Source organism: Microbacterium sp. SMR1, from assembly GCF_003289625.1.
In the GTDB taxonomy this organism is placed as follows: Bacteria; Actinomycetota; Actinomycetes; order Actinomycetales; family Microbacteriaceae; genus Microbacterium; species Microbacterium plantarum.
In genome coordinates, this window is record NZ_QMBN01000001.1 from 1 (window position 1) to 453533 (window position 453533).

At 69.6% G+C, this 453533-nt stretch carries 427 protein-coding genes, 9 tRNA genes, 2 other RNA genes and 1 pseudogene (1 of these 439 running past the window's edge); 285 read left to right on the top strand and 154 right to left on the bottom strand.

All coding sequences use genetic code 11. The annotated features are described in order from the left end of the window. The first annotated feature begins 393 nt into the window (after window positions 1-393). Both rplJ and rplL read left to right on the top strand, forming a co-directional pair. Entirely contained in the window at window positions 394-882 is a 489-nt protein-coding gene (rplJ, locus tag DO944_RS00005) for a 50S ribosomal protein L10 (protein WP_112613525.1), read from the top strand. 48 nt (window positions 883-930) lie between these two features. Next, on the top strand, window positions 931-1314 hold the full coding sequence (gene rplL, locus DO944_RS00010) for a 50S ribosomal protein L7/L12 (protein ID WP_023952029.1): 384 nt from the start codon (window positions 931-933) through the stop codon (window positions 1312-1314). A 74-nt stretch (window positions 1315-1388) separates the two neighbouring features. Here the strand turns inward: rplL and DO944_RS00015 are convergent, their stop codons facing one another. After that, window positions 1389-2438 (bottom strand): LacI family DNA-binding transcriptional regulator, encoded by a 1050-nt coding sequence (locus DO944_RS00015; RefSeq protein WP_112613527.1) that lies wholly within the window; start codon window positions 2436-2438, stop codon window positions 1389-1391. 269 nt (window positions 2439-2707) lie between these two features. Here DO944_RS00015 and DO944_RS00020 point away from each other — a divergent pair, with 269 nt between their 5' ends. The 3 genes from DO944_RS00020 (at window position 2708) to DO944_RS00030 (ending at window position 6449) form a co-directional block, all read left to right on the top strand. After that, the gene (locus DO944_RS00020; RefSeq protein ID WP_181574107.1) at window positions 2708-4030 is read left to right on the top strand and encodes an ABC transporter substrate-binding protein; all 1323 of its coding nucleotides are present in this window, start codon (window positions 2708-2710) and stop codon (window positions 4028-4030) included. Between the two features lie 110 nt (window positions 4031-4140). Continuing rightward, complete coding sequence (locus tag DO944_RS00025) at window positions 4141-5478, top strand: carbohydrate ABC transporter permease (protein ID WP_112613531.1); 1338 nt, start codon at window positions 4141-4143, stop codon at window positions 5476-5478. After that, window positions 5478-6449: a carbohydrate ABC transporter permease gene (locus tag DO944_RS00030; protein WP_112613533.1), complete on the top strand. Its 972-nt coding sequence runs from the start codon at window positions 5478-5480 to the stop codon at window positions 6447-6449. Before DO944_RS00025 ends, DO944_RS00030 begins: the two co-directional genes overlap by 1 nt. A 36-nt stretch (window positions 6450-6485) precedes the next feature. On the opposite strand, the gene DO944_RS00035 is transcribed toward DO944_RS00030, so the two are convergent. Continuing rightward, window positions 6486-7181 carry a DUF305 domain-containing protein gene (locus DO944_RS00035; protein WP_181574108.1) on the bottom strand — a complete coding sequence of 232 codons (696 nt, stop codon included), beginning with the start codon at window positions 7179-7181 and terminating at the stop codon, window positions 6486-6488. Beyond that, window positions 7178-7882, bottom strand: coding sequence for a DUF3105 domain-containing protein (locus tag DO944_RS00040; RefSeq protein WP_112613535.1), 705 nt, complete (start codon window positions 7880-7882; stop codon window positions 7178-7180). Before DO944_RS00040 ends, DO944_RS00035 begins: the two co-directional genes overlap by 4 nt. A 252-nt stretch (window positions 7883-8134) precedes the next feature. On the opposite strand from DO944_RS00040, the gene DO944_RS00045 reads away from it, so the two are divergent. Genes DO944_RS00045 through DO944_RS00055 form a run of 3 tightly spaced genes read left to right on the top strand, consistent with a single transcriptional unit; the run spans window position 8135 to window position 11997 of the window. Continuing rightward, window positions 8135-9364, top strand: coding sequence for a multidrug effflux MFS transporter (locus DO944_RS00045; RefSeq protein ID WP_094262140.1), 1230 nt, complete (start codon window positions 8135-8137; stop codon window positions 9362-9364). A gap of 58 nt (window positions 9365-9422) precedes the next feature. Next, entirely contained in the window at window positions 9423-10082 is a 660-nt protein-coding gene (locus DO944_RS00050) for a phosphatase PAP2 family protein (RefSeq protein ID WP_112613536.1), read from the top strand. Window positions 10083-10092: 10 nt separating this feature from the next. Then, window positions 10093-11997, top strand: a complete 1905-nt coding sequence (locus DO944_RS00055) for a helicase HerA-like domain-containing protein (protein WP_396651997.1) — start codon at window positions 10093-10095, stop codon at window positions 11995-11997. A gap of 41 nt (window positions 11998-12038) precedes the next feature. Here DO944_RS00055 and DO944_RS00060 read toward each other — a convergent pair whose 3' ends face one another. Then, window positions 12039-13514, bottom strand: a complete 1476-nt coding sequence (locus DO944_RS00060) for an MFS transporter (RefSeq protein WP_112613537.1) — start codon at window positions 13512-13514, stop codon at window positions 12039-12041. 241 nt (window positions 13515-13755) lie between these two features. Here DO944_RS00060 and DO944_RS00065 point away from each other — a divergent pair, with 241 nt between their 5' ends. Genes DO944_RS00065 through DO944_RS00075 form a run of 3 tightly spaced genes read left to right on the top strand, consistent with a single transcriptional unit; the run spans window position 13756 to window position 16270 of the window. After that, a complete protein-coding gene (locus DO944_RS00065; RefSeq protein ID WP_112615008.1) occupies window positions 13756-15369 on the top strand; it encodes an SDR family oxidoreductase in 1614 nt (537 codons plus the stop codon). Continuing rightward, window positions 15366-15842 (top strand): molybdenum cofactor biosynthesis protein B, encoded by a 477-nt coding sequence (locus tag DO944_RS00070; protein ID WP_112613538.1) that lies wholly within the window; start codon window positions 15366-15368, stop codon window positions 15840-15842. Before DO944_RS00065 ends, DO944_RS00070 begins: the two co-directional genes overlap by 4 nt. Then, window positions 15842-16270 (top strand): molybdenum cofactor biosynthesis protein MoaE, encoded by a 429-nt coding sequence (locus DO944_RS00075; protein ID WP_112613539.1) that lies wholly within the window; start codon window positions 15842-15844, stop codon window positions 16268-16270. Before DO944_RS00070 ends, DO944_RS00075 begins: the two co-directional genes overlap by 1 nt. 21 nt (window positions 16271-16291) lie before the next feature. Here the strand turns inward: DO944_RS00075 and DO944_RS00080 are convergent, their stop codons facing one another. The 4 genes from DO944_RS00080 to DO944_RS00095 are packed head-to-tail and all read right to left on the bottom strand — an operon-like array spanning window position 16292 to window position 19359. Continuing rightward, window positions 16292-16525, bottom strand: coding sequence for a MoaD/ThiS family protein (locus tag DO944_RS00080; protein WP_112613540.1), 234 nt, complete (start codon window positions 16523-16525; stop codon window positions 16292-16294). Beyond that, window positions 16525-17004, bottom strand: a complete 480-nt coding sequence (moaC, locus tag DO944_RS00085; protein ID WP_112613541.1) for a cyclic pyranopterin monophosphate synthase MoaC — start codon at window positions 17002-17004, stop codon at window positions 16525-16527. Before moaC ends, DO944_RS00080 begins: the two co-directional genes overlap by 1 nt. A gap of 4 nt (window positions 17005-17008) precedes the next feature. Further along, window positions 17009-18268, bottom strand: coding sequence for a gephyrin-like molybdotransferase Glp (gene glp / locus DO944_RS00090; RefSeq protein ID WP_309300081.1), 1260 nt, complete (start codon window positions 18266-18268; stop codon window positions 17009-17011). After that, entirely contained in the window at window positions 18256-19359 is a 1104-nt protein-coding gene (locus tag DO944_RS00095) for a ThiF family adenylyltransferase (protein ID WP_112613543.1), read from the bottom strand. The genes glp and DO944_RS00095 overlap by 13 nt, the downstream gene beginning before the upstream one ends. Before the next feature lie 119 nt (window positions 19360-19478). On the opposite strand from DO944_RS00095, the gene DO944_RS00100 reads away from it, so the two are divergent. The 5 genes from DO944_RS00100 to DO944_RS00120 are packed head-to-tail and all read left to right on the top strand — an operon-like array spanning window position 19479 to window position 23191. Then, a complete protein-coding gene (locus tag DO944_RS00100; RefSeq protein ID WP_112613545.1) occupies window positions 19479-19871 on the top strand; it encodes a molybdopterin-binding protein in 393 nt (130 codons plus the stop codon). Between the two features lie 3 nt (window positions 19872-19874). Beyond that, window positions 19875-20660: a molybdate ABC transporter substrate-binding protein gene (modA, locus tag DO944_RS00105; RefSeq protein WP_240309683.1), complete on the top strand. Its 786-nt coding sequence runs from the start codon at window positions 19875-19877 to the stop codon at window positions 20658-20660. Window positions 20661-20713: 53 nt separating this feature from the next. Continuing rightward, on the top strand, window positions 20714-21493 hold the full coding sequence (locus DO944_RS00110) for an ABC transporter permease (protein WP_258524518.1): 780 nt from the start codon (window positions 20714-20716) through the stop codon (window positions 21491-21493). Continuing rightward, window positions 21490-22569 (top strand): ABC transporter ATP-binding protein, encoded by a 1080-nt coding sequence (locus tag DO944_RS00115; RefSeq protein WP_112613549.1) that lies wholly within the window; start codon window positions 21490-21492, stop codon window positions 22567-22569. Before DO944_RS00110 ends, DO944_RS00115 begins: the two co-directional genes overlap by 4 nt. 16 nt (window positions 22570-22585) lie before the next feature. Further along, the gene (locus DO944_RS00120) at window positions 22586-23191 is read left to right on the top strand and encodes a GNAT family N-acetyltransferase (protein WP_112613551.1); all 606 of its coding nucleotides are present in this window, start codon (window positions 22586-22588) and stop codon (window positions 23189-23191) included. Window positions 23192-23373: 182 nt separating this feature from the next. On the opposite strand, the gene cydC is transcribed toward DO944_RS00120, so the two are convergent. The 4 genes from cydC to DO944_RS00140 all read right to left on the bottom strand — a co-directional run bounded on the left by cydC (window position 23374) and on the right by DO944_RS00140 (window position 29295). After that, a complete protein-coding gene (gene cydC, locus DO944_RS00125) occupies window positions 23374-25035 on the bottom strand; it encodes a thiol reductant ABC exporter subunit CydC (protein WP_112613553.1) in 1662 nt (553 codons plus the stop codon). Continuing rightward, complete coding sequence (gene cydD, locus DO944_RS00130; protein WP_112613555.1) at window positions 25032-26738, bottom strand: thiol reductant ABC exporter subunit CydD; 1707 nt, start codon at window positions 26736-26738, stop codon at window positions 25032-25034. The genes cydC and cydD overlap by 4 nt, the downstream gene beginning before the upstream one ends. Before the next feature lie 87 nt (window positions 26739-26825). Beyond that, complete coding sequence (gene cydB / locus DO944_RS00135) at window positions 26826-27857, bottom strand: cytochrome d ubiquinol oxidase subunit II (protein ID WP_112613557.1); 1032 nt, start codon at window positions 27855-27857, stop codon at window positions 26826-26828. Between the two features lie 10 nt (window positions 27858-27867). Continuing rightward, a complete protein-coding gene (locus tag DO944_RS00140) occupies window positions 27868-29295 on the bottom strand; it encodes a cytochrome ubiquinol oxidase subunit I (RefSeq protein WP_112613559.1) in 1428 nt (475 codons plus the stop codon). A gap of 197 nt (window positions 29296-29492) precedes the next feature. Here DO944_RS00140 and moaA point away from each other — a divergent pair, with 197 nt between their 5' ends. Further along, window positions 29493-30503, top strand: a complete 1011-nt coding sequence (moaA, locus tag DO944_RS00145; RefSeq protein WP_112613561.1) for a GTP 3',8-cyclase MoaA — start codon at window positions 29493-29495, stop codon at window positions 30501-30503. Window positions 30504-30517: 14 nt separating this feature from the next. Here moaA and DO944_RS00150 read toward each other — a convergent pair whose 3' ends face one another. Further along, complete coding sequence (locus DO944_RS00150; protein WP_181574109.1) at window positions 30518-31696, bottom strand: MFS transporter; 1179 nt, start codon at window positions 31694-31696, stop codon at window positions 30518-30520. 23 nt (window positions 31697-31719) lie between these two features. Between DO944_RS00150 and DO944_RS00155 the strand changes: the two genes are divergently transcribed. Beyond that, the gene (locus DO944_RS00155; RefSeq protein ID WP_112613565.1) at window positions 31720-32286 is read left to right on the top strand and encodes a TetR/AcrR family transcriptional regulator; all 567 of its coding nucleotides are present in this window, start codon (window positions 31720-31722) and stop codon (window positions 32284-32286) included. Between the two features lie 36 nt (window positions 32287-32322). Here DO944_RS00155 and DO944_RS00160 read toward each other — a convergent pair whose 3' ends face one another. From DO944_RS00160 to DO944_RS00190, 7 genes are all read right to left on the bottom strand, one after another. Further along, on the bottom strand, window positions 32323-32949 hold the full coding sequence (locus DO944_RS00160; protein ID WP_112613567.1) for a metalloregulator ArsR/SmtB family transcription factor: 627 nt from the start codon (window positions 32947-32949) through the stop codon (window positions 32323-32325). A gap of 176 nt (window positions 32950-33125) precedes the next feature. Then, entirely contained in the window at window positions 33126-34076 is a 951-nt protein-coding gene (locus tag DO944_RS00165) for an aldo/keto reductase (RefSeq protein WP_112613569.1), read from the bottom strand. A gap of 152 nt (window positions 34077-34228) precedes the next feature. Beyond that, on the bottom strand, window positions 34229-34510 hold the full coding sequence (locus DO944_RS00170; RefSeq protein WP_094262115.1) for a GlsB/YeaQ/YmgE family stress response membrane protein: 282 nt from the start codon (window positions 34508-34510) through the stop codon (window positions 34229-34231). 220 nt (window positions 34511-34730) lie between these two features. Next, window positions 34731-35528 carry an alpha/beta fold hydrolase gene (locus DO944_RS00175; protein ID WP_071918393.1) on the bottom strand — a complete coding sequence of 266 codons (798 nt, stop codon included), beginning with the start codon at window positions 35526-35528 and terminating at the stop codon, window positions 34731-34733. A 111-nt stretch (window positions 35529-35639) separates the two neighbouring features. Continuing rightward, window positions 35640-36230: a GNAT family N-acetyltransferase gene (locus tag DO944_RS00180; RefSeq protein WP_396651999.1), complete on the bottom strand. Its 591-nt coding sequence runs from the start codon at window positions 36228-36230 to the stop codon at window positions 35640-35642. 39 nt (window positions 36231-36269) lie between these two features. Continuing rightward, window positions 36270-37052 carry an alpha/beta fold hydrolase gene (locus DO944_RS00185; protein WP_112613571.1) on the bottom strand — a complete coding sequence of 261 codons (783 nt, stop codon included), beginning with the start codon at window positions 37050-37052 and terminating at the stop codon, window positions 36270-36272. Then, a complete protein-coding gene (locus tag DO944_RS00190; protein ID WP_112613573.1) occupies window positions 37049-38086 on the bottom strand; it encodes an LLM class flavin-dependent oxidoreductase in 1038 nt (345 codons plus the stop codon). Before DO944_RS00190 ends, DO944_RS00185 begins: the two co-directional genes overlap by 4 nt. A 76-nt stretch (window positions 38087-38162) precedes the next feature. On the opposite strand from DO944_RS00190, the gene DO944_RS00195 reads away from it, so the two are divergent. From DO944_RS00195 to DO944_RS00255, 13 genes are all read left to right on the top strand, one after another. Continuing rightward, window positions 38163-38672: a bifunctional nuclease family protein gene (locus DO944_RS00195; protein ID WP_023951957.1), complete on the top strand. Its 510-nt coding sequence runs from the start codon at window positions 38163-38165 to the stop codon at window positions 38670-38672. Window positions 38673-38735: 63 nt separating this feature from the next. Then, complete coding sequence (locus DO944_RS00200) at window positions 38736-39383, top strand: NAD(P)H-binding protein (protein ID WP_112613575.1); 648 nt, start codon at window positions 38736-38738, stop codon at window positions 39381-39383. Between the two features lie 67 nt (window positions 39384-39450). Next, window positions 39451-40383 (top strand): iron-siderophore ABC transporter substrate-binding protein, encoded by a 933-nt coding sequence (locus tag DO944_RS00205; RefSeq protein WP_112613577.1) that lies wholly within the window; start codon window positions 39451-39453, stop codon window positions 40381-40383. After that, window positions 40380-41381 carry an iron ABC transporter permease gene (locus DO944_RS00210; RefSeq protein ID WP_112613579.1) on the top strand — a complete coding sequence of 334 codons (1002 nt, stop codon included), beginning with the start codon at window positions 40380-40382 and terminating at the stop codon, window positions 41379-41381. The genes DO944_RS00205 and DO944_RS00210 overlap by 4 nt, the downstream gene beginning before the upstream one ends. Next, window positions 41378-42418 (top strand): iron chelate uptake ABC transporter family permease subunit, encoded by a 1041-nt coding sequence (locus DO944_RS00215; RefSeq protein WP_258524519.1) that lies wholly within the window; start codon window positions 41378-41380, stop codon window positions 42416-42418. The genes DO944_RS00210 and DO944_RS00215 overlap by 4 nt, the downstream gene beginning before the upstream one ends. Continuing rightward, on the top strand, window positions 42411-43244 hold the full coding sequence (locus DO944_RS00220; RefSeq protein WP_112613583.1) for an ABC transporter ATP-binding protein: 834 nt from the start codon (window positions 42411-42413) through the stop codon (window positions 43242-43244). The genes DO944_RS00215 and DO944_RS00220 overlap by 8 nt, the downstream gene beginning before the upstream one ends. Then, window positions 43241-44098 (top strand): siderophore-interacting protein, encoded by an 858-nt coding sequence (locus DO944_RS00225; protein ID WP_112613585.1) that lies wholly within the window; start codon window positions 43241-43243, stop codon window positions 44096-44098. Before DO944_RS00220 ends, DO944_RS00225 begins: the two co-directional genes overlap by 4 nt. Before the next feature lie 21 nt (window positions 44099-44119). Continuing rightward, window positions 44120-44617: a GNAT family N-acetyltransferase gene (locus DO944_RS00230; protein WP_112613587.1), complete on the top strand. Its 498-nt coding sequence runs from the start codon at window positions 44120-44122 to the stop codon at window positions 44615-44617. Between the two features lie 74 nt (window positions 44618-44691). Next, a complete protein-coding gene (locus DO944_RS00235; RefSeq protein WP_112613589.1) occupies window positions 44692-45540 on the top strand; it encodes an aldo/keto reductase in 849 nt (282 codons plus the stop codon). 125 nt (window positions 45541-45665) lie between these two features. Further along, window positions 45666-46397: a sulfurtransferase gene (locus DO944_RS00240; RefSeq protein WP_112613591.1), complete on the top strand. Its 732-nt coding sequence runs from the start codon at window positions 45666-45668 to the stop codon at window positions 46395-46397. 2 nt (window positions 46398-46399) lie between these two features. Beyond that, window positions 46400-47083 carry an NAD-dependent deacylase gene (locus DO944_RS00245; protein ID WP_112613593.1) on the top strand — a complete coding sequence of 228 codons (684 nt, stop codon included), beginning with the start codon at window positions 46400-46402 and terminating at the stop codon, window positions 47081-47083. Between the two features lie 43 nt (window positions 47084-47126). Continuing rightward, window positions 47127-48212: a DNA glycosylase AlkZ-like family protein gene (locus DO944_RS00250; RefSeq protein ID WP_112613595.1), complete on the top strand. Its 1086-nt coding sequence runs from the start codon at window positions 47127-47129 to the stop codon at window positions 48210-48212. A 110-nt stretch (window positions 48213-48322) separates the two neighbouring features. Continuing rightward, a complete protein-coding gene (locus tag DO944_RS00255; RefSeq protein ID WP_023951935.1) occupies window positions 48323-48778 on the top strand; it encodes an SRPBCC family protein in 456 nt (151 codons plus the stop codon). Window positions 48779-48857: 79 nt separating this feature from the next. Here the strand turns inward: DO944_RS00255 and DO944_RS00260 are convergent, their stop codons facing one another. Further along, window positions 48858-49073, bottom strand: a complete 216-nt coding sequence (locus tag DO944_RS00260; protein ID WP_112613597.1) for a DUF2945 domain-containing protein — start codon at window positions 49071-49073, stop codon at window positions 48858-48860. Window positions 49074-49206: 133 nt separating this feature from the next. On the opposite strand from DO944_RS00260, the gene DO944_RS00265 reads away from it, so the two are divergent. From DO944_RS00265 to DO944_RS00275, 3 genes are all read left to right on the top strand, one after another. Then, complete coding sequence (locus DO944_RS00265) at window positions 49207-50031, top strand: SDR family NAD(P)-dependent oxidoreductase (protein WP_112613599.1); 825 nt, start codon at window positions 49207-49209, stop codon at window positions 50029-50031. Window positions 50032-50197: 166 nt separating this feature from the next. Continuing rightward, entirely contained in the window at window positions 50198-50563 is a 366-nt protein-coding gene (locus DO944_RS00270; RefSeq protein ID WP_112613601.1) for a hypothetical protein, read from the top strand. A gap of 62 nt (window positions 50564-50625) precedes the next feature. Further along, the gene (locus DO944_RS00275) at window positions 50626-51864 is read left to right on the top strand and encodes an NAD(P)/FAD-dependent oxidoreductase (RefSeq protein WP_112613603.1); all 1239 of its coding nucleotides are present in this window, start codon (window positions 50626-50628) and stop codon (window positions 51862-51864) included. On the opposite strand, the gene DO944_RS00280 is transcribed toward DO944_RS00275, so the two are convergent. From DO944_RS00280 to DO944_RS00290, 3 genes are read right to left on the bottom strand one after another with little or no spacing between them, the layout of a single operon-like run. After that, complete coding sequence (locus tag DO944_RS00280) at window positions 51848-52492, bottom strand: hypothetical protein (protein ID WP_258524520.1); 645 nt, start codon at window positions 52490-52492, stop codon at window positions 51848-51850. The two genes, DO944_RS00275 and DO944_RS00280, sit on opposite strands and share 17 nt — an antisense overlap. Continuing rightward, window positions 52489-53349, bottom strand: coding sequence for an endonuclease/exonuclease/phosphatase family protein (locus DO944_RS00285; RefSeq protein WP_112613605.1), 861 nt, complete (start codon window positions 53347-53349; stop codon window positions 52489-52491). Before DO944_RS00285 ends, DO944_RS00280 begins: the two co-directional genes overlap by 4 nt. After that, on the bottom strand, window positions 53346-54158 hold the full coding sequence (locus DO944_RS00290) for a glycosyltransferase family 2 protein (RefSeq protein WP_112613607.1): 813 nt from the start codon (window positions 54156-54158) through the stop codon (window positions 53346-53348). The genes DO944_RS00285 and DO944_RS00290 overlap by 4 nt, the downstream gene beginning before the upstream one ends. Before the next feature lie 83 nt (window positions 54159-54241). Here DO944_RS00290 and DO944_RS00295 point away from each other — a divergent pair, with 83 nt between their 5' ends. Then, complete coding sequence (locus DO944_RS00295; RefSeq protein ID WP_112613609.1) at window positions 54242-56005, top strand: NYN domain-containing protein; 1764 nt, start codon at window positions 54242-54244, stop codon at window positions 56003-56005. Window positions 56006-56023: 18 nt separating this feature from the next. Here DO944_RS00295 and DO944_RS00300 read toward each other — a convergent pair whose 3' ends face one another. Next, the gene (locus DO944_RS00300; protein WP_112613611.1) at window positions 56024-57523 is read right to left on the bottom strand and encodes an MATE family efflux transporter; all 1500 of its coding nucleotides are present in this window, start codon (window positions 57521-57523) and stop codon (window positions 56024-56026) included. A 120-nt stretch (window positions 57524-57643) separates the two neighbouring features. Further along, window positions 57644-57778, bottom strand: a complete 135-nt coding sequence (locus DO944_RS15805; RefSeq protein ID WP_258524521.1) for a hypothetical protein — start codon at window positions 57776-57778, stop codon at window positions 57644-57646. A 208-nt stretch (window positions 57779-57986) separates the two neighbouring features. Between DO944_RS15805 and DO944_RS00305 the strand changes: the two genes are divergently transcribed. Then, on the top strand, window positions 57987-58295 hold the full coding sequence (locus DO944_RS00305; RefSeq protein ID WP_112613613.1) for a TraR/DksA family transcriptional regulator: 309 nt from the start codon (window positions 57987-57989) through the stop codon (window positions 58293-58295). Window positions 58296-58300: 5 nt separating this feature from the next. On the opposite strand, the gene DO944_RS00310 is transcribed toward DO944_RS00305, so the two are convergent. Both DO944_RS00310 and DO944_RS00315 read right to left on the bottom strand, forming a co-directional pair. Next, on the bottom strand, window positions 58301-59404 hold the full coding sequence (locus tag DO944_RS00310) for a HAMP domain-containing sensor histidine kinase (RefSeq protein ID WP_309300082.1): 1104 nt from the start codon (window positions 59402-59404) through the stop codon (window positions 58301-58303). Next, entirely contained in the window at window positions 59401-60069 is a 669-nt protein-coding gene (locus DO944_RS00315) for a response regulator transcription factor (protein WP_112613615.1), read from the bottom strand. The genes DO944_RS00310 and DO944_RS00315 overlap by 4 nt, the downstream gene beginning before the upstream one ends. An 86-nt stretch (window positions 60070-60155) precedes the next feature. Here DO944_RS00315 and DO944_RS00320 point away from each other — a divergent pair, with 86 nt between their 5' ends. From DO944_RS00320 to DO944_RS00330, 3 genes are all read left to right on the top strand, one after another. Further along, a complete protein-coding gene (locus DO944_RS00320; RefSeq protein WP_112613617.1) occupies window positions 60156-60851 on the top strand; it encodes a M15 family metallopeptidase in 696 nt (231 codons plus the stop codon). Between the two features lie 64 nt (window positions 60852-60915). Further along, window positions 60916-62205, top strand: coding sequence for a M18 family aminopeptidase (locus DO944_RS00325; RefSeq protein ID WP_258524522.1), 1290 nt, complete (start codon window positions 60916-60918; stop codon window positions 62203-62205). Window positions 62206-62305: 100 nt separating this feature from the next. Next, on the top strand, window positions 62306-63583 hold the full coding sequence (locus tag DO944_RS00330) for an MFS transporter (protein ID WP_112613621.1): 1278 nt from the start codon (window positions 62306-62308) through the stop codon (window positions 63581-63583). Here the strand turns inward: DO944_RS00330 and chrA are convergent. Next, window positions 63573-64775 (bottom strand): chromate efflux transporter, encoded by a 1203-nt coding sequence (gene chrA / locus DO944_RS00335; protein WP_258524523.1) that lies wholly within the window; start codon window positions 64773-64775, stop codon window positions 63573-63575. The two genes, DO944_RS00330 and chrA, sit on opposite strands and share 11 nt — an antisense overlap. A 175-nt stretch (window positions 64776-64950) precedes the next feature. Between chrA and DO944_RS00340 the strand changes: the two genes are divergently transcribed. Next, complete coding sequence (locus DO944_RS00340; protein WP_112613625.1) at window positions 64951-69504, top strand: lamin tail domain-containing protein; 4554 nt, start codon at window positions 64951-64953, stop codon at window positions 69502-69504. Between the two features lie 15 nt (window positions 69505-69519). Here DO944_RS00340 and DO944_RS00345 read toward each other — a convergent pair whose 3' ends face one another. Further along, window positions 69520-70449 carry a GTP-binding protein gene (locus DO944_RS00345; RefSeq protein ID WP_112613627.1) on the bottom strand — a complete coding sequence of 310 codons (930 nt, stop codon included), beginning with the start codon at window positions 70447-70449 and terminating at the stop codon, window positions 69520-69522. 82 nt (window positions 70450-70531) lie between these two features. Here DO944_RS00345 and ykgO point away from each other — a divergent pair, with 82 nt between their 5' ends. Then, complete coding sequence (gene ykgO / locus DO944_RS00350; protein WP_023951906.1) at window positions 70532-70654, top strand: type B 50S ribosomal protein L36; 123 nt, start codon at window positions 70532-70534, stop codon at window positions 70652-70654. A 78-nt stretch (window positions 70655-70732) separates the two neighbouring features. After that, window positions 70733-71512, top strand: a complete 780-nt coding sequence (locus DO944_RS00355) for an isocitrate lyase/phosphoenolpyruvate mutase family protein (protein ID WP_112613629.1) — start codon at window positions 70733-70735, stop codon at window positions 71510-71512. A gap of 57 nt (window positions 71513-71569) precedes the next feature. Here the strand turns inward: DO944_RS00355 and DO944_RS00360 are convergent, their stop codons facing one another. Further along, entirely contained in the window at window positions 71570-72427 is an 858-nt protein-coding gene (locus DO944_RS00360) for an SDR family oxidoreductase (RefSeq protein ID WP_112613631.1), read from the bottom strand. Window positions 72428-72523: 96 nt separating this feature from the next. Between DO944_RS00360 and DO944_RS00365 the strand changes: the two genes are divergently transcribed. The 8 genes from DO944_RS00365 (at window position 72524) to DO944_RS15600 (ending at window position 80612) form a co-directional block, all read left to right on the top strand. Then, entirely contained in the window at window positions 72524-72892 is a 369-nt protein-coding gene (locus DO944_RS00365) for a helix-turn-helix domain-containing protein (RefSeq protein WP_112613633.1), read from the top strand. Between the two features lie 89 nt (window positions 72893-72981). Further along, window positions 72982-73566 (top strand): PadR family transcriptional regulator, encoded by a 585-nt coding sequence (locus DO944_RS00370; RefSeq protein WP_112613635.1) that lies wholly within the window; start codon window positions 72982-72984, stop codon window positions 73564-73566. A gap of 5 nt (window positions 73567-73571) precedes the next feature. Continuing rightward, window positions 73572-75314, top strand: a complete 1743-nt coding sequence (locus tag DO944_RS00375; protein ID WP_396652000.1) for an ABC1 kinase family protein — start codon at window positions 73572-73574, stop codon at window positions 75312-75314. Window positions 75315-75334: 20 nt separating this feature from the next. Next, window positions 75335-76048, top strand: a complete 714-nt coding sequence (locus tag DO944_RS00380) for a CoA pyrophosphatase (RefSeq protein WP_112613637.1) — start codon at window positions 75335-75337, stop codon at window positions 76046-76048. Between the two features lie 152 nt (window positions 76049-76200). Beyond that, complete coding sequence (locus tag DO944_RS00385) at window positions 76201-77598, top strand: serine hydrolase (protein ID WP_181574110.1); 1398 nt, start codon at window positions 76201-76203, stop codon at window positions 77596-77598. 9 nt (window positions 77599-77607) lie between these two features. Then, complete coding sequence (locus DO944_RS00390; protein ID WP_112613641.1) at window positions 77608-78792, top strand: sorbosone dehydrogenase family protein; 1185 nt, start codon at window positions 77608-77610, stop codon at window positions 78790-78792. A 47-nt stretch (window positions 78793-78839) separates the two neighbouring features. Continuing rightward, entirely contained in the window at window positions 78840-79394 is a 555-nt protein-coding gene (locus DO944_RS00395; protein WP_112613643.1) for an NYN domain-containing protein, read from the top strand. 90 nt (window positions 79395-79484) lie between these two features. Continuing rightward, window positions 79485-80612: a hypothetical protein gene (locus DO944_RS15600; protein WP_181574111.1), complete on the top strand. Its 1128-nt coding sequence runs from the start codon at window positions 79485-79487 to the stop codon at window positions 80610-80612. Between the two features lie 124 nt (window positions 80613-80736). On the opposite strand, the gene DO944_RS00405 is transcribed toward DO944_RS15600, so the two are convergent. The 3 genes from DO944_RS00405 to DO944_RS00415 all read right to left on the bottom strand — a co-directional run bounded on the left by DO944_RS00405 (window position 80737) and on the right by DO944_RS00415 (window position 85039). Further along, window positions 80737-82500 carry a thiamine pyrophosphate-dependent enzyme gene (locus DO944_RS00405; RefSeq protein ID WP_112613647.1) on the bottom strand — a complete coding sequence of 588 codons (1764 nt, stop codon included), beginning with the start codon at window positions 82498-82500 and terminating at the stop codon, window positions 80737-80739. A 108-nt stretch (window positions 82501-82608) separates the two neighbouring features. Continuing rightward, on the bottom strand, window positions 82609-84324 hold the full coding sequence (locus DO944_RS00410; protein WP_112613649.1) for an AMP-binding protein: 1716 nt from the start codon (window positions 84322-84324) through the stop codon (window positions 82609-82611). Window positions 84325-84421: 97 nt separating this feature from the next. Next, the gene (locus tag DO944_RS00415; protein ID WP_112615021.1) at window positions 84422-85039 is read right to left on the bottom strand and encodes a Type 1 glutamine amidotransferase-like domain-containing protein; all 618 of its coding nucleotides are present in this window, start codon (window positions 85037-85039) and stop codon (window positions 84422-84424) included. 55 nt (window positions 85040-85094) lie between these two features. Here DO944_RS00415 and DO944_RS00420 point away from each other — a divergent pair, with 55 nt between their 5' ends. Together DO944_RS00420 and DO944_RS00425 are read left to right on the top strand one after the other, a co-directional pair. Then, window positions 85095-85499 carry a DUF3054 domain-containing protein gene (locus DO944_RS00420; RefSeq protein ID WP_112613651.1) on the top strand — a complete coding sequence of 135 codons (405 nt, stop codon included), beginning with the start codon at window positions 85095-85097 and terminating at the stop codon, window positions 85497-85499. A 10-nt stretch (window positions 85500-85509) separates the two neighbouring features. Next, window positions 85510-86007 (top strand): DUF427 domain-containing protein, encoded by a 498-nt coding sequence (locus DO944_RS00425; protein ID WP_112615023.1) that lies wholly within the window; start codon window positions 85510-85512, stop codon window positions 86005-86007. Between the two features lie 40 nt (window positions 86008-86047). Here DO944_RS00425 and DO944_RS00430 read toward each other — a convergent pair whose 3' ends face one another. The 3 genes from DO944_RS00430 to DO944_RS00440 form a co-directional block, all read right to left on the bottom strand. Continuing rightward, a complete protein-coding gene (locus DO944_RS00430) occupies window positions 86048-86683 on the bottom strand; it encodes an NADPH-dependent F420 reductase (protein WP_112613653.1) in 636 nt (211 codons plus the stop codon). Window positions 86684-86744: 61 nt separating this feature from the next. Next, window positions 86745-87521 carry a siderophore-interacting protein gene (locus tag DO944_RS00435; protein ID WP_112613655.1) on the bottom strand — a complete coding sequence of 259 codons (777 nt, stop codon included), beginning with the start codon at window positions 87519-87521 and terminating at the stop codon, window positions 86745-86747. A gap of 29 nt (window positions 87522-87550) precedes the next feature. Beyond that, window positions 87551-88591 (bottom strand): beta-propeller fold lactonase family protein, encoded by a 1041-nt coding sequence (locus DO944_RS00440; RefSeq protein ID WP_112613657.1) that lies wholly within the window; start codon window positions 88589-88591, stop codon window positions 87551-87553. Window positions 88592-88664: 73 nt separating this feature from the next. Here DO944_RS00440 and DO944_RS00445 point away from each other — a divergent pair. The 3 genes from DO944_RS00445 (at window position 88665) to DO944_RS15605 (ending at window position 91021) form a co-directional block, all read left to right on the top strand. Beyond that, a tRNA-Ser gene (locus tag DO944_RS00445) sits at window positions 88665-88756 on the top strand. A 487-nt stretch (window positions 88757-89243) separates the two neighbouring features. Beyond that, complete coding sequence (locus tag DO944_RS15510) at window positions 89244-90503, top strand: hypothetical protein (protein WP_146751983.1); 1260 nt, start codon at window positions 89244-89246, stop codon at window positions 90501-90503. Window positions 90504-90772: 269 nt separating this feature from the next. Continuing rightward, window positions 90773-91021 carry an META domain-containing protein gene (locus DO944_RS15605; RefSeq protein WP_220118255.1) on the top strand — a complete coding sequence of 83 codons (249 nt, stop codon included), beginning with the start codon at window positions 90773-90775 and terminating at the stop codon, window positions 91019-91021. A gap of 73 nt (window positions 91022-91094) precedes the next feature. On the opposite strand, the gene DO944_RS00465 is transcribed toward DO944_RS15605, so the two are convergent. Further along, window positions 91095-91703, bottom strand: a complete 609-nt coding sequence (locus DO944_RS00465; protein ID WP_112613665.1) for an HD domain-containing protein — start codon at window positions 91701-91703, stop codon at window positions 91095-91097. Between the two features lie 200 nt (window positions 91704-91903). On the opposite strand from DO944_RS00465, the gene DO944_RS00470 reads away from it, so the two are divergent. Then, window positions 91904-93301, top strand: a complete 1398-nt coding sequence (locus tag DO944_RS00470) for a dicarboxylate/amino acid:cation symporter (protein ID WP_112613667.1) — start codon at window positions 91904-91906, stop codon at window positions 93299-93301. A gap of 111 nt (window positions 93302-93412) precedes the next feature. Here DO944_RS00470 and DO944_RS00475 read toward each other — a convergent pair whose 3' ends face one another. Genes DO944_RS00475 through DO944_RS00485 form a run of 3 tightly spaced genes read right to left on the bottom strand, consistent with a single transcriptional unit; the run spans window position 93413 to window position 97998 of the window. Continuing rightward, window positions 93413-95728 carry a DUF3488 and transglutaminase-like domain-containing protein gene (locus tag DO944_RS00475; RefSeq protein ID WP_258524524.1) on the bottom strand — a complete coding sequence of 772 codons (2316 nt, stop codon included), beginning with the start codon at window positions 95726-95728 and terminating at the stop codon, window positions 93413-93415. Then, the gene (locus DO944_RS00480) at window positions 95718-96998 is read right to left on the bottom strand and encodes a DUF58 domain-containing protein (protein WP_112613669.1); all 1281 of its coding nucleotides are present in this window, start codon (window positions 96996-96998) and stop codon (window positions 95718-95720) included. Before DO944_RS00480 ends, DO944_RS00475 begins: the two co-directional genes overlap by 11 nt. Before the next feature lie 7 nt (window positions 96999-97005). Further along, window positions 97006-97998, bottom strand: coding sequence for a MoxR family ATPase (locus tag DO944_RS00485; RefSeq protein WP_112613671.1), 993 nt, complete (start codon window positions 97996-97998; stop codon window positions 97006-97008). 107 nt (window positions 97999-98105) lie between these two features. Here DO944_RS00485 and ffs point away from each other — a divergent pair. The 5 genes from ffs to DO944_RS00510 all read left to right on the top strand — a co-directional run bounded on the left by ffs (window position 98106) and on the right by DO944_RS00510 (window position 105038). Further along, window positions 98106-98202, top strand: an RNA gene (ffs, locus tag DO944_RS00490) — signal recognition particle sRNA small type. Window positions 98203-98295: 93 nt separating this feature from the next. Then, on the top strand, window positions 98296-100413 hold the full coding sequence (gene pta, locus DO944_RS00495) for a phosphate acetyltransferase (RefSeq protein WP_112613673.1): 2118 nt from the start codon (window positions 98296-98298) through the stop codon (window positions 100411-100413). Then, window positions 100410-101639 carry an acetate/propionate family kinase gene (locus tag DO944_RS00500; protein WP_112613675.1) on the top strand — a complete coding sequence of 410 codons (1230 nt, stop codon included), beginning with the start codon at window positions 100410-100412 and terminating at the stop codon, window positions 101637-101639. The genes pta and DO944_RS00500 overlap by 4 nt, the downstream gene beginning before the upstream one ends. A 25-nt stretch (window positions 101640-101664) precedes the next feature. Beyond that, entirely contained in the window at window positions 101665-102393 is a 729-nt protein-coding gene (locus tag DO944_RS00505; RefSeq protein WP_112613677.1) for an HAD family phosphatase, read from the top strand. Window positions 102394-102458: 65 nt separating this feature from the next. Continuing rightward, window positions 102459-105038 carry a glycoside hydrolase family 65 protein gene (locus DO944_RS00510; RefSeq protein ID WP_112613679.1) on the top strand — a complete coding sequence of 860 codons (2580 nt, stop codon included), beginning with the start codon at window positions 102459-102461 and terminating at the stop codon, window positions 105036-105038. Window positions 105039-105073: 35 nt separating this feature from the next. Here the strand turns inward: DO944_RS00510 and DO944_RS00515 are convergent, their stop codons facing one another. Beyond that, the gene (locus DO944_RS00515; RefSeq protein WP_112613681.1) at window positions 105074-106207 is read right to left on the bottom strand and encodes an NAD(P)-binding domain-containing protein; all 1134 of its coding nucleotides are present in this window, start codon (window positions 106205-106207) and stop codon (window positions 105074-105076) included. Window positions 106208-106297: 90 nt separating this feature from the next. On the opposite strand from DO944_RS00515, the gene DO944_RS00520 reads away from it, so the two are divergent. Both DO944_RS00520 and recR read left to right on the top strand, forming a co-directional pair. Next, window positions 106298-108604: a DNA polymerase III subunit gamma and tau gene (locus DO944_RS00520; RefSeq protein WP_112613683.1), complete on the top strand. Its 2307-nt coding sequence runs from the start codon at window positions 106298-106300 to the stop codon at window positions 108602-108604. 3 nt (window positions 108605-108607) lie between these two features. Next, window positions 108608-109201, top strand: a complete 594-nt coding sequence (gene recR / locus DO944_RS00525) for a recombination mediator RecR (protein WP_112613685.1) — start codon at window positions 108608-108610, stop codon at window positions 109199-109201. 21 nt (window positions 109202-109222) lie between these two features. Here recR and DO944_RS00530 read toward each other — a convergent pair whose 3' ends face one another. Then, window positions 109223-111382: a S9 family peptidase gene (locus tag DO944_RS00530; RefSeq protein WP_396652001.1), complete on the bottom strand. Its 2160-nt coding sequence runs from the start codon at window positions 111380-111382 to the stop codon at window positions 109223-109225. A gap of 199 nt (window positions 111383-111581) precedes the next feature. Here DO944_RS00530 and DO944_RS00535 point away from each other — a divergent pair, with 199 nt between their 5' ends. From DO944_RS00535 to DO944_RS00580, 10 genes are all read left to right on the top strand, one after another. Continuing rightward, window positions 111582-112826, top strand: a complete 1245-nt coding sequence (locus DO944_RS00535; protein WP_112615029.1) for an inorganic phosphate transporter — start codon at window positions 111582-111584, stop codon at window positions 112824-112826. Continuing rightward, window positions 112823-113158, top strand: coding sequence for a peptidase (locus tag DO944_RS00540; protein ID WP_112613687.1), 336 nt, complete (start codon window positions 112823-112825; stop codon window positions 113156-113158). The genes DO944_RS00535 and DO944_RS00540 overlap by 4 nt, the downstream gene beginning before the upstream one ends. 23 nt (window positions 113159-113181) lie before the next feature. After that, on the top strand, window positions 113182-114129 hold the full coding sequence (locus tag DO944_RS00545; RefSeq protein WP_112613689.1) for a phosphodiesterase: 948 nt from the start codon (window positions 113182-113184) through the stop codon (window positions 114127-114129). Window positions 114130-114183: 54 nt separating this feature from the next. Next, window positions 114184-115644, top strand: a complete 1461-nt coding sequence (locus DO944_RS00550; RefSeq protein ID WP_112615031.1) for an aspartate ammonia-lyase — start codon at window positions 114184-114186, stop codon at window positions 115642-115644. A gap of 76 nt (window positions 115645-115720) precedes the next feature. Continuing rightward, window positions 115721-116134 carry a DUF4190 domain-containing protein gene (locus tag DO944_RS00555; protein ID WP_112613691.1) on the top strand — a complete coding sequence of 138 codons (414 nt, stop codon included), beginning with the start codon at window positions 115721-115723 and terminating at the stop codon, window positions 116132-116134. 173 nt (window positions 116135-116307) lie between these two features. Next, window positions 116308-117573 carry a sugar ABC transporter substrate-binding protein gene (locus DO944_RS00560; RefSeq protein WP_112615033.1) on the top strand — a complete coding sequence of 422 codons (1266 nt, stop codon included), beginning with the start codon at window positions 116308-116310 and terminating at the stop codon, window positions 117571-117573. A 5-nt stretch (window positions 117574-117578) separates the two neighbouring features. Beyond that, complete coding sequence (locus tag DO944_RS00565) at window positions 117579-118529, top strand: carbohydrate ABC transporter permease (protein WP_112615035.1); 951 nt, start codon at window positions 117579-117581, stop codon at window positions 118527-118529. A 4-nt stretch (window positions 118530-118533) separates the two neighbouring features. Further along, window positions 118534-119415, top strand: coding sequence for a carbohydrate ABC transporter permease (locus DO944_RS00570; protein WP_112613693.1), 882 nt, complete (start codon window positions 118534-118536; stop codon window positions 119413-119415). Between the two features lie 56 nt (window positions 119416-119471). Then, the gene (locus tag DO944_RS00575; protein WP_112613695.1) at window positions 119472-121316 is read left to right on the top strand and encodes a glycoside hydrolase family 3 protein; all 1845 of its coding nucleotides are present in this window, start codon (window positions 119472-119474) and stop codon (window positions 121314-121316) included. Between the two features lie 37 nt (window positions 121317-121353). Next, window positions 121354-122505, top strand: a complete 1152-nt coding sequence (locus tag DO944_RS00580; protein ID WP_112613697.1) for a LacI family DNA-binding transcriptional regulator — start codon at window positions 121354-121356, stop codon at window positions 122503-122505. On the opposite strand, the gene DO944_RS00585 is transcribed toward DO944_RS00580, so the two are convergent. Beyond that, window positions 122495-123364 (bottom strand): fumarylacetoacetate hydrolase family protein, encoded by an 870-nt coding sequence (locus DO944_RS00585; RefSeq protein ID WP_112613699.1) that lies wholly within the window; start codon window positions 123362-123364, stop codon window positions 122495-122497. The two genes, DO944_RS00580 and DO944_RS00585, sit on opposite strands and share 11 nt — an antisense overlap. 86 nt (window positions 123365-123450) lie before the next feature. On the opposite strand from DO944_RS00585, the gene DO944_RS00590 reads away from it, so the two are divergent. From DO944_RS00590 to DO944_RS00600, 3 genes are all read left to right on the top strand, one after another. Continuing rightward, entirely contained in the window at window positions 123451-124620 is a 1170-nt protein-coding gene (locus tag DO944_RS00590) for a PrsW family intramembrane metalloprotease (RefSeq protein WP_112613701.1), read from the top strand. Between the two features lie 184 nt (window positions 124621-124804). After that, window positions 124805-125173 carry an FKBP-type peptidyl-prolyl cis-trans isomerase gene (locus DO944_RS00595; RefSeq protein ID WP_023951826.1) on the top strand — a complete coding sequence of 123 codons (369 nt, stop codon included), beginning with the start codon at window positions 124805-124807 and terminating at the stop codon, window positions 125171-125173. Between the two features lie 162 nt (window positions 125174-125335). Continuing rightward, the gene (locus tag DO944_RS00600) at window positions 125336-125890 is read left to right on the top strand and encodes a YceI family protein (RefSeq protein WP_112613703.1); all 555 of its coding nucleotides are present in this window, start codon (window positions 125336-125338) and stop codon (window positions 125888-125890) included. Between the two features lie 75 nt (window positions 125891-125965). Here the strand turns inward: DO944_RS00600 and DO944_RS00605 are convergent, their stop codons facing one another. Beyond that, window positions 125966-127270, bottom strand: a complete 1305-nt coding sequence (locus DO944_RS00605) for an MFS transporter (RefSeq protein ID WP_112615037.1) — start codon at window positions 127268-127270, stop codon at window positions 125966-125968. A gap of 118 nt (window positions 127271-127388) precedes the next feature. On the opposite strand from DO944_RS00605, the gene rpsO reads away from it, so the two are divergent. Further along, the gene (gene rpsO, locus DO944_RS00610) at window positions 127389-127658 is read left to right on the top strand and encodes a 30S ribosomal protein S15 (protein WP_023951820.1); all 270 of its coding nucleotides are present in this window, start codon (window positions 127389-127391) and stop codon (window positions 127656-127658) included. Between the two features lie 195 nt (window positions 127659-127853). Here rpsO and DO944_RS00615 read toward each other — a convergent pair whose 3' ends face one another. Both DO944_RS00615 and DO944_RS00620 read right to left on the bottom strand, forming a co-directional pair. Beyond that, window positions 127854-128867 carry an isopenicillin N synthase family oxygenase gene (locus DO944_RS00615; protein ID WP_112613705.1) on the bottom strand — a complete coding sequence of 338 codons (1014 nt, stop codon included), beginning with the start codon at window positions 128865-128867 and terminating at the stop codon, window positions 127854-127856. 9 nt (window positions 128868-128876) lie between these two features. Then, window positions 128877-130040, bottom strand: coding sequence for an acyltransferase family protein (locus DO944_RS00620; RefSeq protein WP_112613707.1), 1164 nt, complete (start codon window positions 130038-130040; stop codon window positions 128877-128879). A 147-nt stretch (window positions 130041-130187) separates the two neighbouring features. Here DO944_RS00620 and DO944_RS00625 point away from each other — a divergent pair, with 147 nt between their 5' ends. Both DO944_RS00625 and DO944_RS00630 read left to right on the top strand, forming a co-directional pair. Continuing rightward, window positions 130188-131384 (top strand): LLM class flavin-dependent oxidoreductase, encoded by a 1197-nt coding sequence (locus tag DO944_RS00625; protein ID WP_112615039.1) that lies wholly within the window; start codon window positions 130188-130190, stop codon window positions 131382-131384. Continuing rightward, complete coding sequence (locus DO944_RS00630) at window positions 131381-132025, top strand: FMN reductase (protein ID WP_112613709.1); 645 nt, start codon at window positions 131381-131383, stop codon at window positions 132023-132025. Before DO944_RS00625 ends, DO944_RS00630 begins: the two co-directional genes overlap by 4 nt. Here DO944_RS00630 and DO944_RS00635 read toward each other — a convergent pair. After that, entirely contained in the window at window positions 131937-132620 is a 684-nt protein-coding gene (locus DO944_RS00635; protein ID WP_112613711.1) for a DedA family protein, read from the bottom strand. The two genes, DO944_RS00630 and DO944_RS00635, sit on opposite strands and share 89 nt — an antisense overlap. A gap of 150 nt (window positions 132621-132770) precedes the next feature. On the opposite strand from DO944_RS00635, the gene DO944_RS00640 reads away from it, so the two are divergent. Continuing rightward, a complete protein-coding gene (locus DO944_RS00640; protein ID WP_112613713.1) occupies window positions 132771-134759 on the top strand; it encodes a glycosyltransferase in 1989 nt (662 codons plus the stop codon). Window positions 134760-134805: 46 nt separating this feature from the next. On the opposite strand, the gene DO944_RS00645 is transcribed toward DO944_RS00640, so the two are convergent. Together DO944_RS00645 and DO944_RS00650 are read right to left on the bottom strand one after the other, a co-directional pair. After that, window positions 134806-135486, bottom strand: a complete 681-nt coding sequence (locus tag DO944_RS00645) for a response regulator (RefSeq protein WP_112613715.1) — start codon at window positions 135484-135486, stop codon at window positions 134806-134808. Then, window positions 135483-136784 (bottom strand): ATP-binding protein, encoded by a 1302-nt coding sequence (locus tag DO944_RS00650; protein ID WP_309300084.1) that lies wholly within the window; start codon window positions 136782-136784, stop codon window positions 135483-135485. The genes DO944_RS00645 and DO944_RS00650 overlap by 4 nt, the downstream gene beginning before the upstream one ends. A gap of 117 nt (window positions 136785-136901) precedes the next feature. Between DO944_RS00650 and DO944_RS00655 the strand changes: the two genes are divergently transcribed. Then, window positions 136902-138350, top strand: a complete 1449-nt coding sequence (locus DO944_RS00655) for a cation:dicarboxylate symporter family transporter (protein WP_112613717.1) — start codon at window positions 136902-136904, stop codon at window positions 138348-138350. Between the two features lie 135 nt (window positions 138351-138485). Here DO944_RS00655 and DO944_RS00660 read toward each other — a convergent pair whose 3' ends face one another. Together DO944_RS00660 and DO944_RS00665 are read right to left on the bottom strand one after the other, a co-directional pair. Next, window positions 138486-139895 (bottom strand): HNH endonuclease signature motif containing protein, encoded by a 1410-nt coding sequence (locus DO944_RS00660; RefSeq protein WP_112613719.1) that lies wholly within the window; start codon window positions 139893-139895, stop codon window positions 138486-138488. Window positions 139896-140065: 170 nt separating this feature from the next. Then, window positions 140066-140248, bottom strand: coding sequence for a DUF5302 domain-containing protein (locus DO944_RS00665; protein WP_112613721.1), 183 nt, complete (start codon window positions 140246-140248; stop codon window positions 140066-140068). Between the two features lie 289 nt (window positions 140249-140537). Here DO944_RS00665 and DO944_RS00670 point away from each other — a divergent pair, with 289 nt between their 5' ends. The 6 genes from DO944_RS00670 to DO944_RS00695 all read left to right on the top strand — a co-directional run bounded on the left by DO944_RS00670 (window position 140538) and on the right by DO944_RS00695 (window position 146893). Next, window positions 140538-142817: a polyribonucleotide nucleotidyltransferase gene (locus DO944_RS00670; protein ID WP_112613723.1), complete on the top strand. Its 2280-nt coding sequence runs from the start codon at window positions 140538-140540 to the stop codon at window positions 142815-142817. A gap of 198 nt (window positions 142818-143015) precedes the next feature. Next, complete coding sequence (locus DO944_RS00675) at window positions 143016-144038, top strand: aldo/keto reductase (protein WP_112613725.1); 1023 nt, start codon at window positions 143016-143018, stop codon at window positions 144036-144038. Between the two features lie 85 nt (window positions 144039-144123). Beyond that, on the top strand, window positions 144124-144723 hold the full coding sequence (locus DO944_RS00680; RefSeq protein ID WP_112613727.1) for a histidine phosphatase family protein: 600 nt from the start codon (window positions 144124-144126) through the stop codon (window positions 144721-144723). 76 nt (window positions 144724-144799) lie between these two features. Then, window positions 144800-145621, top strand: a complete 822-nt coding sequence (locus tag DO944_RS00685) for a TSUP family transporter (protein WP_112615043.1) — start codon at window positions 144800-144802, stop codon at window positions 145619-145621. A 10-nt stretch (window positions 145622-145631) separates the two neighbouring features. Next, window positions 145632-146447, top strand: a complete 816-nt coding sequence (dapB, locus tag DO944_RS00690; protein ID WP_112613729.1) for a 4-hydroxy-tetrahydrodipicolinate reductase — start codon at window positions 145632-145634, stop codon at window positions 146445-146447. After that, a complete protein-coding gene (locus DO944_RS00695) occupies window positions 146444-146893 on the top strand; it encodes a tetratricopeptide repeat protein (RefSeq protein ID WP_112613731.1) in 450 nt (149 codons plus the stop codon). The genes dapB and DO944_RS00695 overlap by 4 nt, the downstream gene beginning before the upstream one ends. 1 nt (window position 146894) lies before the next feature. Here DO944_RS00695 and DO944_RS00700 read toward each other — a convergent pair whose 3' ends face one another. The 3 genes from DO944_RS00700 to DO944_RS00710 form a co-directional block, all read right to left on the bottom strand. Beyond that, window positions 146895-147809: a TIGR01777 family oxidoreductase gene (locus DO944_RS00700; RefSeq protein ID WP_112613733.1), complete on the bottom strand. Its 915-nt coding sequence runs from the start codon at window positions 147807-147809 to the stop codon at window positions 146895-146897. Continuing rightward, window positions 147802-148227, bottom strand: a complete 426-nt coding sequence (locus tag DO944_RS00705; protein ID WP_023951786.1) for an OsmC family peroxiredoxin — start codon at window positions 148225-148227, stop codon at window positions 147802-147804. Before DO944_RS00705 ends, DO944_RS00700 begins: the two co-directional genes overlap by 8 nt. A gap of 121 nt (window positions 148228-148348) precedes the next feature. After that, window positions 148349-148783 carry a thioredoxin family protein gene (locus tag DO944_RS00710; RefSeq protein WP_181574138.1) on the bottom strand — a complete coding sequence of 145 codons (435 nt, stop codon included), beginning with the start codon at window positions 148781-148783 and terminating at the stop codon, window positions 148349-148351. Between the two features lie 74 nt (window positions 148784-148857). Between DO944_RS00710 and thyX the strand changes: the two genes are divergently transcribed. Then, on the top strand, window positions 148858-149610 hold the full coding sequence (thyX, locus tag DO944_RS00715) for an FAD-dependent thymidylate synthase (RefSeq protein ID WP_112613737.1): 753 nt from the start codon (window positions 148858-148860) through the stop codon (window positions 149608-149610). 30 nt (window positions 149611-149640) lie between these two features. Here thyX and DO944_RS00720 read toward each other — a convergent pair whose 3' ends face one another. Then, a complete protein-coding gene (locus tag DO944_RS00720; RefSeq protein WP_112613739.1) occupies window positions 149641-150180 on the bottom strand; it encodes an NUDIX domain-containing protein in 540 nt (179 codons plus the stop codon). Window positions 150181-150424: 244 nt separating this feature from the next. On the opposite strand from DO944_RS00720, the gene DO944_RS00725 reads away from it, so the two are divergent. The 10 genes from DO944_RS00725 to DO944_RS00770 all read left to right on the top strand — a co-directional run bounded on the left by DO944_RS00725 (window position 150425) and on the right by DO944_RS00770 (window position 160801). After that, on the top strand, window positions 150425-151267 hold the full coding sequence (locus tag DO944_RS00725; RefSeq protein ID WP_112613741.1) for a type IV toxin-antitoxin system AbiEi family antitoxin domain-containing protein: 843 nt from the start codon (window positions 150425-150427) through the stop codon (window positions 151265-151267). 157 nt (window positions 151268-151424) lie between these two features. Continuing rightward, complete coding sequence (gene dapA / locus DO944_RS00730; RefSeq protein WP_112613743.1) at window positions 151425-152402, top strand: 4-hydroxy-tetrahydrodipicolinate synthase; 978 nt, start codon at window positions 151425-151427, stop codon at window positions 152400-152402. Window positions 152403-152454: 52 nt separating this feature from the next. Continuing rightward, window positions 152455-154131 carry a ribonuclease J gene (locus tag DO944_RS00735; protein WP_112613745.1) on the top strand — a complete coding sequence of 559 codons (1677 nt, stop codon included), beginning with the start codon at window positions 152455-152457 and terminating at the stop codon, window positions 154129-154131. Window positions 154132-154179: 48 nt separating this feature from the next. Next, complete coding sequence (locus DO944_RS00740; protein WP_112613747.1) at window positions 154180-156903, top strand: DNA translocase FtsK; 2724 nt, start codon at window positions 154180-154182, stop codon at window positions 156901-156903. 17 nt (window positions 156904-156920) lie between these two features. Next, a complete protein-coding gene (pgsA, locus tag DO944_RS00745; protein ID WP_112613749.1) occupies window positions 156921-157493 on the top strand; it encodes a CDP-diacylglycerol--glycerol-3-phosphate 3-phosphatidyltransferase in 573 nt (190 codons plus the stop codon). Further along, window positions 157490-158035, top strand: a complete 546-nt coding sequence (locus tag DO944_RS00750) for a CinA family protein (RefSeq protein ID WP_112613751.1) — start codon at window positions 157490-157492, stop codon at window positions 158033-158035. Before pgsA ends, DO944_RS00750 begins: the two co-directional genes overlap by 4 nt. A gap of 157 nt (window positions 158036-158192) precedes the next feature. Then, a complete protein-coding gene (locus DO944_RS00755) occupies window positions 158193-158513 on the top strand; it encodes a helix-turn-helix domain-containing protein (protein WP_112613753.1) in 321 nt (106 codons plus the stop codon). Between the two features lie 15 nt (window positions 158514-158528). After that, window positions 158529-158753: a DUF3046 domain-containing protein gene (locus tag DO944_RS00760; RefSeq protein WP_112613755.1), complete on the top strand. Its 225-nt coding sequence runs from the start codon at window positions 158529-158531 to the stop codon at window positions 158751-158753. A 279-nt stretch (window positions 158754-159032) separates the two neighbouring features. Beyond that, entirely contained in the window at window positions 159033-160085 is a 1053-nt protein-coding gene (gene recA, locus DO944_RS00765) for a recombinase RecA (protein ID WP_112613757.1), read from the top strand. A 215-nt stretch (window positions 160086-160300) separates the two neighbouring features. Then, window positions 160301-160801: a regulatory protein RecX gene (locus tag DO944_RS00770; RefSeq protein WP_240309667.1), complete on the top strand. Its 501-nt coding sequence runs from the start codon at window positions 160301-160303 to the stop codon at window positions 160799-160801. 13 nt (window positions 160802-160814) lie between these two features. Here DO944_RS00770 and DO944_RS00775 read toward each other — a convergent pair whose 3' ends face one another. Continuing rightward, the gene (locus DO944_RS00775) at window positions 160815-163391 is read right to left on the bottom strand and encodes a LuxR C-terminal-related transcriptional regulator (protein WP_112613761.1); all 2577 of its coding nucleotides are present in this window, start codon (window positions 163389-163391) and stop codon (window positions 160815-160817) included. 290 nt (window positions 163392-163681) lie between these two features. On the opposite strand from DO944_RS00775, the gene DO944_RS00780 reads away from it, so the two are divergent. From DO944_RS00780 to dapF, 8 genes are all read left to right on the top strand, one after another. Continuing rightward, on the top strand, window positions 163682-164371 hold the full coding sequence (locus DO944_RS00780) for a SipW-dependent-type signal peptide-containing protein (protein ID WP_112613763.1): 690 nt from the start codon (window positions 163682-163684) through the stop codon (window positions 164369-164371). Between the two features lie 5 nt (window positions 164372-164376). Continuing rightward, window positions 164377-164982 (top strand): signal peptidase I, encoded by a 606-nt coding sequence (locus DO944_RS00785; protein ID WP_112613765.1) that lies wholly within the window; start codon window positions 164377-164379, stop codon window positions 164980-164982. A gap of 16 nt (window positions 164983-164998) precedes the next feature. Next, window positions 164999-165760: a hypothetical protein gene (locus DO944_RS00790; protein WP_112613767.1), complete on the top strand. Its 762-nt coding sequence runs from the start codon at window positions 164999-165001 to the stop codon at window positions 165758-165760. Next, window positions 165757-167499 carry a choice-of-anchor G family protein gene (locus DO944_RS00795; protein WP_146751984.1) on the top strand — a complete coding sequence of 581 codons (1743 nt, stop codon included), beginning with the start codon at window positions 165757-165759 and terminating at the stop codon, window positions 167497-167499. Before DO944_RS00790 ends, DO944_RS00795 begins: the two co-directional genes overlap by 4 nt. 74 nt (window positions 167500-167573) lie before the next feature. Continuing rightward, window positions 167574-169124, top strand: a complete 1551-nt coding sequence (miaB, locus tag DO944_RS00800; RefSeq protein ID WP_112613771.1) for a tRNA (N6-isopentenyl adenosine(37)-C2)-methylthiotransferase MiaB — start codon at window positions 167574-167576, stop codon at window positions 169122-169124. Then, a complete protein-coding gene (gene miaA / locus DO944_RS00805) occupies window positions 169121-170125 on the top strand; it encodes a tRNA (adenosine(37)-N6)-dimethylallyltransferase MiaA (protein ID WP_112613773.1) in 1005 nt (334 codons plus the stop codon). The genes miaB and miaA overlap by 4 nt, the downstream gene beginning before the upstream one ends. Then, window positions 170122-170580, top strand: coding sequence for a GNAT family acetyltransferase (locus DO944_RS00810; protein WP_112613775.1), 459 nt, complete (start codon window positions 170122-170124; stop codon window positions 170578-170580). The genes miaA and DO944_RS00810 overlap by 4 nt, the downstream gene beginning before the upstream one ends. A gap of 9 nt (window positions 170581-170589) precedes the next feature. Continuing rightward, window positions 170590-171459 carry a diaminopimelate epimerase gene (dapF, locus tag DO944_RS00815; protein WP_112613777.1) on the top strand — a complete coding sequence of 290 codons (870 nt, stop codon included), beginning with the start codon at window positions 170590-170592 and terminating at the stop codon, window positions 171457-171459. 36 nt (window positions 171460-171495) lie between these two features. Here dapF and DO944_RS00820 read toward each other — a convergent pair whose 3' ends face one another. Then, window positions 171496-172137, bottom strand: a complete 642-nt coding sequence (locus tag DO944_RS00820; RefSeq protein WP_112613779.1) for a class I SAM-dependent methyltransferase — start codon at window positions 172135-172137, stop codon at window positions 171496-171498. Between the two features lie 274 nt (window positions 172138-172411). Between DO944_RS00820 and hflX the strand changes: the two genes are divergently transcribed. Beyond that, window positions 172412-173740, top strand: coding sequence for a GTPase HflX (gene hflX, locus DO944_RS00825; protein ID WP_378718968.1), 1329 nt, complete (start codon window positions 172412-172414; stop codon window positions 173738-173740). Window positions 173741-173859: 119 nt separating this feature from the next. Here the strand turns inward: hflX and DO944_RS00830 are convergent, their stop codons facing one another. After that, window positions 173860-175788, bottom strand: coding sequence for a prolyl oligopeptidase family serine peptidase (locus DO944_RS00830; RefSeq protein ID WP_112613783.1), 1929 nt, complete (start codon window positions 175786-175788; stop codon window positions 173860-173862). Between the two features lie 101 nt (window positions 175789-175889). Beyond that, complete coding sequence (gene lexA / locus DO944_RS00835; protein ID WP_112613785.1) at window positions 175890-176555, bottom strand: transcriptional repressor LexA; 666 nt, start codon at window positions 176553-176555, stop codon at window positions 175890-175892. A 256-nt stretch (window positions 176556-176811) separates the two neighbouring features. On the opposite strand from lexA, the gene DO944_RS00840 reads away from it, so the two are divergent. The 6 genes from DO944_RS00840 (at window position 176812) to DO944_RS00865 (ending at window position 181160) form a co-directional block, all read left to right on the top strand. Then, a complete protein-coding gene (locus DO944_RS00840; protein WP_112613787.1) occupies window positions 176812-177171 on the top strand; it encodes a LysM peptidoglycan-binding domain-containing protein in 360 nt (119 codons plus the stop codon). A gap of 71 nt (window positions 177172-177242) precedes the next feature. Continuing rightward, window positions 177243-178328 carry a histidinol-phosphate transaminase gene (locus DO944_RS00845; protein ID WP_112613789.1) on the top strand — a complete coding sequence of 362 codons (1086 nt, stop codon included), beginning with the start codon at window positions 177243-177245 and terminating at the stop codon, window positions 178326-178328. Next, complete coding sequence (gene hisB / locus DO944_RS00850; RefSeq protein ID WP_112613791.1) at window positions 178325-178930, top strand: imidazoleglycerol-phosphate dehydratase HisB; 606 nt, start codon at window positions 178325-178327, stop codon at window positions 178928-178930. The genes DO944_RS00845 and hisB overlap by 4 nt, the downstream gene beginning before the upstream one ends. Further along, entirely contained in the window at window positions 178927-179589 is a 663-nt protein-coding gene (gene hisH / locus DO944_RS00855) for an imidazole glycerol phosphate synthase subunit HisH (protein ID WP_112613793.1), read from the top strand. Before hisB ends, hisH begins: the two co-directional genes overlap by 4 nt. 58 nt (window positions 179590-179647) lie before the next feature. Beyond that, entirely contained in the window at window positions 179648-180394 is a 747-nt protein-coding gene (gene priA, locus DO944_RS00860) for a bifunctional 1-(5-phosphoribosyl)-5-((5-phosphoribosylamino)methylideneamino)imidazole-4-carboxamide isomerase/phosphoribosylanthranilate isomerase PriA (protein WP_112613795.1), read from the top strand. Beyond that, window positions 180378-181160, top strand: a complete 783-nt coding sequence (locus DO944_RS00865; protein ID WP_112613797.1) for an SseB family protein — start codon at window positions 180378-180380, stop codon at window positions 181158-181160. The genes priA and DO944_RS00865 overlap by 17 nt, the downstream gene beginning before the upstream one ends. A 42-nt stretch (window positions 181161-181202) precedes the next feature. Here the strand turns inward: DO944_RS00865 and DO944_RS00870 are convergent, their stop codons facing one another. Beyond that, window positions 181203-181607: a DUF1844 domain-containing protein gene (locus tag DO944_RS00870; protein WP_023951737.1), complete on the bottom strand. Its 405-nt coding sequence runs from the start codon at window positions 181605-181607 to the stop codon at window positions 181203-181205. 227 nt (window positions 181608-181834) lie between these two features. On the opposite strand from DO944_RS00870, the gene infC reads away from it, so the two are divergent. From infC to pheT, 10 genes are all read left to right on the top strand, one after another. Then, entirely contained in the window at window positions 181835-182494 is a 660-nt protein-coding gene (infC, locus tag DO944_RS00875; protein ID WP_240309666.1) for a translation initiation factor IF-3, read from the top strand. 44 nt (window positions 182495-182538) lie between these two features. After that, window positions 182539-182733, top strand: coding sequence for a 50S ribosomal protein L35 (rpmI, locus tag DO944_RS00880; protein WP_005048908.1), 195 nt, complete (start codon window positions 182539-182541; stop codon window positions 182731-182733). A 32-nt stretch (window positions 182734-182765) separates the two neighbouring features. Continuing rightward, on the top strand, window positions 182766-183146 hold the full coding sequence (gene rplT / locus DO944_RS00885) for a 50S ribosomal protein L20 (RefSeq protein WP_023951735.1): 381 nt from the start codon (window positions 182766-182768) through the stop codon (window positions 183144-183146). A gap of 78 nt (window positions 183147-183224) precedes the next feature. Further along, window positions 183225-184022 carry an RNA methyltransferase gene (locus DO944_RS00890; protein WP_112613799.1) on the top strand — a complete coding sequence of 266 codons (798 nt, stop codon included), beginning with the start codon at window positions 183225-183227 and terminating at the stop codon, window positions 184020-184022. A gap of 113 nt (window positions 184023-184135) precedes the next feature. After that, a complete protein-coding gene (locus DO944_RS00895) occupies window positions 184136-184927 on the top strand; it encodes an amino acid ABC transporter ATP-binding protein (RefSeq protein ID WP_112613801.1) in 792 nt (263 codons plus the stop codon). A gap of 56 nt (window positions 184928-184983) precedes the next feature. Next, window positions 184984-185895, top strand: a complete 912-nt coding sequence (locus DO944_RS00900; RefSeq protein ID WP_112613803.1) for a glutamate ABC transporter substrate-binding protein — start codon at window positions 184984-184986, stop codon at window positions 185893-185895. Between the two features lie 70 nt (window positions 185896-185965). Then, entirely contained in the window at window positions 185966-186613 is a 648-nt protein-coding gene (locus DO944_RS00905; protein ID WP_112613805.1) for an amino acid ABC transporter permease, read from the top strand. Then, window positions 186610-187539 (top strand): amino acid ABC transporter permease, encoded by a 930-nt coding sequence (locus DO944_RS00910; RefSeq protein WP_112615047.1) that lies wholly within the window; start codon window positions 186610-186612, stop codon window positions 187537-187539. The genes DO944_RS00905 and DO944_RS00910 overlap by 4 nt, the downstream gene beginning before the upstream one ends. A gap of 72 nt (window positions 187540-187611) precedes the next feature. After that, window positions 187612-188652 carry a phenylalanine--tRNA ligase subunit alpha gene (gene pheS, locus DO944_RS00915; RefSeq protein WP_094261998.1) on the top strand — a complete coding sequence of 347 codons (1041 nt, stop codon included), beginning with the start codon at window positions 187612-187614 and terminating at the stop codon, window positions 188650-188652. Next, the gene (gene pheT, locus DO944_RS00920; RefSeq protein WP_112613807.1) at window positions 188652-191159 is read left to right on the top strand and encodes a phenylalanine--tRNA ligase subunit beta; all 2508 of its coding nucleotides are present in this window, start codon (window positions 188652-188654) and stop codon (window positions 191157-191159) included. Before pheS ends, pheT begins: the two co-directional genes overlap by 1 nt. A gap of 108 nt (window positions 191160-191267) precedes the next feature. Here the strand turns inward: pheT and DO944_RS00925 are convergent, their stop codons facing one another. Further along, window positions 191268-192392, bottom strand: coding sequence for an AAA family ATPase (locus DO944_RS00925; RefSeq protein ID WP_112613809.1), 1125 nt, complete (start codon window positions 192390-192392; stop codon window positions 191268-191270). 59 nt (window positions 192393-192451) lie between these two features. On the opposite strand from DO944_RS00925, the gene DO944_RS00930 reads away from it, so the two are divergent. Both DO944_RS00930 and DO944_RS00935 read left to right on the top strand, forming a co-directional pair. Further along, a complete protein-coding gene (locus DO944_RS00930) occupies window positions 192452-193255 on the top strand; it encodes an ABC transporter ATP-binding protein (RefSeq protein WP_240309665.1) in 804 nt (267 codons plus the stop codon). Then, entirely contained in the window at window positions 193237-194817 is a 1581-nt protein-coding gene (locus DO944_RS00935; protein ID WP_112613811.1) for a hypothetical protein, read from the top strand. The genes DO944_RS00930 and DO944_RS00935 overlap by 19 nt, the downstream gene beginning before the upstream one ends. 31 nt (window positions 194818-194848) lie before the next feature. Here the strand turns inward: DO944_RS00935 and DO944_RS00940 are convergent, their stop codons facing one another. Genes DO944_RS00940 through DO944_RS00955 form a run of 4 tightly spaced genes read right to left on the bottom strand, consistent with a single transcriptional unit; the run spans window position 194849 to window position 197449 of the window. Next, window positions 194849-195601 carry an ABC transporter permease gene (locus DO944_RS00940; protein ID WP_112613813.1) on the bottom strand — a complete coding sequence of 251 codons (753 nt, stop codon included), beginning with the start codon at window positions 195599-195601 and terminating at the stop codon, window positions 194849-194851. Then, the gene (locus DO944_RS00945) at window positions 195601-196500 is read right to left on the bottom strand and encodes an ABC transporter ATP-binding protein (protein ID WP_112613815.1); all 900 of its coding nucleotides are present in this window, start codon (window positions 196498-196500) and stop codon (window positions 195601-195603) included. Before DO944_RS00945 ends, DO944_RS00940 begins: the two co-directional genes overlap by 1 nt. Further along, window positions 196497-196796: a transcriptional regulator gene (locus DO944_RS00950; RefSeq protein WP_112613817.1), complete on the bottom strand. Its 300-nt coding sequence runs from the start codon at window positions 196794-196796 to the stop codon at window positions 196497-196499. Before DO944_RS00950 ends, DO944_RS00945 begins: the two co-directional genes overlap by 4 nt. After that, window positions 196793-197449 (bottom strand): hypothetical protein, encoded by a 657-nt coding sequence (locus DO944_RS00955; protein WP_146751985.1) that lies wholly within the window; start codon window positions 197447-197449, stop codon window positions 196793-196795. The genes DO944_RS00950 and DO944_RS00955 overlap by 4 nt, the downstream gene beginning before the upstream one ends. 270 nt (window positions 197450-197719) lie before the next feature. On the opposite strand from DO944_RS00955, the gene argC reads away from it, so the two are divergent. From argC to DO944_RS01010, 11 genes are all read left to right on the top strand, one after another. Then, complete coding sequence (argC, locus tag DO944_RS00960) at window positions 197720-198778, top strand: N-acetyl-gamma-glutamyl-phosphate reductase (protein WP_112613821.1); 1059 nt, start codon at window positions 197720-197722, stop codon at window positions 198776-198778. Beyond that, complete coding sequence (gene argJ / locus DO944_RS00965) at window positions 198775-199932, top strand: bifunctional glutamate N-acetyltransferase/amino-acid acetyltransferase ArgJ (protein WP_112613823.1); 1158 nt, start codon at window positions 198775-198777, stop codon at window positions 199930-199932. The genes argC and argJ overlap by 4 nt, the downstream gene beginning before the upstream one ends. Then, on the top strand, window positions 199929-200834 hold the full coding sequence (gene argB / locus DO944_RS00970) for an acetylglutamate kinase (protein ID WP_112613825.1): 906 nt from the start codon (window positions 199929-199931) through the stop codon (window positions 200832-200834). Before argJ ends, argB begins: the two co-directional genes overlap by 4 nt. Next, a complete protein-coding gene (locus DO944_RS00975) occupies window positions 200831-202078 on the top strand; it encodes an acetylornithine transaminase (protein ID WP_112613827.1) in 1248 nt (415 codons plus the stop codon). The genes argB and DO944_RS00975 overlap by 4 nt, the downstream gene beginning before the upstream one ends. Further along, window positions 202075-202998: an ornithine carbamoyltransferase gene (argF, locus tag DO944_RS00980; protein WP_064956902.1), complete on the top strand. Its 924-nt coding sequence runs from the start codon at window positions 202075-202077 to the stop codon at window positions 202996-202998. The genes DO944_RS00975 and argF overlap by 4 nt, the downstream gene beginning before the upstream one ends. A 33-nt stretch (window positions 202999-203031) precedes the next feature. Further along, complete coding sequence (locus DO944_RS00985) at window positions 203032-204132, top strand: heparan-alpha-glucosaminide N-acetyltransferase domain-containing protein (RefSeq protein WP_112613829.1); 1101 nt, start codon at window positions 203032-203034, stop codon at window positions 204130-204132. A gap of 9 nt (window positions 204133-204141) precedes the next feature. Next, complete coding sequence (gene argH, locus DO944_RS00990) at window positions 204142-205572, top strand: argininosuccinate lyase (protein ID WP_112613831.1); 1431 nt, start codon at window positions 204142-204144, stop codon at window positions 205570-205572. Window positions 205573-205650: 78 nt separating this feature from the next. After that, window positions 205651-206295: a SatD family protein gene (locus DO944_RS00995; RefSeq protein ID WP_112613833.1), complete on the top strand. Its 645-nt coding sequence runs from the start codon at window positions 205651-205653 to the stop codon at window positions 206293-206295. Further along, window positions 206292-206987, top strand: a complete 696-nt coding sequence (locus DO944_RS01000) for a hypothetical protein (protein WP_112613835.1) — start codon at window positions 206292-206294, stop codon at window positions 206985-206987. Before DO944_RS00995 ends, DO944_RS01000 begins: the two co-directional genes overlap by 4 nt. Window positions 206988-207035: 48 nt before the next feature. Next, window positions 207036-208340, top strand: a complete 1305-nt coding sequence (gene tyrS, locus DO944_RS01005; protein ID WP_112613838.1) for a tyrosine--tRNA ligase — start codon at window positions 207036-207038, stop codon at window positions 208338-208340. 9 nt (window positions 208341-208349) lie between these two features. Further along, window positions 208350-209144: a DUF4184 family protein gene (locus tag DO944_RS01010; protein WP_112613840.1), complete on the top strand. Its 795-nt coding sequence runs from the start codon at window positions 208350-208352 to the stop codon at window positions 209142-209144. A gap of 54 nt (window positions 209145-209198) precedes the next feature. Here the strand turns inward: DO944_RS01010 and DO944_RS01015 are convergent, their stop codons facing one another. Both DO944_RS01015 and DO944_RS01020 read right to left on the bottom strand, forming a co-directional pair. Then, a complete protein-coding gene (locus DO944_RS01015; protein WP_064956896.1) occupies window positions 209199-209567 on the bottom strand; it encodes an RNA-binding S4 domain-containing protein in 369 nt (122 codons plus the stop codon). Between the two features lie 22 nt (window positions 209568-209589). Further along, the gene (locus DO944_RS01020; protein WP_112615051.1) at window positions 209590-210207 is read right to left on the bottom strand and encodes a GNAT family N-acetyltransferase; all 618 of its coding nucleotides are present in this window, start codon (window positions 210205-210207) and stop codon (window positions 209590-209592) included. Window positions 210208-210348: 141 nt separating this feature from the next. Between DO944_RS01020 and DO944_RS01025 the strand changes: the two genes are divergently transcribed. Both DO944_RS01025 and DO944_RS15515 read left to right on the top strand, forming a co-directional pair. Next, window positions 210349-210422 (top strand) — tRNA-Pro (locus tag DO944_RS01025). 134 nt (window positions 210423-210556) lie between these two features. Then, on the top strand, window positions 210557-211243 hold the full coding sequence (locus DO944_RS15515) for a hypothetical protein (protein WP_146751986.1): 687 nt from the start codon (window positions 210557-210559) through the stop codon (window positions 211241-211243). On the opposite strand, the gene DO944_RS16020 is transcribed toward DO944_RS15515, so the two are convergent. Next, the gene (locus tag DO944_RS16020; protein ID WP_112613842.1) at window positions 211212-211466 is read right to left on the bottom strand and encodes a tyrosine-type recombinase/integrase; all 255 of its coding nucleotides are present in this window, start codon (window positions 211464-211466) and stop codon (window positions 211212-211214) included. The two genes, DO944_RS15515 and DO944_RS16020, sit on opposite strands and share 32 nt — an antisense overlap. Window positions 211467-211845: 379 nt before the next feature. Here DO944_RS16020 and DO944_RS01035 point away from each other — a divergent pair, with 379 nt between their 5' ends. Beyond that, entirely contained in the window at window positions 211846-212025 is a 180-nt protein-coding gene (locus DO944_RS01035; RefSeq protein WP_146751987.1) for a hypothetical protein, read from the top strand. Window positions 212026-212080: 55 nt separating this feature from the next. Further along, the gene (locus DO944_RS01040; protein ID WP_146751988.1) at window positions 212081-212263 is read left to right on the top strand and encodes a hypothetical protein; all 183 of its coding nucleotides are present in this window, start codon (window positions 212081-212083) and stop codon (window positions 212261-212263) included. 209 nt (window positions 212264-212472) lie between these two features. On the opposite strand, the gene DO944_RS01045 is transcribed toward DO944_RS01040, so the two are convergent. After that, window positions 212473-213339 (bottom strand): serine hydrolase, encoded by an 867-nt coding sequence (locus DO944_RS01045; protein ID WP_112613848.1) that lies wholly within the window; start codon window positions 213337-213339, stop codon window positions 212473-212475. A 217-nt stretch (window positions 213340-213556) separates the two neighbouring features. Here DO944_RS01045 and DO944_RS01050 point away from each other — a divergent pair, with 217 nt between their 5' ends. The 4 genes from DO944_RS01050 (at window position 213557) to DO944_RS01065 (ending at window position 217007) form a co-directional block, all read left to right on the top strand. After that, window positions 213557-214363 (top strand): hypothetical protein, encoded by an 807-nt coding sequence (locus tag DO944_RS01050; protein WP_112613850.1) that lies wholly within the window; start codon window positions 213557-213559, stop codon window positions 214361-214363. Continuing rightward, window positions 214360-215811, top strand: a complete 1452-nt coding sequence (locus DO944_RS01055; protein ID WP_112613852.1) for a hypothetical protein — start codon at window positions 214360-214362, stop codon at window positions 215809-215811. Before DO944_RS01050 ends, DO944_RS01055 begins: the two co-directional genes overlap by 4 nt. Further along, complete coding sequence (locus DO944_RS01060; protein WP_112613854.1) at window positions 215808-216458, top strand: ATP-binding cassette domain-containing protein; 651 nt, start codon at window positions 215808-215810, stop codon at window positions 216456-216458. The genes DO944_RS01055 and DO944_RS01060 overlap by 4 nt, the downstream gene beginning before the upstream one ends. A gap of 129 nt (window positions 216459-216587) precedes the next feature. Beyond that, a complete protein-coding gene (locus tag DO944_RS01065; protein WP_112613856.1) occupies window positions 216588-217007 on the top strand; it encodes an SRPBCC family protein in 420 nt (139 codons plus the stop codon). A 10-nt stretch (window positions 217008-217017) separates the two neighbouring features. Here the strand turns inward: DO944_RS01065 and DO944_RS01070 are convergent, their stop codons facing one another. Continuing rightward, window positions 217018-219579 (bottom strand): excinuclease ABC subunit UvrA, encoded by a 2562-nt coding sequence (locus tag DO944_RS01070; protein WP_112613858.1) that lies wholly within the window; start codon window positions 219577-219579, stop codon window positions 217018-217020. Window positions 219580-219621: 42 nt separating this feature from the next. Here DO944_RS01070 and DO944_RS01075 point away from each other — a divergent pair, with 42 nt between their 5' ends. After that, window positions 219622-220890, top strand: coding sequence for an MFS transporter (locus tag DO944_RS01075; protein ID WP_258524525.1), 1269 nt, complete (start codon window positions 219622-219624; stop codon window positions 220888-220890). 5 nt (window positions 220891-220895) lie between these two features. Here DO944_RS01075 and DO944_RS01080 read toward each other — a convergent pair whose 3' ends face one another. Continuing rightward, entirely contained in the window at window positions 220896-221930 is a 1035-nt protein-coding gene (locus tag DO944_RS01080) for a serine hydrolase (protein WP_112613860.1), read from the bottom strand. 166 nt (window positions 221931-222096) lie between these two features. On the opposite strand from DO944_RS01080, the gene DO944_RS01085 reads away from it, so the two are divergent. The 9 genes from DO944_RS01085 (at window position 222097) to DO944_RS01125 (ending at window position 232021) form a co-directional block, all read left to right on the top strand. Then, window positions 222097-223026 (top strand): CPBP family intramembrane glutamic endopeptidase, encoded by a 930-nt coding sequence (locus DO944_RS01085; protein ID WP_112613862.1) that lies wholly within the window; start codon window positions 222097-222099, stop codon window positions 223024-223026. Further along, a complete protein-coding gene (locus DO944_RS01090) occupies window positions 223023-224255 on the top strand; it encodes a sensor histidine kinase (RefSeq protein ID WP_112613864.1) in 1233 nt (410 codons plus the stop codon). The genes DO944_RS01085 and DO944_RS01090 overlap by 4 nt, the downstream gene beginning before the upstream one ends. Then, complete coding sequence (locus DO944_RS01095) at window positions 224252-224923, top strand: response regulator transcription factor (protein ID WP_112613866.1); 672 nt, start codon at window positions 224252-224254, stop codon at window positions 224921-224923. The genes DO944_RS01090 and DO944_RS01095 overlap by 4 nt, the downstream gene beginning before the upstream one ends. A 143-nt stretch (window positions 224924-225066) precedes the next feature. Beyond that, window positions 225067-226386 (top strand): extracellular solute-binding protein, encoded by a 1320-nt coding sequence (locus DO944_RS01100; protein WP_112613868.1) that lies wholly within the window; start codon window positions 225067-225069, stop codon window positions 226384-226386. Next, a complete protein-coding gene (locus DO944_RS01105; protein ID WP_112613870.1) occupies window positions 226383-227759 on the top strand; it encodes a carbohydrate ABC transporter permease in 1377 nt (458 codons plus the stop codon). Before DO944_RS01100 ends, DO944_RS01105 begins: the two co-directional genes overlap by 4 nt. Beyond that, window positions 227752-228585, top strand: a complete 834-nt coding sequence (locus tag DO944_RS01110) for a sugar ABC transporter permease (protein WP_112613872.1) — start codon at window positions 227752-227754, stop codon at window positions 228583-228585. Before DO944_RS01105 ends, DO944_RS01110 begins: the two co-directional genes overlap by 8 nt. After that, on the top strand, window positions 228582-229754 hold the full coding sequence (locus tag DO944_RS01115; protein WP_112613874.1) for a glycosyl hydrolase 53 family protein: 1173 nt from the start codon (window positions 228582-228584) through the stop codon (window positions 229752-229754). Before DO944_RS01110 ends, DO944_RS01115 begins: the two co-directional genes overlap by 4 nt. After that, window positions 229751-231403: a glycosyl hydrolase 53 family protein gene (locus tag DO944_RS01120; protein ID WP_112613876.1), complete on the top strand. Its 1653-nt coding sequence runs from the start codon at window positions 229751-229753 to the stop codon at window positions 231401-231403. The genes DO944_RS01115 and DO944_RS01120 overlap by 4 nt, the downstream gene beginning before the upstream one ends. Window positions 231404-231451: 48 nt before the next feature. Then, the gene (locus DO944_RS01125; protein WP_112613878.1) at window positions 231452-232021 is read left to right on the top strand and encodes a hypothetical protein; all 570 of its coding nucleotides are present in this window, start codon (window positions 231452-231454) and stop codon (window positions 232019-232021) included. A gap of 48 nt (window positions 232022-232069) precedes the next feature. Here DO944_RS01125 and DO944_RS01130 read toward each other — a convergent pair whose 3' ends face one another. Both DO944_RS01130 and DO944_RS01135 read right to left on the bottom strand, forming a co-directional pair. Then, on the bottom strand, window positions 232070-233146 hold the full coding sequence (locus DO944_RS01130; RefSeq protein ID WP_112613880.1) for a LacI family DNA-binding transcriptional regulator: 1077 nt from the start codon (window positions 233144-233146) through the stop codon (window positions 232070-232072). 89 nt (window positions 233147-233235) lie between these two features. Then, window positions 233236-236457: a glycoside hydrolase family 9 protein gene (locus DO944_RS01135; protein WP_181574113.1), complete on the bottom strand. Its 3222-nt coding sequence runs from the start codon at window positions 236455-236457 to the stop codon at window positions 233236-233238. A gap of 145 nt (window positions 236458-236602) precedes the next feature. Between DO944_RS01135 and DO944_RS01140 the strand changes: the two genes are divergently transcribed. The 4 genes from DO944_RS01140 (at window position 236603) to DO944_RS01155 (ending at window position 240706) form a co-directional block, all read left to right on the top strand. Further along, a complete protein-coding gene (locus DO944_RS01140) occupies window positions 236603-237013 on the top strand; it encodes a barstar family protein (protein WP_181574114.1) in 411 nt (136 codons plus the stop codon). 55 nt (window positions 237014-237068) lie between these two features. Then, on the top strand, window positions 237069-237806 hold the full coding sequence (locus DO944_RS01145; RefSeq protein WP_112613884.1) for a response regulator transcription factor: 738 nt from the start codon (window positions 237069-237071) through the stop codon (window positions 237804-237806). 50 nt (window positions 237807-237856) lie between these two features. Beyond that, window positions 237857-239278 carry a cell wall metabolism sensor histidine kinase WalK gene (locus tag DO944_RS01150; protein ID WP_112613886.1) on the top strand — a complete coding sequence of 474 codons (1422 nt, stop codon included), beginning with the start codon at window positions 237857-237859 and terminating at the stop codon, window positions 239276-239278. Window positions 239279-239401: 123 nt separating this feature from the next. After that, the gene (locus DO944_RS01155) at window positions 239402-240706 is read left to right on the top strand and encodes a heparan-alpha-glucosaminide N-acetyltransferase domain-containing protein (protein WP_258524526.1); all 1305 of its coding nucleotides are present in this window, start codon (window positions 239402-239404) and stop codon (window positions 240704-240706) included. A gap of 53 nt (window positions 240707-240759) precedes the next feature. On the opposite strand, the gene DO944_RS01160 is transcribed toward DO944_RS01155, so the two are convergent. Then, window positions 240760-240963, bottom strand: coding sequence for a cold-shock protein (locus tag DO944_RS01160; RefSeq protein WP_023951622.1), 204 nt, complete (start codon window positions 240961-240963; stop codon window positions 240760-240762). A gap of 310 nt (window positions 240964-241273) precedes the next feature. Then, window positions 241274-241720 carry a class Ib ribonucleoside-diphosphate reductase assembly flavoprotein NrdI gene (gene nrdI, locus DO944_RS01165; RefSeq protein ID WP_112613888.1) on the bottom strand — a complete coding sequence of 149 codons (447 nt, stop codon included), beginning with the start codon at window positions 241718-241720 and terminating at the stop codon, window positions 241274-241276. A 192-nt stretch (window positions 241721-241912) separates the two neighbouring features. Here nrdI and adhE point away from each other — a divergent pair, with 192 nt between their 5' ends. From adhE to DO944_RS01195, 6 genes are all read left to right on the top strand, one after another. Then, window positions 241913-244657 (top strand): bifunctional acetaldehyde-CoA/alcohol dehydrogenase, encoded by a 2745-nt coding sequence (gene adhE, locus DO944_RS01170; protein WP_112613890.1) that lies wholly within the window; start codon window positions 241913-241915, stop codon window positions 244655-244657. A gap of 61 nt (window positions 244658-244718) precedes the next feature. After that, window positions 244719-245711: an aldo/keto reductase gene (locus tag DO944_RS01175; protein ID WP_112613892.1), complete on the top strand. Its 993-nt coding sequence runs from the start codon at window positions 244719-244721 to the stop codon at window positions 245709-245711. A 49-nt stretch (window positions 245712-245760) separates the two neighbouring features. Further along, window positions 245761-246669: a L,D-transpeptidase gene (locus tag DO944_RS01180; RefSeq protein ID WP_112613894.1), complete on the top strand. Its 909-nt coding sequence runs from the start codon at window positions 245761-245763 to the stop codon at window positions 246667-246669. A 63-nt stretch (window positions 246670-246732) separates the two neighbouring features. Then, window positions 246733-247023: a DUF1905 domain-containing protein gene (locus DO944_RS01185; RefSeq protein WP_309300095.1), complete on the top strand. Its 291-nt coding sequence runs from the start codon at window positions 246733-246735 to the stop codon at window positions 247021-247023. Then, entirely contained in the window at window positions 247020-247499 is a 480-nt protein-coding gene (locus tag DO944_RS01190) for an A24 family peptidase (RefSeq protein WP_258524527.1), read from the top strand. Before DO944_RS01185 ends, DO944_RS01190 begins: the two co-directional genes overlap by 4 nt. Before the next feature lie 51 nt (window positions 247500-247550). Continuing rightward, the gene (locus tag DO944_RS01195) at window positions 247551-248564 is read left to right on the top strand and encodes a YihY/virulence factor BrkB family protein (RefSeq protein ID WP_112613898.1); all 1014 of its coding nucleotides are present in this window, start codon (window positions 247551-247553) and stop codon (window positions 248562-248564) included. A 1-nt stretch (window position 248565) separates the two neighbouring features. Here the strand turns inward: DO944_RS01195 and DO944_RS01200 are convergent, their stop codons facing one another. Beyond that, entirely contained in the window at window positions 248566-249297 is a 732-nt protein-coding gene (locus tag DO944_RS01200; protein WP_112613900.1) for a glutamine amidotransferase, read from the bottom strand. Window positions 249298-249393: 96 nt separating this feature from the next. On the opposite strand from DO944_RS01200, the gene DO944_RS01205 reads away from it, so the two are divergent. Then, entirely contained in the window at window positions 249394-249639 is a 246-nt protein-coding gene (locus tag DO944_RS01205) for a response regulator (RefSeq protein ID WP_112613902.1), read from the top strand. Next, entirely contained in the window at window positions 249629-250261 is a 633-nt protein-coding gene (locus DO944_RS01210) for a CYTH domain-containing protein (RefSeq protein WP_112613904.1), read from the top strand. The genes DO944_RS01205 and DO944_RS01210 overlap by 11 nt, the downstream gene beginning before the upstream one ends. Window positions 250262-250342: 81 nt before the next feature. Here the strand turns inward: DO944_RS01210 and lpdA (DO944_RS01215) are convergent, their stop codons facing one another. Together lpdA (DO944_RS01215) and DO944_RS01220 are read right to left on the bottom strand one after the other, a co-directional pair. Then, complete coding sequence (gene lpdA, locus DO944_RS01215; RefSeq protein WP_112613906.1) at window positions 250343-251743, bottom strand: dihydrolipoyl dehydrogenase; 1401 nt, start codon at window positions 251741-251743, stop codon at window positions 250343-250345. Window positions 251744-251752: 9 nt separating this feature from the next. Then, a complete protein-coding gene (locus DO944_RS01220) occupies window positions 251753-252307 on the bottom strand; it encodes a copper resistance CopC family protein (protein ID WP_112613908.1) in 555 nt (184 codons plus the stop codon). Between the two features lie 107 nt (window positions 252308-252414). Between DO944_RS01220 and DO944_RS01225 the strand changes: the two genes are divergently transcribed. The 3 genes from DO944_RS01225 (at window position 252415) to DO944_RS01235 (ending at window position 254232) form a co-directional block, all read left to right on the top strand. Further along, window positions 252415-252909, top strand: coding sequence for an FHA domain-containing protein (locus DO944_RS01225; RefSeq protein ID WP_112613910.1), 495 nt, complete (start codon window positions 252415-252417; stop codon window positions 252907-252909). Next, complete coding sequence (locus DO944_RS01230; protein ID WP_181574115.1) at window positions 252906-253586, top strand: MerR family transcriptional regulator; 681 nt, start codon at window positions 252906-252908, stop codon at window positions 253584-253586. The genes DO944_RS01225 and DO944_RS01230 overlap by 4 nt, the downstream gene beginning before the upstream one ends. A 100-nt stretch (window positions 253587-253686) precedes the next feature. Then, entirely contained in the window at window positions 253687-254232 is a 546-nt protein-coding gene (locus DO944_RS01235; protein ID WP_023951592.1) for a MerR family transcriptional regulator, read from the top strand. A gap of 73 nt (window positions 254233-254305) precedes the next feature. Here DO944_RS01235 and DO944_RS01240 read toward each other — a convergent pair whose 3' ends face one another. Continuing rightward, a complete protein-coding gene (locus tag DO944_RS01240; RefSeq protein WP_112613912.1) occupies window positions 254306-255127 on the bottom strand; it encodes a ParA family protein in 822 nt (273 codons plus the stop codon). Window positions 255128-255217: 90 nt separating this feature from the next. Here DO944_RS01240 and DO944_RS01245 point away from each other — a divergent pair, with 90 nt between their 5' ends. The 3 genes from DO944_RS01245 to def (DO944_RS01255) are packed head-to-tail and all read left to right on the top strand — an operon-like array spanning window position 255218 to window position 260968. After that, window positions 255218-258625, top strand: coding sequence for a pyruvate carboxylase (locus DO944_RS01245; protein WP_112613914.1), 3408 nt, complete (start codon window positions 255218-255220; stop codon window positions 258623-258625). Window positions 258626-258675: 50 nt separating this feature from the next. Continuing rightward, entirely contained in the window at window positions 258676-260475 is a 1800-nt protein-coding gene (locus tag DO944_RS01250) for a MinD/ParA family protein (RefSeq protein WP_112613916.1), read from the top strand. A 1-nt stretch (window position 260476) separates the two neighbouring features. After that, window positions 260477-260968 carry a peptide deformylase gene (gene def, locus DO944_RS01255; RefSeq protein WP_112613918.1) on the top strand — a complete coding sequence of 164 codons (492 nt, stop codon included), beginning with the start codon at window positions 260477-260479 and terminating at the stop codon, window positions 260966-260968. A gap of 65 nt (window positions 260969-261033) precedes the next feature. Here def (DO944_RS01255) and DO944_RS01260 read toward each other — a convergent pair whose 3' ends face one another. After that, window positions 261034-262869 (bottom strand): long-chain fatty acid--CoA ligase, encoded by a 1836-nt coding sequence (locus DO944_RS01260; protein WP_112613920.1) that lies wholly within the window; start codon window positions 262867-262869, stop codon window positions 261034-261036. Window positions 262870-263012: 143 nt separating this feature from the next. Between DO944_RS01260 and DO944_RS01265 the strand changes: the two genes are divergently transcribed. The 4 genes from DO944_RS01265 to DO944_RS01280 all read left to right on the top strand — a co-directional run bounded on the left by DO944_RS01265 (window position 263013) and on the right by DO944_RS01280 (window position 266572). Next, window positions 263013-263945, top strand: coding sequence for an ROK family protein (locus DO944_RS01265; RefSeq protein ID WP_112613922.1), 933 nt, complete (start codon window positions 263013-263015; stop codon window positions 263943-263945). Between the two features lie 3 nt (window positions 263946-263948). Continuing rightward, the gene (locus DO944_RS01270; protein WP_112613924.1) at window positions 263949-264638 is read left to right on the top strand and encodes a 1-acyl-sn-glycerol-3-phosphate acyltransferase; all 690 of its coding nucleotides are present in this window, start codon (window positions 263949-263951) and stop codon (window positions 264636-264638) included. Between the two features lie 46 nt (window positions 264639-264684). Further along, window positions 264685-266019, top strand: a complete 1335-nt coding sequence (locus DO944_RS01275) for a class II 3-deoxy-7-phosphoheptulonate synthase (RefSeq protein WP_112613926.1) — start codon at window positions 264685-264687, stop codon at window positions 266017-266019. 289 nt (window positions 266020-266308) lie between these two features. Continuing rightward, the gene (locus DO944_RS01280) at window positions 266309-266572 is read left to right on the top strand and encodes a hypothetical protein (protein ID WP_146751989.1); all 264 of its coding nucleotides are present in this window, start codon (window positions 266309-266311) and stop codon (window positions 266570-266572) included. Between the two features lie 93 nt (window positions 266573-266665). Here DO944_RS01280 and pknB read toward each other — a convergent pair whose 3' ends face one another. Together pknB and DO944_RS01290 are read right to left on the bottom strand one after the other, a co-directional pair. Continuing rightward, the gene (gene pknB, locus DO944_RS01285; protein WP_112613930.1) at window positions 266666-268621 is read right to left on the bottom strand and encodes a Stk1 family PASTA domain-containing Ser/Thr kinase; all 1956 of its coding nucleotides are present in this window, start codon (window positions 268619-268621) and stop codon (window positions 266666-266668) included. Window positions 268622-268708: 87 nt separating this feature from the next. Next, window positions 268709-269812 (bottom strand): LysM peptidoglycan-binding domain-containing protein, encoded by a 1104-nt coding sequence (locus DO944_RS01290; RefSeq protein WP_112615063.1) that lies wholly within the window; start codon window positions 269810-269812, stop codon window positions 268709-268711. 261 nt (window positions 269813-270073) lie between these two features. Here DO944_RS01290 and DO944_RS01295 point away from each other — a divergent pair, with 261 nt between their 5' ends. Further along, complete coding sequence (locus tag DO944_RS01295) at window positions 270074-270424, top strand: Rv2175c family DNA-binding protein (RefSeq protein WP_112613932.1); 351 nt, start codon at window positions 270074-270076, stop codon at window positions 270422-270424. Between the two features lie 22 nt (window positions 270425-270446). Here the strand turns inward: DO944_RS01295 and DO944_RS01300 are convergent, their stop codons facing one another. After that, the gene (locus DO944_RS01300; protein WP_112613934.1) at window positions 270447-271520 is read right to left on the bottom strand and encodes a polyprenyl synthetase family protein; all 1074 of its coding nucleotides are present in this window, start codon (window positions 271518-271520) and stop codon (window positions 270447-270449) included. Window positions 271521-271588: 68 nt separating this feature from the next. Between DO944_RS01300 and DO944_RS01305 the strand changes: the two genes are divergently transcribed. The 19 genes from DO944_RS01305 to DO944_RS01395 all read left to right on the top strand — a co-directional run bounded on the left by DO944_RS01305 (window position 271589) and on the right by DO944_RS01395 (window position 290003). Continuing rightward, window positions 271589-271960 (top strand): DUF3040 domain-containing protein, encoded by a 372-nt coding sequence (locus tag DO944_RS01305; protein ID WP_112613936.1) that lies wholly within the window; start codon window positions 271589-271591, stop codon window positions 271958-271960. A gap of 151 nt (window positions 271961-272111) precedes the next feature. Then, on the top strand, window positions 272112-272543 hold the full coding sequence (gene mraZ / locus DO944_RS01310) for a division/cell wall cluster transcriptional repressor MraZ (protein WP_023951570.1): 432 nt from the start codon (window positions 272112-272114) through the stop codon (window positions 272541-272543). 100 nt (window positions 272544-272643) lie between these two features. Then, window positions 272644-273603, top strand: a complete 960-nt coding sequence (gene rsmH, locus DO944_RS01315) for a 16S rRNA (cytosine(1402)-N(4))-methyltransferase RsmH (protein WP_112613938.1) — start codon at window positions 272644-272646, stop codon at window positions 273601-273603. Next, window positions 273600-274220 (top strand): hypothetical protein, encoded by a 621-nt coding sequence (locus tag DO944_RS01320; RefSeq protein ID WP_112613940.1) that lies wholly within the window; start codon window positions 273600-273602, stop codon window positions 274218-274220. The genes rsmH and DO944_RS01320 overlap by 4 nt, the downstream gene beginning before the upstream one ends. A gap of 5 nt (window positions 274221-274225) precedes the next feature. Beyond that, window positions 274226-276019, top strand: coding sequence for a penicillin-binding protein 2 (locus DO944_RS01325; protein ID WP_112613942.1), 1794 nt, complete (start codon window positions 274226-274228; stop codon window positions 276017-276019). A 28-nt stretch (window positions 276020-276047) separates the two neighbouring features. Next, window positions 276048-277460 carry a UDP-N-acetylmuramoyl-tripeptide--D-alanyl-D-alanine ligase gene (murF, locus tag DO944_RS01330; protein ID WP_112613944.1) on the top strand — a complete coding sequence of 471 codons (1413 nt, stop codon included), beginning with the start codon at window positions 276048-276050 and terminating at the stop codon, window positions 277458-277460. Next, window positions 277457-278566, top strand: a complete 1110-nt coding sequence (gene mraY, locus DO944_RS01335) for a phospho-N-acetylmuramoyl-pentapeptide-transferase (RefSeq protein ID WP_112613946.1) — start codon at window positions 277457-277459, stop codon at window positions 278564-278566. The genes murF and mraY overlap by 4 nt, the downstream gene beginning before the upstream one ends. Beyond that, window positions 278563-280110: a UDP-N-acetylmuramoyl-L-alanine--D-glutamate ligase gene (murD, locus tag DO944_RS01340; RefSeq protein WP_112613948.1), complete on the top strand. Its 1548-nt coding sequence runs from the start codon at window positions 278563-278565 to the stop codon at window positions 280108-280110. Before mraY ends, murD begins: the two co-directional genes overlap by 4 nt. Next, window positions 280061-281344, top strand: coding sequence for a putative lipid II flippase FtsW (gene ftsW / locus DO944_RS01345; RefSeq protein WP_112613950.1), 1284 nt, complete (start codon window positions 280061-280063; stop codon window positions 281342-281344). The genes murD and ftsW overlap by 50 nt, the downstream gene beginning before the upstream one ends. A gap of 10 nt (window positions 281345-281354) precedes the next feature. Next, a complete protein-coding gene (locus DO944_RS01350; protein WP_112613952.1) occupies window positions 281355-282428 on the top strand; it encodes a glycosyltransferase in 1074 nt (357 codons plus the stop codon). A 49-nt stretch (window positions 282429-282477) separates the two neighbouring features. Beyond that, entirely contained in the window at window positions 282478-283878 is a 1401-nt protein-coding gene (gene murC / locus DO944_RS01355; protein ID WP_112613954.1) for a UDP-N-acetylmuramate--L-alanine ligase, read from the top strand. A gap of 144 nt (window positions 283879-284022) precedes the next feature. Continuing rightward, the gene (locus tag DO944_RS01360; protein WP_309300085.1) at window positions 284023-284952 is read left to right on the top strand and encodes an FtsQ-type POTRA domain-containing protein; all 930 of its coding nucleotides are present in this window, start codon (window positions 284023-284025) and stop codon (window positions 284950-284952) included. Window positions 284953-285146: 194 nt separating this feature from the next. Beyond that, complete coding sequence (gene ftsZ, locus DO944_RS01365) at window positions 285147-286298, top strand: cell division protein FtsZ (protein ID WP_112615065.1); 1152 nt, start codon at window positions 285147-285149, stop codon at window positions 286296-286298. Between the two features lie 12 nt (window positions 286299-286310). Continuing rightward, window positions 286311-286997: a YggS family pyridoxal phosphate-dependent enzyme gene (locus DO944_RS01370; RefSeq protein ID WP_112613958.1), complete on the top strand. Its 687-nt coding sequence runs from the start codon at window positions 286311-286313 to the stop codon at window positions 286995-286997. A 31-nt stretch (window positions 286998-287028) separates the two neighbouring features. Beyond that, a complete protein-coding gene (locus DO944_RS01375) occupies window positions 287029-287490 on the top strand; it encodes a cell division protein SepF (RefSeq protein WP_112613960.1) in 462 nt (153 codons plus the stop codon). A 6-nt stretch (window positions 287491-287496) separates the two neighbouring features. Next, window positions 287497-287799, top strand: coding sequence for a YggT family protein (locus tag DO944_RS01380; protein WP_112613962.1), 303 nt, complete (start codon window positions 287497-287499; stop codon window positions 287797-287799). A gap of 121 nt (window positions 287800-287920) precedes the next feature. Beyond that, window positions 287921-288499: a DivIVA domain-containing protein gene (locus DO944_RS01385; protein ID WP_112613964.1), complete on the top strand. Its 579-nt coding sequence runs from the start codon at window positions 287921-287923 to the stop codon at window positions 288497-288499. A 3-nt stretch (window positions 288500-288502) separates the two neighbouring features. Then, window positions 288503-289081, top strand: a complete 579-nt coding sequence (gene lspA, locus DO944_RS01390; RefSeq protein WP_112613966.1) for a signal peptidase II — start codon at window positions 288503-288505, stop codon at window positions 289079-289081. A gap of 1 nt (window position 289082) precedes the next feature. Further along, window positions 289083-290003, top strand: a complete 921-nt coding sequence (locus tag DO944_RS01395) for an RluA family pseudouridine synthase (protein ID WP_112613968.1) — start codon at window positions 289083-289085, stop codon at window positions 290001-290003. Window positions 290004-290036: 33 nt separating this feature from the next. Here the strand turns inward: DO944_RS01395 and DO944_RS01400 are convergent, their stop codons facing one another. Together DO944_RS01400 and DO944_RS01405 are read right to left on the bottom strand one after the other, a co-directional pair. After that, window positions 290037-290633 (bottom strand): cyclodeaminase/cyclohydrolase family protein, encoded by a 597-nt coding sequence (locus tag DO944_RS01400; protein WP_112613970.1) that lies wholly within the window; start codon window positions 290631-290633, stop codon window positions 290037-290039. Beyond that, the gene (locus DO944_RS01405) at window positions 290630-291103 is read right to left on the bottom strand and encodes an NUDIX domain-containing protein (protein ID WP_112613972.1); all 474 of its coding nucleotides are present in this window, start codon (window positions 291101-291103) and stop codon (window positions 290630-290632) included. Before DO944_RS01405 ends, DO944_RS01400 begins: the two co-directional genes overlap by 4 nt. Window positions 291104-291150: 47 nt before the next feature. On the opposite strand from DO944_RS01405, the gene dnaE reads away from it, so the two are divergent. The 5 genes from dnaE to DO944_RS01430 are packed head-to-tail and all read left to right on the top strand — an operon-like array spanning window position 291151 to window position 298876. Continuing rightward, window positions 291151-294669 carry a DNA polymerase III subunit alpha gene (gene dnaE, locus DO944_RS01410; protein ID WP_112613974.1) on the top strand — a complete coding sequence of 1173 codons (3519 nt, stop codon included), beginning with the start codon at window positions 291151-291153 and terminating at the stop codon, window positions 294667-294669. A gap of 49 nt (window positions 294670-294718) precedes the next feature. After that, window positions 294719-295996, top strand: a complete 1278-nt coding sequence (locus tag DO944_RS01415) for a hypothetical protein (protein ID WP_258524528.1) — start codon at window positions 294719-294721, stop codon at window positions 295994-295996. A gap of 31 nt (window positions 295997-296027) precedes the next feature. Next, a complete protein-coding gene (gene hisD, locus DO944_RS01420) occupies window positions 296028-297326 on the top strand; it encodes a histidinol dehydrogenase (RefSeq protein WP_112613976.1) in 1299 nt (432 codons plus the stop codon). Between the two features lie 12 nt (window positions 297327-297338). Then, window positions 297339-297821, top strand: a complete 483-nt coding sequence (gene nrdR, locus DO944_RS01425) for a transcriptional regulator NrdR (RefSeq protein ID WP_112613978.1) — start codon at window positions 297339-297341, stop codon at window positions 297819-297821. An 11-nt stretch (window positions 297822-297832) separates the two neighbouring features. Then, on the top strand, window positions 297833-298876 hold the full coding sequence (locus tag DO944_RS01430; RefSeq protein WP_112613980.1) for a quinone-dependent dihydroorotate dehydrogenase: 1044 nt from the start codon (window positions 297833-297835) through the stop codon (window positions 298874-298876). Here DO944_RS01430 and DO944_RS01435 read toward each other — a convergent pair. Continuing rightward, window positions 298851-299420, bottom strand: coding sequence for a DUF3043 domain-containing protein (locus tag DO944_RS01435; RefSeq protein WP_112613982.1), 570 nt, complete (start codon window positions 299418-299420; stop codon window positions 298851-298853). The two genes, DO944_RS01430 and DO944_RS01435, sit on opposite strands and share 26 nt — an antisense overlap. A 47-nt stretch (window positions 299421-299467) precedes the next feature. Here DO944_RS01435 and DO944_RS01440 point away from each other — a divergent pair, with 47 nt between their 5' ends. The 5 genes from DO944_RS01440 (at window position 299468) to DO944_RS01460 (ending at window position 304545) form a co-directional block, all read left to right on the top strand. Next, window positions 299468-300862, top strand: coding sequence for a dipeptidase (locus DO944_RS01440; protein ID WP_112613984.1), 1395 nt, complete (start codon window positions 299468-299470; stop codon window positions 300860-300862). A gap of 98 nt (window positions 300863-300960) precedes the next feature. After that, a complete protein-coding gene (gene erpA, locus DO944_RS01445) occupies window positions 300961-301320 on the top strand; it encodes an iron-sulfur cluster insertion protein ErpA (protein ID WP_023951519.1) in 360 nt (119 codons plus the stop codon). Window positions 301321-301429: 109 nt separating this feature from the next. Then, window positions 301430-302338 carry a cytochrome c oxidase subunit II gene (gene coxB / locus DO944_RS01450; protein WP_112613986.1) on the top strand — a complete coding sequence of 303 codons (909 nt, stop codon included), beginning with the start codon at window positions 301430-301432 and terminating at the stop codon, window positions 302336-302338. After that, entirely contained in the window at window positions 302338-304104 is a 1767-nt protein-coding gene (ctaD, locus tag DO944_RS01455) for a cytochrome c oxidase subunit I (RefSeq protein WP_112613988.1), read from the top strand. The genes coxB and ctaD overlap by 1 nt, the downstream gene beginning before the upstream one ends. A gap of 3 nt (window positions 304105-304107) precedes the next feature. Beyond that, complete coding sequence (locus DO944_RS01460; RefSeq protein WP_112613990.1) at window positions 304108-304545, top strand: cytochrome c oxidase subunit 4; 438 nt, start codon at window positions 304108-304110, stop codon at window positions 304543-304545. Window positions 304546-305113: 568 nt separating this feature from the next. On the opposite strand, the gene DO944_RS01465 is transcribed toward DO944_RS01460, so the two are convergent. From DO944_RS01465 to DO944_RS01485, 5 genes are all read right to left on the bottom strand, one after another. Beyond that, a complete protein-coding gene (locus DO944_RS01465) occupies window positions 305114-305521 on the bottom strand; it encodes a rhodanese-like domain-containing protein (protein WP_112615069.1) in 408 nt (135 codons plus the stop codon). 80 nt (window positions 305522-305601) lie between these two features. Then, window positions 305602-307449 (bottom strand): ubiquinol-cytochrome c reductase cytochrome b subunit, encoded by a 1848-nt coding sequence (locus DO944_RS01470; protein ID WP_112613992.1) that lies wholly within the window; start codon window positions 307447-307449, stop codon window positions 305602-305604. Next, window positions 307446-308522 carry a ubiquinol-cytochrome c reductase iron-sulfur subunit gene (locus DO944_RS01475; protein ID WP_112613994.1) on the bottom strand — a complete coding sequence of 359 codons (1077 nt, stop codon included), beginning with the start codon at window positions 308520-308522 and terminating at the stop codon, window positions 307446-307448. Before DO944_RS01475 ends, DO944_RS01470 begins: the two co-directional genes overlap by 4 nt. Before the next feature lie 36 nt (window positions 308523-308558). After that, the gene (locus DO944_RS01480; RefSeq protein WP_112613996.1) at window positions 308559-309359 is read right to left on the bottom strand and encodes a c-type cytochrome; all 801 of its coding nucleotides are present in this window, start codon (window positions 309357-309359) and stop codon (window positions 308559-308561) included. 18 nt (window positions 309360-309377) lie between these two features. Further along, entirely contained in the window at window positions 309378-310022 is a 645-nt protein-coding gene (locus DO944_RS01485) for a heme-copper oxidase subunit III (RefSeq protein WP_112613998.1), read from the bottom strand. A 121-nt stretch (window positions 310023-310143) separates the two neighbouring features. Between DO944_RS01485 and trpD the strand changes: the two genes are divergently transcribed. The 3 genes from trpD to DO944_RS01500 all read left to right on the top strand — a co-directional run bounded on the left by trpD (window position 310144) and on the right by DO944_RS01500 (window position 312825). Continuing rightward, a complete protein-coding gene (trpD, locus tag DO944_RS01490; RefSeq protein ID WP_112614000.1) occupies window positions 310144-311193 on the top strand; it encodes an anthranilate phosphoribosyltransferase in 1050 nt (349 codons plus the stop codon). A 93-nt stretch (window positions 311194-311286) separates the two neighbouring features. Next, complete coding sequence (locus tag DO944_RS01495) at window positions 311287-311778, top strand: aromatic ring-opening dioxygenase LigA (RefSeq protein WP_112614002.1); 492 nt, start codon at window positions 311287-311289, stop codon at window positions 311776-311778. A 48-nt stretch (window positions 311779-311826) separates the two neighbouring features. Beyond that, on the top strand, window positions 311827-312825 hold the full coding sequence (locus DO944_RS01500) for a PHP domain-containing protein (protein WP_181574141.1): 999 nt from the start codon (window positions 311827-311829) through the stop codon (window positions 312823-312825). 16 nt (window positions 312826-312841) lie between these two features. Here the strand turns inward: DO944_RS01500 and DO944_RS01505 are convergent, their stop codons facing one another. The 3 genes from DO944_RS01505 to DO944_RS15520 form a co-directional block, all read right to left on the bottom strand. Next, complete coding sequence (locus tag DO944_RS01505) at window positions 312842-313759, bottom strand: 5'-3' exonuclease (protein WP_112614006.1); 918 nt, start codon at window positions 313757-313759, stop codon at window positions 312842-312844. Between the two features lie 55 nt (window positions 313760-313814). Continuing rightward, window positions 313815-314372: a hypothetical protein gene (locus DO944_RS01510; protein WP_112614008.1), complete on the bottom strand. Its 558-nt coding sequence runs from the start codon at window positions 314370-314372 to the stop codon at window positions 313815-313817. A gap of 134 nt (window positions 314373-314506) precedes the next feature. After that, window positions 314507-315049 carry a hypothetical protein gene (locus tag DO944_RS15520; RefSeq protein ID WP_146751990.1) on the bottom strand — a complete coding sequence of 181 codons (543 nt, stop codon included), beginning with the start codon at window positions 315047-315049 and terminating at the stop codon, window positions 314507-314509. 78 nt (window positions 315050-315127) lie between these two features. Here DO944_RS15520 and DO944_RS01515 point away from each other — a divergent pair, with 78 nt between their 5' ends. The 4 genes from DO944_RS01515 to DO944_RS01530 all read left to right on the top strand — a co-directional run bounded on the left by DO944_RS01515 (window position 315128) and on the right by DO944_RS01530 (window position 320211). Beyond that, window positions 315128-315559: a YchJ family metal-binding protein gene (locus DO944_RS01515; protein ID WP_309300086.1), complete on the top strand. Its 432-nt coding sequence runs from the start codon at window positions 315128-315130 to the stop codon at window positions 315557-315559. Between the two features lie 233 nt (window positions 315560-315792). Then, window positions 315793-317250: a 30S ribosomal protein S1 gene (gene rpsA / locus DO944_RS01520; protein WP_023951490.1), complete on the top strand. Its 1458-nt coding sequence runs from the start codon at window positions 315793-315795 to the stop codon at window positions 317248-317250. A gap of 124 nt (window positions 317251-317374) precedes the next feature. Continuing rightward, window positions 317375-319051, top strand: coding sequence for a cell wall metabolism sensor histidine kinase WalK (locus DO944_RS01525; RefSeq protein WP_112614009.1), 1677 nt, complete (start codon window positions 317375-317377; stop codon window positions 319049-319051). Further along, window positions 319048-320211: a diguanylate cyclase domain-containing protein gene (locus tag DO944_RS01530; protein ID WP_112614010.1), complete on the top strand. Its 1164-nt coding sequence runs from the start codon at window positions 319048-319050 to the stop codon at window positions 320209-320211. Before DO944_RS01525 ends, DO944_RS01530 begins: the two co-directional genes overlap by 4 nt. Before the next feature lie 17 nt (window positions 320212-320228). Here the strand turns inward: DO944_RS01530 and DO944_RS01535 are convergent, their stop codons facing one another. Continuing rightward, window positions 320229-320957, bottom strand: a complete 729-nt coding sequence (locus DO944_RS01535; RefSeq protein ID WP_181574116.1) for a response regulator transcription factor — start codon at window positions 320955-320957, stop codon at window positions 320229-320231. 91 nt (window positions 320958-321048) lie between these two features. Here DO944_RS01535 and coaE point away from each other — a divergent pair, with 91 nt between their 5' ends. Both coaE and uvrB read left to right on the top strand, forming a co-directional pair. Then, window positions 321049-321657: a dephospho-CoA kinase gene (gene coaE, locus DO944_RS01540; RefSeq protein WP_112614012.1), complete on the top strand. Its 609-nt coding sequence runs from the start codon at window positions 321049-321051 to the stop codon at window positions 321655-321657. Window positions 321658-321720: 63 nt separating this feature from the next. Continuing rightward, the gene (gene uvrB, locus DO944_RS01545) at window positions 321721-323802 is read left to right on the top strand and encodes an excinuclease ABC subunit UvrB (RefSeq protein ID WP_112614014.1); all 2082 of its coding nucleotides are present in this window, start codon (window positions 321721-321723) and stop codon (window positions 323800-323802) included. A 29-nt stretch (window positions 323803-323831) separates the two neighbouring features. Here uvrB and DO944_RS01550 read toward each other — a convergent pair whose 3' ends face one another. Further along, a complete protein-coding gene (locus tag DO944_RS01550) occupies window positions 323832-324068 on the bottom strand; it encodes a hypothetical protein (RefSeq protein WP_378718155.1) in 237 nt (78 codons plus the stop codon). Window positions 324069-324128: 60 nt separating this feature from the next. Here DO944_RS01550 and DO944_RS01555 point away from each other — a divergent pair, with 60 nt between their 5' ends. From DO944_RS01555 to DO944_RS01605, 11 genes are all read left to right on the top strand, one after another. Continuing rightward, complete coding sequence (locus tag DO944_RS01555) at window positions 324129-324575, top strand: MarR family transcriptional regulator (RefSeq protein ID WP_181574142.1); 447 nt, start codon at window positions 324129-324131, stop codon at window positions 324573-324575. Window positions 324576-324627: 52 nt separating this feature from the next. Next, window positions 324628-327513, top strand: a complete 2886-nt coding sequence (gene uvrA, locus DO944_RS01560) for an excinuclease ABC subunit UvrA (protein ID WP_112614020.1) — start codon at window positions 324628-324630, stop codon at window positions 327511-327513. 1 nt (window position 327514) lies between these two features. Continuing rightward, entirely contained in the window at window positions 327515-329413 is a 1899-nt protein-coding gene (uvrC, locus tag DO944_RS01565; protein WP_112614022.1) for an excinuclease ABC subunit UvrC, read from the top strand. A 33-nt stretch (window positions 329414-329446) separates the two neighbouring features. Further along, window positions 329447-330322 (top strand): RNase adapter RapZ, encoded by an 876-nt coding sequence (gene rapZ / locus DO944_RS01570; RefSeq protein ID WP_112615073.1) that lies wholly within the window; start codon window positions 329447-329449, stop codon window positions 330320-330322. 41 nt (window positions 330323-330363) lie between these two features. Beyond that, the gene (gene whiA, locus DO944_RS01575; RefSeq protein ID WP_023951475.1) at window positions 330364-331341 is read left to right on the top strand and encodes a DNA-binding protein WhiA; all 978 of its coding nucleotides are present in this window, start codon (window positions 330364-330366) and stop codon (window positions 331339-331341) included. A 156-nt stretch (window positions 331342-331497) separates the two neighbouring features. Further along, window positions 331498-332118, top strand: a complete 621-nt coding sequence (locus DO944_RS01580) for a superoxide dismutase (RefSeq protein ID WP_023951473.1) — start codon at window positions 331498-331500, stop codon at window positions 332116-332118. Window positions 332119-332255: 137 nt separating this feature from the next. Then, window positions 332256-333260 carry a type I glyceraldehyde-3-phosphate dehydrogenase gene (gene gap / locus DO944_RS01585; protein WP_094261864.1) on the top strand — a complete coding sequence of 335 codons (1005 nt, stop codon included), beginning with the start codon at window positions 332256-332258 and terminating at the stop codon, window positions 333258-333260. A 5-nt stretch (window positions 333261-333265) separates the two neighbouring features. Beyond that, window positions 333266-334480: a phosphoglycerate kinase gene (locus DO944_RS01590; protein ID WP_112614024.1), complete on the top strand. Its 1215-nt coding sequence runs from the start codon at window positions 333266-333268 to the stop codon at window positions 334478-334480. Beyond that, window positions 334471-335259, top strand: coding sequence for a triose-phosphate isomerase (gene tpiA / locus DO944_RS01595; protein WP_112614026.1), 789 nt, complete (start codon window positions 334471-334473; stop codon window positions 335257-335259). The genes DO944_RS01590 and tpiA overlap by 10 nt, the downstream gene beginning before the upstream one ends. A gap of 114 nt (window positions 335260-335373) precedes the next feature. Beyond that, window positions 335374-335622: a preprotein translocase subunit SecG gene (gene secG, locus DO944_RS01600; RefSeq protein WP_036304945.1), complete on the top strand. Its 249-nt coding sequence runs from the start codon at window positions 335374-335376 to the stop codon at window positions 335620-335622. Next, window positions 335622-335978 (top strand): RNA polymerase-binding protein RbpA, encoded by a 357-nt coding sequence (locus DO944_RS01605; RefSeq protein WP_112614028.1) that lies wholly within the window; start codon window positions 335622-335624, stop codon window positions 335976-335978. Before secG ends, DO944_RS01605 begins: the two co-directional genes overlap by 1 nt. 72 nt (window positions 335979-336050) lie before the next feature. Here DO944_RS01605 and pgl read toward each other — a convergent pair whose 3' ends face one another. The 6 genes from pgl to tkt are packed head-to-tail and all read right to left on the bottom strand — an operon-like array spanning window position 336051 to window position 344122. Further along, window positions 336051-336824 (bottom strand): 6-phosphogluconolactonase, encoded by a 774-nt coding sequence (gene pgl / locus DO944_RS01610; protein WP_112614030.1) that lies wholly within the window; start codon window positions 336822-336824, stop codon window positions 336051-336053. 1 nt (window position 336825) lies between these two features. Beyond that, window positions 336826-337767: a glucose-6-phosphate dehydrogenase assembly protein OpcA gene (locus tag DO944_RS01615; protein ID WP_112614032.1), complete on the bottom strand. Its 942-nt coding sequence runs from the start codon at window positions 337765-337767 to the stop codon at window positions 336826-336828. Continuing rightward, entirely contained in the window at window positions 337764-339311 is a 1548-nt protein-coding gene (gene zwf, locus DO944_RS01620) for a glucose-6-phosphate dehydrogenase (RefSeq protein WP_112614034.1), read from the bottom strand. The genes DO944_RS01615 and zwf overlap by 4 nt, the downstream gene beginning before the upstream one ends. 13 nt (window positions 339312-339324) lie before the next feature. Continuing rightward, on the bottom strand, window positions 339325-340944 hold the full coding sequence (locus tag DO944_RS01625) for a glucose-6-phosphate isomerase (protein WP_112614036.1): 1620 nt from the start codon (window positions 340942-340944) through the stop codon (window positions 339325-339327). Beyond that, window positions 340941-342047: a transaldolase gene (gene tal, locus DO944_RS01630; protein ID WP_112614038.1), complete on the bottom strand. Its 1107-nt coding sequence runs from the start codon at window positions 342045-342047 to the stop codon at window positions 340941-340943. Before tal ends, DO944_RS01625 begins: the two co-directional genes overlap by 4 nt. After that, window positions 342044-344122, bottom strand: a complete 2079-nt coding sequence (tkt, locus tag DO944_RS01635) for a transketolase (protein ID WP_112614040.1) — start codon at window positions 344120-344122, stop codon at window positions 342044-342046. Before tkt ends, tal begins: the two co-directional genes overlap by 4 nt. Window positions 344123-344344: 222 nt before the next feature. On the opposite strand from tkt, the gene DO944_RS01640 reads away from it, so the two are divergent. Continuing rightward, window positions 344345-345277, top strand: coding sequence for a heme o synthase (locus tag DO944_RS01640; protein WP_112615075.1), 933 nt, complete (start codon window positions 344345-344347; stop codon window positions 345275-345277). A 272-nt stretch (window positions 345278-345549) separates the two neighbouring features. Here the strand turns inward: DO944_RS01640 and DO944_RS01645 are convergent, their stop codons facing one another. Then, the gene (locus DO944_RS01645; RefSeq protein ID WP_112614042.1) at window positions 345550-346026 is read right to left on the bottom strand and encodes a dinucleotide-utilizing enzyme; all 477 of its coding nucleotides are present in this window, start codon (window positions 346024-346026) and stop codon (window positions 345550-345552) included. 79 nt (window positions 346027-346105) lie between these two features. Continuing rightward, on the bottom strand, window positions 346106-347074 hold the full coding sequence (locus tag DO944_RS01650) for a heme A synthase (protein ID WP_112614044.1): 969 nt from the start codon (window positions 347072-347074) through the stop codon (window positions 346106-346108). Between the two features lie 245 nt (window positions 347075-347319). Between DO944_RS01650 and sufB the strand changes: the two genes are divergently transcribed. From sufB to DO944_RS01680, 6 genes are all read left to right on the top strand, one after another. Continuing rightward, entirely contained in the window at window positions 347320-348738 is a 1419-nt protein-coding gene (gene sufB / locus DO944_RS01655; RefSeq protein WP_023951442.1) for a Fe-S cluster assembly protein SufB, read from the top strand. Window position 348739: 1 nt separating this feature from the next. Continuing rightward, the gene (sufD, locus tag DO944_RS01660; RefSeq protein WP_112614046.1) at window positions 348740-349924 is read left to right on the top strand and encodes a Fe-S cluster assembly protein SufD; all 1185 of its coding nucleotides are present in this window, start codon (window positions 348740-348742) and stop codon (window positions 349922-349924) included. Further along, the gene (locus DO944_RS01665; protein ID WP_112614048.1) at window positions 349921-350250 is read left to right on the top strand and encodes a non-heme iron oxygenase ferredoxin subunit; all 330 of its coding nucleotides are present in this window, start codon (window positions 349921-349923) and stop codon (window positions 350248-350250) included. Before sufD ends, DO944_RS01665 begins: the two co-directional genes overlap by 4 nt. 15 nt (window positions 350251-350265) lie before the next feature. Further along, the gene (sufC, locus tag DO944_RS01670; protein ID WP_112614050.1) at window positions 350266-351036 is read left to right on the top strand and encodes a Fe-S cluster assembly ATPase SufC; all 771 of its coding nucleotides are present in this window, start codon (window positions 350266-350268) and stop codon (window positions 351034-351036) included. A gap of 9 nt (window positions 351037-351045) precedes the next feature. Continuing rightward, entirely contained in the window at window positions 351046-351375 is a 330-nt protein-coding gene (locus DO944_RS01675) for a metal-sulfur cluster assembly factor (RefSeq protein ID WP_023951434.1), read from the top strand. Between the two features lie 109 nt (window positions 351376-351484). Beyond that, complete coding sequence (locus DO944_RS01680) at window positions 351485-352663, top strand: MalY/PatB family protein (protein ID WP_112614052.1); 1179 nt, start codon at window positions 351485-351487, stop codon at window positions 352661-352663. Window positions 352664-352687: 24 nt separating this feature from the next. Here DO944_RS01680 and DO944_RS01685 read toward each other — a convergent pair whose 3' ends face one another. From DO944_RS01685 to DO944_RS01705, 5 genes are read right to left on the bottom strand one after another with little or no spacing between them, the layout of a single operon-like run. After that, window positions 352688-353593, bottom strand: coding sequence for a siderophore-interacting protein (locus DO944_RS01685; protein ID WP_112614054.1), 906 nt, complete (start codon window positions 353591-353593; stop codon window positions 352688-352690). Continuing rightward, on the bottom strand, window positions 353590-354411 hold the full coding sequence (locus tag DO944_RS01690) for an ABC transporter ATP-binding protein (RefSeq protein WP_112614056.1): 822 nt from the start codon (window positions 354409-354411) through the stop codon (window positions 353590-353592). Before DO944_RS01690 ends, DO944_RS01685 begins: the two co-directional genes overlap by 4 nt. Continuing rightward, entirely contained in the window at window positions 354408-355454 is a 1047-nt protein-coding gene (locus tag DO944_RS01695) for an iron chelate uptake ABC transporter family permease subunit (RefSeq protein ID WP_112614058.1), read from the bottom strand. The genes DO944_RS01690 and DO944_RS01695 overlap by 4 nt, the downstream gene beginning before the upstream one ends. Beyond that, the gene (locus DO944_RS01700) at window positions 355451-356488 is read right to left on the bottom strand and encodes an iron ABC transporter permease (RefSeq protein WP_181574117.1); all 1038 of its coding nucleotides are present in this window, start codon (window positions 356486-356488) and stop codon (window positions 355451-355453) included. Before DO944_RS01700 ends, DO944_RS01695 begins: the two co-directional genes overlap by 4 nt. A 40-nt stretch (window positions 356489-356528) precedes the next feature. Further along, window positions 356529-357569, bottom strand: coding sequence for an iron-siderophore ABC transporter substrate-binding protein (locus DO944_RS01705; RefSeq protein ID WP_112614062.1), 1041 nt, complete (start codon window positions 357567-357569; stop codon window positions 356529-356531). A gap of 185 nt (window positions 357570-357754) precedes the next feature. On the opposite strand from DO944_RS01705, the gene abc-f reads away from it, so the two are divergent. After that, window positions 357755-359353, top strand: coding sequence for a ribosomal protection-like ABC-F family protein (abc-f, locus tag DO944_RS01710; RefSeq protein WP_112614064.1), 1599 nt, complete (start codon window positions 357755-357757; stop codon window positions 359351-359353). A 28-nt stretch (window positions 359354-359381) separates the two neighbouring features. On the opposite strand, the gene DO944_RS01715 is transcribed toward abc-f, so the two are convergent. The 4 genes from DO944_RS01715 to DO944_RS01730 are packed head-to-tail and all read right to left on the bottom strand — an operon-like array spanning window position 359382 to window position 361359. Further along, window positions 359382-360308 (bottom strand): SURF1 family protein, encoded by a 927-nt coding sequence (locus tag DO944_RS01715; protein ID WP_112614066.1) that lies wholly within the window; start codon window positions 360306-360308, stop codon window positions 359382-359384. After that, complete coding sequence (locus DO944_RS01720) at window positions 360305-360520, bottom strand: hypothetical protein (protein ID WP_112614068.1); 216 nt, start codon at window positions 360518-360520, stop codon at window positions 360305-360307. The genes DO944_RS01715 and DO944_RS01720 overlap by 4 nt, the downstream gene beginning before the upstream one ends. Continuing rightward, a complete protein-coding gene (locus DO944_RS01725; protein WP_112614070.1) occupies window positions 360517-360867 on the bottom strand; it encodes a DUF3099 domain-containing protein in 351 nt (116 codons plus the stop codon). The genes DO944_RS01720 and DO944_RS01725 overlap by 4 nt, the downstream gene beginning before the upstream one ends. Window positions 360868-360909: 42 nt before the next feature. Next, entirely contained in the window at window positions 360910-361359 is a 450-nt protein-coding gene (locus DO944_RS01730) for a DUF4190 domain-containing protein (RefSeq protein ID WP_240309659.1), read from the bottom strand. Between the two features lie 103 nt (window positions 361360-361462). On the opposite strand from DO944_RS01730, the gene DO944_RS01735 reads away from it, so the two are divergent. Continuing rightward, entirely contained in the window at window positions 361463-362173 is a 711-nt protein-coding gene (locus tag DO944_RS01735) for a beta-ketoacyl-ACP reductase (RefSeq protein ID WP_064956815.1), read from the top strand. A gap of 14 nt (window positions 362174-362187) precedes the next feature. On the opposite strand, the gene DO944_RS01740 is transcribed toward DO944_RS01735, so the two are convergent. The 3 genes from DO944_RS01740 to glgC are packed head-to-tail and all read right to left on the bottom strand — an operon-like array spanning window position 362188 to window position 364827. Next, window positions 362188-362877, bottom strand: a complete 690-nt coding sequence (locus tag DO944_RS01740; RefSeq protein WP_112614074.1) for an alpha/beta fold hydrolase — start codon at window positions 362875-362877, stop codon at window positions 362188-362190. Window positions 362878-362920: 43 nt separating this feature from the next. Continuing rightward, window positions 362921-363556: a phosphoserine phosphatase SerB gene (gene serB, locus DO944_RS01745; protein ID WP_112615077.1), complete on the bottom strand. Its 636-nt coding sequence runs from the start codon at window positions 363554-363556 to the stop codon at window positions 362921-362923. A gap of 26 nt (window positions 363557-363582) precedes the next feature. After that, the gene (gene glgC, locus DO944_RS01750; protein ID WP_112614076.1) at window positions 363583-364827 is read right to left on the bottom strand and encodes a glucose-1-phosphate adenylyltransferase; all 1245 of its coding nucleotides are present in this window, start codon (window positions 364825-364827) and stop codon (window positions 363583-363585) included. A 47-nt stretch (window positions 364828-364874) separates the two neighbouring features. Between glgC and glgA the strand changes: the two genes are divergently transcribed. The 3 genes from glgA (at window position 364875) to DO944_RS01765 (ending at window position 367199) form a co-directional block, all read left to right on the top strand. Next, window positions 364875-366068 carry a glycogen synthase gene (gene glgA, locus DO944_RS01755; RefSeq protein WP_112614078.1) on the top strand — a complete coding sequence of 398 codons (1194 nt, stop codon included), beginning with the start codon at window positions 364875-364877 and terminating at the stop codon, window positions 366066-366068. A gap of 9 nt (window positions 366069-366077) precedes the next feature. Then, on the top strand, window positions 366078-366863 hold the full coding sequence (locus DO944_RS01760) for an ABC transporter ATP-binding protein (protein ID WP_112614080.1): 786 nt from the start codon (window positions 366078-366080) through the stop codon (window positions 366861-366863). An 84-nt stretch (window positions 366864-366947) separates the two neighbouring features. Continuing rightward, a complete protein-coding gene (locus DO944_RS01765) occupies window positions 366948-367199 on the top strand; it encodes a type B 50S ribosomal protein L31 (RefSeq protein ID WP_018186539.1) in 252 nt (83 codons plus the stop codon). A gap of 75 nt (window positions 367200-367274) precedes the next feature. Here DO944_RS01765 and DO944_RS01770 read toward each other — a convergent pair whose 3' ends face one another. Then, on the bottom strand, window positions 367275-367961 hold the full coding sequence (locus tag DO944_RS01770; RefSeq protein ID WP_112614082.1) for a trimeric intracellular cation channel family protein: 687 nt from the start codon (window positions 367959-367961) through the stop codon (window positions 367275-367277). 36 nt (window positions 367962-367997) lie between these two features. Here DO944_RS01770 and recO point away from each other — a divergent pair, with 36 nt between their 5' ends. Genes recO through DO944_RS01785 form a run of 3 tightly spaced genes read left to right on the top strand, consistent with a single transcriptional unit; the run spans window position 367998 to window position 370296 of the window. Then, window positions 367998-368726: a DNA repair protein RecO gene (gene recO, locus DO944_RS01775; protein WP_112614084.1), complete on the top strand. Its 729-nt coding sequence runs from the start codon at window positions 367998-368000 to the stop codon at window positions 368724-368726. A 42-nt stretch (window positions 368727-368768) separates the two neighbouring features. Then, a complete protein-coding gene (locus tag DO944_RS01780; RefSeq protein ID WP_112614086.1) occupies window positions 368769-369572 on the top strand; it encodes an isoprenyl transferase in 804 nt (267 codons plus the stop codon). Between the two features lie 46 nt (window positions 369573-369618). Continuing rightward, entirely contained in the window at window positions 369619-370296 is a 678-nt protein-coding gene (locus DO944_RS01785) for a DsbA family protein (RefSeq protein ID WP_112614088.1), read from the top strand. 25 nt (window positions 370297-370321) lie between these two features. Here DO944_RS01785 and DO944_RS01790 read toward each other — a convergent pair whose 3' ends face one another. Beyond that, the gene (locus DO944_RS01790; protein WP_112614090.1) at window positions 370322-370822 is read right to left on the bottom strand and encodes a glutathione peroxidase; all 501 of its coding nucleotides are present in this window, start codon (window positions 370820-370822) and stop codon (window positions 370322-370324) included. Between the two features lie 57 nt (window positions 370823-370879). On the opposite strand from DO944_RS01790, the gene dusB reads away from it, so the two are divergent. The 5 genes from dusB to DO944_RS01815 all read left to right on the top strand — a co-directional run bounded on the left by dusB (window position 370880) and on the right by DO944_RS01815 (window position 376289). Next, the gene (dusB, locus tag DO944_RS01795; RefSeq protein WP_112614092.1) at window positions 370880-372043 is read left to right on the top strand and encodes a tRNA dihydrouridine synthase DusB; all 1164 of its coding nucleotides are present in this window, start codon (window positions 370880-370882) and stop codon (window positions 372041-372043) included. After that, window positions 372033-373406 (top strand): deoxyguanosinetriphosphate triphosphohydrolase, encoded by a 1374-nt coding sequence (locus tag DO944_RS01800; protein ID WP_112614094.1) that lies wholly within the window; start codon window positions 372033-372035, stop codon window positions 373404-373406. Before dusB ends, DO944_RS01800 begins: the two co-directional genes overlap by 11 nt. After that, entirely contained in the window at window positions 373406-375301 is a 1896-nt protein-coding gene (gene dnaG / locus DO944_RS01805) for a DNA primase (RefSeq protein WP_112614096.1), read from the top strand. Before DO944_RS01800 ends, dnaG begins: the two co-directional genes overlap by 1 nt. 53 nt (window positions 375302-375354) lie before the next feature. Next, window positions 375355-376122, top strand: coding sequence for an ATP-binding cassette domain-containing protein (locus tag DO944_RS01810; protein ID WP_112615079.1), 768 nt, complete (start codon window positions 375355-375357; stop codon window positions 376120-376122). Between the two features lie 94 nt (window positions 376123-376216). After that, window positions 376217-376289: transfer RNA gene (locus DO944_RS01815), tRNA-Asn, on the top strand. A gap of 84 nt (window positions 376290-376373) precedes the next feature. On the opposite strand, the gene glsA is transcribed toward DO944_RS01815, so the two are convergent. Further along, on the bottom strand, window positions 376374-377300 hold the full coding sequence (gene glsA, locus DO944_RS01820) for a glutaminase A (RefSeq protein ID WP_112614098.1): 927 nt from the start codon (window positions 377298-377300) through the stop codon (window positions 376374-376376). 4 nt (window positions 377301-377304) lie between these two features. Further along, window positions 377305-377871, bottom strand: a complete 567-nt coding sequence (gene def / locus DO944_RS01825; protein ID WP_112614100.1) for a peptide deformylase — start codon at window positions 377869-377871, stop codon at window positions 377305-377307. A gap of 43 nt (window positions 377872-377914) precedes the next feature. Here def (DO944_RS01825) and DO944_RS01830 point away from each other — a divergent pair, with 43 nt between their 5' ends. Together DO944_RS01830 and DO944_RS01835 are read left to right on the top strand one after the other, a co-directional pair. Then, window positions 377915-378904 (top strand): DMT family transporter, encoded by a 990-nt coding sequence (locus DO944_RS01830; protein WP_112614102.1) that lies wholly within the window; start codon window positions 377915-377917, stop codon window positions 378902-378904. Between the two features lie 47 nt (window positions 378905-378951). After that, a tRNA-Ile gene (locus DO944_RS01835) sits at window positions 378952-379025 on the top strand. Between the two features lie 53 nt (window positions 379026-379078). Here DO944_RS01835 and DO944_RS01840 read toward each other — a convergent pair. After that, window positions 379079-379270 carry a hypothetical protein gene (locus tag DO944_RS01840; protein ID WP_112614104.1) on the bottom strand — a complete coding sequence of 64 codons (192 nt, stop codon included), beginning with the start codon at window positions 379268-379270 and terminating at the stop codon, window positions 379079-379081. A 206-nt stretch (window positions 379271-379476) separates the two neighbouring features. On the opposite strand from DO944_RS01840, the gene DO944_RS01845 reads away from it, so the two are divergent. Next, complete coding sequence (locus DO944_RS01845; protein WP_112614106.1) at window positions 379477-379980, top strand: DUF3145 domain-containing protein; 504 nt, start codon at window positions 379477-379479, stop codon at window positions 379978-379980. Window positions 379981-380138: 158 nt separating this feature from the next. On the opposite strand, the gene DO944_RS01850 is transcribed toward DO944_RS01845, so the two are convergent. The 6 genes from DO944_RS01850 to aceE all read right to left on the bottom strand — a co-directional run bounded on the left by DO944_RS01850 (window position 380139) and on the right by aceE (window position 387732). Continuing rightward, window positions 380139-381377, bottom strand: a complete 1239-nt coding sequence (locus DO944_RS01850) for a beta-ketoacyl synthase (protein ID WP_112614108.1) — start codon at window positions 381375-381377, stop codon at window positions 380139-380141. A gap of 51 nt (window positions 381378-381428) precedes the next feature. Beyond that, window positions 381429-381677 (bottom strand): acyl carrier protein, encoded by a 249-nt coding sequence (locus tag DO944_RS01855; RefSeq protein WP_023951379.1) that lies wholly within the window; start codon window positions 381675-381677, stop codon window positions 381429-381431. 75 nt (window positions 381678-381752) lie between these two features. After that, on the bottom strand, window positions 381753-382754 hold the full coding sequence (locus DO944_RS01860; RefSeq protein WP_112614110.1) for a beta-ketoacyl-ACP synthase III: 1002 nt from the start codon (window positions 382752-382754) through the stop codon (window positions 381753-381755). Beyond that, window positions 382751-383668 (bottom strand): ACP S-malonyltransferase, encoded by a 918-nt coding sequence (locus DO944_RS01865; RefSeq protein ID WP_112614112.1) that lies wholly within the window; start codon window positions 383666-383668, stop codon window positions 382751-382753. The genes DO944_RS01860 and DO944_RS01865 overlap by 4 nt, the downstream gene beginning before the upstream one ends. 124 nt (window positions 383669-383792) lie before the next feature. Continuing rightward, window positions 383793-384995, bottom strand: coding sequence for a CdaR family transcriptional regulator (locus DO944_RS01870; protein ID WP_112614114.1), 1203 nt, complete (start codon window positions 384993-384995; stop codon window positions 383793-383795). Between the two features lie 7 nt (window positions 384996-385002). After that, window positions 385003-387732: a pyruvate dehydrogenase (acetyl-transferring), homodimeric type gene (aceE, locus tag DO944_RS01875; protein ID WP_112614116.1), complete on the bottom strand. Its 2730-nt coding sequence runs from the start codon at window positions 387730-387732 to the stop codon at window positions 385003-385005. Window positions 387733-387869: 137 nt separating this feature from the next. Here aceE and DO944_RS01880 point away from each other — a divergent pair. The 4 genes from DO944_RS01880 (at window position 387870) to rnpB (ending at window position 390773) form a co-directional block, all read left to right on the top strand. Beyond that, window positions 387870-387943 (top strand) — tRNA-Val (locus DO944_RS01880). A gap of 1 nt (window position 387944) precedes the next feature. Beyond that, window positions 387945-388676: a zinc ribbon domain-containing protein gene (locus tag DO944_RS01885; RefSeq protein WP_112614118.1), complete on the top strand. Its 732-nt coding sequence runs from the start codon at window positions 387945-387947 to the stop codon at window positions 388674-388676. 7 nt (window positions 388677-388683) lie between these two features. Continuing rightward, window positions 388684-390372, top strand: a complete 1689-nt coding sequence (locus DO944_RS01890; RefSeq protein WP_112614120.1) for a bifunctional 3'-5' exonuclease/DNA polymerase — start codon at window positions 388684-388686, stop codon at window positions 390370-390372. A gap of 42 nt (window positions 390373-390414) precedes the next feature. Further along, an RNA gene (gene rnpB, locus DO944_RS01895) (RNase P RNA component class A) lies at window positions 390415-390773 on the top strand. 115 nt (window positions 390774-390888) lie between these two features. Here the strand turns inward: rnpB and ppgK are convergent. Beyond that, window positions 390889-391713: a polyphosphate--glucose phosphotransferase gene (ppgK, locus tag DO944_RS01900; RefSeq protein ID WP_112614122.1), complete on the bottom strand. Its 825-nt coding sequence runs from the start codon at window positions 391711-391713 to the stop codon at window positions 390889-390891. A gap of 78 nt (window positions 391714-391791) precedes the next feature. On the opposite strand from ppgK, the gene DO944_RS01905 reads away from it, so the two are divergent. Genes DO944_RS01905 through DO944_RS01920 form a run of 4 tightly spaced genes read left to right on the top strand, consistent with a single transcriptional unit; the run spans window position 391792 to window position 397290 of the window. Next, the gene (locus tag DO944_RS01905) at window positions 391792-392013 is read left to right on the top strand and encodes an SPOR domain-containing protein (RefSeq protein ID WP_112614124.1); all 222 of its coding nucleotides are present in this window, start codon (window positions 391792-391794) and stop codon (window positions 392011-392013) included. A gap of 33 nt (window positions 392014-392046) precedes the next feature. Further along, a complete protein-coding gene (gene glnA / locus DO944_RS01910) occupies window positions 392047-393384 on the top strand; it encodes a type I glutamate--ammonia ligase (protein ID WP_064956796.1) in 1338 nt (445 codons plus the stop codon). 4 nt (window positions 393385-393388) lie between these two features. Further along, a complete protein-coding gene (locus DO944_RS01915) occupies window positions 393389-396379 on the top strand; it encodes a bifunctional [glutamine synthetase] adenylyltransferase/[glutamine synthetase]-adenylyl-L-tyrosine phosphorylase (protein ID WP_112614126.1) in 2991 nt (996 codons plus the stop codon). Window positions 396380-396387: 8 nt separating this feature from the next. Beyond that, on the top strand, window positions 396388-397290 hold the full coding sequence (locus DO944_RS01920; RefSeq protein ID WP_112614128.1) for a DUF808 domain-containing protein: 903 nt from the start codon (window positions 396388-396390) through the stop codon (window positions 397288-397290). Between the two features lie 3 nt (window positions 397291-397293). Here DO944_RS01920 and DO944_RS15610 read toward each other — a convergent pair whose 3' ends face one another. Then, window positions 397294-397446: a hypothetical protein gene (locus DO944_RS15610; RefSeq protein ID WP_181574118.1), complete on the bottom strand. Its 153-nt coding sequence runs from the start codon at window positions 397444-397446 to the stop codon at window positions 397294-397296. A 95-nt stretch (window positions 397447-397541) separates the two neighbouring features. Here DO944_RS15610 and DO944_RS01925 point away from each other — a divergent pair, with 95 nt between their 5' ends. Further along, the gene (locus DO944_RS01925) at window positions 397542-398342 is read left to right on the top strand and encodes an alpha/beta fold hydrolase (protein WP_112614130.1); all 801 of its coding nucleotides are present in this window, start codon (window positions 397542-397544) and stop codon (window positions 398340-398342) included. Between the two features lie 11 nt (window positions 398343-398353). Next, window positions 398354-399010 (top strand): triacylglycerol lipase, encoded by a 657-nt coding sequence (locus tag DO944_RS01930; protein WP_112615081.1) that lies wholly within the window; start codon window positions 398354-398356, stop codon window positions 399008-399010. A gap of 6 nt (window positions 399011-399016) precedes the next feature. On the opposite strand, the gene arr is transcribed toward DO944_RS01930, so the two are convergent. Next, window positions 399017-399424 (bottom strand): NAD(+)--rifampin ADP-ribosyltransferase, encoded by a 408-nt coding sequence (arr, locus tag DO944_RS01935; RefSeq protein WP_258524529.1) that lies wholly within the window; start codon window positions 399422-399424, stop codon window positions 399017-399019. Between the two features lie 790 nt (window positions 399425-400214). Next, window positions 400215-401464, bottom strand: a pseudogene (locus DO944_RS01940) (ISL3 family transposase). 147 nt (window positions 401465-401611) lie between these two features. On the opposite strand from DO944_RS01940, the gene DO944_RS01945 reads away from it, so the two are divergent. Further along, on the top strand, window positions 401612-402139 hold the full coding sequence (locus DO944_RS01945; RefSeq protein WP_309300088.1) for a helix-turn-helix domain-containing protein: 528 nt from the start codon (window positions 401612-401614) through the stop codon (window positions 402137-402139). Here DO944_RS01945 and DO944_RS01950 read toward each other — a convergent pair. The 5 genes from DO944_RS01950 to glnA (DO944_RS01970) all read right to left on the bottom strand — a co-directional run bounded on the left by DO944_RS01950 (window position 402129) and on the right by glnA (DO944_RS01970) (window position 408049). Further along, window positions 402129-403187 (bottom strand): NADP-dependent oxidoreductase, encoded by a 1059-nt coding sequence (locus tag DO944_RS01950; protein ID WP_112614136.1) that lies wholly within the window; start codon window positions 403185-403187, stop codon window positions 402129-402131. The two genes, DO944_RS01945 and DO944_RS01950, sit on opposite strands and share 11 nt — an antisense overlap. Beyond that, window positions 403184-403873 carry a DsbA family protein gene (locus DO944_RS01955; RefSeq protein WP_112614138.1) on the bottom strand — a complete coding sequence of 230 codons (690 nt, stop codon included), beginning with the start codon at window positions 403871-403873 and terminating at the stop codon, window positions 403184-403186. Before DO944_RS01955 ends, DO944_RS01950 begins: the two co-directional genes overlap by 4 nt. A gap of 694 nt (window positions 403874-404567) precedes the next feature. After that, window positions 404568-404978: a hypothetical protein gene (locus DO944_RS15525; RefSeq protein ID WP_146751991.1), complete on the bottom strand. Its 411-nt coding sequence runs from the start codon at window positions 404976-404978 to the stop codon at window positions 404568-404570. Between the two features lie 86 nt (window positions 404979-405064). Continuing rightward, complete coding sequence (locus tag DO944_RS01965; RefSeq protein ID WP_112614142.1) at window positions 405065-406393, bottom strand: hypothetical protein; 1329 nt, start codon at window positions 406391-406393, stop codon at window positions 405065-405067. Window positions 406394-406624: 231 nt separating this feature from the next. Continuing rightward, window positions 406625-408049, bottom strand: a complete 1425-nt coding sequence (gene glnA / locus DO944_RS01970; RefSeq protein WP_023951345.1) for a type I glutamate--ammonia ligase — start codon at window positions 408047-408049, stop codon at window positions 406625-406627. A gap of 133 nt (window positions 408050-408182) precedes the next feature. Here glnA (DO944_RS01970) and DO944_RS01975 point away from each other — a divergent pair, with 133 nt between their 5' ends. After that, window positions 408183-408617 carry an RDD family protein gene (locus DO944_RS01975; protein WP_258524530.1) on the top strand — a complete coding sequence of 145 codons (435 nt, stop codon included), beginning with the start codon at window positions 408183-408185 and terminating at the stop codon, window positions 408615-408617. Window positions 408618-408644: 27 nt separating this feature from the next. Here DO944_RS01975 and DO944_RS01980 read toward each other — a convergent pair whose 3' ends face one another. Beyond that, window positions 408645-409355 (bottom strand): DUF4191 domain-containing protein, encoded by a 711-nt coding sequence (locus tag DO944_RS01980; protein WP_112614144.1) that lies wholly within the window; start codon window positions 409353-409355, stop codon window positions 408645-408647. 120 nt (window positions 409356-409475) lie between these two features. Here DO944_RS01980 and DO944_RS01985 point away from each other — a divergent pair, with 120 nt between their 5' ends. After that, window positions 409476-410831, top strand: coding sequence for a hypothetical protein (locus tag DO944_RS01985; RefSeq protein ID WP_146751992.1), 1356 nt, complete (start codon window positions 409476-409478; stop codon window positions 410829-410831). Window positions 410832-410848: 17 nt separating this feature from the next. On the opposite strand, the gene sucB is transcribed toward DO944_RS01985, so the two are convergent. The 3 genes from sucB to DO944_RS02000 all read right to left on the bottom strand — a co-directional run bounded on the left by sucB (window position 410849) and on the right by DO944_RS02000 (window position 415486). Beyond that, window positions 410849-412588: a 2-oxoglutarate dehydrogenase, E2 component, dihydrolipoamide succinyltransferase gene (sucB, locus tag DO944_RS01990; RefSeq protein WP_112614148.1), complete on the bottom strand. Its 1740-nt coding sequence runs from the start codon at window positions 412586-412588 to the stop codon at window positions 410849-410851. Between the two features lie 64 nt (window positions 412589-412652). Then, window positions 412653-414023: a dihydrolipoyl dehydrogenase gene (lpdA, locus tag DO944_RS01995; protein ID WP_112614150.1), complete on the bottom strand. Its 1371-nt coding sequence runs from the start codon at window positions 414021-414023 to the stop codon at window positions 412653-412655. After that, window positions 414020-415486, bottom strand: a complete 1467-nt coding sequence (locus DO944_RS02000; RefSeq protein WP_112614152.1) for a leucyl aminopeptidase — start codon at window positions 415484-415486, stop codon at window positions 414020-414022. The genes lpdA (DO944_RS01995) and DO944_RS02000 overlap by 4 nt, the downstream gene beginning before the upstream one ends. 92 nt (window positions 415487-415578) lie before the next feature. Here DO944_RS02000 and DO944_RS02005 point away from each other — a divergent pair, with 92 nt between their 5' ends. The 5 genes from DO944_RS02005 (at window position 415579) to DO944_RS02025 (ending at window position 420835) form a co-directional block, all read left to right on the top strand. Continuing rightward, window positions 415579-416505 carry a proteasome assembly chaperone family protein gene (locus tag DO944_RS02005; RefSeq protein WP_112614154.1) on the top strand — a complete coding sequence of 309 codons (927 nt, stop codon included), beginning with the start codon at window positions 415579-415581 and terminating at the stop codon, window positions 416503-416505. A 229-nt stretch (window positions 416506-416734) separates the two neighbouring features. Beyond that, window positions 416735-418057 (top strand): RNA polymerase sigma factor, encoded by a 1323-nt coding sequence (locus DO944_RS02010; RefSeq protein ID WP_112614156.1) that lies wholly within the window; start codon window positions 416735-416737, stop codon window positions 418055-418057. After that, on the top strand, window positions 418054-418752 hold the full coding sequence (locus DO944_RS02015; protein ID WP_112614158.1) for a coenzyme F420-0:L-glutamate ligase: 699 nt from the start codon (window positions 418054-418056) through the stop codon (window positions 418750-418752). Before DO944_RS02010 ends, DO944_RS02015 begins: the two co-directional genes overlap by 4 nt. 10 nt (window positions 418753-418762) lie before the next feature. Continuing rightward, complete coding sequence (locus DO944_RS02020; RefSeq protein WP_258524531.1) at window positions 418763-419776, top strand: sugar-transfer associated ATP-grasp domain-containing protein; 1014 nt, start codon at window positions 418763-418765, stop codon at window positions 419774-419776. 51 nt (window positions 419777-419827) lie between these two features. After that, window positions 419828-420835, top strand: coding sequence for a sugar-transfer associated ATP-grasp domain-containing protein (locus DO944_RS02025; RefSeq protein WP_112614162.1), 1008 nt, complete (start codon window positions 419828-419830; stop codon window positions 420833-420835). 84 nt (window positions 420836-420919) lie between these two features. Here DO944_RS02025 and DO944_RS02030 read toward each other — a convergent pair whose 3' ends face one another. Further along, window positions 420920-421138 carry a hypothetical protein gene (locus DO944_RS02030; protein WP_112614164.1) on the bottom strand — a complete coding sequence of 73 codons (219 nt, stop codon included), beginning with the start codon at window positions 421136-421138 and terminating at the stop codon, window positions 420920-420922. A 194-nt stretch (window positions 421139-421332) separates the two neighbouring features. Between DO944_RS02030 and DO944_RS02035 the strand changes: the two genes are divergently transcribed. Next, entirely contained in the window at window positions 421333-423402 is a 2070-nt protein-coding gene (locus DO944_RS02035) for a type IIA DNA topoisomerase subunit B (protein WP_378718247.1), read from the top strand. Between the two features lie 110 nt (window positions 423403-423512). Here the strand turns inward: DO944_RS02035 and DO944_RS02040 are convergent, their stop codons facing one another. Then, a complete protein-coding gene (locus DO944_RS02040; RefSeq protein WP_112614166.1) occupies window positions 423513-425972 on the bottom strand; it encodes a DNA topoisomerase (ATP-hydrolyzing) subunit A in 2460 nt (819 codons plus the stop codon). A gap of 63 nt (window positions 425973-426035) precedes the next feature. On the opposite strand from DO944_RS02040, the gene DO944_RS02045 reads away from it, so the two are divergent. After that, complete coding sequence (locus DO944_RS02045; RefSeq protein ID WP_181574119.1) at window positions 426036-427163, top strand: alkaline phosphatase family protein; 1128 nt, start codon at window positions 426036-426038, stop codon at window positions 427161-427163. Between the two features lie 4 nt (window positions 427164-427167). Here DO944_RS02045 and sepH read toward each other — a convergent pair whose 3' ends face one another. Beyond that, window positions 427168-428211, bottom strand: coding sequence for a septation protein SepH (gene sepH, locus DO944_RS02050; protein WP_112614168.1), 1044 nt, complete (start codon window positions 428209-428211; stop codon window positions 427168-427170). Between the two features lie 228 nt (window positions 428212-428439). Here sepH and DO944_RS02055 point away from each other — a divergent pair, with 228 nt between their 5' ends. After that, window positions 428440-428733: a DUF4193 domain-containing protein gene (locus DO944_RS02055; protein ID WP_023951316.1), complete on the top strand. Its 294-nt coding sequence runs from the start codon at window positions 428440-428442 to the stop codon at window positions 428731-428733. A gap of 63 nt (window positions 428734-428796) precedes the next feature. Here the strand turns inward: DO944_RS02055 and DO944_RS02060 are convergent, their stop codons facing one another. After that, window positions 428797-429294, bottom strand: a complete 498-nt coding sequence (locus DO944_RS02060; RefSeq protein WP_112614170.1) for a DUF3093 domain-containing protein — start codon at window positions 429292-429294, stop codon at window positions 428797-428799. 12 nt (window positions 429295-429306) lie between these two features. Here DO944_RS02060 and dut point away from each other — a divergent pair, with 12 nt between their 5' ends. The 5 genes from dut (at window position 429307) to dxs (ending at window position 436186) form a co-directional block, all read left to right on the top strand. After that, the gene (gene dut, locus DO944_RS02065; protein ID WP_181574120.1) at window positions 429307-429762 is read left to right on the top strand and encodes a dUTP diphosphatase; all 456 of its coding nucleotides are present in this window, start codon (window positions 429307-429309) and stop codon (window positions 429760-429762) included. Beyond that, window positions 429759-430337 (top strand): DUF3710 domain-containing protein, encoded by a 579-nt coding sequence (locus tag DO944_RS02070; RefSeq protein ID WP_112614172.1) that lies wholly within the window; start codon window positions 429759-429761, stop codon window positions 430335-430337. Before dut ends, DO944_RS02070 begins: the two co-directional genes overlap by 4 nt. After that, complete coding sequence (locus DO944_RS02075; protein ID WP_112614174.1) at window positions 430334-431101, top strand: DUF3159 domain-containing protein; 768 nt, start codon at window positions 430334-430336, stop codon at window positions 431099-431101. Before DO944_RS02070 ends, DO944_RS02075 begins: the two co-directional genes overlap by 4 nt. Window positions 431102-431234: 133 nt before the next feature. Continuing rightward, window positions 431235-434093 (top strand): aconitate hydratase AcnA, encoded by a 2859-nt coding sequence (gene acnA, locus DO944_RS02080; protein ID WP_112614176.1) that lies wholly within the window; start codon window positions 431235-431237, stop codon window positions 434091-434093. Window positions 434094-434197: 104 nt separating this feature from the next. After that, window positions 434198-436186 carry a 1-deoxy-D-xylulose-5-phosphate synthase gene (gene dxs / locus DO944_RS02085; RefSeq protein ID WP_112614178.1) on the top strand — a complete coding sequence of 663 codons (1989 nt, stop codon included), beginning with the start codon at window positions 434198-434200 and terminating at the stop codon, window positions 436184-436186. Here dxs and DO944_RS02090 read toward each other — a convergent pair. Next, window positions 436168-436647: a hypothetical protein gene (locus DO944_RS02090; RefSeq protein WP_146751993.1), complete on the bottom strand. Its 480-nt coding sequence runs from the start codon at window positions 436645-436647 to the stop codon at window positions 436168-436170. The genes dxs and DO944_RS02090 overlap by 19 nt on opposite strands. 107 nt (window positions 436648-436754) lie before the next feature. Beyond that, the gene (locus tag DO944_RS02095; protein WP_112614182.1) at window positions 436755-437432 is read right to left on the bottom strand and encodes a TetR/AcrR family transcriptional regulator; all 678 of its coding nucleotides are present in this window, start codon (window positions 437430-437432) and stop codon (window positions 436755-436757) included. A 66-nt stretch (window positions 437433-437498) separates the two neighbouring features. On the opposite strand from DO944_RS02095, the gene pepN reads away from it, so the two are divergent. Then, complete coding sequence (pepN, locus tag DO944_RS02100) at window positions 437499-440000, top strand: aminopeptidase N (RefSeq protein WP_112614184.1); 2502 nt, start codon at window positions 437499-437501, stop codon at window positions 439998-440000. A 61-nt stretch (window positions 440001-440061) separates the two neighbouring features. Here pepN and DO944_RS02105 read toward each other — a convergent pair whose 3' ends face one another. From DO944_RS02105 to DO944_RS02120, 4 genes are all read right to left on the bottom strand, one after another. Continuing rightward, window positions 440062-442206, bottom strand: coding sequence for a 3-hydroxyacyl-CoA dehydrogenase NAD-binding domain-containing protein (locus DO944_RS02105; protein ID WP_112614186.1), 2145 nt, complete (start codon window positions 442204-442206; stop codon window positions 440062-440064). 11 nt (window positions 442207-442217) lie between these two features. Beyond that, window positions 442218-443435 carry a thiolase family protein gene (locus DO944_RS02110; protein ID WP_112614188.1) on the bottom strand — a complete coding sequence of 406 codons (1218 nt, stop codon included), beginning with the start codon at window positions 443433-443435 and terminating at the stop codon, window positions 442218-442220. A gap of 72 nt (window positions 443436-443507) precedes the next feature. Beyond that, complete coding sequence (locus DO944_RS02115) at window positions 443508-444704, bottom strand: HRDC domain-containing protein (protein ID WP_112614190.1); 1197 nt, start codon at window positions 444702-444704, stop codon at window positions 443508-443510. Continuing rightward, a complete protein-coding gene (locus DO944_RS02120; RefSeq protein WP_112614192.1) occupies window positions 444697-445287 on the bottom strand; it encodes a DUF3000 domain-containing protein in 591 nt (196 codons plus the stop codon). The genes DO944_RS02115 and DO944_RS02120 overlap by 8 nt, the downstream gene beginning before the upstream one ends. Window positions 445288-445312: 25 nt before the next feature. Here DO944_RS02120 and DO944_RS02125 point away from each other — a divergent pair, with 25 nt between their 5' ends. Continuing rightward, on the top strand, window positions 445313-446533 hold the full coding sequence (locus tag DO944_RS02125; RefSeq protein WP_112614194.1) for a S9 family peptidase: 1221 nt from the start codon (window positions 445313-445315) through the stop codon (window positions 446531-446533). Here the strand turns inward: DO944_RS02125 and DO944_RS02130 are convergent. Further along, window positions 446487-447194, bottom strand: a complete 708-nt coding sequence (locus tag DO944_RS02130) for a dihydrofolate reductase family protein (RefSeq protein ID WP_258524532.1) — start codon at window positions 447192-447194, stop codon at window positions 446487-446489. The two genes, DO944_RS02125 and DO944_RS02130, sit on opposite strands and share 47 nt — an antisense overlap. Before the next feature lie 33 nt (window positions 447195-447227). Between DO944_RS02130 and zapE the strand changes: the two genes are divergently transcribed. The 4 genes from zapE (at window position 447228) to DO944_RS02150 (ending at window position 451309) form a co-directional block, all read left to right on the top strand. Beyond that, window positions 447228-448256, top strand: coding sequence for a cell division protein ZapE (gene zapE / locus DO944_RS02135; RefSeq protein WP_112614196.1), 1029 nt, complete (start codon window positions 447228-447230; stop codon window positions 448254-448256). A 165-nt stretch (window positions 448257-448421) separates the two neighbouring features. Continuing rightward, the gene (locus tag DO944_RS02140; protein ID WP_112614198.1) at window positions 448422-449690 is read left to right on the top strand and encodes an ammonium transporter; all 1269 of its coding nucleotides are present in this window, start codon (window positions 448422-448424) and stop codon (window positions 449688-449690) included. A gap of 184 nt (window positions 449691-449874) precedes the next feature. After that, entirely contained in the window at window positions 449875-450438 is a 564-nt protein-coding gene (locus tag DO944_RS02145; protein ID WP_112614200.1) for a type II toxin-antitoxin system PemK/MazF family toxin, read from the top strand. Window positions 450439-450574: 136 nt separating this feature from the next. Next, entirely contained in the window at window positions 450575-451309 is a 735-nt protein-coding gene (locus DO944_RS02150; RefSeq protein ID WP_112614202.1) for a VIT family protein, read from the top strand. 155 nt (window positions 451310-451464) lie between these two features. Here DO944_RS02150 and DO944_RS02155 read toward each other — a convergent pair. Further along, a tRNA-Val gene (locus DO944_RS02155) sits at window positions 451465-451541 on the bottom strand. A gap of 151 nt (window positions 451542-451692) precedes the next feature. Here DO944_RS02155 and DO944_RS02160 point away from each other — a divergent pair. The 4 genes from DO944_RS02160 (at window position 451693) to DO944_RS02175 (ending at window position 452594) form a co-directional block, all read left to right on the top strand. After that, a tRNA-Gly gene (locus tag DO944_RS02160) sits at window positions 451693-451764 on the top strand. Between the two features lie 55 nt (window positions 451765-451819). Beyond that, window positions 451820-451890: transfer RNA gene (locus DO944_RS02165), tRNA-Cys, on the top strand. Window positions 451891-451917: 27 nt separating this feature from the next. Next, window positions 451918-451989, top strand: a tRNA-Val gene (locus DO944_RS02170). A gap of 98 nt (window positions 451990-452087) precedes the next feature. After that, a complete protein-coding gene (locus DO944_RS02175) occupies window positions 452088-452594 on the top strand; it encodes a glycine cleavage system protein R (RefSeq protein WP_112614204.1) in 507 nt (168 codons plus the stop codon). Window positions 452595-452635: 41 nt separating this feature from the next. On the opposite strand, the gene DO944_RS02180 is transcribed toward DO944_RS02175, so the two are convergent. Continuing rightward, window positions 452636-453533 carry the 3' portion of an SLC13 family permease gene (locus DO944_RS02180; RefSeq protein ID WP_258524563.1) on the bottom strand. 263 nt of this gene lie beyond the right edge of the window, so only the last 898 of its 1161 coding nucleotides appear in the window; the start codon falls outside the window, past its right edge; it ends in the stop codon at window positions 452636-452638.

Genomic DNA, 453533 nt, shown 5'->3' on the forward strand with positions numbered 1-453533 from the left:
CCATGTGTGGACACCCCCACCCCCACCCCCACATGTGCAGGACTCGCGGCCGGCGCCGAGCGAACGAGCTCGCGCCGAGTGCACGGGCACGCTGCGTAGCGGTGCCGTGCAGTGGGCGGGATGCCGTGCACTCGGCGGAGGAGTGGGGGGATTTGGGGGATGGGGGGTGTGGGGGTATGGTGGGGGTAAGCCAAAGACCGCTGGTCATCGGTGTGCGCGTGAGCGCACTCGTGATCGAAGCTCTGCACTGCAGGGGCCCGCGCAGGTGACACTGAACTTCTCCTTCGGGAACCGAGCTCCGTGCCTCTGCGCCGGAGCTTTTGTCATGTCCGGGGCTGGTCGAGGCCGGCGCTCCGCCACCGCGGGGCGTCAGGCACACATCAAGGAGTGACCATGGTGCAGAAGGACGCATCGGTCGCCGAGCTCACGAAGTCATTCGAGGACTCGACTGCCGTTCTGCTGACCGAGTACCGCGGTCTGACGGTGGCCCAGCTCAAGCAGCTGCGCAACAGCATCCGTCAGGACGCGAACTACGCCGTGGTGAAGAACACGCTGACCAAGATCGCCGCGAACAACGCGGGGATCACGGCGCTCGACGAGGACCTCAAGGGTCCCTCGGCCGTGGCGTTCGTGCACGGCGACTTCGTCGCCACCGCCAAGGCTCTGCGTGACTTCGCCAAGGCCAACCCGCTCCTCGTCATCAAGGGCGGCATCTTCGAGGGCAACGCCCTCACCGCCGACGAGGTCAACAAGTACGCCTCGCTCGAGAGCCGCGAGGTTCTGCTGGCCAAGGCCGCGGGCATGATGAAGGCGACGATGGGCAAGGCTGCCGCCACCATCGACGCGCTTCGCGAAAAGCTGGAGACCGCCGACGCCGCGTGAGCGACAGGCGAGCTCTTACACCAACCCCATCTATCTAGGAGATACATCATGGCGAAGCTTTCCACCGAGGAGCTGCTCGAGCAGTTCGCCGGCCTGACCCTCGTCGAGCTCAGCGAGTTCGTGAAGGCGTTCGAGGAGAAGTTCGACGTCACCGCTGCTGCCCCCGTCGCCGTTGCCGGCGCCGCTGGTGGCGCTGGTGCCGCTGAGGCCGAGGAGGAGAAGGACTCGTTCGACGTCATCCTCGAGGCTGCCGGCGACAAGAAGATCCAGGTCATCAAGACGGTCCGCGAGCTCACCTCGCTGGGCCTCGGCGAGGCCAAGGCTGTCGTCGACGGTGCTCCCAAGGCCGTCCTCGAGGGCGCGAACAAGGAGACCGCCGAGAAGGCGAAGGCCGCTCTCGAAGAGGCCGGCGCGACGGTCACCCTCAAGTAATTCCCCGCTCTCACTCGAGAGCAGCACGACGGCCCCGGATGCAGCATCCGGGGCCGTCGTCGTCTGCGCCGGTCTCAGTCCCGGCGGGAGAGGGTCGAGTCGCGGACGGCGACGGAGCTGTGTCCGGGTGCTCCCGCCGTCGTCCCCCGGACCACCATGCGCGGCTTGATCCGCATCGTCACGGTGTCGGCCGCGGGGTCCTCGATGTGGCGCAGGAGCAGCTCGACGGCGGCCCGGCCCTGCTCGTGGGGGACCTGTCGCAACGTCGTCAGGGCGAACATCTCGGCATTGACGTGATCGTCGATGCCGACGACGCTCAGCGACGACGGGACGAGGATGCCGAGACGGCGGGCGGCGATGATCGCTCCGATCGCGACGTCGTCACAGGCCGCGACGATTCCCGTGGGTCGGGCGGCGGGGTCGCTCAGCAGGTCGACCGCGGCAGCGTACCCGGCTGGCATCGAGAGCTCGGCCGGCACCCGCGAGATCTCGTCGGCGAGACCGGCGCGACGCATCTCCGACTCGTAGCCGGCGTATCGCTCGGACTCGACGTGAGGCCAGTGCGTGGAGTCGGTACCACCGAGGAACGCGATGCGGCGATGCCCGAGCTCGACGAGGTGCGCGGTCGCGAGAGCGGTGGCGTGCGCGTCGTCGAGCGTGACGAGGCTGGTGTCGCCCTCGGTGCCGATGACGCTGACGACTGGCTTTCCCAGCGCCAGCAGTGCGTCCAGCTCGCTCTCGGCAGGTTCGAGGCCCACCGCGATGACACCGTCGAAGCGCCGACGGGCGAGGAAGTCCTCGAACACCCGGCGCCGCGTCTCCGTCCCCGGGCGAGCGTCGTACAGGGTCAGGTCGAGGCCGTGCTCCAGGAGAGCCGCCTGAATGCCCTCGAGAACCTCTCCGAAGAACCATCGGCTGACGTGGGGCATGACGACGCCGACGGTCTGCGTGCGACCGGTCGCGAGGCTCATCGCCGACGAGTGCGCGACATACGACAGCTCCTGTGCTGCGGCAGCGACGCGCCTGCGGGTCTCGTCGGACACGTACCCGCGTCCGGTGAGGGCGCGGCTCGCCGTCGCTTTCGACACCCCTGCACGGGTGGCCACGTCGGCGATGGTGCTCATGGGACCTCCTCGTCCGTTCGGGGAGACCTGCCGGGGGACTCCCACCAGAGCGTAGCGGTTTCGACGGCGACCGGGAACCGGTTCCAGGCGCCTCCAGTGTGAGCGCTCCCACGGCCTCGCTCATTACCACGTGGGATGGTTGTCATTCCGTGATATTCCGCTGGTTGTGCCGGACTCGGCGGGACAGTAGGTTGTCCTGGAATCGGTTCCCCAATGGATGCGGACAAGGCTCCTCTGGGTGAACGGTGATCCCGATAGAGGAGAAGTACATGGCATTGTCACAGCGATACCGTCTTCTTGCCCCCGTCGCCCTCATGGGCGCGGCAGCACTGGTGCTGGCTGGGTGCGCCGAAGGTGGCGGCGAGGGCGGCGGCGACGCGAAGACGACCGTCCGCATCTCGGGCGGCATCACCGGTGGTGAGGCTGACGCACTCAACGAGTCGTTCGCGCAGTTCACCGAGGACACCGGTATCAAGGTGGAGTACACCGGCGACAAGTCGTTCGAGGGCAACATCGTCACCAAGGTGACCGGTGGCGACGCCCCCGACATCGCGATCGTCCCGCAGCCCGGCCTGCTGAAGACGCTCGTCGAGACCGGCAAGGTGCTGCCCGCGACCGAGGCGGTCGAGAGCGCGGTCGACGAGAACTGGTCGCCCGACTGGAAGCAGTACGGCACGTTCGACGACACCTTCTACGCGGCACCCATGCTCGCGAACCTGAAGGGTTACGTCTGGTACTCGCCGAAGCAGTTCGCCGAGTGGGGCGTCGAGATTCCCAAGACGTGGGACGAGATGATCGCTCTCACCGACAAGATCGTGCAGACGACCGGCGGTCCCGCGTGGTGCGCCGGCTTCGCCTCCGACGCCGCCTCGGGCTGGCCGGGCACCGACTGGGTGGAGGACCTCGTCCTGCGCCAGGCCGGCCCCGACGTGTACGACCAGTGGGTGGCCGGTGACGTGAAGTTCACCGACCCGCAGATCAAGTCCGCGTTCGACGCGGTGGGCGAGATCCTGCTCAACCCCGAGTACGTCAACGCGGGCTACGGAGACGTCAAGAGCATCAACTCGACCGCGTTCGGCGACGTGGCCGCGGCTGTCGCCAGCGGTGACTGCGCCCTCACGCACCAGGCCTCGTTCCTGTCGGCGAACTTCCTCGACGTGCAGACCGCCGACGGCGCGACCCCCGAGGTCGCTCCCGACGGTGACGTCTACGCGTTCCTGACGCCGGGGTACACCGAAGGCGAGCTCCAGGTCGAGGGCGGCGGCGAGTTCGTCGCCGCGTTCTCGGACGACGAGTCGACGCAGAAGGTTCTCGAGTTCATGGCCTCGCCCGAGTTCGCTGACGCGCGCGTCAAGCTCGGCGGCGTGATCTCGGCGAACAAGAACGCCGACCCCTCGCTCGCCTCGAGCGAGTTCCTCCAGGAAGCCATGACGACGCTGCAGGACGAGACCACGGTCTTCCGTTTCGACGCATCCGACTTGATGCCGTCCACGGTGGGCTCGGGCTCGTTCTGGAAGGGCATGGTCGACTGGATCGACGGTAAGGACACCGAGACGGTCCTGTCCGACATCCAGGCCGGTTACGAGAACTGATCGTCGCCTGACGATCGGTTGAGCCGAGCGGGGTCGGGCTGCACAAGCCCGGCCCCGCTCCTCCCGTCCGTACCGCCCGGGTACGCCGCTGTACTCAGAAGGGGATCCACATGTCGCAGACGACCGTCGACAGACCCGTCGACACCGAACCTCCCACCACCACGCACGCCACCGATCCGAAGGGGCGGTCGATCACTCGGATCATCGTCGCCGCCGGATTCGCCCTGATCGTCGCCATCCTCCTGCTGCTGATCTTCACCGGATCGAGCGAGGAATCGTCGCGCATCACGATCGGGTTCTCGCTCAACAGCTTCTTCCTCTGGTTGGGCGCGATGAACCCGCTCATCCAGATCCCCGTCATCCTGGCCGTGTTCGGGCTCGTCGTGGGCATCATCCTGGTGCTCATCGAGTACGCGCCCCGCCCGGGTCGCGGCTACTTCATCATGCGGCTCGTCGCGTGCCTGGTCATCCCGGTGCTCGCCTTCCTGCTGCTGCGGCCCTACGCCAACGCCGTCCTCTACGTCGTCGCGATCGCGCTGCTCGTCGGTGCGCTGCTCTTCTTCGCGGACTTCCGGTCGCGTCAGGGCGCGGGCTATCTGTTCCAGCTCATCCTCTTCATGGCCCCGGCCAGCATCATGCTGGCGCTCGGACTGATCTACCCCGCGATCGCCACGATCTTCAAGTCGTTCTACGACAAGTCGGGCGAGCAGTTCGTGGGCCTGGAGAACTACTTCTGGGTGTTCACGAACCCAACGGGCACGGCCTCGGTCGTCAACACGATCCTGTGGGCGCTCCTCGCTCCCACGATCTCCGTCGCCATCGGCCTGGCGTACGCGGTGTTCATCGATCGTGCCCGCGGCGAGAAGGTCCTGAAGGTCCTGGTGTTCATGCCCGTCGCGATCTCGTTCGTCGGCGCCGGCATCATCTGGAAGTTCATGTACGACGCCCGCCAGGGGGAGCAGGTCGGCCTGCTCAACGCGATCGTCACGGCATTCGGCGGCGATCCGATCCAGTGGCTCGCGATCAAGCCGGTCATCAACACCCTCATGCTCCTGGTGGTGTTCATCTGGACCCAGACCGGATTCGCCATGGTGATTCTCTCGGCCGCGATCAAGGCGGTGCCGACCGAGCAGCTCGAGGCGGCGCAGCTGGACGGGACCAATGCCTGGCAGCGGTTCCGCAACGTCACGGTGCCCGGCATCCGGTCGTCGCTCATCGTGGTCCTCACGACCATCACGATCGCGTCGCTCAAGGTGTACGACATCGTGGCGGTCATGACCGGCGGTCGCGATGAGACGACCGTGCTCGGCTTCGAGATGGTCAACCAGCAGCAGCGATTCCAGAGCTACGGGCACTCGTCCGCGCTCGCCGTCGTGCTGTTCCTGTTCGTCCTGCCGCTGATCATCTACAACGCCCGATCGATGGCCAAGCAGAGGGAGATCCGCTGATGACCGTTGCAGCCCCGGCCGCGCCCGTCGACACCCGCACCAAGCGCCAAGTGGCGCGCGACACCCGCCGCAACGAGGCGATCGCCCACAAGAAGCTGACGTCGAAGGGCGCGACCATCGCGGCCGTCATCATCGCCGTCTTCTGGACGATCCCGACGTTCGGCCTGTTCGTGACGTCGTTCCGACCCGGTGCCGACACCCAGTCCACCGGCTGGTGGACCGTCTTCACCAATCCCGAGTTCACCCTCGACAACTACGCCGAGGCGCTGACGTCGGGAGGGACGTCCACGACGCTCGCGTCGGCGTTCATCAACTCGCTCGCGATCACCATCCCCGCGACGGTGTTCCCGATCGTGATGGCAGCCCTCGCCGCTTACGCGTTCGCCTGGATCGACTTCAAGGGCCGCAGTGCGCTGTTCGTGTTCGTCTTCGCACTGCAGATCGTGCCCCTGCAGATGGCCCTGGTTCCGCTGCTCAGCCTCTTCTCGGAGGGCCTGACGATCAACGACGTGCCCATCTTCCCCGGCTTCGGCCTGAACGAGGTGCAGTACAGCTTCGCCCGCGTCTGGATCGCCCACGCGATCTTCGCCCTGCCGCTGGCGACTTTCATGCTGCACAACTTCATCGCCGAGATCCCGGGCGAGATCATCGAGGCGGCGCGGGTCGACGGCGCCGGCCACGGGCAGGTCTTCTTCCGCATCATCGTCCCGCTGGCAGCCCCGGCCATCGCATCGTTCGCGATCTTCCAGTTCCTGTGGGTGTGGAACGACCTGCTGGTCGCGACGATCTTCGCGTCGCCGGGCGCGCTGCCGATCACGCAGGCGCTCAACTCGCTGTCGGGCACGTGGGGCAACCGCTGGTTCCTGCAGTCGGCGGGAACCTTCATCTCGATCATCGTGCCGCTGATCGTGTTCTTCGCCCTGCAGCGCTTCTTCGTGCGCGGCCTGCTGGCAGGTGCGACGAAGGGCTGATCGGCAGGATCGGATGCCGCTGGGGTGCGGGGGCTGTCAGCCCTCGCACCCCAGTCTTTGCTGGATCGAGCGCATCAGGTCGATCTCGGCGCTCTGCGTCTCGATGACGCCGCCGGCGACCTGGACGGCCCGCGGGTCGCTGCCGAGGTCGACGAGAGCCTGCGCCATGGGGATCGCGCCCTCGTGGTGCCGGATCATGAGGCCGAGGAACGTGCAGTCGGCGGCGACCCCGGTCTCGGCATCCAGCTGCGCCAGCTGAGCGGGCGTGGCCATGCCCATCTCGGCGCGGAGCTCTTCGTCGCTCGGCTGCTGCGCCTGAGTCCCGTGGTTGTGAGCGGGGTGCCCGACCATCCACTGCATGAGGGGCGCGGTGGATGCCTGCGGCAGCCCCCACTGGACGAGCCAGTCGTAGAACTCGCCGCGCTGGCCCGCCTGCGCGGTGGCGATGTCGAAGGCGAGGGTGCGGATGCCCTCATCCTCGGTCTTGCGATAGATCGTCATCGCCATCTCGATCGCCTGCGTGTGGTGCACCTGCATGTCACGGGCGAACCCGGCCTCGGGGGAGGAGCCGCCGGGAACCGACGGGGAGGTGCCGAAGGCGGAGAATCGTCCTACCGCGAATGCCGAGCCCGCGACCGCGAGGACGATGAGGAGCACCGCCCACCAGCGCAAGCCGGTGGATGACGGGTCGGGGACCTGCGCGCCCGTCTCCGCCGTGACGTCGTCCGTCACGCCTTGCCGGGGCCGTCGATCGCGCCCGAGCAGATCGCGTTCGGCTCGGGGACGTTCTGGCTGCGCCAGTATTCGGTGAAGAAGTCGCGGATGCGCTCGTCGTCGGCCGAGTCGACCTTCAGCTGCGCGTTCCAGGCGCTCACGGCGATGGGGGTGTCCATGTCGGGGTACGGCGTCAGCAGCGCGTACGTGCTCGGCATGTAGCCCTCGAGGGTCTCGATGTCGGCATCCGATACCTGGGCCGGGTCGTACGTGATCCAGACGGCGCCGTGCTCCATCGAGTGGACCGCGTTCTCGTTCGCCTGCGGCTCGGTGTAGACGCCGCAGTTGAGCCAGTACGGGTTGTGCTCGCCACCGGCCGGCGGGTTCTGCGGGTACTCGACGGTGCCCTCCACGTGCGTCGTGATGTTCTGGAACGTCTCGACGCCGGGGATCTCGCGACCCGTGCTGTTGCCGGCCTCGTACGTGACGGGCCGAGGCGCGAGGATGACCGACGCGGCGATGAGGCCCACCACGGCGACCGCGGCGGTCGAGCCGACGACCCACCACGTCAGCTTGCTGCGACGTCGCTTCGCCAGCTGCTTCTGGTACTCGGCGAGCTTGGCCTGCTTCTGCTGCTCGCGCTGCTGCTTGACGGTGAGGTTGATCTGGGCCTGGGCGGCAGGATTGCCGCTCGTTCGCTTGTCGGCGGACGGAGTCATTGCTGTGACCTCGGTTCGGGGGCAAGGGGAGTGTCGGAGCGCGCGCGGCGCGGAGCCAGCCTATGCGCGTGAATGGTGAATCAGCTGAGAGGCGCGAACGACGCGGAGCGGCGGCGGGTTACGATAGAAGGTCGCTCAAAAACGCTGCTGCCACGAAACGAAGAAGACGTGCCCGAAACTCCTCCCCATCATTCCTCCTCCGCCACCGGGGCGATCCGCACGCTGGGCTCGAACCCGGCTACCGCGCCCATCATGCTGCATCCGGGTGACGCGATCCCGACCTCACGCCGCGTCATCTACATCATCCTGCTCGGCGCGCTGACGGCGCTCGGGCCCTTCACGATCGACCTCTACCTGCCCGCCTTCCCCGCGCTGGAGGCCGACTTCCAGACGACGGCGGCGGCGATTCAGCTGACGCTCACCGGAACGATGGTCGGCTTCGCGCTGGGCCAGCTCATCGTCGGCCCGCTCAGCGACAAGCTGGGGCGCCGGGTCCCGCTGCTGTGCGTGACCGCGCTCCACGTGCTCTCGAGCACGGCCGCCGCCATCGCCCCGACCCTCGAGCTGCTGAGCGCCGCCCGGGTCTTCATGGGGATCGGCGCCGCGGCGGGCGGTGTCGTCGCGATGGCGATCGTGCGCGACCTCTTCGGCGGACGCCGGCTCGTGGTGATGCTCAGCCGACTCGCCCTGGTCTCCGGTGTCGCCCCGGTCGCCGCCCCGCTCGTCGGCTCGGGCCTGCTGACGGTCATGCCCTGGCGCGGCATCTTCGTCGTGCTCGCCGCGTACGGCGCGGTGATGCTGATCGCCTCGCTCTTCCTCGTGCCCGAGACCCTGCCCAAAGCGCGCCGCCGCGACAGCGGTTCCGCCACGGTCTGGCAGCGCTACCGCAGCGTCCTGAGCGATCGCATCTTCATCGGCGTGCTGATCATCGGCGGCATGACCTTCAGCGGACTGTTCTCATACCTGTCGTCGTCGTCGTTCCTCTTCCAGCAGACCTACGGCTTCGATCCGCAGCAGTACGGCGTCCTGTTCGCCGTCAACTCCCTCGGAGTCGTGCTGGGCGTGCAGACGGCGTCGCGGCTCGCCGCCCGCTTCGGCCCGCAGTGGGTCATGGCGGTCTCGACCGCCGTGCTCGTCATCGCGGGGGCCACCATCATCGTCACCGACCAGCTGGGGCTGGGCCTGTGGGGCACGGTCGTGCCGCTGTTCTTCTTCATCACGGCGTGCGGTTTCACCTTCCCCTGCGTTCAGGTGCTCGCTCTCGACCGTCACGGCCGAGCCGCCGGGACCGCGGCATCCCTGATCGGCGCCGTCAACTTCGGCGTCGCCGGCTTCATCTCGCCGCTCGCGGCGTGGATCTCGGGCGGCTCGGGCATCACCGCGACGACGATGGCCTCGGTGATGGCGGGGTGCGCCGTGGTGGCGGTCCTCTCGCTGTGGCTCGTCGTGAGGCCGCGCAGCGTGCCGCAGCTCTCTCCCTGATCGCTGCTCCCAGCGCAAGGGGCGGGGTCGAATCCGCCGCCGTCGACACAATGGACGGATGAACGACGCTCCGCCGACCGATCCCCGCCGACTCTGGCCGCGCCGCGCCGCCATCGGTTTCGCGCTGGTGGTGGCCGGTGCGCTGCTGGGATGGTGGCTGTTCACGCAGCTCGGCCAGCCCTTCGCGATCGACCGGTGGTGGAACGAGACGCTGCCGGCCGACCCCGGCGGGGTCGGCCTGGTGTTCGGACTCGTGATGAACCGGGTCGGCGGCACGTGGGTCGGCGTCTTCGCGATCCCGATCGCGGTCGCCGTGGCTCTGGTCCTGCTGCGACGGCCCTGGGCTGCGGGCTATTTCCTCGTGGCGTCGGCGCTGAGCGCGCTCGTGGTCCAGCTGATCAAGAACCTCGTCGATCGGTCGAGACCCGAAGACATCCTCGTGACGACGGATGCGGGCTCATATCCCTCGGGGCATACGGCAAATGCGGCCACGATCGCGATCGTCGCGATCATCCTCTTCCCGCGCGTCTGGGTCGCGCTCGTCGGAATCGTCTGGACACTGCTGATGGCGCTCAGCCGTACGGTCGTGCACGCTCACTGGCTCTCCGACACCGTCGGTGGGATGCTGCTGGGCGCCGGCGTCGCCCTGATCGTGGCCGCGATGTTCACCGAGCAGCTCGAACGCGAGCGCCGCGCCGTGCGAGAGCGGCGGGGCTAGGCTCGCCGGCATGAGCGTCTCGCCCGACGACCCGGCCATGCCCTCCGACGACGCGATCGCCGCAGCCGATCTCGCACGACTGCGTGCGGAAGCGGAAGCCGCTGAGGCCGCGCTCGTCGCCGCCCGAGCTCGAGCCGCCCTGGCCACCGCCGAGGCAGCTGCCGCGCGAGCCGGGTCGGCCCCGGCCGGGGACGCGGCGCCGTCGACTCCGACCGGCGAACCCGAGCCGTCGGCGGCAGGGGAAGCCGAGCCCTCCGGGGCGGCGGGTCCGCTTGACGGATCCGAGGTCGACGACATCCGCCGGGGCTACACGTTCGACGGTCCCGCCCTCGAGCTCGGGGCGCTCCTGAACGGCGAGCCGCAGCGTGATGCGCCCGTGCGGATCCCGCTGGCGATGACGAATCGTCACGGTCTCGTTGCCGGCGCCACTGGCACCGGCAAGACCCGCACGCTGCAGGTTCTCGTGGAGCAGCTCGCCGCCAACGGCGTGCCGGTGTTCGCGGCCGACATCAAGGGCGATCTCTCGGGTCTGGCCACGGCGGGCGAGCCGAGTGAGAAGCTCCTCTCGCGAACGAGCGCGATCGGGCAGGACTGGTCGCCGCGTTCTTTCGCGACCGAGTTCCTGGCGCTCGGCGGCCGCGGGTCGGGAACGCCGGTGCGCGCGACCGTCTCGGGCTTCGGCCCGCTGCTGCTGAGCCGCCTGCTCGGACTCAACGCGACGCAGGAGTCGAGCCTCGGTCTCGTCTTCCACTACGCCGACGCCAACGGCCTGGCTCTCGTCGACCTCGCCGATCTGCGGGCGGTGCTGACCTACCTCACGAGCGATGACGGCAAAGCCGAGCTCGCGGAGCTCGGCGGACTCTCCAAGGCGACGGCGGGCGTCATCCTTCGCGAACTCATCACCTTCGCCGACGCCGGGGCGGACGTGTTCTTCGGCGAACCGGAGTTCGACGTCCGAGACCTGATGCGCACCACGGACGCGGCCGAGGGCATCGTCACCCTCCTCGAGGTGCCCGGTGTGGCCGACCGCCCGGTGCTCTACTCGACCTTCCTGATGTACCTGCTCGCGGAGCTGTTCGAGGTGCTGCCCGAGGTGGGTGATGTCGACAAGCCGGAGCTCGTGTTCTTCTTCGACGAGGCGCATCTGCTGTTCCGCGACGCGTCGAAGGACTTCCTCGCCGCGGTGGTGCAGACGGTCCGCCTCATCCGGTCGAAGGGTGTGGGCGTCTTCTTCGTCACGCAGACGCCCAAGGACGTGCCGTCCGATGTGCTGGCGCAGCTCGGCTCGCGCGTACAGCACGCGCTTCGTGCCTTCACCCCGGATGACGTCAAGGCGCTGCGCGCGAGCGTGGGCACCTACCCGCGCTCGGGCTACGACCTCGAGCGGGTGCTCCAGGAGCTCGGCACCGGCGAGGCGATCGTCACGGTGATGAACGAGAAGGGCGCGCCCACGCCCGTCGCATGGACGCGGCTCCGTGCGCCGCAGGCCTCGATGTCGCCGGCGACGGCAGCGGAGGTCGCGGCCCGCGTGTCGGCATCCGAGATCCGGCCGCGGTACGCCGAGGCGATCGATCGCGAGTCGGCGCGCGAGATCCTCACCGCTCGCATGAACGCCGCTCAAGCTGCTCTCGATGCGGCCGAGGCCGAGGCCGCGCGCCGCAAGGCCGAGCAGGATGCCGCGAAGCTGCGCGCGAAGGCCGACGCCGCCTACGCGAAGCAGCTCGCCGCCATCCGCAAGCAAGCCGCGGCCGACGAGGCGAAGGAGCGTCGCGAGTACGACCGGATGCTGCGCAGCATGACCTCGAACACGCGCTCGCGCCGGAGAACGCCGGCGGAGCAGATCCTCGGCTCGCGCGCGGCCCAGGAGGTGCTGACCGGCGTCATCCGGGGAATCTTCGGCACCGGACGGCGCTGAGCACCGGACGGCGCTGATGGCGCGCCCGGGACGCGGGCGTCTCAGGGACGGATGATGTCGAGTGGCATCGTCGAGGTGTCGATGCGCGGATCGTCGTCCTGCCCGGCGACGAGCGCCTCGGCCTCGGCGATCGTCTCGACCGTCGGCACCGACCCGAGCAGCGGCCGCTGCGCCGTCTCGCGCATCGCGAAGAGCGCGACGGCCGCGAGCGCCGAGAAGAACATGATGTAGAACGCGGGCATGTAGGTGTTGCCCGTCCACTCGATGAGCGCCTGGCTGAACAACGGCGTCGTGCCGCCGAAGAGCGACACCGCCAGGTTGTACGCGATGCCCATCGCGCCGAAGCGGGTCGCGGTGGGGAACAGCGCCGGCAGGGCGCTCGCCGAGATCGCGACGAACAGTGCGACCGGTACCGCGATGATGCCCAGCGCGATGAACACGGCCCACAGCTCGCCGATCTGCATGACGGCGAAGGCGGGGACCGTCAGGACGAGGGAGGCGCCGATCGCGAAAGCGTAGATGCGGCGCCGGCCGAACCGGTCGCTGAGGCGCCCGACGAACGGCAGCGTCGCCGACATGACGATCAGCACCGGCACGGTCGCCACCGCGGCCGAGAGGTTCGAGAGTCCGACCTCCTTCTCAAGGTAGGTCGGCATGTAGCTGGTCAGCGCGTAGCCGGCCGTGTTGGTCGCGGCGACGATCGCCACGGCGACCAGGATCGTCCGCCAGTGGTGGCGCAGGATGCCGCCGATGCCGTGACGAGCCATCGGGTCGTCCTTGCTGGCCGCCGCGGCCGACTCCGACTCCTGCTCGAATGCCGGGGTCTCGGGGATGCGCAGGCGGAACCAGATGGCGACGATGCCGAGCGGGATGGCGACGAGGAACGGGATGCGCCAGCCGCCGTCGACCATCGCGTCCGGGCCCCAGAGGCCCTGAGTGATGAGCGTGGTGAGGGCCACGACCGTGGCACCTGCGGCGAAGCCGACGTACGAGCCGACGTCGAGCCAGGACGCCCAGAAGCCGCGCGAGCGGTCGGGGGAGAACTCGGTCACATACGTCGACGCCCCGGCGTACTCGCCGCCGGTCGAGAAGCCCTGCACCATCTTCAGCACATACAGGGGGACGACAGCCCAGATACCGATCTGCGCAGACGTCGGCAGCAGTCCGATGAGCGCGGTCGCGGTCGCCATCATCGCCATCGTCAGGAACAGGACCTTCTGGCGCCCGATCCGATCGCCGAGCGGGCCGAGCACGATCCCGCCGAGGGGACGCACGAGGAACGACACGGCGAAGCCGAGGAGCGTCACGAGAAGGCCCCACGGGTCGGGGATGTCTTCCGCGAACACGACCGTCAGGGTCACGGCGAGGTAGCCGTAGATCCCGAAGTCGAACCACTCCATGAAGTTGCCGACGACGGTGCCCGAGATCGCGGTGCGTACCTTCTTGCGTTCGACGACGATGACGTCGTCGACCTCGAGACGTCGGCGGGCAGGCCGCTTGGTGCGCGTGCGTGACATATTCGATTCTCCTCCGGCAGCGCCGCCGGGCTCGGGTCGCCAGACGACTGTCCTTCGCTCACGGGAGCGTAGACCCGGGTGCGGGGTCGTGCGCAACCTCGAGGACGGGCGTTGCGGTCCGGTGCGTCGCCGCCTATCGCGCGCGCGTGAGGCGAACGGCCCGTACGCCCGGCCGGCGACCGTCCATCCGTCACGTGTCAAGTCGTGTCGGACGGGGCCGACGGACGCCTACCGTCTGATCATGACCGAGCTGACCGCACCCACCGGACACGAGCCCGAGCTGCAGGCGCAGCCCCGACCGGACGGATCCGCCCCGCGGGCCCTCGTCCTCGGCGCCACCGGGTACATCGGCGGACGGCTGGTGCCTCGCCTCGTCGCGGCGGGGTACCGCGTGCGCGTGCTGGCACGGACGCCCGAGCGGGTCGCCAGCTTCCCATGGGGAGACGCCGTCGAGATCGTGGGCGGCTCGGCCGACGACGCGGATGCCGTCGCCGAGGCTGTCGACGACGTGGATGTCGTCTACTACCTCATCCACTCGATGGGAGCGGGGGCCGGGTTCGAGGAGGCCGACGAGCGGGCCGCCCGCACGGTCGCGGACGCCGCGGCGGCGGCATCCGTGAAGCGCATCGTCTATCTCGGTGGCCTGCACCCCGCAGATGCGGAACTCTCGCCGCACCTGCGCTCGCGCGTGGAGGTCGGCGAGATTCTGCTGGAGTCCGGCGTGCCCACCCTCGTGCTGCAGGCGGGAGTCGTCATCGGGTCGGGGTCGGCGTCGTTCGAGATGGTGCGTCATCTCACCGATGTGCTGCCGTACATGCCGGCGCCGAAGTGGGTGCGCAACCGCATCCAGCCGATCGCCGTGCGAGACGTCCTGCACTATCTGCTCGGCGCAGCCCGCGTCGATCCTGAGCTGAACCGAGCCGTTGACATCGGCGGTCCCGACGTGTTGCGGTACGGACAGATGATGAACGGCTATGCCCTCGAGGCGGGCCTGCGGCAGCGCGCGATCGCGGCCCTGCCGGTGCTGACGCCCGGGCTGGCCTCCCACTGGGTCAACCTCGTGACGCCGGTGCCGCGCGCCATCGCCCGCCCGCTCATCGCGTCGCTTCAGAACGAGTGCGTCATGGACGACCATGACATCGACGACATCATCCCGCAGCCCGAGGGCGGCCTGACGTCGTACCGGACGAGCGTGCGGCTGGCGCTGGGCCGGGTGGACGCCGACGAGGTCGAGACGAGTTGGCAGGACGCCGACGTGCTCGGCGCGCCGAGCGATCCGCTGCCGAGCGACCCCGAATGGGCGGGCCGCACCGTGTTCACCGACGAGCGCTCCGCCGAAACGAGCGCGTCGCCCGAGCGACTGTGGGAGGTGATCGCCGGCATCGGCGGGACGAACGGCTGGTACTCGGCTCGCGCGCTGTGGGAGATCCGCGGCTGGATGGACCGTCTCGTCGGCGGCATCGGCCTCGCGCGCGGCCGCCGCAGCCGGGGAAAGGTGCGGGTGGGGGATGCGATCGACTTCTGGCGCGTCGAGGCCGTCGAGGAGGGCCGCCTGCTGCGGCTGCGTGCCGAGATGCGGGTGCCGGGGGAGGCCTGGCTCGAGCTCAAAGTCGCACCGCGGGATGGCGGTGCCCGGTATGAGCAGCGCGCGATCTTCTTCCCGCGCGGACTGGCCGGGCGGCTGTATTGGCTCGGTGTGCTGCCGTTCCACGGGCTCATCTTCACGGCGATGGCCACGCGCATCACGGAGATGGCCGAGGGGAAGGTCGAGGAGGGGCGGATCGCCGTCGAGAACACCCACGCCGACGATGACACCGCCCCCGCGGGCGCGGACGCTTCTAGGGTGGGGTCATGAGCCGCTCCGCCGTCGTCATCACCGTCTCCGACCGCTCAGCGCGCGGCGAGCGTCCGGATGCGGCCGGCCCGGTCGCCGTCGAGGCCTTGCGCGCCGCGGGGTGGGAGTGTGGCGATGCGGTGGTCGTCGCCGACGGAGCCGCCCCCGTCGCCGAGGCGCTGCGCGTCGCGATCGCCGACGGAGCGCGCCTGATCGTCACGACGGGCGGCACCGGCGTGGCACCGCGCGACGAGACTCCCGAGGGTACCGGCGAGGTCATCGAGCGCGAGCTGCCGGGTGTGGCCGAAGAGCTGCGACGCCGCGGCATCGCCGAGACGCCCACTGCGGTGCTCTCACGCGGACGTGCCGGGGTGGCCGGCCGAACGCTCATCGTGAACCTGCCGGGGTCGCCGCGCGCCGTGGCATCCGGCATGGACGTGGTGACGGGTATCGCCGGGCACGTCGTCGCCCAGCTCGACGGGCACGATCACTGATGGGCGAGATCCGCATCGCCCGCATCACCGCGGAGCGTCTCGACGTCTCCCAGCACCTCGAGGCCGTCGAGTCATCCGCCGTCGGAGCGGTGACGAGCTTCGTCGGCACCGTGCGCGACCACGACCCGGATGCCGCGGGCACGGTCGCCGCGCTGCACTACGAGGCACATCCCGATGCCGAGGCGACGCTCCGAGCCATCGCTGAGGCGGCCCTCGGCGACCGTGACGGCATCGTCGCGGTCAGTCACCGCATCGGCGACCTCGCGGTGGGGGACGCCGCGGTCGTCATCGCGGTGGGCACGGCGCACCGGGGCGACGCGTTCGACGTCTGCCGCGAGCTGATCGAGGCGATCAAACGCGAGCTGCCGATCTGGAAGCAGCAGATCGAAGCCGACGGCACGACGGCGTGGAAGGGGATCGGCGGCTGATCACGTCGAACCCGGGCCATCTCAGCCGCCCGCGAAGGGCGGCAGGATGTCGACGGTGACGTCGGGTCCGATCTCGGTGGTGTCGGCGACGCGTGCGCCGTCGACCAGGATGGCGCACTTCGGCAGGATGGCCGCCAGCCCAGTGATCTCGCGCGACAACGCGTCGCGCAGGGCGCCGAGGGTCGTCTCGGAGCGATGCTCTTCGTTCCGGCCGGCGCGTTCAGCGGCGGCGGCGAAGTAGCGCACGCGGGCCATCAGGCGTCCTCGCCGGGACGTCGCCAGTCGCCGCTGCGGCCACCGGATTTCGCGGTGATGCGGACGTTCTCGATCGAGGTCGCCTTATCGAGGCCCTTCACCATGTCGACCACGGCGAGGGCGGCGACCGAGACCGAGGTGAGCGCCTCCATCTCGACGCCGGTGCGGTCGGCGGTGCGTGCGGTCGCCTCGATCTCGATGCCGTCGTCGGTGATGTCGAGGTCGACGACGACGCCGTGCACGCCGATCACATGCGCCAGCGGAAGCAGCTCGGGGGTGCGCTTCGCAGCCTGGATGCCGGCGATGCGTGCGACGGCGAGGACGTCGCCCTTCGGCACGGCGCCGTCGCGCAGCGCTGCGACCACCTCGGGCGAGCAGCGGACGAATCCGCGAGCAGTCGCCGCGCGGACGGTCGGCTGCTTCGCGGTGACGTCGACCATGCGGGCGTGACCGGCGTCGTCGAGGTGTGTGAAGCTCATGCCCTCATCCTTCCAGCAGCACGACGTCGATGAGGTCGCCGGGCTCGACGACGGCCGTCTCCTCCGGGACGACCGCATACGCCTCGGCGAGGGCGAGTGCGCCCGCGAGGTGCGAGCCCGAGCCGCCCGGTGTCGCCGGGCGCACGGACCATCCTGCAGGGTCGGTGCGGTCGACCACCGCGGGCAGGTACTGCCGGCGACCCGGTGGCGTGCGCCAGGACTCGGCCGCGGGAAGCCGGAGCGCCGGCCGCCGCAGGTCGGAGCGGCCCTGGAGGGCGAGCAGGGCAGGGCGCACGAACACCTCGAACGACACCGCCGCACTCACCGGGTTGCCCGGCAGGCCGAAGACGAGCGTTCCCGACGGCAGGACCCCGAAGGCCTGCGGCTTGCCCGGCTGCATCGCCACCCGCGAGAAACGCAGCGCGTCGCCCAGTTCGGTCTTGACGACCTCGTAGGCGCCCGCGCTCACCCCGCCCGAGGTGATGACGACGTCCGCTCGGGATCCGCCGGTCGTGGCCGCTGCGATCTCGTGCCGGAAGGCGGCGCCGCCGTCGTCGACGTGCACGCGGCGGATGACCGTACCGCCCGCCTGACGGCTGAGCGCTTCGAGCAGCAGGCCGTTCGACTCGGGGATCTGTCCGCGGATGCGTGGGAAGCCGGGCTCGACGAGCTCGCTGCCGGTCGAGATGACGACGACGCGCGGGGACTCCGAGATGGTGACCCGGGCGATGTCGGCGGCGGCGAGGGCCGCCAGCTGCCGCGGGCCGAGCAGCGTCCCGGCGTCCAGCACCGTGTCGCCGGGGCGGATGTCGTCGTGTGCGCGCCGGACGAACATGCCCCGCCTCGCGGGGGCGGCGAGCACGCGTGCGGTCGTCAGCGAATCATCGAGGCCGCCCGCGGTGTCTTCGAACGGCACGATGGTGTCGGCGCTGCTGGGCACCGGGGAGCCCGTCATGATGCGTGCGGCCTCGCCGGGGGTCAGATGCGGATCGTCCGCCGTGCCCGCCGGCAGATCGGCGATGACCGCGAGGTCGACGGGACGCTCGGCGGACGCCGTTGCGACATCGTCGAAGCGCACCGCGAAGCCGTCCATCGCCGAGTTGTCGAAGTCGGGGATCCCCCCGCGCGCGATCGCAGCCTCGCGCAGGACGCAGCCGGCGGCGTCGGCGAGCCCGGCCGTGCGGGTCGGCAGCGGGCGGACGGCGGCGAGGACGTCCGCGAGCTGCTCCTCGACGGTGCGCAGCCCGCCGCTCACGACTGCCACCGTGCGAGCCCGCCCGCGAGCACGGATGCCGCGACACCGCGGCCCCGGAGGGCATCCGCAGCGCGATGGGCGCGGATGCCGTGCGCGCACACCACCACGACCCGGTCGGCACCGACGAGGCTCGGATCAGCGAGGAGCTCGCCGAGCGGTACCAGCACCGAGCCGGGCAGTACACCGGTCGCCGTCTCGTGGGGCTCCCGCACATCGAGCACCACCGCGCCGACGGACTGCTGCGCTCGGAGCTGCTCGAGATCGACCTCGGGTGCCGCCGTCCGTCTCGGCTCTGCAGGGGGCGGAGGAACCGCGGCCGGGGACGCCGCACTCGACGCCGCGCGCAGCGGCACCTCGCGCTGGGTGCCGGTGAGGGCATCGACGACGACCAGCCGGCCGAGGAGCGGTTCGCCGACCCCGGTGATGAGCTTGATCGCCTCGGTCGCGAGCATTCCGCCCACCGTCATGCAGAGGGACCCGAGCACGCCCACCTCGGCGCACGTCGGCAGGTCGTCCGCGCTGCCCGCGGGGTAGAGGTCGTCGAGGCCGACGGCCGGAACGCCTGCCGGCGGCGCGGTCCAGAAGACGGTGACCTGCGCGTGGAACTCCTGGATGACGCCCCAGACGAGCGGCAGCCCGAGTGCCGCGCATGCCGCGGCCACGACGGTGCGGGTCTCGAACGTGTCGGTGCCGTCGATGACGAGGTCGCTCCCCGCCAGCAGACGCGACGCGTTATCGGCATCCAGCCGCTCGCGGCGCGTCTCGATCCGGGTCTCGGGCGACAATGCGGTGGCGGCTCGGACCGCGGAGGCGACCTTCGGTGAACCGACGTCGTCGACGCGATGGATCACCTGCCGCTGGAGATTGGCGTACTCGACCACGTCGTCGTCGATGACGGTGATCGTCCCGACCCCGGCGGCGGCGAGGGCGAGGATCACCGGCGAGCCGAGACCGCCGGCGCCGACGACCGCGACGCGGGCCGCCGCCAGCCGTCGCTGACCCTGGTCGCCCAGGCCCGCGAGGACGGCATGCCTCGCGGTGCGCTCGCGCTCACGATTCGACAGGGTCTCGGCGGGATCGACGAGGGGCGGCAGGGTCATGGGATCAGGCTAGACGCGCATAGGGGTAGCCGGGGCGGGCGCGGGTGGGACCCGGGCGAGCATCCGCGGATGCGGCGGATTCGGCCCTCCTCTTCCGCAGTTGCGGGTATGTTCGGCCCATGACGACGTATCGCATCTCGGAGGCGGCCCGCCTGCTCGGAGTCAGCGACGACACCGTGCGCCGCTGGATCGAGCAGGGTGTCCTTCCGGTCTCGGGTGACAGCCCGGCGAGGGTGCCCGGCGACGCGCTCGCCGCGCACGCGGTCGAGCTCGCTTCCGCCGCGGCGGACCCCTCCGACCGACTCTCGAGCGCCCGCAACCGCTTCGTCGGCCTTGTCACCCGCGTGCAGATCGACGGGGTGATGGCCCAGGTCGACGTGCAGTCGGGACCGCACCGCATCGTGTCGCTCATGTCGGCCGAGGCGGCGCGCGAACTCGAGCTCGAACCCGGATCGCTCGCGGTCGCGGTCGTGAAGGCCACGACGGTCGTGGTCGAGACTCCGAAGGACTGAGCCGTGCGCACACGACGAATCACCGTCGCCGCCCTCGCGGCTGTCATGCTCCTCCTGGCGGGGTGCGCCGCGGGCGGCGTCGCGGAGTCGGGGCCGGGCACCGCGGAATCCGAGGTCTCGGGCGAGGTCACCGTCTTCGCTGCCGCGTCGCTGAAGACGGGATTCGACGAGCTGGCGTCGCAGTTCGAGCAGCGGCATCCCTCCGTCACGATCTCGCCCATCAGCTACGACGGGTCGTCGACGCTCGCGACGCAGCTGATCGAGGGAGCCCCCGGCGACGTGTTCGCCTCGGCCGACGAGGCGAACATGCAGAAGGTCGTCGACGCCGGGCTCGCCGCCGCCCCGGACGTCTTCGCGACGAACCGGCTCACACTCGTGGTGCCGGCCGGGAACCCCGGTTCGATCACCGGCCTGGCAGACCTCGCCGACGCCGACCGCACCGTCGTGCTGTGCGCACAGGCGGTGCCGTGCGGAGCGGCCTCGGAGACGCTTCTCAGCGACGCCGGTGTCACTCCGAGCGTCGACAGCTACGAGCAGAACGTCACCGCGGTGCTGACGAAGGTCGCGGGCGGTGAGGCCGATGCCGGCCTCGTCTACGTCACGGATGCCGCCCTCACCGGCGATGTCGAGACGGTGGAGGTCGCCGGCGCTGAGCGAGTCGTCAACCGGTACCCGATCGCGGCGCTCGCCGACGCGCGGTCGCCCGAGGCCGCCGCGGAGTTCGTCGCCTACGTGCTGTCCGAAGACGGCCAGACGGTGCTGCGCCGTCTCGGCTTCGGGGCGCCGTGAGCGGCGGTGGGGCCGGCGGTCACCGGACGACGCGCCGCAGCGCGCCGGGGTATGTGCCGCGCGTCCTTCTCGTGCCGGCGGTCGTCGGGCTCGCGCTGCTCGTGGTCCCGCTGGCCGCCCTGGTGGGCCGCGTCGACCCCACGACAGTGTGGACCGACGTCACGTCGCCCGAGGCCGGCGCGGCGCTCGCGCTCTCGCTGCAGACCGCGCTCGCGGCCACCGCTGCGTGCATCGTGCTCGGCGTTCCGCTCGCCCTGACGATCGCCCGGGCAGGCGCCCGCGGTGCGGCGGTGCTGCGAGCCATCGTGACGGTCCCGCTCGTGCTGCCCCCCATGGTCGGCGGCGTCGCCCTGCTGTTCCTGTTCGGGCGGACCGGCTGGCTGGGCGCGATGCTCGGCGAAGCCGGCATCCGCGTCCCGTTCACCACCGTGGCTGTCGTGATCGCGCAGACTTTCGTCGCTCTGCCCTTCCTCGTGCTCGCGCTCGAGGGCGCACTTCGCGCCACGGGAGTCGGGTACGAGCAGACCGCCGCCGCGCTCGGGGCGGGACGGTGGCGCATCCTGTTCCGGGTCACCCTGCCGCTCGCAGCGCCCGGGCTCATCGCAGGGACCGTGCTGTGCTTCGCCCGCGCCCTCGGCGAGTTCGGCGCCACCGCACTGTTCGCCGGCAACGCGCCCGGCGTCACGCAGACGATGCCGCTGGCGATCTACACGGCGTTCAACGGTGCCGGGGTGTCGCAGGGCACGGCTGTGGCACTGTCGCTCCTCCTGCTCATCACGGCGATCGCCGCGCTTCTGCTCGTGCGGGCCTGGCGGCCGGGCGGTGCCCGATGAGTGCCCGGCTCACGGCACGCGTCCGGGTGCAGCGGCCCGGCCTCACCGTGACCGTCGACCTCGTCGCCGAACCGGGGGAGGTCGTCGCGGTCATGGGGCCGAGCGGCGCGGGGAAGACGACGGTGCTCGAGGCGATCGCGGGCCTCGTGCCGCTCGACGCGGGATCGATCCGCGTCGGCGACGATGAGGTCGCGAGCCCCCGCCGGCGCGTGGCGCCGCAGCACCGCGGCATCGTGATGCTGCGTCAGGACCCCGGCCTCTTCCCGCACCTCTCGGCGCGCGAGAACGTGGCCTTCGGGCTCCGCTCTCGCAAAGAGCCGGCACGTCGGGCGCGCCTCATCGCCGACGAATGGCTCGAGCGGGTCGGGCTCGCCGGGGTCGGCGGCCGGCATCCCCGAGAGCTCTCCGGGGGGCAGCAGCAGCGCGTCGCCCTCGCCCGCGCGCTCGCGGCGCGGCCCCGCGTCATCCTGCTCGACGAGCCGTTCACGGCGCTCGATCCGGCGACGGCCGCGTCACTGCGGGCGATGCTCGGCGAACAGCTGCGGGCTGCCGGGGCGACGGCCGTGATCGTCAGCCACGACGCCCTCGATGCGGCGGCGGTGGCCGATCGGCTGGTGGTGCTCGAAGCGGGACTCGTGACCCAGAGCGGCGCCGTCCGAGAGGTGCTGCGGACCCCCGCAACGGCGTTCGGTGCTGCCATCGCGGGAGTGAACCGAGTCGTCGGCAACGTGGTCGGCCAGGGCGATGACGCGGTCTGGCAGGCCGGCACCCTCGCGGTGCCCCGGCCCGGCGCGGACGGTGGTGCCGCTGCCGCTCTGTTCCGCCCGAGCGACGTCCGGCTCGAGGGGGTCGCGGCCGGCGACGGGCTCGCGCGGTCGGGGGCTGCGCCGTCGGACGACGACCGCGTCGTGTGGCGGGCTCGCGTCGTTCGGCTCGAGCCCACTGTCGGCGGAGTCCGGGTGATCGTCGCCGATCCGCCGGCGGCGGTCGACATCCCGGTGGATCTGGCCGCGGACCTCGGCGCGCGCAGCCTCGTGCAGCTCTCCCTGCCGACCGCCGCGATCACATGGGACTGAGTGGCACGATGGGGGAATGCCCCACATGCGCGCCGTCCGGCCCGGCGATGACGCCGCGCTGAGCGAGATCTGTCTGCGGACCGCCGACCACGGCTCCGATGCCACCGGACTCTTCGACGACGACGACATCTGGGGAGCGATCTTCGTGCTGCCCTACGCCGAGCGGCATCCCGACTTCGCCTTCGTCGTGGCCGATGACGACGACCGGGCGATCGGCTACGTCGTCGCGACGCCGGACACCGATGCCTTCGAGGAGTGGTTCCGCGGCGAGTGGTGGCCGCGGTTCGCCGACCGCTGGCCCGAGCCCTCGCCCGATGACACCTCGCGGCAGGCGGGGACGCTGCGATACGCCTACGGTCGACGCCCCGGAGCCGAGCCGCTCGCCGCGACCCATCGCGCGCACCTGCACATCGACCTGCTGCCCGCGGCCCAGGGGCAGGGGTGGGGGCGACGGCTGATCGACCGGGTGTCGGAGCAGCTCCGCACGTCGGGCGTCATCCGTCTGCACCTGGTCGCGTCGGCGGCCAACGACGGGGCGCTCGCCTTCTACGACCGCCTGGGGTTCGAGCGCCTGCCCTCCTCGCCCGGCGCGCAGGCGTTCGGCATCGACCTCGACCGCTGAGGCCCGGTCGGGCGGCGCCGCCGAGGTCCCAGTTGGGCTGGGTTTGCCGGCTGGATTTCCGGCCCAACTGGGACCTCGGGTTGCGCAGGGGCGGTCGCGGCGGGCCACGGCGAGCGAAGTCCCACTTGGGCCGGGTTTACCGGCTGGTTTCCCGGCCGTAGTGGGACCTCGGGTTGAGGGCGTCAGCCGGTGAGCAGGCGCCCGTCGGAGATGCGGACCGTGCGGTCGACGAGCGAGCCCGGCACTCGGACGTGCGAGATGAGCACGACGGCGCGCTCCTCGTCGACGGCCGAGAGCAGATCGCGCATCAGCGCGTCGGATGCCGCAGGGTCGACCCCGGCCGTCGGCTCGTCGAGCACGAGCACGGGGAAGCCGTGCAGCAGCGCACGAGCGAGCGCGATGCGCTGCGCCTGGCCGCCGGAGACGAGGGCGCCGTGCTCGCCGACGCGAGCGTCGAGACCGCCGCGCTCGCGCAGCCAGCCGCCCAGGCCGACGCGTTCGAGCACGGCCTCCAGCTCGGCGTCGGTCGCGGTGTCGCGGGCGAACAGGAGGTTCTGGCGGATGTCCTCGTCGAAGAGCATCGGCTGCTGCTCGCACAGTCCCACTGTCAGCCGCACGTCGTCGGGAGAGAGACCTTGTACGTCAGTGCGCCCGATCCGGTAGCTCCCGTCGACGTCGAGGAAGCGCACGAGGGCATGCGCGAGCGTCGACTTGCCCGCACCGCTCGACCCGACGACGAGCAGGCGTTCACCCGGGCGGACGTCCAGGTCGACGCCCGCGAGGGCCGGCCGATCTGCTCCGGGCCACGTCACCGACACGTCGCGCAGGTGGAGTCCGTCGCCGAGCGCGGGCGCGACGCCCGTGGGAGCGACGCTGCTCGCAACGAGTCCCGACGGGATGTCGCCGGGCACGGTCTCGGCGATCCGTTCCGCCGACGCGTGCACCTGACGCCAGGATGCCGCTGCGAGCGGAACCGTCTGGAAGACCTCGAACACGGCCATCGGCACGAGGACGGCGACGGCCAGCCACGGACCGCCGAGGGCGGTGACATCCGGGGCGGTGACGATGACGGCGAGGATCGATGCGGCGCCCGCGGCGAGCGAGACGATGGCCGCGCTTCCGGCCTGCGCACCGGCGCGGCGGACGACCGCACGTCTGAGGTCGGCGTCCGCTGCCTCGACACGGCGACGGCTCTGCTCTTCGGCCCCGTACGCCAGCAGCACGTCGAGGCTTCCGAGATGGTCGGCGACGGCGTCGGCGAGCCGGGCGCGGAGCGGGGCGATCGTGCGCTCCGCGCGAGCACCCGCGACCCAGCCCCAGCCGGTGGCCGCCGCCGCGGCGACGACGAGGCAGCCGAGCAGGGTGAGCCCGGCCGGCCACGAGACGGTCGCGACGAAGACGACGGCGGCGAGGGCGACCGTGGCCGAGGCCACGAGCGGCTCCACCACTCGCAGCGGCAGGTTCTGCAGGTCGTCGACGTCGTCGACGAGGGCGGAGAGCGCGGATCCGCGGCGGATGCGGCCGAGCCCGTCGGGTGCGAGCGGGATCAGGCGTCGGACGAGGTCGGTCCGCGTCGTTGCGAGCTGACGCAGCGCCGCATCGTGCGACGTCAGGCGTTCGAGGTAGCGGAAGACGGCACGCGAGATCGCGAACGCCCGCACCCCGACGACGGCCGCCATCACGTACATCACCGCGGGCTGCTCGCTCGCACGGACGATGAGCCACGCGCTGCACGCGAGGAGCGCGACGGCCGAGGCCTCCGTGGCGAACCCGGTCGCGAGGGCGCGCCAGAACCGTCGCGGCGGGGGCATCGCACCGCGGAGCACCTCGGACGTCGTGGTCATGCCGTCACCTCCGATCGGGGTCGTACGTCGACGAGGACGTCGGCGATCGACCGGGCAGACTCCCGGTGCGAGACGAGCAGGACAGTCGCGCCGTCGTCAGCGACACGGCGGAGGCTCTGCCAGAGCGCGGCCTCGGTCTCGGCGTCGAGTGCGGCGCTCGGCTCGTCGAGCGCGACCACCGGCGCACCGCTGTTCACGTGCCGGAAGAGAGCCCGGGCGACCGCGACGCGCTGCGCCTGCCCGCCGGAGAGGCCCGCGCCGCGCACGCCGAGCTCGAGCGCCGGGTCGAGGTCAGCGGCGCCGGCGGCCGTGAGCGCGCGGACGACCGCGCGCTCACCCGCGGGCCCGGCGACGCGGTCTGTCGAAGCGCCGAGCGTGACGTTCTCGGCGACGGTGCCGGCGATCAGCCCCGCGTCCTGTCCGGCCCAGGCGAGCCACGACGCCGGCGGCGGAACCTGCTCGTCGTCGAGGGTCAGCTCCCCTTCGAACGGGGCGATGCCGCGCAGTGCGGCGAAGACGCTCGACTTGCCCGCTCCGCTTGGCCCCGACAGGAGCGTGATCGTGCCCGGCCTCGCCGTGAACGACACGGGTGCAAGCAGCGAATCGCCGCGCCGCACCCGGAGCTCACGGGCGCGGAGGATGCCGCGCTCCGCCGCGACGCTCGTCGCGGCATCCGTCGTCGACGCTGAGCTCGCGGCATCCTGCGGCGGCAGCGCGCGCGCCGCGTCGAGCACCTCGAAGACGTCGTCGGTGGCCGCGACGCCCTCTGCGGCTGCGTGGAACTGGACCCCGACCTGACGAAGCGGAAGGTAGGCCTCGGGGGCCAGCAGCAGCACGAAGAGTCCGACAGACAGGGCGAGCGAGCCGTCGATGAGCCGGAAGCCGATCGACACCGCCACGATCGCGACGGAGATCGACGCGAGGAACTCCAGCGCGAAGCCCGACAGGAACGACACCCGCAGCACGCGCATCGTCTCGATGCGGTAGTTCTCGGTCACCCGTTCGATCGATGACGCGGCGCGGTGTTGCCGGCCGAACACCGTGAGGGTCGAGAGTCCGCGGACGGTGTCGGCGAAGCGGGCTGCGAGCTGGCGGAGGGTCTGCCACTGCGCGCGTTGCACCGCGCGGGTGGCGAGTCCGATCAGCACCATGAACAGCGGGATCAACGGCATCGTGAGCAGGACCGTCACGCCCGAGATCCAGTCGCTCCACCAGATGACGGCGATGAGCACCGGGGTCGCGATGACCGTCAGGACGAGTTGCGGCAGGTAGCGGCCGAAGTAGGCGTCGAGCGCGTCGAGGCCGCGGCCCGCGGTCACCGCGAGCTGAGCAGAGTTGCGGTTCGCGAGCCAGCCGGGGCCGAGGCGTCCGACGGCCGAGGTGAGCCCGCCGCGCAGCTCGCTGCGCACCCGGGCGGCGGCGCGAGCAGAGACGGCCTCGCGCAGCCAGAGGAGCCCGGCGCGCGCGGCGACGACGGCGGCGAGGGCGGCGAGGACGCGCATGAGGTCGGCTACCGGCATCCCGCCGATGGCTCCGACGATCGCTTGCGTGGTCAGCCAGGCGAACCCGACGACGACGGCGGTCTGGGCGAGCCCGATCACGCCGATCGCGACGAAGAAGAGGCGCGAGGTGCGGGCGTAGCGCAGCAGCCGCGGATCGACGGGTCGTCCGCTCGAGCGCGCGGGCGCCTCGGGGTCGTCCATGCTCACCCTTCGATCCTGCCTTACCCCGGGACCGGGATGCCTCGGGTCCGGCGCGATCGCGCGGATCCGAGGCATCCCGTCACTCGGTCAGTGGGTGACGAGCTCGGCCTCTTCGATGCGTGCCCGGGTCACGCGCTTGCGGAAGACCCAGTACGTCCAGCCCTGGTAGAGGAGCACGAGGGGCAGGAAGATCACGGCCGCCCAGGTCATGATCGTCAGCGTGTAATCCGTCGACGACGCGTTCTCGATCGTGAGGTTCCATGCGGGATCCGTCGACGACGGCATGACGTTCGGGAAGAGCGAGAGCCACAGCGTCAGGACGGCGAACATCACGGTTCCCGCACCTCCCGCGAAGGCCCAACCCTCACGCCCGGTCGCGTTGGCGAGAATGGCCCCGATCAGCATGACCGCGGCGACGGTGGCCGTCACGAACACCAGCGGCAGCAGCGGCGCCTGGGCCCCCATGGCCGACAGCACGGTCCAGGCGAGGAAGACGGCCGCCGCGACGAGGGTCAGCAGTCCCGACTTCGTCGCGAGCCGGCGGGCCTGCTCGCGGACGTCACCGTCGGTCTTGAGAGCGACGAAGTAGACGCCGTGCGTGAAGAACAGCAGGAGCGTCACGACCCCGCCGAGCAGGCCGTAGGGGTTCAGCAGCGTGAACAGGGTGCCGGTGAACTCCTTGTCGGCGTCGATCGGCACGCCCTGGACGATGTTGGCGACCGCGACGCCCCAGAGGAAGGCGGGGAGCGCCGAGCCCACGACGATCATGAGGTCGAAGCGCTTGCGCCAGGTGGCATCATCGCGCTGGTGGCGGTACTCGAACGAGACCCCGCGCAGGATCAGGGCGATGAGGATCAGCAGCAGTGGCAGGTAGAACCCGCTGAAGAGGGTCGCGTACCACTCCGGGAAGGCCGCGAAGAGGCACGCGCCCGCGACGATGACCCAGGTCTCGTTGAGGTCCCAGACCGGACCGATCGTGTTGATGATCTGGCGCCGTGAGACGTTGTCCTTGCCGAGGAAGGGCAGCGACATCCCGACACCGAAGTCGAACCCGTCGAGGACGAAGTAGCCCACGAACAGGACTCCGACGATGAAGAACCAGACGTATGCGAGATCCATGTCGTGCTCCTCAGTAGACGGTGGTCTGCGTGTGGGACGCCGAGGGGTTCTCGGCTTCGGGCGAGCCCGGCTCGGGCAGCGGGTCGGGGCCCTTCTGTGCGGCCTTGCGGATGAGGCCGAACTCGACGACGGCGAGCGAGGCGTAGACCGCGGTGAACGCGATCAGCGAGATCAGGACCGTCCAGCCGGGGACGTTCGGTGAGACGCCGTCCTCGGTCAGCATCAGGCTGAACACGATCCAGGGCTGGCGGCCCATCTCGGTGAAGACCCAGCCGACGAGGCTGCCGAGGAGGGGGAGGGGAGCGGACCAGATCGCGACCTTCCACATCCAGCGGGCCACGGGACGCTGAGCCTTCTTGCGGGTCAGCCAGAGGCCGGCGACCGAGATGAGGGTGGCGACACCCCCGAGGCCGATCATCCAGCGGAACGACCAGTAGGTGACCCAGACGATCGGGCGGTAGTCGACGCCCGCACCGAAGGTCTCGGTGTACTGGGCCTGCAGGTCGTTGAGGCCTTCGACGCACCCGTCGAAGCTGTGGGTCGAGAGGAACGACAGCAGGTACGGCACGCGCAGCGACCAGATCTCCTCGGTGCCATCGGGCGTTCCGATGGAGAAGATCGAGAAGGATGCATCCGCGCCGCACGCACTGTTGAACATGGCTTCGGCCGCGGCCATCTTCATGGGCTGCGTCGCCACCATCACGAGGCTCAGCTGATCGCCCGACAGGGCGACGCCGACGAACGAGACGATCATGCCCCACATGCCGAAGCGGAGCGCGGGACGCATCGTCTCGATGTGCTGCGCGCGGGAGAGGTGCCAGGCGGCGACCGCGATGACCACGGCGGCGGCGAACATCCACGCGGCGAAGATCGTGTGCGGGAAGGCGGCCAGCACGATCGGGTTGGTGAGGACCGCCCCGAAGTCGATGAGCTCGGCGCGGCCGCCGTCGGCGGCCATCTGGTACCCCACCGGGTTCTGCATGAACGCGTTGGCCGCGAGGATGAAGTAGGCCGACAGGGTCGAGCCCAGCACGACCATCCAGATGGAGAACAGGTGAAGCGCCTTCGGGAGCTTGTCCCAGCCGAAGATCCACAGGCCGATGAAGGTCGCCTCGAAGAAGAAGGCGAGGAGGCCTTCGAAGGCCAGCGGTGCGCCGAAGATGTCGCCGACGAAACGCGAGTAGGCCGACCAGTTCATGCCGAACTGGAACTCCTGCACGATGCCCGTGACGACGCCCATCGCGAAGTTGATGAGGAAGATCTTGCCGAACAGGCGCGTCAGGTGCAGCCACTTCACGTTGCCGGTGCGGTGCCACACCGACTGGAAGATCGCCACGACGAGAGCCATCCCGAGGGTCAGCGGCACGAAGAGGTAGTGGTAAAGCGTCGTCAGACCGAACTGCCAGCGGGCCAGCAGGAGCGGATCGAGGAAGTCCATCGGGAGGTGCCTTTCGGGAGGCGAAGGTTTCGACAGGCTGAAGGTATCGAGTGTGGTTTTCCCCGGTCTCAGGGGCGGCCGGGAATAATGCTACGCGTGGTCTGACCACTTATCAAGGTGCTGTCAGACCACAGCCGGCGCGGGCCGATCGGGCGGGATCGACCCCCGGGTGCACCGGAGCCGCTTACGCTCGACCCATGGGGGAGCCGCTCGTCGACAGATTCGCCCGGGTCCACCGCGACCTGCGCATATCGCTGACCGACCGCTGCTCGCTGCGCTGCACGTACTGCATGCCCGAGCAGGGCAACGAGTGGCTCGCTCGGCAGAGCATCCTCACCCTCGACGAGATCGTCGAGATCGCCACCGTCGCAGCTGCGGCGGGCATCACGACCTTCCGGCTCACGGGCGGCGAGCCGCTGCTGCGGACGGACCTCGTCGAGATCGTGCGGCGGCTCGCGGCGATCGAGTCATCCGACGGCCCGATCGAGATCGCCATGACCACCAACGGCATCCGGCTGCCTCAGGTGCTGCCCGACCTCGTCGCCGCCGGGCTGGCTCGCCTGAACATCTCGCTCGACACCCTCGACCGTGAACGGTTCCGCAACCTCACGCGTCGCGACCGTCTCGACGACGTGCTCGACGGCGTGCGCGCCGCGCAGGCATCCGGGCTCCGCCCCTTGAAGATCAATGCGGTGGCCATGCGCGGCGTCAATGACGACGAGCTCGCCGACCTCGTGGCCTTCGCGGTCGAGCACGACGCCCAGATGCGGTTCATCGAGCAGATGCCGCTCGATGCCGGGCATACGTGGGACCGATCCACCATGGTCACCCGCGAGGAGATCCTCGAGGCGCTGTCCGCGCGCTGGAGTCTCGAGCCCGTCCCCGGGCGTGGCGGTGCGCCCGCCGAGCGATGGCGCCTCGACGGCGGCCCGCACACGGTCGGCGTCATCGCGTCGGTGACGGCGCCGTTCTGCGGTGCGTGCGACCGGATGCGGCTGACAGCCGACGGTCAGCTGCGCAACTGCCTCTTCTCGATCGACGAGTACGACCTGCTCCCGGTTCTCCGCTCGGAGATGACGCCCGAGGGCCGTGCCGACCGGATCGATCAGGTGCTGCGCAACTGCATCGCGGGTAAGAAGGCCGGTCACGCGATCGACGACCCCGCCTTCCTGCAGCCCGCGCGCGGCATGAACGCCATCGGCGGCTAGGCCGAGGTCGAGGCTCAGACGCGGGATGCGGTCGCCTCGCGGCGGGCCGGTGCGATCAGGCTCGCGCCGCCGGCGATGCCCAGAGCGGCCGCGGCGGCGAACCCGGTCGCGGGCCCGACGAGGGGGAGCAGGGCGCCGAGAACCGCCGCTCCGAGCGCCTGGCCGACCATGAAGGTCACGAACAGCAGGGCTGTGCCGGCTGCCGCGTGGGCAGCATCGATCTGCGTCGTCCATCCGATGAGGGCCCCCGACGCCGTGACGTACGCCCACCCGAACACGGCGCACGCTGCGGCGGAGAGCGTGCCCTGGGCGGGGGCAGCGCCGATCGCCAGCGTCGACACGCTGATGAGGCTCGCGCCGATCAGCCAGAGGGCGCGCGGCTGCAGCCCGCGCAGAAGCCGCGACGTGACGATGACGGCGGCGCCCCCGCATCCGAGCAGGATCCAGGACGTCACCGACTGCGCCTCCGATGCTCCCGCCTCGACCAGGACGGTACGGCCGTAGTTCCAGATCGCGGACGCGCCGACCCCGAGGAGGACGGATGCCGCGACCGCGGACCGATGCGCCGCCCACCATTCGCGCCGCGGAAGGATGGCGGGCCGGTTCGCGCGCGTGTCGACCGGTGCGTTTTCGCGCGGGCGGTCGGTGATGAGGAGGGCGATCCCCGCCACCGCGGTGGCGACGGCCGCGATCATCCAGCACATGCGCCAGTCGGGGGTGAGGGCCAGGGCGGTCGCGCCGGCGGCCACGAGCCCCGGGCCGGTTCCCGCGTTGACGATCGCCTGCGGCGTGCTCGACTCATGCTCGGCGAAGGTGCGAGCGACCAGGCGCACGAGGGCGGGGGAGGCGAGCCCGGCCCCGGCCGAGGCGATCGCCGCCGCGGGGGCGCAGGTCGCGGCATCCGTCGCCACGGCGATCCCGACGGCGCCGCCGCCTGCGGTGAGGGTCGCTGCGATCACGAGGAGCCGGGGATGGCGCTCGGCGGCGAGGAACCCGATCACCGCGGCGACCGCGTACGAGATCGAGCCCGCCGCCGAGATGAGGCCGGCCGCGCCGGTGTCTATCCCGAGGTCGTCGCTCATATCGGGCAGATGGAGTCCGAAGGCGAGGCGCACGAGGCCGTAGGTCGCCGCGATGAGCGCGACACCCGAAGCGACGAGGGCCCACCGCCAAAACAAAAACGACCGTTTCACTTTACCGAGCATAGAGTGCTGGCATGGGAATGCGGCCGCGCACGGAGGAACGCATCCTCGACGCTGCCGAGGACCTCTTCTTCACGCAGGGCATCGCCGCGACGCCGATCGATGCGGTGATCGCGCGTGCTGGCGTGTCGGCGGCGACGCTCTACCGCGGCTTCCCCAGCAAAGAGGCGGTGCTCGCGGGGGCGCTCGAGCGGCGGCAGCAGGTGTGGCTGGAGACGTGGGATGCCGCTGTGGCGCGCAGCGCCGACGACGTGGAGCGCCTGCTGGCGGTGTTCGACGCGCTGGCGGCGTTCCGCGACGAGCCACGCGGGTCGCGCTGGTGCGCCTTCCTCGGGGCGGCCGCGGAGTATGCCGACCCGCCGCCGGAGGTGGCATCCGCTGTCCGCGCCGACACCGAGGGCATGCGGGCGCGGCTGACGGCGCTCGCGCGTCCCGTCGCGGGCGCCGCCGCGGACGAGCTTGCCGAGCGGCTGCTTCTCGTCGTCAGCGGAGACCTCGCGATGCGGCTGCGCGACCGCGATCACGACACCGCGCTCGCGCGCTCGACGGCGGCGCTCCTGATCGCGGCCGCCGGGGTCTGACGCCGGGCTCGGGTGCCGTGCCCAGCCCGATCGGGGTCAGTCGTGGGTGGTCGCTGCGTGCAGCAGCTGGATGATGCACACCGACGGGTCGCACGAGGAGCGCATGCCATCGACGGCGAGCGGTCCGCCCGCCTCGGTGAGCACACCCTGCAACAGGCTCAAGTGCACGCTGCACAGCACCTCGCGGTGATCCGCCTGCGCCGTCGCGTGGGCGCACGGGGTGAGGTCGACGGTCAGCGCGGCGTCGTCGATGATCGGGTCGAAGCCCTCGTCCTCGAGCTCCTCGACGAGGGCGTCGATCTGGTGCAGGGCGCGGGTCTCGAGCACGTCCGGCACGTCGAGGGTCAGGACGCGTCGCATGAGGTCGCCGCGCTGCGCGGCATCCCGCACCTTGCGGCGCTGGATGGCGCTCCGGGTCGCGTCGCCGTCAGCGGCGCTGTAGAGCACGCGGGGGCGGCCGCGGGTGGTGCGGTGCTCCTTCTCGGCGACGATGAAGCCGTCGGAGATCAGGCGTGCCAGGTGCTCGCGGATGGTGTTGGGGTGCAGGTCGGTGGCCTCCTGGAGCTCGAGGATCGTCCGGCGGGGCTGCTCCTGGATGAGGTGCAGGATCTCCACGCGGGAGTAGCTCGAGATGGCGCTGTATCCGACGGTCGCGGTGCTCATAGGACTCATTAAACACGGAAAACCGCCTGTGGTCCTACCACACCGGGAAATTTGTGCGTTTGCTCGCGCCGACGGTGGTTTCGACACGCAAACCTCGGAGAAAATGACGAACCTCGGAGCCTGCGTGCGCAGGACTCCGAGGTTCGCGTAATTCTCCGAGTTGCGGATGCCGCGGGTCAGGCCTCCGGGCTCCACGTCGAGACGCGGGTCAGCTCGGCGATCTCGTCGGCCGTGAGCTCGACGCGTCCGCCGTCGAGCAGGCCCTGCACCTGCTCGAGGCGCGAGGCGCTCGCGATCGGCGCGACGACGGTCGGCTGCGAGCGCAGCCACGCGAGAGCGGCCGAGGCGATCGACACGTCGTGTGCAGCGCCGATGCGCTCGAGCGTGTCGATGATCTGCAGGCCCTGCGGCGTCGCGTACACGGCGGCGCCCTCGGCGCGCGGGGTGTTGTGAGCCGAGGCGTCTGTCGACCGGTACTTGCCGGTCAGGAAGCCCTTCGCCAGAGCGAAGTAGGGGATGAGGCTGAGGTTCTCGCGCTCGGCGATCGGCACGATCGTGTCTTCGACCTCGTTGCGGTGCACGAGGTTGTAGTGGGGCTGGATGGCGACGGGGCGGGCGACGCCGGTCTCATCGGCGATGCGCAGCCACTCCTCGATGCGCTCGGCGGTGTAGTTCGACACGGCGATGTGGCGGACGAGGCCGTCGGCGACGAGCTGGCCGAACGCGCCGACCGTCTCTTCGAGAGGGGTCTCCTCGTCGTCGAAGTGGGCGTAGTAGAGGTCGATCGCGTCGACGCCCAGGCGCCTCAGCGATGCCTCCGCGGCGGCGCGGACGTTCGAGGCGGACAGGCCGCGGAAGTCGGGATGCTGGCTGACCTTGGTCGCCACGACGACCTCGGGGCGGCTGCGCGCGGCGAGCCATTCGCCGATGATCGTCTCGCTCTCGCCGCCGCTGTGGCCGGGCGCCCAGGCGCTGTAGGAATCGGCGGTGTCGACGAAGTTGCCGCCTCCCTCGACGAAAGCGTCGAGGATCGCGAACGACGCGTCGCGGTCGGCGGTCCAGCCGAAGACATTGCCGCCGAGGGCGAGGGGGAAGACGGAGAGGTCGCTGTTTCCGATCGTGCTCATGTTGGGTTCAAGGTGTGGGGGCGAGTTCGTATTCCGGTCCAACGACGACGGGCCAACTCCTCAGAATCCGACCCGCCATGCGGTGCCGAGCCCCCGCCAGGGGAGGGGTCGCCGAATCTGAGGAGTTGGCGCGGTGCGCGTGCGCGGCGGTGTCAGCGCGTGCGGGTCGAGCCGCGGCGCGTGACGGCGACGTAGATGCCGAGCACGATGATGGCGCCGATGATCGAGCCGATGATGCCGGAGGGCTGCAGGAAGCCGCCCTCGGGGCTGTGGTTGAAGATGAGGAATCCGAGGAATCCGCCGACGAACGAGCCGACGATGCCGAGCACGATGGTCATCAGGATGCCGATGTTCTGCTTGCCGGGGATGACGGCGCGTGCGATGAAGCCGGCGATCAGTCCGACGAGGATGAGGCCGAGGATCGTCCAGAGCATGGTGCTTCTTCTTTCTGTGCAGGAACAGGCGCCGGTCGGGCACCCGGGGCGGACGACAGGTTATGACTGCGCGGTCGGGATCACCGCGGCTCTTTCGCCCACTCCCGCCGTGGTTGTACTCTTGCGGGCCCGTGCGAGCCGCGAGCACGCACCGTCGCGGCGAGAACGCACCCGCGACGGTGTGCTTTCGGCGCGATGGTGCGTTCTCGCACGGGATCCGTCAGGCGAGTGCGTCCCGGAGCGCGGCGAGCCACGACGGGAACGCATCGAGGTGCGCGTCGTGGCTGCCGTCGGGGAGCGGCAGGATGCGGGTGCCCGGGCGCCGCGCGGCGAGCTCGGCCTGCTGCTCGGGGGAGAACATGCCGCGATGGGCGAACACCGCCGTCGTCGGCACCGCGAGGTCCTCCCACTCCGCCCACCGTGGTTCGTGCACCGCGGCGATCACGGCCTGCATGACGTCGGCGTCGAAGCGGGGCCGCAACCCCGAGGGCGTCTGCTCAAGGTCCGCGACCCAGGCCTCGGTGAGCGGCGAGTCACCGAGGAAGGCCCGCGCGGCGGCCGCATCGGCGAATGGGATCGGCCACGAGGCGAAGAAGGCGCCGAGGTCGGCGGCATCCTGTGGATCGGTGCTCCCGGCCGGATGCCCCTCCAGCAGGATCAGCCGACTGACCAGGTCGGGATGCCGGCTCGCGGTGAGCAACGCGGTGTGCGCGCCCATCGACTGCCCGACCAGTGCCACTCGCTCACCCGGCGCGAACCGCTCGAGCACGGCGACGACATCCGCAACGAAGGCGTCGCGGGAGAGGTCGTCGGGTCGCCGCGTGCTGCGGCCGTGACCGCGCTGGTCGAGCAGGAGCACCCGGTGCCCGCCGGTGAGCGCATCCGCCGTGGGCATGAGCTCGCGCGAGCTGCCTGCCAGCCCGTGCAGCAGGAGGACCGCAGGGCCGGTCCCTCCGGCCTCGGTCACCGCGAGCGAGACGCCGCCGCGGTGGATGATCGTGCGGCGGCGTTGCGTCATCCGTCCATTGTCCGAGTGCGGCGCCCTGCGCATCACCGAGAACGCACCGTTGCCGCGAGAACATACCCCGCACGGTGCGTTCTCGGCGCGATGGTGCGTACTCGGCGCGAGCTAAGACCAGCGCAGGGGCGTGACCTCGCCGGTCTCCCAGTCGCGGCGGAGGATGCTGTACGCCACCGACCCCAGCGGCTCGGAACCCTCGACGGGCCACCCCTCGCGGTAGTAGGCCTCCTGCACCCAGCCGCACTGGTCGAAGACGCGGCGCATCGCGCGATTGTCCTCGCGGGTCTGCCCCTCGAAGCGGTCGACCTCGGGCATGGTCGTGAAAACGTGGTCTGCCGCCGTCGCCAGCACGTCTTTCGCGAGGCCGCGGCCCCGCCACACCGACGCCAGCCGGAGATCGAACAGCGGTGCGCCGTCGCTGATCTCCTCGAGGCGGAAGAATCCGATGCGGCCGTGTTCGACATGGTCGATCCAGAACGAGTCGTTGTCGTCGTCGCGGAAGAGCCCCGCGGCGATGCCCTCCTCGACCTGAGCGCGCGTCGGTCGGATTCCGACGTGGAACGGGAACACCTCGCCGGTCATGAACGCGATCAGTTCCTCGCGGTCGGCTCCCGCCGGGTCGATACGGACGAGCTCGATGGTGTCCACCCGAGGGGCGGTCCGGGAAGTCGCGAGGCTGTGTGTCTCTTCATCGTGCACCCCATCCACGCTAGTCGGACGGGGGGCGAGCGCCTGCAGTCAGAGGGCGTGGTGTTCCGCTCGCAGAAGCCAGTCGCGAACGAGCGGGGCGACAGCGTCCGGGTGCTCGAGATGGACGTTGTGTCCCGCCCCGTCGACGACGACGAAGGTGCCGCGGACGTAATGGCCGGCGGTACCGAGCCCGTCCTCGAAACCGACGACGTGGTCTTGACGCCCGAAGACGTGCAGGCTCGGCGCCGTGAACGGGAGGTCGGTGCGTTCGGGAGCGTATCCAGCCGAGTACGACGAGGTGATCCGGTCGAGGACCTCCGTGTCGGCTCCCCGGATGCCGGGCAGCACGAACCTCTCGAACGCGGTCAGCGCTTCGGCGGTCTGCAGCACCGCCATCTCCGCGAAGTCGTCCCGAAACGAACCCGCTCGGGAGAGCACGGACTCGTTCGCCATGACGATCTCGCGCGGAGGCAGTCGCCTCTTGTCATGGTCGAGCTCGAACACGCCGGCGAGGGTCGCCAGCCCGCGGCACTGAGGCCGAAGCGCATGCGCCACGTGACGGGCGACCATCGCGCCGAACGAGTTGCCGACGATGGCGAAGGGCCCGCCCGCGGCGATGGTTTCAACCTCGTCGCGGACAGCGTCGGCGACCTCCCGAGGCGTGCTGACACCCTGATCGGTCGCGCCCTCCGCCCAGGGCAGATCGAGATAGATGCGCCGCCATGGGCGATCGGCTACCCAGTCCTCCAAGGGAAGCAAGATGCGGTGATCGACTCCGAACCCGTGCACCGCGATGAGCGGGACGCCCGAGCCGTGTTCCGCCGCGATCATCGCGGCTGCAGAGCGCCCGACTTCCAGCCGAGGGCGGGAGCGACGTACTTCGCGAACGACTCGACGATGCGCAGGTTGAACTCGACGCCCAGCTGCGAGGGGATCGTCAGCATGAGGGTGTCGGCGCTCATGACCGCGGCATCCTGCATCAACTGCTCGACGAGCACGTCGGGCGCCGCGGCGTAGGTCTTGCCGAAGGTCGAGCGCATGCCGTCGATGTAGCCGATGCCGTCCTGGTCGTTGCTGCCGCCGAAGTACAGCTCGTCTTCGGCGGTCGTGATCGGGAAGACCGATCGGCTGACCGACGTGCGGGGCTCACCGGGATGCCCGGCTTCGCGCCACGCGGCGCGGAACGCATCGAGCTGTCGGGCCTGCAGGATGTCGAACGGCGTACCGTCCGCCTCGGTGAGGAGCGTCGACGACATCAGATGCACACCCTTGCGTCCGGCCCACTCAGCGGTGTCGGTCGTGCCGGCGCCCCACCAGATGCGGGAGCGGAGCCCGGAGGAGTGGGGCTCGATCCGCTGCATCCCGTTCCCACCGCCGAAGGGACTGTTCGGGTCGCGCTCGGCGAGTCCTTCGCCCTCGATGGCGCGGAGGAAGGTGTCGAAGTGCTCGCGTGCGATGTCGGCGCCGCGGGGATCCTGCGAGCCGGTGTACCCGAACGCCTCGTACCCGCGGACGACGGTCTCGGGTGACCCGCGGCTCACGCCGAGCGCGAGTCGCCCGTCGGAGATCAGGTCGACGGCCGCGGCCTCCTCGGCGAGGTAGAGCGGGTTCTCGTACCGCATGTCGATGACGCCGGTGCCGATCTCGATGTTCTTCGTCGTCGCGGCGATCGCGGCCAGCAGCGGCATCGGCGACGCCTGCTGTCGTGCGAAGTGGTGCACGCGGAAGTAGGCGCCCACGGCGCCGAGGTCGTCCATTCCCTGCGCGAGGTCGATGGCCTGACGCAGCGAATCACCGGCGGTGAGCTCGCGACCGCCGCCCAGGGGACCGTAGTGACCGAACGAGAGAGTGCCGAAACGCTGCATGTCAACCCGCAACGCCCGTGGCCCCGTTCGCATTCCCCCGTGCATAGGCTGGGCGAAACCGACCCCGGGAGGTGTCATGGTCCAGGTCCGCGTTCTCGGGGTCGCGCTCGATCCCGCTCAGCAGCACGTCATCCTGCTCAAGCCCGTCGACGCGCTGTCGGATCGGGTGCTGCCGGTCTGGATCGGTTCGCAGGAGGCGACGTCGATCCTCGTCGCGGTCGAAGGGGTCTCGCCCCCGCGTCCCCTCGCGCACGACCTCATGATCCGCCTGCTCGACGCGACCGACGCGACCGTCGATCGTGTCGAGGTCACCCGCATCGACGACGGCACCTTCTACGCCGAGGTGACGGTCACGGCCCTCACCGGATCGCGGGTGGTCGATGCCCGCCCCTCCGACGCGATCGCGCTCGCTTCGCGTGCCGGGGCGCCGATCTTCGTCGCCGACGACGTGCTCGCCGAGGCGGGCATCCCCGACACCGTGAGCGAAGCGCCGGAGGGGGCCGAGACTCCCGAGGCGGCCGAGCAGCGCGTCGCGGAGTTCCGCGAGTTCCTCGACGACATCGATCCCGACGATTTCCGCGGCTGACGCGCCGGCCGAAGAGCCGGCGCAGCCGCATCCGATCCACACCCCCCGACGAAAGGAACACCCATGTCCCGCATCCTGATCATCGGAGGCCACGGCAAGGTCGCGCTGCGCCTGGAGCCGATCCTCGCCGAGCGCGGTGACACCGTCACCGCCGTCATCCGCAACCGCGATCACGAGGCCGACGTCGCCGCGACCGGTGCCACGCCGCTCGTCGCCGACGTCGAGTCGTTCGACGTCGACCAGCTGACGAACCTGCTCAGCGGCAACGACGCGGTCGTCTGGGCTGCCGGAGCCGGAGGAGGGGATGCCGCCCGAACCTGGGCCGTCGACCGCGACGCGGCCATCCGCTCGATCGACGCCGCCGCGGCAGCCGGCGTGCGCCGCTACGTCATGGTGTCGTACTTCGGCGCGGGGCCGGATCACGGCGTGCCCGAGGACGACTCCTTCTACGCCTACGCCGAGGCGAAGGCGGAGGCCGACGCGCACCTGCGCGAGAGCGGGCTGGACTGGACGATCGTCGCGCCGAGCGGCCTGACGCTCGACGAGCCGACCGGCAAGATCACGGTGGGCGGCTCGGGCAAGGAGTCCGTTCCCCGCGGCGATGTCGCGGCGGTCATCGCAGCCGTCCTCGCCGAGCCCGCGACCGTCGGGCGCATGATCGAGTTCACGGGTGGCGACACCCCGATCGAGGCGGCGCTCACAGCCGACTGACCGTCTTTGTTAGGGTTGCCTTGCCTCATCGCGCTCGCCGCGAGATCGACCCGAGGAAAGGCCCCACATGCTGTCTCGTCCTGTTCGGCGCGCCCTGAGCGCCGTCGCCATCTCGGCCGCCGCGGCCCTCGTCGTCGCCGGATGCGCGGCGCAGCCCTCCGCGGCCGACACCTCTTCGGAGGCCAGCGTCGCCCCTCGCGCCGTCGAGCATGCCCGCGGCGTCACCGAGGTCCCCGAGCAGCCCCAGCGCGTCGTGACCCTCGAGCCCCTCGAACTCGACACCGCGGTCTCCGTCGGCATCACGCCGGTGGGGGCCGCGGTCGCGAGCAACGTCGCGGGAATCCCGGCGTACCTCGAGGTCGACGGAGTCGAACCGGTCGGCACGGTGCCCGAGCCCGACCTCGAGGCGATCGCCGCACTCAAGCCCGACCTCATCCTCGGAACCGAGGCGCGCCACTCGAAGCTGTACGACCAGCTGTCGGCGATCGCTCCGACGGTCTTCATCGCGACGCAGGCCGATCCGTGGCGTGACAACGCCGAGCTGATCGGCCAGGCGCTCGGACGCGAGGACGAGGTCGCCGCGCAGATCGCCGCCGTCGACGACCGCTGCGCCGAGATCGGGGCTGCCCACGACCTCGCGGGCAAGACGGCACAGGTCATCCGGCCGCGCGACGAGACGACGCTCAGTCTGTACGGACCCGTGTCGTTCGCGGGCAGCCTGCTCGAGTGCGTCGGCTACGCGACGCCCGAGCACGACTGGGCCGACGGCCTGCAGGCCGACATCTCTCCCGAGAACATCCTCGGCGCCCGCGCCGACGCGGTGTTCGTCACGGCATCCGACACGACCGACGCCTCGGCGGTTCCGGCAGCGATCACCCAGAACGCGGATGCCTTCCCGACGGTGACCCTCGTCGACACGAGCACCTGGGTGGCCGGCGTCGGCCCCCGCGGCGCTCAGAGCGTGCTGACCGACATCGAGCGCTTCCTCGACGGGCGGTGACCTCGAGAGCCGGACGCGCCGCGGCGGGCGCCGCGATCGCCCTGGCCCTGGTGCTCGTCGTCGCGGTATCCCTCGCCGTCGGGGCGAATCCGCTCTCTCTCGACACCGTCGTCGCGGTGCTGCGCGGCAAGGGCTCGCCCGAGGCGACGTTCGTCGTCGCCGAGCTCCGCGTTCCGCGGACGGTCGTGGGGCTTATCGCGGGTGCTGCCCTCGGCGTCGCCGGAGCGTTGATGCAGGCCTTCACGCGTAATCCGCTCGCTGATCCCGGCATCCTCGGAGTCAACGCCGGCGCCGCTCTCGCGGTCGCGCTCGGAATGGCGGTCTTCGGCGTCCGCGCGACGTCCGGAGCGGTCTGGTTCGCGTTCGTCGGCGCGCTCGTCGTCACGGTCGCCGTCTACCTGATCGGTTCGGGCGGACGCGGGGCCGCGGGCCCGATCCGGCTCACGCTCGCGGGCGTCGCCCTCGGCGCGGTGCTGTCGGGCATCACGACGGGCATCGTGCTGAGCGACCCCAATGCGTTCGACGCGATGCGCAGCTGGAACGCCGGGTCGCTGCTGGGTCGCGGCTGGGACACGATCGTGGCGGTCGCTCCCTTCATCGCCGTCGGGCTCGTGCTCGCCCTCGTTCTCGGCGCGGGACTCAACGCCGTCGCGCTGGGCGACGACGTGGCTCGCGCGCAGGGGGCCAACCTCGCCGGCATCCGGATCGGCGTCATCGTCGCCGTCACCCTCCTCGCGGGTGCGGCGACAGCACTCGCGGGACCGATCTCGTTCGTCGGGCTCATGGTGCCGCACATCGCCCGCTGGCTGTTCGGTGCCGATCATCGGGTGATCCTCGCCGTCAGCGCACTGCTGGCACCCGTCGTCGTGCTGGCGGCGGATGTCGTGGGGCGCGTGCTCATCGCGCCCGCGGAACTGCCGGTCGGCATCGTCACGGCGTTCGTCGGGGCTCCCATCCTCATCGCGCTCGCGCGCCGACGCCGGGCGAGCGCCCTGTGAGCGGCGGGCCGCGGATGCTGAGCCCGCGGGTCGGCGGCCTGCACGTGGTGCTGCGCCTGCGCAGCGTGGTCGTCGGGATCGCTGCCCTCGTCGTCGCGGCGGTGCTGCTGGTCGTCGCCCTCGGCGCCGGCACCTTCCCCGTCGCGCCGGGCGATGTCGTCGCGGCGCTGGCGGGCGCGGGTGACGATGCGCTCGTGCAGACCGTGGTCCGCGAATGGCGGCTGCCACGGGCAGTGGCGGCGCTCGGGGTGGGGGCGATCCTCGGGATCGCCGGGTCGCTGTTCCAGACCGTCACGCGCAATCCGCTGGCGAGTCCCGACATCCTGGGGCTTTCGAGCGGTGCCTTCACGGGCATGCTCGCCGCGCTGGTCCTGGTGTCGTCGAGCTGGCCGGTGCTCGTGGGCGGCTCGTTGATCGGTGCCCTCGCCACCGCCGTGGCGATCTGGGCGCTCGCCTGGCGCGGCGGCCTGCAGGGGTTCCGCCTCATCGTCGTCGGCATCGGCGTCTCGGCGATGCTCGCGTCGCTCAACACCTGGATGCTGCTGCAGATCGAGCTCGAGACGGCGATGTTCGCCTCCGCCTGGGGCGCAGGCAGTCTCAACGGCGTCACGGCTCCGGCGGTGGCCGGCGCACTGGCGTGCGCAGCGCCGTTCGTTGTGGCATCCTTCGCGCTCGTGCCGCGGCTGCGTCAGCTCGAGCTCGGCGACGACCTCGCGGCGGCGACAGGCGCCCGGCCGCATCTCGTCCGTACGCTCGCACTGCTGGTCGGGGTCGTGCTGGTCGCGGCGGCGACGACCGTCGGCGGTCCGATCGCCTTCATCGCTCTGGCTGCGCCGCAGGTGGCGCGCCTCATCGCGCGCACGCCCCACCTGTCGCTCGGGCTCTCGGCCCTCATGGGGGCCGTGCTGCTGATCGCCTCCGACCTCATCGCGCAGCATCTGCTGCCCGCACCGCTTCCCGTCGGCGTCGTCACCGTCTCGCTCGGCGGCGCCTACCTCGTCCTCATGATCGTGCTGGAGGTCCGCCGCCGTGCCTGACCCGTTCCCCCCGGCGACATCGCTCGCCGCCGAGTCCGTGACCCTCGCCTACGACGGTGCGGATATCGTCCGCGATCTGTCGGTGCGGATCGAGCCCGGGTCGTTCACCGTCATCATCGGTCCCAACGCCTGCGGCAAGTCCACGCTTCTGCGCGGCCTGTCGCGTCTGCTCGCCCCGCGCGCGGGGAGCATCGTGCTCGACGGCCGCGCGATCACGGAGATGTCCGCGAAGGAGGTCGCTCGGCGGCTGGGCCTGCTGCCGCAGTCGGCGATCGCCCCGGAGGGCATCACGGTGCGCGAGCTGGTCGGACGCGGGCGCTACCCGTACCAGACCGTGTTCCGGCAGTGGTCCGCCGCCGACGACGCGGCTGTCGACGAGGCGCTGGCGGCGACCGGCACGACGCAGCTCGCCTCGCGCCCCGTCGAGGCATTGTCGGGTGGCCAGCGGCAGCGGGTGTGGGTCGCGATGGTCCTGGCACAGCAGACCGACCTGCTGCTGCTCGACGAGCCGACGACGTTCCTCGACGTGGCCCACCAGGTCGAGCTGATGGAGCTCTTCGCCGAGCTGAACGAGCGGGGCCGGACGATCGTCGCGGTGCTCCACGATCTGAACCATGCCGCCCGGTATGCGAGCCGCATCGTCGCGATGCGCGACGGGCGCATCCTCGCGGAGGGACCACCGGCGGAGGTGATCACGAGCCAGCGGGTGGAGGAGGTCTTCGGCCTCGCGAACGTCGTCGTCGACGATCCGGTCACGGGCGGTCCGCTCGTCGTGCCGCTCCGCGCACGTCGGTCCGGGGCTGTGACGGGGGAGGAGACGCCGTGAGCGGCGAGCGTCCCTGGGCCTACAGTGCCTTCGTCGTCGAGGTCGCCGCCGTGGCCCGGCTCAGCCCCGGCTTCATCCGCATCACCCTTCGCGGCGAGGCACTGGCGAACTTCGCACCGTGGGGCCTCGACCAGCGCATCAAGATCGTGTTGCCGATGTCGGGGCGCCCGCACCCGGGCCTCGCCGAGTTCGGCCTGCTCGACGAGCCGACCCCGCACCCCTCCGACTGGTATGCGCGGTGGAAGGCGCTCGACGAGGACGACCGCAACGTGCTGCGCACCTATACGCCGTCGGCGATCCGCGTCGCCCAGCGGGAGATCGACGTCGACTTCTTCCTGCACGAGCCCATCGGGCCCGCCTCGGCATGGGCCCTGGCCGCCCGACCCGGCGACCCCCTCGTCATCACGGGACCCGACGTGCGGATGGGGTGGACGGGATACGGCATCCACTGGACGCCCGGCGAGGCGAGCCGGTTCCTCCTCGTGGGCGACGAGACGGCCTTCCCCGCCCTGCGGAACATCGTCGACTCGCTGCCGGAAGAGGCGCAGCCGCACGTGATCGTGGGCGTGGCCGACGCTGCTGACGACCTCGTCACCGACGCCCTCGCCGGTCGGGCGCTCGTGACGCGTGTCGAGCACCGCGCCGGCGACGACCGCCTCACCCTCGCTGTGCGGTCGTGGGCCGAGAAGCACGGCGCCACCGCGGCCGCCGATCCGGGGTTCGCGGTGTGGCTCGCCGGCGAATCGGGCGTCGTCACCGGCATCCGCCGGTTGATCACCACCGAGGTCGGCATCCCGAAGGAGCGCATCTCGTTCCTCGGGTACTGGCGGCACGGCGGCCCGCTTGTCGGGTGACGCGCTCGATACGCTGACGGGATGACCCCGCGCGACCTTACCGGCGGCGCTGTCCTGCGCGCCGCCCGCCCCGGTGACGAGACCGGCATCCTCGCCTGCATCCATGCCCTCGCCGTCTACGAGCGCGAGCCGGATGCCGTCGAGAACACCGCCGAGATGCTCACCGAGACGCTGTTCGGAACAGAGCCCCGCGCTTTCTGCCACGTGGTCGAGCGCGACGGCGCGATCGTGGGCATTGCGATCTGGTTCCTGACCTATTCGACCTGGACGGGACGCCACGGCATCTGGCTCGAAGACCTCTTCGTCGACGAATCGCAGCGCGGCACCGGCTACGGCAAGGCGCTGATCGCGTCGCTCGCCGAGGTCTGCGTCGAACGCGGATACTCGCGGCTGGAGTGGACCGTCCTCGACTGGAACGCGCCCTCGATCGCGTTCTACCGCTCGATCGGGGCCGAGCCGATGTCGGAGTGGACGACGCAGCGCCTCACCGGCGACGCCCTGCACGCGCTCGCCGGCTGAGTGCTGCCTTGCCCCTCGGAGCGCCCCGCGTCAATCCCGGCGACGCGGTCGGAGCGCGCTCGTAGGGTGGAGTCATGGCAGATCAGATCCACGTTCCGAACGTGTCACTCAACTCCGGCTTCGAGATCCCGCAGCTCGGCTACGGCGTCTTCAAGGTCGACCCGGCCGAGACCGAGCGTCTCGTCTCCGAGGCCTTCGAGGCGGGCTACCGCCACATCGACACCGCCGCGATCTACGGCAACGAGGAGGGCGTCGGCCGCGCCATCGCCGCGAGCGGCATCCCGCGTGACGAGCTGTTCATCACGACCAAGCTGTGGAACGACCGCCAGGGCGGCGATGAGCCTCGCAAGGCACTGTCCGAGAGCCTCGAGAAGCTCGGGCTCGACCACGTCGACCTCTACCTCGTACACTGGCCGGCCCCCGCCAACGGCAACTACGTCAACGCGTGGCAGAAGCTCATCGAGCTGCGCGACGCGGGCCACACCCGCTCGATCGGCGTCTCGAACCACCTCGTCGAGCACCTCGAGAAGATCCACGCCGAGACCGGTGTGCTGCCCGCCGTCAACCAGATCGAGCTGCACCCGGCCTACCAGCAGAAGGATGTCGTCGACTGGGCGACCGACAAGGGCGTGCGCATCGAGTCGTGGGGTCCGCTCGGCCAGGGCAAGTACGACCTGTTCGGCGCCGAGCCCGTCGCCGAGGCAGCCGCTGCGCACGGCAAGAGCCCAGCTCAGGTCGTGCTGCGCTGGCACCTGCAGCGTGGCTTCATCGTCTTCCCCAAGACGGTCAGCCGCGAGCGCATGGTCGAGAACGCATCGCTGTTCGACTTCGAGCTCACCACGGCGCAGGTCGACGCGATCTCGGCGCTCGATCCGGGCGACGGCTCGGGCCGCGTGAGCGCCCACCCCTCCGAGGTGAACTGACCTCGACCCCGATCGGGGGTTCGGCTTCGGGCGCAGTTCTCGGCATTCCGCGCAGGTTCTTCTGCGGCGGACGTCGGGAACTGCGCCCGATCCGCGTGCGGCCGCGCGTTTCGTAGGCTGGAGGCGTGGCATCCGTTCTCAACGTCTCGGCGTACCTCTTCACGCACATCGCCGATCCCGCCGCACTGCGCGAGGGGCTGCGCGAGCGTGCCGCGGGCGCGCGGCTCAAGGGCACGATCCTCTTGGCCGAAGAGGGCATCAACCTGTTCCTCGCCGGCGCCAAGAGCGATGTCCGGGGCTTCCTCGACCACCTGCGCGCCGACGAGCGCTTCGCAGCGCTGGCGGCCAAGGAGAGCTGGTCCGACGATCAGCCGTTCGGCCGGATGCTGGTGAAGGTCAAGCGCGAGATCATCCGCATGGACCGCCCCGCGATCCGCCCCGCCGCCGAACGCGCGCCCAGCGTGTCGCCCGACGACCTGCGGCGCTGGCTCGACCAGGGCCATGACGACACCGGCCGCGAGATCGTGCTGCTCGACACCCGCAACGCGTTCGAGGTCGACTACGGCACTTTCGCGGGCGCCGTCGACTGGCGGATCGAGCGGTTCACCCAGTTCCCGGATGCTGCGGCCGCGCATCGCGATCAGCTCGAGGGCAAGACGGTCGTCAGTTTCTGCACGGGCGGCATCCGCTGCGAGAAAGCTGCGATCGTCCTGCGCGAGGAGGGGGTCGACGCCTACCAGCTCGAGGGCGGGATCCTCGGCTACTTCGAGCACGCGGGCGGTGCGCACTGGAACGGCGAGTGCTTCGTCTTCGACGAGCGCGAGGCTCTCGCCCCCGATCTGACGGCGCGGCGCTGACGGTGGCGCGGATCGTCGTCCTCACCGGGGCCGGCATCTCCGCCGAGTCGGGCATCCGCACGTTCCGCGCCGCCGACGGGCTCTGGGAGGACCACCGCATCGAGGACGTCGCGACTCCCGAGGGCTATGCGGCCGACCCGGCTCTCGTCCACGCGTTCTACGACGAGCGTCGTCGCGCGGCGGCCGCCGCGGAGCCCAATGCGGCCCATCTCGCCCTCGCCGACCTCGAAGCACGGCGCCCGGGCGATGTGTTCATCGTCACGCAGAACATCGACGATCTGCACGAGCGTGCCGGGTCGGTGCGCGTCAGCCACATCCACGGCGAGCTCGCGTCGGCGCTCTGCGAGGCGTGCGGAGAGCGGACGCCGTGGCACGGCGACCTCGCCGGCGGGCCGCCCTGCCCCGTGTGCGGAGCCCGAGCGCTCCGGCCCGACGTGGTCTGGTTCGGCGAGGCGGTGTACGGGCTCGACGACATCTTCGACGCGGTGGCGCTGTGCGAGCAGTTCTGGGTGATCGGGACGTCGGGGGCGGTCACGCCCGCGGCATCCCTCGTCGCGGTGGCGGCGGAAGCCGGGGCCCGCACCGCTCTGCTGAACCTCGAGGCCTACGAGGACCTTCGCCTGTTCGACGACGTCGTGCTCGGCCCGGCGACGGCGACCGTTCCCGAGTGGGTCGCCCGCTTCTGACGGAGGTCGCGGGCGCGTCGGAGGTCGGCGGTAGCGTCATCGCATGGAACCGCATCGGCTCACGCGTGAGCAGGCGCGCCGCATCATCGTGCGGGCGCAGCTGCTCGAGGCAGACCGTCCCGGCGACGTCGTCGAGGTGGCCGAGCAGATCGGCGCCATCAAGATCGATCCGACGGCCGTCATCGCGCCCAGCGAGCAGGCCATCCCGTGGGCGAGGATCGGCTGGGGATATGAGCCGGGGCAGCTGACGAAGGCCGTCGAAGACGACCGACACCTCTTCGAGTACGCCGGATCGTTCCACCCCGCGAGCATGCTGCCCGCGATGCGCGTGCGGATGCGGATGCGTCCTGTGCGCGAGAGCACCGCGGCGTGGCTCGAGGCCAACAGCGCGTTCCGGGCCGACGTGCTGGCGCGCCTGCGCGCGGACGGACCGCTGCTGGCGGCCGACATCCCCGACACCGCCGCCGTGCCCGCCGGCAACGACAGCGGCTGGTACAGCGACAACCAGGTGCCGCGCATGCTCGATCTGCTCGAGCGCCTCGGCGAGGTCGCGGTCGTGGGGCGTGCCGGTCGGCTGCGCCGCTGGGATGTCGCCGAGCGGGCGCGTGGTCCCGAGCCCGCTGACCTGACCTACGACGAGGCGGGGGCGATCCTCGACGAGCGTCGCCTGCAGGGCGCGGGGCTCGCGCGGCAGAAGTCGTCGTGGTCGGGGGTCGGGATGGCCGGCGAGCCGGCCTCCGTCGAGGGCAGCACGTGGAAGTGGCGGGTCGACCCGCGGGCGCTCGAAGCCATCGACGACGACCCCGGCGGGAGGGTAGCGATCCTCAATCCGTACGACGGAATGCTGTTCGACCGGCCGCGACTGGTCGAGGCCTTCGATTTCACCTACAAGCTCGAGCAGTTCGTGCCGAAGGCGCAGCGCGTCTACGGCTACTTCGCGCATCCCATCCTCTGCGGTGACCGGTTCATCGGCCTCCTCGACGCGGCGCTCGACAAGCCGAAGGAGAACCTCGTCGTCGCGGCGCTGCACGAGCTCGTGCCCTGGGAGAGCGAGGAGCGCGAGATGGTCGAGGCGGAGATCCGCGATCTGGCCGAGTGGCTCGGGGTGCCCGTGCGCGGACTCGACTGACTCCGCCCCCGGCCTACCAGCCGACCGTCGAGGTCGCAAGTCGGTCGCGATGGCGCCGGTGACGGCGAAGCATGGTGACAGCCCCGCAATCGAAACGAAAGGAGCCGCCCATGGCTCGCATCATCGAGACCATCGACGTCGACGTTCCCGTCTCCGTCGCCTACAACCAGTGGACGCAGTTCGAGTCGTTCCCGCACTTCCTCAGCTTCGTCGAGTCGGTCACCCAGCTCGACGACGGCACGACCCACTGGAAGGTCAAGATCGGCGGGGCTGAGCGCGAGTTCACCGCGAAGATCACCGAGCAGCACCCCGACGAGCGTGTCGCCTGGAACAGCGTCGGCGGCAAGGACGAGCACGCCGGTGTCGTGACCTTCCACAAGCTCAGCGACAACGAGACCCGCGTCACGGTTCAGCTGGACTGGAAGCCCGAGGGCTTCGTCGAGTCGGTCGGCGCGGCCATCGGCATCGACGACCACGCCGTGAAGAAGGACCTCACGCGCTTCAAGGAGTTCATCGAGTCGCGCGGCACCGAGACCGGAGCCTGGCGCGGCGACATCGAGAACTGACCTCGACGCTGACGGCTACGACGAGAGGCCCCTCCGTTCGGCGGAGGGGCCTCTCGTCGCGCTGCGGGGTGGCTGCCGCTCAATCGCTGAGCTTGCGCAGCGCCGAACGCTTGTGGGCCGCCTGGTCGCCGCTCTTCTCCGACTCGACGATGAAGGCGGGCTCGTCGGCGGATGCTGTGAACTTCTGACCCGCGAACTGGAAGTCCTTCTCCTTCTTCTCGACGATCTTCCCCTGCGTCCGCCCTTGGGAGGTGTCCCAGCTGACGCGGTCGCCCTTCGACAGTTCCTGAGCCATGCCGGCTCCTTCCGTTGTGCTTCGGTTGCCGCGATCCTTCCGCCGGCCGGTGCCGGGGGAGAAGTCGTTGACACACCGGGGTCGGATGCGCCAGCACTCCCGTCGACCGGCCGCAGCCTGCGAGACTGCGGGCATGCGCACGATCGTCATCACGGGAGCCAGCGACGGAATCGGGGCGGCCGCGGCGCGGCGCCTCGCGCGAGAAGGGCATCGAGTCGTGCTCGTCGGGCGTTCGCCGGAGAAGACGCGGGCTCTCGCGAGCGAGCTCGGCGCGCCCTACCACCTGGCCGACTACGCCGAGCTCGCGCAGGTGCGTCGGCTCTCCGACGAGCTGCTCGAGGCCTATCCCCGCATCGACGTACTCGCCAACAATGCCGGCGGCATCTTCGGCCCGCGCGCTCTCACCGTGGACGGTTACGAGCAGACCTTTCAGGTCAATCACCTCGCCGGCTTCCTGCTGACGAACCTGTTGCTGGAGCGGCTCATCGAGAGCGAGGCATCCGTCATCCAGACGGCGAGTGTGGCGGCTCGCCTGTTCTCACGGTTCGACGTCACCGACCTGAACGCGGCGAAGCACTACTCGGGACGCATCGCCTACGGCAACGCCAAGCTCGCCGACATCCTGTTCACGCGGGAACTCCAGACCCGGTTCGGCGACCAGGGCATCTCGGCGGCCGCGTTCCACCCCGGCGTCGTCGCGACGCAGTTCGCCGCGAACGTTCCCGGCCCGCTCCGATGGGTCTACCACAACCCCCTCGCCCGGCGCCTGCTCACGACCACCGACGAGGGCGGCGCTCGACTGGTCTTCCTCGCCGACGGCATCCCCAACCGCGACTGGGTGCCTGGCGCCTACTACGAGAACGACCGTCCGACCCGTTCCCACCGCAATGCGACCGACGCCGACCTCGCCCGCGAGCTCTGGGACCGGAGTGCCGAGATGGTCGCCCTCGCCCGCTGACGCCGTCCGGGGAGGGCGCTGCGGTGCGCGAGTACGCACCGTCGCGCCGAAAACGCACCGGGCGGCGTGCGTTCTCGCGCGAACGGTGCGTGCTCGGTGGGGGATGCGCAAGGGGGTCGGCGGGGGCGAGGGGAGCGCATACCGTGGGGGCGAACGGGAGGACGACATGGTCGACAAGCGCAACGAGCCCCACGGACCCGAGCAGATGCCGGACCGCCACCCCCGGCCCGATCCCACCGATCTCACGAACCAGGCCAGCTTCCGACACGGATCCGCCTCGCGGTGGCTCGCGCCCGCGGGCGTCCTGGCCGCGGTCGCGATCGTGCTCTACGTGCTGGCATTCCAGCTGCAGACGGCGCTGCCCGCGGTTGGCATCATCTTCGCGGTCGTCGGCTGGGCGATGATGGTCGTCGCCGCCCGGTCGTCGGCCGATGCCCCCGTCCGCAATCGGCGGCTGGCCGTCGCGATGGGCATCCTCGCCGTGGGGTCTCTCGCGATCTTCGTGCTCATCTACATCACGGAGACGCTCTAGACCCCGCCGTCGCGCGACGCAAGCACCTCGGTCGTTCCGCGCCTGGCACCTACCGTGGTCGCATGGCGACGGCAGACGCAGCATCCGATCCCCGAGCGACCCGGTCGCACACCGCGCATCATCGGATCGTCGTGGTCGGCGGCGGCAACGGCGGGGTGTCCGCCGCGGCTCGACTGCAGCGGCGCGGACTCGATGACATCGCGCTGATCGAGCCGAAGGACGTCCACGAGTATCAGCCGCTGTTCTCGCACGTCGCCGGCGGCACCGCGCGCATCAGCGAGACGGTCCGGCCACAGCGCAGCGTCATCCCCGACGGCGTCCGGTGGATCCAGGATGCCGTCGTCTCGGTCGACCCGCGCCGATCGGTCGTCCGCCTGATCTCGGGCGACGAGATCGGCTACGACCACCTCGTCCTCAGCCCCGGGATGCAGAAGGACTGGGCGAGCGTTCCGGGCCTCGCCGAGTCGATCGGCACGGGCGACGTCACCACGCACTACGAGGGCGACCTCGCGGCGCGCACGTCGCTGCGCCTGCGCGATCTGCGGCAGGGCACCGTCGTCTTCACGCAGCCCGCAGGCCCCGCCTCCTGTGCGGGTGCCTCGCAGAAACCCATGTACCAGGCGTGCGATTACTGGCAGCGCACCGGTGTGCTCGACGACATCCGAGTCGTCCTCGTCGTGCCGGAGAGCACCGTGTTTGGCATCCCCGCCTTCGACCACGAGATCCAGCGGGCGATCGACCGTTACGGCATCGAGCTGCGGACGCAGAGCGCGTTGATCGAGGTGGATGCCGCGGCATCCGAAGTCGTCATCGGCTCGCCCTCCGGCATCGAACGCCTCCGGTTCGATCTCATCAACGTGGTGCCGCCGCAGTCGGCACCCGACTGGATCCGCGCCTCGGGTCTGGCAGCGGACGGCGATGCTGACGGGTTCGTCGACGTCGACCCCGAGACCCTCCGCCACACGCGCTTCGGCAACGTGTGGGCCATCGGTGACGCCGCCGCGACGACGAACTCGAAGAGCGGGGGAGCGCTGCGCAAGCAGACCATGGTGCTCGCGAAGAACCTCGCGGCCGTCGCCTCGGGTGGCGAACCCCGTGCGCGGTACGACGGCTACGGCGTATGCCCGATGACGGTGTCGCGTTCGAGCGTCGTGTGGGCCGAGTTCGGGTCCTCCGGCGAGCTCATGCCGACGATTCCCTTCTTCCGCCGCATGTACCGCGAGAGCGCGCTGTCGTGGTTCTTCGACCGGCGCGTGCTGCCCTGGGTCTACTGGAACCTCATCCTCACCGGGAGGGCGTGACGCCCGCGGCATCGTGGTCGGGGTCGCTGCCCGCCGCGGGCGTGCGCTCCACCGTCAGCCGCGCGCGGGCCACGAGGATGCCGGCGATCAGCGCGCCGAGTCCACCCACGGCCATGTCGCCGATCGTGTCGTCGTAGGTCACGAGGATGGAGTCGACAAAGGCTTTGCCGACCCACTCCACGATCTCCCAGAGGGCTGCGAAGGCGAGACCGAACGCCGTCGTGACGATGAGGCCGGTCCGCCGCCGGAAGCCCGCGGTGCCGGGGAGCGGCACGACCGAGACGCGAGCCGCTGCGATATAGGCGAGCGCGGCGAGGACGCCCGTGCACACGAGGTGCACCGGGATGTCCCACGGCGGGACGCTGCGGTACAGATCGACGACGTTGCTCCACGCCGCCACCAGGACCGTGATGCCGCACAGGATGTCGAATGCGGGACGGACGCCGACGAACCGCGGTGCGACGAGTGCGGGAAGGGCGAAGGCGAGGATGCCGGCGTCCGTGGGCTCGAACCACAGCACCGCGACCACGATGCTGAGGACGCCGCACAGCCGCACCGCGTCCGCGGCGACAGCGCTCGTGGTGCGGGGCGGCCGGAGGAAGTTGTCGATCATGACGGGCCGGCTCACGACTGCTCCCTGCTCAGGCGGAGGAGGATGTGCATCCCGAGATGATCGGAGGGCGCGGCGCCGTCGATCGTCCGGGTGTCGACCGCGGCGCGCATGACGCGGGTGCGCCGGTCGACGGCGATCCAGTCGATCGGTCCTTTCCGCACGCGCGGCGGGTGATAACCGCCGTAGGTGTCCCAGAGCGGGGTCGTCCGCACCCGTGCCGTCTGCCACGCATCCACCAGGTCGCCGCTGAACAATGCGGCGAGAGGCGCGGACCCCGGGCCGGCGTTCATATCGCCCATGACCACCACCGGCCCCGTCATCTCGGCTGCCAGGTCGTGCAGGAGCCACGCCGAGCGCAGCCGTGATCGAGCGGAGAACACGTCGAGATGGGTGTTGAGAACGGTCAGGTCGCTGCCGGTGACCCGATCGCGGAAGGCGGCGCGGACCACCACCCGCGGCACGGGATTGCCCCACGACATCGACCCCGCGACCTCGGGCGTCTCGGAGAGAGCGAGCTGCTCGTGGTCCGCGAGCTCCAGCCGCTCGCTGTCGAAGAAGATCGGGCAGCCTTCGCCGCGGCCGTCGGCGCCCCGCCCGTGACCGATGAAGCGGTAGGTCGTGCCGAGCGAGGCCCGCACCAGATCCGCCTGATCGGGCATCGCCTCCTGCGTTCCGAGGATGGCGGGCGGGTCGGCGTGGAGCACCGTCGCGAGGCGCCGGCCCCGCACCGACCAGCGGTCGTTCGGGGGCCAGGTGGGGCCGTCGATGCGCCGCCGGATGTTCCAGGTCGCGACGTGGAGGTCGTCGGGATGCATTTCGTCGAGGCCGAACATGCGCGGCATCGCCGCAGCCGTGCCCGTCGAGACCGTCATGGGCTGACCTGCGCGGATAGCGCCGACGCGGGCCGCTCCGCAGCCGAGTGCTGCGCGCGGCGGAGCCGTCGGGCGACGCGGCGGTGCGGCAGCTCGTCCGGCCAGTGGGTGAGGACGGTGCGGAAGCCGCGGGCGATACGCGTGCGGAAGGCGCGCCCGTCGTCGAAGGGGCGCATCGAGATCCCCATGTCGGCACGGCGCGAGTACGCGATGCGGTGTCGCCCGCCGAGGTGGAACGCGAGGTCGAAGTCGTCGTGCACCTCCGCGTCGCCGCGGTGGACTTCCGTCCGTACGCTGCGCCAGGCCGCGCGACGGAAGGCGAGGTTGGAGCCGAACAACGGCAGGTGGCCGAGAGCGGCGAAGCCCAGCAGCGCATAGAGCCCCAGGTACGTCGCTGCGAGGGGGACCCGCAGGGCGCGGGGCCCGTCGATGAAGTGCGCGGCGCCGGTCAGGACATCGACGTCAGACCGCTGGGCGAAGTCGCGGCGGAAGTCGGCGACCCACGTCGGATCCGGAAGCGAATCGGCGTCCAGGCGCAGCACGAGATCGCCGGTCGCATGGTCGTAGCCGGTGGCGGCCGCCGCGGGGATACCGGCGGTCATGCACTCGACGACCCGCGCACCAGCGGCTCGCGCGACCTCGGCGGAGTCGTCGCGTGAACCGTTGTCGACGACGACGATCTCATCGGGCTGCTCGGACTGCTGGGCGAGAGCGCGCAGACACCGCCGCAGCATCACAGCATCGTCTTTCACCGGGATCACGACCGAGACGGTCGGACGGTGCAGCGGGGGCCGGCGTTCGAGTGTCATCGGACCTCACGCTACGGCGGGCGGGGGAGCGGCGGGAGCGGCTTGACAGTGCTCCGGCTCGCCGTCAATGACATGCTGGAGGTATGCCTCAGCAGAGCGATCTCCTCGCCGTCCTCGTCGATGCCGACAACGTCTCGCCATCGCGGATCGGCGGAGTGCTCGCCGAGATCGCCACCTACGGCACCGCCTCGGTCAAGCGCGTGTACGGCGACTGGACCAAGTCGCAGCTGCGCGGATGGAAGGATGCCGCGAGCGAGCACGTCATCCAGCCGATGCAGCAGTTCGACAACACGACGGGCAAGAACGCGACCGACAGTGCGCTGATCATCGATGCGATGGATCTGCTGTACACGCGCCGGTTCCAGGGCTTCTGCATCGTCTCGAGCGACAGCGACTTCACGCGCCTCGCCTCGCGCATCCGCGAGGAGGGTGTGACCGTCTACGGCTTCGGCGAGCGGAAGACGCCCGAGGCCTTCCGCAACGCCTGCGATCAGTTCACCTACCTCGAGGTGCTCGGAGTCGTCGACGAGAAGGATGCCGCCCGCTCGACGACGGCTGAGCGCTGGACGTCCGCGGCGCTGCGCGGCGATGCGCGCCTCGTGGCTCTCCTCCGGAGCGCCGTCGAGACGGCTTCCGCCGATGACGGCTGGTCCGACCTCGGGACGGTGGGTCAGCTCATGCGCAAGCAGCAGCCCGACTTCGACCCCCGCAACTGGGGTTACGCGAAACTCTCGGATCTCGTGCGGGCGGTCGGGCTGTTCACGATCGAGTCGAAGCCGGGCGGGATGTCGCTGCGCCCGAAGGACGCAGCGGGCGTGAAGGGCTCCGACGACACCCCTGCGGATGCGTCCGCGAAGGGGCGCGGCGACGCTCGCGGCGAGGCCGAAGCCGGGACGACCGGCGGTCGCTCGCGGCGCAAGCCGTCCCGCGCCAAGAGCGCCGCGCAGGGCGCCGAGCCGCCGGCCCCGGAGGTCGCCGCTGAGGCGCCTGACGAGGACTCGCCGGCGACGGCTCCGGCGGAACCGACGAGCGGATCGACGCCGCGCAACCGTCGTCCGATGATCGAGCAGCTCACGCTGGGCGCAGCCCTGGATGCGGCTCTCGACGCGGTCTCGTCCGCGGCGCGCGGCAACGCCGCAGCGTCCGCAGCGCCGTCAGAGAGCGCGGAGACGGCGGCCGGCGTGGCAACGATCGAGCCCGCGCCGGCATCCGACGCGACCGAGACGTCGGACGTCGCGAGCACTGACGAGCCGGCGGTTTCGGCTGACGCCGCTCCGGTCACGGATGAGGCGCCCGCCGCGGGCCGGGCCGGGAAGAAGACCGGCGGGAGGACAGCGGCGAAGACGAGCGCGAAGTCCGAAGCGGAGACGACGTCGGCGACCGGCGAGTCGAAGACCCGGACCCCTCGCAGAACCGGTGCCCGCACCGCCGCGAAGCGCGCGACGGACGCCGACGCGTCGACGGAGACGCAGACGGACGAGGCTGCGCCGGCTCCGAGCACCGATGCGGCGTCCGCCCCCGCGGCTGACGTCGATCCCGTCGCCGAGTCCGTTCCGGCTGAGACCGAGCCGTCGACCGACGCCCCGGTTCGGCCGAAGCGCGCTTCGCGGAGCCGGGCCGCCGCTCCGAAGACACCGTCGGATGAAGCCGCCCCCGAAGCCGAAGCCGGGGCCGAAGCCGAGGCGCCCACTCGGCCGAAGCGGGCACCCCGCAGCCCGAAGGCTCCGGTGACGGACGCTCCCGCAGAGCCCGCCGTGGAGCCGCGCGCCGAAGAGCCCGCGGCGGCAGCCGCCCCCGTCAAGCGGACGCCGCGCCGGGCATCACGCCCCGGTTCATCCGCGAGCTGATCCGCAGGTCACCGCGGGTCAGCCGCGGCTGCGGCGCAGCGCTGCGGCGACCGTACGCCGGCGTCGCCGGGCCGGGACGACGGGGACCGGCTGCGTGACCACCGCATCGACGACCATCGATCCGCTCGCGGGGCCGACGACCGGAACGGGAGTCGTCGCCGCGCTGATGTGATCCGCGCGTGCGACCGGCATGCTCGCGAGTTCGCGACGCGCTCGCAGGTAGGCCGGGATCAGGATGGCGGTGGCACCGAGCCAGGCGAGGGGGTTGCTCCACGCGACCCCCGCGAAACCGATGAGCGCGCCGAGCACGACAGCGGCTCCGGCGCGCATGAAGAGCTCGACGATTCCGGTGATGGTCGGTACGAGAGTGTGGCCGAGGCCCTGCAGCGCCCCGCGGAGCACGAACAGGACGCCCAGCGCCGTATAGGTCGCGCCGTTGATGATCAGCATGAGGGCGGCGAGCGAGACCACGTCGTCCGAGCCGTCACCGACGAACAGTCGGACGAGCGGCGCCCCGAGAGTGATGAGCACCGCGCCGAGTCCGACGGCGCCGATCACGGCCATCCACGTCGCCTGTGCGACGCCCTGGCGGATGCGGTCGGGACGTCCACCGCCGTAGTTCTGCGCGACGAACATCGAGACGGCGAGTCCCAGCGACTGCAGCAGAGCGATCGCGAGCCCGTCGACGCGTGAAGCGGTCGTATAGGCGGCGACGGCGTCGGCGCCGAGCTCGTTCAGGCGCACCTGCACCGCGAGCGTGCCGATCGCGATGATCGACGCCTGGAAACCCATCGGCAGTCCGAGTCGCAGGTGCAGGGCGAGGTCGGCGCGCGTGATGCGCCAGTCGGCGCGCCGCATGCGCAGGACCGGGATGCGGCGGCGGATGTAGTCGAGGCACAGCCCGACCGACAACGCCTGCGACACGACCGTCGCCAGGGCGGCGCCACCGACGCCCCATCCGAGCGGCCCGACCATCAGCACGACGAGCACGACGTTGAAGACGCATGCCACCGTCAGGAAGATCAGCGGAGTGCGGGAGTCGCCGATCGCGCGGATGATCGCCGCCAGGTAGTTGAAGAACATCGTCGCCCCGGCGCCGAGGAAGCTGACGACGGCGAAGGTCGTCGCATCGTCGAGGAGCTCGGGGGGAGTCTGGAGCAGTTCGAGCAGGGGACGCGACAGGAACGGGGCCACGACGGTGAGGACGACGCTCGTCATCGCGGTCAGCGCGGCGCCGGCCGCGACCGACCGGCGGACCGCGGCGTGATCGCCCGCGCCGAAGGCCTGCGCCGTCGGGATTGCGAATCCGGAGGTGAGTCCCCACGCGAACCCGATGAGCAGGAACAGCATCGAACCCGTCGCGCCGACGGCGGCGAGAGAGTCGACGCCGAGCCAGCGCCCGACCACGACCGCATCGACGATGTGGTACATCTGCTGCACCACGTTGCCGATCAGGAGAGGCACCGAGAACGCGAGGATGACGCGCCAGGGGCTGCCGGTGGTGAGGGTGCGGGACATCGCGGTGGCCTTCGAGAAGATGCGGGCACGACAACGGCGGCGCCGGAGCGCCGCCGTCAATCAGTGTATCGAATCGATTCGAGATGCGCCAAGGGATATCCCGCATGCGCGCTCGCGGTGTCAGCGGGAGGACCCCTTGCGGGGCTTCAGGAACGCGCCGTCCTCCTGCTTCTCGCGCTTGGCCGCGCGTTTTTCTTTCAACGACAATTGCGGCGCCTTTTTGTCGCCTCGTGTGCGTGGTGTCTTGCTCGACATGAGAACTCGCTTCCCCTCGTGGCTGGCGTGTGACTCCCGACCATAGCCCGGAAGAAAAAGAAGTCAAATCCGCTTTTCGGGCCGCCTCGGCGCAGCTTGCTTTTCTGTGTGGACTGGCTATGGTGGGTGGTCACCGCCCCGTCGTCTCGCCCTTGCAGGCTTGAGGCCGGGGTTTTTCGCGCACCAGAAAAGTCAGAACGGAAGAAAAATGGAAAAGACCGCCGACGCGACGTCGAGCGACGTTCGAATGCGCCTCGAAGCGCTGCTCGCCGAACGCCGCGAGCTGCTGCAGGATATCGAGCCGCGCGCGGTTCCCTCCGTCGACCCGGTGGCATATCAGACCGCCGCATCGCATCGCGCCACGATCACCCTGATCACCGAGGCGCTGGATCGCGTCGGCGCGGGCTCGTACGGGCGATGCGTCGGATGCGGCCGCGCGATCGCGCCGGCACGCCTGGAAGCGGTGCCCTACGCTCCCGCGTGCATCGAGTGTCAGAGCCGGGCCGAGACGGCCTAGGGCTGTCAGGCGCCGGGCAGTGTCACGCGGACGATCAGGCCCCCGCCCTCACGCGGGGTGATCCGCAGATCGCCGCGATGGCTGCGGACGATGGCCGAGACGATCGTCAGTCCGAGACCGACCCCCCGGTCGGATGCCGCGCGGGTCCGGTCTCCCGCGCGCACGAACGGCTCCGTGAGCGTTGCGACGCGAGCCGGATCGAGGTCGGGACCGGTGTTGGCGATCTCGAGCAGCGCTGAGCCATCGGGTGCCGTCCGGGTGCGTACGGCGACCTCGCCCCCGTCCGGGAGATTGTGGATCAGGGCATTGGCGACGAGGTTCGACACCAGCTGCCGGAGGAGGGCGGCGTTCCCGCGCGCCGTGGCCGGCCCCCGCTCCTCGCGCATGCTCGGTGACCCTCCACGGGCCGCCTCATCCGCGCCGTCGCGTGCGTCCGCGACGACCTGCTCGACCAGGGCTGCGAGGTCGACCGGCGCGAAGTCGAGGCCGGATCGTCCGGCGCGCGCGAGGTCGAGCAGGGCCTCCGTCGTGGCGATCGCCCGCTCATTCGTCTCGGCGACCCTGCTCAGGACGAGGTCGACGTCGCGCCCGTCCGGATCGGCGCGCGCCACCTCGACGATCGTCCGGATGACGGCATGCGGGGTGCGCAGCTCGTGCGACGCGTTCGCCGCGAACCGCGACTCCTCTGCGACGGCGCGTTCGATCCGGTCGAGCATGTCGTCGAATGCGTCGGCGAGGTCGGTCAGCTCGTTCCGGCGTCCGCGCAGCGCGATTCGGCGGTGAAGCGTTCCGGCATCGGCCCGGCCGACCACTTCGGTGACCCGTCCGAGCGGAGCGAGCATCCACCCCGCGAGGAACCAGCCGCCGACGAATCCGACGACGAGGAGGGCGGCCAGAGCCCACCACGCGTACTTGACGAAGACGTCGGTGAGGTCGCCGCGTCCGGGCGCCCACCCGCCCGTCGACTGGCTGAACAGGTCGCCGCTCGGCACGAACCGCAGGGCCAGCAGCCCGACGCCGAAGAGCACCGCGCCCGCGACGATCAGGAACCCGGCGTAGCTGAGGGTGAGTGAGACCCGCAGGGAGAGCCCGCGGCGGCGGGCGATCACAGCGCGGGTTCCGACATCCGGTATCCGACACCCGGCACGGTCTCGATGACCCAGGGCTCGCCGAGCCGTTTGCGGAGCGTGGAGATCGTGATGCGGACCGCGTTCGTGAACGGGTCCGCGTTCTCGTCCCAGGCGCGTTCGAGCAACGCCTCGGCGCTGATGACACCACCGCCGGCGCTGAGGAGCACCTCGAGCACGGCGAACTGCTTGCGTGTCAGCGCGATGTACCGTCCATCGCGGTAGACCTCGCGGCGGAAGGGATCGAGCCTCACGCCGCCGAACTCGCTGATCGGGGGAGCGGAGCTGGCCGAGCGCCGCGCCAGCGCACGCAGTCGCAGCACGAGCTCGCGCATCGCGAACGGCTTGGTCAGGTAGTCGTCGGCACCGGACTCGAAGCCCGACGCCTTGTCGTCCAGCCGATCGGCCGCGGTCAGCATGAGGATGCGGGGCGCCCCGGTCTGCTGGGAGAGGTGGCGCGCGATCTCGTCACCGTTCGGGCCGGGGATGTCGCGGTCGAGCACGACCACGTCGTACGCGGTGATCGCCAGCTGCTCGAGCGCGGTATCGCCGTCGGCGGCGAGGTCGGCCGAGATGGCCTCGAGGCGGAGGCCGTCGCGGATCGCCTCGGCGAGGAAGAGCTCGTCCTCGACGATCAGCACACGCATGGCCTCAGGATAGGCGGGCGCATGTATCGCGGGCGTATGCGGAATCGGCGACACCGGTGCAACATCCGCTCTCGTCCACTGGGAGCATGAGCACTTCCTCCGCCCCGGTTCCGACCCGCCCGCTCGCGCTGCCGACGACCGAATCCGGACGGCGGGTGACTTTCGTGCCGCCGCGCCCGCGAGCGCGCACATCCCGTCGCGTTCGCCGTCGCCGCCTCGCCCTCGGCGCGGTTGCCGTCGCGGGTGCGGTCGCCCTCGGCGCGTCCGCCATCGGTGCGCTCGCCGGTTCATCGGGTCTTCAGCTGCCGCCGATGCCGCCGGTCTTCCCGGGCGCGGTCTTCACGCCGTCGGCCGACGACGGGTTCATCGACGACGGCGTGCAGGTGAGTCTGTGGGATGACGACCTGCCGGCCATCTCGCGACTCGACCCGGAGCTGCTGGCGGCGATGCGCGCCGCCGAGGCGCGTGCCGCGGACGACGGCATCCGCCTGGGCGTGACGAGCGGATGGCGCAGCGCGGCGTATCAGCAGTGGCTCCTCGACGACCGCATCGCTTCGGTGGGGGAGGAGACCGCCCGCGCCTACGTCGCCACCCCCGAGCAGTCGCGTCACGTCAGCGGCGACGCCATCGACATCGGGCCGGTCGACGCGCAGTACTGGCTGATCTCGTACGGCTCGGAGTTCGGCATCTGCCAGACCTACGGCAACGAGCCGTGGCATTTCGAGTTGGCGACCACGCCGGGATCGGAGTGCCCGCCGATGCGCACCGATGCCAACGGCTGAGCCCGGGCCGCGGCGGCGGGTGCGCCTACGATCGAGGGAGCCCCTCAACGATCCAGGAGTCACCGTGTCCGCCGTCACCGCCGCCGCCCGCTCCCACGCCGACGACCTCGCCGAGTTCGTCGCCGCGTCGCCGTCGAGCTTCCATGCCGCTGCCGAGGTGGCGCGACGCCTCACCGCAGCCGGTTTCACCGCGCTGGCGGAAGACGAGCAGTGGCCGGAACAACCGGGCGGGCGCTACCTCGTGGTGCGCGACGGCGCCGTGCTCGCGTGGATCGTGCCGGCAGCGGCGACCGCGGTGACGCCCGTCCGGGTGTTCGGCGCGCACAGCGACTCGCCCGCCTTCAAGCTCAAGCCCCGCCCCACCACCGGCCGGCTCGGCTGGCTGCAAGCCGGGGTCGAGGTCTACGGCGGACCGCTGCTCAACTCGTGGCTCGACCGCGAGCTGCGGCTGGCCGGCCGCCTCGTGCTCGACGACGGCACCGCGGTGCTCACCGCGACGGGCCCGCTCCTCCGCCTGCCGCAGCTCGCCATCCACCTCGACCGCGAGGCGAACGACCACCTCGCCCTCGACAAGCAGACGCAGACGCAGCCGGTGTGGGGGCTCGGGTCCGCCGACTCCGCCGACCTGCTCGGCGAGCTCGCCCGCGAGGCGGGAGTGGATGCCGCCCGCATCCGCGGCTACGACGTCGTGACGGCCGATGCCGCCCGGGGCTCGGTCTTCGGCGCGGGGGACGTCTTCTTCGCAGCCGGTCGGCTGGATGACCTCGCCTCCGTCCATGCCGGAGTCGTCGCGCTGGAGCGAGCCGCCGGAGGCTTCGACGCCGGGCACATCGCGATGCTCGCCGTCTTCGACCACGAGGAGGTCGGGTCGGCGACCCGCTCGGGTGCGGCCGGTCCCTTCCTCGCCGATGTCATCGAGCGCATCCAGCTCGGCCTCGGTGCCGATCGCGAGGAGGGGATGCGCGCCCTGGCGGCATCCTGGTGCGTCTCGAGCGACGTCGGGCACTCGGTGCACCCGAACTACGCCCACAAGCACGACCCCGTCGTACTGCCGGTGCTCGGATCGGGGCCGATCCTGAAGATCAACGCCAACCAGCGGTACGCGACGGACGGCGTCGGGGCCGCCGCATGGAACGGCTGGTGCGACGCGGCGGGCGTGCGCAGCCAGGAGTTCGTGTCGAACAACAGCGTGCCCTGCGGGTCGACGATCGGGCCGATCACCGCCACGCGGCTCGGCATCCGCACCGTCGACGTGGGGATCCCGATCCTCTCGATGCACTCGGCGCGCGAACTCGCCGGGGTCTCCGACCTGCACGATCTCTCGCTCGTGGCCGAGGAGCTGTTCCGCCGGTAGAATCGAGCAGTCCGCGGCGCCGGCCCGGACGAAGCGATGCAACTACCTGCTGACGGAGCAAGGCGGCACGTGAGAACGAGCTGACTGCTCGGAGGCATGCATGACGTCGAATGATCGTTCCCTGATCCACCACACGGGTTGGGTGTTCTTCCCGATCGCGTTCATCGCCCGGCTTCCCTTCGCGATGATGGTCGTCGGTGTCCTCACCCTCGTCGTCTCTGCGACCGGGTCGGTCGGGCTCGGCGGGCTCACGTCGGCCGCCGTCGGCATCGGCGTCGTCATCGCCGGCCCGGTGATCGGCGACGCCGTCGACCGGTTCGGGCAGCGGCGGGTGCTCGTTCCGCTCGGCATCCTCAACGGCATCCTGCTCGGGGTGTTCCCGATCGTCGTCACCGCCGGCTCACCCGACTCGCTCATCCTGACCGCCGCCGCCGCGATCGGCCTGAGCGCTCCGCAGGCAGCCGCCATGTCGCGCAGCCGGCTGATGGGCATCATCCGGGCGCGCCTCGGCGCCGAGCACCGGCCACGCACGCTCTCGCGCGTCATGTCGTACGAGTCGGCGGCCGACGAGACGGCGTTCGTCATCGGCCCGTTCCTCGTCGGCATCCTCGCGGCCGCCATCGCGCCCTGGGCCCCGATCGCGATCGCCGCAGCTCTCAGCCTCGTCTTCGTCACCGCATTCGCCCTCCACCCCAGTGGCCGGATCGCCGCGACCGCGCTGGACCCCGGTGAGAGCGAGGAGCGGGCGCCGATCGCGCAGGTGCTGCGCGGGCGCATCCTCGTCCTGGTCGCGGGCACTTTCGGCGTGGGACTCTTCTTCGGAGCGACGCTGACCTCGCTCACCGCGTTCGCGCAGACCGCCGGCGACGACGTCGAGGCCGGGCTGCTCTACGGCCTCATGGGAATCGGCTCGGCCGCCCTCGCCCTCGCGGTGGTGCTCCTGCCGTCGCGCTTCGCCCTGCGTCACCGCTGGCTCGTCTTCGCCGCCGTGCTCGCCGTCTCGGCGGGCGGCTACGCCGCTTCCGACTCGCTGGGCGCGGTCATCGTCATGCTGCTGCTGATGGGGCTCGGCGTCGGACCGACGCTCGTGACGCTGTTCAGCATCGCGGGACACCGCAGCCCCGTCGGCCGGTCGGCGACCACGATGACGCTCCTCGGATCGGCGCTGACGCTGGCGCAAGCGCTCGCGTCAGCCGCGACCGGCGCGATCGCGGAGGCGGGTGACGTCCGGCTGGCGATGCTCCTGCCGACGATCGCCGCGGTCCTGGTCCTCGTGCTCGGGGTCGTCAACGTCGTGATCGAGCGACGTGAACGCGCGGAGGAACAGGCCCGGACATCGGGTGGAGCCCACTGCGCACCGTCGCTCGTCAGCCGTTGATCAGCGCTGCCGTCGTCGCCCCCACGCCGGCGCCCAGTATCACGACCACCCAGGCCGGGCAGCGCCAGAGCGTCAGCAGCCCGAAACAGACGAGGGCGAGCGCGAACTGGTCGACGCGGGTGACCGACGTCGTGAACACCGGGTCGTAGAGGGCGGCGCCGAGGATGCCGACGACCGCGGCGCTCGCTCCGCGGACCAGGCCTCGTGCCCGGGACCAGCGCCGCACGACGGCCCACACCGGCAGCGCACCCAGGAGCAGCAGGAAGCCGGGCAGGAAGATCGCGACGAGCGCGATCATGGCCCCGGCCACGCCACCCGGGCCGACGCTCGCGAGTGCCCCGAGATAGGCCGAGAAGGCGAACAGCGGACCGGGCAGGGCCTGCGCCGCTCCATAGCCGGCCAGGAACGTCTCGGCATCCACCCAGCCCGGGCCGACGACGGCGCTCTCGAGGAGGGGGAGCACGACGTGGCCGCCGCCGAACACAAGCACGCCCGAGCGCAGGAAGGCGTCGAACAGTGCGAGCGAGCCGTCTCCCGTCACCCGAGCCGCGATCGGGCTCGCGACGAGGAGGCCGGTCAGGATCACGAGCGCGGCGACCCCGATACGGGTGCTCGCGCTCGGAAGGGCGTCCGCGTCGGCGGCGTCATCCGAGTCGGGGGACCCCTCGCCCAGCCACAGGATCCCCGCGAGGGCGCCGAGGGCGATCGCCCCCAACTGGGCGAACGGCCCGCCCACCAGTGCGACCCCGACGGCTGCCGTGATCGCGATCGTCCCGCGCGGTCGGTCGGGTGCGAGGCTTCTCGCCATGCCCCAGACGGCGTGTGCGACGACGGCCACCGCGACCACCTTGAGCCCGTCGACGACTCCGGTCGCGATGGTGCCGGTCACGGCCCCGATTCCGCTCGCCGCCCAGACCATGAGCGCGGCGGAGGGCAGGGTGAATGCGGCGAAGGCCGCGACCGCGCCCGCGAGTCCCGCGCGGCGCAGGCCGATCGCGAACCCCACCTGACTCGAGGCGGGCCCGGGCAGGAACTGGCACAGGGCCACGAGTTCGCCGTAGGTCCGGTCGCCGATCCATCGCCGGCGCTCGACGAACTCGTCGCGGAAGTAGCCGAGGTGCGCGATCGGGCCGCCGAAGGATGTCAGTCCGAGGCGCAGGAACACCGCGAACACGGCGGCGAGGTTCGACACCCGTCCAGCGCACCACCGATCCGTGAACAGCCGGTGAACGCCACGCGCGATTAGCACATCGAGATGACGTGGCGCGTCACCGGGTGGACACCTCGCGGGGAGAGATCGTTCACTCCGTGATCGTGCGCGGTCCCTACGGTCGGCGGCATCCCTCTTGCACCGAAGGTGGCTTGTCATGCCCGCTGAGCGCCCACGCGCCCGTTTCCTGACCATCGCGACGACGGCGACGCTCGCCGCCGGAGCCCTCTCGCTCGCGCTCGCGGCGCCCGCGCTCGCAGCGCCCACCGCTCTCGTGCCGACGGCGGCCGACGCGGCATCCGGCGCGCTGATCGTCACCGAGATCGCCCCCGACAACGTCGGGGTCGACGACTACGAGTTCTTCGAGGTCCACAACCGCGGCGCGACCGACCTCGATATGGCGGCGGCGGGCTTCTCGTTCGCCTACACGTACGTCGACGGTGCCGACCGTGCCCGCGACGTGCCGCTCACCGTGGCCGATCCGGTCGTGGTCCCCGCCGGCGGGACCGTGGTCTTCTGGCTGAGCTACACCGCGGGGAGCGTGGATTCCTTCGCGCACTCGATCGACGAGTTCCGCGCTCACTGGGGCGCCGACGCCGGCACCCCCGTCGTACGCGTGACGGGGCAGGCCGGCATGGCCAACAGCGCGCCGCGCGGCATCCGCATCCTCCAGAACGACGAGACCGTCGGATGGTCGACCTACGGGCGCACCGCGACGGCAGCCGGGCAATCGGCGCACTTCCGCCTGCCCGCTGAGCGCGTCGACGGCGGCACGGACATCCTCGCCGAGCCGGCCCCGGCCACCCCGGGCGTCGTGGCGCCCGAGGCCATCACCCCGCCCGCGGGAGAGGAGCCCGGGGGACAGCCCGGTTTCGACCCGAAGCCCGACCCGAGCGTCGTCACCGCGCCGCTGCAGATCACCGAGCTGCTGCCGGACTCGGCGAACGTCGCGGGCTCCGACGCCTTCGAGTTCATCGAGGTCTACAACGCCTCGAGCGATCCGATCGACTTCTCCGACTACACGATCGATTACCTCTACCCCGTCGAGGGCTCGTCGAGCGTCTGGCCGGCTGTTCCCGGTGACGTCGTGATCCCGGCCGGCGAGACGCTCGTGCTGTGGATCAAGAACGGCGCCAACGACGCCCTGACCGCCGCCGACTTCAACGACCACTTCGGCTCGCGGCTCGTCGCGGGGGAGAGCCTCGTCGAGATCTCTTCGGCCGGGATGGCGAACGGCTCGCCTCGGGGCGTCGCGATCGAGACCAACAGCGGCCGTCACGTCAGCACCGCGCTGTACAACCTCGACGGCGCCGATGACACCGTCGCCGACCAGGGGATCCGTTACACCGTCGGAGCGGATGTCGCGACGCAGCGGATCGTCGACCTCGCCCCGGCGTCGCCGGGTGCCGTGCAGCCAGACCAGGTTCCCGGCGGTCTCATGATCGTTGCGCCCGACACGCAGGCGCCGACGATCGTCGACGGCACCGCCGCCGAGATCCAGCCGGGCACCGACTTCGCCATCACCGCGACCGTGACCGATGACGTCCTGGCGCGGACCGTGACACTGCAGCTCGCCAACGACGTCGACCCCGCTCCGGCGCGCATCAACCTCCTCGACGCCGGCGACGGCTCGGTGACGTTCGTGGTCAACGCCGCCGACCTCATCGGCAAGAGCTGGTACGAGTACACGATCACCGCGAGCGACGGCACGAACTCCACCTCGACGTCGACCCGTCGCGTTCCGGTGGCCGGGGTCGACACCAACCCGGTCCGACTCAATCTCGAGGACGGCCGGTTCGTATCGGGAACGACCGAGATCGTCGCCGCGGGCGACGCGTACCCGAGCCCGATCGAGCTGACGATCGACGGCGCGGCCGTGGAGACCACTCCCACCCTGGAGGACCAGCCGCGCTTCGTCTTCGACACGACGAACGTCAACTACTACTTCAAGAACGGCGTGCGCATCGGCGACGACGTCCTCAACATCTTCGAGATCGGCACGCAGGGGTGGGAGACCATCGTGACCCCGGTGCCGGTCGAGTACGTCGTCCGCGGTGACGAGCTCGTCGTGAGCGTGTGGGCCGGTACCAAGAAGGCGCCCGAGATCGACCTCGCCGAGAACAACGACGACTTCGAGATCCGAGGTCTGCGCCTGGTCCTGCCCGACGGGCGGACGCTCACGCCCATCGGGTACGACGATCCTGCTGCCGTCCTGCGGATGGGAGACAGTGTCACCGACACGGGAGCGGCCACCGGCAAGCTCGACTACTACGAGGCGCGCTTCGCGCTGCCCGACGACGCGTTCGCCGCTCTCTCGGCCTCGTGGGACACGACCGCCCGCGCCGACGGCACCGCCGTCGTGGCGGCCACCGACGGCGAGACGACCCTCTCGCGGACGGTGACGGTCGACAACACCGCTCCCGTCGTCACCTCGCAGATCGTCGACGGCACCGCCTATCAGGGGCCGATCGTCATCGACGCCGAGGTCGCCGACGCGGGATCGGGCGTCGCGAGCACCGTCGCCCGGCTCGACGGCGTCGAGATCGCGCTGCCCTACGAGACGTCATCGGTCGACCTCACGGCCGGGGATCACCGCGTCGAGATCACCGCGACCGACCACGTGGGGAACACCGACACGTGGACGGCCGCCTTCACGACCTATGAGGAGCAGCCGAGCGCCGGTGTCCTCGCGCCCGCCGAAGGGGCCGAGGTCGCCGCGGGCGATGTGACCCTGCAGGCGAAGGTCGAGGACCCGACGGGTGACGTGCTCGATGTGAGCTTCCTCGAGGGGCGCCGGCTCGATCTGTCCGACGGCGACGTCAGCGCGCAGTCCGGCACCGTGCAGGACGCTCGGGCGGTCGACCGCGCCGAGGCCGAGCAGCTGACGGCCGACGAGCTGCGCACCCTCGCCGCCGTCGACGGCGTCTCGGAGGAGATCACGAGCGACCGGGCGTTCCCGTACCAGTCGTTCGACGTCGCGGTCGCCGATGCCGACGCCGGCTCCGACGTCCGCTCGACCTGGTCGGGTCACGCCGACGCGGGGGCGACGGTCATCCTCTACGTCCAGCGGGCCGACGGGTCGGGTTGGGACGAGGTCGATCGCCACGTGAGCGCGGCCGATGACGAGTCGTTCTCGCTCGACGCCGTCGTCGCGGTCGACGAGTACGCTTTCGCCGCGTCGGACGGCGCGGGCCGAGTGGTGCGGATGCTCGTGCAGCACTCGGAGGGCTTCGCCGGCGCGGACCGCTCCGACCGGACGACTCCGGTCACGCCGCACAATGTCGCCGATGTGCCGCGCAGCGACTACGACTTCACTCTGGCCTGGGAGTCCGACACGCAGTACTACAACGAGAACACCATGCCGGGTGAGCCCTACCGCCACCAGCAGGCGATCCACTCGTACCTGCTCGATCGGCGCGACGAGCTGAACCTGCAGTACCTCTTCCACACCGGCGACATCATCGACGACTACGACGTGATGGAGCAGTGGGAGCGGGCCGACCCCGAGTACCGACGCCTCGACGAGGCCGGGCTGCCGTACGGCGTGCTGGCCGGCAACCATGATGTGGGCCACCACCTCGAGGACTACTCGAACTACGGTGCGTACTTCGGCGCGGACCGCTATGACGGCAACCCCTGGTACGGCGGCAGCTTCGAGGACAACCGTGGTCACTACGACCTCATCTCGGCGGGCGGCATCGACTTCCTGATGCTCTACACCGGGTGGCTTCCCGGTGACGCCTCGATCGCCTGGATGAACGAGGTGCTCGCGCAGTACCCCGACCGCGTCGCGATCATCGCGCAGCACGAGTTCATCCTCACCACGGGCGGGCTCGGGGCGATCCCGCAGCGGGTGATGGACGAGGTCGTCGCGACCAACCCGAACGTCCGCATGGTCTTCTCGGGTCACTACCACGACGCATTCCTGCGCGAGGACGGATTCGACGACGACGGTGACGGCGTCGACGACCGCACGGTGTACTCGATGCTGTTCGACTATCAGGGCCTCCCGGAGGGCGGCCTCGGGTTCCTCCGTCTCCTGCACTTCGACAACGAGGGCCGGCAGATGCTCGTGCGCACCTACTCGCCCTCGCTCGACGTGTACAACTCCGACGAGCCGAGCCTGCTCGGCCCGGCGGGGGCGGGCGACTACTCGCAGCAGGAGTTCGCGCTCACGTACGACCAGCTGCGCATCGAGCCCGGCTCGCGAACGCTCGGCACCGACGCTTTCTCGGCGGAGGTTCTCGGGGGCACCGAGATCGCGACGTTCTCGGACGTCGCGAGCGGCTCGATCCTCTCGGCCGCATGGCCGCTCGCGGAGGAGGGCGAGCGGGGGTGGTACGTCCGCACGAGCGATCCGTTCGGCGCCGTCGACGACTCGCGGGTGTCGCTGTTCACGGTCATCGCCGCGGCCGAGCCCGAGAACCCCGGCGACGGCTCGGGCGGAGGGTCGGACCCGGGCGCGGGCGGCGGCACGGGCGGCGGCGACACCGGCGGTGGCGCGGGTGAGGGTCCGTCCGGCGGCACCGGCGCGGCCGACCCCGAGGCGGCGGGCGCGGGTGACGGGACCGGCTCACGTCGCGATCTCGCTGCGACCGGCGGGGAAGCCTCGACGACCGCCACTGTGACCGGGATCGCTCTCGCGCTCCTGGTGGGCGGTGCGCTCCTCACGGCGATCCGCCGGCGCGCGCATCGTCGCGGACGGGTCTGAACCGCACCCAGCGGCTCAGTCGGCGGTCGGGTCCTCGGACCCGACCGCCACGTTCCATTCGGGCAGGGGGTCGGGCAGCCGTCGCCAGGCCATCGGGCCCGCCGACAGCTCGGCGTCGTCGAGCACGGCGGCATCCAGGACGTGCCGCACAGCGGCGGTGTTGAGGTCGATGCCCGTCAGGGCGATGTCCTGGCCGACGTCGTCCAGCCCGTGACCGGTCTCGATCGGATCGATCCACATGGCCGAACCCGCCTGCTCCCACCGGGCGGGGATGGCGGCTCGCGTCGCGAGGCGGCAGACCCCGACCGATCGCACAACAAGTCCGCACGAGCCGGAATCGAGCAGATCGAGAGCCAGCATGAGCCTGCCGGGGTGGAACGGGCGCAACTGCTCGTAGCGCATCGTGGCGACGCGCCGATCGGTGAGGAACGGATCGTGCTCGCCGTTGAGGGCACGCGTCCATCCGGCGCGGTCGCCCGCGTCCCGCTGGGGGAGGGTGGTGCCGAAACCGAGCGCGGAGAGGTCGTCGACGACGCCGCGGCTGAGCCGGATGCGGGCGGTCGGTGCCAGGTGCGACGCGAGCGCCATGAGGATCGACAGGTCGGCCGTCGGCATCCGCTCCCAGTTGACGATCACGACGGCGCTCGCCGCCTCGATCAGCTGCGCCGCCAACCGCGCGCGTGCGCCGACGTCGGCTCGCCCGTCTCCGTGCGGGACGGCCCGACGCAGCGGCGCCTCGTCGCGCAGGTCGTCGATCGCATGGCGGGCATCGAGCACGCAGAGCGACGGCATGCCGTGCACGGTGGCGTGGACGTGAGCGGGGTCGGCGTCGCTGGCGAGATCGACGACGCGGAGGGAGCGGTGGCGCCCGGCGATGACGCACAGACGGGCGTAACGACGGCGTTCGGCGCTGCAGACGCCGGTGACGGCGAGGTGAGTGGTCACGGTGTTCTCTCCGGCTCGAGTTGTGGCGATCGATCCTCCACCGTACCTTGTTGTTGATAACAGTTCTCAATAGGAGGTCATCGTGAAGGTTCGCGCATCCATCAAGTCGCTGAAGAATCAGCCCGGCGCGCAGGTCGTGCGCCGCCGTGGCCGCGTGTACGTCATCAACAAGCTCAATCCGCGCTTCAAGGGGCGCCAGGGCTGAGGCGCGGCCCGATGACACGTGCCGTCGATCCGCGCAACATATGCCCTCCGGCCGCGCCGCACGATTAGCGTGAGCGACATGAGCACTCCCGCTGAGCGAGCCCAGACCCTGTCCGCCCTCCATGCCGCCCCCGAGATCCTGCGGGTGGTGAACGTGTGGGACGTCGTGTCGGCCGAGGCCATCCTGGCTCTGCCGGAGACCCGTGCGATCGCTACGGCCGGTCACTCGATCGCGGCATCCTTCGGATACGAGGACGGCACCGACATCCCGCTCGAGATCGTGCTCGACATGGTGGGCCGCGTCGTCGCGGTGGCGGGCGACGTCCCGGTGTCGGCCGACCTCGACGCGGGCTTCGGCGACCCCGGTGAGACGACGCGCCGGGCCATCGGCGTGGGCATCGTGGGCGCGAACGTCGAAGACCGCCTGAAGCCGCTGGCGGACTCGGTCCGCGCGGTCGAGGCCATCGTCCGGGCGGGGGAGGCCGAGGGCGTCCGGTTCGCCCTCAATGCCCGCACCGACGCCTTCGTGCGCGCGGGCGACCGGTCGACCGAGGAGTCGATCGCCGACGCGATCGAGCGCGGTCGCGCGTATCTCGATGCCGGCGCCGACCTGGTGTTCGTCCCGGGGATCCTCGACGCCGACATCACCGGGCGCCTCGTGGAGGGGCTGGGTGAGCGCAAGCTCAGCGTCATCGGGCTTCCCGGTGCGTTAACCGCGGCGGAGTACGAGGATCTCGGCGTCGCCCGCATCTCCTACGGCCCGACGACGCAGCGGGTCGCTCTGACGGCGCTGCAGGATGTGGCCCAGCAGCTGTACGCCAACGGGGTCATCCCGCCCTCCACGCGTCCCTTGAACTGAGGCCCGCAGAGCCGGCGCGCACCGCCCCGAGGTCGGTGCGCGCCGGCATGCCGCGGCTCAGGCCAGCGCGGCGCGGAGCCCGTCGGCGAACGAGGTCGTCGGTCGCCCGATGAGGCGCGAGAGGGTGTGATCGTCCACGTCGAGAACGCCGTCACGGATGCCGGTGTCGATCCCGGCGACGAACTGCGCGGTGCCGGCGTCGAGTCCGGCGCTCTCGAGGGCGGCGACATGGTCGTCCGTCGAGACGCGGGCGTACGTCACGTCGCGACCGAGCACCTCGGAGGCCGCGGCGGCGATCGCGTCGTACCCGATACGGGTGTCTCCGGCGAACTCGTACGTTTCGCCGAGGTAGCCGTCCTCGAGGAGGACGACGGCCGCGCCCTCGGCGAAGTCTGCGCGCGAGGCCGGCGCGATCCGGCCGTCGCCGACGGATGCCGCGATGACACCGCTCTCGGCGGCGCGCTGGACGTCGGGCACGTAGTTCTCGATGTACCAGTTGTTGCGCACCACGACGGCAGGAACGCCGCTGGCCGCGATGGCCTCCTCGGTCGCCTTGTGCTCGGCGCCGAGGGCCCACTCGAAGGTCGTCGCCTTCGGGGCGCTGGTGTAGACGAGCTTAGAGACGCCTGCCGCGGCGGCCGCGTCGATGACGTTCTTGTGGCCCGCGAAGCGCCTGCCCGGCTCGGACGCCGAGATCAGCAGGACGCTGTCGACGTTCGCGAGCGCTTCGCGCAGCGAAGCCGGGTCGTCGTAGTCGACGCGGGCGGTGCGCACCCCGCGGTCCGCCAGATCGGCGATCTTCGCGACGTCGCGCGCTCCCGCGACGAGGGTGTCAGGGGCGGCGCCGCGGGCGAGCAGGGCGTCGACGACGAGGCGGCCGAGCTGTCCGCTCGCTCCGGTGATGAGGATGGTCATCGGTGATCCTTTCGATCGGGTGATGCTCGGGTCAACCGTTCCGGGGCGGGCAAACATTCCAGACGACGGGTACCCACCTTTCGGTAAGCTACCTACATGGCAGTGAGTTTCGCGCAGATCCGGGCGACATCCGATCAGGTGTTCACGGAGAACTGCCCGACGCGAGTCGTACTCGACCACGTCATGAGCAAATGGGGTGTGCTCGTCCTGATGGCTCTGACCGACGGCACCGCCCGATGGGGTGAGCTGCGTCGCTCGGTCACGGGCATCAGCGAGAAGATGCTCGCCTCGACGCTGCGAACGCTCGAATCCGACGGCATCGTCAACCGCGCCGCGTACCCCGAGGTCCCACCCCGCGTCGAGTACTCTCTGACCGAACGTGGCGACGAGCTGATGGAGCGGATGATGCCTCTCATGGAGTGGATCGCGGCCCACGCGGACGAGATCGTCGACCGCGGCGAGTGAGGCTGGGTATTCCATGCGAACCCTGTCGTCCGTGGCGGTAACGATATATCGTCAGGTATCGCTAACGTATCGACGACCGGGAGGTCAGCATGAGCGGAACATTCCCCACCGGCGGTTTCGGCGGCCGTGACAACATCTTCGGAGGTCGCGGCGGATTCAACGTCTCCGATCTCGGAAACAACGTGTTCGAAGCGTTCGACCAGTTGAAGTCGACCTTCGAGCAGAAGGTGAACACCCGGGTCGGACGCGGCGACGTCCGTGCCGCCGTGCTCGCCCTCCTCGCCGAGCAGCCCATGCACGGCTACCAGATCATCCACGAGATCGAGGAGCGCAGCGGCGGGTCCTGGAAGCCCAGCGCCGGCTCGGTGTACCCGACCCTCCAGCTGCTCGCCGACGAGGGCCTCGTCAGCGCCCAGGAGTCCAACGGACGCAAGACTTACTCCCTCACCGAGGCCGGCCGCGCAGCGGCGGGCGAGGCGGGCGAGAAGTCGGCGCCGTGGGAGGGCACGAGCCGCGACCACAGCCGCGTGACGGCACTGCCCAAGGCAGGCGTCGAGCTCGCGCAGGCCGCCGCCCAGGTCGGCCGCAGCGGATCGCCCGAGCAGGTCCAGCAGGCCGTCGAGATCCTCGACGACGCGCGTCGCAAGCTGTACGCCCTGCTCGCGCAGGCCTGACGCGGGTGGCCTCGGCCGACCCGCATCGCGTCGCATCACCCGGCATCCCCTCGGTGCCGGGTGATGCGCGCGCGCGTTCTCGCTACCGCCGCATCCTGCGGTTCGCCGCGCGCGCACTCGTGCAGACGTGGTGGTTCGAGATCGTCCTGCCCCGCTTCGGCCTCGAGCGCCTCGCCGAACGGGGGCGGACCGCGCGACTGCGCCGACTGGCCCGTCGTTTCCATGCGCTCGCGGTCGAGCTCGGCGGGCTCATGATCAAGGTCGGGCAGTTCATGTCGTCCCGGCTCGACGTCCTGCCTCCGGAGATCACGACCGAGCTCGCCGGCCTGCAGGACGAGGTGCCGCCGGTGCCCTTCGACCGAATCCGCGCGGCCGCGGAGGCGGAGCTGGGGATGCCGCTGCGCGACGCCTACGCGTCGTTCGACGAACAGCCGGTGGCCGCGGCATCCCTCGGTCAGGCGCACCGCGCCCGGCTGACGCCGGAGCAGGCCGCCGACGCGGGGTTCACCGACGTCATCGTGAAGGTGCAGCGCCCCGGCATCCAGACGATCGTCGACGTCGACCTGGCTGCGCTGCGACGTATCGCCCGATGGCTCCGCCGCATCCGCCTCGTCTCGCGCCGCGCGGACATGCCCGCGCTCGTCGAGGAGTTCGCCGTCACGAGCCTCGAGGAGATCGACTACCGGCACGAGGCGGCCAATGCCGAACGCTTTCGGGAGAAGTTCGCCGACAACCCCCGGGTCGCCGTTCCCGAGATCGCCTGGGAGCGCTCGACGTCGCGGGTCCTGACGCTCGCCGACGTCACCGCGATCAAGGTCACCGATGTCGACGGTCTCCGGGCCGCGGGCATCGATCCTCACGAGGCGGCGAGTGTGTTCGCCTCCGTGATGTTCGACCAGTTCTTCGGGTTCGGGTTCTTCCACGCCGACCCGCACCCGGGGAACGTCTTCGTCACGCCGGTGCCGCCCGACCAGCGCCGCGACGACCGGCCCGACTGGCTGCTGACGTTCATCGACTTCGGGATGATGGGCGAGATATCGCCCTCGACGCGGGAGGCGCTGCGCACGGTGCTCGTCGCGGCCGCGGCTCGCGACGGCCGCGGGCTCGTTGCCGGGATGTCGGAGGTGGGCGCGTTGCTGCCCTCGGCCGACGTCCGCGAGCTCGAGCGCGCCATGACGCAGCTGTTCGCACGCTTCGGCGGCATGGGCTTCGCGGAGCTGAAGGAGGTCGATCCGCGCGAGTTCCGCGACTTCGCGGGGGAGTTCGGCGAGCTCGCCCGCGCGTTGCCCTTCCAGCTGCCGGAGAACTTCCTGCTCGTCATCCGGGCCGCCTCGCTCACGTCGGGTGTGTGCACCTCGATCGACCCCGCTTTCAACCTCTGGGACGCGGTGGAGCCGTACGCGGCTCGGCTGCTCCGCGAGGAACGCGGAGATCTCATGCGCGACATGGTGCGGCGTGCCATGGGCCTCGCCGACGTCACGATGCGCCTGCCGCAGCGGCTCGACGGGCTCATCACGCATCTCGAGGACGGGAACCTCGGGTTCGACAGCGGCAGGCTCGAACGGCGCATGTCGCGCCTGGAACGACTGGGACGACGCGCGGTCTCGGGGATCCTCTTCGCGGGACTGCTGGTCGGGGGAGTGCTCCTGCGCCCCGACGACGAGACCCTCGGAACGGTGCTCATGGGGCTGTCGGCGCTGCCGTTGCTGCACGTCCTGATGGCGGGCGTGTTCGGCCGCCGCGACTGACGGCTCGGTAGCCTGAGGTCATGCCCCTCGAGACGCCCGCAACCGGTGCGCGCGAACAGCTCGCCGCGCTCGCGGCGCGCGCCGCATGGCCCGGGTTCGCCGGGGGCGGGCTGCTCGATGGGTCCGAGGCCGCGCCGGGCACCCGTGCCGCCGCCGTGCTCGTACTCTTCGGCATCCTCGACGACCGTCCGAGCGATCGCGCGCCCGAAGCCGCTCTCTCGCGTGATCTCGATGTCCTGCTGCTCGCCCGCGCGGCCACGCTCCGGTCGCACCCGGGACAGGTGGGGCTGCCGGGCGGACGGGTGGATCCCGGTGACGAGGACGTCGTCGCCGCGGCGCTGCGCGAGGCGCGGGAGGAGACGGGCCTCGACACCGCCGGGGTGGAAGTGCTCGGCCCGCTTCCGCCGCTGCCACTGGAGTACTCCCGCCACCTCGTCACGCCCGTGCTCGCCTGGTGGCGCCGGCCGTCACCCGTTCGCGTCGTCGACGTCGCGGAGTCGGCGGCGGTGTTCCGAGCGCCGGTGGCCGACCTGCTCGCGCCGGCGAACCGCGGTGTCACGGTGCTGCGCCGCGACGGCGCCGAATGGCGGGGGCCGGGCTTCGTCGTGCGTCAGGATGCCGGAGAGTTCCTCGTCTGGGGTTTCACGGCGATGCTGCTGGACGGCCTGTTCACCGAACTCGGGTGGACCGAGGACTGGGATCTCGACCGAGAGCTGCCGCTCCCGCCGCAGTGATGGCGCCGGTGGCGAGCGTCGAGGAACAGACTGGCGATGAACGGCACCGTCGGATCCTCGAAGCCGGCGAATGCCGCGGCGAGCGTGAACGCCGGTGCGATCTCCTCCTGTGGGGGGAGGTGGCCGAAGGCGCGCGACGCCAAGCTGGATGCGTGAGTTCCCCCATCGATACCCCTTCGAGCCGTTCGTTCGCCCGTGCCCCCAGACGTCGCTCGGCTGCCGTGGCCGTCGCGGCCGCGACCGCCGCAGTCCTCGTGGGCTGCGCGGCCGACCCCGCACCCGACGACGCATCGGCCTCGTCTCCCGCTTCGGTGGAGATTCCCGCCACGCCGGTCGGCGAGCAGGTCCGCTGGGTGATGGACGAGATCAACGGCGATGAGACCACCGACGCCGACGACATCGAGACGCACTTCGATGACGCAGCGCTCGAGCAGCTGGCACCCGCCGAACTGCAGAAGGTGTTCACGCAGATGCAGGCCGCGGCCCCGTGGACGGCCGTGGCGTACGACGGCGTCGAGACCCAGGCCCGCGTGACCATCGAGTCCGAGCAGGTGACGTACGACATGTCGATCTCGGTGACCCCCGACGCCCGCATCGCGATGCTCCTCTTCGCCCCGCCGCAGCCCGAGCGGACTCCCGCGGCCTCGTGGGATGAGCTCACGCAACAGATCGACGAGGCCGCCTTCACGGTCGGCGTTCAGGTCCGCGAGGTCGACGGCGAGGTGCTCTACGAGGGCGGCGATCAGGCGGCCGGACCCATCGGATCCGTCTTCAAGCTGTGGGTGCTCGGAGCCGTCGTCGACGCCGTCGCGGCCGGCCGGCTCACCTGGGATGACGAGCTGGTCGTCGACGCCGAAGTGCGGAGCCTCCCCAGCGGCGAGCTGCAGGACCGTCCCGACGGCACGAAGGTGACCGTGCGCGAGGCCGCGGAGAAGATGATCGCGATCAGCGACAACACCGCGACCGACATGCTCATCCGTGCCGTCGGGCGCGATGCCGTCGAATCGGCGATGGTCTCGATGGGGCATGCAGACCCGGGCGCGAACACGCCGTTCCTCACCACGCGCGAGCTCTTCTGGCTCCTGTTCGGCGACCCCGACCTCCGCGCACTGTGGGGTGGAGCGGGTGACGATCCCGAGGCGCGTCGCTCCGTCATCGAGCGGCTCCCCGCGGGCGTGCCCGATCTCTCCGCCGCATCCGCGGCGACTCCGGGGTGGCGCGACGGCGCCGACTGGTTCGCGACCCCCGACGATCTGGCCGCGGCGCACGAGGCGCTGCAGGAGCGGGCGCGAACCGAGGCGGGAGCGCCGGTCCGCGACATCCTGTCGGCCAATCCCGGTCTCGCGTTCGGGGACGAGTGGACGTTCGTCGCGTTCAAGGGCGGCAGCTCGGTCGGGGTGCTCGCCGGATCGTGGTACCTCGAACGCGAGGGCGCCGCGCCGGTCGTCATCACGGTGCTCGCGCGCGCCGACGACGCCACCACGCTCGCGAGCCCTGCCGTGGCGCTCGGATGGGCGCAGGACGCAGCCGCGATCCTCACCGGCCCGTAGCCTGGAACGATGACGCGCTCGACGGGAACCGGCATCCCTGCTCGCCGGTCTCGACCGGCGGCCGTGGCCGGCGCCCTGCTCGCCTCGACGCTGCTGGTGTCCGCATGCACCGGCGTGGCCGACCGGCGGCCTCCGGACCACGAGGCGACGCCCACTCCCGACGAGACGTCGACCGCGCCGGTCGATGCCTCGCCCGGCTGGTGGCGCCCGACCGGCAGTCCGATCGACGTCGTCACCCAGTTGGAGGTGCCGTGGTCGGTCGTCGTCCTCGATGACGGGACGCAGCTGGTGAGCCAGCGCGACGACGGTGCTGTCCTTGAGGTCGACGCGGACGGGCTCGCGCGCGTCGTCGGCGAGATCGACCTCACCGCCGCGGTCGGCGAGGGTGGTCTTCTCGGCATCGCGGTCCGCGAGGGCGAGGGCGAGGACGATGCGCTGCTCTATGCCTACCTGACGACGGCTGACGACAATCGCGTCGTGCGAATGCAGCTGGAGGGTGAGGCCGGCGACCGCCGGCTCGGCGGTGTGGAGGTCGTCATCGACGGCATTCCGCGCGACCGCGTTCACAACGGCGGGCGCATCGCCTTCGGGCCGGACGGCATGCTCTACGTCGCCACGGGAGATGCGGGAGAGCCCGACGCCGCGCAGGACCCCGCTTCGCTGGCGGGGAAGATCCTGCGGCTGACGCCGGAGGGAGAGCCCGCCCCGGGCAACCCTCTCGGGTCGGAGGTGTACTCCCTCGGACACCGCAACGTGCAGGGTCTCGCGTGGACCCAGGACGGCATCCTGTGGGCGAGCGAGTTCGGGCAGGACCGTTTCGACGAGCTCAACCGCATCGAGGCGGGGGGCAATTACGGTTGGCCCGTCGTGGAAGGAGCCTCGGACGACGAGCGCTTCATCGCGCCCCTGATCACCTGGACACCCGAGGAGGCGAGCCCGAGCGGCGTCGCGGCGCGCGGCAACACGCTCTTCGTCGCGGGCCTGCGCGGCGAACGCGTCTGGGAGATCGACGTCGACGCGGGCGCTCTCGTCGGCGAGCCGGTCGCGCTCTGGCCGGGTGAGCTCGGCCGCGTCCGCGATGCCGTCGTCGCGGGCGACGAACTCTGGCTGCTCACGAACAACACCGACGGCCGCGGGAACGCGGCGGCCGGTGATGACCGGCTGGCGCGGGTCACGCTCGCGCCCGAGGGCTGAACCGGCTTGATAGCGTTCTCAGAGGACATCCGCAGACAGGGGACCTCATGACCGAACGCGTGACGTGGCTGCTCGTGGACGGCGAGAACATCGACGCGACGCTCGGTCAGTCGATCCTCGGCCGTCGCCCGCTGCCGGACGAGCGCCCCCGCTGGGACCGGCTGCTGCAGTTCGTCGACGAGCAGTGGAAGCAGCCGGCGCGCGGTCTGTTCTTCCTCAACGCCAGCAACCACCTCCCGATGTCGTTCGTGCAGGCTCTGCTGGCCCTCGGCTACAAGCCGGTTCCCCTGTCGGGCGACGCTGACGAGAAGGTCGTCGACATCGCCATCCAGCGCACGCTCGCGGCGCTGAAGGAACGGACCGATGACGTCGTGCTCGTCAGTCACGACCGTGACTTCGTCGGCGAGGTGGCCGCCCTGACCGGGCCCGACCGACGCGTGGGGGTGCTCGCGTTCTCCGAGTTCCGCAGCAGCGAGCTGACGGCCATCCCCGGCGTCGAGTTCTTCGACCTCGAGTACGACGTGCACGCGTTCGATGCCCCGCTGCCGCGCGTGCGCGTCATCCCTATCGAGACCTTCGACCCGTGGGAGTTCCTCGCCTGATCGGGTCTCGCCGGGTTCACGACCTAACGGCATCCACGGCTGGATGCAACCCCTCGACGCCGAGCGCGGTCGTCTGCCTAGCCTGAGGCGATGTTGGCATCCGATCTTCCTGAGACCGCATCCCTGCTCGACCTCATCGGCGCCCGCCACCCCGCGAGCGTGACGATCGTGGCCCCGTCGTCGCCGATCCCCGCGGATCGGCGTCACGCGCAGCTCCAGCTGCGCGAGGGCATCGACGAGGCGGCCCGACAACTGGCCGAGGCCGAGGTCGACGACGCCGATCGTGACGCGGTGCTCGCATCGCTGCGCGCGCTGCTCGACGACGAGGAGTTCTGGCAGAGCCAGTCGCGTTCGACGGTGGTGCTCGCATCCCCGGGCCGCGTCGAGGCGTTCCGTCTGCCGAGCCGCCTCGAGGCGCGCGCATCGGTCGGCGACCGCTTCGACGCCGGTCAGCTGCTGCGCGCCGTGTCGTTCCCGCGTCGAGCCTTCGTCGTCCAGGTGTCGCGCGAGGGCGGCCGCCTCAGCGAACTCGGGCCCGATCTGGGGCTCACCGAGCGTCGACTCGAGCTTCCCGACGACCTGTGGGCCGCGCTCGAGCACACCACGACCGAAGGCCAGCGCGACATGCCGAGGCCGCAGGGGACGACGGGTGACCGCATCGAGCGCGAGAAGTTCAGCCGAATCATCCAGGACGCCGTCGTGCGCGTCGTTCCCGCCGACGTTCCGCTGATCCTCGCCGCATCCCAGGACCTCGAGCCGGCCTACCGCGCGGTCAACACCCACCGCCTGCTGCTGGAGCGCGGCATCGACGCGCACCCGGACTCGCTGTCGAGCGCCGATCTCGAACAGGCGGCGCGCGACATCCTCGACGCCCACGAGCAGGATGAGCTCGCGCAGTGGCGTGAGCGCTTCGGCTCGCTCCGGGCGCAGGGGCTCGCGACCTCATCCGTCCGCGAGGCCGCCGTCGCCGCGAGCACCGCCGCCGTCGACGAGCTGCTGTTCGACCTGGGCTTCGAGCAGGAGGGCGTCATCGACGAGGCCGGGCACATCACCCGCGCGCCCGACGCCGGGCCGAGCGCCTACGCGATCCTCGACGAGATCGCCGCGCGCGTCCTGGGCTCGGGCGGTCGGGTGCGGGCCGTCCGCAGCACCGATCTGCCCGACGGCGCGCCCGTGGCCGCTGTGCTGCGCTTCCCGCTGCCCGCCGACCTCGCCTGAGGCGATACACCCGTCGGACCGGCGGGGCTGGTGTCGTCTCGCGGAAGCGGCGAGACGACACTAGCCCCGCGCCTCCGACGAATGTATCGGCGGACACGGGCGGGGCGGGGCGGGCCGGCGGGGGTCAGAGGCTGCGGATGTGCTTGATGTTCGACTTCGCCGTCTCGAGCACCGCGCCGATGCCGCCGGAGTCCTTCGCGCCGAGCACCATCTTCGCCATCGACATCCCGAAGCCCGCGACCTGCTCGGCGGTGATCGACGCCGGCATCGAGAGGGCATCGGGGTCGGTGACGATGTCGACGATGGACGGACCGCGGTGCGCGACGGCGGCGGAGGCGGCGACCTCGAGGTCTGCCGGGTCGGTCACGCGCTGCGCGTGGAACCCGAGCGCGCGCCCGACGGCGGCGAAGTCCACCATCGGCACGTCGACGCCGAAGTCGGGGAAGCCGGCGACGAGCATCTCGGCCTTGACCATCCCGAGCGTCGAGTTGTTGAAGACGAAGACGTTCAGCGGCAGGTCGTAGGCGGCGACGGTGATCAGCTCACCGAGGAGCATGGAGAGTCCGCCGTCGCCCGCGATCGCGATGACCTGCCGGTCGGGATACGCCATCTGCGCTCCGAAGGCATGGGGGAGGGCGTTGGCCATCGACCCATGCCGCCACGACGCCAGCAGACGGCGCTCGGGCCCGGGAGTGACATAGCGGGCCTGCCAGACGTTGCCCATGCCGGTGTCGGCGGTGAAGACGGCGTCGGATGCCGCGACCCGGTCGATGACCGACATGGCGCGCTCGGGATGGATCGGCTGCGCATCCGAGTCGGTGTACGCCGCCACCGAGTCCTTCATCGCCTTCCGATACCGCTTGAGCGTGTGCTCGAGGAACGTGTCGTCGGTCTTCGCAGCGGTCCGTGCGCGCAGGGCCGCGAGGGTGAGGCCGACATCGCCGTGGATGGGATGCGTCACGCCCGCTCGACGTCCGAGCCGCTGTGCATCGACGTCGATCTGCGCGATGACGGTCTTCGCGCCGTCGGGGAGGAACTGGTCGTAGGGGAAGTCGGTGCCCACCATGAGGAGGAGATCGACCTCGTGCATCGCGTGGTCGATGGCGCCGTAGCCGAGCAGACCCGACATGCCCACGTCGAATCGGTTGTCGTACTGGATCCACTGCTTGCCGCGCAGCGAGTGCCCCATCGGTGCCTGCAGGTGCTCGGCGAACGCGATGACCTCCTCGCGGGCGTCGCGTACGCCCTCGCCCGCGAAGATCGCGATCTTCTCGGCCTTGTCGATGGCGGCCGCGAGGTCGGCGACGCTACGCTCGTCCGGCGCGATGCGACCGGGGCGAGCGGCGACGAATGGCGGGAACTCGCCGGTCGAGTGCAACTCGGCGAGGTCACCGGGCAGCACGATCACCGAGACAGAAGACCCCGCGGTGGAGTGACGGATCGCGGAGTTCACGACGCGCGGCGACTGCTCCGGCGTCAGGATCATCTCGCAGTAGTCGCTGCACTCGGTGAAGAGGCGCTCGGGATGCGTCTCCTGGAAGTACCCCGACCCGATCTGCAGGCTCGGGATGTGGCTGGCGATCGCGAGCACCGGCACACCCGATCGCTGCGCGTCGAACAGTCCGTTGATCAGGTGCAGGTTGCCGGGACCGCAGCTGCCCGCGCACACCGCCAGCTCGCCGGTGAGCTCGGCGTCAGCAGCGGCGGCGAACGCGGCGGCCTCCTCGTGGCGGACGTGGATCCAGTCGATCCCGCCCTCCGCCGCGCCTCCGGTTCGTCGCACCGCGTCGACGATCGGGTTGAGCGAGTCGCCGACGATGCCGTAGATCCGCTTCACCCCCGCATCCATCAGCTGGGCGACGATCTGTTCGGCGACGTTCTGCGGCACGGGGGCTCCTTCTGCTGAGGCTGTCGGGACACCCTCAGTCTTCTCCCGCCGCCTGTGCGCGTGCCAGGGGTTGCGAATGGCTCGCCTGAGCGGCAGGCGACCCGCGCCTCAGCCCTTGAGGTCGGGGAAGTCCGACTCGCGCCACTCGGTCGTCACACGCTCGCCGGCATCCGCCGCGGCCACCTCGCGCTCGCGCAGCTCGACCCGGCGGATCTTGCCCGAGATCGTCTTCGGCAACTCGAAGAACTCCACGCGGCGCACCCGCATGTACGGAGGCATATGCTCGCGGGCGTGCCCGAGGATCGCCCGCGCGGTCTCGGCGGATTCCTCCCAGGATGCCGCGAGCGCCACGTACGCCTTCACGATGTTGAGCCGTACGGCGTCGGGCGCCCCGACGACGCCCGCCTCGGCCACCGCGGGGTGCGTCAACAGGATCGACTCCACCTCGAAGGGCGAGACCTTGAAGTCGCTGGCCTTGAAGACATCGTCGGTGCGTCCGACGAACGTGAGCTGTCCGTCGGCGTCGCGGACGGCGACATCGCTCGTGTGGTAGTAGCCGTCGTGGTCGACCCGGGCGGTGCGCTCGGGCTCGCCGAGGTAGCCGGGCATGAGGTTGAGCGGACGGGTCGGCGCGGTCGGCAGGCAGATCTCGCCCTCATCTCCGATGCGTCCGGTGAGCGGGTCGATCAGCACGATGTCGTTGCCCGGGAGCGGGCGTCCCATCGCGCCGGGCTTGACGGCGACTCCCGGGGTGTTGCCGATGACCGCCGTCAGCTCGGTCTGCCCGTAGCCGTCTCGGATCTGCAGTCCCCACCAGCGCTGGATCGTGTCGATCACCTCGGGGTTGAGGGGCTCGCCGGCCGAGAGAAGCTCGCGCAGCGCGCGGGGGCGCTTCTCGAGGTCGGCCTGGATCAGCATGCGCCAGACCGTCGGCGGGGCGCAGAAGGTGTTCACGTCGTTGCGGTCGAGCTGATCGACCAGGCGTGCGGCGTCGAAGCGGGAGTAGTTGTAGACGAAGATCGTCGCCTCGGCGATCCACGGCGCGAAGAACAGACTCCACGCGTGCTTGCCCCAGCCGGGGGCGCTGATCGTCATGTGGATGTCGCCGGGACGGACGCCGATCCAGTACGTCGTCGACAGGTGACCCACCGGATAGCTCACGTGCGTGTGCACGACCATCTTGGGTCGCGACGTGGTGCCGGAGGTGAAGTAGACGATGGCCGGATCGTCGGAGGCCACGACGACACCGGGTGCCGCGTCGTCGGCGTCGGCCGCGTCCGCGAACGAGTGCCATCCCGGACGCTCGCCACCCACGACGATGCGCTCGAAGCCGCCCGCGATCCCGTCGAACTTGGCAGCGTCGACCGGGTCGGCGAGGACGGCGCGGATGTCGGCGCGGTCGACGCGCTCGAGGAGGTCGTCGGCGCCCAGCACGACGGAGGTCGGCAGGATGACGGCACCGATCTTGAGGATCGCCAGCATCGCCTCCCACAGCTCGACACGGTTGCCGAGCATGAGCATGACGGCATCGCCGTGCCCGACGCCCAGGCCCGTGAGCCAGTTGGCGACGCGGTTGGAGCGACGACGCATCTCGTCGTACGTGACCCGCGTCTCGCTGCCGTCCTCGTCGACGACGTGCAGGGCGATGCGGTCGTTGCCCGAGGCGATGGCGTCGAACCAGTCGACGGCCCAGTTGAAGTGGTCGCCGACGTCGGGCCAGCTGAACCCGGCGTGGGCTGCCTCGGGGGAGTGCGCGTTGTCGAGCAGGAAGTCGCGGGCGGCGCGGAATGCGGCCGTCGCCGCCGTCGCATCGGGAGAAGACATGGGCCTCGGATCTGTTCTCTCGTCCGGAGCAGGCGCGGCGGACGCCTTCCGAGTCTAGGAAGGAGCGGATGCTGGGCGAAGCATGGGATGCGCGGGTTCAGTGCGAGGCGATCACCGTGGCGCTGCCGTCCTCGACCAGCAGCGCCTGATCGTCGCGCAGCGGGAGGAGCGCGAAGTCCGATCCATAGGTGTCGATGGTGCGGCGGATCAGCTCGGGCGGGTAGGGCGGCAGTGCTCCGTCGGCGTGGGGGATCGGCGTGACGTCGATCAGGCCGAGCCCTTCGTGGTTCTCGAGCGCGGGACCGTCGGCAGGATCATCCATGAGCGATGCGGGCGTCACATCCGGTCCCGCCACGATCGATCCGGCGCTGAGTCCGATGTACGGGAGCCCACGCCGGACGTGGTCGACGAGGACGTCGTCGTTGCCGGAGATCCGCAGGGCTTCGAGCAGAGCGAAGGTGCTTCCGCCGGCGACGTACACCGCCCCCGCGCGCGAGAGCAGACGGTCCGCGTCCTCGGGCGCGGCGTCTAGCAGCGTCGCATCGATCACGTCGCGGCCGCACGAGCTCACCGCCTCGCGTTCGGCGGCGACGAAGGGCGCATCGCGGAACGCCGCCTGCGCGTCGTCGATGTACACGATCGGGCCCGGACGGTCACTGCCGTCGAGGAACGAGCTCAGCGCGCCGGGATGCAGGGAGAGGAGGAGCAGTCGCACGCCTGCCACGCTATCGAGGGCGGCCGACACCGCTGTGGCGGGAGAGGATGGGGACATGCTCCGTGCGTCCGTCCTCGCCTTCCTGCTCGATGCCGTCCTCGTGGTGGCGTTCGCGGCGACCGGCCGGGCGAGCCATGACTCCGATGTGCTCGCAGGCCTCTGGCAGACCTCGTGGCCGTTCCTCGCCGGCCTGCTGGTGGCGTGGGTGGCCGTGCGGGCATGGCGATCGCCGACCGGGATCGTGCCGACGGGTCTCGTCGTGTGGGCGGTCACTATCGTCGGCGGGATGCTGCTTCGCGCCGTGTCGGGTCAGGGGACGGCGCTGCCGTTCGTGATCATCGCGACGCTGACGCTGCTCGCGCTTCTGGTCGGATGGCGCCTCGTCGCCCGCGGCATCCGTTCGCTGCGCTCGCGCCGCGGTGAGCGGTCTCGCAGCCGGGATGTCGCTCGCCGCGCGTAACCTGTCGGGCATGCGCCGACCCACTCCCGATCCTGTCGGTCCCGGACAGGAGTCCGTCTGGGACTATCCCCGTCCGCCCCGCCTCGAACGCGTTCACTCGCGCGTGACGATCGACTTCGCCGCTGTCACGATCGTCGACACCGACGACGTGGTGCGGGTGCTCGAGACGAGCCATCCGCCCGTGTACTACCTGCCGGCCGCAGCGTTCGTGCCCGGCTCGCTGGTCCCGGCGGCAGGCAGCTCGTACTGCGAGTTCAAGGGCGCAGCCGAGTACTTCGACGTCGTGCGCGGCACGGCGGTACGCGAGCGCGCCGCGTGGGGCTACCCGAACCCGTCGCCGGGTTATGAGGAGCTCGTCGGCCGCGTCGCCGTCTACGCGGGCGGGATGGACCGGTGCACGGTCGACGGCGAGGTCGTCGTGCCTCAGCCCGGCGGCTTCTACGGCGGCTGGGTGACGTCGAACCTCGCGGGCCCGTTCAAGGGGATCCCGGGCTCGATGGGATGGTGATCCGCTCGAACCGGCCCGCGGAGGCGTAGCCGCGCTTCGTTCAGCGCTGGGCGCGGGCGAGGTTGGCGCGCAGCTCGTCGGCGTTCTGCCGGACGACGTAGGCGGGCTGGTCGCGCTCGACGCGCCAGCTCTCGGCGAGCGGACCGATGTCGACGGTGTCGAAGCCGAACTCGTCGTAGAGCGCGGTGACGTGCGCGACGGCATCCGGGTGGTCGCTCGCGGTCGCGAGCGCTCGACGGTCGGGGGTGCCGGCGGGGGAGCCCCCGGTGTTGATGTCGGCGGCGGGGATGTGGTTGAACGCCTTCACGACCTTCGACTCGGCGAAGCGCCGCTGGGCCATCTCGGAGGTCGTGGTGCGCTTCTCCTCGAGCTCGGCGATGCGGCCGTCGCGCTCCCAGTAGTAGTTGTTCGTGTCGAGCACGATCTTGCCCGCCAGTGGTTCGGCGGGGATGTCCTCGAGCGCCTTGAGCGGCACCGTGACGACGGCCCAATCGGCCGCCTCTGCCGCATCCTGGGCGGTCGCCGCCCGTGCACGGTCGCCGAGCTTCGCGACGAGATCGTTGAGCGTCTCCGGCCCGCGCGAGTTGGCGATCACGACGTCGTAGCCGCGTGCGATGAGCCCCTCGGCGAGAGCTTTTCCGATGTGTCCTGCTCCGATGATTCCCACAGTGGTCATGGGGAGGTGAACCGTTGGAACCGGCCCCGGCATTCCCGCACGTTTGTAGAGACCGGGTTGGTCAGAGGATCTGGCCGATGGGCTCGCGCTTCTCCGCCTGGAAGCGGTCCTCGGTGCGCCCGCGTGCCCAGTATCCCGAGAGCGAGACGCGGGCGCGCTCGAGCCCGTGCTCGTCGAAGAGCACGCGTCGCAGAGCCTTCATCGACTCGCGCTCGCCGTGGGCGAAGACCTGCACGTCGCCCGCCGGCCAGTCGTACTGCCGCACGACGGCGGCGAGAGCCTCGGGATCGTGGGTGGGGTCGACGATCCACTCAACCTCTACCCCGGCGGGCGCCTCGAGGGCGAGGACCGCGTCGTCGGACTCCACCTCGATGAACGCGTGTCCGACCGCATCCGACGGCAGGGCCTCGAGCGTCGCCGCGATGGCCGGAGCGGCCGACAGATCACCGGCGAAGAGGTGGAAGTCGGCCGCGGCATCCGGGGCGTAGCCGCCGCCCGGTCCCATCAGCTCGATCCGGTCGCCCACCTGCGCGCGCGCCGCCCACGGTCCGGCGAGGCCCTCGTCGCCGTGGACGACGAAGTCGATCGAGAGCGTGCCGGCGACGGCATCCACCCGACGGACCGTGTACGTCCGAGTGACCGGCGCCGACTCGGGCGCGGGGGTCGTGAATTTCAGCTTGACGTACTTATCGGTCTCGGGCCGGTTCTGGAACGCAGCGAAGCCCTCGCCGCCGAGGGTCACGCGCACCAGGTGCGCCGAGAGGCGTTCGGTTCCGACCACCTCGAGCTCGATGCTCGGGCGCGGGGTACGGGGAGCGGTGCGAGAGGAGAGGGCCACCTCATCCACGGTACCCGGGGCGCCGCGGGTCAGGCGAAGCGGACCCAGTTCGCGCCCGCGCCGGTCTCGGCCTGCTCGAGCAGCGTCAGCTCGGCGCCGTCGACGGCGTAGAGCGAGACCGTGCGCGACTTCTCGCCGGCCGCGATCAGACGGTCGCCTGCGGGGGAGAGGACGAATCCGCGCGGCTGCGGCTCGGTGGGGATGAAGGACGCGACGTCCTGCACGGTGCCGTCTCCGGCGATGGGTGCGGCGCCCAGCGTGCTCGTCGACCGCTCCGAGATCCAGAGGTATCGCTCGTCCGCGCCGAAGTGGATGTCGGCGCCCCAGACCGCGTGGTTGGCGACGGGGTCGCCGCCGATCTCACCGCGCACGAGCCCGGCGGCCGGGTCGACCGCGTTGGCCCGGGAATGCAGCTGCAGGCCGCCCGTCTCCCGATCGCGCGTGTAGTGCAGCACCTCGCCGGAGTACTCGGTCATGACGTATACGGCATCCTCGGCGCTGTTGAGCACCAGGTGGCGGGGTCCGCTGCCTGCGGGCGCCGCGGCCGACCCCGAGCCGACCGGAGTCAGCGACAGGTCGTCGCCGATCGCGAACTGCCCCACGAGGTCGTCGCCGAGCGAGACGAAGTAGGCGAAGCGGCCGTCGGAGGAGGGCAGCACCGAGTGGAGCTTGGCGAACTCGACCCGGCCGGTCGGCTCGCCGATCGCGCCGTCGGTGATCGGGGCGACGAAGCCGTAGTCGCCGCCGTAGGAGGCGGCGAGTAGAGCCGTGCCCCCGCGGGCGAGAGCGATGTAGCTGACCGAGCCGTCCGGAAGCGCGAAGCGCGAGCGGGGGGTGAGCTCGCCCGTGGCGCGATCGAGGGAGAGCGTGACGATCGCCGCGGGCTCGTCGGAGGTCGCACCCTTGACTCCCGCGTAGACAAAGCCGCGCTCGCGGTCGATCGCGAAGGTGCCGGTGCCGGTGAGGCCGTCGGCGACGAAGAGCCGTTCGAGGGCGTCGCCGTCGAGACGGAACACGCTGATGCTGCTGTCACCCGCGTTGGCGACCAGGACGAGAGAGGAATCAGTCACGCCACGAGCCTAGCTCCGCGGTCCGAGACCGACGCGGCGGGAGTCCACGCCGGGGACTGATAAACTCGTCGACGGAAGTGTGTCCGAGCGGCCTAAGGAGCATGGCTGGAATCCATGTAGGCGGGGTAACTCGCCTCGCAGGTTCAAATCCTGTCACTTCCGCCACAACGAAGGGCGCCACTCATCCGGGTGGCGCCCTTCGTCATGCCAGGATGCCGTCCCACACCCGCCCGGGCGCTCGCCGGGAGAGAGCGAGGGGGCCGATCTTAGCCTGCCTCTTGTCGAGCCTGGGGGGCTGCGCGAACAAGCCCTTGCGCCAGGGTGGGTCTTGCGGCCGGAGCCTTCCACGTCGCGACGCAGAGGACGGCTGTCCCGCACTTCTGCGACCGGATCCAATCGTCGTGGTCGCAGAGGTGCGCGTACTGATCTCAAGAGATTTTTCCCGCCGGCCCGCGTTCGCGGGGGTGACTGCAGGTCGCCAGTGCAGGCCTTACATTCTTTGCCGCGGTCTGATTGACTGCTCTTCGACGGTGATTCTTCGTAAGACAGTGAATCAGTTGGAACATCACCGTATTTCACGAGCGAAGGCGAGCTGGGGCAAATGCGAGGACGGGGTGTGGGCCGAGTCGTGGCCGCATTCATAGTCGGTGTAATGACCACGGGTGGTACTGCGGTGGCGAGCGCGGCTGACGTCGGCAGTGAAGAGCGCGGGGACGTCAGTAACGTTCCCGGGGATGTGGATGATCGGGTACTGCGCAATCAGTTGCGAATCGGTGAACTCACAAGTTGGATCGCTCAGCATGAATCCGTTCACGGTAGTGGGTACGTCAGTCAAGTGAACGACGCAGAGAATCTCGCCGTACGCCTTCTGTGGCACGGTCAGGATGACCTCATGGTTGCAACACTGGAGCGGGCGGCAGGATTAGGCATCAGTGCCACTGTCGAGCAGTGGCCTCGGTCCCTGTCCGAGATCGAAGATGCGGCAAGGCGGCTCCTTGAGGCTGAGAGCTTATTTGCTGATGTTGGCTTTGAGATCACGGGCGTTCAGGGGGTGGCGGCTGATACGTCCGACATCGTCGTCCTCGGGGTTCCCACTGACCGGTCTCGTTCAGCGCAGGATGTTCATGCGGGGTCGCGGGACGCGGCGGAGGATGTCGCGAAGTCGATCACAGGACCGCAGACGCGTGTCTCCACTGTCGGCGGAGACATCGCTCTGACCAACGGATCCCGGAGCGAGCCGACGCCACCGTACTGGGCCGGCTCCGCGATGCAACGTCATTTGCCGCCCACCACGGATATCTGCTCCACCGGGTTCTCCGTGTTGTACAACGGCAGCCCCCGTGCCACGACCGCACGGCACTGCGACGCACTTCCCTACACGGCGCCGAATGGCCAGGGCAGCTTTGGAAACTCACTTGCGACATCTTTGGACGGGGCACTCCGCGTACTTTCCGCGACAGGTGGGCCACGGATGTTCGATGGGCCATGGGACGTGGGTGTCAACACCGGTCTCGAAAAAGGTCTCTACGGGTTGTTCGACGTCGGGCTGAACGACTACGTGTGCGTGAGTGGTGCCACTTCTGGATCCCACTGCAATCTGCAGGTAACTGCGATGTACGTCTACATCGACGACGGGTATGGCATGGTGTCGACCATTTCCGCCACGCAGCGAACGGCTGGTCAGATTGCAATCGCCGGAGAGGACAGCGGGGGATCAGTTTTCATGAACTATATGCCGCCGAATGACTATAATGTGAGCGCAATCGGCATGATTCAAGCCGGTCGCGACTCGGTGGGGACTGCCTGTGGCAGTGTGGCGTACCCGGGTATCGAGTGTTACAGGACAGTGCTCTTCACGTCCATGAGAACCGCCTTGAACAACCTGCCCGGCGCATCACTCCTTACCTTTTAGTGTGCGCCGTGGGTAGGTCAGTAGAAAAGGATCGCAGGCGGGTCAGGAATGGTGCGCTTTTGGTCAACCTCATCGGAATGTTGATGGTGACCGCCTGTAGCCAGCCTCAGCAACCGTCGCCAACGACGTCGTGGACGACGTTCGAGCGGTGCCCCGCTGCTCTGGCGCACACGCTGGGGTGCGAGGGGTACCGATCCATGAGCGCTATAGAAGACGGGGCATCAATTGAATGGGTGGCTGAGGGTGCGATCGTCCTCCGAGCTATGAACATGGACGGCACGCCGATGTTAGTGATCGAAACGCCCTGCAACACGCTCAACATTCCCGTCAGATTGCGCGGGAGCATCATCGTCCCCGGTGCGGCAACCGCGACGCTGAAGGCGTGCGATCAGACCCGAGCGGCTGAGCAGGCCTGGGTGGAGAAGGTCTTTGCTTCGGATGTCGACTGGGCGCGGGTCGATGGCCGGCTAGAGATCACAGGGGGAGACGCGACGATCGTCTTCGGCCCGGATGAGTGAGCCGAGAGGCGTCGCGCGCGTGCCCACGACGGTCATGTGATGAACGCGCCACTCATCCGGGTGGCGCCCTTCGTCATGCCAGGATGCCGTCCCACACCCGCCCGCCCTCGCCGATGCGCTCCGACGCGTCGAGCCGGGCCGCGGCGGTGCCGGGCTTGCGGCGAGCCTGCGCGTGGATGCATCCCGCGAACTGCGCGGTGAAGTCTCGACGCGGATGCCGCTCGGTGACCGCCCGCAGGGTCGCGGCATCCCACAGCTCCGGCGCGACTCCCGAGACGTCGAGGCTCGTCGCGACCTCCAGCAGGTGCCCCTCGGGGTCGATTGCCGGGTCGACGCTCAGCCACATATGGCGCTCGATGACCTCGCGCACGCGTTCGCGGCGCTCCGGGGGCCACCCCGCACCGGCCGCGAAGAGCCACCCCGCCGCCCCGCCGGCCGATTCGAACGCCACCTCGTGCGTGTCGAACGCCGGCGTCACGCCGAGGTCGTGGAGCATTGCGGCGACGAACAGCAGCTCGGGGTCGTGGTCGAGCCCGAGCGCCTCGGCGCGCAGCCGCGCCCAGGCCCACGACCGGATGCCGTGGTTCACGAGCGCGGGCGAGGACCATCGACTCACCGCCTCGAGAGCCAGCGCGGCGGTGGGCGTCGGCGGGGTGAGGAGACGGTCGAGATCACGGATCATGCGCTCATTCTGGGGTGGCGGCGACGGCCCGGACCGCCCCGCTGCCGACTCCGGCAGACATCAGAGCGGCCGTGTCCCGAAAGCGACGGCGTGTCGGAGTCAGCGGGTGTCACGGAGGGTCATATGGCCCCGACGACCTCGAATCGGGTTTAGCGTCGGTGGGTCGCCATCGCGACGTCATCCCTCTCAGGAGCACCACCATGAGTTCTGCCACCTCGAAGAACGCCGCCGCCCCGGCGAAGCGGAAGAAGCCCTTCTACCGCTCGTTCGGCTTCCAGATCACGATCGCCCTCGTCGCGGGCGTCCTCCTCGGCCTGCTGGCACGTCAGCTCGGGCCCGATGCCGAGGGCAACCCGAATGGGCTCGCCGCGACGCTGTCGACGATCGGCAGCGGCTACGTCACACTGCTGCGCACGGCGGTCGTGCCGCTGATCTTCCTCGCGATCGTCGCCTCGATCACGCAGCTGCGCAACGTCACGAACGCCGCGCGCCTGGCGGGCCAGACGCTGCTCTGGTTCGGGATCACCGCGCTGATCGCCGTGACGATCGGCATCGTGCTGGGCGTCACGATCCAGCCCGGCGCGCGCGTCGACGCCGGTGAGCTCACGCCCGACGTCCCCTCGAGCGTCGGCTCGTGGTGGAGCTTCCTCACAGGCCTCATCCCGCAGAACTTCCTCGGTCTGTCGGTGTCGACCTCGATCAACCCCGAGACGGGTGCCGCGAGCTCGAGCGTCGGGTACAACGTGCTCCAGATCATCGTGATCTCGGTCGCGATCGGCATCGCCGCCCTCAAGCTCGGCAAGCGCGCCGAGGCGTTCGTGTCGTTCACCGAGTCGGCACTGAAGGTCGTCCAGCGGGTGCTCTGGTGGATCATCCGCATCGCCCCGATCGGCACCCTCGGCCTCATCGGATCCGCGGTCGTCACCTACGGCTGGGAGAAGCTCACGACGCTGCTCTGGTTCGCCGTGGCGATCTACATCGGTCTGGCGCTCGTGCTGTTCGTGGTGTACCCCGTGCTGCTGAAGACCCACGGCCTGTCGATCCGGCAGTACTTCTCGGGTGTCTGGCCCGCCGTGCAGCTCGCGTTCGTCTCGCGTTCCTCGATCGGCACCCTGCCGCTCACGCAGCGCGTCACGGAGCGCAACCTCGGTGTCCCGCGCGAGTACGCCTCGTTCGCCGTGCCGTTCGGGGCGACGACCAAGATGGACGGCTGCGCCGCGATCTACCCCGCGATCGCCGCGATCTTCGTCGCGCAGTTCTTCGGCCTGGAGCTCAACGCGGTGCAGTACCTGCTCATCGTGGTGGTGTCGGTGGTCGGCTCGGCGGCGACGGCGGGCACGACCGGCGCGACCGTCATGCTCACACTGACGCTCACGACCCTGGGCCTGCCGCTCGAGGGCGTCGGCCTGCTGCTGGCGATCGACCCGATCCTCGACATGGGGCGCACCGCGGTCAACGTCGCAGGCCAGGCGCTCGTGCCGACGATCGTCGCCAAGCGCGAGGGCATCCTCGACCGCGAGCTGTACGACGCGGAGCGCTCGGGCGACCCGTTCGCCGACGACAGCGCCGACGAGCTGGAGCCCTCCGCCCGGGCCTGACGCTCGCGCCCACCCGCGATGGGGCGCACTTCCCGGCATCCGGCGCAGCTTCTTCTGCGCTCAACGTCGGGAAGTGCGCCCCATCGGCGCGCGGGGCGCGTGGCGGGCTGGTCAGGCGTGAACGAGGGCGCGGGGGAGCAGGACGGCGCCGATGCGGCGCGGCGTCGAGACGGACGCGAGCAGCCCGCGGCGGACGGCGAGGGCGTCGGATGCCGCGGCGCGGCCGATCTCCGCGTCGCGTTCGCTGCCGGGAACGCCGTAGCTCGCGCGTTCGACCGCGGTGACGAGGGCCTCGACCCTGTCCGCGGGAACCGTCGGCACCGCCGCCAGCCGGATGCCGAGGGCACGGGGGCTTTCGGCGTCGTCCACGCGCAGACCGACGTCGCGAGCGCTCTCGCGGACGATGCGCCACGCGGCCAGCACATCGCCGCGTTCAGCCGCCGTCGCCTGCCACCGCCGCCGCGCCGCTCCGAGGAGGGCCGGCAGCAGCACGAGGGCCGCGAAGCCGAGGGCGACTCCGCCGTAGGGCAGCACGAGCGAGAGGGGCGACGTCCCGGAGCCCGCTCCCGTCCCCGTCGAGGCGGTCGGCGTCGGTGTGGGCACGCCGTCCGGCGCGACCGTCGCCGTCTGCTGCGGCGCGGGCACCGGAGGCACGTCCTGCCCGCCGTCGTCAGGCAGCGGCTGAGTGGATCGCGTGTAGGTGGCGGGGGTCCCGAGGCTGTTGGTGGGCTCGAACGGCACCCAGCCGATGCCGGCGAAATACACCTCCGGCCACGCGTGCAGCTGCGAGCTGAGCACCGTCGCGACGCTCTCGCCGTCGGCGACCCGGCCGGTCAGCGTCCCCGGCAGGTATCCGACGACGATGCGGGAGGGCATGCCGAGTGTCCGCGCCATGACGGCGAACGCCGAGGCGAAGTGCACGCAGTAGCCGCTGCGGACCTCGAGGAAGTCGGCGATCGCATCGACGCCCGATCCGTCGAACCCGTCGGAGACCGGAGCGTCGAGCGAGTACGTGAACTCCCCACTGCGGAACCAGCGCTGGAGGGCGGCGAGCCGGTCGAAGTCGTTCTCCGCCGTCGCGGTCACCTCGCGCGCTGTCCGCTCGATCGAGGCGGGCATCTCGGCGGGCAGTTCGCTGACCGTCTCGGGGAGGCCGTCGATCGTGGTCCCGGCCGCCTGGATCTGCTCCAGGGTCGGTCGCACGACGTGCGTCGTCGTGACGTATTCCTGGCCCTGCGTGACGGCGTCTCCTGCGATGACCGTGCGGTTCGATGGCATCGCCTCCCACGCGCCCGAGAGGTCATCGACGCGCACGGCCGGGCCGGGAACCGGCAGCCAGGCGGAGGAGAGCTGGGTGATGCTGACGGTGGTCTGGTACTCCGTCACACGGATGTCGGGGTCGGCGACGACGGGACCGAGCGCCTCGGGGGTGAGCGGTGTGGTCTCGTCGCGGTCGGGCTCCCACACCCGGCCGTCGAAGCGAGAGAGCGTCGCCGCCCGCAGGTACGGCATGCTCGGCGCGTTGGTGCGCGTCGTCAGCACCTCGACGTCCGTGGGGCGTCGCAGGTCGTCGCCGAGCTCGAGGCTGGCATTGATGGTCGTGGCGGGCCCCGTGCCGACTCCGATGCGGGGCGCCGGGCGGGGGAGCTCCGGGACCACGATGACGGTCGCGACGATCGCGGTCACGGCCAGGCCGGCGGCGAGCACCGCTCCCGCGCGGCGCGGACGCGCGGCGGAGGCCGCCTCACCGCGCGGTTTCTCCGCCGCGGCGACGGATCGGGCGAGCGCGCGCTCGCGAGACCGGGTCTCGGCGCGGATGAGCAGCAGCAGCGCGGCGGCGAAGACGACGAACCCGACCAGGTCGACGGCGGAAGGGACGGACAGGGCGGGGATCAGCCATACCGCGACGAGAGCGATGGCCGCCAGCACGGGCATCCGCGCGGTGATGACGGTGTGGTCGAGCAGCACCGTGAGAGCCGCGACACCGGTCACGGCCAGGGCTGACAGTGGCCGCTCCGCCGAGAGCGGCGCGATGCCGTTGATGATCTGGTCGCTCGCGCCCGCCACGAGAGAGGGCACCTCGGCGAACGTTCCGGGCGTCGGGATCACCAGCAGCAACGCGGTGTCGCCGAAGTACACCGCGGTGACGAGCGCGCCGGCGGCCACCAGTTCGGTCAGAGTCACGACGACGGCGGGCGTGCGAAGTCGTCGCAATCCGACGCCGACCAGCAGCACGGCCGCGGCCACCGTGACCGCGACGACGAGCCACGTGCCGGCGGCGACGACGCGCAGCAGCGGAAGGATCGCCGCGATGATGGCGACGAGGAGGGCCGTCGCCAGGCGCACGTCACCGGTTCGAGTCAGCTCACCGCGCGCGGGCATCGTCGCCGGGCGGCGCCAGAACCGGCGTGACGGATCAGCGGGCACGAGCCGTCCCCCATTCGGTCGCGGCGCGCCAGGTCTCGGTGAGGTCGCCGTCGGCGGAGAGGGCGGCGGCCCGCCAGCCGGCCGCGGACGCCCGCTCGAGGGCGTCGACCGAGGAATCGGCGGCCAGCAGCACGGGGAGCGCGCTATGAGCGACCAATGGTGCCAGGGCCTCGGCATCGGCGGCGGTGACCCGCGCCGACACGACAACGACGGGACCGGCGACGGTGCCCGCGAAGAGGCGGGGGAGCGAGGCCAGACGGTCGTCCGATCCGGTGACGATCGTCGCGAGGTCGAGGGCGAGCTGCTCGACCGCGACGATGTCTCCCGCCGGGACGGGTGCGCCGATGGGGTGCGCATCGGTGTCGATGACGGTGACGTCGTAGCCTTCGCGGGCGAGACGGGCGGCGGCCGAGATCGTGGCGGTCACCGCGGCCTCGAACGTCGGGTCCTCGCCCGGTCGTGACGCGGCGGGAGCCCAGCGCGCCGCCGCGCGATCGAGCACGACGGTCGCCTCCGGGGTGGATTCCTGTTCCTCCTGACGCACCATCAGCTCGTCGTGGTGCGCGCTGGCACGCCAGTTGATGCGCCGCATCGAGTCGCCGGGGGCGTAGGCCCGCGGGATGAGGTTGTCGGCGCCCTCGCCCAGCTGATGGGTCGCGGTGTGGAGGCTGCCGCCTGCCTCGCCGGGGTACTCCGTCAGGGGAGGCAGCGTCACCGTCGCCGGCGCGACCGTGATCGGCTCCACGCCACCCGCCCGCACATTGCGACGCGTGAACCCGAACGGATCGGTGACGACGATCGAGAACGGCCCCACGTCGCGGATGCCCCGTCGAGTGCCCCGGATGCGGTAGGTCAGCCGGACGTGGTCGAGGGCTGCGGCGCCGGCCAGGATCCCGGAGGCCTCGCCCTCCACGCCTTCGGGCAGGATGTCGGTCCATCGTGCGATCGCGCCGGACAGACCGCCGCGCGCCGTCGCGTGCACCGTGACGACGCTCTCGTTTCCGACCGCGGCGACGTCGGGGGAGAACGAGCGCGATACCTCGCCGTAGCGGTGCACGAACCACAGCGACACCCACCCGAGCGCGACGATCACGAGCAGCAGCACGCCGACGTACACCAGCTCCACGACGCCGAAGGCGTGGGCGCAGACGATGGCGGCGATGCCGATGACGACCGCGCCGACCCCGCGCGTCGTCAGCGGCCACATCCGTCGGAGAGCGCGTCCCAGCGGGTGCAGCCGGCGTCGAGCCGGGGCGGGAGAAGCGGACATGGCGGGCTCAGCGGACCGGGAGAGGCACCGGCACCGTCGCGGCGATGTCGGCGAGTGCGGCCTCGACCACCTCGGCACCGCTCTTGCCGCGGGAGGCGCCGGTCGTGCGTGCCGGGATGAGTCGGTGAGCGAAGACCGGCTGCAGCAGGGCGACGATGTCGTCCGGGATGACGAAGGGGCGCCCGTCGAGCGCCGCCCACACCTTCGCGGCGCGGACCAGCTGCAGCGTGGCTCGCGGACTGGCCCCGAGACGCAGGTCGCGGTGGTCGCGGGTCGCCCGCGCGATCGCGACCGCGTACTCCTCGACGGCGGGTGAGACGTGCAGGCTGCGGGCCCACGCGATGAGATCCTGCACCTCGCGTGCGGTGATGACCGGAGCGAGCGACGAGAGCGGGTTGACGGTGTCGCGCTGGCGCAGCATCCGCGCCTCGGAGGCGGCATCGGGATAGCCCATCGAGATCCGCATCATGAAGCGGTCGCGCTGCGCCTCGGGCAGGGCGTAGGTGCCCTCCATCTCGAGAGGGTTCTGCGTCGCGACCACCAGGAAGGGCGCGGGCAGCGCGTGGGTTCGGCCATCGACCGTCACCTGACGCTCCTCCATCGCCTCGAGCAGCGCCGACTGCGTCTTGGGGGAGGAGCGGTTGATCTCGTCGGCGATGACGATGTGCGCGAAGATCGCCCCCTGCTTGAACTCGAACTCGCGATCGGCCTGGTTGAAGACGCTCACCCCCGTGACGTCGCCGGGGAGCAGATCCGGGGTGAACTGGATGCGGCGCACCGTGGCATCCACCGTCGCGGCGAGCGCCCGCGCGAGCATCGTCTTGCCGACCCCGGGCACGTCCTCGATGAGGAGGTGCCCCTCGGCGAGGAGGCACACGAGCGCGGAGCGCACCGCCTCGGGCTTGCCGTCGATGACGCGGGCGATGCTCGCCGAGATCGCCTCGGTGGTGGCGGCGAACCGGTCCGGGCCGAAAGTCGCCTGGGTGCCGTCGTTGGTCATGCGATCCCCTCGTTCTCGGCGCCGCGTGCCCCGCCGCGTCGCGCCCATCTGGCGAGAGCCTAACCGCCCCCGGTGACGGGAGGACTCAGGTTCCGGGTTAGGATGGTGACAGCTCTCCGCGAGGCGGCATCCAGGCCAACTCCCCCAGGACGGAAACGTAGCAAGGGTAACCGGGCTCTGCCGGGTTCGCGGAGAGTCTTACTTTTCCCCCACCGTCGTGGCCTGCGGCACCTGCCGCCACGACCCGTGGGGATATTCACGGCTCGTGGTCAGGCCTCTCCCTCTTAGGCTGAACCCGTGGCTCAGAGCATCTACATCACGTCCGCAGAAGGCCATTCCGCGAAGTCGATCATCGCGCTGGGGGTGCTCGAGGCGTTCAGCCGCGTCGCGCCTCGCGTCGGAGTCTTCCGGCCGATCGCCCGGTCGACGGAGGAACGCGACTACGTCCTCGAGATGCTGCTCGACCACGACGGCGTCGACCTCGCGTACGACGAGTGCATCGGCGTCACCTACGACGACATGCGTCGCGACCCCGACGGGGCGCTCTCCCGCATCGTCGAGCGCTACAAGTCGGTCGAGGCCAAGTGTGACGCCGTCGTCATCATGGGCAGCGACTACACGGATGTCGGTTCTCCCGCCGAGCTGAGCTACAACGGTCGCATCGCCGTGAACCTCGGAGCGCCGGTCCTGCTGGTGCTCGGCGGCCGGGCGGGCCAGGGCGGCGGCGAGAAGCTCGGCTCGGCCCCGGCACGCACCCCCGACGAGATGGGGCAGATCGCTTCGCTGTCCGTCGCCGAGCTGCGGGGCGACCGCGCCGAGCTCTTCGCCGTCGTCGCCAACCGTGCCGACGGCGATCGTCTCGACGAGATCGTCGAGGCCGTGCGCGGTGCGGTGCCGCAGAACGTCCCGGTCTGGGCCGTGCCGGAAGACCGCTTCCTCGTCTCGCCGTCGGTGAGCACCGTCCTCGCGGCCGTCGAGGGGTCGCTCGTCAAGGGCGACGCCGACCTCCTGGGGCGCGAGGTGCTCGGGGTCGTCATCGGTGCGATGTCGATGGTCAACGTGCTGCCGAGGCTCAGCGAGCGCTCGGTCGTGGTCATCCCCTCCGATCGCGCCGAGGTTCTGCTGGCCACCCTGCTCGCGCACGGGTCGGGAACCTTCCCCTCGCTCTCGGCGATCGTCATCAACGGCGGGTTCCCGCTGCCGGAGGCGGTCGACCGCCTGATCGACGGCGTCGGCGAGACGCTGCCGATCATCGCGACCGACCTCGACACCTACGAGACCGCAGCCCGCATCATGGGCACCCGCGGGCGCCTCGCGGCCGATTCCCGGCGCCACTACGAGGCGGCGGCGGCCCTGTTCGAGCGCCACATCGACACCAATGAGCTCACCGAGGCGCTCGGGCTCGCGCGCTCGACCGTCGTGACCCCGCTGATGTTCGCCTACGGCCTGGTCGAGCGGGCCCGCACCGACCGCCGCCGCATCGTCCTCCCCGAAGCCGACGATGATCGCGTGCTGCACGCGGCCTCGATCGTGCTCGCCCGCGGCATCGCCGACATCACGCTGCTGGGAGAGGAGATCGAGGTGCGCTCGCGCGCGCTCGAGCTCGGTCTCGACCTGCGCGGAGCCGAGATCCTCTCTCCCTTCGACGCCGTGCACGTCGACAAGTTCGCCCGCGAGTACGAGCGCCTCCGCGCGCACAAGGGCATGACGTACGGCCAGGCGGCCGACACGGTCACCGACGTGTCGTACTTCGGCACCCTCATGGTGCACCTCGGTCTCGCCGACGGGATGGTCTCGGGTGCCGCGCACACGACGGCGCACACGATCCGTCCGGCCTTCGAGATCATCAAGACGAAGCCGGGCGTCTCGGTCGTCTCGAGCGTCTTCCTCATGGCACTCGCCGACCGCGTCCTCGTCTACGGCGACTGCGCCGTCATCCCCGACCCCACGAGCGAGCAGCTCGCCGACATCGCCGTGTCGTCGGCCGAGACGGCCCGCCAGTTCGGCATCGACCCGCGCGTGGCCATGCTGTCGTACTCGACGGGGGAGTCGGGGACCGGCGCCGACGTCGACAAGGTGCGCGCGGCCACCGCCCTCGTCCGCGAGCGCGCTCCCGAGCTGCTGGTCGAAGGCCCCATCCAGTACGACGCGGCGACCGACGCCGCCGTCGCGGCCAAGAAGATGCCCGGATCGTCCGTCGCAGGCAAGGCGACGGTGTTCGTCTTCCCCGACCTGAACACGGGCAACAACACCTACAAGGCCGTCCAGCGGTCGGCCGGTGCCGTCGCGATCGGCCCCGTCCTGCAGGGCCTGAACAAGCCCATCAACGACCTCTCCCGCGGAGCCCTCGTCGAAGACATCGTCAACACGATCGCGATCACCGCGATCCAGGCCCAGGGAGGGGCATCCGCATGAGCATCGTGCTCGTCATCAACAGCGGTTCGTCGTCGTTCAAGTACCAGCTGATCGACGCCGAGACCGGCATCCCTCACGCATCGGGTCTCGTCGAGCGCATCGGGCAGGAGCAGGGCCGGGTCAAGCACACCGTGTTCTTCCCGCCCGCCGCTGCCGGCGAGCCTGCCGTGACCGCCACCGACGCCACTTCCGAGCGCGAGCTGCCGATCGCCGACCACACGGCCGGCTTCCAGCTCATGCTCGACGCGTTCGCCGAGAACGGCCCGTCGCTCGAGCAGCATCCGCCCGTCGCCGTCGGCCACCGTGTCGTCCACGGTGGCGCGCGGTTCTTCGAGCCCACGCTCATCACGCCTCTCGTCGAGATCAACATCGACGAGCTGTCGGTGCTCGCGCCGCTGCACAACCCCGGTGCGCTGCAGGGCATCCGCGCGGCGAAGGCGGCCTTCGCCGACCTGCCGCACGTCGCGGTCTTCGACACCGCCTTCCACCAGACGATGCCACCTGCCGCCTACACCTACGCGATCGACACCGCGCTGGCCGAGGCCCACCGCGTCCGCCGTTACGGCTTCCACGGCACCTCCCACAAGTTCGTCTCCGAAGCCGCGGCCGCTCACCTCGGGCGACCGCTCGCCGAGCTGCGCCAGATCGTGTTCCACCTCGGCAACGGCGCATCCGTCACGGCGATCGACGGCGGTCGTTCGGTCGACACGTCGATGGGGATGACGCCCCTCGAGGGCCTCGTCATGGGCACGCGCTCGGGCGACATCGACCCCGCGGTGATCTTCCACCTCGCCCGACGCGCCGAGATGACCATCCCGCAGCTCGACGACCTCCTCAACAAGCGCAGCGGAATGCTCGGCCTCGCCGGGGTCTCCGACATGCGCGACATCGAGGAAGGCGTCGCCCGCGGCGACGAGGCGGCCACGCTCGCGTTCGAGGTCTACGCCCACCGGCTGCGCGCCTACGCCGGCGCGTACCTCGCGGAGCTCGGCGGGGTCGACGTCATCTCCTTCACCGCGGGCGTGGGCGAGAACTCTCCGCAGGTGCGTGCCGCGGCACTCGAGACGCTCGGGTTCGCCGGGATCGAGATCGATCCGGCCCGCAACGAGCAGCGCGGGCGCGGCATCCGCCGGATCTCCACGGACGCCTCGCGCGTCGAGGTCCTGGTCGTCCCGACCAACGAGGAGCTGGAGATCGCCCGGCAGACCATCGCCGTGACGGCGTGACTGCCCGACTCATTACGCTGGTTCCGTGACCTCGGCTGAGCTTCCCGACCTGTCCACCTACGACGGCGTCCTGTTCGACCTCGACGGCGTGCTCACTCCGACCGCCGACGTGCACATGCACGCCTGGCAGACGATGTTCACCGAGCTCTTCAGCGCCTGGGGCATCACACCGGCGTACACCGCCGACGACTACTTCCGCCACCTCGACGGCAAGAAGCGGTACGACGGCGTCGCGAGCCTGCTGCGCTCGCGTGACGTCGAGGTGCCGTGGGGCGATCCGAGCGACGACCCGTCAGCGGACACGATCTGCGGCATCGGCAATCGCAAGAACGCCGTGTTCGAGCGCGTCCTGCGATCCGAGGGCATCGCGCCCTACCCGGGATCGCTCGCCCTGGTCGACAAGCTCCAGGCAGCCGGGACCCCCATCGCGGTCGTCTCGAGCTCGAAGAACGCGCGCGAGGTCCTCGCCGTCGCGGGCCTGCTCGAGAGGTTCCCCGTCGTCATGGACGGCGTCGTCGCGGAAGAGCGTCATCTGCCCTCCAAGCCCGCGCCCGACGTCTTCGCCGAGGGGGCGCGCATGCTCGGCGTCGACCCGGCCCGCTCCGTCGCCATCGAGGACGCCCACTCGGGTGTCGAGTCGGCCGTCGCGGCAGGCTACGCTCTCGTGGTCGGCGTCGATCGCGGTGCCGGTGCCGATGCGCTGCGTGCGCTCGGAGCCCACGTCGTCGTCGACGACCTCGACGCCTTCGTCTGATCACGTCTACACCCGCCCGCATCGCCCGCCTCCAGCAGCGGGAACCCGTCCTCCGGAAGGCCATCATGATCGATCGCGATCGCTTCCCCGTCGACCCCTGGCGTCTCGTCGAGAGAAGGTTCTCGGTCGAGGACATCGGCGTCACCGAGACGCTCTTCGCCGTGGGCAACGGCTACCTCGGGCTGCGAGGAAACCACCCCGAGGGGCGCTACGCCCACGAGCACGGCACCTTCATCAACGGCTTTCACGAGATCTTCCCGATCCGCCACGCCGAGCAGGCCTTCGGCTTCGCCGAGGTCGGTCAGACGATCATCAACGCGCCGGACGCGAAGGTCATGCGCGTCTACGTCGACGACGAGCCGCTCTCGCTCGACATCGCCGACATCCGCGACTACGAGCGGGTGCTCGACATGCGCACCGGCGTCCTCACGCGCAAGCTGCTGTGGGTCACCCCCAGCGGCAAGGAAGTGCAGGTCGACTTCGAGCGCCTCGTGTCGTTCGAGCAGAAGCACCTGGCGATCATGCGGCTCACGGTGACGGTGCTCAACTCCGACGCTCCGGTGTCGGTGAGCAGCCAGATCGTCAACCGCCAGGACGGCGAGGACGTCTACGGCGGCTCGGCGCCGGGCCGTGCTGCTCCCGGTTTCGACCCGCGCAAGACCGAGAAGATCGAGGAACGCGTCCTCCAGCCCCAGGAGTACTGGCAGGACGAGGACGGCCGGTCGGTGCTGTCGTACAAGTCGTCCAACTCGGGCATGACGGTGTCGGTCGTCGCCGATCATCTGATCGAGACCGAGAACGAGTTCTCGACACGGCGACTCGTCGAACCCGACATCGCCAAGAACGTCTTCCGCGTCAACGCGCGCCGGGGCGTTCCGATCACCGTGACCAAGCTCGTCAGCTACCACACCTCGCGCGGCGTGCCCGCCCGCGAGCTCGTCGAGCGGAGCCGTCGCGTGCTCGACCGGGTTCGCGAGGAGGGCGTCGAGGTCCAGTTCGAGCGGCAGGCGGCGTGGTGCGCCGACTTCTGGCGCCGCTCCGACGTCCGTATCGGCGGCCACGAGGACCTGCAGCAGGCGACCCGGTGGTGCCTGTTCCAGCTCGCGCAGGCGGCCGCCCGCGCCGACGGGCAGGGGGTCCCCGCCAAGGGCGTGACGGGTTCGGGGTACAGCGGACACTACTTCTGGGACACCGAGGTCTACGTCCTGCCGTTCCTCGCCTACACGACGCCCCTCTGGGCCCGGAACGCGCTGCGCATGCGCTACCTCATGCTGCCGGCCGCACGCCGCCGCGCCCGGCAGCTCAACGAGGCGGGCGCCCTGTTCCCCTGGCGCACCATCAACGGCGAAGAGGCGTCGGCCTACTACGCCGCCGGCACCGCGCAGTACCACATCAACGCCGACGTCAGCTTCGCCCTCGCGAAGTACGTGCGGGCGACCGGTGACGTCGACTTCCTCTACCGCGAGGCGGTCGACATCGCCGTCGAGACGGCGCGGCTGTGGTCCACGCTCGGGTTCTGGCGTTTCAGCGAGAACGGTGACGCCGAGTCGTTCCACATCCACGGCGTCACCGGCCCCGACGAGTACACGACGGTCGTGAACGACAACCTCTTCACGAACGTGATGGCGCGGTTCAACCTGCGTTTCGCGGCGCGCACGGTCCGCGACATGGCCGAGCAGGCGCCGGAGGCGTACCGTGCCCTCACCGAGCGTCTCGACCTCGACCCGGCCGAGGCCGACGGGTGGGAGCGGGCGGCCGAAGCGCTGCTGATCCCGTTCAGCGAGTCGCTGCGCATCCACCCTCAGGACGCGGTCTTCCTCGAACGCGAGGTGTGGGACCTCGAGAACACCCCCGACAGCCAGCGTCCGCTGCTGCTGCACTTCCACCCGCTCGTGATCTACCGCTACCAGGTGCTCAAGCAGGCGGACGTGGTGCTCGCGCTGTTCCTCCAGGGCAACCACTTCACCGACGAGGAGAAGCTGGCCGACTTCGAGTACTACGACCCGCTCACGACCGGCGACTCGACTCTGTCGGGTGTCGTGCAGTCGATCCTCGCGGCCGAGGTCGGATACCAGGACCTCGCGCTGGAGTATTTCCTCGAGTCGATCTACGTCGACCTCGGCGATCTCCACAGCAACGCGTCGGACGGGGTGCACGTCGCCTCCGCCGGCGGTGTGTGGACCGCCCTCGTGTCGGGCTTCGGCGGCATGCGCGACCATTACGGCGCCTTGAGCTTCGACCCGCGTCTGCCGCGTGACTGGCCCTCGCTGGAGTACACGCTGCACTGGCAGGGCACGCGCCTCGACATCACGCTGACGGCCGATGCGATGACGGTCGCCGCCGGCCCCGGCGACGCGGTCGAATTCTCCGTCCGCGGACGCGACGTGCGGGTCGAGGGCGGAGAGACCGTCCGGATACCGCTCGCGGGTCAGGGCCCGCTGCTCTCGGGGCGGCCGTCGCTGCGTCAGCTCGCCGACGCCAGGCGCGAGGACGGGTCGCTGCTGTCGGCGTCGATCCCGGATGCGACCGTCACGACGTCCATCCCCACGGTGACGACGGAGGTGCCCGTGATCACCGGCGAGATCCCCGTCGTCGATGATTACGCGCAGACCTTCGCCGACCAGCAGGTGAGCACCGACTCCTGACGTCGCCGGGGCGCCCGGTCCTCGTCTGCGGCGGGTCAGGCCCGCGCGGCGACCTCGCGTGCCCCGGCGGCCGTGGCGGTCGCGTCGGTCATGATCGCGCGGACGGCGTCGCGGCCCGCGCGGTTGGCTCCGACCGTCGACTGCGACGGGCCGTAGCCGATGAGGAAGAGCCGCGGCTCGTCGACCGACCGCCCGTTCGCGACCCGGATGCCGCCGGCGGCGGTCCGCAGGCCCAGCGGTGCCAGGTGGGGGATGTCGGCTCGAAATCCGGTGGCCCACAGGATCGCGTCGGCGCCCTCCAGACGGCCATCTCGCATGCGCACGCCGGTTGGCTCGATCCGCTCGAACTTCGGATGCCGCACGAGCACGCCGCGTTGCTGCGCCGACTCCGCCCAGCGATTCCAGTGCAGGCCGGTGACCGAGATGACGCTGCCGGGAGGAAGCCCCTGCCGCACGCGCTCCTCGACCCCCGCGATGGCCGCGATGCGCGCGGCGGTGTCGAACCCGCCGGCATCCCACCGCAGCTCGTCGCGCGTCACCCAGAAGGTGTCGGCGACGCGGGAGATCTCGTCGAGCAGCTGGATGGCCGAGATCCCGGCGCCCACGATGACGACCCTTTGCCCGGCGAACTCGTCGGCCGAGACGTAGTCGTGCACGTGCAGCTGACGGCCAGCGAAGGTCTCGGCTCCCGGGTAGCGGGGCCAGAACGGGCGGCGCCACGTCCCCGTGGCGTTGACGACCCAGCGCGCCGACCATGACCCGGTGCCCGTCACCACGCGCAGACGACCGCGCGGATCGGCGTCTTCGCGTTCGACGCGCCGCACCTCCACGGGGCGATGCACGCGGAGGTCGAAGCGGCGCTCGTAGTCGTCGAAGTAGGCCGGCAGCACGGTGCGTGCCGGAGCCCGCGGATCGGCCGGCGGCACGGCGAATCCCGGCAGCTCGTGGATGCCGTTCACGGTCTCCATCCGCAGTGATTCCCACCGGTGCTGCCAGGCGCCGCCGGGGCCGTCTTCGGCGTCGAGCACGACGAACGTTCGCACGGGTGCATCGGAGGGTGCGTCTCCGGGGGCGACCGGGACGAACCCGCGACGCCGCAGATGGTAGGCGGCGGAGAGACCGGCCTGCCCTGCGCCGATCACGACGACGTCGACCCGGGCGGCTTCCATGCCCGGTGCAACCGCGCGCGGGCGCGCGCTGTTCCCGCGGTGGCGGATGCCGACAGGGCCGGTGTCAGCGGTACGCCGTAGTCTGTCTGGGTGACCACCGCCCTCTACCGCCGCTACCGTCCCGAAGCGTTCGGCGAGATGATCGGCCAGTCGCAGGTGACCGAACCCCTGATGACGGCGCTCCGCTCCGACCGCGTCGGTCACGCGTACCTCTTCTCCGGTCCCCGCGGCTGCGGCAAGACCACCTCGGCCCGCATCCTCGCCCGCTGCCTCAACTGCGCGCAGGGACCCACAGACACCCCGTGCGGCACCTGCGACAGCTGTGTCGAGCTGAGCCGCGGCGGCGGTGGATCGCTCGACGTCGTCGAGATCGACGCGGCATCCCACAACGGTGTCGACGATGCCCGCGACCTGCGCGAGCGCGCCGTCTTCGCCCCGGCTCGCGACCGCTTCAAGATCTTCATCCTCGACGAGGCGCACATGGTCACGGCTCAGGGCTTCAACGCCCTGCTGAAGCTCGTCGAGGAGCCGCCGGCGCACGTGAAGTTCATCTTCGCGACGACCGAGCCCGAGAAGGTCATCGGCACGATCCGCTCGCGCACGCACCACTATCCGTTCCGTCTCGTCGCGCCCGCGGCGATGCTCGAGTACGTGGAGCAGCTCTGCGCCCAGGAGGGCGTGCAGGTCGAAGCCGGTGTCCTCCCGCTCGTCGTGCGTGCCGGGGGAGGGTCGCCGCGCGACACGCTGTCGCTGCTCGACCAGCTGATCGCCGGCTCCGACGACGGCGCCGTCGCGTATGAGCGCGCCGTCGCCCTGCTCGGTTACACCCACGCCGAGCTGCTCGACGAGGTCGTCGGGGCGTTCGGCGCCGTCGACGCTGGGGCGGCCTTCGCGGCCGTCGACCGCGTCATCCAGACGGGCCAGGACCCGCGGCGGTTCGTCGACGATCTGCTCGAGCGCCTCCGCGATCTCATCATCGTCTCGGCGACCGGCCAGGGCGCATCCGCCGTGCTGCGCGGCGTGTCCGCCGAAGAGCTCGAACGGATGGGACGCCAGGCCGCGCTCTTCGGCACCGACCGTCTCTCGCGCACGGCCGATCTCGTCGTGACCGCGCTCGACGAGATGTCGGGGGCCACATCACCGCGGCTGCAGCTCGAGCTGCTGGTCGCGCGCGTGCTCGCCGCGGCCCAGCACGGCGTTCCCGCAGCCGATCAGGCGCCGGTCGCCGCGGCCCCCGCGTCGCATGCCTCGTCGCCCGCGTCCGCGCCCGCAGCCCCGCCACGCATCGTCACCCCCGCTCCGGCGCAGGTTCCGGCCTCCGCGCAGCCCGACCGTGCAGCGGCCTCGCCCGCTCCCGCGGCACAGCCGTCCGCGCCGGCGACCGGCGCTGCGGCGGCCGCATCCGGCTCGGCGGCCGCGGCCCCGGCGGAACCGCGCGATCCGTCGACCGTGACGCTCGCGCAGATGCGCGACGCCTGGCCCGAGGTGCTGCAGCGTCTCGAGACGATCAGCCGCACCTCGTGGATGATCGCCTCCGTCGCCTCGCCCGTCGCCTTCTCCGAGACCGGCGTGCTCACCCTCTCGTTCCAGAGCCAGTCCGACGTCCTGCAGTTCAAGAAGCTCAACGCCGGCAAGGGCCCGAGCGAAGACCTGCGCGGCGCGATCCTCGGCGTTCTCGGGGTGCGGGTGAAGTACGTCGCTCGTCACGATTCCGACCCCGGCGGCGGACCGGCCCCGGGCGGGCCCACACCTCCGCCTGCCGGCGGGCAGCCCGGCGGCGCTCCCCGGCAGCAGCCCTCCACGGATCAGCGGCAGCCGGTGCAGGCGCCCTCGTCGCAGCAGGCTCCGGGCGGTCAGCGGGCCGCGGGTGCCGCCTCGGCGCCGGCGGGCGGCCGCCCGACCGCAACCGCGTCACCCTCCGGCTCCTCCTCCTACGCCGCCCCCGTCACGGAGTGGGCGGTTGCGCCGATTCCGCAGGGCGACCCGGCGCCGCAGTTCGCGGTGGACGACGAGCCCGAGGATGCCGTCGCGGCGCCCGTGCGCACGCTCACGGCCCCCCACGACGGTGACGTCGACCCGTACCCCGAGCCTCTGCCGCCCATCGACGAGGAGGACCGCGACTACCCGCCGCCGCCCGTCGACGACTACGCGCCGCTGCCCCCGCGCGCGCCGGTCGCCGTGGAGCGGCCCGCGGCCGCGCCTCCGACCGCAGACCGGAACGGCTCCGGTCCCGAACGGCCCGCTGCCGCCCCCGTTGCCGCGCCCTCGAACGGTCGAGCGAACGCGGCGCCCGCGCGGGGCGGGATCGAGCGATACGGCGAGGCGGTCGTGCGCCAGATGCTCGGTGCCACCTTCGTCCGCGAAGAACCCTTCACCTCACCCACGAGATTCGGCTAAGCCATGTACGACGGCATCGTCCAGGACCTCATCGACGAATTCGGCCGCCTGCCCGGCATCGGACCGAAATCGGCGCAGCGCATCGCGTTCCACATCCTGCAGACCCCGACCTTCGACGTCTCGAAGCTCTCGCACCTGCTCGGCGAGCTGCGCGAACGCGTACGGTTCTGCGATATCTGCGGCAACGTGTCCGAGCAGGACCGCTGCGCGATCTGCCGCGACCCGCGGCGCGACGGCACGTTCATCTGCGTCGTCGAGGACGCCAAGGACGTCGCCGCGATCGAGCGCACCCGTGAGTTCCGGGGCCTCTACCACGTGCTCGGCGGAGCGATCAGCCCCATCGGCGGCGTCGGCCCCGACGACCTCCGCATCGCGCAGCTCATGCAGCGCCTCGCCGACGGCACCGTGCAGGAGGTCATTCTCGCCACGAACCCGAACCTCGAGGGCGAGGCGACGGCGACCTACCTCAGCCGCCTCCTGACGACCCTCGAGATCCGGGTCACGCGCCTGGCATCGGGCCTTCCCGTCGGGGGCGACCTCGAATACGCCGACGAGGTCACGCTGGGCCGGGCGTTCGAGGGACGCCGCCAGCTCTGACGGCATCCCTCGAGGTCGGGGTCAGGCCTGCTGGTCTGCGAGACCCACGACGTCGAGCAGCCAGGCGAGCTCGAAGGCGCGTTCGCGCCACGAGTTGTACCGGCCGCTCACGCCGCCGTGACCGGCGACCATCTCGCACTTCAGCAGCGCGTCGACACCGACCTCGCGCAGGCGGGCGACCCACTTGGCGGGCTCGACGTACATCACGCGGGTGTCGTTGAGCGAGGTGACCGCGAGGATGCGCGGGTACGTCGCGTCCTCGCGGACGTTCTCGTACGGCGAGTACGACTTCATGTACGCGTAGACGTCGGGGTCGTGCAGCGGGTCGCCCCACTCGTCCCACTCGATGACCGTCAGCGGCAGGGAGGGATCGAGGATCGTCGTCAGCGCGTCGACGAAGGGGACCGCGGCGAGGATTCCGGCGAACAGCTCGGGGGCGAGGTTGGCGACGGCGCCCATGAGCAGTCCGCCCGCTGATCCGCCCTCGGCGGTCATCCGGTCGGGCGAGGTGTAGCCGGTCTCGACGAGGTGGCGGGCGACGGCGACGAAGTCGGTGAAGGTGTTGCGCTTGTGCAGCAGCTTCCCGTCTTCGTACCATTGCCGCCCCATCTCGCCGCCACCGCGCACGTGAGCGACGGCGAATACGACGCCGCGGTCGAGGAGCGACAGGCGCGCCACTGACATGGCCGGGTCGATCGAGTGCTCGTATGAGCCGTAGCCGTACAGATGCAGGGCGCGGGGCTGACCGCTCGCCCCGTCCGCGGGGTCTCCGAACGACCGCTTCCAGACGACCGAGACCGGGATGCGCGTTCCGTCATCGGCCGTCGCCCACACCCGTCGCTGCTCGTAGTCCGCGGGGTCGTAGCCGCCCAGCACCGGCTGGCGCTTGCGCAGCAGCAGGTCTCCGGTCGCGACGACGTAGTCGTAGACGGTGCCGGGGGTGACGAATGAGCCGTAGCCGAGACGCAGGACGGGCGGCGCCCACTCGGGGTTGCCGCCGGAGCCCACCGTGTAGAGGGGTTCGTCGAACTCGAGCTCGGTGACCGAGCCCGAGGCGTAGTCGAAGATGCCGAGACGCTGCAGCCCGTCGCGCCGGTAGCCGAGCAGCGCCCAGTCGCGGAACGTCGAGAGGCCCTCCAAACGGCGTCCCGGCTGGTGGGGGAGCACGACCTCGCGCGCACCCGTCGGGTCTTCGGCCGAGACCCGCACGAGCTCGAAGTCGAGCGCGTCGTCGTTGTGCAGGACGTAGAGCACATCGGCGCCGTCGACGATCGCGTGCGAGACGGAGTACTCCACGCCCTCACGGCGAGGCCACACCGAGCGCGGCTCCGCCCGCAGGTCGTCGGCCGGCACGAGGAACTCCTCGCTCGTGATCGACGAGCCGACCTCGATCACCAGATACCGGTCGCTGCGCGTGAAGCCGGCACCCACCCAGTACCGTTCGTCGGGCTCGTGGAAGAGGCGTTCGTCGGAGGCCGTGTCGGTGCCGATCTCGTGCAGCCAGACCGAGTCGGGTCGCCAGGCGTCGTCGACGGTGGAATAGACGACGAACCGGCCGTCCGGTGACAGCGAGGCTCCGGCGAAGGTGCCGGCGATCTCATCGGCGAGGTTCTCGCCGCTGGCGATGTCGCGCAGGCGAAGGGTGTACCGCTCGTCGCCCTCGGTATCGACGCCGTACAGCAGCAGCGAACCGTCGGTGGAGACCTCGAAGCTGCCCAGCGAGAAGAACTCCGCTCCTTCGGCCTCGACGTTGCCGTCGAGCAGCACCTGCTCGCCGGGGACGTCGACGCCGGGTTCGAGCTGCGGGGGAGTCCAGTCATCGGGTGAGGCCAGGGGAGCGCGGCAGTGGATGCCGTACTGGCTGCCCTCGACCGTGCGGCTGTAGTACCACCAGTCGCCGCGGCGGCTCGGAACGGACAGGTCGGTCTCGAGGGTGCGCCCCTTGATCTCCTCGAAGATCCGCTCGCGCAGCCCGCTCAGGTGCGCCGTGCGGGCGTCGGTGTACGCGTTCTCGGCCTCGAGGTGCGCGACGACCTCGCCGGCTTCCTTCTCGCGCAGCCACTCGTAGCGATCGACGAACTCGTCGTCGTGGTGCGTACGGCGGTGCTCGCGCACAGCTGCAACGGGGGCCGCCGGCGCGTCGGAGGGGGACGGAGTGGGGATGTCGCGGGTGTCGGTCACCGTTCCACGCTAGCGCCGCGGCCGCCTGATCCGGCCGCTCGGATTCACGGTGACGGCGATGGTGTGGCAGGATTCGATGGTCCGGTTGCCGGACCCTGAACAGACGGTGAACTCTTCGTTCGCGCCCGCCGCTGCCGCGGCATCCCGACCCGTACTCGAGGACCCGCGCTCGCGGGCCCGCACGCACAGAGAGCGCACAGTGGAAACCGCTGTACTCATTCTTCTGCTGGTCATCGGACTGGCACTCTTCTTCGACTTCACCAACGGCTTCCACGACACCGCCAACGCGATGGCGACGCCGATCGCGACGGGGGCCCTGAAACCGAAGGTCGCCGTCCTCCTGGCCGCCGGCCTCAACCTCGTCGGAGCCTTCCTGTCCACGGAGGTCGCCAAGACCGTCTCGCACGGCATCATCCACGAGGATCAGCTCGCCGCCACCGCGCTGCTGCCGCTGATCTTCGCGGGGTTGATCGGCGCCATCACGTGGAACATGCTCACCTGGCTGCTCGGCCTCCCGTCGAGCTCGTCGCACGCCCTCTTCGGCGGCCTCATCGGCGCGACCCTCGTGGGCGTCGGCGCGATGGCCATCGACTTCGGCGTCGTGCTGAGCAAGATCATCCTCCCGGCGCTGATCGCCCCCGTCACGGCCGGCCTCATCGCCTTCACGGTCACGAAGGTCGCCTACGCCGTGACCCGCCGCCACGACGGAAAGCCGGACGGCCGCGACGGGTTCCGCTGGGGCCAGATCTTCACGTCGTCGCTCGTCGCGCTCGCCCACGGTACGAACGACGCTCAGAAGACGATGGGCGTCATCACGCTCGCCCTCATCGCGGCCGGGTGGCAGAGCGCCGAGCACGCCGAACCGCAGCTGTGGGTCATCGTGGCGTGCGCCGTCACGATCGCGCTGGGCACCTACATGGGCGGATGGCGCATCATCCGTACCCTCGGCAAGGGGCTCACCGACGTCAAGCCCGCGCAGGGCTTCTCGGCCGAGGCGTCGACGGCGTCGACGATCCTCGCCTCGAGCGCGCTCGGCTTCGCGCTGTCGACGACGCAGGTCGCATCCGGCTCGGTGATCGGCTCCGGACTCGGACGCCGCGGCTCGACGGTCCGCTGGGGCACGGTCGGTCGCATCGCCGTCGGCTGGCTGCTGACGCTCCCCGCGTCGGGCGCGGTCGGCGCCGTGGCGGCGCTCCTGGTCGTGTGGCTCGGCCCGGTGGGCATCGTCATCGATGCGATCGCCGCCGTCGCGATCGTGCTGGCGCTGTTCCTCCGCTCGCGCCGCAACGAGGTGCACGCGGGCAACGCCATGAGCGAGGTCGCCGACTCCGGCCTGGCCGTCGACGTGCCCTCCGATCCGCCGCCCACCCGGCGGCAGCGGCGCGCGAAGGCGGCGGCCGCGGCGAAGAACTCGGGCTCGGAGCAGACGGAGGGCGAGCGATGAACGTCTCGATCGACTGGTTCGCCTTCGTCCAGGTGTTCGCGGCGGCCATCACGGGCGCCGTGCTCGTCGTCGGCTTCTACGCACTCGGGCTCCGGATGCTGGTGCGCGCGGGCCGGGTGCCGGTGGTGACTCCCGCGGAGTTCACCGACGCGATCGCCGTCATCAGCGAGAAGCAGGCGCGCCGTCACGCGAAGGCAGCGGCCAAGGCGGCGAAGAAGAATCCGCTGACGGCGGGGCAGAAGAGGATCGCGCTCGTCACGGCCTACGGCGCCTTCGCCCTGTGCGGTCTCGCCGTCCTCGGCGGCATCGTCCTCATCGTGGCGGGACGGTAGGACCCCCGGCATAGGCTGTGGCCATGACCTCAGCAGTGCCGTCGGACGGTTCCACGCAGCCCCGCGACCGCGCGGCATCCGTGCGTTTCGGGCGTCACGAGCCCGCGGCGCACGTCCTCGTCCATGTCAGCGACACCCACCTGCTGGCGGGCGGGGCCGCGCTCGGCGGGCGCTACGACGTCGAGGCCAACCTCGCCGCCACGCTCGCGGCGATCGAGCGCACCGGCGTCCGACCCGACGCGCTGGTCTTCACCGGTGACCTGACCGACCTCGGCGAGCCGGACGCCTACCGCCGCCTCCGCGACGCGGTCGAGCCCGTCGCGGACCGCTTGGGTGCACCGGTCGTGTGGGTGGCCGGCAACCACGACGAGCGCGACGCGATGCGCGTGGGGCTGTTCGGCGGGCCCCCGACGCAGGAACCGCTGACCGGGGTCTGGGATCTGGCGGGCCTGCGCCTGATCGCCCTCGACTCCACGGTGCCCGGCTGGCACCACGGTGAGATCGACGCGTGTCAGCGCGACTGGCTGCGCGAGATCCTCGCGGAGCCCGCGCCCCAGGGCACGATCCTCGCGATGCATCACCCGCCGCTGCCCAGCCACGTGCCCTTCTTCGACATCCTCGAGCTGCGCGACCAGGACGCCCTCGCCGAGACCATCGCGGGAACGGACGTGCGCGGCATCCTCGCGGGTCACCTGCATTACTCCACGTCCGGCACCTTCGCGGGGATTCCCGTCTCCGTCGCCTCCGCCACGTGTTACACGATGAACCTCCAGCGCCCGCCGCAGGCGGTCAACGGCATGGACGCCGGCCAGGCGTTCCAGCTCGTGCACGTCTACGACGAGGTGATCACCCACACCGTCGTGCCCGTCGTCGAGGCTCCGACCGGCGAGTACTTCTCCGCCGAATGGGTCGCCGACATGGCGCGGTTGTCGCCGCAGGAGCGTCTCGAGGCGTTTTCGCGCAAGCGCTGACTAGGCTGGGACCGTCCCTCCCATCGCCGTGAGACCCACAAGGACCAGCGCATGATGTCGTCCACTCCCGCCACCCGCACCGAGACCGATTCGCTCGGCTCGCTCGAGATTCCCGCCGACGCCTACTGGGGCGTGCACACCGCTCGTGCCCTCGAGAACTTCCCGATCTCGCAGCGGCCGATCTCCGTCTATCGCGACCTCGTCCGGGCCCTGGCGATGGTCAAGCAGGCGTCGGCGCGCGCGAACCGCGAGATCGGGGTGCTCGATGCCGAGCGCGCGGACCTGATCGACCGTGCCGCTCAGCTCGTCATCGACGGCGAGTACCACGACCAGTTCGTCGTCGGCGTCGTTCAGGGCGGTGCCGGCACCTCGACGAACATGAACGCGAACGAGGTCATCACCAACATCGCCCTCGAGCTCGCGGGGCGTCCCAAGGGCGACTACGCGTTCCTGTCGCCGATCGACCACACGAACCGCAGCCAGTCCACGAACGACGTCTACCCGACGGCGATCAAGGTCGGGCTCGCCCTCGACCTGGAGGGGCTTCTCGACGAGCTGGCGCTGCTGCGCGAATCGTTCCTCACGAAGGCCGTCGAGTTCCACGACGTCCTCAAGGTCGGTCGCACGCAGCTCCAGGACGCCGTCCCGATGACGCTCGGGCAGGAGTTCCACGGCTTCGCGACGACGCTGGGGGAGGATCACTCCCGTCTCGGCGAGAACGCCTCGCTGCTCTACGAGATCAACATGGGCGCGACCGCAATCGGTACCGGTATCACGACCCATCCCGAGTACCGCCCCGCTGTCGTCCGCCATCTGCGCGAGATCACCGGCCTCGATCTGTCGAGCGCCGTCGACCTCGTCGAGTCGACCAGCGACACCGGCTCGTTCATGTCGTTCTCGTCGTCGCTGAAGCGCAACGCGATCAAGCTGTCGAAGATCAGCAACGACCTGCGGCTGCTCTCGAGCGGACCCCAGGCCGGCTTCGGTGAGATCAATCTGCCGGCCCGGCAGGCGGGGTCGAGCATCATGCCCGGCAAGGTCAACCCGGTCATACCCGAGGTCGTCAACCAGGTCGCCTTCGCGGTGGCCGGCGCCGACCTGACGGTGACGATGGCGGTCGAGGGCGGTCAGCTGCAGCTCAACGCCTTCGAGCCGATCATCGCGCACTCCATCTTCCAGTCGATCACCTGGATGCGGCGGGCGATGCGGACGCTCCGCGTCAACTGCGTCGACGGCATCACGGCGAACCGCGAGCGCCTCGGGGCCATGGTCGGGTCCTCGGTCGGTGTCGTGACGGCTCTGACGCCCTTCATCGGCTACGCCGCCGCAGCGGCCCTGGCCAAGACCGCGCTGCTGACGCACCGCAACGTGGGCGATCTCGTCGTCGAGGCGGGGCTGATGTCGCGCGAAGAGGTCGACAAGCAGCTCTCGCCCGCGCGCCTGTCGGGTCTGCAGGCCGTGACGGCGGCCATCCCGATCGTCCTCGCCGACGCCGAGGAGAGCGTCTCGGGCTGACAAGGCTTTGTGCCGCGGGGCCCGCTGTCGATAACGTCGAGGCTGTTCATCGCTTTCCGACCGACCGGGGGATCCCATGACCGACCCGAACAACCCGTCCGCGCCGCAGCCTCCGGCCTACCAGCCGCCGGCGTACCCGACGTCGTCCTCCGACGCGTCGTACCAGAACCCGAACGCCCCGGTGCCGGGAAAGACCCTCGGCATCGTCGCGTTCATCCTCGCGCTGGTTCCCGTCGGGCTGCAGCTCGTCGGTCTCATCCTCGGAATCGTGGCGCTCGTCCAGAGCAAGAAGGCGGGCCGTAAGAACGGCCTCGCTCTCGCCGCGATCATCATCAGCGCCGTCTTCATGGTGATCGGTGTGGTCGTCGCGATCGTCCTGTTCTCGGTCTTCGGCAACGCGGCGAACGAGATCTATCAGACCTGCGTGGTCGAGGGCGCCGACACCGTGACGGTGTGGGGCCAGACGCAGTCCTGCTCCTCCGTGCGGTAGTTCGCGTCCCGAAGAGCCCCCGCGGACATCGTCCGCGGGGGCTCTTCGTCTGCCCACCTCAGGAGTCGCTCGGGACGTTTGCGTCCGAGCAGTCAAAGCGCTTAAACTCGACGCCAGCGCAAAGGTTAAGCGCTTTGATCGCCGCGGCGATCCCGCGATTCAAGGAGGAAGACGTGAAGTTCAAGACAGTGGCAGGCGGCATCGCCACCCTCGCTGCGGTGTCGCTCATCCTGACCGGCTGCGGCCGTGCAGACGAGTCGGCGGCCGGGCCCGCAGAGGTCACGACGATCGATGACAGCCCGGCCACGGGCACGATCAGCGTATGGGCGATGGGTGCGGAGGGCGAGGCCCTGCCGGAGTTCGTCAAGGAGTTCCAGGAAGCCAACCCCGACGTGAAGATCGACGTCACCGCCATTCCGTGGGACGCGGCGCACAACAAGTTCCAGACGGCGATCGCGGGTGGGAACACCCCCGACGTCGCCATGGTGGGCTCGACGTGGATGGCGGATTTCGGCGACGCGTTCGCCACCGTCCCGGCCGAGATCGCGACCGACGGCTTCTTCCCCGGCGCCCTCAGCACGACGGAGTTCGACGACCGCGCCGCCGGTGTGCCGTGGTACGTCGATACGCGCGTGCTGTACTACCGCACCGACCTCGCGCAGCAGGCCGGCTGGTCCCAGGCTCCGACGACGTGGGACGAGCTGCAGCAGCTCGCCGCCGACATGAAGGAGAAGGCGGGCGCCGAGTACGGCATCCGGATGCCCGGCGGCAACGACTCGTTCCAGGGGGCGATGTGGATGCCGTGGTCCGCCGGTGCGGAGCTCACCGACGGTGACGCCTGGACCCTCGACACCCCCGAGATGACGAAGGGGCTCGAGTACTACAAGAGCTTCTTCGACCAGGGGCTCGCCGACGCGAACGCCGACATCTCCGCCGGCGCGACCGAGGCCGAGTTCGTGGCCGGAACCACGCCGATGGTCGTCGAGGGGCCGTTCCTGCGCGGTCAGCTCGAGTTGCTCGGAGGTGCGGACTTCGCCTCGAAGTACGCGACGGCCGTCCTGCCCGCCGACACCGGGTCGGTGTCCTTCAGCGGCGGCGCGAACCTCGTCGTGTTCAACCAGAGCAAGAACGCCGAGTCGGCGTGGAAGCTCGTCCGCTGGCTCAGCGAGCCCGAGACTCAGGCGGCGTTCTACGAGCAGACGGGTGACCTGCCCGCTCTCCAGGCCGCGTGGGATGCGCCCGCCCTTGCCGACGACGCGAGCCTGACGACCTTCGGTGAGCAGCTGCAGACCGCCAAGGCCCCGCCCGTGACGACCAGCTGGGTGCAGGTGGCCGCCAAGGGCGACCAGGCCCTCGAGCAGCTGCGTCGGGGCGGAGCGGATGTTCCCGCGGTGCTGCAGAAGCTGCAGGCCGACGCCGACGCGATCGGACTCGAGTGACCTCGATGTCCACCACCACCCTCCCCGCGGCCGGAGCCGACTCCGGCCGCGGGGCCTCCCGTCCCGACGGGCTGCACGCACGGCTGCGCAAGCGTCAGGCGCTCATCGCCTGGGCGTTCTGCCTGCCCTTCGTCGCCGTGTTCGCCGTCTTCATGCTCTTCCCGATCGTCGGGTCGTTCGCGATGTCGTTCACCGACTTCACCGCTCGCGACATCACCTCGCCGTTCGCGGTGAACTTCGTCTGGCTCGACCAGTTCGCGACGCTCTTCGGGGACCCGCGCTTCATCACGTCCCTCGGGGTCACCGCGGTCTTCGTCGTGGTCGGCATCCCCGTGACGATGGTGCTGGCGCTCGCCCTCGCGCTCGCCCTCAACAGCGGCGGCGGCCGCATCGTCGCGTTCTTCCGGGTGGGGTTCTACGCGCCGGTGGTCACGAGCATCGTCGCGGTCGCGGTCGTCTGGCGCTACATCCTCCAGCCGGACGGCCTGCTCAACTCGGCCCTCGCGCTCGTCGGCATCGACGGCCCGAACTGGCTCAACGACCCCGCCTTCGCCCTGCCGTCGCTGATCATGATGGCGGTGTGGCGCAACGTCGGCACGCTCATGGTGATCTTCCTCGCGGGCCTGCAGGCCGTTCCGCAGGACGTCAACGAGGCGGCGACGATGGACGGCGCGTCATCGTGGCGGCGCCTGATCTCGGTCACCCTGCCGCTGCTGCGCCCCACGATCCTCCTCGGGGCGGTCCTCATCTCCGTCGGCTACCTGCAGTTCTTCGAGGAGGCGTTCGTCATGACCAAGGGCGGACCGCTCGACTCGACCCTGTCCGTGGCCTACTACACCTTCCAGCAGTTCGGCTTCGGCGAGTACGGACTGGCCTCCGCCGCCAGCTACGTCCTGTTCCTGGCCATCGCCCTGCTGAGCCTGCTCCAGTTCCGGCTGCTCCGTTCGAAGGACTGACCCGATGACAACCATCCCCGCTCCCGTGGTGGACACCGTCACGCCGCCGCCCGCTCCGCGCCGCCGCCGTCGGTTCGGTCCGCGTGCGATCACCTACACCGTCCTGGCCGTCGGACTCGCCCTGTGGCTCATCCCGTTCCTGTGGATGGTGCTCGGATCGGTCAAGACGCAGGGGGAGATCCTGCGCCGCCCGCCGACGTGGTTCCCGGAGAACCCGACGGGCGAGAACTTCGCGCAGTGGTTCGGGCCTCTCGACTTCGGACACTTCTTCGCCAACAGCCTCATCGTCGCGGTGGTCACCGTCCTCGGCAACATCGTGTTCTGCTCGATGGTGGGCTACGCCCTGGCGAAGATGGAGTTCCCCGGCAAGAAGGTGCTCTTCATCCTCGTGATGGTGACGCTCATGGTGCCGGGGGTCGTCACCTTCGTGCCGCTGTTCGTGATGGTCTCGTCGCTCGGGCTCGTCAACACCTACCCCGCGCTCATCCTCCCCTTCATCACCGCCCCCATCGGCGTGTTCCTCATGCGGCAGTTCATCATGGGCATCCCCGACGCGCTGCTCGAGGCCGCCCGCCTCGACGGGGCGGGGGAGTGGCGCATCTTCTCGCGCATCGTGATGCCGCTGTGCGGGCCGCCGCTCGCGACCCTCGGCATCCTGACGTTCCTCGCCTCCTGGAACAACTTCCTCTGGCCGCTGGTGGCGGCCCAGACCGAGGAGATGTACACGCTTCCCGTCGCGCTCTCGCTCTACTCGACGGGACAGAACGCGACCAACTACGGACTGCTCCTGGCCGGATCCGTGCTCGTCATCGCGCCCATCATCGTGCTGTTCGTCTTCCTGCAGCGCTGGTTCATCCGCGGCGTCGCCACCACCGGTCTGAAGTGACCCACGCGCCGACCTCCGCGTCGCCGCATCCGTCCCCCCACAAGCGAAAGCACCTCATGCGACCCGAATTCCACACCGCGCCCGATGGAACCCGTTTCCGCGACCTCAACGGCAATGGCGTCCTCGACCCCTACGAGGACCCGCGCCTGACCCCGGAGGAGCGCACCGACGATCTGCTCAGCCGGATGTCGCCGGCCGAGAAGATCGGCCTCATGTTCCAGACCGTCATCGAGATCGGTCCCGATGGCGAGCTCCTCGAGACACCGGGCGCCATCTCGAAGTCGCCCACGACCGACGTCGTGGTCGGCAAGAACATGACGCACTTCAACGTGCACGCCATCCGCACGGCTCGTGAGGGCGCTTGCTGGAACAACAACCTGCAGCGACTCGCCGAGAGCACGCCGCACGGCGTCCCGGTGACGATCAGCACCGATCCGCGGCACGCGTTCGTCGAGAACACCGGCGTCGCCTTCTCCGCGGGTCCCTTCTCGCAGTGGCCGGAGCCGCTGGGGCTCGCCGCGCTCGACGACCTCGAGGTCATCGAGCAGTTCGCCGACGTCGCCCGTCGCGAGTACTGCGCGGTCGGCATCCGGGCGGCGCTGCACCCGCAGATCGACCTCCCCACCGAAGCTCGCTGGGGTCGTCAGGCCCAGACGTTCGGCTTCGACGCCGAGCGGGTCTCGCAGATCACCGCCGCCTACCTGCGCGGCTTCCAGGGCGACGTGCTCGGCGCTGAGAGCGTCGCGTGCACGACGAAGCACTTCCCGGGCGGCGGGCCGCAGCTCGACGGTGAAGACGCGCACTTCCCGTACGGACGCGAGCAGGTCTACCCGGGCGGCATGTTCGACTACCACCTCGAGCCCTTCCGCGAGGCGATCCGGCGCGGCACGGCCGGCATGATGCCGTACTACGGCATGCCGGTCGGGCTCGAGCGGAACGGCGTGCCGATCGCCGAGGTCGGGTTCGCCTACAACCGTCAGATCGTGACGGACCTCCTGCGCGACGAGCTCGGCTACGACGGCGTCGTGGTCACCGACTGGGAGCTCGTCAACGACAACCACGTCGGCGACCAGGTGCTGCCCGCTCGCGCGTGGGGCGTCGAGGAGCTCGACCCGACGGAGCGGATGCTGCGGCTGCTGGACGCCGGCGTCGACCAGTTCGGCGGCGAGGAGTGCACGGAGCTGCTCGTCGACCTCGTCGAATCCGGCACCGTGCCGCTCGAGCGCATCGACGTGTCGGCCCGGCGCATCCTGCTCGTGAAGTTCCGGCTCGGTCTCTTCGACGACCCGTACGTCGACGAGGACGAGGCCGAGCGCATCGTCGGCAACGCCGACTTCCGCGCGCTCGGCACCCGCGCGCAGGCGGAGTCGCTGACCGTTCTGCAGAACCGCGACGAGGTGCTGCCGATCCGTTCGGCGCCCCGTCCGAGGATCTACGCCGAGAACGTCGGCGACGCCGCGATCGCGCCGTACGGCGACCGCGTCGAGCGGCCCGAGGACGCCGACGTCGCGATCGTCCGTGTCGGAGCGCCCTTCGAGCCTCGCGACGACCTGTTCCTCGAGAAGTGGTTCCACCAGGGTTCCCTCGACTTCGGCCCCGGGCTGGTGTCGCGACTGGGTCGTGTCGCGACGCACGCCCCGCTCGTGCTGGTCGTCGGCCTCGACCGGCCCGCGGTCCTCACCCCCTTCGTTCCGGTCGCTTCGGCGATCGTCGCCGACTACGGCAGCTCGGATGCCGCAGTGCTCGCCGCGCTCACCGGCGCGGTGCCGCCGCGGGGCACGCTGCCGGTCGAGATCCCGCGATCCATGGACGCCGTGCGCCGTTCCCGGACCGACGTCCCGGGCGACACGGACGAGCCGATCTTCCCGCGGGGGACCGGACTGTCGATCGTGTCGGCGTGAGGTGCGTCGGTAGACTCCCCGGGGAATCGAGGTAGTCATGGTGGTCGGACGACCCACGGTCTACGACGTCGCGGAACGAGCCGGGGTGTCGATCGCGACGGTCTCGTTCGCGTTCCGGCGCCCCGACAAGGTGCGCACCGAGACCCGCGACATGGTGCTGCGGGTCGCACGCGAGCTGGGATACGTCCCCAGCGGCTCGGCCCGGAACCTCGCGCGCGGCCGCACCGGGGTGCTCGGGCTGCATCTGTTCGATCTGCTGGTCGAATCGGCGCCGCCCGTCGAGACGGGGTTGACCTCGGGTGCGGCTCCCGAGCGGCCGACGCCGCCCGGGCTCACCGATCTCGCCGAGCTCGACCTCGACGTCGACCTGATCGCGTGGGACGCCGACGAGGACGTCCGCCGGAGCGCTCCCCGGACGTTCCCGCTCTACGTCGATGAGATCCAGCGCGGCTTCGTGCTCGAGTGCAAGCGGGCCGGCACCGCGGTGCTGCTCAGCACCGGGGGACTGGGGGCGTCCGAGATCGCCGACACGGCGGGGCAGGTCGACGGCCTCGCGATCCTGCCGGGCCCGACGGTGACCGCGTCTCTCGGCTCGGTGTCGTCGACGCTCCCGGTCGCCGTGCTGAGCTCGCCGCTGGGTGAAGCGCACCATGTCCTCGCCGATAACGCGGGTGGTGAGCGGATGCTGGTCGATCATTTCGTCGAGGTCCACGGCGTCTCCACCTTCGGGTGGATCGACGCACCCGCCGGTTTCGACACCGATGAGCGCCGCGCCGCCTTCTTCGATGCCGTCGCCTCTCACCCCGGCGCGCGCGCCGAGATCATCGACACCGTCGAGCTCGAGCGCGCACCGGCGTTCCCGGGGCTGAGCTCACGAGCACGCGAGAGCACGCTGCCCGAAGCGGTGCTGTGCGCGACCGATCAGATCGCGCTCGCCGCGCTCGACGTGCTGCACGCCCGGGGCATCGTCGTGCCCCGCGACGTGCGGCTCGCCGGCTTCGACGGCATCCAGGCGGCCGGGATGTCGTCGCCGCCGCTGACGACCGTGCGCCAGCCGATGGAGCTCATGGGGCGCATCGCCGCCCACCTGCTGTTGACCGATCCGGGAGACGGCTCGGCGCGGCGCAGCGTGCGCGTCGAGGTGGGGCTCCGGGTCGGCGGAAGCTGCGGGTGCCCGGTCAGTCCGTGATGCGGCAGTGCGTCCGCAGCTCACCGATCCCGTCGATCCCGACGGTGACGACGGAGCGGTCGCGCAGGAAGATCTGCGGGTCGCGCGAGTAGCCGGCGCCGCCCGGGCTGCCGGTCGAGATGAGCGTGCCGGGCAGGAGCGTGGCCGCCGTCGAGAGGTGCGCGACAAGCGTCGCGACCGAGCGGATCATCTGTCCCGTCGAGGCGTCCTGCACCGTCTGGCCGTCGACGACGGCCCAGATGTGAAGGTCTTGCGGGTCGGGGACCTCGTCGGCGGTCACCACGTAGGGTCCCGTCGGCGTGAACCCGTCGAAGGACTTGCAGCGCGACCACTGCGCCTCGGAGAACTGGATGTCGCGCGCGGTGATGTCGTTGACCACCGTGTAGCCCCAGACGTGGTCGAGAGCCGTGTCGGCAGGGACGTCCTTGGCCGCCGTGCCGATGATGACGCCGAGCTCGGCCTCGTAGTCGACCGACTCGCTGAGGCTCCGCGGCCACGACGTGATCGCGTCGTGCGCGGTGAGCGAGTTCGGCCACAGGGTGAACACGGTGGGCGCGGTGTCGGCCTTCAGGCCCAGCTCGCTCGAGTGCGCCGCATAGTTCAGCCCGACGGCCAGCACGATCGGCGGGGCCAGAACGGCAGATGCGAACGCCGAGCCGGTGATGTCGTGCCACGCGACGCCCTCGCTCGTCGACGCGTCCGCGACGCGCGCAAGCCCGTCGTCGCCGAGCTCGATGAGCTGCTGCAGTCGTTCGGGTGCGCCGGCGAACAGGTCGCCGACGAACGTGGCCCGGTCGTCTTCGACGAGCACGAGGCGGGGATCGTCGGCCCCCGCGGTCATCACGTGGGCAAAGCGCATGCTCTCAGGCTACCCGGCTCGCGACTCGGTCGCGGCGCGACGTCCTCGCCATAGGGCGGACGCCGCCCGCGCTCTAGGGTGGGGGCGTGTCGTTCCCGTCGCCTCTCTCGCAGCCGCAGCCCGGTCACCCCGGTCCCATCCCGGCCGCGCCGACCTCGCCGCCCGTCGTCCCCGTCCGGGCGCGTCCCGGCGGCTGGGCGGCGCTCTGGGTCGGCGCGGTCCTCGTGGTGCTGCTCCTCGGGCTGGCGGCCTACCTCGTGTCGTTCCTCGGCTGGTTCGCCTCGATCGTGGGAGCCGTGCTCGCGCTGCTGCCGCTGCTGGGAGTGCTCTGGGTCGTCCGCATCGTCGATCGCTGGGAGCCCGAGCCGCCACGGCTGCTGTGGATCGCGCTGCTGTGGGGCGCCGTCGCGTCGGTGGTCATCGCGCTCGGCGTCGACCTTCTCGTGACCATCGCCACCGGTCCGGCGCGTGACCCGCTCCTCGAGGCGATGAAGAGCGTCGTGCAGGCGCCCATCGTGGAGGAGATCGCGAAGGGCCTCGGCATCCTCCTCATGCTCCGTCTCGGGCGCCGCTACTTCGACGGCCCCGTCGACGGCGTCGTCTACGGGGCGATGATCGGGGCGGGGTTCGCCTTCACCGAGAACATCCTCTACTTCGCCGACAGCCTGATCACCGGCGGTCTTGCTCAGGTGTCGGTCACGTTCGTGCTGCGCGGCATCCTCTCGCCCTTCGCCCACGTCATGTTCACGGCTGCGACCGGCTTCGCGGTCGGACTCGCCGTGCGGCGGGGAGCACGGGGCGCCGCCGTGTTCGGGCCCTGGGCGACCGGCCTCGCCGTCGCGATCCTGCTGCACGCGCTCTGGAACGGCTCGGCTGCTTTCGCCGACTTCTTCGCCCTCTACGTGACGCTCCAGGTGCCTCTGTTCATCGGGTTCGTGATCGGCGTGCTGCTGCTGCGCCGCGAGGAGGCGCGCCTCACCCGCGAACGGCTCGACGACTACGCCGCGGCGGGCTGGTTCACCCCCGTCGAGGTCGACCTGCTCGCCACCGGGGGAGGCCGAAGGCGCGCGCTGGCCTGGGCTCGGACACTTCCCGGCGACCGCACCGAGACGATGCGGGCATTCATCGCCGAGGCGACGCGTCTCGCTGCCGCACGCCAACGGGCGCTGACCGGCCGCGACGATCGGGCGCTCTCCGACGAGCGCGAGCATCTCGCCCGGGCCACGCGCCTGCGACAGGCCCTGCTGCGACCGTGACTCTCGACCGGGACGACACCGCCCGGGAAAGACTCAGCGCCCGGTGCTGCGGCGATGCCTGCATGTCTCCCGGGCGCTGAGTTGGCCTGCCCTCATGATCCTCCCGCCGCCGCGCCGCGTCAAGAGGTGCGCTCGGGTGGGCGCCGCGTTGCACCCGTCCCCGCCCTCGGGTTGGATGGACACCATGACTGACGACCGCACCAAGCCCGAGATCGACGCCCCCGAGGGGCCCGCTCCCGATGACCTCGTCGTTCGCGACCTGATCGTCGGCGACGGCGCCGAGGCCAAGCCCGGCGACACCGTCACCGTTCACTATGTCGGCGTCGAGTACACCTCCGGCGAGGAGTTCGACTCGTCGTGGAACCGCGGTGAGAGCATCCAGTTCCCGCTCCGCGGCCTCATCCAGGGGTGGCAGGACGGCATCCCCGGGATGAAGGTCGGCGGACGCCGCGAGCTCGTGATCCCGCCGCACCTGGCCTACGGCCCCGCCGGCGGTCACTTCCTCGGCGGCAAGACGCTGATCTTCATCATCGACCTGCTCGCGGTCGGCTGACCGGGCGAATACCTCTCGACGGGCGGATGCTGCAGAGCGCGGCATCCGCCCGTCGTCGTTCGGCAACCGGAAATTTACATTCGCGGGAATAGGCTGTGCGAGGGTCGCGTTGCCGCCCCTGTACGCCGGACCCCTCCCGGACACCTACGACGAAGGACGATCATGACCACGACCACCGACATCCCCGGTTACAAGGCTGGCACCTGGGTGCTCGACGCCTCCCACAGCGAGGTGGGCTTCAGCGTCCGCCACATGATGATCTCGAAGGTGCGCGGCACTTTCGCCGTCGCCGAGGCGACCATCGTCGCGCCCGAGAACCCGCTCGAGCTGACTCTCGACGCCAAGGTCGACGTCGCCTCGATCAACACCAAGGACGAGGGGCGCGACAACCACCTCCGCAGCGCCGACTTCTTCGACGTCGAGAACTACCCCAACATCACGTTCGTCTCGACCGGCGTGCGTCAGCAGGGCGGCGACTTCCTCGTCGACGGCGACCTCACCATCAAGGACGTCACCAAGCCGGTGACCTTCGAGGTCGAGTTCGGCGGCTTCGGCACCGACCCGTGGGGCAACTACAAGGCCGGCGCGACGGCCAAGACCGTCATCAACCGTGAGGAGTTCGGCCTCACCTGGAACGCCGCACTCGAGACCGGCGGCGTCCTCGTCGGCAAGGACGTCACCATCGAGCTCGACCTGCAGGGCTCCATCCAGGCCTGATCGCCCGGTTCTCTCCGAGGGGCGGATGCTGCGGCATCCGCCCCTCGTCGTGTCTCCGGGGGCGCGTCGGCCGGCTCACGGGGTCGGGTGGGCCGCGTCGTAGGCGCGGAACGCGGGGGCGAGGCGCACGAGGAGCGCCACCAGACCGACGATGATGAAGCCGCCCAACAGTGGCGGGAACCACAGTGCCGTGACGGTCGCGAGCGTCCCGGCGTACAGCGCGCCCAGCCGCGGACCGCCGGCGACGACCACGATGAACAGGCCCTGCAGTCGGCCTCGGATCGCATCGGGGACGGCGGCCTGCACCATCGTGTTGCGGTAGATCGAGCTGACGTTGTCGGCCGCGCCGGAACCGGCCAGCGCGAGGCCGGCGAGGGCGATCAGGGCAACGTTCGCGGACTCCTCGCCTACGGTCCCCGGGGCGAGTACACCGAACGACCCCGCGAGCAGGACGGCGCCGAACAGGGCGATCGTGACGCCGTAGGCGATGATCGCCCTCTCGATGCCACGGCCGTGCATCGGGTAGCGCGCGATCGGTCCCGAGAACAGGCTCGAGAAGAACGCGCCGACGGCGATGGCGGCCGTGAGGAGCCCCGTCGTGATCGCGCCGCCGCCGAGCAGCACTGCGCCGATGGCGGGGAAGAGGGCGGTGGGCTGACCGAACGTCATCGCGATGATGTCGAGGATGAACTGCAGCCGGATGTTCTTCGCGCGCTTGATGAAGCGCCAGCCGTCGGCGAGCGATCGCAGGCCCGGGCGGACGACGGCGCCCTCCGGGCGAATGCTGGGCAACGACCAGAGGCCGAGGAAGAGGGCGCTCATGAGCACGAGGTCGATCGTGTAGGTCCAGCCGTAGCCGGTGAAGGCCACGAGCAGCCCGGCCGCGGCCGGCCCGACCGAGACCATGATCCCCATAGTGATGCCGCCGAGCGCCGAGGCTGCGGGCAGCAGCTCGCGGGGGATCAGCCGCGGCACGATCGCCTGCCGTGCCGCCATGACGACCGAATTGGCAGCAGAGTTCACGACCGCGACGGCGTAGAGCCACGCGACCGTCTCGCCGCCGCTCCAGGTCAGCACCATCAGGACGGCCGTCGAGACGAAGGTCACGGATGCCGCGATGATGGCGACCCGGCGCCGGTCGAACGCGTCGGCGAGCACGCCCCCGTAGAGGCCGGCGATGATCATCGGCGCGAGCCCGGCGACCGCGATCATCGCGACGGCGAACGTCGACGCCGTCAGGTCGTACATGTGGAGCATGATCGCGACGATGGTCAGCTGCCCGCCGAGGCCGGCGAGGGTCGAGCCGACCCACATGCGCGCGAAGGCGGGGGAGGTGGTCAACGGCCGCAGGTCGATGAGGTGATCCCGACGCAGGCGCATCATGCGAGCCTAGATGACTGGTACAGTAGAGCGGTTGCCGTTCGATCGGCCGCGGATAAAGAGAGCTCGCACATCGGGTGACGGGCGCCGCGCAATGAGAAGGAAGGGGATCCCATCTATGGCACTCGAAGCAGACGTCAAGAAGGCGATCATCGAAGAGTACGCGACGCACCCCGGTGACACCGGATCCCCCGAGGTGCAGGTCGCGCTCATGTCGCAGCGCATCAAGGACCTCACCGAGCACCTCAAGACCCACAAGCACGACCACCACTCGCGCCGTGGGCTCTTCCTGCTCGTCGGTCAGCGCCGTCGACTGCTCGGCTACCTCCAGGAACTCGACATCCAGCGTTACCGTACGCTGATCGAGCGCCTCGGTCTCCGCCGCTAAGGAGAGCGACTCCGCGCACAATCGCGCAAAACATTCTTGCGAAGGCCGTCCCAGGTGTGGGGCGGCCTTCGGCTTTTCCCGAGCCCGCGCCGCCGACGACCCCGAGAACGCACCCTCGCCGGGAGCACGCACCCTAGACGGTACGTTCTCGCGGAGACGGTGCGTGTTCGGCGGCGGGTGCTCGGCGGTGTGTGCTCAGCGGTGGGCCGCGGCGAGCAGGTCGGCGTGCCAGCGCTCGGCGACGTCGGGGTGGGCCCGCAGGCGCGACTTCAGCGCGTTCTCGCCGTGCACCCCGTGGATGGGGTTGCTCGGGTCCTTCGTGACGCCTCTCGCCTCCGCGGCGAGTTCGGCGGGCAGGTCGATGAGCGGGAACCGGGCGTCGAGCGCGGGGTTGAAGAAGAACGGGACCGAGATGCGGTCGTCCGGATACCGCGGTGACACGACGCGGTGGTTCGTCGCGATGAGATAGCCGTCGGTCGCGTACTCGAGCAGTTCGCCGATGTTGACGACGAAGGCCCCGGGCACCGGCGGAGCGTCGACCCATTCGCCATCGCGCTCGACCTGCAGGCCGCCCTTGCCGGGCTCGACCCACAGGAGGGTCAGGGCGCCCGAGTCCTTGTGCGCGCCGACACCCTGCTGCGGGGTGGGGTCGTCCTTGCCGGGGTAGCGGACGATCTTCAGCAGGGTCTGGGGCTCGCCGAAGTGGTCGTCGAAGTAGGTCGCGGGGGCGCCGAGGGCCTCGGCCCAGGCACGGAGCAGACGCCGCGCGACCTCGGGGAGGTGCGCGACCCACGCGTCGGTGACCTCGCGCAGCTCGGGCTGCGCGGCCGGCCACAGGTTGGGGCCGATGAGCCGGGCGTAGTCGGGCGCGTCGGGGTCGTCCACCGCGGACCGTTCGGGACCGATGTCGATCTGCTCGCGCCAGTCGACCCGGCCCTGCGTGAGCTCGCCGCCGACGCGCGTGTAGCCGCGGAAGTGCGGGCTGTTGACGTTCTCGATCGCGAGCTTGTCGGCCTCGGGCAGGTCGAAGAACTCGCGCGCGACGCGGTGGAGCCGGTCCTCGAGACCGGCGGGGATGCCGGTGCCGGTGAGGTAGAAGAAGCCGACGTCGTGCGTCGCGGCGCGCAGCTCGTCGCGGAAGCGGGCGACATCGGCGGCGTCGCCGTCGAGCTGGGAGAAGTCGAGAACGGGAAGGGAGAGCTCGCTCATGCAGTGAGGCTACGAGCCGTCTGCGGCATCCGCTCGTTTGTTGCGCGGGATGACCTCGCCGGCCTCGCGCGGACGACGCGACCCCGTCGGGTCGCTGCGCCGGCCCTCGCGGCCCGCGAGCTGCGGGTCGCGGAAGAGCCACGCCGGGCGGGGCTCGACGAGCGGCCGGAACACGCGTCGAACCGGAGCCGTGGCCAGACCCAGGGCGATGAGGATCGACGCGACGACGACGAGCGGCAGCCACACCCACGTGGGTTCGGCGTCTCGCAGCACGCCCGACTCCCGGAACGGGTACAGCACGAACGAGTGCAGCAGGTAGATGTACATCGTGTACTGCCCGAGCCGGGTCCAGCGGTGCGAACCGCGGGGGACGAGAGCCAGGAAGGATGCCGTGAGGGCGAGCGCCACGAGCAGCAGAGCGACCCGCACGGCTCCCGCCCACCATTCGGAGCTGCCCGCATCCGAGTAGCTCGCGTCGTAGAACATCCACTTGCCGAGGTTGATGTCGCGCCATGTTCCGATGAATGCCCAGGCCGCCCATCCCGCGAGCCCGAGCGTCGCGACGGCCGCCGTCACGGTCGTCGGGGTGCGCCGCAGCAGGTCGAACCGGTCGACGACGTCGCGGTCGCGCAGCCACCAGCCGAGCACGAAGAAGGGCAGGAAGCCGAGCGTTCGCGACAGCGAGAGCGTCGAATCGATGTTCGGGAGGTACCCCGAGATGACCGAGATCGCGAAGGCCCACAGGAGCGGCCACCGCAGGAGCGCGAGGTAGGGCAGGACCAGGCGGAAGATCCCGAGCGCCAGCAGGAACCACAGCGTCCACGAGGGCTGGGTCGGGTTGGGGTTCGCGTGGCCCTCGACGAGGAACTTCGTGAGCGTCCAGAGTCCCTCGAAGATCACGTACGGCACGAGGATGTCGGTGATGACGCGGGCCATCTGCCGCCGCGACTGCGGGTCGGACTTGGAGAAGTAGCCCGAGATGATCGCGAACGCGGGCATGTGGAACGCGTAGATCACGAGGTACATCGCCATCGCGATGTCGGAGTCGTACGTCAGGCGCTGGATCGCGTGACCCAGCACCACCAGCACGATGCAGGCGAAGCGGGCGTTGTCCCAGAAGGGCACGCGCCGCTTCGGGCGCGTTCCGGTCGTGCCGGTGGCGGGATGCGTCATCGTGGATGAAACACTATCCCGGGGGAATAGTCCGAGCGCGACCGCGTTGCATGGTTTATATTCATTTGCATGAAACGGATGCTGCGGCATCCGGGAAGGCGGACCGACGTGAACACGCACACGAGCGAAAACACCGGCTGGTCGGGGATGCAGTTCGGCATCTTCTCCGTGAGCGACATCACGGCAGACCCGACGACCGGCCACACCCCGAGCGAGGCGGAGAAGATCCGCGCCGCCGTGACCATCGCCAAGCATGCCGAGGATGTCGGGCTCGACGTCTACGCGATCGGCGAGCACCACAACCCGCCGTTCTGGTCGTCGTCGCCCACCACGACGCTCGCCTACATCGCGGCGCAGACCGAACGCCTCATCCTCTCCACGGCCACGACGCTCATCACGACGAACGACCCGGTGAAGATCGCCGAGGACTACGCGATGCTGCAGCACCTGTCGGGCGGCCGCGTCGACCTCATCATGGGGCGCGGCAACACCGGACCGGTCTACCCGTGGTTCGGCAAGGACATCCGTCAGGGCCTCCCGCTCGCGATCGAGAACTACGCCCTGCTGCACAAGCTGTGGCGTGAGGACGTCGTCGACTGGGAGGGCAAGTTCCGCACCCCGCTGCAGGGCTTCACCTCGACGCCCCGTCCGCTCGACGGCGTCGCTCCGTTCGTCTGGCACGGCTCGATCCGCACCCCCGAGATCGCCGAGCAGGCCGCCTACTACGGCGACGGCTTCTTCGCGAACAACATCTTCTGGCCCAAGGAGCACTACCAGCGCCTCATCGACCTGTACCGTCAGCGCTTCGCGCACTACGGCCACGGCACGCCCGAGCAGGCGATCGTCGGTCTCGGCGGCCAGGTGTTCATGAGCGCCAACTCGCAGGATGCCGTCCGGCAGTTCCGCCCGTACTTCGACAACGCCCCCGTCTACGGTCACGGCCCCTCGCTCGAGGACTTCAGCGAGATGACGCCCCTCACCGTCGGGTCGCCGCAGCAGGTCATCGACCGGTACGCGGCGATGCGCGAGACGTTCGGCGACTACCAGCGTCAGCTGTTCCTCATCGACCACGCGGGCCTGCCGCTGAAGACCGTGCTCGAGCAGCTCGACATCCTGGGTGGCGAGGTCGTCCCGGTGCTTCGGAAGGAGCTCGCGCAGGGTCGTGGCGCGGCAGTGCCCGACGCCCCGACGCACGCCGCGCGCGTCCGTGAGGTGTACGGCGACGGCCCGGCGCGCGAAGCGCGGCCCCGCGCCAATCGCGGAGACAACCTCAGCGGCCCCTCGCCCTACCAGGACGCTCCCGCGCCCGCAGGTTCGGCCTTCGGTGTGGCGGCGGCACGATGAGCGCGCGGCGTATCGCGGTCGTCTCGGCCGGCCTGTCGAACCCGTCGTCGACCCGCATGCTCGCCGACCGGCTCGCGACGGCGACGATCGCCGAGCTCACGGCATCCGACATCACCGCGACAGCGGACGTCATCGAGCTGCGCGATCTCGCGCACGACATCACGAACAACCTGCTGACGGGTTTCGCCCCGCCCGCCCTCGAGTCGGCGATCAACTCGGTCGTCTCGGCCGACGCGCTCATCGCTGTGACGCCGATCTTCTCGACGAGCTACTCCGGGCTGTTCAAGTCGTTCATCGACGTGCTCGACCCCGACTCGCTCACCGGGAAGCCCGTGCTCATCGGGGCGAACGCGGGCACGGCTCGTCACTCGCTCGCGATCGACTACGCCATCCGGCCGCTGTTCGCGTACCTGCACGCGGCCCCGGTCTCGACCGGCGTCTTCGCGGCGTCGAGCGACTGGGGGAGCAAGGCCGACGAGGTCGCTCCGCTGAGTGCGCGGGTCGAGCGCGGCGCACGGGAGCTCGCTGCGGCCGTCGTGGCACGCACGCCCGTCACGGACGCGGATCCGTTCGACCCCGCCTCGTACCTGGGCGAGGGCAAGTCGTTCGGTCACCTGCTCGGCGGTCTCGCGGGGGAGTGACCCGCTCGCGGCGCCGCGTGAGGGCGGCCGTGATCACATCGATCGCGGCGCCCAGCGCGAGCGCCGCGGCCACCGACAGCAGCACGGCGAGCAGCGGAGCATCGGGCAGGAGCGCGCCGATCGCCGCGCCGATGACGCTCTGATAGGTGGCCCAGGACGTTGCAGCGACCCCGGCGATGGCGAGGAAGCGGACGGCCGATACTCGCGTGGCGCCCGCGGTGAGATTGACCGCGAGGCGCGCGAAGGGGATGAAGCGCGCGGTGAAGACGACCGTCGCGGTTCCCCGCTGCAGCCGAGCCCCCGCCCACGCGAACGCGCGTTGCACGCGCCGGTGCCGCATCCAACGCCACCGGCGGAGGCCGATCCGACGCCCCACGGCGTAGCAGAGCGCATCCCCGCAGAACGCAGCGGATGCGGCGACACCGACGACGGCCGCCAGCGGGGGATCGCCGGTCGACGCGGCGAGCGCTCCCGCCGCCGTCACCGCGATCTCGCCGGGGACGACGACCAGGACGGAGTCGAGGAGGACGAGCGCGAAGACCGCGACGAGGAGCCAGGGGCCGCCGGACATCGCGGTCAGCAGGTCGTCGAGCACGCGGCATCCCTATCAGCCGTGGATGAACGGAGCGGGAACGGCGACGGTCAGGCGTCCGCGAGGTGACCGAGCGCGGAGGATCGTGTGAACAGTGCGCGATTCCGGCTGGTTCAGCAGACAGTGGCGCGCCGTCGGCGACACCCTGGTGTCGTGAGAGTCGCGGTGGTCACCGAGTCCTTCCTTCCCCACATGAACGGCGTGACCGGTTCGGTCCTGCGGGTGCTCGAGCATCTCGAGCATCGCGGGCACGAGGCCTTCGTCGTCGCGCCGGGCGCGGGGCGACGGCATCCGCTCGCCGTTCCGGGTCGAACGGTGCGGTCGATCCCGATGCCCCGGTATCCCGCCGTGCGCGTGGCGGCCCCGCCCGTGGTCTCGGTCGCGCGGGCGCTGCGAGAGTTCCGCCCAGACGTCGTGCACCTCGCATCGCCGTTCCTTCTCGGCTGGCAGGGGCTTCTCGCCGCCGAGGGCCTCGGGCTGCCGAGCGTCGCCGTCTATCAGACCGATGTCATCGCCTACACCGAGCGCTACGGCGTGCCGCACGCCACGGCGCTCACGGCTGCTCACGTGCGGCGGCTGCATCGCCGCGCGACGCTGACGCTCGCCCCCGCCGACGCGGCACGGCGGCAGCTGCAGGACCTCGGTGTCGATCGCGTCGCGATCTGGGGCCGCGGGGTCGACGGCATCCGCTTCGCGCCCCACCGCCGCGACGAGGCGTGGCGCGCGCGGGTCGTTCCGGAAACGGCCGACGGCGACGTCGTGGTCGGATATGTCGGGCGGCTCGCCCCCGAGAAGCAGATCGAGGATCTGGCGGCGCTCAGCTCGCTGCCCGGCGTGCGACTGGTCATCGTGGGCGACGGGCCCTCGCGGACGAGTCTGGAGAGCCTCTTGCCGGATGCCGTCTTCCTCGGCCATCTGCACGGGGACGCGCTCGCCACCGTGATGGCCAGCTTCGACGTTTTCGTGCACCCGGGCGAGAGCGAGACGTTCGGCCAGACCATCCAGGAGGCGCAGGCGAGCGGTGTACCGGTGGTCGCGACGGGTCGCGGCGGCCCGCTCGACCTGGTGCGCAGCAGTGTCGACGGCTGGCTCTACCGGCCCGGCGATGCCGACGACCTCCGCCGCCGGGTCGCCGACCTGGCGGGGGACGCGGCGAAGCGGCGCGCGTTCGGCGCGGCGGCCCGGGAGGCTGTCGCCGGGCGCACCTGGGAGAGCCTCGGCGATGCCCTGCTCGGCCACTACGAGCGTGCGGGCGAGCTGCATGCGATCGACCGTGCCCGGCGGGCTCGCGTGTGGCCGCGCGCCGAGCTGCCCGCCGCGGGCGACGGACCTCCGCTGTGGCGGCGCTACGTCGCGCTGGGCGACTCGATCACCGAGGGGCTCTGCGACACGTCGCGCATGCCGGCGGGGATGCACCGGGGATGGGCCGATCGTCTCGCTCAGCTGCTCGCCTCGGCGGCGCCGCGAGCCGGTGGGGGAACCGGAGCCTTCCAGTACGCGAACCTCGCGGTGCGCAGCAAACGGGTACGGCACCTCGTCGACGAGCAGGTTCCGGCGTGCCTGGCGCTGCGGCCCGAACTCGTCTCGGTGCTCATCGGAGCCAACGACCTCGTGCAGGCCCGGGTCGACGTCGCGAGCGTCGCCGACGAGGTCGAGATCGCGGTCCGGCGGTTGCGGGAATCCGGGGCGGATGTGCTGCTCGCCACGGTGTTCCTTCCCGGGCGGGCCGCGGCGAGCATCTTCGCGCGGCGCTTCGCCGCCTACAACGCCCGGCTGCGAACGATCGCGTCGAGGACGGGCGCCATCCTGGTCGACCTCGAGGCTGTGCCGGAACTCGCCCGCCTCGAGCTGTGGGCCGACGACAAGGTGCATCTGCGCTCGCGCGGGCATCGGCTCGTGGCCTATCGCGCGGCGGAAGCGCTCGGGGTGCCGCACGCCGAGGCGCTCGCCGAGCTCGACGAGGCCTTCCATCTCGACGACGATCCCGTCGTGCCGGGAACGTGGCTGCGTCGCGATGCGCTCCCGTGGATGTGGCGGCGCCTGCGCGGCCGCACGGCCGGCGACGGCGTCGCTCCCAAGCTCCCCGCCTACGTGCGCATCGGCCCCACGGCCCCGCGCCGCTCGTCCCTCCCGCAGCAGTAGCCCGCCCCGCCCCGCCACATCCCCGCCCGCCGAGAGCGACGCGCGGTCAGGGGCGCCAGCGGTACTCGGCCTCGGGCCGGCCGGGGGCCCCGTAGCGCTGGGCCCGTTCGGCGCGGCCGGCGTCGGCGAGGTGCTCGAGGTATCGTCGCGCCGCGACGCGCGACATCCCGAGCGCCTCCGCAGCCTCGCGGGCGGACAGGGCTCCGGCCTCGCGGAGCCGGTTCGACACGCGCTCGAACGTCTCGGGAGAGAGCCCCTTGGGGATGGGAGCCGTGACCGGGCGCAGCGCCCCCAGCATCGCGTCGATCTCGGCCTGGGTCGCCGCGCCCGTGGTCTCGCTCGCGCGCTCGCGGTAGCGCGCGTACTGCGACATCCGTTCCTGGAAGTCGGCGAAGGTGAAGGGCTTCACGAGGTACTGCACCGCGCCGAGGCCGACGACCTGGCGCACCACGTCGGCATCCCGCACCGAGGTGATCGCGATGACGTCGACATCCCGGGCTCGCGCGCGCACATGGCGCAGGACGTCGAGTCCCGATCCGTCGGGCATCGTCATGTCCAGCAGCACGAGGTCGATCTCGTCCGTGGCCGGGCTGTCGAGGAGGGCTCGCAGGGCGGCACGTGCGCCGCTGCACTCGGCGACGACCCGGAATCCGTCCAGCCGCTCGATGTAGTGGCGGTGGAGGTCGAGGGTGAGGGCTTCGTCGTCGACCAGCAGCACGCCGATCATGTTTCCCTCCTCGGCAGGATGACGCGGAACGTCGTCGGGTCGTGATCGAGGGTGAGGCTACCGCCGGCGTCGTCGACGATCGCTGCGACGAGGGCGAGACCCACACCACGTCCTTCGGCGCCAGCGGGTTTCGTGGAGAAGCCGTGCTCGAAGATCCGGCGCCGCAGTTCCGGCGGCACGCCGGTTCCCGAGTCCGACACGGCGATCTCGAGCTCGTCCTCCTCGGTGCGCGTCATCCTGATCTCCACCCAGCGCGGTTCGGGCCCGCCGGCGGCGGCGTCGAGCGCATTGTCGATGAGATTACCGACGACCGAGACGGCATCGACCGGCGAGAGCACCGAGCGCGGCGCGTCGGGCTCGATGCGGGAGCGCCACCGGATGCCGCGTTCCTTGGCCTGCGAGGCCTTGCCGAGCAGCAGCGCTCCGACGGTCGGGTCGCCCTCGCGGCGGGCCGCGACCTCGTCGACCAGCACCTGGCTCTGCCGCGAGGTCTCGGCGAGGATCTCGATCGCCTCGGGGGTGCGACCCAGCTCGAGCAGGGCGATGGCGGTGTGCATGCGGTTGCCGTGCTCGTGGGTCTGCGCCCGCAGGGCTTCGCCGAGAGTGCGGAGCGACTCGAACGACGAGACGGCGTCGCGGACGGCGCCGGCGGGCAGGTCTCCGGTGACCTGGCGCGTCGCCCGACGCGCGACGACGGCTCCGACGAGACCGGCCGCCAGGAGCGCGGCCGCGATGCCGACGACGACGAGGATGCGGGGCCCCAGAGTCGCCGCGATGCTGCCGATGGTCACGCCGACAGAGACCCACCCGACGACGGCGCCGCCGCTCTCCACGGGCACGATGGTGCGGATCGAGGGGCCGAGGGTGCCCGTGAACTCCTCCGTCAACGCGCGTGACGTGGTGGGGATCGAACCCAGGTAGCGCTCGCCGATCCGCTCGGCGTCGCGGTGCGTGATCCGGATGCCGCTCGGGTCCATGATCGTGACGAAGTCGACGCGGGCATCGACGATCACCTGTTCGACCTGGGGCTGCAGCTCCGCGGATGCGAGGTCGCGGTCGCCGGCGGCGAGGAGGTCGGCGACCTGCGCCGAGTCGGCGACGGTCTGCGCGACGGCCTGGGTGACGCGCTCGGCCTCGGACCGCGCGGACCGCTGGCCGTCGGCGATGAGGATGCCGGCGATCGCCAGGGTGAGGAGCGCCACGGCCACCGCGACCGCGACGAACACGAGCGAAGCGGCGCTGCGGGTGCGCGTTGTCATGCCGCTCTCGCTCTCGTCGTCGTCGTCGGATGCTGCCACGTCGCAGGCCGTGACCAATACGACCATAAATCGGCGTCCGCGCGGAACAGCCGGACGCTGAGAGCGCACCGACAGAGACGTCGGCATCGGACAACGACTGTTCAGCTGGAGGAGACCATGGCTCTCACATCATCTTTCCGCCTGCCGGGGTACAACGCCCGGAAAGGCAAGCAGGCCTGGGACAAGCACACGTGGCTCTACGTCTCGGTCATCCTGGCGGTCGTGCTGGGCGCGGTCGTCGGCCTCGTATGGCCTTCCTTCGCCGTCGGTCTCGAGCCGCTCGGCAAGGGCTTCGTCAACCTCATCAAGATGATGATCGCGCCGATCATCTTCTGCACGATCGTCGTGGGGGTCGGCTCGATCGCGAAGGCCGCGACGGTCGGGCGCATCGGCGGTCTCGCGCTGCTCTACTTCATGGTGATGTCGACCTTCGCCTTGGCGATCGGACTCATCGTGGGCAACATCATCCACCCGGGTGAGGGGCTCAACATGCAGAGCGCGGTCTACGACGCCGGGGCGGCGGCCGAGGCGAAGTCGACGACCGACTTCCTGCTCGGCATCATCCCGACCACGTTCTTCTCGGCGTTCACCGGTGAGAGCGTGCTCCAGGTGCTGTTCATCGCGCTGCTGGTCGGCTTCGCGTTGCAGGGACTCGGCGAGAAGGGCGCCCCGATCATGAGCGCCGTGAAGAACCTGCAGACGCTGGTCTTCCGCATCCTCGGCATGATCCTGTGGCTCGCTCCGATCGGCGCCTTCGGTGCGATCGCCGCGGTGGTGGGCAAGACCGGTGTCGCCGCCATCGTGAGCCTCGGTGTGCTGATGATCGCGTTCTACATCACGTGCATCGTCTTCATCGTCGCGGTGCTCGGCACGCTGCTCTACGCCGTGGCGCGGATCAACATCTTCAGCCTGATGAAGTACCTCGCCCGCGAGTATCTGCTGATCGTCGGGACCTCGTCGAGCGAGTCCGCGCTGCCCCGCCTGATCGCCAAGATGGAGCACGTCGGCGTCTCGAAGCCGGTCGTGGGTATCACGGTCCCCACGGGATATTCGTTCAACCTCGACGGGACGGCCATCTACCTCACGATGGCGTCGCTGTTCATCGCGGCGGGCATGGGCGCTCCGATGTCGATCCCCGAGCAGATCGGACTGCTGGTGTTCATGATCATCGCCTCGAAGGGCGCGGCCGGAGTCACCGGCGCCGGCCTCGCGACCCTCGCCGGCGGTCTGCAGGCGTACCGGCCCGACCTCGTCAACGGCGTCGGCGTGATCGTCGGCATCGACCGGTTCATGTCGGAGGGGCGCGCGCTGACCAACTTCACCGGGAATGCGGTCGCGACGATCCTCATCGGAACCTGGACCCGCGAGTTCGACCGCGACCAGGCCCGCGCCGTGCTCAGCGGCGAGCGCCCCTTCGACGAGGCTATGCTCACCGGTCACGGTCACGACGGGATGTCGAACGACACCGGCGCCGTCAACACGCAGGGCCTCGGTGACGCCGCCCTCGAGGAGGCCGCGGCGAAGGAGGAGCGCGCTCGCCTCCGCCGCGAGGCCGCGACGCGCTGACAGTTCCCGATCTCCGGTGGCCGCGGATCCGAGAAATCGGATGCCGTGGCCACCGGCATTCTCGATGGCAGGCGAAACCGGCTCGCCGGCGCGCAGGGCGACGGGCCCAGCGAGGAGAAGGTGGAACGCGACCGCTCAGAATGGCGGGGCCCCGGGGCCGGGTGGCTCTGCGGACGTGAAGGCGACGAGCGGTGGTGGTGCGTCTTCGCGGTAGATCCGTCCGGTCGGTGAGGTCCAGATCAGCCTTCCGCCCGGGAGTTGTCGTACTCGCCATCGGGTGTGGTGTTTGACGTCGTGGTGTCTCTTGCAGAGGTTCGCGAGGTTGCAGACATGTGTCGCCCCGCCCTCGGATGCGGCGATGGTGTGGTCGAGTTCGCAGCGGATGACGGGTTGCCGGCATCCGGGGAACCGGCAGTGCCGGTCTCGGGCTCGGAGCAGCCTGACCATGGCGGCGGTGGGCCGGTAGCTGTCGCATTCGAGGACGGTTCCGGTGACCGGGTGGGTGAGCAACCGGTCCCAGGAGGTCGCGTTACCTGCGAGTTCGCGTGCGGTGGCGGCGTCGATGGGGGAGCGCCCCGCGAGGTCGGCCGGCCCGTCGTCCTGTCCCATCAATGTCAGTGCCGACACCGCGACCTGCACGTGTGCCCGGATCGCCCCGAGGGTTCCGTCGCCGTCACCGGTGCCGGTGGGATCGAGGGCGGGTGTCCCGGCGAGGAGGAGGTCACTGAGCACGTCGGCGCGGACTTGGTCGATGGTGCGGGCATCGTCGACGAACGACGACCCGTCGGGAATTGTCGTGTCGGCGCCGGGCGCGCCGCCGTTCGCGTCGGCTCGAACGCCAGGCGCCTCGGCTTGAGCGTCAGGGGCGTCGGCTCGAGCGTCAGCGCCGCCACCCGCCGCGTCGACCGGCTGCCGTGTGTTGATGATCTCCCGCGCCTGCCGCGTGAGCCGGTCCACGATGCCGTCCGCGATCACGGTCGGCAGCGTCGCGATCAGGTCCGACATGCCATCGGCGCCGGCCTGCACTCGCACGCACCGCCCCGCCGCGGCCTCCTCGTGCCGCTCGGTGAACGACCGCGGGTGCATCTGCTCCGCCAGCATCCGCAATGTCTCCAGCACACGGTTGGGCCTTTCGCCCTCGCACCGTTGGATCGCAAGCCGTTCGAACTCCGCCCGCTCCTCCACGGGCACGAGGCACCCGACTTCCTGGATCACCCGGACATGCCCGCGGACGATGCGCCCGGCTTCCCAGGCCGCCATCGTCACCGGGTAGTTCTCAACCAGGTCCCGCGCTTCGTCGATGCGGCGTTGCAGCGTTCGGTCGGTCGCGACGAACACTCCGGCAAGTTCCGCGGCGATGCCCCGCAACGCCATCTCGCGCGCCTTGACCTTCTCCGACGCCCCAGCGGCCTGCTTCTCGGCCAGCAGCCCAGCCGCCGCGAGCACCCGAACCTCACGAATCTGCACGGCTCGCGCGGCATCCGAAACGCCCTCGGCATTCGCGACCAGCTGAGCGAGGACGTCGACGTCGCCGTCGCTGCCCATCCCGCAGCCTGCCCGGCTACCGATCCCATCATTCGAATGCATGTTCGAATACTGTCACGAACCTCCGACATCGCCCCGCCACTCTCCACACCCCCCGAAGCGCCCGAGAAACACAGACGGGGCCCGGACGCGTCAGCATCCGAGCCCCGTTCGCGGGCGGCCGTTCGGCGTCACCCGCTCTTGCGGCGGAACTCCCGCTTCGTCATGGCACCGTGCGACGCGTGCACCGACGAATCGCCGTCGAGGTGTGCCTCTCCGGTGCGGTGCTGGGCGTTCTTCTTCTCGAGCGCCTCGCGGAACTTGCGCTTCACATCGTCGGATGCCGCGCCCGCGGTCTTGTCTGCTTCGCTCATGAGGCCACGATACGCAGGCGAGGGTCTCGCTGGTAGGCTGGGGCAGGTTGCCGTCCGGCACCCGCTCAATTCAACACTGAGCTCATGGAGCGGATCCGGCAGGAAGCTGGTCCCCTGTGGTGGGTTCCCATCCCGATCGAATGCCGATCGCGGAGATGGTGATCTTCGACTGGTGACCAGCGCAGGCGGTTCTCGCGGTTTCGTCCGCGCGCCCATATCTGCCCCGCTCCTTCGCACGATCTCGTGCGCGAAACGCGCGTGCGAGTCTAAACAAAGAAGGAGGGACCTCTTGGAAGGTCCAGAAATCACCGCAGCCGAAGCCGTCCTCGACAACGGCCGCTTCGGCACCCGCACCGTCCGGTTCGAGACCGGACGCCTGGCACAGCAGGCGCAGGGCGCCGTTGCCGCCTACCTCGACGAGGAGACGATGCTCCTCTCGGCCACCAGCGCCGGCAAGCACCCGCGCGAAGGCTTCGACTTCTTCCCGCTCACCGTCGACGTCGAAGAGCGCTCGTACGCCGCAGGCAAGATCCCCGGCTCGTTCTTCCGCCGCGAGGGACGCCCCTCGACCGAGGCGATCCTCGTCTGCCGTCTGATCGACCGTCCGCTGCGCCCCTCGTTCGTCGACGGCCTGCGCAACGAGGTCCAGATCGTCATCACGGTCCTCTCGATCGCACCCGGCGAGTACTACGACGCCCTCGCGATCAACGCGGCATCCGCTTCGACGCAGATCTCGGGCCTGCCGTTCTCCGGCCCGATCGCCGGTGTTCGCCTGGCGCTCGTTCCCGGTCACGGTGAGCACGAGGACCAGTGGGTCGTCTTCCCGAACCAGAAGGTCGTCGAAGAGGCCGTCTTCGACCTCACCGTCGCCGGCCGGGTTCTGCCCGACGGCGAAGTGGCCATCATGATGGTCGAGGCCGAGGCGACCGAGGGCAGCTGGAACCTCATCAAGGGCGGCGCCGTCAAGCCGAGCGAAGAGGTCGTCGCACAGGGCCTCGAGGCCGCGAAGCCCTTCATCAAGCAGCTCGTCGAGGCGCAGGCTTCGATGGCGGCATCCGCGTCGCGTGAGCCGGGCGTCTACCCCGTCTTCCCGCCGTACGCCCCCGAGGTCTACGACTTCGTCGCCGAGCGCGCCTACGGCGAGCTGACGAGCGTCTACCAGATCGCCGACAAGCAGGAGCGCCAGAACGCCGACGACGCGATCAAGGACCGCGTCAAGGGCGAGGTCGCCGCTGCCGTCGAGGCCGAGCAGCTCCCGGCGTCCGCGCTCGCGGAGTTCTCCGCCGCGTACAAGTCGGTGACCAAGAAGATCGTCCGCGGCCGCATCCTCAGCGAGGGCGTCCGCATCGACGGTCGCGGCCTGGCCGACATCCGTCCGCTCGACGCCGAGGTGCAGGTCATCCCGCGCGTCCACGGCTCGGCGATCTTCCAGCGCGGTGAGACCCAGATCCTGGGCGTCACCACGCTGAACATGCTGAAGATGGAGCAGCAGATCGACTCGCTGTCGCCCACGACGAGCAAGCGCTACCTGCACCACTACAACTTCCCGCCCTACTCGACCGGTGAGACCGGCCGCGTCGGCAGCCCGAAGCGTCGCGAGATCGGGCACGGCTTCCTCGCCGAGCGCGCGCTCGTGCCGGTGCTGCCCAGCCGCGAGGAGTTCCCGTACGCGATCCGTCAGGTCTCCGAGGCCCTCGGGTCGAACGGCTCGACCTCGATGGGCTCGGTGTGCGCCTCGACCCTCTCGCTGCTGAACGCCGGTGTGCCCCTGCGCGCCCCGGTCGCCGGTATCGCGATGGGTCTCGTCTCCGACCAGGTCGACGGTGAGACCCGCTACGCGGCGCTGACCGACATCCTCGGCGCCGAGGACGCGCTCGGCGACATGGACTTCAAGGTCGCCGGCACGAGCGAGTTCGTCACGGCCATCCAGCTCGACACGAAGCTCGACGGCATCCCGTCGTCGGTGCTCTCGGCCGCGCTGACCCAGGCCAAGGAGGCTCGTCTGACGATCCTCGGCGTCCTCAACGCCGCGATCGACAGCCCCGACGAGATGGCACCGACCGCCCCGCGCGTCATCAGCGTCCAGATCCCGGTCGACAAGATCGGTGAGCTGATCGGCCCCAAGGGCAAGACGATCAACTCGATCCAGGACGAGACCGGCGCCGACATCTCCATCGAGGAGGACGGCACCGTCTACATCGGCGCGACCGACGGCCCCTCGGCCGAGGCCGCTCGTGCCCGCGTGAACGCGATCGCCAACCCCACCAACCCCGAGGTCGGCGAGCAGTTCCTGGGCACCGTCGTGAAGATCGCGACGTTCGGCGCGTTCATCTCGCTCCTGCCCGGCAAGGACGGACTGCTGCACGTCAGCGAGGTCCGCAAGCTCGCCGGTGGCAAGCGCGTCGAGAACGTCGAAGACGTCCTGGGCGTCGGCCAGAAGATCCTCGTGCGCATCACGAAGATCGACGACCGCGGCAAGCTCTCCCTCGAGCCGGTTCTCGAAGAGACCGCTGACCAGGACGGCTCGGCCGCTGCGAGCGAGGGCCCCGAGGCTCCCGCCGAAGGCTGAATCTCCTATCACCCGGATGCCCGTCCCCGTCTCGGGGGCGGGCATCCGTCGTTCCCAGAGCGGCCGTGATGAAACAGTTATCTGGAATTCACGGCCTGTTCGCGACAATACGCGCCCACAGGTGCGGGGTGTCCTACTCTCGAAGTGCGCGCCGAGGAGCCGCGCCCCGCGATTCCTCGGTGTCGACGGAGGTGTGTGATGTCGGGGGACCGGGTGGCTCAGGTCGCAGCCGCTGGTGCGCCCGCCGCGGCCGTGCATCCCTCCAGCCCGATCCCGGTACACGGCAAGCCCGTGGGCGCCGACATCCGCGTCGACCTGGCCGAGACCGGCAAGCGGATCTTCCCCCTCATCCTCGGCGGCTCCGAGTTCGGTTGGACCATCGATCTCGCAGCGAGCCACGCCGTCCTCGACGCGTACGTGCAGCGCGGCGGCAACGCCCTGCACACCTCCGACGGCTACGCCTCGGGTCGCAGCGAGCACATCATCGGCCGCTGGCTCTCCAGTCGGGGAAACCGCGACGACATCGTCGTCACGGTGCGGGTCGGGGGCAACCCCGACAATCCGGGGCTCGGCTCGGTGAATCTCGTACGGTCGGTGGAAGCGTCGCTCGGCCGGCTGGGCATCGATCGCATCGACCTGCTGTACCTGGATGCCGCGACCGACGGCGTCACGGCGCTCGAAGACACTCTCGCGACGGCGGAATGGCTCGTCGAGAGCGGGAAGGTCGGAGCGCTGGGAGCGGCCGGATACACCGCGATGCAGCTCGTCGAGGCCCGCATCCTGTCCTCCGCGGGGTACCCGCGTTTCGCCGCACTGGATGTTCCCTACAACCTCCTGCACCGGTCGGAGTTCGACGGTGACCTGCGTCTCATCGCCGGCGCCCAGGGCCTCGCGGTGACGCCCTCGCAGGCTCTCGAGCACGGCTACCTCACCGGGAGCCATCGCGATCGTTCCGGTCTGTCGTCATCGGTGCGCGGCTCGCAGCTCGCCGCATGGATGAACCGTCGCGGCGCCCGGACGCTGAAGGCGCTCGACCGCATCTCGGAGGAGCTGTCGGTCTCGACGGCAGCGATCGCGGTCTCCTGGCTCCTCGCGCAGCGCGTCGTGACGGCGCCGATCGTCAATGCGAGCCGGCCCGCGCACGTCGACCAGCTCGTGCAGGGTGTCGGCGCCCGGCTCGGTCGCTCGCACCTCGCGGAGATCGCGCGCGCCGTGGAGTGAGCCGATCTGTGATCCCGCGGAGCGCCTGTCGGAGGGGTGACGTAGGGTGGATGGCGCCCTGTTCATCGTTTCGAATCGAGCTTCTGTGACGCAGTATCTCTACCTCGTGCGCCACGGAGAGCATCAGGACGCCGAGCACGGTCTCGAAGACGGCCCGCTCTCGCCGCGTGGACGCCGTCAAGCCGAGCTGCTGGCCGATCGCATCTCCGGCGTGCCCCTCGACGCCGTCTGGCACTCGCCGCTCGAGCGCGCCCAAGAGACGGCGCGCGCCGTCGCCAAGCGCCTGCCAGCCCTGGCTCCGCAGGCGTCGTCTCTGCTGTTCGACTGCGTCCCGACCGGTATGACGCCCGATACGCCCGCCGCCTACGAGCCCTTCTTCGGGTCGTACACCGAGGCCGAGACCGAGGCGGGCGCAGCGCAGATGGCGGATGCGGTGGGGGAGTTCCTCGCTCGCAAGCCCGACGCCCACGAACTGCTGATCACCCACAACTTCGTCATCGCCTGGTTCGTGCGCGAGGTGCTGCAGGCACCCGACTGGCGGTGGTTGACGATCAACCAGGCTCACTGCGGGCTGACCGTGCTCGCGCAGCGCCCCGGCCGCCCCTGGACGATGGTCTCGCACAACGACCTCTCGCACCTCCCTGTCGAGCTGCGCACCGGCCTTCCCGACATCCTTCCCGTCTGAGCCGACGGCTGATCCGCGGCGCGAGCCCGGCTCCTGCCGATTGGACGCGGCGCGCACCGAACCGGAGAATCGATCGGTGCTCGATGGTCCTCTGCTCGCCGACTGGCTTCCCGTCTCCGTCTCCGCGCTGATCTTCCTCATCGTCGCGGCCGGGGTGGCCGGCTGGGTCGACGCGGTCGTCGGCGGGGGAGGGCTGATCCAGCTCCCCGCCCTCGTCATCGGCGTGCCCAAGGATGTCGCGACGCCCTTCATCCTCGGGACGAACAAGCTGTCGTCCTTCGCGGGCACGCTCTCGGCCAGCTGGGTCTATCTGCGACGCATCCGCGTGCAACTGGTTCTCCTCGTGCCGCTTGTGGCCGGCGCATTCGGGGGGTCGGCCGTGGGGGCCGCGCTGTCGCGCTACGTCCCGCGGGAACTGCTGACGCCGATCGTGCTGGTCGCGGTCGTGGCGGTCGCGATCTACACGCTGCTGAAGCCCAAGATGGGCTTGAACCACGAGCCGCGCCACGAGTCGCGTGCGGCCATCGTGTGGCGCTCGGCGCTCATCGGAATCGTCGTCGGCTTCTACGACGGCATCCTCGGTCCCGGCACCGGTTCGTTCTTCGTCATCCTGCTCGTCGCCGTGCTCGGATACGGCTTCCTCCAGGCGAGCGTCAACGCCAAGATCGCCAATCTCACCACGAATCTCGCAGCGCTCCTCGTCTACGGGGTGCACGGCGAGATCCTCCTGCTGCTCGCCGTCGTCATGGCGGCGGCGAACATGACGGGCGGGTTCATCGGCGCTCGCATGGCGACGAAGAACGGCAGCGGCTTCGTGCGGATCGTGTTCCTCGTCGTGCTGTCGATCCTCGTCGTGAAGCTCGCTTGGGACACGTTCATGCAGTTCGCGCCCGCGTAGGCTGGTGGTCATGACCACGCGCGTGGCCCTCGTGGGCGGCACCGGAAAGCTCGGCGGCATCATCCGAGACGTCATCGAGGCGTCGGAGGGCTTCGAGATCTCGGCGGTCCTGACGAGCCGCAGCAGCCTCGACGAGCTCGACGGCGCCGACCTCGTCGTCGACGCCTCGACCCCGGCCGTGTCGACGGATGTCGTGCGTGCAGCCATCGAGCGCGGCCTCAATGTGCTCGTCGGCACGTCGGGCTGGTCGCAGGAGCGGATCGCGCAGATCCGCCCCGCTGCGGATGCCGCGGGCGTCGGAGTCGTCTTCATCCCCAACTTCTCGCTCGGCTCGGTCGTCGGCAGCGCCCTCGCCGCTGCAGCCGCCTCGCTCTTCCCCTCGATCGAGATCATCGAGGCGCACCGCGACACCAAGGTCGACTCTCCGAGCGGCACCGCAGTCCGCACGGCCGAGCTCATCGCCGCTGCCCGCACCGGCGTCGGCCCGGTCGAGTCGCCCCACGCGGACCAGCGCGCCCGCGGACAGAAGGTCGCCAGCGTCCCGATCCATTCGCTGCGCCGGCCCGGCGTCATCGCCCGCCAGGAGACGATCCTCTCCGGCCCGGGCGAGGCCCTGTCGATCGTGCACGACACGATCGAGCCCGCGCGAGCCTATGAGCCCGGCATCCGAATCGCGCTCGACGCCGCCCGAGACGCGCGGGGCATCACCGTCGGGCTCGACAGCTTCATCGACATCGGGATCCGGCCGCCCGCCGCGACGAACGAGAACGCGCCGACCGACGAGGGCGACGTCCCGGGTCAGGTCGCGCGAGCCACCGGAGCATGAGCGCCCGCATCCTGGCGTTGATCATGGCGGCGCTGCTCGCCATCTACATCGTCTTCGTCGCGCAACGCGCCGTGCTGCTCGTCATGTCCGGCGAGCCCGTGGGCATCGCGATGGGCGTCGCGCTGATCGTCCTTCCGGTCATCGCCGCATGGGCGCTATGGCGCGAGCTGGCGTTCGGCGCGAGCGCGTCGCGGCTCGGCAAGCGGCTCGAGCAGGAGGCGGCGCTTCCCGTGGAGACCATCGATCTCGCTCCGAGCGGCCGACCGGACCGCGCCGAGGCCGACGCCCTCTTCCCGCGCTACCGAGAAGCGGTCGAGCAGGCGCCCGAGGACTGGCGAGCGTGGTTCCGGCTGGGCCTCGCCTACGACGGCGCCGGCGACCGCCGGCGCGCACGACAGGCGGTCCGTACGGCGATCGCCCTCGAGCGAGCCGAGCGGAACGCCTGATTCAGCGCGGCGGGACGACGGCGCGGATGGCGTCCTCCACGCGCTCGTGCGTGAAGACGAAGCCCGACTTCTGCAGGACCGCCGGAGCCACGTCGGTGTCGTTGGTCAGCAGCGCCTCGGTCGCATCGCGTCCGAGGACGAGGCGGAGCCCCCACTCGGGAGCGCGGACCAGGTATGGGCGGTTCATCCTCATGGCCAGAGCGAAGCCCAGGTCGTTGGCCGTCGCGCGCGTCGGCCCGGTGAGGTTGACCGGACCGGCGACGTCGGCGTCGATGAGGTGACGGATGGCTGCGACCTCGTCGACGAGCGAGATCCAGGGCCATACCTGCGTGCCTCGACCGATCGGTCCCGACAGACCCGCTCGGGTCAGCAGCATGAGAGGCTTCAGCACGCCTTCGGGATGCACGACCGGCGCCGTCCGCAGGAGGACCACGCGCGCGTGCTCACGAGCGGTCAGTGCAGCCGCCTCCCACTCCCCGCACAGATCGGCGAGGAACGAGTCGCCGCGCGGCGCAGTCTCGATCATGCGGACGCCGGGCCGGGTCGGGTAGTAGCCGACGGCCGATGACGACAAGAACACCGGCGCATCCGATCCGAGCGCGCGGACGGCTGTTGCGAGGGTCTCGGTCGGGAGCAGCCGCGACCACACGAGCTCGTGCTTGTACGAACGGGTCCACGGGAAGCGGCCGATGCTCGCGCCGTTGAGCCCCACCACGGCGCGGGCCCCGTCGAGCACCGCGGGGTCGAGCGGGCGCTCTCCGGGGAACCATTGAACCTCGTCGGCGGCGACAGGGGATCGGCGGACGAGACGCGTGACCTCGATCCCGTCACCGCGCAGCGCGTCGACGAGGGCGCGTCCGATCAGACCGGACGCACCCGCGACGACGACACGGCCCGCCGAGCCCTGATCAGCCAAGCGTCGCCTCGAGGGTGATCTCGATGCCCGCGAGGGCGGCGGAGACGGGGCATCCGCTCTTGGCCTCCTGGGCCAGCCGGTCGAAGTCCTCGGCCGACAGGCCCGGGACGACGGCGTTGACGTTCAGGTGCGAGCCGGTGATGCCGGTGCCCGGGATGAAGGTGACCGATGCCGTCGTCTCGACGGACTCGGGCGGTGTGCCGTTCTCGGCCAGAGCGTGGGAGAGAGCCATCGAGAAGCAGGAGGAGTGGGCGGCGGCGATCAGCTCCTCGGGGGTGGTCACCGCACTGGAGCCTTCGCTGCGCGCCTTCCAGTTGACCTCGAACGGGCCCTGGTTCGAGCTCTCGAGGGCGATCTGTCCCGATCCCTCCGTGAGGCTGCCCTTCCAGCTGGTGGTTGCTTCGCTCGTGACGCTCATGACTCTCCTGTTCGCAGATGGCACCTCGGGTGCCGTATCGAGACGGCGCGGTGTGCGCTCGCGTCGAGCCTAAGTCGGTCGGCCGCCCGTCGGAACGTCTTGACAGGGTCCGCCGGCGGACTCAGACCGAGGCGGAGTCGGCCCGCAGTCGCAGGATCTCGAGGTGCACGACATCCCGTCGCGGTGCGCCGCCGAATCTGGTCCGCACGACCCCCCGTCCGTCGAGGACGAGCGTGGTGGGCGTCTGCGCGATCTGGAATCGACGCGCGATGTCGGGGCGGTCGGTCACGTCGATGTCGAGGTGGACGACGTCGTCGGTCTCCCGGGCCATCTCCGAGAGCGTGCGATGCACCGCGGGGCACCGGTGGCAGGTCTCCCTGCTGAATTGCAGGAGCGTCGCCGTTCGACCGAGGGCATCGGGGTCGGCGCCGAGTCGACGCGGGTCGACGACATCGAAACGCGGGATGGGATAGGGCCGTGAGGCGCGCCACCGCAGGAAGACTCCGATCCCGCCTGTTACCGCTAACAGACAGGCCAGGACGACCGCCACCGCCATGAGTTCCACAACAGCCCAGAGTAGACCTTCGGGGGGAGCCGGAAGCACTCGGGCGCCGGGGGTAATCTGAGAGTGTGAGCGACGCCGAGCAGACCCCGACCAGCCCCGAGATCGAGTTCCGCAGCGATGTGACGGTCGAGCTCATCCGCTCGAGTGCCGCCGACTCGGACGTCCTGTTCGCGGCTCGCGTGTCGACGCAAGGGGAGCAGACCCTGGATGCCGCCGCCGCCGGCACCGAGGCATCCGGTCGCGACCGCGGCCTCATCAACTACCTCATGCGCGACCGCCACGGCTCGCCCTTCGAGCACAACTCGATGACCTTCTACGTGCAGGCGCCCATCTTCGTGTTCCGCGAGTTCATGCGGCACCGCATGGCCTCGTACAACGAGGAGTCCGGCCGCTACCGCGAGCTGCGCCCGGTGTTCTACGTCCCCGCCCGGGAGCGCAATCTCAACCAGGTCGGCAAGCCGGGCGCGTACGAGTTCCTGCCCGGCACCGACGAGCAGTTCGCCGTCGTCGACGAGAGCACGCGCCAGGCGTCGATCCAGGCGTACGAGGCCTACCGGCGGATGCTGGATGCCGGCGTCGCCCGCGAGGTCGCACGCATCGTGCTGCCGCTGAACATCTACTCGTCGATGTACGTGACGGTCAACGCCCGTTCGCTGATGAACTTCCTGTCGCTGCGGACCAAGGTCGAGGGAACGCATTTCCCGTCGTTCCCGCAGCGCGAGATCGAGATGTGCGCCGAGAAGATGGAGACCTTCTGGCGCGAGCTCATGCCGCTCACGCATGCGGCATTCAACGCCAACGGCCGCGTCGCTCCCTGACGGGTCGGAGGGCGACGTCCCGGGACCGACTCAGACGAATCGGCCCAGGCTGATACCTGCGTACGCGAGCGCGGCGACCGTCTCGCCGTCGTCGATCCGTCTCTCGGCGACCTGACGCACGGCCTCGGCGAACGGGATCCACACGACGCGCTCGATGCCTTCTTCCCGCTGGGATGACGCCGCGTCCTCCGCCTCCGCGAGGCCGCGCGCGAGAAAGACGTGTTCCGGGGCCACCGCGATGCCGTTGAGCGCATTCATCCGCCCGATGGCCTCCCATGAGGCGGCTACGAGGCCCGTCTCCTCGAGCAGTTCGCGCTTCGCAGCCACGAGCGGTTCCTCGCCGTCAGTCCCGCCTGCCGGCACCTCGAGCGAACGCCCCGTCGTGTAGCGGTCGACCTCCACGAAGCAGACTCGATCCTGCTCGTCGACGGCCACGACGAAAACGGCCGGATGCCGCATCTCGACGACGCCGTAGATCCCGTCTCCCGCCGGCCCGGTCACCTCGTCCTCGCGAACGGAGATCCACCGGTTCTCGTACGTCGTGCGGGTGCTTCGCGTCGTCCACGCCATGCCGCTACCCTAGAGCGCCCCGCGCCCTGCGCCCTGTGCCCTGCGCCCTGCGATATATCTGTCGGACCGGCGGGGCTGGTGTCGCGTCGGCCGGCCCCCGAGGCGCATCCTGCACCGCGAGTCCGACGGTTGTATCCGACTCGAGGTCGCTCGGCGCTCCTCCCCAGTCCGCAGCGGGTCCGCTCCCTCCACAGACGGCCGATGTCCTGAGCGACGAGATCGCGTTCGCGGCGAACGTCGGTGAATGAGCGGATACGAACTGGCCACGAGAATCCGTGCGATGGGCGGGTGCGTGCGGTCGCGCTGGTTGACCTCGCGAGGCGTCACTCGGTTGCAGCTGGCGCGGGCGGTCGAGAGGGGCGCGCTCGTCAGGGTCCGGCACGGTGTCTACGCGGTTCCGGATGCCGAGCCGGCTGTCCTCGAAGCCGCTGCCCACGGCGGCGAGGTGTGCTGCGCTTCGGCGTTGCGACGGCGCGGCGTGTGGGTGCTCGAGCCGCAGGAACGCCTGCACGTGCGGATCGGGCGTGCAGGGCGGGTGCACGCGCACCCGGGATGCCGCTGCGTCACGCATCACGACGGGGATGCAGCGGCATTCGGTGTCGTCTCGCTCGTCCACGCGCTCGTGCAGGCGGACTCATGCCTCGGTGCGGAGGCGTTCTTCGTGGCCTTTGAGTCGGCGTGGCGGCTCGGCCTGCTCACGCGCGCAGACCGGGCGGAGGTGCGCCTGACGCTCCCGGCCCGCTTCCGATACCTCGTCGATCTCGCTCGTCCCGATGCCGACAGCGGGCTCGAGTCCCTCCTGTGGCTGCGCCTCTCGCGGCTGGGCATCTCCGTCGAGAGTCAGGTTCTCATCCCGGGCGTGGGGCGGGTCGACTTCCTCGTCGCGGGGTGCCTCATCATCGAGGTGGACGGCCGTCTCAACCACGAGGGCGCGTCGCTGCGGCACAAGGATCTCGTGCGCGACGCCGAAGCGGCGGCGATCGGCTACGAGACTCTGCGCTTCGACTATGCCCTCGTCGTCTTCGAGTGGACGCGCGTCGAGCGGGCCGTCCTCGCGCGTCTCGACGCGATCCGCCGACGCCGCTGACGCAGTCGCGATACATCCGTCGGACCGGCGGGGCGGATGTCGCCTCGCGGCGCTGCCGTGCCGCCACCAGCACCTCCGGTCCTGCGAACGTATCGGCGACCGGGAGTCAGCCCGTCGGTCATACGCGATGCAAAGGCGGAACCGATACCCTGAGACCATGACGCACTCGGGCAATCCCTTCGGACAGGTCCTCGTCGCGCTGGTCACTCCCATGACCGCCGACGGTGAGGTCGACTGGCCCGCCGTCGAGAAGCACATCGACGACGTCATCACCGCGGGCGCCGACGGCATCGTCGTCACCGGTACGACGGGCGAGACGAGCACGCTCACCGACCCCGAGAAGCTCCGCCTCGTCGAGGTCGGCAAGTCGGTCTCCGCCGGTCGCGCGAAGATCATCACGGGCGGTGGCTCGAACGAGACCGCGCACGCCATCGAGCTGTACAAGGCCAGCGAGAAGGCCGGCGCCGACGGCATCATGATCGTCACGCCGTACTACAACAAGCCCACGCAGGCCGGTATCCTGACGCACTTCCGCCTCGTCGCCGATGCGACCGACCTGCCGGTCATCCTCTACGACATCCCCGGACGCACGGGTGTTCCGATCAAGTACGAGACGATCCTGCGCCTCGCCAAGCACCCCAACATCCTGGCGGTCAAGGACGCGAAGGGCGACTTCAGCGAGGTCAGCCGCGTGCTGAACCAGACCGACCTCATGTACTTCTCCGGTGACGACGCCAACGTGCTGCCGCACCTCTCCATCGGCGCGAGCGGCCTCATCGGCGTCACGGCGAACATCACCGCGACCCCGTACCGCACGATCGTCGACGCGGTGAACCGGGGCGACCTCGCCGCGGCGACCGCGGCGCACAAGAGCCTCGAGCCCCTCGTACGCGCCGTCATGACGCACGTCCCGGGCACCGTGAGCGCGAAGTACATCCTGCACGGCCTGGGCCGCATCTCGAGCCCGCGCGTGCGGCTGCCCCTCGTCGGCCCCGAAGAGTGGGAGGCCGCCATCATCGAGGACGAGCTCGCCCTCGTCTCGGGCGTCCCCGGCGCCGACTTCTCCAACTTCCGTCCCGACCGTAACGCCGCCGCCGGCGGTGCGCTGCCCAAGGTGCACGGGACGACCCGCTAGACGAAAACAAATGAGGATGCCGCATACGTCGGCGTCCCGAGGAAGCGTGCCAATGCCCACGAACGTCTTCAGCCCGCCCGCTCTCGAACCCGGAACGCTGCGGGTGTACCCGCTCGGAGGCCTCGGCGAGGTCGGCCGGAACATGACCGTCTTCGAGTACGCGGGCAAGCTCCTCGTCGTCGACTGCGGCGTGCTCTTCCCCGAGGAGCACCAGCCGGGCGTCGACCTGATCCTGCCCGACTTCGAGCCGATCAAGCATCGCCTCGACGACATCGTCGGTGTCGTCCTGACCCACGGCCACGAGGACCACATCGGGGCGGTTCCCTACCTGCTCAAGCTCAAGGGTGACATCCCCCTCATCGGCTCGGGACTCACGCTCGCCCTCATCGAGGCGAAGCTCAAGGAGCACCGCATCCGCCCCTACACCCTGACGGTCACCGAGGGGCAGGAGGAGCAGGTCGGCCCGTTCGACCTCGAGTTCATCGCGGTCAACCACTCGATCCCCGACGCGCTCGCGGTCGCCGTCCGTACCCCCGCGGGGCTCGTCCTCGCGACGGGTGACTTCAAGATGGATCAGCTCCCGCTCGACGGCCGCATCACCGACCTGCGTGCCTTCGCGCGACTGGGCGAGGAGGGCGTCGACCTGTTCCTCGTCGACTCCACCAACGCGGACGTTCCCGGCTTCACGCCGACCGAGCGCGGCATCGGTCCCGTTCTCGACCAGGTCATCAGCAAGTCGCCGCGCCGTGTCATCGTCGCGAGCTTCTCGAGCCACGTGCACCGCGTGCAGCAGGTCGTGGATGCCGCGGCCGCGAACGGTCGCCGCGTCGCCTTCCTCGGCCGCAGCATGGTCCGCAACATGACCATCGCCGAGAACCTGGGGTACCTCAACGTCCCCGACGGCGTGCTCATCGATTACAAGAAGGCCAAGGACCTGCCCGACGATCGCATCGTCTACATGTCGACGGGCTCCCAGGGCGAGCCGATGGCCGTGCTCTCGCGCATGGCCAACCTCGAGCACGCGATCGAGCCCGGGCCGGGAGACACCGTCATCCTGGCGTCGAGCCAGATCCCGGGCAACGAGAACGCGATCTACCGCGTCATCGACGGGCTGACCAAGCTCGGCGCGAACGTCGTGCACAAGGGCAACGCCAAGGTGCACGTGTCGGGACACGCCGCCGCGGGCGAGCTGCTGTACTGCTACAACATCCTCAAGCCGCGCAACGTGCTCCCGGTGCACGGGGAGTACCGTCACCTGATGGCGAACGCGAAACTCGCGCAGGACACCGGCGTTCCGGAGGATCGCACGATCCTGGCCGAGAACGGTACCGTCGTCGACCTCAAGGACGGCGTCGCGGAGGTCGTCGGCCAGCTCGACATCGGTTTCGTGTACGTCGACGGCTCGACCGTGGGCGAGATCACCGACGCCGATCTCAAGGATCGTCGGATCCTGGGCGAGGAAGGCTTCATCTCGGTCATCGTCGTCGTGGACGGCAAGACGGGACGAGTCGTGAGCGGCCCGGACATCCACGCGCGGGGTGTCGCCGAGGACGACGCGGTGTTCGAGGGCGTCAAGCCGAAGATCGCGGCTGCGCTCGCGGAAGCCGTGCAATCGGGGACGCGAGACAACCACGCGCTCTCACAGGTCGTCCGCCGCACGATCGGCCGCTGGGTGAACCAGTCGCTCCGACGTCGCCCGATGATCGTCCCGGTCGTCATCGAGGCCTGACCCGCGTCGTTCCGCGGTAATGGGGGAACCCCCGCGTACCGTGGAGGAATGGCCAGGAGCACGAACGCGCCCTCCGGACGCCGCGCACCGGCGAAGACCTCGACCTCGCGCGCCCGCAAGAGCGAACCGACACCCAAGCGATACGTCGACGAGGCCGACCGGCCTCCGGTGATCGCGCGCGCCTGGATGGGGCTCGCCCACGCCACGGGCGGAATGTTCCGTGCATTCGGACCCGAGACGCTCGAGAAGGACCAGCGTCGCGACGGGCTGCCCTTCCTCCTCGTGCTGCTCGCGATCGCGGGCGCGGCGGTCGAATGGTTCATGATCGGAACCGAGGCCGGCACGCTCGTGAGCGCCTACACGGTGGGCTTCCTCATCGGTCGTGAGGCGTTCATCATGCCGGTGCTGCTGCTCTTCCTCGCGGGCTGGCTGTTCCGGCATCCCGCGTCGGTCAACGACAACGGGCGTATCGGCATCGGTTTCGGCCTGTTCATCCTCTCTGTGGCGGGGTTCTGCCATGTCTTCGGCACGCGCCCCGAGCCCAAGGCCGGTGCGCTCGAGCTGAGCGCGTCGGGCGGGTTGTTCGGATGGGCCGTGGGGGAGCCGCTGACCATCCTCACCGTCTACGGGGCTGCGGCCGTCCTGGGTCTCGTCACGGTCCTCAGCATCCTCATCCTCACCAAGACGCCGCCGAACCGTATCGGCAGCCGCCTCGGCGACCTGTACGCCTGGATGTTCGGCGCCGAGCGTCCGGCCGCCGACCCCGATGGCGACGCTCCGACCGTCGCCTTCTCGCCGAAGAAGGGCAAGAAGGGGACGCAGGCGGAAGTGGACGACGACGAGGACGAAGACGCGTTGCCGTGGTGGCGTCGCAACAAGAGCGGCCGCGAGGAGGATCCCGACGACGGCAGTGCGTCGCAGGACCTCACCGAGCTTCTCGGCCCCTCCGTCGCCGGTTCCGTCGCCGGCGGATTCGAGCAGGCCGTCGCCACGCCGCCCCCGCTTCCCGACGCGCCGACCGAAATCATCGACCCCTCCGTCATCGAGCGTGCCGCCACCGCCGCGCGCTCCGGCCGACCGGCCGACACCGCCGTGCGCGATGACCACGACACCGGTGAGATCGAAGAGCTGCCCGGGCTCACCGGCCTCGGCGGCGACTTCCACGGTCAGCCCCCGGCGACGCCGTACCGCCTGCCCGCCGTCGCGGCGCTCGGCGCCGGCACCCCCGCCAAGACGCGGTCCGAGGCGAACGACGCGATCGTGCGGGCCATCACCGGTGTCTTCGAGCAGTTCTCGATCGACGCCAAGGTCACCGGGTTCTCGCGTGGGCCGACAGTCACGCAGTACGAGATCGAGGTCGGGCCCGGCACCAAGGTCGAGAAGATCACGGCCCTGACGAACAACATCGCCTACGCCGTCGCCTCGAACGAGGTTCGCATCCTCGCGCCCATCCCCGGGAAGAGCGCGATCGGCGTCGAGATCCCCAACACCGACCGCGAGATCGTCACGCTCGGAGACGTGCTGCGCTCGAACGCCGCGACCTCGTCGACCCACCCGATGACGATCGGCGTCGGCAAGGATGTCGGCGGCGGATTCGTCGTCGCGAATCTCGCGAAGATGCCTCACCTGCTCGTCGCCGGTTCGACCGGGTCGGGTAAGTCGAGCTTCGTGAACTCGATGATCACGAGCCTGCTGATGCGGGCGAAGCCCACCGACGTCCGGATGGTCCTCATCGACCCCAAGCGCGTCGAGCTCACGAGCTACGCCGGCGTGCCGCACCTGATCACCCCCATCATCACGAACCCGAAGAAGGCGGCCGAGGCGCTGCAGTGGGTCGTGAAAGAGATGGACATGCGGTACGACGATCTCGCGTCGTTCGGCTTCCGTCACATCGACGACTTCAACAAGGCCGTCGTGGCCGGTGAGATCCAGCTCCCGGCGGGCAGCGAGCGCGTGCTCAAGCCGTACCCCTACCTCCTGGTCGTCGTCGACGAGCTCGCCGACCTCATGATGGTCGCTCCGCGCGACGTCGAGGACTCGATCGTCCGCATCACCCAGCTCGCACGCGCCAGCGGCATCCACCTCGTGCTCGCGACCCAGCGACCGTCGGTCGACGTCGTGACGGGCCTCATCAAGGCCAACGTGCCGTCACGGCTCGCGTTCGCCGTCACGAGCGTCACGGACTCCCGCGTCATCCTCGATCAGCCCGGCGCCGACCGGCTCATCGGTCAGGGCGACGCCCTCTTCCTGCCGATGGGCACGTCGAAGGCCATCCGTGTGCAGGGCGCGTGGGTGGCGGAGTCGGAGATCGAGAAGGTCGTCGCACACGTGAAGGGCCAGGCCCAGCCGGAGTACCGCTCCGACGTGGCCGCGGTCGCCGAGAAGAAGGAGATCGACGCCGACATCGGTGACGACCTCGAGCTGCTGCTCGCCGCCGCCGAGCAGATCGTGTCGACCCAGTTCGGGTCGACGTCGATGCTGCAGCGCAAGCTGCGCGTCGGGTTCGCCAAGGCCGGACGCCTCATGGACCTCCTCGAATCTCGCGAGATCGTCGGGCCCTCGGAGGGTTCGAAGGCGCGTGACGTCCTCGTCACCCCCGACCAGCTGCCGACCGTCCTGGCACGGCTGCGGGGAGAGGACCCGCCGGCTCCCGCGGCTGCCGCTCCCGCCGGCGGCGCCGTCGACCCCGTCGAAGCGCAGTTCGAGGGGCTGGAGGTCGTCGACGGTGACGACGCCTCCGAAGACGCCTGGGGCCTCACCGGACGCGACTGACGGATAGGCTCGGCTCCGTGGCGATCCCTCGGCAACTGCCCAACGCGATCACGATCGCGCGCATCCTGTGCGCCCCCGTCTTCCTCTGGCTGCTGCTGGTCGACGGGGGAGCGGACGGCGCTTTGCGCTGGTGGGCCGGCGTGCTCTTCATCGTCGCGATCGCGACGGACGGCATCGATGGGTACCTCGCCCGCAAGTACCGCATCGTCACGGATCTCGGAAAGCTGCTCGATCCGATCGCCGACAAGGTTCTGACCGGCCTGGCCTTCGTCGGGCTCTCGATGCTCGGCGAGCTCCCCTGGGCGGTCACCATCGTCGTGCTCGTGCGCGAGCTGGGCATCACCGTGCATCGGCTCATCGTCGCGGGCGATCACGTCGTCGCCGCGGCGTGGATGGGCAAGCTCAAGACCGTCGCACAGGCGATCGCACTGTCACTGGCCCTCCTGCCGCTGTGGACGATCGTCGGCGACTGGATCCACGTGGTCAACGGCATCGCGATGTGGATCGCCGTGCTGCTGACCGTCGCGAGCGGCATCGATTACGTCATCACCGCCGTCCGCGGCGCGCGACGGAGCGGAGTGGGATCGTGACGGCGCGCGAGCATGTCCACGACCTCCCGGATGATGTCGAGGCGACACTCGTCTCGCCGGGTCGGCGCACCGACGCCGAGCGCCTCATCGAGCGACTCGGCGAGCTGGGATGGACGCTCGCCGTGGCCGAGTCGCTGACAGGCGGACTCGTGGTCGCCGAGCTCGTCGCGGTCTCGGGAGCGTCGTCGGTGGTGCGCGGCGGAGTCGTCGCCTATGCGACCGAGCTGAAGCAGCGGCTGCTCCACGTCGATGGCGCACTGCTCGAGGCGCATGGGGCGGTGCACCCGCGGGTCGCGCGTCAGATGGCCGAGGGTGCGCGCGCCGCGCTCGGGCCGGGTGATGCAGTGGCGGATGTCGGCATCGCCACGACCGGTATTGCGGGACCGGGCTCACCTGATGGACAGCCCGTCGGAACGGTGCACATCGCGGTGGCGACGGCGCTCGGTGTGCGGGTCGAGAGCCTGCACCTCGCGGGCGACCGTGTGCAGATCCGCGCGGAGGCCACCGCCCGGGCGATCCGGTTGGCGCTCGACGCGCTGTGACGGAATAGACGAGCGGCGATCGCGGTTCTTCTCATCGTGAGCAGCGCATGTCAACTCTCATCCGACCCACAGCAGGAGCGGGCTAGGGTGACGTGCTGATGAGATACCGTTGTCCACCCGGGACAAGCCAGCACCACGACGAAGGAGGGGGTCCGAGATGATCTTGGTTCGACAGGAGATCGGCGACGTTCTGCGTGACCTCCGCCTGCAGAAGGGCCGCACGCTCCGGCAGGTGGCCAGCCGCGCCAGCGTCGCGCTCGGCTATCTGAGCGAGGTCGAGCGCGGGCAGAAGGAAGCATCGAGCGAGATCCTCGCCGCGGTGGCCGAAGCCCTCGACGTGCCGATCTCGAGCATCATGCGCGAAGTCGGCGACCGCATCTCCGTGCTGGAGGGGCTGCCGGTGCTCTCGGATGTCGTGCCCGACGACATCGCGGGTCTCGACAACGACCTCATCGCACCCGAGCTCTCGCTGCACTGAGCTTCGCGCGGTCCGATGCGTCGCAGTGAATTCGATCGCGCCGTCGAGGCGGAGTTCGCCGGCCGCGGTCCTGCGCTGATCGACGATCTCGCGCTGGGGCCGCTGGGCGACCGCACCGCGCGCCAGGCATTGGCCGACGGCGAGCCGCCTCGCGCCGTATGGCTCGCGTTGTGCGTCGAGGCCGACGTACCCGAGCCCCGACGTTACGGGGTCGGGCGGCTGGATCCGCGGGAACGCTGACGGTCCCACGTGCGGGCGCGGACACTGTGCGTGTTCGATGCTGAACCGGATGTTCCGGCGTGTCGTCGAATATCCGTTCGAAACGGGCGTAGTGTCCTGCACAGGTGGTTCATCCCGTCGAGGATCCCCGGATACGGCCCGGTAGCCGACGAATGTCGGAGGCCCTCCGTACCGTGGACAGCGTCGAGAGACACACCATGCCTTGTCGCAGCATCCCGGCACCGAGCCGGGAGCGCGACAGCCTACAGGCGTCGGAAACGCGAGCATAAGGAGCACGCCATGCCATCACCCGCTGACCGCGAGAAGGCCCTCGAATCGGCCCTCGCCCAGATCGACCGGCAGTTCGGAAAGGGATCGGTCATGCGCCTCGGCTCCGACGAGCGCGCGCCCGTCGAGGTCGTGCCGACGGGGTCGATCGCCCTCGACGTCGCTCTCGGCATCGGAGGTCTCCCGCGTGGCCGCATCATCGAGATCTACGGCCCCGAGTCATCGGGTAAGACGACGCTGACCCTGCACGCCATCGCCAACGCGCAGCGCGCGGGCGGTATCGCCGCGTTCATCGACGCCGAGCACGCGCTCGACCCGTCTTACGCTCAGAAGCTGGGCGTCGACATCGACGCGTTGCTGGTCTCGCAGCCCGACACAGGTGAACAGGCGCTCGAGATCGCCGACATGCTGATCCGCTCCGGGGCAATCGACCTCGTCGTCATCGACTCCGTCGCTGCGCTCGTGCCCGAGGCCGAGATCAAGGGCGAGATGGGCGACTCCCACGTCGGTCTGCAGGCACGCCTCATGTCGCAGGCGCTCCGCAAGCTGACGGGTGGTCTGAACCAGACCAAGACGACGGCCATCTTCATCAACCAGCTGCGCGAGAAGATCGGTGTCTTCTTCGGCTCGCCCGAGACGACCGCCGGCGGTAAGGCGTTGAAGTTCTACGCGTCGGTCCGCCTCGACATCCGCCGTATCGAGACGCTCAAGGACGGTACTGAAGCGGTCGGCAACCGCACGCGCGTCAAGGTCGTCAAGAACAAGATGGCGCCGCCGTTCAAGCAGGCCGAGTTCGACATCCTCTACGGCGTCGGCATCTCTCGCGAGGGCAGCCTGATCGACTTCGGTGTCGAGCACGGCATCGTCAAGAAGTCGGGCGCCTGGTACACGTACGACGGTGAGCAGCTCGGTCAGGGCAAGGAGAACGCCCGCAACTTCCTGATCAAGAACGTCGACATCGCCGCCGACATCGAGAACAAGATCAAGCAGAAGCTCGGTATCGGTCAGCCGGCGGGCGCAGCAACGACCGAGTCCGACGAGCTCGCGGCGCGTCGCCCGGCGTGAGCGGTACGGATCGCGACGGGGGCGAGACCGAGCGCCTCGCCCCCGTCATCCCGCTCTTCGGGCAAGCGGATGCCGCCCCGTCGGCGCCTCGCCCGCGAAGCGGGCGCGTCCCGGATGACGGCCAGAAGTGGCACACCACCTGGACCACCGAACCGCGAACAGCTGCTTCCCGTCCGTCGCCCGCGGTTCGACCGGCTCCCGTCGAGCCGGCAGCGGTGAGGTCCGCTGACGAAGCCCCCGCAGACGACGCCGCCGTGCGCGCGCGTGCCGAGCGCACGCTGCTCAAACGCCTGCGCGGCAGGTCGCTGTCTGTGCGCGAGGCTCGCGACGTCCTGCGCGAGGCGGAACTCGCCGAGGCTGACGCCGATGCCGTCATCGCCGCTTTCCTCGACAACGGCTATCTCGATGACAGTCGGCTGGCGGAGCAACTACTCGACGGGGCGCTCGGGCGCAAGGCGCAGGGCGCCACCGCGATCGCGCAGACTCTGTCTCGTCGCGGCCTCGACCGCGAGGTCATCGACATCGCCATGGCGTCGCTACCCGACGACGAGGCCGAGCGCGCGCTCGAGTTCGCTCGGCAGCGCGCGCGCGGGATGTCCGGGCTCGATCACGACGTCGCACTGCGGCGATTGCACGGGCAACTCGCGCGCCGGGGCTTCCGCGGGTCCGTCGCGCTGGATGCAGCACGTCAGGCGCTCTCGGAGCAAGACGGCTGACGGATCCGAACGATCACCGCCGCGCGCTCATTTGCGAGGGCGGTGACGTCGGCCTCTTCTCGGGCCTCGCTTCGCCTGCGACGGCTGCGCCGAGTTCTCGTCGTGTCGAGGCGCCGACTTTCGCCCGCGCCTGGTAGATGTGCGACTCCACCGTCCGCACGGACACGAAGAGGACCTCGGCGATCCTGCGGTTCGACAGGCCGTCCGCGACCAGGTGAGCGATCTCGCGCTCGCGTGCTGTCAGCAGCGCGGACGATGCGGGCTGCGAAGCCTCCGCGGTGACGTCGCGCCCCTCGCGAAGAGAAAGAGCCGCGCGGAGTCGCCGCAGCACTCCGGCAGACAGCTCGACGGCGCGCTCACCGTCCGCAGCGGCTGACTCCGCATCGCGCATGAGTGCGTGCCCACAGGGGGCCTCGACACGCCCGATGATTCCGCGCACCACCTCCAGCGTCTGCTCCACGTGGGGGTGACCGAGGATCGCGAGACGATGCACGTCGCGGATCTGGAGCATGACGGCATCTGTGACGCTGCTGAGTGCCCAGGCATCTGCGGCGTGAGCATGCGCCTCGCTGATCCGCCCCTCCGCTGCGGCGACGACCGACGAGGTCGCCGCGAAGGAATGCCGCAGCATCCGGCTCGCGGCGGACGTCACGTCGACGGAGCCGAGCAACTGCCGGGCCTCCCGCGGATGATCGAACAGCGCCAGGGCGTACGCCGTCTCGAGCTCGATCATCGCGAGCGATTCGCTGCCGAGGTGAGGGGCCCGCTCAGCGGCCGCCCGCAGCTCACGTCGAGCGGCGAGAGCTCGGCCGTTTCTGACCTCCACCAGGACCGCCGCGAGTGATGCCGCCGCGAGCGCGGGGCCGCCCGCTCGCACGGCCATGTCGCGTTCGAAAGTCAGACGCTCGACCGTCTCCCGGTCATCCGTTCCCGCGACGGTGTGGCACGCGAGATCGTACGACCGCGCCGCGAGTCGATCGAGGGTGTCCTCGAAGCTGGCCCCTGAGGTGAACAGGCGCGTCGCGCGGTCCAGGGCCTCTCGCATCGCCGCGGTCTCGCCGAGATAGGCGCGCGCCATACCGGCGAGGAGCTCGACATCGACGCGGTCGCGGAAGAGAGACGTGGTCGGATCGCGACGGACGTGCTCGGTCAGGACCACGGCATCGCGCAGCCGCAGGTCGGCGACAGCCTCGCGTGATCGCACGAGGGCGTCGTCTGCGACGATGTGGCGGACGTCCGCCGCCTGCGCGCCATCGGCAAGGCGTGCCGTCATGAGCGTCGGCGCCTGCCTTCGTTCGTTCTCGGCGAGGTCGAGCACCGGAAGCACCGCGCGCCCGCCTCCGAGGCTCGCCTCCGCGAGACGGTGCTCGAGCCTGATCGCGGGTGCGTCGACGTCGCTTGTGATCCAAGCTGCGTAAGCGACGGCGTCGGCGGCTTCGCCGACGCCGTTGGCTTCGCGCGCCGCGCTGAGGATCACCCGCTCGACGAACCCCAGGGAGACGTCGTCGAGGTCGGAGGGACGCGCGACGGTACGCACCCAGCGGTCCGCCAGCAGCCGGGCGAGCGGGGCGCTCCACCAGCGCCCGTCGTCTCGGTGCAGCCGATCCAGCGCGTCGGAGATCACCGCCTCGGAGCGCTCCCTGCCGCACACACGCTCCGCGGCGCGCGCCAGCACTCGGTTGGCGCTGAGCCGATGGCTGGCGCTGCCGTCGTCGTATACCAATCCGCACGCGCGCAGCTCGTTCACGACGGCGGCGGGCACGAGTCGAGTCGCGTCGGCGCGCGAGATGCCGGGCGCTCGGTCGATGAGGATGAGCGCCCGCAGCTGGTCGTCGTCGAGATCTCGCACGTGGGCGTGGAGGACGGCTGCGAGTGAGCCGTGAGCCGCGCCGTCGGCGATAGCGACGAGCGGGTCGCGACCTTCCGCCAGCGCGGCGAGACTGGCGTCGACGAGCGCCCGGAGCAGAAGCCGTGATCCGTCGGCGGACCAGAGGATCGTGGCACGCGCCACACTGTCGAACGGGTCGTCCGGCGCGAAGACGGAGAGCAGTCGGTCAGCGTCGCGGGCGGAGAGCCGGGGGAGCTCGATCCGATCGGCCGACCCCGACAGCCACAGGTCATGGATGACGTCGACGACCTCGTCCGTGCTGCTCGTGGGCAGGCGAGGCTCGGTCACCGCCATGAGCACGGTCGCTCGCCCCGAATGAACCGCTCGGAACAGCGCGGCGAGCGACACCGCGTCGAGCTCTTGCGCGTCGTCGACCACGACGATCGGGGGCGTTGTGGGCGAGCCGTCGCCGAGGAGCGTGAGGGCGCGGGGGTCGGACACCGCCTCAAGGACATTGGCATAGGTTCGACGGAGCACTGCTGAGGCTCGGACGACGATCGGATCTTCGCCCCGGTGCCGGAGCGCATCGACGACGCGCGACCGGAGGAAGCTCTTACCGGACCCGAGCGGCCCGCCCATGACGATCGACCGGCCGTCGATGAGCGCATCGGCGACGGCATCCGGCAGGGTCTCGTCTCCGACGACGTCGTGCCCCTCGTCATCTCCGCGTCGCGATTGCTCCGGGTTCCCCCGCCGTGCCATGCCCAGCTCCTCTCCCCAGCGAGATCTGGCTTTCGGTCACAACCTACCCAGGCGATCCGAACGGGGCTATCGGTAGGCCCGATTCGGACTACTGAGGTTTCGCTGAGTGTCTACTGATTCGCGGACCTCAGGGCGCTTCGTCATCTGTCGCAGCGGGTGACGCTACGTATTTCACCACTGGGGCGTCGAGCGATGGCTGTCGCGCCCGCTGTCGGCGCCCCTAGCGTCGCCTCGAACCACACCGGATCCGGCTGACACGAGGCCGGGCGACACGAGGGGGAACTCCGAACATGAACACTGCGACCACACGGGGGACGACCCGCCGCAAGGTCTTCGCCATCGCCGCCGGCGGGGCAGCGCTGGGGCTGGGCGTCACCGCCACACTGGCTGCCTGGACCGACACCGAATGGGTCTTCGGCGGCAACGGCGCAGGCGGACCCGGCGTCGGCACGTCGACGTTCTCGGTCGAGCAGAACACCGTCGCTCCCTTCACCACGGCGGGGGACTGGGTGAACGAGCCCGACAACCCCGGCGGGGAGATCGTCTTCGGGCCGGATGCCCTCGATCTGACTCCGGGCGACACGGTGTACGCGGCCGTCGCGCTGCGCGCAGCACCGGACTCGATCGCCGGTGACGTCGAGCTTCAGGCCGCGGTGCCGGCCGCGGGGATCACCACGAACGACGCTGCGGGCCTGCTCTTCGACGCTCTGAACGTGCGCGTCGCCACTGACAGCGTCGCCTTCACCTGCGATGCGACCGCCTTCGCCGCGGGAGCGACGGCGACCCTCATCGCCGACGGCCCGCTCGCGACGACCGGCGGCAGCGCCAGCCAGTCGCTCGTCGCAGAAGCCGGCAGCACCCAGGTGTACTGCTTCGAGATCTCGCTTCCCGATCCCCTGACGCTCGCACCGGGCACGACGATCGATGACTACATGGGGCTGACCGTCGCTCCCGCGTGGGAGTTCCAGGCGGAGTCCTGATCCCGATGCCGACGCACGTCACCACCGACGACGCTGCGGCGGCACGGGACGGCGGCGACATGGCCGAGTCGGGGGGAGCCGAGCCCGTCGGTTCTCCCCGGCTCGGCCGGATCCGCGATGTCGTGATCACGCTGATCGGCGTGATCGGCATCGTCACGATCGCGTGGCTTCTCGCCGCCTGGCTGTGGGGCCTCTCGATCGTCGTCTTCGTCACCGGCTCGATGTCGCCGGCCATGCCCGTCGGAACGGCCGCGATCTCACAGCTGACGGATGCCGCCGACCTGCGCATCGGCGACGTCGTCACGGTGCCGCGCCCCGACACCGGACAGCCGGTGACGCACCGGATCGTCGCCATCGACGAGGGCGCGACGGCACCGGGCGAACGCGAGCTGACGCTGCAGGGCGATGACAACGACTTCGCCGACAGTCAGACCTATGTCATCGATGAGGCCCCTCGTGTGCTCGTCAGTGTGCCGGTGCTCGGCTCGATCGTGCTGTGGGCGCAGACACCGGCCGTGATGATCGTGGCCAGCGTCGCCATCGCCCTGGCGATCGCCTGGGCTCTCTGGCCCACGCCGACGCGCGCCGTCCCCGACGCTCACCAGATGTGAATAAGGAGAACCACCCATGAAACGTGCATCGTTGCACGGTCATCGCGTCGCCGTCGTCTCGGCTGCCGCGGGCTCCGTCGCGCTCCTGATGACGGGCACGGTCCTGCTGGCGGGCGCCGCGAACGCGGCCCTCGTGGAGGTGCCCGAGACGGGTACCCCCGGACGCCTCGTGCTCGCCGCCGACCCCTATCCCGCGGAGTTCCGAGATTTGAGCCCTGGCGAGACGCGCGCGTGGCAGGTGCAGGCACGACTGGAGGATGCGTCGACCGCGACTCTCGCGCTCGAGCTGCGGAAAGACGGCGACCTCGTCGCGCACCCGCGGGGCCTCGAGATCGGGGTGCAGTCCTGTGCCGAGGAGTGGACGGGACTGCCCGACGCGCCGGTCTGCGCATCGGGTGCCGCACCCGTGACAGTGGCCTCTCCTACGGACGACTACCGGTTCTCCAGCCCGACCTTCGACCTGCCCGACCTCGCTGCGGCGGAGCCGGTGAGCCTTCTGGTCACGATCGGGGTCGAGGACAGCGACGAAGCCCGCGCCGACACGACCCTGATGGGGCTGACCGGTGACGTCGGTCTTGTGTTGACGGCTGTCGCCATCGACGACACCGTCCCGCCGCAGCCGCAGCCCCCGGCGGCACCGGCCCCCGGCTCTGGTCTGCCCGGGCTTCCGCCGACCGGTGGCGACCTGTCCGCTCTGGCCGCCGTTCTGGCGCTCGCCGGAGGATTCCTCGCCGCGGGGCTCGCCCTGCGCCTGCACCGCCGGGAGGCCCGCGCATGAAGACTCGAACCCGATCCGTAGTGGCTATCGCGGCGGTGGCCGTCGTCGGTGTCCCGATGACGGTCACGGCGACGACGGCCGCCTGGAACACGTCGGAGTGGGTACACGGAGAGGTCGGCACTTCCACGCTCGACTGCGCCGACGGCACAGGATTCGCCTCCGTCGCCTCCGGCCGCTTCTTGAGCGGTTCGCTCCTCGGGCTCGACCTGGATCCCCTCGCCGACCTCGAGCAGATGGTCCTCGCCCTCGACGGCGCGGGCGACGTCACGGTGTCACCGTCCAACGCGATCGACCTCGGCTCGTCACCGCCGGAATCGTACGTCTACGCCAACCCGTTCGACGTGACGGCTCTCAGCGCGATCAACGTCGACCTGACCGGCTTCACCGTCGGTCTGCCGGGAGCGGCGCTGGGCGCCGTGAACCAGTATGCGAGGGTGACCGCCGACGGTTCGGTGGCAGGTGCGTCCGGGCTCGTCAACGACTCCGGGGCCGTGCTCGTGTCGGACACGACGCCCCCGGCATCCCTGCCCGCACGTGCGCGCGTCGGGCTGAGCGGCATCCTCCCGGCCGTCACCGGGATCGCCGACGCCAACCTCGAGGTCGGCGCGGTCGCGGCCAGCTCGCAGGTCGACGGGTGCGCGCTGCTGCGCGATCAGCTGTGGGGAGAGACGGCGCCCGCGAGCGCCGTCGTGCGGGACTACGGCATCGCCGGGCTCGGACTGCAGCTCGACGCCCCGGTCGTCCAGAGTCTCGTGAGCACGACCACCACCGCCGTGAACACGCTCGGCGGCGTGGTCGGTCAGCTGACCGGGCCGGGCGGGCTCATCGGCTCGTCCATCGGCGCCGGGGTCGACGCCGGGCTGCCCGGCATCCTCACCACCACGGTCGGTGGGAACGTTTCGATCACCGGACTCGACCTCCTGGGGTCGGTCGCCACGCTGCTGACCACGCCTCTCACCGACGGGGTCGTCACGATCGACCTGCAGGCGGGCTCGGCCGACGTCGACCTCGACGCCCTGCTGCCCTCCCTCAACAACGCTGCGCCGAACACGGAGATCGTCCTCAACGACGCCGTGCTGAACCCGATCGTGGATCGCGCCGGCGTCCTGCTCGACAACTGGTCGTCGCAGATCGTCGCTGCGCTCACCGCGGAGCTCCGTGAGGCGACGGTCACGGTCGCGCTCGAAGCCGTCGTGGCTGCGCCGGGGATCGGCATCCTGCCAGGGCTCACCGTCCTGAGCGCCGATATCGGCTTCGTCGGTCCGCTCGGAGCGCTGTTGGACGGCACCGCGGTGCTGACGATCGATGCCGAGGCCGCCGGCGCGGTCGGACCGATCAACACCCTGCTCAGCGCGCTGGGCCTGCCTACTGTCACGCAGCTTCTGACGACCGTCGGGGGACTGAGTTCGGGCCTGGTCTCGACCCTGGCGAACACGCTGACGACCACGATCACCGGGGCGCTCACGACCCTCGGCGGCACGCTCGCGACGGCGGTCACCGCAGTCATCACGGCACTCGGTTCCGTGGTCGACGCTCTGCCGTCGGTGGTATCGCTGATGGTCAATGTCCAGCCCGATCAGCCGAACGCGCCGCCGGACGCGACATTCACGGCGGCGTCGGGCGAGTCGATCGCCGAGTACAAGGTCGCTGCCCTGCGGCTCGGACTGGCGGACGGCCTCGGCGGTATCGCGGCCACGACGTTCGCCACGGCGTCGGCGGGTCCGGTCACTGCGCCCTGACGGTGCCCATCACCGATCGTGGGGTCGGCCTTCGCGGGTCGACCCCACCAGCACGCTCGTAGAATGAGGGAATCATGTCGACTCCCTCGAGCGCACCCACCCTCATCGCGCCGTCGCTCGCGGCGCGCACCGCCGACGGCCGCCCGCGCACGTACGAGGTGCGCACCTTCGGCTGCCAGATGAACGTCCACGACTCCGAGCGCCTGTCGGGTTCGCTCGAGAGCGCCGGATACCTCCCGGCTGATCCCGGCACCGAGGCCGACGTCATCGTCATCAACACCTGCGCGGTGCGCGACAACGCGGCCGGCAAGCTCTACGGCACCCTCGGGCACCTGAAGTCGCGCAAAGACAAGCACGACGGTATGCAGATCGCCGTCGGCGGATGCCTCGCGCAGATGGACCAGGCGGCCGTCCAGCAGAAGGCGCCGTGGGTCGACGTCGTCTTCGGGACGCACAACATGGGGGCCCTCCCGGGCCTGCTCGAGCGAGCGCGGCACAACGGCGAGGCCGAGCTCGAGATCCTCGAATCGCTCGAGACGTTCCCCTCGACTCTCCCGACGAAGCGCGACTCGGTCTACAGCGGCTGGGTGTCGATCTCGGTCGGATGCAACAACACGTGCACGTTCTGCATCGTGCCGCACCTGCGCGGCAAGGAGAAGGACCGCCGTCCCGGCGACATCCTGAACGAGATCCGTCTGCTGGTCGACGACGGGGCGATCGAGGTCACCCTCCTCGGCCAGAACGTGAACAGCTACGGTGTCGAGTTCGGCGACCGACAGGCGTTCGGCAAGCTCCTGCGCGCAGCGGGGGAGATCCCCGGCCTCGAGCGCATCCGTTTCACGAGTCCGCATCCGGCGGCGTTCACCGACGACGTCATCGACGCCATGGCCGAGACGCCGGCGGTCATGCCGCAGCTGCACATGCCGCTGCAATCGGGCTCCGACAGCATCCTGAAGGCGATGCGCCGGTCGTACCGCAGCTCGAGATTCCTGGGGATCCTCGACCGCGTGCGCGAGCGCATCCCGCACGCGGCGATCTCGACCGACATCATCGTCGGGTTCCCCGGCGAGACCGACGCCGATTTCGAAGACACCCTGCGGGTGGTGGAGCAGTCCCGGTTCGCGAGCGCATTCACCTTCCAGTACTCGATCCGCGAGGGCACACCCGCCGCGACGATGCCCGACCAGGTGCCCAAGGCCGTCGTGCAGGAGCGCTACGAGCGCCTTGTCGCGCTGCAGGACCGCATCGCGCTCGAGGAGAACCAGAAGCAGCTCGGCCGTGAGGTCCGGGTGCTGGTCTCGTCGGCCGAAGGCAAGAAGGGCGCCGAGACGCACCGGCTCACGGGGCGCGCAGAAGACAACCGCCTCGTGCACTTCGAGGTGCCGGAGGGCTCCGATACCCCGCGACCGGGGGATGTCGTGACGGTGACGGTGACGCACGCAGCCCCCTTCCACCTGCTGGCCGACAGCACGGACGGCTCGCCTCTGCGCGTCCGCCGTACCCGCGCCGGCGACGCGTGGGACCGCTCGCTGGCCGAGTCGTGCGGTGTGCCGGCTCCGGCCTCGTCGGATGGCGGTCCGCGCTCCGTCTCGCTGGGACTGCCGTCCCTGCGCGTCGGAGTGTGACGACAGCTTCGGGCCCGGGCGCCGGCGGCAGCGAGGCCGCCGGAGCGCCGATCCTGTGGGCCGTCGTCGGGGCGACGGGCACCGGCAAGACGGGTCTCTCCCTCGACCTCGCCGCAGCGCTCGCCGCACGCGGCCGCCCGGCCGAGGTCGTCAACGTCGACGCGATGCAGCTGTACCGCGGCATGGACATCGGGACGGCGAAGCTCCCCGAGACCGAGCGCCGCGGCATCCCGCACCACCTGTTCGATGCGCTCGCCGTCACCGAGGAGGCCGCGGTCGCGTGGTACCAGGAAGTCGCGCGCCACACGATCGCGGCGATCCACGGCCGCGGAGCCGACGCGATCCTCGTCGGCGGTTCCGGGCTGTATGCGTCGAGCGTCCTGTTCGACTTCCGCTTCCCGCCGCGCCACGAGGGGCTGCGCGCGATTCTCGAGGACGAACTCGAGCGACACGGTGCCGGACATCTGTTCGCGCGCCTGCGCGCGGCCGACCCGGAGGCGGCCGATCGCATCGACCCGCGGAACGGCCGCCGCATCGTGCGCGCGCTCGAGGTGCTGGCATCGGGTGGACGGACGCATGGCGGAGCCCTGCCCGAGGCGCCGGTGCTCTGGATGCCGCGGACGCGGATCATCGGCACGGCGGTACCGCGCGACGAGCTCGTCCCGTTGCTCGACGTGCGCGTGGAACGGATGTGGGCTGCCGGGCTGCTCGACGAGGTCGAGGCGCTGCGACGGCAGGGCCTCGAACGCGGTGTGACGGCGGGCCGGGCGATCGGCTACGCGCAGGCACTCGCGCAGCTGCGCGGCGACCTGAGCGAGGACGAGGCCATCGCCGAGACGCAGGCCCTCACGCGGCGTTACGCGCGCCGGCAGGTCTCGTGGTTCAAGCGCTATGACAACGTGCGGTGGGTCGACGCCCGCGAGGTCGACGCGGCGTCCCTCATCGGGGCGGTGGCCGGACCGGGCGAGGCAGCGCCCCGGTCGGAACGGGAGGAACAGTGAGCATCACCGTGCGCGCATTCGCGCTCGCCGATGAAGAAGCCGTCATCCGGCTCTGGCACGAGGCCGGTCTCACCCGTCCCTGGAACGACCCGCGTGCCGACATCAGGCGGAAACTCACCGTGCAGCCCGAACTCTTCCTCGTGGCCGTCGATCAGCCTGTCGACGGGACGGCGGAAGCCGTCGTCGGCACCGTGATGGCCGGTTACGACGGACACCGAGGCTGGCTCTACTACCTCGCCTCGGCTCGGTCTCACCGCGGGCTCGGCATCGGGCGCATGCTCGTCACCGAGTCCGAGCGCCGGCTCGAGGCCATGGGGTGCCCGAAGGTGCAGCTCATGGTGCGGTCTGAGAACGAGGCGGTGCGCGGCTTCTACGACGAGCTCGGCTACGAGCCGTTCACCGTGTGGTCCGCGGGCAAGCGCCTCGTCGTCGATGGCCCGGGCGGCCCCGCCTAAGCTGGGCTCATGGCGACTCTCGCGTTCACCAAGGGGCACGGCACCGGCAACGACTTCGTGATCCTGGCCGACCCGGACGGCGACCTCGACCTGAGCGACGCGCAGATCGCGGCGCTCTGCGACCGCCATGTCGGCATCGGCGCCGACGGGCTGCTGCGGGTCGTCCGCTCGGCCGCGATCCCCGAGGGGGCGGATGCCGCTGCCGCCGGCGCCGAGTGGTTCATGGACTACCGCAACGCCGACGGCTCGAAGGCCGAGATGTGCGGCAACGGAACGCGGGTCTTCGCGCGCTACCTCGCCGACGCCGGCCTCGCCTCGATCGATGCCGGCCTCCGCATCGGCACGCGTGCCGGAGTGAAGACGATCACCCGGGTCGACAACGGCTTCGAGGTCGACCTCGGAACCTGGCGGGCCGAAGACGGCGACGTTCTCGTCCGCGCACGCGGGCTCGGCGTCGCCCGCCCCGGGCAGGGGATCGACGTCGGCAACCCCCACGTCGTCGTGGCGCTCGCCGGGGAGGATGAGCTCGAGGGCCTCGACCTGACGGTGCAGCCCACCCTCGAGCCTCGTCCGTCCGCCGGCGCGAACGTCGAGTTCGTCGTTCCGGCCGAGCCGCTCGTTCAGAACGGTGTCGGGGCCATCCGGATGCGCGTCTACGAGCGCGGCGTGGGAGAGACCCTGTCGTGCGGCACCGGGGTCGCGGCATCCGCTCTGGCCGTGCGTCACTGGGCCGGGGCTGCGGCACCCGACCGCTGGACCGTCGACGTGCCGGGCGGAACGCTGGGCGTGCGCATCGTGCGGCAGGCCGATGGCGAGCACGTGCTGCTCTCGGGCCCCGCGACGCTGGTCTTCTCGGGGCAGGTCACCCTCGCCGACTGATCCGAGCGCCGCGGCATCCGGACGTCCGGCCGCCGGTCAGGGCAGTTCGATCGCGCCCGTCGGGGGAGTGCCGTGCCGGCGCACCCGAAGCACGCGGAATCCGCGTCCGGTCGCGGCTCGCGAGACGCCATAGCCGTCGTCGAACGTCGCGGCGAGCCAGCGCTGGAGGGAATCCGAACCGAGGTTGCGCTGCACGACGAGCCACGCGTCGCTGCGTTCGGCCAGACGGGGTATCCAGCGCTGCAGCATCCCGTGGAGCTCGTTCTTGCCCACGCGGATCGGCGGGTTGGAGCGGATGGTCCGGAATACGACGTCGTCGGGAACATCGTCGGGCAGGACGGCGTTGACGTTATCGAGTCCCAGATCAGCGGCGTTGCGTCGCACCAGGTCGAGAGCCCGTTCGTTGACATCGACGGCCCACACCGTGGCGTGAGGCGACTCCAGAGCCAGCGACAGCGAGATCGGCCCCCAGCCGCAGCCGAGGTCGAGGAAATCCCCACCGGACGGTGCCGGCGGAGTATTGGCCAGAAGAACCCCTGTACCCGAATCCACGTGGTCAGGGCTGAACACCCCGCCCGCGGTCGTGACCTCGACGGCGTGACCCGCGAGGGTCACGCGGATACGGCGGAGGTTCTGTTCGCTGGACGGGGACGCGCTGAAGTAATGATCGCTCCCCATGCATCCGAGCGTATCGGAGCCGGACGTACCGGCGGGAGACTAGAATTCACGGATGCCCGGGCACGGGCATCCCGGGAAGAGAGTTATGACGCATATCACCACCCCCGACGGCGACGGCGACATCGCGGTGGACCCGATCGATCGCGTGCTCGCGAGCGCGGAGACGCGCTCGTCGATCCGTGTCTTCGGCGGCGCGCAGGCGCTGCAGGATGAGTCGACGGTGTCGTACGGAGACACCGACGGCGACCAGTGGGATCGCGAGGAGCGCGCGGCCCTGCGCCGTGTCCCCGGCCTGTCCACAGAGCTCGAGGACGTCACCGAAGTCGAGTACCGACAGCTGCGACTCGAGAACGTCGTGCTCGTCGGCGTGTATCCCCAGGGGTCGCACGAGGACGCGGAGAACTCGCTGCGCGAGCTCGCGGCCCTGGCCGAGACCGCCGGTGCGGTCGTGCTCGACGGCGTTCTGCAGCGGCGGCCGCATCCGGACCCCGCCACCTACATCGGACGCGGCAAGGCAGCCGAGCTGCGCGACCTCGTCGCCGCCGTCGGTGCCGACACCGTGATCGCCGACACCGAATTGGCGCCGAGCCAGCGGCGCGCCCTGGAGGATGTCGCGAAGGTCAAGGTCATCGACCGCACCACGGTCATCCTCGACATCTTCAGCCAGCACGCCAAGAGCCGTGAGGGCAAGGCCCAGGTCGAGCTCGCGCAGCTCGAGTATCTCCTGCCGCGTCTGCGCGGGTGGGGCGAGTCGATGAGCCGCCAGGCCGGTGGCCAGGTCGGCGCGGGCGGTGCGGGCATGGGCTCGCGCGGTCCCGGTGAGACGAAGATCGAGCTCGACCGGCGCCGCATCCGCACCCGCATGGCGCAGCTGCGCAAGCAGATCCGCGAGTTCGCGCCGTCGCGCGAGGCCAAGCGCGCCGAGCGTCGGCGCAACACGATCCCCTCGGTGGCGATCGCCGGTTACACCAACGCCGGCAAGTCGAGTCTGCTGAATCGGCTGACGAGCGCGGGTGTCCTGGTCGAGAACGCTCTGTTCGCGACGCTGGATGCCACGGTGCGTCGGGCCGAGGCCGCCGACGGGCGCGTGTTCACGCTCACCGACACCGTCGGCTTCGTCCGCAATCTCCCGCACCAGCTCGTCGAGGCGTTCCGGTCCACGCTCGAGGAGGTCTCGGGCGCGGACGTCATCGTCCACGTCGTCGACGGCTCGCATCCCGACCCCGCTGCGCAGCTCGCGACCGTCCGCGACGTGATGGGCGACGTGGGCGCTCGCGCCACCCGCGAGCTCGTCGTCTTCAACAAGGCCGACCTCGTCGACGACGATGCGCGGCTGCTGCTGCGCGGGCTCGAGCCGACGGCCCACTTCGTGTCGTCGCGCACGGGTGAGGGCATCGACGAGCTGCGCGCCGCGATCGAGGATGCGCTGCCGCTGCCGGCGGTGGAGGTGCGCGCTCTCGTGCCGTACGACCGTGGCGACCTGATCTCGGCCGTGCACGAGAGCGGCCACATCGTCGCCACCTCGCACGAGGAGGACGGCACGGCCGTGCACGCGCACGTCTCCGAGCGTCTCGCGGCTGAGCTCGCGCCCTACGCCGTCTGAGCCCGCGGTCGGCGATACGCCTGCAGGCTCGGCGGTGCTGGTGAGCCCTCCGCGGATGCGGAAGGCCTCACCAGCACCGCCGGCCTGACAGGCGTATCAGCGCCGGGCGGTCGCCGGGCTCAGTCGAGCTCGATCGGCGCGACGCCGGGTGTGTCGAAACCGAAAACCTGACCGAGGAACGCCAGCTCGCTCTCCAAAGCGTTCACGATCGTCTCGGTCCGTCGGAACCCGTGCCCCTCGCCCGCGTACAGGACATACGCGTGGGGCACGCCCTGCGCGACCAGCGCGTCGCGGATGGCCTCGGCCTGCGCCGGCGGCACGACCGCGTCCTCGTCGCCCTGGAGAAGCAGCAGCGGCACGCGGAAACCCTCGGCATGGCTCAGCGGCGACCGCTCGATGTACACGTGCTCCGCTTCAGGGAGGGGACCGATCAGGCCGTCGAGGTAGCGCGCCTCGAAGTCGTGGGTCTCCGCCGCGAGGGCGCGGGCATCGCCGACGCCGTAGCGAGAGACGCCCGCGCCGAACACGTCCGTGCCGACGAGCGCCGCCAACACGGTCCAGCCACCGGCCGACCCGCCCTCGATCGCGAGCCGTGACGCATCGGCGAGTCCGTCGGCGGCGAGGCCGCGTGCCGCCGCCGCGACGTCATCGACGTCGACGACGCCCCACTGGCCGTTCAGCCGTTCACGGTACGACCGGCCGTACCCGGTCGACCCGCCGTAGTTCACGTCGAGCACACCGATGCCTCGGCTGGTGAAGTAGGCCGCCTTGGCGTCGGCGGTGCCGCCCACGTGCGACGTCGGCCCGCCGTGCACCCAGACGAGGTACGGCGGCAGCTCGTCGGTCGGCGCCGTGACATCGGGGTTCGTCGGCGGATAGGCGAAGGCGTGCACCGGGCCGTGGGGACCCTCGGTGGTGATCTGGCGGGCATGGGGGATCCATGCCTCGTCGATATCGGGGGTACCGCCGCGCACCGCTGTCGTCTCGCCGCTGTCGAGATCGACCAGCCAGAGCCCGCTCGCCCCGGGCATGGCGCCGCTCACGAGGGCGCGGCTGCCGCGGACGTCCTCGATCTGCAGTCGAGCGGTGGCGGGGAAGGGGAGCGGGATCGCGCCGCCGTCGCGGTCGATGATCACGAGCTGGTCCGAGCCGTGCGTGCGGACGGCCACGACGCGGCCGTCGTCGAGCGGCACGTACCACCGGGTGCCGAGGACCCACAGGCCACCACCCGTGTCGGCGTCGGCGGGGGAGACCGCGACGGGTGCCGCGCCGGTCGCGGGGTCGACGCGATGGAGGTTCCAGCGCCCCGTCGGCTCGTCGAGCAGCAATAGCTGGCCGTCCGATGTCCATTCCGGCTGCAGCGCGGCCGTGCTGCCGCCGGCCACCTCGCGGACACGATCCGGGGCGTCGAGCTCGATGACACGGATGCGGGTGCGGTCCCAGGGCATGTCCGGGTGATCCCACGCCACCCACGCGAGCTGTGATCCGTCGGGTGACAGTGCAGGCTGAGCCACGAAGTCGCTGCCCCCGGCGAGCTCCGTCACTCCCGCTTCGTCGCCGCTCGCGGCGTTCTCATCGCTGCTCGCGCCGTCGATCCGCACGATGTGTCGTTCGGGAGTGCGCCCCGGGCGCTCGCGCTCGCGCACCGCGAGGAGCGCGCCGTGCTGCCAGCGGAGACCGCCGTAGTGGGTGCCGCTCTCCTCTGGGGTGAGCGCCTCGGGCTCGCCGCCCGGGCGGAGGCGTCGAATGCGCTGGTCCGACTTGTCGACGAAGAACAGCTCGCCGTCGTCGGACGCCGTCCAGGCGCCGCCGCCATACTCGTGCACACGCGATCGCGCGTTCCCGGGCGCGGGGAGGACGACCTCCACAGAATCGTCGCGGCGGCGGCGCATGACGGCGACGCGTCCGGCCTCATCGGGAAGGGATTCGCCCCACCAGATCTCATCCCCGACGAAGCGCGCGCCGTCGAGGCGCAACGAGGACGCGCTGGCCCACGAGGCGGTCAGGGGGGAGGGCCAAGAACCGTACGGGAGTTGCTGCTGCGACATACCGCCACGCTACGCGAGCGGATCCGGGTCGTGCCGGACGACGGGAGAGGATGCCGCCGAGCCGCGGCATCCCCTCCCGCAGTTCCGTCGGTGCGGCGAGGTCAGACCGTGCGCAGGACGGCGACGACCTTGCCGAGGATGGTGGCATCATCGCCGAGGATCGGCTCGAACGCCGAGTTGCGGGGGAGGAGCCAGGTGTGGCCGTCGCGCTGACGGAGCGTCTTGACGGTGGCCTCGCCGTCGAGCATGGCCGCGACGATCTCGCCGTTGTCGGCGGTCGCCTGTGCCCGCACGACGACCCAGTCGCCGTCGCAGATGGCGGCGTCGATCATGGAGTCGCCGACGACCTTGAGCATGAACAGCTCGCCCTTGCCGACGAGCTGACGCGGCAGGGGGAAGATCTCCTCGACCTGCTGGTCGGCGGTGATCGGGACGCCCGCCGCGATGCGGCCCACGAGCGGCACGAGGGCGGCGTCGCCGAGGGCGGGCGCGGCGTCGGCGGGGTTCTCGCCGGCCGTGCCGGGGAGGTCGATGAGGACCTCCATCGCGCGGGTCTTGCCGGGGTCGCGGCGGAGGTATCCGCTCAGCTCGAGCTGGTTCAGCTGGTGAGTGACGCTCGACAGCGACTTGAGGCCGACGGCGTCGCCGATCTCCCGCATGCTCGGCGGGTAGCCGTTGCGGGCGATCGCGTGCTGGATCACCTCGAGGATCGCGAGCTGCTTATCGCTCAGATTCTTGCGTCGTCGCGTCTGCGGCTTCTCGCTCATACCGCCGGTCTCCTGTCGTCGCGCCCCGTCCCCGACCCGATGTCGGAGGTTCGTGGTGGGCTCTCGCTGTCGAAAAGGTAGCCCGATCCGACAGCGACATCACGGAACGCTCCGCGTGTCTCTTCGATCGGTCTCCGATTTCGGTGGGTGGTTGACACCACACAATATCGAAGATACGTTCGGAACCGAAGTTCGCTCCCGCCTCTCCCGGCCGAGAGGCGGGAGCGAATCTTCCTACCGCTCCCGAGGAGATGTCATGACCACGATCGATGCCCGCTTCGCACCGGCCCCCCGCACCCGTCTGCGCCTGACGCGCCGCGGACGCCGCGTCATCGCAGCGATCGCCGCACTTCCCGCCGTCGTCGCCGTCACCGCTGCCGTGCTCTCCGGCGGGGGAGCACTCGCCTCCAACGAGGCGGGCGCGCCCGAGGGGTCGTTCACGACGGTGACCGTCATGTCGGGCGAATCGCTCTGGTCGATCGCTGAAGAGGTGGCGCCGGCCGCCGACCCCCGTGACGTCGTCGACGCCATCATCCGGCTGAACGCCCTCGGCTCTGGTCAGCTCGAGGCCGGCCAGACACTCGCCATCCCCGCCGAGTACGACGCCGCGAGCTGAAGCCCGCCGTCTTCGGCGCAGAAGCTGGGGTGCGGCCACGCCGGACTCGGACGCGCCCTAGCATGGGTGGGATGAGCCCGAGTCTGGATGATCTGCCCCTCAGAGACGATCTGCGAGGCCTCACCCCGTACGGTGCCCCGCAGGCGCCGCTTCCGGTCGCGCTGAACGTCAACGAGAACACGCATCCCGTTCCCGAAGAGGTCGCAGACGACATCCTGGATGCCGTCGCCCGTGCCCTGCGCGACGTCAACCGCTATCCCGACCGCGAGTTCACGCACCTCCGCGAGTCCTTCGCCGAGTACCTCGGTCACGGCCTCACCCCCGATCGCATCTGGGCCGCGAACGGATCGAACGAGGTGCTGCAGCACCTGCTCCAGGCCTTCGGCGGCCCGGGGCGCACCGCCATGGGCTTCGGCCCCACGTACTCGATGTACCCGCTGCTGACGCGAGCCACCGGCGCGCAGTACGTCGCGGGCACGCGCGGCCCCGACTTCACGCTCGACCCGGCCTCCGCCGCGGCGCAAGTCTCCGAACTGCGCCCCGACGTCGTCTTCCTCTGCGCGCCCAACAACCCGACCGGCACGCCGCTCGGTCTCGACGTCATCGAGGCGGTGTACGACGCCACCGACGGAATCGTGATCGTCGACGAGGCCTATCAGGAGTTCGCGCCGCGCGAGAGCCCCTCCGCGCTGACGCTGCTCGGCGAGCGGGAGCGCCTGGTCGTCTCGCGCACGATGAGCAAGGCGTTCGCCTTCGCCGGTGCGCGCGTCGGCTATCTCGCCGCCGACGCGACCCTCATCGACGCTCTGCGTCTCGTCCGCCTGCCGTACCACCTCAGCGCCCTCACGCAGGCGGCCGCGACAGCCGCGCTGTCGCACTCGTCGACGATGCTCCGGATGGTGGACGAGATCGTCGCGCAGCGCGATCGGATGTCGGCGACGCTCGATGCCCTCGGGTACCACGCCTACGAGAGCTGGACGAACTTCGTCCTGTTCGACGGGGTCGACGACCCGCGCGCCACCTGGCAGGCGCTCTACGATCGCGGCATCCTCGTCCGCGACGTCGGCATCCCGCACAGCCTGCGCGTCAGTGCCGGTACGGAAGACGAGACGACCGCGTTCCTCGAAGCACTGGCGTCGATAGACTCGGAGGCATGACCAGCCCCCGAACGGCCAGCATCCGTCGTGCCACGAGCGAGTCGAGTGTCGAACTCGAGCTCGACCTCGACGGGACCGGGATCAGCACGATCGAGACGACCGTGCCGTTCTTCGATCATCTGCTGACGGCGTTCGCGAAGCACTCCCTCACCGACCTGACTGTGCGCGCGACGGGCGACACGCACATCGACGCGCACCACACGGTCGAGGATGTCGCGATCGTGCTCGGGCAGGCGCTGCGCTCTGCGCTGGGCGACAAGTCGGGCATCTCCCGCTACGGCGATGCGCTCGTGCCCCTCGACGAGGCGCTCGCGCAGGCTGTCGTCGACATCTCCGGGCGTCCCTACCTCGTGCACACGGGAGAGCCCGAGGGATACGAGTACCACCTCATCGGCGGGCACTTCACGGGGTCGCTCGTGCGGCACACGTTCGAGGCGATCGCGTTCAACGCGGGCCTGACGATGCACGTCCGCGTGCTCGGCGGACGCGACCCGCACCACATCGCCGAGGCGGAGTACAAGGCCTTCGCCCGTGCCTTCCGGCAGGCCAAGGCGCTCGATCCGCTCGTGCACGGCGTCCCCAGCACGAAGGGCGCCCTATGACCGAGGGTGACACGACCGGACGCGCGCCGCTCGTCGCCGTCCTCGATTACGGCTCGGGCAACATCCACTCGGCCGTCAAGGCACTCTCCGCCGCGGGTGCGGACGCCCGACTGACGTCCGATCGTGGTCTCATCCGCGATGCGGACGGTCTTCTGGTTCCCGGGGTCGGTGCGTTCAGTGCGGTCATGGCCGCCCTGCGCGAGAGCCGCGGCGACGAGATCATCGAGCGGCGCCTGGCCGGGGGGCGCCCGGTGCTGGGCATCTGCGTCGGCATGCAGATCATGTTCGGCAACGGCGTCGAGCGCGGCGATGACACCGAGGGCCTCGGGCAGTGGCCGGGCACCGTCACCGAGCTGCAGGCCCCGGTGCTGCCCCACATGGGGTGGAACACCGTGCGCGCGGGCGCAGGGTCGACGCTGTTCGACGGTCTGGAGGACGAGCGCTTCTACTTCGTGCACTCGTACGGCGCCCAGGACTGGAGCCTCGAGGTCATGAAGCCCTTCGCCGAGCCCGTGCTGACCTGGTGCGACTACGGCGCGCCCTTCCTCGCGGCCGTCGAGAACGGGCCGCTCTCGGCGACGCAGTTCCACCCCGAGAAGTCGGGGGCCGCCGGCATCCGTCTCCTCGCCAATTGGATCGGCGCCCTGCCGCGCCACTAGTCTCCCTCTGGTGCGCTCGCGTGGACGAGCGTGCATCCCGACCCACCCCTGGAATGTGATGAACGACTTCGCGTCCACCCCCGAACTGATCCTCCTGCCCGCCGTCGACGTCGCCGACGGGAAGGCCGTGCGCCTGACCCAGGGCGAGGCCGGCAGCGAGACGACCTACGGCGACCCCGTCGACGCGGCGCTCGCCTGGGCCAAGCAGGGTGCGCAGTGGATCCATCTCGTCGACCTCGACGCGGCCTTCGGCCGGGGCAACAACACCGCCGTGCTCCGCAAGGTCATCAAGCAGGTCAAGGGTGTGCAGATCGAGCTGTCGGGCGGCATCCGCGACGATGCGACGCTCGAGGCCGCGCTCGAGAGCGGTGCGACGCGCATCAACCTGGGCACTGCCGCGCTCGAGAACCCCGAGTGGGCCGCCGATGTCATCGGCCGCTACGGCGACGCGATCGCGGTCGGACTCGATGTCCGCGGCACGACGCTCGCCGCCCGGGGCTGGACGCGCGACGGCGGCGACCTGTGGGACGTCCTCGAGCGTCTCGAAGACGCCGGCTGCAGCCGATACGTCGTCACCGACGTGACGAAGGACGGCACGCTCCAGGGCCCGAACCTCGAGCTGCTGCGCGAGATCACCTCGCGCACACCCAAGCCCGTGGTCGCATCGGGCGGTATCTCGAGCCTCGACGACATCGCCGCGCTGCGCGAGCTCGTGCCGCTGGGCGTCGAGGGTGCGATCGTCGGCAAGGCTCTCTACGCCGGCGCGTTCACGCTGGCCGAGGCGCTGGATGTCGCCGGAGACTGACGACGGCTGCGGCCACGCCGCCGACTCGGCGGGCGTTCCCTGGGAGGGGCGCAGCTTCGAGTCGAACCCTCACGCCGGTGACGACGGCTCGGCCGATCCCGCGCTGCTCGCGGCGCTCGAAGCCTTCCGCGCGGGGACCGGTGACGCCGTCGCGGTCGTCGAGGCGTATCGGGCGGCGCGGCTGCTGATCCCGCTCGTGCCCGAGAAGGGCGACGAAGGGGTCGGGCCGACAGGGCTGCGCGTCGACAAGACCCAGGAGCTGTCGATCGTCACGGTCGCGGCTCCTGACGGTCGGCGCGTTCTGCCGGTCTTCACGTCGGTGGCCGCACTCGCGCGGTGGGATGCCGTCGCGCGTCCGGTTCCGGCCGACGGGGTGCGCACGGCGATGGCGGCGGCGTCCGATGACACCGACCTGATCGTGATCGACCCGGGCTCCGAGACCGAGTTCGTGCTGCGACGCCCCGCCGTGTGGGCGATCGGACAGGGACTGCCCTGGGAACCGGCGCCCGCCTCGCCCGAGGTCTTCACCGCTCTCCAGGCCAGCATCGGGGGAGAGCTCGCGGTGCTCGACCTGTCGGTTGCAGCGGGTGATCCCGACGCCCGGATGCGCGGCCCCGAGCTGATCGTCCGGCTTCATCTCATCGATGGGCTGGATGCCGCCGAGCTCGACGCGGTGCTGTCGCGGCTGGCGTCGCGGTGGGCCGCCGACGACCGCATCGCGGTGCTCGTCGACTCGCTGACGGTCAAGCTGGTGCGCGCTTCCTGACGGAGGTCCCGGGCCCGAGCCCTGCTCGAGCCCGGGAGCTCGTCAGTTGACGGGACCGGTGAACTTCTCGCCGGGGCCCTTGCCGATCGGGTCGGGGATCGTCGACGCCTCGCGGAAGGCGAGCTGCAGCGAGCGCAGGCCGTCGCGCAGCGATCGCGCGTGCATGTCGCTGATCTCGGGAGCGCCGGCGGTGATGAGCCCGGCGAGGGCGTTGATGAGCTTGCGGGCCTCGTCGAGGTCGAGCTGGGTGGCCGGGTCGTCGGCGAGCCCGACCTTGACGGCGGCGGCGCTCATGAGGTGCACGGCGGCGGTGGTGATGACCTCGACCGCCGGCACGTCGGCGATGTCGCGGGTCGCGGCCGAGGCCGCGCGCTCCTGCTCCTCCCACCGCTGGCGACGAGCCTCGTCGTCGGTGAAAGTGCTGTTGTCGGCGGGGTTCGTGTCCACGTGTCGCTCTCTGCTAGACTGTGCGGGCACCGGAGTGTTCTACTCCGGATCGAAAGAGGATCACATCCCACCCGCGCTTGCCGTTCCAGGCTACCGGGTCATGCACTCCGCTCCGTCCGTCTCACCGCGGCCGGGGTAGCCAGGGTGCGGAACACGAATGCCGACGCACGCGCGTCGTGCGGGGTGGATGCGATGCTCTTCCGCCCGGGTCGCGTCCTCGCGTCCCGGTGGCCACCACCGCACGAACAGGAGTTCCGCACATCAGCGATCCCCGCACCAACGACCGCATCCGCGTCCCCGAGGTTCGCCTCGTCGGCCCCGCTGGAGAGCAGGTCGGCGTCGTCCGTATCGAGGTCGCCCTGCGTCTGGCGCAGGAGGCCGAACTCGACCTCGTCGAGGTCGCCCCGAACTCGAAGCCGCCCGTGGTCAAGATCATGGACTACGGCAAGTTCAAGTACGAAGCGGCTCAGAAGGCCAAGGAAACGCGCCGCAACCAGGCCAACACGGTCCTCAAGGAGGTCCGCTTCCGCCTGAAGATCGAGGCGCACGACTACATCACCAAGCTCAAGCGCGCCGAGGGCTTCCTCCAGGCGGGCGACAAGGTGAAGGCGATGATCCTGTTCCGCGGTCGCGAGCAGTCGCGTCCCGAGCAGGGTGTGCGCCTGCTCCGCAAGTTCGCCGAGGATGTCGCCGAGCTCGGCACCGTCGAGTCGAACCCGACGATCGACGGCCGCAACATGGTGATGGTCATCGCGCCGCACAAGAACAAGTCCGAGGTGAAGACCGAGCAGAACGCCCAGCGTGCCGCCAACAAGGAGGCAGCACGCCAGGCCCGCTCCGGCGACGCACCCGCGACCGAAGACGCCGCTCCCGCCTCGGCGGAGTAGCCCCCAGACTCCCGCCTCGCGGGAAACACAACGAAGGAAGAGACATGCCGAAGCAGAAGACCCACTCGGGTGCCAAGAAGCGCTTCAAGGTCACCGGCAGCGGAAAGATCAAGAAGCAGCAGGCGAACCTCCGCCACAACTTCGAAGGCAAGCCCACCAAGCGCACGCGCCGCCTGTCGGCCGACAAGATCCTGGCTCCCGGCGACGCGAAGGTCGCCAAGAAGCTCCTCGGCATCTGAGCGCTGCTGCGCACGAATAGGAAACAAACGAAATGGCTAGAGTCAAGCGGGCAGTAAACGCCCACAAGAAGCGTCGCGTCATCCTCGAGCGCGCCTCCGGTTACCGCGGACAGCGTTCGCGCCTGTACCGCAAGGCGAAGGAGCAGGTCACCCACTCGCTCGTCTACGCGTACCGCGACCGTCGCAAGCGCAAGGGCGACTTCCGCCGTCTGTGGATCCAGCGCATCAACGCCGCTGCCCGTCAGAACGGCATCACGTACAACCGCTTCATCCAGGGCCTCGGCCTCGCGGGTGTGCAGGTCGACCGTCGTATGCTCGCCGAGCTCGCCGTGAACGAGCCCGCCGTCTTCGCGTCGCTCGTGGCGACGGCCAAGGGCGCGCTGCCCGCCGACGTCAACGCTCCCAAGGCCTGATCGGGTCTTCGCGTTCCACGCACCGCACGAAGGGGCGTCCTCCGAGAGGAGGGCGCCCCTTCGCCGTATGCTGAAAACGTGCTCGAGAACCCCCGCTCGCCCCGCGTTCGCGCCGTCGCCAAGCTGACCAAGCGCAGCGCGCGTCAGGAGACCGGTCTGTTCCTGCTCGAGGGTCCGCAGGCCGCGCGCGAGGCGCTCGCGTACCGCCCCGACACCCTGGTCGAGGTCTTCGCGACACCTGGCGCGATCGAGCGGCATCCCGAACTGGCTGCGAACGCCGAGAAGGCCGGCGTCGCCGTCGTCTCGGCGAGCGAGGCCGTGCTCGAGGCGATGGCCGACACCGTCACGCCCCAGGGCATCGTCGCCGTCGCGCGTCAGTCGCCGTCGTCGCTGCGTGACATCTTCGCCGCCGGTCCCCGCCTCGTCGCGATCTGCGAAGAGGTGCGCGACCCCGGCAACCTCGGCACCATCATCCGAGCCGCGGATGCCGCCGGTGCGGATGCCATCGTCTTGACGGGTCGCACCGTCGATCCCTACAACCCCAAGGTGGTGCGCTCGACCACCGGGTCGCTGTTCCACCTGCCGATCGTGCTCGGTGTCGAGCTCGACGCCGCCGTGGCGCGGGCGCACGAGGCGGGACTGCGAGTCGTCGCCGCGGACGTCAAGGGCGAGGAGTTCCTCGACCACCGTGCGACGCTCGCGGAGCCCACGGCGTGGCTGTTCGGCAACGAGGCACGCGGCCTGGCCGACGAGGCCCTGGCTCAGGCCGACCTCGCGCTGCGGCTGCCGATCTACGGCGCCGCCGAGTCGCTCAACCTGGCGACCGCCGCGAGCGTCTGCCTGTACGAGACCGCCTTCGCCCAGCGCGCCGGCTGACCCCGTCGACGGCGCCAGCCGGATGCGCCGTGTATTCCGATTCTGTTACAGATCGGTGACTCGGTGCGTTCCTCGGGGTTCGAGGCGGGGGAGTGCTCTTAATGTGATCTCTTATGACGACTCCCGAAAACCCGGCGCCCCCGACGTCGAACATCTCGGTGCGCCGCGGCGACCCGCTCGTGGTGATCGAGGGCGTGCAGAAGCACTACGGCTCGTTCCAGGCTCTGAAGGACATCGACCTGACCGTCAACCGCGGCGAGGTCGTTGTCGTCATCGGTCCCTCGGGCTCGGGTAAGTCGACCCTCTGCCGCACGATCAACCGCCTCGAGACCATCAGCGAGGGCACGATCACGATCGACGGCGAGAAGCTGCCGTCCGAGGGCAAGGCTCTCGCGGCGCTCCGCGCCGACGTCGGGATGGTCTTCCAGTCGTTCAACCTCTTCGCCCACCTGACGATCCTCGAGAACGTCACGCTCGGTCCGATCAAGGTCAAGGGCATGAAGAAGGCCGAGGCCGAGAAGCTCGCCCGTGAGCTGCTCGACCGAGTCGGCGTGGGACACCAGGCCGACAAGCTGCCGGCGCAGCTGTCGGGCGGGCAGCAGCAGCGCGTCGCGATCGCCCGCGCGCTGGCGATGAAGCCGAAGGTGATGCTCTTCGACGAGCCCACGAGCGCGCTCGACCCCGAGATGATCAACGAGGTGCTCGACGTCATGGTCGGCCTTGCGCAGGACGGCATGACGATGATCGTCGTCACGCACGAGATGGGCTTCGCCCGCAAGGCCGCCGACCGCGTCGTCTTCATGGCCGACGGCCAGATCGTCGAAGAGGCCGTTCCCGAGCAGTTCTTCACGTCGCCCCGGAGCGACCGTGCCAAGGACTTCCTCTCCAAGCTCATCACCCACTGAGACCACCGACCTCCGCGCTCTGCACCGGGCGCGGAAGCCCCAACCAGGAGGACCACATGCGCAAGACACGAATCACCGGCGCCTTCGCCGGTGTCGCCATCGCTGCGATCGCTCTGACCGGCTGCAACAGCGGCTCGCCCACCTCGCCCGGCGGCGCCGCCGGCGGTGACGGCGGCGACAGCAACGAAGCCCTGTGGGAGGTCGCCTCCGACGTCTCGCTCGAGGGCAGCCCGACGTTCGACGCGATCCAGTCGCGTGACAAGGTGATCGTCGGTGTCAAGGAGGACCAGCCCGGTCTCGGCTTCCTCGACGCGACGACCAACGAGCGCAGCGGCTTCGACGTCGACATCGCACGCTGGATCGCGGCATCTCTCGGCTACGACGAGGACAAGATCGAGTTCAAGGCGATCGCGTCGGCCAACCGTGAGCAGGCCATCGTGAACGGCGACGTCGACTACTACGTCGGCACCTACTCGATCACCGACGCGCGCAAGCAGCAGATCGACTTCGCCGGTCCGTACTTCATCACGGGCCAGGGCCTGCTCGTCGCCGCGGACAGCGACATCGCGAGCGAGGACGACCTGAACGAGAACACGCGCGTGTGCTCGGCGACCGGTTCGACGCCCATCCAGAACATCAAGACGAACTACCCCGAGGTTCCCACCGAGGAGTTCGACCTCTACTCGGCCTGCGTCGACGCCCTCATCAACGGCACCGTCGACGCCGTCACGACCGACCAGGCGATCCTGATCGGCTACGCGGCGCAGTACCCCGACGAGATCAAGGTCGTCGGCGAGCCCTTCAGCGAGGAGAAGTACGGCGTCGGCCTGCGCAAGGGCGACGACGCGTTCCGCGCGCACATCAACGAGCTGCTCACCGACGGCGGCGACGTGTGGCAGGGCATCTTCGACAAGAACCTCGGTCAGTCCGGGATCACGGTCGAGCAGCCCGCGGTCGACGCGTACTGAGTCGCACTGACACCATGACCACGGGGCGGGGGCGTACGCGTCCCCGCCCCGCACCATCCAAGGAGACGATGTGGGCGTCATCACCGACAACCTCGACCTCTGGGGCGAGGCTCTCGGCAACACCCTGTTGCTGTTCTTCGCCGGCGGAGCGATCGCCCTGGTCCTCGGCACCCTGATCGGCGCCATGCGCGTCTCGCCGATTCCGGTGGCGCGCGCCTTCGGCACGGTCTACGTCAACACCATCCGCAACACCCCGCTGACGCTCGTCTTCTTCTTCTTCGCGTTCGGCTACCCGCAGCTCGACCTGCCGAACCCCGGCTTCACGGTGCTCGGCGTCTGGGCGCTGGGTATCTATACCGCGACCTACGTCGCCGAGGTCATCCGCGCGGGAATCAACACCGTGCCGGTCGGCCAGGCCGAGGCGGCCCGTGCGATCGGGCTCACGTTCGGCCAGGTCATGACGCTGGTCGTCATGCCGCAGGCCTTCCGGTCGGTCGTGCCGCCGATGATGAGCGTCTTCATCGCGCTGCTGAAGAACACCACGGTCGCCGCCGGCTTCTCCGTGGTCGAGCTCGGCGCCATCCGCGCGAACCTGAGCGAGCGCGGCGAGAACGCCCTGACCGTGCTCCTCTGGGTCGCCGTCGTCTTCGTCGCCCTGGTGCTGGTCCTCAGCGCCGTGCAGCGACGACTCGAGAACAAGTGGAGGATCGCGCGATGACTTCCGTCCTGTACGACGTTCCGGGGCCCCGCGCGATCCTGCGCAACCGCATCCTCGGCATCGTCACCGTCCTCCTGGTCGCCGCGGCGATCGGATTCGTGGTCTTCCGCTTCGCGGTGAGCGGTCAGTTCTCCGCCGACAAGTGGTACATCTTCACGTTCAGCAACGTGTGGCTCGGCATCCTCAAGGCGCTCGGCAACACGCTCGCCGCCTTCGGGCTCGCGGCCGTCGGTGCCCTGGCGCTCGGCTTCGTCCTCGCAATCGGCCGCCTGTCGGATCACGCGTGGGTGCGGATTCCCTTCGGCGTCGTCATCGAGGCGTTCCGGGCCGTGCCGGTGCTGATCTTCATGATGCTGATGTACTACGGGCTGCCGACGCTCGGCATCCGCATGGAGCCGTACTGGGCCGTCGTCATCGCCCTCGTCGCTTACAACGGCTCCGTGCTGGCGGAGGCCCTGCGCGCCGGCATCGAGTCGCTGCCGCGCGGACAGAAGGAGGCCGGCTACGCGATCGGTCTGCGCAAGAGCGGCGTCATGCGCCTCGTCCTGCTGCCGCAGGCGGTCCGCGCAATGCTGCCCGTCATCGTCGCGCAGCTCGTCGTGACGCTGAAGGACACCGCGCTCGGCTTCATCATCACCTATCCCGAGCTGCTGTACTACGCCAAGCAGCTGACCTCCCAGCCGGGGCGCCCGATCCTCCAGGCGGGCATCGTCATCGGCGCGATCTACATCGTGATGTGCCTGCTGCTGTCGTGGTTCGCCAGCTTCCTCGAGAAGCGCCTCTCGCGGTCGCCGCGCACCCCAGGCGGCGGCGCAGCTGCTGTCGACCCGCTGCACCACCCGGTGGCGCCGACGACCGATACCGAGCTCATCGCCACGCAGAAGGGGATCGGCAAGTACGACTCCAATAGCTCGGGCAGCGCCTGACGCACCGAGCGCGACCTCGACGGGCCCCTCACGCGAAAGCGGAGGGGCCCGTCGCCGGTAGACTCGACTCCCGTGTCCGACGCACCCGAGATCACCCCTGACGCGGTCGCCGCGGCGGTGGATGCGGCCCTCGCCGCCATCGCCGACGCGTCCTCCACCGCCGAGCTGAAGTCCGCCCGCAACGCCCACACGGCCGAGGGGTCGCCGCTCGCGCGCCTCAACGCGCAGCTGCGGTCGGTGCCCAACGAGAAGAAGGCCGAGTTCGGCAAGCTCGTGGGCCAGGCGCGTGGCCGTGTCACCCAGGCGCTCGCCGCCCGCGAGGGCGAGCTCGCCGCCGCCGAGACGGCCGCGAAGCTCGAGGCCGAGGCGCTCGACGTCACCGCCATCGCCCCGCGCGGACGCGTCGGGGCGCGGCATCCGATCTCGCTCCTGCAGGAGGAGGTCGCCGACCTCTTCGTCGGGATGGGCTGGGAGATCGCCGAGGGGCCGGAGCTCGAGCACGAGTGGTTCAACTTCGACTCGTTGAACTTCGACGTCGACCATCCCGCGCGCCAGATGCAGGACACGTTCTTCGTCGACCCGGTCGCGCGGCACCTCGTCATGCGCACGCAGACGAGCCCCGTGCAGATGCGGTCGATGCTCGAGCGCGACATCCCGATCTACGTCCTCTCGCCGGGCCGGGTGTTCCGCACCGACGAGTACGACGCGACCCACCTCCCCGTGTTCACGCAGTTCGAGGGCCTCGTCGTCGATAAGGGCATCACGATGGCGCACCTCAAGGGCACACTCGACCACGCGGCGCGCGAACTGTTCGGCCCCGAGGCGAAGACCCGTTTCCGCACCAACTACTTCCCGTTCACCGAGCCGAGCGCCGAGCTCGACCTGTGGCACCCGACCTTCGCCGGCGGAGCGCGCTGGATCGAGTGGGGCGGCTGCGGCATGGTGAACCCCAATGTGCTCCGTGCCGCGGGCATCGATCCCGAGGTCTACTCCGGGTTCGCCTTCGGCATGGGCATCGAGCGGACGCTGATGTTCCGCTCCGACGTGAAGGACATGCGCGACATGGCCGAGGGCGATGTGCGTTTCAGCGAGCAGTTCGGGATGGTGGTCTGATGCGCGTTCCGCTGTCGTGGTTGCGTGAGTACGTCGAGGTACCGGCGGATGCCGCGCCTGAGGACATCCTCGCGGCGCTGGTGTCGGTCGGCTTCGAGGAGGAGGACGTCCACGGTTTCGACCTGACCGGTCCGATCGTCGTGGGCCGCGTCGTCTCGTTCGAGCCCGAGCCGCAGTCCAACGGCAAGACGATCCGCTGGTGCCAGGTCGATGTCGGCGAGGCGAACGGCGGCGTGCGCGGCATCGTCTGCGGCGCCGGCAACTTCTTCGAGGGTGACAAGGTGGTCGTGACCCTTCCCGGCGCCGTGCTGCCCGGTCCGTTCCCGATCGCGGCGCGCAAGACGTACGGCCACGTCTCGGACGGCATGATCGCCTCGGCGAAGGAGCTGGGCCTCGGCGACGAGCACTCGGGCATCCTGCGCCTGACCGAGCTCGGTCTCGACCCGGAGGTCGGCACCGACGCGATCGCGCTGCTCGGACTCGACGACGCCGCGATCGACGTCAACGTCACCCCCGACCGCGGCTACGCGCTGTCGGTGCGGGGCATCGCGCGCGAGTACTCGCACGCGACCGGCGCGGCATTCCGCGACCCGGGCCTGCGCGAGTTCGACGAGCTCGAGCACCCCGCGACGGGCTTCGACGTCGCGGTCGACGACCAGGCGCCGATCCGCGGCCGCGTCGGTGCGACCGAGTTCGCGGTGCGCGTCGTCTCGGGCGTCGACCCGTCGCGGCCGACGCCGCCGTGGATGGTCGCGCGTCTCACGCTCGCCGGCATCCGCTCGCTCGGCATCCTGATCGACATCACCAACTACGTGATGCTCGAGCTCGGCAACCCGATTCACGGCTACGACCTCGACAAGCTCACCGGCGGCATCACGGTGCGTCGCGCGACGGCGGGCGAGAAGCTCACGACGCTCGACGGCAAGGAGCGCACCCTCGACGGCGAAGACCTGCTCATCACCGACGAGTCGGGTCCCATCGGCCTCGCCGGCGTCATGGGCGGCGGCACGACCGAGATGACGGATGCGACGCGCAATGTGCTCATCGAGGCCGCGATCTTCGACACCGTCACGATCGCCCGCACCGCTCGTCGGCACAAGCTGCCGAGCGAGGCCTCGCGGCGCTTCGAGCGCGGTGTCGACCCGCTGCTGCCGTTCGTGGCCGCCCGCCGCGTCGCCGACCTCATGGTCGAGCTCGCCGGCGGCACGCTCGAGCCGGTCGGTGGCGCGCTGTTCGGCGAGGTGTTCCTCGAGGCGATCGATCTGCCGCGCGGCTTCGTCGCAGGCCTCATCGGCATCGACTACACCGACGACGAGGTCGTCTCGGCGCTCGAGACGATCGGCGCCGAGGTGACCGACACGGATGCCGGTTGGGAGGTCATCCCGCCGTCGTGGCGCCCCGACCTCACCGACAAGTGGACGCTGGCCGAAGAGGTCGCGCGCATCCACGGCCTCGACCGCGTTCCTTCGGTCCTCCCGACGGCTCCCTCCGGCCGCGGCCTGACGGAGGCGCAGAAGGGGCGCCGCCGCGTGTCGAACGCGCTGGCGGCCGCGGGATTCGTCGAGACCCCGTCGTTCCCGTTCACGACGCGCGACAGCAACGATCTCCACGGTTCGGCCTCGGGTGAGGAGCTGCCCTCGGTCAAGATCGCCAACCCGCTCGACGGGCAGGCGCCCTACCTGCGCCGCTCGCTCGTACCGGGCCTGCTGCAGGTCGCGCACCGCAACGTCTCGCGCGGACTGACCGATCTCGCCCTCTTCGAGGTCGGTGCCGTCTTCCTCCCCGAGCCCGGCCAGCAGTACGGCACCGCGACGGTGCCGCCGCTCGCCGCGCGTCCCGACGACGCCACGCTCGCGGAGCTCCACGCGTCGATCCCGCCGCAGCCGCGTCACGTTGCGGTGCTCGTCGCCGGCAACGTGGCGCCCAAGTCGCCGGGGCATGCCGCCGTCGCGGCCGATCTCAGCGACGTGTTTGCGGCTGTCGCCGCGATCGGTTCGGCGGCCGGCGTCGACATCGAGATCTCGCAGGCCCGTCGTGCCGCGCTGCACCCGGGTCGCGCCGCCGCGCTCACGGTGGGAGGTGTCGAGGTCGGGTACGCCGGGGAGCTGCATCCCGAGGTCTCGGCTGCTGCCGACCTGTCGGGCCGGGTCCTCGTCGCCGAGATCGACCTCGACGCCGTTCTGGCGAGCGCGGGGGAGCGGGTCGTCGTCGCGTCGCTGTCGGGCTACCCGGCGGCCACGCAGGACGTCTCGCTCGTCGTTCCTGCGGACGTGACGGCGGGTGCGCTCGCCTCGGCACTGTCGGAGGGGGCGGGCCAGCTCCTCGAGTCGCTCCGTCTCGTCGACGACTACCGCGGTGCCGGCGTTCCCGAGGGCTCGAAGAGCCTGACGTTCGCGCTGCGCTTCCGCGCCGACGACCGCACCCTCACGGCGGCCGAGGCGAGCGAGGCCAAGCTCGCGGGCGTCGCCGTCGCGGCCGAGCGTTTCGGCGCCGTCATCCGCGACTGACCTGCATATCGGGCGCAGTTCCCGACGTCACGCGCGGTTACGATCGCGCTCCACGTCCGGAACTGCGCCCGACGCGTTCCTGCGACCGGCCGGCCGACCGAGAGGGGCTCAGCGCGAGCCCCAGTTCCAGGCCGGAACGTCGAGTAGACCCTGACCGCGGACCGTCGTCTCGGCGTTCGATCGCTGGAGTTCGACGCGCGACGGTTCGGGCAGAGCGTCGACGAGCGCATCGGCATGCGACACCGTGAGCACCTGCGTGCGCTCGGATGCCGCTCGGATGAGCGAGGCCAGCGGCGCGAGGAGCGACGGATGCAGGCTCGCCTCGGGCTCGTTCAGCACCAGAAGCGGTGCGGGTCGCGCCGGCAGCAGCGCGGCGCACAGCAGCAGGTACCGCAGCGTGCCGTCCGAGAGCTCGGCCGCATCGAGCGGACGCAGCAGGCCGGGCTGCTCGATCGTCAGGCGGAAGAGTCCGTCGGAGGTCACGACGCGCACGCGGCTGCCCGGGAACGCCTGGTCGACCGCACGCGCCAGAGCGTCGCCGTGCCCGGCGTCGACGATCGTCGCCCAGGTCGCGGGGAGATTCGCTCCGTCGTGCGCCAGGGTGTGACTGCGAGTGCCGACCTGCGGCTGTCGGGCGGGGGCGTCGAGGTCGACGCGGAAGTGGTCGTAGAAGCGCCACGCGGTCATCGCGCGGCGGAGGGTCAGCAGTTCGGGGGCGGTGTCGCCGTCGGCGAGATCGGTGACGATGCTCTCGTACGGCGCCAGCTGCTGGTCGAGCATCGTCCAGGAGTGCTCGCGCACGCGGGTGAGCTGTCGCGTGCGGTCGATGAGCAGTGTCGACGGCTTGGCGACGACACCGGCGAACACCTGTTCGCGTTTGATCTCGGGGTCGCGGGCGAACGGACTGGTCTGATCGCCCTGCGGGATGCCGAGATCGATGAGGTACCCCAGCTCGTCGGACGCGTAGCCGAGCTGCACCGCGACGGGTCCCCGGCGCACCGTTCCCTGATCTCCGCCGTTCTCGGGCCCGGCCCAGAGGACCGACGGCAGCCCTCCTTCGCGTGCCAGCGCGCCCACGATGTCGCCCCGCGCCGCTGCGGCGAGCAGGCGCAGGGCACGGTAGAGGTTCGACTTGCCCGAGCCGTTGGGCCCGGTGACGACCGTGAGGTCGCCGAGCGGCACGACGACGTCGCGGAGCGAGCGGTATCCCGATACAGCCAGAGTGCGCAGCATCCCCTCACTCTGGCATCCGCGTCTGACACCGCCGTCCGCTTCCCGATAGTGTCGGGGCCGTGAGCGAGATCCCAGCCAGCGTCACCCCATCCTCCCCGGCGGCCGGTGCCGCCCCCGCCCTCGAACTGCTCGGCCTGGTCAAGAGGTTCGGTGAGAAGGTCGCCGTCGACGGCATCGACCTCGTCGTGCCGGCCGGCTCGTTCTACGGACTCGTCGGACCGAACGGCGCCGGCAAGACCACGAGCCTCTCCATGGCCACGGGGCTGCTGCGCCCGGATGCCGGCACCGCGCGTGTCCACGGGATCGACGTGTGGCGCGACCCGGTGGCCGCCAAGCGCACGATCGGCAACCTCGCCGACGGCGTGCGGCTCTTCGACCGTCTGACGGGGGAGCAGCTCATCACCTACACCGCGATGATGTTCGGGCTGCCGCGCCCCGAGATCGCACCGCGCGTGTCGGACCTGCTCGACCTCATGGACCTGCGCGGCGCCGCCGGGACGATCGTCGCCGACTACTCAGCGGGCATGACCAAGAAGGTCGCGCTCGCCTGCGCCCTCGTGCACGCCCCGCGCCTGCTCGTGCTCGACGAGCCCTTCGAGTCGGTCGACCCGGTGTCGGCCGCGAACATCGAGGACGTCCTGCGCAGCTACACCAGCTCGGGCGGATCGGTGATCGTCTCGAGCCACTCGATGGACCTCGTCCAGCGCATGTGCGACCACGTCGCCGTCATCGCCGCAGGCCGCGTGCTCGCCGCGGGCACGATCGACGAGGTGCGTGCCGGCGAGAGCCTGCAGGACCGCTTCGTCTCGCTCGTCGGCGGACGCCACCAGTCGGAGGGACCACAGTGGTTGCGACAGTCCTGAAGCTGCGTTATCGCGTTCTCGGAAACACGCTCGCCCGTCGCCCCTGGCAGCTCGTCGGCTTCATCCTCGGATCGCTCTGGGGTCTCGGCATCCTCGGCGGGCTCGTCGTCGGGTTCGTCGCGCTGTCGGTGTTCGAGAACCTCGAGGCCGCGACCGTCGTCGCGGTCCTCGGCGGCTCGCTGCTGATCCTCGGCTGGCTCGTAGGCCCGATCATCATCGCGGGACTCGACAGCACGGTCGACGCCGTGCGCCTGGCGCCGTTCCCCCTGACGCGCCGTCAGGTCATGCTCGCCCTCGCGGGTGCCGGGCTCACCGGCATCCCCGGCATCGTCACCACGGTCGCTGCCCTCGCGACGCTCATCGTGTGGGTGCGGTGGCCGGTCGCGGCTATCGTCGCCGTGCCGACGGTACTGCTCGGCGTTCTCACCTGCGTGCTGGCCTCGCGCCTCATGGGCGAGCTCTCGGGCGGCATGGGCGGCCGGCGCTCGCGCGAGATCATCGGCACCGTCGTGCTCGTCGTGCTCATCATGACCGGTCCCATCCTCACCGGCATCGCCGCGCTGCTCGATCAGGCCGGGGGCGATCTGTGGACGCGACTGCAGCAGGCCGCCGGTATCCTCGCCTGGACTCCGCTCGGTGCCGCCTGGTCGGTCGCCCCGAGCGTGGCGGCGGGGCAGTGGCTTCCCGCGCTCGCCAGCACCGTGATCGCCATCGTGACCGTCGTGGTTCTGTGGATCGTGTGGGACCGCGTCATCGAGACGGCCGTGTCGTCGCCGCGCCAGCGCGCGACTCGCACCGTGGCTGCTGGCAAGCTCGGCCTCTTCGGCGTGATGCCGACCGGTGGTGTCGGCGCGACGTGGGCGCGATCGCTCTCGGGATGGCTGCGTGATCCGCGGTACCTGCGGCAGCTCATCGTCATCCCGCTGTTCCCGGTGCTCTTCGCCTTCACCGGCGGGACCGACGGCTTCATGTTCCTCATCTCGCCGGTGCTCGCCGCGCTCGTGATGGCGGCGGTCGGCTACGCCGATGTCTCCTTCGACGGCACGGCCTTTGGCACGACTCTCGCCACCGGCATCTCCGGCCGCGCCGACCGCCTCGGTCGTCTGCTCGGCGCCGCGTGCGTCGGAGTTCCGCTGATCGGTCTCATCGCGGTCGCCACCGCGGTGGTCTCGGGCGATGCGGCGCACCTGCCCGCGGTGCTGGGAGCGGCCCTTGGCGTGCTGCTGGCCGGATACGGCGCGTGCGCGGTGTCGTCGGCGCTCATCGTCACCCCGGTGCCCGCACCCGGTGACAGCCCGTTCAAGAGCACCCCGGGTCAGAACTCCATCATGGGCCTGCTGGTCTTCGTCGTATGGGCCGCGGTGATCGCATTGTCGTTGCCGGCCATCGTGCCCGCCGTCGTGAACGCCGTGACGGGAGACGCGATGTGGGGCTGGATCGCGCTGGCCGCCGGTGTCGTGTTCGGCGCGGTGGTCGCGATCGTCGGCGTGCTCGTCGGTGGCCGCACGATCGAGCGGACCGGTCCCGACCTGCTCGTGCGCATCAAGTCGTTCCCCACCTGATCGACGTCCGGCCCCGCGGCCCCGGTCGAGATCAGCGGTAGCGGCGGCCCTCGTCGCGTCGGTACAGCCACACGACGAGGGCTCCCAGCGCGAGCGTCCATGCGACGACGCCGAGGATCGCCCAGAGGGGCACCTCGGCACCGGTCGCGACGCCGACGACGATCTCTCGAGCCTGACGGATCGGCAGGACCGACGAGGCGGTGTCGAGCCAGGCGGGGAAGAACTGCGGGGGCAGGAACAGGCCGCCGCCGAAGGCGAGCAGGAACAGGGCCACCTGCGTGACGGCGATGGCGGCCTTCGGGCCCGTCGTGAGACCGATGATCGCACCGATGAGCATCGGCGGAAGCGCCGTCGCGATCACGAGCACGATGGCCGCGAGCAGCGGGAGAGGTTCGGGCCGCGCGCTGGTGAAGACACCTCCGACGACGAGCAGCGGCACCATCGCCACGGTCGCGATCGCGAGGGTCGCCAGGATCAGCGCCCCGATGCGGGCGAGCGGGCTGCCGGGGAGCGTCCGCAGATAGGGCGTCCACGGCTTCGAGCGTTGCTCGGCGAGCTCGAGCCCGACCGAGAACAGCCCGGACGACATGAAGGCGAACACGACCATCGAGCAGACGGCGGCGGTGGCGACGCTGCTATCCGCCACGACCGCGCCCTGGGGCAGCACGAACAGGCAGAACGCGAGGGTCGGGAACACGACCGACCCGATCACCGCGATCGGAACCCGTGCGGTCTCGATGAGGTTGTATCTGGTCGCGGTCAGGGTGAGCGAGAGCGTGGACATCAGGCGGCCTTCTCGGTGTGCGCGGACGTGGCGGTCAGGGAGAGGAACGCCTCCTCGAGCGTCGCTCCGCGCACCGTCAGATCGCGGAACGGCAGATCGGCGGCGACGAGTGAGCGGACGAGAGCGTCGGAGTCGCCGACGACGGCCGTCACGGCGTCGTCCGCGGTGGAGACGGATGACTCGGGGTCGAGGCGCCGGATGTCGTCCGCCGAGACTCCGCGCAGGGTGACACGGCGTCGGGAGACGCTCGACACGACGGCCGCGAGCGTGTCATCGGTGCGGACGGCACCGTCGTCGATGACGACGACGCGGTGAGCGAGCTGCTCGATCTCCTCGAGGTGGTGGCTCGTGACCACGACGGCGCATCCGGCGGCGTGCCGGGCGCGGACGGCATCCCACAGTGCTCGTCGGGCGTCGACGTCGAGACCGGTCGTGGGCTCGTCGAGCAGCACGAGGTCGGGGTCGCCGACGAAGGCCAGCGCGACGGCCACACGCCGCTGCTGCCCGCCCGACAGTGCTCCGCACTGCTGGCGCAGCAGCGGGCCGAGGTCGAACTCCTCGATGATGCGGGCGCGGGGGGAAGGATGCGGGAAGTGCGCCGCGACGAAGTCGAGGACCTCTCCGACCCGCAGTGCGTCGGGCAGCGCCGTCGCCTGGGGCGTGGAGCCGAGCCGGACGCGCGACGAGGTGTCGCGCGGGTCGCCGCCGAACAGGCGCACCTCGCCGCTGGTCGGGGTTCGCAGGCCCTCGACGAGCGACAGGAGGGTCGTCTTGCCGGCGCCGTTCGGCCCCAGTAGACCGACGCATTCGCCGGCGTGGATGTCGAGGGACACTCCGGACAGGGCGGTGACGTCGCCGAACCGCTTCACGAGGTCGCGGGTGCGGATGAGGGCGGTCATGATCCTCCTCCGAGGAGATCGAGCAGATGGGTGCGGTAGGTGCGGAACGCGGCGCGCCCGGCGGGGGTCAGCGCGACGTAGGTCACGGGCTTCCGGCCCGCGAAGGCCTTGCTGGTCTCGACGTAGCCCGCCGCCTCGAGCTTCGCGAGGTGCGTGGTGAGGTTGCCGGCGGTCATCCCGAGCAGCTTCTGCAGCACGGGGAAGGTCACCTCGTCGCCGTCGGCGAGGGCCTCGTTCAGCGCGGTGACGATGCGCAGGCGGGCCGGGGCGTGGATGACCGGGTCGAGCTCGGTCATCGGCTGCCTTCCGCCGGGATGACGCCGCGCAGCATCAGGGTCGCGACGATGAGCATCGCGAGCGGTCCGACGGTCGCGTACACGAGGTAGTTGGTCGGCGTGCCCGCGTACGAGGCCACGATCGCGGTGGCGATCATGACGATGCCGAGTGCGTACTGGACGGGGGAGCGCCACAGCGCCCCGCCGGCGAGGTAGAGCACGCCGACCAGCAGGACGAAGATCGCGGGGGAGAGCACCGCCATGACGGCGGCGTCCGCGCCGGCGCGCTGTACCGCGCCGATGAGGAGCCCGGCACCGAACATCGACAGCGACCACGCCCAGCCGTACATGGCCCCGGCCAGGCGCGACGGCCCCCGCACGCCCACGCCGGAGCGGATGCCGGCGACGGCCGAGACGACGATGCCGGCGATGAGCACCGCGCCGAAGACGATCCATGCGGGGGTCGTCGGAATGCGGAACCAAGGGTTGCCGCCCCCGTCGGCCGCGCTCCAGATGGCTCCGAATCCGACGATCCACGCCGCCGCCCAGGTGATGAGCATCACCGCGTAGTTGCGGTTGACCCAGTGCGCGGTGCGCCGGCGCTGGTCCTGCATGAGGGCGAGCATCGCCGCCGGGTCGGCCTGCTGCTCGTCATCCATCGAATCCTGCTCCATGCAAACCACTTTGCACCGCAAACCTCACCCGGTCAACTCGAGTCGAGATGCTCGAGATTTGGCGGATGCCGCGAGGGAGCGCTACTGTCGGCGCATGTCTTCGGCCCCGCAGCGCACCGTCTCGGTGCTTCGCGCGCGCCGACGTCTGGGCGACCGCCGACGCTAGGCGACCCTGCACGCTCCCGCATCCGCGGTCGAGCGCGTGGTGTCGCCGCCGCCGGTCCCCGTCGCCGCGAAGGCGACGTCATCCCAGACAATAAGGTGGAAGTCATGCCCCTCTCCGTCGCCGTCTCCGGCGCATCCGGATACGCGGGAGGCGAGATCCTGCGCCTGCTCGCCGCTCACCCCGAGGTCGAGATCCGCACGGTGACCGCGCACTCCAACGCCGGTCAGCCGCTCATCGATCACCAGCCGCACCTCCGCTCGCTGCGTCATCTCACGCTGCAGCCCTCGACGCCCGAGGTGCTCGCGGGGCACGACATCGTGTTCCTCGCCCTCCCGCACGGTCAGTCGGGTCAGTACACCGAGGCGCTCGCCGACACCGCCCTCGTCATCGACGCGGGCGCCGACCACCGGCTGACGTCGTCGGACGACTGGGATGCCTTTTACGGCGGCGACTTCCACGAGCCCTGGACCTACGGTGTGCCCGAGCTCCTCATCGGAGGCGCCACCGGCACCGGCAAGCAGCGCGACGAGCTCGTCGGAGCCTCGCGCATCGCTGCTCCCGGGTGCAACGCCTCGACCGTCGCGCTGAGCCTCGCGCCCGGTGTCGCGGCCGGAGTCATCGACCCGAGCGACATCGTGAGCGTGCTCGCGGTCGGTCCGTCCGGCGCGGGCAAGAGCCTGAAGACGAACCTCCTCGCCGCCGAGATCCTCGGATCGGCGAACCCCTATGCCATCGGCGGGACGCACCGCCACATCCCCGAGATCCGGCAGGCGCTTCGGGGAGCGGGCGCGGCAGGCGACATCCGCATCTCGTTCACCCCCGTCCTCGTGCCGATGTCGCGCGGCATCCTGGCCACCTCGACCGCTCCGATCGCGGACGGCGTCTCCGACGCTCAGATCCGCGAGGCGTGGGAGAGCGCCTACGCCGACGAGACGTTCGTGCAGCTGCTCCCCGAGAGCTCCTTCCCTCGGACAGCGGACGTCACCGGCGCGAACACCGCGCTCATGGGCCTGGCGATCGACCGGGCCGCCGGCCGCGTGGTCGTCGTGACCGCGGTCGACAACCTTGCCAAGGGCACCGCGGGTGCCGCCATCCAGTCGATGAACATCGCCCTCGGTTTCACCGAGACCACGGGCCTGAGCGTGAACGGAGTCGCCCCGTGAGCGTCACCGCCCCCCAGGGTTTCGAAGCCGCCGGTGTCGCCGCGGGTCTGAAGTCGACCGGAAAGCCCGACGTCGCCGTCGTCGTCAACCGCGGCCCGCTCAAGGTCGGCGCCGCGGTGTTCACCTCGAACCGCGCCAAAGCGAACCCGATCATGTGGTCGCAGCAGGCGATCGCCGACGGCGTCGTCGAAGCCATCGTCCTCAACTCCGGCGGAGCGAACTGCTTCACGGGCAGCTTCGGCTTCCAGACGACGCACCAAACCGCCGAGAAGGCGGGGGAGCTGCTGGATGTCAGCTCGGGCGATGTGCTCGTCTGCTCCACGGGCCTCATCGGCACCGGCGACGAGGTGTTCCGCGCCAAGGTGCTCGAGGGCACCACGGCGGCGATCGGCTCGCTCAGTGCCGAGGGCGGCGAGGACGCCTCGCTCGCGATCATGACCACCGACTCGCGGCCCAAGCGCGCCGTCGTCTCGCGGGGTGGCTGGACGATCGGCGGCATGGCGAAGGGCGCGGGGATGCTCGCACCGGGCCTCGCGACGATGCTCGTCGTCATCACTACCGACGCCGTTCTCGACGCGGCGCAGGCGGATGCCGCGCTGCGCTCCGCTACCCGCACGAGCTTCGACCGGCTCGACTCCGACGGGTGCATGTCAACCAACGACCAGGTCACGCTCATGGTCAGCGGCGCGTCGGGCGTGGCGCCGGATGCCGCCGAGTTCGCCGCCGCGCTCGCCGAGCTGTGCGCCGACCTCGCCGAGCAGCTGCAGGGCGACGCCGAAGGCGCGAGCCACGACATCGCGATCGAGGTCGTCGGCGCGGCATCCGAAGAGGACGCCGTCGTCGTCGGACGCTCGGTCGCCCGCAACAATCTCTTCAAGGCCGCGATCTTCGGCAACGACCCGAACTGGGGCCGGGTGCTCGCCGCGATCGGCACGACCGACGCGGCCTTCGACCCCTACGACGTCGACGTCTCGTTCAACGGCGTGCGGGTGTGCACCGCCGGCGGGCCCGACCGTCCGCGTGAAGAGGTCGACCTGACGCCCCGCGCGACGCGCATCCTCATCGACCTGAAGTCGGGCGATGCCACGGCGACGATCCTCACGAACGACCTCACGCACGACTACGTCCACGAGAACAGCGCTTACTCCTCATGAACGACATCGACCTCCAGTACACGACCCCCGAAGAGGCGGCCGCCAAGGCGGGCGTCCTCATCGAGTCGCTGCCGTGGCTGCAGCGCTTCCGCGATCAGATCATCGTCATCAAGTACGGCGGCAACGCGATGGTTTCTGAGGAGTTGCAGGAGTCGTTCGCGCAGGACATCGCTTACCTCCGCTTCGTCGGCGTGAAGCCCGTCGTCGTCCACGGCGGCGGCCCGCAGATCTCGAGAATGCTCGACCGGCTCTCGATCGAGAGTGAGTTCAAGGGCGGCTACCGGGTCACCAGCACCGAGGCGATCGACGTCGTCCGGATGGTGCTGACCGGGCAGATCAACCCGCAGCTCGTCGCCCGCATCAACGCGTACGGCCCGTTCGCCACGGGCCTGTCAGGCGAGGATGCCGGTCTGTTCGGCGGTCGCCGGCGCGGCGTCGTGATCGACGGTACCGAGCATGACCTCGGGCACGTCGGCGATGTCGTCGAGGTCGACCCGCAGCCGGTGCACGATCAGCTCGACGCCGGACGCATCCCGGTGATCTCCTCGATCGCACCCGATCTCGACAACCCTGGTCATTCGCTCAACGTGAATGCGGATGCCGCAGCCGCGGCTCTCGCGACGGCCCTCGGCGCCACGAAGCTCGTCGTCCTCACCGACGTGCCCGGCCTCTACGCCGACTGGCCCAACCGCGACTCGCTCGTCTCGCATCTGACGTCGACCGACCTGCGCGCGATGCTGCCGAAGCTCGAGTCGGGGATGATCCCGAAGATGCAGGCATGCCTCGACGCGGTCGACGGGGGAGTGGACACGGCGGCCATCATCGACGGACGCCAGCCCCACTCGGTGCTGGTCGAAGTCTTCACAGCACAGGGAATCGGTACGGAGGTGGTGGCGGGATGACGAACCCGACGATCCAGCAGACAGCGCCCACATGGGCGGATGACGTCGATCGCGACCTCGTCCGCAGCGCCGGCGCACGCCTGGCGCTGCTCGAGCGCGGCGAGGGCGCGTACGTCTGGGATGTCGACGGCAAGCGCTACCTCGACTTCCTGGCCGGCATCGCCGTCAACTCGCTCGGACATGCTCACCCCGTGTTCGTCGAGGCGGTCTCGCGTCAGGCAGCCACGTTGTCGCACGTCTCGAACTACTTCGCCACGCCGCCGCAGCTCGAGCTCGCGGCGAAGCTCAAGCGTCTCGCGGGCACCGGCGACGCCGGTCGCGTCTACTTCGGCAACTCCGGCGCCGAGGCGAACGAGGCGGCGTTCAAGCTCGCGCGTCTGCACGGCGGAGCCGAGCGCCCCCGCATCCTCGCGCTGAAGGACGCGTTCCACGGTCGCACGATGGGCACCCTCGCCCTCACCGGCAAGCCGCAGATGCAGCAGCCGTTCGAGCCGATGGTTCCCGGCGTCGAGAGCATCGACTCCACGATCGAGGCTCTCGAGGCCGCGATCGACGACCGCGTCGCGGCCCTGTTCGTCGAGCCCATCAAGGGCGAGGCCGGGGTCATCCCGCTGCCCGAGGGCTACCTCGCGGCGGCGCGTGAGATCACGAAGCGCCACGGCGCGCTGCTGATCATCGACGAGATCCAGACCGGTGCCGGGCGCACCGGCGCGTGGTTCGCCTTCCAGCACGCCGGCATCGAGCCCGACGCGATCACGGTCGCCAAGGGCATCGGCGGCGGCTTCCCGATCGGCGCACTGATCACCTTCGCGAGCGCGAGCGACCTCTTCTACCCGGGCACGCACGGCTCGACGTTCGGCGGCAACCCGCTGGGCACCGCGGTGGCGTCGGCGGTGCTCGGCGAGATCGAGAACGGCGGGCTCGTCGAGGCCGCCGCAGCTCACGGCGCACGCCTGCGGCAGGTGCTCGAGACGATCGATTCGGCACTGGTCGAGGGCGTGCGCGGTCAGGGTCTGCTGCTGGGCGTCGGGCTGCGGCATCCGGTCGCCGGCGCCGTCGTCGCGGCGGCGCAGGAGCACGGCCTGATCGTCAATGCGGCCAATGACCGGACCGTGCGGATCGCTCCGCCGCTCACCATCGGCGACGTCGAGATCGACGAGTTCGCCGAGCTTTTCACCGCCGCGCTGCGCACCGTCGAGTCGGCCCTGCTTCTCGAGAACACGACCACGGAGGAATCCGCATGACCCGCCACCTGCTCCGCGACGACGACCTGAGCCCGGCCGAGCAGGCCGAGGTCCTCGATCTCGCCCTCTCGCTGAAGAAGGACCGCTGGAAGCTGAAGCCCCTCGAGGGTCCGCAGACCGTCGCGGTCATCTTCGACAAGTCGTCGACCCGCACGCGCGTCTCGTTCGCCGTCGGCATCGCCGACCTCGGTGGCTCGCCGCTGATCATCTCGACGGCCAACAGCCAACTCGGCGGCAAGGAGACCCCGTCCGACACCGCGCGCGTGCTCGAGCGCCAGGTCGCCGCCATCGTCTGGCGCACGTACGCGCAGGCGGGCCTCGAGGAGATGGCGCGCGGTACCCGCGTGCCGGTCGTCAACGCGCTGAGCGACGACTTCCACCCGTGCCAGCTGCTCGCCGACCTGCTGACCATCCGCGAGCACAAGGGCGACCTCGCCGGGCTCACGCTGTCGTTCTTCGGCGACGGGCAGTCGAACATGGGTCACTCGTACGTGCTCGCGGGCGTGACCGCGGGCATGCACGTTCGAGTCGCGTCTCCCGAGGGGTACGGCCCGCGTGAGGATGTCGTCGCCGACGCGCAGCGCATCGCGGCACAGACGGGCGGATCGGTCACGATCCTCGTCGACCCGCTCGAAGCAGCATCCGGCGCCGACGTCATCGTGACCGACACGTGGGTGTCGATGGGCAAGGAGGAGGAGAAGATCGCACGCATCCGCGATCTGGGTGCGTACAAGGTGACGCAGCAGACGATGGATGCCGCCGCCGACGGCGCGATCTTCATGCACTGCCTGCCCGCCGACCGGGGCTACGAGGTCGACGCCGACGTCATCGACGGCTCGCACAGCGTCGTCTGGGACGAGGCCGAGAACCGTCTGCACGCGCAGAAGGCGCTGCTGGTCTGGCTGCTGCGTCAGCAGTGAACGCGGAGCGGTGAGGAGCGGCCGGTGCCGGGGATGAGCGAGATGCTGCGGCGCCGGCCGCTGTTCGCGCCCTCGCGCATCGACGGCATCGACCTCGCTCGCGGCCTCGCCGTGATCGGGATGCTCGCGGCGCACCTGCTCGCGATCCCCGACTTCGATTGGACGATCCCCTCCTCGTACGAGGGGATCGTCCACGGGCGCTCGTCGATCCTGTTCGCAACGCTCGCGGGTGTCTCGATCGGGCTCATCAGCGGCGGACCGGTTCCGCTGCGCGGGCCACGACTCGAGACTGCCCGTCTGCGCCTGCTCGTGCGGGCCGGAGCGATCTGGGTGATCGGCGTGCTGCTTCTCTTCCTCGCGGTGCCGGTGTACGTCATCCTTCCCGCCTACGCGCTGCTGTTCGTGATCGCCGCGGCGGTGCTGCCGCTGCGGGCACGCACGCTGCTCATCGCGGCCGCGGTCGTCGGGCTCGTCGCGCCGTTTCCGCAAGCGGCGATCGACGGCCTGTCGTTCTGGTCGACACCCGAGGGGGTCGACGTCTCGAACGCTGTCGGATGGCACTACCCGTTCCTGACCTGGATGGCGTTCGTCCTCGCGGGCATGGGGGCGGCGCGCCTCGACCTGCGCTCGCGCGCGACGCCGTGGTTCCTCGCGCTCGCGGGGCTCGCCCTGACCGCTGCCGGGGCCGCTCTCGACATCGTGTGGGGGCGCTCCGAGGTCTTCGGACAGACCCCGTGGACCGGGGAAGCGCATTCGTCCGGACTGTTCGAGGTGATCGGATCCGGCGGGTTCGCCCTCCTCGTCATCGGCGTGTGCGTGCTCGTGTGCCGGACGCCCCTCACGTGGGTCGCGCTGCCGCTGCGCGCCGTGGGCTCGATGCCGCTGACCGCGTACTCGGCGCAGATCGTCGTATGGGCATTCACCCGGCCCGCCGCCGAGCCGGGCGTCTTCGAGCTCGACTCCTACCGAGCCCTCGATCCGTTCTGGCCGATGACCCTCGGCATCATCGTCGGATGCACCGCCTGGGCGCTCGTCGTCGGGCGGGGCCCCCTCGAAGCCGGCATCGACGCACTGGTCCGGCTGACGGTGCGGGGGCGCGTGGAGGCGCCGGGCACAGCGATGCCGCCCCGATAGGCTGGAGCGATGAGCGCAGACACGTCAGGCGGCACGAACTCCGGGGCTCTCTGGGGAGCCCGCTTCGCCTCGGGCCCCGCGCCCGAGCTGGCCCGCCTGAGCCGATCGACGCACTTCGACTGGGCGCTCGCCGGATACGACATCGCCGGATCTCACGCTCACGCGAAGGCGCTCGCCGCCGCCGGGTACCTCACGCCCGACGAGGAGAGCCGCATGCACGCGGGGCTCGACTCGGTGCTCGCCGCCGTGCGCGACGGATCGCTGCAGCCAGCCCCCGGCGACGAAGACGTGCACGGCGCCTTGGAGGCCGCCCTCATCGCGACCGTCGGGCCGGAGCTCGGCGGCAAGCTGCGCGCCGGACGCAGCCGCAACGACCAGATCGCCACGCTCGTGCGCCTGTACCTGCTCGATCACGCCGAGGTCATCGCCCGCGACATCCTGCGGGTCATCGACGCCATCGTCGGTCAGGCCGAGAACCACTCCCGCGCGATCATGCCCGGTCGCACCCACCTGCAGCACGCGCAGCCGGTGCTGCTCGCCCACCACCTGCAGGCCCACGCCTGGCCGCTGCTGCGCGACCTGGAGCGCCTGCGCGACTGGTCGGCGCGCGCGCGGGTCTCGCCCTACGGTGGGGGAGCGCTCGCCGGTGCGACCCTCGGTCTCGACCCGCAGCTCGTGGCCACGGAGCTCGGCCTCGAGCGTCCCGCCGACAACTCGATCGACGGCACCTCCTCGCGGGATGTCGTGGCCGAGTTCGCTTTCATCGCCGCGATGATCGGCGTCGACATCTCGCGGTTCGCCGAAGACATCATCATCTGGAACACCCGCGAGTTCGGCTTCGTCACGCTCGATGACGGCTACTCGACCGGGTCGAGCATCATGCCGCAGAAGAAGAACCCCGACATCGCCGAGCTCGCCCGCGGCAAGGCCGGTCGTGTGATCGGCAACCTCTCGGGCCTGCTCGCGACCCTCAAGGCGCTGCCGCTCGCGTACAACCGCGACCTGCAGGAAGACAAGGAGCCGGTCTTCGACTCGATCGAGACGCTCGAGGTGGTCTTGCCCGCGTTCGCCGGCATGGTCGCGACGCTCCGCTTCGACGTCGACCGGATGGCCGAGCTCGCGCCGCAGGGGTTCTCGCTCGCGACCGATGTCGCCGAGTGGCTCGTCAAGCGCGGTGTGCCGTTCCGCGAGGCGCACGAGATCTCGGGCTCGCTCGTGCGGCTCTGCGAGGAGCGGGGCATCGAGCTGCATGAGGCATCCGATGACGACCTCGTCTCGGTCTCGGAGCACCTGGCTCCCGAGGTCCGCGAGGTTCTGTCGCCCGAGGGATCGGTCGCCAGCCGCGACGGCATCGGCGGAACCGCGCCGGTGCGGGTCGACGAGCAGCGTGCGGCACTGATCGCTCAGGCTCAGCAGGCCGTGCGGGTGTGGCAGCTCTGACATAAGCGATCAGCTGATATCAGGCATTCATCAGCTGATGACTGATATCCGCGAGATATAAGTGCTAGCCTGATCTGCATGACCGTTGCTGTCATCGCCGACATCGTCGGCTCTCGTCTGCTCGACGATCGCAGCCGCACCCAGGCGCAGATCGAAGCAACGATGGCCGAGGTCGATCGCGCCCTTCCCGTCGCCGTGACCCCGATGCGTGCCACGTTCGCCGACGAGTTCCAGGCGGTCTTCGACGAGCTGGATGACGCGCTGGCCTGGCTTCTGCTCCTGCAGCTGTCGCTGCCCGACGAGGCGTCGCTGCGCTTCGGGGTCGGTGTCGGCGACGTCGGCTCGGTCGCATCCGAGAGCTCGGACATCTCCGACGGGCCGGGGTGGTGGCGGGCGCGCGAGGCGATCGAGCAGGTGCACGCGATGCAGGATCGCGCGGTTCCGCGCGCCCGCATCCGCATTGTCGGAGGGGACGACGAGGATGTCGCCATGGCCGACCGCATCCGCTTCGCCAACGCCTACGCGCTCGCCCGCGACGAACTCGTCGGGGCGATGTCGGCGCGTGCGCGGCGCCTGACCTACGGCCGCTGTCTCGGTCGCACCCAGGGCGCGCTCGCGAAGGAGGACGGCATCACCCAGTCGGCCGTGTCGCAGCTGCTGGCGTCATCCGGAGCTCCCGCGATCGTCGCCGGGTACGCGGCCCTGACGGAGCGCTCGTCGTGATCGGCGCGGGACTCATCCTTCTCGCGGTCGGCGGGCTCGACCTCGCCCGCAAGCGGCTGTCGGGCGCGAAGCTCGGGATCGTGCTGGTGGTCCTCGGCGCGGCGCTGCTGCCGCTCGCGGCCTGGGCGGGCGCCGCGGCCTGGTGGTTCGCGGCGATCGCCGTCGCGGCCGGGTGGGCGGCGGTCACCTCGACGCGCGAGCCCACTCGATGGGGACTGTGGCCTGCGGCGCTCCTGGCCGTTGTGGTGGCCGTGGCGGTCGCCCTCATCGGGGTGCGCGACGGCCAGGGGCCTCTGGAACAGATCTGGCCGATCGACTCGCCGCTCGGCGTTGTGAGCCTCGACCTCGCCATCGCGCTCGCGGGAGCGCTGGTCTTCCTCGTCGAATCGGGCAACGTCATCGTGCGCGCGTCGCTGCGGGGCGGTGTCGTGGCAGCAGAGGCGACGAACGCGCTGAAGGGTGGGCGCATCATCGGCCCTCTCGAGCGCGTGTTGGTCTTCGCCCTCACCCTCACCGGGGCGTTCACGCTGCTGGCCGCCGTGCTCGCGGCGAAGGGCATCGTCCGCTTCCCGGAGATCTCGCGCGACCACGACGGGGGCGACCGCGCCGAGTACTTTCTCGTCGGAAGCCTCGTCAGCTGGGTCGTCGCCCTCGGCGCGGCCTTTCTCATCTGGTGGGGCACCGCCGCCTGACCGTCATCGAGGCGGGTCGTGCCGTGCGCCGCTGATAACCTGAAGCGCGTGTCTGATGAAGCCCTGACGACCGCCCCCGTGGCGCTCGATCCCGCGTTCGAGAACGTGTGGGACGAGCTGGTGTGGCGCGGTCTCGTGCATGTGTCCACCGACCAGGAAGCGCTGCGAGAGGCGCTCGGCGGAGACCCCATCACGTATTACTGCGGCTTCGACCCGACGGCGGCATCCCTGCACCTCGGTCACCTCGTGCAGCTGCTGACGCTTCGCCGGCTGCAGCTCGCCGGACACAAGCCCCTCGGTCTCGTCGGCGGCTCGACCGGCCTCATCGGTGACCCGCGCCCGACCGCCGAGCGCACGCTCAACTCGCGCGAGACCGTCGCCGAGTGGGTCGACCGTCTGCGCGGTCAGATCGAGAAGTACCTCAGCTTCGAGGGCGAGAACGCTGCTCGCATGGTGAACAACCTCGACTGGACGGCGCCGCTGTCGGCGATCGACTTCCTGCGCGAGATCGGCAAGCACTACCGGGTCGGCACGATGCTGAAGAAGGATGCCGTCGCCGCGCGCCTGAACTCGGATGCCGGCATCAGCTACACCGAGTTCAGCTACCAGATTCTGCAGGGACTCGACTTCCTCGAGCTCTACCGCCAGTACGGTTGCACACTGCAGACCGGTGGATCGGACCAGTGGGGCAACCTCACCAGTGGCACCGACCTCATCCACCGCGTCGAGGGCACCTCGGTGCACGCGTTCGGCACGCCGCTGATCACCAACAGCGACGGCACGAAGTTCGGCAAGAGCGAGGGCAACGCCATCTGGATCGACGCCGAGCTCACGAGCCCGTACGCGTTCTACCAGTTCTGGCTCTCGACCGCGGATGCCGATGTCGTCGAGCGCCTGAAGGTGTTCACGTTCCTCAGCAGCGCCGAGATCGCAGAGTACGAGCGCCTCGTCGCCGACGAGCCGTTCCGCCGTGCCGCGCAGAAGCGTCTGGCGTTCGAGGTCACCGCGACGGTGCACGGCGTCGACGCGACGGCGAAGGTCATCGCGGCATCCGACGCGTTGTTCGGTCAGGGCGACCTGACCGCTCTCGACGCTGCCACGCTGCGCTCGGCCCTGCAGGAGCTTCCGCACGCCACCGCGTCGGCCGGCGCCTCGGTCGTGCAGCTGCTCGTCGACACCGGGCTCGTCGGCAGCCTGTCGGAGGCCCGCCGGGCCATCGCGCAGGGCGGCGTCTCGATCAACGGTGCGAAGGTCGACGACGAGTCGGCCGTCGTCGTTGGCGATCTGCCCGGTGGCGTCGCCGTGCTGCGGCGGGGCAAGAAGACGCTCGCGGGCGTCTTCGTCGAGGACTGACCCGACCGGATGCCGTTCACCCCGAGCCACGCCGTCGTCGCGCTGGCGGTCGTTCGCACACCGCTCGTGCCGGCGGCCGTGGCTGTCGGGGCGATGGCTCCCGACCTGCCGTTGTTCGCCCGCGGGATCGGCATCAGCTACGCGCAGACGCACGCGTACCCGTGGCTGACGGTCGTGATCGCGGGTGTGCTGCTGCTCGCGTGGTGGCTGCTGCTGCGCCCCGCGGTGCGCGAGCTCGGGCCGGACTGGCTCTCGGGGCGGCTGCCATCGGCGTGGGATGCCGCGGGCGGCGACGCGCTGCGAACGGTGCGGCCGGGCTCGGGGCGCGGCCGGTCGATTACGGTCACGGTTCTGCTGGTCGTGGTGTCGCTCGCTCTCGGCGTCTTGAGCCATATCGCCTGGGATGCCTTCACCCACGAGGGGCGCTGGGGCGTCGAGCTCTTGCCCGCGCTGGCCGAGCGCTGGGGACCTTTCCACGGCTACCGGTGGCTCCAGTACGCATCGAGCGCGCTCGGCCTGCTGGGGCTCGCAGTGGCGGGTGCGGTCTGGCTGCGGAAGCGGTCGTCGGCTCCGGTGCGGCGAGTGCTGCCCGGTGCCGTGCGGGTGGTCTGGTGGGTGTCGCTGCCGGTCACGCTCGTCGCGGCGTGGCTGATCGGCCTCGCCGCGTACGGCCCGCTGACGGCGGAGTGGACCGCTCAGCACCTCGCGTATCGCGTACTGCCGCCCGCATGCGCCATCTGGGGGCTGGTCACGCTCGTGCTGTGCGTCGTCGTGCAGGTGGCGCGGCGACGTGTCGTGCGCTGAGTGACGCGGGGCTTCGGTCTTTGGCCACCCGTGGTCGCGTACTCGAGGCGTGAGTCAGTCGACTCCGCGCAGTCGGTCGATCTCGCGGCGTTCGCGTTTCGTCGGTCGGCCGGCGCCACGGTCGCGGACCGCAAGCATCGCCATCGGCTCGCGCGGGGGAGTGCGGTCTTCCAGGGCGGTCGCGGCAACGGGTGCACCGACGCGCTTGGTGAGCGTCTGCCGGACGACGAGGATGCGGTCGAAGCCCGCGATCCGCACCCGCAGCTCATCGCCGGGCTTCACCGACTGCGAAGCCTTGACTCTCTCGCCGTTGACCCGGACGTGACCCGCGCGGCAGGCGGTGGTCGCCGCTGAGCGGGTCTTATAGATGCGGACCGCCCATAGCCACGAGTCCACGCGGACAGGGGCATCGGATGCGGTCATGCGTTCCATTCTCGCCGAAGCGTCACGGGTGCTCGCCGGTGCTGGTCTCGTGGGGGTCAGCGAGGGTGAGCGAGACGACGGCGACGTGCGGCTTCGGGCGGGCGACCTCGCGGAAGCCCGCGCTGAGGAACGTGGAGAGAGCGCCGTGGTACAGCTCGTTCGAGGTGACCTTGCGCCCCGCATCCGGGTCGACCGGGTACGCCTCGACCACTCGTGCGCCGTTCTCGCGGGCGAAGGCGATCGCGGCGTCGAGGAGTGCCGCGTTGAGGCCCGAGCCGCGATGCTCCTTCCGCACCGCGAAGCAGCTCACGGCCCAGACATCCGCGTCGTCCCAGGGCTCCTCGGTCGCGCCGGCGTAGGCGCGTGTCTTGCTCAACCGGATCTGACGGGTACGCGGACCGACACGGACCCAGCCGGCGGCATCGCCGTCGACGTAGGCGACGAGGCCGGGGGAGGGCGCGGCATCCACTTCGCTGCGGAAGGCTGCGGCGCGGCCGTCGATGTCGGTGCGCTGGAAGTCGGCGTTCGTCATCGTCCACCACTGGCACTGACACTCGTGTCCGTCGCCGCCGCCGCTCATCGCGTGCTGGGCATCGCTGAAGCTGCCGGGCGTCACCGGCACGATCGTCGTCTCGCTCATGGCCAGACCGTACTGCCCGCCCCGGACACCGGGCAACGATCGGTCGTCGCACAAGCCCCGCAACGCGCCCGGGTGCGCCGGTTCGCGAGCGGGCTCAGGACCGGTTAGGATAGGGGAGTTGTCCGCGTGCGGACAGCGGACCGGGATGTGGCGCAGCTTGGTAGCGCACTTGACTGGGGGTCAAGGGGTCGCAGGTTCAAATCCTGTCATCCCGACGGTTCAGGAGCCCCGATGAGACACAGGTCTCGTCGGGGCTGCGTCGCGTTCGGCGACAGTGTTCTAGGTGTGCCCTTGCTGTGCAGTAGCCCTCCGACTGGCGCTCCTGCAAAGATTTCGCCACACTTTGCGAGTGGCCCCATGGACCCCGCCAGAACCGCAGACGGCAGTCGACAAGTACGTTCGCGCGCTGAAGACACCGTTCAAACTGCTGAGTCTGCACCCGCGCAATGTCGGACACCCCGGCAACGCGGGAGCAGTCAGCCCCGCGATCGTCTTGACGACGGTGTCCGCCTTTGAGGGGTTCGCTGAAGAGTTCACGGCGATCATGCTGGCTCGCAAAGGTGCGGGTTTCGCAGAGATCGCGAAGGTTGTGGGCGCATGGAACAACCCTGCTTTGCCCGAGTTCGCCACGCGGATGAAGAAGGATCACCCGAAGGCCGCTACCGCGATAGACGCACCGTCGTCCATCCCGGTCATGGAGTTCCTGACGGCGAGCGCGACTTCGCCCGTCACGAGACTTCACGACTGGCCGACGCTACTGAACGACAGCCGCGCATGGCGGCAGGTTCGTCACTCGCTCACCCACGGCCTAACAACAGGATGGCAATCAGAGCGTTGGCCGCCGCCACTGCGGCAGGACGACCCGCCTGCGTCCGACGTGCTCCGTCCCAGACGAAACGACGAGCGTTCACTCGGTATATACGGAGCGATCTCGTGTGCACGCATTCATTCGCTCGGCGCAAGAAAGATCGCTGACGCTGTGGCTGCGGTCGAGGGGACCAGTCTCAACTGGTCGGAAATGCCCCATTTTCAGTGAGTTGACGGGATAAGGGCAACCTCGGAATGAGCACCGATGCGCTCTCCGCAGCACGTCGAGCAACTTCGCTGATTAGGTGCGTGTAGATCGTAATCGAGATCGACGAGTGACCGAGACGCTTCGAGACGAAGGCGCTGTCTGTGCCGCTCGCGAGCCGCACTGACGCGTGCATGTGCCGAAGCCTGTGTAGCGTCATCCTAGGCCGTCCAGTGTCGCCACGCATCGCGTCTGAAAGCCGCGTCGCTAACTGCGTCGCAGCGGCTCACCCCTCTCGTAAGTTGAAGACGAAGCCGCTCGCGAGCCATGCCGTACCCCAAGGCGCGCTCGACCTTGACGCCCGCACTGGCCATTGCCGACGCCGCATCTGCTGTCGCGGACTTCTCCCGTTGCGCGCACAGATGGCGGCGACAGGACTCGCGCGGACTGGGTCGGCCGTCGGCGCTGCGACCGCCGTGCTGTTGTCATGGCTGACGGCCCTCGGCATTGTGGTGGCTCTCGTGTTGCGTCGGCGGGACCGGCTGTGAGGCGCACGCGGGTGAGAACTACCGGCAGCCCCGCTGGGGTGCGCCTAGGGTAACGAGATGAGGAAACAAATGCGGAACATGTCATGGACGATTTGGCTCTACATTGGTGGCTTCTTCTTCCTTCTCGGACTATGGCAGCTGACCACCATCTCGGCCTCGTGGTGGCCGACACTGGGGGTGATCGCCCTCCTCGTGGCGGCGCTGGCTGGATTCGCCCGGGCCGTCGTCGTCCACCGGTGCGGCAGGGACGCGCGGTGAGCAAAAGTCCGACCGACCTAGTGTGCGCTCCGCACCAGTGAGCGCACACAATGTCTTGACCGATCTCGCGCTGCTCAGCCTCCTCTCGGAATTCCCGCAGGCGCTCCACGACTACGAGTACAACCTCGATCCGGCACGGTTTGACGGGGTGATCGCCTCGTGGCTCACCTCATTGGGGAAGCCTGCCGAGGGAATAGAGGGCCACGACCACCGCGGTCAGCGATCGAGTCGGGATTGAGCCCGGCTCGGCGGGTGCCGACCGGCCTGTCCGCGGCGACGTGACGACCGTAGCGGCGAGGCCGATCGCCTGAATTCTCGTCAGGTTTCGTCATGTCCGGGAGCAATCTCCTCTGGCCCAGTCGCTCGATCCACTCGATCTGGCCGCTGCCGAAGTGGGACCTCCCGTTTACAACCGCGACACTGACGAGACGCTGGCCGACGTAGCAATCACGACGTGGTCCGCTCTAACCGTGCAGCGATCCGGTCGGCACGTCCAGCGTTGTACCCCAGGGTGTGAACTGTGATGACTCGCGCTCCATCGTGCGTGACGCCGACGAATGACCCGTGGTCTCGGTTATGGCCGTTATGCCACCACAACGATGGATCTTCCATCCAGCCCAGCGGCTTCTCTCCGGGCGTCTGCCGCGTTATGGAAGTGGCGTACAGCTCGAGCGCATCGAAAGTTCCATGCAAGCCCCCGGCCCCGACGAATGGCCCGGGGTCGTGCCACTGCTCGCGAATGCGCCCCGTCCAGGTGCGCAGAACGGGCACACGTTCCGGCTCGGGGGACGTCGACACGTCCGTGATGTCGAGCGGGTCGAAGACGTACTCCTTCGCGAGCGTCCACCAGTCGAGACCTGTCGTGACCTCGAGCACGCGCGTCAGGACCGCGTAGCCGAGGTTCGAGTACTCGAAAATGCCGACGTGCCCGCTGTGTTGCGTCGAGAGATCCGGCAACACCTCGGAATCGAAGTACTCCCTGGTGTACTTCGCGTAGGGGGCACGGGCTTCGGCGATCGTCTCGATCATCCGTGAGGGAAGCCTGGCGAGGCCCGAGGTGTGGGTCACCAACGAGCGCACATCGACGTTGCGGGGTAGACCGGTCTCTGGCACGTATTCGCCCACCGGAGCAGAGAGGTCAATGATCTCGGCGCGGTCCAGTTGCTGCGCGATCCGAGCGGTGACGGTCTTCGTGACCGAGCCCCACTCGAGCATCGGAGAACCGCGATGCAGCGGCCCGAAATTCTCGACGGTGACGCGCTCCGAGTCGCGAACGCGATAGGCCGCGCTCTTGTGACGCACACTCCAACTCATGCTCTCAGACTATTCGCGAGCGTCGGTTGGCTCAGCTTGCCAAATTCGGCGGAGTCTTGGTGCCATGCGCCTGATCGTGGAGCGGAGGATGCTGCTACTTTCGAATGACGACGAAGTCGAACTCCGCGGGTCGAGGGATGAGTCACGGCCAGGACCGTCTCTGGATCTTCAATAGCCGACTCATCTTCATGTCGACGCGAAAAGAGGTGAGGGGAGAATGAAGCGGTCGATCGTCGCAGGTCTCGAAGGCCGCGGCGACCTCATCGTCCCCATAGCCGCTGCCATGGTGGTGCTGGCCCCGATCGTCGTCGGCGTGAACGCGGCATCCGGCGGCTCGTTCCGCGACAGGTCGGACGTCTTCGCCATCATGATGTTGGCACCCGTGAGCCTCATCCTGCCGCTCGTCGTCGCCCTGCTGACCTGCCTGCGGCTCTACGCGCAACTCACGGAGCGATTCGTCGCGAACACGCGCAGCCGCATGAGTGCTCGCGAGTTCGTTCTTCGTCACATGGCGCGGGCCGCCGGGGGAGCGGCGCTCATCTTCTTCCTGTACGTCTTCGCCGCATTCGTGGTCGCTTTCTACGTCTGGCCGCTGGCCGGCGATCCGGGCATTGACCCAGCGGGATACAACATGACCGTGGAACAGGCCGCGGCGCAAAGCCTCGAGCGGTCGAGTTACAGCTTCCTGCTCGAATACGGAGAACTCGCCTTCGGTTTCGGGTACGCCGTCTGGGTCTCGCTGAGCTCAGCCGCATTCGCCGTTCTGTGCTGTTGCTTCCTGGTCACGCTGCCGAATCGCATTCTCGCGCTCGGCCTGCCGTTCCTCATCTATCTGGGCTCGACGGTCGGCGCAGCGCTCATCGGGTTGCCCCGTTTCGGCCTGTTGTACTCGCTCTTCCCCTTCGGACTCGAAGCCTCGGCGCCGCTCACCGCTGCGGCTCCCATGCTCGTCCTCGCACCAGTCACGCTCGTCTTCGCCACTCTCGTGCTTTATCGCGCGCCGACGAACGGTCGGCTTGCGTGAATCGCTGGGGGATCGCGTTGTGGGCAGCTGTCGCCGCTGCCGCGTTCGGGTACTGCATCCTCGAGCGGCCAGCGAGCTCGATAGGGCTCGACGAAGACTTGGCGCTCGGGGTGCTGAGCACGCTGACGAGCCCCACCTTCCTCGCCTTCGTCGTGACCCCGCTGTGGTTGGCCTACGGCGTCCTCGACTCACGGCGCACAGCCGCACTCCTTCGCCTCATCCGTGCCGGCAGCTATTCCAGCCACCTGCGGCGCATCTGCGGGCGGGCGCTCCGGGCGATACTGCCGCCGCTCCTGGCCGTCATCACCGGAGCGGTGGCAGCGGTCCTCTTCGACTTAGGCGGACAGCTCGACCGGGATTCCACTCTCATCGCACGCGTCGACGACGTCGGGATGCCGCTCGCGGCGGCGATCGGCGCGCAGGTCGCGCTGCTCGGCCTTTTCCTCGTGTTGACGAGGATGGTCGTCGAGATGCTGGCCCTGCTGAGCCTCCACGCCGTGGCTGTCGCACTCAGCATCGCGGCGTGGTTGTGGGCGGCAGCATCCGCGACCGGGTTTCTGCCGCTGGGAGGCCTTGCGGACTTCCGCGCATACACGGTCGTCCCGGCCCTGGCCGCGCAACCGAGGATGATCGGCGACGTCGTGCTCGCATACGCGGTCGCCGTCATCGGCCTGATGATCGCGGCGGCTCTGCTCGACCGGGGCGCACGTCAGGCCTCCATCAGTCCTCCCGACTGGGTATTGCCGAGCGCGGCCGGAGCCCTCGTGGCGCTCTTGGCCGCGGGGGCCTTTGGCGCGCGCGACACCGATCTTGTGGGGTTTCTCATCGGCCTGTACTTCGGTGCCACCGGAACCATGCTGCAGATGCTCGTCGCGGTGATTCTCGTCGTCGGCTATGCCTTCGCCGCACAGCTCCGGGTGGCCCAGCTCGCGGGCCCCTGGGGACTGGTGACGGCGTTGCGGTACGGCAGTCGACGTCGTCAGCTCGTCACGATCCTCTCGCGAGAGTTCGGCCACGCACTGACGTACTCGGCAGTGGTCCTCGTTGCGGCCGCTGCGGCATACTTCGTCGCCGGCGGCCGGACGATCGTGGGCGAGCCTGGCGTGATGCTGCTGCTCTTCCAGACCACGCTGATGCAGGCGATCCAGATCACGTTCTACGTCGCATGTGTGGCGTGCGCCGTGCTCATCTCGAACAAGCGTGTCAGCGGCCTCGTGGTCATCGGCGTCGTAACCGCACTCGCAGCCGTTCCGATTCCCGCCTCGGTGGTGTGGGTGACGCAACGCGCGAGCACAGCGGTCCTCTTCGACGGCGGGTGGGTGGCGTCCATCGCGAACGCCCTGCTCCTCACCGCGGCGACGTGCGCCGTCGTCCTCATCGCCACTCGCAGCAGACCGACAACGGTTCCGCTTTTCTCCTCGTCGCCCAGAAAGGTGCTCAGTCGATGAACAACGTCGTAGAGGTGCGCGATGTCAGCGTGACCCTCGGAGGTATCGACCTCTACCGGGGTGCGACCCTCAACCTGCGTCGCGGAGCCACGGTGGCGCTCACCGGGCCCAATGGGTCGGGCAAGTCGGTGCTGCTCAAGGTGATCTGCGGATTCGTCACGCCAGATTCCGGCAGCGTCTGGATTGATCCGTCACTGCTCTCTTCGCGCCGCACATTCCCGGAGCGATTCGGCATCGCGATCGACGGCCCCGCCTACATCCCGGGTCGCACGGGCCTGCAGAATCTCCTCGAACTCGCTCGTATCCGCCGTCAGATCACCGTCGAGGACGTCAGAGCCACGATGATGCGTGTCGGGCTAGATCCCGATGCGAAGCAGAAGGTGCGCAACTACTCGCTCGGGATGAAGCAGAAGCTGTCACTCGCTCAGGCCCTGATGGAGCAGCCGGAGGTTCTCCTGTTGGATGAGCCTTTCAACGCGCTGGACAAGGCCAGCGTCGAGCGTGTCACCGAGATCCTCCGCGCGGAGCGGGAGCGAGGCACGACGATCCTGTTCACGAGTCATAGCGACCGTGACGTCTATGCCCTGGCCGACGAGGTCTTCCGAGTGGAGGAGCAGCGCCTGAACTACTCACAGGTGGAGCTTTAGCCTCAGACAGATGAACCTCCGCGTGCGGCAAACCGAGACCATAACCGCGTCCAGCGTGACCCCGCAGTTCGTCAGGGATCTCATCGACCTCGCGTGACCGACCCTCATACTCATAGCAAAGAGAACCGCATGACTTCTCTCACCGCCACCCGCGAGATGCGCGCGGACCCCCAGACCATCGCGGACGTCATTCTCGACATCTCGGCCCTCGCCGACTGGAATCCCGCGCTGCACAGGACGGACACCCGCGATAGGCGAGCCCGAATCGGGCACCCGTACTCGGTCTCCACCCGCGTGCCCGGCCGCGCGACGCTTGCGTACCTCGAAGCGTCCCCTGATCGGATCGTCTGGACATTGAAGGTAGCTGGGGGGTCGGAAATAGGCGAATGGTCGCTGCAGCCCACCGGAGCGACGACACGAGTGACCCACCGGATGGTGCACGAAGGGCCGCTCTTCATGCTCATGCGGCACGCAATGGCTCCGGTGCCCGACTTGCGGCTCGACAGGCTTCAGGCGCGCGCCGAGCATTACCAGGGGTTCCGGCGCTGACGCGAGGATCCTACGAGGTGCTCTGCATCGCTCGCGCGAGGTACGGCGCCGTCCGGCTGTCCGCCACCTGAGCCACATCCTCGGGCGTGCCTGCCGCGACCACGCGGCCACCTGCGTTTCCTCCGGCCGGGCCGAGGTCGATGACCCAGTCGGCGGAGGCGACGACAGCCATGTCGTGCTCGACGACGACCACCGTGTTGCCGGCGTCGACCAGCGCGTGCAGCTGCGTGAGCAGCAGGCGCACGTCGGCGGGATGCAGTCCGGTGGTGGGCTCGTCGAGCAGGTACAGGGTGTGGCCGCGACGGGCGCGCTGCAGCTCGGTCGCAAGCTTGATGCGCTGCGCCTCGCCGCCCGACAGCTCGGTAGCCGGCTGCCCGAGCCGCAGGTAGCCCAGGCCGACGTCGCGTAGTGTGCGCAGGCTGCGGGATGCCGCGGGCACCGGCTCGAGGAAGCCAGCGGCCTCGTCGACGGTGAGGGCGAGCACCTCGGCGATGTTCTTACCGCGGTAGGTGACCTCGAGCGTCTCGGCGTTGTACCGCGCGCCGTGACACGTCGGACACTTTCCGTAGCTGCCGGGCAGGAACAGCAGTTCCACCGAGACGTAGCCCTCGCCGAGGCACGTCTCGCAGCGGCCTCCCGCGACGTTGAACGAGAAGCGGCCTGCGGTGTACCCGCGCTCGCGGGCGAGGTCGGTGCCGGCGAACACGGCGCGCACCGCATCGAACAGGCCGGTGTAGGTCGCCAGGTTCGAGCGCGGCGTACGTCCGATCGGCTTCTGGTCGACGCGAACGAGCCGGTCGATGTGCTCGAGGCCGTCGACCGTCCGCACCGTCGGGATATCGGCTCGCCCGTCGGGGAGTGTCGCCTCCGCCAAGCCGGTCTCGGCCGACGCCGCGGCATCCGTTGTCTCGTCGTCCGGCTGGTCGGCTGCGTCATCCCCGCGCAGGTAGCCGCGCACCACGTCGCGGAGCACGCCTCCCACGAGCGACGACTTGCCCGACCCCGACACACCCGTGACGGCCACGAACGTCCCGAGCGGGAACGACGCCTCGACGTCGACGAGGTTATGCAGTGAGGCGCCCTCCAGCGTCAGCCAACCGGTGGGGGTGCGCAGGGCGCGCGCCTGGGACGCAGCGCCGTCGGCCCCGGGGAACAGGAAGGGCCGCGTCACCGATTCGGCCACCTCGGCGAGTCCGTCGACGGCTCCGCTGTAGAGCACCTCGCCGCCGCCTTCGCCCGCTCCAGGTCCCACATCGACGATCCAGTCCGCGCCGCGGACGACGTCCATGTTGTGCTCGACGACGAACACCGAGTTCCCCGCGTCCGTCAGCTGCTCCAACACGTCGAGCAGCGGCTCGGCGTCGGCGGGATGCAGGCCCGCCGACGGCTCATCGAGCACGTAGACCACGCCGAACAGGCCCGAGCGCAGCTGCGTCGCCAGACGCAGACGCTGCATCTCGCCGGGGGAGAGCGTCGTGGTCACCCGGCCGAGACCGAGGTAGCCCAGCCCGAGGTCGATCAGCACCTCGATGCGGGCGACGAGGTCGGTGGTGATCGCGACAGCGACATCCGTCCGCTCGCCGGACGATGACGTCGGCAGCGCGGGCGCGGCATCCGTCAGCATCGTGGTCGGACGCAGGATGTCGGCGAGGTCGCTCATCGGCAGGGCGTTCAGCTCGGCGATCGTGCGGCCGGCGAAGGTGACGGCGAGCGCCTCGCGCCGCAGGCCCGAGCCGCCGCACAGCGGGCAGACGCCGGTGCGCACGAACTGGAGCACCCGCTCGCGCATCTTCGCGCTGTTCGAGTCGGCGAGGGTGTGGAAGACATACTTCTTCGCGCTCCAGAACATGCCCTTGTAGGGCTTCGCGACTCGGTCGCGCTGCGGAGTGATCTCCATGACGGGCTGCTCGTCGGTGAACAGCAGCCATTCCCGGTCGGCGGGGTCGAGCTCGCGCCAGGGACGGTCGACGTCGTAGCCGAGGGCGATCGTGATGTCGCGGAGGTTCTTCGCCTGCCACGCGCCCGGCCACGCGGCGATCGCGCCGTCGCGGATGCTGAGGGAGGGGTCGGGCACGAGGGTCTCCTCGGTGACCGTGTGCGCGACGCCGGTGCCGTGGCACTCCGGGCATGCGCCGGCGGCGGTGTTGGGGGAGAAGGCGTCGGAGTCGAGCCGGTCGGTGAACCCGTCAGGGAAGGTGCCGGCGCGCGAGAACAGCATCCGCAGCGAGTTCGACAGCGTCGTCACGGTGCCGACGCTCGAGCGGGAGCTGGGCGCACCGCGACGCTGCTGCAGGGCGACGGCCGGTGGGAGCCCCGTGATCGACTCGACGCGCGGATTGTGGCCCTGCTGGATCAAGCGCCGGGCGTAGGGTGCCACGGACTCGAGATACCGGCGCTGCGCCTCGGTGAAGATCGTCCCGAACGCGAGCGACGACTTGCCCGAGCCCGACACTCCGGTGAACGCGACGATCGCGTCGCGCGGAACGTCGACGTCGACATTCCGCAGGTTGTTCTCGCGCGCTCCGCGCACACGCACGAAGGCATCGGGGCTGACACGCGGGTTTCCGGACATCGGGCAAGCCTACGTGTCGGAGGTGCGCCCTAGGCTCGTGCGGTGGGTATCGCAGAGTGGGTCGCGCCGCACCGTCTGGGTCGTGACTTCCGGTGGCTGTTCGCTTCGTCGCTGACGAGCAACATCGGCGACGGCATCGCCCTCGCAGCCGCACCGCTCCTGATCGCGTCGATGACCGATTCGCCCATCCTGGTGGCCTCCGGTGCCGTCATGCAGTTCCTGCCGTGGCTGCTGTTCGGGCTCCACGCCGGCGCGATCGCCGACCGGGTCGACCGACGGGTCCTGATCATGGTGGCCAACGGCATCCGGGCTCTCGTGCTGGTCGGTCTGTGCGTCTTCCTCGTCACTGGGCTCGCCAGCATCTGGATGGTGCTGATCGTGGCGTTCCTCTACGGCATCGCCGAGGTGTTCGTCGACACGACGAGCAGCACTCTGCTGCCGATGATGGTGCGCAAGAGCGACCTCGGCATCGGCAATGCGCGCCTCCAGGCCGGGTTCCTCGTGGCGAATCAGCTCGGCGGTCCACCGCTGGGCGCCTTCCTGTTCGCCGTGGGATCGTTCTGGCCGTTCGCCGTCCAGGGGCTGTGCGTCGCGCTCGCGATCGTCCTCATCTCGCGCATCACGGCGACGAAGCGCATCGACCCGGCGGACGGACCGCGTGAGCGTAGTCCGGTGCACACCGACATCCTCAGCGGTATCCGCTGGCTGTGGCGCAACCCGCCGGTGCGGACGCTCGTGATCATCATCCTCACCTTCAACGTGACCTGGGCCGCGCCCTGGGGTGTGCTCGTCCTCTACGCGACCGACTACCTGCGGATGGGGCCGGTCGGGTACGGCGCGCTGACGACGGCTTCCGCGATCGGCGGATTGGCGGCGACCCTGCTCTTCGGAAGGCTCGAACGACGCTTCTCGTTCGCCGCGCTCATGCGTGTGTGCCTCACCGCCGAGGTGCTCATGCACCTCGCGTTCGCCCTGACGACCTCGGGGGCGGTCGCCTTCGTCATCATGATCGCGTTCGGCGCCTACGCCTTCGTCTGGGCCACGATCTCGACCACCGTTCGGCAGCGCCTCGTTCCCCACGAGCTGCAGGGCCGCATCGCCTCGGTCAACATGGTCGGGGTCTTCGGCGGACTCGTGATCGGGCAGGCGCTCGGCGGGGTCATCGCCCAGGTCTGGGGACCGACCGGCCCCTGGTGGTTCGCCTTCGTCGGCGCGGCGCTGACCCTGCTGCTGGTCTGGCGTCCGATCACGCACATCGCGGCGGCTCCGCCAGCCGTTGACGACGAGACGGAGGCTGTCGCGGCCGGGTGACCGGCCTACCGCTCGTCGAGCTGCGCCATCGCATCGGCCAGTACGCGCGCGACGGGCCAGGCTCCGTCTGCCGTGTTGCTCATCACAGTCGCGGTGGTCGCGGTCGGCGGGTGATGAACGGACCGGAACGACGAGCCGACGTCGCACCCTTCGAGGACGACACCTGGTCCGGTCTCGTTGAGCCAGAAACCGAGACCGTACCGCATCTCCTCGTCTCCGACGAAGGAACGCGGGGCGGTCATCAGCGCCACGGTGTCGGGCGAGACGATGCGTCCGGCGAAGAACGCGCGCCAGAACCGGTGAACGTCGGCGGCCGTCGTGGAGGCGCCGCCGTCGCCATTGGCGCGGACGGGCAGGTGCAGCGTGTTGACGCGCAGTCCGTCGTCGAAGACGTATCCGCGGGCATGATTCCCGTCGAGCTCGTCGGTGCGGGGGAAGCCGGTGTCGACGAGGCCGGCCGGGACGAGGACGAGGTCGTGCACCACCTCGTGGAAGACGCGGCCCGTGACCCGTTCGAGGACGATCGCGAGCACGACGTAGCCGCTGTTGCAGTAGGCGAAGGTCTCGCCGGGAGCGGCCTTCGGCGGGATGCCGTCGAGCAGGGGCAGGAACGCCTCCGCGGTCGTGAGCGTGTGCGCGGGCACTCCGAGGTAGAACTCCGATACATCGAGGTCGTCGTCCTCGTCTATGTAATCGCCGATTCCCGAGGTGTGGCCGAGGAGGTGCTCGACGGTCACCGCGTCGTCGATGAGCGGCAGATCGTCACCGAGCACCCCTCGAACGGCGGTGTCGAGCGCGAGCCGGCCGTCTTCGACGAGTCGCATGATGGCGAGTGCCGTGAAAGCCTTGCTCCCTGACGCGATCGCGAAGCGCGTGCTCTCGGAGACGGGCCTCTGGCTCGCCCGGTCGGCCATCCCGTGCGCACTGCGCCACACGGACAGATCGCCCGAGTCGACGCGGACGATCCCCGAGAACGGTTCCTCGTCGAGCGCGGCCTGAAGCGCTCGCTCGTCGATGATGATGCTCTGCGTCGTGCTCATACCCCCACTGTGCCAGTGGCGCGGAGGTCGGCGCGATTGCTCCTCCACCTTTCGATGGAGATCGCGGATTGCCGCCGTTCGAACGTCGAGCCGCGTGCGGCCTCCTTCCTACAGTCGACGACGACCCCGTTCCTCGGGGTCCGACGACGACCGGAAGGAAACCCTCATGGCCACCATTCACGTCGGCTCCACCTCCGAGAGGAGCGTCACCGGCATCATCCGCCGGCGGCCCCTCGTATCGTTCTTCGTGCTCGCGCTGGGTCTCAGCTGGGTGGCCTGGACCCCGTGGATCCTCTCGAACGACGGTCTCGGCGTCTGGGATTACGCGTTCCCGCAGATCTTCGGCACCTCGCAGTTCACCGGGATGCTCTTCGGCGCATACCTCGGGCCGCTCGGTGCGGCATTCGTCGTGACCGCGGTGACGGGCGGACGCGCGGGACTGCGTGTCTGGGTCGGGCGGCTGCTGCGGTGGCGAGTCTCGCCGCGGTGGTACGCCGTCGCGCTGCTCGCGGTGCCGCTGGCCGTGCTGTCGCTCGGATTCCTCGCATCCGGCGGGCAGGCTCAAGCGCCCAGCCTCATCGCGATCGCGCTGTACGTGCCCGCACTCCTGCTGCAGATGCTGACGACGGGGCTGGCCGAAGAGCCGGGCTGGCGCGACTTCGCCCTGCCGCCGCTGCAGGAGCGCTTCGGTCCGCTCGGCGCTGCGGCGATCCTCGGGCCGCTGTGGGGCATCTGGCACCTGCCGCTGTTCCTCACCGAGTGGGGATCATGGCCGGACGTGACATGGCTGAATGTCGTGGAGTTCGTCGCCTTCAGCGCGCTGTTCAACGTCGTGATCATGTGGCTGTTCAACCGTTCGGGACAGAGCCTGCCGATCGTGATGCTCTTCCATGTGAGCCTGAACAACACCGTCACGGTGTTCTGGGCGGAGATGTTCCCGACCGTGGGCGGTGACCAGTTGCAGCACGTGCTCCTGATCGGTGCGGCAGTGGCCGCGGTTGTCACGATCACGCTCACCCGCGGGCGTCTCGGACTTCCGGCGGGTTCGCCCGTGATGGGGCATCGCGCGCCGGAAGCCGCAAAGATAGCGGCATGAGTCGGATGCGGCGTGCGCCGAGCGTCACGGATGTCGTCGTGGCGCTCGGCACCGGCGCTGTGACGCTGCTCGCGCTGGCGGCTGCGCCCGAGCTGTTCGCAGATCACGCGACGCCGAGCCTCGGGTCCGCTTCGTGGTGGGTTTTCGCCGCCGTCCTCATCGTGCAGGCGGCCGCGCTGTGCTTCGCGCGCTCGATCCCCGTGACGGTGCTGCTCGGCACGTCGGCCGGGGCGCTGCTCATCGGGATCACCACACCGACGGGACTCGGCAGCCTCGCCGACGCCGCCGTGCTGGTCGCCGTTCTGCGCGCGACCCCGGTCGTGACGGTGCCGGCCCTTCGGATCGTGCTGCCGGTGGCCGGCCTCCTCGTCGCAGGTGGACAGGCCGCCGACATCCTCGGGTCGAGCGCGGTGACCGTGCCGGCCGCGGCGGGCGCGGCGCTGCTGCAAGCCGTCGCCATCGTCGCTCTGCCGGCCGCGGGGGTGCTCGCGGTGACAGCTCGGCGCGACGCCCGTCGGGCTGAGCAGGGCGAGAGCGAGGCGGTGCGCCGTGAACGGGCCGCGGTCGTGGACGCCGCGGTCGCCCGCGAACGCACCGCGATGGCGCGCGAACTGCATGACATCGCCGCCCATCACGTATCGAGCATCGCGCTGATGTCGGGGGTCATCGAGCGCCAGATAGCGACCGACCCGGATGCTGCTCGGGTGGCCGTCCGGCAGGTGCGCGAACAGAGCCGCGTGCTGCTCGACGATCTCCGCCAGCTCGTCGGGCTGCTTCGCCGCGACGGTGACGGGCGCGACACGGTCGAGACGATCGAGACCGTTGCCGCTCTGGTCGACGCTGCCCGGGCCACGGGGCGCGCGGTCGAGTTCTCGATGGATCGAGGCGCTGCACAGGTCGGCCCGCTCGGTCAGCTCGTGGTGTACCGGATGGTGCAGGAAGCGCTCGCCAACGCCGCTCGGCATGCTCCCGGGGCGCCGTGCGAGGTTCGCCTCGACGGCACTCGGCCCGGCGTCTTCGTCGCGACCGTGCGTGACGCGGGTCTCTCGCCTGCCCTCGCGATGCCGGCCGCCGATACCGCTCGCGAGGGGTTCGGACTGCTCGGGATGCGCGAACGGGCGGGCCTCGTGGGCGGCACGCTGGAAGCGGGACCGGAGGCCGGCGGCGGTTGGCGTGTCCGGCTCACTGTGCCGGCCGAGGCGCTCGATGGCGCGGAAGCGAGCTCATGATCCGCGTGCTCGTCGCCGACGATCAGCCTCTGGCGCGGGCGGGGCTCGCCGCGCTGCTGGCGGCTGAAGATGACATCGAGGTGGTCGCGACGGCATCCGACGGCATCCAAGCGCTCGAATCGGCGACGTCGCTGCAGCCCGATGTCGCCTGCCTCGACGTCCGGATGCCGGGTCTCAGCGGTATCGAGGTGGCGCGGGCGCTCGCCGGTCGGGGAGAAGACGAACCCGCCATCCCGGTGCTGATCCTCACGACCTTCGACATCGACGAGTACGTGTTCGAGGCGCTGGAGGCCGGGGCGTCGGGATTCCTTCTGAAAGACGCCGAGCCCGAAGAGATCGTCCGAGCGGTGCGAAACGTCGCTGCGGGCAACGGCACCCTCGATCAGGCCGTCACGCGGCGAGTGCTGCGGGAGTTCTCACGCCGACGTGCATTGCAGCGTGTGTCGACGGCCACCGAGGCCGCCGACCACCTCACGCCGCGAGAGCGCGAGATTCTCGAGCTGCTGGCACAGGGAATGTCGAACGACGAGATCGCCGAGGCGTTGACGGTCGAGGTCAGCACCGTCAAGTCGCACCTGGTGCGCATCCTGACGAAGCTCGGGGTGCGTTCGCGCCTGCAGGCGGTCGTCTGGGCGTATCAGAACAAGGTCGTCACGCCGCTGGACTGAGCCGGGGGACCGGGATCACCGCCGATTCCTCCCCAGGGGGAGAGGGGCGTCGGAGCAGCGATCCTGCCACTACCGTCATGGACTCAGATGGACCGCGCCAGTTGACTGGGACCGGTCACAGTCACGGCAACGAGGGAGTTCGCATGACCATCCGAAACACAGCAGCCACCACCCGCGCAACGGTGGGTTCAGCGATCATCCTCGCCGTCGCGGTCAGCGCGGGATGCTCGAGCGCGCCCTCGGTCGAGCAGACGTCGCTGACCTGGGATGCCGAGGCGGGTGCGTATGAGATCGAGCCGGAGATCGCCAGCGGAGAGGTGCCGCTGAAGGTCTGGGTCGAATATCCCGAGTACGGCGAGGCGCTGGTCGAGGCCTTCGCCGCCGCGCATCCCGGCATCCGCGTCGAGGTGACGACGGTGTCGAAGGTGGATGCTGTCTCGAAGATGGCGCTCGACGGTGAGGCGGGCACGGGCGCCGACGTCTACTTCACGAACTTCACCGACCTGGCGAGCGCGATCGACTCCGGGGTGGCTGCGCCCCTGGGCGAGTACGCGGATGAGATCGCCTCGCGGGTCGGTGACGCGTTCGCCGGAGTCGTCAGCCGCGACGGCGAGTTGTACGGCGTGCCGGTGTCGACCGAGTCGATCGCGCTGTTCTACAACAAGACCCTCCTGCAGCAGCTCACGGGTTCGACCGAACCGGCGACGACCTGGGAGCAGATCCGCGAGCTCGCCGCGACGTACAACGACCCCCGGGAGAACCGGTGGACCATTCGTTGGCTGAGCGGGCAGCTCTACTACGCGTACCCGGTGCTCAGCTCGCTCGGGTGGCATCTCGGCACCGATAAGGGCGATCCCGGTCTCGATGCGCCGGCTCTCGCTGCCGGCCTCGAATACTACGGCGCGCTGCGCGACCTCTGGCCGGTCAATTCGGCGGACGCCACCTGGGATTCCATCGAGATGGAGTTCGCGAAGGGCCAGACGCCCTATGCGATCACGGGGCCCTGGTCGATCGGCGACTTCACCGCGGCGGCGGAGGAGAACGGCTTCGAATACGGCGTGACGACCCTCCCGTCGGCCCACGGGGGAGGTGACGCAGCGACGCTCGCGGGTCTGGGAGTGGGGGTCGTCTCGGGCTACTCCGAGTATCCCGGCGCCGCGCGTGTGTTCGCGGCCTTCCTCGCGTCGGACGAGGCGGCCGCTGCGCTCTATCGAACGACGGGCGGCATCCCGGCGCTGACGAGGCTCAACGCCCAAGCCATCCCCGGACTCGCCGACGATCCGCACGCGAACGGGGTGCTCGCTCAGGCCGAGCGCTCCGACCTCGTCGCGGACGTGAGCGACGCGCTCTGGACGGTCGGCAACAACCTCGTCGCGGGCGTGTGGGACGGCGTCCTCGATCCGGCGACAGCGCAGCAGCAGGCGGTCGCAGGCTACGCCGACCTGACCGGGCTGGGGGAGTGAGCCCGCACCGACGCGGAGCGGACCCCGTGGCGCCCTGGACGCTCGGGCTCGCCTCCGCGCTGGTGCCCGGGCTCGGGCAGTTCCTCAACCGGGAGTGGGGCAAGGGTCTGGCACTCGCTGTCGTCGGCGCCGGTGCGGTGATCGCTGAGCTGCTCACCGGCCACTACGCCGACCTCTCGGGTTACACGCCGCGCACCCACGGCGGGTTCTTCGTCCGCGGTCTGTGGGGTCTCGTCACCCTCGGCACGCAACCGCGCACGATGACGGTCGCGGGGCTGTCGCCGGGCGACCACTCGATCGTCCTCATGATCAACGGCATCATCGCGGTCCTCGTCCTCGGGCTCATGGCGGCGACCACCGTCTGGGCCGTGCGCGACGCAGCACGGACGCGGCGCAGACTCATCACGAGCGGAGAGCGGCTGACCGCCGGGGAGTGGGTGCGCGCCGCTCGGCAGACGGCGTTCCCCTACCTCGTGCTCGCACCCACCCTGATCCTGCTGTTGTTCGTCACCGCCCTGCCGGTGGTCTTCGGCATCCTCATCGCCTTCACCGACTACAGCAGCGACAACTTGCCGCCGATGCAGCTGGTCGACTGGGTCGGCCTCGCCAACTTCCGGCAGCTGCTGGGAGCCGGCGCCTGGGGGGCGACGTTCTTCGGCGTGCTCGGCTGGACGGTGCTGTGGGCGGCGCTGGCGACAACCACGACGTACGCGCTCGGTTTTCTGCAGGCCGTCCTCGTCTCCAGCAGGCGTGTACGCCTGCCGCGCCTGTGGCGGAGCATCTTCTTCCTGCCGTGGGCGGTGCCCGCCATGATCTCGGCTCTCGTCTTCCGCTCGATGTTCAACGGTCAGTTCGGGCCCATCAGTCAGGCGCTCGTCGACCTCGGCATCACGCCCGAGCGGGTGATGTGGCTGACCGATCCTGCGAACCCCTGGCTCGCGCGGCTCATCGCGCTTCTGGTGAACCTGTGGCTGGGCTTCCCCTACTTCATGGCTCTCATCAGCGGTGCCCTGACGAACATCTCGCCGAGCTACTACGAGGCCGCGCGCATCGACGGCGCGTCGGCGGTGCAACAGGTGCGCTACCTCACGCTCCCCATCGTCCTGCGAGCCACGGCACCGTTGATCGTCCTGTCGTTCGTGGCAAACTTCAACAACTTCGGGGTCATCTACTTCCTCACCCAAGGTGGCCCTGCGAATCCCGACTACCGGTACGCCGGTGGTACCGACATCCTCATCACCTGGCTCTACAAGCTCACGCTCGACAACGGTCTGTACGACATCGCCTCGGTGATGTCGATCCTGATCTTCGTCATCGTCGGCAGCTTCTCGATCTGGAGCCTGCGTCGTTCGAAGGCGTTCACCGATGCATAGAACTCGGAACCGATTTCTCACCGTCCTGATCCACGTCGAGCTGCTGATCGTCGCGATCATCGTCCTCTACCCGCTGGCCTGGATCATCGGTTCCTCCTTCGGCTCGGGGCGCTCACTCGCGCAGGCGTCGGCCATCCCGGCCGATCCGACTCTCGCCAACTACATCAGGCTGTTCGCTGAGACGCCGTTCGCCACCTGGTACGGCAACTCGCTCTTCGTCGCGGTGTCGAACATGGTGATCAGCGTGCTGCTGTCGGCGATCGCCGCCTATGTGTTCGCTCGGCTGCGCTTCGCGGGGCGGCGCCTGGGACTGCTCGTGATGCTGGTGATCCAGATCTTCCCGACGTTCATGACCGCGATCGCGATCTACATCCTCTATCTGAACTTCGGCCTGCTCGACAGTCTCACCGGTCTCGTGATCGCGAGCGTAGCGGCGGCGGTGCCCTACAACATCTGGTTGCTCAAGGGATACCTCGACGGCATCTCCACCAGCCTCGACGAGGCGGCCGTGCTCGACGGGGCCTCGCATCTGCAGATCTTCACGCGCATTCTGCTGCCGTTGATGACCCCGATGCTGACCTTCGTCGCGGTCACCCAATTCGCGGTGCCCTGGATGGACTTCATCCTCCCGCGTCTTCTGATCAGCAGCCCGCAGAACTACACCGTCGCGATCGGGCTGTTCCAGCTGATCTCCGACCAGACGCGGAACGATTTCACGACGTTCGCGGCAGGGGCCATCCTCGTCGCGGTGCCGATCACAGTGCTCTATATGGTGCTCCAGCGATACCTGGTCGCGGGGCTTGCGCAAGGAGGAGAGAAGGAATGACGACGACATCACTACCGATTCGCGGGGCCGACGTGTCGATGACCGCGGAGGTCGAGGCGCTGGGCGGCAGCTTCTCGGATGCCGCGGGCACGAGGGACCTCTTTCGCATCCTGGCCGACCACGGCGTGAACCTCGCGCGCCTGCGGGTCTGGGTCGACCCGACCGACAGCGCAGGACGGCCGTACCAAGGCGGCACGAACGACCTCGCGACGACGCTGCGCTTGGCCGAGCGCGCGCGGGCAGCCGGACTCGACCTGATGATCGACCTGCACTACAGCGATTTCTGGGCCGATCCGAAGAAGCAGTCGCTGCCGAGATCCTGGGAGGGCCTCGACCTCGACGGTGTCTGCGATGCCGTCGCCGCGCACACGGCGGAGGTCATCACCGCCGTGCAGTCGAGCGCGGGCAGCCCGGAATGGGTGCAGGTCGGCAACGAGACGACGAACGGGATGCTGTGGCCGCACGGCCGCACGCCGCGGTACGACCTCGAGAGCCGTGCCTTCGAGGAGGTGTCGCCGGATGAGGCGTCCGAGCAGTACGACCGTCTCGCCCGGCTGCTGAAGGCGGGGTCGAGTGCGGTGCGCGCGGCCGATTCCCGTTCGCGCATCATCCTTCACCTCGACGCCGGAGGTGCTGCCGATCTCTATCGCCGGTGGTTCGACGAGATCACCATGAGAGGCGTCGACTTCGATGCCGTCGGACTGTCGTACTACCCGCTGTGGCACGGGTCGCTGGACGACCTGCGCGACAACCTCCACCAGCTCATCGAGCGTTACGAGAAGGACGTCATCGTCGTCGAGACGGCGTACGCGTACCGGCCCGACAACCCCGGCGGGACCTCGATGTTCGATGCGAGCTCGCCTGCGGCGATCTACCCGGCCTCCGTCGACGGTCAGGCCCGGTATCTCGACGACCTCGCCGGGGTCATGCGTAGAGTGCCCGCCGGCCGGGGACTCGGGATCGTGTACTGGGAGCCCGCCTGGTTGCCTGTGCCCGGAACCTCCTGGGCGTCGGTGGCGGGGATGGACTACGGAAACGACGTGGCGGAGCCCGGCAACGGCTGGGCGAACCAGACGCTGTTCGATGAGCGGGGGCGCGTTCTCGCCTCACTGAGCGCACTCGGGGCGACCTCCGGTCGGCCCGCAATCATGAGAGAGGAATACAGATGACGAACCGAGCACGGCGGCGAGCGACGGCGCTTGCCACCGCGGCCGCAGCCGTCCTGGTCGCGGCGTTCTTTCCGGCGACCACCGCGAGCGCGGCTCTCGATCCGGACGACTTCGTGATGGGCGGTGACCTCGGAATGATCCACGAGGTCGAAACGCGTGGCGGGACGTTCTCCCGGGGCGGAGTCGTGGGCGATCCGATCGACATCATGGGCGATGCCGGCATGAACCTCGCCCGGCTCCGTCTGTGGGTCGACCCCTACACGGCTGCCGGCAAACCATACGGCGGTGGCACCAACGACCTCGCGACGACCATCGCGACGGCGCAGCGCGCGAAGGCCGCGGGGATGGACGTCCTCCTCGACTTCCACCTCAGCGACTGGTGGGCCGACCCGGGAACGCAGACCGTGCCGAAGGCGTGGCGAGGGCTGTCCTATCCGCAGCTGGTGTCGACCGTTCGCGCGTACACCGAGGACGTCATCGACGCCATGCGGGCGGCCGGGGTGCTGCCCGACATGGTGCAGATGGGCAACGAGATCCCCGGCGGCATCCTGTGGGATCACGGTCGCGTCGGCAACGGCGTCTCGGACTTCACTCAGCTCGCGGGCTTGCTGAAAGCGGGGATCGCGGGGGTCGACGCGGCGCTTCGAGCGGGGGAGGACGTCGAGATCGTCCTGCACCTGGACCACGGCGGCGATAACGCCCTCTACCGCTGGTGGTTCGATGCGATCACGGCTCAGGGTGTTCCGTTCGACATCATCGGGCTGTCGTACTACCCGTTCTGGCACGGGACCATGGGCCAACTCGCGGCCAATCTCAACGACATCAGCGCTCGCTACGGAAAGGACGTCCTCATCGTCGAGACCGCTTACGGGTGGACTCTCGGTGACGCCGATGGTCTCGGCAACTCGTTCTACACCGCCGAGGCGGCGACCGGTGGGTATCCGGCGACCGTCGCGGGCCAGACGGCCTTCCTCCGAGACCTCCGCGACATCGTCCGTGCTGTGCCCGACGGGCGCGGGCGCGGACTCATCTGGTGGGAGCCGGGCTGGCTTCCCGTCCCGGGCGCGAACTGGGGGACCGAAGCGGGAAAGATCGACAACGATGACCCGGGTGTCCTCTCCAACCCGTGGGACAACCAGACGCTGTTCGACTGGAGCGGCGCGGCCCTGACGACACTCGACGTGTTCGGGGAGGCGCCGCCGGCGAACCTCGTGGTCAACGGCGGCTTCGAGCAGGACGGCTACACGAACGCCCCGACCGGCTGGGGTGTGTGGTCGCCGGGAGGCGCGCACGCGAACGCGGTGTTCACTCAGGACCCGGCGGTCGTCGGCGCGCTCAAGCTCACGTTCTGGAAGTCGACGCCCTATACCGCGTCGGTCTATCAGACGCTCAGCGGGCTGCCGTCGGGGCTCTACCGGGTCTCCGCGTGGACGCTTAACAGCGGCGGCCAGACCTCCGCCTATCTGTACGCGAAGAACTCCGGCGTGCCCGAGCGCCAGGCAGCGCTGCCCGTGAGTCCGAACGACTGGAAGCGGGTATCGCTGGACGTGCCGGTCACGAACGGAACTCTCGAGCTCGGGTTCTACACCCAGGCTGCCGGCGGTAGCTGGCTCAACATCGACGACGTCCGCGTCGAGCGGATCGGCTGATGCGATACCGTCGAGCGTCGCCCGATCCCGACGAAAGGCCCGCCGCCCGTGGACGCTCTGTACTCCGTGGTCGGCGTCGCCGTCGCTGTCGTCATGCTGGCGATCGCGGGCGCGAGCGCCGTACTGGCGCGATCGTCCGACGTCGCCGCAGCCTGGCGTGACGAACGCGCCTCGGTGCTCTTCGTCGTAACGACCCAGCGCTGGCGGCGGGTCATGGTGCGCGTCGGCGGCTGCATGATGGCGATCATCGGCGTCATCAATCTCGTGGGTCCGATCACACGTGCGGAGGACTCGCCCGCGAGGCGGATCGTGGGGCTCGGAGCTCTGCTCATCGGCGCGGCGCTCCTGTGGCTCGCGCACGGGATGAGTCGGATGCGGCTCGAGGTCGCCCCGCAGGCGGTCTTCGTCTCGCGGGGCTTCCTGCCGCCGACCCGGGTGGAGGTCGCGGACATCACCCGGCTGCGCCCCCACGTGGCTCATCGGTACAGCGGGGTTCTCGCGAAGCGCGGCCGGCGGACGGCCTTCACGGCGACCTCGGCCATGACCGGCTACGGACAGCTCCTGGAACATCTGAAGGCCGAACGCCCCGACCTCTTCGCGCCGGGCGGCTTCCGCTGACGAGACGGCGCCCCGCTTGCCCTGCCGCTGCGCTGGGGCGCTGAGCCGCTACCGGGAGGGTGCGACTCCGACCGACCCGCCCGCCCGGATCGGCATCGGCACACGTTCGAGGCGCGGCGAATCGCCGGGGGCCGCGAGCATCGCCGCCGCTCGCCGCCCGAGTTCGATGTGCGGGAGCGCGATCGACGTGAGCTCGGGCTCGACCGCGCGGGCGTAGGGGCTGCCGTCGAACCCGATCACCGACACGCCGGTGGGGACGCTGAGCCCGGCGTGATGGAGCGCCTGATAGGCGCCGACGGCGAGCGCGTCGTTTGCGCACACGAGCGCGGTCGGCCTGAACCGGGGCTGCGCGAGCATCTGCGACACCGCCCGACGCCCGTTCGCGACGTCCCAGTCGTCGTCGATCGCGGTGACGCCGGCGAGGCTCGTTCCCGCCGCGGCGAGCACCGCATCGATGCCCGCGCGACGCTCGGCCAGAGCGATGGGGTCCCACTCCGGCCAGGCAGCCCCGCCTCTCGAGCCTGCCGGCAGCGCTCCGACGAACCAGATGTCGTCACGGTGACCGTGATCGAGCAGCATCCGCGCGGCGTCACGCCCCGCTGCGAGCTCGTCGGGCACGACCGCGTCGATCGACCCGTCTGCCGTCACGCAATTCAACAGGACCGTCGGGACGCCTTCGAGTGCCCGCGGAAGCGCGATGGTCCGCGTGAACATCGACGCGTAGATCACACCGTCGATGTCGCGGCCCAGGAGGCTCTGGAGCAGCTGCTCCTCGAGTTCCGCATCGCCCTGCGTGTCGACGGTGAACAGGAGGGTGTCGCGCTCGCGTAGCTCCTGCATCGCACCGCGGACCATCGAGTTGGCGAACGAGGTGCTGCTGACGAAGTCGGAGACCAGTGCGACCGTGCCCGAGCGGCCGGTGCGCAGCGTCTGCGCGGTGATGTTGGGGCGGTAGCCGAGCTCGTCCGCGGCGCGACGGACGCGTTCGAACACGTCGTCGGACAGGCGCTGGTCGGTGCGACCGTTCATCACGAACGAGACGGCCGAGCGCGAGACGCCCGCACGCTCCGCGACCTCCCGCAGCGTCACCCGGGGTGCCCTTCGGGTGGGGGGAGTGTCGGTCATATCTCGTTCCGGCTGTCGGTCGCGGTTCTCGAAAGCTAACACGGACGACGGGGCCGCTCGGGAGCGTGTCCCGAGCGGCCCGCCCGAACTCAGCCGAGCCGCCGCCGACGCAGCAGCGCGACGCCGGCCGCCATCAGCGCCGCGCCCGCGCCGCCCAGCATCCACAGTGGCAGCGGGTCCATGCCCGAGCTCGCGAGGACGCCGCGCGCCGCGCCCGCCGAGCCCGACTCGTCGGGCTGTTCACCGGCTTGTGCCGTCACCGTGGCCGTGATGGTCGCGGTCACCTCGGTGCCACGCGCATCCGCCACCCGGTACCTCACCGGGGCCGCCGTTCCGTCGAACCCGGCATCCGCGATGAACGACACGACGTCCCCGTTCAGCTCGTATCGACCCTGCCCGTCGGTGACGACGGAGGTGGTCGGCGCGCCCGCCGCGTCGAGGAGGGCGAGCGACGCCGCATCGAGCGGGATGTCGGCATCGCCGGCGACGTCGTTGGCGAGCGGGTGCACAGCGATGCTGCCACCGGCGGGCCCCGACGCCACGTCATCGACGGCGCGCGGAGAGACGGCGACGAAACCGTCTCCGAGGTCGGTCACGAAGGAGGAGACCCAGGCGAGGGCCGAGTTCCAGTTGACGGTGATCTCGTTGACCGACCAGGCCCCGATGTTGTCGACGTAGCACGCCTGCGGCGCGCAGCCCTGCAGCCAGGCTCCCGCCACCGGGTCCTGGATCGACGAGTTCGGTCCGCCGGCGACCGTGCCCACCGGAGGGTTCGGGAGCGCCGGGTCGAGGGCGTTGGCGTACCAGCGGCTGTGCTGGTTGCGCGCGTCATTCGCGCCGTACCCGGTGATGTACGACTGACCGAGCACGTTGCGCCCGAGCAAGTAGTCGAAGCCTTCGACGACCGCGTCGGCGTACCGCGGGCGCTGGGTCAGGTCGAACGCGGTCCCCAGGACGACCTGATTGTTCAGCACCGACGAGTTCGAGCCCCAGTCGTACAGTCCCTCATCGGGCGCGTACGGCTGGCCGAACGGCTGCGCACGCTGATCGGCGATCAGACGCTCGGCGGCATCGATCACCGACGTGCGGATGCGGTCGATGTCGGGCAGGTCCGTTGCGAAGCGAGCGAGCTGCATGCGTCCGAGGGCCGCCACCTCGCCCCAGTAGAACCCGCCGGGCTCGAACACATCGGCCTGATGCAGGGGGTTCCCTTCCACCTCTGCGCGATAGCGGTCGCTCCCGGTGGTGATGTACAGCTCTGCCGCTGCCCAGTAGAACTCGTCGGCCACCTCGTCATCGGCGTAGGTGCCGCCACCCGTGCCGTCCTCTTCCGGCGCGAGCAGGTCGGGGTGTGCGAGGGCGGCGTCGTACGCGCGCTCGGCCGCTCCGAGCAGCCGCTGCGAGAACGACGCGTCGAACGGCGCGAACAAGCGGGATGCCTGCGCCGCAGTGGCCGCCAGGTTCAGCGTCGCTGCGGTCGACGGCCGGTGCAGCAGCCGTTCCTGTGGGTCGTCATGCGGCAAGAGGGGGAGTCCGGTCCATGCGCGGTCGTGCACCTTGTGCCAAGCCATTCCGGCGAGCGGGTCACCGGAGGGCACCTGCATCCGCAGCAGGAACTCCATCTGCCATCGCGCTTCGTCGAGGATGTCCGGGATGCCGTTGCCTCGCTCGGGCACGGCAAGGGTCGAGTCTCCCAGCGCGTCCGCCGTGCCGGCTGCGACGGCCCGTTCGTAGGCGGACATCACCTGGGCCACGGCGATCCCGCCGTTCACGACGTACTTGCCGTGGTCGCCGGCGTCGTACCAGCCGCCCCGCACATCATGCCGATCGGTGCAGGTCCACCCGTCCGACCACGGCTGCGGCTCGAGACATCCCACGTTCTCGTCGCCCTGGTTGGGTGAGGCCCCGGTGTGACCGGCGGGACGCGCGTACTCCGCGCCCGCGATGTCGCCGTCGATCTCGATGCCGGAGCGGTTCGTGTAGAAGAACCGCATCGAATCCGCGCGCAGAGATTGGAAGACGTCGTCGGAGATCGCGAAGGCGTGGCTGACGTCCGCACCGACACGGAGCCTCACGTCTGTCGCCTTCACGGTGACGTCGCTGAAGTCGATCGTGTGAACGGAAGCCCCTGCGGAGGCGTCGAAGCCTGCCGGCTGAGACTCGCCCGTGGCGAGGGCAGTACCGTCCGGCGCTTCGAGGGTCCACGGCAGCGGTGCACTGGCATCAGACACGACGGTCGCGCGCTTGGGGCCCCGGGTCAGGTACCCGACCTGGTTGACCTTGACGGCCGGTCCGGGGTCGGCGGTGTAGGAGTAGGCGGTTCCCTGGAGGGAGATCTCGTCGAAACAGATCTCCGTGTCGGCTGCGACCGCGCCGAGGCGGAACTGCACCTGCCCGAGGTGATAGTCGCCGGCCGGCGACGTGGTGAACGGCAGGTCGTACGACTGGGCTTCGGTGCCGAGTTCGACAGATCGCTCGAGCCAGTCCGTCGGCGCTGCTCCGGTGTACGTGCCGACCTTGGCCGAGACGGTCGCCGCAGTCGAGGCGGATGCGGTGAAGCTCAAGCGGAACGCGGTATCGCCCGGCAGGAAGATGTCGTTGTGGCCGAGGAGCACGTCCCACAGGTTCGGCGTCTGCTCGGTCACCGTCGCACACATCCGCTGGGCGGGGTTCGACAGCGCCACGGGGCCGCTCGTCCACCACGGGTTCGTGCTCTCGTCCAGTGTGGGGTTCGGGAGCAGCTCGTCGTCGCCGATCGGGGTGACCGGGGGAGTCGCGGCGTCGCGGGCGACGAGGCTCACGTCATCGACGCAGAATCGCGTGGCGCCGTTCGCGCCGAGGCGGAACTGCAGCTCGGACACGGTGCCCTGGCCCAGGTCGCGTGCCGTGAACTCCGCGCTGATCTGCTGCCAGGTGTCGGCGAGTGGCGTGCTCTCGACGAGGTACGTCGTGTAGGCGGCATCCGGGACCTTCGGCGCCACCTGAGTGACGAGCGTGGCGGGCGCATCGGCGCGAACTCTCGCCGTCAGCGTGTAAGTGGCCCCATCGGCCAGCGCGAGGTCGCTCTGGCCGATGAGCACATCCCAGGGGTTCTCGGTGTCGGGCACCCCGGCGCAGAAGGCGCCGCTTGCGGCGTCGAAGCCGTCGACACCGACCGACCACCAGGGTTCGTGACCCGTCGAGAAGTCCCCGTTCCGGATCAGTTCGGCCGGGGCCGCTGCAGCGACCAGCGGGGCGGCGGTCATCGCGGCTCCCACGAGCATCCCCGTCGTGATCACGGCCGTGACGCGTCTCCTGCGACGCTGTCTCATCGCATCCATTCAAGCTCCTTCGCTCGTCTGAGAGCGCTCCCAGGGAGCGCTCTCACGCACGCTAGCAGAACAGCCACGGGCTCGATCCGCCGGTTTCGGCGGTGCCGCGCGCCCTCGTCATCGTCGCGGCGGCTAGCCTCGGCATGTGAATCGCCCGCCGTCCGCCGCCGTCGACCTGCGGATCGAGGGCGCGCGCGTCCGCGACATCCCGTCGCTCTACGCGGAGCTGAACCGTGTTTTCATGCCCGACGAGGAGTGGACTCTCGGGGAGAGCCTGGACGCCCTCGACGATCTGCTCTACGGCGGGTTCGGCGTCCTCGCGCACGCTTCGTCCGCTCGCGTCGTGTGGGCGGATTCGGCGATCTCGCGACAGGCGCTGGGCATCCCGCTCACCCGGGCCTACCTCGCCGCAAAGCTCGAGCGCCCCGACATCTACGCGGCACGGCCCGCGCGCGCGGCGCTCGACGAACTGGACCGGGGCGCGGGGAAGACCTACTTCGACCTGGTGCTGGACGTGTTCGCCGGCCACCCCGAGGTCGAGCTCGTGCTCGCCTGAGATTGGTCTCGGGTTTTCTTAACGGGCGCATATTCTCACGCGGGACCATGAAGCCATGTCGCTTCCGTCGTCTCCGCTGTCCGATCCCGCGGTCCGCGTGCTCGTCGTCGATGACGAGCCGAACCTCCGCCATCTGCTCGGGGCGGTGCTGTCACGGCAGGGCTGGCAGGTGGAGGTCGCTGCGACCGGCGCGAGCGCGATCGAGACCGCGCGTCGCATGAGGCCGCATCTCATGGTCCTCGATGTCGTGCTGCCCGACATCGACGGGGTCGAGGTGCTGCGCACGCTCCGCAGCGAGCTGAGCGAGACCATGGTTCTCTTCCTCACCGCCAACGGCACGGTGGCCAATCGCATCACCGGCATCGCCGCCGGCGGCGATGACTACGTCGCCAAGCCGTTCAGCGTCGAAGAGGTGGTGGTGCGTCTGCGCGGGCTGCTGCGACGCAGCCCCATGCTCATGCAGGGTGCACCGACCCCGATGCTCGAGGTCGGCGACCTGCGACTGAACGAAGACAACCACGAGGTCACGCGCGCGGGGGAGCAGATCCGGCTCACCGCGACGGAGTTCTCGCTGCTGCGTTTCCTGATGCTCAACGCCGATCGCGTCCTCAGCAAGGAGCAGATCCTCGATCGTGTCTGGGAGTATGACTTCGGACGGGAGTCGAACATCGTGGAGATCTACATCTCGTATCTGCGCAAGAAGATCGATCACGGGCGTGAGCCGATGATCCACACGCTGCGGCGGGTCGGCTACATCCTCCGCGCGGCACCAACGGTGCCGGCATCGTCGTGAGGTCGGCGCGGCCGGGAGGCCTGCGCACCCTGCGCGGCCGATCAGTCGCGATGATGTCGGGGCTGCTTCTCGCGGCCGTCACCGTCTTCGGCGTCGTCTCCGTAGCGATCCTCCGGCAGAATCTCGTCACCCAGGCCGAGTCGACGCTGTACCTGGCGAACGACACCGCCATCGGGCAGACTCTCTCGGCCGTGGATGCGACCGGAAGCGTTCCGACGTTCGACGACGTGTCACTGGCGGTTCCCTCTGACGGGTTCTTCTTCGTCGTCGAGGGCGACCGCGTCGCGGTCTCGGCCTTCTTCACCCGTGACTACACCTACCGCCCGATGACAGAGCGCGAGCTCACGCACGTTCGGGACGGGATGGCGGAAAGCGGGTTCACCACGACGATCGACGTGGCCGACGACGGCGGGTACCTCGTGACGACCTCCGAGGTCGCGGCGGCAGACGGGCGGGAGCTCACCGTCGTCAGCGGTGTGGGCCTCACCGACACCGACACGGTCGTTCGCACCTATGCCCTCTGGCTCGCGGTCGTCGGAATCGCGATCGCTGCGTTCGCTGCGGTGTTCGGCTGGCGGTGGACCCGGCAGCAGCTCGACCCCCTCGAACGGGTCGCCGAGATCGCCGACGAAGTGGCGGCCACCCCGCTCTCATCCGGCGAGATCGCCCCGCAGCGCCGCGTTCCCCGTGACGTGCGGCATCTGGGGTCGGAGACCGACCGCGTCGCGGACGCGCTCAATCGCCTGCTCGACCACGTCGAGCTCTCGCTCAACGCTCGTCACCGCGCCGAGGAATCGATGCGTCGCTTCATCGCCGAGGCGAGCCACGAGCTGCGCAACCCCCTCGCCTCGATCCGCGGCTACGCCGACTTCTACGCCCATCCCGATGCCGACGCCGACCCCCTCGAGACGCAGAGCGCGCTTCAGCGCATCGGGTCGGAGGCGTCGCGGATGAGCACGCTGATCGACGACCTGCTGTTGCTCGCGCGTCTCGACGCCGACCCGGTGGTCGCGCACGATGACGTCGAGCTGTCGATGATCGTCGCGGAGACCGCATCCGATGCGCGGTTCGCATATCCCGGGCACATCTGGCGCATCGCCTTGCCGGACGAAGATGTCTCCGTGGTCGGGGACGAGGGGGCGATCCGTCAGATGCTGCTGAACCTCGTCGCCAATGCGGGGCACCACACTCCGGACGGAACCAGTGTGACCGTCTCTCTCGAGACGACGGCGACTTCCGTCGAACTGGTCGTCCAGGACGACGGGCCGGGAATCGATCCCGAGGCACTACCGACCATCTTCGATCGCTTCACCCAGGCAGGCAGCCGGACGCAGACGCGCGAGCGGACGACGGTCGGACTCGGTCTCGCGATCGTGCAGGCGTTGGCGACAGCCTCGGGCTACGACGTGTCGGTCGCCAGCTCCAGTAAGGGTACGCGGTTCGGGATCCGCATCCCGTCGAACGCCGCCTGACCGGCGGATGCCACCCGCGCGCTTAATCCGCGCACAGGGCCGAGACCTACCGTCAACCGGGTGCGCGGCACGTGCCGCACGCGCCCGTGCCGTCGTCCGGCCCATCGCCGAGGAGAGCCTGTCGTGTCCCTGCCGTCCACTCCGATCGTTCGATCCGCTGAGCCCGTCCGCCGTTCCGTCGGCACCCGGTGGCGCTACTTCGGCCGCCCGCCCCGGCTCATGGGCATCGACGTCGCCCGGGGCCTCGCGATCTTCGGCATGATCGGCGCGCACGTCGGGATCTCGTGGATGGTCGCGGGGCCCGACGGGCCCGACCTCGCCGCGATCGTCCAGGGGCGGTCGTCCATCCTCTTCGCCGTCGTCGCGGGCATCTCCGTCGCGCTTGCGACCGGGCGTGAGCAGCTCCCCCGGGGAGAGGCATTGCGGTCCGCACGTCTGCGTATGGCCGGCCGTGCCCTCGTCGTTCTCGCCCTCGGGCTGGCGCTGGAGATGCTCGGGAGCGGGATCGCCGTCATTCTGCCCATCTACGGCATCCTCTTCCTGATCCTCATCCCGTTCCTGGGACTCCGTCGCCGTACCCTCGCGCTCACCGCGGCCGCGATCGCCGTCGCGGGGCCGACCGTCGTCGCGCTTCTGCGTGCGGTGACGCTCTCGGGCGCCGGCATCCTGCAGGGCATCGGCGGCACCGCGGTCGACTTCCTCATCAGCGGCTCGTATCCGCTGACCGTGTGGCTGCCCCTGGTTCTCGCCGGGATGGCGCTCGGTCGGATGCGACTCGACCGGCCGCGGACCGCGGCGGTGCTGTTCGGGTCGGGAGTCGGGCTCGCCGCCTTCGGCTACGGCCTGGGCGACGCGTTCAACGGAACGGTCCGCGGGTGGCTCTCGGGGTGGGGGAGCGTCTCGTCGTCGGCATCCGCGCTGTCATCATCGGGAGCGTCCTCGCTGGTGCCGGGATCGTCCTCGTCGATGGGTCCCGACGGGCGCGGCTATCTGCAACGGTTGAGCGAGGTCGATCTGGGAGCCGCGTTGTCTCAGGCGTGGGGCGTGGCGCCGCACTCGGGAGGGACGTGGGAGATCATCGGGTCCGGCGGCTTCGCGCTCGCCGTCGTCGGCGCCTGCCTGTTCCTCGCGCGTCCGCTCCGCGCGCTGCTCGTGCCTGTCGCGGCAGTCGGCTCCATGCCGCTGACGGCCTACACGGCCCACGTCGTCTCGTTCGCGGTGCTGATCTCCCCGCTCGGGCTCGCCCCCGATCTCTCGTCGTGGGATGGCGATCCCGCCGTCAGCGGATGGTTCTGGATCGGATGCGTCGTGGTGCTTCTCGTCGGATGCACGATGTGGGCGCTCAGCCGTGGCCGGGGACCACTCGAGTCCGTCACCGCGAACGTCGCGCGCCGTGTCGATCTGCCCGCGGGCAGCGGCGCCCGCTAGGCACGCGGAAGGGGCCGGCCCTTTCGGACCGGCCCCTTCACTGCGTCGAACGCTCAGAGAGCGCGGATGTTCGTCGCCTGCAGGCCCTTCTGGCCCTGCTCCACGTCGAACTCAACCTTCTGGTTCTCGAACAGGTTGCGGTGTCCAGTGCCGGCGATGGCGCTGAAGTGCGCGAACACGTCCGCGGTGCCGTCGTCCGGAGCGATGAAGCCGAACCCCTTCTCCGAGTTGAACCATTTGACGGTGCCAGTGGCCATGTCGTCATTTTCCTTCTGTGTTCTGGGACCACCGCTGTGATGATCCGGATACCGCTGCGGCGGGGCCGCCGCGGAGTGTGTGGGGGCGAGCAGACACTCGCCGGTGTGGGCGACCTGTCCAGATAGGTGCGGTCGCGGGGCCGAGAGCACGGCCCGGGTGCATGAGATCGACGGCGGAATGAAACGAAGTGCACGTCGGAGTGAACCGACGGAGAGGCGCGCCGTGACGCACCGACTCTCGAATGCTACGCGATTTCGGACGCTTGTGGGGCGACGCGTCGTGCAACGTCACCGAAAGACGCAATACGACTCATCGATCGTGCGTCTCGGGAGCGTTCCCGAAGCGCGCATCGAAAGCCGTCAAGATGCGAGCGCACTCCGCGACATCCTCCGGGGTGCCCGCCAGCTCGAACTCGAACACGACCGGACGTCCCGACACCCGAGCGAGCTCGCGTGCCGCCGCCTGGTAGTGGTCGCCGAAGTTGCGGTTGCCGGAGCCGATGATCCCGACGAGGCGCCGGCGGTTCGCGGGGGAGCGCAGGAAGGTGCGAACCGCCGCCGGCAGGGTCGCGTGAGCGTCGTTCCCCGCCTTGTACGAAGGCGTCAGCAGGATCCAGGGTCCCGGTGCCTCGCTCGAACGAACGGTCCGCTCGGAGAGGTCGCGCACGGGACGGCCGTCGGTGGCGTGGAGGCTGCGCGCGAAGCGGCGGATGAGGTTCGAGGTCGAGGAGAAGAAGTACACCGGGAGTTGCGCCACGGGGTCAGTCTGCTCCGCGGTGTCCGTGACGGACCGGTGTCGGATCGGGAAAAGTCGCGGTTCTGATTTGTTCCGGCCCGCGTGGACACTGTGGTCAGACCACATGGCGCACACTGTGATCACGGGGTCGAGGTCCCTCCATCCCGGATTCGGACACAGACGCGGCGACCGTCCGCGCCGGGAAGGCTCACGATGTCCATCGCCGTCGACGCCCTCGTCACCCGGGCACAGCGTGCCCTCGACGAGTACGCGCACTTCACCCAGGAACAGATCGACCACATCGTCCGCAAGGCATCGGTCGCGGCGCTGCACCATCACGGCGAGCTGGCCGTCATGGCCGTCGAAGAGACCGGACGCGGCCTGTTCGAAGACAAGGCCGTGAAGAACATGTTCGCGTGCGAGCACGTGACGCACTCGATCATCGACCAGAAGACCGTCGGCGTCATCGCGCACGACGAGCTGACGGGGATCACCGAGATCGCAGACCCCGTCGGGGTGATCTGTGCGTTGACCCCGGTCACCAACCCGACCTCGACCGCCATCTTCAAGTCGCTCATCGCGCTCAAGACCCGCAACCCGATCATCTTCGGATTCCACCCGTCCGCACAGCGCTGCTCGTCCGAAGCCGCTCGCATCGTGCGCGAGGCCGCGGTGGCGGCCGGCGCGCCCACCGACTGCATCCAGTGGATCGAAGAGCCGTCGATGGAGGCATCCGGCGAGCTGATGAACCACCCGGGCGTCGCCCTCATCCTCGCCACCGGCGGCAACGCCATGGTCCGCGCCGCCTACTCGTGCGGCAAGCCCGCCCTCGGCGTCGGCGCCGGCAACGTGCCCGCTTTCATCGAACGCACCGCCGACGTCGGTCGCGCCGTCAACGACATCGTGCTGTCGAAGTCGTTCGACATGGGCATGGTCTGCGCGAGCGAGCAGGCGGTCATCCTCGACGAGCCCGTCGCCGAGGAGGCGCTGGACGAGTTCGCCCGCCTGCACGCCTACCGGGTGACGGCGGGCGAGAAGGCGATGCTCGAGGCCTTCATCTTCGGAGTGACAGCCGACAGCGTGAACTGCGCCGACGCGAAGCTCAACGCGCGCGTCGTCGGCCAGTCGCCGGTGTGGATCGCCGAGCAGGCGGGCTTCACCGTGCCCGCCGACACCTCGATCCTCCTCGCCGAGGTCTCGGGCGTCGGCCCGTACGAGCCGCTCACGCGCGAGAAGCTCGCCCCGGTCCTCGCCGTTCTCCGCGCCTCGACTCCGGATGAGGGCATCGAGCTCTCGCGGCAGATGGTGGCGTTCGACGGGCTCGGTCACTCCGGCGCCATCCACTCCAACGATGCGGACGTGATCGCCCGCTTCGCGGAGGTCGTCAAGGCGGTCCGCATCATCGAGAACTCGCCGTCGGCGCTCGGCGGCATCGGCGACATCTACAACGCCTTCCTGCCCTCGCTGACCCTCGGCTGCGGCTCGTACGGTCACAACTCCGTCTCCAACAACGTCTCGGCGGTGAACCTCGTGAACGTCAAGCGCGTCGGACGGCGCAACAACAACCTGCAGTGGTTCAAGATCCCGGCGAAGACGTACTTCGAGCCGCACGCGATCCGCTACCTCGCCGACATGCGGGGCGTCGAACGCGTCAGCATCATCACCGACGAGACCATGACCTCGCTCGGCTACGTCGACCGCATCACCGATGTCCTGAACCGTCGCGAGAACCGGGTCCAGGTGCAGCTGCTGAATCAGGTGCGCCCCGAGCCGAAGGTGTCGGAGGTCGTGGCCGGGGCGGAACAGCTGCGCCAGTTCCAGCCCGACACGATCATCGCGCTCGGCGGCGGATCGCCCATGGACGCCGCGAAGGTCATGTGGCTGCTGTACGAGAACCCCGAGATCGAGTTCTCCGACATGCGCGAGAAGTTCTTCGATGTCCGCAAGCGTGCGTTCACGTTCCCCGAGATGGGCAAGAAAGCCAAGCTCGTCTGCGTTCCCACCACGTCGGGGACGGGCTCGGAGATGACTCCCTTCGCCGTCATCACCGACGACGCCACCGGGATGAAGTACCCGCTGGCCGATTACGCGCTCACGCCGTCCGTCGCCATCATCGATCCCGAGCTGACGCGGGTGCTCCCGGGGTTCCTCGTGGCGGATGCCGGCTTCGACGCGCTGACGCACGCGACCGAGGCGTACGTGTCGGTGTACGCCAACGACTACACCGACGGGCTCTGCCTGCACGCGATCAAGCTCATCTTCGAGAACATCGAGCGCAGCACGAAGGCTCAGCCGGGCTCGACCGACAGCGCCGACCGCAAGGCTCGCGAGAAGATGCACAACGCGGCATCCATCGCGGGGATGGCTTTCGGCAACGCCTTCCTCGGGATCGTGCACGCGATGGCTCACGTCACCGGCGCGACGTACAAGCTCGTGCACGGGCGGACCAACGCGGTCTACCTGCCGCACGTGATCCGGTACAACGGCACGGTGCCGACGAAGCTCACGAGCTGGCCCAAGTACGAGCGGTACATCGCTCCCGAGCGCTTCCAGCAGATCGCGCAGCACCTCGGGCTTCCGGCCGCGACGCCGGAGGAAGGTGTCGAGAGCTACGCCCGCGCGGTGGAGGAGCTGCGAGACCGCGTCGGCATCGAGCGCTCGTTCCAGGCGCAGGGCGTCGACGAAGCCCGCTTCCTCGACAACCTGCACAGTCTCGCGATGGCTGCGTACGAGGATCAGTGCGCACCGGCGAACCCGCGGATGCCGATGATCGATGACATGAAGACGCTCATGGAGGCCGCGTACTACGGCACGTCGTTCGGCGCGGTGCGCGCCACTCGCGCCGCGGCCGTCGCGGCTGCGGATGCCGCCCTCCCGGCTGCGCCGGTCGACGCAGAGACCTCGGACGCCCCGACGAAGAAGAACGGCGGGAAGGCGAAGGCGGCGCACGGCGCCTGACGACGATCCGCGGAGCGCAGGGCCGGACCGAGGTGTCCGGCCCTGCGCCTACGCTGTAGCCATGCAGCAGCGCAGCCTCGCTTCGACCTCCCGTTCCGTCTCGGCCATCGGCCTCGGCACCTGGCAGCTCGGCGCCGACTGGGGCGAGGTCGACGACGACCAGGCTCTGGCCGTCCTCGCGGCCTCCGCCGATGCCGGCGTCACGCTCTTCGACACCGCCGACGTCTACGGCGATGGCCGCAGTGAGACGACCATCGGCCGATTCCTCGCCGGCCGTCCGGGGCACGGCATCACCGTCGCGACCAAGATGGGGCGCCGCGAAGCGCAGGTTCCCGAGAACTACACGCGCGAGAACTTCCGCGCCTGGAGCGACCGATCGCGGCGCAACCTGGGTGTCGACACGCTCGACCTCGTGCAGCTGCATTGCCCGCCGTCCGCGGTCATCGAGTCAGACGCGACCTACGACGCCCTCGACGAACTGGTCGCAGACGGGGCGATCGCGGCCTACGGCGTCTCGGTCGAGACCACGGCGCAGGCGCTCGCGGCGATCGCGCGGCCGAACGTCACGAACATCCAGATCATCCTCAATCCCTTCCGGTTGAAGCCGCTCGACGAGGTGCTTCCCGCGGCCCAGGCCGCCGACGTCGCGATCTTCGCGCGCGTCCCCCTGGCGTCGGGTCTGCTGAGCGGTCGCTACACCGAGCAGACCGAGTTCGCGGCCGACGATCACCGTTCGTACAACCGGCACGGCGAGGCCTTCGACCGCGGCGAGACGTTCTCGGGGGTGGACTTCGAGACCGGCCTGACGGCTGCGCGCCGGCTCGCGGCCGCTCTTCCCGAAGGCATCACCCTGCCGGCGGCGACGCTGGCGTGGATCGCCTCGCGTCCGGGCGTCACGAGCGTCATTCCGGGAGCCCGGACGACAGAGCAGGCGCGCGCCAACGCGGCCGCGGCGGATCTGCTCGACGATGGCACCGATCTGACGGCGTTCGCCGATGCCGTCGTCGACGTCTACGACGAGCTCCTGCGAGCAGACATCCACCCGCACTGGTGACCCGCGGCCCGCTCTTGCGTCATCGCCGTGTGCGACCGAGCATGGGCGTATGACTCGGCGACCGCATCCCGCAGCCCTCGTGGCCGTCGTCGCGGTCGGAGTCCTGGCCGCCTCGGGGTACGGGGCGCTCGCCCCGCTTCGCGACCTCGCGGCCGCCACAGACGAGCCGCCGGCCGCCGCCGCCCTCAGTGACGCTCCGACATCCACGCCCGTGGCGCAGGCGACGGATGCTGGGCCGGCACCCTACGCCCGCAACGACACCCTCTACGACATCACCGCTCTCCCGTTGATCGACGTGCGCTCGGTCAACCCCGCGGTGCCCGTCGACGACGATCCGATGGGACCGGTGACCTCATCGCTCGCGCGGCCGCTGGGTGCGGGCGCGCCCGTGTTCGCCGACCCCACCGGGCAACCGGTCGGGCACCTTCCTCGCGACCACCACTACGGCGGCACGACCGTGCCCGTCGTCGACGCCCAGGCCGACTGGGTCAAGGTGCTCCTGCCGGGCCGGCAGGGGGTGCCGCCCGAGGGCAACGGCGGGCAGACCGTCGGGTGGCTGCGCGTCGCCGACGTGGAGCTGACCACGACCCCGCAGTACGTCGAGGTCCATCTCGCGGCGAACACGATCGACATCGTCAGCGCCGCCGGACGCGAACGCGTGTCGGAGCAGTTCGCGTGGGGAAAGCCCTCGACACCGACACCGACCGGACGGACCTTCGTCATGTGGACGACGGTCGTGCCGGAGTTCCGGTACACCCAGGGGCATCCCATGGTCTACCTCGGGGTCCAATCGCCCGCGATGGCGGGCTTCGACGGGGGAGACGTCGCTGTGACGGCCTTCCACTACTACCGGGCGCGCGAGGGCGATACATCCTTCGGCTGCATCTACCTCGACGGGCCCGCGGTCGACCGGCTGGCTCAGCTGCCGGCCGGGACGCCGGTCCTGATTCAGCCCTAGCCGAGCACCTGTGGAGACCCCCGGCGCTCGGGTCGAGGTACGGCCTACGCTGATCGCGTGAGAATGGAGTTCGATGCGGAGGTCTTCCGTTGGGAGGCTCGCACCCAGGATTGGTACTTCGCGGCCGTCCCGGCAGAGCCCAGTGCCGACATCCGAGAGATCCCGCGGATGCCGCGGGGGTTCGGCGCGGTACGGGTCCGGGCGACGATCGGCGGATCGACGTGGCAGACCTCGATCTTTCCGGACGCGAGTCGCGGCGGTTACGTCCTGCCGCTGAAGCAGGCCATCCGTCGAGCTGAATCGATCGGATCGGACGGTGTCGTCCGGGTGGGTCTCGAGGTTCTCGACGCGTGACGGCGGTCTCGATGGCGATGATCGTGCTCGTCGCGGCCGCCACGGTGCTGAGCTCGGCGCTCGCGGTCATCGACATCGCGACGCGCCGGCTGCCCAACCGCCTCGTCTTCGGACTCGCCGGGACAGCCGCGGGCCTCGCCGCGCTCACGGCGATCGAGCACGCTTCGATGCGTCCGCTCGGTGGGGCGGCTGTCGGTGGCGCGGCGTTGTTCGTCCTGTATTACCTCCTGCATCGCGCCGGCGGTGGGATGGGCGGGGGAGACGTGAAGCTCGCGGCGGCGATCGGGCTTCTCACCGGGGCGCACGGCTGGCAAGCGCCGCTCGTCGCAACGGCGCTCGGATTCGTATCCGGGGGTCTCGTCGCCGTCGTCATGATCGCCGTGCGCCGCGGAGACCGACGCACGCGGATCCCGTTCGGGCCTTTCATGCTCGCCGGCGCATGGGTCGCCGTCGGAAGTTCCTGGGTCGCGGGCTGATGCCTGTCAAGTGCGCGAGGGAGGAGGTGGACGTCGCGCTATCGTGGCCGCATGGCCGAGTCCACGTTCATCTCCCGCTCGATCGCGTGGGCCTTGCAGCGCAAGCCGGTACGCGCGTTCTTGCTGTACAGCGAGCACCGTGGGCCGGTGCTCGCCGACAGCGTCACCTATCGCACCCTGTTCAGCGTCTTCGCCGGAGTGCTCTTGGGGTTTTCTGTCGCGGCGCTCTGGCTTGCCGGTGACCCCGTTGCGTGGCAGGCGCTCATCGACGCGGTGAACCGTGTCATCCCGGGGCTCGTCGGCAGAAACGGCCTCATCAAGCTCGACGACATCACCGCCCCCGCGGGACTCACGATCGCGGGAGTCATCGCCACCGTCGGTCTGCTCGGCGCGGCGATCGGTGCGATCGGATCGCTCCGTACCGCGATGCGCGCGATCGCAGACCAGCTCACCGACGACGTTCTTTTCGTCTGGGTGCTGCTGCGCAACCTCGCACTCGCGATCGGTATCGGCGGGGCACTCGTCGCCGCTGCGGGAGTGACCTTCCTCGGGACGGCCGGGGTGGGACTGCTCGCCGACCTCCTCGGTTTTTCCGACGACAACCCGCTCGTGCAGTTCGGCGGCTGGGCCGTGTCGCTGGTGGTGGTGTTCGCCCTCGATGCGGTCGCTGTGGCCGTGCTCTTTCGGGTCCTGTCCGGGGTGAAGGTGCGAAAGCGCGCGCTCTGGAGCGGCGCACTCCTCGGTGCCGCAGGGCTGACGGTGCTGCAGCAGCTGTCCGGGCTGTTCGTCGGTGGCGCGACCTCGAACCCGTTGCTGGCGTCATTCGCCTCACTCATCGCGTTGCTGCTGTGGCTCAACCTGTCATCGCAGGTCATCCTCATCGCGACGGCGTACATCATCACGGGCGTGCGCGAAGAGGAAGACCGCGTTCGGGCGCGGTTCGGCGCCGCGACATTCCTGCAGCGGCGCGTGCAGCGTGCCGAGGATGCCGTCTCCGCCGCCGCCCGGGAGCTCGAGAAGGCCCGCGAGCTCGAGGCCGAGGAGCGCGCGAAAGCGAACGTCTGACTCAATGTGCGTAGCGCTCGACGAACGCACGCAGGATCGAGCCCGTATGGGTGACCGGGCTGCGACGCACGGCGCTGAGGGTGAGGTCGAGCTCGTCGGGTGCGAAGTAGCCGTAGCCGGCGTAGGCGTGGATACGGGTGGTGATGCCCTCGAGGTCGAGCTCGGGGTGGAACTGCGTCGCGTAGACGTTCTCGCCGACCCGGAACATCTGTACCGGGCATCCGGCTGATGAAGCCAGCAGCGCGGCGCGCGGTGGGAGCTCTGAGATCGCTTCCTTGTGCCCGACGAAGGCCGAGAACGTCTGCGGCATCCCGGCCAGGAGCGGGTCGCGCCTGCCGGCATCCGTCAGCCCGACGTCGACGACGCTGATGGGCTCGCCGAACCGGCGGTCGATCGTGGCGCCGAGGAACGCGCCCACCGTACCGATGCCGTAGCAGGCCCCGAGGAACGGGGCGTCTTGCGCGACGACTCGTCCGAGGAGCTCCGAGAACTCGGCCTCGACTCGGCGTTGCACGGCAGACTTCTGCTCCCACGGATCGGATGCGTTGAACGGGCCGCCGCCCACGAAGATGCCCGACACGTCGTCGAGGTCGATGTCGGGCATCGGCCCGGCCTCGAGCCGCACGCGCCGGAGCGAAGCAGGCTCGAGGCCCGTATGGCGGAGGAAGAGCTCGTACTCCTCGTCTGCGGGTACGTCCTCAGCGCGGGTGGCGAGCAGCACGAACGGCTTCACGGCGAGGGGAGCTTTCGTAGTCGCCGAGCACGCATGGCGCAAGCGTATCGGCCGGTCCGAGCGGCGCGGGTATCGTCGGACCCAGGAGGTCAGAACATGGCTATTGCACGACTGCACGGTGGTCCCCTCGATGGGCAGACCCTTCCGCTGGACGACGACGCGTCAGACCGGCTCATCCTTCCCTACAGCGAGACCCAGGTGGTCTACGAGCGCGCCGGCGAGCCGGAGCACACCGGCGAGGGTGACGGGCCGACGTCGTCCGAGTTCCACTTCGTCGAGGCGGAGGGCGACATCGACCCCTCGACCGACGAGCGCGACGACCGCGTCACCAGTGACGACTGAGCCGCGCAGCTCGCTCGAGATCGAGCGCAAGTACGACGTCGAGGCCGGCACGGCGGTGCCTGACTGGTCGACTCTTCCCGGAGTCGCGGCCGTCGGTGAGCCCGAGCCCCGCGAGCTCGACGCGCGCTACCTCGACACCGCCGATGGGCGACTCGCCGAGGCGTTGACCGCCCTGCGGCGACGTACGGGCGGTCCCGACGCGGGCTGGCACGTCAAGCGTTCGACTCCGGAAGGCAAGCTCGAGACGCACTGGCCCCTCGACGACGCCGAAGAGTCGGCCCCGGTCGAGGTGCCCGAGGCGATCATCGCGGAGCTCGCCGAGGTGGCGCAGCCGCCATTCGAGGTCATCGCCCGCATCCGGAACTCGCGCACCGCCTTTGCTCTGCTCGATGCCGAGGGCGGCATGGTCGCGGAGTTCGTCGACGACCGGGTCACGGCGACCGACGAGCGCTCGGGGCGCACGAGTTCGTGGCGGGAGTGGGAGCTCGAGCTCGGCCCTGCGGCGCCCGCCACCGCGACCGGTGTCGCCGAGCTCTTCGCCGCTGCTGACGAGCTGGTCGCATCCGCCGGGGGAGCGCCGGCGGCATCCGAATCCAAGCTCGGACGCGCCCTCGGGCGCTGAGTATCGCAGCTCGCTCAGACGAAAAGACGAACGCACCGCCGGCCGTAGCCGCGCGGTGCGTTCGTCTTGGTGACGCGAGCGTCAGAGGTTGATCATGTGCCCCGCGAGACCGTGGAAGGCCTCCTGCAGGCCCTCCGACAGCGTCGGGTGCGTGTGGACGTTGCGCGCGGCCTCGAGCGCGGTCAGGTCCCACTTCTGAGCGAGGGTCAGCTCGGGCAGCAGCTCCGACACGTCGGGGCCGATCAGGTGTCCGCCCAGGAGCTCGAGGTGCTCTGCGTCGGCGATCAGCTTGACGAAGCCGACGGGCTCGCCCAGACCGTTCGCCTTGCCGTTCGCCGAGAAGGGGAACTTGGCGACCTTAACGTCGTAACCGGCGTCGCGCGCCTGCTGCTCGGTGAGCCCGAACGACGCGACCTGCGGCGAGCAGAACGTCGCACGCGGCATGTTGCGGTAGTCGCCGAGGGTCTGCGTCTCGGCGCCGCCGATGGTCTCCGCCGCGACGACACCCTGCGCCTCGGCGACGTGCGCGAGCTGCAGCTTGGCGGTGACGTCACCGATCGCGTAGATGCCCTCGACGTTCGTCCGCATGTGGTCGTCGATGTCGATCGCGCCGCGCTCGGTGAGCTTCACGCCGGTGTTCTCGAGACCGAAGCCCTCGACACGGGGAGCGAAGCCGATCGACATGAGGACCTTGTCGGCCTCGATCTGTCCCTTCGCGCCGTCGGCATTGGCCGAGTACGAGACGGTGACCTTGTCGCCGGCGTCGACGATCTGCTCGACCTTGGTCGAGGTGAGGATGTCGATGCCGTACTTCTTGTACTGCTTCTGGATCTCCTTCGAGACCTCGACGTCCTCGTTGGGGAGGGCGCGGTCGAGGAACTCGATGATCGTGACCTTCACGCCGTAGTTCGACATCACGAAGGCGAACTCCATGCCGATCGCGCCGGCGCCGACGATGACGATCGAGTTCGGCAGGTCGCGAGTGAGGATCTGCTCCTCGTAGGTCACGACGTTGTCGCTGAGCTGAACGCCGGGGAGCAGGCGCACCGTCGAGCCGGTGGCGATGATGACGTTGTCGAACGTGACGGTCTCCTGCGAGCCATCGGTCTTGGTCACCTGGATCGACTTGGCGTCGAGGAACGAACCGCGACCCTCGTACTCGGTGACCTTGTTCTTCTTCATCAGGAAGTGGATGCCCTTGACGTGCGTCTCGGCCACCTTGCGGCTGCGGTCGAACGCGGTGCCGAAGTCGAAGTTCACATCTCCGCTGATGCCGAAGAGATCGGCCTTGTGCTTGAAGGTGTGGGCGAGGTCGGCGTTCTTCAGCAGCGCCTTGGAAGGGATGCAGCCGACGTTGAGGCAGACGCCTCCCCAGTACTTCTCTTCGATGATCGCGACGGACTGTCCGAGCTGCGCAGCGCGGACAGCTGCGACATACCCGCCGGGGCCCGCGCCGAGGATGACGACGTTGTAGTGAGGCATGCTCCCAGCCTAGTCCTCGGTGCGCCGCCGAGACGCCGCGACGAGGGCGATAACGAGCGCGATCACGCCGGCGACGACGACGATCGACACAACGATCCAGAACACGGCGGGAAGGCCTTCCTCCGCGGTGGTCTCGGCTTCTCCGCCGACGGGGGATGTCGGCGCGGCCGCGGGGTCGCCGGCGGTGAACGAGAACTCGCCCGAGACCGGGTGGCCGTCGCTCGAGACCACACGCCACCGCACGGTGATCGGGCCCTGGCTGTCGCCGCTGAGCGCCTGGGTCGCGGTGGTCCCATCGAGCGCCGGCGCGCCCTCCGCGAGCTCGGTTCCGGCTGCGTCGGTCACCGAGATCGCGTTGACCCCGTCCTCGTCGATCAGGACGCCACTGAAAGTGAGGGTCAGCTCGTCGGGCAGCGCGGTCACCGTCGAATCGGCGGCCGGATCCGAAGCGAGCAGCTCGTCGTGTGCGAGGGCCGGGGACGCTGGTGCGGCGACGGCGAGACCGAGTGCGAGGCCGAGGGCGGCGAGGAGGCGCGTGCGGAGAGCGGGGGTGCGTTGAGACATCGCCCCGAGCCTAATCCGCGAGGCATATGAAGGTCGTGAGAGCCCTCGGGAATCGCGTTCGCGACTCGTCGTCGATCCGTTAGGCTGGCCCGGAAGAGGAGGACACTGTGGACGAAAAGGATCGAGACGTCGACGACATCCGACGCGGCCCCGACCGCGCGCCGCACAGCGGGTCCTCGGACACGACGCAGACGTTCGGGCACGACCTGGACCTGTCGTTCGTGCCGTTCGGGGCTGACCTCACCGCTGTCGAGCGCGATGCCATCCAGGCTCTGCCGGAGCGGGCTGCCCTGCTTCTGGTGCGTTCGGGCCCGACGGCGGGAGCTCGGTATCTGCTCGACACCGACGTGACGACCGTCGGTCGCCACCCCGAGGCCGACATCTTCTTCGACGACGTCACGGTCTCGCGCCGGCACGCGGAGATCACTCGCACCGGGTCGGCATTCGAGATCGTCGACCAGCGCTCCCTGAACGGCACGTACGTGAACGGTGAGCGCGTCGACCGAGCTGTGCTCTCGGACGGCGCCGAACTGCGCGTCGGCAAATTCCGCCTGAACTTCTTCGTCTCACCGCTCGATCGCGGACCGGCGACCGGCGCGTGAGCGCGGCCCCCGCCGCCCGCAGTCGGTCCACGACGGCGGGTCATCTGAGCATCGGTCAGGTGCTCGCCCGGCTCAGCCCGGAGTTTCCGGCTCTGAGCTCGAGCAAGCTGCGTTACCTCGAGGACCAGGGGATCGTCACACCGACGCGCACCGGGTCGGGATACCGGAAGTTCTCGCCCGCGGACGTGGAGCGCCTGCGCACGGCGTTGACGCTCCAGCGCGACCACTACATGCCCCTGGCACGCATCCGTGAGTACCTCGACACACCGGGCGCCGAGGGGCTTCCGCCTGCGCTGCCGGCGTCGATCGTCCAGCATCGGCGCTATCGGCGCGACGAGCTGATCGATCAGGCCGAGGCCACCGCGGCGCTGCTCGGCGACGCGGTGTCAGCGGGCCTGCTGCCCGCCGCCGACACCTACGACGAACGCGCGCTGGTGCTGCTGCGTACCCTCGTCGCCCTCGATCGTCACGGCATCGGTCCTCGCCATCTCCGCACGGTGCGCCAGGCGGCCGAGCGTGACGTCGCGCTCGTCGAGACGGCGCTCGCGCCGTTGCTCCGCCGAACCGACTCCTCGTCTCGTGGACGCGCCCACGAGCTCGCTCCCGAACTGGTGCGCCGGCTCGACGACGTCCGTTCGGCGTTCGTCCAGGCGGCTATCGACCGACTCGTCAGGTGAGCCGCGCGCGACACGCCGCGGGCTCGGAACGGATGTCGTTGCCGCGGCGGCATCCCTCATCTAGCGTGGAAGAAGCCCGACCGTCCGGCAGGAGGACCAGATGACCGCGCATGATTCGCTCGGCGAGATGCGGTTCACGACCGACCTTCTCTTCACCGACGGTCTCCCCGAGATGGATGACGAAGCCGGGTACCGGGGAGCGCAGGCCGCTCGCGCCGCCGGGATCACCTACCGTCAGCTCGACTACTGGGCTCGCACCGAACTCGTCGTCCCGACCGTTCGCGGCGCCAGTGGCTCCGGGTCGCAGCGGCTCTACGGCTTCCGCGACATCCTCGTCCTCAAGCTCGTGAAGCGACTGCTCGACACCGGCATCTCGCTGCAGCAGATCCGCGTCGCCGTGGATCAGCTCCGCGCCGCCGGCATTCGTGATCTCGCCGGGACGACCCTGATGAGCGACGGCGCTTCGGTGTACCTCTGCACGTCGAACGACGAGGTCATCGACCTCGTCAGCCGCGGTCAGGGCGTGTTCGGCATCGCGGTCGGGAAGGTCCTCCGCGAGGTCGAGTCGACGCTCGTGGAGTTCGACCCCCAGGCGCCGGACCCCGTCGACGAGCTCGCCGCGCGACGCTCGGCGCGCAGCGCCTGAGTCGCTCCCGATACACAGAACCCCGGCGCACCTGCGGTGCGGCCGGGGTTTCGTTCGTGTGAGGACGAGCTGATCAGCTCGGGGTGGCCGTGGGAGTCTCGCCCGCGACCGGGATGCGGCCGGTGCGCAGCACGCGGTCGAGCAGCGCGTCGAAGTCGGACGCGAGCTCCTGCGCGGAGTCTCCGGGCCAGATGTGGAGCGGCTTCGCGGCGCCCTGCGCCTGCTGGAGCGACGTGCGCTCGGGAAGCTGGGGCGAGAGCACCAGCGGACCGAACATGTCGCGGAGTTCCTTGATGCGGAACTGGTGTTCGATCGACTGCGGACGCACGCGGTTGACCACGATCCCGAGGGGCTGCAAGCGAGGCGAAAGGCCGCGTCGGATCTCCTCGATGGCGCGGAGGGCGCGATCGGCGGCAGCGACGGAGAACAGGCCGGGCTCGGTCACGACGATCACGCGGTCGCTCGCCGCCCACGCCGTGCGGGTCAGGGCATTGAGTGAGGGAGCGCAGTCGATGAGCACGAGGTCGTAGTCGGCTTCGATGGTCGCGAGAGCCTCTTCGAGCTTCCAGACGTCGCGCACGCTCGGGTGCGGTCCGTCGAAGTTGATGGCGGACGGGCTGCCGATCAGAACGTCGATGGTGCCGGGATGCACCTTCGCCCAGCCGCTCGAGGTGATGGCCTGACGGACCACCTTCTCCTTCGGATTGGCGAGGACATCGGCGACGTTGAGACGGCCAGCGACCTGGATGTCCATCCCCGTCGACACGTCGGACTGTGGATCGAGGTCGACAACCAACGTCCGGACACCGCGGGCGAACGCGGCGGATGCGAGCCCCAGGGTGACCGTCGTCTTGCCGACCCCGCCCTTGAGCGAGCTGACGGAAAGTACGTGCACGAGGCTCTACGTTACCTTCCCCTAGGCTGTGAGGGTATTCGAGCCCCCGCGCGGCGCCGTTGCCGCGCGACTCACTCCAGCGAGGTGAGCATGTTCCGGAAGATCCTTGTCGCGAATCGTGGTGAGATCGCCATCCGCGCTTTCCGTGCGGCGTTCGAGCTGGGGGCCCGGACCGTGGCGGTCTATCCCCATGAGGACAGATACTCGCTCCACCGGCTGAAAGCCGACGAGGCCTACGAGATCGGCGTCAAGGGGCACCCGGTGCGTGCGTACCTCGACGTCGACGAGATCATCCGCGTCGCGCGTGAGAGCGGGGCAGACGCCATCTATCCGGGCTACGGCTTCCTGTCGGAGAACCCGGAACTCGCCGCGCGCGCCGCCGAGGCGGGCATCGCGTTCATCGGTCCCTCCGCACGCGTGCTCGAGATGGCGGGCAACAAGGTCACGGCCAAGAGTCACGCGGTCGCCGCAGGCGTGCCGGTGTTGCGATCGACCGACGCCTCTGACGACATCGACGCTCTCGTGGCCCAGGCAGGCGACATCGGCTTCCCCGTCTTCGTCAAAGCCGTCGCCGGCGGTGGGGGACGCGGGATGCGGCGCGTCGCCAGCCCCGACGAGCTCGCGCCGGCCCTCTCCGAGGCCATGCGCGAGGCCCGGAGTGCCTTCGGCGACGCGCGCGTCTTCCTGGAACAGGCCGTGCAGCGACCCCGCCATGTCGAGGTTCAGGTGCTCGCCGACGCCACGGGGGAGACGGTTCACCTCTTCGAGCGGGACTGCTCGGTGCAGCGGCGCCATCAGAAGGTCATCGAGATCGCGCCGGCTCCCAATCTCGACGACGAGACGCGGGCCGACCTGCACCGGCACGCGATCGCCTTCGCGACCTCCATCGGCTACGTGAACGCCGGCACCGTCGAGTTCCTGCTCGAGACCGCCGGCCCCCGGGCAGGCGAGATCGTCTTCATCGAGATGAACCCCCGTATCCAGGTCGAGCACACGGTGACCGAGGAGGTCACCGACGTCGACCTGGTCCAGTCCCAGATGCGGATCGCGGCGGGGGAGAGCCTCGCGCAGCTCGGCCTCACCCAGGACCGCATCCAGCTGCGCGGCGCGGCTCTGCAGTGCCGCATCACGACCGAGGACCCGGCTCAGGGGTTCCGCCCCGATACGGGGAAGATCACCACCTACCGGTCGCCCGGCGGGGCCGGCATCCGTCTCGACGGCGGCACGACCGCCGCCGGATCTCAGGTGAGCCCGCACTTCGACTCGATGCTCGCCAAGCTCACCTGCCGGGGCCGCGACTTCGGCGCCGCGGTCGTGCGCTCGCGCCGCGCCCTCGCCGAGTTCCGCATCCGTGGCGTCTCGACCAACATCCCGTTCCTGCAGCAGGTTCTCGACGACCCGTCTTTCGCTCGCGGTGACCTCAGCACGTCGTTCATCGACGAGCGCCCCGAGCTGCTCGAGGGACGCGCGTCCAAGGACCGCGGATCGAAGATCCTGGGTTGGCTCGCCGACACCACCGTCAACCGCCCGCACGGTTCTGCTCCGACGAGCGTCGACCCCCGGAGCAAGCTTCCGCGGATCGACCTCGCTGCGTCGCCACCGGCGGGCTCGCGTCAGCGCCTCCTCGAACTCGGGCCGGTGGGGTTCGCCGAAGCCCTGCGCCGCCAGACCTCGCTCGCCGTGACGGAGACGACCTTCCGCGACGCGCACCAGTCGCTTCTCGCGACCCGCGTGCGGACAAAGGACCTCGTTGCGGTCGCCCCCGCTGTTGCGCGGCTCACTCCTCAGCTTCTCTCCGTCGAGGCGTGGGGCGGAGCGACCTACGACGTGGCGCTCCGCTTCCTCGGCGAAGACCCCTGGGAACGGCTCGACAAGCTCCGTGACGCGCTTCCCAACGTGGCGCTGCAGATGCTGCTGCGCGGCCGCAACACCGTCGGGTACACCCCCTACCCGACAGCCGTCACGCAAGCCTTCGTTCGGGAAGCGGCGGATGCGGGTGTCGACATCTTCCGGATCTTCGACGCACTGAACGACGTCACGCAGATGCGGCCCGCCATCGACGCCGTCCTCGAGACCGGAACGACGATCGCCGAAGTCGCGCTCTGCTACACGGGAGATCTGCTCGACCCGAGCGAGGACCTCTACACCCTCGACTACTACCTCCGTCTCGCCGAGGAGATCGTCGAAGCGGGAGCGCACGTCCTCGCCATCAAGGACATGGCCGGGTTGCTGCGGCCGGCCGCAGCGTCGCGCCTGGTCTCGGCGCTGCGCGAACGGTTCGATCTCCCCGTCCACGTCCACACGCACGACACCGCCGGCGGGCAGCTGGCGACCCTTCTGGCCGCGAGCGCAGCGGGGGCGGATGCCGTCGACGCGGCGTCCGCGCCCATGGCGGGCACGACCAGCCAGCCGTCGCTCTCCGCCCTCGTGGCCGCCCTCGCGCACACCGACCACGACACGGGGCTCGACCTCGATGCGGTGTCGGACCTCGAGCCCTACTGGGAGGCCGTGCGGCACATGTACCGGCCGTTCGAGTCCGGTCTGCCCGGCCCCACCGGCCGGGTCTACCGCCACGAGATCCCCGGCGGCCAGCTCTCCAACCTGCGGCAGCAGGCCATCGCCCTCGGGCTCGCCGACGATTTCGAGCTCATCGAGGACATGTACGCCGCGGCGAACCGGATCCTCGGCCGGGTTCCGAAGGTCACGCCGTCGTCGAAGGTCGTGGGCGACCTCGCCCTGCATCTGGCGGCCGTCAAAGCCGATCCCGAAGCCTTCGCCGCCGACCCGGGTGCGTACGACATCCCGGAATCGGTCGTCGGCTTCATGGCGGGCGAGCTCGGCGACCTGCCGGGCGGATGGCCCGAACCGTTCCGGTCGAAGGTGCTCGCCGGGCGCACCGTGCGCCCCGCTGTCACCGACCTGTCGGCAGCGCAGGCGGCGGACCTCGACGCGGATTCCGCAACGCGACGGCGCACGCTGAACGCGCTGCTCTTCCCCGCGCCGACCCAGGAGTTCGACCGGGTTCGCGAGACGTACGGTGACCTCAGCGTGCTCGACACCGCGGACTATCTGTACGGGCTCGTTCCCGGCGCCGAGCACGTCGTCGAGATCGAGAAGGGCGTCCAGCTCTACGTCGGGCTCGAGGCCATCGGCGAGGCCGATGACAAGGGCATGCGCACGGTCATGGCGACGCTGAACGGGCAGCTGCGGCCGGTCTTCGTCCGCGACCGCGGGATCAGCGTCGAGGCCCGCCAAGCAGAGAAGGCCGATACCGCGATTCCCGGTCAGGTCGCGGCTCCGTTCTCGGGCGTCGTCACGCTCAAGGTGGCCGTCGGCGATGCCGTCGAGGCCGGGGCGCCCGTCGCGTCGATCGAGGCGATGAAGATGGAAGCGGGCATCACGGCGCCCGTGGCGGGCGTCGTCGAGCGGCTCGTCGTCGATCCGACCGCAGCGGTCGAAGCCGGTGACCTTTTGGTCGTCGTCCGGCCCGGCGGGTAGCCTAAGGGGTCGGGCGCGAGCTCGAGACCTGGGAGTGGACGCAGCAAAACATGCCTGAGCGCAACGAGAATCAGCCCGAAGAGACCGATCCCGCGGTCCTCGCCGACAGCGAGAGCATTCACACGACGGCGATCGGGATCATCGGCGGCACCGCGCAGGTCGACGTCGCGCTTCCCGTCGCGGAGGACGACCTCGATGACGACGACGTCATCGACGGCGAGGTCGGCGACGAGCAGCTGACGACCGGCGACATCCCCCTCGGGGCGGGACCGGGCGAGCCGTACGGCGATGCCGACGCGTCGGAGGATGACACATCGCGTGCTTCCGACGACGAGGCGGGCGTCGGCGAGCACGCGACTCCAGACCACGACGACGACCTCGCGGCGCCGGATCGGTCGAGCGACGGCGAGATGGGCGACGAGGTGACGGAGGCCGAAGCAGCCGACCTCGTCGTCGACGACGACATCGACGTCGCGACCGATGAGGACGTCGCGACCGACGAGGACGTCGCGACCGATGACGACGCAGCCGAGCCGGCCGACGAGGTCGTCACCGCCACGATCGACGACGAGGACGCGGAGACCGACGGTCAGGACGACTCGGAACCGATGACCGCGGGTGCAGCCGGCGAGGCTCTGGACGTGCGTGATGAGTCCGGCGACGCGACGGACGCCGCCGTCGAGCACGACGTCCCGAAGCCCGACGTCGGAGAAACGCTCCAGGGCGGTGCCGTCGTCGCGACGGTCGTGCCGACCTCCACCCCGATCATCGGGACCGTGCCGACGACGCGCCGGCAAGCGCACCAGGCCGCCGAGCAGGTGCGTCACGCCACCGAGCGCGTGTCCGTGGCGCGTACGACCGAGCCCGTCCTCCAATCGCGACGTATCGGCGACCTCGAGCCCGGGCGCGAGTCCGCCGACCTCCTCACGGCCGAACGTCTGCTCGACCCCTCGCAGGTCGTGCGAGCCGAGCCGGAAGGCCGTTGGCAGCGGCTGCTGTACAGCGTCTCCGGCCATCGCATCAACCTCGGCGACGGAAAGCGCGCGCGGGCGCGGAAGGAGCTCGACCGTCGCATCGCCGCGCCGCTGGCCGGTGGCGCGAAGTTCGTCCCCGTGCTCTCGCGCAAGGGCGGCGTCGGCAAGACGACGGTGACGACCCTCCTCGGCATGGCTCTCGCAGATGCCCGCGATGACCGCGTGATCGCCATCGACGCCAATCCCGATCGTGGCACGCTGGCCGATCGCATCGGCCGCACGAGCGGGAAGACCGTGCGCGATCTGGCGCGTGCACGCGGTGAGGTAGTCGGCTTCAACGACCTCTCCGCCATCGTCGCGCGCGACGAAACCCGGCTCGACGTGCTGGCCTCCGACACCGATCCGCACGTATCCGAAGCATTCAGCGATCACGATTACGAGGATGTGGCCGCGATCGCGGCGCACTATTACTCCATCGTCCTCACCGATACGGGCACCGGGATCGTGCATTCGGTGATGGGCGCGACTCTCGGACTGTCCGACCAGATCGTCGTCGTCGCCGGTCTCTCGGTCGACGAGGCCCGGCTGGCCTCCGAGACGTTGACGTGGCTCGAATCCAACGGTTTCGCCGACGCCGTGAAGAACGCCGTCGTGGTGCTCAACACATCCCGTCCGGGAACGCCGATGGTTCGCGCGGAAGAGTTGGAGACGCACTTCGCCACGCGCGTGCGCTCCGTCCTGCGCGTTCCGTACGACCCGCACCTGGCGGCGGGGAGCGCGGTCTCGTTCCGCGACCTCGAGCCGGCGACCCGCGAAGCGGCGCGCAAACTCGCGGCGAGCGTAGTCGAAGGTCTGCGTCTGGGAGGGGCGGCCTGACATGACGGTTCGCGCGATCCGCTTCTTCGGCGACCCGGTCCTGAAGTCGCCGGCAGCTCCGATCGAGACGATCGACGACGGTGTGCGCTCGCTCGTCCAGGACCTCCTCGACACCGTCGAGCTGCCCGGTCGTGCGGGCGTCGCCGCTCCGCAGATCGGCGTGGGCCTGCGCGCGTTCAGCTACAACGTGGACGGCGTCATCGGCTACATCCTCAATCCGCGTCTCGTCGAGGTCTCCGGTGAACCGTCTCTGATCGGCGAGGGATGCCTCTCGGTACCCAACCTGTGGCATGACACGCTCCGGCACCCGTACGCGCGCGCCGTGGGCATCGATCTCGATGGCGAAGAGATCGTCCTCGAGGGCGAGGGGCTGATGGCGCAGGCCCTGCAGCACGAGTGCGATCATCTCGATGGCATCCTGTACCTCGACCGGCTCTCGCCCGCCGAGCGTCGGATCGCCATGCGCGAGGTGCGCGAGTCGTCCTGGTTCTGACGCGTCGCGCAGAAGCGGGGCCCGGCCGGTGATCACCAGCCGGGCCCCGCTTCTGCGTCATCCGATCATCCGAGCGGGACGTTGCTCGTCTTCACCGGCTCGTCGTAGATGTCGGAGATGGCGTCCGAGAAGTCGGTGAGGATGACGTTGCGCTTGATGCTCATCTTGGGCGTCAGGTGGCCGCTCGCCTCGGTCCACTCCGTGTCGAGGATCGTGAACTTGCGGATCGACTCTGCGCGCGAGACGTTGCGGTTCGCCTCGTCGATCGCGCGCTGGACCTCGGCGCGGACCTCGGCGTTCTTCGCCGCGTCGGCGAGGGACATGTCTCCGGAGAGGCCGTTGTTCGTCAGCCAGGTCGGCAGCATCTCCAGGTCGAGCGTGACGAGCGCGGAGATGAAGGGCTTCTGATCGCCCACGACGACGACCTGGCCCACGATCGGGTTGGCGCGGATGGGATCCTCGAGCACGGCGGGGGCGACGTTCTTGCCGCCGGCGGTGACGATGATCTCCTTCTTGCGTCCGGTGATCGTCAGGAAGCCCTCGTCGTCGAACGATCCGATGTCGCCGGTCTTGAACCAGCCGTCGTTGAACGCCGCCTCGGTGGCCTCGGGGTTGCGCCAGTACTCCGCGAACACGTTGATGCCGCGCACCTCGACTTCGCCGTCCTCACCGAGGCGGACCCCGACGCCGGGCAGGACCGGCCCGACCGTGCCGATCTTGGACTTCGTCGCGAGGTTGACCGTCGCGGGAGCCGTCGTCTCGGTGAGTCCGTAGCCCTCGAGGATCGTGACGCCGAGGCTGTGGAAGAAGTGGCCGAGGCGCGGGCCCAGGGGAGCGGATCCCGAGACGGCATAGGTGACGCGGCCGCCCATGGCGGCGCGGAGCTTGCCGTAGACCAGCTTGTCGAAGACACGGAACTTGAGCTTGGTCAGCAGCGGGATGCTCTTGCCCTCCTGCTTCAGCCGCGAGTGATCGATCGCGACCTGCGCGGCGGCGCGGAAGATCTTGCCCTTGCCGCCGGCTTCGGCCTTCTGCTCCGCCGAGTTGTAGACCTTCTCGAACACGCGCGGGACCGCGAGCAGGAAGGTCGGCTGGAAGGTGCCGAGAGCGGGCAGCAGCTGCTTGGTGTCGGGCTGATGCCCGGTCTTGACCCCGGCGTGGACATTGAGGATCGAGATGAAGCGGGCGAAGACGTGCGCCGTGGTGATGAACAGCAGCGTCGATGCGCCGCCGGGGTGGTTGACGACCTCCTTGAGCGCCTCGCCGGAGTTGCGGGCGAGCTCGACGAAGTTGCTGTGGGTCAGCACACAGCCCTTCGGGCGCCCGGTCGATCCCGAGGTGTAGATGAGGGTCGCGATGTCCGAGCCGACGGCGAGGTTCCGTCGCCGCTCGATCTCCCCGTCGGACACGTCGCCCCCGCCTGAGCGCAGCTTGTCGAGATGTCCCGAAGCCATGACCCACACCTCGCGGACGAGGGGCACGGTCGACCGGATCTCGTCGATGCGACCCGCGTGGTCGGCCGACTCCGCGATCGCGAACGTCGCGCCCGAGTCGCCGAGGATCCAGGCGATCTGCGACGCCGAGCTCGTCTCGTAGACGGGGACCATCACGGCGCCGGCGAAGAAGATCGCGAAATCGACGAGTGTCCAGTCGTACGTGGTGCGGGCGATGAACGCCACCTTGTCGCCGGGCTCGACACCGGCGGCGACGAGACCCTTCGCCAGCGCGATGACCTCGCGTTGGAACTCGGCAGCGGAGATGTCTCGCCAACCACCGTCGTGCGGCACGGCGAAGAGCGCTCGCGACGGGGTCGCGGCGACCCGGTCGACGAGGAGATCGGTGATGTTCGCGTCAGGGGCGGCTGGAACGACAGCGGGGACTTCGAACTGGACGGCGCTCATGGGCGGCAACTCCTTCGGTACCGGAAGCGTCTGGCAGGGTACAGACACTCTATCGGCCGCCCGGCCGCCGAGCCCGCGCGCGAACGCGGTGCCCCATTAGACTTTGCGGGTCGCCGCCGGACGGCCGACGGAAAGGACCACGCGTGCTCAACATCGGCATCGACATCGGCGGAACCAAGATCGCCGGAGGTGTCGTCTCCGCCGACGGGACGATCGTCGACCGCATCCGCGTCGACACCCCCGCCGACACCGACGCGCTGGCCGACGCCGTCGCCGACATGGTGCGGCACTTCCGCGCATCGCACGACGTCACCGCTGTCGGTGTCGCTGCCGCGGGATTCCTCGATCGCACCCGGTCGATCATGCGCCACGCCCCGAACATCGACTGGGTGGAGCACCCGCTGCGAGCCGAGCTCGAGGCGCGCGTCGGCGTCGCCGTCGTGCTCGAGAACGATGCCAACGCCGCGGGGTGGGCGGAGTACCGCTTCGGCGCCGGCCGCGGCAGCTCCAACATGGTGATGCTGACCCTCGGCACCGGCGTCGGGGGAGCGGTCATCATCGACGGGCAGCTCCTCATCGGCGGTCGAGGAGCGGCGGGCGAGCTCGGCCACGTGCGGTTCGAGCGCGGCGGGCGCCCGTGCGGGTGCGGCCTAACGGGATGCCTCGAGCAGTACGCCTCGGGACGCGCGCTGCAGCGCGAGGCGGTGGCCATCGCTGACGACCCCGAGCTCGGTGCCGGGCTCGCGCAGGTGCGCGACGAGCACGGTTCGATCCCGGGCGACGCGATCTCGCGCCTGATCCTCGCCGACGATCCCGGAGCGCTCGAGGCGCTCCACCGGGTCGCGACGGCGCTGGGTGAGACCGCGGGCGGGTTCCAGGCGACGCTCGACCCCGAGATCTTCGTCATCGGCGGCGGCGTCGCCCAGCTCGGCGAGACGCTCCTCGCGCCGGTCCGGGCGGCCTACCGTGACGCGCTCCCGGGCGGCGAGAACGCGGCTCCCGCCGACTTCGCGATCGCGACGCTCGGCAACGACGCGGGCCTGATCGGCGTCGCCGATCTGGCCGGGGGGCGGTGACCGGTGTTCTACTGGCTGATGAAGTACATCTTCATCGGACCCGTCGTGAAGGCGATCTTCCGGCCCTGGATCGTGGGACGCCGTAACGTCCCGGCATCCGGTGCGGCGATCTTCGCCAGTAACCACCTCTCGGTGAGCGACTCGATCTTCCTGCCGCTCATGATCGACCGGCCGATGTCGTTCCTCGCCAAGAGCGACTACTTCACCGGAACGGGCCTCAAGGGCTGGGCCACTCGGGTGTTCATGAAGGCGACGGGTCAGATCGCCATCGACCGGACGGGCGGCAAAGCGTCCGAAGCCTCGCTCAACACGGGACTCCAGGTGCTGGGCCGCGGCGATCTGCTCGGGATCTACCCCGAGGGCACGCGGAGCCCCGATGGCAAGCTCTACCGCGGACGCACCGGATTGGCGCGCATGGCGCTCGAGGCCCGCGTGCCCGTGATTCCCGTCGTCATGGTCGACACCGACGCGGTCATGCCCATCGGGCGCAGCATCCCCCGGGTCGGACGGGTGGGAATGGTCATCGGCGAGCCGCTGGACTTCTCTCGTTTCCAGGGGATGGAGAGCGACCGGTACGTGCTGCGCTCGGTGACCGACGAGATCATGGTCGCGCTGCAGCGGCTGGGCGAGCAGGAGTACGAAGACGTGTACGCATCGTCGGTCAAGGAGCGCGCAGCGCAGCAGCAGGCCTGATTGTCACACGGCCGGCGGGGTGTCGGCCGAGCACTAGACTTGGCCCGTGCCTACGCTGGATTCACTCGACTCGTGGCGCGATCTTCCCATCAAGCAGCAGCCGGCGTGGAACGACCCCGACGCCGTGGCTGCGGTGTCGGCCGAGATCGCGACGCTCCCGCCCCTCGTCTTCGCCGGTGAGGTGGACATCCTCCGCGAGCGCCTCGCGCGCGCGGCATCCGGAGAAGCCTTCCTCCTGCAGGGCGGTGACTGCGCCGAGACGTTCGCCGGCGCGACCGCCGAGAAGATCCGCAACCGCATCAAGACGGTGCTGCAGATGGCGGTCGTGCTGACCTATGGCGCCTCGATGCCCGTCGTCAAGATGGGTCGCATGGCCGGGCAGTTCGCCAAGCCCCGCTCGAGCGACACCGAGACGCGCGGCGACGTCACGCTGCCGGCGTACCGCGGCGACATCGTCAACGGCTACGACTTCACCGCCGCCTCGCGTCAGCCCGACCCCGCCCGGTTGCTCAAGGGCTACCACACGGCCGCGTCGACGCTGAACCTCATCCGCGCGTTCACGCAGGGTGGGTTCGCCGACCTGCGCGAGGTGCACTCGTGGAACAAGGGCTTCGCGTCGAACCCGGCGAATGCCCGTTACGAGGGCCTCGCGGGAGAGATCGACCGGGCCATCAAGTTCATGGAGGCGGCCGGGGCCAACTTCGACGAGCTGCGCGGCGTCGAGTTCTACACGGGCCACGAGGGCCTGCTGATGGACTACGAGCGCCCGATGACGCGCATCGATTCGCGGACGAACACGCCGTACAACACGTCGTCGCACTTCCTCTGGATCGGCGAGCGCACGCGCGAGCTCGACGGCGCGCACGTCGACTACTTCTCGAAGATCCGCAACCCCATCGGGGTGAAGCTCGGCCCCACGACGTCGACCGACACCGCGCTGGCGCTGATCGACAAGCTCGACCCCGAGCGCGAGCCGGGTCGCCTCACCTTCATCACTCGTATGGGGGCGGGCAAGATCCGCGATGCGCTGCCGCCGCTGCTCGAGGCCGTGAAGGACTCGGGCGCGACGCCGCTGTGGGTCACCGACCCGATGCACGGCAACGGCATCACGACGCCCACCGGCTACAAGACGCGTCGCTTCGACGATGTCGTGGACGAGGTGCGCGGCTTCTTCGAGGCGCACCGCGCGGTGGGCACCTTCCCGGGCGGCATCCACGTCGAGCTCACGGGTGACGACGTCACGGAGTGCCTCGGCGGCTCCGAGATGATCGACGAGGCGACGCTCGCCACGCGGTACGAGAGCCTGTGCGACCCGCGTCTGAACCACATGCAGAGCCTCGAACTGGCCTTCCTGGTCGCCGAGGAACTCGAGAAGCGCTGAGCTTCGGCTCGCCGAGGCCCGCGAGAGCGCACGTCTGCACGATTACGGGGTCTCCCCACCGTGCAGATGTGCGCTCTCGCCGTTTCGGGCTGTGGAGAGCGCGGCGTCAGCGAGGCTGGCGGGGGATCGTGGGCGGGTGAACCGCCGAGCCCCGCTACCACGACCCATTGCCCGACGAGCGTTCGCCACGGCCGCGGCGGCGACCCGGCGCGATCGGATCTCGGACGGGACTCGTCCTCGAATGCCGATTCGTCGACGGTGTGCCTGTCTTGTCGCCGACCGAGGCGTGGTGCCGGCGCGCGGAGCCCGGTTGCTGCGAGGTGCGCTCGACCGTGCCCGCTCGCCCGTCGACTCGCCCCGCGAGTCGCTGCTGCGCGTCGCGCTCGAGTACCAGGGGGACGAGCATCGCACCTCGCGGCGACGGTGGCTCGACGATCTCACGCGCGTGCAGCTGCTCGAGGATGCCGGGTACCGGGTCATCCTCGTCAGGGCCGCCGACCTCGAAGACGACGCCCGGAGCCTGGCCGCTCGGATCCGCCGTGCTCTCGCCTGACCGGTCACACCTCCGCGAGGACGCGCATCCGTAGGGTGCAGGGGGCTACAGGCCGTGCACTCCTGCGCTCTCGGCGCCCAGCGGCGGAGAGGGTCAGCCGGTCGCGGTGATCTGCAGCGTGATCGTGGTGCCGCGCACGTGCTTGCTGCCACCGGCGGGGTCTTGAGCGGTGACCTTCGTCAGCCCGTCCGGCCAGATGTTCCACAGCGCCGAGAAGCTGACCTCGAAGCCGGCGTCGCGGAGCGTCTGCGCGGCCGCATCGCGGGTCTGTCCGACGACGCTCGGCACCTCGAACAGCGGGGGACCGCTCGAGACGATGAGCGTGACGACGTCGCCCGGCCGCCAGTTGCCTTCCTCACCGCGGTCGGCGATGCCGATCACATCGCCCTTCGCGATGCGCTCGCTCGCCTCGGTGCGGGTCTCGCCCGACACCTCGAGTCCGGCGTCCGTCAGAATTCCGGTCGCACGGTTGACGCTCTGGCCCGCGACGTCGGGCACGGCACCCCGAGAGACCAGGAGTCCGGCTGAATCGCCCTGGCGCAGGGTGCAACCACCGGAGCAGTCGACCGGTTCGCCACCCCCCGCAGGCGTGCCGGAAGCGCGGATGACGGTGCCCTCGGCGACATCCGGATCGAACTCCGCGTCGGCATCGTCCGAGACGGCGATGACGTTCTGGCGGAGGATCTCGCGCGCTGCGTCTTCGGTCTGACCCGACAACGCGGGTATGGAGACTTCCGCCGGGCCTCGCGAGATCACGACCGTCACGACCGCGTCTCGATCGAGCCGGGAGCCGGGGTCGGGGTCGGTGCGGATGGCGAGCCCCTCTGCGACGTCGAGGCTGTTCTCGCCGGTCTCCTGAGCCTGGAGTCCCTGTGCCATGATGGCGGCTTGCGCATCGGCGAAGCTCGTTCCGCGCACATCGGGAACGGCGACCAGCGAGCCCGGCCCCGAGCCGAACCACCATCCCGTGCCGCCGGCGAGAGCCGCCAGCAGGAGCACGATCGTGACGAGCCAGGCACCCTTCGCCCGGTTGCGACGTGCGTGCCGGCGCAGCCGGGTCGCGTTGTCGACGTCCGTCGTGACGGGGGGCGCCGTGAACGTCCCGGGCATCACCTTCGTGAGCTCGCCGGAACCTTCGCCGTCGTCGTCGATGACCACCACCGGCGCGCCGGACGGCGCCGTGCGCACGACCTGGGGGAACACCCCGAGTTCACGCTCGATCTCGCGCAGGCGATCGAGCATGACCTTGGCGTCGAGGGGACGCTCGTCGGGCTCGCGTTCGGTCGCCCACAGCACCAGCTCGTCGAGCTGCTCGGGCACCCCCGGGTTCTTCGCGCTCGGGCGCGGGACCGAGTCGGTCGCGTGCTGATAGGCGATCTGCATCGGCTGCTCGCCCTTGTAGGGCTGCTCGCCGGCGAGCATCTCGTAGAGCATGATGCCCAGGGCGTAGATGTCGCTGCGGGCGTCTGCCGTGCCCCGGGTGACGAGTTCAGGTGCCAGGTAGGCGATCGTGCCGAGCAGCATCTGCCCGGTCGCGGTGTTCGCCGTCGTGGCCCGAGCGAGCCCGAAGTCGCCGATCTTGATCCGGCCGTCCTCGGCCAGCAGGACGTTCTCCGGTTTGACGTCGCGATGCACGATCCCCGCGCGGTGGGCGGCGGCGAGACCGGACAGGATCGCATCCATGATGGTGATCGTCTGGGGGATCGTCAGACGCTTCTGCTCGCGCAGCAGCTCACGCAGAGTGATGCCCGGGAGGTACTCCATCACCAGGTAGGCCATCTCGCCGTCCTGGCCCTGGTCGAAGACGTTGACCACGTGCGGATCGGCCAGGCGCGCCGCAGAGCGGGCCTCCTGGATGAAGCGGCTCTGGAAGACCGAGTCGTCCGACAGATGCCCGTGCATGACCTTGAGTGCCACGCGTCGCTCGAGTCTGAGGTCGGTCGCGACGTAGACCGTGGCCATGCCGCCACGGGCGATGCGAGCGCGGACGCGATACCGCTGGTCGACCAGTCGGCCGATCAGCGGGTCGGTCTGCTGGCTCATGCTCACGGAGCGATTCTACGGAGCGGATGCTGCGAGCCCGGGCAACGGCTCACCCTCGTGCGTCGGCGACATGGCTTCCGAGCGTTCTCGGGGTCAGCCGAGTGCGGCGAGCCAGCGATAGGCCTGCTGCTCCCACTCGCCGTACCGCTCGGGGTAGGCGGAGATCTGCACGGCCTGCGCGGCGTCGGTGAAGGCGAGGCTCTCCCACCCCGGGATATCGAGCAGTCCGCGCGTCGCGGTGCCGTTGGGATCGGCCGCGCCGCCGTAGAACGTGGCGATGGAGCGAGCGGGATCGCGCACCTGATCGGGGGTGCCCCACCCGGTGCTCGGACGCTGCTGGAAGAGGCCGAGCGAGTCGCGGTCGCCCCAGTCGAGGTTGCGGATCCACGACTCGACCATCGCAGTCGCCAGGGCGATCGCGATCCCGCGGTCGGGCACACCGCGTTCCCGACCGACCTGGATGATCAGCCGCGCGTTGGCGATCTGCTCCGCGTCGAGGCCGAGGTCGGGGAGAGCGGCGGTCTGGACGGCGGGTGCTGCGGCGGCTCCCGGGATCACGAGCTGCTGGCCGGGATAGATGATCGAGGAGCGGTCGAGCCCGTTCGCCGCGAGTACGGCGTCGAGGCCGAGACCGTGAGCGGCGGCGATCGCCGCCACCGTGTCGCCGGCCGACACGGTGTGCGCCGCGGCGGCGGTCGGCACGGACTGCGAGGCGTCCGCGGCTGCGGGCGCCGGGGTCGGGGCGGCCGAGGGCGACCCCGGGACCGCGAGCGTCTGACCGGGGAAGATCACGGCACCGTCCGCGAGCCCGTTCGCTGCCAGGAGTGTGGCGACGTCGACGCCGTGAGCCTGAGCGACCGACCACGGGGTGTCGCCGCTCGCGACGGTATGGGTGAGTCCCGTCGAGGTGGTCTGGGCTACGGGGACCGCAGCCGGCGTCGCCGAGGCGCCCGGCTCCGCGCTCAACCGGATGCGGTCGCCGGGGCGGATGACCGACGACCAATTCAAACCGTTCCAGGCCAGGAGATCGACCGTGCGGAGTCCGTAAGCGGACGCGATGCGGCTGACGGTGTCGCCGAGCACGACGGTGTGCTCTGCGGGACGCGACGAGAGCGGGCGCACCGGGCCCGCGGTGCCGACCGTGGCGGCTCGGAACGACGCGCCGGGGACCGCGTCGCGCTGGGCGGTCTCGGTCATCGGCGCTGCCGTCGCCGGCTGCGCGGTCAGGCTGAGCGCGATGGAACCGACGACGGCGGGTGCGACGGCGCCACACAGGCGTGGTCGCGGGCGGTGCGGGGGAGAGTTCGAGTCGCGGCGCACGGAGGGTCCCTTCTCGGAGGTCTCGGAAACGCTGACATGTTGCTGTGAGAGGTGTCAACCGAAGTGACTGCTGTGACTCGTGTGAAAGCCGACCCGACAGCGGGCCGGGACGCCCATCGGAAGTGACATAGTGAAGGGGTGAGCACTCCCGATTACCCCGCCGTTCCCCTGTCCTGGCTGACACTGCCCGAGGTCGTCGAGCTGACGGGCGAGACGCTCAGCCGCGTCCGGCGACTGCTGGATGAGAATCACCTCATCGGCTCGCGTCGGGACGGAACGCTTCGCGTGCCGGAGGCCTTCTTCGTCGACGGCGCGCCGCTGTCGTCGCTCCGGGGCACCATCACCGTGCTGCACGACGCCGGGTTCTCGGACGACGAGGCGATCGACTGGCTGTTCGCCACCGAGGACTCCATCGGCGCCGCTCCCATCGCCGCCCTGCGCGCAGGACGGAAGACCGAGGTCCGCAGGGTCGCGCAGACGCTCGCCTGACCGGAGCAGGGGCTCCGGACGCTCAGGAGGTCCGCTGGATCGCGGCCTGTCCGATCTCTCGGAGCGTTGCGATCTCGGCACCACCGATCGGCGCGTCATCGAGCGCCGCATCGGCTGCGGCGGCGAGCTGCGCGATCTCCTGTTCGAGGCGCTGGACGGCGCCGCTCTCGTCGATGACCCGCTGCAGGCGTCCGATGGTCGCCTCGTCGAGTGCCCGGTCGCCGAGCGCAGCATCGAGGTCGGCGCGGCCGTCGGCGTCCATCGCTTCGCGCGCGTAAGCGATGAGGACGGTCCGCTTGCCCTCGCGGAGATCGTCGCCGGACGGCTTGCCCGTCACCGCGGGGTCTCCGAAGACGCCCAATACGTCATCGCGCAGCTGGAAGGCGAGACCGACGGAGTGGCCGAACTCAGCGAGGGCCTCGCGCTGGGCTGCGGTGGCGCCGCCGAGTGCCGCGCCGATCAGGAGGGGCTGCTGCACGCTGTATCGAGCGGACTTGTAGGACGCGACCCGCAGTGCTCGGGCGGCGTGCTCGTGGTCCGGTGCCGTGGCCCACGCGGCCTCTTCGGCCACGTCCAGATACTGCCCGACCGTGACGTCGCGCCGCATCGTCGCGTACTGGCGGCGGACGTCCGACGCGAAGCGGTGTCCGTCGACGGCCTCTTCGAGGAGGTCGTCGCTCCAGGCGATGAGCAGGTCGCCGAGCAGGATCGCGGCGGCCCGTCCGAACGCGTCGGCGTCACCGAGCCAGCCGGATCGGCGATGCGCCTCCTCGAGGGCGCGATGGGCGGCGGGGCGTCCTCGTCGCGTGTCCGAGTTGTCGACCAGATCGTCGTGCACGAGCGCGGCCGCATGGAAGATCTCCAGGGAAGCGGCGACACCTGCGATGTCGGCGTCGTCGGAAGAGACCCCGGCCACCGCGTGCCCAGCCGTGAGGAACCGCGCGCGGAGCCGTTTGCCGCCGGCGACGGCGGCGAAGGCGCGGTCGACGAAATCGACCGCTTCGGCCCCGAGATCGGCGGCCTCGGCCCGCCGTTCCGCCGCGAAGCTTTCCAGTCGCTGGGAAACGGTCGAGATCGGGTCGGCGGAGCTCGTCACAGGCCTAGCCTAGTTCTCATCAGCGCGCGTAGAATCGGGCGCATCGGTACCCGAACAGAGGGGGATGCATGCCACTGTCAGAACAGGAGCAGCGGCTGCTTGACGAGATGGAACGCCATCTCATGCGCAATGAAGCAGACGTCGTCAGTGCTCCGCGCGAAGGTCAGTCCCTCAGCTACCGCAACATCGTCTACGGTGCGGTGCTCGTCCTCCTCGGTCTCGGCGGTCTCATCGCCGGCGTCTCGAGCAGCATCATCGCGATCGGCGTCGTGGCCTTCCTCGTCATGGTGGGCGGGGTCGTGCTGGCGCTGACGCCCTCTCGCAACGGAACAGCGAGCCGACCGACGGCGACCACCGGCACGCGAAAGCCCGCCGCCCGGTCCTCGAATTTCATGGACCGGATGAACGACCGCTGGGACCGCCGCAACGGCGAACGCTGACGCATCCCGCTTCTCCTCAGAGCACCGACCTTCGGGTCGGTGCTCTTTTTTGTGCCCTGGGGGAGGAATGGGTGCTGTGGCCATAGTGAAGTGGAGGAAAGTGGAGTAAAGTGGTGGCCACCGACGGGCCGGGAGGGGGTGGTGGAGCACCATGCTTCTCGGCACGCACACCCCCAAGCTCGACGAGAAGGGCCGCGTCATCCTCCCCGCCAAATTCCGCGACGACCTCGGCCCCGGTGTCGTCGTCACGCGCGGTCAGGAGCGGTGCCTCTACGTGTTCAGCACGGTGGAGTTCGAGCGTGTCTACGAGCGCATCCGCGAAGCGCCTCTCACGAACAAGCAGGCGCGTGACTTCCAGCGGATGTTCCTCTCCGGCGCGAGCGCGGAGAAGCCCGATAGCCAGAACCGCATCACCGTGCCGCCGCACCTGCGCACCTACGCCGGGCTGGGGCGCGAACTGGTCATGACCGGTGTCGGCGCGCACGCCGAGATCTGGGACGCAGATGCCTGGAACGCCTACGCCGCAGGCAACGAAGACGCCTACTCCGACATGGAGCAGGAGGTGATCCCGGGACTCTTCTGACCCGTGGCCGTGATCCTCAGCCGCTGGCCCTGACGCACTTCCCCGGTGTCAGGTCGCAGCGGAGGGGGATCAGGGCTCCGGGAACCGTCCCGCCACGACCATGACGAACGACGACATCCACACCCCCGTCCTGCTCGACCGCTGCGTCGAGCTGCTCTCGCCCGCGCTCGACCGCGAGGGCGCCGTCGTCGTCGACGCGACCGAAGGCATGGGCGGTCACTCCGAAGCGCTTCTCGAGAGGTTCCCCGGCGTTCGGCTCGTCGGGCTCGACCGTGACACCGACGCCCTGCGCATCGCGGGGGAGCGCCTCGCCCGGTTCGGAGACCGCGTCGACCTCGTCCACACCGTCTACGACGGCATCCGCGAGGCCCTCGATTCGCTCGGCATCCGGCGCGTGGACGGCATCCTCTTCGATCTGGGTGTCTCGTCCCTCCAGCTCGATGAGGCCGAGCGGGGGTTCGCCTACGCGCAGGATGCTCCTCTAGACATGCGTATGGATCAGACTGCGGGCACGACCGCGGCAGAGATCCTCGCGACCTACAGCGAGGGCAACCTGCGGCGCATCTTCGAGCGCTACGGCGAGGAGAAGCTGGCAGGGCGGTATGCGCGGGCCATCATCGAGGCGCGGGGCCGGTCGCCGTTGACACGATCAGGTCAGCTCGTCGACGTCCTCATCGCCGCGACCCCGGTCGCCGTGCAGCGCGACCGTTCCGGGCACCCCGCGAAGCGCGTGTTCCAGGCCCTGCGCATCGAGGTCAATGCCGAGCTCGCCGTGCTCGAGCGCGCGCTGCCGGCGGCGCTCGACGCGCTGGCCGTCGGTGGACGCATCGTCGTGATGTCGTACCAGTCGCTCGAAGACCGCGCGGTCAAGCGCGTGCTCGCCGAGGCGTCGTCATCGACTGCCCCCAGCGGCCTGCCCGTCGAGCTCCCCGAGCATGCGCCGCGGTTCCGGCTGCTGGTCCGCGGCGCGGAACTGGCGTCCGAGGAAGAACGTGAACGCAATCCCCGCGCGACGCCGGTCCGGCTGCGTGCGGCGGAACGGATGAGGGAGGCCTCGTGACTGCCGACAACACCGCCCGCATCCCATCGCCGCTCGGCGACGACTTCTTCGCGAGCGTTCCCGGCCGCCTGCCGCGAGAGGGGGAGCGGGAGCGTCAGCGCGATCTCCGCCTCGTCGCCGGCGCTTCCCGTCGCCGTCGCCCGCGCATGCTCTACGGCGTCATCGCCGTGTCGGGCGCGGTGCTCATCGGGGCGGTGCAGATGGGGTTGTCGATCCTCACGACCCAGACCTCTTATGAGATCTCCTCGCTCTCGCAGCAGCAGCGGCAGCTCACCTGGCAGAAGCAGATCATCGAGGATGATCTCGCGGGACTCGCCTCACCTCAGTACCTCGCGGCCAATGCGACCGCCCTGGGCATGGTGATCGCCGAGTCTCCCAACTATCTGCGACTCAGCGACGGCGCCGTGCTCGGCTCCGCCAGCGCCGCGGGCGCGCACTCGAACGTCGACGCCCTCGGCCGCGCCGCCGTCGCCAATTCGCTCGTCGCCGGCGTCCCGCTGGTCACCGATCCCGCTGCCAGCCTCGAGACCGGCACGAGCACCGACGAGCTGGTCGGTGCCGATCGTGCGACACCCCCGCCTATCGCCGACGGATTGCCCGCCCCGACCACACACTGAGACACATGACGACACGAGCCACCCGCAGTCCGCGCCGCCGTACGGTCGTCGCACTCCTCGTCGTCCTCACCGTCCTCGTCGCGTTCATCGTCCGACTCGTCGACATCCAGGTCGTCAACGCCGAGGAGCACGAGGCCGACGCCCGCAACCTCGCGATGGAGGCCGGGACCGACCTGTTCGGGACGCGCGGCGACATCACCGACACCAACGGCGCGACCCTCGCCACGACGACCTCCGTCTACGACGCGAAGATCGACCCGAAGCTCGCGATCGAGGGGATCAAGCGCAAGAACGACGACGGTCAGACGGTCACGGTCACCTGGCCCGAGCTGGCCGCCGAGATCGCCGCCGTGACCGGGCAGGATGCCGCCGAGGTCGAGGGCATCGTCACGACGGCCGTCGCCGCCGACCCGGAGTCGCGATTCGCGTACCTCGAGCGGGGGATCTCGACGGCCCAGTACCGCGCTCTCGCCGACCTGAAGCTCCCGTTCGTCGGGTTCGACCCCCACCCCCACCGGACCTACCCCGACGGGGCGGTAGCGGGCAACGTCATCGGTTTCGTCGGCTCGGACGAAGCGCCGCTCGAGGGCATGGAGGCTCTGCAGAACTCGTGCCTGCAGAGCAGCGACGGCAAGGTCCGCTACATGCGCAGCCTCGACGGCGTCGTCATCCCCGGGACGGAGATCGAAGACCCCGCCCCGGTGAACGGCGGGACGCTCCGTCTCACGATCGACCGCGACCTGCAGTGGTACATGCAGCAGCTCATCGCGGAGCAGACGCAGAACCTCGGCGCCGAGAGCGGCTCGATCCTCGTGGTCGAGGTCGCCACGGGGAAGATCCGCGCCGCTGCCGAGTACCCCAGCGTCGACCTCAATGACATCGCGGCATCCGATCCCGCGGACCGGGGCAGCCGCCTCTTCCGCGACTCGTACGAGCCGGGATCGACCTTCAAGCCGGTGACGGCCGCGACCGCCATCGAAGCGGCGGGGCTGACCCCGCTCTCGACCGCATGGTCACCCGATCGGATGGAATTCCCCAACGGAGCCGTCGTCAACGACTCGGAGCACCACGAGGCCCAGAACCTGACGCTCACGGGAGGGCTCGTCACGTCGTCCAACGTCGCCCTGTCGCAGTTCGGTTCGCAGGTCGACCCCGAGACCCGGCTGGAGTACCTCAAGAAGTTCGGTGTCGGAGAGGGCACCGCGCTCAACTGGTCGGGTGAACCCAAGGGCACGTACATCCCGACCGACCAGTGGGACAGCCAGACCTACTACACGACGACGTTCGGCCAGGCCTTCACCGTGACGGCGCCGCAGGTGGCATCGGTGTATCAGACGATCGCCAACGGCGGTGTGCGCGAGCCGCTGAGCCTCGTCGAGTCCTGCACGGCGTCGGACGGAACGGTGACCGAGCCGGATCTTCCCGAGCCGGTGCGCGTGATCAAGGAGGGCACCGCCAGCCAGGTGAGCGAGATGCTCGAGAACGTCTTCGCTCAGGGGACCCTCGCGGACGACATCGCGATCCCCGGGTACCGTATGGCGGGCAAGACGGGAACCGCTCAGAAGGTCGATCCGAACACCGGCGCGTACAAGGACAACCTGTACTACACGTCGCTGGTCGGCTACGCACCCGCCGACGATCCGAAGTATGTTGTCCTGACGGCATTCGACGAGCCGAAGACCCTGCGCCTTTCGGCAGCGAACCGGCCGGCGTTCCAGAAGGCGATGACCCAGGTGCTCAAGCACTACCGGATCATGCCGTCCGACTCGCAGACGCCACTGCTCCCCGTGACCCAGTGATGCGCATCAGCGCGTCCGAGGATTGAACATGATCTCCCTTCCGTTGTCCGACATCGCTCGAGTGCTCTCCGGCACCCTCCACCTCGGCGGGAGCGACGCTCCCGACACCCGGGTCGAAGGGACGGTCGACACGGACTCGCGGAACATCGGTCCGGGCGACGTCTTCGTGGCCAAGCCGGGCGAGGCGACCGACGGTCACCTCTTCGTGCCGGCGGCCGCCGAGGCCGGAGCCGCGCTGGCGGTCGTCGAGCACCTCGTCGACGCCGAGATCACGCAGATCGTCGTCGCCGACGCCGTGACGGCGCTGGCTGACCTCGCTCGCGAGGTCGTCGGACGCGTGCGCGCGACGGGTGATCTCCGCGTCGTGGGGATCACCGGCTCCAACGGCAAGACCACGACGAAGAACCTCCTCGCGCGCATCCTCGAGGGGGAGGGGCCGACGGTCGCGCCGCGGGCGTCGTTCAACAACTCCGTCGGTGCGCCGCTGACCATGCTTCGTGTCGCCGACGACACGCGTTTCCTCGTCAGCGAGTTCGGTGCGGACGGCTCGGGGCAGATCGCACGTCTGGCCGGTCTCGTGACCCCCGACGTCGGAGTGGTCCTCATGGTCGGCATGGCGCACGCGGGCGGGTTCGGCGGCGTCGAGGCGACGCTGAAGGCCAAGACCGAGCTGGTCGAGGCGGTCCGTCCCGGCGGCGTGGCCGTCCTCAACGCCGACGACGCGCGCGTCGCGACGATGGCTGCGGTCGCGGAGGCTCGCGACGTCCGCGTCCGCTGGTTCGGGCGGGGCGCCGCGGCAGAGGTGCGTGCGGACGACGTCGAGGTGGATGCATCGGGGACCTCGTGCGTCGTCGTGGTCGGCGACCAGCGGATGCCGTTGCGGTTGCGGGTCCTCGGCGAGCATCACGTAATGAACGCGTTGGCCGCGATCACCGCGGCTCTCGAGCTCGGGGTCGCGCTCGAAGACGCCATCGCGCGGCTCGAGACGGTCGAGCTCGCAGAGCGCTGGCGGATGCAGCCGCTCGGGTCGGAGTCCGTGCGCATCATCAACGACGCCTACAACGCGAGCCCCGACTCGATGGCCGCAGCTCTGCGCACTCTCGCGCAGATCACGCAGCCCGGCGAGCGCAAGGTGGCCGTGCTCGGTGCGATGAGCGAGCTCGGAGAGTTCGCCGGTGACGAGCATGATCGCGTCGGCCTCCAGGCCGTCCGCCTCCGCATCGAGCGGATCGTGGTCGTCGGCGCCGAGGCGCGACGCCTGTACCTCGCTGCGATCGGCGAGGGGTCGTGGGACGGCGAGGCGGTGTTCTTCGCCGACGCCGATGCCGCGTACGACTACCTCATCGAGGAGCTGCGGGCGGGCGATCGCGTGCTGGTGAAGTCGTCGAACTCCGCGGGGCTGCGGCACCTCGGCGATCGTCTGGGAGAATTCTTCTCGTGAGATCTCTGCTGACGGCCGCGACGATCTCGCTCGCGTTCACACTCTTCCTGACGCCCCTGTTCATCCGGATCTTCGAGAAGCTCGGCTGGGGCCAGGTCATCCGCACGCCGGACGACGCGACGAACCCGAGTCACCACGCCAAGCGTGGAACGCCCACGATGGGCGGAATCATCTTCATCGTCGGCACGATCGTCGGCTACCTCGTGGGGACGCTGACCGGCGGGGCGCCGCCATCGATGTCGGGTCTCCTGGTCATCTGGATGATGGTCGGGCTGGGGATCGTCGGGTTCATCGACGACTACATGAAGGTGCGCTCGCAGCGCAGCCTCGGGCTGTCCGGATGGCGCAAGGTCGCCGGCCAGGTGATCGTGGCAGTCTCCTTCGGCATCCTCGCCCTGCTCGTGCCCAACGACGGCGGCGAGCCGGTCGGTCGCCCCTTCATCTCGCTGTTCCGCGACATCGACTGGTTGTCGTTCATGGCGCTCGGCGGTGTTGCCGGCTGGCTTCTCTACCTCGCGTGGATCTCGTTCCAGGCGGTGGCCTGGTCGAACGCGACGAACCTGACCGATGGACTCGACGGGCTCGCGACCGGCGCGGGCATCTTCACCGTGTCGGCTTACAGCCTCGTCACCTTCTGGCAGTTCCAGCAGCGCTGCGCGAGCGGTGCTCTCGTGCCGGCGTACGAGTCCGCCTGCTACACGACCAACGACCCGATGGATCTCACCATCATCTCGGCATCCTTCGTCGGCGCGCTCGTCGGGTTCCTCTGGTGGAACGCGCCCAAGGCCAAGATCTTCATGGGTGACGTCGGATCGATGGCGATCGGCGGGGTCATCGTCGCCATGGCCGTGCTCTCGCGTACCGAGCTGCTCGCGGTCATCATCGCCGGCGTGTTCATCATCGCGCCCGGCTCGGTGATCCTCCAGCGCTACTACTTCAAGGCCACCGGCGGTAAGCGCCTGTTCCTCATGAGCCCGTTCCACCACCACCTCGAGATGCGGGGGTGGCCCGAGGTGACGATCGTCGTCCGGATGTGGATCATCGCCGGAATGCTGGCGGTCGGCGGCGTCGGTCTCTTCTACGTCGCATGGCTGGCAGCGGTATGACCACCCGTCTGGACAGCCTCACGAGCTGGCACGCTGACTGGCGCGGACTCCGCGTCGTCGTCCTCGGGCTGTCGGTCACCGGCTTCTCCGTCGCTGACACCCTCGCCGAGCTCGGCGCCGATGTGCTCGTTGCCACCGAGGGCGCGGATGCCGAGTACGCGCGGCTTCTGCCCGTCATCGGCGTCTCGCTCCATGACGGCTCCTTGCAGAGCGTGCCGGAGACGGTCGTGGCGCACGCGCCGGAGGTCGTGATCGCATCCCCCGGGTTCCCCCCGCACCACCCGGTGATCCGCTGGGCCCGCGAGAACGGGATCGCCGTCTGGGGCGACATCGAGCTCGGGTGGCGCGTGCGCGACAAGGTCGTCCGTCCTGACGGCAGCCCGGCTGACTGGGTGCTCATCACGGGCACGAACGGCAAGACGACCACGACGCAGCTCACCGCGGCCATGCTGGCCGCCGGCGGGCTGCGGGCCGCCCCGTGCGGCAACATCGGCGTCCCGGTACTCGACGCCGTCCGCGATCCGGGTGGTTTCGACGTCCTCGTCGTCGAGGTGTCGAGCCATCAGCTCTGGTACCTCGGCCTGGCCGAGGGCCCCGACCGGCTTTCGCCTCACGCGAGCGTGTGCTTGAACCTCGCGGACGATCACCTCGAGTGGCATGGTTCATTCGAGGCGTACCGCGACGCGAAGGCCGTCGTGTACGAGAACACCCGCGTCGCGTGCGTCTACAACAAGTCGGATGCAGCCACCCGCGAGATGGTCGAGGAGGCCGAGGTCGTCGAGGGCTGCCGCGCCATCGGGTTCGACCTGGGTGTTCCGGGCCCGAGCGATCTCGGGGTCGTCGACGGCATCCTCGTCGATCGTGCCTTCCATGAGGACCGGCGTTCGTCGGCTCTCGAACTGACGACGGTCGCCGAGCTCGCGGCGCGCGGCCTCGCGGCTCCTCACATCGTCGCGAACATTCTCGCCGCGGCGGCCCTCGCTCGCTCGCTCGATGTCGAGCCCGCCGCCATCCGCGAGGCGGTGCTGGTGTTCCGCCTCGACCCGCACCGGATCGAAGTGGTCGCTCGCGTGTCGGGCGTGACCTGGGTGGATGACTCGAAGGCGACCAACCCGCACGCGGCGGCCTCGTCGCTCGCCGCCTTCCCGGGCGCGATCTGGGTCGTGGGCGGGCTCCTCAAGGGTGTCGACATCTCCGAACTCGTCGCGGGACGAGGTGCGGCGACCAAAGCGGCCATCGTCATCGGCGAGGACCGCACCGCCGTGCTCGCCGCGTTCGCGCGACACGCCCCCGCGGTCCCGGTGATCGAGGTCGAGGCGACTCAGACTGAGGATGTCATGGCACGGGTCGTCGAACTGGCGGCCGGCGTCGCCGGTGACGGGGATGTCGTGCTCCTCGCACCCGCTGCGGCGTCGTTCGATCAGTTCGCCTCCTACGCAGACCGCGGTCGTCGCTTCGCGGAGGCCGTGCGCGAACGGATCGGAAGGGGAGACGGTGACCACGACGCCGAGCCGCCCGACGCCCCCGCCGACGACGCTCGCTGACGACGGTCAGACGCGGAGCGGCTTCGCGGCGCGTGTGTCGCTCGGGCGCGTGTTCGCGCCGGTGCCCAGCGAATTCCTGCTGCTCGCCTCGACCGCCCTCATCCTGACCGGCTTCGGCCTCGTGATGGTGCTGTCGGCGACGATGGCGACGGCCAACGCGAGCCCCTTCGAGACGGTGCTGAAGCAAGCGGTGTTCGCGCTGCTCGGCATCCCGCTGATGTTCATCGCGAGCCGGATGCCGCTGCGGTTCTGGAAACGCATCGCGTGGCCGGCCCTCGTCGCCGGCATCCTTCTGCAGCTGCTCGTCTTCGTGCCCGGCCTCGGCGTCCGCAACGATGGAAACACCAACTGGATCTCGGTCTTCGGGTTCCAGGCGCAGCCGTCGGAGTTCCTCAAGCTCGCCCTCGCCGTGTGGTTGGGCTTCGTGCTCTACCGGAAGCAGACGCTCCTGTCGAAGTGGCAGCACGTGTTCATCCCGGTCGTTCCCGTCGGCGCTCTGGTGATCGGCACCGTCATGGGCGGTCACGATCTGGGCACGGCGATGATCCTCATGGCGATCCTCCTCGGCTGCCTCTTCTTCTCCGGCGTCAAGCTTCGGCTCTTCGTGATCCCGTTGATCCTGGTCGTGGCTGCTGCTGCGGTGTTCGCGGTCACGAGCCCGAACCGCATGGCGCGCATCATGAGCTTCCTCAACGTCGACTCGACCGACTGCTACTTCGCCGATGCGGGTTCGTGCTACCAGCCCCTCCACGGGATCTGGGCGCTCGCGAGCGGCGGCATCTTCGGTCTGGGCCTCGGCAACTCGCGCGAGAAGTACCAGTGGCTGCCCGCCGCCGCGAACGACTACATCTTCGCGATCGTGGGGGAGGAGCTCGGCCTCATCGGCTGCGCCGTCGTCCTCGCTCTCTTCGCGCTCTACGCCGTCGGGGCTTTCCACATCGTGCGCAAGACCCACGATCCGTTCGTGCGGATCGTCTCGGGCGGCATCACGATCTGGATCGTGGGTCAGGCGCTCGTGAACATCGGCGTCGTCCTGCGCATCTTCCCGGTCCTGGGCGTGCCGCTGCCCTTCATGTCGCAGGGCGGGACCTCTCTCGTGTCGGGTCTGCTGGCGACCGGGGTTCTGCTCTCGTTCGCGCGGACGCTGCCTGTTCGCGCTCCGGCGCTCGAGGTCGCCTCGGGGGCGCGACCGGTGCGTCCCGCGGGCGCCGAGGCGCGCTCGGCCCGCCGGTAGGCTCGGTGCAGTGACGACCTACCTTCTGGCAGGCGGCGGCACGGCGGGCCATGTCAATCCGCTTCTCGCCGTGGCCGATGCCCTGCGCGACCGACGACCCGACGACACGGTTCTGGTACTCGGAACCCGCGAGGGGCTCGAGTCCCGGCTGGTCCCCGAACGGGGCTACGAACTGCTGATCGTCGACAAGGTGCCCTTCCCCCGGCGTCCGAACGGTGCCGCGATCCGTTTCCCGGCCCGTTGGCTGCGTGCGGTCGCGCAGGTGCGCACATATATCCGCGAGCGAGGAGTCGACGTCGTCGCCGGTTTCGGTGGCTATGCCGCCGCTCCGGCCTACGTCGCGGCGCGCCGCGAGGGCGTGCCCTACGTCGTCCACGAGGCGAACGCCCGTCCCGGGCTCGCGAACGTGCTCGGCGCCCGACGCGCGGCCGCGACGGGCATCGTGTTCGACGGCACCCCGCTGCGCGGTGCGCAGGTGGTCGGAATGCCGCTTCGTCGCGAGATCGTCGACCTCGACCGGGCGGCGCGTCGTGCCGAGGCTGCGGCGGCCTTCGGTCTCGACCCCGCGCGCCCCGTCGTGCTGGTCTTCGGAGGCTCGCTGGGCGCTCGTCGGCTGAACGAGGCGCTCGCGGGCTCGTGGCGAGACATCGTCGATGCCGGCTGGCAGGTGCTGCACGCGTCGGGCGAGCGCAACGAGGTCTCCGAGGCCGCGTCGCCGGACTACCGGGTCGTGCCCTATCTCGATCGGATGGACCTGGCGTTCGCCCTCGCCGACGTCGTCGTCTCGCGCTCAGGGGCGGCGACGGTGAGCGAGGTCAGCGCGCTCGGCATCCCCGCCGTCTACGTGCCCTACGCGGTGGGAAACGGCGAGCAGGCGCTGAACGCCGCGGGAGCCGTCCGCGCCGGAGCCGCGCGCATCATCGACGACGCCGACTTCACGCCCGAGCGCGTTCGCTCCGAGGTCGTGCCCCTGCTGAGCGATGGCGACGAACTGGAGCGGATGCGGCGCGCAGCCGGCGCCGTCGGCACACGCGAGGGGGCGGCGAACGTGGTGGCCCTCCTGGATGCCGCGCAGCGACGCTGAGGGCGTGGCGGGCGGTGCTGTCAGCCGGGCGACCTAGACTTGACGGGTCATGATCAGACCCGACTTGAGCCTCCCGATCCCCGCCGACATCACCGCCGCGCACTTCATCGGCATCGGTGGATCGGGCATGTCCGGCCTCGCCGGGATGTTCCTCGACCGCGGCATCCGCGTCTCGGGATCCGACCGGGCCGACAGCCCTGCGATGCGCGCGCTGGCCGCCCGCGGCGCCGACGTCCACATCGGACACGACGCGGCGCATCTTCCCGATGACGCCGACACGGTCGTCCACACCGGGGCGATCTGGCCCGAGAACCCCGAGTTCCTCCTCGCCAAGGAGCGCGGCCTGCACGTCATCCACCGCTCGCAGGCCCTGCACTGGCTCGTCGGTGGCCGCCGACTCGTGTCGGTGGCGGGTGCGCACGGCAAGACGACCTCCACGGGCATGATCGTCACGGCGCTCCGTGGTCTCGGGACGCGGCCGACCTTCGTCAACGGCGGTGTCATCGCCGACCTGGGTGTCTCGAGCGCGACCGGAGACGACGATGTCTTCGTCATCGAAGCCGACGAGTCCGACGGCACCTTCCTGCTCTACGACACCTCCATCGCCCTCATCACGAACGTCGATCCGGATCACCTCGATCACTGGCAGACCCGAGAGGCGTTCTACGACGGCTTCGTCCGCTTCGCGGATGGCGCGCGCGAGGCCGTCGTCATCTCCGCCGACGACCCGGGTGCAGCACGCGTCGCAGCCGCCCTCAGCCACCGCCGCGTCGTCACCTTCGGTGAGGCCGGCGACGCCGACGTCCGCGTCTCCGACATCGTGACGGACGGGCCGGTGTCGTTCTCGCTCACCGCCGGGGGAGAGACCGCCCACGGCCGGCTCTCGGTGCCGGGCGCCCACAACGCGATCAACGCGGCGGGCGCCGTCGCCGTGCTCGTCGCCCTCGGATACGAGCTCGAGCGCGCCCTCCGAGCGGTGGAAGGATTCGGCGGCACGGCCCGACGGTTCGAGCTCCACGGCGTCACCCGGGGCGTCAGCGTCTACGACGACTATGCGCACCACCCGACCGAGGTGGCTGCGGCGCTCTCCGCAGCGCGGACCGTCGTGGGCGGCGGGCGGATCATCGCCCTGCATCAGCCGCACACGTACTCGCGCACGCAGGAGATGTTCCGCGAGTTCGCCGACGTGCTCGAGACCCATGCCGACCACACGGTCGTCCTGGATGTGTACGGAGCGCGCGAAGATCCGGTGCCGGGAGTGACGGGCGAGTTGGTCAGCGGCGCGTTCAGCGACCCCGGGCACGTGCACTTCGTCGCCGATTGGCAGGAGGCCGCCGACTACGCGGCGGGCGTCGCGCGCGAGGGCGACTTCATCGTCACCCTCGGTTGCGGCAACGTCAACCTGATCATCCCGCAGGTGCTCGAGTCGCTCGCCCGGGCGGAGGGGTAGCCGGTGCGTCGCCCGAGTCCGCTGCCACCGTCCCCGCGGCCGCGCGGCGGGCAGGACGGCGCCGGTGCGCCGGCCGACCGTCCCACGTCGGCTCCGCGGCGGGTGGACCCACCGCGGCGCGACGCCGATGAGCGGGGTGCGGGCGTGGCGGAAAGCGTCTCGCCGGATGCCACCGAGACCCAGCCCGTCGAGGAGCTGTGGCACCAGCGCGGCCGCGACTACGGGATAGCGCCGATCATCCCGTTCGATCCGCCCGCCCGCGGAGAGCCTGCGGCGCCGCCCGCATCCGACGTCTCGGATGTCGACGAGCCCGACCGGCCGCTCACGGCGCGCGATCTGTGGGGCGCGGCGCGTGCGAGGCGGCGGGCGCTGCGTCGCGAGGTGCGGCGCTTCACGGCACGTCAGCGTCGGCGCAGACGTATCTGGCTGATCTCCGCCGGCGTTCTGGCGGCTCTCGTGCTCGGGTCTATCGGCGCCGCCTACAGCCCCTTGTTCGCGGTCGAACGCGTCACGATCGTGGGAACCTCGCAACTCGACGCCGGCGCAGTCGAGACAGCGCTCGAGGGTCAGATCGGGACGCCGATGCCCCTCGTCGACGAGAGCGCTGTGAAGGCAGCACTCGTCTCGTTCCCGCTGGTCGAGTCGTACAGCCTCGAAGCGCGTCCGCCGCACGAGCTCGTGGTTCGCATCGTCGAGCGGACACCGGTCGGCGCCGTGCAGGGCGAGGCCGGTTACACGCTGGTCGATGCCGCGGGCGTCGCGCTGTCGACCACCCCGGAACCGCCGTCCGGTCAGCCGCTCCTCGAGGTCGAGGGAGGCCTGTCGTCGAGCACCTTCGCCGCCGCGGGGCAGGTCTTCCGCTCGCTGCCGGAGTCCCTGCGGACCCAGGTCACGGTGCTGTCCGCGACGACGCCGAACGACGTGACGCTCACGCTCACCGACGGCCGCTCGGTGGTCTGGGGTGGGGCGAGCGACTCGGCCAAGAAGGTCCAGGCGCTCGAAGCGCTCATGGCGGCTCGACCGGATGCCTCCGGCTACGACGTGTCGTCGCCGCAGGCGGCAGTCGTCCGCTGAGGCGTCGATCCTGTCCCTTTTCCGCTGCTCCGAGAAACGCGCAACACGGGATGTCGCGACACGCCGCGCACGTCCGGCGGGTGAGTCCCCGAGTGCGTAGCTTCAACTCAGGAATTGCATACCCGGCAATTCTTTAAACCTCTACGTGAGGTTGAAGGTTTACGAGCAGGGTTCGGGACGAGATGGAGGCCGGCATGAGCCAGAACCAGAACTACCTCGCGGTGATCAAGGTCGTCGGTGTGGGCGGTGGCGGCGTCAATGCCGTCAACCGGATGATCGAGCTGGGGCTGCGGGGTGTCGAGTTCATCGCGGTGAACACCGACGCGCAGGCGCTCCTCATGAGCGACGCGGACGTCAAGCTCGACGTCGGCCGCGAACTGACGCGAGGCCTCGGTGCCGGCGCCGACCCCGAGGTGGGTCGCCGCGCCGCAGAGGATCACGCCGAGGAGATCGAGGAGGCGCTCGCAGGTGCCGACATGGTCTTCGTCACCGCCGGTGAGGGCGGCGGAACCGGTACCGGCGGTGCCCCTGTCGTGGCGCGGATCGCCAAGTCGATCGGGGCGCTCACGATCGGTGTCGTCACCAAGCCCTTCTCGTTCGAGGGCCGTCGTCGCCAGAGCCAGGCCGAGGCCGGTGTGTCGAAGCTGAAGGAAGAGGTCGACACCCTCATCGTCGTCCCGAACGACCGCCTGCTCGAGATCAGCGATCGTGGCATCTCGATGGTCGAGGCTTTCGCGACCGCCGACCAGGTGCTCCTCGCCGGTGTCCAGGGCATCACCGACCTCATCACGACGCCCGGCCTCATCAACCTCGACTTCGCCGACGTGAAGTCGGTCATGCAGGGCGCCGGTTCGGCTCTCATGGGCATCGGCTCCGCTCGTGGCGCCGACCGCGCCATCAAGGCGGCCGAGCTGGCTGTCGAGTCGCCGCTGCTCGAAGCCTCGATCGAAGGCGCCCACGGCGTCCTGCTGTCGATCCAGGGTGGATCGAACCTCGGCATCTTCGAGATCAACGACGCGGCGCAGCTCGTCAAGGAGGCGGCGCACCCCGAGGCCAATATCATCTTCGGTACGGTCATCGACGACACCCTCGGCGACGAGGTTCGCGTGACCGTCATCGCCGCGGGCTTCGACGGCGGCGAGCCCCAGGCTCGCATCGAGCCGATCGCCGCCGCCCGGCCGTCGGCGCCGCCGGTGGTCCCCGAGATCCCGGCTGAGCAGGCCGCGGCATCCGAGCCGGTCGAGCGTCGTGAGGCCAAGGAGACGGTGCCGGTCTCGGCGAAGAGCGAGTCGTACGACTCGGTCTTCGGTGACGATGACCTCGACATCCCCGACTTCCTGAAGTAGACCGAACGATCCATGCCGGACCTTGCCGCACGGCTCGCCGACGTCGACGCCCGCATCGCAGCTGCGATGCGGGCGTCGGGTCGCGCCGCGGATGAGGTGACGCGGATCGTGGTGACCAAGTTCCACCCTCCGGCGCTCATCACTGAGCTGCACGCCCTCGGCGTGCGCGACGTGGGGGAGAACCGGCAGCAGGAGCTCACCGCCAAGCACGATGAGCTCGCCGACCTCGAGGGCATGCGCTGGCATTTCATCGGGCAGGCGCAGACGAACAAGGCCCGTGCCGTGCGAGCCGCAGCGGATGTCGTCCACTCGGTGGATCGCGCGCGTATTGCCGACGCGCTCCATGTGGCGGCTCCCGAGGGGGCGCCGCTCGATGTGCTGGTGCAGGTCAATCTGACCGACGACCCGGGCCGCGGTGGCGTCGCGCCGAGCGGTGTCGAGGCCCTCGCCGCCCACGTGGCGGAGCACTGCACGAGTCTCCGGATGCGCGGTGTGATGGCTGTGGCTCCCGTCGGCGAGGAGCCGGCCGCGGCCTTCGCCCGTCTCGCGCAGGCGTCCGTCGCCCTGCGCTCCGTCGCGTCCGACGCGACCTGGATCTCCGCCGGGATGACCGGCGATTTCGTCGAAGCGATCTCCGCCGGTGCGACACACCTGCGGATCGGATCGGCAATCACGGGACCGCGCCCGGACCGCGGATAGCCTCGGAACAGACGAGCAAACGGAGGATGCGATGTCGAACCCGCTGAAGAAGACCATGGTTTACCTGGGCCTCGCAGATGAGGAAGAAATGTACGAAGAGCCGCAGGCCGAGCAGCAGCAGGCCCGCCGTGACAAGCCCGTCGAGAAGCCGGCCGCGCCGGTGACTCCGCTGCACCGTCCGGCGGTCGTGCGTCAGCCCACCACGGGAACCGTCAGCGAGATTCTGACCGTTCACCCCAAGCAGTATCGCGATGCGCAGGTCATCGCCGAGAACTTCCGCGAGGGTGTGCCGGTCATCATCAACCTCTCGCAGATGAGCGACGCCGACGCGCGGCGCCTCATCGATTTCGCGAGCGGACTCTCCCTCGGTCTGTACGGCCGCATCGAGCGCGTGACGAGCAAGGTGTTCCTGCTCTCACCCGAGAACATCGCCGTCTCCGGCGACGGCGCTGTGGCTCAGGCTGAGCCTGAGGCGGCGCCGTTCGCGCAGTGACCTGACGTGGATGTCGTTCGGCTGATCGCCGCGCTCGTCTACTTCGCTCTGCTGCTGTACATCCTCGTTCTGTTCGTCCGACTGATCCTGGAGTACATCCCCCTGTTCAACCGGGAGTGGCGCCCGCGGGGCTTCACCCTCGTGCTCGCCGAGGTCGTCTATACGATCACGGACCCCCCGATCAAGACACTGCGCCGGGTCATCCCTCCGATCCGACTCGGCGTCATCGCAATCGATCTGGCATTCCCGCTCACCATGCTGGCGTGCTTCATCCTGCTGTCGATCACCCGCGTGATCGCCTTCTCCTGAGGCGGTCGCGGCGGGATCGTCGCGGCCGCGAAGGCGTCGGACTATGCTGGGTGGGTACGGCCCGCTGCGGCGGGTGCCGGCTGACCGGCCCGCGTCGTGAGCCCTGAAAGAGGACAACACCATGGCTTTGACCCCTGAAGACGTCGTCACCAAGCAGTTCCAGCACGTGCGTTTCAAGGAAGGATTCGACCCCGATGAGGTCGACGACTTCCTCGACGAGATCGTCGTGGAATGGCGCAAGACGATCGCCGAGAACGACGAGCTCAAGGCGAAGCTCGCTGCCTACGAGTCGGGTGAGACGCCCGCTGCAGCTCCCGCCGACGACGCCGTCGTCGAGGACGTGCCCGCGCCGGTTCCCGCCGTCGAGCAGCCCGCCCCGGCCGCCGACATGGCTCCCGCCGCCGCATCCGCCGGCATCATCGAGCTGGCCCAGCGCCTGCACGATGAGCACGTGGCCGAGGGCAAGGCGCAGCGCGACAAGCTCATCGCCGACGCGCAGGCTCAGGCCGCGTCGATCATCTCCGAGGCGGAGGCCCGCGGCCGCGACGAGGTGGCGCGTCTCGAGGCCGAGCGCGTGTCGCTCGAAGGTCGTATCTCCGAGCTGCAGCAGTTCGAGAAGGACTACCGCGGCCAGCTCCGCGGCTTCATCGAGAGCAAGCTCCGCGACCTCGACACGACCGGCGTCTCGGCCGGCGCGTAATCCTTGGCGTCGCGCAAGCGTCTGAACGGTCCGGCGGCCGGTGCCCTCGTCGCGATTCTCGCGGCAGTGGTACTGGCCGCCGACCAGTTCACGAAGTATCTCGCGCTCGAGAACCTGCCGTACCAGCGTGAGGTTCCGGTCCTCGGCGAGTTCTTCCAGCTGTATCTGACGAAGAACCCCGGCGCAGCGTTCTCGCTCGGCACGGGGGTCACCTGGCTCTTCACGCTCGCACTTGCGGCTGTGGCGGTCGTCGTGATCGTGCTCACGGTCCGCAGCGTGCGCACGAGGTCGTGGGCCATCGTCCTCGGATTGCTCCTCGGGGGCGTCCTCGGGAACCTCACCGATCGCCTGCTCCGGGAACCCGGCTTCCTCGTCGGGCACGTCGTCGACTTCATCCACACCCCGTGGATGTGGCTGTGGTTCCCGTCGGCGATCTACAACGTCGCCGACATGTTCATCGTCACGATGATGATCTCCGTCGCCGTGCTGGTCGTGATCGGCGTCCGTTTCGACGGCTCACGCGAGCGCCGCAACGTGGACGAGGCCGCCGGGGCCGCTGCCACTGCGGATACGGAACGCTGACATGCCGCAACGCGCGCTCCCGGTTCCCGACGGGCTCGACGGCGTCCGTGTCGACGCCGCGCTGGCCAAGCTGCTCGGGTTCTCGCGGACTTTCGCCGCGGAGGTGGCGGCTGCGGGTGGTGTGACGCTCGACGGTCGCACGCTCGGGAAGTCCGACAAGCTCGCCGCCGGAGCGTGGCTCGACGTGTTCTGGGAGGAGCGAGCAGAGGCTCAGATCGTCCCAGTCGCGGTTCCCGACCTCGGCATCGTGCACGACGATGACGACATCGTGGTCGTCGACAAGCCGGCGGGTGTCGCCGCCCATCCCTCGCTCGGCTGGGACGGCCCGACCGTGCTCGGCGCTCTGGCCGCCGCCGGCTATCGCATCGCGACGACCGGGGCGGCCGAGCGCCAGGGCGTGGTGCACCGCCTGGATGTCGGGACGAGCGGTCTCATGGTCGTCGCGAAGAGCGAACCCGCCTACGTCGCCCTCAAGCGCGCATTCAAGGAGCGTGAGGTCGAGAAGATCTATCACGCGGTGGTGCAGGGTCACCCCGACCCGCTCTCGGGGACGATCGACGCCCCGATCGGCCGCCACCCGTCGCACTCCTGGAAGTTCGCCGTCACGCCGACCGGGAAGGACTCGGTCACCCACTACGAGACGCTGGAGGCGTTCGTCGGCGCATCCCTGCTCGAGATCCACCTGGAGACCGGTCGCACCCATCAGATCCGCGTTCACATGGCCGCCCACCGGCATCCGTGCGTCGGCGACCCGCTCTACGGTGCCGACCCGACACTGTCCGCCCGGCTCGGGTTGACGCGTCAATGGCTGCACGCTCATCGCCTCGCATTCGAACACCCCGTGACGGGGGAGTGGTCGGCGTTCACGTCGCCCTACGCCCCCGACCTCGCGCGCGCCCTCGAGATCCTCAGCGGCGACTGACGGGTCGGCCCGCGTTCGCCCCTCGCGTCGCGATCACGGCTCGCCGAGCCGATCGGCGAGAGCACGCGCCTCGCGACGCCCTGCGATGAGTCGATCAGACAGGCCGTCGTGCGCAGACTCGAGGGCACTGGCATCGCCGTGGGCGCGGAGCAGAGCGAGCCCGCCGCGGAGGTTCGTCGCCGCGCCGCCCAGGCCCGCGGCGACTGTGTCAGCGGCGACGGCGACGTCCGACATGAGGTGGCGGTTGCCGACGTCGGCGAGCAAGCGCACCTCGTCCCAAACGCCGAGCGCGATCTCGCCGAGGGCAGCCGACGTCTCGATGGCGCGGGTCGCCGCATCGACGATGCGACGGTCGCGCTCGCCCGGGTCGTCGTCCGGCCTCAGCGCCGCACCGAGCGCGCCCGACGCCCGGCCGTCGTCGTCAGCCGCGGCGATGGCCGCGTCGCGGAGCCGTGCGAGACGGTCGTCGATCCCGTCCGCGGCCGGCTCCGCGGAGCTGTAGCGGCTCACCATCTGAGCGAGTGCCGCCGCGACGGCCGTCACGACTCCGCTGGCCGCTCCGCCGCCGGGGTCGCCGTTGTCCCGCGCGAGGGCGTCGAGCAGGTCGCCCAGGGCGACGCGCGAGCTCACCGGCCGCCCCGGAACGTCGCCGGGTCATCCTCGGCGACGGCGAGGGCGATCTTGCGGACGTGCTCGGGCGCGACGTCGATCATCTGTCCGAGGTCGTAGAACCCGACGTCGGTCAGCTCGCCGTCCGCAGGGTGCGGGTCGCCCGAGACCCAGGAGCACCGGAACACCAGGTCGAGGTAGTCGACCTGATCGCCGTTGGCGTAGACGATGCGGGGGATCTGGTGCACGAGGGCGAGGCGCTCCGCACGGACGACGACGCCCGCCTCTTCGAGACACTCGCGGACCGCGGCGTCTGCAGGCTCCTCACCCGGGTCGACGATGCCGGAGACCGGCTGCCAGCTCCCGTTGTCGGCGCGCTTGCCCAGGAGCACCTTCTCATCGCGGAACACCACGGCGGTGACCCCCACGAGGGGCAGCGGAGCGGTGCCGATCTTCTTGCGCAGATCGAGGACGAAGTCGGGAGTGGCCATGGGCCCAGCCTAGGACCGGTGTCCGAGCCCGAACGTAGACTCGTCTGGTGGCATCCGACTCCTTCGTTCATCTGCACGTGCACAGCGAGTACTCGATGCTCGACGGTGCAGCCAAGATCGCGGCCATGACTCAGGCGGCGGCCGACTACGGCATGCCCGCTATCGCGGTGACCGACCACGGCAACACGTTCGCCGCCTTCGAGTTCTACCGTGCCGCGAAGGCGGCCGGCGTCAAGCCGATCATCGGTCTCGAGGCCTACGTGACGCCGGGAACGCACCGCAGCGACAAGTCGCGCGTGGCGTGGGGATCGCCCGAGCAGAAGAGCGACGACGTCTCGGGTTCCGGCGCCTACACCCACATGACGATGTGGAGCCAGAGCACCGAGGGCATGCACAACCTCTTCCGGCTGAGCTCCCTGTCGAGCATGGAGGGCTACTACTTCAAACCGCGCATGGACCGCGAGCTGCTGCAGACCTACGGCAAGGGGCTCATCGCGACGACTGGGTGCCCCTCGGGGGAGGTGCAGACGCGGCTCCGCCTGGGTCAGTACGACGCCGCTCGCGCCGCGGCTGCCGAATTCCAGGACATCTTCGGCAAGGAGAACTACTTCGCCGAGATCATGGATCACGGCCTGTCGATCGAGCGCCGGGTGATGACCGACCTGCTGCGGCTGGCGAAAGACCTCGACATCCCGCTCGTCGCGACCAACGACTCGCACTACACGCATCAGCACGAGGCCGATGCGCACGCGGCGCTCCTCTGCGTGCAGTCAGGCTCGACGCTCGACGATCCGAACCGCTTCAAGTTCGACGGCGACGGCTACTACATCAAGACGGCCCAGGAGATGCGGCAGCTGTTCCGTGACCACCCCGAGGCGTGCGACAACACCCTGCTGATCGCCGAGCGCTGCGAGGTCGAGTTCAACACCTCGGCCAACTACATGCCGCGGTTCCCCGTACCCGACGGCGAGACCGAAGACAGCTGGCTCGTGAAAGAGGTCGAGGCGGGGCTTCACTATCGGTACCCCGGCGGCATCCCCGACAAGGTGCGCAAGCAGGCCGAGTACGAGACGGGCATCATCCTCCAGATGGGCTTCCCGGGCTACTTCCTCGTCGTCGCCGACTTCATCAACTGGGCGAAGGACAACGGCATCCGGGTCGGTCCCGGGCGTGGCTCGGGCGCCGGATCGATGGTGGCCTACGCGATGCGCATCACCGACCTCGACCCTCTCGAGCACGGTCTCATCTTCGAGCGGTTCCTCAACCCCGATCGTGTCAGCATGCCCGACTTCGACGTCGACTTCGACGACCGTCGCCGCGGCGAGGTCATCGAGTACGTGACCGAGAAGTACGGCTCCGAGCGCGTCGCGCAGATCGTCACCTACGGCACGATCAAGTCGAAGCAGGCACTGAAGGATGCCGGCCGCGTGCTGGGGTTCCCCTTCAGCATGGGCGAGAAGCTCACCAAGGCGATGCCGCCGGCGGTGATGGGCAAGGACATGCCGCTGGACGGCATGTACAACAAGGACCACCCGCGGTTCAAGGAAGCCAGCGAGTTCCGCGCCTTGATCGACACCGATCCCGAGGCGAAGACCGTGTTCGACCGCGCCCTCGGGCTCGAGGGCCTGAAGCGGCAGTGGGGCGTGCACGCGGCCGGCGTCATCATGTCGTCGGAGCCGCTGCTGGACATCATCCCCATCATGCGCCGCGAGCAGGACGGTCAGATCGTCACGCAGTTCGACTACCCGTCGTGCGAGACGCTCGGTCTCATCAAGATGGACTTCCTGGGGCTGCGCAACCTCACGATCATCTCGGATGCGCTCGATAACATCCGCATGAACCGGGGCGAGGAGCTCGACCTCGAGCATCTCGCGCTCGACGACCGCCCGGCCTACGACCTGCTCACCCGCGGCGACACGCTCGGGGTGTTCCAGCTCGACGGCGGACCGATGCGATCGCTGCTCCGCCTGATGAAGCCCGACAACTTCGAGGACATCTCGGCTGTCATCGCGCTGTACCGGCCGGGCCCCATGGGCGCGAACTCGCACACGAACTACGCACTGCGCAAGAACGGCCTGCAGCCGATCACGCCGATCCACCCCGAGCTCGAAGAGCCGCTGCGCGACATCCTCGACACGACCTACGGCCTGATCATCTATCAGGAGCAGGTCATGGCGATCGCGCAGAAGGTCGCCGGCTTCTCGCTCGGTCAGGCCGACATCCTCCGCCGCGCGATGGGCAAGAAGAAGAAGTCCGAACTCGACAAGCAGTACGAGGGCTTCTCAGGCGGTATGAAGGAACGCGGCTTCGGCGAGGGCGCTATCAAAGCGCTCTGGGACATCCTGCTCCCGTTCTCCGACTACGCGTTCAACAAGGCGCACTCCGCTGCGTACGGCCTGGTCTCGTACTGGACGGCCTACCTCAAGGCGCACTACCCCGCCGAGTACATGGCCGCACTCCTCACGAGCGTCGGCGATTCGAAGGACAAGATGGCGGTGTACCTCAACGAGTGCCGCCGCATGGGCATCAGGGTGCTGCCGCCCGACGTCGGCGAGTCGATCCGATACTTCGCCGCCGTCGGCGAGGACATCCGATTCGGTCTGGGCGCGGTGCGGAACGTCGGTGCCAACGTCGTCGACGGCATCATCGCGTCGCGGGCCGACGACAACTACGTCAGCTTCCACGACTTCCTCACCAAGGTCCCGCTCCACGTCGCGAACAAGCGGACCGTCGAGTCCCTCATCAAGGCCGGCGCATTCGACTCACTGGGCTCGACCCGCCGCGCCCTGATGGAGATCCACGAGGACGCGGTCGAAGCCGCGGTCGACGCGAAGCGCAAGGCCGCGACCGGTGCGATCGGATTCGATTTCGACAGCCTGTACGACGAGGCCGAGGAAGTCATGCCGGCCAAGGTGCCCGAGCGGCCCGAATGGACGAAGAAGGACAAGCTGGCCTTCGAGCGCGAGATGCTCGGACTCTACGTGTCCGACCATCCGCTCGCCGGGCTGGAGATCCCGCTGGCCAAGCACGCCTCCACCTCGATCCACGACCTGCTGGCGTCGGATGACGTCCAGGACGGCGATCAGGTCACCGTCGCCGGGCTCGTCACGAGCGTGCAGCACCGCGTCGCCAAGCAGAGCGGCAACCCCTACGGCATGATCACTGTCGAGGACTTCGATGGTGAAGTGACCGTGATGTTCATGGGGAAGACGTATACGGAGTTCCAGAGCATGCTCGTGGCCGACTCGATCCTCGTCGTCCGAGGGCGGGTGTCGCGACGCGACGACGGGCTGAACCTGCACGGCCAATCCGCGTTCTCTCCCGACCTCGGTTCATTCGATGCCGCCGGGCCGCTCGTGCTGCTGCTTCCAGAGCAGCGTGCGACGGAGTCGACGATCGGCGAGCTGGCGGCCGTCCTGCGTCGTCACAGCGGTGAGACCGAGGTGTCGCTGAAGCTCCACAGGGCGGGTACGGCGAAGGTGTTCGAGGTGCCGCATCCGGTACGCGTCACGCCCGATCTCTACGGCGAGCTCAAGGGACTTCTGGGACCTCAGTGTCTGGGTTGAGCCGGGTAGGATTCCACCGCAGCGCAACCGCCGCGACGAAGGGAACATCGTGACCGACGAGAAGAACATCCACTCCGACGACGGCCGTCCCGAGGACGCAGCGCCCGGCGTTGCCGAGCCGGCACACGAGACCACAGCCACCGACGACTTCGACGGTGCGCAGACCGACGCGGCCTCGGACGCGTTCGCGCCCGCAGCGGATGCAGCGGTCGTGATCGACGAGTCCGCGGTCGAGCCCGTCGTGATCGAGGAGCCCGCTGAGCACGCCCCGGTCGACGACGCGGCGGAGATGCCGGCGTCATCCGAAGACACCTCTGCCGCGTCCGCCGTGGCCGGGCAGACCTCGGTCCTTCCCGGCTCGGACGAGCGCGGCGCCCAGTCCGCCGTGGGCTCGTCGGGGGAGGCGCCGCCGCAGTACGGCGTGGGTCCGCTCTCGATCCGCGAGGTCGCTCTCGCCGGCGTCTGGGCTGTCGCGTTCATCTGCTCGTTCTTCCCCGTGTACGGCCGCTTCGGTGCCGGGGTGTCGGTGTGGGGCGCGGGGATCGACTGGATCCTGACGATCGGCGTGCCCACGGTCGCGGTCTTCCTGGTGCTGCTGCGCCGCTTCTCGCCGCAGGGCATCCGCCGTGTCGGCTCCCTCGGCATCGATCAGTTCGCGTCGGTCGCCTTCTCGGTCTCCGCCACCGTGTGGCTCGGGATCATCTGGAGCTCGTTCGCGGGCCTCGCCCAGTCCGGCGTGTTCCTCGCGAGCTGGGTCGTGTGGGTCGAGGTGATCCTGGCTCTGGCGGGGGTCGTGCTCACCGTCGTCGCGCCCCACCTTCCCGTTCTCGGCGACGATTTCGCGCACCGGCCCGAATCGCCGGCGCACCGGGTGGCGCGGGCGACGCGTCCGGTCGTCGCCCGGCCGGCATCCGCCCGCCCGGCCCCGCACACCGGCCCGTCGCGCACCGCATCGGCGCACAGCGCTCCGCACGCAGCAGGCGCCGGCACCCCCGCCTACACCGGCTACGCGGCTCCGGCCGGCTACGCCGTCCCCGCGGAGGCTCCGGCATCCTCCGGCGCGCCCGAGTCGGCACCGGCCGACGCTGCGGAGCCGTTCGACACCGGCGCGACGACGGTCATCGAGCCCGTTGCCGCGCCCCAAGCGTTCTGGGCGCTCGCCCCGGATGAGCGCGATGTCCTCGACGAGATGGGTGCGCCGCTCTTCCGGATCGGGCCGACGGCATGGGCCCTCGTCATCGAGGACCGCGGCGAGGTCTTCGTGGTCCGCCACGAGGACGGCCGCGTCGGATATCTCCACGACACCAGCGATGTCACGCGCGGCTGAGTCCGCCGCGGGCGCGCGCTAGCCTGGAACGATGCGCACCATCGATCTTCGCGGCCGTCGTCTGACGCCCGCCGAGTTGCTCGCCGCCGTTCCCCGGGCCGAAGCCGCCCGCGGGCTTGCCCTGGCTACGGCAGCTGAGATCGTGCATGATGTCGCCGCTCGCGGAGAGGTTTCGCTCCGTGAGCAGGCGGCTCGCTTCGACGGGGTCGAAGATCACGCGGTACGAGTTCCCGCTGAACACCTCGATGAGGCGCTGGAGGGTATCTCGCCGGCCGTGAGAACTGCGATCGAGGAGTCCATCCGCCGCGTGCGGTTGGCGTCGGCCGCTCAGGTCCCGCCCGACCGGGTCACCGAGCTCGGCCCGGGTGCCCGAGTCGAGCAGCGCTGGCGACCGGTCCGGCGCGTGGGGGTCTACGTCCCCGGCGGGAAAGCGGTCTATCCTTCCAGTGTCGTGATGAACGTCGTGCCGGCGCAGGTCGCCGGTGTCGAGACGGTGGCGCTGGCTTCGCCTCCGCAGCGCGACCACGGCGGGCGTGTTCACCCGGTGATCCTCGCGGCGGCACGTCTCCTCGGTATCTCGGAGGTCTACGCGATGGGCGGAGCCGGCGCGATCGGCGCGTTCGCGTACGGCGTCGACTCTCTCGAGCTCGATCCCGTCGATGTCATCTCCGGGCCGGGCAACAACTTCGTCGCCCTCGCGAAGCGCGTCGTCGCGGGCGTCGTCGGCACCGACTCCGAGGCCGGCGCCACCGAGATCCTGATCGTCGCCGACGATGAGGCCGATGCCGATCTCGTGGCTGCTGACCTTGTCAGCCAGGCCGAGCACGACGAGCAGGCAGCCGCCGTCCTCGTCACGGACTCCGCCGATCTCGCCGCCGCGGTGGCGGAGCGGGTCTCAGTCCGTGCGTCCGGTACACGTCACGCGGACCGCGTCGCGGTCGCCCTGGACGGCCCACAGTCCGCGATCGTCCTCGTCGACGACATCCCGGCTGCGGCCGCGTTCTCGAACGCCTACGCGCCCGAGCACCTCGAACTGCACCTGCGCGATCCGCGTCCTGACGAGTACGTGAACGCGGGGGCCGTCTTCGTCGGTTCGCACACCCCGGTGAGCCTCGGCGACTATCTCGCCGGCAGCAACCACGTGCTCCCGACCGGGGGGCAGGCGCGCTACGCCGCCGGTCTCGGTGCCGCGACCTTCCTGCGATCGCAGCAGGTGATCACCTATGACCGTGAGGCGCTGCGCGCGGTGCACGACGGCATCCTGGCTCTATCCGACTCGGAACAGCTTCCCGCGCACGGCGAAGCGGTCTCGGCGCGGTTCGACGCGTAATCTGGGCTCGTCATGCATTGCCCTTTCTGCCGCAATCCCGATTCCCGCGTCATCGACTCCCGCACGAGCGATGACGGCCTCAGCATCCGTCGCAGGCGCCAGTGCCCGAAGTGCGGCGGCCGTTTCTCGACGATCGAGACGGCGAGCCTCAACGTCATCAAGCGCTCGGGAGTCATCGAGCCGTTCAGCCGCGAGAAGGTGATGTCGGGCGTCCGCAAGGCCTGTCAGGGCAGACCGGTGACCGAGGCCGACCTCGCCGTACTGGCGCAGGCGGTCGAAGAGGCCGTGCGCCAGACCGGTTCGTCGCAGATCGACACGAACGAGATCGGCCTCGCGATCCTCGGACCGCTGCGCAATCTCGACGAGATCGCCTATCTGCGATTCGCGAGCGTGTACCAGGCGTTCGACACGCTCGAAGATTTCGAAGCAGCGATCGAACAGCTGCGTGCCGATCACATCGCGGCACGGACATCGGAGGGGTCGGACGCGCTCTAGGCTGGACGGCGATGTATCCGTTCATCTTCCGTACCGTCTTCTCGCGCATGGAGCCGGAGACGGCGCACCACCTGGTGGTCCCGGTCATCCGTCTGCTCGGCGTCCCGCCCTTCTCGACCATCGCTCGTGCGCTGACCCGTCCGGACGCGTCGCTCCGGACCGAGGCGCTGGGACTCGTCTTCGACTCGCCGTTCGGTGTGGCGGCAGGGTTCGACAAGAACGCGGTCATGGTGCGCGGGCTCGGCGCCCTCGGCTTCGGGCACGTCGAGATCGGTACCGTGACAGCTGTGCCGCAGGAAGGCAATCCCCGGCCTCGGCTGTTCCGGTTGATTCCGGATCGTGCGCTCATCAACCGCATGGGCTTCAACAACCGCGGCGCGGCGGCCGCGGCATCCCGCCTCCGGCGTCTGCGACGCGGCCGGAACCATGCCATCGTCGGAGCGAACATCGGCAAGAGCCGCGTCGTCGACGTCGAGCAGGCCACCGCCGACTACGTCACGAGCACGCGTCTGGTCGCCCCCGAGGCCGACTATCTGGTCGTCAACGTGTCGTCGCCCAACACACCCGGGCTCCGCGGGCTGCAGGCGGTCGAGACGCTCCGCCCGCTGCTTGAGGCCGTGCGGGATGCGGCCGGCACGACGCCCCTGCTGGTGAAGATCGCGCCCGACCTCGCGGATGACGAGGTGACGGCCATCGCGCGCATGGCCGTCGACGCCGGCCTGGCCGGCCTCATCGCCACGAACACCACGATCTCTCGCGACGGCCTGCTGACGGACGAGGCGACTATCGAGCAGATCGGCGCCGGCGGACTCTCGGGCGCGCCGCTTCGCCGTCGCGCGCTCGAGGTGCTGCGCGTGGTGCGGTCGGCCGTCCCCGATGATTTCTGCGTCATTGCAGCCGGGGGAGTGGAGACCGCGGTGGACGTGCAGGAGCGGCTGGCCGCGGGTGCCGATCTGGTTCAGGGGTACACCGCGTTCATCTACCGCGGCCCCCTGTGGGCACGGCAGATCAACCGTGGTCTGGTCGAACTCAGACGGGGCGCTGGCCGCGCTTGACCTGAGGCTTCGGCAGACGCATGAAGCGCATCTGGATCGAGCGCATCGCGCCGTACCAGCCGAGGCCCTTCTCCATGCGTTCTGCGCCGAACTTCGCTCGAACGGCCTTCTTCACGCGGATGCTGGTGATGACCATGTCGCCGATCACGAGCAGGATGAACGACCACAGGGCGATGAACGCGTAGAAGGTCACCGCGTTCGAGCCGAGGAACGTCACGATGATGACGAGTACCATCGCGCCCATGACGAGTTCGCCGAGGTGCCATCCGGCGTCGATGTAGTCGCGGACGAAACGACGCTGCGGTCCCTTGTCGCGCATCGGCAGGTAGCGCTCGTCGCCGTTGGCCATACCGATACGCGCTTTGTCGCGGCGCTCGGCGAGCTCTGCGCGAGCGCGCGCCTTCGCTTCTTTGGTGTCCGGCACCAGAGGGCGCTTGCGGGCCGCCTCCTGGGCGGCGCGGCTGGGGGTGGGACGGTTCTTGCCGGAGCCCGTCGACGCCTGAGCGGCGTCGTCCGGAGCAGGGGCAGCGGGAGTTTTGGCCACGGGGATCCTCGGGTTCTGCGACGAACGTGCCTCTTAAGATTACCCGCATGACCTCCGAATCTCCTCGGTCCGTCGCTGTGCGCGACGCTGCCCTCTCCGCCGTCCCCGCTGCCCTCGCCGATCTCGGTGCGCTCTTGCGGATCCCCTCGGTCGCATTCCCCGGATTCGACCGGGCTGAAGTGGAGCGCAGCGCCGCGGCCGTCGCCGATCTGGCGCGCGGGCTCGGCATCTTCGATCGCGTCGAGGTGGCGACGGCGACCATTCCGGAGACGGGTGAGGAGGGGATGCCGGCGGTGTTGGCGACTCGCGCTGCGCGCAATGGCCGACCGACGATCCTCCTGTACGCGCACCATGATGTGCAGCCGGTCGGCGACGAGGCACTGTGGGACTCCGCTCCCTTCGAGCCCACCGTCCGCAATGGTCGCCTGTACGGTCGCGGCGCAGCCGATGACAAGGCCGGGGTCATGGCACACATCGGCGCCCTGCGTGCTCTCGTCGAGGCGGCCGGCGAAGAATTCGACCTCGGCGTCAACCTCTTCATCGAGGGTGAGGAGGAAGCCGGGTCGGCATCCTTCGCGGCATTCCTGTCCGACAACGCCGACGCCCTGCGCGCTGACGTGATCGTCGTGGCCGACTCCGGCAACTGGGATGCGACCACGCCTGCGCTGACCGTTTCGCTCCGGGGCAACGCGCGCTTCACGATGACGGTGCGCACGCTCGAGCACGCGTCGCACTCGGGGATGTTCGGGGGAGCGGTCCCGGACGCGATGCTGGCCACGGTGAAGCTGCTCGCCACGCTCTGGGACGACGAGGGCGGAGTCGCCGTCGAGGGACTGTCCGAGCGCGACGCGGAGACGCCCGAGTACTCGGAGGAGACGCTCCGTTCCGAGGCCGGGCTCCCGCCGGGTGTCTCGCCGATCGGATCGGGAACGATCCTCTCGCGCATCTGGAACAAGCCCTCCATCACGGTGACGGGCATCGACGCTCCCAGCGTGCGCAACGCATCCAACACACTGAGCCCCGAGGTGTCCGTGGTGATCTCCGCCCGTGTGGCTCCGGGACAGTCCGCCGACGAGGCGTACCACGCGATCGAGGCGCACCTGCGCGCCCATGCGCCGTTCGGTGCCGAACTGAGCTTCCGCGACATCGAGACCGGCAATCCGTTCCTCGTCGACACCAGCGGAGACGCCGTCGCGCACGCTCGCGCGGCCCTCGCCGAGGGCTACGGGGTCGATCCCGTGGACATCGGCGTAGGCGGGTCCATCCCGTTCATCGCGGACCTCGTGCGGGAGTTCCCGGCGGCCCAGATCCTCGTCACCGGTGTCGAAGACCCCCACGCCCGCGCCCACAGCCCCAACGAGTCGCTCCACCTCGACACCTTCCGGCACGCGCTCGTGTCCGAGGCGCTGCTGCTCGAGCGTTTGGACGCCGGTTCGCGCTGACGGTCTCGACGTCGTCTCGGACCGACCCGCGGCCGGTGCTCACGCGTAGAATCGTGGCACCGGCCGCGTGTCTCGCGGCCCGAGACCTCGGGAGAATCATGACCGACATCGCCACGTCCGACACCGTCCGTGCCCACGGCGTCTCGCTGACCGATGAGGCGGCACTCAAGGTGAAGAGCCTCCTCTCGCAGGAGAACCGCGACGATCTGCGTCTTCGGGTCGCCGTCCAGCCCGGCGGCTGCAGCGGACTGATCTACCAGCTCTACTTCGACGAGCGGTTCCTCGACGGCGACAAGGCCGTCGACTTCGACGGCGTCGAGGTCATCGTCGACGACATGTCCGTGCCCTACCTCGACGGCGCGACGATCGACTTCAAGGACACGATCTCGGAGCAGGGCTTCACGATCGACAACCCCAACGCGGCGGGCTCGTGCGCGTGCGGCGACAGCTTCCACTGAGCCTCGCCCGCGAGATCCCCCGTCTCCGACATCCTGAATGGATGGCCTGAATAGGGTGAAAGCTTGCCCTAGACTGAAGGTCGAACCATTCGTCCCGGAAAGGTGCACTGTGCGCTTCAAACGCCGCCTCCGCTGGGCCGTGATCCCGCTCGGGATCGTCACGGCAGTCTCCCTCGCAGCTTGTACACCGACGGAGCTGAACGGCTACCTCCCGGGCTTCACCGACGACGGTACGCAGGCGACGAACCGCACCGAGATGGTGTCGGGCCTCTGGGTGAACTCCTGGATCGTGCTTCTGGCCGTCGGCGTGCTGACGTGGGGCCTCATGGCCTTCGCCGCCATCGCGTACCGCCGCCGTCGCGGCCAGACGGGTCTGCCGGTCCAGCTGCGCTACAACATGCCGATCGAGATCTTCTACACGATCGTGCCGCTCATCCTCGTGATCGGGTTCTTCGCCTTCACGGCGCGCGACCAGTCGATCCTCGAGACGCAGTACGACGACCCCGACGTGTCGATTACCGCGATCGGCAAGCAGTGGGCGTGGGACTTCCAGTACAACGGCGAAGACTCCGACAACTCCGACGCAGTGTGGACGATGGGCGTGCAGGCGCAGCCCGACGCCAACGGCGACATCGATCAGGCGGAGCTGCCGACGCTCGTCCTGCCGGTCGACAAAGAGGTCAAGATCAACCTCCAGTCGCGCGACGTCATCCACTCGTTCTGGGTCATCGACTTCCTCTACAAGAAGGACATGTACCCGCACCGCGACACCAACTCGTGGTCCTTCGTCCCCACGCGGGAGGGAACGTACGCCGGCAAGTGCGCCGAGCTGTGCGGCGAGTACCACTCGATGATGCTGTTCAACGTCAAGGTCGTGTCCGAGCAGGAGTACGAGGAGTACCTCGAGTCCCTGCGCGAGAGCGGCCAGACCGGCGACATCAACACGGCATATGACCGCCTCCAGAACGCTCCGGGAACGGGCGCGGTCACCGACGACTCCGGTGAGGGAAGCCACTGATGGCTACGACACTTCCGCTTCAGGGCGAACAGCCCGCAGGCCGCCCCACGACCCTGCCGCCGCGTCAGGCGGCCCTGCTCAGCGCATCGCGCGTCGAGCAGAAGGGCAACATCATCGTCAAGTGGATCACCTCCACCGACCACAAGACGATCGGGTACATGTACCTCATCGCCTCGGTGATGTTCTTCCTTCTCGGCGGCGTGATGGCACTCATCATCCGTGCTGAGCTCTTCGAGCCCGGCATGCAGATCGTGCCGACCAAGGAGCAGTACAACCAGCTCTTCACGATGCACGGCACGATCATGCTGCTGATGTTCGCGACGCCGCTGTTCGCGGGCTTCGCGAACGCGATCCTGCCGCTGCAGCTCGGCGCGCCCGACGTCGCCTTCCCGCGTCTGAACGCTTTCGCCTTCTGGCTGTTCCTCTTCGGCTCGATCATCGCGATCTCGGGCTTCCTGACCCCGCAGGGCGCCGCGTCGTTCGGCTGGTTCGCGTATCAGCCGCTCGCGAACGCAACGTTCTCGCCGGGAGCCGGAGGAAACCTCTGGATGCTCGGTCTGGGCATGAGCGGTTTCGGCACGATCCTCGGCGCGGTGAACTTCATCACCACGATCATCACGATGCGCGCGCCCGGCCTCACCATGTGGCGCATGTCGATCTTCTCGTGGAACACCCTCGTCACGAGCATCCTGATCCTGATGGCGTTCCCGGTTCTGGCGGCTGCGATCTTCGCGGCGGCATCCGACCGTGTCCTCGGGTCGCACATCTACGACACCGCCAATGGCGGAGTCCTGCTGTGGCAGCACCTGTTCTGGTTCTTCGGCCACCCCGAGGTCTACATCATCGCGCTGCCGTTCTTCGGCATCGTCTCCGAGATCCTCCCGGTCTTCAGCCGCAAGCCGATCTTCGGATACAAGACGCTGATCTACGCCACCATCGCGATCGCCGCCCTGTCGGTGGCGGTGTGGGCGCACCACATGTACGTCACGGGTGCTGTGCTCCTGCCGTTCTTCGCGCTGATGACGATGCTCATCGCGGTTCCGACCGGTGTGAAGATCTTCAACTGGATCGGAACGATGTGGCGGGGCTCCGTCACGTTCGAGACGCCCATGGTCTTCACCCTCGGCTTCCTCGTCTCGTTCGTCTTCGGCGGTCTCACCGGTGTCATCCTCGCGTCGCCGCCGCTCGACTTCCACCTCTCCGACTCGTACTTCGTCGTGGCCCACTTCCACTACGTCGTGTTCGGCACCGTCGTGTTCGCGATGTTCGCGGGCTTCTACTTCTGGTGGCCGAAGTGGACCGGGCGCATGCTCAACGAGCGTCTCGGCATGGTGCACTTCTGGATGCTGTTCATCGGCTTCCACATGACGTTCCTCATCCAGCACTGGCTGGGTGTCGACGGAATGGTGCGTCGCTACGCGGATTACTCGGCGGCTGACGGCTGGACGTGGCAGAACCAGGTCTCGACCATCGGCGCGATCATCCTCGGCGCTTCGATGATCCCGTTCTTCCTGAACGTCTGGATCACCTCGCGCACCGCTCCCAAGGTCACCGTCAACGACCCGTGGGGCTACGGAGCGTCGCTCGAGTGGGCGACGAGCTGCCCGCCGCCGCGACACAACTTCACGTCGATCCCGCGTATCCGCAGCGAGCGGCCTGCGTTCGACCTGAACCACCCCGAGGCCGCCATCCCGGTCGGCGTGGGCCCCGCGAAGGACGCCCCCGATGCACCGGTTGTGGATGTCGCCGATGGAGAGGTGAAGTAAGCCGTGAAGACCAACATCAACCTGTGGTGGGTGCTCACCTGGTTCTTCTTTGCGGTGTTCATCACCTACACCGTGTGGAACCTCGTTGCTCACACCGACCAGGGAGTCTGGTGGCACCGCATCGAGTGGGTCGGTTCGACCGCCCTCCTGTTCACCGGCTTCATGGGCGCGATGATCGCGTTCTACGTCTCGCGCGTGCACAAGGCGCAGGGCGGCGAGCTCCCGGAGGACTCGCTCACCGCTGACATCGACGACGGCGACCCCGAGGTGGGCGAGTTCAGCCCGTGGTCCTGGTGGCCGCTCGTGCTGGCTTTCGCTGCCTCGGTGTTCATCATCGGACTCGCGGTCGGCCAGTTCCTCCTGCCGATCGGGTTCGCGATCTTCATCGTGGCGATCGTCGGATGGGTCTACGAGTACTACCGCGGTTACTTCGCGCGCTGATCCCACGCGCTGCACGACGGCCATCGCACTCCGGTGCGGTGGCCGTCGCCGTTTCCGACCTTCTGCGCCGTCGGTAGGACCGTCGCCTCACGGCGCCTCGCCCGCCTCACGCGCCTCGCCCGCGACGTGTGAAGGCCCGCGCTGATCGCCGTCCCGGCACGCAAGGTCGTCGCCGCAACACGCCGCGTCGTAGCGCTGGGGCTCAGCGCGTCGCCGCTGCCCTCTTGCATCCAGGCCCGGCCGATAGACAGCGGGCAGCGCTGCCCGGGGGATGACTTTCCCGGTGCGATATGACCCGGTGTCCGGCTAGCGAGCCCCCGCTGGCCGGGAACGTCACCGTGCCGGCTGCCCGGATGCGGGGGCACGCCGCGATGCAATGGAACAGCACCGACACCCCGCGTCGGGCACGGACGGAACGGGGTGTTGCGCCTGAACCATTGCATCGCGGCACACACGCCGGCAGGGGTGCCGCTGCAGGCGACCCGGCGGCACGGCGTCGCCTGCAGCGAGCCGGGTCGCCAGGTCAGCCTCCGCGACGTCAGGCGGCCGACGTGAGGCCGTGAACGCCTCAGGAGCGTACGAGGGCCACCAGGGCGTCGGAGAGCCGGGGGAGGGGACCGTGCGCGTTCGCCACCGGGTAGCCCTCGCGAGCCCAGTACTCGAAGCCACCGATCATTTCACGCACCCGGTATCCGAGCTTGGCGAACTCGATCGCGGCGCGGGTGCCGCCGTTGCAGCCGGGGCTCCAGCAGTAGACGACGACGTCGAGTGAACGGTCGATCTCGTCCGCGGCGCGCGCTGCGATCTCGCGGTGGGGGAGATGCACGGCTCCGACAGCGTGCCCCTGCGCCCATGCCTCGGCGCTGCGGACATCGACGAGCGTGAAGGGCTCGTCCGCGCGCTGCGCTTCGTAGACGTCGGAGGCATCCGTCTCATGCGCGAGCTTGGCGGTGAAGTAGGCGAGTGCATCAGTCATGGTGGACACGCTACGCAGACAGACGAACGGCGGGGTGCGACCGATCGGTCACACCCCGCCGTAATCCGGACAGGTCCGGGTCAGCTCTTCTTCGGCGCCTCGCCGTCGGCATCCTCATCGGGGACGATGATGTTCGACGGACGGTTCGCGGTCTCGACGCCCTTGCCATCATCGATGGGCTGATGCGGAGCGTTCGGGACACCGGCGCGCTCGTGGGCGCCCTGGATCTCGGCGTCCTCTTCTTCGCTGATGTGCTCGAGGTCGTGGTGGGCGTGTGCCCGCGCAGCCTCGATCTCTGCCTGAGTCAGGGGCGCGAGACGGTCTTCGAAGAACCAGCGCGAGAGTCCGGCACGAAGGTTCTCGTGCCACGGGATCTGACCCTTGTCGTTCGGGCGGACCACCAGGGGAGCGTTCGTGGTGTAGTCGACCAGCTTGACGAGCTCGTACTCGTCGACGGGCTGGTGCACCTCGATGTACTCGCCGCCGGGCAGACGCACGATGCGACCCGACTCGTAGCCGTGCAGAGCGATCTCGCGGTCCTTCTTCTGCAGCGCGATGCAGATGCGCTTCGTGACGAAGTACGCGATCACCGGTCCGAGGATCAGCAGCGCCTGCAGCGTGTGGATCACGCCTTCCATCGTCAGGTGGAAGTGCGTCGCGATGATGTCCGACGATGCAGCTGCCCAGAGGACGGCGTAGAAGGTCACACCGGCTGCACCGATCGCGGTGCGGGTCGCCGCGTTGCGCGGGCGCTCGGCGATGTGGTGCTCACGCTTGTCACCGGTGACCCACGCCTCGATGAAGGGGTAGAGCATGACGATGACGATGAAGAGACCGAGTCCGACGAGCGGGACCAGGATGTTGAACGACCAGGTTCGGTCGAACAGCACGAACTCCCAGTGCGGCGGGACGAGGCGCAGCGCGCCGTCGGCGAAGCCGATGTACCAGTCGGGCTGCGTACCGGCCGACACGGGGGAGGGGTCGTACGGGCCGTAGTTCCAGATCGGGTTGATCGTGAACAGGGCCGCGATGAGCACCAGCACGCCGAAGGTGATGAAGAAGAAGCCGCCCATCTTCGACATGTAGACCGGCATCATCGGGTAGCCCACGACGTTGTTGTTCGTCCGCGCGGGGCCGGCGAACTGCGTGTGCTTGTTCACGATCATCAGCATCAGGTGCAGCGCGAGCAGCGCGACCAGGATGGCCGGCAGCAGCAGGATGTGCAGCGCGTACAGGCGCCCCACGATCTCGGTGCCCGGGAACTCGCCGCCGAACAGGAGGAACGACGTCCAGGTTCCGATCAGCGGGATGCCCTTGATCATGCCGTCGATGATGCGCAGACCGTTGCCCGACAGAACGTCATCGGGCAGCGAGTATCCGGTGAAGCCTTCTGCCATCGCGAGGATGAAGAGGATGAACCCGATGACCCAGTTGAGCTCACGCGGCTTGCGGAACGCGCCGGTGAAGAAGACGCGCAGCATGTGCACGCCGATACCGGCGACGAACACGAGCGCCGCCCAGTGGTGCAGCTGACGGACGAGGAGGCCGCCGCGGATGTCGAACGAGATCTCGAGGGTCGAGGCCATGGCCGCCGACATCTCGAGGCCGCGCATCGGTGCATAAGCGCCGTAGTAGTGCGTCTCCGCCATCGACGCCTCGAAGAAGAACGTCAGGAACGTTCCTGAGAGCAGGACGACGACGAACGACCACAGTGCGATCTCGCCGAGCATGAACGACCAGTGGTCGGGGAAGATCTTCCGGCCCAGCTCCTTGACGAGGCCCGAGATGCTCGTGCGCTCGTCGAGGTAGTTCGCGACGCCGCCGACGAACTTGCCGCCGAGCGGCTTGTCCGAGGGACGGGTCGGGCCGTCAGCGTGGACCGCGGGTGCGGTCGTGACGTTCTCCGTGGGGTGGGTGGAGGTGCTCAATGACGCTCCCAGAAGCTCGGGCCGACGGGTTCGGTGAAGTCGCTGCGTGCGATCAGGTAGCCCTCGTCGTCGACGGTGATCGGGAGCTGCGGCAGCGGACGTGCTGCGGGGCCGAAGATGACGGCCGCCGCGTTGGTCACGTCGAACTGCGACTGGTGGCACGGGCACAGCAGGTGGTGGGTCTGCTGCTCGTACAGGGCGACGGGGCAGCCGACGTGCGTGCACACCTTGGAGTAGGCCACGATGCCGTCGTACGACCAGTCCTTGCGGTCGTCAGCCTCGTTCAGCTGCTCGGGGAGCAGACGCATGAGGAGGACGATCGCCTTGGCCTTCTCCTCGAGGTAGCCGTCGTGGTGCGCGAGCGTCGCGAGGGACTCGGGAATGACGTGCACGGCGGAGCCGAGCGTCAGGTCGGCGGCTCGGATCGGCTTGCCGGTCGGGTCGTGCGCCAGGCGCATGCCCTCTTCCCACATCGTGTGCTTGAGCAGGTGAACCGGGTCGCCCGCGTGCGGGTGCTCGGGCGAGCTGTGCGGCGCGAGACCGCGGAACAGCGTGATCCCCGGGAGGACGGACGCCGCGAGCGCCACGAAGAGCGAGTTGCGCACCATCGTGCGGCGGCCGAAGCCCGACTCGTTGTTCGCGTCCGCGAAGACCTGAACCGCCGCGGCGCGGGTCTTCTCGCTGCCACGCGTCGAGTGGCGCTCCTCGATGAACTCGGTGTCGTTCATCACGGCCTTCGACCAGTGGATCGCGCCGATGCCGATGGCGAGGAGGGCGGTCGCGATGCCCAGACCGATGAACAGGTTGTTGCGACGGATGTCGCTGATCATCCCGCTCTCGATCGGGAAGATCAGGTACGCCGCGATGGCCCAGATGCTTGCCGCTGCGGACAGGTAGAACAGGGTGTACACCGTGCGGACCGCGCGCGTCATGGCGGCGGGGTCCTTGTCGGTCATGCGCTTGCGGTGGGGTGCGAGCCCGGGGTTGTGCACCGGGTCGGACACCGCTACGGCGAGCCCCGATGAGGGCACCGGGGAAGCAGGAACCTGCTCGGGCGCCTTCTCGTCAGCCATTTTGCTCCTTGTGCGTTGCTTCGATCGTCACGGTTCTCAGTTCGACTTCGCGGTGATCCACACCGAGATGGCGACGAGCGAGCCGATGCCGAAGATCCAGATGAACAGACCCTCCGAGACGGGGCCGAGCGAACCGAGCGAGAAGCCGCCGGGCGAGTTCTCGGTCGGGCGCATCATCAGGTAGCTGATGATGTCGCGCTTCTCTTCGGTGGTGAGGGTCATGTCGTTGAAGACGGGCATGTTCTGCGGGCCCGTGACCATGGCTGCGTACATGTGCAGCGGCGACGTGGTCGTCAGCGGCGGGGCGTACTTGCCTTCGGTGAGGGCACCACCGGCGCCGGCGACGTTGTGGCACATCGCGCAGTTGATGCGGAAGAGCTCGGCGCCGTGCGAGACGTCGCCTTCACCGTCGAGCGTTTCGGAAGCCGGGTAGGTCGGGCCGGGGGCCTCCGACTGTACCCAGGCCGCCATGGCCTCGATCTGCTCCTGCGTGAACTGAACGGGCTTCTGCGGAGCCTGCGGCCCCTGCATCTGCAGCGGCATGCGTCCTGTGGCCACCTGGAACTCGACAGACAGCTCGCCCACGCCGTAGAGCGAGGGGCCGTCGTTCGTGCCCTGCAGGTCGAGACCGTGACAGGTGGCGCAGTTGGCCTGGAACAGCTTCTTGCCGTCCTCGACCGTGAGCGTGGATGCCGTCTGCGTCGTGTCGCCCGCCGCCATCGCGGCGGTGGCGCCGGCGTAGCCTCCGCCGGTGACGAGCAGTCCGATGCCGATCAGCGCGGCGGCAGCCCACTTGCTGCGACGTCCGCCGTTGCGGCGCGGGTTCTTGGATGCCATGGGTGAATCAGCTCCGGTTTACTTCAGGAAGTAGATGACGGCGAACAGGACGAGCCACACCACGTCGACGAAGTGCCAGTAGTACGACACGACGATGGCGGACGTCATCTCTTTCCGGCCGAAGTTCTTGACGGCGAAGGCGCGCCCGATGACGAGGAGGAACGCCACGAGACCACCGGTGACGTGGAGGGCGTGGAAGCCGGTGGTGATGTAGAACGCGGAAGCGTACGAGTCGGCCTGGATGGGCATGCCCTCGGCGACGAGGGTCGCGTACTCCCAGACCTGGCCGGAGACGAAGATCGCTCCCATGATGAAGGTCAGGAAGAACCACTCCACCATTCCCCACTTGCGGAGGTTCCAGAAGGAGCCCGACCGGTAGGGGCGGAAGTGCTCGGCGTTGTGGACACCGATCTGCGCCGTCACCGACGACAACACGAGGATGAGCGTGTTGACCGCGGCGAACGGGATGTTCAGCAGTTCGGTGCGGTCGGCCCACAACTCAGGAGAGGTGTTGCGCAGGGTGAAGTAGATCGCGAAGAGCCCCGCGAAGAACATCACCTCGCTGCCGAGCCACACGATGGTGCCCACAGCGACCGGGTCCGGCCGCTTGACCGAGCGCAGGGCCTGGGAATACGTCGCTGGAGTGGTCGTCACGGCATCCATTATGGCCGATCTGGAGGGTGGTTTCTGCATCGCTGAAGGTCTGGTCGGATCGCGCCGCGGTTAGGGCGACCTAAGGATCAGCCGAAAGTCGCCCGACAACCGGCCGATAGGATCGTGTGTCATGGCTCAGTACGCGTGGCGCGACATCCTGACCGACCTTCTCGAGAAGCGCGATCTCAGCGTGTCGGCGGCGACCTGGGCGATGCGCGAGGTCATGGCCGGTCGCGCATCCGCCGCGCAGCTGGCCGGGTTCCTCGTGGCTCTGCGCGCCAAGGGTGAGACCGTCGATGAGATCGTCGGCTTCCGCGACGCGATCCTCGAGGCGGCGCTCCCTCTCGCCGTTCCGACCGACGCGCTCGACATCGTGGGGACCGGGGGTGACCGATTCGGCACGGTGAACGTGTCGACCATGGCGTCCATCGTCGCGGCTGCCACCGGCGTTCCCGTCGTCAAGCACGGCAACAAGGCGGCGAGCTCGAAGTCGGGCTCCTCGGACGTGCTCGCCGCGCTGGGCATCGACCTCTCGCTCGACCCCGATGATGTGGCACGGGTGCTGCAGGAAGCGGGGATCACCTTCGCGTTCGCCTCGGCCTTCCACCCCGGATTCCGGCATGCCGGCCCGGCTCGTGCTGAGCTCGGCATCCCCACTGTCTTCAACTTCCTCGGGCCGCTCTGCAACCCGGCGCGCGCTGAGGCGAACGCGGTGGGCGTCGCGCACCTCGACCGGGTGCCGCTCATCACGGGCGTGTTCCGCACTCGCGGTGCGACCGCCCTGGTCTTCCGCGGTGACGACGGGCTCGATGAACTGACGACGACTGGCCACAGCCGCATCTGGGAGGTCAGCCGCGGCGACATCCACGAGCACGATCTGGATCCGCGTGATCTCGGGATGCCGCTCGCGCGCATCGAGGATCTGCTGGGCGGGGACCCGCAGCACAACGCCGCGGTCGTCCACCGGGTTCTGTCCGGAGAGACCGGGCCGGTGCGTGACATCGTGGTGCTGAACGCGGCGGCGGGAATCGTGGCGTACCGCCTGTGGCGGGATGCTGCCCAGGTGCAGCGCCCGATCCTCGAGCGCCTCGCGGAGGCGGCCGACGATGCGTCGCAGGCCCTCGACTCCGGCGCCGCTGCCGGCACCCTGGAGCGCTGGATCTCCGCGTCGGCCGGTTGAGGTCAGACCACATCGGTTTTTCACGGCATCGCGCGCACGGCGCCGAGAGCCCGGATGCATAGCGTGAGGCGCAACGCACCCGAGGAGGACCCGATGTCACACACCACCCCCACCGCCCATACGGTCGAAGCGCCCGTCCGCCGAGCCGGCCTCGTGAAGATCCTGGGCGTGCTCGGGATGCTGGGCGGAGTCGTGCTGATCATCGGCGGGCTCGTCGTCTGGTCGATCGTGTCGGGTCAGCTCCGCGCGGAGAACATCACCGTCCCGGATGATGCGGCCGCCTTCCAGGGCCAGACCGTGGCCGGTCCGTTCACCGCATACGTGCAGGCGGACATCATCCAGCACCACGCACTCGACGCATCCGGCGGCAAGACGTACGCGGAGCTGGACAAGGACGATCCCGTCCGGGCCACCATGATGAACGCGTCGTTCCTGCGCGCGTCGCTGTTCACTTCCGTCGTGTCGTTCGGCGTCGCCGCCTTCGCCATGGGCGTGGGTATCCTGTCGATCATCTTCGGCTTCGCGATTCACCGCCTGGCCTCGGCCCCGGTGGTCGTCCGCCGGTCGGCGGTCACCTCCGGCTGAACAGGGAGGAGCGAGGCCCGCGCCGCGGCGCGGGCCTCCGGCATGCATATGGGACCTGTCGACGCCCTGACCGAGATCGCCGAACTGCTCGAGCGCGAACGGTCGTCGAAGTACAAGTCGAAGGCGTTCCGCGCCGCTGCCGACGCGATTCGAGATCTGCCGGACGACGTTCTCGACGACGTCTCCGCGCTGCGCCGACGTCCGGGGATCGGCGATCGCACGCTGACCGTGATCGTGGAAGCCCGCGCCGGCGGGGTGCCCGCATACCTCGCGGATCTGCGGGAGCGGCGCGGTGTGGTCGTCGCCGGCGAGCTCCGACGTCGACTCCGCGGCGACCTGCACTGCCACTCCGACTGGTCGGACGGGACGACCCCGATCGCCGAGATGGTCGCCGCGGCCCGGAATCTCGGGCACGAGTACCTCGCGTTGACCGACCACTCGCCGCGACTCCGGGTGGCCCGCGGGCTGTCTCCCGAGCGCCTGCGCGATCAGCTCGACGTCGTCGCCGGGATGAGCGGTGAGGGGTTCACGTTGCTCAGCGGCATCGAGGTGGACATCCTCGACGACGGGGCGCTCGATCAGGAGGACGAGCTGCTGCAGCGCCTCGACATCGTGGTCGCGTCGGCGCATTCGAAGCTGCGGATGGCCCGTGGGGCGATGACGCGACGCCTGGTGGCCGCCGCATCCGATCCCCGCGTCGACGTGCTCGGGCACGTGACCGGCCGACTGGTCGAAGGTTCCCGGGGGACGAGGCCGCCGTCCGAGTTCGATCCGGAGCCCGTCTTCGCGGCGTGCGCGGAACACGGGGTGGCGGTGGAGATCAACTCGCGGCCGGAGCGGCAGGACCCGCCAGACGACCTCATCGAACAGGCGATCGCGGCGGGGTGCCTGTTCTCGATCGACTCCGACGCTCACGCCCCAGGGCAGCTGTCGCTGATCGACTACGGGGCCGAGCGCGCGGAGCGGCTGGGGGTTCCCGCCGATCGCATCGTCACGACATGGCCTCTCCACCGGCTGCGGGAGTGGACTGGTCGCACCCGCTCCTGAGAACGCGGCGGTGGAGTCAGGTGCGGTCGCGGAGTGCGGATGCCGCGCGTGCGAGCGAACCGCCCAGCCCACGGCGATCGGCAACCTCTGCGACGGTGTCGGCATCGGTGCCGCGGATGCGTCCCTCGACAGCGCCGAGGTCCAGGTCGCGCACCACCCGGACGACCCGCGGAGCTACCGCGAGGTAATCCGCTGCCGCGGCGAGCTTCGCGCGAACCCCGGCGCTCATGCCCTCGCCCCTCTCGGCCGCCGCCAGGATGCCGTCGAGGTCGCCGTGAGCGGCGAGGAGGGTCGCCGCGGTCTTCTCGCCCACACCGGCCACGCCGGGGAGTCCGTCGGAAGCGTCACCGCGCATCGTGGCGAAGTCGGCGTACTGGTCGGGGCGCACGGCGTACTTCGCCACGACCGCCTCGCCGGTGAGCACATCGAGGTTGCTCATGCCCCGGCCGGTGTAGACGACGCGGATCTGCCGCGCGTCATCCACGAGCTGGATGAGGTCGCGGTCGCCGGTGACGACGTCGACGGGCATCGTCGCGCGCGTCGCGAGCGTGCCGATCACGTCGTCGGCCTCGTGGTCGGGTGCCCCGACGATCGGGATGCCGAGGACGCCGAGGCTCTCGCGGATGGTCGGGATCTGCGCCTCGAGCGGGTCGGGCACGACCTCGACATCGGGACCGGTCTCGACCGTCTCGGCGACGCGGTGCGTCTTGTACGTCGGGATCAGGTCGACACGCCACTGCGGTCGCCAGTCGTCATCCCAGCAGGCGATCAGGTGAGTCGGCTCGTACGTCGTGACGAGCTTCGCGATCATGTCGAGGAAGCCGCGGGCCGCATTGACCGGCCGGCCCTCGGAGTCCTTGACGGTGTCGGGGACGCCGTAGAACGCGCGGAAGTACAGGGATGCGCTGTCGAGCAGCATGAGTCGGTCGCTCATCGCATCATCCTGGCACGGGAGGCGGATCCCGCAGCATCGTGCTGATCCAGACTGCTCAGCATCCGGGCCCCGACGGCGGCTCGGTGCAGACCCGATCGACGAGCGTTCCCCGTGCCTCGAGCACCTCGACGGTGTACCCGGCGGTCGGGATCTCGAGCGCGCCCGGCACCGGTCGCCAGCCGCGGCCGAAATCGACCTCCGCGCGGTAGCGGACGGTGGCGGTCGCGACATAGCTGCCTCGCGAGCGGTACGTGTGGCTCGCGGCTGTCCGGGCGGTGGCTGCGACGGTGCGGGTGCTGCCGTCGCCGGGAGCGATGACGATCTCGTCCGGCGTGAAGCGCACGGTGACCGGCAGGTCGAACAGCGTTCCCGTGGCCGTGTGCTGCGACGTCGCGATCAGGAAGTCGAGCGGGAGCCCGGCGACACCGTAGCCGGCCGGCTGGCTGCTGAGCGCACCCGGTTGCGGAGCGAAGGACGCGACATCGGCGATCGTCGCCTGCGGCAGAAGCGAGACGGTGAAGTCGTCGCACCGGTTCAGCGCCCCGCAGTCTCTCGGTGGGGCTGGCTGGGTGTCGGTTTCGTCGCTCCGGCTCGTGCTCGGAGGCCGTGTCAATTGTCCACTTACGGACAAGTTGCTGCCGCTGTTAGCGACATCACACGTCGCAGTCCAGCTGCCGACCCCGGCGCAGTAGTTGCCGGTCGTGTCGGAACTGGTTGCCGTGGACATGAGCAGGATCGCGATGCTGGTCAGCACGTGGGGTTTCCTTCTCGGCCCTCGATTCTGACGATGACCGGGTGGCCGCCGTTCGTCTCTTCTACCGTCACGAGGAGACTTTGAATCGGCACGCGCTCCGGTGATACGAGTGATTCTCCATCTGCGGCGCGCACTTCCACCGTCGAGACATCAAGGCATACTGCGAGCTGGACGCGGTCCTGCTGCACACTTCCCGCGAACTCAATCGACGTAGTTCTTGAGCTCCCGGAGACAGTCACATTCTGGGAGTTGTAGTTGGATAGAGCTTCTCGATCTGCTTCTTGCACGTCGCCGGTGGTCAGGGCATAGACGGGTTCGAACGTCGTCGGGTCGGAGAGGTCCACGGCATTGAGGGCGTCGACGTAGGCGCGGTAGGTTGCTTCGGCGGCGGCGAAAGCGGCGGTGTCGCTGTCGGTGGGGGAGGGCGCTGTCGCCGTTGGCTCGGGGGTGGGCGAGGACGCGGGGGAGCCGCATCCGGTTGTCAGCAGTGCGACGGCGAGGACGGCGGCGACAGCATGGCGGCGTCGGACGAACATGCCCCGAACGTAGCGACCCCGATCCTCCGCCCGCGGGAACTTTCCACAGGGCTGTCTCGTAGCCTGGAGGGATGCGGAGTGGTGGTGCACATGTCGTTCGGTGAGGCGGCGCTCAGGCGGCGTCCGACGGACGCGGCGCCCTGCCCGTGCGGCGGCGGCGCGTTCGGCGCCTGCTGCGGTCCCATCCTCGACGGGCAGGCGGCGGGAACTGCGGAGCAGCTCACGCGTTCGCGCTACACCGCGTTCGCCGTGCGAGACCGTACCCATCTCGCGCGAACCTGGCACCCTGCGACGCGTCCCGACGATCTGGAGGCGGACGGCCCGGAGGAGTGGACGGGGCTCACGGTCGTTCGGGCCGCCGGCGGCGCGGAGGACGCCACGGGCATCGTCGAGTTCCGGGCCCGGTGGCGCTCCGGTTCCGATTCCGGAGAGCTCCACGAGGTCAGCCGATTCACTCGAGTACGCGGCCGATGGCTCTACGTCGGTGGTGTCGTCGACCCCTCCGCGTGACCGATCGGGACGGGCCGGGCACCCGGCGCCGCCGCGTCGAGCAGGAAGCGCTGGAGGACTGGAATCGAGCGGGTTCGCTCTGATACCCTGGATCGTCACTCGTGTGGCTTCGTCGCCATGCGCATCTGACGCATCATCCACAACCATCCGCCTCGATCGCGGCCGTCGTCCCCGAGATGACGTGCCCCGGATTCGCGGCCCGACACCCTGACCCAACAAGGACAACCCACTACATGACTAACGCAACGACCGCCCCGGCCACCAAGCAGGTCGCTATCAACGACATCGGATCTGCTGAGGACTTCCTGGCCGCGGTCGAGAAGACTCTGAAGTTCTTCAACGACGGCGACCTCATCGAAGGCACCGTGGTGAAGATCGACCGCGACGAGGTCCTCCTCGACGTCGGCTACAAGACCGAGGGTGTCATCCCCTCGCGCGAGCTTTCCATCAAGCACGACGTCGACCCCAACGAGGTCGTCAAGGTCGGCGACGAGGTCGAAGCCCTCGTTCTCCAGAAGGAGGACAAGGAAGGTCGCCTCATCCTCTCCAAGAAGCGCGCGCAGTACGAGCGCGCCTGGGGTGACGTCGAGAAGATCAAGGAGAACGACGGTGTCGTCACCGGCTCCGTGATCGAGGTCGTCAAGGGTGGTCTGATCGTCGACATCGGCCTGCGCGGCTTCCTGCCGGCATCGCTCATCGAGCTGCGTCGCGTCCGCGACCTCACGCCGTACCTCGGCCAGGAGATCGAGGCCAAGATCCTCGAGCTCGACAAGAACCGCAACAACGTCGTGCTCTCGCGCCGCGCCCTGCTCGAGCAGACGCAGTCCGAGTCGCGCACCACGTTCCTCAACAACCTCCACAAGGGTCAGGTCCGCAAGGGCGTCGTCTCGTCGATCGTCAACTTCGGTGCGTTCGTCGACCTGGGCGGCGTGGACGGCCTCGTGCACGTCTCCGAGCTCTCGTGGAAGCACATCGAACACGCTTCCGAGGTCGTCGAGGTCGGCCAGGAGGTCACCGTCGAGATCCTCGAGGTCGACCTCGACCGCGAGCGCGTCTCGCTGTCGCTCAAGGCGACGCAGGAGGACCCGTGGCAGGTCTTCGCCCGCACCCACGCGATCGGACAGGTCGCGCCGGGCAAGGTCACCAAGCTCGTTCCGTTCGGTGCGTTCGTTCGCGTCGCTGACGGCATCGAGGGCCTCGTGCACATCTCCGAGCTGTCGGGCAAGCACGTCGAGCTCGCCGAGCAGGTCGTGTCGGTCGGCGAAGAGGTCTTCGTCAAGATCATCGACATCGACCTCGAGCGTCGCCGCATCTCGCTCTCGCTGAAGCAGGCGAACGAGTCGGTCGACCCCTACGGCACCGAGTTCGACCCCGCCCTCTACGGCATGGTCACCGAGTACGACGAGAACGGGGAGTACAAGTACCCCGAGGGCTTCGACCCGGAGACCAACCAGTGGAAGGAAGGCTTCGACGAGCAGCGTCTGGCTTGGGAGGCCGAGTACGCGGCAGCTCAGGGTCGCTGGGAGGCGCACAAGGCTGCTGTCGTCAAGGCCCTCGAGGCCGAGGCGGCTGCTCCCGCCGACAACGGCTCGTCGTTCTCGTCGGACGTCCAGTCCGCGAGCACCGGCGGCGGCACGCTGGCCGACGACGAGGCTCTCGCCGCTCTGCGCGAGAAGCTCTCGGGTCGCTGAGCCCACACTGATACGACGGAAGGGTCGGAGCCTCGTGCTCCGGCCCTTCCGCCGTTTCCGGGCGACGTAACGAGATTCCGCCGTGCCGTGCGCGCGGGCGTCCGTGACGCGATAGTTTCAGTGCATGGAGAACGAGACGCCGCAACGAACGCGCGCGACCTACGTTCTCCCCGCGCCCCCGCGGTGGGTGGATGCCGTCCTCGGAGACGGTGACCGGCCGCGGTCGGCGATGCTCAATCAGATCGTGACGACGTCCGTCGTGCTCGTCGTTGCAATTGCGGGCCTCATGGTGGGATTCCGCGGTGACACGGCCCTGTTCTTCCTCGCCGTCACCGCTGTCTTCGTGCTCACCGGCGCATCGATCATCGTCCCGTGGGGGCATCTGCCGCCCCTGTGGCTCGCTCTGATCCCGCTGGGCGACATCGTCGCGATCGGCGTCATGCGCGTCGCCGAGCCGACCGGTGGATTCGGGTTGCTCTGGGTCTTCCCGGTCATCTGGCTCGCGGCGGGTTTCGGCGCCGCCGGCTGGCTCGGAGGCATCTTCCTCGCTCTCGCCGCGTACGGCGTGACGGACGCGGTGATCCGGTCGTCGCCGTCATCCTTCGGTTTCCTGCTTCTGCCTCTCCTGCTCATCGCCGTGAGCACGTCGACGTTCCTCAGCAGCCGGCGCGCCAGCGCACAGCGGCTGCTCCTCGACCGTCAAGCAACGGTGCTGACGCAATCTCTCGAGCGAGCGCGCCGACATGAGCAGGTACTCACCGAGGCTCTCGACCGCGTCGACTTCGGCGTCGCGCGGATCGAGTCGGACGGCTCGGCCTCGATCATCAATGACGCCCACGCGCGCCTGCAGCGCGGGTCGCGCACCAGCGGACAGCCTGACTTGTTCTCGGCCGACGGTTCGACACTGCTGGCCGCTGACGAGCATCCACTGGCGCGCGTCCGGCACGGCGAAGCCTTCACCGACGCGCGAATCCAGGTCGGCCAGGGCGAGGACCGCCGTGTTCTGAGCGTGTCGGCGCGGCGCATCATCGAGCCGGACGGCAGGGACTCCGGCGCGGTCGTCGTGACGCGCGACGTCACGGCCGAAACCGACGCGTTGCGTGAGCGCGACGCGCTCGTGTCGTCGGTCTCGCACGAGCTGCGGACCCCTTTGACGTCCATCCTGGGTTACCTCGAACTGGCCATCGACACGCCGGGTGTTCCCGAGGCGGCGCTCGAGAACCTGCGCGTCGCAGATCGGAACGCCGACCAGCTGCTCCGCCTCGTGGGAGACGTGCTGGCGGCGTCGAGTCAGCACAAATCCGCGGCGCAGCTCACCGTCTCACCGGCGGACATCGATCTCGTCGAGATCGTCCACGCTGCCGTGGAGTCGATCCTCGTGAGCGCGGGGGAGCGCGGCATCGTGATCGACGTGTCCCGCGTGGAAGCGGCCCGGGCCTATGCGGACCCCGTTCGCATCCGACAAGTTCTCGACAACCTCCTCTCGAACGCGATCAAGTACAACCGGCCAGGCGGTCGTGTCTCGGTCGCCACCTCGGTCGGCGACCAGTGGGCGTTGATCGCCGTGCAGGACTCCGGGGTCGGGCTGAACGAGGAGGACCTCGGCTCGGTGTTCCAGCGCTACTACCGTGGGGCCGCCGTCCGCGATTCGTCCGTCACCGGCAACGGGCTCGGTCTGGCGATCAGCCGCGATATCGTGCGCAGGCACGGCGGCGATATCACGGTCACCAGCGTTCTGGGCGTCGGCTCGACCTTCTCGGTGACGCTTCCGGCGCGCCGGCCCGGGACGGCGACATCATGATCGATCAGTTCTCCGTTTCGCTCGTGACCGCCGTCGTGGTGCTGGCCTGCGCCGTGCTGTTCATCTTCGATACTCTGCTGCGTCGGCCCGAGCAGAGCGGCCGATTCTGGGCGGTCGGATTCCTGTCCGCCGTACTGACCACGATGTTCTACGTGGTCTGGGCCAGTGCCCCCGAAACGGCCTGGGCCGTCGTGTGCGGCAACTCTGCTGCCGTCGTCGGCACGGGTCTCATGTGGCTCGGATGCCGCGCCTACAACCGGCGGCCGGTGCGCGGAGCCGGTGCCGTCGTCGCGCTCGGAGGCGTCGCCGCCGCGGTCGCCGCCTCCGTCGAGTTCGCTCTGGGCGGCGACGACTGGTCCGGGGCCGTGGTGATGTTCGGAGCGCTGAGCGTGCTGGCTGCGGCAGCGTCGGTGGAGTGCTTCCGCGGTGCCCTCGGCGCGTCCCGTACCGCGCTCCCGCTCGGCATCGTCTTCGGCGTGCAGGCGCTGTTCTACCTCGTGCGCGTCGTGATCGTCGCGACGCTGGGATACGGCGAGGTCTTCGATCTGTGGGCGGGTTCCGTACCCACGAGCATCCTCACCGTGGTCCTCTCGATCACCGCTGTCGTCAGTGCGTCGGTTCTGCGTGCGGGCCGAGTCGGCCTGCGCGGGTCCGATTCGCCGGAGGGGCGCGATGCCGGTTCGGGTGAGATCGCGACGGTCGCGGGCTTCCGGCGTGCGGTCGGCATGAGCGTCCAGCGGGCCAGCGCGCGGCGCGAGTTGGTCGCGGTCTGGGTCATCGAGCTCGACGGCCTCGAGTACATCGCCACCGCGTTCGGTCTCGACGTGGGCGATGAGGTCGTACGGACGTGGCGGAAGACCATGGCGACGAACGCGCCGACGCTCGCTGTCCTGGGGGAGATCGGAGCCGAGCGGATCGGCGTCATCACGGTCGTCGGATCTGCGGCCGACGCGCGACGGCAGGCTCTGGCGCTCTACCGCTCCCTGTTCGAGGCGCTCGGCTCGGTCGAGGGCGGCGTGCTTCCCGCCATCGGCATCGGCGTCGCGCTCAGCGATGCCGTCGGCTACGACGCGGAGGCCCTCATCGAGGCGGCGGCGGCCGCGGCGACCCGTGCCTCGTCGGGGGTGGCTTCGGCCGTGCTGCTCGCCGAACCGTCCTGACGCTGTCCGCGCCGCTGTCAGCGCTGGTCGAGCCGGTACCCCGTGCCCTGGTCCGAGGCGATCAGGGTCGACGTCGCGGCGGCCGCGAACGTCCCGCGCAGCGACTCGACGCTGCGCTCGATCGCCCGCACCTCGTCGGGATCGGGAGCTTCTGCGCGTGACCGGGACCGAAGAGCGAGTGCGAGGTCGTGCTTCGTCCGGGTGCGTCCCTGCGCGAGGAGAAGGGCGCGGAGCACGGACGATTCGGCGTGCGCGAGTTCGATCGGAACGCCCGCGAGGCGGAAGACGCCGTCGATCACCGATACGTCGCCATAGGAGAGATTCTGCGCGGCCGGAGTCGGGGTCACCGACGGTGCGGCATCCACGACGGGCGCCTCCTCGCGTCGCCGCTGTGACGGGATGGCTGCCAGCCGTGCTTTGAGATCGCGCGGCCGGAACGGCTTGCCGAGGTACTCGTCACCGCCGGCTGCCCTGCCGCGCTCGGCGTCGCCCGGTTCCACGAAGGCGGAGATGAAGATGATGTAGGTGTCGCTGAACTCGCGGACGCGACGCGCGACCTCGAACCCGTCGATGCCGGGAATGTTGACGTCGAGGGTCGTGACGTCGGGGGATACCGATCGGATCAGCTCGACCGCGTCGAGGCCGTTCTCGGTCGCGTGCACCGAGAATCCGCTCGATTCGAGGATCGCCGAGAGCAGGCTGCGGATGTCGGCCTGGTCTTCGACGATGACGGCGGTGCGTTCCACGGTGATCCCACCTTCCGCGGGTTGTGTGGAATCCATCGTATCGACCGGGCGACCTCGCGCTCGGCCTAGCGCCCGTGGCATCCTCGGGTGTATGCCTCTGATCGCATTGACAGGCGGGATCGCGTCCGGCAAATCCACGATCGCGCGTCGGCTGGCCGAGCACGGGGCCGTTGTCGTCGACGCGGACGCGATCGTGCGGGACGTCCAGCGCCCCGGGTCTGCCGTGCTCGAGGCCATCAGCGCCGAGTTCGGGTCCGGCGTGATCGCGGCTGACGGCGAACTCGACCGCGCCGCGCTGGCGGCCATCGTGTTCGCCGACCCGGAAGCGCGAACCAGGCTGAACGAGATCGTTCACCCGGCGGTGCGTGCGGAGTCGCAGCGACGCTTCGACGAAGCACTCGGCCGAGGGGACGGGACCGTCGTGGTGTACGACGTGCCTCTGCTCGTCGAGGCTCGCGTCGACGACCCCTGGGATTCCGTCGTCGTCGCGCACGCGCCCGCATCCGTCCGCCGTGAGCGTCTGCAGCGGCTTCGCGGGATGACGGCGGAGGAGGCCGATCGGCGGATCTCGGCGCAGGTCGACGATGACCAGCGGCTCGCAATCGCCGACGTCGTCATCGACACCGCGGGTGACCTTCAGGCGACGCTGGCGCAGGTCGACGCCCTCTGGGCCGAGCTCACCGCGGCGCCGGCCTCGTAGCACGCGCGCACGCTCTGAGCGAAGGCCGGGCCCGATGTCGGTGGCCCCGCCTACGCTGGAATCATGCAGACCACGCGCTCCGTGAGGCCCTTCGAGGTCATCAGCGAATACGTCCCGAGCGGTGACCAGCCCCAGGCGATCGCCGAGCTCGCGGGCCGGATCAACGCGGGCGAGACCGACGTGGTGCTGCTGGGTGCCACGGGTACGGGCAAGTCGGCGACGACGGCGTGGCTCATCGAGCAGGTGCAGCGTCCGACGCTCGTGATGGCGCACAACAAGACGCTCGCCGCGCAGCTAGCGAACGAGTTCCGCGACCTCATGCCGAACAACGCGGTCGAGTACTTCGTCAGCTACTACGACTACTACCAGCCCGAGGCGTACGTCCCGCAGACCGACACCTTCATCGAGAAGGACTCGTCGATCAACGCCGAGGTCGAGCGGTTGCGCCACTCGACCACGAACTCGCTCCTGAGCCGTCGCGACGTGGTCGTGGTGAGCACCGTCTCGTGCATCTACGGCCTCGGTGCGCCGGAGGAGTATCTCCGCGCCATGGTCGCGCTCCAGGTGGGCGAGCGATACGACCGTGACGCCCTCATCCGCAAGTTCATCGCGATGCAGTACAACCGCAACGACGTGGACTTCTCGCGCGGCAACTTCCGGGTGCGCGGCGACACGATCGAGATCATCCCGGTGTACGAGGAGTACGCCATCCGCATCGAGCTCTTCGGCGACGAGATCGAGGCGCTGTACATGCTCCACCCGCTGACGGGTGACGTCGTCCAGAAGTTGGACAGCGTCCCGGTGTTCCCGGCGTCGCATTACGTAGCGGGCACCGAGACGGTCCAGCGCGCCATCGGAACGATCGAGCACGAGCTGGGCGAGCGTCTGAAGGAGTTCGAGAGCCAGGGAAAACTGCTGGAGGCGCAGCGTCTCCGGATGCGGACGACCTTCGACCTCGAGATGCTGCAGCAGCTCGGCTTCTGCTCGGGCATCGAGAACTACTCGCGGCACCTCGACGGTCGGTCTCCCGGCGACCCGCCCCACACGCTGCTCGACTTCTTCCCCGACGACTTCCTCCTCGTGATCGATGAGTCGCACGTAACCGTTCCCCAGATCGGAGCGATGTACGAGGGGGATGCCTCCCGCAAGCGCACCCTTGTCGACCACGGGTTCCGTCTGCCGAGCGCCATGGACAACCGGCCGCTCCGCTTCGACGAGTTCAAAGAGCGCGTCGGGCAGACCGTGTATCTCTCCGCGACACCGGGGCGGTACGAGATGGGCATCGCCGACGGCGTGGTCGAACAGATCATCCGGCCCACCGGTCTCGTGGACCCCGAGATCATCATCAAGCCCTCGAAGGGTCAGATCGACGATCTGCTCGAGGAGATCCGGCTGCGAGTGGAGCGCGACGAGCGCGTCCTGGTGACGACACTCACCAAGAAGATGGCCGAAGAGCTCACCGACTTCCTCGGCGAGCACGGCGTGCGGGTGCGCTACCTGCACTCCGACGTCGACACGCTCCGCCGTGTGGAGCTCCTCACCGAGTTGCGCCAGGGCGCGTACGACGTGCTCGTCGGCATCAACCTGCTCCGCGAGGGACTCGACCTGCCCGAGGTGTCGTTGGTCGCGATCCTCGACGCCGACAAGGAGGGGTTCCTGCGTTCGGGAACCTCACTCATCCAGACGATCGGGCGCGCGGCGCGAAACGTCTCGGGCCAGGTGCACATGTACGCCGACAAGATCACCGACTCGATGGCCGCAGCCATCGAGGAGACCGAGCGTCGCCGTGAGAAGCAGATCGCCTACAACCTCGAGCACGGCATCGATCCGCAGCCGCTGCGGAAGAAGATCGCCGACATCACGGATGCCCTCGCGCGAGAGGCATCCGATACCCGCGACCTGCTGAACGGCAAGGCGACGGCTCGCAACAAGTCGGGCAAGGGCAAGAGCCCCACCCCGCAGCTGCGCCGTGAGGGGATCGCCGCAGAAGGGGCTCAGCAGCTCGAGGCGACGATCGAAGACCTCTCGCAGCAGATGCTCGCCGCGGCAGCGGAACTCAAGTTCGAGCTGGCAGGGCGCCTCCGTGATGAGGTGCAGGACCTCAAGAAGGAGCTGCGTGCGATGGAGCGAGCCGGGCACGCCTGACCGCGGGGGGTGTCAGCGGCGGCGCCGGGTCAACGGGGGCAGTGGAGCAGGGGCTTCGGCCCGGCTCGGTCCACGTCGTGCTCGGTCATCGGGTGGCCGCACAACGGACACGCGCGGCCGGTGCGCTCGGGCTCGGGCTCGCTCTCGTAAGGGCCGACGGACGCCGGCCCGGCGGCACGGATGAGCCGCGAGTTCAGATAGGCGTACCAGCCGCCCGCCTCGCGGACGCGCGTGCGAAGGGGTGGGCGGCGGTCGTGCTCGGTCATGATCATCAGTGTACTAACGATTAGGGCGTATAGGATGCGAGGGTGGACTCCGCCGACGACATGTTGAAGCTCGACAACCAGCTCTGCTTCGCGCTGGTCACCGCGGCCCGGAACGTCGTGGCCATCTACCGGCCGATTCTCGAGCCGCTCGGCCTGACCCACCCGCAGTACCTCGTCATGCTCGCCCTCTGGGAAGTGTCACCGCAGGCGCTGGGGGAGCTGGCGGCCGATATTGCGATGGAGCCGGCGACGCTGTCTCCGCTCGTCAAACGTCTCGAGGCCCAGGGGCTGGTCACGCGCGCGCGGCGGCGAGGCGACGAACGCGTGCTCGAGATCGGACTGACCGCTGCGGGCCGAGCGCTGCGCGCGGACGCGGTGCGTGTCCCCGAACAGGTCATGGCGGCGGTCGGAATGACGGTCGACGAGGTGACCGCTCTGCGCGACGGACTCGAGCCGTTCGCCGGGCGGCGGGTCCCTCGGGAGCAGCCGCCTGTAGCGCAAGAGTGAGCCCAGGGCGAACCGCGGAGCCGGTGTCGGAGGCCCGACCTAGACTTGTGCGGTGCCCATCGTCCCCGTCGCTTCCTCATCGAAACTCAGCGTCCGCGGAGCCCGCGTCCACAACCTCAAGGACGTGGATCTCGACATCCCGCGCGACAGTCTCGTCGTCTTCACCGGCCTCTCCGGCTCGGGAAAGTCGAGTCTCGCCTTCGACACGATCTTCGCCGAGGGCCAGCGCCGCTACGTCGAGTCGCTGAGCGCATACGCGCGACAGTTCCTCGGTCAGGTCGATCGTCCCGACGTCGACTTCATCGAGGGCCTGAGCCCCGCCGTCTCGATCGATCAGAAGTCGACGAACCGCAACCCGCGGTCGACGGTCGGCACGATCACCGAGATCCACGACTACATGCGCCTCCTGTGGGCGCGGATCGGCGTGCCGCACTGCCCCGAGTGCGGCGAGCGGATCCAGCGTCAGACCGTCCAGCAGATCGCCGACCAGCTCATGGAGCTGCCCGACCGCACGCGCTATCAGGTGGTCGCGCCGGTCGTGACGCAGAAGAAGGGCGAGTTCGTCGACCTCTTCAAGGAGCTGAGCGCGAAGGGCTACGCCCGGGCGGTCGTCGACGGCGACGTGATCTCGCTGGCCGAGCCGCCGACGCTCAAGAAGAGCTACAAGCACGACATCGCGGTGGTCGTCGACCGCCTCGTCGCCGGCCCCGATCTGCTCGGGCGCGTGACCGACTCGGTCGAGACCGCCCTGGCACTCGCCGGCGGCGTCATCAAGATCAACTTCGTCGACGAAGAGGGCGACGCGGCGTGGCAGAGCTTCAGCGAGAAGCTCGCCTGCCCGAACGGCCACGCGTTGCAGCTCACCGAGATCGAGCCGCGCACCTTCTCGTTCAATGCACCCTTCGGCGCATGCCCGACGTGCTCGGGTCTCGGCACCCGGATGTCGGTCGACGCCGAGCTCATGCTGGGCGACGAGGAGCTCTCGATCGCCGAGGGCGTCCTCCTGCCCTGGACAACGCAGGGCAAGGGACTCTTCCAGTACTACGAGCGGCTGCTCGAAGGGCTCGCATCCGACTTGAAGTTCTCGCTCAAGACCCCGTGGCGCAAGCTGCCGGCGGAGGTGCAGGACGCGGTGCTGCGCGGCGAGAACTACAAGGTGACGGTCAAGTGGAAGAACCGTTACGGGCGCGAGATGCGCTACGCATCGGGCTTCGAAGGCGTCATCCCGTACATCGAACGTCAGTATCTCCAGGCCGAGACGGACACGCAGCGTCAGCGCTGGGCGGAGTACCTGCGCGAGGTCCCGTGCCCCGCGTGCGACGGCGACCGGCTCAAGCCGGAGGTGCTCGCGGTCCTCGTCCACGAGCATTCCATCGCCGACGTCGCGCGGCTGAGCCTCGCCGAGGCGCAGACCTACTTCAACCAGCTCGAGCTCACCGAGCGCGAGGCCAAGATCGCGGCAGCGGTGCTGCGCGAGATCCGCGCCCGACTCGACTTCCTCATCGAGGTCGGACTGAACTACCTCAGCCTGGGGCGCGCCGCCGGATCTCTCTCGGGCGGCGAGGCACAGCGCATCCGGCTCGCGACACAGATCGGTTCGGGCCTCACCGGGGTCCTCTACGTCCTCGACGAGCCGTCGATCGGCCTGCACCAGCGCGACAACCGCCGGCTGATCGACACGCTGGTGAAGCTGAAGAGCCTCGGCAACACGCTCATCGTCGTCGAGCACGACGAAGAGACGATCGCCGCCGCCGACTGGGTGGTCGACATCGGCCCGCGTGCCGGTGTCGAAGGCGGAAACGTCGTCCACTCCGGCCCGTATGACGCTCTGCTCGCCGATGAGAACTCGATGACCGGCGATTACCTGTCGGGACGCCGGTCGCTCGAGACGCCGACGAAGCGTCGCAAGATCGACAAGAAGCGGATGCTGACGGTCGTCGGCGCCCGGGCCAACAACCTCAAGAACGTGACCGCCGAGTTCCCGCTCGGTGTGCTCACCTCGGTGACCGGAGTCAGCGGCTCGGGCAAGTCCACGCTCGTCAACGGCATCCTGTACGAAGTGCTGGCGACCCGCCTGAACGGTGCACGCCGCGTCGCGGGCAAGCACACGCGCGTCACCGGCCTCGACAACCTCGACAAGGTGGTTCACGTCGACCAGGCGCCGATCGGCCGCACCCCGCGATCGAACCCCGCCACCTACACCGGCGTCTTCGACCGCATCCGCACCCTGTTCAGCGAGACGCCCGAGGCGAAGGTCCGCGGATACCTGCCGGGTCGGTTCTCGTTCAACGTCAAGGGCGGTCGCTGCGAGGCGTGCTCCGGCGACGGCACACTGAAGATCGAGATGAACTTCCTGCCCGACGTGTACGTCGACTGCGAGGTGTGCCACGGCAAGCGGTACAACCGCGACACGCTCGCTGTGCACTACAAGGGCAAGAACATCGCCGAGGTCCTCGAGATGCCCATCTCGGAGGCCGCGGAGTTCTTCGAGCCGATCCAGGCGATCCACCGCTACCTGAAGACGCTCGTCGACGTCGGGCTCGGGTACGTCCGGCTCGGTCAGTCCGCCACGACGCTTTCGGGCGGCGAGGCGCAGCGCGTCAAGCTCGCCACGGAGCTGCAGCGCCGCTCGAACGGCCGCAGCATCTACGTGCTCGACGAGCCCACGACGGGCCTGCACTTCGAAGACGTCCGCAAGCTGCTCGAGGTGCTCAACGGTCTCGTCGACAAGGGCAACACCGTGATCACGATCGAGCACAACCTCGACGTGATCAAGGCCTCCGACTGGATCATCGACCTCGGTCCCGAGGGCGGTGCCGGCGGCGGCACGATCGTGGCCACGGGTACGCCCGAGCAGGTCGCGGGCGTCGCCGAGAGCCACACCGGTCAGTTCCTCGCCGAGATCCTGGGGGCCCCGGCGGCGCGCAAGGCGGGCTGACGTGGCGAACGTCCTTCCTTACCGGCCGAAAGCCGGCGAGATCCCCACAGACCCCGGGGTCTACCGCTTCCGCGACGCGGAAGGGCGGGTCCTGTACGTCGGCAAGGCGAAGAACCTCCGGGCCCGGCTGTCGAACTACTTCGCTCCGCTCCACACCCTCCACGAGCGCACCCGCCGCATGGTCACCACCGCGGCCTCGGTCGAATGGACCGTCGTGGCGACCGACGTCGACTCGCTGCAGCTGGAGTACATGTGGATCAAGGAGTTCGATCCGCCCTTCAACGTCCGCTACCGCGACGACAAGTCCTACCCGTTCATGGCCATCACTCTCGCCGATGAGGCGCCGCGGGTGATCGTGACGCGCAACCGGCGGATTCCCGGTGCGAAGTACTTCGGGCCGTATCCCAAGGTCTGGGCGGTGCACGAGACCATCGATCTGATGATCAAGGTCTTCCCGATCCGCACGTGCAGCGACTCGTCGTACAAGAAGGCGATGGCCTCGGGGCGTCCGTGCTTCCCCGGTCAGATCGGCCGCTGCGGCGGGCCGTGCTCGATGAAGGTCACGATCGAAGAGCACCGCGCGATGGTCGATGACTTCGTCGCCTTCATGTCGGGCGGTGATCAGCGGTTCGCCCGAGAGCTGACGACGCGCATGCGCGAGTCGGCCGCGGCGATGGACTACGAGTCGGCGGCTGTCTACCGCGACAAGCTGCAGGCGATCGACGCCGTCCTCAACAAGAGCGCCCTCGTGCTCGAGGACGATATGGATGCCGACCTCTTCGGCATCGCCGAGGACGAGCTCGCCGCTGCCGTCCAGCACTTCGTCGTGCGCGGCGGTCGCATTCGCGGTGTGCGGGCGACGACGATCGAGAAAGAGATCGACATCTCCGGGGCCGATCTGGTCGATCAGGTGCTCCAGCGGACGTACGGGGATGCCGCGCCCGGTGACATCCCTCGGCATGTGTTCGTTCCGACGCTGCCCGGCGATGCCGGCGAGCTGGAGCAATGGCTGCAGACCCGCCGCGGTAAGCGCGTCACCGTGCAGGTCGCGCAGCGCGGACGCAAGGCGGATCTGATGAAGACCGCCAACATCAACGCGCAGCAGGCGCTCGTGCTTCACAAGACCCGTCGCACGAGCGACTACGTCGCGCGCAGCCAGGCGTTGACCGACCTGCAGGAGGCCCTCGGCCTCGAGGAGGCTCCGCTGCGCATCGAGTGCTACGACGTCTCGCACCTGTCGGGCACCAACGTCGTCGCGTCTCTCGTGGTCTTCGAGGATGGGCTTCCCCGCAAGGACCAGTACCGGATCTTCGGCGTCAACGAGACGACGGACGACACCGACTCGATGTACCAGGTGCTGACGCGCCGCCTCGCCTACCTCGACCGACCCGACGAGGACGATGAGCCGGTTCCCGACGCGACCGCCGACGGCGAGGTCGTGACGGCACGCAAGCGCCCGCGTTTCGCCTATCGTCCGCAGCTGCTCGTCGTCGACGGCGGCAAGCCTCAGGTCGAAGCGGCAGCGCGAGCCCTCGCCGACGCCGGACACAGCGAGATCGCTCTCTGCGGCATCGCCAAACGGCTCGAGGAGATCTGGCTGCCGGGGGAGGAGTACCCCGTCATCCTCCCGCGCACGTCCGAGTCGCTGTATCTCCTCCAGCGGCTGCGAGACGAAGCCCATCGATTCGCGATCGTCCACCAGCGCAAGCGGCGAAAGCGCGACATCACCTCGGTCCTCTCCGAGGTGCCGGGCCTCGGAGCGGCCCGGATCAAGGCTCTGCTGCGGCACTTCGGCTCGGTCTCCAAGCTCAAGCAGGCGACGCCGGAGGAGATCCAGGAGCTGCCGGGAATCGGCCCTCGACTGGCCGAGGCGATCCATCGCCATCTCGCGGACGGATAGGCTGGACGTCGGCGACAGACAGGGGTGGTGACGGTGACCGACGAGGTACCCGCGGGCGAGATTCTCATCGTCACGGGCATGTCCGGTGCCGGCCGAACCACGGCCGCGAACGCCCTGGAAGACCTCGGGTGGTATGTCGTCGACAATCTGCCGCCCCAGATGCTGCGTCCGCTGCTCGAGCTCAGCGAGCTGGCGGGGAACGCGTTGCCGCGAGTCGCGGCGGTCGTCGACGTCCGCGGCGGTGAGCTCTTCGCCGCACTGCCCGAGATCACGCGTGCGCTTCGGCATGGGCGCACCCTCCGGATCCTGTTCCTGGATGCCGCGGACGAAGTGCTCGTGCGCCGGTTCGAGTCGGTGCGTCGCCCGCACCCTCTCCAGGGCGACGGCACACTCGTCGACGGCATCCGCCGCGAGCGCGAACGCCTCGCCCCGATTCGCGAGAGTGCCGACGTGATCGTCGACACCTCCCGCGACAACATCCATCAGCTGGCGACCTACATCGGTGACCTGTTCGCCGACGACGGTGCGGCTCGCCACACCGTCACCGTCATGAGCTTCGGCTTCAAGTACGGCCTGCCGCCGGACGCCGACCTCGTGGCCGACATGCGATTCCTGCCGAACCCGTTCTGGAACCCCGACCTCAAGGCGCTCACCGGCGAAGACGACGCCGTCCGCGAAGAGGTCCTCTCGCACGACAACGCGCGCGAGTTCATCGACGCCTACGCTGCGGCGCTGGCACCTGTGCTGCGCGGTTACCAGGACGAGAACAAGCGCCATTCCGTGGTCGCCGTCGGATGCACGGGAGGCAAGCACCGCTCCGTCGTCACGGCTCGAGAACTCGCGCAGCGGCTGTCGGGGCTGCCCGGCGTGGCGGTGCGACTCAAGCACCGCGACCTCGGTCGCGAGTAGGCTATCCCTTCGTCCCCCGAACCCCCTCCCGAAGGAGCGCCGTGCCGCTGACCGCTGACGTCAAGACCGAGTTGGCTGCGATGCGCGACCCTCGACCCGCCGCCCGTGTGGCCGAGGTGACCGCGATCCTGCGCTTCGCGGGCGGTCTGCACTCGATCGCGGGCCGAGTGGCCGTCGAGGCCGAGGTCGACTCGGAGATCCTCGCCCGCCGCGTGGCGCGCGAACTCGTCGAGATCTACGGCGTGCGGCCCGAGCTCGCCCGCATCCAGGCGTCCGGCGGCCGCGACGGCGCGACGTTCGCCGTCCGCGTTCGCGAGGGAGGCGAGACCCTCGCACGTCAGACCGGCCTTCTCGACCAGCGGCGCCGCCCGGTGCGCGGCCTTCCCAACAGGCTCACGACCGGATCGCGTCCCGACCTGGCCGCCCTGTGGCGCGGTGCTTTCCTCGCTGCGGGTTCGCTGTCCGACCCGGGACGTTCGGCCGCTCTCGAGATCTCCTGCCCCTCTCCCGAGGCCGCCATGGCCCTCGTCGGCGCGGCTCACCGTCTGGGCATCGCGGCCAAGGCGCGCGAGGTCCGCGGGATCCCGCGCGTCGTGGTCCGCGACGGCGAGGCGATTCGGCAGACCCTCGCCGAGATGGGCGCCACCCGCACGGCCGACACGTGGGACCAGATGCGGCAGCGCCGCGAGGTGCGCGCGGGCGTGAACCGCCTCGTGAACTTCGACGACGCGAACCTGCGTCGTTCGGCCCAGGCGGCCGTCGCGGCCTGCGCGCGCGTCGAGCGAGCCCTCGAGATCCTAGGGGACGAGGTGCCCGACCACCTCAAGCAGGCCGGCGATCTGCGTCTGGCACACCGTGACGCGAGCCTCGACGAGCTCGGGCATCACGCCGACCCGCCGCTGACGAAGGACGCTGTCGCGGGCCGCATCCGCCGCCTTCTCGCGATGGCCGACAAGAAGGCCGCCGCTGAAGGACTGCCCGACACCGAGTCGGCGGTTCCCGCGGGACTCTCCGACTGAACGGCCACGCCCGCGTTACACCGCGTTCCGAGCGGGAAGCAACGGGGTGTGCGACGCGTTGCCCCTCAATAGGATGAGAAACGTCCACGAGGCGTGCGGTCGCGCGCCTTCGACAGCACGAGCCGCGCGCTGCGCGGTGCTGACAGGAGATAGAGAATGACGAAGTACACCCTTCCCGAGCTCCCATACGATTACGCGGCACTCGAGCCGCACATCAGCGGCAAGATCATGGAGCTTCATCACTCCAAGCACCACCAGACGTACGTGAACGGCGCCAACACCGCTCTCGAGCAGCTCGCGGAGGCCCGTGAGACTGGCAACCTCGCGAACGTCAACAAGCTCGAGAAGGACCTCGCGTTCAACCTCGGCGGGCACGTCAACCACTCCATCTTCTGGACGAACCTCTCGCCCGAGGGCGGCGGCGAGCCCGAGGGCGAGCTCCGCGCGGCGATCGACGAGTTCTTCGGCGGATTCGACAAGTTCCAGGCGCACTTCACGGCTGCCGCCACCGGCATCCAGGGCTCCGGCTGGGCCGTGCTCAGCTGGGACCCGATCGGCGCGCAGCTGATCATCCAGCAGCTGTTCGACCAGCAGTCGAACACCGCCCAGGGAACCATCCCCATCTTCCAGCTCGACATGTGGGAGCACGCCTTCTACCTCGACTACCTCAACGTCAAGGCGGACTATGTCAAGGCGGCGTGGAACATCGCGAACTGGCAGAACGTCGCCGAGCGCTTTGTGACGGCTCGGGAGAAGACGGCCGGCCTGCTCGCGTAGTAGGGTCATAAACAGGTGAGGATGCCGGGCTCCTCCCGGCAACGGGAGCCGAACCCGGCATCCTCTTCTTTTTCATCAGATCGCGTTTCGGTCAGCCAGCACGGGCTTTTCCGGCGCGACAAGAAACGGGAGACATCGTGTCTGTCAAGATCGGCATCAACGGCTTCGGCCGCATCGGACGCAACTACCTCCGCGCCGCCCTCGCTCAGGGCGCGGACCTCGAGATCGTGGCGGTGAACGACCTCACCGACAACAAGACTCTCGCCCACCTGCTCAAGTACGACTCGATCCTGGGTCGCCTGGACGCCGAGGTCACGTACTCGGAGGACTCGATCACGGTCGGCGGCAAGACCATCAAGGTCTTCGAAGAGCGCGACCCCGCCAACCTCCCCTGGGGCGAGCTGGGCGTCGACATCGTCATCGAGTCGACCGGTCGTTTCACCAACGCCGAGGACGCCAAGAAGCACATCGCGGGCGGCGCCAAGAAGGTTCTCATCTCGGCTCCCGCGAAGGGCGAGGACGGCACGTTCGTCATCGGCGCGAACGAGGACCTGTACGACCCCGAGAACCACAACGTCATCTCGAACGCGTCGTGCACCACGAACTGCCTCGCGCCGCTGGCGAAGGTCCTGAACGACGAGTTCGGCATCGTCAAGGGCCTCATGACGACGGTCCACGCCTACACGGCCGACCAGAACCTGCAGGACGGCCCGCACAGCGACCTCCGCCGTGCCCGCGCCGCCGCCCTCAACATCGTCCCCACCTCGACGGGCGCGGCCAAGGCCATCGGCCTCGTCCTCCCCGAGCTGAAGGGCAAGCTCGACGGCTTCGCTCTTCGCGTGCCCGTTCCCACCGGTTCGGCGACCGACCTCACGGTCGAGCTCGAGCGCGAGGTCACGGTCGAGGAGATCAAGGCTGCGTACAAGGCTGCTGCCGAGGGTCCGCTCAAGGGCATCCTGAAGTACACCGAGGACGAGATCGTCTCGAGCGACATCGTCACCGACGACCACTCCTGCATCTTCGACGCCGGCCTGACCCGCGTCATCGGCAACCAGGTCAAGGTCGTCGGCTGGTACGACAACGAGTGGGGTTACTCCAACCGCCTCGTCGACCTCACCGAGCTCGTCGCCAGCAAGCTCTGACGACCATGGCTCTGCGAACCCTCGATTCGCTGGGCCCGCTCGCAGGAAAGCGCGTCATCGTCCGTGTTGACTTCAACGTCCCCCTGAAGGACGGAGTCATCACGGACGATGGCCGTGTGCGTGCGGCACTGCCCACCATCGACCACCTCATCGGCCAGGGAGCCCGCGTCATCGCGTGCTCGCACCTGGGACGTCCCGACGGTTCCCCCGACCCCAAGTACTCGCTCGAACCCGTCGCACAGCGTCTGTCGGAGCTGCTCGGCAAGCCCGTCGCCTTCGCCGGCGACACGGTGGGCGAGTCGGCGCAGCAGGTCGTCTCGTCGCTCGGCGACGGTGACGTCGCAGTGATCGAGAACCTCCGCTTCAACGCGGGCGAGACGGCGAAGGACGAGACTGAGCGTCGCGCGTTCGCCGAGCAGCTCGCCGCGCTCGGCGATGTGCTCGTTTCCGACGGCTTCGGTGTCGTGCACCGCAAGCAGGCCTCGGTCTACGACCTCGCAGAGATCCTGCCGTCGGCGGCCGGCTTCCTCATCGAGAAGGAGGTCGACGTCCTCGACCGCCTCACCGAGAACCCCGAGCGTCCATACGCCGTGGTGCTCGGCGGGTCGAAGGTGAGCGACAAGCTGGGTGTCATCGAGCACCTGCTTCCGCGCGCCGACAAGATCCTCGTCGGCGGGGGGATGCTGTTCACCTTCCTCGCCGCGCTTGGGCACAAGGTCGGCAAGAGCCTGCTCGAGAGCGACCAGCTCGAGACGGTGAAGGGCTACATCGCCACGGCGAAGGAGCGCGGCGTCGAACTCGTGCTCCCCGTCGACGCGGTCATGGCTTCCGGCTTCGCGGCGGACGCCGATCACGTGGTCGCCGCGGCCGATGCTCTGGAGGACACCCCGTTCGGTGCCGACGGCATGGGCCTCGACATCGGCCCGAAGAGCGCAGAGCTGTTCGCCGACGCGATCCGCAGCTCGCGCACCGTGTTCTGGAACGGCCCGATGGGCGTGTTCGAGATGCCCGCGTTCGCGGCAGGCACGCGAGCCGTGGCTCAGGCGCTCACCGAGGTCGACGGGCTGTCCGTCGTCGGCGGCGGAGATTCGGCGGCCGCGGTGCGGCAGCTCGGGTTCGCCGACTCGTCGTTCGGTCACATCTCGACCGGCGGCGGTGCGTCGCTGGAATTCCTGGAGGGCAAGAAGCTGCCCGGTCTGGAGGTGCTCGGATGGGCATGAACCGTATGCCCCTCATCGCGGGCAACTGGAAGATGAACCTCGACCACCTGCAGGCGGTGGCGTTCGTGCAGAAGCTGCACTGGACGCTGAAGGACGCCAAGCACGAGGATGACTCCGTCGAGGTGGCGGTCTTCCCGCCCTTCACCGATCTGCGTACGGTGCAGACGCTGCTCGACGCCGACAAGATCGCTTTCGCTCTCGGTGCCCAGGATCTTTCCACGAAGGACTCCGGCGCATACACCGGCGAGATCTCGGGAGCGTTCCTCAAGCAGCTCGACTGCCGGTACGTGATCATCGGGCACTCGGAGCGTCGTGAGTACCACGCCGAGACCGATGAGGTCGTCGCGGCCAAGGTCCAGGCGGCCCTCCGTCACGGTCTGTCGCCGGTCATCTGCGTCGGTGAGACGGCGGAAGACCTGGAAAAGCACGGCGCGTCGGCTGTTCCGGTGGCGCAGCTCGAGGCGGCCCTCGCGAGCGTGGCGGCGGATGCCGACATCGTCGTGGCTTACGAGCCGGTGTGGGCCATCGGGTCCGGCCAGGCTGCGACCCCGCAGCAGGCGCAGGACGTGTGCGCGAAGCTCCGTGACGTCGTCGGCTCCGTGCTCGGCGCCGATGCGGCTGCGCGCACCCGCATCCTCTACGGGGGATCGGTGAAGTCGGCCAACATCGCCGGTTTCATGCGCGAGCCCGATGTCGACGGCGCTCTCGTCGGAGGCGCGAGCCTCGTCGCAGACGAGTTCGCCGCGATCATTCGCTACCAGAAGCACGTCGGCGTGTGACGTCGTACGGCCCGGCGACCCACCGGTCGCCGGGCCGTACGCGTATCCGTGCGGCTGCTGGATATACTTGACCCTCGTGCGATCGGAACGATCGCCGGAAAGGTGACGACCACCGTGCAGATCCTCGAGTTCGTGCTGCAGGTGCTTCTGGGCATCACCAGCCTGCTCCTGACGTTGCTGATCCTGCTCCACAAGGGGCGCGGCGGCGGCCTGTCCGACATGTTCGGCGGCGGGATGAGTTCCGCCATGGGCTCGTCGGGCCTCGCGGAGCGCAACCTCAACCGCTTCACGATCGTGCTCGCGCTGGCGTGGTTCCTCTCCATCGTCGCCCTCGGCCTCATCACGAAGTTCACGGTGCTCTGATGGCCACCGGAGGAAACGCCATTCGCGGCACCCGCGTGGGTGCGGGCCCCATGGGGGAGCAGGACCACGGACACCACGCTGATCGCGTGGCGATCTCGTACTGGGACGCTCTCGGCAACGAGACCGTGCGCTACTTCGCCGCCGGCATCGCGGACGAAGAGATCCCCGAGACCATCGACTCGCCCCACTCGGGGCTGCCGGCCGGTCGCGACAAGGCGAATCCGCCTGCCGTCGCCAAGACCGAGCCGTACAAGACGCACCTCGCCTACGTGAAGGAGCGCCGCTCCGACGAAGAGGCCGAGCAGCTGCTCGACGAAGCGCTGCAGCAGCTTCGCGAACGCCGCGGACTGAACTGACGCGGCACACGTCGCAACATACGAAGAGAGCGGATGCCACGGCATCCGCTCTCTTCGTATGTTGCGCGCGGGTCAGTACTCGTCGTCGATGAGCTCTGGCGGAACCTGCGCGGCGGTCGCTTCATCCGTGAACAGAATGGTGCGACGGGTGCCCTTCGCACCGGCTGCCGGCACGCTGTGGTAGCTGGCACCCGCAAGCGCGAGCCCGAGCGCGGCTGACTTGTCCGGACCGGCGAGCACCATCCATACCCGCTTCGACGCGTTGATCACCGGCCGAGTGAGCGTCACGCGCTCGGCCGGGGGCTTCGGGGAGTCGTGGACGGCTGAGACCGCGCTGTCGGTGATGCGGATCTCACCGCGGTCCGGGAACAACGAGGCGATGTGGCCGTCGGGGCCGACGCCCAGGAAGCAGATGTCGAAGACGGGCCAGGCCGCGCCGTCGATGCCCGCCGTAGCGAGCTCGGCAGCGTACGCGCTGGCGGCGGCTTCGGCATCCGGTGCCTCGTCTGACGCAGCGATGGGATGCACGTTCGATGTCGGCAGCTCGATCGCGTCGAGGAAGGCGCGACGTGCGACCGCCTCGTTCCGATCCTCGCTGTCGCGGGCGACGAAGCGCTCGTCGACCCACCAGAAGTGCACGCGCGACCAGTCGACAGTATCGCGCTCGGGGTGGGACCCGAGCCGCTCGAGCACATCCGTCATGATGCCGCCGCCCGCGAGACCGACGTTGACGGTTCTTCCGTCCGTTCCCCACTTCGCCACGCGATCGAGGAAACGTGCCGCGATCGAGCCGGTGAGGGTGTCGACGTCGGGGCTGATGACGACGCGCTTCTCAGCGGTCGGCATCTCAGGCGTCTCCGGCAGGCGAGCGGTGGAGCCGCGCCCAGCCGTCCGTGATGACCCGGCCGTACAGGACGTCGGGCCCGAGGCGTCGGAGCTCTTCCGCGAGGCATTCGCGGAGCGTCCGACGGGGGAGGACGAGATCGTGCGACGGCTGGCCCGGCTGGGTCAGCGTCGCGTCGACGGTCGTCGTGCGCTCGAGCAGGACGTCACCGCTCGGCCGCTTGAGGCGGACACTGCGGATGCCGTGCTCCCACTCGTCGCGGGGAGCGTACTGCCAGTTCACCGGTACATCGAGCATCAAGCACAGCCAGGCGGCGAGCAGTCCTGTCGACGGCGAGCTGCCGCTGCCGACGACCTCGACCTCGGTCACCGGCTCGTAGGGAGGCTGGTCGAGGACGGCCGCGAGCTGCTCGCGCCAGTGCGTCAGGCGTGTCCACGCCAGATCGGTGTCTCCGGGCGCGTAGCCGTCGCCCAGCGCGGCGAGCCGTCCACTGTCGTAGGGCAGCGTGGCGGCGTCGGTGATCCGCCGCTGCGCGATGCGGCCGATGGGCGACTGCGACGGGTCTGCGGGCGGGTGGTCGGGCCACCAGGCCACAACAGGAGCGTCGGGCAGCAGGAGGCCGGTGATGAGAGCCTCGTCGTTGCTCGCTGCGCCACCGCTGGCGCGCAGGACCACGACCTCGCTTGCACCGGCGTCGCCGCCGACCCGGATCTGCGCGTCGAGCTTCGATTCGCCCTTCGCATCGGTGATCAGCACGATCACGCGCATCGGGTGCTCGCGCGAGGCGTCGTTGGCCGCCTCGATCGCGTCTTCTTCGAGCCCGTGCGACGTCGCGATGACGAGTGTCAGGACGCGTCCGAGGGCGACGGCACCGCCCTCCTCGCGCACGTTGACGAGTTCGCGGGCGATCTTCGACACGGTCGTGTCGGGCAGATCGACGATCATGGACGCCTCCAGACGCGGCCGTCGCGGGCCAGCAGTTCATCTGCGGAAGTGGGGCCCCAGGAGCCGGGCGCGTACTGCTCGAGCGGACCGCCCTGCTTCGCCCAGAACTCCTCGACGGGGTCGAGGATGCGCCACGAGAGCTCGACCTCTTCGTGCCGCGGGAAGAGCGGCGGATCGCCCAGGAGGACATCGAGGATGAGCCGCTCGTATGCCTCGGGGCTGGATTCGGTGAAGGCGTGGCCGTAGCCGAAGTCCATCGTGACGTCGCGGACCTCGGTGGCGGCCCCCGGCACCTTGGAGCCGAATCGGATCGTGACGCCCTCGTCGGGTTGGACGCGAATCACCAGGGCGTTCTGGCCGAGCTCCGTCGTCTGATTGCGCAGGAACAGATGCTGCGGGGCCCGCTTGAACACGACCGCGATCTCGGTCACGCGGCGGCCCAGACGCTTGCCCGTCCGGAGGTAGAACGGCACACCTGCCCAGCGGCGCGTGGCGATGTCGACCTTGATGGCGGCGTAGGTCTCGGTCGTCGACTCGGGATTCATCCCGTCCTCGTCGAGGAAGCCGGTGACCTCTTCGCCGCCCTGCCACCCGCCGGCGTACTGTCCGCGGGCGGTCGCGGTCGAGAGATCGGCCGGCAGCTGGACAGCGGCGAGCACCTTCTCCTTCTCGGCCCGCAGGTGGTTGGCCTCCATCGAGATGGGCTCTTCCATCGCGGTGAGGGCGAGGAGCTGGAGAAGGTGGTTCTGGATGACGTCGCGGGCCGCGCCGATGCCGTCGTAGTATCCCGCACGCCCGCCGACGCCGATGTCTTCGGCCATCGTGATCTGCACGTGGTCGACGTAGTTCGCATTCCAGATCGGCTCGAACAGCTCGTTCGCGAAGCGCAGTGCGAGGATGTTCTGCACCGTCTCCTTGCCGAGGTAGTGGTCGATCCGGAAGATCGAGTCGGCCGGGAAGGCCACCTCGAGCGCCTCGTTGAGTTCGCGGGCCGTCTTCAGGTCGCTGCCGAACGGCTTCTCGATGACCACGCGGCGCCAGGTGTCGGCATCCGCGTGCTCGTCGACCAGGCCGGAGTCCTTGAGCTGCTTCGCGACGATCGGGAAGTCCTTCGGCGGGATCGACAGGTAGAACGCGTGGTTCCCCATCGTCCCGCGATCGACATCGAGCTTCTCGACCGTCTCGCGGAGTCGACGGAAAGCATCGGCGTCGCCGAACTCGCCGGAGACGAAGCGGATGCCCTGGAGGAGCTGCTTCCAGGTCTCCTCGCGGAACGGCGTGCGCGCGTATTGTTTCACCGCCGAGTGCACGACCTCCGCGAAGTCCTGGTCCTCCCAGTCGCGTCGGGCGAAGCCGACCAGGGCGAACCCGGGGGGCAGCAACCCGCGGTTGGCGAGGTCGTAGACGGCGGGCATGAGCTTCTTGCGCGACAGGTCGCCGGTGACGCCGAAGATCACGAGAGCGCTGGGCCCTGCGATGCGGTTCAAGCGGCGGTCGTCGGGATCGCGCAGGGGGTTGTGGGCGCGCGAGATCTCCACGGTCATGGGAGGGGTCTTCCTACTGGGCGGCTTCGAAAAGGGTGAGGACCTCGGTCGCGGGGTCCGTCAGGGTGAGCGTCACGACGGGGCGGCCGCGCTCGGCGAGGACCGCGGCGTCGCCGGAGGCCTGCGCTTCGATCAGACGGCCGAACGTGAAGGGACGACCCGGAATCTCGAGGTCGACGTCCGTGCGCTCGGTGATCTGGACGAACACGCCGTTCGCCGGGCCGCCCTTGTGGTACTGACCGGTCGAGTGCAGGAACCGCGGTCCCCACCCGAACGTGGTGGGGCGGCCGGAGTCGGCGGCGATCAGTTCGCGCACGCCGGCCAGCTGCGGCACGGCGGTGCGATCGACATAGGCCTGGACGGCGACGTATCCGTCGGTCGGGACGACCCGCCACAGATTCGCGAGGACCCCCGCGAGCGTGCGATCCGCCGCGAGGGCGGGATCGGACACCCGCACTTCGACGCCGTCCTCGACGAACAGCGGCGCGGTCGACGCGGGCTGCGCATCGAGCAGGCCCCGCGCGGCGGTCTTCGCCGCCTCGACGTCGGGCTGGTCAAAGGGGTTAATCCCGAGCAGGCGACCGGCAATCGCTGTGGCGTACTCCCACACCAGGAACTGAGCGCCCAGGGAACCGCTGACGAGCACCTCGCCGGGGTGCTGCTCGAGGATCTGGAAGTGGACCGCGTCGCCGACGAGTCGCACGACCTGCAGGTCATCGGGAAGGAGGTCGAGCTCGGGGGAAAGCGGGGTGGCGACGACGGGCAGGATGCCGGTGCCGGCCTTCCCGGTCGATTCGGCGACCAGCTGCTCGATCCAATCGGGGAGTCCCACGATGTGGGTCCCGTCGCTGATGAGGGCCAGCTTGTCGCGGCGCGGTTCGCCGCCCGCGATCGCCGCGGCGAGCACGAGAGCGGGGTTGCGCGGGTCGTCCACGGCCACTTCGAGCAGGGTCGCATCGGCTTCGTCGAGCAGCTGCCCGATGTCGGCCCCCGCCAATCCCGCCGGCACGAGGCCGAAGGCCGTGAGCGCCGAATAGCGCCCTCCGACCGTCGGGTCGGCGGTGAACACCCGGTGTCCCGCTTCGCGCGCCTCGCGCTCGAGCGGCGAGCCCGGGTCGGTGACGACGACGATGCGATCGGCCGGATCGATACCGAGATCGCTCCACGCAGCAGCGAAGGCGCGACGCGCCGAATCGGTCTCGACCGTCGAACCCGACTTCGACGAGACGACGAGGACGGTCTCGGCGAGACCGCCTGTCTCCGGGTCGCCGTCGATGGCCGCCAGGACCTGCCCGGGGGCGGTGGAGTCGAGGATCGTCAGCGGCACACCGTGCGTGCGGGCGATGACCTCGGGAGCGAGCGACGAGCCACCCATCCCGGCCAGCACGACGCGCGTGATACCCCGGCCGAGGAGCTCGGAGCGCAGCGCCTCGATCTCGGCGACGAGCGGACGCGACACGGTGACGGCCTGCACCCAGCCGAGTCGGTGGGACGCCTCGGCGGCGGCATCAGGACCCCACAGGTCGGCGTCACCGGCGGTGATGCCGCTCGCCACCAGATCGGTCACGAGTCGGGGCACGGTCTTCTCGACGACGTCGGAGACGTGCCCCGAGACGTGGATCTCGAAGCTCAACGGGCGCTCTCCAGAGCCGCCGTCACCGTGCCCTGCAGGTCGTGCCACGACGCGATGAACTTGTCGACGCCCTCGTCCTCCAGCAACTGGGTGACGTCTTCGAGGTCGATTCCCACCTCGGCGAGGTCGGCGAAGACCTTGTGCGCGGCATCGTAGGCGCCGGTGACGGTGTCGCCGGAGATCACACCATGGTCGAACGTCGCCTCGAGGGTCTTCTCGGGCATCGTGTTGACGGTGCCGGGGGCGACGAGCTCGGTGACGTAGAGGGTGTCCGGCAGCGCGGGGTCCTTGACACCGGTCGAGGCCCACAGCGGACGCTGCAGGTTCGCGCCGGCGGCGACGAGGTCCTGGGCGCGCTGCTCGGCGAACTTCTTCTCGAAGAGCTCGTAAGCCAGGCGCGCGTTGGCGACACCGGCGAGCGACTTCAGCTCGTTCGCGGCATCCGATCCGATCGCCGTGAGGCGCTTGTCGACCTCGGTGTCCACACGCGAGACGAAGAACGACGCGACCGAGTGGATGCCACCGAGGTCGATGCCCGCCTCGCGGGCGCGTTCCAGGCCGGCGAGGTAGGCGTCGATGACCTCGTTGTAGCGCTCGAGCGAGAAGATCAGCGTGACGTTGACGCTGATGCCGGCGGCGATGACCTCGGTGATCGCGGGCAGGCCGGCCTTAGTCGCGGGGATCTTGATCAGGACGTTGGGGCGGTCGACCGCGGCGGCGAGCTTCTTGGCCTCGGCGATGGTGGCGTCGGTGTCGTGCGCGAGGTCGGGGGAGACCTCGATCGACACGCGACCGTCGACGCCGCCCGTCTTGTCGAAGATCGGGCGGAAGATGTCGGACGCGTTGCGCACGTCCGTCGTCGTCAGCTCGAAGATCGTGTCGTCGGTGGAGGCTCCGGCCTTGGCCTGCGCCTCAATGGCCTCCTCGTATCCGACGCCCGCGCTGATGGCGGCCTGGAAGATCGAGGGGTTCGTCGTCACGCCGACGACGTTGCGGGTGTCGATGAGCTCCTGCAGGTTGCCGGTCGTGATGCGCTGACGCGACAGGTCGTCGAGCCAGATGCTGACGCCGGCGTCGGAGAGGTCCTGGGTGGGCGTGCTCATGCGTTGTTCTCCTCAACGGTTGCGCGGGCGGCCGCGACGACGGCCTCGGTGGTGATTCCGAACTTCTCGAACAGGGTCTGGTAGTCGGCCGAAGCGCCGAAGTGGTCGATGCCGACCGAGCGTCCGGTGTCGCCGACGATGGAGCGCCACAGCGGGGTGGCACCGGCCTCGACGGAGACGCGCGCACGGACGGCTGCGGGCAGCACCGACTCGCGGTACGCCTCGTCCTGCTCGGCGAACCATTCGAGCGCGGGGGCCGAGACGACGCGGGCCTGGATGCCGTCCGCGGCGAGAGCCTCGCGGGCTTCGACAGCCAGCTGCACCTCGGAACCGGTGGCGATGATGATGACGTCCGGCTGGCCGCCCTCGGCATCGATGAGCACGTACGCGCCCTTCGCCACGCCGTCCGTGGTTGCGAAGCCGTCCTCACCGCGCGGGAACACCGGGATGTTCTGACGCGTCAGGGCGATGCCCGCGGGGCCGGCCTGGCGGCGCAGCAGCTCGTGCCACGCGGCCGCGGTCTCGTTGGCGTCGGCCGGACGGACGACCGTGAAGTTGGGGATGAGTCGCAGCGACGAGATCTGCTCGATCGGCTGGTGCGTCGGGCCGTCCTCGCCGAGGGCGATGGAGTCGTGCGTCCACACGTAGATCGACGGGATGTTCATCAGGGCGGCCAGGCGCACCGCGGGGCGCATGTAGTCGCTGAAGATGAGGAAGGTGCCGCCGAAGGCGCGCGTCTTGCCGTGCAGGACGATGCCGTTGACGATCGCGCCCATCGCGTGCTCGCGGATGCCGAAGTGCAGGACGCGGCCGTACGGGTCGCCCGACCACTCGTGCGTCGACCACTCGGTGGGGATGAAGCTCTTGCCCGACTTGATCGTCGTCAGGTTCGACTCGGCGAGGTCGGCGGATCCGCCCCAGAGCTCGGGGAGCTGGTCGGCGAGCGCGTTGATGACCTGACCGCTCGCGGCGCGGGTCGACACGGCCTTGCCCGCCTCGAACGCGGGGACCGACACGTCGGCCGGCAGCTCGCCGGACTCGAGGCGATCGAGCAGCGCCTTGCGCTCAGGGTTGGCCTCGGCCCAGGCGTCGAACGACTTCTGCCATTCGGCGCGCTCGGCCGCCGCGCGCTCGGCGAGGGAACGGGTGTGGCTGATGACGTCGTCGGCGACCTCGAAGCTCTTCTCGGGGTCGAACCCGAGCACCTTCTTCGTGGCGGCGAGCTCGTCGGCACCGAGCGCGGAGCCGTGGATCTTGCCGGTGTTCTGCTTGCCGGGAGCCGGCCAGCCGATGATCGTCTTGAGGACGATGAGGGAGGGCTTGTCGGTCTCGCCCTTCGCCGCCTCGATCGCGGAGTAGAGGGCGGCCACGTCTTCGACGTATTCGCCCGTGCTCTTCCAGTCGACCGTCTGCACGTGCCAGCCGTAGGCCTCGTAACGCGCTGCGACATCCTCGGTGAAGGCGACGTTCGTGTCGTCCTCGATCGAGATCTGGTTCGCGTCGTAGATCGCGATCAGGTTGCCGAGCTGCTGGTGTCCGGCGAGCGATCCGGCCTCGGCCGTGATGCCCTCCTGGATGTCGCCGTCGCTCGCGATGACGTAGATGAAGTGGTCGAACGGCGAGGTGCCGGCCGGCGCCTCGGGGTCGAACAGACCGCGCTCGTAGCGAGCCGCGTAGGCGAAGCCGACGGAGGTGGCGAGGCCCTGGCCGAGCGGGCCGGTCGTGATCTCGACGCCCTTGGTGTGGCCGTACTCGGGGTGTCCCGGGGTCAGCGAGCCCCAGGTGCGCAACGCCTTCAGATCATCGAGCTCGAGACCGAAGCCGCCGAGGTAGAGCTGCACGTACTGCGTGAGGGAAGAGTGACCCGCTGACAGGATGAAGCGGTCGCGCCCGAGCCAGTCGGTGTCCGTGGGGTCGTGCCGCAGCACGCGCTGATACAGGAGGTAGGCGGCGGGGGCGAGGCTCATGGCCGTACCCGGGTGGCCGTTGCCCACCTTCTCCACCGCATCCGCGGCCAGGACGCGGGCGGTGTCCACCGCGCGCCGATCGATCTCGTCCCAACGAAGTTCCGACACTCGGTCGCCTTTCTCGAGAGGCAGCGCCTGCGCATGCCGCTCCGCAGTCAGGAAGGGAGGGGTTCGGCGCCGGCGCGCGTATGACCTCAGCATAGCGAGGACGCCAGACGGCCGGGGCGCGCACGTCGTCATGTGACAGTCGTGGTAGGGCGGCCCCGCGGAGGCCCTCCTCGGCGGATGCCCTAGACTGGACAGGTTCACAGCGGTGAGATGCGGGGAGCGATGGACATCACGACGACTGCCGGTTCGGCCTCCGTCGACACCTCTCGTGGCACGTCGTTCGGCGCGACCGTCCGCGCGTATGTCGCGCTCACGAAGCCCCGCGTGCTCGAGCTGCTGCTGGTGACGACGGTGCCGGTCATGATCCTCGCGGCCGGCGGTCTTCCGAATCTCTGGCTCGTGCTCGCGACGGTCGTCGGAGGCGCGATGAGCGCCGGGTCCGCCGCCGCGTTCAACATGTACCTCGACCGCGACATCGACGCGCACATGAAGCGCACCGAGAACCGACCCATCGTGACGGGCGAGGTCTCGGCCCGCGGCGCGTTGATCTTCGCGTGGACGCTCGCGGTGGCATCCACGGTGTGGCTCGCCGTGACGACGAACTGGGTCGCGGCATCCCTCAGCGTCTTCGCCATCTTCTTCTACGTCGTGATCTACACGATGATCCTGAAGCGCCGCACGGAGCAGAACATCGTCTGGGGCGGCATCGCGGGTTGTTTCCCGGTCGTGATCGGATGGTCGGCCGTGACCGGCTCGCTCTCGTGGGCGGCGCTCATCCTGTTCGTTCTCGTCTTCCTCTGGACGCCGCCGCACTACTGGCCGCTGTCGATGAAGTACAAGAACGACTACGACGAGGTCGACGTGCCCATGCTGGGCGCAACCCGCAACGGGTCGCAGGTCGGCCTTCAGGTCATCCTCTACGCGTGGGCGACCGTCGCGTGCTCGCTGCTGCTCATCCCGGTGGCGCCGATGGGGCTCGTGTACACCGTCTCGGCGATCGTCTTCGGCGGGTGGTTCCTCTACGAGTCGCACCGTCTGTACAACCGCGCCGTCCGCGGCGAGCAGGCTCGCCCCATGCGCGTGTTCCACGCCTCGATCACCTACCTGACGCTGGTCTTCGTGGCCATCGCGGTCGACCCGCTGCTGCCCTTCTGAGGTCGCGCCCGCGCGGCTGGGCTCACTGGGCTCACTTGACAGGTGGGGTCCCTTCGGCGCGTGGGTAGGTGCGCGAGCTGCCATCTGGATCTGCAGGCCCGGGTTCGCTTGACAGGTGCCGCCCCCCTCAGCGCATGGGTGGGGGCGCGAGCTGCCAGGTGAACCCGGTCGGGGTCGACCCGAGTGCTGGCGCGTGCAGAACGGCCGCCCTCCTCACCCGGGAAGCCCGAGTGCCGCGGAGGACGGCCGTTCTGAGGGTGTGGCGGCGTGGGTCAGCGCTGCTGCGGGTCGTTGGACGGCGACTCCAGGGTCGAGGTCGTGGCCGGGTCGGGCGCCGTCGTGTCTGCGGCCGAAACCGCGGTCGTCTCGGTCGAGACCGCCGGCTCCGAGGCCGCGCGCTCCGAGACCACGGGCTCCGAGATGACATGCTCCGAGGCGGGCACAGCTGCATGCCGATCCTGCTCTCCGGCGGTGCGGCGCGGCTCCCGCGGGAAGACCGAGCTCAGCGCCGCGGTGGCGAGGGCCAGAGCCAGACCGACGACGCCGGCGCCGAGGAGGATGCCGCCGAACACGCCCCAGATCTGGCCGACGTAGACGTCGACACCCGTGGCGGTGTTGTCGAGAATGGTCGCCTCCATGTGGCTGAGCTTCTCGACCAGGACGTAGGTGCCACCGCCGATCGCGGCAACCGATCCGGCAACGAGGATCCAGAACGGGATGCTGCGGACAATGCGGGGGTGAACGCTCATGGTGCTCCTTCGTGTCGCGACCGCTGTCGGCGGCCTCGAACACTCTGGGGGATCGACCTCTGCGTGCCCCTTCCGAAGCCTATGAGGCTTCTGTGTGCGCGACCTCTCGTTCGGTCGCGGGCGCCACGCTCGACAGCGGAGCCTTCAGCGACATCACGACGGCGACCATCGCGGCTACGAGGGCCACGGCGAGCACCATGTGGATGTTCACGAGCGCGATCGGCAGGCCCGTGCGCGCCTGCCACAGGCCGACCGCGATCTGCAGCAGCTCGATGCCGAGCAAGAGGCCCGTCCAGCGCTGCAAGCCGGTCGTGCGGGGGAGCCGGATGGCGCCCGACACGAGGACGAGCGTCAGCACGAGGGTGATGTATGCGGGCCAGCTGTGAACGTGCTGCCAGAAGATCGGGTCGAGGCCGTTGCGGGCGGCGGCGTCGTCACCGGCGTGGGGCCCCGCTCCGGTGAGGAGGATGCCGACGACGACCGTCACGGTCACCGCGAGCGTCGTCACGTGCGTGGTGATGGCGTACGCCCGCGGCACGATCCGCGCGCGCGGGCCGGGCGTCGCATAGACGCGCACGAGGAACGCCGTCGCCAGCGCGACAAGCGCCGCCGAGATGAGGTAGTGGAGCCCGACGATGCTCGGGTGGAGGTGAAGCCAGACCGTAATGCCGCCGACGACCGCCTGCACGATGATCCCGAGGCCGACCAGGAAGCTCAGGATGGGCAGCTCGCGTCGCGTCGCGCGAAGGCGGACGACGGAGAGGAAAGCGAGCAGGGCGACGATGACGAGCACGCCGGTGAGGGTGCGGTTGCCGAACTCGATGAGACCGTGGATGCCCATCTCGGGCGTCGGGGTGAGCGATCCCTCCGTGCAGTACGGCCACGTCTCGCACCCCATGCCCGATCCGGTGAGCCGGACGAGGCCGCCGGTGCCGACGATGCCGATGTTCGTGATGACGAGAAGCCATCCCATGACGCGCGTCCATCGCGTGATGGCGGCGGGCATGATCGTCGCGACGAGTCCGGGGCGGGTTCGGACCAGTGACATCGGACTCCTCCGGGGGCGCTCGATTCGCGCCTCGTACGTTCCGGGCAGGCCCGCGGATGGGGGCGTTGCCTGTAGAATCGGGTGTGTTCGGGATGGCGGCGCGTGTGCACGTCGTCCCTCATAGTCTAGGCGCGGCATCCGCGTCCATCAGGCCCGCGAATCGGCATCCCCGTCCACGTGACTCCCGTCGGAGTCGGGAATGCCGGGACGGATGACACCGTTGCGGTGCGAAGAGGAGGAAAGTCATGTCGGATGTGCTGATCGACCGACCGGAACTCGAAGGCCTGGGGGTGTACGAGTTCGGCTGGCACGACACGGATGCCGCGGGCGCTGTCGCGCAACGCGGCATCAACGAGGACGTGGTCCGCGGGATCTCGGCCCTCAAGAACGAGCCGGAGTGGATGCTGAAGACGCGTCTGAAGGGCTATCAGCTGTTCGGCCGCAAGCCGATGCCCACGTGGGGTGCCGACCTCAGCGACATCGACTTCGACAACATCAAGTACTTCGTGCGCTCGACCGAGAAGCAGGCGCAGTCGTGGGAGGACCTCCCCGAGGAAATCCGCGAGACGTACGAGAAGCTCGGCATCCCCGAGGCCGAGCGGCAGCGTCTCGTCGCCGGCGTCGCCGCCCAGTACGAGTCCGAGGTCGTCTACCACCAGATCCGCGAGGACCTCGAGGCGCAGGGCGTCATCTTCATGGACACCGACACGGCCCTGCGGGAGCACCCGGAGTTCTTCGAGGAGTACTTCGGCACCGTCATCCCCGCAGGCGACAACAAGTTCGCTGCCCTGAACACCGCCGTGTGGTCGGGCGGCTCGTTCGTCTACGTCCCCAAGGGCGTCCACGTCGAGATCCCGCTGCAGGCCTACTTCCGGATCAACACCGAGAACATGGGGCAGTTCGAGCGGACGCTGATCATCGCCGATGAGGACAGCTACGTCCACTACATCGAGGGATGCACCGCGCCGATCTACAAGAGCGACTCGCTGCATTCGGCGGTCGTGGAGATCATCGTGAAGAAGAACGCCCGCGTTCGCTACACGACGATCCAGAACTGGTCGAACAACGTGTACAACCTCGTCACCAAGCGCGCCGTCGCCCACGAAGGCGCGACGATGGAGTGGGTCGACGGCAACATCGGCTCCAAGGTGACGATGAAGTACCCGTCGATCTACCTCATGGGCGAGCACGCGAAGGGCGAGACCCTGTCGGTCGCCTTCGCCGGTCCCGGTCAGCATCAGGACGCCGGCGCCAAGATGATCCACATGGCGCCCTACACCCAGTCGTCGATCGTCTCGAAGTCGATCGCGCGCGGCGGCGGCCGAGCCGGCTACCGCGGAGAGGTCCGGGTCGACGCGAACGCGCATCACTCGGCCAACACCGTGCGCTGCGACGCCCTGCTCGTCGACACCATCTCGCGGTCCGACACGTACCCCGCGATCGACATCCGCGTCGACGACGTCCAGCTCGGGCACGAGGCCACCGTGTCGAAGGTGTCCGAGGAGCAGCTGTTCTACCTCATGAGCCGCGGTATGCCCGAGGACGAGGCGATGGCCATGATCGTGCGCGGCTTCATCGAGCCGATCGCGCGCGAGCTCCCGATGGAGTACGCCCTCGAACTCAACAAGCTCATCGAGATGGGCATGGAAGGCAGCGTCGGCTGATATGACCAGCGTCACCCAGGCCCCCGCCACCGGCGAGAAGGGCCACATCGACCCTGCAGCGGCATTCGTGCCCGTCCAGACGCGTTCCGAGCGGCCGTCGTCGTACGACCCGGCCGATTTCGGCGCCCCGACGGGCCGCGAGGTCAATTGGAAGCACACCCCCATCGACCGGTTGGCCCCGCTGCTGGTCGACGAGGCCGGCCCGACCGGCGTCGTCTCGGTCGAGGTGAGCGCGCCCGCCGAGGTCGAGCAGGCCCGGCTCCGCGTCGGCGATGCGCCCCGCGGCGAGGTCTTCCGTCCCGAGGACCTGCCGAGCGCCATCGCGTGGTCGCAAGAGGCCGAGGCGCCGCTGCTGCGGATCCCCGCAGGCGTCGAGCTGAATGAGCCGGTCGTGGTCAGCCTCCGCGGCAACGGCGGCCTGGCCCACGCGCACGTCGTGATCGAAGCCATGCCGAACGCGCGGGGCACCGTCATCCTCCGCCACGAGGGGACCGCCGCCCACGCGCAGAACGTCGAGATCATCGCTCGCGACGGCTCGGCCCTCACGGTCGTGTCGCTGCAGCGCTGGGACGACGACGCTGTCCACGCCGCGGCGCACCAGGCCCGCGTCGACCGCGACGCCTCGCTCACCCACGTCGTGGTGAGCCTCGGCGGCGCGGTGGTCCGCGTGAACCCGTCGCTCGAACTCGCCGGCTCCGGGGCCGAGGGGCGGATGTACGGTCTGTCGTTCGCCGACTCCGGCCAGCACCTCGAGAGCCAGGTGTACCTCCACCACAAGGGCCCCCAGACCGTCGGCGACGTCCTGTACAAGGGTGCGCTGCAGGGCGAGAGTGCCCACAGCGTCTGGATCGGCGACGTGCTGATCGGCCCCGACGCCGTGGGCACCGACTCCTACGAGGCGAACCGCAACCTCGTCCTCACCGATGGCGCGCGTGCCGACTCGATCCCGAACCTCGAGATCGAGACCGGCGACATCCAGGGCGCGGGTCACGCGAGCGCGACCGGCCGGTTCGACGACCAGCAGCTGTTCTACCTGCAGGCGCGCGGCATCCCCGAGGCCGAGGCGCGCCGCCTGGTCGTGCTCGGATTCCTCGCCGAGATCGTCCAGAAGATGGGCGTGGACGAGCTTGCGGACGAGCTGCTGCAGGCGATCGAGGCCGAGCTCGCAGCCGGAGCCGGCGCGTGACCGCGCAGAAGGTCCTGAAGCTCAGCGAGCTGGAGCAGGACACGGCGGTGCGCGTCGTCATCGACAAGGTCCCCATGGCCGTCGTCCTCGACGCCAACGGCGAGGTGCACGCGATCGGCGACACCTGCACCCACGGCGACATCTCGCTCGCCGAGGGCTTCGTGGAGGGCGACACGCTGGAGTGCTGGGCGCACGGCTCGGCATTCTCGCTGCGCACCGGCCAGCCCCTGAATCTTCCGGCCTACGAGCCGGTCCCCGTTTACGAGGTCACGATCGACGGGGATGACATCCTCATCGACCCCGCCGTGACCCGCGATGTGAAGTGAAGTAAGGAACCCGACATGTCTGTTCTCGAGATCCGCGACCTGCACGTGACGGTCGAGACCGAGGCGGGGGCCACCCCGATCCTCAACGGTGTCACCCTCACGGTGCGCACGGGCGAGACCCACGCGATCATGGGGCCCAACGGCTCCGGAAAGTCGACGCTCGCCTACGCGATCGCCGGACATCCCAAGTACACCGTGACCGGCGGCTCGATCTCGCTCGACGGCGAGGATGTCCTCGAGATGTCCGTCGACGAGCGCGCTCGCGCGGGCCTCTTCCTCGCGATGCAGTACCCGGTCGAGGTGCCCGGCATCACGGTCACCAACTTCCTCCGCACGGCCAAGACGGCCGTCGCGGGCGAGGCTCCGGCGATCCGCTCGTGGACCAAGGATGTCAAGCAGGCGATGGCCAACCTGCGCATGGACCCGAAGTTCGCGCAGCGCAACGTCAACGAAGGGTTCTCGGGCGGCGAGAAGAAGCGCCACGAGATCCTCCAGCTCGAGCTGCTCAAGCCGAAGATCGCGGTGCTCGATGAGACCGACTCCGGCCTCGACGTCGACGCGCTCAAGATCGTCTCGGAAGGTGTGAACCGCGCGAAGGCCGACACCGACCTGGGCGTGCTGCTGATCACGCACTACACCCGCATCCTGCGCTACATCCAGCCGCAGTTCGTCCACGTCATGGTCAAGGGACGGATCGTCGAGGAGGGCGGCCCCGAGCTCGCCGACCGACTCGAGGAAGAGGGCTACGACCGCTTCCTCGACGCCGACACCCCCGTCGACGCGTAAGATCGTTACATGACCGCAACACTCGCGCCCGAGAAGTACGACGAGGTCACCGAGGCTCTCAAGGACGTCATGGATCCCGAGCTGGGGATCAATGTCGTCGACCTGGGCCTCATCTACGACCTCGCGTGGGACGACGAGAACGACGCTCTCATCATCCACATGACGCTGACCTCGGCGGGCTGCCCGCTGACGGACGTGCTGGAGGAGCAGACGGCTCAGGCTCTCGACAACGTCGTGGACCGTTTCCGCATCAACTGGGTGTGGATGCCGCCGTGGGGCCCCGAGCGCATCACGGACGATGGCCGCGACATGATGCGCGCCCTCGGTTTCGCGATCTGACGACTTCCGCAGACAAGCCCCCGTGGCCGCCGGACGGCGGAGACGGGGGCTTTCGTCATGCGGCGACACCTGCCGGCGGTGCGCCCGGACCCGCGACTAGGCTCGCCGAATGAGCATCCAGCCCCTCGACGCCCTCCCGCTCGAGACGCTGCGGCGACGGTCGAGCACGAAATGGCGATCGTACCCGCACGACGTCATCCCGATGTTCGTCGCGGAGACCGATTTCGCGCTCGCGGAGCCCATCACGCAGGCTCTGCGCGACGCGGTGGAGATGGGTGACACCGGTTATACGCCTCCGCAGCCCGGTATCGCGGAGGCGTTCGTCGGGTTCGCCCAGCGGCGATGGGGATGGACGGTCGACCCGAGCCGGGTCCGCTGGACCGGGGACGTCATGATGGGCGTCGTCGAGCTCCTGCGCGCCACGGTCTCGCCGGGCGATCGCGTCGTCGTCAACCCGCCGGTGTATCCGCCGTTCTTCGACACGGTGGCAGAGGCGGGCGCTATCGTCGAAGAGGTGCCCCTCGTCGACACCGGCACGGGCTGGGAGCTCGACCTCGACGGCATCGAGCGAGCCCTCGCCGGGGGCGCGCGGGCCGTTCTGCTCTGCAACCCGCACAACCCCACGGGAACCGTGCACTCGCTGGAATCGCTCCGTGCGCTCGCGACCCTCGCGCACCGGTACGGCGCCGTCGTGATCAGCGACGAGATCCACGGTCCCCTTGCGGCAGCCGACGTCGTCTTCACCCCGTTCCTCACGGCATCGCCGGAAGCCGCCGCCGTCGGCTTCGCGGTCACGAGCGCGTCGAAGGCCTACAACCTCGCTGGACTGAAATGCGCCGTGCTCGTGACGGCATCCGAGACGAACGCTGACGTCGTTCGGGGACTGCCCTGGGAGGTGGAGTGGCGCACGGGGCTCTTCGGCGCGCTCGCAGCGATCGCCGCCTTCTCGCCGGAATCCGATGCCTGGCTCGACGGCCTGCTCGCGCGCCTCGATGTCAACCGGCGGCTGTTGGGCGAGCTGCTGACCGAGCACCTTCCGCTGGCGCGCTTTCGCATCCCCGACGCGGGATTCCTCGCGTGGATCGACGTGTCGGCGTACGGCTGGGGCGATGATCCAGCCGACCCGATCCGAGAAGGTTCCCGTGTCGCCCTCCACCACGGCCCGTTCTTCGGTACGGAGGGCATCGGGCACGTGCGCCTGAACTTCGGCTGTGGGCCCGAGGTACTGCGAGACGCCGTCAGCCGTGTCGGTGCGTTCGCGCGTCAGACGGTGCTCACCCGCGGCTGAATCGGTGGCGCCGCACGCGCGTCGTCAGTTCTCGGAGCGCCCGAGACGCCAGTAGCCCATGAAGGCGACGGCTCGGCGGTCGACCCCGACGGTGCCGACCAGGTGGCGTCGCAGCGTCTTGATCGCGGATGCCTCTCCCGCGAGCCAGGCGTACAGCGGCGCGCGTTTCAGGGCGGCGCCGCCCTTCGCCGTACGCGGCACCTCCCACAGGATGTCGGCGTCGATGTCGATCTCCTCCACTTCGGCGCCGATGCCCGCGGGGGCGAGGCGCGCAGCGGTGTCTTCCACCGCCGGGATCAGATGCGCGTGACGTTCGCCGTCATCACTGCGCGCGGCGATGTGACGCTCGAACCCGGGGTGGTGGGGGAGGTAGTCGATATCAGCCACAGTGGGGACCTCGAGCACCACGGTGCCGCGAGCGTCGAGCGGCAACTGCTCCAGGATCGTCGCGATCGCAGGCGCTGCTGTCTCGTCGCCGGCGAGCAGGATCGCGTCGGTATCCGCCGGCGGAACGAAATCGATCCCGTAGCTCACTCCGACGTGCGTGGTCGTCGGCGCCAGGATGAGCACTTCGTCGCCGACGCGTGCGTTCGCGATCCATGCCGACGCCGGCCCGAGGACGTCGTGGGCGACCATGTCGATGTCGACTTCTTGCACGGTGGGGCGGACGGCGCGCGTCGTGTACGTCCGCATCACGGGGCGGGCGTCGGGGGAGAGGGCGCGCCACCCCTCGTACCAGTCGGGGCCCGTGGGCATCGTGTCGATCGACGCGGTGTCTGTGGGGAAGAGGATCTTCACCCGCTGGTCGAAGCCCGGATCACCGTACTCGGCCAGGTCTTCGCCGCGGAAGGTGAACCGGCGGAAGCTGGGGGTCAGGTCGGTGATCGCCGCGACGGATACGCGGAAGAAGTCGAGTGCGGGACGAGTCATGGTTTTCCAATCAGCTCTGCAGGCACGTGGTGACGGCCGATCGGCAGCACGAGCGGCCGCCCCGTGAGCGGGTCGGGGATGACGCGACTGTCGAGCCCGAAGACCGCGCGCACGGTCTCGGCCGTCAAGACCTCGGTGGGATCTCCGGCACCGTAGAGGCGTCCGCCGGCCATGGCGACGAGGTGGTCGGCGTACCGCGCCGCGAGGTTCAGGTCGTGCAGGACCATCACGATCGTCGTCCCGCGGCTGCGGTTGAGGTCGGTGAGAAGGTCCAGGACGTCGATCTGGTGGCTCACATCGAGGAACGTCGTGGGCTCGTCGAGCAGGAGCACATCGGTCTGCTGCGCCAGCGCCATCGCTATCCAGACGCGCTGACGCTGGCCGCCCGACAGCTCGTCGACGGAGCGATCGGCGATGGCGGCGGTGTCGGTGGCGTCGAGGGCCTGGGCCACTGCCTCGTCGTCCGTGCGCGTCCACCGCGCCAGGGGCCCGTGGTGCGGGGTTCGTCCGCGGCTCACGAGGTCGGAGACCGAGATGCCTTCCGGCGCGATCGGCGACTGCGGCAGCAGACCGAGATCGCGGGCCACCTGTTTCGTGGGCAGCCGGTGGATGTCTTTGCCGTCGAGCAGCACACTGCCGGTGCGGGGGGTGAGCAGGCGTGCCATCGACTTCAGCAGCGTCGACTTGCCGCACGCGTTGGCGCCGACGATCGCGGTGACGCGGCCCCCGGGTACGACGAGGTCGAGCTCGTCGACGATGATGCGGTCGCCGTAGCCGAGGCGCACGCCGCGTGCTTCGAGTGAGCGGTCCGCGGTCATAGGGAGCCTCCTGAGCGGCTGCTGCGGATGAGCAGGAAGATGAGATAGGGGGCGCCCAGCACCCCGGTGACGACTCCGACGGGCAGACGGATTCCGAGCAGGTACTGCGCCGTGAGATCGGCGACGAGGACGAGCAGCGACCCGAAGAGTCCGGCGGCCAAGACGGGGGAGCCGACGGGCCCGAGCATCCGTGCGGCGATCGGGCCGGAGAGGAATGCGACGAACGAGATCGGGCCGGCGGCGGCGGTCGCGAAGGCCAGGAGCGCAACCGCGGCGATGATCAGCAGGACGCGACGGCGTTCGACGGGAACGCCGAGTGCTGCCGCGGTGTCGTCGCCGAGTCGCATGAGTTCGAGATCGCGGGTCAGCCAGAGCAGGGCCGGGACGACCACGATCATCGTGAGGGCCAGGGGGATGGCCTGGTCCCAGGAGGCGCCGTTGAGGTTGCCCGTGATCCACCGCATCGCCGCCTGCAGGTCCCACTCGGCCGCGCGCGAGAGCACGTAGGACACGACGCTGTTGAAGATCGCCGCGACGCCGATTCCGATGAGGATGAAGCGAGCCCCGGCCCCGCCGTCCTTGAAAGCGAGCAGGTAGATCATCAGCGCCGTCACGAGGGCGGCGACGGTGGCGAGCAGGGAGATGCCGGTCTCGCTGAGCGAGAGGAAGACGATGCCGACGACGGCGGCCGCGCTCGCACCCGCGTTGACGCCGATGATGTCGGGGCTGGCGAGCGGATTGCGCAGCATCGTCTGGAACACCGCGCCGCCCATGCCGAAGCACAGGCCGGTGAGGAGAGCGACGGTGGCTCGGGGCAGTCGCAGCTCGCCGACGGTGAACGAAGCGCCGGGGACGGTCTGGCCGGTGATGACGCCCCACACCTCGGCGGGAGTGTAGAAGGTCTGACCGACCATGAGCGAGACCGCGTACATGACCACGACGGCCGTCAGCAGGGAGCCGAGCACGATGCGTCGGCGCCAGGCGCGGCGGGCGCGGCCGGAGACGACGATGTCGACCGTCGTGCGGTGAGCGGCGGCGGTCACAGCGCGCGCATCTTCTGTCGGCGGACGATCGCGATGAAGAAAGGAGCGCCGATGAGCGCGGTCACGATCCCGACCTCGACTTCCTGAGGCCGGGCGATCACACGGCCGACGACGTCGGCGACGATCAGAAGGCCCCCGCCGACGAGAGCTGAGACGGGCAGGAGCCACCGATGGTCCGGACCGACGAGCAGGCGGCAGATGTGGGGCACGATCAGCCCGACGAAGCCGATGGGGCCGGCGACGGCGGTCGCCGCGCCGCACAGGATGACGGCGCCGAGCGCGGCGATCAGACGTACCGTGCGCACACGCTCGCCCAGGCCCGCGGCGAGCTCGTCGCCGAGCGCGAGGGAGTTGAGTGCGGCACTGGCCGCGAGACAGATCACCATGCCGACGGCGAGGAAGGGGAGCACGAGCAGGATCTTCTCGACGGTGGCACCGCCGACGCCGCCGATCTGCCAGAACCGGAAGACACTCATGACGTCGATGCGGGGGAGGAGGATGGCGCTGATCAGGGAGCTGAAGGCGACTGCTGTGGCGGCTCCGGCGAGGGCGAGCTTGAGGGGGCTCGCGCCGCCCCGGCCCAGCGAGCCGATCGTGTAGACGAAGACCGCCGCGATCGCCGCGCCGAGCATCGCGAGCCAGATGTAGCCGAACGCGCCGGTGACGCCGAAGAACGCGAGCCCGATGACGACCGCGAGCGACGCACCGCCGTTGATGCCGAGAATCTGCGGGTCGGCGAGGGGGTTGCGCGTGACTCCCTGCATCACGGCGCCCGATACGGCGAGGGCGGCTCCGACGACGAGAGCGAGCACGGTGCGCGGAACACGCTTGGTGACCGCGGCCGCGGAGGTGCTCTCGATGCTTCCGCTGAGCCCGGCGACGATGTCGTCGAAAGTGACCGCTCGCGTTCCGAAGGTCACCGAGACGATGCCGGCCGCGAGGACGAGCAGAGCGAGAACGATGAGCCAGACGACCCGCCGCCGCCGGGAGCGGCGCCGCGGGGGCGCGCTCACGGCGGCGGGGGCCGTCGTCACGGTCGTAACGCTCACGGCATCCGACGAGGATCGACTGCGGTCACGAGGTCGCCTTCGCGGCCGCCGCGCCGATCATGTCGACGTACGTCGACGTCAGAGGGTCGGTGATCGAGAGGGGGCTGGGGTTGGCCGCCGCGGCGAGCGGGTCGTTCGCCGCGGGCAGCACGACCACGGCTCCCGAGGCGACGGCGGGGATCCGCGACAGCAGCGGATCGGCCTGCATGGCGGCCAGCGTGGAATCGTCGCCGTAGGTCACGAGCACCTGGAGGTCGGAGAACCGCTCGATCTCCTCCGTGCTGTTGGTGATCCAGAACTGGTCGGTGCCCTGGGACTGCTCCGTAACGGTCGCGGCCGGCGTGAGCCCCAGGTCTTCGAGGAAGAGGGGCCGCGGGTCGGCGGTCGAGTAGAAGCCGATCTGGCTGAGGTCGGTCGCGTCGAAGGAGCTGAAGAGCGTCGTCTTGCCGGCGATGTCGGGGTAGGCGCCCGTCAGCTCGTCCAGGTGCGCCGTGAGCTCGTCGACGAGCGCCTCCGCCTCGACCTTGAGGCCGAGCGCCGTACCGTTCATGACGGTGAGCTCCTGCCAGCTGGTGCCCCACGCGATGTCGGGGTACGCGACGACCGGCGCGATCTTGGTCAGGGTGTCGTAGTCGTCCTGCGTCAGACCCGAGTAGGCCGCGAGGATGACGTCGGGCTGCGTGTCCGCGACGGCTTCGAAGTCGATGCCCTCGGCCTCGTCGAAGAGCACGGGAGTCTCGCCGCCGAGCTCGTCGAGCTTGTCCTCCACCCAGGGGAGGATCCCGTCGCCGTCATCGTCGCCCCAGGTGACGGCGGGCATGCCGACCGGGACGACGCCCAGGGCGAGCGCGGCCTCCTGGTTTCCCCATGAGACGGTCGCAACGCGCGTCGGCTTGCTCTCGATCGTGGTCTGACCGAACGCGTGGTCGATCGTGACGGGGAAGGCGTCGGACGATGCGTCACCGGAGGCGGCGGGTGCCGAGTCGGGAGCGGCGGTCGAACCGCAGCCGGCGAGGAGCAGCGTGGCTGCGATCAGGGCTGCGGCGGCTGTGCGGATGCGGGGCACAGGGGCCTCCAAGAGGAGAGGTGAGTAAGGGCAGGCTTACTTTACGTCCGCCATGCCGATCCCGCCAATCCGCTGCAGTCGCCCTGAAGGTCAGGGGACCCGCGGAGCGGGAGCGCTGACACCGAGTAGGATGAGAGGCTGGCCGTTCGGCCGACCTCCCTGTTCCTGACGATTGGACGTTCGCTGTGCTCGCCGTGCACGACCTCGAAATCCGCGTGGGCGCGCGCACGCTGATGGCGGACGTGTCCTTCCGCGTCTCCGACGGCGACAAGATCGGACTCGTCGGGCGCAACGGCGCGGGCAAGACCACTCTCACCAAGGTGCTCGCCGGTGACCTCTTGCCGAGTGACGGCAAGGTCGAACGTTCGGGCGAGCTCGGCTACCTCCCGCAGGACCCCCGATCGGGTGACCCGGAGATGCTCGCACGCACGCGCATCCTCGACGCGCGCGGCCTCGGCACGATCGCGGTGGAGATGCAGAGCGCGTCGCTCGAGATGGGTTCCGAAGACGAAGCCGTGGCGGGAAAAGCCATGCGCCGTTACGGCAACCTCATGGAGCGTTTCGAGGCGCTCGGCGGCTATGCAGCCGAGGCCGAAGCGGCATCCATCGCCCACAATCTGTCGCTGCCGGATCGGATCCTCGACCAGCCGCTGAAGACCCTGTCCGGTGGGCAGCGGCGACGCATCGAACTCGCCCGGATCCTGTTCTCGGACGCGCAGACGATGATCCTCGACGAGCCCACGAACCACCTCGACGCAGACAGCGTGGTCTGGCTGCGCGAGTTCCTCAAGGGATACAAGGGCGGACTGATCGTCATCAGCCACGATGTCGAGCTGGTCGGCGAGACCGTCAACCGCGTCTTCTACCTCGACGCCATGCGCCAGGTCATCGACGTCTACAACATGAACTGGAAGAACTACCTGCGCCAGCGGGTGGCCGATGAGGAGCGCCGCAAGAAGGAGCGCGCGAACGCCGAGAAGAAGGCCACCGCGCTGCAGCAGCAGGCCGCCCGATTCGGTGCGAAGGCGAGCAAGGCCGCCGCGGCGCACCAGATGGTGGCACGCGCGGAGAAGCTGCTCTCCGGTCTCGATGAGGTGCGCCAGGAGGACCGCGTCGCAAAGCTGCGCTTCCCCAAGCCCGCCCCGTGCGGCAAGACGCCGCTGATGGCGTCGGGGCTGTCCAAGTCCTACGGGTCGCTCGAGATCTTCACCGACGTCGATCTCGCGATCGACCGCGGCTCGAAGGTGGTCGTGCTGGGGCTGAACGGTGCCGGCAAGACGACGCTGCTGCGCATCCTCGCGGGCGTCGATCAGCCCGATACCGGAGTGCTGGAGCCGGGGCATGGGCTTCGTATCGGCTACTACGCGCAGGAGCACGAGAACCTCGATGTGGCGCGGTCCGTGCTGCAGAACATGATGTCCGCGGCGCCGGACATCACCGAGACCGAGGCGCGCAAGGTGCTCGGGTCGTTCCTGTTCACCGGAGACGACGTGCTCAAGCCCGCGGGTGTGCTCTCCGGCGGAGAGAAGACAAGGCTCTCGCTCGCGACCCTCGTCGTCTCGTCGGCGAACATGCTGTTGCTGGACGAGCCGACGAACAACCTCGACCCCGCCTCACGCGACGAGATCCTCGGTGCGCTCGCGCACTACGAGGGCGCTGTCGTGCTGGTGTCGCATGACGAGGGCGCGGTGGAGGCCCTCAACCCCGAGCGAGTGCTGATCCTGCCCGACGGCGTCGAGGACATCTGGGGACGCGACTACCTCGAGCTCATCACCCTGGCCTGACCGGGCCTGAGCCGACCGAACCGCGCGATCAGCTGCGCGACGAGTCGAGGATCGCGTCCTCGTCCTCCATGTCGCGGTCGCGCTTGGTGTCGCGACGGCGACGCAGGCTGGGCGGGACGACCGACGACTCGTGCGGACCGGATGCCGTGACGGCAGGCGCCGGTGATTCCTCGGAGACCGGGGCGGCCAGCGCGGCGGCGGCTGCGGCATCCTCTTCGTCTTCACGCCGATGACGGCGCTCGGTGCGGATCATGTACCAGATGAAGACGAAGCCCATGATCGCGAACAGGATCCACTGGATCGCATACGACAGGTGCGGTCCCGGATCCTCGGACGGGCTCGGCATGGCTCCGAGGCTGTCGGCGGGGGCGGGGTCCTCGGAGACGAGGAGCCCGTACGCCGACGTCACGACATCGCCGGCGAGGCCCGCTTCTCCGGCGACGAGGTCGACGTTGATCGTCGGGACCTGGCCGTCGGGCGCCGAGCGCCCCGAGGTGGGGGCGGCTTCGGCGGGCTTCAGCCGGGCCACCACCGTCACCGTGCCCGAGGGCGGTGCGGCTATCGCGGCCGGCACGGGGCTGTCGGACGCCGGTGGAACCCAGCCGCGATCGACGACGAAGATGCGACCGTCCGTCGTCTCGAACGGCACGAGGACCTCGAAGGCCGATGTGCCCCCGTGCGGGCGGTTGCGAACGAGCACCTGATCGTCGGCGCGGTACTGGCCGATCAGCTCCACGGGGTGCCACTCGTCCGCCGGGTCGAGCTCCGCGCCTGACGGCAGGATGTCGGACAGCGGCGCGGGGTCGGCGTCGTAGTTCCGCTCGACGAGCTCGAGCTGAGCGCTGCGCTCTTCGTTGCGCGTGAACTGCCAGTTCGACAGGTAGGCGCAGGCGATCGCGAAAGCCACGGCGACGGCGACATAGCCCGTCCAGCGCACAGCGGTCTTGCCTCTCACGACCCACCTGCTTCGCTGTTGTCGACGACGAGACGCTCCACGCTCACGGGGAAGTCGCGTGCGGCGACGAACTCTCTCAGGTACGCGACGTGGTCGTCGCAGGCCACCCAGATCTTCCGCCGGTCGGCGGTATGGATGCGGGGATTGCGCCAGATGACCCGCCACCGTGCCGACGCGCGGCATCCGGCGCGGGAGCACTCGATGTCGTTCACTCCGGCCGCGACTCCCGGATCTCGATCACGGTCGGCTTCGCGGGTTCCTGCGGCTTGCTCGGCGACTCCTCCGGGCGCTCGGGCAGCGCCGCGAGGGGTGAGACGGCCGCGGGTTCGCGCACGTCGTCGCCGACGTTCGCGATGACCACTGCGAAGTAGGGGAGGAAGATCGCACCGACCGCGAGGGCGGCCGTGTGCCAGCCGTAGGGGGCGATGACGACCATGAGGACGAAGCACACCACGCGCACCGCCATCATGATGAAGTACTTCGTCATGCGACGGTTCGAGTCGTCGCGCGGGGCTCGCGGGAGCGAGGTCGCCGACGGTGTGGCGGTCTGATGCTTCACGGTGCATCAAGGATACGCCCGCGGTGAGTGGTGCGGCCGGGCTCAGAAGCTCGACGAGTAACTGGTGTAGCTGTCCTGCTCGATGGCCCAGCCGATGAACGACGCGACGATGATGATGCCGACGATCGCGAGAGCGAGGCCCGCATAGCCGACGATGAGGCCGGCCAGCGCCATTCCTCGCCCGTTCTCGTTGGTCCGCTTGATCTGCGACAGCGAGATGTGGCCCATGATCACACCGGCGACCGACCCGATGACCGGGAGCAGCCAGATGAAGCCCACGATCGAGGCGATCATCGACACGATCGCGAGCGTGTTCGTCTTCTGCGGCTGGTAACCGCCGTGGCCGTACGCCGGGGGCGGATACCCCGCCGGCTGGTACGCCTGCTGCTGGGGCGGGGTGGCGTACGGCGGCGCCGGGGGCGGGACCGGCGCGCCGGAGGCGGGCTGTCCGGGCGCGGGGTACGGCTGCTGCGGCTGGGGCTGGTCGCTCACATCTGCTCCTCGTCGACGTCGGGCCGCCAGCTTATCGGTCGTCAGCCTCGCGTACGCTCCCGCTAGGCTTGCGGGGTTCCCGCCGCAGACACAGGAGAGTCGCATGTCCACGTCCCGAGTCGTTCTCGTCACCGGAGGAAACCGCGGCATCGGCCGCGCGATCGCGGAGCGTTTCATCGCCGACGGTCACCGCGTCGCTGTGACGGCACGGTCGGGCGAAGGCCCCGAGGGTGCGCTGACGGTTCGTGCCGACGTGACGGATGCGGCATCCATCGACGCAGCGTTCACCCAGGTCGAGAGTGAACTCGGTCCCGTGGAGGTCGTGGTCGCGAACGCCGGGATCACGAAGGACACGCTTCTGCTGCGTATGACGGAGGACGACTTCGACTCCGTCGTCGCGACGAACCTCGGTGGCGCCTTCCGTGTCGTCAAGCGCGCCTCGAAGGGCATGCTGCGGGCGAAGTGGGGCCGCGTCATCCTCATCTCGAGCGTCGTCGGGCTGTTCGGTTCGGCGGGGCAGATCAACTACTCCTCGTCGAAGGCCGCGCTCGTCGGCTTCGCCCGTTCGCTCACCCGAGAGCTCGGGGCGCGCGGCATCACCGCGAACGTCGTCGCGCCGGGGTTCATCGAGACCGACATGACGGCGGCTCTTCCCGAGGAGACGCAGGCCGAGTACAAGCGCAGCATTCCGGCGGGTCGTTACGGCTCGTCTGCCGAGGTGGCCGGGGCTGTGGCCTGGCTCGCCTCGGATGACGCGGCGTACATCTCCGGTGCTGTCATCCCGGTCGACGGCGGCCTCGGAATGGGGCACTGACGCGCCGTCGAGCGTCACATGAGCGCGGCGACGATCTCGCGCCCGAGGCGGTCGGGCTGCGAGAACTGCGGCCAGTGACCTGAACCGAGCTCGACGACCGTGACGTCGTCGAGAGCGTCGAACTCCGCGAGGAAGGGCGGCCACGCCGTCAGCATCTCGCGGACTCCCGGTTCGTCGGCCGAGCCCGACAGGACAGTCACCGAGATGCCGTGTCGGCGGGCGTCGCGCAGCTCGACGGCGTCGGTCGGCACCGCCGCCGGAACCGGGTGCGTGCGAGCCGCCCACCGGGCACGCGTGCCGTCGTCGAGGTCGGCGACATCCGGCTCGTCGAAGAACTCCCAACCGGGGAACGGCACGACGCCGTCGACGACCGGGAACGCCGAGATCTCGGCACCGGGCGCGGGCGGAAGAGTGTCGACGAGGACGACCCGCGCGATGCGATCGGGGCGCCGGTCAGCGGCCGCCCACGCGACGTTCCCGCCACCGCTGTGCCCCACGAGAGCGAGCTGGCCGGGGAGGTCGTCGATACGGGCGACCACCGCGTCGACCCAGTCGCGGAGCGTCGACGAGGGCGCTCCGGCGGTGTCGCCGACACCGGGCATCGTGAGGGCGTGCGGGTGGTGTCCGGCATCGTGGAGGGCGGGGACGACATCGTCCCAGGACGAGGAGTCGAGCCAGAGGCCTGGGATGAGGATCACGTGCATGACCCGACCGTAGCGCTCGGCCCGGACACGCGACAGCCTCGTCTCAGGGGAGGAGCGGGATGATCTCTCGCAGGTCGACCGGGCCGACCACGACGTCCGCCTGGCGGCGCACCGCGGGCTTGGCGTTGAACGCGACGCCGAGGCCGGCAGCCGCCATCATCCGCAGGTCGTTCGCCCCGTCGCCGATGGCGATCGTCCGGGTGAGAGGAACCTCGTGACCATCCGCCCATTCGCGCAGGGACGCTGCTTTGGCCTCCGCGTCGACGATGGCGCCCGCGACCGTGCCGTCCAGCGTTGCGCCGTCGGTGCCGAGCCGATTGGCGCGCCACAGGTCGACCCCCAGCCCGGGAGCGATGTGATCGAGCACCTCGTGGAAGCCCCCGGAGACGACAGCGGCAGCGCCGCCGCGCTCGTGGATGGCGGCGATGAGCTCAGCCGCGCCCGGCGTCGGCTCGACGCGCGACCGCACCCGGTCGAAGGCCGTGAGCGGCACTCCCGCGAGCTGTGCGACGCGTGAGCGCAGGCTCGACGCGAAGTCGACTTCCCCGCGCATCGCCGCCTCCGTCGCGGCGGCGACCTCCGCGCCGCGTCCTGCTTCGTCGGCGATGAGCTCGATGACCTCGTTGCGCAGGAGGGTCGAGTCGGCATCGAAGACGACGAGGAAACGCGCGTGGGGCATGACCACCACGCTAGCGGGAACGCGCGTCAGCGCTCGACGCGCGCGTTCTTGCCGACGACGGTGATGCCGGTGTCGGTCACCGTGAAACCGCGGGCGAGGTCGCGCTCACGGTCGACGCCCACCGTGGCACCGTCTTCGAGCACGACGTTCTTGTCGAGGATCGCCCGGTGCACACGCGCCCCCGCGCCGACGCTGACGTAGTCGAACAGCACCGAGTCGGTGATGGTCGCGCCGCCCCCGGAGAGTGTCCACGGGCCGACGACGCTGCGCTCGAGATGGGTCCCCGACAGCACGGAGCCGAGCGAGACGATCGAGTCGATCGCATTGCCCATGCGTCCCACGCTGTCGCGGACGAACTTCGCCGGCGGCGAGTTGACGGCTTGGGAGTGGATCTGCCAGTCGGTGTTGTACAGGTTGAAGATCGGCAGCGTCGAGATGAGGTCCATGTGGGCGTCGAAGAACGACTCGATGGTGCCGACGTCGCGCCAGTAGTTGCGATCCCGCGGCGTCGAGCCGGGCACGTCGTTCCGCTTGAAGTCGTAGACGGCCGCCTCGCCTCGGTTCACGAAGTAGGGGATGATGTCGCCGCCCATGTCGTGGTTCGACGTCGGCAGCTCGCCGTCGGCCTCGACCGCCTCGATGAGGGCATCGGTGTCGAAGATGTAGTTGCCCATCGAGGCCAGCACCTCGTGCGGCGAGTCGGGCAGCCCGGCGGGGCTCTGCGGCTTCTCGAGGAACTCCCGGATGCGGGTCTCGTCAGCGGGGTCGACGTCGATGACCCCGAACTGGTTGGCGAGCCCGATGGGCTGGCGGATGCCGGCGACTGTCGCGCGGGCGCCGGAGGCGATGTGCGCGTCGAGCATCTGACGGAAGTCCATGCGGTACACGTGGTCGGCGCCGATCACGACGACGATGTCGGGCTTCTCATCGTTGATGAGGTTCAGGGACTGGAGGATCGCGTCGGCCGAGCCGGAGAACCACCGCTTTCCCAGACGCTGCTGTGCGGGAACGGAAGCCACATAGGAGTCCAGCAGGGCCGACATGCGCCACGTCTGCGACACGTGGCGGTCGAGGCTGTGCGACTTGTACTGGGTCAGCACGACGACCTGGCGCAGGCCCGAGTTGATCAGGTTCGAGATCGCGAAATCGATCAGGCGGTACTGGCCGCCGAACGGGACGGCGGGCTTGGCGCGGTCTGCCGTCAACGGCATCAGGCGCTTTCCCTCGCCGCCGGCGAGAACGATTCCGAAGACCTTGGGCGCTGCTGGCATGGCACCACACTAGGCCCGCCGAACGCTCCTGTACTAGCGTTCGAGACATGCGTGTAGACATCGTCTCGAAGGAGTATCCTCCCGCGATCTATGGGGGAGCGGGGGTGCACGTCACCGAGCTCGTCCGCGCCCTGCGCGCGTCGATGGAGGTGCAGGTGCGCGCCTTCGGGGCCGACCGGGAGGAGCCCGACACCACGTCCTATGCCACCCCGGTCGGACTCCTCGACGCGAACGGCGCGCTGCAGACGCTCGGCACCGACCTCGAGATCGTGGGGGATGTCGCCGGCGCGGACGTCGTGCACAGCCACACCTGGTACGCCAACTTCGCGGGTCATCTCGCCTCGCTCCTGCACGGCATCCCGCACGTCGTCACAGCGCACTCGCTCGAGCCGCTGCGTCCCTGGAAGGCCGAGCAGCTCGGCGGCGGCTACGCCGTGTCGAGCTACATCGAGAAGACGGCATACGAGAACGCGGCCGCGATCATCGCCGTGAGCGACGGCATGCGCCGCGACATTCTGCGCAGCTATCCGGATCTCGATCCCGAGAAGGTCTCGGTGATCTACAACGGCATCGACGTCGAGTCGTGGCGCCCCGTCCACGATCCCGCGGTCCTCGAGCGCCACGGCATCGATCCCGCACGCCCCTCGGTGGTCTTCGTCGGCCGCATCACGCGGCAGAAGGGGCTGCCCTACTTCCTGCGCGCGGCTCGTCTCCTGCCCGCCGACGTCCAGGTCGTCCTCTGCGCGGGCGCGCCCGACACGGCCGAGATCATGGCCGAGGTGCAGGGGCTCGTGCGCGAGCTGCAGGCCGAGCGCTCGGGTGTCGTCTGGATCGAGGAGTTCCTTCAGCGCGACGAGCTCTGTGCGATCCTCACCGCCGCGACGACGTTCGTCTGCCCGTCGGTCTACGAGCCGCTCGGCATCGTCAACCTCGAGGCGATGGCGTGCGGCGCCGCCGTCGTCGGTACCGCGACCGGCGGCATCCCGGAGGTCGTCGTCGACGGCGTGACCGGGCGCCTCGTTCCCATCGAGCAGTCGGACGACGGCACCGGGACGCCGCTCGATCCCGACAGGTTCGTCGCCGATCTGGCCGCCACCTTGACCGAGGTCGTCTCGGATCCCGAGACGGCGCGAAGCTACGGCGCCGCGGGCCGCGAGCGTGCCGCCGACTCGTTCAGCTGGGCCGCGATCGCGGACGAGACCGCCGCGTTGTACGCGAGAGTGGCGGGGCTCGGCCGCTAGGCTGAACCCATGCCGCAGGTCCTGGAGTTCTCCGACGTCGTCGTCCGCCGAAACGCCCGGAACATCATCGACCGGGTCGACTGGTCGGTTTCCGATGATCAGCGCTGGGTGGTGCTCGGCCCCAACGGCGCGGGCAAGACGACAGTGCTCCAGCTGGCGGCGAGCCTGCTCCACCCCACCTCGGGGACCGTCGAGATCCTGGGCGAGCGCCTGGGGCGCACCGACGTGTTCGAGCTCCGCCCGCGCATCGGGTTCGCCTCGTCGGCGATGGCCCGCCGCATCCCGGCTGAGGAGACCGTGCTCGACGTGGTCCTCACCGCCGCCTACGCGGTGACCGGGCGCTGGCGGGAGGACTACGAGGACATCGATGAGCGGCGCGCGATGCGGGTGCTCGCAGAATGGAAGCTCGACGGTCTGGCCGAGCGCACCTTCGGCACCCTCTCGGACGGTGAGCAGAAGCGCGTCCAGATCGCCCGCGCCGTCATGACCGACCCCGAGCTCCTGCTTCTGGACGAGCCGACGGCGAGCCTCGACCTCGGCGCCCGCGAGGAGCTGCTCGCTCTCCTGGGCGGTTATGCCCAGGCCCCGACCACGCCCGCGATGATCATGGTGACTCACCACGTCGAGGAGATCCCGGTCGGGTTCACGCACGTGCTCCTCCTTCGCGAGGGTGGAGTGGTCGCTGCCGGTCCGCTGGCCGAGACGCTCACCGCGGAGAACCTCACCGAGACGTTCGGTCTGTCCATCACGCTCACCGAGGAGGGCGGTCGCTACGCGGCTCGGGCGGCATCCTGAACCTGGTAAGATCGCTCTTTGGTGCAGACGCATCGCAGACTTCCCTCGCCCTGGCAAAATCCAGGGCACCACGTAAGGAATCCCATGAAGACTGACATCCACCCCGAGTACCGCGCCGTCGTGTTCCGCGACCTGGGCTCCGGCGAGACCTTCCTGACCCGTTCGACGGTCTCGAGCGACAAGACGATCGAGCTGGACGGTGAGACCTACCCCGTCATCGACGTCGAGATCTCGTCCGCCTCGCACCCGTTCTACACGGGCAAGCAGCGCATCATGGACTCGGCCGGTCGCGTCGAGAAGTTCAACCAGCGCTTCAAGAACTTCGGCTCCAAGTAGGTCGTTCTTCGATCAAGGCCCCGCTTCGGCGGGGCCTTCGTCGTTCTCGGCGGTGTGCTGTGCCCGCTCACGCGATCACGGCTTGACGATCGGGATCGACGCCGTCTCGGCGGCGACCTTGCGGCGGTGCAGGGCGCGTTGCTCGGGCAGGGAGATGTCGAACACGACGGCGAGCAGACGGATGACGGTGGTGACAGCGATGCCGACGATGGCCGCCGCCACGATCGGGGCTCCGAGCGCCGATGCGCCGGCGAGCACCGCACACCCCACCGCTGCCGCGACGGCGTAGAGGGAGCCGACGTGCATGATGGCGACGGGAAGCCCGAGGATGACGTCTCGCAACATGCTGCCGCCGACCGCCGCGCACGAGCCGATGAAGATCGCTGGGACGATCGGAAGTCCCAGCACGAGGGCCTTGCTGGTTCCGAATGCGCCGAACAAGCCGATGACGACGGCGTCGAGGCCGATGATGACGGCGTTGAGCCGTCGGAAGACGTTCGACAGGAGCATTCCCACGAGGGCTGCCGAGGTAGCGGTGATGAGGTACCAGTTGCTCTGCAGCGTGACCGGCTGGACGCCGAGGAGCAGATCGCGGATGAGGCCGCCGCCCATCCCGATCAGGATCCCGATGATGACCACGCCGAGAGGGTCGAGCCGCTGCTTGCCCACGAACCCCGAGGCGAACAGAGCGCCCTGCACCCCGCCGAGGCCGACAGCGGTCAGATCCGCCCAGAGCGGGATCACGAACTGAGACTGCGTCACGGAACCATTGTCGTCGGTCGGCGCGATAATTGGAGGGTGCCCACCTACCGCGACGAGGTCGTGATCCTCCGCACCCACAAGCTGGGTGAAGCGGATCGCATCGTCACGATGCTCAGCCGTCGGCACGGCAAGCTCCGTGGCGTCGCCAAGGGAGTGCGTCGCACGTCGTCGCGCTTCGGGGCGCGCCTCGAGCCGTTCATGGTCGCCGACGTGCAGATGTACAAGGGGCGGTCGCTCGACATCGTTCAGCAGGCCGAGTCGCTCGGGTCGTACGGGGCCGACATCGCGACCGACTACGACCGGTACACCTCGGCGTCGGCGATGGTCGAGGCCGCCGACCGTCTGAACGAGGCCGAGACGACTCCGCAGCAGTACCTGCTGCTCGTGGGCGGCCTCCGCGCGCTCGCGCGTGGCGAGCACGACAGTCGCGCTGTGCTCGATTCCTACCTCCTTCGCGCCATGGCGCTCTCGGGGTGGGCGCCCTCGCTCGACGCCTGTGCCCGCTGCGGTCGTACCGGGCCGCACGACGGGTTCGTCGCGCCCCTCGGGGGCTCGGTCTGCGATGCCTGCGCTCCGGCGGGATCGGCCCGCATCGCACCGGAGACCGGCGCCCGGCTCCGCGCCCTCATCGCCGGCGAATGGGAAACCGTTGACGCGGGCAGCCCCGGCACCGCCAACGCGGCATCGGGGCTGATCGCCGCGTATGCCCAGTGGCATCTCGAGCGCGGCATCCGGTCACTCGGACACATCGGCGCGGCGCGCTGACCACGGTGATGGCGGGCAGCTCGAACGCCTAGGCTCGAACCGATGAGTCCCAAGCCGTACACGCACCGCGACGCGGTTCCCTATCGCCCCCTCGACTGGACCGGGGTGTACCCGCCGGCGTTCCCGCGAGGCGGCGTCCCGAACCACGTCGCGATCGTCATGGACGGCAACGGACGATGGGCCAACCGCCGCGGACTCACCCGCATCGAGGGGCACCGCGCGGGCGAAGAGGTGCTGCTCGACGTCGTCGCCGGCGCCGTCCAGGCCGGCGTCAAGCACCTGAGCGTCTACGCGTTCTCGACCGAGAACTGGTCGCGGTCGCCTGATGAGGTGCGCTTCCTCATGGGCTACAACCGTGACGTCCTCCACCGTCGTCGTGATCAGCTCAACGAGTGGGGCGTGCGTGTGCGGTGGGCCGGGCGCAAGCCGCGCCTGTGGGGCTCGGTCATCTCCGAGTTGCAGTACGCCGAGCAGCTCACCCGCGACAACGACGTCCTCACGCTCACGATGTGCGTCAACTACGGCGGCCGGCACGAGATCATCGATGCGATGCGGGCGATGGGGGAGCAGATCGCCGCGGGGCGGATGAAGCCCTCCGCCATCACGGAGAAGGCCCTGCGCCGGCACCTCTATGTGCCCGACATGCCCGACGTCGACCTGTTCATCCGTTCGAGCGGAGAGCAGCGGACCTCCAACTTCCTCCTGTGGGAAGCGGCCTACGCCGAGATGGTGTTCCTCGACACGCTCTGGCCCGACTTCTCTCGTTCGGACCTGTGGGGTGCGATTCAGCTGTATCTCTCGCGCGACCGCCGGTTCGGCGGCGCTGTCGACGCTCCCACCGCGTGATGCGCGAGCGGGAATAGCCCGCGCGCGCCAGGACGTTGCACCCGGTGTGACGGACGCAATAAAGATCGACGTGTGGAGCGACATCGCCTGCCCGTGGTGCTACATCGGTAAGCGCAACCTCGAGTCGGGCCTCGCGGCCACGGCGGATGACGAAGACGCTCCGCGCGTCGAGGTGACCTTCCACTCGTTCGAGCTCTCGCCCGACACTCCGGTCGATTTCGAGGGCGACGAGCTGGACTTCCTCTCGACGCACAAGGGGATGCCGCGCGAGCAGGTGCAGCAGATGCTCGACAACGTCACCGGCGTCGCGAAGGACGCGGGCCTCGACTACCACTTCGACATCCTCAAGCACACCAACACGGTCAAGGCGCACGAGCTGCTGCACGCCGCGAAGGCGGAGGGCCGTCAGCACGAGATGGCCGAGCGCCTGATGGCGGCGTACTTCACCGAGGGCCGCCACGTCGGACGGATCGACGATCTCGTCGAGCTCGCCGCCGAGGTCGGACTCGACCGCGACGTGATCCGCGCCGCGCTCGAGTCGGGCGAGCACCTGCCGGCCGTTCGCGCCGATCAGGATCAGGCGCGTTCGTACGGCATCAACGGTGTCCCGTTCTTCGTCATCGACGGCAAGTACGGCGTCTCCGGAGCGCAGCCTGCCGAGGCGTTCGCGCAGATCGCCCGTCAGGTGTGGGCCGAGCGGAACGGCGTCGAAACCGCGGGCTGAGCGCGGTCCGCACACGCGCGGGGGGTCAGCGCGGGAGGTTCGCCTCGATGACCGCGACGATCTCCGGCGCGTCGGGCTTCGTCTGGGGGCGGAAGCGGTGCACCTCACCGCTCGGCGTGATGACGAACTTCTCGAAGTTCCACATCACCGGGCCTCGCGCACCCTCCTCGTTGCGGATCTTCTTCAGCGCCTTGTACAGGGGAGCGGCGTGCGAGCCGTTGACCCGGATCTTGTCCATGATGGGGAAGCTCACTCCCCAGGTCATCGCGCAGTAATCGAGGATCTCCTCCATCGAGCCCGGCTCCTGACCCATGAACTGGTTGCAGGGGAATCCGATGACCTGGAGCCCGCGCTCGCCGTAGGTGCGCTGAAGCTGCTCGAGCTGCTCGTACTGGGGCGTCAGACCGCACTTCGAGGCGACGTTGACGACGAGAAGGACGCCGTCGCCGAGGTCGTCGAGGGTGGTCTCGGTGCCGTCGGCGGCGGAGAACGGAATCGAACGGATGTCGGTGGTCGCTTCGGTCACGTCCCCAGGCTACGCCCGGCCGCCTTCCGGCATCCGTCCTTCTGGGAGAATGATCTGGTGAGTACCGTCCTGTCCGCCTCCCCGCGCCTGCGGATCGGCCCGATCGCCCTGGATGCGCCCGTCGTCCTGGCCCCGATGGCCGGGATCACGAACACCGCCTTCCGTCGGCTCTGCCGCGAATACGGCGCGGGTCTCTACGTCAGCGAGATGATCACGACCCGCGCACTCGTCGAGCGCAACGCCACGACGATGCGGCTGATCACGCATCACGAGTCCGAGAAGCCGCGCTCGATTCAGCTCTACGGCGTGGACCCCGCGACGACCGAGGCCGCCGTGCGGCTTCTGGTCGAAGAGGACCGTGCCGACCACATCGACCTCAACTTCGGGTGTCCCGTCCCCAAGGTGACCCGCAAGGGCGGGGGAGCCGCCCTGCCCTGGAAACTCGATCTCTTCCGCGACATCGTCACGCGGGCCGCCCGCGCTGCCGGAGACGTCCCGCTGACGGTGAAGATGCGCAAGGGCATCGACTCCGACCACCTGACCTACCTCGACGCCGGCCGCATCGCGGAGGACGCCGGTGTCTCCGCCGTCGCGCTGCACGCCCGCACGGCTGCGGAGTTCTATTCCGGCCACGCCGACTGGTCGGCCATCGCCGCGCTGAAAGAAGCGGTCACGAGCGTTCCCGTCCTCGGCAACGGCGACATCTGGTCCGCCGAGGACGCCGTCCGGATGATGGCGGAGACCGGCTGCGACGGCGTCGTCGTCGGACGCGGGTGCCTCGGGCGTCCCTGGCTCTTCGGCGACCTCGCACGCGCGCTGGGCGAGCCCGGCTCGGCTGGCCCCGAGGTCGATGCCACGCTCGGTTTCGTCGCGACCGCCTTCCGCCGCCATGCCGAGCTTCTCGTGGAGTTCTTCGAGGATGAGGGCCGGGGATGCCGCGACATCCGCAAGCACGTCGCGTGGTACTTCAAGGGCTACCCCGTCGGCGGTGACACGCGGGCGCGGCTGGCGACCGCGTCGAGCCTCGCCGAGATCGACGACATCCTCGCGACGCTGGACTGGGCGGCGCCCTACCCCGGCTCGGCTGCGGAGGGGCAGCGTGGTCGCGCGGGAACCCCCAAGCGTCCGGCGCTGCCGGATCGTTGGTTGGATTCCCGCGACGTCGACGCGGCCGAGTCGTCGGCCATCGCCGCAGCGGAGGTCGAGAACAGTGGGGGCTGAGGTCACGAGCGGTGTCGGCGTCTCGGCGGGACGCCCCTCCGGCTACAACGACCACGACGCCGCCCGCTTCCACCGCGAGGAGCACCGCTCGCGCCGCGACAGCTTCGCCCGCGATCGCGCCCGTGTGCTGCATTCCGGCGCCCTGCGCCGTCTCGCCGCCAAGACGCAGGTGCTGAGTCCGGCGAGTCCGGCCGACTTCGCGCGCAACCGCCTGACGCACTCGCTCGAGGTCGCCCAGGTCGGGCGCGAGCTGGCCATCGCTTTGGAGCTCTCGCCCGACGTCGTCGACACCGCCTGCCTCTGCCACGACCTCGGACACCCGCCGTTCGGCCACAACGGTGAGCGGGCCCTCAACGACTGGGCCGAGGACATCGGCGGCTTCGAGGGCAACGCTCAGTCGCTGCGCATCCTCTCGCGTCTCGAGCCGAAGGTCGTCGATGCGTTCGGTCAGAGCGCGGGCCTGAACCTCACGCGGGCGAGCCTCGATGCGACGTGCAAGTACCCGTGGACGGTCGAGCACGCCATCCCCGACCCGGGCGGACGGCAGAAGTTCGGCGTCTACCCCGAGGACGAGGCGGTGTTCCAGTGGATGCGTGAGGGCGCCCCGGGACGCCTGCGTTGCATCGAGGCCGAGGTCATGGATCTCTCCGACGACATCGCCTACTCGGTGCACGACTTCGAGGACGCGGTCCTGAACGGCTACCTCGATCCGGCGCGGCTCGGGGATCCGCGCGAACGCGAGGCGCTGCTCACCGCGATCCAGAGCTGGGTGGGCTACGGCTTCACGAAGGACGAGCTCGGCGATGCGCTGTACCGTCTGACACTGCTTCCCGAGTGGCTCGAGTCGTACGACGGCTCGCGCGCGGCGATGGCACGTCTCAAGAACCTCACTTCCGATCTCATCGGCCGGTTCGCGCGCGCCGCCACGGCGGCGACCCGCGAGCACTACGACATCCCCGTCCTGACCCGCTTCCGCGGTCGGGTCATCGTTCCGCGCGTCATCGAGGTCGAGATGGCGGTGCTCAAGGGAGTCATCGGCGCCTTCGTCGTCTCGATCGAGGGACGCAAGGGGCTCTACAAGGAGCAGCGCCGCGTCCTGCGCCGCCTCGCCGACGCCCTGTGGGAGCGTCCGGAGCACCTCGACGCGCTGCACGCCGAGGACTTCGCCGCGGCGGTGACGGATGCCGCCCGCCGCCGTGTCATCGTCGACCAGGTGGCGACCCTCACCGACCGCTTCGCGATCGAGTGGCACGGCCGCCTGGTGGGCCCGGTCGACCTTCGCGAGCTGGGCCTGTGGTCGTCTGATCCGCGCGCGACGGCGCCGAGCCACTTCGCGCTGCCCGAGCCCATCGAAGGGCTCTGATGGCACGGATCCGGCAGACCGACATCGAAGAGGTCAAGGCGCGCACGAACATCGGCGACATCGTCGGCGAGCGTGTCGCCCTGAAGTCCGCCGGCGTCGGCTCGCTGAAGGGGCTCTGCCCGTTCCATGACGAACGCAGCCCCAGTTTCCACGTCCGGCCGCAGGTGGGGTACTACCACTGCTTCGGATGCGGTGAGTCGGGCGACGTCTACTCGTTCCTGCGGGCGATGGATCACCTCTCGTTCACCGAGGCCGTGGAGCGCCTCGCGGCGCGCATCGGTTACTCCTTGCACTACGAGGACGGCGCCGCGGCTCCCGAGACGAGCGGCCGTTCCCGGCTGTACGCCGCCCACACCGCCGCGGCCGAGTTCTACCGGTCGCAGCTGTCCGCGCCGGATGCGCAAGCGGCGCGGCAGTTCCTCGGCGAACGGGGCTTCGATGCCGGTGCGGCCGCCCACTTCGGCGTCGGTTACGCTCCGCAAGGCTGGTCGGCCCTCCGTGACGCGCTGCGCTCGCAGGGCTTCAGCGATGAGGAGCTGTTGACCGGGGGACTGGTGTCGAAGGGGCAGCGCGGCGTCTACGACCGGTTCCGCGGGCGTGTGGTCTGGCCGATCCGCGACGTCGCCGGCCAGACGATCGGATTCGGCGCTCGCCGCCTCTACGACGACGATCAGGGTCCGAAGTACCTCAACACGCCAGAGACGCCGATCTACAAGAAGGCGCAGGTCCTCTACGGCCTCGACCTCGCGAAGAAGTCGATCTCGCGGGAGCATCGCGTCGTCGTCGTCGAGGGCTACACCGATGTGATGGCGTGCCATCTCGCCGGGGTCACCGGAGCCATCGCGTCGTGCGGCACGGCCTTCGGTACCGATCACATCACGGTGCTGCGTCGCGTCATGGGCGACAGCGAGGGCAGCTCGGGTGAGGTCGTGTTCACCTTCGACCCGGATGCTGCCGGCCAGAAGGCGGCTCTGCGCGCGTTCGGCGACGAGAAGCGCTTCGCGGCGCAGACGTACGTCGCGGTCGCGCCCGAGGGGCTGGACCCGTGCGATCTGCGGCTCAACCGGGGTGATGCAGCGGTGCGCTCGCTCATCGAGGCGAAGGCGCCGATGTTCGAGTTCGTCATGGATCAGCGTCTGTCGACGTTCGACCTCTCCACCGTCGAAGGACGCATCGGCGCCCTGCGGGCGGCGGCACCGATCGTCGCCGACATCCGCGATGCCGCGCTTCGACCGGGCTACACGCGTGTCCTCGCCGGAAAGCTCGGGCTCGACCTCTCGGAGGTGCAGCCCGAGGTCGAGCGGGCCGCGCGCCGCGCGTCGGCGTCCGGGAGCGCAGGGGAGCGCACTCGCGGCGAGGCACCGGGCGCAGGCCGAGCGCAGCCCTCCGGTGCGCCCGGCGCGGCCTCCGAACCGCCGCCCGTGTCGGTCCGTGTCACCCTCGCCTCACTGCCGGCCGCCCTCGAGCTCGAGAAGCGCGCGCTCATGGGCGTGCTGCAGTACGGGCACCTGCTCGACAAGCAGGCCGTCGACATCGCGCTGGGTCTGCCCATGCCGCATCCGGCTCTCGAAGCCGTCCGTCAGGCCGTCTCGATGCAGACTGACCTCACCCGGCCCGGATGGACCTCGGCTGCGGTGGACGCGACCCGGGAGCCCTATCGCACGCTCGCGATCGAACTGCTCACGGCGGACTTCCCCGCGGGAACCGAACGCATCGCGCAGACGACGGCGATGGAGTCGCTGCGCAAACTCCGCCAGCGGGCGCTCGAACGCGAGAAGGCCGAGCTGCGAAGCGCGCAGCAGCGCCTGGAACCGGGATCGCCCGAGTTCCGTTCCATCGGCGTCGCCATCCGCGATCTCGACCTTCGGCTGCGGCAACTCATGGAATCGGAATGACCGCCGTCGGCGACGAGTAGCGGTCGAGCGATGAAAACGGCAGGATGATGCGCATGTCCCGACGACCCGACGCGGAGATCGCGGTGCGCTGCGACGATCTGTCGATAGCGCGGACGGGCGATTCCGATCGCGTCGTCGAGGGCGTCAGCGTCACGGTCCGGGCGGGAGAAGCCCTCGCCGTGATGGGCGCGACCGGGTCCGGCAAGTCGACGCTGCTCTCCGTCCTGGCCGGCAATGCGCCGGCCGATGTCGGGGTCGTCGGCGGTGCTGCGGAGGTGGCCGGCCTCTCGGTGCGGAAGGGTGGCCGTTCCCGCCGCATGCTCACCTATTACGCCGGGCACATGCCACAGGCGGCAGGCGCTTCGCTCCCGGCTCGATTGACCGTGGCTGAAGTCATCGCCGAGCCCATCACCTCGCGTGACCGGCGAGTGAGTCAGCGCGCTCTGTCGCTTCGGGTCGCCTCGCTCCTCGACGAGTTGCACCTTCCGCTGGGTGCGGCCTCGCAGTATCCCTACGAGCTCAGCGCGGGAATGCGCCAGCGCGTCGCCCTCGCGCGGGCTCTCGTGCTCGACCCGAAGGTCTTCATCGGCGATGACCCGTACGCGAACCTCGACATCGAGGTGCGCATCGCGGCTCGAGAGGCCTTGCTCTCGCGTCGCGACGACACGGGGATGGCGATCGTCATCGCGACGAACGACGTCGAGACCGCCGACGAGCTGGATGCCGCGGCTCTCGTCCTGCACGGTGGCCGGCCCGTGGGATACGGGCAGACCGCATCGGATGTGGTCTGGACGCCGGACGGGCGATCGCGAGCGTCCTGACGGCCGCGACCCGCCCGGCGGTCGGCCGATGTCGTGAGCACCCCCGGAGCTTTGCTAATATAGACGGGTTGCCCGGCGCGAGCGGGGCGGCTGATCCTCGGTAGCTCAATTGGCAGAGCAATCGGCTGTTAACCGATAGGTTCTTGGTTCGAGTCCAAGCCGGGGAGCGAGAGACCCGCGTTATCTACCGCGGCTCTCACCGAAGGCCCGGGCTTCCACCCCGGGCCTTTACTCATGTCCCTGCCGACGTATCAGCCGAAGAGATGTAGCCCGAGGTCAGCGCTCAGCGCTTCAGCGCCCATACGACCGCGCACGCTCGTCCCATGCTCATCGAGAGGCGGGCTCACGATCGCGGCACCGAGAGTTCCAGGCGCCGACAGGACGATCGCGCCCGAGACACTCGATTTCGCCGGGACCCCGACGGCTCGCATCCAGCGACCCGACCCGTCATAGACACCACAGGTGGCCATGACCGCGACGACATCGCGCGCGGTGCGGGATGACACTACTCGCTCGCCGGTGACCGGGTTCACCCCGCCGAGCGCGAGCGTCGCGCCCATGACGGCCAGGGTCTGCGCGTCCACCAGCACGGCGCACGCCCGGGCGTAGACCGCGACAGCGTCATCGGCCGTGACGGCGAGCGTTCCCTCATCGCGCATCAGATGCGCGAGTGCATGATTGCGGTCGCCGAGGAGGTGCTCGCTGTGGGCGACATCGTCGTCCACTTCCAGTCGGCGACCGGCGAATCCCGACAGCCCGGCCACGATGCGGCTCGCGCGTTCGTCGGGATCGTCGCCGTCGACCAGCGCACAGGTCAGGATGGCGCCGGCGTTCACCATCGGGTTCGGGGGTCTTCCCGTGCCGCTCTCGAGCTTGATGGCGTCGAACGCCTCGCCCGTCGGCTCTATGCCGACCCGGTCCAGGGCTGCGCCGTCGGTGTCGGCCAGAGCGAGAGCGAACAGGAACGGCTTGACGGCCGACTGGATGCTGAACGGGACATCCCCATCCACCGACGATCGGACCGAGCCGTCGGGCAGGGCCAGTGCGATCGCGCATAGGTCGCGATCGGCGTCGGCGAGCTCGGGGATGCTCGTCGAGCGTTCACCGTCGCGCGCCGGCAGCAACCGTCCACGCAGAGCGTCGAGATCGTATGCACGCGGACCGCTGGCGTCGCTCATGGCGTCAGGCGTCGAGATCGTCGACGCCGGGCATCCAGGCGTTGCCCGGACGGCCCCAGCCGCGCTTCTTCGCGATCTTCTGCGTCGTCTTCCAGTCCGAGTCGTCGAGGCGGTCCACGTAGAGGATGCCGTCGAGGTGATCGAACTCGTGCTGCATGATGCGCGCGCGCCAGCCATCGACGCGGATCTCGACGGGGGAGCCGGCGAGGTCGGTGCCGGTCACGAGCACCTCCTCGGAGCGCCGCAGCGGGAACCGCTCACCGGGGAAGGAGAGGCACCCCTCCGACTCGTCGTCGGGATCGGGTGAGCCGGGCTCGAGTGGACGCATCCAGAGCTCCGGGTTGATGATCTCGCCGCGCCAGGGCTCGCCGTCGTCGTCCTGGTACGTGTAGACGTAGATTCGCAGGCCGACGCCGACCTGCGGAGCAGCCAGGCCGACCCCGGGGGCGGCATCCATGGTCTCGTACATGTCGGCGACGAGCTGGCGGATCTCGTCCGTGATCTCGGTGACGGGCTCGGCGGGGGCGTGCAGCACGGGATCGCCCATGATGCGAATCGGAAGAACGGGCACGTTGCGAGCCTAATCGAGCCCGCTTCGCCGTTATGGTCGAAAGGTGATTCCGTTTGTCGCGTCCCTCGATGACGTCACCGATCAGCTGATCGGAGTCTTCCGCGAACCCAGAATCCTCATCGGAATCCCGCTCGCGCTGCTCGGCGCCGTGTTCATGTCCTTCGGAGCGCTCTACCAGCACCGGGGCGTGCAGAAGGTCGAGCGTCTCACCAACTCGTCGGGAAGCGCCGGGCTCAACGGCTCGCAGCTGCTGAGTCTGCTGAAGCGTCCGTCGTGGGTGGCGGGGACGATCATGCTCGGGCTCGCGATCGTGTGTCAGCTCGCAGCGCTGACTTTCGCGCCGCTCATCCTCGTTCAGCCGCTCGGTGCGATCTCTCTCGTGATCACGACCCTGCTGAATGCACGCATCACCGGCGTCAAGCCGACGAAGCGGTCGGTTCGCTCGATCATCCTGTGCGTCGGGGGCATCCTCGCCTTCGTCACGGTGGCCGCGCTCGTCGCGACGGAGGAGCCGATCGATCAGGCGCAGCTCATCACCATCCTCGCTCTGCTCGCGGGCGTGCTGCTGATCTCGGGGGCCGTGTGGATGCTGGTGCGCAAGGGGGCGAAGCCGCTCTTCTACATCGCGGCCTCGGGAATCATCTACGGTTTCGTCGCAACGCTCGCGAAGGTCGTGATCTCGCGCATCCAGAACGGCGACTTCGAGTGGTTGACGCTCCTGTGCCTCGTCGGCCTGATCACCGCGACCGCCGTCGGTGCGTACTTCGTTCAGACCGCTTACTCCGTCGGGCCTCCCGATCTCGTCATCGCCGGGCTCACCGTCATCGACCCGATCGTCGCCGTCATCATCGGCATCGCCATCCTGCGTGAGGCCGCAACGGCGCCGTTGCCGGCATTCGTCGGCTTCGTCGTCGCCGGAGCCATCGCGGTCTATGGCGTGACGTCGCTGGCGCGGAACCATCCGCAGGTCGTGCTCGACAGTCAGCAGCTGCCGATTCCGCGCGGGAGCAAGGGCAAGCGCCTCGACGATTGAGCAGTCGCGTCGGTTCGAGGCGGCTCGCGCTAGGCTCGATACGGCAGGGGGCGGTGGCCAAGCTGGTCAAGGCAGCGGGCTCATAACCCGACGATCGTGGGTTCAAGTCCCACCCGCCCTACACACGAATGGCCGCCCGCGGGCGGCCATTCCCATGCACAGGCGCGTGAGGCGTCAGGGGTGCGTAATTGCGGGATCCTGTGGGAAGTCGGTGTTGTCGTCGCCCGCCTTGAGATCGGTGTCGCCGAGGTCGGAGCCCGCGCGAGCCGCGTCGGCCTTCACCTCGTCGCTGGCGGCATCCGTCGGTGCGGCGGTGTCGGCGTGGGCGTCATCGGCGTCGCGGTGGTGGGGAGTGCTGTCGGACATGCGGCATCCTTTCCTCGGGGTGTGAGATCCAGCCTGCCGCTCGGGTGGGTCGCGAGGAAGGCGCTTGACATCGGATGCCGGGAGAAATCGTGACACGGTTGTGATTCTTCAGGTTAGTGCGCGATAATCGACGCCATAACCGAACACATCGCCGGCATCCGGGCTCAGGTCGTAGGGGAAGACGTACCTGATGAAACGGAGAAGTCATGGCGACACCACAGGCGCGTGGAGTGATCTTCATCCACTCCGCGCCACGCGCGTTGTGCCCGCACCTCGAGTGGGCGGCGGGGCGCGCGCTCGGACGCGCGGTGAGCTTCGACTGGGAGGACCAGCCGGTGCTCGACGGCAGCCGTCGCGCGGAGTTCTACTGGGAGGGCCCCGCCGGAACCGGAGCAGCACTCGCGACGGCGATACGGGGCTGGGAGCACCTGCGATTCGAGGTGTCGGAGGATCCGACGCCGCGCAGCGACGGGGGCCGGTGGATGCACACCCCGAGCCTCGGCATCCATTACGCCCAGACCGATGCAACGGGCAACGTCGTGATCGGTGAGGACCGCATCCGCTACGCCATGGAGATCGCGGCGGGCGATGTGCGCGAGCTGCAGCGCGAGCTCGACGTCGCGTTGGGCGCAGCCTGGGACGAAGAGCTCGAGCCCTTCCGTCACGCCGGCGACGATGCTGCCGTGGTGTGGCTGCACAAGGTGGGCTGATTCCGAGTCGCACAGACCCAGTCGGCCCGTGCGTTCGTACCGAGCCCCGGTGGAATGATCCCGGGGAACGGGAGCACGTACGGGACGACTGACCCGAAAGAAGAACAGACCCCCGCGGAACGCCGTCCGCGGGGGTCTGTTTCGTGTTCCGAGACCGGTCAGGCCGATCGGAACGCGACGACGGCGTTATGTCCGCCGAAGCCGAACGAGTTGCTGATCGCCAGCAGATCACCGTCGCCGAGGCTCTGGGTCTCGCCCGAGACCCGGAACGGGACGGCGGGGTCCTGCTCGGTGATGTTGATCGTCGGCGGCGCGATCCGTTCGCGTAGAGCCAGGATCGTGAAGATCGCCTCGAGGGCACCGGTACCACCCAGCAGGTGACCCGTGGACGCCTTCGTGGCCGAGACCGGAATCTCGTCGATGCGGTCGCCGAAGACGCTGCGCAGCGCCTGGTACTCGTTGGGGTCGCCGACGGGGGTCGAGGTCGCGTGCGCATTGATGTGCGCGACATCATCGGGGGAGGCATCGGCCTGCTCGAGAGCAGCGCGGACCGCGCGCGAGGCGCCGGCACCCTCGGGGTCGTTGGCCGTGATGTGGTACGAGTCGGCGGTGACGCCGCCGCCCACCGCGTAGGCGTAGATCTTCGCGCCGCGAGCCTTGGCGTGTTCTTCGGTCTCGAGGATCAGCACACCGGCGCCCTCGCCCATGACGAAGCCGTCGCGATCGATGCTCGTCGGGCGCGAGGCCATTGCCGGGTCGTCATTGCGGCGTGACAGTGCCTGCATCGATGCGAAGGACGCCATCGTGATGGGGTGGATCGCCGACTCGGTGCCACCGGCGATGACGATGTCGGCCAGGCCGTCCTGCAGGTGCTCGATCGCGTTGACGATCGACTCCGTGCTCGAGGCGCAGGCGCTCGCGACCGTCCGGGCGAAGGCGCGCGCCCGGAAGTGCAGCGAGAGGTTACCGGCGGCGGCGTTGGGCATGAGCATCGGAACCGTCATGGGCAGAACCCGTCGCGGCCCCTTCTCGCGCAGCGTGTCCCACGCATCGAGCAGCGTCCACACCCCGCCGATGCCGGTCGCGAAGTCGACACCGAGACGCTCGGGGTCGACCTCGGGGCTGCCGGCATCCGCCCACGCCTCCATCGCGGCGACCATCGCGAACTGCGACGCGGGGTCGAGACGCTTGGAGACAGGGCGCTCCAGCACGGTGTCGGGGCGCACGATGGCCTCGGCGGCGAAGTGAACCGGAATCTGGTACTTCTCGACCCACTCGTGCTCGAGTGTGCGCGTGCCGGAACGGCCGGCGAGCAGGCCTTCCCAGCTTTCGGGTGCGGTGCCGCCCAGGGGCGACGACGCTCCGATTCCGGTGACGACGATACGCGGGGTGCTCATGGATCTCCTCGGTGGAACCCCGGCGGGGGCGTGTGCCCCCGCCGGTGGGGGTTACGCCTGGTTGGACGTGATGTAGGTGACGGCGTCGCCGACGGTCTTGAGGTTCTTGACCTCTTCGTCGGGGATGGTGACGCCGAACTTCTCCTCGGCGTTGACGACGATCGTCATCATCGAGATCGAGTCGATGTCGAGGTCGTCGGTGAAGGACTTCTCGAGGGCGACCTCGTCGGCCGAGATGCCGGTCTCGTCGGTGATGAGCTCGGCGAGTCCTGCGAGGACCTCGTCGTTGCTGAATGCCATGGGGTTTCTCCTTGTTATCTCTGGACCGACCCGGACGCGGGCCGCTGTTCAGTCTAGGTGCGGGGACCCGCCCGATCAGGGAAGGACGACGACCTGCGCGCCGAAGACGAGCCCCGCCCCGAAGCCGATCTGGAGGGCCAGACCGCCGCTCAACCCGGGGTTCTCCTCGAGCAGGCGGTGCGTGGCGAGGGGAATGGATGCCGCCGACGTGTTGCCGGTGGTCTCGATGTCACGACCGATCGCGACGGTCTCGGGCAGCCCGAGCTGCTTGGCGAACTCGTCGATGATGCGCATGTTCGCCTGGTGCGGGATGAAGGCGGCGAGGTCGCCCGCCTGGATGCCGGCCTCCTCGATGGCTCGCCGTGCGACCTTGACCATCTCCCAGACCGCCCAGCGGAACACCGTCGGGCCCTCCTGACGGAGTGTCGGCCACGGCGCAGTCCCGTCGCGGAACTCCACGAGTGTGTGGTTCATGCCGACGGCGTCGGCCTTCGACCCGTCCGAGCCCCACACCGTCGGACCGATGCCCGGGGTGTCGCTCGGCCCGATGATCGCCGCGCCCGCGCCGTCGCCGAGCAGGAACGAGATCGTGCGGTCGGCGGGGTCGACGATGTCGCTGAGCTTCTCCGCGCCGACGACGGCGACGTAGCGGGCCGCACCCGCGCGAACGAGCGCGTCGGCCTGAGTCACTCCGTAGGAGAACCCTGCGCACGCTGCGTTGACGTCGTACGCCGCCGCCGGGTTCGCCCCGACGCGGTCGGCGACGATCGCCGAGACCGACGGGGTCTGCTTCGGGTTCGAGATCGTCGAGACGATGACGGCGTCGACCTGGTCGGCAGGAACGCCGCTGCGCTCGATCGCCTCGGCCACGGCATCCGCGGCCAAGTCGATGACGGTGGTCTCCTTGTCCGCGCGGACGCGAGTGACGATGCCGGTGCGCTGACGGATCCACTCGTCGCTCGAGTCGATCGGTCCGACGAGGTCGTCGTTGGGTACGGCGTTCTCACCGCGAGCCGCGCCGTACGCGTAGATGCGGGTGTGAGCGGGGCCGGTGGCCTGGCGAATGGCGGCGGTCATGCGGCACCTCCGGAGATGAGAGCGGATGCGGCGACGAGGTCGTCGGGGGTCTTGACGGCGACCGAGGGGACGCCGCGAAGAGCACGCTTCGCGAGGCCCACGAGGGTGCCGGCGGGGGCGAACTCGATGATGCCGGTGACGCCGTGCTCGGCGAACGAGGACATGCACAGGTCCCAGCGCACGGGAGACGCGACCTGGGCGACCAGACGGTCGAGAGCGTCACGGCCCTCGGCGACGACGGCGCCGTCGCGGTTCGACCACAGCGTGAGGTCGGGGTCGTTCACCGAGGTGGCGGATGCCGCCGCGGCGAGCGTGTCGACGGCCCGCGCCATGTACCGCGTGTGGAACGCGCCGGCGACCTGGAGGGGAATGACCCGGGTCGCAGCGACGGGCTCGGCGGCGAGGCTCGCGAGAGCGTCGAGTGCGCCGGCCGCGACGATCTGTCCTCCACCGTTGTAGTTGGCCGGGGTGAGGTCGAGCTCCTCCAGACGGGCGACGACGGCATCCTGGTCGCCGCCGAGCACGGCGCTCATGCCGGTCTGCTCGCGGGTCGCGGCATCCGCCATGGCGCGGCCGCGGAGTCCGACCAGACGCATCGCGTCATCGTCGCTCAGCACGCCGCCGGCGGCGAGTGCCGCGATCTCGCCGACCGAGTGGCCGGCGACGCCTGCCGGGCGAGCGCCGTCGGCGACGAGCGCGCTGTACGACAGCAGGCTGGCGGCGACGATGAGTGGCTGGGCCACGGCGGTGTCTCGGATGCGATCCGCATCCCACTCGGTACCGGCGGCGACGAGGTCGACCTCGGCGAGCTCGGAGAAGCGCTCGAGGCGTTCACGCGCACCCTCCAGCTCGAGCCACGGGGCGAGGAAGCCGGGGGACTGCGACCCCTGCCCGGGGAACACGGCGATGATCACTGTTACATCCTTCCAAGTTCAATCGGTCGACCGCTGGCGACGATCGCACAACAATGCGGCGAAGCTTTGTGTCGACCGTACAGTCGACGGGTCATGAGGAGCGTCCGACGGAGGCGCGGCCTCGTCAGCTCCGGCGCGACTGCGGCGCGCGTCGTCTCGTGAGGTCATTGCCGATGGAGCCCAGGATGAGCGCCGTCTGCAGGATGAGCGCCTCACGGGGCCCGGTCGCGTCCCAGCCGATGACGTCCGACACGCGCTTCAGCCGGTACCGGACGGTGTTCGGATGCACGAAGAGCTCGCGGGCCGTCGCTTCGAGGGAACGACCGTTGTCGAGGTAGCTCCACAGGGTAGCGACGAGGTCCGCGGAGTGGGCGAGCAGCGGACGATAGATCCGTTCGACCAGAGTTGCCTTGGCGACGGGATCGCCGGCCAGCGCGCGCTCGGGAAGCAGATCGTCGGCCTCGACGGGTCGCGGCGCATGACGCCAGGCACTCGCGACCGCGAAGCCGGCGAGAGCCGCGCGAGCGCTCTGGCTCGCATCGACCAGGGCGGGCACGGTGGGGCCGAGCACCAGGTGACCGGGGCCGAAACCGGGCTCGAGTCTCGCCGCTATCTCGAGGAAGGTCAGCTCGGGCACCGGCTCCGCCCGGCCTGGTAGGTCGGCACGCCCGATCACGATCACCAGGCGAAGGCCCTGAACGCCGACGAGGACGTCGACGCCCATCTTGCGCGCGGCACGGCGCAGCTGGTCGACGTCGAACTGCGGGGGAGCGGTGCCGACGAGGACGGCGACCGCCCCGTGCCCGTGCCAGCCGAGCGCGGCGATCCGGCTCGGAAGCTCCTCGTCGGTCTCACCCGTGAGGATGGAATCGACGACGAGCGCCTCGAGGCGGGCATCCCACAACCCGCGCGCCTCGGCGGCGCGCGCGTACACGTCTGCCGCTGCGAAAGCGACGTCACGCGAGTACTTCAGGATCGCCTCGCGGACGTCGTCGCCGCGGTGCGCCACCCGTTCCTCGGTGACTTCGACGGTCACCCGCACGAGCTGCAGGGTCTGCGTCAGGCTGACGCTGCGCAACAGCTCGCGCGGAGCCGCGGCGAAGATGTCGGCGGCGATGCGCGGGGTCGAGGTCGGATCCTCGTACCACTGGATGAACGAGGTGATGCCCGCCTGCGCGACCAGTCCTACGGAGGACCGGCGCGCAGGCGGCATCTCGGCGTACCAGGGCAGCGTCTCCTCGAGCCGATTGATCGTGGCTGTGGCCAGATCACCCGAGATCCGGCGGAGCCACGCGAGTGTCTCCGCCTTCGAGCTGTCGTCGGTCACCGAAGGGTCAGCTCTCGCCGCCCGCGTTTCCGCTCGTGCCCGCCGTCACGTCGTGCAGGCGGTAGCGCTCGATCGCCTGCGCCGACAGACCGCGGTCCACGACGCCGTCCTCGGCCAGAGCCTGGAGCGTCCGCACCACGATCGACGGCCCGTCGATCTTGAAGAACCGTCGAGCGGCCGGGCGGGTGTCGGAGAAGCCGAAGCCCTCCGCGCCCAGCGTCGCGAAGCGACGCGGCACCCACGGCCGGATCTGGTCCTGCACGGCGTGCATGAAGTCGCTGACCGCGACGACCGGGCCCTCGGAGTCGTTGAGCTTCTGCGTGACGAAGGCCGTGCGGGGCTCATCGGACGGGTGCAGGAAGTTGTGCTCGTCGACGGCGAGACCGTCACGACGCAGCTCGGTCCAGCTCGTGACCGACCAGACGTCGGCGATCACACCCCAGTCGTCCTTGAGGAGCTTCTGCGCCTCGTAGGCCCACGGCACGCCGACGCCCGACGCGAGCAGCTGCGCGCGCGGCCCGTCGCCCTCGCCGACGCTCACGCGGTGGATGCCGCGGATGATGCCGTCGACGTCGACATCCTCAGGCTCCTTCGGCTGCACCAGCGGCTCGTTGTAGAGCGTGATGTAGTACATGACGTTCGGGTCGGGGTGGTTCCCGCCGTACATGCGCTCGAGACCCGAACGCACGATGTGGGCGATCTCGTACCCGTAGGCCGGGTCGTACGACACAGTGGCGGGGTTGGTCGAAGCGAGCAGGTGCGAGTGGCCGTCAGCGTGCTGCAGGCCCTCGCCGGTCAGGGTCGTGCGGCCGGCCGTCGCGCCCATGATGAACCCGCGGGCCATCTGGTCGCCCGCGGCCCACTGCGCGTCGCCGGTGCGCTGGAATCCGAACATCGAGTAGAAGACGTAGACCGGGATGAGCGGCTCGCCGTGGGTGGCGTACGAGGTTCCGATCGCGGTGAACGCCGCGACGGCGCCGGCCTCGTTGATGCCGACGTGGAGGATCTGACCCTGCGGGCTCTCCTTGTACGCGAGCAGCAGCTCGCGGTCGACCGAGGTGTAGTTCTGCCCGTGCGGGTTGTAGATCTTCGCGGTCGGGAAGTACGCGTCCATGCCGAACGTGCGCGCCTCATCGGGGATGATCGGCACGATGCGGTGGCCGAAGTCCTTCGCACGCAGCAGGTCCTTGAGCAGTCGGACGAACGCCATGGTGGTGGCGATCTCCTGCGTGCCCGAGCCCTTCTTCGGCAGCGCGTACGACTCGTCGCCGGGCAGCGTCAGCGGCGCGTGCTTCGTACGACGCTGCGGCAGGAAACCGCCGAGCTCACGGCGACGCTCGAGCATGTAGCGGATCGTCTCGTCCTCGGCGCCCGGGTGGTAGTACGGCGGGAGGTACGGGTTCTCCTCGAGCTGCGCGTCGGTGATCGGGATGCGCATCGAGTCGCGGAAGTGCTTGAGGTTCTCGAGCGTCATCTTCTTCATCTGGTGGGTCGCGTTGCGGCCCTCGAAGTGGTGACCGAGACCATAGCCCTTGATCGTCTTCGCAAGGATGACGGTCGGCTGGCCCTTGTGCTCCATCGCCTGCTTGTAGGCGGCGTAGACCTTCTGGTAGTCGAGACCGCCGCGGCGGAGCTTGCCCCAGATGTCGTCGTCCGACCAGTCCTTCACGAGCGCCGCTGTGCGCTCGTCGCGCCCGAAGAAGTGCTCGCGGATGAACGCGCCATCCTCGGCGCGGTAGGTCTGGAAGTCGCCGTCGGGGGTGGTGTTCATCAGGCGGACGAGGGCGCCCTCGTCATCCTGCGACAGCAGCTCGTCCCAGCCGCGTCCCCAGACGACCTTGATGACGTTCCAGCCCGCGCCGCGGAAGTACGCCTCGAGCTCCTGGACGATCTTGCCGTTTCCACGGACCGGGCCGTCGAGACGCTGGAGGTTGCAGTTGATGACGAACGTGAGGTTGTCGAGTCCCTCGTTGGCTGCGACCTGCAGCTGACCGCGGCTCTCGACCTCGTCCATCTCGCCGTCGCCGAGGAAGGCCCAGACGTGCGAGTCGGACAGGTCCTTGATGCCCCGGTTGGTGAGGTACTTGTTGTTCATCGCCTGGTAGATGGCGTTGATCGGACCGAGACCCATCGAGACCGTCGGGAACTGCCAATAGTCCGGCATCAGACGGGGGTGCGGGTACGACGGGATGCCGTCGGGCGCCTTCGACGCCTCCTGGCGGAAGCCGTCGAGCTGGCTCTCGCTGAGGCGTCCCTCGAGGTACGAGCGGGCGTAGATGCCGGGTGAGGCGTGGCCCTGGATGAAGATCTGGTCGCCGCCGGACGGGTGGTCGGGGCCGCGGAAGAAGTGGTTGAAGCCGACTTCGTAGAGAGAGGCCGACGACGCGTAGGTGGAGATGTGTCCGCCCACACCGATGCCGGGGCGCTGTGCGCGGTGCACGGTGACCGCGGCGTTCCAGCGGATCCAGCGACGGTAGCGACGCTCGAGCTCTTCATCACCGGGGAACTCCGGCTCGTTCTCGGGCGCGATGGTGTTGATGTAGTCCGTCACCGGCACCTGCGGGACGTTGAGCTGCAGCTCGTGCGAGGCCTGCAGCAGGCTCAGCATGATCTCGCGACCGCGACCCGAGCCCTTCGCATCGACCAGCTGGCGCAGCGACTCCTGCCATTCACCGGTCTCTTCCGGGTCGCTGTCCAGGGCGTCCTGGGAGTAGGGGTCTTGATCGTTGACAGTCACGGGCGACCTTTCTCGTATGGCAGATCGTGCCAGGTAATCACCACGGGCAGGGCGCGGGCATTGTCGGGCGCGCACAAGCACCGCACGACAGCCTACTCACGCTCGGAGGGGTCGGCGCTCTCGTACACTGAGAGCAGGGGCCTATAGCTCAGTTGGTTAGAGCACCTCGTTTACACCGAGGGAGTCGGGAGTTCGAGTCTCTCTGGGCCCACATGAAAGCCACCCCCGCAGATCAGCTGCTGCTGCTGGACATCGCCCGCCTCGACGCGCAGGCGCGCGGAGCGGAGGCCGCGAAGCGCAATCCGGCTCAGGCGGCGCGTGTCAACGAGCTGCTCGCACGCCGTCAGGAGCTCTCCGTCGAGCTGACCGGCCTGCTCGGCAATCGCGACGACATCGAGGCCGAGCTCAAGCGCATCGCATCGGACGTCGCCGTCGTCGACGCTCGAGCGGCACGCGATGCCGATCGACTCGCGGCGACCTCGAACCCGAAGGACGCCCAGGGCCTCGAGCACGAGATCGCTTCGCTCGCCCGCCGTAAGAGCGAGCTGGAAGACGCGCAGCTCGAAGCCATGGAGCGCCTCGAGGCCGCGGAAACCGCGGTCTCCGCACAGCAGGCCCTGATCGCCGAGGTCAATGCCGAAGGCGGGCGGTTGAGCGCCGAGGGCAAGGCCGCCGTCGCGGACGCCCAGGCTCGTCTCGACGCGGCCACCCGTGACCGCGCGGCGGTCGCGGCCAAGGTGCCCGCGGATCTCCTGGCACGCTACGAGTCGCTCGCCGAGCGGACGCCGGGCGCCGGCCTCCTGCAGCGCCGCACGTGCGGCGGGTGCCACATGGAGCTCTCCGGAACCGACCTCAAGGCGATCGGGCAGGCTGCCGCCGACGAGGTCGTGACGTGCCCCGAGTGCGGCTGCATCCTCGTCCGCACCGACGAATCCGGTCTGTGACCCGTCGATGATCACACCGCGCGCCCGGTGGCGCGCGGTGGGACGCCGCAACGACGGAGACGTCGACATCGCGGTGGTGGATGCCGCCGGCGCGGTGATCGAGCGCGGCCGCGTCGCCGCCGGCGAGCTGGCGGGTGAGATCGCAGCCGACCCCGATGCGCGGTGGATCTGGTCCGACACCACGGCCTGGTACCACGACATCCTGGCCGCCGGCGTCCGGGTGGCGCGGTGTCACGACCTGCGCCTGTGCCATGCGATCCTCCGTGGCAGCTCGCTCGTCACGGAACCGGCACAGCTGCAGGCCGCGACCTCCTGGGATGCTGCGCCCGAAGACCCGGTGTCTGACCGCGACGTCCTCTTCTCGCTCGAGCCGGCTGCTGACGCCCTTCCGCATGACCTCGACGCGACGCTGGCGGAGTTCGCGCGTCATGCCCGGGCGATCGAGAGCGCAACCGACCCCGGCCGACTGCGCCTGCTGACGGCCGCGGAGTCCGCCGGAGCCCTCGTCGCGGTCGAATTGCATGGCGCCGGCGTCCCGTGGAGTCGCGAGGTGCACGACGCGATCCTCGCGGACGCGCTGGGCCCGCGTCCGCGACCGGGTGAGCTTCCGAGTCTTGTGCGCGACTTGGCCGACCGGGTGCGGAAGGCGCTCGGCGACCCGACCGCGAGCCTCGACTCGCAGCCGCGCCTGCTGCGCTCGCTGCACCGGGTGGGTGTGCTGGTCGAGTCGACGAGCAAGTGGGAGCTCCGACGTCACGAGCACCCGGTCATCGAGCCGCTTCTGGCCTACAAGCGTGCGATGCGGCTGTTGAGCGCCAACGGCTGGGCGTGGATGGACGAATGGATCCCGACCGACCGGTTCCGTCCGGTCTACGTGCCGGGAGGGGTCGTCACGGGCCGCTGGGCGTCGTCCGGCGGGGGAGCGCTGCAGCTGCCGAGGATGCTGCGCCCCGCGGTGCGAGCCGACCCCGGATGGCAGCTGGTGGTCGCGGACGTCGCTCAGCTCGAGCCGCGCATCCTCGCGGCGATGTCCGGCGACCTCGCCCTCGCCGAGGCCGCGCGGGGGCGCGACCTCTACGAGGGCATCGTCGCCCGCGGCACCGTGCCCTCGCGTCAGGAGGCGAAGATGGCGCTGCTCGGCGCGATGTACGGCGCGACGACCGGAGACAGCGGGCGGCTGGTGCCGTCGTTGCGCCGCGCGTACCCGCGCGCGATGGCCCTCGTCGATGACGCGGCGCGCGTGGGAGAGGAGGGCGGCTCGGTGCGCACGCTGCTCGGTCGCACCAGCCCGGCGCCGTCCGCGGCGTGGCGCGAGCTCCAAGCGGATGCCGCCGAGCCCGAGGCCTCCGATGCCATCAAGACGCTCGCGCGATCACGGGCGCGCGAGCGCGGCCGCTTCACCCGGAACTTCGTCGTTCAGGGGACGGCGGCCGAATGGGCGCTCGCCTGGCTCGCCGACCTCCGGCAGCGCCTCGCGGCTTTTCCGAGCGTCGGAGACCACCCCGTCACGGGGCGCGCGCACCTCGCGTTCTTCCTCCACGACGAGATCATCGTGCACACCCCCGTCGAGCACGCCGAGTCCGCCGCGGCAGCCGTCCGCGACGCCGCAGACGCGGCAGGACGACTGCTCTTCGGCTCGTTCCCCCTCGACTTCCTGCTGGACGTGCGCATCGCGGAATCCGCCGACAAGAGCTGACGACGGGCGAGGGTGAGCCCGCCGGTAGACTCGACGGGCGAATGGGTCGGCTGGACGGTCGCGTGGCGGGCAACCGCACCGAGGAACGTCCGGGCTCCACAGGACAGGACGGTGGGTAACGCCCACCCGGAGTGATCCGCGAGACAGTGCCACAGAAAGCAGACCGCCGGCGTCCGCGCCGGTAAGGGTGAAAGGGTGGTGTAAGAGACCACCGGGGTCGTGGTGACACGACTCGCACGGTAAACCTCGTCCGGAGCAAGGTCAGACAGGGGATGTTGACGCGGTCCGCTGAGTCCCCGGGTAGACCGCTGGAGCGGCACGGCAACGTGTCGCCGAGAGAGATGACCGTCCACGGGGCTCACGCCCCCGGACAGAACCCGGCGTACAGGCCGGCCCATTCGCCCCGCCCGCCTCACGTCAGGCGCACTTCCGCGCAACAGGCGCGGGTCGAAGAGCGCGCGATGCGCGGAAGTGCGCCCGAAGCGGCAGCTGCCGGCGAGACCTCGCCGTGCGGGGTCAGTGGGCGGTCGTGCCGGCGAGGTCTTCCGTCGTCTCGTCGAGGACACCGGGGCGTTCGCCCGCGAGCGCGAGGGCCGCTGCGCCGATGATGCCGGCATTGTTGCGGTGGACGGCGGGCACGATCGGCGTCTTCAGGTCGAGCAGCGGCAGGAACTTGTCGGCATGCTTGGACACTCCACCGCCCACGACGAAGAGATCGGGGGAGAAGAGGAACTCGATGTGGCTGTAGTACCACTGCAGGCGCTCGGCCCACTCGGGCCAGTCGAGCTCGTCGCGCTCCATCGCCGAGTACGCGGCCCAGGCCTCGGCATCCTTGCCGTGTTTCGCCCGGTGCACGTGCCCGAGCTCGGAGTTCGGGATGAGCACGCCGTTGTAGATCATGGCCGAGCCGATGCCGGTGCCGAGCGTCGTCAGGATGACGAGCCCGTCCTGGTCGCGCGCGGCGCCGTAACGCAGCTCGGCGACGCCGGCGACATCCGCGTCATTGGCGAAGTGGATCTGACGGCCGAGGCCCTTCTCGAAGAAGCTCTCGGCTTCGAAGTCGATCCAGGTGTCGGCGACGTTGGCCGCCGAGAGGGTGCGGCCGTTCTTCACGATCGCGGGGAAGGCCACGCCGAGCGGCACGTCGCCCGCGTCGGTCACCTCCAGCCGGTCGAGCACGACCTTGACGGCATCCAGGACGTCTTCGGGCTCGGCGCCCTTCGGGGTGGCGACCTTGATGCGGTCGGTCAGGAGCTCGCCCGTCGACAGGTCGACGACGGCTCCCTTGATGCCGGTTCCGCCGATGTCCACTCCGACGGCCCGCGTCGCACTCGCACTCATACGGCTCAGCCTATCGAGCGCGAGCCGGTCGGATTAGGCTCGGGCTGAGCGCCACCGCAGGCGCAGTCTGGAGCGACCATGCCCGAGAGCCACGACGAGTACTGGTACAACCTCACGACGCACGAGGTCGAGCGCGGCAAGCAATCGCCCGGCGCTGATCGTGCCGGACCGTTCGCCTCCGCAGAGGAGGCGGCGCGGGCGCCGCAGATCATCGCGCAGCGGGCGCAGGCGTGGCGCGAGGATGAGGCTCGGGAGGACGACTGGGGCACGCCGCCGTCGGAGGGCGCTCGCCGCCAGTAGTCTGGGATCCGACCCTGTCTCGGAGAGGACGCGATGGACAAGCAGCGGGACTTCGTACTGCGAACGATCGAGGAGCGCGGCGTCAAATTCGTGCGGCTCTGGTTCACCGATGTGATCGGCACCCTGAAGTCGGTCGCGATTGCGCCGGCAGAGGTCGAGGGTGCTTTCGCGGAGGGCCTGGGCTTCGACGGCTCGGCCATCGAGGGACTGACCCGAAGCTACGAGTCTGACCTGCTCGCGCACCCCGACCCGACGACGTTCCAGCTCCTGCCCTGGCGCGGCGAGATCGACCCCACCGCTCGGATGTTCTGCGACATCACGACGCCGGACGGCCAGCCTGCCGTCGCCGACCCGCGCAACGTGCTCAAGCGGACCCTCGCGAAGGCCGCGGACGCCGGGTTCACCTTCTACACGCACCCCGAGATCGAGTTCTACCTGCTGAAGTCGTCGTCGTACGGGCCCGACGGTCCCGAGCCGGTCGACTCCGCCGGCTACTTCGACAACGTCCCCGGCGGCACGGCGCATGACTTCCGCCGGCGCTCGGTGCGGATGCTCGAAGACCTCGGCATCTCGGTCGAGTACAGCCACCACGAGGGCGGCCCGGGCCAGAACGAGATCGACCTGCGCTACGCCGACGCCCTCGCGACGGCCGACAACATCATGACCTTCCGGACCGTCATCAAGGAAGTGGCGATCGAGCAGGGTGTCTACGCGACCTTCATGCCGAAGCCCCTCAGCGGCCACCCGGGCAGCGGAATGCACACCCACATGTCGCTCTTCGAGGGCGACGTGAACGCGTTCTACGAAGAGGGTGCGCAGTACCAGCTCTCGCAGACCGGTCGACAGTTCATCGCCGGTCTCCTCCGTCACGCCAACGAGATCTCGGCGGTCACCAACCAGTTCGTGAACTCGTACAAGCGTCTGTGGGGCGGCGACGAGGCCCCGAGCTTCATCACGTGGGGTCACAACAACCGCTCGGCGCTCGTGCGCGTGCCCATGTACAAGCCGAACAAGAGCCAGTCGTCCCGCGTGGAGTATCGTGCGCTCGACTCGGCTGCCAACCCGTACCTTGCCTACGCACTGCTGCTCGCAGCGGGACTCAAGGGCATCGAAGAGGGCTACGAGCTTCCCGCCGAGGCCGAGGACAACGTCTGGTCGCTCACCGATTCGGAGCGTCGGGCCCTCGGTTACGCGCCGCTTCCCGCGAGCCTCGATCACGCTCTCGAGTACATGGAGGAGTCCGAGCTCGTCGCCGAGACGCTCGGCGAGCAGGTGTTCAACTACGTGCTGCTGAACAAGCGTCGCGAGTGGCAGAACTACCGCGCCCAGGTGACGCCGTTCGAGCTCAAGAGCAACCTGGAGATGCTCTGAGGCCATGACCCGGTCACCTCGTTCGACCGGGCTGACGGGGCTGGCCCGCGCGGGTTTCGACGATCTCGGACGGGCTGACGCCGACCTCGCCGAACTCGCCGACCTGACGGGGGTCGACCGGGACGAGCTGATCGCGTCGGCCGAGGCCGCCGCGGACCCCGATTCGGCGGTGTCGGCGCTGTTGCGCATCGCTCGGCGCGACGCATCGATCGTGACCGACTCGTTGCGACGCCGGCCCGCCGCGGTGTGGTCGGTGCTCGGCGCGTCGCTCGGGCTGGCCGACTTCTACCTGCGGCATCCCGAGGAGCTCGCCGATCTCGCCTCCGAGGGCGACGGGCTCCCGACACGCGACGAGTTGATCGTGCAGATGCTGGATGCCGTCGGCGCCGAGGACGGCTTCGCGGCGTCCTCGGGTGATGACGCCTGGGTCGCACTGCGGGTGCGTTACCGCCGGATGCTGGCGCGCATCGCCCGGTTCGACCTCGCGGCATCCGACCCGACGATCATCCTGCACGCGGTCGCCGCGGCCCTCGCCGACGCGGCCGGCGCCGCCCTCGAAGCATCTCTCGCCGTGGCACGCAGCAGGCTCGTCGCGGGTGTCGCGGGTGCCGGCCGTTTCGAGCGCGACGCGGTCGCTGCGACGCGCCTCGCCATCATCGGAATGGGCAAGTCCGGGGCGCGCGAGCTGAACTACGTCAGCGACGTCGACGTCATCTTCGTCGGCGGATCGGCCGACGAAGACACCGTCTCGGAGTCGCAGGCCGTGGAGATCGCGACGCGGCTGGCGATCCAGACGATGCGCGGCATTTCGGAGGTGGAGATCGAGCCGCCGCTGTGGGAGGTCGATCCGAACCTGCGCCCGGAAGGGAAGCAGGGCGCGCTCGTACGCACCCTCGACTCGCATATCGCCTACTACGACCGCTGGGCCAAGAGCTGGGAGTTCCAGGCCCTGCTCAAGGCCCGCCCGCTGGCCGGTGACGTGCAGCTCGGCGAGCAGTACGTCGACGCCGTGCAACCGATGGTGTGGGCGAGCGCGGCCCGCGAGAACTTCGTCGAGAGCGTGCAGAAGATGCGCGAGCGGGTGACCGACCACATCCCTCCGGCCGAGGTCGCGCGGCAGCTCAAGCTCGGGCCGGGCGGCATCCGCGATGTCGAGTTCACCGTCCAGCTGCTGCAGCTCGTGCACGGCGCGACCGACGACCGTATCCGGGAGCGCTCGACGCTCGACGCGCTGGATGCGCTCGTGTCGGAGGGATACATCGGACGCGAGGACGCGTCGCGCTTCGCGCTCGACTACCGGCGTCTGCGCGTCATGGAGCACAGGCTGCAGCTGCGCGAGCTGCGCCGGACCCATCTCATGCCCGAAGACGGGGCGGCCCTGCGCACGCTCGCGCGGTCGTCGCGCATCGGCGACGGCGGCGACCGGGTCGTCGCGGTGTGGGAGGAGATCAAGCGCGAGGTGCGCGAGATCCACGTGCGGCTGTTCTACCGGCCGCTGCTCTCGGCTGTCGCGGCACTGCCCGCTGACGAGCAGACGCTCTCGCCCGAGGCGGCGAGGGCGCGTCTCGCCGCGATCGGGTTCCGTGATCCCGCGGGCGCGCTGCGGCACATCGGAGCTCTGACGAGCGGCCTCAGCCGCAAGGCCGTCATCCAGCGGCACCTCATGCCGGTCATGATCCGCTGGTTCGCCGACGGGGTCGATCCCGACTACGGGCTGCTGGCGTTCCGACGCATCAGCGAGCGACTGGGGAACACGCCGTGGTTCCTCCGGATGCTGCGCGACTCGTCGGGCGCCGCCGAGAGTCTCACCCGCCTGCTCTCGGGCTCCCGCTACGTGGGCGAACTGATGGAGTGGATCCCCGAGTCGATCGCCTGGCTCGACTCGCCCGATCAGCTGCGGCCCCGACCCGGATTCGTGCTGCAGGAAGAGGCGCGGGCCATCCAGACCCGGCATGCCTCGATCGACGACGCGATGTCGGCGGTCCGCGCCCTCCGGCGGCGTGAGCTGCTGCGCCTCGCGATGGCGGCCGTCGTCGGTGAGCTGTCGATCGAAGAGCTCGCCGAGGGCCTGACCACCATCACGGAGGTCACCATCCAGGCGACGCTGCGCGCCGTGCGGCGCGAGGTGGTACCGCCCGAAGACGACCGCCTCGACTTCTCCGTCATCGCGATGGGGCGTTTCGGGGGTTCCGAGCTCGGGTTCGGGTCGGATGCCGACATCATCTACGTCTTCGACGCCAACGGCGTGCCGGCGCAGCGCGCTCAGGAACTCGCCCTCCAGCTCGTTCAGGGCGTGCGCCGATACTCCGAGGATCACCGCCTGCCGCTCGAGCTCGACGCGGGGCTGCGACCCGAAGGACGGAACGGCCCGCTCGTGCGCTCGCTGGAGTCGTACGCGGAGTACTACCGACGCTGGTCCCTGTCATGGGAGGCGCAGGCCCTTCTGCGCGCTCGTGGCGTCGCCGGCAGTGTGACGCTCATCGATCGCTTCCTCGCCCTGGCCGATGACCTGCGCTATCCGGTGGCCCCCGATCCCCAGGGTCTCCGCGAGATCCGGCGCATCAAGGCCCGGGTCGAGAGCGAGCGACTGCCCCAGGGGCAGGACCGCTCCCGGCATCTGAAGCTCGGTCCCGGCGGTCTGAGCGACGTCGAGTGGCTCGTGCAGCTCATCCAGCTCGAGCACGCCCACCGGGTGCCGGGCCTGCGCACGACCTCGACCATCGCGGCCCTCGAGGCGGCCGTCGAAGCCGAGCTCATCCCGCGCGATGCCGCGGAGAAGCTCGCGGCGGCGTGGCGGCTGGCCAGTCGGCTCCGGTCGGCGAACACCCTGCTGTCGGGACAGACGAGCGACGTCCTGCCGACCGATCGCGGACGCTTGGACGGAATCGCTCGTTTGCTGGAGTATCCGGCGCGATCGGCGACCGTCGTGGAGGAGGATTGGATGCGCGCTGCGCGTCAAGCCCGCCGCGTGTTCGAGAAGCTCTTCTACGGCTAAGGGGAAACATGTCGGTTGGTCTGCTGGCTGTCGTCGACGACATCCTGAGCGCGGCGCTGCGCGCCTCCGCGAAGTCGGCGGGTGTCGTGATCGACGATGCCGCCGTGACGCCGCAGTACGTGCAGGGGATCACGCCCGCCAGAGAGCTGCCCGTTGTGGCGAAGATCGCGCTCGGGTCGATCGCGAACAAGTTCCTCATCATCATCCCGGTGGCGCTGTTGCTGACCGCGTTCGCGCCGGCCGTGCTGCCCTTCCTCCTCATCCTCGGCGGCATGTTCCTCTGCTACGAGGGAGCCGAGAAGGTGCTGGAGTGGTTCGGTGTGCACCACGGGGCGGACGACGACGGTCCGCGCGACGAGAAGAAGCTCGTGCTCGGCGCCGTCCGCACCGATCTCATCCTGTCGGCCGAGATCATGCTCATCTCACTGTCGAATCTCGACGAGGGGATGGGCATCTGGCAGACCCTGGCGGTCCTGGCGGTGATCGCTCTGCTCATGACGGGAATCGTCTACGGCGCCGTCGCCCTGTTGGTGAAGATCGACGACATCGGCCTGCGGATGGCGAAGAACCCGTCGTCACGCGTCCGGCACACCGGCATGCGGATCGTCCGATCGATGCCCGCCGTGTTCCGTGTGATCAGTGTCGTGGGAACGGTCGCGATGCTGTGGGTCGGCGGACACCTCGTGCTCGCGAACCTCGGCGAGGTGGGCGTGGCCTTCACCCTCGACCTGCTGCACGGGGTGGAGCACCTTCTCGAAGCCGCGGGCGGTGCGGTCGTCTGGATCGGTGAGACCGCCGTCTCGGCCGTCGCCGGGCTGCTCGTCGGGCTCGTGATCGTCGGGGTGCTGACCGTGATCCGGCGCCTCCGCAACGGCGAACCGCAGCACGCCGGAGGCGCTGGCACGCACTGAGCGTCAGTGCTCGCCGCGCTCGGCGTCCGGAATCCGGTCCTGCTCCGCCTCGACGGGATCGGCGTCGAGGTCGGGCACGATCGAGGTGTCATCGCGATCGGTGTCCTGCGCGGCGGGGTCGGCGATGGGCTGCTGGTCACGGGACGCGTCGGTCATGACAGCAGTCCACCGCGGCGGCGGCATCCGGTCACGGTGGTTGACACGAAGTCAAGCCGCCTGCTCACGGCCGATGCGTCTCATAGCCTGACGGAATGATGACGTCCGCGACGCTGCCCCGCGCGGCGGGTGTCGAACCTTCGCAACGTCGCTTCTGCGTCTATGGACTGGAGTTCCGCGTCTGGAGTTCGGACGCGATCGCGTCCTTCCCGGCTATCGTGCTTCTTCACGGTGTGGGGATGTCGCATCGGTCGTTCCTCCGGCTGCACCCGCTGCTCGCGCGGACTGCAGCCGTGCACAGCATCGATCTGCCCGGCTTCGCGGGCCTGCCGGTGCCGGACCGGAACGTGCCGGTCGCCATGATGGCCGATGCGCTTGCGGAACTGCTCCGCCGCGTCGTCGGCCGACCGGCCGTGATCGTCGGGCACTCGATGGGAGCGCAGTGGGCGACCGAGACGGCGTCGCGGCATCCGGACCTGGTTCGTGGCCTCGCGCTGATCGGCCCGGTCGTCGACGATCAGCACCGCACGCTGGCCGCGCAGGCGGCGGCGCTGGCCCGCGATGGACTGCGCGAGCCGCCGCGGGTGAACGTCCGCGTCACGCTCGACTACTTCCGCACCCGCCCGCGCTGGTTCTTCGCGCAGGTCCGCCATATGCTCGCCTATCCCATCGAGGACCGCGTGGCGGTGGCCGAGGTCCCGACGCTTCTCGTGCGCGGCGGCCGCGACCCGATCGCCGGCGACGCGTGGGTCGAGCGCCTCGCCGGCCGAACGGCACGGGGCAGCGTCCTGGTCGTGCCGGGGAGAGGTCACCACGTGGAGCGCACCGCGGCGGAGCCCGTCGCTCGCGGCATCCTCGCCGTGGCCGCGACGAGCGAGCAGGGGGAAAGCCCGTGAGCTTCCGCCCCGTGAGGAATGCCGTGTGGTGGGTCGCGGACTACGCCTATGCCGCCGCGTGGCAGGTTCGCGCCTTCTTCTCGCGGACGGATCCCGGCGACTTCGGGTCGGGAGATGGTAGACCCGTCGTGGTGCTGCCCGGCGTCTACGAGACGTGGCGGTTCCTCCAGCCGCTCATCACTGAGCTGCACGATCGCGGACATCCGGTGCACGTCATCACCGCGCTGGGGCGGAACCGCTGGCCGGTGCTGCGTGCTGCCCGCCACGTCGCGGAGTACCTGCAGCGGCACGACCTTGACGACGCCGTGATCGTCGCGCACAGCAAGGGCGGACTCGTCGGCAAGCAGGTCATGGTGGATGCCGCTGTCGGCAGCCGCGTCCGGGGCATGGTGGCCGTCGCGAGCCCGTTTGCGGGGTCTGTGTACGGTCGGCTCATGCTCGTGCCCGCGCTGCGTGCGTTCTCGCCGAGCGCGCCCGGAATCCTGGCGCTGGCGCGCGAAGTCGCACCCAACGCGCGCATCGTGTCGGTCTACGGCGAATTCGACCCTCACATCCCCGGCGGAAGCGAGCTCGACGGCGCGCGCAACGTCCGACTGGAGACCGGAGGACATTTCCGGATCCTCGCGCACCCGCGGGTCATCGCCGAGGTCGTGCGGTTGGCCGAGTGAAGCCTGTCAGTTGATGATCTCGGCGCGTTCGGCCGCCATCCGATCGACCCGCTCCCGCCACGTCTGCAGCGCCTCGGCCGACAGGCGGGTCCAGTCGGTGACTTCGGCGACGACGCGCAGGGGAGCGGCGGAGCGGTACGACTGCGTGGGGTTGCCGGGGAACTTCTTGTCGGTGACGTTCGGGTCGTCCTCGAACTCGCCGGTGGGCTCGACGACATAGACGTGCGGTTCACCCGGGACCGGGGCGATCTCCGCCGCGAGACCGGCGCCGTCTTTCACCGCTGTGAAATAGACGTGGTTCATCGTGATCTCCGGGCGATAATTCGATGGGAAGCCCGGGGTGAGCAGGTCGCCGACGCGAAGCGAGGCCTTCGTACCGTGGAAGAACGGTCCGGGGATGTCGGTGAGATTCACCCGATCAGGATCGCCGCGGACTGCGGCGCTCGCAGGTCCTCGAGCGCTCGTCGTGGTCCAGACGTCAGACGCCGAAGTGCAGCTCGGCTTGAGGATCGGAGATCCGGAGGGTGCTCCACTGGATCGTGCTCCCCTGCAAACGCAGGGAAGTGCGATGCTGAGCATAGGGCGGGCCGCTGCCGTGGCTGTCCGAGTACCTGTCCGTTCTGCCGATTCTCGGTCGCCCAACGGGGCTTCCTGGGCATCTACGGGACGTGTCGCCTACCTGCTTGGTATCTGAGCCGACCACCCTCGCCTCTGGACTCCCCAAGAGCTTGCCGACTACGCGGGCATCCCCATCAGGACGCTCGCCGATTGGCGGACGGAGAGCGCGCGCATCCGAGGTCTCGGATTGCCGTTCGTCGCACTCTCGGCGCATAACGTCCGCTACCGCGATGAGGATATCGAGGAGTTCATCGCAGGGCGGATCGTGGCTCCGATGGATAGGGCGGCCGACTGATGGCGCGGCCGAAGCGCACGCTCGGCGAACTCGGCAAGGTGTGTGGTCGCCATCTCGGTGGCGTGTTGGCCTAGCGATTCGCCAGGACGCACCGGCGAAGTCGCGCCGGGGAAGAGAGGTAAACCTCGCGCTGGCCATTCCATGGTGACCTCTCGAGGCGCGGTGGCCGCAGCATCTTGAAGAGTACGTTCACCACGAGTGCAGCTCGCGGGGCAGCATCCCTCCTGCAGCGCGATGCCGGCAGCACGGCGCGCGGTGTGCTCCGTCGGATGCCGGCCGCGTGTTGCGGGCTCATCCCAATCGAGGGTGTAGCAATTGGGGTCTGAAGCCGCCGGTCTCGAGCAACGACCTGGCGATGTAGTTGGTCAGGTTGCGGAACCCGAGCGCGGAGCCACGGAGATGCTCGAGCCGGCCGTTGATCGCCTCCGTCGGTCCGTTGCTGGTGCCAGGCCGGTCGAAGTAGGCCAGCACGTCGGCAGCACGCTTCTCCAGCGTACGCCCCAGCGTGATGACTTCGACCAGCGTCTTCGGCACTTCAGTGCTGATCGCCTCATCCGCTGGTAGATGCCCCAGGTCGCCTCGACCTCGACATGACCCTCGTCGGCGAACAGGGCGGTGAGACTTTCGATCTGCATGTCGGTCAGCAGCCCCGCACCGGTGTGCAGAGTCCGACGGGACTTGTAGAGCGGGTCGTCCTTGAAGCCGCGGTGGCCGTGCATTGCGAGCTGCACCCGGCGCCGACAGCGGTCCAGAGCGTCGCCGGCCAGGCGCACTACGTGGAAGGGATCCATGACCGCAATCGCGTCGGGGACCTCTTCGGCAGCGGCGGTCTTGAAGCCGGTGAAGCCGTCCATCGCAACGACCTCTACGCCATTGCGCCATGGGTTAAGCCGATCGGCGAGCCAAGTCTTGAACGCATGCTTGGATCTGCCTTCGACCATGTCGAGCAACCTGGCTGAGCCGGTGCCGTCGCGGACCGGGGTGAGGTCGATGATCACGGTGACGTACTTGTCGCCGCGCCGGGTGTGGCGCCACACGTGCTCATCGACGCCCAGCACGGCGACGCCGTCCAACCGATGCTCGTGGTCGATCAGGACGCGCTTGCCTTCGGCCAGGACCGCGTCGTTTGCGGTGTTCCAGGCAACTCTGAGCCCTTCAGCGACGCGAGCGACGGTCAGGTGCTGGACCACGATTGCCTCCAGAGCCCACCGCAGTCCGCGGCGCGAGAGTTTGGCCCGCGGCTCAGCTGCAGCGTGGGTGTCCTGGCGCCAGACGTGTCCGCATCCGGTGCATCGGTAACGTCGGATCGTGACCAGGAGTGTGGTGGGTCGCCACCCGAATGGTTCGTGGGCCAGTTCTCGGGTGACGGTGTCACGGGGTACGCCTTCGCATCCGCAACGGCGGCACCACTGATCTGGCTCGACCACCCGGCAGGCCAAGACTGTGCGACTTGTCTCGTGGCGTTGTCCGGTGGCTTCGAGGCCGAGTTCGTCGAGACGGGCGAACCGTGTCAGGTCGGGGTCGGAGAAGAGTTCTGGCACGTGGGGATCTCTGGTTCGCGGCCCTGACCTTCGTGTATAGCGCTGGGTTACGGGAGTGGCGTACGGCGGCTCGGCGCCGGCGCGAGTGTCGTGAGAGCTCCCAGTACTGCGTGGGCGATGGCGTTGGCCTGAGCCTCGGGGCCGCCGGTGCCAATCCAGACGAAGGTCGGCATCGTGGTTTCGCTCGATCTGTTACATACTGGTGGTGCGGCAGCAGACCAGAGGGCCTGCACGGGCGGTCTGGGGCAGCGCGGAAGGGCGGACGAGATGGCGATAGCGAGAACGATCAGCGGGCCGTGCCGGGCGTGGCCGGAGGAGAGTGCGTTCATCCGCGAGGTGCTTGACCGGATCGGCGACAAGTGGACGGTGCTGATCATCAGCACCTTGGGCTCGAAGCCGCTGCGCTACTCCGACCTTCAGGCCAGCGTCCCGGGGATCTCGCAGCGGATGCTCACGGTGACGTTGAAGGCGCTGGAGCGTGACGGCCTGCTCACCCGTACAGCGTACGCCGAGGTGCCGCCGCGGGTCGAGTACGACCTGACCCCGCTGGGCCGATCGCTGCTTGAGGCGGTGATGACGCTGGCCGGCTGGGCGGCGAACCATCACGAGGAGGTCGCCGCCAGCCGCCGTACGCACGAGCTGATCGGCGTCGGCCGGCAGAAGGTCAGAGGATGATCACGATCTTGCCGCGGACGCTGCGGTTCTCCAACGCAGTGAAGGCGGCCGCGACCTCCTCCAGGGGGTAGGTGCGACCCACGCGCGCGGTGATGGCGCCCGTGGCGAGGTAGGCGGTGAGCTGGCGCAGGACGCCGTCGGACTGGGCGGCCTGTCGGATGGCCGTAAGGCCGAGCTCATCTGCCCTGGCTTGATCGATCGCGCCGCTGACGCTGACGAGGGTGCCACCGCGCCTGAGGATGCCGTAAGCCTTGTCCAGGGGAGCGCCGCCCACGCCGTCCAGGACGGCGTCGAAGTTGCGCAGGTGCTCGGAGAAGTCGGTGTTGGTGTGGTCAAAGACCTCATCAGCGCCGAGCTCGCGGACGAGGTCGAGACCGTCGCCACTGGCGGTGGTGGCGACGTGCGCACCGAGGTGCTTGGCCAGTTGGATGGCCGCCGACCCGACCGCACCCGAGCCGCCACTGATGAACACCTTCTGGCCGGACCGCACCTTCAGGTTGTTGACGATCGCCTCGACGGCGGTGGTCCCGCCGACCGGCATCGACGCGGCGTCGACGAAGCTCAGCTCACCCGGGATCGGTGCGAGGTTGCCGGACTGGACGAGAGCCTGCTCGGCGATCGCGCCGCTGCCGCCCAGGAGGGTGTAGGCGTTGCCGTAGAGGCGGTCGCCGACGGCGAAGTCGGTCACGTCCGGGCCGACGGCGGCGACCACGCCGGCCACATCGCCGCCGAGGGTGGCGGGGAACTGCAGCGGCATGACCGCCTGGGCGTGTCCGGAGCGGAGCGTCGCATCGAGTGGGTTCAAGGCCGCGGCCTGGACCTTGATGAGGACCTGGCTTCCGGCGGGAGCCGGGAGGGAGACGTCGGCGATGGTCAGGACGCCGTTGTCGCCGTACTCGGTGATCTGCAGTGCACGCATGGATGCGGTTCCTTCTGTCGGGTTGGGCTGGGGGTTGGGGACTTCGCAGTAATCGCTGCCGGGCTCGCAGAAGCCGTTCGGTTCGGCGTCGAGGACCTTCAGCACGGGGACTGGTCTCTGCTCGCTCATGCGGACGTTGCCTCGGAGGCCAGGACTTCGAGCGACTGGTCGAGGGCCCGGCCGTAGGCGGCCACGGACTGGGCGCCCGACGCTGCGATCCGGCGGCCGAAGACGGTGAACGGCACCCCCTGCGCGCCCAACGCCGCGCCCTCGGAGGCATCGGCCCGGACCTCGGCCGCGAAGTCGTCGCCCGCGAGGACCTGCCGTACGCGGTCCCCGTCGAGGCCGAGGGACCGCGCCACCTCGACCATGACCTCAGGGTCGTAGGGGTCGATGTCTCCAGCGAAGAACCGGTCCTGAATCTGGGAGAAGAATTCCAGGCCCTTGCCGGACAGCTCGGCGAAGTGCGTCACACGGTGCAGGTCAAACGTGTTGGCGTTCATCCGATCGAGGTCGAACTTCAGGCCCTCGCGCTGAGCGATCGCCTGGATCCGCTTCTCCGCCTGAAGGGCGACCGAGGGGTCGCCGCCGTGCTTGCGCATGAAGACGGCTGCGATGGGCTCGGGCCCCTTCGGCGAGTCGGCGTTCAGCTCGAACGAGCGGATCTTCATCTGGAAGCGGTCCGCGTCGGGCCGCGCCTCGATCGCGCGTTGAAGCCGGTGCTTGCCGACGTAGCACCAGGGACACCCTAGATCGGCCCAGACCTCGACGACGACGGGGGCCCGTTCGACTGTGCCGTTCTGCTCCACTCTCATCACCTCACTATTGGTTCGTAACCCCATTGTGAGTGTGTGGCACCAGGCTTACAAAAGGCACTTTCGAGTGCGTGACGGGCTCCCGGCGTTGACTACACCGTCATCTGTGAAGAGCCCCCAAAATTGACTAAGCTAATGCTGGTCGGAGGGCGGTTTGCCCCGAGATTTCAAGCAACCAGCCACGGGCACACAACGTGCAGGGGGTCAGGGATTCGAGTCCCTCGGGTCCCTGCGACGACTCGCGAGTCGTCGCATGACATCGGCTACCGCGACGCGAGTCGCAGTACCTGATGTCTTCGCTTACGAGCGTTGGACTGCGCCGCGCGAGTGGGCTGACGCCGACGGCAATCGAGGGGCCGACATCGTCGAGTACCGGCCGTAGAACGTGTCGTGCCGAGTTGCCCGTCCGGGGGGCTGCACGAATAACACCGCGGGGCCGGGAATCGCGGACGGAGACGCCAAGCGCCGTCAAGGACTGGCTGCCCGCGAAGTTCCGGGTCTCCTTTAGCCGTGATGCCCTGCGCGACTACGCCGCGGGCCGCCCGTCCCGAGGGACTTCGTGCGACTGATGAAGACATTTGAGGCGATCAGCGCCGATGGCCACGGACGAGGCTTACCTCCGAGGGAAAGGGACCGACCGGCGCGGCACCGGCCGGCGATCTTCAGTTGCTGCGCCGCGATTGACTCGTTGAGCTCACCGACCCCTTCGATCCGCAGGGTGCCGGTACCAGATGACGTTCCACCGGCGGCGGCCGGCCGGGAGCTTGCCGTCTGAGTCGACAACCTCCTCGCGGTCTCCGACGATGATCGAGAGGCGTTGGAGTTCGTCGGCACTCTGCTCGCGCTTCGCCTCGAGCTCCCGGATCTTCTTGGTTCGTCGGTCGCCCGACATCGCTGGGAACAGGGCGCCCGACCGGTGGCCGGAGAGTTCACATTCGAGGTTCGCCTGGACGGCCTCCCGCTCGAGCAGCGCGTGCCGCGCCCTCTCGCGTTCGGCGTCGGCGGTCGAGCCGAGATCGGCGAGCTCCCGCAGGGAAACCCGGCGCGGGGCGCTAGTCGGCGTTCGCGAAAAACAGGTTTGCGCTGGCCCCGCGCCTGCCGGCAAGCGGGTGCATCTGGCCGACCGAGGTCGCGCCAACGTGACCCACCACCCCCGTGGCACGGTGGCCCGTCGGCGGAGAGTTCAGCGGGTCAGCCGAAGGCGCTGGTGTCCCTCACCGCGCAGGCCAGCACCGAGGTCGCGAGCATGATCGCGATGGTGGCGTTGATGCGGTTGTACTGCCGCTCGGTCACGGCGTGAACGGTGGCGTTGCGGCGGAAGCCCGTGCCGGTGTGGTCGACGTCGAACTGGCCACGCATAACCGTCTCAAGCGGCAGCAACGACAGCGCGAGGCGCCACCCGTCCGTGAGCAACTTGTGATTCCACGTCGGGTTCACCAACGTGCTTCGCGGCACCCCGAGCGCGGGGGCGATGAAGTGGCCGACGAGCGTGTCGAGGATGTTGGTCGCGAGCGCCTGCGCGGCGTCGGTGTGAGCGTCGCGCAGCGCAGCGGTGGCTCGACGAAGCTTGTCGGCGTACCTCAGTGCGCGGGGTGCCGGCAGCCCGCCGAGCACGTCGTCGCAGTCGTTCAGGATGCCACGCCAGTTGTTGGAGATGATCCGTCGACGCGCACGCGCATCGGGCGCACCCAGCAGGAGCTGCACGACCCGTTCGCTTGGCACCCAGCCGAGCGGGATGCCGTCGGCGAGCACCGCGCGGATGGACTCTTCGGCGTCGTCGGGATCGAGGTCGATGTCCACCCAGTTTGACGGAACACGCTGCAGCTTCAGCGACCTGAGAAGCGGGTCGACATCGAAGTCGGTGATGAACGACGGCAAGCCGATCTGCAAGCCGAAATCCGGCATCGCGATCGCCGGGAGTATCGCCCGCAACTGCGCGTCCGTGAACAGATTGCCGGTGAACGACCCGACCCCGGTGAGTCCGGGAAAGTCTTTCATCCAGCCGGTGTCGGTCAGGGCCGGAATGCTCTCCAGCCATGCGGCGCCGGCGAGCCCCTGGTAGTCCTTCACCCCTGCGGAGGCGTCGATTGCGGAGGAGATCAACTGCGATGTCGCAGCATTCGTTCCTGGCACGAAGGAGGCGTTGCTAGTGAGGCCCGTGACCTTCAGCCAGGCGGACCCGAAGACACCGGAGTCGGACGTCTGGCCGAGGAGCCGTGTCACGGAGTCGCTGAGCTTCAGCGTCGAAATCTGCTGCATGAACGGGCTGATCAGAGACCGCGTGAAGTCGTCGTCGAAGATTCGTCCCAGCGACCCCGAGGGGAGTACACCCTTGAACGCTTCCAGATCCTTCGGGTCCAGCGCCTCGCCGTCGTGGCCACGAATCGTGAAACGGCTGCGCGTGTGCCGCGGGGTCTCTTCCGAAGTGTCGTCGGCCGGCACGTCGCCCTCGTCGGCGGACGCCTCTTCTTCGCCCTCGTCGAAGGGTTCGTCGTCAGATGGGGCGATTAGGGCGGCCATCCAGCCAGCGAACCACACGCTGCGAGCCCGCCGCGCCTCGCCCGTGCCTGTTGCCGTCGCTGCGCTTGCGCGGAAGCGGTCATCCGCACGGTCTGAGAACCTGTCCGTTTACTTCCCGTAGCCGTCCGTAAAGTTCGAAGATCGACTGAGCCCCAGACGGCATCTGCTGTCTGGGGCTCAGTAAATTGCTGGCCTCGGAACCGGGAGTGCGGTCCCTGAGACTCCTCGGAATCAGACGCCGAAGTACAGCTCGTACTCGTAGGGGTGAGGACGCGCGTTGATCGGCTGGATCTCGTTCTCGATCTTGTACTCGATCCAGGTCTCGATCAGCTCGGGCGTGAAGACGCCGCCGGCCAGCAGGAACTCGTGGTCGTTGCGCAGCGCCTCGAGGGAGTCGAGCAGCGAGTTCGGAACCTGCGGGATGTTCTTGGCCTCCTCGGGCGGCAGCTCGTAGAGGTCCTTGTCGACCGGCTCGTGCGGCTCGATGCGGTTCTTGATGCCGTCGAGGCCGGCCATCATCTGAGCGGCGAAGGCGAGGTACGGGTTGCCCGAGGCGTCCGGGGCGCGGAACTCGATGCGCTTGGCCTTGGGGTTGGTGCCCGTGATCGGGATGCGGACGGCCGCCGAACGGTTGCCAGCCGAGTAGACCAGGTTGACCGGAGCCTCGTAGCCCTTGACCAGACGCTTGTACGAGTTGAGCGTCGGGTTGGTGAACGCCAGGACCGCGGGAGCGTGCTTGAGCAGGCCGCCGATGTACCAGCGTGCGATGTCGGAGAGACCGCCGTAGCCCTTCTCGTCGTAGAAGAGGGGCTCGCCGTTCAGCCACAGCGACTGGTGGGTGTGCATGCCCGAGCCGTTGTCGCCGAACAGAGGCTTGGGCATGAAGGTCGCGACCTTGCCCCACATCTCGGCGGTGTTCTTGACGATGTACTTGAACTTCAGGATGTCGTCCGCCGAGTGCACCATGGTGTCGAAGCGGTAGTTGATCTCCTGCTGTCCACCGGTGCCGACCTCGTGGTGGGCGCGCTCGAGCACGAGGCCCGACTCGATGAGCTTGAGCGAGATGTCGTCGCGCAGGTCGGCGGTCTTGTCGACGGGCGAGACGGGGAAGTAGCCGCCCTTGTACGCGGTCTTGTTGGCGAGGTTGCCGCCCTCTTCGACGCGGCCGGTGTTCCAGGCGCCCTCTTCGGAGTCGACGGAATAGAAGCTCGAGTTCTGCTTCACTTCGTAGCGCACGTCGTCGAAGATGTAGAACTCGGCCTCGGGCGCGAAGAACGCGGTGTCGGCGATGCCGGTCGAGGCGAGGTACTTCTCAGCCTTCTTCGCGACCTGCCGCGGGTCCTTGGCGTAGATCTCGCCGTTGCGCGGGTTGTAGATGTCGAAGATCATGATCAGCGTCTTCGCCTCGCGGAACGGGTCGACGTAGGCCGTCGAGACGTCCGGGATCAGCTGCATGTCCGACTCGTGGATGTTCGCGAAGCCGCGGATCGACGAGCCGTCGAACAGCTGACCGACCGTGAAGAACTCCTCGTCGACGGTCGAGGCCGGGATGTTGAAGTGCTGCTGCACGCCAGGAAGGTCCGTGAAACGGATGTCGAGGAACTTGACGTCCTCGTCCTGGATGAACTTGAGCACCTCGGAAGAATCTTTGAACATGGAGTCTCCAAGATCGGGTGAGGAACAGCCTGGAGTCATCCAGACCTCTTCGAACCTATCGGCATCCAGTTGCCCGGCAGTATCTCGGATGTTTCCGGGATGTTACGCGGCCGGCCCCGTTTAGGCTGGACGGGTGCCCGAATCCCTGCGCGAGAACACCTATCCCGGCGAGCGGCTGGGGCGTCCCGAGCACGGGCCCGGCAGCGTCGGCCGCCTGGGACGGCGGCTCGCGGCTCTGGTGATCGACTACGCCGCGGCCACGCTGCTCGCGACGGCGTTCCTCGGTTTCGACCAGTTCGCGCTTCCGGGCGAGGCGGGAGTGACGCAGTTCGCGCCGATCACCGTCTTCGCCGCGCTCCAGGTCATCTTCATCCCGCTCATCGGGGGCAGCCCGGGTCACCGCATCGTGGGCCTGCGCCTCGAGCTCCTGCACGGCGGCTGGACGGGCCTCTGGCGTCCGATCATCCGGACGCTGCTCCTCGTCCTCGTCATCCCCGCCGTCGTGTTCGATCCCGACCAGCGGGGCCTCCACGACAAGGCGGCCGGCACGATCCTCGTCCGGGCCTGATCCCACCAGCCTCGGGTCGGGTGGCGCTCAGCGGGGTCGCTGGGCGCGGGCCTTCATCGGGTCGACGCCCTTCGGGATCGGCAGCGAGGTGACCGACTGCGAGACGGACTCGATGCGCTTGATGACGGCCGCCATCGTCGTACGGTCGATCGCCTTCGGCAGCGCCTTGATGGTGGGGGCGAGCTTGGCGATGGGGACCTCGTCCTCGCCGTGGCCGACGTAAAGCACGTGGATCGGCACACCCGAGGCCACGCGCTTGACCTTGCTGCGCTCGTCGTTGATCAGTCGCGTCAGACGTCCGCGGGCACCCTCGCCGATGATGACGACACCGCCACGGCCGACGGCCCGGTAGACCGCTTCCTGAGTCTTCGGGTTCACGCCGACGGGCATCTCCGAAGCCTGCCACTTTCGGCCGAGGTTGGTCGAGATGATGTGCCCCGTCGCTCCCGGCATCCCGTCGATGCGCTTGTACATCGCCCGGGTCGCCAGTCGCGTCATGGTGATCATGGCGCCGAGGATGCCGAAGAGCAGACCCGTGACGCCCCACAGGATGATGCTCCAGATCGCTCCCGGCGGGATGAGGAAGCCCACGAGGACGCCGAGACCGATGCCGACGACCACGATGCCGATGAGCAGCCACGGCAACCAGCTGTAGTACTCCTTCGTGAAGGTGAAGAGGGAGCGGAGCTGGGAGAAGAATCCGGGGCGCTTCTCGGGTGCGGTGCTGCGGGACGACATGCTCACAGCCTACCTTTTCGGCCGCCCCGTTCCGCCTGCACAGGCACCGTCGCGCGATCACTGTGCACATCGGCACCGGAAGGTCGCAGGCGCGCCGGGCGCCATCGCGAGACTGGGGCCATGATCCGAACGGGCAATCTTGACGTCACCACTCCGTTACGCCGCGTCGCGCCTCCGGAGGTGCCTTTTGCCGGGGAGATCCTGGCGACGTCCGACGGCGCGGTGTACCGAGTCTCTGCGGCGGACGTGCCGCGTCCGGTGTGGGCGGCGCGGCCGGACGGTCACCTGCTCGCCGTCGAGGACGTGGACCGGATCGCGGGGACGACCGTGGCGATTCTGCCGTTGCTCGACACACGCCTGTGCGGTGGTGAGCAGCCGTTCGACCTCACGCCCGGCCAGGCGGTGACACTTGCGGTCAGCGTCCTCCGAGGGGCGGCCGAAGCGGCGGAATCGGACTGCCACGAGGGGGAGTGGTGGTCGACGACCCAGGGACGACCTGTGCTCGTGCCGAGCGGAGACCGCGCATGGGAACTCTCGTCGCGGCTGGTGCTCGACCGGATCGCGGACGCCGTGCTGCCCCGGCGGATCCGTGACCGACTCGACGAGGCGCTGAGCGACCGGGTCACGCTGCCTTTCACGGTGCCCGGCCTCGAGGACGACCTCTTCGCGGTGGCGACCCCGGAGCCGTTCGCGGTGTCGGTGTCGGCGTCATCTCCGTCCGCGCGCAACGTTCGCGAGCACGACACCGCTGGCCATCCCGGCGCCCGGCCGGGCCCGGCTCCGCTGGCACGGGATGCTGCCGCCGGGCTCGTCGACGGCGAGGTCGTCGAGCGCCTGACCGATGTTCTCCGCTCGGTGCGCGCCGCAGTCCGACGCGTGTCCGACCGGCTCCCGGCCCGGCGGCGGGGCCATGGCGCCGAGGCCGACAAGAGCGGGGGAACCGCGACCGGGCGGCGACGCGTCCCGATGGTCGCGCTCGCTGCGGTCGCCACCACGCTCGTGGTGGGTCTGCTGTGGCCGGAGGGTGGCGAGAGCGACAACGGATCCGCCTCGGCCCGAGACGTGCCCGAAGACTCGATCATGCGCCCGACGCCGAGGCATGACGCAGCACAGAAGACGTCGGCCGGGCCGGTCCCCGCCGCGGAGGAGACTCCTGCGCCGGTCTCCGGCGCGCCCGAAGACGACGAGGAGGCCGACCCGGTCGGGAGCGCCATCGACGAACTCGCGCGATGCTGGCGGGAGGAGGATGAGCAATGCCGTGCGGCGATCCTGGAGCGTCCGGATGCGGCGCTCCCGGAAGGCGTCGCGACGTCCGCCGGCCCCCGAGAGGCGAACCTTCTGGATGATCTGGGCGGGGTCGAGGTGGTTCGCGTCGACGACCCATCCGGGACGCTGCCTGCGCAAGTCGTCGTGCTGGTTCGGCGTGACGACAAACGGCTGGTCCGCGACGTGTATGACGTCGCGGACCAGCCGTGAGGTGGGTGCTCAGCTGATCAGTAGCCGAGGTTCCCCTCGAACTGGGCGCCCTCGAGGCGTGCCTTCATCGCGCTCAGGAATCGTGCTGCGTCGGCGCCGTCGATGGTGCGGTGGTCGTACGAGAGCGCGAGGTACACGTACGAGCGCACCGAGATCGCGTCCTTGCCGTCCACCGTCACGACGCCGGGGCGCTTGTAGACGATGCCGGTGCCAAGGATCGCCGACTGCGGCAGGAACACCACCGGGGTGTCGAAGAGCGCGCCGCGCGATCCGGTGTTGGTGATGGTGAACGTTCCGCCTGCGAGCTCATCGGGCTTCAGCTTGTTGTCACGCGTGCGTGCGGCGAGGTCTGCGATGTCCTGAGCGATCTGGGCCAGGTTCTTCGAGCCTGCGTCGCGCAGCACGGGCGTGAGCAACCCGCGCTCGGTGTCGACCGCGATCGAGATGTTCTCGGTGGCGGGGTAGACGATCTCTTCGCCGTCGACCGTCGAGTTGACGATCGGGAAGGTCTGCAGCGCCTCGGCTGCAGCGAGGGCGAAGAAAGGCAGGAACGACAGCTTCGCGCCGGTCTTCTCGTTGAAGTCGACCTTCACCTTGTCGCGGAACGCCGACAGCTTGGTGACGTCCACCTCGACGACGGTCGTCAGCTGAGCGGTCTGCTGCATCGACTCGACGGCGCGCTTGGCGAGCACCTTGCGCAAGCGCGACATCGGCGCGCGCGTTCCGCGCAGCTCCGAGACCTCGACCTGCGCGGGGGCGGCGGGAGCCTCCGCGGATGCGGCGGCGGGCTGGGCCGATGCGGCTTCCGCGGCCTTGAGGACGTCTTCCTTGCGGATGCGACCGCCGACGCCGCTGCCCTTGATCGACGACAGATCGACGCCCTGCTGCTGGGCGAGGCGACGCACGAGCGGCGTGACGTAGGTGACGCCGTCGTTGTCGGAAGCGGACGCTGCTTCAGCGGCCGGAGCCGCCGGAGCAGCCTGCGGAGCGGGAGCGGCCTGCTGCGGAGCGGGAGCGGCCTGCTGAGCCGGAGCGGGCGCCGATTCCTGCGCGGGGGCCTCGGCCGGCGCGGCGGGCTTCTCAGCCGCGGGCTCGGGCGCTGCGGCGGGCTCGGGGGCGGCGGGCGCTTCCGCGGCCGGGGCGGGAGCGCCCGAGCCGATGCGCGCGAGTGCCGAGCCGACCTCGACGGTCTCGTCCTCCTGGACGAGGATCTCGACGAGCGTGCCGGCGAAAGGCGCGGGGATCTCGGTGTCGACCTTGTCGGTGGAGATCTCGAGAAGCGGCTCGTCGACCGCGACGTCGTCGCCGATCTGCTTGAGCCAACGGGTGACGGTTCCCTCGGTCACGCTCTCGCCGAGCTCGGGGAGCACGACATCCTTCGCGTCGCCGGATGCTGCCGGAGCGGGAGCGGCCTGCTGGGGTGCGGCGGGTGCCTCGGCGGCAGGAGCCTCCTCCGCGGGAGCGGGAGCCTCCTCAGCCGGAGCCTGCTCGGACGGTGCGTCGCTCGCGGGCGCGCCCGAACCGTCACCGATCTTCGCCAGAACGGCGCCGACCTCGACGGTCTCGTCCTCCTGCACGAGGATCTCTTCGATGACGCCGCTCACGGGCGACGGAATCTCGGTGTCCACCTTGTCGGTGGAGATCTCGAGAAGACCCTCGTCTTCCTGGATGGTGTCACCGACCTTCTTGAGCCAGCGGGTCACCGTTCCCTCGGTGACGCTCTCTCCGAGCGCGGGGAGGACCACGGAAGTGCTCATGAATCTGTCTCCTTCAAGAAATGCCGATGTCCTTCTAGCTTACTGATCTGCATCGGTCGACCGGTCAGAGCGCGTGCAGCGGTTTGCCCGCCAGCGCCAGGAATGCTTCTCCGAGAGCTTCGCTCTGCGTCGGATGGGCGTGGATGAAAGGTGCGATGTCCTCGGGATGGGCTTCCCAGCCCACCGCGAGCTGGCCCTCGGTGATGAGCTCCCCGACACGATCGCCGGCGAGGTGCACCCCGACGATGGGGCCATCGAGTCGTCGAACGACCTTGACCAGGCCCGCCGTCCCCAGGATCTCGCTCTTGCCGTTTCCGGCGAGGTTGTACTCGCGCACCACGATCGCGTCACCGTGCTCGGCACGGGCCTGCTCCTCCGTCAGCCCGACGGATGCGACCTCCGGGCTGCTGTAAGTGACGCGCGGCACGAGGCTGTCGGGGACGACGGTCGGGCGCAGGCCCGCGATCTCCTCGGCCACGAAGACGCCCTGCTGGAAGCTGCGGTGAGCGAGCTGCAGGCCCGGGACGATGTCGCCGACGGCCCACACCCGGTCGCGTGTCGTGCGCAGCCGCTCGTCGACGCGGACGAAGCCGCGATCGAGCTCGACTCCGGCCTCTTCGAGACCGAGACCGGCCGTCGCGGGGCCGCGGCCGACGGCGACCAGCAGGACGTCGGCCTCGAGCTCGGTGCCGTCTTCGAGCGACACCCGGACGCCGTCCGCTCGGCTCTCGGCGCCGGCGAAGCGCACTCCGGTGCGAGCGCTGATCCCGCGCTTGCGGAACGCGCGCTCGATGGCCTTGCTCATGGCGGCATCCTCAGCGGGCAGCAGCCGGTCGAGAGCCTCGATGATCGTCACCTCGGCGCCGAAGGATCGCCAGATGCTGGCGAACTCGACTCCGATGACGCCGCCGCCGAGGATGACGGCATGCCGCGGCACCGTGCCGAGTGCCAGGGCGCCCTCGCTCGTGATGATCCGATCGTCGAGCTCGAGTCCGGGCAGCGATCGGCTGTACGAGCCGGTGGCCAGCACGACATCCGTGCCGCGGTAACGGTCGTCCCCGACGGTCACGCCGCCGTCCGCCTCGAGTCTGCCCTCGCCGTGCACGACGGTGATCTTCCGTGCCGCGATTAGGCCCTCGAGGCCTTTGTGCTTCTTGGCCACGATGCCCTCGCGATATGCATGGACACCAGCGATGTCGATTCCCTCGAGAGCGGCGCGCACGCCGACGTGCTCCGAGCCGCGGATGCTGTCGGCGACCTCTGCGGAATGCAGGAGCGCCTTGGTGGGGATGCAGCCGCGGTGCAGGCACGTTCCGCCGAGCTTGTCCTTCTCGATGAGCACGACCGATGAGCCGAGTTCCGCGGCGCGCAGTGCGGTCGCGTAACCGCCGCTGCCACCGCCGAGGATCACCAGATCGACGCTGTGATCGGTCATCGCTGCGAACCCCGGAGGTACTCGACGAGCGAGCGGACGGTCGCCGCGGTCGGGCCCTTGTCGGTGCCGCCGAAGGCGGCTTTCGTCGTACCCGACCCGGCGATGTCGAGGTGGATCCAGGGGATCCGAGGAGCGTCGTCATCGTCACCCGTACGCCCGACGAAGCGCTGGAGGAAGAGGCCCGCGAAGAGGGAGCCGCCCGAGGGGTCGCCGATCTTCGCGTTCTGCATGTCGGCGATCGGCGAGTCGAGCTCGTCCTCCATGTGAGCGGGGAGCGGCAGGTGCCATGCGTCCTCGCCCGCCCGATCGGCCGCCGCCAGATAGTCGGCGACGGCGGCCTCGTCTCCCATGACACCGGTGTGCCGGTTGCCGAGGGCGACGATGATCGCCCCGGTCAGAGTCGCGACGTCGATGATCGCGTCCGGCCGCGTTCGGCTGGCAGCGACGATGCCGTCGGCGAGGACGAGACGGCCCTCGGCGTCGGTGTTCAGAACCTCGACGGTCGTGCCGTCGAGCATGCGGAGCACGTCGCCCGGGCGCGTCGCGCGCCCCGAGGGCATGTTGTCGGCGACGCAGAGCCATGCCGAGACGCGCACCGGAAGGGCGAGCGCCGCGGCCGCCTGGACGACCGCCAGCACCGTCGCGGCACCGGCCATGTCGTACTTCATGCCGACCATGCTCGCCGGGGGCTTGAGCGAGAGGCCTCCCGTGTCGAAGGTGATGCCCTTGCCCACCAGCGCCACGTGACGTGCGGCGTCCGCGGGGGAGTAGTCGACGCGAACGACGCGGGGCGGGCGGTCGGAGCCCTGCCCGACGCCGAGCACCCCACCGAAGCCCCGACGTTCGAGCTCGCTCTCGTCGAGGACTTCGACCTCGACGGGGAGCCCCGCGACGGCCTCGATCGCGCGCTCCGCGAGGTCTGCGGGCGACAGCCACTCGGCGGGCGTGCTGACCAGGTCCTTCACCAGCGCGAGCGCCCGACCCAGAGCGTTGACGGCCGCGACGTCCTCGGCGGACGGCTCAGCCGACGAGTGGATCGTGACCCGTTCCGCGCGCGATTTCGGCGTGCCGCCCTTGTATCCGGCGAAGCGGTACCCGCCGATGGCGGCACCCTCCGCGAGAGCGCCCCACGCATCCGCCGCCGCGAGCGGCGCGGTCACGGCGAGCGAGGCGAAACCTGTCGTGACGCGAACTGCCGTGCCGACGGCGTCGCGCAGCGCGGCGGCGTCGGGATCGGTTCCCGATCCGACGACGACCACGGGGGTCGACGACACGGCCGGCAGGAAGACGCGATGGACCGATCCTCGCGCGCCGGTGAACCCGACGGCGGTCAGCATCTCGGTGATGCCCGGCCAGTCGGCGACGTCGGCCTGCTCATCGAGCGGTGGCAGAACGAGGACGAGAGCGTCGGCGTCGGATTCGGTGACGGGCGCGCTGCTGTGCGCGATCTCGGGGAACGGCATCCTCCCATCCTAGGTTCGCGCGCCGCGGGCGTTCGCTGACAGCGAGGGGGTGAGCCGCCTCGGGGGTGTGATGGGCCTCGTAGAGTTGAACCATGCCGCTGTCCGGACCGCTCTACGCACGTGCCGCCGGGTCTCCGCCCGTTCCCGCGGGGCTGCCGCTCGTCATCGCGCTGACCGGGTTCACCGATGCCGGCGGTGCGGTCTCGCGCATCGTCGAGTACTTCCGTGGCGAGCTCGACCCCACGACGGTCGTCGCGTTCGACAACGACGTCCTGTTCGACTACCGCGCACGGCGGCCGATCGTCACCTTCGACGAGGATCACCTCACCGACTACCGCGCGCCGCGGTTGGAGCTCTCTCTCGCGCACGACTCGCTCGGCCAGCCGTTCGTGCTGCTCGCCGGCTACGAGCCCGACTTCGCGTGGGAGGCGTTCGCCGAAACCGTCGTGGGTCTGGCCGAGGGGATGCAGGTCGCCTCGATCACGTGGGTGCACGCGATTCCCATGCCCGTGCCGCACACGCGACCCATCGGCGCGACGGTCAGCGGTACCCGCTCCGAACTCACGGCGGCCCACTCCGTCTGGCAGCCCCGAACGCAGATCCCCGCCACGGCGGGCCATCTGCTCGAGCTCCGTCTCGCCGAGGCCGACGCGCGCGTCGCGGGCTTCGCCCTGCTCGTGCCCCATTACCTCGGTGAGACCGAGTACCCGGCTGCGGCCATCGCCGGCCTCGACAGCCTGAGCGTCGCGACCGGGCTCGTCTTCGACAGCGACACGTTGCGCAACGAGAACCGCGACTACCTCGAGAAGGTCGCTGATCAGGTTTCCGGCAGCGAAGAGCTGACGACCATGCTGCACACGCTCGAGGAACGCTACGACTCGTACATGGCGGGGTCGGCGCTCGGACAGCCCATCATCCATACGGGTGATCTTCCGAGTGCGGATGAGCTCGCTGCCGAGCTCGAACGATTCCTCGCTTCGCGCCCGCCAGGGGACGACGACAAGCGCGGTCGCTCCTGAGCTTGCCCCTCCGGCCCTGGTCATCTCCGATGGTGGGAATGCCCCGTAGGCCGTCGGCGTTCTCATAGGAATGAATGCTTGCGCAGGAACAGCGCACGAGATATGAGACAATGAAGGACCTGACCCGTTGTCGATCCTGTGCTCCTCGTCGTTCGAGTGGCGGGGGACTTGACAAGGGTCTTACTAGTGTCCGAGAACCCGGTGCGTTCGCACCGGTGAGAGGCTAACCGTGACGTCAGGCACGAAGACCACCCGCACCCGCGCGAGCGAGGACACCGAACTCGTCGAGGACGCGCCCGCTACCGCAGCGAAGGCTGCGCCCAAGAGCGCCGCGAAGAAGGCGCCTGCGAAGAAGACCGCCGCGAAGAAGGCCGCCCCCGCGAAGGCTTCCAAGGCGAAGGCCAAGGCCGACGACGAAGAGATGGACGACGAGGACGTCGAGGACGACGTCGAGGTCGACACCGACGACGTGACCGACGACGCCGCCCCCGCGGGCGATGCGGCCAAGGCCGACGACGACGAGGACGACGACGAGTCGAAGAAGCCCGTCGTCACCGAGGCGCTGCCGACCGGCGCCATCGTCATCTCGTCGAGCGACGAGGAGGACGTCCCCGTCTACTCGACGCAGATCACCGGCGCGACGGCGGACCCGGTCAAGGACTACCTCAAGCAGATCGGCAAGGTCCCGCTGCTGAACGCGGCCGAAGAGGTCGAGCTCGCGATGCGCATCGAAGCCGGACTCTTCGCCGAAGAGAAGCTCTCCCACATGTCGGCGGCCGAGAAGTCGAACCAGCTCGGTCTCGACCTGCAGTGGGTCGCACGTGACGGTCAGCGCGCCAAGAGCCACCTTCTGGGAGCTAACCTGCGTCTGGTCGTCTCGCTCGCCAAGCGCTACACCGGCCGCGGGATGCAGTTCCTCGACCTCATCCAGGAGGGCAACCTCGGTCTCATCCGTGCCGTCGAGAAGTTCGACTACACGAAGGGCTTCAAGTTCTCGACCTATGCGACGTGGTGGATCCGTCAGGCGATCACGCGCGCCATGGCAGACCAGGCCCGTACGATCCGCATCCCGGTGCACATGGTCGAGGTCATCAACAAGCTCGCCCGCGTGCAGCGTCAGATGCTGCAGGACCTCGGACGCGAGCCCACGCCCGAAGAGCTGAGCCGTGAACTCGACATGACCCCCGAGAAGGTCATCGAGGTGCAGAAGTACGGTCGTGAGCCGATCTCGCTGCACACACCCCTCGGTGAAGACGGCGACAGCGAGTTCGGTGACCTCATCGAGGACACCGAGGCGGTCGTCCCGGCCGACGCGGTCGGCTTCACCATGCTGCAGCGTCAGCTCGAGTCGCTCCTCGACTCGCTCAGCGAGCGCGAGGCCGGCGTCATCCGCATGCGCTTCGGCCTCGGCGACGGCCAGCCGAAGACGCTCGACCAGATCGGCGACACGTTCGGTGTGACTCGCGAGCGCATCCGTCAGATCGAGTCGAAGACGATGGCGAAGCTGCGCCACCCGTCGCGTTCGCAGTCGCTCCGGGACTACCTCGAGTGACCGGCGCCGCCAACGAGGGCAAGGCTCTCGAGGTCGTCGTCGACGGCACGTCCTACGCGCGGATCCCGATCCGCACCCGCGTGGTGATGCCGGGCGACGATCTCGAGGCCGTCATCTCGGAGTACGCCACGTCCACCGTCCAGCCGGAAGACCTGCTCTTCGTCACCGAGAAGATCGTGGCGATCACGCAGGGTCGTTCCTACACGCTCGACGAGATCGAGGTGCGCCCGCTCGCCCGATTCCTGTCGAAGTACGTCACGCGCACCCCGTACGGCATCGGCCTCGGCATGCCCGAGACGATGGAGATGGCACTTCGCGAGTGCGGCACGCCGCGCATCCTCTTCGCCGCCGCCGTCAGCGCCGTCACGAAGGTCTTCGGCCGCCGGGGTGACTTCTACCGCGTGGCCGGAGACAAGGCGCGCGCCATCGACGGGCCCACGTCCGGAACCATCCCGCCCTACAACAAGGCGGTCGTCCTCGGGCCTACCGACCCGAAGGGTGTCGCCGCGCGGATCAAGTCGCAGCTGGGCGGCGTCGCCGAGGTCGCGGTGGTCGACATCAACGACATCGGCGGCAACATCCTCGGCTCGACGCTCGATAAGGCCGGAGAGCAGCGGCTCGTGCGGATCCTCCGCGACAACCCGCTCGGTCAAGGCCACGAGTCGACGCCGCTCGGCGTCATCCGCGAGGTCTGACGTGGGAGCGGTGAATCGGCTCTACCGGCGTGCGCGTTTCTTCGTCCGTCGCGTCTCATCGTTCGACCGCGAGCGGGTGCTCCAGTTCGCCCGCCAGTCCGCTGCGCTCTCGAAGGCGCCGGTGTGGTGGGTCGCCGCCGACATGGCGTGGTGCGCCGTTCGCTACGAGACGACCTTCGAGAACTATTCGGAGTGGGATTTCCGGATCCTGAAGGCGCGTGAGCGCCGGACGTACATGACCGACCCGAAGTCGTTCCACCTGTCGCGGCGTCTCAACGACAACTCGGTGCGCGGCGTCTTCGACGACAAGCTTCAGTTCGCCCAGCGGTTCGGTGACGAGCTCGGCCGGGCGTGGCTCGATGTCACCACCTCCGACACGGCGGCCCTCGCCGCTTTCCTCGACGGTCGCGACCGCGTCATCACCAAGAACCCCGGGGGAGTCGGCGGCAACGGCATCACGATGCGCGAGGTCGCCTCGATCGATGACGTCGCCGCGCTTCGCGAGGAGCTTCTGGCGTCGGGTGAGGCGCTCGTCGAAGAGGTCTTGGTGCAGCATCCGGAGATGGCGCGCCTGTATCCCGGCAGCGTCAACTCGCTACGCGTGGTGACCTATCGAGACCCCGACGACGTCGTTCACGTCCTCGCCTCGGTGCTGAAGGTGGGCAATGGGGGAGTTATCGACAACTTCTCCAACGGCGGCATGTACACGATGCTCGACGACGAGGGCCGTGCCCTCCACGCCGCGAGCGATGAAGAAGGCCGCCCCTTCGAGACGCACCCGATCACCGGGGTCCCGATCACCGGCTACCAGGTTCCGCTCTACCCGCAGGTGCTCGAGCTCGTCGATCGGCTCGCCCGGCGGGTTCCCGAGATGCCGTACATCGGCTGGGACATCGCGATCACGCCCGAGCGGCCCGTCGTCATCGAGGGCAATCACAACACGGGTGTGTTCCAATCGAAGCCGTCGGTGTCGGGGATCCGGCGCGGGCTGCTGCCGCGCTACCGCGCCGCCATGCGCTTCTGAGGTCCGCTGGATCCGCCACCGGAACACCGAGAAACACGGAGAGAACGAGCAATGGGTCGATCACGCGTCCGGCTGGGCTACCTCCTCGACCGTGCCCGCAACGTCCGGGTCGGCAACCTCGTCGAGTTCGGGCGCCAGGTTCAGAAGGTATCGAAGGCGCCGCTGCCGCTGATCATCGCCGACATGCTCTGGTGCTCGGTCAAGTACGACATGGGTTTCCGCGATTACGCGGTCTGGGACATCCGTCTGCTGAATGCGCGCGAGCGCGCTACCTGGATGACGCACCCGAAGTCGTTCCGGATCACCCGCATGCACAACACGCCCGAGGGGCGCGCGAAGCTGGAGGACAAGCGCCGCTTCGCTCGCGAGTACGCCGACCTGCTCGGCCGCGAAACGCTCGACCTGCGCGATGTCGACGACGCGGAACTCGGTGCGTTCCTCGGCCGCCACTCGAAGGTGCTGGCGAAGCCGCTCGACGGCCACGGCGGCGGCGGGATCACCCTGCACGAGAACGTGACGGATGCCGCGGCCTTCCGCGCCGAGGCCACCGCCGCCGGGCAGTCGATCGTCGACGAGTTCATCGTGCAGCATCCCGAGATGGCCTCGCTCTACCCCGACAGCGTCAACACGGTGCGGATGATCACGTTCCTCACCCCCGAGGGCGATGTACGCCTCCTCGCCGGGGTGCTGCGGATCGGCAACGGCGACGTCATCGACAACTTCGCCTCGGGCGGGATGTTCACGATGCTCGACGAGCACGGCGTCGCGCTCTACCCGGGCGTGGACAAGAACTCGAACGTCTACCGCGAGCACCCCGTGACCGGCACCCCGATCGTCGGCTTCACCGTTCCGTTGTTCGACCAGGTGCTCGCGCTAACCGAACAGCTGGCTCGCCGGACGCCGGAGGCGCCCTACGTCGGATGGGACCTGGCGGTCACGCCGAACGGTCCGGTCGTCATCGAGGGCAATCACAACTCGAGCGTGTTCCAGCCCAAGCCGTCGGCCTCGGGCGTGCGCACCGGCCTGCTTCCCGTGTACCAGGCGGCCGTCGGGTTCTGACCTGACGACCGGAACTGCGCCGCGGTTCCCCGGTACGCGAAAGCCCCGAGCGCGATGCTCGGGGCTTTCGTCGTGAGGCCGTCCTCAGCCGGCTGCGACGAGGCGCGAGGTCTCGTCGTGCCAGCTGGTGGCGACGGCGCGGAGCTTCTCTTCGTACTTGCGGCCGTGGTGGGCGCAGAAGAGGAGCTCGCTGCCGTTCACCTCCGCGGCGATGTAAGCCTGTGCGCCGCACGAGTCACAGCGATCTGCCGCAGTCAGGCGGTGTTCGAGGACGGCGGTGCTCTCGGAAGTGTTCGTGGTCATGATGGGTGCCTCCTCGGTCGATCGGGTCGTGCAACTGAGTGCCTTCGATACAACCACGACCAGCCGGGGGTATGCCCCATTTGACGTGCATTTCGCTCTGCGCGTACGCTCACCGCGCGCAGACCTGACCGGGACCGCCGTGACCTCGTGTGTCCTCCCCTCCGTGTCGTCGCCCACGGATACGCTTGGAGATCGTGACTGCTGAGTATTCCGCCCACCACCTCCAGGTGCTCGAAGGGCTCGAGGCCGTCCGCAAACGCCCCGGCATGTACATCGGCTCGACCGACTCCCGCGGCCTCATGCACTGCCTCTGGGAGATCATCGACAACTCCGTCGACGAGGCCCTGGGCGGGTACGGATCGCGCATCGACATCGTGCTGCATGCCGACGGCAGCGTCGAGGTGCGTGACCGCGCCCGCGGCATCCCCGTCGACGTCGAGCCCCGCACCGGTCTGACCGGTGTCGAGGTCGTCTTCACCAAGCTGCATGCCGGCGGCAAGTTCGGAGGCGGCTCGTACGCGGCGTCGGGTGGTCTCCACGGTGTCGGCGCCTCGGTCGTCAACGCGCTGTCCGAGCGCCTCGACGTCGAGGTCGACCGTGCCGGCAAGACCTACGCGATGTCGTTCCACCGCGGCGAGCCGGGCCTCTTCGCCGGCGAAACGCCCGACTCGGAGTTCACCCCGTTCGAGCGCTCGTCCGAGCTGCGTGTGGTCGGCAAGGCGCCCCGGGGCACGACCGGTACCCGCATCCGCTATTGGGCCGACCGTCAGATCTTCACGAAGGATGCCGCTTTCCATCTCGAAGAGCTCGTGCAGCGGGCGCGGCAGACCGCCTTCCTCGTCCCTGGTCTCGAGATCGTCATCGTCGACGAGCGCGGCGAGGAGCGGGTCGAGACGAGTTATCGCTTCGACGGCGGCATTTCCGAGTTCGCCGAGTTCCTCGCTCCGGATGCCCCGATCACCGATACTTGGCGGCTGACGGGCTCGGGAAACTTCACCGAGACCGTGCCCGTGCTCCAGGCCAACGGTGCGATGGTCCCGACCGAGGTCGAGCGATCGTGCGAGGTCGACATCGCGCTGCGGTGGGGCACGAGCTACGAGACCGTCACCCGGTCGTTCGTGAACATCATCGCGACTCCGAAGGGCGGAACCCACCAGCAGGGCTTCGAGCAGGGTCTGATGAAGATCATCCGCAGCCAGGTCGAGCAGAACGCTCGGCGCCTGAAGGTCGGCAACGACAAGCTGGAGAAGGACGACATCCTGGCCGGGCTCACCGCGGTCCTGACGGTCCGTCTGCCCGAGCCCCAGTTCGAGGGCCAGACCAAGGAGATCCTCGGAACACCGGCGGTGCGGCAGATCGTGGCATCCGTCGTCAACCGTGAACTGGGTGCGCTGTTCTCATCCACCAGACGCGACGACAAAGCGCAGACCGGGCAGCTGCTCGAGAAGGTCGTCTCCGAGATGAAGGCGCGCATCTCGGCGCGCACCCACAAGGAGACGCAGCGGCGCAAGACCGCTCTCGAGTCCTCGTCGCTGCCGGCGAAGCTCGCGGACTGCCGCAGCAACGACGTGGCCGAGTCCGAGCTGTTCATCGTCGAGGGTGACTCGGCGCTCGGCACCGCCAAGCACGCCCGCAACAGCGAGTATCAGGCGCTGCTCCCCATTCGCGGGAAGATCCTCAACGTGCAGAAGGCGTCGGTCAGCGACATGCTCTCCAACGCCGAATGCGCCGCCATCATCCAGGTGATCGGCGCGGGGTCGGGACGCTCGTTCGACCTGAGCGCGGCTCGCTACGGCAAGGTCATCCTGATGAGCGACGCCGACGTCGACGGCGCGCACATCCGTACCCTGCTGCTCACGCTCTTCTTCCGGTACATGCGACCGCTCATCGAGGAGGGTCGCGTGTTCGCTGCGGTTCCGCCGCTGCACCGCGTAGTCGTCGTCAACCCGGGGTCGAAGCCGAACGAGACGATCTACACGTACTCCGAGGCCGAACTCCACGGGCTGCTCACGAAGCTCCGCAAGTCCGGGCGGAAATGGCAGGAGCCCGTGCAGCGCTACAAGGGTCTCGGCGAGATGGATGCCGATCAGCTGGCGACGACCACGATGGATCGTGCCGGCCGTACGCTCCGCCGTGTCCGTGTCGAGGACGCCGATGCGGCCAACGCCGTCTTCGAGCTGCTCATGGGCAACGAGGTCGCGCCGCGCCGCGACTTCATCGTCACCTCGAGCGACCGCCTCTCGCGCGAGGCCATCGACGCCTGACCCACGCCGCGGCGGCGCGCACGAGACTCGGAGGACGACGCGAGCCTCGGAGGCATCCCGGCTAGGGGTCCGAGGTCGACGTCATTCTCCGAGGTTCGGGGGCCGGCGGCTCAGGCGACGACGGTGCCGACCGCACCGATCACGCCATCCAGAGGCTGGCCTGACGCGTCGCGCTTGGCTCCGGCCTCGGGCAGAGCGCGGGTCGCACCGTCAGGACCGACCGCGCGGGGGGAGTCGCCCACCCACGCCAGGGTCAGCGTGTCTTCGCCGCGCAGGAAGCGCTGCGCACGGACGCCGCCGGTCGCGCGGCCCTTCGCCGGGAACTCCGAGAACGCGGACACCTTGCCGCTGCCGGCGTCAGCACCGGCGAGCGACTGCGTCGACCCGGCGATCGTGACGACGACGGTGTTCTCGGACGCCGTCACGGCGCTGAACGCGATGACTCGCTCGCCGTCTGCGACGCGGACGCCCGCCATGCCGCCGGCCGCTCGACCCTGCGGCCGCACCGCAGCCGCGTCGAATCGCAGCAGCTGAGCATCGGAGGTGACGAAGACCAGCTCGGTCCCGTCGGGGGCGGGCGCAGCGCCGACGACGCGATCACCGGGCTTGAGCGAGATGATCTCGGCGTCGGGCTTGCCGGGCGCGAGCTCGGTGGCCGCGACGCGCTTGACCACGCCCTGAGCGGTGCCGAGCGCGATCGGCGGTTCGCCGGTCAACGGCACGATGGCCACGACGTGCTCGTTCGCGCCGAGTCCGAGGTACTGGTCGGCCTTCGAGCCGGCCGCGAGCTGGACGCTGTTGCCGGGAACCGAGGGCAGATCGACGGGCGAGAAGCGGACGAGACGCCCGGTGCTGGTGACGGCGCCGAGGTCGCCACGGACCGTCGCGTCGACGGCAGATCGGATGGCGTCGTGCTTGCTCCGTCGCGCAGGCGGGACGATGCCGCTGCTGAGAAGATCTTCGCCGAGCTCTGCGCGGACCATGCGGCCCGTGGCCGACAGGAACACGCGGCAGGGCGCGTCGGCGATCTGCAGGTCGGCGCCGGCCTTCTTGCCCGAGCGTGCAGTCACGGGCCCGCCGTTGAGCAGCAGCGTGCGACGCGGCGTGCCGTACGTGTCGGCGGCCGCCTCGAGCTCGCGGGCCACCTGGGCTCGGAGCAGCACGTCACTCGCGAGAAGCTCCTCGAGGTGCGCGATCTCGGCCTTCAACTGGTCGCGCTCGGTCTCGAGCTCGATGCGGGAGAACTTCGTCAGGCGGCGTAGACGCAGTTCGAGGATGTATTCGGCCTGCGGCTGCGAGAGATCGAAGACGTCGATCAGTCGCGTCCTCGCCTGCTCCCCGTCGTCGGACGCGCGGATGACCTGGATGACCTCGTCGATGTCGAGGATCGCGATGAGCAGGCCCTCGACGAGGTGCAGGCGCTCCTGCTTCCTGGCCAAGCGGTACCGGCTGCGCCGTGTGACGACCTCGATGCGATGGTCGAGGTAGACGCGCAGCAGCTCTTTGAGTCCGAGCGTCTGGGGCTGTCCCTCCACCAGCGCGACGTTGTTGATGCCGAACGAGTCCTCGAGCGGGGTCAGCCGGTAGAGCTGCTCGAGCACCGCGTTCGGGTCGAAGCCCGTCTTGATCGTGATGACGAGGCGCAGCCCGTGGTTGCGATCGGTGAAGTCCTGGACATCCGAGATGCCGGTCAGCTTCTTGGCGTTGACGGCATCCTTGATCTTCTCGATGATCCGCTCGGGGCCGACCATGTACGGCAGCTCGGTCACGACGAGACCGGTGCGTCGTGGTCCGAGCGACTCGACCGACACCTTCGCGCGGGTGCGGAAGGTGCCGCGCCCGTTGGTATAGGCATCCTTGATGCCATCGAGTCCGACGATCACGCCGCCGCCGGGCAGGTCGGGGCCCGGCACGAACTCCATGAGCTCGTCGAGCGTCGCGTCGGGGTTCTCGAGCAGGTGCACGGCTGCCGCCACGACCTCGATGAGGTTGTGCGGCGCCATGTTCGTCGCCATACCGACGGCGATGCCCGTCGTTCCGTTGACGAGCAGGTTCGGGTATGCGGCGGGAAGGACAGCCGGCTGCTGGAACTGTCCGTCGTAGTTCGGGACGAAGTCGACGACGTCCTCGTCGAGGTTCTCGGTCAGGGCGAGCGCGGAGGGCGCCAGCCGGGCCTCGGTGTACCGCGCTGCCGCGGGCCCGTCGTCGAGCGAGCCGAAGTTGCCGTGTCCGTCGACCAGGGGCACGCGCAGAGCGAAGTCCTGTGCGAGACGGACGAGCGCGTCGTAGATCGCGGAGTCGCCGTGCGGGTGCAGCTTTCCCATGACTTCGCCCACGACGCGGGCGCTCTTGACGTGTCCCTTGTCAGGACGGAGGCCCATGTCGGCCATTTGGAAGAGGATGCGCCGCTGCACGGGCTTGAGGCCGTCACGCGCGTCGGGAAGCGCGCGGGAGTAGATGACCGAATACGCGTACTCGAGGAACGAACCCTGCATCTCCGCCGAGACGTCGACGTCCTCGATGCGCTCCGGCTGGTCGGGGACGGGTGAAGCGGTGCGGGATGCGGCCATGGAGCTGTACGGACCTCGATCGGGGATGGGAGTGCGGATGCCGGGTGTGCGAGACTGTCCGCGATGCCCTCCAGCCTACCGATCGACCCGCCCACGGCCCGGAGCCTCACCGGTGTGCTGTCGCAGCTGATCGCCTCCGTCTCGGGTCGATCCGACTGGTTCGCTCCGGCGCGATCGGCGATCGTCATCGTCGCCGACGGGCTGGGGCGCGGCAACCTCGCTCAGCGGGCCGCTTACGCCCGGTTTCTCTCCGAGCGGATGGCCAAGCGGGATGCCGCTCGCACGGTGTTCCCGGCGACGACCGCCGCCGCCCTGAGCAGTCTCTTCACCGGCGTGCTTCCGGGTGAGCACGGCATCGTCGGCTATCGCGTCCGCGTGCCGGGCACCGCATCCGCTCCCAATCAGCTGACGGGGTGGGAGCAAGACGGGCTCGATCCGCTCTCGTGGCAGCGCGCGCAGCCGGTCTTCGAGCGCGAGGTCGCCGGGGGAAGACGCTGTTTCGTCGTGAGCCGGGCGCAGTACGCCGGCACGGGGTTCACGACTGCGACGGTGCGCGGCGCCGAGTTCGTCGCGGCCACGGGGATCGGCGAGCGTCTCGCGATGGCTGAGGCCCTCGCGGGCGCTCATGATGGGTCCCTCATCTACGTCTACATTCCCGAGCTCGACGTCATCGGGCACGCGCAGGGCTGGGAGAGCGACCGGTGGTCGGCCGAGCTGGAGTCGCTCGACGCCGAGCTGCGGCGCTGGGACCGTCAACTGGCACCCGGGATCGGCGCGGTGCTGACGGCCGACCACGGCATGATCGACGTTCCCGCCCACCGGCATGTGCTGCTCGGAGAGGGGGACCCGCTCGTCGACGAGGTCGAAGTCATCGGCGGCGAGCCGCGGATGCTGCACCTCTATGCGTCGGACGGCGCGGCCGAACGGGTCGCTTCGCGCTGGCGCGACGCGGAGTCGGATCGCTCCTGGGTCGTGACGCGCGAGGAGGCGATCGACGCCGGGCTGTTCGGACCGGTGCACCCCGAGGTCGTACCGCGGATCGGCGACGTGCTGGTCGCCGCGCGCTCAGCGGTGGCCTACTACGACGATCGTCTCGCCGACAAGAAACCGCAGCGCATGGTCGGCCAGCACGGATCTCTGACGGATCAGGAGCGGATCGTCCCGCTGGTCCGTCTCGGCGCTTTCGCCTGAGCGGTCAGGCGTCCTCGCTGCGAGCGCCGAAGACGATCTCGTCCCACGAGGGCATCGACGTGCGGCCACCGCGACGGCGAGTCTCGGGCGCGGAATCCTCGCTCGCGGGCTCGGTCTTCGGCGTCTCGGGTTCGGACGGCGCAGGCTCGGCTGGCTCGCGCTGACCGGCCTCCAGGGCATCGAAGAGGGCGACCGGAGTGCGTTCCCGCGCGTCGGCACCGCGGTCCTCGCCGGGCATCGGCTCACGCTGCCCCCGGCGACGCCGGAGCGCTTCGAGCAGATCGGCGGTCTCCGACGAGGTCACGACCGGCTCGGGTGCTCGCTTGATCGCCGCGTCCTTCGCGTTCGTGCTGCGCAGCGAGTTCGACGCGACCGCGTCAGCGTCGGCGGCGGCGGCGGGATGCCGCGGCCCGAAGGCGCCGCTGTCGAACCGTGACTCGTCCTTGGCCTGCGGCGTGTCGAGGGCGCGCAGACGGGGGATCAGTCCCTCCGGCAACGACCCCTGGCGCGACAACTGCGTCGCATCCGAGTTCAGCGGTGCCAGCGACGAGCGCCGCGGGTCGAACGACCACCGTGCGTCGTGCTCCACCTCGCCGACCGTGAACTCGACCTTCACGATCCAGCCGTCGGGTTCGCGCCAGCTGCTCCACCGCTCGCCGGTCGCGCCTGCCTCGCTGAGCTTGGTGCGAACCGCCGTTCCGAAGGTCGGCTGCGCATCGGGCTCCAGCTCGCCTGCGATGAGGACGGGCACGGCGAGCGCTTGCCCGACGATGTGCTCGCGTTCGGCGATGATCGGGCGCTCGTAACGCGCGACGTCCTCGACCCGGACTCCGAGGAGGGTGGCGACGTCAGCGGCGCTCATCCCGGAGCGGATGTGCGATTGGATCTCGCGCGGGCTGGGGCGAGGGGCCCGCGGTTCGTCCGTCGGCCGGGCGCGGCGCAGCTGGGCGCGCAGCGTCTCGTTCACCGGCAACGCGAAGCGCTCCCCGGACTCGGTGGCGAGGACGAGGATGCCCTCCTCGGTCCCGATGACCTTGAGCTGTTCCATGCGCAGAACCCTCCCAGCGATACGTGTGCCGTCATGGTGTCACAGGCATCCGGGCACCGCGGGAATATCCGGGGCGCGCCGCCGGTTTCGGGGGGCGAACCGGTCGTGCGCATCCGTTCCCGGAAGGATCTTCCGCGACGTTTTGCGAAAATCGCGCCGGTCATGCAAACTATCGCCGCCCCACTCGGCGCGGCAACCGGCAACACCTGGAAGTAGAGGCCTTTCGACATGGCTACGGATTACGACGCACCCCGCAAGACCGAGGACGACAGCGAGTCGATCGAGGCCCTGAAGGAGCGCGTGCCCGACAAGTCGTCGGGCTCGATCGACAACGAGGACGCCGACAACCCGTCGGGCTTCGAGCTGCCCGGGGCCGACCTCTCGGACCTCGAACTCGATGTCGTCGTCCTGCCCCCGCAGGAGGACGAGTTCACGTGCATGGAGTGCTTCCTCGTGAAGCACCGCACTCAGATCGATCACGAGACCAAGGTCGGCGCCATCTGCACCGAGTGCGCGGCCTGATCGCACGACCTTCGCTGACCCTCGACGCTCCGGCGTCGGGGGTCTGTCTTTTACCGAGCGGCGTTACGCGTCGGGGCCGGCCGGGGCGGCGGTCGCGCGGGCGCTCTCGATCACCGCGGCGACGCGGGCGGGCGTCCGCGAGGAGAACACCCAGTGGGTGACCGGATCGTCGTCGTCTTCGATCGCGATCCGTACGACTCCGTCGATGCCGCCACGCAGAAGGTGCCAGGAACTCGACGACAGGCCGGGCCCGCGTGCCTGCCGCGCGGCGTCACCGGTGAACGTCTCGATCTCGCCGAGGTAGGTGAGCTCGATGCTCGCGCGCCCGACTCGGAGCCGCTCGCCGGTGACTTCGATCACCGGTGAGAGGGAGATGAGTCCCGCCACGACGAGGGCTCCCACGGCGATGCCGGCGATGAGCCCGACCACCGAGTCGAGCGGGGCGAGCACGAGAGCGACCATCGGCCCGCAGACGGCGGCGCTCACCAGAGCCCACAGGGATGGGCTCAGGCGCTCGCGGTAGCTTGTGGCGGGCGAGGTGGCGGGGGCGGAACTGTGCATTAGCCTCGTGGGGTGACCGAATCCGTGGACGTCCCCATTATCGCCGCCGACGTTCCCGTTTACGCCCATCCCGGAGATGCCGGAGCAGATCTCGTGTCCGTCGAGCAGCTGCGGCTCGAGCCCGGGCAGCGCGCACTCGTGGGGACCGGTGTCCGAATCGCCCTGCCGGACGGCTTCGCCGCCTTCGTCGTGCCGCGCAGCGGGCTCGCGGCGAAGCACGGGATCACCGTGGTCAACTCGCCGGGAACGGTCGACGCCGGGTACCGCGGAGAGATCAAGGTCACGCTCCTGAACACCGACACCGCCGAGCCGTACGACATCGCGCCCGGCGACCGCATCGCCCAACTGATCGTCATGCCCGTCACCCGGGCCCGCTTCATCCCCGTCGACACCCTGCCCGAGAGCGTTCGCGGTGAGGGCGGTTTCGGCTCGACCGGCTATCAGCAGCAGACAGGAGTACCCGCATGAGCGACGACGCGAAGTCGGCACCCGCCGACCGGGCCACGGCAGGCCCCTTCGACGAGTCCGAGGCCAACCCGGTTCGTCCGTACATCGATCTGGGCGGTATCAAGGTGCTGCCGCGCGAGGGGCTGAACCTGCGTCTCGAGGTCGAGGAACAGACGAAGCGCATTGTCGCGGTCGGTCTCGACTACGCCGGTTCGACGCTTCAGGTCCAGCCGTTCGCAGCGCCCCGTTCGACGGGGCTCTGGGAGGAGACGCGCGAGCAGATCCGCCAGCAGGTGCGCCAGCAGGGCGGTCGCGTCGAGGAGCGCGAAGGCCCGCTCGGCCCGGAGCTGCTCGCCGAGGTCCCCGTGATGGCCGGGGCGGAGGGCAGCGGAAAGCGTCTCGCACGTTTCGTCGGCGTCGACGGGCCGCGGTGGTTCCTCCGAGGCGTCATCGGCGGTGCGGCGACCAATGACGTCGACGCGGCTGCGCAGGTCGAGGATCTCTTCCGGTCGCTCGTGGTCGTCCGCGGCGGATCGCCGATGCCGCCGCGTGACCTCATCCCGCTCAAGATGCCGGCGACCCCCGGCTCGGCGTGAGCGCTGACGAACGGCGCGAGGCCGCGACCGAGCGCCCCGCCGATCTCACCCCGCCCGAGCCGGCGGCCTCGACCTCGGGCGTTCTCGGAGCCGCGCTCGGCGAGGCTGCGCGCAAGGCCGGTTTCGATCCCGACACCGAGGCTTCGACCGGGGGCGTCGTCTGGCGCGCGATGGGCGGTTTCCGCGGCATCGTCGAGGCCGTCCTCCCCGGCTTGGTCTTCATCGTCGTGTTCACGCTCACGACGGACCCGCAGACCCGTGAGGCGAATCTCTGGCTGTCGCTCGGACTGTCGGTCGGCGTCGCCGCGGTGTTCACGCTGCTGCGCCTCATCCAGCGCGGCCCGGCAGGAGCCGCATTCGGAGGTCTCATCGCGACCGCTGCGGCCGCGGGGCTGGCGCTGTGGACGGGGCGGGGGCAGGACAACTTCATCCCGGGTCTGATCACCAATGCGGCTTACGGGACCGCCTTCCTGGTCTCGGCCCTCATCGGATGGTCGCTCATCGGACTCGCCGCCGGATTCCTCATGAACGAGGGCGTCGCCTGGAGGCGTGACAAGCGCAAGCGCCGCGTCTACTTCTGGCTCGCGATCGCCTGGGCGGGGCTCTTCTACCTCAGGCTCGCCGTGCAACTGCCGCTGTACTTCGCCGACGAAGTCGCCGCCCTCGGAACCCTGAAGCTCGTCATGGGCCTGCCGCTGTTCGCCCCGCTCGCGGCCGTCACCTGGCTCGCCGTGCGGGCGCTCTATAAGCGGCCCGCCGAGTGATACATTTATCTTGACGTCAAGATAAATTTCCCCCGATCCGACTAAGGGTCGCCTCACTAGATCGACCGGTGCGGCGAGGGGATGATGGGACAGTGCGCGCGAGCGCGCGGCCCGCCGATGAAGGAGAGCAGACGTGTCCACTGTTGACAGCTTCGGAGCCAAGAGCACCCTGACGGTCGGCAGCACCGACTACGAGATCTTCCGGATCGACACGGTCGAGGGTTACGACCGTCTTCCCTTCAGCCTCAAGGTGCTGCTCGAGAACCTCCTGCGCACCGAGGACGGCGCGAACGTGACGCAGGAGCAGATCCGCGCGCTGGGTTCGTGGGACGCCTCGGCAGAGCCCGACACCGAGATCCAGTTCACCCCGGCCCGCGTCGTGATGCAGGACTTCACGGGCGTGCCCTGCATCGTCGATCTCGCCACGATGCGCGAGGCGGTGACCGCGCTCGGCGGTGACCCCAACCGCATCAACCCGCTCTCGCCCGCCGAGATGGTCATCGACCACTCGGTCATCGCCGATCTCTTCGGCAGCGAGAACGCCCTCGAGCGCAACGTCGAGATCGAGTACGAGCGCAACGGCGAGCGTTACCAGTTCCTCCGTTGGGGTCAGGGCGCGTTCGACGACTTCAAGGTCGTCCCCCCGGGCACCGGCATCGTCCACCAGGTGAACATCGAGCACCTCGCGAAGGTCATCTACGACCGCAACGTCGACGGTGTGCTCCGTGCGTACCCCGACACCTGTGTCGGCACCGACTCGCACACCACGATGGTCAACGGCCTCGGTGTCCTGGGTTGGGGTGTCGGCGGCATCGAGGCCGAGGCCGCGATGCTCGGTCAGCCCGTGTCGATGCTCATCCCGCGCGTCGTGGGCTTCAAGCTCACCGGCGAGATCCCCGCGGGCGTCACCGCGACCGACGTCGTGCTGACGATCACCGACATGCTGCGCAAGCACGGCGTGGTCGGCAAGTTCGTCGAGTTCTACGGCGCCGGCGTCGGGTCCGTCCCGCTCGCGAACCGCGCCACGATCGGCAACATGAGCCCCGAGTTCGGGTCGACCGCCGCGATGTTCCCCATCGACGACGTCACGCTCGACTACCTGCGCCTGACCGGCCGCGACGAGCAGACCGTCGCCCTCGTCGAGGCGTACGCGAAGGAGCAGTCGCTCTGGCACGACCCCGCGAACGAGCCGAGCTACAGCGAGTACATGGAGCTCGACCTCTCGACGGTCGTCCCGTCGATCGCCGGCCCGAAGCGCCCGCAGGACCGCATCCTCCTGTCGGAGTCGAAGGAGCAGTTCGCGAAGGACATCCTCAACTACGCGACGGCCGCCGACGAGGCCGTCGAGGTCGAGGGCACCTTCCCGGCGTCCGACCCGGGCAACGCCCCGGGCGTCGAGCACGAGACCCACTCCGACGACACCGTCTCGCACCAGCACGACCACGCGCACGCGGGTCTGCTCTCGAGCGGCGCACGCCATGCGGCATCCAACCCGGTGAAGGTCACGCAGCCGTCGGGCGAGAGCTACATGCTCGACAACGGCGCAGTGACGCTCGCGGCCATCACGTCGTGCACCAACACGTCGAACCCGTCGGTCATGATCGCCGCAGGTCTGCTGGCCCGCAAGGCCTCGGAGCGCGGCCTCACGCGCAAGCCGTGGGTCAAGACGACGCTCGGCCCCGGCTCGAAGGTCGTCACCGACTACTACGAGAAGTCCGGCCTCGACAAGGACCTCGAGAACCTCGGCTTCTACACCGTCGGCTACGGCTGCACGATCTGCATCGGAAACTCCGGCCCGCTGATCGAAGAGGTCTCGGCCGCGATCAACGAGAACGACCTCGCGGTCACCGCGGTGCTCTCGGGCAACCGCAACTTCGAAGGCCGCATCAGCCCCGACGTCAAGATGAACTACCTGGCCTCGCCGCCGCTGGTCGTGGCCTATGCGCTGGCCGGGTCGATGAACTTCGACTTCGAGACCGATGCGCTCGGCAAGGACTCGGACGGCAACGACGTCTTCCTCAAGGACATCTGGCCCGCTCCCGATGCGGTCCAGGAGATCATCGACTCGTCGATCTCGCGTGAGCAGTTCATCAAGCAGTACGCCACCGTGTTCGACGGTGACGAGCGCTGGAAGAACCTGCCCACGCCGACCGGCCCGGTGTTCGAGTGGGACGAGGACTCGACCTACGTCCGCAAGGCGCCGTACTTCGACGGCATGCAGATGGAGCTGACCCCGGTCGCCGACATCACCGGTGCGCGCGTCATGGCGACGCTGGGCGACTCGGTCACCACCGACCACATCAGCCCGGCCGGAAACATCAAGGCCGGCACCCCGGCCGCGCAGTACCTCACCGAGCACGGCGTCGCGCAGAAGGACTTCAACTCCTACGGCTCGCGCCGTGGCAACCACGAGGTCATGATCCGCGGAACCTTCGCCAACATCCGTCTGAAGAACGAGCTCACGGCAGCGGTCAACGACGGCAAGGTCGTCGAGGGCGGCTACACGCGCGACTTCACCCAGGAGGGCGGCCCGCAGTCGTTCATCTACGACGCGAGCCAGAACTACCAGGCGCAGGGTACGCCGCTCGTCATCTTCGGCGGCAAGGAGTACGGCTCGGGCTCGTCACGCGACTGGGCGGCGAAGGGCACCAACCTCCTCGGCGTGAAGGCCGTCATCACCGAGAGCTTCGAGCGCATCCACCGCTCGAACCTGATCGGCATGGGCGTCGTCCCGCTGCAGTTCCCCGCCGGTGAGAGCTGGAAGTCGCTGGGACTCGACGGCACCGAGATCATCTCGATCACGGGCCTCGAGCAGCTGAACGAAGGCGTCACCCCGAAGACGGTGAAGGTCGTCGCCGAGCCGAGCGAGTTCTCGCCCGAGGGCAAGCAGACGGTCGAGTTCGACGCGATCGTGCGCATCGACACCCCCGGTGAGGCCGACTACTACCGCAACGGCGGCATCCTGCAGTACGTGCTGCGCTCGCTCGTCTGAGACACGGAGCTGCAGTAGTCCACGAGAGGCCGGAGCGTCCAGCTCCGGCCTCTCGTGCATCCCGCTGATTAGACTTACCGGCACCCGATGGAAGGAGGAGCTCGATGTCGTTGCTCTCCTCGATCTCGCACCCGCGCGATCTCGACGCCCTCTCGATCGCTCAGCTCGAGACGCTCGCCGGTGAGATCCGCTCGTTCCTCGTCGAGAACGTCGCGCGCAGCGGCGGGCACCTCGGACCCAACCTCGGAGTCGTCGAGCTCACCCTCGCGATCCATCGGGTCTTCGACTCTCCGAACGACCCGGTGGTCTTCGACACCGGGCATCAGTCCTACGTGCACAAGCTGATCACGGGCCGCCAGGACTTCTCGCGGCTGCGCTCGCGGGGCGGCTTGGCTGGCTACCCGCAGCGCAGCGAGAGCGAGCACGACGTCGTCGAGTCGTCGCACGCGTCGAGCTCGCTCAGCTGGGCCGACGGCATCTCACGGGCCTTCGCCCGCACCGGTCGCACCGACCGCCATGTCGTCACCGTGGTCGGCGATGGCTCGCTGACCGGCGGGATGACGTGGGAGGCGCTCAACAACATCTCCGACGACAACGATCGCAACCTGGTCATCGTCGTCAACGACAACGGCCGTTCGTATGCGCCGACGATCGGCGGCATGGCGCGTTTCCTGAACAGGGTGCGCACCACCGAGGGCTACCGGTCGTTGCACGAAGGCTCAGCGTCGCTCTTCGGCCGCCTCGGGCCGGCGGCGCGGGCCGTCTACCGTGGACTCCGCGGTGGGACTCACGGATTCTTGTCCCGGTTCGTGAACAATGAGGCCCTGTACTCGAATCTCGATATCAAGTACCTCGGACCCGTCGACGGCCACGACCTCGAGGCCATGATCGAGACCCTGCGCCTCGCGAAGTCGTACGGTGCGCCGGTCATCGTGCACGCGATCACCGAGAAGGGCCGCGGCTACGCGCCCGCCCGACTCGACGAAGCCGACCAGTTCCATGCCGTGGGGAAGATCGACCCTGCGACGGGCCAGCCGGTCTCCTCCGGTGGCAAGACCAGTTGGACCGACGTGTTCGCCGAGGAGCTCGTGTCTGCGGGGGAGCGCCGCAGCGATGTCGTCGCGATCACTGCGGCGATGCTGCGTCCGACCGGGCTACTGCCCTTCGCGCAGCGGTTCCCCGATCGTGTCCTGGACGTCGGCATCGCGGAGCAGCACGCCGTCGCGGCATCCGCCGGCCTCGCCTTCGGTGGCTTGCATCCGGTCGTCGCGATCTACGCGACGTTCATGAACCGCGCGTTCGACCAGATGATGATGGATGTCGCGCTGCACCGCGCCGGTGTGACCTTCGTGCTCGACCGGGCAGGCGTGACCGGACCCGACGGACCCAGCCATCACGGCATCTGGGACCTCGCGATGCTCCAGCTCGTGCCCGGCGTTCGCATCGCGGCGCCGCGGGACGCCGAGCGTCTCCGCGAGGTGTTCCGCGAGGCGGTCGAGATCGAGGATGCGCCCACGGTCGTCCGCTACCCGAAGGGCTCGGTCGGCGACGAGCTGCCGGCCGTCGAGCGTCTGGACGACGGGACCGACGTGCTGGTGCGGGGCGAGTCGGACGATGTGCTCATCGTGGGCATCGGCCCGATGGCGCGCCTGGGCATCGAGGTCGCCGAGCGCCTGCGAGCACAGGGCATCGGCGCGACCGTCATCGATCCTCGCTGGGTGGTCCCGGTCGCTCGCTCGGTCGTGGACCTCGCGGCTGGACACCGGCTGGTCATCACCATCGAGGACGGGATCCGTGTCGGTGGTATCGGCACACGCATCCGCCAGGTTCTTCGCGAGGCCGGCATCGACACGGCCGTCGACGAGCTCGGACTGCCCGACGAGTTCATCGATCACGCGGAGCGCGACGAGATCCTCGACGACGCGGGTCTGACGGCCGCGAAGATCGCGCACGACGTCGTCGCGCAGGTCCTCGGCACCCGCATCCCGATCGCCCGGCCAAGCGCGGATGCCGCGACGGACTGGTCGGATGCCGCCGACGCGCCGGGCCGCGCGGGTGCGAGCGACGGCGAGCCTCAGCCTCGCGGCCGCTGACGTCGTCGCCGGTCGGGGTAGATGATGCGGTAGCGCTCGTCGGGGGCATCCCCGGTGGCGGCGTCCGGGTCCTGGTCATGCCCGGGTGCGACGACCACCCCGGCGTCGGCCTGCCGAGCGTGTTTCGCGGTGACGAACCACGCGCCTGCGAGCCCGACGGCCGTCACCGGGGTGTTCGCGATCAGAAGCCATGAAGAGTCCAGGAGTGCCGCGAGTCCCGTGGTCGGAGCCGTCACGATGAGGGCGTAGATGGCGGTGACCACGACGCTGAGGAGTACGCCGTACGCGGCGAACGCCGCGAGGTGAACCGGGACGTGCGGTGATCGCCTCAGCCATCTTCCGGGCACGTACGCACCGGGTGCCCCGATAGCGAGGGCGAAGACAGACGCGGGCAGGATGAAGAGAGCTGACACGACGCCGATGCCGCCCGTGCTGATCGCCCAGACGGCGATCAGGAGCATCGCGGTCCAGAACCATGCTCGCGCAGCGCCGCGCAGGAACTCCGAATGGGTGAACGCGAACGGTTCTGATGTCGTCCTCGGGGACTCCGGTCGATGCTCGGCGCCCGTCACGAGCGGGCCTCGGCGATGAGGTCGAGAAGTTCCCGCACCGGCCGCCGCAGCATCGGGAGGCGCGCCAGTGGGAGCGCCATCGCGAGCAGTGCCAGGCCCTTGTCGAGCAAGCGCCGCGTCTTCGCCTGGTGATCGGACTCGTCGTAGACCCAGTACATCGCGAGCAGCAGATGCGCGAGAACGAGCGCTCCGGGCAGCGCCTCGGCGATGTCCTTCGGAAGCTTGTGGTCGGCACCGTCGACAGCGGTACGGAACAGATCCTCCACGATCGCGAGCGAGGCATTCGACTCGGGCGACAGCGGGTTGATCGACGATCGCGGCGAGACGGCGGCCGTCAGGAACTCGGGCGCATGGCCATGCGTCGGCGTCAGTTGATCGAGGCCCGTGTGGAAGACGATCGCGAGCCTGTCCTTGAGGTCGCGCTCCGACTCGAGTCCGGGCAGGGCGGCCGCGCGGTGACCCTGCTGCACCTGCAGGTAGAACTCCTGCACGAGCTCGTTCTTCGACGCGAAGTGGTAGTTCGTCGTCCCGACCGACACACCGGCCTCCGACGCGATGCGGCGGATGGTGGTCGCGTCGTAGCCGCGTTCGCGAAACGAACGCAGCGCCGTCTCGACGATCAGGGCACGTGTGCGGTCGCGCTTCGATCCGGTCGGCTCCGGGGTGCTGAACATGTTCAGATACTAGCGTGCAGGCAGCCCCGGCCACCGGCTTCCCCGCTCCCGTGGAAGCATGGAGGGATGACCGGCGACAACCTCACCCGTACCGACGCCCAGCATCGTGCAGCCGAGGTCCGGCTCCACACCATCGATGTCTCCCTCGACGTCCGTGACGCCCCGCGCGCCGAGGAGACCACGTTCAGCACCCGTGCGATCCTGTCGTTCGATGCGCGCGTCGGCGGTGAGACCTGGGTCGACTTCCTCGGTTCGAGCGTCGATGCGGTCATCGTGAACGGCGAGAACCGGCCCGTGGAATGGGACGGCGCGCGCATCCGCATCCGCGACCTCTCGGAGCACAACACCGTCTCGATCGCGGCGCGCGGCGTCTACAGCCGCTCGGGCGAGGGCCTCCACCGCTTCGTCGACCCGGTCGACGGCGCCGTCTATCTGTACACGCAGTACGAGCCCGCGGACGCGCGTCGCGTCTACCCGTGTTTCGAGCAGCCGGACCTGAAGGCACGCTGGCGGATGCGGGTCGCGGCGCCGGAGGGCTGGCGGGTGCTGTCCAACGGTGCGGAGACCGACCGCCGGGACCTCGACGGCGGTACCGAGGTCACCTTCGCTGAGACCCTCCCGATCTCCAGTTACATCACCGCCGTCGCAGCGGGCCCCTACCACCGCGTCGGCGCGGTCTGGGACGGACCCGAGGGACCTGTCGACCTGGGCGTCCTGTGCCGTGCCTCGCTGGCGCCGTACCTCGACGCCGAGGAGATCATCGACATCACCCGCCGTGGGCTCGCGTACTTCGGTGAGGCGTTCGGGCTCGGCTATCCGTGGGGCAAGTACGACCAGATCTTCGTGCCCGAGTACAACCTCGGCGCGATGGAGAACCCCGGTCTCGTCACGTTCACCGAGGCGTACGTCTTCCGCGGGGCCGCGACCGCCGCGCAGCGCGAGGCCCGCGCCAACACGATCCTCCACGAGATGGCGCACATGTGGTTCGGCGACCTCGTGACCATGCGGTGGTGGGACGACCTGTGGCTCAAGGAGTCCTTCGCGGACTTCATGGGCTCGCATGCGTCTGTCGCGACCGGGCTCTATCCGGATGCCTGGGTGAGCTTCGCGAGCCGGCGGAAGGGGTGGGCCTACGAGCAGGACCAGCTTCCGACCACGCATCCGATCGTGGCCGACATTCCCGACCTGCAGGCGGCCAAGCTCAACTTCGACGGGATCACGTACGCCAAGGGAGCGTCCGTGCTCAAGCAGCTCGTCGCGTACGTGGGGGAGGAGGCGTTCTTCGCCGGCGCGCGCAAGTACTTCGCCGACAACGCCTTCGGGAACACCACGCTCGGTGATCTGCTGGACGCCCTGGAGCACACCTCCGGGCGCGACCTGCGGGCGTGGAGTCGCGCCTGGCTCGAGACCACCGGGATGTCGGATCTGTCGGTCGAGCGCGGTGAATCGGACGGCGTCACGATCGTCCAGACCGATCCCCGACCCCACCGCGTGACGATCGGACGGTACGCGGCGTCGGAGGGGGCGCTCCGCCGAGAGGGCGGGGTCGAGCTCGATCTCGTCGACGCCCGGACGCCGCTGCCCGGGGATGCCGCGGGCGTGATCATCCCGAACGACGACGACCGCACCTATGCCAAGGTGCGCCTCGACGGTGACACGACGGCAGCGCTCGAGCGCTCGCTCTCGACGATCGGCGATCCGCTCGCCCGATCGGTGGCGTGGGCCGCGCTCTGGAACGCGGTTCGCGACGGTCGCCTCGACGTGGCACGCTACCTCGAGATCGTCGGAGTGCACGCCGCGGCCGAGACCCACATCGGCCTCCTCACCGACGCAGTCGCGCATGCCGACTACGCGCTCGCCCACTACGCCGCTCCCGCACAGCGCGAGTCGCTCGCCGCGCGCTGGCTGGAGACCGTCTGGCGGTCGTTGCACGAAGCCCGCCCCGGGACGGACGCCCAGCTCGTCTGGGCGCGCGCCCTGGGCGCTGTCGCCGCGATGGATGCGGGGCGTGCGGCGTCGTTGCGCCAGCTGCTCGCCGGCGAAGGGCAGCTCCCCGACGGTCTCGTGCTCGATGCGGACCTGCGATGGAGCTGGCTGTTCGCGCTCGCCTCGACGGGCCAGGCCAGCGCCGCCGAGATCGACGCCGAGCTGGTCCGCGACGATACCGCGAAGGGGAGGCGAGCCCACCGCGCCGCCCGAGCGGCGCTGCCGGAGGCGCCGGTGCGCGAGGCCGCGTGGGTCGCGGCGTGGACGGATGAGACCCTGTCGAACGACGAGCTCGACGCCACGATCGCCGGTGTCCGCGCCGGAGGGCGACGCGATCTCATCGCGGCCCTCGACGGGGACTATTTCTCGCGCATCGCCCGAGTCTGGGAGACCCGGAGCATCGAGATCGCGCGCCGCCTCGTGCGCGGTCTGTTCCCGGCGTCGGATGACCTGACGGCGGCGACGACGTGGCTGGACTCGAGCCCCGGGGCGCCGGCCGCGTTGCGTCGCATCGTGATCGAGCAGCGCGATGTCCGCGAGCGCGACCTGCGCGTGCAGAGCGCGCAGGGCCGACCGGCGTGACGCGACGAGGAGCCCGCGGCTTCGTGCCACGGGGTCCTCGTCGGCGGTGCAGCGCTGGCTGTCAGCGGTTCGCGATCCCGCGGATGGGCGGGTGGTGGAACGTGTCGCCGAACGCCCGCTCCGATGCGCCCTCCCGATCGAGGTAGGGCGAAGCGCCGCCGTCGATGAACGGCCAGCCCGCGCCCAGGATGAGACACAGGTCGATGTCCTGGACCTCGGGAACGACGCCCTCGTCGAGCATGAGCTTGATCTCCTGCGCCAGGCCGTCCTGAACGCGCTGGAGGATCGTGTCGGCCGCGACCGGCGACGAACCCGTCGCCTTCTTCGCGATCTTCTCCGCGGCCTTGGTGAAGCCGGTGACCCGTCCTCCCTTGTCCTTCTCGACGACCTCGGGCAGTTCCGCGAGCTGGTGGAAGTTCTCGTTCGCATAGAAGCGGTCGGGGAACGCCGAGGTCATCGTGTCCTGCACGTGTGCGGCGACCTTCCAGCCGACGAGGTCGATGAGCTGGAAGGGCCCCATCGGCAGCCCCAGCGGCGCGAAGGCCTTCTCGACATCGGCGACCGGCGTGCCCTCGTAGACGGCACGCGCCGCCTCGCCCATGACTTTCGCCAGCAGTCGGTTCACGACGAAGCCGGGCGCGTCGGCCGTCAGGACGGCGTTCTTGCCGAGGCCCTTCGCGACGACGAACGCGGTCGACAGGGCAGCATCCGTCGTCTGCGATGTCTTCACGACCTCGATCAGCGGCATGACCGCGACGGGGTTGAAGAAGTGGAAGCCGACGAGACGCTCGGGGTGAGCGAGCTTCGCGCCGATCTCCGCCACGGACAGCGACGAGGTGTTCGTCGCGAGGATCGCGTCGTCAGCGATGATCTTCTCGATCTCGCCGAAGACCTGCTGCTTGACCCCGACCTCCTCGAACACCGCCTCGATGACGAAGTCGCAGTCGGCGTACTCGCTCTTGTCGACCGTGCCGTGCACGAGCGAGCGGAGCTTGCCCGCCGTGTCGGAATCGATGCGGCCCTTCGCCTCGAGCTTGCCGATCTCGTCGCGAATGTAGGCGAGCCCCTTGTCGACGCGCGCCTGATCGAGGTCCGTGATGAGCACGGGCACCTGGAGCTTGCGGACGAACAGCAGCGCGAACTGGCTGGCCATGAGGCCCGCGCCGATGACGCCGACCTTCGTCACCTTCTTCGCCAGCGCCTTGTCGGGAGCGCCGACCGGCCGCTTCGCGCGCTTCTGCACCAGGTCGAAAGCGTACATCGACGCGGCGAACTGGTCACCCGAGATGAGTTCGGCCAGAGCGTCGTCCTCGCGGGCGAAGCCTTCGTCGCGTGAGCCGCCGCGGGCCTTCTCGAGCAGCTCGAGGGCCAGGTAGGGAGCCTTCGGGACGGTGCCGATCTTCGACTCGAGCATGCCGCGGGCAACCTTGACGGCGATCGGCCACTTGGTCAGGCGCTCGAGCTTGCCGGGCTCGTTCTTGCGCGTGACCGAGACGGCGCCCGACAGCACGCGGTCGGCCCAGGCGAGCGAGTCCTCGAGGTAGCTCACCGCGGGGAAGATCGCGTCCATGATGCCCAGGTCGTACGCCTGCTGCGGCTTGAGCACGCGGTTCTGCTTGAGCGGATTGCTGATGACCACTTCGAGCGCGTTCTCGATCCCGATGAGGTTCGGCAGCAGGTAGGCGCCTCCCCAGCCCGGGATGAGCCCGAGGAAGACCTCGGGCAGCGCGATCGCCGCGGCGGAGGCGTCCACGGTGCGGTACGTGCTGTTGAGCGCGATCTCGAGACCGCCGCCGAGGGCGAGGCCGTTCACGAAAGCGAAGGAGGGGACGCCCAGCTGCGACAGACGCCCGAGCACCTGGTGCCCGCGCTGCGCGACGAGCTTCGCGATTTCCTTCGAGGGCAACCGTGAGACATCGGAGAGGTCGGCGCCCGCAGCGAGGATGTACTGCTTGCCGGTGATGCCGACGGCGTCGATCTCCCCGGCCGCCGCACGGGCGGCGAGCGTCTCGAGCACGCCGCCCAGCTCGGCGAGCGTCGCCGGACCGAGCGTGTTCGGCCGGGTGTGGTCTCGTCCGTTGTCGAGGGTGATGAGCGCGAGCGTGCGGCCCGAGGCGAGCCGGACATCGCGCACCAGCGAATGCGTGACGACCTCGTCACCGGTGAGGGCGTCGAGGGGGGAGAAGTCGATGTCGTCGTAGGTCATGTCGGCGCGCCTCACTTCTTCGCGGTCTTCTTCTTGCCGGTGTAGTGCGGGTTCTCCCAGATCACGGATCCGCCCTGGCCGAGGCCCACGCACATCGCGGTGAGGCCGTAGCGGACGTCGGGGCGCTCGGCGAACTGCGCGGCGAGCTGGATCATCAGACGCACACCGGATGCCGCCAGGGGGTGACCGACCGCGATCGCGCCGCCCCACGGGTTGACGCGCGGATCGTCGTCGTCGATGCCGAAGTGGTCGAGCAGCGAGAGCACCTGCACCGCGAACGCCTCGTTGAGCTCGAAGAGCCCGATGTCGTCGATCGTCAGGCCGGCCTTGGCGAGCGCCTTCTCGGTCGAGGGGATGGGGCCGATGCCCATCACCTCGGGCTGGACGCCGGCGAAGCCGAACGAGACCATCCGCATCTTCGGGGTGAGCCCCAGCTCCTTCACCGCGCGCGAGCCGGCGAGGAGGCTGATGGTCGCGCCATCGGTGAGGGGCGACGAAGTGCCCGCGGTGACGCGGCCGTGCGGCCGGAAGGGGGTCTTCAGCTGCGCGAGGCCCTCCATGGTGGTCTCGGGCCGGCGCCCCTCATCCTCGGTCGCGAGGCCCCACGCGCCGTCCGCGGACTTCACCGCGACGGGAACGAGGTCGGGCTGCAGCTTGCCGGCGTCGTACGCGGCCTGCGCCTTCTGCTGGCTGCGCATGCCGAACCGGTCGGCGCGCTCCTTCGTGAGGACCGGGAAGCGGTCGTGCAGGCGCTCGGCGGTGATGCCCATGTTCAGGGCATCTGCGCTGACGAGCTTCTCGGTGAGGAAGCGGGGATTGGGGTCGGTGTCTCCGCCGCCGAGCGGGTGGCGGCCCATGTGCTCGACGCCGCCCGCGAGGGCGAGGTCGTACATGCCGATGCCGATCGACCCGGCCATCGTGGTGACGCTGGTCATCGCGCCTGCGCACATGCGGTCGATGGCGAAGCCCGGCACGCTCTGCGGAAGGCCGGCGAGGATCGCCGCAGTGCGGCCGAGGGTCAGGCCCTGATCGCCCTGCTGCGTCGTCGCGGCGATCGCCACGTCATCGATCCGGTCGAGCGGCACATCGGGGTTGCGTTCGATCACGCCCCGGATCGCTTTGACGACGAGGTCGTCCGCTCGGGTGTTCCAGTACATGCCCTTCTCGCCGGCGCGCCCGAACGGGGTACGCATGCCGTCGATGAAGTAGACGTCCGAGATCTCGGCCACTTTGCCTCCAGAAGATGGGATCGACTCCAGCCTAGAGAGCCGGGGAGGCCGGGAAAATCGGTTGGATCGAACCTACGAACCGCTCGAGGAGGGCGCGGCATCCCCGTTCACGGAATCCACAAAGGCTTGCGCGATCACCTGTGCGGTCTGCTCAATCTGCCACGGACGTGCGCCGAGCTCGGCAAGTGCTGCGCCGACCGTCTCGGCGGAGATCTCGGCGGGCGGCGCCCACGCCACGCGGCGCAGGAGCTCGGGCGTGAGCAGGTTCTCCGTCGGCATCGACAGGTCCTCGGCACGCTGCTCGACGAGTGGCTTCGCCGCCTTCAGGCGGGCGTCGGCGGGAGGGTTCCGGTCGACCCAGGCCCGCACCGGCGGAAGTCCGTCGCCGGGCAGCCGGTCCGGCGGCAGCGACTGCTCGGCCCGGCCCGCCTCGAAGGCCGCCCACCAGCGGTCGAGCTGCGAGCGGCTCGCGCGGCCGGTGAAGTCCTTGACCTTCGCCAGGTCCTGCTTCGTCTTCGGGTCGGCGGCGAGCGCCGCGACGAGCGCGCGGTCGGGGACGAGCCGGCCGGGAGCGATGTCCTGCTCGCGGGCGTACTCCTCGCGCGCGGTCCACAGCGCACGAGCGACGGCAAGGGCACGCCGGCCGCGAATGGTGTGCAGGCCGCTGAGTCGGCGCCACGGGTCCTCCCGGGGCGGCTTGACCGGCCGATCGAGCACGGCTTGGAACTCCTGGGCCGCGAACTCGACCTTGCCCTGGGCCTCGAGCTCGCGGGCGAGCACGTCGCGGACGTCGATCAGGTGCTCGACGTCGAGAGCGGCGTACTCGAGCCACGATTGCGGCAGCGGGCGCGTCGACCAGTCGGCGGCCGAGTGCGCTTTCGCGAGGACGATGCCCAGCGTGTCCTCGACCACGGCGCCGAGCCCGACGCGGGCGTGGCCCAGTAGCCGTGCGGCCAGCTCGGTGTCGAAGATCGATGTCGGGTCGAGGCCGGCCTCGCGCAGCGAAGGCAGGTCTTGGCTCGCGGCATGCAGCACCCACTCGATCTCGCCGATCGCTGCCTGGAGGGGCGCGAAGGTCGAGATCGCCGGCGGGTCGAACAGGTGCACGCCCGCGCCGCGGCGGAACACCTGGATGAGATAGGCGCGTTGCGAGTATCGGAAGCCCGACGCCCGTTCGACGTCGACGGCGACAGGGCCGTCACCGGCCGCGAGCAGTTCCGCGGCGCGTTCGAGTCCGGCGTCATCGGCGATGACGGTGTAATCAGCCACGGTTCCCCCGGCGTGCTCCGAAAACGGCGACGCCCTCCGACCCCGGAGGAAGGCCGGCCAGCATGCAGGTCAGTTCCGCCCAGGCGTCGATGTGGGCGGTGATGTCTCCGACGGGGGTCCACGAGGCGCGCAGCTCGATCTGCGCACCGTCGCCCTCCTCGGCAAGGCTCCCGAAGCCGCGCGAGAGTGTCTTCGTCGCGGTCCCCGAAACCGAGTGGAACGAGGCGTCGCGGTGATCGAGAGCGTCGATCAGCCATGACCAGGCGACCTCGGCGAGAAGCGGATCGACTCCGATCTCGGGTTCGAGCGGCGCCTGAGCGAAAGCGACGATGCGCCACGGACCGCCCCAGGCGTCGGGCTCGTCGTCGTCGTGGAGGATGATGATGCGCCCGGTGCCGTAGGGGGAGTCGACGGCGTGATCCTCGGGCCGCACATCGCCCGCGAGTGCGAGGGCTTCCGGCGCGAGCCCGGTCGGTGCGGGGATCTCGCGCACCACGAGGTCGTCGCGGAACGTCATCGCCAGCACCGCATCGCGAGCGACGACGAATGCCGTCGCGTCGGCGGGAGGACGGGAATCGGCCACGTCGACAGACTAGAGTGAGGCCTCGATGATGGGTTCCAGGCGCGCCGGGGCTGCGGGCGCATCTCCCGCAGCAGCCACCGCCGCGAAGACGACGATCGCGGCGCTCGCTGGAGCCCTCGGTATCTCGCTCGCGGCGCTCGGCACCGTGTCGATGCGCGTAGCTCGCAGAGTCGTGACGCCCGCGGGGCGGGTGCCCGATACGGAACTGCTCGCCGTCGACGTCGCCGCGCAGACGCTCACCCTCTCGCGCACCCCAGACACCGAGCTCCCCGGTCGATACGGGCTGTTCACGACGGGCACCGCGTCGTACGTCAAGGTCGGTGCCGTGCTGGCTCTGGACGAGAGTTCGGTCAAGCGCAAGCTGCTCACGCAGATCGGAACCGACGACCGGCTGTCGGCTGCTGCCGCGTTCAGCGGCTGGTACTACTCCGATCCCGCGGAGCTGCACCTGCCGTACCACTCTGAGCTCGTCGGGTCCCCGCTCGGGCCCTGCCCCGCGTGGTTCTTCCCTGCCGCAGACGAGGCAGGAGAGCCGAGCGACACCTGGGTCATTCAGATCCACGGACGTGGCACGACGCGGACCGAGACGCTCCGCGCGGTGCCGGTGTTCCACGCCGCCGGTGTCTCATCCCTGCTGGTGTCGTATCGCAACGACGGCGAGGCACCGCGCAGTCGCTCGGGCACGTACATGCTCGGCGCGACCGAATGGCGCGACGTGGATGCCGCGATCGGAGCGGCCCGCCGCCGCGGCGCGCGCCGGATCTTCCTCATGGGCTGGTCGATGGGCGGCGCGATCGCCCTCCAGGTGGCACTCAACTCGGCCCATCGCGACATCATCGCCGGAGTCGTGCTCGAATCGCCGGCGATCGACTGGCGCATCGTGCTCGACTACCAGGCGCACCTGCTGCGCATCCCGGGGCCGGTCGCGAGCACGGCCGTGCGGGCACTGGACAGTGAGTGGGGCTCGCGGGTCGTCGGGCTGAACACGCCGATACCGTTCGACCGGCTCGACGTGGTCGCGCGTGCGGCCGAGCTGCGGCATCCGATCCTCATCCTGCACAGCGACGACGACGGCTTCGTCCCCGCGGACGCGTCGTATCAGCTGGCGGAGGCGCGTCCCGATCTCGTCGAGCTCGAGGTGTTCCGGACCGCCCGGCATACGAAGCTGTGGAACTACGACCCCGAACGGTGGACCTCGGTCATCGGCGAGTGGCTCGAGCGCCGACGCTCAGCCGCAGATAGCTGAAGCCCGCGGCATCCATCAGGGCGCCCGCGACGGCGGTCGGCGCGTCGTCGGCGACCGGCAGGACCGGAAGTCGGACGGGGCCGATCCGTGGCGCGACCGTGAGGCAGATCTCGTCGACCACGCCCGCGGCGACGAACTGCGCTGCGAAGGTCGGACCTCCCTCGCAGACGACGCGCTCCCAGCCGCGGGCCGACACGGCGGCCAGCACGTCGGCGGGGGACAGATCGGGACCGCGGCCAGCGGTGACGACGGTGACGCCGGCGGGCGCCTCGGGGTGGACGCCGTCGGGGACGACGAGGACGACGCGCCCGGCCTCGACCTCGGTCAGGCGGTGGCCGTCGAGACGCCCCGACCGCGAGACGATCGCGAGGGCAGCGGTGCGCGGGACGACGTAGCCCTCGGCCCGGACGCTCTCCGCGCCCACGACGACGACGTCGGCATCCCGGCGGATGATGCCGAGGATGCTGCGGTCGGTCTGGCTCGTGATGGTGTCGCTCGTCCCGTCACCGCCGGAAGCCGACCCGGTGAGGGTGGTCACCATGTTCAGGCGGACGTACGCGCCCGGCGCTCGCCGGTAGCGCCGCTCGAGCCACGCCCGTCCGTCATCCGTCGCGGAATCGGCGCTTTCGCCGGTTTCCGGAAGCATCTCGGTCACACGCACGGCGTCATCCTTTCACGCGGTTAGGGTTGATCCGTGACGAGCACATCCGCCGGAATCCTGCGCCTCAGCGACCGCCGTCCCGAGGTGAGCGGCACCGAGATGCTCGCCGCCCTGGTGCCGCCGCCGCAGTTCGACGCGGCGACGTTCGATTCGTACCGGGCCGACCCGCAGTACCCGTCGCAGCAAGAGGCGAAGGACCTCCTCGAGGCGTTCGCCGGGGGCGGCGCCCCCGCGGCGCGCGGGGGACTGTTCCGCCGTGCGAAGAAGGTGCCCGAGACGAAGCCCGGCGTCTATCTCGACGGCGGCTTCGGCGTTGGCAAGACCCACCTGCTCGCCGCGATCTATCACGCGATGCCGGCACGCCGGAAGTACTTCGGGTCGTTCATCGAGTACACCGCGCTCGTGGGGGCCGTCGGCTACCAGAACACCGTGCAGCTCCTCCGCGGCGCCGATCTGCTCTGCATCGACGAGTTCGAGCTCGACGACCCGGGCGACACGATGGTGATGACGCGGCTCCTCGGCGAGCTCGTCGCGTCGGGCACGCGTCTCGCGGCGACCTCGAACACGCCGCCGAACGCCCTGGGCGAGGGACGATTCGCCGCTCAGGACTTCCTGCGTGAGATCCACGCGATGTCGGCGAGCTTCCAGACGATCCGGATCGACGGCACCGACTACCGGCAGCGTGCCGTCGACGGGCACGCCGTCGCACTCGCGCCCGATGAATACGAGGCGACGATCGCGGAGGCCGCGGCATCCGGACTCGTCTCGGACGACGTGTTCGCCGACGTCATCGCGCACCTCGCGACCGTCCACCCCTCGCGCTACATCCGTCTCGTCGATGACATCGCCACGATCGGCCTGCGTGACGTGACGCAGTTGACGGACCAGTCGGCCGCCCTGCGCTTCGTCGCGTTCGTCGACCGCGCCTACGACGCGCAGATCCCGATCCGCGCGACGGGGCGTCCGCTCGACGAGGTGTTCGGCGACGAGATGCTCGGCGGGGGATACCGCAAGAAGTACCTGCGCGCCATCTCGCGCCTCGTGGCTCTCACCCACTCCTGAGCGCCTGTGCAGGAGTCGTGCGGCGCGAGGAAACCTGATGTTTACCGGGGGAGCGGCAGCGTAACCGTTCGGAAACACGACTGCGCCGTCGGGGGAAACTGGGCGCCTCGACACTGAGGGGACCCGACGCTACACCTGCGTCCCTGCAGAGAGGTTCCCTTCGAGATGGATCAAGGCAACACCGCATTCATACTCATCGCGGCCGCATTCGTCCTGCTGATGACGCCAGGACTCGCGTTCTTCTACGGCGGTCTCGTCAAGGCCAAGAGCGTCATCAGCATGATGATGATGAGCTTCGGCGCCCTCGGGCTCATCGGCGTCCTCTGGGTGCTCTTCGGCTACGCCATCGCCTTCCCCGGCGCTGAGGGAACCGTCGCCCCCTGGTCGATCGACTGGAGCGCGATCGGTCTGAGCAGCCTGCTCGAGACGCCCGCCGACGCCGACTTCCCGCCGATGGCCTTCGTGTGCTTCCAGGCGACCTTCGCGATCCTCACCGTCGCGCTCGTCTCGGGCGCCATCGCCGACCGCGCCAAGTTCGGTGCGTGGATGCTGTTCGCCGGTGTCTGGGCGACGATCGTCTACTTCCCCGTCGCGAGCTGGGTCTTCAACTTCGGCCTCGCCGACGACGGCTCGTTCGAATACGGGGGCTGGATCACCAAGGGCCTGCAGGACGTCTTCGGCGTCGGAGCGATCGACTTCGCCGGTGGTACCGCGGTGCACATCAACGCCGGTGCTGCGGCTCTCGCCCTCGCTCTGGTCCTCGGCAAGCGCGTCGGCTTCCAGAAGGGCGTCCACGTTCCCCACAACCCGCCATTCGTGCTCCTCGGCGCCGGTCTGCTGTGGTTCGGCTGGTTCGGCTTCAACGCGGGCTCCGAGCTCGCCGCCGACGGCACCGCCGCGCTCGCCTTCATCAACACGATCGCCGCTCCCGCCGCAGCTCTCCTGGCCTGGCTGCTCGTCGAGAAGATCAAGGACGGCAAGCCCACCTCCGTCGGCGCCGCGTCGGGCGCTGTCGCGGGCCTCGTCGCCATCACCCCGGCTTGCGCCTCGGTGGACCCCATCTGGGCGATCGTGCTCGGTCTCATCGCCGGTGCCGCCTGCGCCCTGGCGATCGAGCTGAAGTACAAGCTCGGCTTCGACGACTCGCTCGACGTCGTGGGCATCCACCTCGTCGGCGGCCTCATCGGAACGCTGTACCTCGGCTTCTTCGCCAACGGCACGGGCCTGTTCATGGGCGGCGACGCCAGCCAGCTGATCGTCCAGGCGATCGCGGCCCTCGCTGTCCTCGTCTACTCCTTCGTGCTGGCCTTCATCATCGGCTTCGCGATCGAGAAGACCATCGGCTTCCGCGTGAAGAACGAGGACGAGATCGCCGGCATCGACACGGTCATGCACGGCGAGGTCGGCTACACCCTCTCGGACGCGAAGGTCTGATCAGACCTCGGCTCTGACCCGGGCGGGGCATCGCGGAGTGATCCGCGGTGTCCCGCCCTGTTTCTCGTTGGCGCTCGGTTGGCAGGCGGCGCCGCTTCGCGCGAGGTGAAGCGGCGCGAGCTGCCAGGTGAAGCGGAGGGTGTGGCGGGGTGGCGCGCCTCGCGAGCTGGGTAGGTTTGGGCGCATGGGTGTGCTTTCGCGTGTGTGGGATCTGCTGCGACCGCGTCGAACGGTGGGTGACTCGGGTCGGCCGTCCGCTGCGCGTCCGCGGCCGGGGACCGTCACGCCGGCTCGCCCCAACATGCCGTCCGCGTCGGGCGGAGGGGTCGCGGGCGCGGCATCCGTCGTCGAGGTGGCGCTGCCCGATGCGCGCAGCCTGCGTCTGGCTTACGAGCCGACGCCCGACGGGCAGCCCGATCCCGGCGAGATCGTCTGGGCCTGGGTTCCGTATGCGGAGGATGCCGCGCGCGGCAAGGATCGCCCGCTGCTCGTCCTCGCGCGCGCCGACAGAGGCCGCAGCTGGGCCATGAAGCTCACGAGCAAGCCGCACGACGGCGAGCGCGACCACATCCCGCTCGGGACGGGGGATTGGGACCGCGAGCGGCGACCATCGTGGCTCGACGTCGACCAGATCTACCTCGTGCCCACGAGCGGCATCCGCCGCACGGCCGGCGCCCTCGACCGCGCGACCTACGGTCGGGTCGCGCAAGCCCTCTCGCAGCGCTACGGCTGGCGCGCCGCGAGCTGACCCGCGCCGGCTCGGCGCCTCGAAAGCGCACCCTCTCGGCGAGGACGTGCCGGGGAGCGTGCGCTCTCGCGGAGACGGTGCGTCCTCGGCGCATGGGGGCCCGCCGTGATCGCCGCACGGGTGGTTTCATGGCCTCATGAGCGAATCGTTCTCGGAGGCCCCGGGGGCGCACCCGGGGGAGCCGCACGCGTCGTCCATGTCGGGGCGGCTCAACTGGTTGCGCGCGGGCGTCCTGGGCGCGAATGACGGCATCGTGTCGACCGCGGCCCTGGTCGTCGGTGTCGCGGGGGCGACGACGGAGGCCGCACCGATCTTCGCCGCCGGCGTCGCGGGCCTCGTGGGCGGCGCGATCTCCATGGCGCTCGGCGAGTACGTCTCGGTCAGCAGTCAGAGCGACAGTCAGCGGGCGATGATCACCAAGGAGCGCCGCGAGCTCGCCGAGGACCCCGAGGCGGAGCTCATCGAGCTGGCGGGGCTCTACGAGCAGCGCGGGCTCTCGCCCGAGACCGCGCGACGGGTGGCGGAGGAACTGACCGAGCACGATGTGGTCGCCGCGCACCTCGAGGCCGAGCTGGGGCTGACCGAGGACGAGGTCGTCAGTCCGCGGGCGGCGGCCGGAGCGAGTGCGCTCGCCTTCACCATCGGCGCGCTGCTGCCGCTCCTCGCGATCCTCCTGCCGCCCGCCGGCATCCGGGTTCCCGTCACTTTCGTCGCGGTCCTCATCGCTCTCGCTCTCACCGGCTACCTGAGCGCGCGTCTCGGCGACAGTCCGCCGCTTCGCCCCGTCATCCGGGTCGTCGTCGGAGGGGCACTCGCGCTGATCGCGACCTTCACGGTGGGCTCGCTCCTCGGCGTCTCCGGCGCCGTCTGACCCGGCTCCCCATGCGATGTCGAGCGCGGAGAGAACGCACCGCTGACGCGAGGACGCATGGTGTTCGGTGCGTGCTCGCGGCCTTGGTGCTTGCTCGACGCGCGCAGAGTGCACGCCCAACGAAAAACGCCCCGGCTGTGAGAGCCGGGGCGGGGTGGTGGGCGATGCGGGACTCGAACCCACGACCTCTTCCGTGTGAAGGAAGCGCGCTAACCAACTGCGCCAATCGCCCATCTGGCCCGTGAGGGCCGAGACACGAGCATACCGGATGCCGCGACGGTTCCCGAACGCGGCGGCGAGACACGCGCGGGGCGACGCCGGTTTTGCACTCGTGCGATCGTCGGCTAATGTTTAACAAGTGCCGGAGCGATCCGGAACGAAATGCGGATGTAGCGCAGTGGTAGCGCATCACCTTGCCAAGGTGAGGGTCGCGAGTTCGAATCTCGTCATCCGCTCGAGTGCGAGGATCTCCCGTCAGGGTGATCCGGCACGTGGGTCAGAACCACACACGGTGGCGTGGCCGAGCGGCTAGGCACCGGCCTGCAAAGCCGTTTACACGGGTTCGAATCCCGTCGCCACCTCGCCTCATAACTGAACAGCCTGTATAGGCGCGATTGGCGCAGCGGTAGCGCGCTTCCCTGACACGGAAGAGGTCACTGGTTCGATCCCAGTATCGCGCACCGAGAAACCCCCGGTTCTGCCGGGGGTTTTGTCGTTTGCGGGTCCGTGACCTGGATCTCCGCTGCGCCGGAGTTCTCCGCCGGTTAGGCTCGGCGCCATGACTCAGCTCGTGCTCACCGTCGTCGGAGACGACCGAGTCGGACTCGTCCGCACGCTCGCCGACACCGTCGCGGCGCACGGCGGCAACTGGGAGCGCAGCGAACTCGCGGAGCTCGCCGGCGCCTTCGCGGGGATCGTGCTGGTGGAGGTGCCCGCCGATCGCGAGGCCGGCCTCGTCGAGGCGCTCGAGCGTCTGGACGGCTTGCTGCGCATCACGACACACCAGCCGTTGACGCCAGTCGTCGCGAGCGGGCAGGTGCTGCGTTTCACGGTGCTCGGCAACGACCGTCCCGGAATCGTGCGCGAGGTGAGCGACGCGATCGGCGCCCACGCGCTGAGCATCGACGCGCTGACCAGCCGCACCCTCGACGCTCCGATGGCGGGCGGCACGCTGTTCGAGGCGACTCTCGTGGTCCGCCTGCCCGCGGACTTCGACGCCGCCGACATCGTGGCGGACCTCGAGCGTCTCGCGGGTGAGATCCAGGTCGACCTCACCCTGACGTGAGCCTCGACACCTCTAGTGGCTACGGCCGGGCGAGGTGAGGCTCAGCGCAGTGCGAGCGGCAGGACCGACAAGCCGACGGCGAGCGGTGCCGCAACGAGGCCCCAGAGGATGAAGCGCCGCCAGGGGACGTCGACACCCACCGCGTGCAGCCGCTCGTGCCAGAGCAGCGTCGCAAGCGACGCCCACGGGGTGATGAGCGGTCCCGCATTGACACCGACGAGCAGCGCGCCGAGACGCTCCGGGGTTCCCGCCGCCGACTCGAGCAGCAGGTACGCGGGCAGGTTGTCGACGGTGTTCGCCGCGACGAGGGCGGTGCCCGCCATGCGCCACAGCTCGAACGGCCCGCCGGCCTCTCCGGCGACCAGCGACACCACCGCTGCGGAGCCGAGGGACTCGAGCGCCGCCATGGCGGTGAACAGTCCCGCCGCGAACACGAGCAGCTGCCACGGGACGAGGCGCGCGGAGAGCCCGCGAGGCGATCGCCATGCGAAGAGTCCGATGAGCAGAATCGCGGCGACCGTCGCCGGGATCCACGGCTCCAGCCCGCTGACGAGGGCCGGCATGAGTGCGAGGACGACGACGGATGCCACGACCAGCTGCATCCGGTCGGTGACGCGCGGCACAGGCGCGGGCTCGAAGCGCCCGACGAGCGAGCGCCGGTGGACGGCGAACAGTAGCGCGACCGTCACGAGGATCGCGACGGCTGCAGACGGCCCCATCAGCGCGAGGAACGCCAGGGGGCCGCCCTCGGGCAGCCGGCTGAGGGCCAGCAGGTTGGTGAGGTTCGACACGGGGAGCACGAGCGAAGCGGTGTTCGCGAGCCACACCGTTGTGAAGGCGAAGGGCAGCGGCGGCAGTCCGTTGGCGCGTGCGACGGCGACGACGACCGGGGTGAGCAGCACCGCGGTCGTGTCGAGCGAGAGGAAGGCCGTGGCGACG

What these genes read in the sequence shown, in the direction of transcription:
- rplJ (WP_112613525.1), top strand. Translation starts at nt 394, where the DNA reads ATGGTGCAGAAGGACGCATCGGTCGCCGAGCTCACGAAGTCATTCGAG.
- rplL (WP_023952029.1), top strand. Translation starts at nt 931, where the DNA reads ATGGCGAAGCTTTCCACCGAGGAGCTGCTCGAGCAGTTCGCCGGCCTG.
- DO944_RS00015 (WP_112613527.1), bottom strand. Translation starts at nt 2,438, where the DNA reads ATGAGCACCATCGCCGACGTGGCCACCCGTGCAGGGGTGTCGAAAGCG.
- DO944_RS00020 (WP_181574107.1), top strand. Translation starts at nt 2,708, where the DNA reads ATGGCATTGTCACAGCGATACCGTCTTCTTGCCCCCGTCGCCCTCATG.
- DO944_RS00025 (WP_112613531.1), top strand. Translation starts at nt 4,141, where the DNA reads ATGTCGCAGACGACCGTCGACAGACCCGTCGACACCGAACCTCCCACC.
- DO944_RS00030 (WP_112613533.1), top strand. Translation starts at nt 5,478, where the DNA reads ATGACCGTTGCAGCCCCGGCCGCGCCCGTCGACACCCGCACCAAGCGC.
- DO944_RS00040 (WP_112613535.1), bottom strand. Translation starts at nt 7,882, where the DNA reads ATGACTCCGTCCGCCGACAAGCGAACGAGCGGCAATCCTGCCGCCCAG.
- DO944_RS00045 (WP_094262140.1), top strand. Translation starts at nt 8,135, where the DNA reads ATGCTGCATCCGGGTGACGCGATCCCGACCTCACGCCGCGTCATCTAC.
- DO944_RS00050 (WP_112613536.1), top strand. Translation starts at nt 9,423, where the DNA reads ATGAACGACGCTCCGCCGACCGATCCCCGCCGACTCTGGCCGCGCCGC.
- DO944_RS00055 (WP_396651997.1), top strand. Translation starts at nt 10,093, where the DNA reads ATGAGCGTCTCGCCCGACGACCCGGCCATGCCCTCCGACGACGCGATC.
- DO944_RS00060 (WP_112613537.1), bottom strand. Translation starts at nt 13,514, where the DNA reads ATGTCACGCACGCGCACCAAGCGGCCTGCCCGCCGACGTCTCGAGGTC.
- DO944_RS00065 (WP_112615008.1), top strand. Translation starts at nt 13,756, where the DNA reads ATGACCGAGCTGACCGCACCCACCGGACACGAGCCCGAGCTGCAGGCG.
- DO944_RS00070 (WP_112613538.1), top strand. Translation starts at nt 15,366, where the DNA reads ATGAGCCGCTCCGCCGTCGTCATCACCGTCTCCGACCGCTCAGCGCGC.
- DO944_RS00075 (WP_112613539.1), top strand. Translation starts at nt 15,842, where the DNA reads ATGGGCGAGATCCGCATCGCCCGCATCACCGCGGAGCGTCTCGACGTC.
- DO944_RS00080 (WP_112613540.1), bottom strand. Translation starts at nt 16,525, where the DNA reads ATGGCCCGCGTGCGCTACTTCGCCGCCGCCGCTGAACGCGCCGGCCGG.
- moaC (WP_112613541.1), bottom strand. Translation starts at nt 17,004, where the DNA reads ATGAGCTTCACACACCTCGACGACGCCGGTCACGCCCGCATGGTCGAC.
- DO944_RS00095 (WP_112613543.1), bottom strand. Translation starts at nt 19,359, where the DNA reads ATGACCCTGCCGCCCCTCGTCGATCCCGCCGAGACCCTGTCGAATCGT.
- DO944_RS00100 (WP_112613545.1), top strand. Translation starts at nt 19,479, where the DNA reads ATGACGACGTATCGCATCTCGGAGGCGGCCCGCCTGCTCGGAGTCAGC.
- DO944_RS00115 (WP_112613549.1), top strand. Translation starts at nt 21,490, where the DNA reads ATGAGTGCCCGGCTCACGGCACGCGTCCGGGTGCAGCGGCCCGGCCTC.
- DO944_RS00120 (WP_112613551.1), top strand. Translation starts at nt 22,586, where the DNA reads ATGCCCCACATGCGCGCCGTCCGGCCCGGCGATGACGCCGCGCTGAGC.
- cydC (WP_112613553.1), bottom strand. Translation starts at nt 25,035, where the DNA reads ATGACCACGACGTCCGAGGTGCTCCGCGGTGCGATGCCCCCGCCGCGA.
- cydD (WP_112613555.1), bottom strand. Translation starts at nt 26,738, where the DNA reads ATGGACGACCCCGAGGCGCCCGCGCGCTCGAGCGGACGACCCGTCGAT.
- cydB (WP_112613557.1), bottom strand. Translation starts at nt 27,857, where the DNA reads ATGGATCTCGCATACGTCTGGTTCTTCATCGTCGGAGTCCTGTTCGTG.
- DO944_RS00140 (WP_112613559.1), bottom strand. Translation starts at nt 29,295, where the DNA reads ATGGACTTCCTCGATCCGCTCCTGCTGGCCCGCTGGCAGTTCGGTCTG.
- moaA (WP_112613561.1), top strand. Translation starts at nt 29,493, where the DNA reads ATGGGGGAGCCGCTCGTCGACAGATTCGCCCGGGTCCACCGCGACCTG.
- DO944_RS00155 (WP_112613565.1), top strand. Translation starts at nt 31,720, where the DNA reads ATGGGAATGCGGCCGCGCACGGAGGAACGCATCCTCGACGCTGCCGAG.
- DO944_RS00160 (WP_112613567.1), bottom strand. Translation starts at nt 32,949, where the DNA reads ATGAGCACCGCGACCGTCGGATACAGCGCCATCTCGAGCTACTCCCGC.
- DO944_RS00165 (WP_112613569.1), bottom strand. Translation starts at nt 34,076, where the DNA reads ATGAGCACGATCGGAAACAGCGACCTCTCCGTCTTCCCCCTCGCCCTC.
- DO944_RS00170 (WP_094262115.1), bottom strand. Translation starts at nt 34,510, where the DNA reads ATGCTCTGGACGATCCTCGGCCTCATCCTCGTCGGACTGATCGCCGGC.
- DO944_RS00175 (WP_071918393.1), bottom strand. Translation starts at nt 35,528, where the DNA reads ATGACGCAACGCCGCCGCACGATCATCCACCGCGGCGGCGTCTCGCTC.
- DO944_RS00185 (WP_112613571.1), bottom strand. Translation starts at nt 37,052, where the DNA reads ATGATCGCGGCGGAACACGGCTCGGGCGTCCCGCTCATCGCGGTGCAC.
- DO944_RS00190 (WP_112613573.1), bottom strand. Translation starts at nt 38,086, where the DNA reads ATGCAGCGTTTCGGCACTCTCTCGTTCGGTCACTACGGTCCCCTGGGC.
- DO944_RS00195 (WP_023951957.1), top strand. Translation starts at nt 38,163, where the DNA reads ATGGTCCAGGTCCGCGTTCTCGGGGTCGCGCTCGATCCCGCTCAGCAG.
- DO944_RS00200 (WP_112613575.1), top strand. Translation starts at nt 38,736, where the DNA reads ATGTCCCGCATCCTGATCATCGGAGGCCACGGCAAGGTCGCGCTGCGC.
- DO944_RS00205 (WP_112613577.1), top strand. Translation starts at nt 39,451, where the DNA reads ATGCTGTCTCGTCCTGTTCGGCGCGCCCTGAGCGCCGTCGCCATCTCG.
- DO944_RS00230 (WP_112613587.1), top strand. Translation starts at nt 44,120, where the DNA reads ATGACCCCGCGCGACCTTACCGGCGGCGCTGTCCTGCGCGCCGCCCGC.
- DO944_RS00235 (WP_112613589.1), top strand. Translation starts at nt 44,692, where the DNA reads ATGGCAGATCAGATCCACGTTCCGAACGTGTCACTCAACTCCGGCTTC.
- DO944_RS00250 (WP_112613595.1), top strand. Translation starts at nt 47,127, where the DNA reads ATGGAACCGCATCGGCTCACGCGTGAGCAGGCGCGCCGCATCATCGTG.
- DO944_RS00255 (WP_023951935.1), top strand. Translation starts at nt 48,323, where the DNA reads ATGGCTCGCATCATCGAGACCATCGACGTCGACGTTCCCGTCTCCGTC.
- DO944_RS00260 (WP_112613597.1), bottom strand. Translation starts at nt 49,073, where the DNA reads ATGGCTCAGGAACTGTCGAAGGGCGACCGCGTCAGCTGGGACACCTCC.
- DO944_RS00265 (WP_112613599.1), top strand. Translation starts at nt 49,207, where the DNA reads ATGCGCACGATCGTCATCACGGGAGCCAGCGACGGAATCGGGGCGGCC.
- DO944_RS00270 (WP_112613601.1), top strand. Translation starts at nt 50,198, where the DNA reads ATGGTCGACAAGCGCAACGAGCCCCACGGACCCGAGCAGATGCCGGAC.
- DO944_RS00275 (WP_112613603.1), top strand. Translation starts at nt 50,626, where the DNA reads ATGGCGACGGCAGACGCAGCATCCGATCCCCGAGCGACCCGGTCGCAC.
- DO944_RS00285 (WP_112613605.1), bottom strand. Translation starts at nt 53,349, where the DNA reads ATGACGGTCTCGACGGGCACGGCTGCGGCGATGCCGCGCATGTTCGGC.
- DO944_RS00290 (WP_112613607.1), bottom strand. Translation starts at nt 54,158, where the DNA reads ATGACACTCGAACGCCGGCCCCCGCTGCACCGTCCGACCGTCTCGGTC.
- DO944_RS00295 (WP_112613609.1), top strand. Translation starts at nt 54,242, where the DNA reads ATGCCTCAGCAGAGCGATCTCCTCGCCGTCCTCGTCGATGCCGACAAC.
- DO944_RS00300 (WP_112613611.1), bottom strand. Translation starts at nt 57,523, where the DNA reads ATGTCCCGCACCCTCACCACCGGCAGCCCCTGGCGCGTCATCCTCGCG.
- DO944_RS15805 (WP_258524521.1), bottom strand. Translation starts at nt 57,778, where the DNA reads ATGTCGAGCAAGACACCACGCACACGAGGCGACAAAAAGGCGCCGCAA.
- DO944_RS00305 (WP_112613613.1), top strand. Translation starts at nt 57,987, where the DNA reads ATGGAAAAGACCGCCGACGCGACGTCGAGCGACGTTCGAATGCGCCTC.
- DO944_RS00315 (WP_112613615.1), bottom strand. Translation starts at nt 60,069, where the DNA reads ATGCGTGTGCTGATCGTCGAGGACGAGCTCTTCCTCGCCGAGGCGATC.
- DO944_RS00320 (WP_112613617.1), top strand. Translation starts at nt 60,156, where the DNA reads ATGAGCACTTCCTCCGCCCCGGTTCCGACCCGCCCGCTCGCGCTGCCG.
- DO944_RS00330 (WP_112613621.1), top strand. Translation starts at nt 62,306, where the DNA reads ATGACGTCGAATGATCGTTCCCTGATCCACCACACGGGTTGGGTGTTC.
- DO944_RS00340 (WP_112613625.1), top strand. Translation starts at nt 64,951, where the DNA reads ATGCCCGCTGAGCGCCCACGCGCCCGTTTCCTGACCATCGCGACGACG.
- DO944_RS00355 (WP_112613629.1), top strand. Translation starts at nt 70,733, where the DNA reads ATGAGCACTCCCGCTGAGCGAGCCCAGACCCTGTCCGCCCTCCATGCC.
- DO944_RS00360 (WP_112613631.1), bottom strand. Translation starts at nt 72,427, where the DNA reads ATGACCATCCTCATCACCGGAGCGAGCGGACAGCTCGGCCGCCTCGTC.
- DO944_RS00365 (WP_112613633.1), top strand. Translation starts at nt 72,524, where the DNA reads ATGGCAGTGAGTTTCGCGCAGATCCGGGCGACATCCGATCAGGTGTTC.
- DO944_RS00370 (WP_112613635.1), top strand. Translation starts at nt 72,982, where the DNA reads ATGAGCGGAACATTCCCCACCGGCGGTTTCGGCGGCCGTGACAACATC.
- DO944_RS00380 (WP_112613637.1), top strand. Translation starts at nt 75,335, where the DNA reads ATGCCCCTCGAGACGCCCGCAACCGGTGCGCGCGAACAGCTCGCCGCG.
- DO944_RS00390 (WP_112613641.1), top strand. Translation starts at nt 77,608, where the DNA reads ATGACGCGCTCGACGGGAACCGGCATCCCTGCTCGCCGGTCTCGACCG.
- DO944_RS00395 (WP_112613643.1), top strand. Translation starts at nt 78,840, where the DNA reads ATGACCGAACGCGTGACGTGGCTGCTCGTGGACGGCGAGAACATCGAC.
- DO944_RS15600 (WP_181574111.1), top strand. Translation starts at nt 79,485, where the DNA reads ATGTTGGCATCCGATCTTCCTGAGACCGCATCCCTGCTCGACCTCATC.
- DO944_RS00410 (WP_112613649.1), bottom strand. Translation starts at nt 84,324, where the DNA reads ATGTCTTCTCCCGATGCGACGGCGGCGACGGCCGCATTCCGCGCCGCC.
- DO944_RS00420 (WP_112613651.1), top strand. Translation starts at nt 85,095, where the DNA reads ATGCTCCGTGCGTCCGTCCTCGCCTTCCTGCTCGATGCCGTCCTCGTG.
- DO944_RS00425 (WP_112615023.1), top strand. Translation starts at nt 85,510, where the DNA reads ATGCGCCGACCCACTCCCGATCCTGTCGGTCCCGGACAGGAGTCCGTC.
- DO944_RS00430 (WP_112613653.1), bottom strand. Translation starts at nt 86,683, where the DNA reads ATGACCACTGTGGGAATCATCGGAGCAGGACACATCGGAAAAGCTCTC.
- DO944_RS15510 (WP_146751983.1), top strand. Translation starts at nt 89,244, where the DNA reads ATGACCACGGGTGGTACTGCGGTGGCGAGCGCGGCTGACGTCGGCAGT.
- DO944_RS15605 (WP_220118255.1), top strand. Translation starts at nt 90,773, where the DNA reads ATGGACGGCACGCCGATGTTAGTGATCGAAACGCCCTGCAACACGCTC.
- DO944_RS00465 (WP_112613665.1), bottom strand. Translation starts at nt 91,703, where the DNA reads ATGATCCGTGATCTCGACCGTCTCCTCACCCCGCCGACGCCCACCGCC.
- DO944_RS00470 (WP_112613667.1), top strand. Translation starts at nt 91,904, where the DNA reads ATGAGTTCTGCCACCTCGAAGAACGCCGCCGCCCCGGCGAAGCGGAAG.
- DO944_RS00480 (WP_112613669.1), bottom strand. Translation starts at nt 96,998, where the DNA reads ATGTCCGCTTCTCCCGCCCCGGCTCGACGCCGGCTGCACCCGCTGGGA.
- DO944_RS00485 (WP_112613671.1), bottom strand. Translation starts at nt 97,998, where the DNA reads ATGACCAACGACGGCACCCAGGCGACTTTCGGCCCGGACCGGTTCGCC.
- DO944_RS00500 (WP_112613675.1), top strand. Translation starts at nt 100,410, where the DNA reads ATGAGCATCGTGCTCGTCATCAACAGCGGTTCGTCGTCGTTCAAGTAC.
- DO944_RS00510 (WP_112613679.1), top strand. Translation starts at nt 102,459, where the DNA reads ATGATCGATCGCGATCGCTTCCCCGTCGACCCCTGGCGTCTCGTCGAG.
- DO944_RS00515 (WP_112613681.1), bottom strand. Translation starts at nt 106,207, where the DNA reads ATGGAAGCCGCCCGGGTCGACGTCGTCGTGATCGGCGCAGGGCAGGCC.
- recR (WP_112613685.1), top strand. Translation starts at nt 108,608, where the DNA reads ATGTACGACGGCATCGTCCAGGACCTCATCGACGAATTCGGCCGCCTG.
- DO944_RS00540 (WP_112613687.1), top strand. Translation starts at nt 112,823, where the DNA reads ATGAACGTCTCGATCGACTGGTTCGCCTTCGTCCAGGTGTTCGCGGCG.
- DO944_RS00545 (WP_112613689.1), top strand. Translation starts at nt 113,182, where the DNA reads ATGACCTCAGCAGTGCCGTCGGACGGTTCCACGCAGCCCCGCGACCGC.
- DO944_RS00550 (WP_112615031.1), top strand. Translation starts at nt 114,184, where the DNA reads ATGTCGTCCACTCCCGCCACCCGCACCGAGACCGATTCGCTCGGCTCG.
- DO944_RS00555 (WP_112613691.1), top strand. Translation starts at nt 115,721, where the DNA reads ATGACCGACCCGAACAACCCGTCCGCGCCGCAGCCTCCGGCCTACCAG.
- DO944_RS00565 (WP_112615035.1), top strand. Translation starts at nt 117,579, where the DNA reads ATGTCCACCACCACCCTCCCCGCGGCCGGAGCCGACTCCGGCCGCGGG.
- DO944_RS00570 (WP_112613693.1), top strand. Translation starts at nt 118,534, where the DNA reads ATGACAACCATCCCCGCTCCCGTGGTGGACACCGTCACGCCGCCGCCC.
- DO944_RS00575 (WP_112613695.1), top strand. Translation starts at nt 119,472, where the DNA reads ATGCGACCCGAATTCCACACCGCGCCCGATGGAACCCGTTTCCGCGAC.
- DO944_RS00580 (WP_112613697.1), top strand. Translation starts at nt 121,354, where the DNA reads ATGGTGGTCGGACGACCCACGGTCTACGACGTCGCGGAACGAGCCGGG.
- DO944_RS00585 (WP_112613699.1), bottom strand. Translation starts at nt 123,364, where the DNA reads ATGCGCTTTGCCCACGTGATGACCGCGGGGGCCGACGATCCCCGCCTC.
- DO944_RS00595 (WP_023951826.1), top strand. Translation starts at nt 124,805, where the DNA reads ATGACTGACGACCGCACCAAGCCCGAGATCGACGCCCCCGAGGGGCCC.
- DO944_RS00600 (WP_112613703.1), top strand. Translation starts at nt 125,336, where the DNA reads ATGACCACGACCACCGACATCCCCGGTTACAAGGCTGGCACCTGGGTG.
- DO944_RS00605 (WP_112615037.1), bottom strand. Translation starts at nt 127,270, where the DNA reads ATGCGCCTGCGTCGGGATCACCTCATCGACCTGCGGCCGTTGACCACC.
- rpsO (WP_023951820.1), top strand. Translation starts at nt 127,389, where the DNA reads ATGGCACTCGAAGCAGACGTCAAGAAGGCGATCATCGAAGAGTACGCG.
- DO944_RS00615 (WP_112613705.1), bottom strand. Translation starts at nt 128,867, where the DNA reads ATGAGCGAGCTCTCCCTTCCCGTTCTCGACTTCTCCCAGCTCGACGGC.
- DO944_RS00620 (WP_112613707.1), bottom strand. Translation starts at nt 130,040, where the DNA reads ATGACGCATCCCGCCACCGGCACGACCGGAACGCGCCCGAAGCGGCGC.
- DO944_RS00625 (WP_112615039.1), top strand. Translation starts at nt 130,188, where the DNA reads ATGCAGTTCGGCATCTTCTCCGTGAGCGACATCACGGCAGACCCGACG.
- DO944_RS00630 (WP_112613709.1), top strand. Translation starts at nt 131,381, where the DNA reads ATGAGCGCGCGGCGTATCGCGGTCGTCTCGGCCGGCCTGTCGAACCCG.
- DO944_RS00645 (WP_112613715.1), bottom strand. Translation starts at nt 135,486, where the DNA reads ATGATCGGCGTGCTGCTGGTCGACGACGAAGCCCTCACCCTCGACCTC.
- DO944_RS00655 (WP_112613717.1), top strand. Translation starts at nt 136,902, where the DNA reads ATGGCTCTCACATCATCTTTCCGCCTGCCGGGGTACAACGCCCGGAAA.
- DO944_RS00660 (WP_112613719.1), bottom strand. Translation starts at nt 139,895, where the DNA reads ATGGGCAGCGACGGCGACGTCGACGTCCTCGCTCAGCTGGTCGCGAAT.
- DO944_RS00665 (WP_112613721.1), bottom strand. Translation starts at nt 140,248, where the DNA reads ATGAGCGAAGCAGACAAGACCGCGGGCGCGGCATCCGACGATGTGAAG.
- DO944_RS00675 (WP_112613725.1), top strand. Translation starts at nt 143,016, where the DNA reads ATGTCGGGGGACCGGGTGGCTCAGGTCGCAGCCGCTGGTGCGCCCGCC.
- dapB (WP_112613729.1), top strand. Translation starts at nt 145,632, where the DNA reads ATGACCACGCGCGTGGCCCTCGTGGGCGGCACCGGAAAGCTCGGCGGC.
- DO944_RS00695 (WP_112613731.1), top strand. Translation starts at nt 146,444, where the DNA reads ATGAGCGCCCGCATCCTGGCGTTGATCATGGCGGCGCTGCTCGCCATC.
- DO944_RS00705 (WP_023951786.1), bottom strand. Translation starts at nt 148,227, where the DNA reads ATGAGCGTCACGAGCGAAGCAACCACCAGCTGGAAGGGCAGCCTCACG.
- DO944_RS00710 (WP_181574138.1), bottom strand. Translation starts at nt 148,783, where the DNA reads ATGGCGGTGGCGGTCGTCCTGGCCTGTCTGTTAGCGGTAACAGGCGGG.
- DO944_RS00720 (WP_112613739.1), bottom strand. Translation starts at nt 150,180, where the DNA reads ATGGCGTGGACGACGCGAAGCACCCGCACGACGTACGAGAACCGGTGG.
- DO944_RS00725 (WP_112613741.1), top strand. Translation starts at nt 150,425, where the DNA reads ATGAGCGGATACGAACTGGCCACGAGAATCCGTGCGATGGGCGGGTGC.
- dapA (WP_112613743.1), top strand. Translation starts at nt 151,425, where the DNA reads ATGACGCACTCGGGCAATCCCTTCGGACAGGTCCTCGTCGCGCTGGTC.
- DO944_RS00735 (WP_112613745.1), top strand. Translation starts at nt 152,455, where the DNA reads ATGCCCACGAACGTCTTCAGCCCGCCCGCTCTCGAACCCGGAACGCTG.
- DO944_RS00740 (WP_112613747.1), top strand. Translation starts at nt 154,180, where the DNA reads ATGGCCAGGAGCACGAACGCGCCCTCCGGACGCCGCGCACCGGCGAAG.
- DO944_RS00755 (WP_112613753.1), top strand. Translation starts at nt 158,193, where the DNA reads ATGATCTTGGTTCGACAGGAGATCGGCGACGTTCTGCGTGACCTCCGC.
- DO944_RS00760 (WP_112613755.1), top strand. Translation starts at nt 158,529, where the DNA reads ATGCGTCGCAGTGAATTCGATCGCGCCGTCGAGGCGGAGTTCGCCGGC.
- recA (WP_112613757.1), top strand. Translation starts at nt 159,033, where the DNA reads ATGCCATCACCCGCTGACCGCGAGAAGGCCCTCGAATCGGCCCTCGCC.
- DO944_RS00775 (WP_112613761.1), bottom strand. Translation starts at nt 163,391, where the DNA reads ATGGCACGGCGGGGGAACCCGGAGCAATCGCGACGCGGAGATGACGAG.
- DO944_RS00780 (WP_112613763.1), top strand. Translation starts at nt 163,682, where the DNA reads ATGAACACTGCGACCACACGGGGGACGACCCGCCGCAAGGTCTTCGCC.
- DO944_RS00785 (WP_112613765.1), top strand. Translation starts at nt 164,377, where the DNA reads ATGCCGACGCACGTCACCACCGACGACGCTGCGGCGGCACGGGACGGC.
- DO944_RS00790 (WP_112613767.1), top strand. Translation starts at nt 164,999, where the DNA reads ATGAAACGTGCATCGTTGCACGGTCATCGCGTCGCCGTCGTCTCGGCT.
- DO944_RS00795 (WP_146751984.1), top strand. Translation starts at nt 165,757, where the DNA reads ATGAAGACTCGAACCCGATCCGTAGTGGCTATCGCGGCGGTGGCCGTC.
- miaB (WP_112613771.1), top strand. Translation starts at nt 167,574, where the DNA reads ATGTCGACTCCCTCGAGCGCACCCACCCTCATCGCGCCGTCGCTCGCG.
- dapF (WP_112613777.1), top strand. Translation starts at nt 170,590, where the DNA reads ATGGCGACTCTCGCGTTCACCAAGGGGCACGGCACCGGCAACGACTTC.
- DO944_RS00820 (WP_112613779.1), bottom strand. Translation starts at nt 172,137, where the DNA reads ATGGGGAGCGATCATTACTTCAGCGCGTCCCCGTCCAGCGAACAGAAC.
- DO944_RS00830 (WP_112613783.1), bottom strand. Translation starts at nt 175,788, where the DNA reads ATGTCGCAGCAGCAACTCCCGTACGGTTCTTGGCCCTCCCCCCTGACC.
- lexA (WP_112613785.1), bottom strand. Translation starts at nt 176,555, where the DNA reads ATGAGCGAGAAGCCGCAGACGCGACGACGCAAGAATCTGAGCGATAAG.
- DO944_RS00840 (WP_112613787.1), top strand. Translation starts at nt 176,812, where the DNA reads ATGACCACGATCGATGCCCGCTTCGCACCGGCCCCCCGCACCCGTCTG.
- DO944_RS00845 (WP_112613789.1), top strand. Translation starts at nt 177,243, where the DNA reads ATGAGCCCGAGTCTGGATGATCTGCCCCTCAGAGACGATCTGCGAGGC.
- hisB (WP_112613791.1), top strand. Translation starts at nt 178,325, where the DNA reads ATGACCAGCCCCCGAACGGCCAGCATCCGTCGTGCCACGAGCGAGTCG.
- hisH (WP_112613793.1), top strand. Translation starts at nt 178,927, where the DNA reads ATGACCGAGGGTGACACGACCGGACGCGCGCCGCTCGTCGCCGTCCTC.
- priA (WP_112613795.1), top strand. Translation starts at nt 179,648, where the DNA reads ATGAACGACTTCGCGTCCACCCCCGAACTGATCCTCCTGCCCGCCGTC.
- DO944_RS00865 (WP_112613797.1), top strand. Translation starts at nt 180,378, where the DNA reads ATGTCGCCGGAGACTGACGACGGCTGCGGCCACGCCGCCGACTCGGCG.
- rpmI (WP_005048908.1), top strand. Translation starts at nt 182,539, where the DNA reads ATGCCGAAGCAGAAGACCCACTCGGGTGCCAAGAAGCGCTTCAAGGTC.
- rplT (WP_023951735.1), top strand. Translation starts at nt 182,766, where the DNA reads ATGGCTAGAGTCAAGCGGGCAGTAAACGCCCACAAGAAGCGTCGCGTC.
- DO944_RS00895 (WP_112613801.1), top strand. Translation starts at nt 184,136, where the DNA reads ATGACGACTCCCGAAAACCCGGCGCCCCCGACGTCGAACATCTCGGTG.
- DO944_RS00900 (WP_112613803.1), top strand. Translation starts at nt 184,984, where the DNA reads ATGCGCAAGACACGAATCACCGGCGCCTTCGCCGGTGTCGCCATCGCT.
- DO944_RS00910 (WP_112615047.1), top strand. Translation starts at nt 186,610, where the DNA reads ATGACTTCCGTCCTGTACGACGTTCCGGGGCCCCGCGCGATCCTGCGC.
- pheT (WP_112613807.1), top strand. Translation starts at nt 188,652, where the DNA reads ATGCGCGTTCCGCTGTCGTGGTTGCGTGAGTACGTCGAGGTACCGGCG.
- DO944_RS00925 (WP_112613809.1), bottom strand. Translation starts at nt 192,392, where the DNA reads ATGCTGCGCACTCTGGCTGTATCGGGATACCGCTCGCTCCGCGACGTC.
- DO944_RS00940 (WP_112613813.1), bottom strand. Translation starts at nt 195,601, where the DNA reads ATGTCCACGCTCTCGCTCACCCTGACCGCGACCAGATACAACCTCATC.
- DO944_RS00945 (WP_112613815.1), bottom strand. Translation starts at nt 196,500, where the DNA reads ATGACCGCCCTCATCCGCACCCGCGACCTCGTGAAGCGGTTCGGCGAC.
- DO944_RS00950 (WP_112613817.1), bottom strand. Translation starts at nt 196,796, where the DNA reads ATGACCGAGCTCGACCCGGTCATCCACGCCCCGGCCCGCCTGCGCATC.
- DO944_RS00955 (WP_146751985.1), bottom strand. Translation starts at nt 197,449, where the DNA reads ATGGAGCAGGATTCGATGGATGACGAGCAGCAGGCCGACCCGGCGGCG.
- argC (WP_112613821.1), top strand. Translation starts at nt 197,720, where the DNA reads ATGCCCCTCTCCGTCGCCGTCTCCGGCGCATCCGGATACGCGGGAGGC.
- argB (WP_112613825.1), top strand. Translation starts at nt 199,929, where the DNA reads ATGAACGACATCGACCTCCAGTACACGACCCCCGAAGAGGCGGCCGCC.
- DO944_RS00975 (WP_112613827.1), top strand. Translation starts at nt 200,831, where the DNA reads ATGACGAACCCGACGATCCAGCAGACAGCGCCCACATGGGCGGATGAC.
- argF (WP_064956902.1), top strand. Translation starts at nt 202,075, where the DNA reads ATGACCCGCCACCTGCTCCGCGACGACGACCTGAGCCCGGCCGAGCAG.
- DO944_RS00985 (WP_112613829.1), top strand. Translation starts at nt 203,032, where the DNA reads ATGAGCGAGATGCTGCGGCGCCGGCCGCTGTTCGCGCCCTCGCGCATC.
- argH (WP_112613831.1), top strand. Translation starts at nt 204,142, where the DNA reads ATGAGCGCAGACACGTCAGGCGGCACGAACTCCGGGGCTCTCTGGGGA.
- DO944_RS00995 (WP_112613833.1), top strand. Translation starts at nt 205,651, where the DNA reads ATGACCGTTGCTGTCATCGCCGACATCGTCGGCTCTCGTCTGCTCGAC.
- DO944_RS01010 (WP_112613840.1), top strand. Translation starts at nt 208,350, where the DNA reads ATGCCGTTCACCCCGAGCCACGCCGTCGTCGCGCTGGCGGTCGTTCGC.
- DO944_RS01015 (WP_064956896.1), bottom strand. Translation starts at nt 209,567, where the DNA reads ATGACCGCATCCGATGCCCCTGTCCGCGTGGACTCGTGGCTATGGGCG.
- DO944_RS01020 (WP_112615051.1), bottom strand. Translation starts at nt 210,207, where the DNA reads ATGAGCGAGACGACGATCGTGCCGGTGACGCCCGGCAGCTTCAGCGAT.
- DO944_RS16020 (WP_112613842.1), bottom strand. Translation starts at nt 211,466, where the DNA reads ATGCGTGGCGACACTGGACGGCCTAGGATGACGCTACACAGGCTTCGG.
- DO944_RS01035 (WP_146751987.1), top strand. Translation starts at nt 211,846, where the DNA reads ATGTCATGGACGATTTGGCTCTACATTGGTGGCTTCTTCTTCCTTCTC.
- DO944_RS01045 (WP_112613848.1), bottom strand. Translation starts at nt 213,339, where the DNA reads ATGAGTTGGAGTGTGCGTCACAAGAGCGCGGCCTATCGCGTTCGCGAC.
- DO944_RS01050 (WP_112613850.1), top strand. Translation starts at nt 213,557, where the DNA reads ATGAAGCGGTCGATCGTCGCAGGTCTCGAAGGCCGCGGCGACCTCATC.
- DO944_RS01060 (WP_112613854.1), top strand. Translation starts at nt 215,808, where the DNA reads ATGAACAACGTCGTAGAGGTGCGCGATGTCAGCGTGACCCTCGGAGGT.
- DO944_RS01065 (WP_112613856.1), top strand. Translation starts at nt 216,588, where the DNA reads ATGACTTCTCTCACCGCCACCCGCGAGATGCGCGCGGACCCCCAGACC.
- DO944_RS01070 (WP_112613858.1), bottom strand. Translation starts at nt 219,579, where the DNA reads ATGTCCGGAAACCCGCGTGTCAGCCCCGATGCCTTCGTGCGTGTGCGC.
- DO944_RS01080 (WP_112613860.1), bottom strand. Translation starts at nt 221,930, where the DNA reads ATGAGCACGACGCAGAGCATCATCATCGACGAGCGAGCGCTTCAGGCC.
- DO944_RS01085 (WP_112613862.1), top strand. Translation starts at nt 222,097, where the DNA reads ATGGCCACCATTCACGTCGGCTCCACCTCCGAGAGGAGCGTCACCGGC.
- DO944_RS01090 (WP_112613864.1), top strand. Translation starts at nt 223,023, where the DNA reads ATGAGTCGGATGCGGCGTGCGCCGAGCGTCACGGATGTCGTCGTGGCG.
- DO944_RS01095 (WP_112613866.1), top strand. Translation starts at nt 224,252, where the DNA reads ATGATCCGCGTGCTCGTCGCCGACGATCAGCCTCTGGCGCGGGCGGGG.
- DO944_RS01100 (WP_112613868.1), top strand. Translation starts at nt 225,067, where the DNA reads ATGACCATCCGAAACACAGCAGCCACCACCCGCGCAACGGTGGGTTCA.
- DO944_RS01110 (WP_112613872.1), top strand. Translation starts at nt 227,752, where the DNA reads ATGCATAGAACTCGGAACCGATTTCTCACCGTCCTGATCCACGTCGAG.
- DO944_RS01115 (WP_112613874.1), top strand. Translation starts at nt 228,582, where the DNA reads ATGACGACGACATCACTACCGATTCGCGGGGCCGACGTGTCGATGACC.
- DO944_RS01120 (WP_112613876.1), top strand. Translation starts at nt 229,751, where the DNA reads ATGACGAACCGAGCACGGCGGCGAGCGACGGCGCTTGCCACCGCGGCC.
- DO944_RS01130 (WP_112613880.1), bottom strand. Translation starts at nt 233,146, where the DNA reads ATGACCGACACTCCCCCCACCCGAAGGGCACCCCGGGTGACGCTGCGG.
- DO944_RS01135 (WP_181574113.1), bottom strand. Translation starts at nt 236,457, where the DNA reads ATGAGACAGCGTCGCAGGAGACGCGTCACGGCCGTGATCACGACGGGG.
- DO944_RS01145 (WP_112613884.1), top strand. Translation starts at nt 237,069, where the DNA reads ATGTCGCTTCCGTCGTCTCCGCTGTCCGATCCCGCGGTCCGCGTGCTC.
- DO944_RS01150 (WP_112613886.1), top strand. Translation starts at nt 237,857, where the DNA reads ATGATGTCGGGGCTGCTTCTCGCGGCCGTCACCGTCTTCGGCGTCGTC.
- DO944_RS01160 (WP_023951622.1), bottom strand. Translation starts at nt 240,963, where the DNA reads ATGGCCACTGGCACCGTCAAATGGTTCAACTCGGAGAAGGGGTTCGGC.
- adhE (WP_112613890.1), top strand. Translation starts at nt 241,913, where the DNA reads ATGTCCATCGCCGTCGACGCCCTCGTCACCCGGGCACAGCGTGCCCTC.
- DO944_RS01175 (WP_112613892.1), top strand. Translation starts at nt 244,719, where the DNA reads ATGCAGCAGCGCAGCCTCGCTTCGACCTCCCGTTCCGTCTCGGCCATC.
- DO944_RS01180 (WP_112613894.1), top strand. Translation starts at nt 245,761, where the DNA reads ATGACTCGGCGACCGCATCCCGCAGCCCTCGTGGCCGTCGTCGCGGTC.
- DO944_RS01185 (WP_309300095.1), top strand. Translation starts at nt 246,733, where the DNA reads ATGGAGTTCGATGCGGAGGTCTTCCGTTGGGAGGCTCGCACCCAGGAT.
- DO944_RS01195 (WP_112613898.1), top strand. Translation starts at nt 247,551, where the DNA reads ATGGCCGAGTCCACGTTCATCTCCCGCTCGATCGCGTGGGCCTTGCAG.
- DO944_RS01205 (WP_112613902.1), top strand. Translation starts at nt 249,394, where the DNA reads ATGGCTATTGCACGACTGCACGGTGGTCCCCTCGATGGGCAGACCCTT.
- lpdA (WP_112613906.1), bottom strand. Translation starts at nt 251,743, where the DNA reads ATGCCTCACTACAACGTCGTCATCCTCGGCGCGGGCCCCGGCGGGTAT.
- DO944_RS01220 (WP_112613908.1), bottom strand. Translation starts at nt 252,307, where the DNA reads ATGTCTCAACGCACCCCCGCTCTCCGCACGCGCCTCCTCGCCGCCCTC.
- DO944_RS01235 (WP_023951592.1), top strand. Translation starts at nt 253,687, where the DNA reads ATGACCGCGCATGATTCGCTCGGCGAGATGCGGTTCACGACCGACCTT.
- DO944_RS01245 (WP_112613914.1), top strand. Translation starts at nt 255,218, where the DNA reads ATGTTCCGGAAGATCCTTGTCGCGAATCGTGGTGAGATCGCCATCCGC.
- DO944_RS01250 (WP_112613916.1), top strand. Translation starts at nt 258,676, where the DNA reads ATGCCTGAGCGCAACGAGAATCAGCCCGAAGAGACCGATCCCGCGGTC.
- def (WP_112613918.1), top strand. Translation starts at nt 260,477, where the DNA reads ATGACGGTTCGCGCGATCCGCTTCTTCGGCGACCCGGTCCTGAAGTCG.
- DO944_RS01260 (WP_112613920.1), bottom strand. Translation starts at nt 262,869, where the DNA reads ATGAGCGCCGTCCAGTTCGAAGTCCCCGCTGTCGTTCCAGCCGCCCCT.
- DO944_RS01290 (WP_112615063.1), bottom strand. Translation starts at nt 269,812, where the DNA reads ATGACCGAGACCGCCCAGCGCGACGCGGTCCCCGGCGCGTCGTTCCGA.
- DO944_RS01305 (WP_112613936.1), top strand. Translation starts at nt 271,589, where the DNA reads ATGCCACTGTCAGAACAGGAGCAGCGGCTGCTTGACGAGATGGAACGC.
- mraZ (WP_023951570.1), top strand. Translation starts at nt 272,112, where the DNA reads ATGCTTCTCGGCACGCACACCCCCAAGCTCGACGAGAAGGGCCGCGTC.
- rsmH (WP_112613938.1), top strand. Translation starts at nt 272,644, where the DNA reads ATGACGAACGACGACATCCACACCCCCGTCCTGCTCGACCGCTGCGTC.
- DO944_RS01325 (WP_112613942.1), top strand. Translation starts at nt 274,226, where the DNA reads ATGACGACACGAGCCACCCGCAGTCCGCGCCGCCGTACGGTCGTCGCA.
- murF (WP_112613944.1), top strand. Translation starts at nt 276,048, where the DNA reads ATGATCTCCCTTCCGTTGTCCGACATCGCTCGAGTGCTCTCCGGCACC.
- murD (WP_112613948.1), top strand. Translation starts at nt 278,563, where the DNA reads ATGACCACCCGTCTGGACAGCCTCACGAGCTGGCACGCTGACTGGCGC.
- murC (WP_112613954.1), top strand. Translation starts at nt 282,478, where the DNA reads ATGATCAGACCCGACTTGAGCCTCCCGATCCCCGCCGACATCACCGCC.
- ftsZ (WP_112615065.1), top strand. Translation starts at nt 285,147, where the DNA reads ATGAGCCAGAACCAGAACTACCTCGCGGTGATCAAGGTCGTCGGTGTG.
- DO944_RS01370 (WP_112613958.1), top strand. Translation starts at nt 286,311, where the DNA reads ATGCCGGACCTTGCCGCACGGCTCGCCGACGTCGACGCCCGCATCGCA.
- DO944_RS01375 (WP_112613960.1), top strand. Translation starts at nt 287,029, where the DNA reads ATGTCGAACCCGCTGAAGAAGACCATGGTTTACCTGGGCCTCGCAGAT.
- DO944_RS01385 (WP_112613964.1), top strand. Translation starts at nt 287,921, where the DNA reads ATGGCTTTGACCCCTGAAGACGTCGTCACCAAGCAGTTCCAGCACGTG.
- DO944_RS01395 (WP_112613968.1), top strand. Translation starts at nt 289,083, where the DNA reads ATGCCGCAACGCGCGCTCCCGGTTCCCGACGGGCTCGACGGCGTCCGT.
- DO944_RS01405 (WP_112613972.1), bottom strand. Translation starts at nt 291,103, where the DNA reads ATGGCCACTCCCGACTTCGTCCTCGATCTGCGCAAGAAGATCGGCACC.
- hisD (WP_112613976.1), top strand. Translation starts at nt 296,028, where the DNA reads ATGCGCACCATCGATCTTCGCGGCCGTCGTCTGACGCCCGCCGAGTTG.
- nrdR (WP_112613978.1), top strand. Translation starts at nt 297,339, where the DNA reads ATGCATTGCCCTTTCTGCCGCAATCCCGATTCCCGCGTCATCGACTCC.
- DO944_RS01430 (WP_112613980.1), top strand. Translation starts at nt 297,833, where the DNA reads ATGTATCCGTTCATCTTCCGTACCGTCTTCTCGCGCATGGAGCCGGAG.
- DO944_RS01440 (WP_112613984.1), top strand. Translation starts at nt 299,468, where the DNA reads ATGACCTCCGAATCTCCTCGGTCCGTCGCTGTGCGCGACGCTGCCCTC.
- erpA (WP_023951519.1), top strand. Translation starts at nt 300,961, where the DNA reads ATGACCGACATCGCCACGTCCGACACCGTCCGTGCCCACGGCGTCTCG.
- ctaD (WP_112613988.1), top strand. Translation starts at nt 302,338, where the DNA reads ATGGCTACGACACTTCCGCTTCAGGGCGAACAGCCCGCAGGCCGCCCC.
- DO944_RS01465 (WP_112615069.1), bottom strand. Translation starts at nt 305,521, where the DNA reads ATGACTGATGCACTCGCCTACTTCACCGCCAAGCTCGCGCATGAGACG.
- DO944_RS01475 (WP_112613994.1), bottom strand. Translation starts at nt 308,522, where the DNA reads ATGGCTGACGAGAAGGCGCCCGAGCAGGTTCCTGCTTCCCCGGTGCCC.
- DO944_RS01480 (WP_112613996.1), bottom strand. Translation starts at nt 309,359, where the DNA reads ATGGCATCCAAGAACCCGCGCCGCAACGGCGGACGTCGCAGCAAGTGG.
- DO944_RS01485 (WP_112613998.1), bottom strand. Translation starts at nt 310,022, where the DNA reads ATGGATGCCGTGACGACCACTCCAGCGACGTATTCCCAGGCCCTGCGC.
- trpD (WP_112614000.1), top strand. Translation starts at nt 310,144, where the DNA reads ATGGCTCAGTACGCGTGGCGCGACATCCTGACCGACCTTCTCGAGAAG.
- DO944_RS01495 (WP_112614002.1), top strand. Translation starts at nt 311,287, where the DNA reads ATGTCACACACCACCCCCACCGCCCATACGGTCGAAGCGCCCGTCCGC.
- DO944_RS01500 (WP_181574141.1), top strand. Translation starts at nt 311,827, where the DNA reads ATGGGACCTGTCGACGCCCTGACCGAGATCGCCGAACTGCTCGAGCGC.
- DO944_RS01505 (WP_112614006.1), bottom strand. Translation starts at nt 313,759, where the DNA reads ATGAGCGACCGACTCATGCTGCTCGACAGCGCATCCCTGTACTTCCGC.
- DO944_RS15520 (WP_146751990.1), bottom strand. Translation starts at nt 315,049, where the DNA reads ATGTTCGTCCGACGCCGCCATGCTGTCGCCGCCGTCCTCGCCGTCGCA.
- rpsA (WP_023951490.1), top strand. Translation starts at nt 315,793, where the DNA reads ATGACTAACGCAACGACCGCCCCGGCCACCAAGCAGGTCGCTATCAAC.
- DO944_RS01525 (WP_112614009.1), top strand. Translation starts at nt 317,375, where the DNA reads ATGGAGAACGAGACGCCGCAACGAACGCGCGCGACCTACGTTCTCCCC.
- DO944_RS01530 (WP_112614010.1), top strand. Translation starts at nt 319,048, where the DNA reads ATGATCGATCAGTTCTCCGTTTCGCTCGTGACCGCCGTCGTGGTGCTG.
- coaE (WP_112614012.1), top strand. Translation starts at nt 321,049, where the DNA reads ATGCCTCTGATCGCATTGACAGGCGGGATCGCGTCCGGCAAATCCACG.
- uvrB (WP_112614014.1), top strand. Translation starts at nt 321,721, where the DNA reads ATGCAGACCACGCGCTCCGTGAGGCCCTTCGAGGTCATCAGCGAATAC.
- DO944_RS01550 (WP_378718155.1), bottom strand. Translation starts at nt 324,068, where the DNA reads ATGACCGAGCACGACCGCCGCCCACCCCTTCGCACGCGCGTCCGCGAG.
- DO944_RS01555 (WP_181574142.1), top strand. Translation starts at nt 324,129, where the DNA reads ATGTTGAAGCTCGACAACCAGCTCTGCTTCGCGCTGGTCACCGCGGCC.
- DO944_RS01580 (WP_023951473.1), top strand. Translation starts at nt 331,498, where the DNA reads ATGACGAAGTACACCCTTCCCGAGCTCCCATACGATTACGCGGCACTC.
- DO944_RS01590 (WP_112614024.1), top strand. Translation starts at nt 333,266, where the DNA reads ATGGCTCTGCGAACCCTCGATTCGCTGGGCCCGCTCGCAGGAAAGCGC.
- tpiA (WP_112614026.1), top strand. Translation starts at nt 334,471, where the DNA reads ATGGGCATGAACCGTATGCCCCTCATCGCGGGCAACTGGAAGATGAAC.
- DO944_RS01605 (WP_112614028.1), top strand. Translation starts at nt 335,622, where the DNA reads ATGGCCACCGGAGGAAACGCCATTCGCGGCACCCGCGTGGGTGCGGGC.
- pgl (WP_112614030.1), bottom strand. Translation starts at nt 336,824, where the DNA reads ATGCCGACCGCTGAGAAGCGCGTCGTCATCAGCCCCGACGTCGACACC.
- DO944_RS01615 (WP_112614032.1), bottom strand. Translation starts at nt 337,767, where the DNA reads ATGATCGTCGATCTGCCCGACACGACCGTGTCGAAGATCGCCCGCGAA.
- zwf (WP_112614034.1), bottom strand. Translation starts at nt 339,311, where the DNA reads ATGACCGTGGAGATCTCGCGCGCCCACAACCCCCTGCGCGATCCCGAC.
- tal (WP_112614038.1), bottom strand. Translation starts at nt 342,047, where the DNA reads ATGAGCACGCCCACCCAGGACCTCTCCGACGCCGGCGTCAGCATCTGG.
- DO944_RS01640 (WP_112615075.1), top strand. Translation starts at nt 344,345, where the DNA reads ATGGACATCACGACGACTGCCGGTTCGGCCTCCGTCGACACCTCTCGT.
- DO944_RS01645 (WP_112614042.1), bottom strand. Translation starts at nt 346,026, where the DNA reads ATGAGCGTTCACCCCCGCATTGTCCGCAGCATCCCGTTCTGGATCCTC.
- DO944_RS01650 (WP_112614044.1), bottom strand. Translation starts at nt 347,074, where the DNA reads ATGTCACTGGTCCGAACCCGCCCCGGACTCGTCGCGACGATCATGCCC.
- sufB (WP_023951442.1), top strand. Translation starts at nt 347,320, where the DNA reads ATGTCGGATGTGCTGATCGACCGACCGGAACTCGAAGGCCTGGGGGTG.
- sufD (WP_112614046.1), top strand. Translation starts at nt 348,740, where the DNA reads ATGACCAGCGTCACCCAGGCCCCCGCCACCGGCGAGAAGGGCCACATC.
- sufC (WP_112614050.1), top strand. Translation starts at nt 350,266, where the DNA reads ATGTCTGTTCTCGAGATCCGCGACCTGCACGTGACGGTCGAGACCGAG.
- DO944_RS01675 (WP_023951434.1), top strand. Translation starts at nt 351,046, where the DNA reads ATGACCGCAACACTCGCGCCCGAGAAGTACGACGAGGTCACCGAGGCT.
- DO944_RS01680 (WP_112614052.1), top strand. Translation starts at nt 351,485, where the DNA reads ATGAGCATCCAGCCCCTCGACGCCCTCCCGCTCGAGACGCTGCGGCGA.
- DO944_RS01685 (WP_112614054.1), bottom strand. Translation starts at nt 353,593, where the DNA reads ATGACTCGTCCCGCACTCGACTTCTTCCGCGTATCCGTCGCGGCGATC.
- DO944_RS01690 (WP_112614056.1), bottom strand. Translation starts at nt 354,411, where the DNA reads ATGACCGCGGACCGCTCACTCGAAGCACGCGGCGTGCGCCTCGGCTAC.
- DO944_RS01735 (WP_064956815.1), top strand. Translation starts at nt 361,463, where the DNA reads ATGTCCACGTCCCGAGTCGTTCTCGTCACCGGAGGAAACCGCGGCATC.
- DO944_RS01740 (WP_112614074.1), bottom strand. Translation starts at nt 362,877, where the DNA reads ATGCACGTGATCCTCATCCCAGGCCTCTGGCTCGACTCCTCGTCCTGG.
- serB (WP_112615077.1), bottom strand. Translation starts at nt 363,556, where the DNA reads ATGCCCCACGCGCGTTTCCTCGTCGTCTTCGATGCCGACTCGACCCTC.
- glgC (WP_112614076.1), bottom strand. Translation starts at nt 364,827, where the DNA reads ATGCCAGCAGCGCCCAAGGTCTTCGGAATCGTTCTCGCCGGCGGCGAG.
- glgA (WP_112614078.1), top strand. Translation starts at nt 364,875, where the DNA reads ATGCGTGTAGACATCGTCTCGAAGGAGTATCCTCCCGCGATCTATGGG.
- DO944_RS01760 (WP_112614080.1), top strand. Translation starts at nt 366,078, where the DNA reads ATGCCGCAGGTCCTGGAGTTCTCCGACGTCGTCGTCCGCCGAAACGCC.
- DO944_RS01765 (WP_018186539.1), top strand. Translation starts at nt 366,948, where the DNA reads ATGAAGACTGACATCCACCCCGAGTACCGCGCCGTCGTGTTCCGCGAC.
- DO944_RS01780 (WP_112614086.1), top strand. Translation starts at nt 368,769, where the DNA reads ATGAGTCCCAAGCCGTACACGCACCGCGACGCGGTTCCCTATCGCCCC.
- dnaG (WP_112614096.1), top strand. Translation starts at nt 373,406, where the DNA reads ATGGCACGGATCCGGCAGACCGACATCGAAGAGGTCAAGGCGCGCACG.
- DO944_RS01810 (WP_112615079.1), top strand. Translation starts at nt 375,355, where the DNA reads ATGTCCCGACGACCCGACGCGGAGATCGCGGTGCGCTGCGACGATCTG.
- glsA (WP_112614098.1), bottom strand. Translation starts at nt 377,300, where the DNA reads ATGAGCGACGCCAGCGGTCCGCGTGCATACGATCTCGACGCTCTGCGT.
- DO944_RS01840 (WP_112614104.1), bottom strand. Translation starts at nt 379,270, where the DNA reads ATGTCCGACAGCACTCCCCACCACCGCGACGCCGATGACGCCCACGCC.
- DO944_RS01845 (WP_112614106.1), top strand. Translation starts at nt 379,477, where the DNA reads ATGGCGACACCACAGGCGCGTGGAGTGATCTTCATCCACTCCGCGCCA.
- DO944_RS01850 (WP_112614108.1), bottom strand. Translation starts at nt 381,377, where the DNA reads ATGAGCACCCCGCGTATCGTCGTCACCGGAATCGGAGCGTCGTCGCCC.
- DO944_RS01855 (WP_023951379.1), bottom strand. Translation starts at nt 381,677, where the DNA reads ATGGCATTCAGCAACGACGAGGTCCTCGCAGGACTCGCCGAGCTCATC.
- DO944_RS01860 (WP_112614110.1), bottom strand. Translation starts at nt 382,754, where the DNA reads ATGACCGCCGCCATTCGCCAGGCCACCGGCCCCGCTCACACCCGCATC.
- DO944_RS01885 (WP_112614118.1), top strand. Translation starts at nt 387,945, where the DNA reads ATGAAAGCCACCCCCGCAGATCAGCTGCTGCTGCTGGACATCGCCCGC.
- DO944_RS01890 (WP_112614120.1), top strand. Translation starts at nt 388,684, where the DNA reads ATGATCACACCGCGCGCCCGGTGGCGCGCGGTGGGACGCCGCAACGAC.
- ppgK (WP_112614122.1), bottom strand. Translation starts at nt 391,713, where the DNA reads ATGAGTGCGAGTGCGACGCGGGCCGTCGGAGTGGACATCGGCGGAACC.
- DO944_RS01905 (WP_112614124.1), top strand. Translation starts at nt 391,792, where the DNA reads ATGCCCGAGAGCCACGACGAGTACTGGTACAACCTCACGACGCACGAG.
- glnA (WP_064956796.1), top strand. Translation starts at nt 392,047, where the DNA reads ATGGACAAGCAGCGGGACTTCGTACTGCGAACGATCGAGGAGCGCGGC.
- DO944_RS01915 (WP_112614126.1), top strand. Translation starts at nt 393,389, where the DNA reads ATGACCCGGTCACCTCGTTCGACCGGGCTGACGGGGCTGGCCCGCGCG.
- DO944_RS01920 (WP_112614128.1), top strand. Translation starts at nt 396,388, where the DNA reads ATGTCGGTTGGTCTGCTGGCTGTCGTCGACGACATCCTGAGCGCGGCG.
- DO944_RS15610 (WP_181574118.1), bottom strand. Translation starts at nt 397,446, where the DNA reads ATGACCGACGCGTCCCGTGACCAGCAGCCCATCGCCGACCCCGCCGCG.
- DO944_RS01925 (WP_112614130.1), top strand. Translation starts at nt 397,542, where the DNA reads ATGATGACGTCCGCGACGCTGCCCCGCGCGGCGGGTGTCGAACCTTCG.
- DO944_RS01950 (WP_112614136.1), bottom strand. Translation starts at nt 403,187, where the DNA reads ATGAGCGAGCAGAGACCAGTCCCCGTGCTGAAGGTCCTCGACGCCGAA.
- DO944_RS01955 (WP_112614138.1), bottom strand. Translation starts at nt 403,873, where the DNA reads ATGAGAGTGGAGCAGAACGGCACAGTCGAACGGGCCCCCGTCGTCGTC.
- DO944_RS01965 (WP_112614142.1), bottom strand. Translation starts at nt 406,393, where the DNA reads ATGGCCGCCCTAATCGCCCCATCTGACGACGAACCCTTCGACGAGGGC.
- glnA (WP_023951345.1), bottom strand. Translation starts at nt 408,049, where the DNA reads ATGTTCAAAGATTCTTCCGAGGTGCTCAAGTTCATCCAGGACGAGGAC.
- DO944_RS01980 (WP_112614144.1), bottom strand. Translation starts at nt 409,355, where the DNA reads ATGTCGTCCCGCAGCACCGCACCCGAGAAGCGCCCCGGATTCTTCTCC.
- DO944_RS01985 (WP_146751992.1), top strand. Translation starts at nt 409,476, where the DNA reads ATGATCCGAACGGGCAATCTTGACGTCACCACTCCGTTACGCCGCGTC.
- sucB (WP_112614148.1), bottom strand. Translation starts at nt 412,588, where the DNA reads ATGAGCACTTCCGTGGTCCTCCCCGCGCTCGGAGAGAGCGTCACCGAG.
- lpdA (WP_112614150.1), bottom strand. Translation starts at nt 414,023, where the DNA reads ATGACCGATCACAGCGTCGATCTGGTGATCCTCGGCGGTGGCAGCGGC.
- DO944_RS02000 (WP_112614152.1), bottom strand. Translation starts at nt 415,486, where the DNA reads ATGCCGTTCCCCGAGATCGCGCACAGCAGCGCGCCCGTCACCGAATCC.
- DO944_RS02005 (WP_112614154.1), top strand. Translation starts at nt 415,579, where the DNA reads ATGCCGCTGTCCGGACCGCTCTACGCACGTGCCGCCGGGTCTCCGCCC.
- DO944_RS02025 (WP_112614162.1), top strand. Translation starts at nt 419,828, where the DNA reads ATGGGTCGATCACGCGTCCGGCTGGGCTACCTCCTCGACCGTGCCCGC.
- DO944_RS02030 (WP_112614164.1), bottom strand. Translation starts at nt 421,138, where the DNA reads ATGACCACGAACACTTCCGAGAGCACCGCCGTCCTCGAACACCGCCTG.
- DO944_RS02040 (WP_112614166.1), bottom strand. Translation starts at nt 425,972, where the DNA reads ATGGCCGCATCCCGCACCGCTTCACCCGTCCCCGACCAGCCGGAGCGC.
- DO944_RS02045 (WP_181574119.1), top strand. Translation starts at nt 426,036, where the DNA reads ATGCCCTCCAGCCTACCGATCGACCCGCCCACGGCCCGGAGCCTCACC.
- sepH (WP_112614168.1), bottom strand. Translation starts at nt 428,211, where the DNA reads ATGGAACAGCTCAAGGTCATCGGGACCGAGGAGGGCATCCTCGTCCTC.
- DO944_RS02055 (WP_023951316.1), top strand. Translation starts at nt 428,440, where the DNA reads ATGGCTACGGATTACGACGCACCCCGCAAGACCGAGGACGACAGCGAG.
- DO944_RS02060 (WP_112614170.1), bottom strand. Translation starts at nt 429,294, where the DNA reads ATGCACAGTTCCGCCCCCGCCACCTCGCCCGCCACAAGCTACCGCGAG.
- DO944_RS02070 (WP_112614172.1), top strand. Translation starts at nt 429,759, where the DNA reads ATGAGCGACGACGCGAAGTCGGCACCCGCCGACCGGGCCACGGCAGGC.
- dxs (WP_112614178.1), top strand. Translation starts at nt 434,198, where the DNA reads ATGTCGTTGCTCTCCTCGATCTCGCACCCGCGCGATCTCGACGCCCTC.
- DO944_RS02090 (WP_146751993.1), bottom strand. Translation starts at nt 436,647, where the DNA reads ATGCTCCTGATCGCCGTCTGGGCGATCAGCACGGGCGGCATCGGCGTC.
- DO944_RS02095 (WP_112614182.1), bottom strand. Translation starts at nt 437,432, where the DNA reads ATGTTCAGCACCCCGGAGCCGACCGGATCGAAGCGCGACCGCACACGT.
- pepN (WP_112614184.1), top strand. Translation starts at nt 437,499, where the DNA reads ATGACCGGCGACAACCTCACCCGTACCGACGCCCAGCATCGTGCAGCC.
- DO944_RS02105 (WP_112614186.1), bottom strand. Translation starts at nt 442,206, where the DNA reads ATGACCTACGACGACATCGACTTCTCCCCCCTCGACGCCCTCACCGGT.
- DO944_RS02125 (WP_112614194.1), top strand. Translation starts at nt 445,313, where the DNA reads ATGATGGGTTCCAGGCGCGCCGGGGCTGCGGGCGCATCTCCCGCAGCA.
- DO944_RS02140 (WP_112614198.1), top strand. Translation starts at nt 448,422, where the DNA reads ATGGATCAAGGCAACACCGCATTCATACTCATCGCGGCCGCATTCGTC.
- DO944_RS02145 (WP_112614200.1), top strand. Translation starts at nt 449,875, where the DNA reads ATGGGTGTGCTTTCGCGTGTGTGGGATCTGCTGCGACCGCGTCGAACG.
- DO944_RS02150 (WP_112614202.1), top strand. Translation starts at nt 450,575, where the DNA reads ATGAGCGAATCGTTCTCGGAGGCCCCGGGGGCGCACCCGGGGGAGCCG.
- DO944_RS02175 (WP_112614204.1), top strand. Translation starts at nt 452,088, where the DNA reads ATGACTCAGCTCGTGCTCACCGTCGTCGGAGACGACCGAGTCGGACTC.